417 protein-coding genes, 10 tRNA genes, 1 other RNA gene, 1 pseudogene and 1 riboswitch (2 of these 430 cut by a window edge) are annotated in these 461373 nt (G+C 57.2%); of the genes and pseudogenes, 236 read left to right on the forward strand and 193 right to left on the reverse strand.

The window, feature by feature from the left end; all coding sequences use genetic code 11:
- The 3 genes in view from DUD43_RS02080 to DUD43_RS02090 are tightly spaced (each overlapping or abutting the next) and all read left to right on the forward strand, a layout consistent with a single transcriptional unit that may run on beyond the window.
- Positions 1-25, forward strand: partial view of a metal ABC transporter ATP-binding protein gene (locus tag DUD43_RS02080; RefSeq protein WP_153228948.1) — the final stretch only. 698 nt of this gene lie to the left of the window's left edge; 25 of the gene's 723 nt are visible here — the last part of the coding sequence; its start codon lies beyond the left edge, outside the window; it ends in the stop codon at positions 23-25.
- On the forward strand, positions 25-924 hold the full coding sequence (locus DUD43_RS02085; RefSeq protein ID WP_153231512.1) for a metal ABC transporter permease: 900 nt from the start codon (positions 25-27) through the stop codon (positions 922-924). The genes DUD43_RS02080 and DUD43_RS02085 overlap by 1 nt, the downstream gene beginning before the upstream one ends.
- Complete coding sequence (locus tag DUD43_RS02090; RefSeq protein ID WP_153228949.1) at positions 924-1982, forward strand: metal ABC transporter substrate-binding protein; 1059 nt, start codon at positions 924-926, stop codon at positions 1980-1982. The genes DUD43_RS02085 and DUD43_RS02090 overlap by 1 nt, the downstream gene beginning before the upstream one ends.
- A 1-nt stretch (position 1983) precedes the next feature.
- Here DUD43_RS02090 and DUD43_RS02095 read toward each other — a convergent pair whose 3' ends face one another.
- Genes DUD43_RS02095 through DUD43_RS02115 form a run of 5 tightly spaced genes read right to left on the reverse strand, consistent with a single transcriptional unit; the run spans position 1984 to position 6364 of the window.
- Positions 1984-3024: a tyrosine recombinase XerC gene (locus tag DUD43_RS02095; protein ID WP_153228950.1), complete on the reverse strand. Its 1041-nt coding sequence runs from the start codon at positions 3022-3024 to the stop codon at positions 1984-1986.
- Entirely contained in the window at positions 3012-3689 is a 678-nt protein-coding gene (locus DUD43_RS02100; RefSeq protein ID WP_153228951.1) for a DUF484 family protein, read from the reverse strand. Before DUD43_RS02100 ends, DUD43_RS02095 begins: the two co-directional genes overlap by 13 nt.
- Positions 3690-3691: 2 nt before the next feature.
- Positions 3692-4615: a diaminopimelate epimerase gene (gene dapF / locus DUD43_RS02105; protein ID WP_153228952.1), complete on the reverse strand. Its 924-nt coding sequence runs from the start codon at positions 4613-4615 to the stop codon at positions 3692-3694.
- A gap of 7 nt (positions 4616-4622) precedes the next feature.
- On the reverse strand, positions 4623-5513 hold the full coding sequence (locus DUD43_RS02110; protein ID WP_153228953.1) for a lysophospholipid acyltransferase family protein: 891 nt from the start codon (positions 5511-5513) through the stop codon (positions 4623-4625).
- On the reverse strand, positions 5510-6364 hold the full coding sequence (locus tag DUD43_RS02115; protein WP_153228954.1) for a lysophospholipid acyltransferase family protein: 855 nt from the start codon (positions 6362-6364) through the stop codon (positions 5510-5512). The genes DUD43_RS02110 and DUD43_RS02115 overlap by 4 nt, the downstream gene beginning before the upstream one ends.
- A gap of 237 nt (positions 6365-6601) precedes the next feature.
- On the opposite strand from DUD43_RS02115, the gene metK reads away from it, so the two are divergent.
- The 4 genes from metK (at position 6602) to metF (ending at position 10742) form a co-directional block, all read left to right on the forward strand.
- Entirely contained in the window at positions 6602-7765 is a 1164-nt protein-coding gene (metK, locus tag DUD43_RS02120; RefSeq protein WP_026484120.1) for a methionine adenosyltransferase, read from the forward strand.
- A 196-nt stretch (positions 7766-7961) separates the two neighbouring features.
- A riboswitch (S-adenosyl-L-homocysteine riboswitch) is annotated at positions 7962-8053 on the forward strand.
- 74 nt (positions 8054-8127) lie between these two features.
- Complete coding sequence (gene ahcY, locus DUD43_RS02125; RefSeq protein ID WP_153228955.1) at positions 8128-9525, forward strand: adenosylhomocysteinase; 1398 nt, start codon at positions 8128-8130, stop codon at positions 9523-9525.
- A gap of 42 nt (positions 9526-9567) precedes the next feature.
- The gene (locus DUD43_RS02130; protein WP_009462594.1) at positions 9568-9906 is read left to right on the forward strand and encodes a phage holin family protein; all 339 of its coding nucleotides are present in this window, start codon (positions 9568-9570) and stop codon (positions 9904-9906) included.
- Positions 9903-10742 carry a methylenetetrahydrofolate reductase [NAD(P)H] gene (gene metF / locus DUD43_RS02135; RefSeq protein ID WP_153228956.1) on the forward strand — a complete coding sequence of 280 codons (840 nt, stop codon included), beginning with the start codon at positions 9903-9905 and terminating at the stop codon, positions 10740-10742. Before DUD43_RS02130 ends, metF begins: the two co-directional genes overlap by 4 nt.
- A 142-nt stretch (positions 10743-10884) precedes the next feature.
- Here the strand turns inward: metF and DUD43_RS02140 are convergent, their stop codons facing one another.
- Entirely contained in the window at positions 10885-11514 is a 630-nt protein-coding gene (locus DUD43_RS02140; protein ID WP_153228957.1) for a 5-formyltetrahydrofolate cyclo-ligase, read from the reverse strand.
- Between the two features lie 70 nt (positions 11515-11584).
- Between DUD43_RS02140 and DUD43_RS02145 the strand changes: the two genes are divergently transcribed.
- Both DUD43_RS02145 and DUD43_RS02150 read left to right on the forward strand, forming a co-directional pair.
- A complete protein-coding gene (locus DUD43_RS02145) occupies positions 11585-13615 on the forward strand; it encodes a lytic transglycosylase domain-containing protein (RefSeq protein WP_228125873.1) in 2031 nt (676 codons plus the stop codon).
- Between the two features lie 11 nt (positions 13616-13626).
- Positions 13627-14769 (forward strand): tRNA CCA-pyrophosphorylase, encoded by a 1143-nt coding sequence (locus DUD43_RS02150; protein ID WP_228125874.1) that lies wholly within the window; start codon positions 13627-13629, stop codon positions 14767-14769.
- Between the two features lie 25 nt (positions 14770-14794).
- Here DUD43_RS02150 and DUD43_RS02155 read toward each other — a convergent pair whose 3' ends face one another.
- Together DUD43_RS02155 and DUD43_RS02160 are read right to left on the reverse strand one after the other, a co-directional pair.
- Complete coding sequence (locus tag DUD43_RS02155) at positions 14795-16009, reverse strand: class I SAM-dependent methyltransferase (protein WP_153228959.1); 1215 nt, start codon at positions 16007-16009, stop codon at positions 14795-14797.
- Between the two features lie 4 nt (positions 16010-16013).
- Positions 16014-16235, reverse strand: coding sequence for a hypothetical protein (locus tag DUD43_RS02160; RefSeq protein WP_153228960.1), 222 nt, complete (start codon positions 16233-16235; stop codon positions 16014-16016).
- A gap of 118 nt (positions 16236-16353) precedes the next feature.
- On the opposite strand from DUD43_RS02160, the gene DUD43_RS02165 reads away from it, so the two are divergent.
- A complete protein-coding gene (locus tag DUD43_RS02165; RefSeq protein WP_009462587.1) occupies positions 16354-16923 on the forward strand; it encodes a class I SAM-dependent methyltransferase in 570 nt (189 codons plus the stop codon).
- Positions 16924-17013: 90 nt separating this feature from the next.
- Here DUD43_RS02165 and DUD43_RS02170 read toward each other — a convergent pair whose 3' ends face one another.
- Positions 17014-17796 carry a sulfite exporter TauE/SafE family protein gene (locus DUD43_RS02170; RefSeq protein ID WP_153228961.1) on the reverse strand — a complete coding sequence of 261 codons (783 nt, stop codon included), beginning with the start codon at positions 17794-17796 and terminating at the stop codon, positions 17014-17016.
- A gap of 139 nt (positions 17797-17935) precedes the next feature.
- On the reverse strand, positions 17936-20770 hold the full coding sequence (gene ppc / locus DUD43_RS02175; protein ID WP_153228962.1) for a phosphoenolpyruvate carboxylase: 2835 nt from the start codon (positions 20768-20770) through the stop codon (positions 17936-17938).
- A 163-nt stretch (positions 20771-20933) separates the two neighbouring features.
- Here ppc and ilvD point away from each other — a divergent pair, with 163 nt between their 5' ends.
- The 6 genes from ilvD to DUD43_RS02205 all read left to right on the forward strand — a co-directional run bounded on the left by ilvD (position 20934) and on the right by DUD43_RS02205 (position 27896).
- Positions 20934-22793, forward strand: coding sequence for a dihydroxy-acid dehydratase (gene ilvD, locus DUD43_RS02180; RefSeq protein WP_153228963.1), 1860 nt, complete (start codon positions 20934-20936; stop codon positions 22791-22793).
- Positions 22794-22964: 171 nt separating this feature from the next.
- Complete coding sequence (locus DUD43_RS02185) at positions 22965-23450, forward strand: cupin domain-containing protein (protein ID WP_153228964.1); 486 nt, start codon at positions 22965-22967, stop codon at positions 23448-23450.
- Between the two features lie 154 nt (positions 23451-23604).
- Positions 23605-24627: a TRAP transporter substrate-binding protein gene (locus tag DUD43_RS02190; protein WP_153228965.1), complete on the forward strand. Its 1023-nt coding sequence runs from the start codon at positions 23605-23607 to the stop codon at positions 24625-24627.
- Positions 24628-24645: 18 nt separating this feature from the next.
- Complete coding sequence (locus DUD43_RS02195; protein WP_172400447.1) at positions 24646-25158, forward strand: TRAP transporter small permease; 513 nt, start codon at positions 24646-24648, stop codon at positions 25156-25158.
- On the forward strand, positions 25159-26451 hold the full coding sequence (locus DUD43_RS02200) for a TRAP transporter large permease (RefSeq protein WP_153228966.1): 1293 nt from the start codon (positions 25159-25161) through the stop codon (positions 26449-26451).
- Positions 26452-26522: 71 nt separating this feature from the next.
- Positions 26523-27896 carry an amidase gene (locus DUD43_RS02205; RefSeq protein WP_153228967.1) on the forward strand — a complete coding sequence of 458 codons (1374 nt, stop codon included), beginning with the start codon at positions 26523-26525 and terminating at the stop codon, positions 27894-27896.
- Positions 27897-27979: 83 nt separating this feature from the next.
- On the opposite strand, the gene DUD43_RS02210 is transcribed toward DUD43_RS02205, so the two are convergent.
- Positions 27980-28633, reverse strand: coding sequence for a GntR family transcriptional regulator (locus DUD43_RS02210; protein ID WP_153228968.1), 654 nt, complete (start codon positions 28631-28633; stop codon positions 27980-27982).
- A gap of 256 nt (positions 28634-28889) precedes the next feature.
- On the opposite strand from DUD43_RS02210, the gene nadE reads away from it, so the two are divergent.
- On the forward strand, positions 28890-29717 hold the full coding sequence (nadE, locus tag DUD43_RS02215) for an ammonia-dependent NAD(+) synthetase (RefSeq protein WP_153228969.1): 828 nt from the start codon (positions 28890-28892) through the stop codon (positions 29715-29717).
- Positions 29718-29821: 104 nt separating this feature from the next.
- On the opposite strand, the gene DUD43_RS02220 is transcribed toward nadE, so the two are convergent.
- Positions 29822-30079: a hypothetical protein gene (locus DUD43_RS02220; protein WP_153228970.1), complete on the reverse strand. Its 258-nt coding sequence runs from the start codon at positions 30077-30079 to the stop codon at positions 29822-29824.
- A 354-nt stretch (positions 30080-30433) separates the two neighbouring features.
- Here DUD43_RS02220 and DUD43_RS02225 point away from each other — a divergent pair, with 354 nt between their 5' ends.
- Positions 30434-31498 carry an AI-2E family transporter gene (locus DUD43_RS02225; protein ID WP_045930742.1) on the forward strand — a complete coding sequence of 355 codons (1065 nt, stop codon included), beginning with the start codon at positions 30434-30436 and terminating at the stop codon, positions 31496-31498.
- 308 nt (positions 31499-31806) lie between these two features.
- Positions 31807-31891, forward strand: a tRNA-Leu gene (locus tag DUD43_RS02230).
- A 680-nt stretch (positions 31892-32571) separates the two neighbouring features.
- Here DUD43_RS02230 and DUD43_RS02235 read toward each other — a convergent pair.
- Positions 32572-34203: a P-loop ATPase, Sll1717 family gene (locus DUD43_RS02235; protein WP_228125875.1), complete on the reverse strand. Its 1632-nt coding sequence runs from the start codon at positions 34201-34203 to the stop codon at positions 32572-32574.
- Positions 34204-34479: 276 nt separating this feature from the next.
- Here DUD43_RS02235 and DUD43_RS02240 point away from each other — a divergent pair, with 276 nt between their 5' ends.
- On the forward strand, positions 34480-35583 hold the full coding sequence (locus tag DUD43_RS02240) for a hypothetical protein (RefSeq protein WP_153228972.1): 1104 nt from the start codon (positions 34480-34482) through the stop codon (positions 35581-35583).
- A gap of 130 nt (positions 35584-35713) precedes the next feature.
- On the opposite strand, the gene DUD43_RS02245 is transcribed toward DUD43_RS02240, so the two are convergent.
- The 4 genes from DUD43_RS02245 to DUD43_RS02260 all read right to left on the reverse strand — a co-directional run bounded on the left by DUD43_RS02245 (position 35714) and on the right by DUD43_RS02260 (position 39144).
- The gene (locus DUD43_RS02245; protein ID WP_153228973.1) at positions 35714-36259 is read right to left on the reverse strand and encodes a hypothetical protein; all 546 of its coding nucleotides are present in this window, start codon (positions 36257-36259) and stop codon (positions 35714-35716) included.
- A gap of 85 nt (positions 36260-36344) precedes the next feature.
- A complete protein-coding gene (locus tag DUD43_RS02250) occupies positions 36345-36899 on the reverse strand; it encodes a hypothetical protein (protein WP_153228974.1) in 555 nt (184 codons plus the stop codon).
- Positions 36900-36960: 61 nt separating this feature from the next.
- Positions 36961-37383, reverse strand: a complete 423-nt coding sequence (locus tag DUD43_RS02255; protein WP_153228975.1) for a hypothetical protein — start codon at positions 37381-37383, stop codon at positions 36961-36963.
- A gap of 534 nt (positions 37384-37917) precedes the next feature.
- Positions 37918-39144, reverse strand: coding sequence for an MFS transporter (locus tag DUD43_RS02260; protein WP_153228976.1), 1227 nt, complete (start codon positions 39142-39144; stop codon positions 37918-37920).
- 103 nt (positions 39145-39247) lie between these two features.
- On the opposite strand from DUD43_RS02260, the gene DUD43_RS02265 reads away from it, so the two are divergent.
- Complete coding sequence (locus tag DUD43_RS02265) at positions 39248-40177, forward strand: LysR family transcriptional regulator (protein ID WP_153228977.1); 930 nt, start codon at positions 39248-39250, stop codon at positions 40175-40177.
- Between the two features lie 70 nt (positions 40178-40247).
- Positions 40248-41480, forward strand: a complete 1233-nt coding sequence (gene chrA / locus DUD43_RS02270) for a chromate efflux transporter (RefSeq protein WP_416202938.1) — start codon at positions 40248-40250, stop codon at positions 41478-41480.
- Positions 41481-41598: 118 nt separating this feature from the next.
- Here the strand turns inward: chrA and DUD43_RS02275 are convergent, their stop codons facing one another.
- Complete coding sequence (locus DUD43_RS02275) at positions 41599-43161, reverse strand: sulfatase-like hydrolase/transferase (RefSeq protein WP_153228978.1); 1563 nt, start codon at positions 43159-43161, stop codon at positions 41599-41601.
- Positions 43162-43179: 18 nt separating this feature from the next.
- On the reverse strand, positions 43180-44157 hold the full coding sequence (locus tag DUD43_RS02280; protein ID WP_153228979.1) for a tripartite tricarboxylate transporter substrate-binding protein: 978 nt from the start codon (positions 44155-44157) through the stop codon (positions 43180-43182).
- A 101-nt stretch (positions 44158-44258) separates the two neighbouring features.
- On the opposite strand from DUD43_RS02280, the gene DUD43_RS02285 reads away from it, so the two are divergent.
- The 3 genes from DUD43_RS02285 (at position 44259) to DUD43_RS02295 (ending at position 46538) form a co-directional block, all read left to right on the forward strand.
- Positions 44259-44780 (forward strand): MarR family winged helix-turn-helix transcriptional regulator, encoded by a 522-nt coding sequence (locus tag DUD43_RS02285; protein WP_153228980.1) that lies wholly within the window; start codon positions 44259-44261, stop codon positions 44778-44780.
- A gap of 94 nt (positions 44781-44874) precedes the next feature.
- Entirely contained in the window at positions 44875-45876 is a 1002-nt protein-coding gene (locus DUD43_RS02290; protein WP_153228981.1) for a 2Fe-2S iron-sulfur cluster-binding protein, read from the forward strand.
- A 161-nt stretch (positions 45877-46037) separates the two neighbouring features.
- Positions 46038-46538 (forward strand): GNAT family N-acetyltransferase, encoded by a 501-nt coding sequence (locus tag DUD43_RS02295; protein ID WP_194273431.1) that lies wholly within the window; start codon positions 46038-46040, stop codon positions 46536-46538.
- Between the two features lie 26 nt (positions 46539-46564).
- On the opposite strand, the gene dld is transcribed toward DUD43_RS02295, so the two are convergent.
- The 4 genes from dld to lldP all read right to left on the reverse strand — a co-directional run bounded on the left by dld (position 46565) and on the right by lldP (position 51950).
- Positions 46565-48286 (reverse strand): D-lactate dehydrogenase, encoded by a 1722-nt coding sequence (gene dld, locus DUD43_RS02300; RefSeq protein WP_153228983.1) that lies wholly within the window; start codon positions 48284-48286, stop codon positions 46565-46567.
- Between the two features lie 2 nt (positions 48287-48288).
- On the reverse strand, positions 48289-49428 hold the full coding sequence (gene lldD / locus DUD43_RS02305) for an FMN-dependent L-lactate dehydrogenase LldD (protein ID WP_153228984.1): 1140 nt from the start codon (positions 49426-49428) through the stop codon (positions 48289-48291).
- Positions 49425-50204 (reverse strand): transcriptional regulator LldR, encoded by a 780-nt coding sequence (gene lldR, locus DUD43_RS02310; protein WP_153228985.1) that lies wholly within the window; start codon positions 50202-50204, stop codon positions 49425-49427. The genes lldD and lldR overlap by 4 nt, the downstream gene beginning before the upstream one ends.
- A 78-nt stretch (positions 50205-50282) precedes the next feature.
- On the reverse strand, positions 50283-51950 hold the full coding sequence (lldP, locus tag DUD43_RS02315; protein WP_153228986.1) for an L-lactate permease: 1668 nt from the start codon (positions 51948-51950) through the stop codon (positions 50283-50285).
- 505 nt (positions 51951-52455) lie between these two features.
- Between lldP and DUD43_RS19195 the strand changes: the two genes are divergently transcribed.
- The 6 genes from DUD43_RS19195 to DUD43_RS02345 all read left to right on the forward strand — a co-directional run bounded on the left by DUD43_RS19195 (position 52456) and on the right by DUD43_RS02345 (position 57536).
- Positions 52456-53469, forward strand: a complete 1014-nt coding sequence (locus tag DUD43_RS19195) for a TetR/AcrR family transcriptional regulator (protein WP_228125876.1) — start codon at positions 52456-52458, stop codon at positions 53467-53469.
- A 216-nt stretch (positions 53470-53685) separates the two neighbouring features.
- Entirely contained in the window at positions 53686-54120 is a 435-nt protein-coding gene (locus DUD43_RS02325) for a hypothetical protein (RefSeq protein WP_228125877.1), read from the forward strand.
- A gap of 55 nt (positions 54121-54175) precedes the next feature.
- Positions 54176-54967, forward strand: a complete 792-nt coding sequence (locus tag DUD43_RS02330) for an ABC transporter ATP-binding protein (RefSeq protein ID WP_153228988.1) — start codon at positions 54176-54178, stop codon at positions 54965-54967.
- Positions 54964-55740, forward strand: a complete 777-nt coding sequence (locus DUD43_RS02335) for an ABC transporter permease (protein ID WP_153228989.1) — start codon at positions 54964-54966, stop codon at positions 55738-55740. Before DUD43_RS02330 ends, DUD43_RS02335 begins: the two co-directional genes overlap by 4 nt.
- A gap of 34 nt (positions 55741-55774) precedes the next feature.
- Positions 55775-56743 carry an ABC transporter substrate-binding protein gene (locus tag DUD43_RS02340; RefSeq protein WP_153228990.1) on the forward strand — a complete coding sequence of 323 codons (969 nt, stop codon included), beginning with the start codon at positions 55775-55777 and terminating at the stop codon, positions 56741-56743.
- Positions 56744-56831: 88 nt separating this feature from the next.
- A complete protein-coding gene (locus tag DUD43_RS02345) occupies positions 56832-57536 on the forward strand; it encodes a GntR family transcriptional regulator (protein WP_153228991.1) in 705 nt (234 codons plus the stop codon).
- Positions 57537-57578: 42 nt separating this feature from the next.
- Here the strand turns inward: DUD43_RS02345 and DUD43_RS02350 are convergent, their stop codons facing one another.
- Positions 57579-58040, reverse strand: coding sequence for an Lrp/AsnC family transcriptional regulator (locus DUD43_RS02350; protein WP_153228992.1), 462 nt, complete (start codon positions 58038-58040; stop codon positions 57579-57581).
- Positions 58041-58183: 143 nt separating this feature from the next.
- Between DUD43_RS02350 and kynU the strand changes: the two genes are divergently transcribed.
- The 11 genes from kynU to DUD43_RS02405 all read left to right on the forward strand — a co-directional run bounded on the left by kynU (position 58184) and on the right by DUD43_RS02405 (position 69783).
- A complete protein-coding gene (kynU, locus tag DUD43_RS02355) occupies positions 58184-59434 on the forward strand; it encodes a kynureninase (RefSeq protein WP_153228993.1) in 1251 nt (416 codons plus the stop codon).
- 38 nt (positions 59435-59472) lie between these two features.
- Positions 59473-60858 carry an amino acid permease gene (locus DUD43_RS02360; protein WP_153228994.1) on the forward strand — a complete coding sequence of 462 codons (1386 nt, stop codon included), beginning with the start codon at positions 59473-59475 and terminating at the stop codon, positions 60856-60858.
- Between the two features lie 124 nt (positions 60859-60982).
- Positions 60983-61531, forward strand: a complete 549-nt coding sequence (locus tag DUD43_RS02365; protein ID WP_194273432.1) for a TetR/AcrR family transcriptional regulator — start codon at positions 60983-60985, stop codon at positions 61529-61531.
- 75 nt (positions 61532-61606) lie between these two features.
- The gene (locus tag DUD43_RS02370) at positions 61607-62158 is read left to right on the forward strand and encodes a peroxiredoxin (RefSeq protein WP_153228996.1); all 552 of its coding nucleotides are present in this window, start codon (positions 61607-61609) and stop codon (positions 62156-62158) included.
- A 12-nt stretch (positions 62159-62170) separates the two neighbouring features.
- Positions 62171-63910, forward strand: coding sequence for an amidohydrolase (locus tag DUD43_RS02375; RefSeq protein WP_228125878.1), 1740 nt, complete (start codon positions 62171-62173; stop codon positions 63908-63910).
- 153 nt (positions 63911-64063) lie between these two features.
- Positions 64064-64834, forward strand: a complete 771-nt coding sequence (locus DUD43_RS02380) for a DeoR/GlpR family DNA-binding transcription regulator (protein ID WP_153228997.1) — start codon at positions 64064-64066, stop codon at positions 64832-64834.
- Complete coding sequence (locus tag DUD43_RS02385) at positions 64831-65937, forward strand: ABC transporter ATP-binding protein (protein WP_153228998.1); 1107 nt, start codon at positions 64831-64833, stop codon at positions 65935-65937. Before DUD43_RS02380 ends, DUD43_RS02385 begins: the two co-directional genes overlap by 4 nt.
- Before the next feature lie 19 nt (positions 65938-65956).
- A complete protein-coding gene (locus tag DUD43_RS02390; RefSeq protein WP_153228999.1) occupies positions 65957-67219 on the forward strand; it encodes an ABC transporter substrate-binding protein in 1263 nt (420 codons plus the stop codon).
- 12 nt (positions 67220-67231) lie between these two features.
- A complete protein-coding gene (locus DUD43_RS02395; protein ID WP_009463182.1) occupies positions 67232-68122 on the forward strand; it encodes a carbohydrate ABC transporter permease in 891 nt (296 codons plus the stop codon).
- Positions 68122-68964: a carbohydrate ABC transporter permease gene (locus tag DUD43_RS02400; protein ID WP_153229000.1), complete on the forward strand. Its 843-nt coding sequence runs from the start codon at positions 68122-68124 to the stop codon at positions 68962-68964. The genes DUD43_RS02395 and DUD43_RS02400 overlap by 1 nt, the downstream gene beginning before the upstream one ends.
- Positions 68965-68973: 9 nt before the next feature.
- Positions 68974-69783 carry a phosphodiesterase gene (locus DUD43_RS02405; protein WP_153229001.1) on the forward strand — a complete coding sequence of 270 codons (810 nt, stop codon included), beginning with the start codon at positions 68974-68976 and terminating at the stop codon, positions 69781-69783.
- 103 nt (positions 69784-69886) lie between these two features.
- On the opposite strand, the gene DUD43_RS02410 is transcribed toward DUD43_RS02405, so the two are convergent.
- The 3 genes from DUD43_RS02410 to DUD43_RS02420 all read right to left on the reverse strand — a co-directional run bounded on the left by DUD43_RS02410 (position 69887) and on the right by DUD43_RS02420 (position 73968).
- Positions 69887-72328, reverse strand: a complete 2442-nt coding sequence (locus DUD43_RS02410; RefSeq protein ID WP_153229002.1) for a TonB-dependent siderophore receptor — start codon at positions 72326-72328, stop codon at positions 69887-69889.
- A gap of 148 nt (positions 72329-72476) precedes the next feature.
- Positions 72477-73472, reverse strand: coding sequence for a FecR family protein (locus DUD43_RS02415; RefSeq protein ID WP_153229003.1), 996 nt, complete (start codon positions 73470-73472; stop codon positions 72477-72479).
- The gene (locus DUD43_RS02420) at positions 73462-73968 is read right to left on the reverse strand and encodes an RNA polymerase sigma factor (protein WP_153229004.1); all 507 of its coding nucleotides are present in this window, start codon (positions 73966-73968) and stop codon (positions 73462-73464) included. The genes DUD43_RS02415 and DUD43_RS02420 overlap by 11 nt, the downstream gene beginning before the upstream one ends.
- Positions 73969-74403: 435 nt before the next feature.
- Between DUD43_RS02420 and DUD43_RS02425 the strand changes: the two genes are divergently transcribed.
- The 5 genes from DUD43_RS02425 (at position 74404) to DUD43_RS02445 (ending at position 77019) form a co-directional block, all read left to right on the forward strand.
- Positions 74404-75111, forward strand: coding sequence for a TerC family protein (locus DUD43_RS02425; protein ID WP_153229005.1), 708 nt, complete (start codon positions 74404-74406; stop codon positions 75109-75111).
- Positions 75112-75207: 96 nt separating this feature from the next.
- Positions 75208-75489, forward strand: coding sequence for a peptidylprolyl isomerase (locus DUD43_RS02430; RefSeq protein ID WP_009463196.1), 282 nt, complete (start codon positions 75208-75210; stop codon positions 75487-75489).
- A 352-nt stretch (positions 75490-75841) separates the two neighbouring features.
- Positions 75842-76108 carry a hypothetical protein gene (locus tag DUD43_RS02435; RefSeq protein ID WP_153229006.1) on the forward strand — a complete coding sequence of 89 codons (267 nt, stop codon included), beginning with the start codon at positions 75842-75844 and terminating at the stop codon, positions 76106-76108.
- A gap of 3 nt (positions 76109-76111) precedes the next feature.
- Positions 76112-76573: a YaiI/YqxD family protein gene (locus DUD43_RS02440; RefSeq protein WP_042482768.1), complete on the forward strand. Its 462-nt coding sequence runs from the start codon at positions 76112-76114 to the stop codon at positions 76571-76573.
- Between the two features lie 71 nt (positions 76574-76644).
- Positions 76645-77019 carry a nucleotide pyrophosphohydrolase gene (locus DUD43_RS02445; protein ID WP_153229007.1) on the forward strand — a complete coding sequence of 125 codons (375 nt, stop codon included), beginning with the start codon at positions 76645-76647 and terminating at the stop codon, positions 77017-77019.
- A 13-nt stretch (positions 77020-77032) separates the two neighbouring features.
- On the opposite strand, the gene DUD43_RS02450 is transcribed toward DUD43_RS02445, so the two are convergent.
- The 5 genes from DUD43_RS02450 to DUD43_RS02470 all read right to left on the reverse strand — a co-directional run bounded on the left by DUD43_RS02450 (position 77033) and on the right by DUD43_RS02470 (position 82305).
- The gene (locus tag DUD43_RS02450) at positions 77033-77674 is read right to left on the reverse strand and encodes an HD domain-containing protein (protein ID WP_153229008.1); all 642 of its coding nucleotides are present in this window, start codon (positions 77672-77674) and stop codon (positions 77033-77035) included.
- Positions 77675-77789: 115 nt separating this feature from the next.
- Entirely contained in the window at positions 77790-78764 is a 975-nt protein-coding gene (locus DUD43_RS02455) for a Bug family tripartite tricarboxylate transporter substrate binding protein (RefSeq protein ID WP_153229009.1), read from the reverse strand.
- Between the two features lie 29 nt (positions 78765-78793).
- Positions 78794-79948: a mandelate racemase/muconate lactonizing enzyme family protein gene (locus tag DUD43_RS02460; RefSeq protein WP_153229010.1), complete on the reverse strand. Its 1155-nt coding sequence runs from the start codon at positions 79946-79948 to the stop codon at positions 78794-78796.
- 434 nt (positions 79949-80382) lie between these two features.
- Positions 80383-80763, reverse strand: coding sequence for an RNA-binding S4 domain-containing protein (locus DUD43_RS02465; protein ID WP_153229011.1), 381 nt, complete (start codon positions 80761-80763; stop codon positions 80383-80385).
- A gap of 33 nt (positions 80764-80796) precedes the next feature.
- On the reverse strand, positions 80797-82305 hold the full coding sequence (locus DUD43_RS02470) for a DHA2 family efflux MFS transporter permease subunit (RefSeq protein WP_153229012.1): 1509 nt from the start codon (positions 82303-82305) through the stop codon (positions 80797-80799).
- 144 nt (positions 82306-82449) lie between these two features.
- Here DUD43_RS02470 and DUD43_RS02475 point away from each other — a divergent pair, with 144 nt between their 5' ends.
- Positions 82450-83058, forward strand: coding sequence for a TetR/AcrR family transcriptional regulator (locus tag DUD43_RS02475; RefSeq protein ID WP_153229013.1), 609 nt, complete (start codon positions 82450-82452; stop codon positions 83056-83058).
- 95 nt (positions 83059-83153) lie between these two features.
- Here the strand turns inward: DUD43_RS02475 and DUD43_RS02480 are convergent, their stop codons facing one another.
- The 3 genes from DUD43_RS02480 to DUD43_RS02490 form a co-directional block, all read right to left on the reverse strand.
- Positions 83154-84467, reverse strand: a complete 1314-nt coding sequence (locus DUD43_RS02480) for a ferric reductase-like transmembrane domain-containing protein (RefSeq protein ID WP_153229014.1) — start codon at positions 84465-84467, stop codon at positions 83154-83156.
- A gap of 262 nt (positions 84468-84729) precedes the next feature.
- Positions 84730-85896 carry an amidase gene (locus DUD43_RS02485; protein ID WP_153229015.1) on the reverse strand — a complete coding sequence of 389 codons (1167 nt, stop codon included), beginning with the start codon at positions 85894-85896 and terminating at the stop codon, positions 84730-84732.
- A gap of 15 nt (positions 85897-85911) precedes the next feature.
- Positions 85912-86904: a Bug family tripartite tricarboxylate transporter substrate binding protein gene (locus DUD43_RS02490; protein WP_153229016.1), complete on the reverse strand. Its 993-nt coding sequence runs from the start codon at positions 86902-86904 to the stop codon at positions 85912-85914.
- Positions 86905-87057: 153 nt separating this feature from the next.
- Here DUD43_RS02490 and DUD43_RS02495 point away from each other — a divergent pair, with 153 nt between their 5' ends.
- A complete protein-coding gene (locus tag DUD43_RS02495) occupies positions 87058-87951 on the forward strand; it encodes a LysR family transcriptional regulator (RefSeq protein WP_153229017.1) in 894 nt (297 codons plus the stop codon).
- On the opposite strand, the gene DUD43_RS02500 is transcribed toward DUD43_RS02495, so the two are convergent.
- Positions 87943-88797, reverse strand: a complete 855-nt coding sequence (locus tag DUD43_RS02500; RefSeq protein ID WP_153229018.1) for an AraC family transcriptional regulator — start codon at positions 88795-88797, stop codon at positions 87943-87945. The two genes, DUD43_RS02495 and DUD43_RS02500, sit on opposite strands and share 9 nt — an antisense overlap.
- 130 nt (positions 88798-88927) lie before the next feature.
- Here DUD43_RS02500 and DUD43_RS02505 point away from each other — a divergent pair, with 130 nt between their 5' ends.
- Positions 88928-89470: a carboxymuconolactone decarboxylase family protein gene (locus DUD43_RS02505; protein WP_086059849.1), complete on the forward strand. Its 543-nt coding sequence runs from the start codon at positions 88928-88930 to the stop codon at positions 89468-89470.
- A gap of 64 nt (positions 89471-89534) precedes the next feature.
- Here DUD43_RS02505 and DUD43_RS02510 read toward each other — a convergent pair whose 3' ends face one another.
- Positions 89535-89846, reverse strand: a complete 312-nt coding sequence (locus tag DUD43_RS02510) for a monooxygenase (protein WP_153229019.1) — start codon at positions 89844-89846, stop codon at positions 89535-89537.
- Positions 89847-90012: 166 nt separating this feature from the next.
- Here DUD43_RS02510 and DUD43_RS02515 point away from each other — a divergent pair, with 166 nt between their 5' ends.
- From DUD43_RS02515 to DUD43_RS02535, 5 genes are all read left to right on the forward strand, one after another.
- Positions 90013-90897, forward strand: coding sequence for an EamA family transporter (locus DUD43_RS02515; protein WP_153229020.1), 885 nt, complete (start codon positions 90013-90015; stop codon positions 90895-90897).
- Between the two features lie 93 nt (positions 90898-90990).
- Positions 90991-92895: a molecular chaperone HtpG gene (gene htpG / locus DUD43_RS02520; protein ID WP_153229021.1), complete on the forward strand. Its 1905-nt coding sequence runs from the start codon at positions 90991-90993 to the stop codon at positions 92893-92895.
- A 422-nt stretch (positions 92896-93317) separates the two neighbouring features.
- The gene (locus DUD43_RS02525) at positions 93318-95549 is read left to right on the forward strand and encodes a TonB-dependent receptor (RefSeq protein WP_228125879.1); all 2232 of its coding nucleotides are present in this window, start codon (positions 93318-93320) and stop codon (positions 95547-95549) included.
- A gap of 98 nt (positions 95550-95647) precedes the next feature.
- Positions 95648-96328, forward strand: coding sequence for a Fe2+-dependent dioxygenase (locus tag DUD43_RS02530; RefSeq protein ID WP_153229023.1), 681 nt, complete (start codon positions 95648-95650; stop codon positions 96326-96328).
- 21 nt (positions 96329-96349) lie between these two features.
- On the forward strand, positions 96350-97462 hold the full coding sequence (locus DUD43_RS02535) for an alpha-hydroxy acid oxidase (RefSeq protein WP_153229024.1): 1113 nt from the start codon (positions 96350-96352) through the stop codon (positions 97460-97462).
- On the opposite strand, the gene ampD is transcribed toward DUD43_RS02535, so the two are convergent.
- Genes ampD through DUD43_RS02550 form a run of 3 tightly spaced genes read right to left on the reverse strand, consistent with a single transcriptional unit; the run spans position 97453 to position 99185 of the window.
- The gene (ampD, locus tag DUD43_RS02540) at positions 97453-98085 is read right to left on the reverse strand and encodes a 1,6-anhydro-N-acetylmuramyl-L-alanine amidase AmpD (RefSeq protein WP_153229025.1); all 633 of its coding nucleotides are present in this window, start codon (positions 98083-98085) and stop codon (positions 97453-97455) included. The genes DUD43_RS02535 and ampD overlap by 10 nt on opposite strands.
- A gap of 4 nt (positions 98086-98089) precedes the next feature.
- A complete protein-coding gene (locus DUD43_RS02545) occupies positions 98090-98341 on the reverse strand; it encodes a PP0621 family protein (RefSeq protein ID WP_153229026.1) in 252 nt (83 codons plus the stop codon).
- Positions 98334-99185, reverse strand: coding sequence for a cytochrome C assembly family protein (locus DUD43_RS02550; RefSeq protein WP_009463240.1), 852 nt, complete (start codon positions 99183-99185; stop codon positions 98334-98336). Before DUD43_RS02550 ends, DUD43_RS02545 begins: the two co-directional genes overlap by 8 nt.
- A 103-nt stretch (positions 99186-99288) precedes the next feature.
- On the opposite strand from DUD43_RS02550, the gene ffh reads away from it, so the two are divergent.
- On the forward strand, positions 99289-100713 hold the full coding sequence (gene ffh / locus DUD43_RS02555; RefSeq protein ID WP_153229027.1) for a signal recognition particle protein: 1425 nt from the start codon (positions 99289-99291) through the stop codon (positions 100711-100713).
- Positions 100714-100815: 102 nt separating this feature from the next.
- Here the strand turns inward: ffh and lysM are convergent, their stop codons facing one another.
- The 4 genes from lysM to trmB all read right to left on the reverse strand — a co-directional run bounded on the left by lysM (position 100816) and on the right by trmB (position 103344).
- A complete protein-coding gene (gene lysM / locus DUD43_RS02560; protein WP_153229028.1) occupies positions 100816-101259 on the reverse strand; it encodes a peptidoglycan-binding protein LysM in 444 nt (147 codons plus the stop codon).
- A 130-nt stretch (positions 101260-101389) separates the two neighbouring features.
- Positions 101390-101590 carry a sulfur carrier protein ThiS gene (gene thiS / locus DUD43_RS02565; protein WP_060186249.1) on the reverse strand — a complete coding sequence of 67 codons (201 nt, stop codon included), beginning with the start codon at positions 101588-101590 and terminating at the stop codon, positions 101390-101392.
- A gap of 42 nt (positions 101591-101632) precedes the next feature.
- The gene (gene pip / locus DUD43_RS02570; RefSeq protein WP_153229029.1) at positions 101633-102580 is read right to left on the reverse strand and encodes a prolyl aminopeptidase; all 948 of its coding nucleotides are present in this window, start codon (positions 102578-102580) and stop codon (positions 101633-101635) included.
- The gene (gene trmB, locus DUD43_RS02575; protein ID WP_153229030.1) at positions 102577-103344 is read right to left on the reverse strand and encodes a tRNA (guanosine(46)-N7)-methyltransferase TrmB; all 768 of its coding nucleotides are present in this window, start codon (positions 103342-103344) and stop codon (positions 102577-102579) included. The genes pip and trmB overlap by 4 nt, the downstream gene beginning before the upstream one ends.
- Positions 103345-103546: 202 nt before the next feature.
- On the opposite strand from trmB, the gene DUD43_RS02580 reads away from it, so the two are divergent.
- Positions 103547-103620, forward strand: a tRNA-Gly gene (locus tag DUD43_RS02580).
- A 330-nt stretch (positions 103621-103950) separates the two neighbouring features.
- A complete protein-coding gene (locus DUD43_RS02585) occupies positions 103951-104988 on the forward strand; it encodes a DUF72 domain-containing protein (protein WP_153229031.1) in 1038 nt (345 codons plus the stop codon).
- Between the two features lie 101 nt (positions 104989-105089).
- Here DUD43_RS02585 and DUD43_RS02590 read toward each other — a convergent pair whose 3' ends face one another.
- Positions 105090-105722: a cysteine hydrolase family protein gene (locus DUD43_RS02590; protein WP_153229032.1), complete on the reverse strand. Its 633-nt coding sequence runs from the start codon at positions 105720-105722 to the stop codon at positions 105090-105092.
- 285 nt (positions 105723-106007) lie between these two features.
- Here DUD43_RS02590 and DUD43_RS02595 point away from each other — a divergent pair, with 285 nt between their 5' ends.
- From DUD43_RS02595 to DUD43_RS02605, 3 genes are all read left to right on the forward strand, one after another.
- Positions 106008-106955 carry a helix-turn-helix domain-containing protein gene (locus DUD43_RS02595; protein ID WP_194273433.1) on the forward strand — a complete coding sequence of 316 codons (948 nt, stop codon included), beginning with the start codon at positions 106008-106010 and terminating at the stop codon, positions 106953-106955.
- Between the two features lie 245 nt (positions 106956-107200).
- Positions 107201-107611 (forward strand): hypothetical protein, encoded by a 411-nt coding sequence (locus DUD43_RS02600; RefSeq protein WP_153229034.1) that lies wholly within the window; start codon positions 107201-107203, stop codon positions 107609-107611.
- Positions 107612-107815, forward strand: a complete 204-nt coding sequence (locus tag DUD43_RS02605; protein ID WP_153229035.1) for a helix-turn-helix transcriptional regulator — start codon at positions 107612-107614, stop codon at positions 107813-107815.
- 137 nt (positions 107816-107952) lie between these two features.
- Here the strand turns inward: DUD43_RS02605 and DUD43_RS02610 are convergent, their stop codons facing one another.
- Positions 107953-108726 (reverse strand): SDR family oxidoreductase, encoded by a 774-nt coding sequence (locus DUD43_RS02610; RefSeq protein WP_153229036.1) that lies wholly within the window; start codon positions 108724-108726, stop codon positions 107953-107955.
- A 190-nt stretch (positions 108727-108916) separates the two neighbouring features.
- Between DUD43_RS02610 and DUD43_RS02615 the strand changes: the two genes are divergently transcribed.
- Together DUD43_RS02615 and DUD43_RS02620 are read left to right on the forward strand one after the other, a co-directional pair.
- Positions 108917-109819 carry a LysR family transcriptional regulator gene (locus DUD43_RS02615; protein WP_153229037.1) on the forward strand — a complete coding sequence of 301 codons (903 nt, stop codon included), beginning with the start codon at positions 108917-108919 and terminating at the stop codon, positions 109817-109819.
- Between the two features lie 84 nt (positions 109820-109903).
- Positions 109904-110344, forward strand: coding sequence for a GNAT family N-acetyltransferase (locus DUD43_RS02620; protein WP_228125880.1), 441 nt, complete (start codon positions 109904-109906; stop codon positions 110342-110344).
- 128 nt (positions 110345-110472) lie between these two features.
- Here the strand turns inward: DUD43_RS02620 and DUD43_RS02625 are convergent, their stop codons facing one another.
- The 9 genes from DUD43_RS02625 to DUD43_RS02665 all read right to left on the reverse strand — a co-directional run bounded on the left by DUD43_RS02625 (position 110473) and on the right by DUD43_RS02665 (position 121335).
- On the reverse strand, positions 110473-111612 hold the full coding sequence (locus tag DUD43_RS02625; protein WP_153229039.1) for a calcium:proton antiporter: 1140 nt from the start codon (positions 111610-111612) through the stop codon (positions 110473-110475).
- Positions 111613-111925: 313 nt separating this feature from the next.
- Complete coding sequence (locus tag DUD43_RS02630; protein ID WP_153229040.1) at positions 111926-112804, reverse strand: DNA-binding response regulator; 879 nt, start codon at positions 112802-112804, stop codon at positions 111926-111928.
- A 704-nt stretch (positions 112805-113508) separates the two neighbouring features.
- Complete coding sequence (locus DUD43_RS02635; RefSeq protein ID WP_153229041.1) at positions 113509-114117, reverse strand: 2-hydroxychromene-2-carboxylate isomerase; 609 nt, start codon at positions 114115-114117, stop codon at positions 113509-113511.
- Positions 114114-115442: an MFS transporter gene (locus DUD43_RS02640; RefSeq protein WP_153229042.1), complete on the reverse strand. Its 1329-nt coding sequence runs from the start codon at positions 115440-115442 to the stop codon at positions 114114-114116. Before DUD43_RS02640 ends, DUD43_RS02635 begins: the two co-directional genes overlap by 4 nt.
- A 39-nt stretch (positions 115443-115481) precedes the next feature.
- The gene (locus tag DUD43_RS02645; protein WP_026485007.1) at positions 115482-116267 is read right to left on the reverse strand and encodes an aldolase; all 786 of its coding nucleotides are present in this window, start codon (positions 116265-116267) and stop codon (positions 115482-115484) included.
- 374 nt (positions 116268-116641) lie between these two features.
- Complete coding sequence (locus tag DUD43_RS02650; RefSeq protein WP_153229043.1) at positions 116642-118051, reverse strand: GNAT family N-acetyltransferase; 1410 nt, start codon at positions 118049-118051, stop codon at positions 116642-116644.
- Between the two features lie 371 nt (positions 118052-118422).
- A complete protein-coding gene (locus tag DUD43_RS02655; RefSeq protein WP_153229044.1) occupies positions 118423-119592 on the reverse strand; it encodes a YncE family protein in 1170 nt (389 codons plus the stop codon).
- Between the two features lie 268 nt (positions 119593-119860).
- The gene (locus tag DUD43_RS02660; RefSeq protein ID WP_153229045.1) at positions 119861-120334 is read right to left on the reverse strand and encodes a nucleoside deaminase; all 474 of its coding nucleotides are present in this window, start codon (positions 120332-120334) and stop codon (positions 119861-119863) included.
- Positions 120335-120498: 164 nt separating this feature from the next.
- The gene (locus DUD43_RS02665; protein WP_153229046.1) at positions 120499-121335 is read right to left on the reverse strand and encodes a bifunctional allantoicase/(S)-ureidoglycine aminohydrolase; all 837 of its coding nucleotides are present in this window, start codon (positions 121333-121335) and stop codon (positions 120499-120501) included.
- A gap of 460 nt (positions 121336-121795) precedes the next feature.
- Here DUD43_RS02665 and DUD43_RS02670 point away from each other — a divergent pair, with 460 nt between their 5' ends.
- Positions 121796-122671, forward strand: coding sequence for a LysR family transcriptional regulator (locus DUD43_RS02670; protein ID WP_221080557.1), 876 nt, complete (start codon positions 121796-121798; stop codon positions 122669-122671).
- A gap of 35 nt (positions 122672-122706) precedes the next feature.
- Here DUD43_RS02670 and DUD43_RS02675 read toward each other — a convergent pair whose 3' ends face one another.
- From DUD43_RS02675 to DUD43_RS02685, 3 genes are all read right to left on the reverse strand, one after another.
- Positions 122707-123609 carry a cation diffusion facilitator family transporter gene (locus tag DUD43_RS02675; protein WP_153229048.1) on the reverse strand — a complete coding sequence of 301 codons (903 nt, stop codon included), beginning with the start codon at positions 123607-123609 and terminating at the stop codon, positions 122707-122709.
- Positions 123610-123805: 196 nt separating this feature from the next.
- Positions 123806-125875 (reverse strand): methionine--tRNA ligase, encoded by a 2070-nt coding sequence (metG, locus tag DUD43_RS02680; protein ID WP_153229049.1) that lies wholly within the window; start codon positions 125873-125875, stop codon positions 123806-123808.
- A gap of 218 nt (positions 125876-126093) precedes the next feature.
- Entirely contained in the window at positions 126094-126351 is a 258-nt protein-coding gene (locus DUD43_RS02685; protein WP_009461132.1) for a hypothetical protein, read from the reverse strand.
- Positions 126352-126453: 102 nt separating this feature from the next.
- Between DUD43_RS02685 and apbC the strand changes: the two genes are divergently transcribed.
- The 7 genes from apbC to gcvH all read left to right on the forward strand — a co-directional run bounded on the left by apbC (position 126454) and on the right by gcvH (position 138138).
- Entirely contained in the window at positions 126454-127539 is a 1086-nt protein-coding gene (apbC, locus tag DUD43_RS02690) for an iron-sulfur cluster carrier protein ApbC (RefSeq protein WP_060186266.1), read from the forward strand.
- A gap of 6 nt (positions 127540-127545) precedes the next feature.
- Positions 127546-129324: an autotransporter assembly complex protein TamA gene (locus DUD43_RS02695; protein WP_153229050.1), complete on the forward strand. Its 1779-nt coding sequence runs from the start codon at positions 127546-127548 to the stop codon at positions 129322-129324.
- The gene (locus DUD43_RS02700; protein ID WP_153229051.1) at positions 129324-133466 is read left to right on the forward strand and encodes a translocation/assembly module TamB domain-containing protein; all 4143 of its coding nucleotides are present in this window, start codon (positions 129324-129326) and stop codon (positions 133464-133466) included. The genes DUD43_RS02695 and DUD43_RS02700 overlap by 1 nt, the downstream gene beginning before the upstream one ends.
- Before the next feature lie 128 nt (positions 133467-133594).
- The gene (gene dcd / locus DUD43_RS02705) at positions 133595-134158 is read left to right on the forward strand and encodes a dCTP deaminase (RefSeq protein ID WP_009461128.1); all 564 of its coding nucleotides are present in this window, start codon (positions 133595-133597) and stop codon (positions 134156-134158) included.
- Positions 134159-134167: 9 nt separating this feature from the next.
- Positions 134168-136441 (forward strand): arginine/lysine/ornithine decarboxylase, encoded by a 2274-nt coding sequence (locus DUD43_RS02710; RefSeq protein ID WP_153229052.1) that lies wholly within the window; start codon positions 134168-134170, stop codon positions 136439-136441.
- A 15-nt stretch (positions 136442-136456) separates the two neighbouring features.
- Entirely contained in the window at positions 136457-137677 is a 1221-nt protein-coding gene (locus DUD43_RS02715; RefSeq protein WP_194273490.1) for an NAD(P)/FAD-dependent oxidoreductase, read from the forward strand.
- 86 nt (positions 137678-137763) lie between these two features.
- The gene (gene gcvH, locus DUD43_RS02720; RefSeq protein WP_086060363.1) at positions 137764-138138 is read left to right on the forward strand and encodes a glycine cleavage system protein GcvH; all 375 of its coding nucleotides are present in this window, start codon (positions 137764-137766) and stop codon (positions 138136-138138) included.
- Positions 138139-138466: 328 nt separating this feature from the next.
- Here gcvH and DUD43_RS02725 read toward each other — a convergent pair whose 3' ends face one another.
- From DUD43_RS02725 to DUD43_RS02735, 3 genes are read right to left on the reverse strand one after another with little or no spacing between them, the layout of a single operon-like run.
- Complete coding sequence (locus tag DUD43_RS02725; RefSeq protein ID WP_063688822.1) at positions 138467-138964, reverse strand: dihydrofolate reductase; 498 nt, start codon at positions 138962-138964, stop codon at positions 138467-138469.
- Positions 138961-139761 (reverse strand): thymidylate synthase, encoded by an 801-nt coding sequence (locus tag DUD43_RS02730; protein ID WP_094195574.1) that lies wholly within the window; start codon positions 139759-139761, stop codon positions 138961-138963. Before DUD43_RS02730 ends, DUD43_RS02725 begins: the two co-directional genes overlap by 4 nt.
- A gap of 7 nt (positions 139762-139768) precedes the next feature.
- The gene (locus tag DUD43_RS02735) at positions 139769-140191 is read right to left on the reverse strand and encodes an OsmC family protein (RefSeq protein WP_194273434.1); all 423 of its coding nucleotides are present in this window, start codon (positions 140189-140191) and stop codon (positions 139769-139771) included.
- Positions 140192-140784: 593 nt separating this feature from the next.
- Between DUD43_RS02735 and DUD43_RS02740 the strand changes: the two genes are divergently transcribed.
- From DUD43_RS02740 to coq7, 6 genes are read left to right on the forward strand one after another with little or no spacing between them, the layout of a single operon-like run.
- On the forward strand, positions 140785-142440 hold the full coding sequence (locus tag DUD43_RS02740; protein ID WP_153229054.1) for a cbb3-type cytochrome c oxidase subunit I: 1656 nt from the start codon (positions 140785-140787) through the stop codon (positions 142438-142440).
- A 7-nt stretch (positions 142441-142447) separates the two neighbouring features.
- On the forward strand, positions 142448-143038 hold the full coding sequence (locus DUD43_RS02745) for a cbb3-type cytochrome c oxidase subunit II (RefSeq protein ID WP_153229055.1): 591 nt from the start codon (positions 142448-142450) through the stop codon (positions 143036-143038).
- A 55-nt stretch (positions 143039-143093) separates the two neighbouring features.
- On the forward strand, positions 143094-143681 hold the full coding sequence (locus DUD43_RS02750; protein WP_153229056.1) for a c-type cytochrome: 588 nt from the start codon (positions 143094-143096) through the stop codon (positions 143679-143681).
- Positions 143682-143702: 21 nt separating this feature from the next.
- A complete protein-coding gene (locus DUD43_RS02755; protein ID WP_009461119.1) occupies positions 143703-144338 on the forward strand; it encodes an SCO family protein in 636 nt (211 codons plus the stop codon).
- Complete coding sequence (locus DUD43_RS02760) at positions 144338-144973, forward strand: hypothetical protein (RefSeq protein WP_153229057.1); 636 nt, start codon at positions 144338-144340, stop codon at positions 144971-144973. Before DUD43_RS02755 ends, DUD43_RS02760 begins: the two co-directional genes overlap by 1 nt.
- Positions 144974-145004: 31 nt before the next feature.
- A complete protein-coding gene (coq7, locus tag DUD43_RS02765; RefSeq protein ID WP_153229058.1) occupies positions 145005-145673 on the forward strand; it encodes a 2-polyprenyl-3-methyl-6-methoxy-1,4-benzoquinone monooxygenase in 669 nt (222 codons plus the stop codon).
- Positions 145674-145833: 160 nt separating this feature from the next.
- On the opposite strand, the gene DUD43_RS02770 is transcribed toward coq7, so the two are convergent.
- The 7 genes from DUD43_RS02770 to gcl form a co-directional block, all read right to left on the reverse strand.
- Positions 145834-149127, reverse strand: a complete 3294-nt coding sequence (locus DUD43_RS02770) for an autotransporter outer membrane beta-barrel domain-containing protein (RefSeq protein ID WP_153229059.1) — start codon at positions 149125-149127, stop codon at positions 145834-145836.
- Between the two features lie 834 nt (positions 149128-149961).
- A complete protein-coding gene (gene pyk, locus DUD43_RS02775) occupies positions 149962-151383 on the reverse strand; it encodes a pyruvate kinase (protein ID WP_153229060.1) in 1422 nt (473 codons plus the stop codon).
- Between the two features lie 29 nt (positions 151384-151412).
- On the reverse strand, positions 151413-151811 hold the full coding sequence (locus DUD43_RS02780) for a GlcG/HbpS family heme-binding protein (RefSeq protein WP_009461115.1): 399 nt from the start codon (positions 151809-151811) through the stop codon (positions 151413-151415).
- A gap of 22 nt (positions 151812-151833) precedes the next feature.
- Complete coding sequence (locus tag DUD43_RS02785) at positions 151834-153111, reverse strand: glycerate kinase type-2 family protein (protein ID WP_153229061.1); 1278 nt, start codon at positions 153109-153111, stop codon at positions 151834-151836.
- A 194-nt stretch (positions 153112-153305) separates the two neighbouring features.
- Positions 153306-154190: a 2-hydroxy-3-oxopropionate reductase gene (locus DUD43_RS02790; protein ID WP_153229062.1), complete on the reverse strand. Its 885-nt coding sequence runs from the start codon at positions 154188-154190 to the stop codon at positions 153306-153308.
- A 39-nt stretch (positions 154191-154229) separates the two neighbouring features.
- Complete coding sequence (gene hyi / locus DUD43_RS02795; protein WP_153229063.1) at positions 154230-155018, reverse strand: hydroxypyruvate isomerase; 789 nt, start codon at positions 155016-155018, stop codon at positions 154230-154232.
- Positions 155019-155046: 28 nt separating this feature from the next.
- Positions 155047-156822: a glyoxylate carboligase gene (gcl, locus tag DUD43_RS02800; protein ID WP_153229064.1), complete on the reverse strand. Its 1776-nt coding sequence runs from the start codon at positions 156820-156822 to the stop codon at positions 155047-155049.
- Positions 156823-156932: 110 nt separating this feature from the next.
- On the opposite strand from gcl, the gene DUD43_RS02805 reads away from it, so the two are divergent.
- The gene (locus tag DUD43_RS02805; RefSeq protein WP_026485032.1) at positions 156933-157850 is read left to right on the forward strand and encodes a LysR family transcriptional regulator; all 918 of its coding nucleotides are present in this window, start codon (positions 156933-156935) and stop codon (positions 157848-157850) included.
- Between the two features lie 67 nt (positions 157851-157917).
- On the opposite strand, the gene DUD43_RS02810 is transcribed toward DUD43_RS02805, so the two are convergent.
- The 6 genes from DUD43_RS02810 to uraD form a co-directional block, all read right to left on the reverse strand.
- Entirely contained in the window at positions 157918-158793 is an 876-nt protein-coding gene (locus DUD43_RS02810; RefSeq protein WP_153229065.1) for a hypothetical protein, read from the reverse strand.
- Positions 158794-158990: 197 nt separating this feature from the next.
- The gene (locus DUD43_RS02815; RefSeq protein WP_153229066.1) at positions 158991-160475 is read right to left on the reverse strand and encodes a nucleobase:cation symporter-2 family protein; all 1485 of its coding nucleotides are present in this window, start codon (positions 160473-160475) and stop codon (positions 158991-158993) included.
- Between the two features lie 374 nt (positions 160476-160849).
- Positions 160850-161035, reverse strand: coding sequence for a 4-oxalocrotonate tautomerase (locus tag DUD43_RS02820; protein WP_153229067.1), 186 nt, complete (start codon positions 161033-161035; stop codon positions 160850-160852).
- Between the two features lie 27 nt (positions 161036-161062).
- The gene (locus tag DUD43_RS02825; protein WP_153229068.1) at positions 161063-161854 is read right to left on the reverse strand and encodes a class II aldolase/adducin family protein; all 792 of its coding nucleotides are present in this window, start codon (positions 161852-161854) and stop codon (positions 161063-161065) included.
- Positions 161851-162363 carry an ureidoglycolate lyase gene (locus tag DUD43_RS02830; RefSeq protein ID WP_153229069.1) on the reverse strand — a complete coding sequence of 171 codons (513 nt, stop codon included), beginning with the start codon at positions 162361-162363 and terminating at the stop codon, positions 161851-161853. Before DUD43_RS02830 ends, DUD43_RS02825 begins: the two co-directional genes overlap by 4 nt.
- 145 nt (positions 162364-162508) lie before the next feature.
- On the reverse strand, positions 162509-163039 hold the full coding sequence (gene uraD / locus DUD43_RS02835; protein ID WP_153229070.1) for a 2-oxo-4-hydroxy-4-carboxy-5-ureidoimidazoline decarboxylase: 531 nt from the start codon (positions 163037-163039) through the stop codon (positions 162509-162511).
- Between the two features lie 288 nt (positions 163040-163327).
- Here uraD and DUD43_RS02840 point away from each other — a divergent pair, with 288 nt between their 5' ends.
- The 9 genes and pseudogenes from DUD43_RS02840 (at position 163328) to DUD43_RS19365 (ending at position 174066) form a co-directional block, all read left to right on the forward strand.
- Complete coding sequence (locus DUD43_RS02840; protein WP_009461103.1) at positions 163328-164284, forward strand: LysR family transcriptional regulator; 957 nt, start codon at positions 163328-163330, stop codon at positions 164282-164284.
- Positions 164285-164483: 199 nt separating this feature from the next.
- Positions 164484-165608, forward strand: a complete 1125-nt coding sequence (locus tag DUD43_RS02845; RefSeq protein ID WP_153229071.1) for an MraY family glycosyltransferase — start codon at positions 164484-164486, stop codon at positions 165606-165608.
- A 49-nt stretch (positions 165609-165657) separates the two neighbouring features.
- Positions 165658-166938 carry a Vi polysaccharide biosynthesis UDP-N-acetylglucosamine C-6 dehydrogenase TviB gene (tviB, locus tag DUD43_RS02850; protein ID WP_153229072.1) on the forward strand — a complete coding sequence of 427 codons (1281 nt, stop codon included), beginning with the start codon at positions 165658-165660 and terminating at the stop codon, positions 166936-166938.
- A gap of 14 nt (positions 166939-166952) precedes the next feature.
- Complete coding sequence (locus DUD43_RS02855; protein WP_153229073.1) at positions 166953-167978, forward strand: SDR family oxidoreductase; 1026 nt, start codon at positions 166953-166955, stop codon at positions 167976-167978.
- A complete protein-coding gene (gene murJ, locus DUD43_RS02860; protein ID WP_153229074.1) occupies positions 167975-169336 on the forward strand; it encodes a murein biosynthesis integral membrane protein MurJ in 1362 nt (453 codons plus the stop codon). The genes DUD43_RS02855 and murJ overlap by 4 nt, the downstream gene beginning before the upstream one ends.
- A 39-nt stretch (positions 169337-169375) precedes the next feature.
- Entirely contained in the window at positions 169376-170485 is a 1110-nt protein-coding gene (locus DUD43_RS02865) for a glycosyltransferase family 4 protein (protein ID WP_153231517.1), read from the forward strand.
- Between the two features lie 63 nt (positions 170486-170548).
- On the forward strand, positions 170549-171676 hold the full coding sequence (locus DUD43_RS02870) for a glycosyltransferase family 4 protein (protein ID WP_153229075.1): 1128 nt from the start codon (positions 170549-170551) through the stop codon (positions 171674-171676).
- Positions 171673-172743, forward strand: a pseudogene (locus DUD43_RS19360) (glycosyltransferase family 4 protein); the annotation flags it as partial. The gene DUD43_RS02870 and the pseudogene DUD43_RS19360, both read left to right, overlap by 4 nt.
- 207 nt (positions 172744-172950) lie before the next feature.
- Entirely contained in the window at positions 172951-174066 is a 1116-nt protein-coding gene (locus tag DUD43_RS19365) for a glycosyltransferase family 4 protein (protein ID WP_322742798.1), read from the forward strand.
- A 263-nt stretch (positions 174067-174329) separates the two neighbouring features.
- Here DUD43_RS19365 and DUD43_RS02880 read toward each other — a convergent pair whose 3' ends face one another.
- A complete protein-coding gene (locus DUD43_RS02880) occupies positions 174330-175718 on the reverse strand; it encodes a phosphomannomutase/phosphoglucomutase (RefSeq protein ID WP_153229077.1) in 1389 nt (462 codons plus the stop codon).
- A 129-nt stretch (positions 175719-175847) separates the two neighbouring features.
- On the opposite strand from DUD43_RS02880, the gene DUD43_RS02885 reads away from it, so the two are divergent.
- Positions 175848-177263, forward strand: a complete 1416-nt coding sequence (locus DUD43_RS02885) for an FAD-binding oxidoreductase (protein WP_153229078.1) — start codon at positions 175848-175850, stop codon at positions 177261-177263.
- 21 nt (positions 177264-177284) lie between these two features.
- Positions 177285-177971: a phosphatase PAP2 family protein gene (locus DUD43_RS02890; protein WP_153229079.1), complete on the forward strand. Its 687-nt coding sequence runs from the start codon at positions 177285-177287 to the stop codon at positions 177969-177971.
- 115 nt (positions 177972-178086) lie between these two features.
- Here DUD43_RS02890 and DUD43_RS02895 read toward each other — a convergent pair whose 3' ends face one another.
- Positions 178087-178860 (reverse strand): SDR family oxidoreductase, encoded by a 774-nt coding sequence (locus DUD43_RS02895; RefSeq protein ID WP_153229080.1) that lies wholly within the window; start codon positions 178858-178860, stop codon positions 178087-178089.
- Between the two features lie 100 nt (positions 178861-178960).
- Between DUD43_RS02895 and DUD43_RS02900 the strand changes: the two genes are divergently transcribed.
- Positions 178961-179863 carry an AraC family transcriptional regulator gene (locus DUD43_RS02900; protein WP_153229081.1) on the forward strand — a complete coding sequence of 301 codons (903 nt, stop codon included), beginning with the start codon at positions 178961-178963 and terminating at the stop codon, positions 179861-179863.
- Between the two features lie 93 nt (positions 179864-179956).
- Here the strand turns inward: DUD43_RS02900 and DUD43_RS02905 are convergent, their stop codons facing one another.
- The 9 genes from DUD43_RS02905 to mutM all read right to left on the reverse strand — a co-directional run bounded on the left by DUD43_RS02905 (position 179957) and on the right by mutM (position 189261).
- Positions 179957-180223, reverse strand: coding sequence for a hypothetical protein (locus DUD43_RS02905; RefSeq protein WP_153229082.1), 267 nt, complete (start codon positions 180221-180223; stop codon positions 179957-179959).
- 74 nt (positions 180224-180297) lie between these two features.
- Complete coding sequence (gene feoB, locus DUD43_RS02910; protein WP_153229083.1) at positions 180298-182193, reverse strand: ferrous iron transporter B; 1896 nt, start codon at positions 182191-182193, stop codon at positions 180298-180300.
- 43 nt (positions 182194-182236) lie between these two features.
- Entirely contained in the window at positions 182237-182545 is a 309-nt protein-coding gene (locus DUD43_RS02915; RefSeq protein ID WP_153229084.1) for a FeoA family protein, read from the reverse strand.
- Between the two features lie 230 nt (positions 182546-182775).
- Complete coding sequence (fahA, locus tag DUD43_RS02920; RefSeq protein WP_153229085.1) at positions 182776-184101, reverse strand: fumarylacetoacetase; 1326 nt, start codon at positions 184099-184101, stop codon at positions 182776-182778.
- Positions 184098-185402 carry a homogentisate 1,2-dioxygenase gene (gene hmgA / locus DUD43_RS02925; protein WP_153229086.1) on the reverse strand — a complete coding sequence of 435 codons (1305 nt, stop codon included), beginning with the start codon at positions 185400-185402 and terminating at the stop codon, positions 184098-184100. Before hmgA ends, fahA begins: the two co-directional genes overlap by 4 nt.
- A 15-nt stretch (positions 185403-185417) precedes the next feature.
- Positions 185418-185627, reverse strand: coding sequence for a DUF2783 domain-containing protein (locus tag DUD43_RS02930; protein ID WP_009461092.1), 210 nt, complete (start codon positions 185625-185627; stop codon positions 185418-185420).
- The gene (locus DUD43_RS02935; RefSeq protein WP_153229087.1) at positions 185615-187288 is read right to left on the reverse strand and encodes an FAD-dependent oxidoreductase; all 1674 of its coding nucleotides are present in this window, start codon (positions 187286-187288) and stop codon (positions 185615-185617) included. Before DUD43_RS02935 ends, DUD43_RS02930 begins: the two co-directional genes overlap by 13 nt.
- 24 nt (positions 187289-187312) lie before the next feature.
- Complete coding sequence (locus DUD43_RS02940; RefSeq protein ID WP_086069418.1) at positions 187313-188269, reverse strand: MBL fold metallo-hydrolase; 957 nt, start codon at positions 188267-188269, stop codon at positions 187313-187315.
- A gap of 164 nt (positions 188270-188433) precedes the next feature.
- Positions 188434-189261, reverse strand: a complete 828-nt coding sequence (gene mutM, locus DUD43_RS02945; protein WP_153229088.1) for a bifunctional DNA-formamidopyrimidine glycosylase/DNA-(apurinic or apyrimidinic site) lyase — start codon at positions 189259-189261, stop codon at positions 188434-188436.
- Positions 189262-189383: 122 nt separating this feature from the next.
- Between mutM and DUD43_RS02950 the strand changes: the two genes are divergently transcribed.
- From DUD43_RS02950 to DUD43_RS02995, 10 genes are all read left to right on the forward strand, one after another.
- On the forward strand, positions 189384-191129 hold the full coding sequence (locus DUD43_RS02950; protein WP_228125881.1) for a tetratricopeptide repeat protein: 1746 nt from the start codon (positions 189384-189386) through the stop codon (positions 191127-191129).
- The gene (locus tag DUD43_RS02955; protein WP_153229090.1) at positions 191126-191722 is read left to right on the forward strand and encodes an outer membrane lipoprotein LolB; all 597 of its coding nucleotides are present in this window, start codon (positions 191126-191128) and stop codon (positions 191720-191722) included. The genes DUD43_RS02950 and DUD43_RS02955 overlap by 4 nt, the downstream gene beginning before the upstream one ends.
- Before the next feature lie 20 nt (positions 191723-191742).
- Positions 191743-192681, forward strand: a complete 939-nt coding sequence (gene ispE / locus DUD43_RS02960) for a 4-(cytidine 5'-diphospho)-2-C-methyl-D-erythritol kinase (RefSeq protein ID WP_153229091.1) — start codon at positions 191743-191745, stop codon at positions 192679-192681.
- Between the two features lie 5 nt (positions 192682-192686).
- A tRNA-Gln gene (locus tag DUD43_RS02965) sits at positions 192687-192763 on the forward strand.
- A 104-nt stretch (positions 192764-192867) separates the two neighbouring features.
- Positions 192868-193818: a ribose-phosphate pyrophosphokinase gene (locus tag DUD43_RS02970; RefSeq protein ID WP_009461085.1), complete on the forward strand. Its 951-nt coding sequence runs from the start codon at positions 192868-192870 to the stop codon at positions 193816-193818.
- A gap of 97 nt (positions 193819-193915) precedes the next feature.
- Positions 193916-194515, forward strand: a complete 600-nt coding sequence (locus DUD43_RS02975; protein ID WP_153229092.1) for a 50S ribosomal protein L25/general stress protein Ctc — start codon at positions 193916-193918, stop codon at positions 194513-194515.
- A 128-nt stretch (positions 194516-194643) separates the two neighbouring features.
- On the forward strand, positions 194644-195240 hold the full coding sequence (gene pth / locus DUD43_RS02980) for an aminoacyl-tRNA hydrolase (protein ID WP_153229093.1): 597 nt from the start codon (positions 194644-194646) through the stop codon (positions 195238-195240).
- Between the two features lie 3 nt (positions 195241-195243).
- A complete protein-coding gene (locus tag DUD43_RS02985) occupies positions 195244-196065 on the forward strand; it encodes a type II CAAX prenyl endopeptidase Rce1 family protein (protein WP_153229094.1) in 822 nt (273 codons plus the stop codon).
- Positions 196066-196196: 131 nt separating this feature from the next.
- Positions 196197-197288: a redox-regulated ATPase YchF gene (gene ychF, locus DUD43_RS02990; RefSeq protein WP_153229095.1), complete on the forward strand. Its 1092-nt coding sequence runs from the start codon at positions 196197-196199 to the stop codon at positions 197286-197288.
- Between the two features lie 194 nt (positions 197289-197482).
- The gene (locus DUD43_RS02995) at positions 197483-198694 is read left to right on the forward strand and encodes a tyrosine-type recombinase/integrase (protein WP_153229096.1); all 1212 of its coding nucleotides are present in this window, start codon (positions 197483-197485) and stop codon (positions 198692-198694) included.
- A gap of 287 nt (positions 198695-198981) precedes the next feature.
- Here DUD43_RS02995 and DUD43_RS03000 read toward each other — a convergent pair whose 3' ends face one another.
- The 8 genes from DUD43_RS03000 to DUD43_RS03035 all read right to left on the reverse strand — a co-directional run bounded on the left by DUD43_RS03000 (position 198982) and on the right by DUD43_RS03035 (position 211450).
- Positions 198982-201717: a phospholipase D-like domain-containing anti-phage protein gene (locus tag DUD43_RS03000; protein WP_153229097.1), complete on the reverse strand. Its 2736-nt coding sequence runs from the start codon at positions 201715-201717 to the stop codon at positions 198982-198984.
- An 11-nt stretch (positions 201718-201728) separates the two neighbouring features.
- Positions 201729-204749, reverse strand: coding sequence for an anti-phage-associated DUF1156 domain-containing protein (locus DUD43_RS03005; protein WP_153229098.1), 3021 nt, complete (start codon positions 204747-204749; stop codon positions 201729-201731).
- 14 nt (positions 204750-204763) lie between these two features.
- The gene (locus DUD43_RS03010; RefSeq protein ID WP_153229099.1) at positions 204764-205822 is read right to left on the reverse strand and encodes a macro domain-containing protein; all 1059 of its coding nucleotides are present in this window, start codon (positions 205820-205822) and stop codon (positions 204764-204766) included.
- 18 nt (positions 205823-205840) lie between these two features.
- Complete coding sequence (locus DUD43_RS03015) at positions 205841-206491, reverse strand: DUF4433 domain-containing protein (protein ID WP_153229100.1); 651 nt, start codon at positions 206489-206491, stop codon at positions 205841-205843.
- On the reverse strand, positions 206488-207114 hold the full coding sequence (locus tag DUD43_RS03020; RefSeq protein WP_153229101.1) for an anti-phage-associated DUF3780 domain-containing protein: 627 nt from the start codon (positions 207112-207114) through the stop codon (positions 206488-206490). The genes DUD43_RS03015 and DUD43_RS03020 overlap by 4 nt, the downstream gene beginning before the upstream one ends.
- Before the next feature lie 2 nt (positions 207115-207116).
- Positions 207117-210242 carry an anti-phage-associated DUF499 domain-containing protein gene (locus DUD43_RS03025; protein WP_153229102.1) on the reverse strand — a complete coding sequence of 1042 codons (3126 nt, stop codon included), beginning with the start codon at positions 210240-210242 and terminating at the stop codon, positions 207117-207119.
- Complete coding sequence (locus DUD43_RS03030; protein ID WP_102773982.1) at positions 210239-210436, reverse strand: hypothetical protein; 198 nt, start codon at positions 210434-210436, stop codon at positions 210239-210241. Before DUD43_RS03030 ends, DUD43_RS03025 begins: the two co-directional genes overlap by 4 nt.
- 150 nt (positions 210437-210586) lie before the next feature.
- Positions 210587-211450: an integrase domain-containing protein gene (locus DUD43_RS03035; RefSeq protein ID WP_153229103.1), complete on the reverse strand. Its 864-nt coding sequence runs from the start codon at positions 211448-211450 to the stop codon at positions 210587-210589.
- Between the two features lie 354 nt (positions 211451-211804).
- Here DUD43_RS03035 and DUD43_RS03040 point away from each other — a divergent pair, with 354 nt between their 5' ends.
- The gene (locus tag DUD43_RS03040) at positions 211805-211951 is read left to right on the forward strand and encodes a hypothetical protein (protein WP_153229104.1); all 147 of its coding nucleotides are present in this window, start codon (positions 211805-211807) and stop codon (positions 211949-211951) included.
- A 100-nt stretch (positions 211952-212051) separates the two neighbouring features.
- Here the strand turns inward: DUD43_RS03040 and DUD43_RS03045 are convergent, their stop codons facing one another.
- Complete coding sequence (locus DUD43_RS03045; protein ID WP_265588063.1) at positions 212052-213071, reverse strand: STY4528 family pathogenicity island replication protein; 1020 nt, start codon at positions 213069-213071, stop codon at positions 212052-212054.
- 520 nt (positions 213072-213591) lie between these two features.
- On the opposite strand from DUD43_RS03045, the gene DUD43_RS03050 reads away from it, so the two are divergent.
- Entirely contained in the window at positions 213592-213981 is a 390-nt protein-coding gene (locus DUD43_RS03050; protein WP_153229105.1) for a type II toxin-antitoxin system RelE/ParE family toxin, read from the forward strand.
- Positions 213959-214276: a helix-turn-helix domain-containing protein gene (locus DUD43_RS03055; RefSeq protein ID WP_153229106.1), complete on the forward strand. Its 318-nt coding sequence runs from the start codon at positions 213959-213961 to the stop codon at positions 214274-214276. Before DUD43_RS03050 ends, DUD43_RS03055 begins: the two co-directional genes overlap by 23 nt.
- 36 nt (positions 214277-214312) lie before the next feature.
- Here the strand turns inward: DUD43_RS03055 and DUD43_RS03060 are convergent, their stop codons facing one another.
- The gene (locus tag DUD43_RS03060; protein ID WP_042483036.1) at positions 214313-215110 is read right to left on the reverse strand and encodes an AraC family transcriptional regulator; all 798 of its coding nucleotides are present in this window, start codon (positions 215108-215110) and stop codon (positions 214313-214315) included.
- A gap of 96 nt (positions 215111-215206) precedes the next feature.
- On the opposite strand from DUD43_RS03060, the gene DUD43_RS03065 reads away from it, so the two are divergent.
- From DUD43_RS03065 to DUD43_RS03080, 4 genes are all read left to right on the forward strand, one after another.
- The gene (locus DUD43_RS03065) at positions 215207-215977 is read left to right on the forward strand and encodes a crotonase/enoyl-CoA hydratase family protein (protein WP_153229107.1); all 771 of its coding nucleotides are present in this window, start codon (positions 215207-215209) and stop codon (positions 215975-215977) included.
- Positions 215978-216078: 101 nt separating this feature from the next.
- On the forward strand, positions 216079-217986 hold the full coding sequence (gene asnB / locus DUD43_RS03070; RefSeq protein WP_153229108.1) for an asparagine synthase (glutamine-hydrolyzing): 1908 nt from the start codon (positions 216079-216081) through the stop codon (positions 217984-217986).
- Between the two features lie 51 nt (positions 217987-218037).
- Positions 218038-218922, forward strand: coding sequence for an EamA family transporter (locus DUD43_RS03075; RefSeq protein WP_153229109.1), 885 nt, complete (start codon positions 218038-218040; stop codon positions 218920-218922).
- A 107-nt stretch (positions 218923-219029) separates the two neighbouring features.
- Positions 219030-219806, forward strand: a complete 777-nt coding sequence (locus DUD43_RS03080) for an aminoglycoside adenylyltransferase domain-containing protein (protein WP_153229110.1) — start codon at positions 219030-219032, stop codon at positions 219804-219806.
- An 88-nt stretch (positions 219807-219894) separates the two neighbouring features.
- On the opposite strand, the gene DUD43_RS03085 is transcribed toward DUD43_RS03080, so the two are convergent.
- Entirely contained in the window at positions 219895-221508 is a 1614-nt protein-coding gene (locus tag DUD43_RS03085) for an ABC-F family ATP-binding cassette domain-containing protein (protein WP_153229111.1), read from the reverse strand.
- Between the two features lie 390 nt (positions 221509-221898).
- Here DUD43_RS03085 and DUD43_RS19395 point away from each other — a divergent pair, with 390 nt between their 5' ends.
- Together DUD43_RS19395 and DUD43_RS03090 are read left to right on the forward strand one after the other, a co-directional pair.
- Positions 221899-222051, forward strand: a complete 153-nt coding sequence (locus DUD43_RS19395) for a DUF5993 family protein (RefSeq protein ID WP_416202944.1) — start codon at positions 221899-221901, stop codon at positions 222049-222051.
- Between the two features lie 5 nt (positions 222052-222056).
- Positions 222057-222626 carry a disulfide bond formation protein B gene (locus tag DUD43_RS03090; protein ID WP_221080400.1) on the forward strand — a complete coding sequence of 190 codons (570 nt, stop codon included), beginning with the start codon at positions 222057-222059 and terminating at the stop codon, positions 222624-222626.
- A gap of 146 nt (positions 222627-222772) precedes the next feature.
- On the opposite strand, the gene DUD43_RS03095 is transcribed toward DUD43_RS03090, so the two are convergent.
- Both DUD43_RS03095 and DUD43_RS03100 read right to left on the reverse strand, forming a co-directional pair.
- Positions 222773-224572 (reverse strand): autotransporter outer membrane beta-barrel domain-containing protein, encoded by a 1800-nt coding sequence (locus DUD43_RS03095; RefSeq protein WP_153229112.1) that lies wholly within the window; start codon positions 224570-224572, stop codon positions 222773-222775.
- A 264-nt stretch (positions 224573-224836) separates the two neighbouring features.
- Complete coding sequence (locus tag DUD43_RS03100) at positions 224837-225487, reverse strand: carbonic anhydrase (RefSeq protein ID WP_153229113.1); 651 nt, start codon at positions 225485-225487, stop codon at positions 224837-224839.
- Positions 225488-225595: 108 nt separating this feature from the next.
- Between DUD43_RS03100 and cynR the strand changes: the two genes are divergently transcribed.
- Complete coding sequence (cynR, locus tag DUD43_RS03105; protein ID WP_009462356.1) at positions 225596-226483, forward strand: transcriptional regulator CynR; 888 nt, start codon at positions 225596-225598, stop codon at positions 226481-226483.
- A gap of 45 nt (positions 226484-226528) precedes the next feature.
- On the opposite strand, the gene DUD43_RS03110 is transcribed toward cynR, so the two are convergent.
- Positions 226529-227065, reverse strand: a complete 537-nt coding sequence (locus DUD43_RS03110) for an ureidoglycolate lyase (RefSeq protein WP_153229114.1) — start codon at positions 227063-227065, stop codon at positions 226529-226531.
- A 222-nt stretch (positions 227066-227287) separates the two neighbouring features.
- Between DUD43_RS03110 and ccmA the strand changes: the two genes are divergently transcribed.
- The 10 genes from ccmA to DUD43_RS03160 are packed head-to-tail and all read left to right on the forward strand — an operon-like array spanning position 227288 to position 234506.
- Complete coding sequence (gene ccmA / locus DUD43_RS03115; protein ID WP_153229115.1) at positions 227288-227908, forward strand: cytochrome c biogenesis heme-transporting ATPase CcmA; 621 nt, start codon at positions 227288-227290, stop codon at positions 227906-227908.
- Entirely contained in the window at positions 227902-228570 is a 669-nt protein-coding gene (ccmB, locus tag DUD43_RS03120) for a heme exporter protein CcmB (RefSeq protein WP_042483072.1), read from the forward strand. The genes ccmA and ccmB overlap by 7 nt, the downstream gene beginning before the upstream one ends.
- 5 nt (positions 228571-228575) lie before the next feature.
- The gene (ccmC, locus tag DUD43_RS03125) at positions 228576-229307 is read left to right on the forward strand and encodes a heme ABC transporter permease CcmC (protein ID WP_121738090.1); all 732 of its coding nucleotides are present in this window, start codon (positions 228576-228578) and stop codon (positions 229305-229307) included.
- Positions 229307-229492, forward strand: a complete 186-nt coding sequence (ccmD, locus tag DUD43_RS03130) for a heme exporter protein CcmD (RefSeq protein ID WP_081045431.1) — start codon at positions 229307-229309, stop codon at positions 229490-229492. Before ccmC ends, ccmD begins: the two co-directional genes overlap by 1 nt.
- Complete coding sequence (ccmE, locus tag DUD43_RS03135) at positions 229485-229934, forward strand: cytochrome c maturation protein CcmE (protein ID WP_153229116.1); 450 nt, start codon at positions 229485-229487, stop codon at positions 229932-229934. The genes ccmD and ccmE overlap by 8 nt, the downstream gene beginning before the upstream one ends.
- On the forward strand, positions 229931-231898 hold the full coding sequence (locus DUD43_RS03140; RefSeq protein WP_153229117.1) for a heme lyase CcmF/NrfE family subunit: 1968 nt from the start codon (positions 229931-229933) through the stop codon (positions 231896-231898). Before ccmE ends, DUD43_RS03140 begins: the two co-directional genes overlap by 4 nt.
- Positions 231895-232425, forward strand: a complete 531-nt coding sequence (locus DUD43_RS03145) for a DsbE family thiol:disulfide interchange protein (RefSeq protein ID WP_153229118.1) — start codon at positions 231895-231897, stop codon at positions 232423-232425. Before DUD43_RS03140 ends, DUD43_RS03145 begins: the two co-directional genes overlap by 4 nt.
- Positions 232422-232895 (forward strand): cytochrome c-type biogenesis protein CcmH, encoded by a 474-nt coding sequence (locus DUD43_RS03150; RefSeq protein ID WP_153229119.1) that lies wholly within the window; start codon positions 232422-232424, stop codon positions 232893-232895. Before DUD43_RS03145 ends, DUD43_RS03150 begins: the two co-directional genes overlap by 4 nt.
- Entirely contained in the window at positions 232892-233767 is an 876-nt protein-coding gene (gene ccmI, locus DUD43_RS03155) for a c-type cytochrome biogenesis protein CcmI (protein WP_194273435.1), read from the forward strand. The genes DUD43_RS03150 and ccmI overlap by 4 nt, the downstream gene beginning before the upstream one ends.
- Before the next feature lies 1 nt (position 233768).
- Entirely contained in the window at positions 233769-234506 is a 738-nt protein-coding gene (locus DUD43_RS03160) for a cytochrome c biogenesis CcdA family protein (RefSeq protein ID WP_153229120.1), read from the forward strand.
- 64 nt (positions 234507-234570) lie between these two features.
- On the opposite strand, the gene DUD43_RS03165 is transcribed toward DUD43_RS03160, so the two are convergent.
- The 4 genes from DUD43_RS03165 to DUD43_RS03180 all read right to left on the reverse strand — a co-directional run bounded on the left by DUD43_RS03165 (position 234571) and on the right by DUD43_RS03180 (position 237436).
- The gene (locus tag DUD43_RS03165; protein WP_153229121.1) at positions 234571-235320 is read right to left on the reverse strand and encodes an SDR family oxidoreductase; all 750 of its coding nucleotides are present in this window, start codon (positions 235318-235320) and stop codon (positions 234571-234573) included.
- Between the two features lie 117 nt (positions 235321-235437).
- Positions 235438-236505 (reverse strand): bifunctional DNA-binding transcriptional regulator/O6-methylguanine-DNA methyltransferase Ada, encoded by a 1068-nt coding sequence (ada, locus tag DUD43_RS03170; protein WP_153229122.1) that lies wholly within the window; start codon positions 236503-236505, stop codon positions 235438-235440.
- A 224-nt stretch (positions 236506-236729) separates the two neighbouring features.
- Positions 236730-236924, reverse strand: a complete 195-nt coding sequence (locus DUD43_RS03175) for a heavy-metal-associated domain-containing protein (RefSeq protein ID WP_022983238.1) — start codon at positions 236922-236924, stop codon at positions 236730-236732.
- A 74-nt stretch (positions 236925-236998) separates the two neighbouring features.
- Positions 236999-237436: an Ivy family c-type lysozyme inhibitor gene (locus DUD43_RS03180; RefSeq protein ID WP_153229123.1), complete on the reverse strand. Its 438-nt coding sequence runs from the start codon at positions 237434-237436 to the stop codon at positions 236999-237001.
- A 325-nt stretch (positions 237437-237761) separates the two neighbouring features.
- Between DUD43_RS03180 and DUD43_RS03185 the strand changes: the two genes are divergently transcribed.
- From DUD43_RS03185 to serA, 7 genes are all read left to right on the forward strand, one after another.
- On the forward strand, positions 237762-238931 hold the full coding sequence (locus tag DUD43_RS03185) for an ABC transporter substrate-binding protein (protein WP_153229124.1): 1170 nt from the start codon (positions 237762-237764) through the stop codon (positions 238929-238931).
- A gap of 20 nt (positions 238932-238951) precedes the next feature.
- Positions 238952-239872: a branched-chain amino acid ABC transporter permease gene (locus DUD43_RS03190; protein ID WP_153229125.1), complete on the forward strand. Its 921-nt coding sequence runs from the start codon at positions 238952-238954 to the stop codon at positions 239870-239872.
- 3 nt (positions 239873-239875) lie between these two features.
- The gene (locus DUD43_RS03195; RefSeq protein ID WP_153229126.1) at positions 239876-240838 is read left to right on the forward strand and encodes a branched-chain amino acid ABC transporter permease; all 963 of its coding nucleotides are present in this window, start codon (positions 239876-239878) and stop codon (positions 240836-240838) included.
- On the forward strand, positions 240835-241656 hold the full coding sequence (locus DUD43_RS03200; RefSeq protein WP_153229127.1) for an ABC transporter ATP-binding protein: 822 nt from the start codon (positions 240835-240837) through the stop codon (positions 241654-241656). The genes DUD43_RS03195 and DUD43_RS03200 overlap by 4 nt, the downstream gene beginning before the upstream one ends.
- Complete coding sequence (locus tag DUD43_RS03205; RefSeq protein ID WP_009462239.1) at positions 241649-242353, forward strand: ABC transporter ATP-binding protein; 705 nt, start codon at positions 241649-241651, stop codon at positions 242351-242353. The genes DUD43_RS03200 and DUD43_RS03205 overlap by 8 nt, the downstream gene beginning before the upstream one ends.
- A 274-nt stretch (positions 242354-242627) precedes the next feature.
- Positions 242628-243629: a cytochrome-c peroxidase gene (locus DUD43_RS03210; protein ID WP_153229128.1), complete on the forward strand. Its 1002-nt coding sequence runs from the start codon at positions 242628-242630 to the stop codon at positions 243627-243629.
- A gap of 218 nt (positions 243630-243847) precedes the next feature.
- Positions 243848-245056 carry a phosphoglycerate dehydrogenase gene (gene serA, locus DUD43_RS03215; protein ID WP_153229129.1) on the forward strand — a complete coding sequence of 403 codons (1209 nt, stop codon included), beginning with the start codon at positions 243848-243850 and terminating at the stop codon, positions 245054-245056.
- 123 nt (positions 245057-245179) lie between these two features.
- Here the strand turns inward: serA and DUD43_RS03220 are convergent, their stop codons facing one another.
- Positions 245180-245632 (reverse strand): RrF2 family transcriptional regulator, encoded by a 453-nt coding sequence (locus DUD43_RS03220; RefSeq protein ID WP_009463896.1) that lies wholly within the window; start codon positions 245630-245632, stop codon positions 245180-245182.
- Between the two features lie 2 nt (positions 245633-245634).
- Complete coding sequence (locus DUD43_RS03225) at positions 245635-246039, reverse strand: group III truncated hemoglobin (RefSeq protein WP_153229130.1); 405 nt, start codon at positions 246037-246039, stop codon at positions 245635-245637.
- 343 nt (positions 246040-246382) lie between these two features.
- Between DUD43_RS03225 and DUD43_RS03230 the strand changes: the two genes are divergently transcribed.
- Positions 246383-247399 carry a glycosyltransferase family 2 protein gene (locus DUD43_RS03230; RefSeq protein ID WP_153229131.1) on the forward strand — a complete coding sequence of 339 codons (1017 nt, stop codon included), beginning with the start codon at positions 246383-246385 and terminating at the stop codon, positions 247397-247399.
- Between the two features lie 118 nt (positions 247400-247517).
- A complete protein-coding gene (locus tag DUD43_RS03235) occupies positions 247518-249188 on the forward strand; it encodes an ArnT family glycosyltransferase (protein ID WP_228125883.1) in 1671 nt (556 codons plus the stop codon).
- On the opposite strand, the gene DUD43_RS03240 is transcribed toward DUD43_RS03235, so the two are convergent.
- The gene (locus DUD43_RS03240) at positions 249127-249504 is read right to left on the reverse strand and encodes a GtrA family protein (RefSeq protein ID WP_228125884.1); all 378 of its coding nucleotides are present in this window, start codon (positions 249502-249504) and stop codon (positions 249127-249129) included. The two genes, DUD43_RS03235 and DUD43_RS03240, sit on opposite strands and share 62 nt — an antisense overlap.
- 60 nt (positions 249505-249564) lie before the next feature.
- Between DUD43_RS03240 and DUD43_RS03245 the strand changes: the two genes are divergently transcribed.
- Entirely contained in the window at positions 249565-250323 is a 759-nt protein-coding gene (locus tag DUD43_RS03245; protein WP_259672622.1) for a ChbG/HpnK family deacetylase, read from the forward strand.
- Positions 250324-250332: 9 nt separating this feature from the next.
- Here DUD43_RS03245 and DUD43_RS03250 read toward each other — a convergent pair whose 3' ends face one another.
- The gene (locus DUD43_RS03250) at positions 250333-250929 is read right to left on the reverse strand and encodes a GNAT family N-acetyltransferase (RefSeq protein ID WP_153229133.1); all 597 of its coding nucleotides are present in this window, start codon (positions 250927-250929) and stop codon (positions 250333-250335) included.
- A 50-nt stretch (positions 250930-250979) separates the two neighbouring features.
- Between DUD43_RS03250 and DUD43_RS03255 the strand changes: the two genes are divergently transcribed.
- Both DUD43_RS03255 and DUD43_RS03260 read left to right on the forward strand, forming a co-directional pair.
- Entirely contained in the window at positions 250980-251321 is a 342-nt protein-coding gene (locus tag DUD43_RS03255; protein ID WP_153229134.1) for a TIGR01244 family sulfur transferase, read from the forward strand.
- 87 nt (positions 251322-251408) lie between these two features.
- A complete protein-coding gene (locus DUD43_RS03260; protein ID WP_153229135.1) occupies positions 251409-251870 on the forward strand; it encodes a universal stress protein in 462 nt (153 codons plus the stop codon).
- Between the two features lie 234 nt (positions 251871-252104).
- Here DUD43_RS03260 and DUD43_RS03265 read toward each other — a convergent pair whose 3' ends face one another.
- From DUD43_RS03265 to DUD43_RS03285, 5 genes are read right to left on the reverse strand one after another with little or no spacing between them, the layout of a single operon-like run.
- A complete protein-coding gene (locus tag DUD43_RS03265) occupies positions 252105-252356 on the reverse strand; it encodes a formate dehydrogenase subunit delta (RefSeq protein ID WP_153229136.1) in 252 nt (83 codons plus the stop codon).
- On the reverse strand, positions 252353-253219 hold the full coding sequence (fdhD, locus tag DUD43_RS03270) for a formate dehydrogenase accessory sulfurtransferase FdhD (protein ID WP_153229137.1): 867 nt from the start codon (positions 253217-253219) through the stop codon (positions 252353-252355). The genes DUD43_RS03265 and fdhD overlap by 4 nt, the downstream gene beginning before the upstream one ends.
- Before the next feature lie 31 nt (positions 253220-253250).
- Positions 253251-256172, reverse strand: a complete 2922-nt coding sequence (gene fdhF / locus DUD43_RS03275) for a formate dehydrogenase subunit alpha (RefSeq protein ID WP_153229138.1) — start codon at positions 256170-256172, stop codon at positions 253251-253253.
- Positions 256173-256185: 13 nt separating this feature from the next.
- Positions 256186-257754, reverse strand: a complete 1569-nt coding sequence (locus DUD43_RS03280; RefSeq protein ID WP_153229139.1) for a formate dehydrogenase beta subunit — start codon at positions 257752-257754, stop codon at positions 256186-256188.
- The gene (locus tag DUD43_RS03285) at positions 257751-258257 is read right to left on the reverse strand and encodes a formate dehydrogenase subunit gamma (RefSeq protein ID WP_153229140.1); all 507 of its coding nucleotides are present in this window, start codon (positions 258255-258257) and stop codon (positions 257751-257753) included. The genes DUD43_RS03280 and DUD43_RS03285 overlap by 4 nt, the downstream gene beginning before the upstream one ends.
- 200 nt (positions 258258-258457) lie before the next feature.
- Between DUD43_RS03285 and DUD43_RS03290 the strand changes: the two genes are divergently transcribed.
- The 3 genes from DUD43_RS03290 (at position 258458) to mobA (ending at position 261479) form a co-directional block, all read left to right on the forward strand.
- Complete coding sequence (locus tag DUD43_RS03290; protein WP_194273436.1) at positions 258458-259564, forward strand: substrate-binding domain-containing protein; 1107 nt, start codon at positions 258458-258460, stop codon at positions 259562-259564.
- A 74-nt stretch (positions 259565-259638) separates the two neighbouring features.
- Positions 259639-260883: a GTP 3',8-cyclase MoaA gene (gene moaA, locus DUD43_RS03295; protein WP_228125885.1), complete on the forward strand. Its 1245-nt coding sequence runs from the start codon at positions 259639-259641 to the stop codon at positions 260881-260883.
- Positions 260880-261479 carry a molybdenum cofactor guanylyltransferase MobA gene (gene mobA, locus DUD43_RS03300; RefSeq protein WP_153229141.1) on the forward strand — a complete coding sequence of 200 codons (600 nt, stop codon included), beginning with the start codon at positions 260880-260882 and terminating at the stop codon, positions 261477-261479. The genes moaA and mobA overlap by 4 nt, the downstream gene beginning before the upstream one ends.
- A gap of 253 nt (positions 261480-261732) precedes the next feature.
- Here the strand turns inward: mobA and glp are convergent, their stop codons facing one another.
- The 7 genes from glp to DUD43_RS03335 form a co-directional block, all read right to left on the reverse strand.
- Positions 261733-262938 carry a gephyrin-like molybdotransferase Glp gene (gene glp / locus DUD43_RS03305; protein WP_153229142.1) on the reverse strand — a complete coding sequence of 402 codons (1206 nt, stop codon included), beginning with the start codon at positions 262936-262938 and terminating at the stop codon, positions 261733-261735.
- 100 nt (positions 262939-263038) lie between these two features.
- Positions 263039-263569 (reverse strand): molybdenum cofactor biosynthesis protein B, encoded by a 531-nt coding sequence (gene moaB, locus DUD43_RS03310; protein ID WP_153229143.1) that lies wholly within the window; start codon positions 263567-263569, stop codon positions 263039-263041.
- Entirely contained in the window at positions 263562-264041 is a 480-nt protein-coding gene (locus DUD43_RS03315) for a molybdenum cofactor biosynthesis protein MoaE (RefSeq protein WP_042483149.1), read from the reverse strand. Before DUD43_RS03315 ends, moaB begins: the two co-directional genes overlap by 8 nt.
- 1 nt (position 264042) lies before the next feature.
- Entirely contained in the window at positions 264043-264300 is a 258-nt protein-coding gene (gene moaD / locus DUD43_RS03320; RefSeq protein ID WP_042483151.1) for a molybdopterin converting factor subunit 1, read from the reverse strand.
- A gap of 19 nt (positions 264301-264319) precedes the next feature.
- A complete protein-coding gene (moaC, locus tag DUD43_RS03325; RefSeq protein ID WP_009463872.1) occupies positions 264320-264823 on the reverse strand; it encodes a cyclic pyranopterin monophosphate synthase MoaC in 504 nt (167 codons plus the stop codon).
- A gap of 80 nt (positions 264824-264903) precedes the next feature.
- Complete coding sequence (locus DUD43_RS03330) at positions 264904-265542, reverse strand: response regulator transcription factor (RefSeq protein ID WP_153229144.1); 639 nt, start codon at positions 265540-265542, stop codon at positions 264904-264906.
- Entirely contained in the window at positions 265535-267505 is a 1971-nt protein-coding gene (locus DUD43_RS03335; RefSeq protein ID WP_194273437.1) for a PAS domain S-box protein, read from the reverse strand. Before DUD43_RS03335 ends, DUD43_RS03330 begins: the two co-directional genes overlap by 8 nt.
- Positions 267506-267620: 115 nt before the next feature.
- Between DUD43_RS03335 and DUD43_RS03340 the strand changes: the two genes are divergently transcribed.
- The 5 genes from DUD43_RS03340 to DUD43_RS03360 all read left to right on the forward strand — a co-directional run bounded on the left by DUD43_RS03340 (position 267621) and on the right by DUD43_RS03360 (position 273292).
- Positions 267621-268604: a TRAP transporter substrate-binding protein gene (locus tag DUD43_RS03340; RefSeq protein ID WP_153229146.1), complete on the forward strand. Its 984-nt coding sequence runs from the start codon at positions 267621-267623 to the stop codon at positions 268602-268604.
- A 119-nt stretch (positions 268605-268723) separates the two neighbouring features.
- A complete protein-coding gene (locus DUD43_RS03345) occupies positions 268724-269359 on the forward strand; it encodes a TRAP transporter small permease (protein WP_153229147.1) in 636 nt (211 codons plus the stop codon).
- Positions 269356-270681, forward strand: a complete 1326-nt coding sequence (locus DUD43_RS03350; protein WP_153229148.1) for a TRAP transporter large permease — start codon at positions 269356-269358, stop codon at positions 270679-270681. The genes DUD43_RS03345 and DUD43_RS03350 overlap by 4 nt, the downstream gene beginning before the upstream one ends.
- A 390-nt stretch (positions 270682-271071) precedes the next feature.
- Positions 271072-271581 (forward strand): peroxiredoxin, encoded by a 510-nt coding sequence (locus DUD43_RS03355; RefSeq protein WP_153229149.1) that lies wholly within the window; start codon positions 271072-271074, stop codon positions 271579-271581.
- Positions 271582-271747: 166 nt separating this feature from the next.
- A complete protein-coding gene (locus tag DUD43_RS03360) occupies positions 271748-273292 on the forward strand; it encodes an MFS transporter (protein WP_153229150.1) in 1545 nt (514 codons plus the stop codon).
- 100 nt (positions 273293-273392) lie between these two features.
- Here the strand turns inward: DUD43_RS03360 and DUD43_RS03365 are convergent, their stop codons facing one another.
- From DUD43_RS03365 to bioB, 3 genes are all read right to left on the reverse strand, one after another.
- Complete coding sequence (locus DUD43_RS03365) at positions 273393-274412, reverse strand: BMP family protein (RefSeq protein ID WP_153229151.1); 1020 nt, start codon at positions 274410-274412, stop codon at positions 273393-273395.
- Between the two features lie 165 nt (positions 274413-274577).
- A complete protein-coding gene (locus DUD43_RS03370; protein WP_153229152.1) occupies positions 274578-275429 on the reverse strand; it encodes an EamA/RhaT family transporter in 852 nt (283 codons plus the stop codon).
- 1 nt (position 275430) lies between these two features.
- On the reverse strand, positions 275431-276447 hold the full coding sequence (gene bioB, locus DUD43_RS03375; RefSeq protein ID WP_153229153.1) for a biotin synthase BioB: 1017 nt from the start codon (positions 276445-276447) through the stop codon (positions 275431-275433).
- Between the two features lie 288 nt (positions 276448-276735).
- Between bioB and DUD43_RS03380 the strand changes: the two genes are divergently transcribed.
- The gene (locus DUD43_RS03380; protein ID WP_153229154.1) at positions 276736-277158 is read left to right on the forward strand and encodes an acyl-CoA thioesterase; all 423 of its coding nucleotides are present in this window, start codon (positions 276736-276738) and stop codon (positions 277156-277158) included.
- On the opposite strand, the gene DUD43_RS03385 is transcribed toward DUD43_RS03380, so the two are convergent.
- The 10 genes from DUD43_RS03385 to DUD43_RS03430 form a co-directional block, all read right to left on the reverse strand.
- Complete coding sequence (locus DUD43_RS03385; RefSeq protein ID WP_153229155.1) at positions 277135-277617, reverse strand: DUF3293 domain-containing protein; 483 nt, start codon at positions 277615-277617, stop codon at positions 277135-277137. The genes DUD43_RS03380 and DUD43_RS03385 overlap by 24 nt on opposite strands.
- A 115-nt stretch (positions 277618-277732) precedes the next feature.
- Entirely contained in the window at positions 277733-280795 is a 3063-nt protein-coding gene (locus DUD43_RS03390; RefSeq protein ID WP_153229156.1) for an efflux RND transporter permease subunit, read from the reverse strand.
- The gene (locus DUD43_RS03395) at positions 280792-281877 is read right to left on the reverse strand and encodes an efflux RND transporter periplasmic adaptor subunit (RefSeq protein ID WP_153229157.1); all 1086 of its coding nucleotides are present in this window, start codon (positions 281875-281877) and stop codon (positions 280792-280794) included. The genes DUD43_RS03390 and DUD43_RS03395 overlap by 4 nt, the downstream gene beginning before the upstream one ends.
- A gap of 54 nt (positions 281878-281931) precedes the next feature.
- Positions 281932-282543 carry a TetR/AcrR family transcriptional regulator gene (locus DUD43_RS03400; RefSeq protein WP_153229158.1) on the reverse strand — a complete coding sequence of 204 codons (612 nt, stop codon included), beginning with the start codon at positions 282541-282543 and terminating at the stop codon, positions 281932-281934.
- A 368-nt stretch (positions 282544-282911) separates the two neighbouring features.
- A tRNA-Asp gene (locus DUD43_RS03405) sits at positions 282912-282988 on the reverse strand.
- 20 nt (positions 282989-283008) lie between these two features.
- Positions 283009-283084: transfer RNA gene (locus DUD43_RS03410), tRNA-Glu, on the reverse strand.
- 27 nt (positions 283085-283111) lie between these two features.
- Positions 283112-283187: transfer RNA gene (locus DUD43_RS03415), tRNA-Ala, on the reverse strand.
- Positions 283188-283311: 124 nt separating this feature from the next.
- Positions 283312-283388 (reverse strand) — tRNA-Asp (locus DUD43_RS03420).
- A 20-nt stretch (positions 283389-283408) separates the two neighbouring features.
- Positions 283409-283484: transfer RNA gene (locus DUD43_RS03425), tRNA-Glu, on the reverse strand.
- Between the two features lie 27 nt (positions 283485-283511).
- Positions 283512-283587: transfer RNA gene (locus DUD43_RS03430), tRNA-Ala, on the reverse strand.
- On the opposite strand from DUD43_RS03430, the gene DUD43_RS03435 reads away from it, so the two are divergent.
- Positions 283555-283785 (forward strand): hypothetical protein, encoded by a 231-nt coding sequence (locus DUD43_RS03435; RefSeq protein WP_153229159.1) that lies wholly within the window; start codon positions 283555-283557, stop codon positions 283783-283785. The two genes, DUD43_RS03430 and DUD43_RS03435, sit on opposite strands and share 33 nt — an antisense overlap.
- 360 nt (positions 283786-284145) lie before the next feature.
- Positions 284146-286968, forward strand: coding sequence for a putative bifunctional diguanylate cyclase/phosphodiesterase (locus DUD43_RS03440; protein WP_153229160.1), 2823 nt, complete (start codon positions 284146-284148; stop codon positions 286966-286968).
- A 57-nt stretch (positions 286969-287025) separates the two neighbouring features.
- Here DUD43_RS03440 and lnt read toward each other — a convergent pair whose 3' ends face one another.
- From lnt to miaB, 5 genes are all read right to left on the reverse strand, one after another.
- A complete protein-coding gene (lnt, locus tag DUD43_RS03445) occupies positions 287026-288645 on the reverse strand; it encodes an apolipoprotein N-acyltransferase (protein WP_153229161.1) in 1620 nt (539 codons plus the stop codon).
- Positions 288632-289513 (reverse strand): HlyC/CorC family transporter, encoded by an 882-nt coding sequence (locus tag DUD43_RS03450; protein ID WP_153229162.1) that lies wholly within the window; start codon positions 289511-289513, stop codon positions 288632-288634. Before DUD43_RS03450 ends, lnt begins: the two co-directional genes overlap by 14 nt.
- Before the next feature lie 147 nt (positions 289514-289660).
- Entirely contained in the window at positions 289661-290137 is a 477-nt protein-coding gene (ybeY, locus tag DUD43_RS03455; protein ID WP_081045429.1) for an rRNA maturation RNase YbeY, read from the reverse strand.
- Complete coding sequence (locus tag DUD43_RS03460) at positions 290130-291125, reverse strand: PhoH family protein (protein ID WP_153229163.1); 996 nt, start codon at positions 291123-291125, stop codon at positions 290130-290132. Before DUD43_RS03460 ends, ybeY begins: the two co-directional genes overlap by 8 nt.
- Before the next feature lie 3 nt (positions 291126-291128).
- Complete coding sequence (gene miaB, locus DUD43_RS03465; protein WP_153229164.1) at positions 291129-292529, reverse strand: tRNA (N6-isopentenyl adenosine(37)-C2)-methylthiotransferase MiaB; 1401 nt, start codon at positions 292527-292529, stop codon at positions 291129-291131.
- Between the two features lie 264 nt (positions 292530-292793).
- Between miaB and DUD43_RS03470 the strand changes: the two genes are divergently transcribed.
- Entirely contained in the window at positions 292794-293015 is a 222-nt protein-coding gene (locus DUD43_RS03470; RefSeq protein ID WP_153229165.1) for a ParD-like family protein, read from the forward strand.
- On the forward strand, positions 293012-293779 hold the full coding sequence (gene map, locus DUD43_RS03475; RefSeq protein ID WP_153229166.1) for a type I methionyl aminopeptidase: 768 nt from the start codon (positions 293012-293014) through the stop codon (positions 293777-293779). Before DUD43_RS03470 ends, map begins: the two co-directional genes overlap by 4 nt.
- A gap of 589 nt (positions 293780-294368) precedes the next feature.
- Here map and secF read toward each other — a convergent pair.
- From secF to queA, 5 genes are all read right to left on the reverse strand, one after another.
- Positions 294369-295307, reverse strand: a complete 939-nt coding sequence (gene secF / locus DUD43_RS03480) for a protein translocase subunit SecF (protein WP_153229167.1) — start codon at positions 295305-295307, stop codon at positions 294369-294371.
- Between the two features lie 52 nt (positions 295308-295359).
- A complete protein-coding gene (gene secD / locus DUD43_RS03485) occupies positions 295360-297231 on the reverse strand; it encodes a protein translocase subunit SecD (RefSeq protein ID WP_086060415.1) in 1872 nt (623 codons plus the stop codon).
- Positions 297232-297291: 60 nt separating this feature from the next.
- Complete coding sequence (yajC, locus tag DUD43_RS03490; protein ID WP_042483233.1) at positions 297292-297633, reverse strand: preprotein translocase subunit YajC; 342 nt, start codon at positions 297631-297633, stop codon at positions 297292-297294.
- Positions 297634-297722: 89 nt separating this feature from the next.
- Positions 297723-298859 carry a tRNA guanosine(34) transglycosylase Tgt gene (tgt, locus tag DUD43_RS03495; RefSeq protein ID WP_153229168.1) on the reverse strand — a complete coding sequence of 379 codons (1137 nt, stop codon included), beginning with the start codon at positions 298857-298859 and terminating at the stop codon, positions 297723-297725.
- Positions 298856-299920 carry a tRNA preQ1(34) S-adenosylmethionine ribosyltransferase-isomerase QueA gene (gene queA, locus DUD43_RS03500; RefSeq protein ID WP_153229169.1) on the reverse strand — a complete coding sequence of 355 codons (1065 nt, stop codon included), beginning with the start codon at positions 299918-299920 and terminating at the stop codon, positions 298856-298858. The genes tgt and queA overlap by 4 nt, the downstream gene beginning before the upstream one ends.
- 158 nt (positions 299921-300078) lie before the next feature.
- Here queA and dacB point away from each other — a divergent pair, with 158 nt between their 5' ends.
- From dacB to DUD43_RS03565, 13 genes are all read left to right on the forward strand, one after another.
- Positions 300079-301527 (forward strand): D-alanyl-D-alanine carboxypeptidase/D-alanyl-D-alanine-endopeptidase, encoded by a 1449-nt coding sequence (dacB, locus tag DUD43_RS03505; RefSeq protein ID WP_153229170.1) that lies wholly within the window; start codon positions 300079-300081, stop codon positions 301525-301527.
- 70 nt (positions 301528-301597) lie between these two features.
- The gene (gene upp / locus DUD43_RS03510; RefSeq protein ID WP_153229171.1) at positions 301598-302248 is read left to right on the forward strand and encodes a uracil phosphoribosyltransferase; all 651 of its coding nucleotides are present in this window, start codon (positions 301598-301600) and stop codon (positions 302246-302248) included.
- Positions 302249-302349: 101 nt separating this feature from the next.
- Positions 302350-303066: a hypothetical protein gene (locus tag DUD43_RS03515; protein WP_153229172.1), complete on the forward strand. Its 717-nt coding sequence runs from the start codon at positions 302350-302352 to the stop codon at positions 303064-303066.
- A gap of 145 nt (positions 303067-303211) precedes the next feature.
- A complete protein-coding gene (locus DUD43_RS03520) occupies positions 303212-303529 on the forward strand; it encodes a DUF883 family protein (RefSeq protein WP_042483249.1) in 318 nt (105 codons plus the stop codon).
- A gap of 158 nt (positions 303530-303687) precedes the next feature.
- Positions 303688-304077 (forward strand): phage holin family protein, encoded by a 390-nt coding sequence (locus DUD43_RS03525; RefSeq protein WP_009455164.1) that lies wholly within the window; start codon positions 303688-303690, stop codon positions 304075-304077.
- Positions 304074-304463 (forward strand): hypothetical protein, encoded by a 390-nt coding sequence (locus DUD43_RS03530; RefSeq protein ID WP_035271170.1) that lies wholly within the window; start codon positions 304074-304076, stop codon positions 304461-304463. The genes DUD43_RS03525 and DUD43_RS03530 overlap by 4 nt, the downstream gene beginning before the upstream one ends.
- A gap of 158 nt (positions 304464-304621) precedes the next feature.
- Positions 304622-305500 carry a LysR substrate-binding domain-containing protein gene (locus tag DUD43_RS03535; protein WP_153229173.1) on the forward strand — a complete coding sequence of 293 codons (879 nt, stop codon included), beginning with the start codon at positions 304622-304624 and terminating at the stop codon, positions 305498-305500.
- A gap of 563 nt (positions 305501-306063) precedes the next feature.
- Entirely contained in the window at positions 306064-307287 is a 1224-nt protein-coding gene (locus tag DUD43_RS03540) for an aromatic ring-hydroxylating oxygenase subunit alpha (protein WP_153229174.1), read from the forward strand.
- A gap of 18 nt (positions 307288-307305) precedes the next feature.
- The gene (locus tag DUD43_RS03545; RefSeq protein WP_153229175.1) at positions 307306-308271 is read left to right on the forward strand and encodes a PDR/VanB family oxidoreductase; all 966 of its coding nucleotides are present in this window, start codon (positions 307306-307308) and stop codon (positions 308269-308271) included.
- Between the two features lie 20 nt (positions 308272-308291).
- Positions 308292-309164, forward strand: coding sequence for an NAD-dependent epimerase/dehydratase family protein (locus tag DUD43_RS03550; RefSeq protein WP_153229176.1), 873 nt, complete (start codon positions 308292-308294; stop codon positions 309162-309164).
- Positions 309161-309826: an NAD-dependent dehydratase gene (locus DUD43_RS03555; RefSeq protein ID WP_228125886.1), complete on the forward strand. Its 666-nt coding sequence runs from the start codon at positions 309161-309163 to the stop codon at positions 309824-309826. The genes DUD43_RS03550 and DUD43_RS03555 overlap by 4 nt, the downstream gene beginning before the upstream one ends.
- A gap of 9 nt (positions 309827-309835) precedes the next feature.
- On the forward strand, positions 309836-311002 hold the full coding sequence (locus DUD43_RS03560; protein WP_153229177.1) for a DUF1116 domain-containing protein: 1167 nt from the start codon (positions 309836-309838) through the stop codon (positions 311000-311002).
- Positions 310983-312293 (forward strand): amidase, encoded by a 1311-nt coding sequence (locus tag DUD43_RS03565; protein ID WP_153229178.1) that lies wholly within the window; start codon positions 310983-310985, stop codon positions 312291-312293. The genes DUD43_RS03560 and DUD43_RS03565 overlap by 20 nt, the downstream gene beginning before the upstream one ends.
- A 60-nt stretch (positions 312294-312353) precedes the next feature.
- Here DUD43_RS03565 and DUD43_RS03570 read toward each other — a convergent pair whose 3' ends face one another.
- Together DUD43_RS03570 and DUD43_RS03575 are read right to left on the reverse strand one after the other, a co-directional pair.
- Positions 312354-312788: a hypothetical protein gene (locus tag DUD43_RS03570; protein WP_153229179.1), complete on the reverse strand. Its 435-nt coding sequence runs from the start codon at positions 312786-312788 to the stop codon at positions 312354-312356.
- 246 nt (positions 312789-313034) lie between these two features.
- On the reverse strand, positions 313035-314414 hold the full coding sequence (locus tag DUD43_RS03575; RefSeq protein WP_153229180.1) for an MFS transporter: 1380 nt from the start codon (positions 314412-314414) through the stop codon (positions 313035-313037).
- A gap of 306 nt (positions 314415-314720) precedes the next feature.
- Here DUD43_RS03575 and DUD43_RS03580 point away from each other — a divergent pair, with 306 nt between their 5' ends.
- Both DUD43_RS03580 and gloA (DUD43_RS03585) read left to right on the forward strand, forming a co-directional pair.
- Positions 314721-315644 (forward strand): LysR family transcriptional regulator, encoded by a 924-nt coding sequence (locus DUD43_RS03580; RefSeq protein WP_228125887.1) that lies wholly within the window; start codon positions 314721-314723, stop codon positions 315642-315644.
- 94 nt (positions 315645-315738) lie between these two features.
- Entirely contained in the window at positions 315739-316155 is a 417-nt protein-coding gene (gene gloA / locus DUD43_RS03585; protein WP_153229182.1) for a lactoylglutathione lyase, read from the forward strand.
- Positions 316156-316279: 124 nt separating this feature from the next.
- Here the strand turns inward: gloA (DUD43_RS03585) and DUD43_RS03590 are convergent, their stop codons facing one another.
- Entirely contained in the window at positions 316280-317824 is a 1545-nt protein-coding gene (locus tag DUD43_RS03590; protein WP_153229183.1) for a UbiD family decarboxylase, read from the reverse strand.
- A gap of 79 nt (positions 317825-317903) precedes the next feature.
- On the opposite strand from DUD43_RS03590, the gene DUD43_RS03595 reads away from it, so the two are divergent.
- Positions 317904-318743, forward strand: coding sequence for a lytic transglycosylase domain-containing protein (locus DUD43_RS03595; RefSeq protein WP_153229184.1), 840 nt, complete (start codon positions 317904-317906; stop codon positions 318741-318743).
- Positions 318744-318837: 94 nt separating this feature from the next.
- Here DUD43_RS03595 and DUD43_RS03600 read toward each other — a convergent pair whose 3' ends face one another.
- Complete coding sequence (locus DUD43_RS03600) at positions 318838-319998, reverse strand: pyridoxal phosphate-dependent aminotransferase (RefSeq protein WP_153229185.1); 1161 nt, start codon at positions 319996-319998, stop codon at positions 318838-318840.
- 142 nt (positions 319999-320140) lie between these two features.
- On the opposite strand from DUD43_RS03600, the gene DUD43_RS03605 reads away from it, so the two are divergent.
- From DUD43_RS03605 to DUD43_RS03620, 4 genes are all read left to right on the forward strand, one after another.
- Positions 320141-321040 carry a hypothetical protein gene (locus DUD43_RS03605; RefSeq protein ID WP_153229186.1) on the forward strand — a complete coding sequence of 300 codons (900 nt, stop codon included), beginning with the start codon at positions 320141-320143 and terminating at the stop codon, positions 321038-321040.
- Positions 321041-321257: 217 nt separating this feature from the next.
- On the forward strand, positions 321258-323552 hold the full coding sequence (locus DUD43_RS03610; RefSeq protein WP_153229187.1) for an NADP-dependent malic enzyme: 2295 nt from the start codon (positions 321258-321260) through the stop codon (positions 323550-323552).
- 8 nt (positions 323553-323560) lie between these two features.
- Positions 323561-324757 (forward strand): patatin-like phospholipase family protein, encoded by a 1197-nt coding sequence (locus DUD43_RS03615; RefSeq protein WP_153229188.1) that lies wholly within the window; start codon positions 323561-323563, stop codon positions 324755-324757.
- On the forward strand, positions 324757-325224 hold the full coding sequence (locus DUD43_RS03620) for a barstar family protein (RefSeq protein WP_153229189.1): 468 nt from the start codon (positions 324757-324759) through the stop codon (positions 325222-325224). The genes DUD43_RS03615 and DUD43_RS03620 overlap by 1 nt, the downstream gene beginning before the upstream one ends.
- A gap of 3 nt (positions 325225-325227) precedes the next feature.
- Here DUD43_RS03620 and DUD43_RS03625 read toward each other — a convergent pair whose 3' ends face one another.
- Complete coding sequence (locus DUD43_RS03625) at positions 325228-325956, reverse strand: 16S rRNA (uracil(1498)-N(3))-methyltransferase (protein ID WP_153229190.1); 729 nt, start codon at positions 325954-325956, stop codon at positions 325228-325230.
- A 194-nt stretch (positions 325957-326150) separates the two neighbouring features.
- Between DUD43_RS03625 and tkt the strand changes: the two genes are divergently transcribed.
- From tkt to DUD43_RS03640, 3 genes are all read left to right on the forward strand, one after another.
- Positions 326151-328196 (forward strand): transketolase, encoded by a 2046-nt coding sequence (gene tkt / locus DUD43_RS03630; protein WP_153229191.1) that lies wholly within the window; start codon positions 326151-326153, stop codon positions 328194-328196.
- Positions 328197-328208: 12 nt separating this feature from the next.
- Positions 328209-329222, forward strand: a complete 1014-nt coding sequence (gene gap, locus DUD43_RS03635) for a type I glyceraldehyde-3-phosphate dehydrogenase (protein ID WP_153229192.1) — start codon at positions 328209-328211, stop codon at positions 329220-329222.
- A gap of 62 nt (positions 329223-329284) precedes the next feature.
- The gene (locus DUD43_RS03640) at positions 329285-330475 is read left to right on the forward strand and encodes a phosphoglycerate kinase (RefSeq protein ID WP_322742795.1); all 1191 of its coding nucleotides are present in this window, start codon (positions 329285-329287) and stop codon (positions 330473-330475) included.
- 64 nt (positions 330476-330539) lie between these two features.
- Here the strand turns inward: DUD43_RS03640 and DUD43_RS03645 are convergent, their stop codons facing one another.
- Both DUD43_RS03645 and DUD43_RS03650 read right to left on the reverse strand, forming a co-directional pair.
- Entirely contained in the window at positions 330540-330791 is a 252-nt protein-coding gene (locus DUD43_RS03645; RefSeq protein ID WP_153229193.1) for a type II toxin-antitoxin system HicB family antitoxin, read from the reverse strand.
- 10 nt (positions 330792-330801) lie between these two features.
- Positions 330802-331644 (reverse strand): NAD-dependent epimerase/dehydratase family protein, encoded by an 843-nt coding sequence (locus DUD43_RS03650; RefSeq protein ID WP_228125888.1) that lies wholly within the window; start codon positions 331642-331644, stop codon positions 330802-330804.
- Positions 331645-331719: 75 nt separating this feature from the next.
- Between DUD43_RS03650 and DUD43_RS03655 the strand changes: the two genes are divergently transcribed.
- The 8 genes from DUD43_RS03655 to DUD43_RS03690 all read left to right on the forward strand — a co-directional run bounded on the left by DUD43_RS03655 (position 331720) and on the right by DUD43_RS03690 (position 339808).
- A complete protein-coding gene (locus DUD43_RS03655; RefSeq protein ID WP_125303732.1) occupies positions 331720-333162 on the forward strand; it encodes an aldehyde dehydrogenase family protein in 1443 nt (480 codons plus the stop codon).
- 136 nt (positions 333163-333298) lie between these two features.
- Entirely contained in the window at positions 333299-334057 is a 759-nt protein-coding gene (locus DUD43_RS03660) for an SDR family oxidoreductase (protein WP_153229194.1), read from the forward strand.
- An 80-nt stretch (positions 334058-334137) separates the two neighbouring features.
- Complete coding sequence (gene mog / locus DUD43_RS03665; protein ID WP_153229195.1) at positions 334138-334767, forward strand: molybdopterin adenylyltransferase; 630 nt, start codon at positions 334138-334140, stop codon at positions 334765-334767.
- Between the two features lie 81 nt (positions 334768-334848).
- Positions 334849-335913, forward strand: a complete 1065-nt coding sequence (gene fba / locus DUD43_RS03670; RefSeq protein WP_153229196.1) for a class II fructose-bisphosphate aldolase — start codon at positions 334849-334851, stop codon at positions 335911-335913.
- Positions 335914-336052: 139 nt separating this feature from the next.
- Positions 336053-336934 (forward strand): phosphoribosylaminoimidazolesuccinocarboxamide synthase, encoded by an 882-nt coding sequence (locus DUD43_RS03675; RefSeq protein WP_009455127.1) that lies wholly within the window; start codon positions 336053-336055, stop codon positions 336932-336934.
- Positions 336935-337080: 146 nt separating this feature from the next.
- Positions 337081-337593, forward strand: coding sequence for a 5-(carboxyamino)imidazole ribonucleotide mutase (gene purE / locus DUD43_RS03680; RefSeq protein WP_009455126.1), 513 nt, complete (start codon positions 337081-337083; stop codon positions 337591-337593).
- Between the two features lie 15 nt (positions 337594-337608).
- Entirely contained in the window at positions 337609-338790 is a 1182-nt protein-coding gene (locus DUD43_RS03685; RefSeq protein ID WP_194273492.1) for a 5-(carboxyamino)imidazole ribonucleotide synthase, read from the forward strand.
- Positions 338783-339808, forward strand: a complete 1026-nt coding sequence (locus tag DUD43_RS03690; protein WP_153229198.1) for an L-threonylcarbamoyladenylate synthase — start codon at positions 338783-338785, stop codon at positions 339806-339808. Before DUD43_RS03685 ends, DUD43_RS03690 begins: the two co-directional genes overlap by 8 nt.
- Before the next feature lie 66 nt (positions 339809-339874).
- Here DUD43_RS03690 and DUD43_RS03695 read toward each other — a convergent pair whose 3' ends face one another.
- Positions 339875-340690 (reverse strand): alpha/beta fold hydrolase, encoded by an 816-nt coding sequence (locus tag DUD43_RS03695; RefSeq protein ID WP_080723729.1) that lies wholly within the window; start codon positions 340688-340690, stop codon positions 339875-339877.
- Between the two features lie 445 nt (positions 340691-341135).
- Between DUD43_RS03695 and DUD43_RS03700 the strand changes: the two genes are divergently transcribed.
- Positions 341136-341582: a MaoC family dehydratase gene (locus DUD43_RS03700; protein WP_153229199.1), complete on the forward strand. Its 447-nt coding sequence runs from the start codon at positions 341136-341138 to the stop codon at positions 341580-341582.
- Positions 341583-341843: 261 nt separating this feature from the next.
- On the opposite strand, the gene DUD43_RS03705 is transcribed toward DUD43_RS03700, so the two are convergent.
- Positions 341844-343037 (reverse strand): acyl-CoA dehydrogenase, encoded by a 1194-nt coding sequence (locus tag DUD43_RS03705; protein WP_153229200.1) that lies wholly within the window; start codon positions 343035-343037, stop codon positions 341844-341846.
- Between the two features lie 272 nt (positions 343038-343309).
- On the opposite strand from DUD43_RS03705, the gene DUD43_RS03710 reads away from it, so the two are divergent.
- Together DUD43_RS03710 and ggt are read left to right on the forward strand one after the other, a co-directional pair.
- Positions 343310-344191, forward strand: coding sequence for a LysR substrate-binding domain-containing protein (locus tag DUD43_RS03710; RefSeq protein WP_153229201.1), 882 nt, complete (start codon positions 343310-343312; stop codon positions 344189-344191).
- Complete coding sequence (gene ggt / locus DUD43_RS03715; protein WP_153229202.1) at positions 344188-345933, forward strand: gamma-glutamyltransferase; 1746 nt, start codon at positions 344188-344190, stop codon at positions 345931-345933. The genes DUD43_RS03710 and ggt overlap by 4 nt, the downstream gene beginning before the upstream one ends.
- 316 nt (positions 345934-346249) lie before the next feature.
- Here the strand turns inward: ggt and purU are convergent, their stop codons facing one another.
- The 5 genes from purU to DUD43_RS03740 all read right to left on the reverse strand — a co-directional run bounded on the left by purU (position 346250) and on the right by DUD43_RS03740 (position 350199).
- The gene (gene purU, locus DUD43_RS03720; protein WP_221080299.1) at positions 346250-347104 is read right to left on the reverse strand and encodes a formyltetrahydrofolate deformylase; all 855 of its coding nucleotides are present in this window, start codon (positions 347102-347104) and stop codon (positions 346250-346252) included.
- Positions 347105-347129: 25 nt separating this feature from the next.
- Positions 347130-348245, reverse strand: coding sequence for an NAD(P)/FAD-dependent oxidoreductase (locus tag DUD43_RS03725; protein ID WP_153229204.1), 1116 nt, complete (start codon positions 348243-348245; stop codon positions 347130-347132).
- 88 nt (positions 348246-348333) lie between these two features.
- Positions 348334-348846, reverse strand: coding sequence for a flavin reductase family protein (locus DUD43_RS03730; RefSeq protein ID WP_153229205.1), 513 nt, complete (start codon positions 348844-348846; stop codon positions 348334-348336).
- A gap of 39 nt (positions 348847-348885) precedes the next feature.
- Entirely contained in the window at positions 348886-349518 is a 633-nt protein-coding gene (gene pdxH / locus DUD43_RS03735) for a pyridoxamine 5'-phosphate oxidase (protein WP_153229206.1), read from the reverse strand.
- A 9-nt stretch (positions 349519-349527) separates the two neighbouring features.
- Positions 349528-350199, reverse strand: coding sequence for a gamma-glutamylcyclotransferase (locus DUD43_RS03740; RefSeq protein ID WP_042483350.1), 672 nt, complete (start codon positions 350197-350199; stop codon positions 349528-349530).
- A gap of 252 nt (positions 350200-350451) precedes the next feature.
- Here DUD43_RS03740 and DUD43_RS03745 point away from each other — a divergent pair, with 252 nt between their 5' ends.
- On the forward strand, positions 350452-351252 hold the full coding sequence (locus DUD43_RS03745; RefSeq protein ID WP_153229207.1) for a ThiF family adenylyltransferase: 801 nt from the start codon (positions 350452-350454) through the stop codon (positions 351250-351252).
- Here DUD43_RS03745 and DUD43_RS03750 read toward each other — a convergent pair.
- From DUD43_RS03750 to uvrA, 3 genes are read right to left on the reverse strand one after another with little or no spacing between them, the layout of a single operon-like run.
- On the reverse strand, positions 351229-351879 hold the full coding sequence (locus DUD43_RS03750) for an aminotransferase class IV (RefSeq protein WP_153229208.1): 651 nt from the start codon (positions 351877-351879) through the stop codon (positions 351229-351231). The two genes, DUD43_RS03745 and DUD43_RS03750, sit on opposite strands and share 24 nt — an antisense overlap.
- 10 nt (positions 351880-351889) lie before the next feature.
- Positions 351890-353002: an aminodeoxychorismate synthase component I gene (pabB, locus tag DUD43_RS03755; RefSeq protein ID WP_153229209.1), complete on the reverse strand. Its 1113-nt coding sequence runs from the start codon at positions 353000-353002 to the stop codon at positions 351890-351892.
- The gene (gene uvrA, locus DUD43_RS03760; RefSeq protein WP_153229210.1) at positions 352975-358677 is read right to left on the reverse strand and encodes an excinuclease ABC subunit UvrA; all 5703 of its coding nucleotides are present in this window, start codon (positions 358675-358677) and stop codon (positions 352975-352977) included. The genes pabB and uvrA overlap by 28 nt, the downstream gene beginning before the upstream one ends.
- Before the next feature lie 225 nt (positions 358678-358902).
- On the opposite strand from uvrA, the gene DUD43_RS19320 reads away from it, so the two are divergent.
- On the forward strand, positions 358903-359031 hold the full coding sequence (locus DUD43_RS19320) for a hypothetical protein (protein ID WP_003803595.1): 129 nt from the start codon (positions 358903-358905) through the stop codon (positions 359029-359031).
- Between the two features lie 251 nt (positions 359032-359282).
- Positions 359283-360206 (forward strand): glycosyltransferase family 2 protein, encoded by a 924-nt coding sequence (locus DUD43_RS03765; protein WP_153229211.1) that lies wholly within the window; start codon positions 359283-359285, stop codon positions 360204-360206.
- 119 nt (positions 360207-360325) lie between these two features.
- Here the strand turns inward: DUD43_RS03765 and DUD43_RS03770 are convergent, their stop codons facing one another.
- Positions 360326-360826 (reverse strand): hypothetical protein, encoded by a 501-nt coding sequence (locus DUD43_RS03770; protein WP_153229212.1) that lies wholly within the window; start codon positions 360824-360826, stop codon positions 360326-360328.
- Positions 360827-360988: 162 nt separating this feature from the next.
- Here DUD43_RS03770 and ettA point away from each other — a divergent pair, with 162 nt between their 5' ends.
- The 3 genes from ettA to DUD43_RS03785 all read left to right on the forward strand — a co-directional run bounded on the left by ettA (position 360989) and on the right by DUD43_RS03785 (position 363562).
- Positions 360989-362662: an energy-dependent translational throttle protein EttA gene (ettA, locus tag DUD43_RS03775; RefSeq protein WP_153229213.1), complete on the forward strand. Its 1674-nt coding sequence runs from the start codon at positions 360989-360991 to the stop codon at positions 362660-362662.
- A 10-nt stretch (positions 362663-362672) separates the two neighbouring features.
- The gene (locus DUD43_RS03780; RefSeq protein ID WP_153229214.1) at positions 362673-363209 is read left to right on the forward strand and encodes an isochorismatase family protein; all 537 of its coding nucleotides are present in this window, start codon (positions 362673-362675) and stop codon (positions 363207-363209) included.
- A gap of 125 nt (positions 363210-363334) precedes the next feature.
- Positions 363335-363562 (forward strand): glycine zipper 2TM domain-containing protein, encoded by a 228-nt coding sequence (locus tag DUD43_RS03785; protein ID WP_153229215.1) that lies wholly within the window; start codon positions 363335-363337, stop codon positions 363560-363562.
- A gap of 120 nt (positions 363563-363682) precedes the next feature.
- Here the strand turns inward: DUD43_RS03785 and DUD43_RS03790 are convergent, their stop codons facing one another.
- The 5 genes from DUD43_RS03790 to DUD43_RS03810 all read right to left on the reverse strand — a co-directional run bounded on the left by DUD43_RS03790 (position 363683) and on the right by DUD43_RS03810 (position 368948).
- On the reverse strand, positions 363683-364831 hold the full coding sequence (locus DUD43_RS03790; RefSeq protein ID WP_153229216.1) for an aromatic ring-hydroxylating oxygenase subunit alpha: 1149 nt from the start codon (positions 364829-364831) through the stop codon (positions 363683-363685).
- A gap of 259 nt (positions 364832-365090) precedes the next feature.
- A complete protein-coding gene (gene minE, locus DUD43_RS03795) occupies positions 365091-365369 on the reverse strand; it encodes a cell division topological specificity factor MinE (RefSeq protein ID WP_009455079.1) in 279 nt (92 codons plus the stop codon).
- Between the two features lies 1 nt (position 365370).
- Entirely contained in the window at positions 365371-366186 is an 816-nt protein-coding gene (minD, locus tag DUD43_RS03800; protein ID WP_009455077.1) for a septum site-determining protein MinD, read from the reverse strand.
- Positions 366187-366409: 223 nt separating this feature from the next.
- Complete coding sequence (minC, locus tag DUD43_RS03805; RefSeq protein WP_153229217.1) at positions 366410-367180, reverse strand: septum site-determining protein MinC; 771 nt, start codon at positions 367178-367180, stop codon at positions 366410-366412.
- A gap of 10 nt (positions 367181-367190) precedes the next feature.
- On the reverse strand, positions 367191-368948 hold the full coding sequence (locus DUD43_RS03810; RefSeq protein WP_153229218.1) for a glutamine--tRNA ligase/YqeY domain fusion protein: 1758 nt from the start codon (positions 368946-368948) through the stop codon (positions 367191-367193).
- A gap of 161 nt (positions 368949-369109) precedes the next feature.
- Here DUD43_RS03810 and DUD43_RS03815 point away from each other — a divergent pair, with 161 nt between their 5' ends.
- The 8 genes from DUD43_RS03815 to yfaE all read left to right on the forward strand — a co-directional run bounded on the left by DUD43_RS03815 (position 369110) and on the right by yfaE (position 380209).
- The gene (locus DUD43_RS03815) at positions 369110-370450 is read left to right on the forward strand and encodes a cytochrome ubiquinol oxidase subunit I (RefSeq protein ID WP_153229219.1); all 1341 of its coding nucleotides are present in this window, start codon (positions 369110-369112) and stop codon (positions 370448-370450) included.
- On the forward strand, positions 370447-371496 hold the full coding sequence (locus tag DUD43_RS03820) for a cytochrome d ubiquinol oxidase subunit II (RefSeq protein WP_153229220.1): 1050 nt from the start codon (positions 370447-370449) through the stop codon (positions 371494-371496). Before DUD43_RS03815 ends, DUD43_RS03820 begins: the two co-directional genes overlap by 4 nt.
- 8 nt (positions 371497-371504) lie before the next feature.
- Positions 371505-373277 (forward strand): ClcB-like voltage-gated chloride channel protein, encoded by a 1773-nt coding sequence (locus DUD43_RS03825; protein WP_153229221.1) that lies wholly within the window; start codon positions 371505-371507, stop codon positions 373275-373277.
- A 21-nt stretch (positions 373278-373298) separates the two neighbouring features.
- Entirely contained in the window at positions 373299-374435 is a 1137-nt protein-coding gene (locus tag DUD43_RS03830; RefSeq protein ID WP_153229222.1) for a hypothetical protein, read from the forward strand.
- A 9-nt stretch (positions 374436-374444) separates the two neighbouring features.
- Entirely contained in the window at positions 374445-376271 is a 1827-nt protein-coding gene (gene recQ, locus DUD43_RS03835) for a DNA helicase RecQ (RefSeq protein WP_153229223.1), read from the forward strand.
- A 198-nt stretch (positions 376272-376469) separates the two neighbouring features.
- On the forward strand, positions 376470-378749 hold the full coding sequence (nrdA, locus tag DUD43_RS03840) for a class 1a ribonucleoside-diphosphate reductase subunit alpha (RefSeq protein WP_153229224.1): 2280 nt from the start codon (positions 376470-376472) through the stop codon (positions 378747-378749).
- 18 nt (positions 378750-378767) lie between these two features.
- Positions 378768-379904, forward strand: a complete 1137-nt coding sequence (gene nrdB / locus DUD43_RS03845; protein WP_153229225.1) for a class Ia ribonucleoside-diphosphate reductase subunit beta — start codon at positions 378768-378770, stop codon at positions 379902-379904.
- Complete coding sequence (gene yfaE / locus DUD43_RS03850) at positions 379901-380209, forward strand: class I ribonucleotide reductase maintenance protein YfaE (protein WP_009455057.1); 309 nt, start codon at positions 379901-379903, stop codon at positions 380207-380209. The genes nrdB and yfaE overlap by 4 nt, the downstream gene beginning before the upstream one ends.
- A 15-nt stretch (positions 380210-380224) precedes the next feature.
- On the opposite strand, the gene DUD43_RS03855 is transcribed toward yfaE, so the two are convergent.
- Positions 380225-382045, reverse strand: a complete 1821-nt coding sequence (locus tag DUD43_RS03855) for an ATP-binding cassette domain-containing protein (protein WP_153229226.1) — start codon at positions 382043-382045, stop codon at positions 380225-380227.
- A gap of 65 nt (positions 382046-382110) precedes the next feature.
- Between DUD43_RS03855 and rnpB the strand changes: the two genes are divergently transcribed.
- From rnpB to lpxC, 16 genes are all read left to right on the forward strand, one after another.
- Positions 382111-382517: RNase P RNA component class A (rnpB, locus tag DUD43_RS03860), an RNA gene on the forward strand.
- Between the two features lie 289 nt (positions 382518-382806).
- Positions 382807-383235 carry a division/cell wall cluster transcriptional repressor MraZ gene (gene mraZ, locus DUD43_RS03865; protein ID WP_009455053.1) on the forward strand — a complete coding sequence of 143 codons (429 nt, stop codon included), beginning with the start codon at positions 382807-382809 and terminating at the stop codon, positions 383233-383235.
- 7 nt (positions 383236-383242) lie between these two features.
- A complete protein-coding gene (rsmH, locus tag DUD43_RS03870) occupies positions 383243-384313 on the forward strand; it encodes a 16S rRNA (cytosine(1402)-N(4))-methyltransferase RsmH (protein WP_026485172.1) in 1071 nt (356 codons plus the stop codon).
- Positions 384310-384612, forward strand: coding sequence for a cell division protein FtsL (gene ftsL / locus DUD43_RS03875; protein WP_153229227.1), 303 nt, complete (start codon positions 384310-384312; stop codon positions 384610-384612). Before rsmH ends, ftsL begins: the two co-directional genes overlap by 4 nt.
- Positions 384609-386348, forward strand: coding sequence for a peptidoglycan D,D-transpeptidase FtsI family protein (locus DUD43_RS03880; protein WP_153229228.1), 1740 nt, complete (start codon positions 384609-384611; stop codon positions 386346-386348). Before ftsL ends, DUD43_RS03880 begins: the two co-directional genes overlap by 4 nt.
- Positions 386345-389122: a bifunctional UDP-N-acetylmuramoyl-L-alanyl-D-glutamate--2,6-diaminopimelate ligase MurE/UDP-N-acetylmuramoyl-tripeptide--D-alanyl-D-alanine ligase MurF gene (murF, locus tag DUD43_RS03885; protein ID WP_153229229.1), complete on the forward strand. Its 2778-nt coding sequence runs from the start codon at positions 386345-386347 to the stop codon at positions 389120-389122. The genes DUD43_RS03880 and murF overlap by 4 nt, the downstream gene beginning before the upstream one ends.
- Positions 389112-390284: a phospho-N-acetylmuramoyl-pentapeptide-transferase gene (gene mraY / locus DUD43_RS03890; protein WP_153229230.1), complete on the forward strand. Its 1173-nt coding sequence runs from the start codon at positions 389112-389114 to the stop codon at positions 390282-390284. Before murF ends, mraY begins: the two co-directional genes overlap by 11 nt.
- Complete coding sequence (gene murD / locus DUD43_RS03895) at positions 390281-391810, forward strand: UDP-N-acetylmuramoyl-L-alanine--D-glutamate ligase (RefSeq protein ID WP_153229231.1); 1530 nt, start codon at positions 390281-390283, stop codon at positions 391808-391810. Before mraY ends, murD begins: the two co-directional genes overlap by 4 nt.
- Entirely contained in the window at positions 391807-393000 is a 1194-nt protein-coding gene (ftsW, locus tag DUD43_RS03900) for a putative lipid II flippase FtsW (protein WP_042483439.1), read from the forward strand. The genes murD and ftsW overlap by 4 nt, the downstream gene beginning before the upstream one ends.
- Positions 392997-394070: an undecaprenyldiphospho-muramoylpentapeptide beta-N-acetylglucosaminyltransferase gene (gene murG, locus DUD43_RS03905; protein ID WP_153229232.1), complete on the forward strand. Its 1074-nt coding sequence runs from the start codon at positions 392997-392999 to the stop codon at positions 394068-394070. Before ftsW ends, murG begins: the two co-directional genes overlap by 4 nt.
- Positions 394067-395473 carry a UDP-N-acetylmuramate--L-alanine ligase gene (murC, locus tag DUD43_RS03910; RefSeq protein ID WP_153229233.1) on the forward strand — a complete coding sequence of 469 codons (1407 nt, stop codon included), beginning with the start codon at positions 394067-394069 and terminating at the stop codon, positions 395471-395473. Before murG ends, murC begins: the two co-directional genes overlap by 4 nt.
- Positions 395470-396420 (forward strand): D-alanine--D-alanine ligase, encoded by a 951-nt coding sequence (locus DUD43_RS03915; RefSeq protein WP_153229234.1) that lies wholly within the window; start codon positions 395470-395472, stop codon positions 396418-396420. The genes murC and DUD43_RS03915 overlap by 4 nt, the downstream gene beginning before the upstream one ends.
- Before the next feature lie 17 nt (positions 396421-396437).
- On the forward strand, positions 396438-397229 hold the full coding sequence (locus DUD43_RS03920) for a cell division protein FtsQ/DivIB (RefSeq protein WP_153229235.1): 792 nt from the start codon (positions 396438-396440) through the stop codon (positions 397227-397229).
- Between the two features lie 7 nt (positions 397230-397236).
- The gene (gene ftsA / locus DUD43_RS03925) at positions 397237-398463 is read left to right on the forward strand and encodes a cell division protein FtsA (protein WP_009455039.1); all 1227 of its coding nucleotides are present in this window, start codon (positions 397237-397239) and stop codon (positions 398461-398463) included.
- 171 nt (positions 398464-398634) lie between these two features.
- The gene (gene ftsZ / locus DUD43_RS03930) at positions 398635-399801 is read left to right on the forward strand and encodes a cell division protein FtsZ (protein ID WP_153229236.1); all 1167 of its coding nucleotides are present in this window, start codon (positions 398635-398637) and stop codon (positions 399799-399801) included.
- Positions 399802-400011: 210 nt separating this feature from the next.
- Complete coding sequence (gene lpxC / locus DUD43_RS03935) at positions 400012-400935, forward strand: UDP-3-O-acyl-N-acetylglucosamine deacetylase (protein WP_153229237.1); 924 nt, start codon at positions 400012-400014, stop codon at positions 400933-400935.
- A 32-nt stretch (positions 400936-400967) separates the two neighbouring features.
- On the opposite strand, the gene DUD43_RS03940 is transcribed toward lpxC, so the two are convergent.
- Positions 400968-401450, reverse strand: a complete 483-nt coding sequence (locus DUD43_RS03940; RefSeq protein WP_115634326.1) for a DciA family protein — start codon at positions 401448-401450, stop codon at positions 400968-400970.
- 18 nt (positions 401451-401468) lie between these two features.
- Here DUD43_RS03940 and DUD43_RS03945 point away from each other — a divergent pair, with 18 nt between their 5' ends.
- From DUD43_RS03945 to DUD43_RS03955, 3 genes are all read left to right on the forward strand, one after another.
- Complete coding sequence (locus DUD43_RS03945; protein ID WP_153229239.1) at positions 401469-402401, forward strand: M23 family metallopeptidase; 933 nt, start codon at positions 401469-401471, stop codon at positions 402399-402401.
- A 119-nt stretch (positions 402402-402520) separates the two neighbouring features.
- Complete coding sequence (gene secA, locus DUD43_RS03950) at positions 402521-405247, forward strand: preprotein translocase subunit SecA (protein ID WP_153229240.1); 2727 nt, start codon at positions 402521-402523, stop codon at positions 405245-405247.
- A gap of 215 nt (positions 405248-405462) precedes the next feature.
- Complete coding sequence (locus DUD43_RS03955) at positions 405463-406356, forward strand: NAD(P)-binding domain-containing protein (RefSeq protein ID WP_153229241.1); 894 nt, start codon at positions 405463-405465, stop codon at positions 406354-406356.
- A 111-nt stretch (positions 406357-406467) separates the two neighbouring features.
- On the opposite strand, the gene mgtE is transcribed toward DUD43_RS03955, so the two are convergent.
- From mgtE to DUD43_RS03970, 3 genes are all read right to left on the reverse strand, one after another.
- A complete protein-coding gene (gene mgtE, locus DUD43_RS03960) occupies positions 406468-407949 on the reverse strand; it encodes a magnesium transporter (RefSeq protein WP_153229242.1) in 1482 nt (493 codons plus the stop codon).
- 21 nt (positions 407950-407970) lie between these two features.
- Positions 407971-408315 (reverse strand): acyl-CoA thioesterase, encoded by a 345-nt coding sequence (locus DUD43_RS03965; RefSeq protein WP_003803527.1) that lies wholly within the window; start codon positions 408313-408315, stop codon positions 407971-407973.
- Positions 408316-408500: 185 nt separating this feature from the next.
- Positions 408501-409700, reverse strand: coding sequence for a M20 aminoacylase family protein (locus DUD43_RS03970; RefSeq protein WP_086060871.1), 1200 nt, complete (start codon positions 409698-409700; stop codon positions 408501-408503).
- Between the two features lie 80 nt (positions 409701-409780).
- Between DUD43_RS03970 and DUD43_RS03975 the strand changes: the two genes are divergently transcribed.
- Positions 409781-411478, forward strand: coding sequence for an AMP-binding protein (locus tag DUD43_RS03975; protein ID WP_153229243.1), 1698 nt, complete (start codon positions 409781-409783; stop codon positions 411476-411478).
- A gap of 169 nt (positions 411479-411647) precedes the next feature.
- Here the strand turns inward: DUD43_RS03975 and DUD43_RS03980 are convergent, their stop codons facing one another.
- Positions 411648-412511, reverse strand: coding sequence for an inositol monophosphatase family protein (locus DUD43_RS03980; protein WP_153229244.1), 864 nt, complete (start codon positions 412509-412511; stop codon positions 411648-411650).
- A gap of 132 nt (positions 412512-412643) precedes the next feature.
- Here DUD43_RS03980 and mnmC point away from each other — a divergent pair, with 132 nt between their 5' ends.
- The 9 genes from mnmC (at position 412644) to glnQ (ending at position 422562) form a co-directional block, all read left to right on the forward strand.
- Positions 412644-414509: an FAD-dependent 5-carboxymethylaminomethyl-2-thiouridine(34) oxidoreductase MnmC gene (gene mnmC, locus DUD43_RS03985; protein ID WP_153229245.1), complete on the forward strand. Its 1866-nt coding sequence runs from the start codon at positions 412644-412646 to the stop codon at positions 414507-414509.
- Between the two features lie 151 nt (positions 414510-414660).
- Positions 414661-416829 carry a glycoside hydrolase family 31 protein gene (locus DUD43_RS03990; RefSeq protein WP_153229246.1) on the forward strand — a complete coding sequence of 723 codons (2169 nt, stop codon included), beginning with the start codon at positions 414661-414663 and terminating at the stop codon, positions 416827-416829.
- 265 nt (positions 416830-417094) lie between these two features.
- Positions 417095-417170, forward strand: a tRNA-Lys gene (locus tag DUD43_RS03995).
- Between the two features lie 246 nt (positions 417171-417416).
- Positions 417417-418427 carry a methionine ABC transporter ATP-binding protein gene (locus tag DUD43_RS04000; RefSeq protein ID WP_153229247.1) on the forward strand — a complete coding sequence of 337 codons (1011 nt, stop codon included), beginning with the start codon at positions 417417-417419 and terminating at the stop codon, positions 418425-418427.
- The gene (locus DUD43_RS04005; RefSeq protein ID WP_153229248.1) at positions 418424-419083 is read left to right on the forward strand and encodes a methionine ABC transporter permease; all 660 of its coding nucleotides are present in this window, start codon (positions 418424-418426) and stop codon (positions 419081-419083) included. Before DUD43_RS04000 ends, DUD43_RS04005 begins: the two co-directional genes overlap by 4 nt.
- A gap of 50 nt (positions 419084-419133) precedes the next feature.
- On the forward strand, positions 419134-419925 hold the full coding sequence (locus DUD43_RS04010) for a MetQ/NlpA family ABC transporter substrate-binding protein (RefSeq protein WP_009455007.1): 792 nt from the start codon (positions 419134-419136) through the stop codon (positions 419923-419925).
- Between the two features lie 227 nt (positions 419926-420152).
- The gene (gene glnH / locus DUD43_RS04015; RefSeq protein WP_373568170.1) at positions 420153-420884 is read left to right on the forward strand and encodes a glutamine ABC transporter substrate-binding protein GlnH; all 732 of its coding nucleotides are present in this window, start codon (positions 420153-420155) and stop codon (positions 420882-420884) included.
- Between the two features lie 341 nt (positions 420885-421225).
- On the forward strand, positions 421226-421837 hold the full coding sequence (locus DUD43_RS04020) for an ABC transporter permease subunit (RefSeq protein ID WP_228125958.1): 612 nt from the start codon (positions 421226-421228) through the stop codon (positions 421835-421837).
- On the forward strand, positions 421834-422562 hold the full coding sequence (gene glnQ, locus DUD43_RS04025) for a glutamine ABC transporter ATP-binding protein GlnQ (RefSeq protein ID WP_153229250.1): 729 nt from the start codon (positions 421834-421836) through the stop codon (positions 422560-422562). Before DUD43_RS04020 ends, glnQ begins: the two co-directional genes overlap by 4 nt.
- A gap of 110 nt (positions 422563-422672) precedes the next feature.
- Here glnQ and DUD43_RS04030 read toward each other — a convergent pair whose 3' ends face one another.
- From DUD43_RS04030 to DUD43_RS04040, 3 genes are all read right to left on the reverse strand, one after another.
- A complete protein-coding gene (locus DUD43_RS04030) occupies positions 422673-423380 on the reverse strand; it encodes a hypothetical protein (RefSeq protein ID WP_153229251.1) in 708 nt (235 codons plus the stop codon).
- 163 nt (positions 423381-423543) lie between these two features.
- Positions 423544-424254 (reverse strand): N-acetylmuramate alpha-1-phosphate uridylyltransferase MurU, encoded by a 711-nt coding sequence (gene murU, locus DUD43_RS04035; RefSeq protein WP_153229252.1) that lies wholly within the window; start codon positions 424252-424254, stop codon positions 423544-423546.
- Complete coding sequence (locus tag DUD43_RS04040) at positions 424254-425300, reverse strand: aminoglycoside phosphotransferase family protein (protein WP_153229253.1); 1047 nt, start codon at positions 425298-425300, stop codon at positions 424254-424256. Before DUD43_RS04040 ends, murU begins: the two co-directional genes overlap by 1 nt.
- A gap of 123 nt (positions 425301-425423) precedes the next feature.
- Between DUD43_RS04040 and DUD43_RS04045 the strand changes: the two genes are divergently transcribed.
- Genes DUD43_RS04045 through rsmA form a run of 3 tightly spaced genes read left to right on the forward strand, consistent with a single transcriptional unit; the run spans position 425424 to position 430058 of the window.
- On the forward strand, positions 425424-427814 hold the full coding sequence (locus DUD43_RS04045; protein ID WP_311044625.1) for an LPS-assembly protein LptD: 2391 nt from the start codon (positions 425424-425426) through the stop codon (positions 427812-427814).
- A complete protein-coding gene (locus DUD43_RS04050) occupies positions 427807-429258 on the forward strand; it encodes a peptidylprolyl isomerase (protein ID WP_153231527.1) in 1452 nt (483 codons plus the stop codon). The genes DUD43_RS04045 and DUD43_RS04050 overlap by 8 nt, the downstream gene beginning before the upstream one ends.
- A gap of 8 nt (positions 429259-429266) precedes the next feature.
- Complete coding sequence (gene rsmA, locus DUD43_RS04055; RefSeq protein WP_153229254.1) at positions 429267-430058, forward strand: 16S rRNA (adenine(1518)-N(6)/adenine(1519)-N(6))-dimethyltransferase RsmA; 792 nt, start codon at positions 429267-429269, stop codon at positions 430056-430058.
- A 168-nt stretch (positions 430059-430226) separates the two neighbouring features.
- Here the strand turns inward: rsmA and DUD43_RS04060 are convergent, their stop codons facing one another.
- From DUD43_RS04060 to glyQ, 7 genes are all read right to left on the reverse strand, one after another.
- Complete coding sequence (locus DUD43_RS04060; protein ID WP_153229255.1) at positions 430227-431456, reverse strand: nucleoside recognition domain-containing protein; 1230 nt, start codon at positions 431454-431456, stop codon at positions 430227-430229.
- 183 nt (positions 431457-431639) lie between these two features.
- Entirely contained in the window at positions 431640-432035 is a 396-nt protein-coding gene (gloA, locus tag DUD43_RS04065; RefSeq protein WP_153229256.1) for a lactoylglutathione lyase, read from the reverse strand.
- Between the two features lie 29 nt (positions 432036-432064).
- Complete coding sequence (locus tag DUD43_RS04070) at positions 432065-432946, reverse strand: M48 family metallopeptidase (RefSeq protein WP_153229257.1); 882 nt, start codon at positions 432944-432946, stop codon at positions 432065-432067.
- The gene (locus DUD43_RS04075; RefSeq protein ID WP_153229258.1) at positions 432912-433661 is read right to left on the reverse strand and encodes a lysophospholipid acyltransferase family protein; all 750 of its coding nucleotides are present in this window, start codon (positions 433659-433661) and stop codon (positions 432912-432914) included. The genes DUD43_RS04070 and DUD43_RS04075 overlap by 35 nt, the downstream gene beginning before the upstream one ends.
- A gap of 1 nt (position 433662) precedes the next feature.
- Complete coding sequence (gene gmhB / locus DUD43_RS04080; RefSeq protein ID WP_009454972.1) at positions 433663-434202, reverse strand: D-glycero-beta-D-manno-heptose 1,7-bisphosphate 7-phosphatase; 540 nt, start codon at positions 434200-434202, stop codon at positions 433663-433665.
- Entirely contained in the window at positions 434202-436334 is a 2133-nt protein-coding gene (gene glyS, locus DUD43_RS04085) for a glycine--tRNA ligase subunit beta (RefSeq protein WP_153229259.1), read from the reverse strand. Before glyS ends, gmhB begins: the two co-directional genes overlap by 1 nt.
- Positions 436334-437239, reverse strand: a complete 906-nt coding sequence (gene glyQ, locus DUD43_RS04090; RefSeq protein WP_026485201.1) for a glycine--tRNA ligase subunit alpha — start codon at positions 437237-437239, stop codon at positions 436334-436336. Before glyQ ends, glyS begins: the two co-directional genes overlap by 1 nt.
- Between glyQ and DUD43_RS19090 the strand changes: the two genes are divergently transcribed.
- The 3 genes from DUD43_RS19090 to DUD43_RS04100 are packed head-to-tail and all read left to right on the forward strand — an operon-like array spanning position 437186 to position 439809.
- A complete protein-coding gene (locus DUD43_RS19090) occupies positions 437186-437431 on the forward strand; it encodes a hypothetical protein (protein ID WP_162473396.1) in 246 nt (81 codons plus the stop codon). The genes glyQ and DUD43_RS19090 overlap by 54 nt on opposite strands.
- A gap of 50 nt (positions 437432-437481) precedes the next feature.
- Complete coding sequence (locus DUD43_RS04095) at positions 437482-438249, forward strand: crotonase/enoyl-CoA hydratase family protein (protein WP_153229260.1); 768 nt, start codon at positions 437482-437484, stop codon at positions 438247-438249.
- Between the two features lie 39 nt (positions 438250-438288).
- Positions 438289-439809, forward strand: coding sequence for a fumarate hydratase (locus DUD43_RS04100; RefSeq protein ID WP_042483647.1), 1521 nt, complete (start codon positions 438289-438291; stop codon positions 439807-439809).
- A gap of 131 nt (positions 439810-439940) precedes the next feature.
- Here the strand turns inward: DUD43_RS04100 and DUD43_RS04105 are convergent, their stop codons facing one another.
- Positions 439941-440528, reverse strand: a complete 588-nt coding sequence (locus tag DUD43_RS04105) for a TetR/AcrR family transcriptional regulator (RefSeq protein WP_153229261.1) — start codon at positions 440526-440528, stop codon at positions 439941-439943.
- Between the two features lie 133 nt (positions 440529-440661).
- Between DUD43_RS04105 and DUD43_RS04110 the strand changes: the two genes are divergently transcribed.
- The 5 genes from DUD43_RS04110 to DUD43_RS04130 all read left to right on the forward strand — a co-directional run bounded on the left by DUD43_RS04110 (position 440662) and on the right by DUD43_RS04130 (position 446460).
- Positions 440662-441864, forward strand: coding sequence for an MFS transporter (locus DUD43_RS04110; protein WP_153229262.1), 1203 nt, complete (start codon positions 440662-440664; stop codon positions 441862-441864).
- Between the two features lie 24 nt (positions 441865-441888).
- Complete coding sequence (locus DUD43_RS04115) at positions 441889-443079, forward strand: MFS transporter (RefSeq protein ID WP_153229263.1); 1191 nt, start codon at positions 441889-441891, stop codon at positions 443077-443079.
- Between the two features lie 220 nt (positions 443080-443299).
- The gene (locus DUD43_RS04120) at positions 443300-443578 is read left to right on the forward strand and encodes a hypothetical protein (RefSeq protein WP_022983473.1); all 279 of its coding nucleotides are present in this window, start codon (positions 443300-443302) and stop codon (positions 443576-443578) included.
- Between the two features lie 139 nt (positions 443579-443717).
- A complete protein-coding gene (locus DUD43_RS04125) occupies positions 443718-444923 on the forward strand; it encodes a putative DNA modification/repair radical SAM protein (protein WP_153229264.1) in 1206 nt (401 codons plus the stop codon).
- 49 nt (positions 444924-444972) lie between these two features.
- On the forward strand, positions 444973-446460 hold the full coding sequence (locus tag DUD43_RS04130; RefSeq protein ID WP_153229265.1) for a UdgX family uracil-DNA binding protein: 1488 nt from the start codon (positions 444973-444975) through the stop codon (positions 446458-446460).
- A 9-nt stretch (positions 446461-446469) separates the two neighbouring features.
- Here the strand turns inward: DUD43_RS04130 and folK are convergent, their stop codons facing one another.
- From folK to hda, 4 genes are read right to left on the reverse strand one after another with little or no spacing between them, the layout of a single operon-like run.
- Positions 446470-446922 carry a 2-amino-4-hydroxy-6-hydroxymethyldihydropteridine diphosphokinase gene (gene folK, locus DUD43_RS04135; RefSeq protein WP_153231529.1) on the reverse strand — a complete coding sequence of 151 codons (453 nt, stop codon included), beginning with the start codon at positions 446920-446922 and terminating at the stop codon, positions 446470-446472.
- Positions 446923-446951: 29 nt separating this feature from the next.
- The gene (pcnB, locus tag DUD43_RS04140; RefSeq protein WP_153229266.1) at positions 446952-448331 is read right to left on the reverse strand and encodes a polynucleotide adenylyltransferase PcnB; all 1380 of its coding nucleotides are present in this window, start codon (positions 448329-448331) and stop codon (positions 446952-446954) included.
- Between the two features lie 10 nt (positions 448332-448341).
- Positions 448342-449043: an HAD family hydrolase gene (locus DUD43_RS04145; protein WP_009461280.1), complete on the reverse strand. Its 702-nt coding sequence runs from the start codon at positions 449041-449043 to the stop codon at positions 448342-448344.
- A gap of 3 nt (positions 449044-449046) precedes the next feature.
- Positions 449047-449745, reverse strand: coding sequence for a DnaA regulatory inactivator Hda (gene hda / locus DUD43_RS04150; protein ID WP_022983475.1), 699 nt, complete (start codon positions 449743-449745; stop codon positions 449047-449049).
- Between the two features lie 54 nt (positions 449746-449799).
- On the opposite strand from hda, the gene purM reads away from it, so the two are divergent.
- Together purM and DUD43_RS04160 are read left to right on the forward strand one after the other, a co-directional pair.
- Positions 449800-450849, forward strand: a complete 1050-nt coding sequence (gene purM / locus DUD43_RS04155; protein WP_153229267.1) for a phosphoribosylformylglycinamidine cyclo-ligase — start codon at positions 449800-449802, stop codon at positions 450847-450849.
- 283 nt (positions 450850-451132) lie between these two features.
- Complete coding sequence (locus DUD43_RS04160; protein WP_153229268.1) at positions 451133-452593, forward strand: NCS1 family nucleobase:cation symporter-1; 1461 nt, start codon at positions 451133-451135, stop codon at positions 452591-452593.
- A gap of 107 nt (positions 452594-452700) precedes the next feature.
- Here DUD43_RS04160 and miaA read toward each other — a convergent pair whose 3' ends face one another.
- Positions 452701-453639 carry a tRNA (adenosine(37)-N6)-dimethylallyltransferase MiaA gene (gene miaA, locus DUD43_RS04165; protein WP_153229269.1) on the reverse strand — a complete coding sequence of 313 codons (939 nt, stop codon included), beginning with the start codon at positions 453637-453639 and terminating at the stop codon, positions 452701-452703.
- Positions 453636-455510, reverse strand: coding sequence for a DNA mismatch repair endonuclease MutL (mutL, locus tag DUD43_RS04170; protein WP_153229270.1), 1875 nt, complete (start codon positions 455508-455510; stop codon positions 453636-453638). The genes miaA and mutL overlap by 4 nt, the downstream gene beginning before the upstream one ends.
- Positions 455511-455655: 145 nt before the next feature.
- Between mutL and DUD43_RS04175 the strand changes: the two genes are divergently transcribed.
- Positions 455656-456306: a VTT domain-containing protein gene (locus DUD43_RS04175; RefSeq protein WP_153229271.1), complete on the forward strand. Its 651-nt coding sequence runs from the start codon at positions 455656-455658 to the stop codon at positions 456304-456306.
- Positions 456307-456368: 62 nt separating this feature from the next.
- Here DUD43_RS04175 and DUD43_RS04180 read toward each other — a convergent pair whose 3' ends face one another.
- From DUD43_RS04180 to DUD43_RS04200, 5 genes are all read right to left on the reverse strand, one after another.
- Positions 456369-457343, reverse strand: coding sequence for an FAD:protein FMN transferase (locus tag DUD43_RS04180; protein WP_153229272.1), 975 nt, complete (start codon positions 457341-457343; stop codon positions 456369-456371).
- Positions 457324-459507, reverse strand: a complete 2184-nt coding sequence (locus tag DUD43_RS04185; protein ID WP_153229273.1) for a PepSY domain-containing protein — start codon at positions 459505-459507, stop codon at positions 457324-457326. Before DUD43_RS04185 ends, DUD43_RS04180 begins: the two co-directional genes overlap by 20 nt.
- Before the next feature lie 9 nt (positions 459508-459516).
- Complete coding sequence (locus DUD43_RS04190; RefSeq protein WP_153229274.1) at positions 459517-459996, reverse strand: DUF2271 domain-containing protein; 480 nt, start codon at positions 459994-459996, stop codon at positions 459517-459519.
- Positions 459997-460070: 74 nt separating this feature from the next.
- Entirely contained in the window at positions 460071-460391 is a 321-nt protein-coding gene (locus DUD43_RS04195) for a PepSY domain-containing protein (protein WP_153229275.1), read from the reverse strand.
- Positions 460392-460895: 504 nt separating this feature from the next.
- Positions 460896-461373: the 3' end of an N-acetylmuramoyl-L-alanine amidase gene (locus tag DUD43_RS04200; RefSeq protein ID WP_153229276.1), read on the reverse strand. It continues 893 nt past the right edge of the window; only the last 478 of its 1371 coding nucleotides appear in the window; its start codon lies off the right edge, out of view; it ends in the stop codon at positions 460896-460898.

Consider the following 461373-nt stretch of genomic DNA (forward strand, 5'->3'; position numbering starts at 1 on the left):
TTTGTGTGCGGGGGACTACCTATGATGGCGCTGATTGATGTGCTGTTTGGCCCCTTCATGGACTTTGGTTTCATGAAGCGCGCGCTGGCCGGTTCGTTTGCCCTGGCCGCAGCGGCCGGGCCTTTGGGTGTGTTTCTGGTGCTGCGCCGCATGAGCCTGATGGGCGATGCGATGGCACATGCCATCCTGCCCGGTGTGGCGGTGGGTTTTCTGACGGCCGGCCTGTCTTTAAGTGCGATGGCCATAGGCGGCATGATTACCGGCCTGGTCGTGGCCTTGCTGGCCGGTCTGGTGGCCCGCCTGACACCACAACGGGAGGACGCCAGTTTTGCGGCTTTCTATCTGGTGTCACTGGGGCTGGGGGTGCTGCTGGTGTCGCTGCGCGGCTCCAATATGGATTTGATTCATGTGCTGTTTGGCACGGTGCTGGGGCTGGATGACGCATCTTTGCTGCTGGTCACCAGCAGCACGACGATCACGCTGATTATTCTGGCCCTGGTGTTTCGACCTCTGGTGCTGGAGTGCATGGACCCGATCTTTCTGCGCACCCAGGGCGGGCGCGGTTCCGTGGTTCACATGCTGTTCTTGTTCATGCTGGTCATCACGCTGGTGGCTGGCTTCCAGGTTCTGGGGACCTTGATGGTAGTGGGGATCATGATGCTGCCCGCTGCCTCCGCCCGGTTCTGGGTGTATTCCGTAGGTCGACAAATGCTGGTGGCGGCCTTGCTGGGCATGATCAGCGCCTATCTGGGGCTGCTGTTCTCGTATTACTACAACGTACCGGCTTCGCCCGCGATTATTCTGGCGGCCGGCGCGTTCTATTTTCTTTCTATCACCCTTGGCCCCCAAGGCGGTTTGCTGCGTGCTTATTCCCAATGGCGTGCACGGCGTCGGCGCATGGCCTCTCTCTTGGAGCACGATTGATGAAAATGCGAGACATTTATTCAGGCCGCACGGTGCTGGCCCTGGGCTTGCTGGCGGCCAGCCTGTCGGTACAGGCAGAGCCTTTGCGAGTGGTCAGCAGCTTCTCGATCCTGAATGATATGGTCAAGGAGATTGGTGGCGACAAGGTCATGGCCAGCGCGATCGTGCCTGCCAATGGGGATGCCCACTCGTTTGAGCCGCGCCCCAGCGATGCGAAGACCCTGGCCAGCGCGCAGTTGCTGGTGATCAATGGCCTGGAATTTGAAACCTGGCTGCCACGCTTGCAGCAGGCCGCAGGCTACCAGGGGCCACAGGTCGTGGCGACGGAAGGCATTACGCCTTTGGCTTTTGAGGGCGGGCAGCACGACCATGCTGGCCACGACCACGACCACGACCACGACCACGACCACGACCACGACCACGACCACGACCACGACCACGATCATGAGCCTGCGCATGACCACGCTCAAGATCATCAACATGCCGATGAGAAAGACCCTAGCGGCCACGACCATAGCCATCAGCACGGCAGTCAGGACCCGCATGCCTGGCAAAGTTTGGGTCTGGCGCAGATCTATGCCCGCAATATCAGCAAAGGACTGGAGCAGGCTGACCCGGCCAATGCCGAGTACTACCAGCGCCGTGCCAAGGATTATGCGCAGCGCCTTCAGGAACTGGACGATTCCATCAAAACCCGCCTGCAAGCAGTGCCGGTAGAAAAGCGCAAGGTCATTACCTCGCACGATGCTTTCTCTTATATGGGCAAGGCTTACGACATCCGTTTTATCCCCTTGGTCGGTGTCTCCAGCCAGGCGGAGCCGTCTGCACGCGATATTGCACAGATCATCCAGCAAGCGCGTAGCGAGCAGATTCAGGCCATTTTTGTAGAAAATACGGTTAGCGCAAAGCTGGTCGAGCAAGTGGCCAGAGAAACCGGCGCGAAGGTAGGCGGCACTCTGTATTCCGACGCCCTGGGTGCGCCCGGATCAGGTGTGGATACCTATTTGGGCATGATGCGCTCGAATACCGATCAACTGATCAAGGCTTTGCAGCCCTGATTCATTCATCCGGCTTGTCGCTGGCCCGGTTTTTGCGTTGTGCCCGAGGATGGGCCTGATCGTAAGCCTGGGCCAGATGCTGGAAGTCCAGACGGGTATAAATCTGGGTCGTGGAAATATTGGTGTGACCCAATAGCTCCTGCACCGCTCGCAAGTCTTGTGCCGATTGCAGCAAATGACTGGCAAAGCTGTGGCGCAGGCTGTGCGGGTGTACATGCACAGGCAGGCCGCTGGCACGGGCGTAGTTTTCCAGCTCTTGCTGCACGACACGTGGGTGAATGCGGGCCCCACGGGCTCCTAGAAACAGCGCGGCACTGGCATCGGCACTGGTCGCCAGCGATGCTAAAGCTGGGCGTTTTTCCAGCCACTGCTGCAAGGCGAGCAGGGCCTTTTCGCCTACAGGCAGGCGGCGTGTCTTGCCGCCTTTGCCACTGACCACCAGCTCACGATCATCCAGCAGTAACCAGCTTTTGGACTGGTATTGCGTGTCCTGGTGATAGTGCGTGTCCAGGCTGACCAACTCTGCCAAACGCAGCCCGCTGGAATAAAACAATTCAAACATGGCCTGATTACGCCAGCTGACCGGGTCGTCCTGAATGGGAGCGGTCGGGCGGTCCAGTAATTGCTGGGTCTGGTCTACGGACAAGGCCTTGGGCAGCGGACGACCTATCTTGGGTGCCTTCAGGCTGGTAGCCGGGTTCAAGGGCCAACCCAGCTCTTTGGTGCGTGATTGATAGTAGCCACGCCAGGCCGCCAGAATACGGGCCAGGCTGCGCGGTGCCAGGCCCTGTGCATGCAAACGGGCGGCGGCCTGTCGCAACTGGCTCTGAGTCAGTGTGTCGGGGTCTGTGCCTGGGTACTGCGCCAGCAAATGGCGCAGATCATTGCGGTACGCACTGAGCGTGTGTTCCGAATAGCGTTTTTCATGGCTTAGTTGATGCAGCCAGCTTTGCATGGCCGGGCTGAGGGCCTGGGGGGCGGCTGGCTGCTTGTGGGGCTTGTCCCCGGAAGGGGGGCGGTCTTGTTTCTTCAGGCCGGACATTCGCTTTGATCAACGCTGCTGGGCTTGTGCAAGCGCTGCAGGGCGGCGCTGCACAACTCACCAATGCCTTCCAGAAAGTCCGTACCCATATCGGCGGTAAAGCGTGTGGCTTCGGGTGAGCCCAGAACCAGCAGGCCAAACAGGGTGTTCGACTCGGGGAACTTCAAGGGCACAATGGCCACCGATTGCGCGTCTTGCTGCAAATCGGCCAGGAACTCCTGTTCGCGTCGGACGCCGCAATATGGATTGATCAAGGTGTAGGCCCAGCTGGCCAGGGCGTCATCGGCCAGCACCTCGTCCGGATTCCAGCAGTGCAAGCGTACAACCGGCATTTCAAAAATGCGTTCCAGGCTGCTGCAAATCAGGGCAGGGAGGGCGCCGGGATCGGACTCGGCCAGCATCTGGCAGTTCCATTGATGCAGTTGGCGCGAGATCTTTTCATTGCCACGGGCATTGGCTACCAGCGTGGCCAGTTGGCGCTCGGTTTTCTTGCCGCGCTCGCGCAGCAGCATGATCTGGCGCTCGCCCAGGGAAATGGCGCGGCTTTGGTGCGGGTGCGGCACCATCAGTTTGGAAAAAACGTCGGCGTGCGCGTCGAAGAAATCAGGGTTGGCTTTCAAAAACTGGGCCACTTCCACGGCGCTAAGGCTGTTGGGGGTTTCCATGTCTAGAAGGTTTCCTTTCTGGCTAAGGATGCACACAGTGCATCGATATCGACTTGTCCGGTAAAGACAGTTTGGGCCGGGCCGCTCATGCGTAGTGCCTGTCCGTCCCATTCAATGCGCAGACTGCCTCCACGAGTATCAACGACAACCGGGCTTTGGAGCAATCCCCGGCGTATGCCCGCCACCACAGCCGCACATGCGCCTGTACCGCAGGCCAGGGTTTCTCCGGCTCCGCGCTCGTAGACGCGCAGCTTGATGTGGTGAGGGTCGACGATTTGCATGAAACCCGCGTTCACCTTGTGGGCAAAACGGGGGTGGGATTCGATGAAGGGGCCAACCGTGGCAACCGGAGCCTGTTTCACATCGTCCACGACCTGCACGGCATGCGGATTGGAAATCGAGACCAGTGACAGGGCGACGGGGGCGGCTTGATCGGGCACAGGCAAGAGCCACAGCGTGTCGTTGCCTTGGTCGCGCGCTTCCAGACCTTTATTGTCAAAACCCACATCGGCAGGCGCAAAGCGGGTGGTGCCCATCATGACATCCACGCCGCGTTGCGGGTCGTCATTCAGGCTGATGATGCCGGTACGAATTTGCGCCCGCAAAGGGTTGGCCGAGGACAGGCCCTGCTCGTGTACAAAGCGGACAAAGCAACGTGCGCCGTTGCCGCAGTGTTCAACTTCGCTGCCATCTGCATTGAAGATGCGGTAGCGGAAATCGGCCCCTGCTTCGGTGGCGGCTTCGACCAGCAAGATCTGGTCGGCACCAATCCCGAAGTGGCGATCGGCCAGGGCACGGGCCCGTTCCGGTGTCAGTTCAATATGCTGCGTCACACCGTCCAGCATGACAAAGTCATTGCCCGCTCCGTGCATTTTGCTGAAACGCCAAAGGGAGGAGACGGGCTGGGGGGCGGTGGAACGGTGCATGATGGGCCTAGTAGATGCCGGGTTGACCTTCAGGTCGGGTTTTGAAGCGTCGATGCACCCAATAATACTGCGGCGGGTCCTCGCGCACATATTTTTCGATCAGGGCATTCATGCGCTCGGTCGCTTCTTCCAGGCTGCCTTCGCCGGGGAAGTCGGACATGGGTTCCAGCACCTGAATATGGTAGTGACCAGTCTGGGCATCCACGCGGGAAATCACGGGAATGACCACGGCATCTTGATTGCGGGCAATCTGGGCGGTGGACAGCAAAGTGGCAGTCGGGACATTGAAAAAGGGCATAAAGGCCGAGCCCTTGGTGCCGAAGTCCATATCAGGCAGGTAGTAAATAGGTCGGCGATTTTGCAGGGCACGTATCAGGCCACGAATACCGTCCTTGCGGGAAACCAGGTCTACCGAGGAGAAGCGGCTGCGGCCTTCATACATCAGTCTATCCACATGAGGGTCGCGCTGGGGAGTGTAAAAGGCCACCATATTCGGGATGGACATGGACAGTCGTGTTCCGGCTGCATCCATACCTAGAAAGTGAGGCACCAGCAGCATGACTTTGCGGCCCTGCTCCAGGGCCTGAGTGATGTGTTCTTCACCCGTCAGGTGCAGAGTGTTCAGAATAGTGCTGGGCAGACCAAACCAGAGCAGACCCCGATCCAGATAGGATTGGGCCAGCAGGCGAAAGTGCTGTTTTTCCCATTCGCGGCGTGTGCTTTCTGGCGTGTCGGGGAAGCACAAATCCAGGTTAGTGCGAACAATGTGACGGCGGCGGGAGGCGAAGCGATGAACCAGTCCGCCCAGCACGGCCCCCCAACGCTGACGCGTGCGTACGGAGGCACGGCCAAAGTAGGTGAAAACGGATTTGAGCAGTGGGTAAGAATTAAAACTCATGGGGTGGTTTCGCCAGGCAAAGGGGGCGCATCGTGAGGAATCTTGTAGCGGTTGTATCCCCACAGGTATTGCGTGGGAAAACGGCGTATCAAGCTTTCCATGGATTCGTTGATCAGGGTGGCCAGCTCCGTGGGGTCTTCGGGCAAAGGCTCCGGCAGGCGCAAGGTGTGAATATGCCAGCCGCGCCCTTTTGGCAGGCGTTCGGCAGCGGTCACAATAACAGGCACATTGGACTGGCGGGCCAGCTTGCCAGCCAGCGTCATGGTCAGGGCAGGGCGGCCAAAAAACGGCGCCCACACACCATCGCCACCACTGGGAACCTGGTCGGGCAACATGCCTACCGATTCACCCTTGCGAAACGCGCGGACAAATTCACGCACGCCTTTCATATTGGCGGGGACGGCATGCAGGCCGGGCAGTTCACGCGACTCTACCATCAGGGGTTCCAGTACGGCCTGGCGTGGTGGGCGGAACATCACGGTCAGTGGGCCTAAACCCACCAGATAACGTGCCGTAATCTCAAAGCAACCCAAGTGAGGAGTCAGATACAGCACGCCGCGTCCTTCGGCATGGGTGGTCTCCAGCAAGGCCACATTATCGACGGTGCAGCGGGCCAGACAGGCTTGCGGATGCAGCCAGACGCGCGGTGTTTCCAGGATCATGGCGCCGGTTTGTCCGGCTGCTTGCCGGAAAAATGCGGGGGAGTCGTAACCCGCTTGCCGACAGTGGCTTTGCAGACGGCGGCGATAGCGTCCGGGAAAGGCGTAAATCAGTCGTCCAATCCCCTTGCCCAGCCCATGCAGGACGGGTAAAGGCAGACGAGCCATCAGACGCAAAAGTGCCGCTAGCATGGGCCAGGCAATCCTTTAATGTGAAGTTTTGCTGAAATAAATACGTATTTTCGCTTAAAATGGATTGTATCGCTGAGTTAAACGACAACTTGCGGAGCGATCAGGCAGCAAGCTGCCCACTATAAACCGCTAAAGCGTCGCGCCCCGTCTATCGTATCCACATCGCTGGCTTCGAGGTGCAACGCAGTTTGTTCAACCTCGTGCTGATTATCAGCCCTTATTAAAGGAAGCTACGCTGTGAACAACAACGACTTTCTCTTTACTTCCGAATCCGTCTCTGAAGGCCACCCCGATAAGGTTGCCGACCAGATCTCCGACGCCATCCTGGACGCTATTTTCGAGCAAGATCCTCAGGCACGTGTTGCTGCCGAGACCTTGTGCAATACCGGTCTGGTAGTGTTGGCTGGCGAGATCACCACGCACGCCAACGTGGATTACATCCAGGTTGCCCGTGACACCATCAAGCGCATTGGCTATGACAATGGCGACTACGGCATTGATTACAAGTCCTGCGCCGTTCTGGTGGCCTACGACAAGCAATCGCCCGATATCGCCCAAGGCGTGGACCGCAGCCCTGAAGAGCTGCTGAACCAGGGCGCTGGTGACCAGGGCCTGATGTTTGGCTACGCGTGCGACGAAACCCCTGATCTGATGCCTGCTCCCATCTGGTACGCCCACCGCCTGGTGCAGCGCCAGAGCGAACTGCGCAAAGATGGCCGTCTGCCCTGGTTGCGTCCTGACGCCAAATCCCAGGTGACCTTCCGCTACGTGGATGGCCGTCCTACCGAAGTGGACACCGTGGTGCTGTCCACTCAGCACGCTCCTGAAATGTCCCAGAAAGACATTCACGAAGCCGTGATCGAACACATCATTCGTCCATGCTTCCCTTCGGACCTGCTGACCGAAAAAACCCGCTTCCTGGTGAACCCCACCGGCAAGTTCGTGATTGGTGGTCCTCAAGGCGATTGCGGTCTTACTGGCCGCAAGATCATTGTGGATACCTACGGTGGCGCATGCCCTCACGGTGGTGGTGCTTTCTCCGGCAAGGACCCCTCCAAAGTGGACCGTTCCGCTGCTTACGCGGCGCGTTACGTGGCCAAGAACATTGTGGCAGCCGGTCTGGCCCGACAGTGTCAGGTGCAGCTGAGCTACGCCATCGGTGTGGCCGAGCCTATCAACATCACCATCTACACTGAAGGCACTGGCGTGATCCCGGATACCGAGATCGCCAAGCTGGTTCGCCAACATTTCGACCTGCGCCCACGCGGCATCATCGAAATGCTGGATCTGCAGCGTCCCATCTACACCAAGACAGCGGCCTACGGTCACTTTGGCCGCAGCGAGCCCGAGTTCAGCTGGGAAGCCACGGACAAGGCCCAGGCTTTGCGTCAGGCTATCTAAGAAAGGTGCAAAGGCCGCTTGCGGGCGGCGCTTTGCAGCAGGGATACAGCGTTGTCGGGGCCGGAAAACCGGGCTGCCCGCAACGCTGGAAGAGGCAGGCCCCGGTCCGTCTCGCAAGAAGAAATTATGATTTTTACCCCTGGAGCCGTCTTCCCAAGACGATCCAAACAGGTACAATCACCCACATTAATTTGCCATCCTCGAGGGGCGTTGCGACAAGACACTAGTCTTGCCAGGCTCGGGGCATGGATAGGTGGTATCCACCTTGGAGAACGACGCTCACCACGACCTGCATGGCGGGCTGCTGGTGAGAATTCATTTGCTCTCCGTGCAGTCTGCGTGCCGTATAACGGAGCCCGACTGTGACTTTTACCGATTACAAAATTGCCGATATTTCCTTGGCTGAATGGGGCCGCCGCGAGCTGACCATTGCCGAGACCGAAATGCCTGGCCTGATGGCCACCCGCGAGGAATTTGCTGCCTCCCAGCCCCTGAAGGGCGCACGCATTGCCGGCAGTTTGCACATGACGATTCAAACCGGGGTTCTGATTGAAACCCTGACGGCCCTGGGCGCGGAAGTGCGCTGGGCATCGTGCAACATCTTCTCCACTCAAGACCACGCTGCCGCTGCTATTGCCGCCTCTGGAGTGCCTGTGTTCGCCGTCAAGGGCGAAACTCTGGAAGAGTACTGGCAATACGCCCACGACATTTTCGATTGGCCCGGTGAGCAGGCCAACATGATTCTGGACGACGGTGGCGACGCAACTCTGTTGCTGCACCTGGGTGCCCGTGCTGAAAAAGACCTGTCCGTTCTGGATAAACCCGGCAGCGAAGAAGAGCGCGTCATGTTCGCCTCTATCCGTGCCCGTCTGCAAAACGACAAAACCTGGTACTCCACCCGTCTGGCCCAGATCAAGGGCGTGACCGAAGAGACCACCACGGGTGTGCACCGTCTGTACCAGATGGCCAAGAAAGGCGAACTGGCCTTCCCCGCCATCAACGTGAACGACTCGGTGACCAAGTCCAAGTTCGACAACCTGTACGGCTGCCGCGAGTCCCTGGTGGACGGTATCAAGCGCGCGACCGACGTGATGGTTGCTGGCAAGATCGCCGTGGTTTGCGGTTTCGGTGACGTGGGTAAAGGTTGCGCGCAAGCGCTGGCCGCTTTGCGCGCCCAGGTTTGGGTTACCGAAATTGACCCTATCTGCGCCCTGCAAGCTTCGATGGAAGGCTACCGCGTTGTGACCATGGAAGAAGCCGCCGACAAGGCCGACATCTTCGTGACCGCCACCGGCAACTACCATGTGATCAACCGCTCGCACATGGATCGCATGAAAGACCAGGCCATCGTGTGCAATATCGGTCACTTCGACAACGAAATCGACGTGGCTTCCATTGAGGACCTGGAGTGGGAAGAGATCAAGCCTCAGGTTGATCACATCATTTTCCCTGACGGCAAGCGCATCATCCTGCTGGCTCAAGGCCGCCTGGTGAACCTGGGTTGCGCCACTGGTCACCCTTCGTTTGTGATGTCGGCTTCGTTCACGAACCAGACCATTGCACAAATTGAACTGTTCACTCGTGGTGAGAACTACGAAACAGGTAAAGTATATGTACTGCCCAAGCATCTGGACGAAAAAGTCGCTCGTTTGCACTTGAAGAAATTGGGTGTGAACTTGTCGACCTTGTCGCAGGCGCAGGCGGATTACATCAACGTACCGGTGCAAGGTCCATTCAAGGCCGAGCACTACCGTTACTAAAACGCACCGGCGTCTTCGGACGCCTATTCCTGGAGCCCTATCATGACTTTGCTACTTGTCTGGATCCTGAATGCTGTTGCCTTGCTGGTTGTTGCCTACATCCTGCCGGGTATTACGGTTGCCTCGTTTGGCTCAGCCCTGATTGCTGCGCTGGTACTGGGTCTGCTCAATACTCTGGTCAAACCTTTGCTGATTGTGCTGACCTTGCCCATCACTATTGTGACTTTGGGCTTGTTCCTGCTGGTGCTCAACGCCTTGGTGTTCTGGTTTGCGGGCTCTATTCTCAAGGGCTTCCAGGTTGAAGGCTTCTGGTGGGCCGTGATTGGGGCAATTGTCTACAGTCTGGTTTCCGGACTGCTGTCGGGATTGTTAATGAAATGAGCAATCAGCAAACTTTGAGCCTGGAGTTTTTCCCGCCGCGAGATATCGCGGCGCAGGAAAAACTGGTGCGGACCGCCAAGTCCCTGATGGGCTTGAACCCCGCCTATGTCAGCATGACGTTCGGGGCCGGTGGCTCCACCCGTGCTGGCACGGTGGATGCGGTGGCACTGCTGCAAAAACTGGGCTTTGATGTCGCACCGCACTTGTCGTGCATTGGTACGGCACCCGCACAGCTGAGCGAGATGCTGGACAATTACCGCGACCAGGGCATACGACGTATCGTGGCCCTGCGCGGTGACTTGCCGTCGGGTATGGGTGGTGATGCGGGCGAGCTGCGTTATGCCAGCGATCTGGTGGCTTTCATTCGTGAAAACTACGGTGAGCAGTTTCATATCGAAGTGGCCGCCTACCCAGAAATGCACCCCCAGGCGACGGGTTTTGGGGACGACCTGGATCACTTTGTGAACAAGGTCAACGCAGGGGCGCATGGCGCGATCACGCAGTACTTCTTCAACCCGGACTCCTACTTCAGCTTTGTTGAACGGGCCCAGGCGCAAGGAGTCACAATTCCGATCACGCCAGGCATCATGCCTATTACCAACTCGTCCCAGTTGCTGCGTTTCTCGACCATGTGTGGAGCAGAAGTGCCGCGCTGGATTCGTTTGCGTCTGGCCGACTTCGGTGATGATCGCGCATCGATTCGCGCTTTTGGTATCGATGTGGTGGCACGCTTGTGTCAGGACCTGTTGGATGGTGGTGCTCCCGGCATCCATATGTACACCCTGAACGGGGCAGACGCGAGCATGGCTATTTTGCCGAATCTGACCTGGCGCTAGGCTCTCAGATGTTCAATAAAAAACCCGCCAGAGGTCTTGGCGGGTTTTTTTATGGGGGGCTATATGGCCTGCACCTTTTCCGGTTTGATCGACTGCTTTGTAAACAGAGTTCTCGATTAAACAGTTTGTGGTAGCGGGTTACTTATAGTTCCGGAGCGGGCACAGCCCAGCCTTTATCAGTCAGAATACTGTCCAGGCGTTGGTCGTGCGGGGCGGGCTGGTAGGATTGGCCCGACAAGTCGCCCACTGCCCAGGCAATACCAATGCTGGTAAACGCGTGGTTTTGTTCTTTCAGCGCCGCCAAAGTCCGGTCGTAATACCCTTTGCCGTAGCCCAGGCGATCGCCCTGGCGGGTGTAGCCCAGGGTAGGGACCAGGACAATGTCCGGTTGCATGGTTTTAGTGGAAACCGGGATTTCGATGCCGTAGCGTCCCTTTTCCATTTCGGTGTCGGGTGTCCACTCGACAAAACTCAAAGGGGCGTCGGGCTCCTGGACAACGGGCAGACAGACATTGATGCCTTCCTCCTCTACCCATTGAAGCAGCAATGGGCGCAAGTCCGGTTCTTGGGCCATAGGCCAGAAAGCGGCAATGGTGGTGGGTTCGGCACGGCCTTGTTCACGCAGGCGGCTGCGGTTGGTGGCCAGCCAGGTGAACAGACGGCCCCGGATCAGCAAAGCGCCCCGGTTGGTGTCGATGGAGGGCTGCCCGGCTCGCAGGTCTTTTAGTCGCGTGCGCAGCGCGGCTGCGTTATGCTCTACGTTCTGAATCATGGGTGATTTTCTAAAGGCCGTCACTATGGGTATCAACCAGCTAAAGTACCAGAAAACACCAGCTTGGGGCATGGCATCCATGCTTCCTCGCCCGCCCTTGAGCGCTTTGGTGGTGTTTGCTCTGGGTTTGGTCGGCTGTGCGGGGTCGCAGTCGCCGCAAGCCCAGACACATTCTCCGGATCCTGCCGTGGCCAAGCAAACTGTCGTGTTGCAGCCTGCCAAGGAAGCCGTGCGTCGCTGGGACCGTGTCCCGCCTGTGCCGCCAACTGCTCGTCAGGCTTTGGTGGATGCTCGTGATGCCATGCAGGCCAAGCGCTGGACAGCGCTGGATGCCCTGGCTCCGGTGGCGGCCAATGATCCTGTCCTGGGTTCCTATGCCGAGTACTGGCGCTTGCGCCGGATTTTGCAGGATACGACCACGCCCGTACCCGATGAGCAAGTTCGCTTGTTCCTGAGCGGCAATCAAGATGAATACCTGGAAAACCGTCTGAAGTCCGATTGGATTGTGGCGGCCGCCCGTACCGGAAACTATGCCCTGGTGCGTGAGCTGGCTCCCGTCCAGGCCCCCACTTCGGCGGTGAAGTGTGCGGTAGCTTCGGCCCAGAACGTGGCCGGGCAATCTGTGGATGTGCAGGACCTGCTGTCGTCCTTCTCGCCCAGCCAGGCTTGCTGGTCGGCATTGGACCAGTTGTACGCCCGTAAAGTGGTCAGCAAGAATCAGGTCCGCGACCTGATGCGTGATGCTCTGGAAAATAACCGCACGGGCGAGGCTCGTCGTCTGGCTGCGATTATTTTCACGGCACCGCAAATGAAGGATTACACCGCTCTGATGGCTGCGCCACAGAAGTGGCTGGATCGTAATGCGACCAATAGTGCGGTCAACCCGGAGCTGGTGTCCTTGGCCCTGTCCCGCCTGGGCCGTGGTCAGCGTGATTCGGCAGCCGCCTATATCGACCGTACCTGGGCTGGCAAAATCCCTCAGGAAAACCTGAATTGGGTTTGGGGGCAGTTTGGTCTGATCAGTGCCTTGCGGGTGGAAGACGATGCGGCCAAATGGTATCGCCGCTCCGGTCGTACCCCCATGACGGATTACAACAATGCCTGGCAAGTACGTGCCGAGTTGCGTCAGGGCACCATTGAGTGGAAGCATGTCTCTGCCGCCATCGACAAGATGAACGATGCGCAAAAGGCCGAGCCGGTTTGGGTGTACTGGTCGGGGCGTGCTCACGAAGCCTTGGGCCATAAAGATCAGGCTCGTGCCAAGTTCCAGTCCATTGTGGGCGATCTGAACTTCTACGGTCAGCTGGCTACAGAAGAGTTGGGCCTGACTCCTTCCTTGCCCCCTCAGCCACAGCCTTTGACGCCTTTGGATATGCAGGATGCCCGTACCAATGCAGGCTTGCTGCGTGCGGTGGAGCTGTTCAAGCTGGGCTGGCGTCCGGAAGCTGTGCCCGAGTGGAACTTCGCTCTGCGTGGCATGAACGACAGGCAGTTGCGCGCAGCGGCCGAGTTCGCGCGCGAGCAGCATATTTACGACCGGGTGGTGAATACCTCCTTGTTGACCAAGAACGAGATCGACTTCAGCCAGCGCTTTATCGCTCCCTTTGAAGGCCGCGTGACCGAGCAGGCCAAGTCCATCAATCTGGACCCGGCCTGGGTGTATGGCCTGATCCGTCAGGAATCGCGCTTCATTACCGATGCGCGTTCGGGCGTCGGGGCATCAGGCTTGATGCAACTGATGCCTGCCACCGCCAAGTGGGTAGCCAACAAGATCGATATGCGCGATTTCTCGCCTTCGCGAGTCAACGAGTTCGAGGTGAATACTGTACTGGGCACCAACTACCTGAACATGGTTCTGGGTCAGCTGGATGGCTCGCAGGTGCTGGCGTCGGCAGGCTATAACGCGGGACCAGGCCGTCCCCGCCAGTGGCGTGCGCGCTTGAATACATCGGTGGAAGGGGCCATTTTTGCCGAGACCATCCCCTTTACCGAAACGCGCTTGTACGTGAAAAACGTGCTCTCCAATGCGACCTACTACGCCATGATGTTCAGCGGCCAGCCGCAGTCCCTGAAAGGGCGTTTGGGTACGATTTCACCTTGATGAATCCGTCCATGCTTGATGACAGACAACAAGCAGCCCTGGCGGCCCTGATGGGGCCGCCAGATCCTGTTCTGGAAGGCTTGCAGGTCTATGTAGTGGGTGGCGCGGTGCGCGACGCCTTGCTGGGTATGCCAGCGGGCGACAAGGACTGGGTGGTGGTGGGTGTCCGGCCTGAAGATTTAGCAGCCCGAGGCTTTGTGCCTGTGGGTGGCGACTTCCCCGTCTTTCTGAATCCCCACAGCAAAGAAGAGTTCGCCCTGGCCCGAACTGAACGCAAGTCTGGCCGTGGTTACAAGGGCTTTACCTTTTACACCGGCACAGACGTAAGCCTGGCGGACGATTTGCGCCGCCGTGATCTGACCATTAATGCCATGGCCGTGGATGCGGCGGGGAATCTGCACGATCCCTTGAACGGCCTGGTGGATTTACAAGCTCGCCTGTTCCGTCATGTGGGTACTGCGTTTAGCGAAGACCCCGTGCGTTTGCTGCGGCTGGCACGTTTTGCCGCGCGCTTTACCGAATTCACCGTGGCCGACGATACCTGGGCCTTGGCGCGTGAGCTGGTCGAGCAGGGCGAAGTGGACGAGCTGGTGCCCGAACGCATCTATCTGGAAATAGCGAAAGGTTTATCTGCCCAGCAGCCCGCTCGCATGTTCGAGGTACTGCGGGAGGTCGGCGCGCTGGAGCGTGTCATGCCCGGCTTGAACTACAACGATCAGGTGGGTCAGCAGGTTCAGATCGCCAAAGACAGACGTCTGGATCTGGCAAGCTGCTTTGCCGTTCTGTGTCATCTCTCGGAAAAACCGGCGCAGGTGGCCGAGCAGATTCGTGCTCCTTCTGAATGGCGTGATCAGGCTCGTCTCTTGCCAGTGCTCTTAGCCAGCCCTGCCTTGTTGCAGCCTCGGGCAGATGTAGAGTCTGCCTTGCAGGTGATGGAGTCGTTGGATGCCTTGCGCAAGCCAGAGCGTTTTATTCAGCTGATCAGTGCAGCAGCTTGCCTGCAAGGAGTTCCGGAGCTGGAGTGGGACTTTCTGCGCAAGGTGATGGCCAGTGTGGATGCCGGTGCGGTTGCCGCGCAGTACAAGGCCGAGCCAGGCAAAATCCGTGAAGCGGTGCGAGCAGCCCGGCTGACGGCTTTGGAGCAACTGGTCTAGTTTGGCGTGAGCATCCAAGGCAGCGTTACAGGCGCTCGCGTCGATCTCCGCTCATCGTACCCAGCACTGGGGCTGGAATATCGCGCCCAATAATCAGAACCTTGAACAGCTCCCCCATTTCCGCTTCAGACAGCAGCTTGTTGGCTGCGCTCATGGTCTGTGCCCATTGCTGTTGCACAGCTGGCGATGGGTCTTCCGGTGGAGACGCCAGGAAATTGGTAATGCCGCAGTTCATCAGGAAGCGCGCCTGACTGGTGTAGCCCAGCACATCCAGACCCGCTTCCAGGGCGGCATCCGCCATGGCGGTGAAGTCCACGTGGGCGGTAATGTCCTGCAAGCCAGCCAGCACCAATGGCTCGGCGTGAGCAAAGTGACGGAAGTGGCACATCAAGGTGCCTTTGTCGCGTTGCGGGTGGTAGTACTCGCGTTGCGGAAAACCGTAGTCGATCAGAATGGCCGCGCCTTGCTTCAACCAAGTGCCCATGCTGCGCACCCAGGCTTCAGCTTGCAGATTGATTTCCGAAAGGTAAAAAGGCTGGGCCTGCACGCGCTCGGCCACCAGCGAAGCCAGATGGTCGGGAGCAGGGCGGGTAGCCAGGTAGAAAGGTGCTGGCAGGCCTTGAGCTGTGCTGTCGTCTGCCGCAATAACACCCACTTCCAGCACCTTGCCAGCCACATCAAAGGTGAACAGGCTGGCAGGCATGGCATCCAGAACCTCATTGGCCACCACGCAACCCTTGAAGCTGTGTGGCGTGCTGTCCAGCCATTGCACCTGGGCTTGCAGAGGCGCCAGACGCTCTTGCTGACGCGCACGCAGGTCAGGCGACACTTCCAGAATTGAGTATTGCGGCTCGATACCTTGCTTGCGCAGCTCCGTAATCAGCGCTTCGGCCAAAGCGCCGCTACCCGCGCCAAACTCCAGAATGGACAGGGATTGGCTGCCTTCCAGCACTTCCATGACCTGCCGACTCAAGGTCTGAGCAAACAGGGGAGAGAGTTCGGGGGCCGTCGTAAAGTCGCCCGTGGGCTGATTGCTGCCAAACTTGGTGCTGCCGCCGGTGTAGTAGCCCAGATGTGGGGCGTACAACGCATGATGCATCCATTGGTCAAAAGGCAGGAAACCGCCTTCATCTTCAATGCGATCCAGCAAGTAGTCGTTAACGTGTGCGACGTGTTTTTTCAGCTCCTCGGACAGGGGAGGCAAACCGTGTGGCAGGGCGGGGGCAGACAATACGTTCATGGCGTCAGTTGGGCTTGTCGTTAGGTGTCTCGGAAGAAGCCGGGGCGGCGCTCTTGGCGCTGGCTTTCTTGGCCTCAGTCACTTGGTGCAGGGTGCGGATCATGCCTACCAGCATCCCGATCAGGATGGAGGTGGCAGCGGCCAGGATGAAGTTGCCGTAGATAAACCATAAAGGCAGGCACAGAACGGCCATCAGCAATATGGGTTTTTGCAGCAGAACTTTCATACACCCTCAAAAAATAGCGTGGAACCGAGGCCAATTGTAGCCCAGGCCAGTGCCGTGCTTGAGCTTGGCCACCGCTGCGTTACCATGAGCGTTTTGTCTGCTTAGCAAAGGGGTAGGGATGAACGACAGGGGACAGGCCAGCGCCTGGTTACAGGCATGGGCCCATTTGATTCCTAATCCGGGCACGGTCCTGGATGTGGCCTGTGGTCGGGGGCGCAATGCCCGCTGGTTGGCCGAGCGCGGCAATACCGTGATCGGTGTAGACCGGGATCCGGAAGCTGTCGCAGCGACCTCGCCTTACGGGGAAATTATCCAGGCTGATATTGAAAACGGTCCCTGGCCTTTTGCCGGACGCAAGTTCAATGCTCTGGTGGTGACCAAGTATCTGTGGCGTCCTTTGATGCCTACCTTGCTGGAAAGCCTGGAGCCGGGCGGGGTGCTGGTTTACGAAACCTTTGGGGTGGGTAACGAGCAATACAACACGCCACGCAACCCGGACTTTCTGTTGCAGCCAGGTGAGTTGCTGCGCTGGTGTGCAGACCTGGATATCGTGGCCTATGAGCATGGTTTCCGCGCTGACCCGGACCATATTGTTCAGCGCATTGTCGCAGTGCGTCCGCGTGAGGGCGGCTCTTTCAGCGATTACCGCCTGAACCCGCAAGACGGTGGCGGCAGTATCTGCGAATAAAGCGTGTGCAGTTTTGAGCCAAGCGCAGCGCTTGGCTCAGAGCCATGTATCGGTATTGCGTGAGTGGGATTGAGCGTATCGAATCGCGGCTTAAAACAGATAGGTACGTGCCAGCATGGACAGAGCCACAACAGCCGTCAGAATGCTGAATCCCTGCTGCAAGCGCACAGAAGGAATATGAGGGGCCAGTTGTCGGCCTATCACCATTCCACCCATGGCCGAGGCCACAAATACCCAGCCGCTAAGGGGAATCACCGCCCCGTGTGCCAGACTCATGGCCGAAGCGCTCAGGGAAATCAGGGCGATCAGCATCAAGGATGTGGCCACAATGCTGTGCATGGACAGGTCGCTGAAACGTTTCAAGGCAGGCACGATCAGAAAGCCGCCGCCCACGCCCAACATGCCTGAAAACAAACCCGCTACGGCACCAATTGAAGCCAGGGTGGCGGTGCCTGCTGGCGTCCAGCGCAGGCGACCGGTTTCCGGGTTCAGACAACAGGGCGTATGAGCATGTGCCGTTGCTGCCGGACGGCGCAGCATCTTGGTGGCAATCCACAACATGATGGCGACAAACAGAGTCACCAGCACTTTTTCTGGCAAAGCGTGGCTGATGCGCACGCCCAGTGACGTCACCAAGGCACCCGTTACCGCCATGAACACGGCAGCTCTATAGCGCACGATATGTTTGTACAAACCATCCAGTGCACCGACCAGAGCTGCGGCGCCTACAGCCAGCAAGGCCACTGGTGTGGCCGCCGTCATGCTGTAGCCCATGCCCAGCACCAGTGCGGGTACGGCCAAAATACCGCCACCCGCGCCAGTCAAACCCAGCGACAGGCCAGTCAGAATTCCCAGGATGATTGCAAGCGCCATAAGCCAGATGGCGTGACCCCGGTGGGGATCACGCCTTTTTCAGAAAGCGTAGTAATGGCTTATTGTACGCTCTTAACTTCTTTTGGAAATTAGCTTATTTATAAAAGTAATTAATAGGGCCAGTTTCCATGGTTTCGCTTTAGCCCGAGTTACGCAGGCCGGCTGCAATACCGTTGATCGTCAGGTGAATCACGTGCTGCTTGTTCACACCGCTGCGTGTGGGCTTGTTGGCCTTTTCACCCTGACGGCGATGGCGACGCAGCAGTTCCACCTGCAAGTGATTCAGCGGGTCAATATAGGCAAAGCGTTCGGCCAGAGCATCTTGCAAAGCCTGATCGTGCGCCAGCAGCTCGTGGCCGGTGATTTCACGGAACAACTGGTGTGTCAGCTCGAACTCGTCACGGATTTGGGTGAAGATGCCTTCGCGCAGTTCCTCGTCCTCGACCAGACCGGCGTATTTCAGGCCGATATCCAGGTCAGTCTTGGCCAGCACCTGTTCCATATTGGACAGCAGGGTGCGGAAGAAGGCCCAGTCACGGGCCATGGTTTGCAGCTGAGCCAAGCGCTTGTTGCGGTTCAGACCATCATTTGGCAGCCCCGACTCCAGATAGCGGTTCAAGGCTGTGCCCATGCCGTACCAGCCCGGAATAGGCAGACGACATTGCGCCCAGGAGAAACTCCAGGGGATGGCGCGCAGGTCTTCAATGCTTTGCGTGGCCTTGCGTGACGATGGGCGCGAACCGATATTCAGGCCGGCAATTTCCTTGATGGGCGTGGACTGGAAGAAGTACTGATCAAAGTTCGGCGTACCGTAGACCAACTGGCGATAGCTTTGATGGGCCTGCTCGGACATCCAGGCCATGGCTTCGCCGTAAGCGGCTAGATGTTCGTCGTCATTGGACGAGCCCTTGCGCGAACCCAGGCTGGCTTCCAGCGTGGCGGCGACAAACAGCTCCAGATGCCAGCGGCCTACGTCCGCATCCTTGTAGCGGCCCTGAATCATCTCGCCTTGCTCGGTCAGACGAATCTGGCCGTTCACGGTGCCGGGAGGTTGCGCCAGGATAGCGTCGAAACTGGAGCCACCGCCTCGGCCTACCGAACCGCCGCGACCGTGGAACAGACGCAGACGCACTTTGCGGCGCGAGAAAACCTGCGCAAATTCACGCTCGGCACGGTACAGCGTCCAGTTGGAGGTCAGGTAGCCACCGTCCTTATTACTGTCCGAGTAGCCCAGCATCACTTCCTGCACGCTGTCCTGGGCGTGACGCACACGCTGGCGGATTTCAGGCATATCCAGCCATTCCTGCATGATCTGCGGGCCACGCTCCAAGTCAGGAATAGTCTCGAACAAGGGTACAACCATCAGACCTTGATGCTCCGGCTCGTTGGAGTTGGGCACGATCAGGCCGGTTTCCTGTTGCAGCACCAGCACTTCCAGCAAGTCGCTGAGCGTTTCGGTGTGCGACACAATGGTTTGTTCCAGCGCACGCGCACCAAAGCGGCGGCGGCATTCGGCGGCTTTGCGCAGAATGGACAGCTCTTTCTCGGTTTCTTCCGAGTAGCGATACCAGGGCGAAACCAGGGGGCGATGGTGGCGCAGCTCCGAGCGCAGCAAGGTGATGCGGTCTTCTTCGGACAACTGGCGGTAATTGACGGGCTCGTCCTTGTACAGCGTGCCTGCCACGCGGAACAGCTCGTCCAGCACGCGCTCGTGCACGTCCGAGCTTTGGCGCAGGTCCAGTGTGGCCAGATGGAAGCCAAACACCTCCACGGCCTGGATCAATTCATTCAAACGCAGGCCAGCAATAGCACCGCCTTTGTTTTCAGCCAGGGAGTCCGCAATGATTTGCAGATCAGCCTTGAACTCTTGCGGGTTTGCATAGGCGGGGGCGGCGTAAGTGGGGCGATCAGCCAGATCACGACCCAGCAGGTTTTGGGCCGTGGCCGCCATACGGGCGTACAGATGGATAAAACTGCGGCGGTAAGGCTCGTCCACACGGTGTGGTGAGGGGTCCTGACTGCTGGCCGACAAGGCTGCCAGGTCTTTGCTGACGCGGTTCAGCGCGTCGGACACGGAGATTTCCGTACCCAGCAGGCGGATCTGTTCCAGATAGTGTTGGAGCGCGCGTGTAGCTTGGCGCAGCACCGCTTGCTCAACGGTTTCAGGGCCTACATTCGGGTTGCCGTCGCGGTCACCGCCAATCCAGCTACCCATGCGCAAAAAGGCGGGCAGGGAGCGGGTTTTCTGATCCAGCAGGCTTTTCTTGCCGGGCTCCAGCAAGCGGTCCAGGTCGTGGTACAGCTGCGGAATCGTGGGCAGGAAGGTAGAACCGTAATAGGCCAGGGCGTTGTCGATCTCGTCCATCACGGTCAGCTTGTGATCGCGCAACATGCGGGTTTGCCACAGCAGGGACACCAGACCGGTCAGTTTTTCCTGGGTGCGAGCCGATTGCGTGGCGCTGGCCTTGTGATCCAGTCCGTTCAGTTCATCGGCAATGGCCATATGCACAGCTAGCGTACTTTGGCGCTGCACTTCGGTCGGGTGAGCCGTCAGCACCGGCATCACACAAGCTTCTTGCAGATAACGGCGGATTTTCTTGGCGCTCAGTCCCTGATCCATCAAGGTCTGAATGGCGTGTTGCAGGCTGCCCAGCAGTTTTTCAGGATCCTGCTCCTCACGGCGACGGTTCTGGTCGCGGTCCTCGGCAATATTGGACAGGTGCAGAAAATAGGCAAAGGCACGGGCCACCGAGCGGGCCTGCGCATCGTTCAGCTTGGGAATGTCTTTTTCCAGAATCCGTGCTTGCTGCGGATCGTGTTCACGTCTGAAACTGACAGCCGCCCGACGCAGGGCTTCAATCAGCGTGAAGGTCGCCTTTCCTTCGCTATCACGAATCACCTCTCCCAGGGCCTTGCCCAGAAAGCGGATGTCCTGTCTGAGCAGGTTGGAAAGGTCAGGCACGGCCTGCGGCATAATAGATCTCCTGTTAAATAAGGGGTTTTGCTGCAAAGGATTCTGGGTGCCAGATCGGTAGCTGCCCTACTATAAGACACCTGCCCGACCTTGACGCGCACAAAGCGCCTTGGGACGTTTATGATAGGTATCTTTACATAATTTTCCTGTTCAGAGAGTAGTCATGCCCCAATATCGCTCCCGTACCTCGACCCACGGTCGGAATATGGCCGGCGCGCGTGCCCTGTGGCGCGCCACCGGTATGAAAGACGAGGATTTCTCCAAACCGATCATTGCGGTGGTGAACTCCTTTACGCAATTCGTACCGGGTCACGTACACCTGAAAGACATGGGCCAGCTGGTTGCCCGTCAAATTGAAGCGGTCGGCGGTGTGGCAAAAGAGTTCAACACCATTGCGGTGGACGACGGTATTGCGATGGGCCACGGCGGCATGCTGTATTCCCTGCCTTCACGCGAACTGATCGCCGATTCGGTGGAATACATGGTCAACGCCCACTGTGCCGACGCCATGGTGTGTATCTCCAACTGCGACAAAATCACCCCCGGTATGTTGATGGCCGCCATGCGCCTGAACATTCCTGTTGTTTTTGTGTCGGGCGGACCGATGGAAGCGGGCAAGGTCTACTCGCCAGACGGCAAGACCGTGGTGCAGAAGCTGGATCTGGTGGACGCCATGATTCAAGCCGCCGACCCTAACGTGACTGATGAACAGGCTGAAGCGGTTGAGCGCAGCGCTTGTCCTACCTGTGGCTCCTGTTCGGGCATGTTTACTGCCAACTCCATGAACTGCCTGACCGAGGCTCTGGGCCTGTCCCTGCCCGGTAACGGCACCATTGTTGCCACCCACGCCCGTCGCCAAGGTTTGTTCGAGCGCGCTGGCAGCCTGATCGTGGATCTGGCCAAGCGCTACTACGAGCAAGACGACGAATCCGTCCTGCCACGCAACATCGCCACCTACCAGGCCTTTGAAAACGCCATGACCCTGGACGTGGCCATGGGCGGCTCTACCAACACCGTGCTGCACTTGCTGGCTGCTGCCCAGGAAGCTGGCGTGGAATTCACGATGGCTGACATAGACAAGATTTCGCGCCGCGTGCCTTGCCTGTGTAAAGTGGCCCCCGCTACCCCCGAATTCCACATGGAAGACGTGCACCGCGCAGGCGGCATCATGGCGATTCTGGCCGAACTGGGCCGCGCCGATTTGCTGAATCTGGATGTGGGTAACGTGCATAGCGGCACCTTGCGTGAAGCCATCAAGCGTTGGGACGTCAAGGGCGACAACGTTAAAGCCATCAGCGACTTTTTCCGTGCCTCCCCCGGTGGTATTCCTACGCAAGTGGCCTTCAGCCAGGACCGTTACTACCAGGAACTGGACACTGACCGCGCTAAAGGCTGTATCCGTGACAAGGCCAATGCCTACTCGCAAGACGGTGGTTTGGCCGTGCTGTACGGCAACCTGGCCATCAATGGTTGTATCGTTAAAACCGCTGGCGTGGATGAAAGCATTCTGACCTTCACCGGCACCGCGCGCGTTTACGAAAGCCAGGACGATTCTGTTGCCGCCATTCTGGACGGCGTGGTCAAGGCGGGCGATGTGGTCATCATTCGCTACGAAGGCCCCAAAGGCGGCCCAGGTATGCAGGAAATGCTGTACCCCACTTCCTATCTGAAATCCATGGGTCTGGGCAAAAGCTCGGCCTTGTTCACCGATGGTCGCTTCTCCGGCGGTTCGTCCGGTCTGGTGATCGGTCACGCTTCGCCTGAAGCGGCGGAGGGCGGCAACATCGCCCTGGTGCAAGATGGCGACACTATCGAGATCGACATCCCCAACCGTCGCATTCACTTGGCCATCAGCGACGAAGAAATGGCCGCACGCCGCGCCGAAATGGAATCGCGTGGTTCCAAGGCCTGGAAGCCAGTGAACCGCGAGCGCGTTGTGTCGCAAGCACTGAAAGCCTATGCCGCTTTGGCGACGTCGGCCGACCGTGGCGCAGTGCGTGATGTATCGCAGCTGGATCGCTAAGCACTAGTCCAGTTCGTCAAAACCCCATCTGCCTTTGGCAGGTGGGGTTTTTTTATGCCTGGAAGAAACGTACCGGGTAAATACGAATATTCCGGCCTCATCGTCCTGATAGAATCCATTTCATGCAAAACGGGATCCCATTTTGTTAATTTGGTTTTTAAGGAGGAAGTGATGAGTGAAATAGATCCAATTACCTTGGCTCCGATTCTTAATCCGGGAGGGATAGGCGGCCCCTTGACCGCGGCTCACCGGGAAATGGCTGTCAAGCACCGGGATGATCTGGATTGGGACAATCTGCGCTACGAAGGGCAGTTCACCAAGATGATGTTCCACCCCACCCAGGAAGATCCCACCATCCCCAACGCCGGAGTTGTGAAGTATCTGAAGGGCTCTGGCCATCCTTTGCACAGCCATTACTTCGCCCAGATCTGGTACATCCTGGCGGGCAAGTTCGAGATCAATGGCGTTGTGTACGGGGAAGGCACCATGGTGTTTCACCCCGATCCGCACTACGAGCATGCGCTGACGACCCTGGAAGATGGCGAGATTCTGTACGTGCAGTACATGGGGCCGACGACCCGCCAGCCCGCTATTTATGAAGGCCGCTTCAATATGAAAACCCGCCGTTCCCTAGAGGAAGAATCCAGAGCGGTGTAAGCGGAGCAACTTGCATAGCGAGTCACAGGAAAGCTGCTCATGCCGGAATTCATGGGCAGCGTCAAAAAGCAGAAAAAAGCCCGATCAGGGCAAGCTTGGACAAATTATTAAAACTGAGCTGACGTTCACTACCACAGGATGCAGGGGGACAATCATGAAACGAATGACAAGACTGGGGATCGCTGTTCTGGCGATGCTTGGCGCGCTGAGCGCATGCGGTAAAGGCAGTTCCGGCGATGCCGCCAATAATGAGAGCAAAGGTCCGCGGACCTTGCAGCTTGCTCATGTTTCGGTAGAGCAGAGCGAAGATATGTACCACCACCTGGCAACGAATTTTGCCAAGCGGGTGGAGGAACAAACCAAGGGCGGAATCAAGGTACAAGTGCTGGGTGGTGCCCAGTTGGGTGGTGAACGCGATGTGGCCGAAGGTATGCAGTTGGGCACGGTGGACATGAGCCTGCTGGCCAGTTTCACGCTGGGCACCTTCGAGAAAAAAGCGATGGTGTTTGACTTGCCTTATCTGTTCAAGGACTACCAGACAGCATTCAAAACCCTGGATTCCAGCTTTACAGACCCGATTGAGGCAGACCTGGAAAAGTCTGGCCTGAAAATTCTGGGCTGGGGTCATGGCGGTTTCCGGAATCTGTACAACTCCAAGCATGCTATTCGCAGTTTGTCGGATTTGAGCGGCATGAAAGTGCGTACGCCGGAAAGCCCCATTTATGTGGATACCTGGCAGGCGCTGGGTGTAAACGTTACCTCCATGGCGTATCCGGAGCTGTTTACCGGCCTGCAGCAAAAGACGATTGATGGCGCAGAAAATCCGACGGCCTTGTTCTATACCAGTCGCTTTTATGAAGCAGCACCTTATCTGTCCCGTACAGAGCACGTCTACGTCGCTATTCCCCTTGTGATCTCCGGGCGAGTGTGGGACACCTTGTCGGATGATGAAAAAGCCATCTTCCAGAAAGCGGCCAGTGAGTCGGTGCAAGAGCAACGTCAGTTCCTGATCCAGAGTGAAGCGCAGATCGAGAAGAAACTGATGGATGCGGGCGTATCCATTAATGCTGATGTGGACAAAGCACAGTTCCGCAAAGCCGTCATGCCAATTTATGAAAAATACAAGACGGTGATTGATCCTGATCTGGTCACCCGTGCCGCGGCGCTTTCTCAATAATCCTGGCGGATAACCATCATGAAACACTCTTTGCTCGATTGGGCCGATAGAGTCAGTACCCGCCTGGACAGCTTATGCAGAACCATGGGAGCGGCATTTCTGGGCTTGATTGTGCTGGCCGCATCGGTACAGGTGGCCGGACGCTACTTTATGGGTTACTCCCCACCGTGGATTGAGGAAATCACGCGCTACAGCTTTATCTGGATGATCATGCTGGGCACGGCGGTACTGGTTAAAAGCAATGGCCATGCGGTGATTGACTTGCTGGTGATGCGACTGAAAGGTAAAGCCCGCCGGGTGCATAACGGAGTAGTGCAGATCGCCATTTTGACCTGCGCATTGGTCTTGCTGGTGCAGGGTTTGCAACTGATTGCCATCGTCTACCAGCAGCTTAGTCCTGCGCTGCGTATCTCCATGGCTTATGTGTACGCAGCCCTGCCCGTTGGTGGTGCCATCATCGCTGTGCAGTGTGTGAATGCCTTGCTGGATGGGTATCGGGATCAGCCCAGCCAGTCGTTGGAGGGGGTGTAAATGCAAGAAGCTCTCTTACTTTTTAGCTTGATGTTCACGCTGTTCATCGCGGGCATTCCTATCGCTTTTTCCTTATTGCTGTGCAGTGCGCTGTTTTTGCTGTTTACCGGCATGCGGCCACTGATTGTTGTGCCGCAGCGCGTGATGGCGGGGCTGGATTCCTTCCCCTTGCTGGCGGTGCCGCTGTTTATCCTGATGGGAAACCTGATGGAAAAGGCGGGCCTGTCCAAGCGCCTGATTGATCTGATCGATATGCTGGTTGGGCGAGTGCATGGCGCACTGGGCTACGTGACGGTGATTGCGTGTGCCATGTTTGGTGCCCTGACCGGCTCGGCCCCGGCGACGGTGGCAGCCATTGGCGCCATCATGATGCCTGCGATGATCGCGCAGAAATACCCGGCTTCTTTGGCGACGGGGATTACGGCTTCGTCCGGTGCCTTGGGCAATATCATTCCGCCCAGCATTGCCTTGATTCTGTATGGCGCAACCGTCAACGTTTCTATCCCCAAGCTGTTTGTGGCTAATATCCTGCCAGGTTTGTTGATGGCTCTGGCCTTCATGCTGACCCATATGCTGCTGACCAGAAAGCTGAAGGTGCCTAGGACCGCAGCGCGCTCCTATACCTCGCAAGAGATGGTGATGGTTGCGCTGAAGGCGATTCCGTCCTTGTTAATGCCCGTCGTGATTCTGGGCGGGATCTATGGCGGTGTGTTCACGCCTACTGAAGCCGCCGCCGTGGGTGTGGTGTTCAGTTTGGTGCTGGGTGTGTGTTATCGACAGTTCACGTTTGGCACCTTGTGGCAGGTCATGAAGAGCTCGGTGGAAACCTCTTCCATGGTGGGCATTATCCTGGGTGCAGCCGGCATCTTTGGCTGGATTCTGGCCTCGGCGCGTATCCCCATGCTGATGGTTACTGAACTGACGCCTTTGCTGGATACGCAGTTTCTGTACCTGGCTTTGTTGGTGGTGTTTCTGCTGCTGGTCGGTTGTGTGATGGATGCTGCCGCCAGCATCGTGATCCTGGCCCCGATTCTGGTTCCTATCGGAATTGCATTGGGTGTGGATCCTATCCATTTGGGTGTGGTGTTTTGCGTCAATCTGGTGGTGGGTTTCTTTACCCCTCCCTTTGGCCTGAATCTGTTCACGACAGTTTCTGTGTCTGGCCAGCCTTACGAGGTCGTGGTCCGGGGTGTCATGCCTTTTGTGATCGCAGCCATCATCGTCCTGTTCATTCTGGCTTATGTGCCTGATATCTCCCTGGTGCTGGTTCGTTTGATGGAGGCGGCAGCATGATGTTGAGCTCCCAATCTGATGAAGCAATGAGCAAGCCCGAGGGCAGGGTGGATAGGAAGTCTTCAGGGGCTATGGATTTGATCTATGCCAGCGCTGATGAACTGCGCCGCTTGTATCAAAGCAAGGAGGTGTCACCCGTGGAGGTGGCGCGGGCAACGCTGGATGCGGTGGATCGCTGGAACCCCATTGTTAATGCCTACTGTTATTTGGATCGTGATTTGACCCTGCAAGAAGCAGCTGAATCAGAAGCACGCTGGATGGCAGGCGCTGAACGCGGCCCTTTGGATGGCATTCCGTACGGAGTTAAAGACTTGCTTCTGGTGCGTGGCTTGCCGACTGGTTATGGCTCTAGTGCAGCAAGGATTACGGATGCCGCTCAGGAGGATGCTCCTGCGGTAGCGCGGATGCGTGAGGCCGGTGCTGTGCTGGTGGGTAAAACGACGACCTCGGAGTTTGGCTGGAAGGGAACGGCGGACAGTCCTTTAACGGGAGTCACACGCAATATCTGGGACTTCAGTCTGACCAGCGGGGGCAGCAGTGGCGGTGCAGCTACGGCGCTGGCAGCGGGCATGGGGACGCTGCAAATCGGTACGGATGGCGGTGGATCCACCCGGATTCCCGCCAGCTTTTGCGGTGTTACCGGCATGAAAGCCACCTTTGGGGGCGTACCTGCCTGGCCTGCTGGCCCGATGCTGACCTTATCCAATGTAGGTCCCATGGCCCGATCCGTGGCGGACCTGAAAGGCTTGCTGAGCGTCATGATGCAAGCCGACTCACGCGATTGGAACTCGGTGCCTTTGCCTCGTCATGTGCGGGCTCCCGCTCGTACCTTGCAGGGCCTGCGTATCGGTCTGCATCTGGATGAGCATTGCAGCCCCGAGGTCAGGGGCATCATCCAGGCAGCGGCTGACAAGCTGCAAGAGCAGGGAGCGCATATCGTGCCTACCGAGCTACCCCTGGCCGGTGCAAAAGAGCTGATTACAGCGCATTGGGAAGCTGGGACGGCCTGGTTGGTGAATCAAGTCTCTGCGGCACAGCGCCCTTTGGTGGACGAAGGTCTGCGCCAGGTTGCCAGCAAGGGCGAGACGAACAGCTTGTCGGATTATTACCAAGCCCTGATTGGCCGACAAAAGCTGGGTGAAGCCATGCTTCGGCATTTTGCGCAGTTTGATCTGGTCCTGACGCCTACCGTTCCGATATTGCCGTTTGAGGCGGGCCGGGAAGCGCCGTCTGACGCCGGTTCGCAGAATTGGCTGGATTGGAATCCCTATACCTATCCCTTCAATTTGACGCGGCAGCCTGCTATTTCTTTGCCGGCCGGCCTCAGTGCCTCCGGTTTGCCCGTGGGGCTGCAACTGGTGGCGGGTCTGTATCAGGATGAATGGTTGGTGGATGTTGCCCAACTGGTAGAGGATTGCCTGCAAGTGCGCAGGCCGCGGTTTTAACAATCAGGTGGTTTGTCCGGGGGATCGCAAACCACCTTGATTGTGCGGTGCCACCTCTCCTTGCGGGTGGCACTGTTTTTTTCTTAACGCTCTGGCAACCAGTCCAGGACCAGATTCATGGTCTTGGCAACGTGTTCTGTCATGGCTTCTCGGGCGGCAGTGCTATTGCGATCTGCCAGCGCGGCGATGATAGCCTCGTGTTCCAGAATATTTTCTTCCATCAGGCGCGGCGGCATTTTCGAGGCAAAGCTCAAAGCACTGGAGACGCTATCGTTTTGCAGTTCCTGAATCAACTCGTGCAGGCGCTCGTTGTGACTGGTTATCGTAATCAGGTCATGGAAAGAACGGTTGTGCTGCAACCACTCCGATCCTTCCTCACTGCGCACACGCGTTCGCAAGGTGCGGGCGTAGTCGGACTGATGCTGCATCAGGACCTCCAGATCCGAGTCCTTGATCCAGTCCACTGCCAGCTGCGCCGCCAAACCTTCCAGCTCGGCCCGAATCTGAAACGCTTCGCGGATTGATTTGGCAGAAGGAATAGCCACAATCGTGCGCCCGGTCTTGGTCAGCGAGGTCACACGGCGCGCCTCCAGAAAGCGGAGAGCCTCCCGTACAGGAGTGCGGCTGGTCTGAAACTCCTCCGCTAGTTCGTATTGACTCAGCGAGTCGCCGGGCCGGTAGTGGCCGGACTGAATGCGTCTAAGGATTTCATCTGCAATTTCGGTTGAGGATCTCATGGAGTACGTCTGGTGAGCCCGAGGCCAGCAGGTGCGTGAATCGTGCTTGATTGCATGCAGAGCACCGGATGACGTGGCTGGTTTTATGGTGCCCGAGCAGCAGATACAGGGCTTGTCTCAGTAAGGGCGAATTTGTTTTTCTTGACCGAAGATTATATACAGAATCCAGTTTTAATGAATAAGGATCCCATATCACACAGTTCCCCCAGTCCTTTACAATCGAACTATTGTTCACTTTGTGTAGAGAGCCTGCGCCATGACTGATGATCAACGCGCTTTGCAAGCCAGTATCCGTGCGGAATTGGGGATCACGGATCATTTCGATGTTCAGCAGGAGATCGAACGTCGCGTCCGCTTTCTAAGTGACTATTTGCTGCGCACCGGCTGCCGTAGCCTGGTCCTGGGGATCAGCGGGGGCGTGGACTCTCTGGCAGCAGGGTGCCTGTCTCAGCGAGCCGTAGAGCTGGCACGTGAGCAAGGCCATCAGGCGCAATTCATCGCCGTGCGTTTGCCTTACGGTGAACAGGCTGACGAGAAAGATGCCCAAGGTGGCCTGAAGGTCATCAATCCCGACCAGACCTTGGTCGTGAACGTGAAGCCCGCATCGGATGCCATGCTGGAGCAATTGCTGGCCTCCGGCCTGAAATTCCGTGATGCCGCTCAACAGGATTTTTTGATGGGCAATATCAAAGCCCGTCAACGCATGGTGGCGCAGTACGCGATTGCCGGTGCGAATGGTGGTTTGGTGGTCGGCACAGACCACGCCGCTGAAGCCTTGATGGGTTTCTTCACCAAATTTGGTGACGGCGCTGCCGACATCACCCCCTTGGCGGGTTTGAACAAACGCCGCGTGCGCGCTCTGGCCACGGCAATGGGTGCAACTGATGCTTTGGTCTTTAAAGTCCCGACCGCCGATCTGGAAAGCCTGAGCCCCTTGAAACCAGACGAAGATGCCTTTGGTGTCAGCTATGACCAGATTGATGATTTTCTGGAGGGCAAAGCGATTGATGATGACGCCACGCAGATCATCATCAAAACCTTCCGTGCTTCGGCGCATAAACGTGCATTGCCGGTGGCACCCTGAGCATGACTTGAGGGGATAAAGACAGCCACAGCTGGCACGGCCTTGTCTAAAGAAGCCCCTGAATATAGAGAAACGCCCTGAGGCATCCAGCCTAAGGGCGTTTTTTATTGCCCACAAAAAAAGAAGTCTGGAGTTCTGCAAGAACAGACTGAAGGCATCAGCATCAGCATCAGCATCAGCATCAGCATCAGCATCAGCATCAGCATCAGCATCAGCATCAGCATCAGTACCATACCCATACCCATACCCATACCCATACCCACACCCACACCCACACCCACACCCACACCTACACCTACACCCACACCTACACCTACACCAGCACGTGATGCCTGTTGTAGCCCCAAGCGACCAAGGATCACAAGACCCGAATCCCTGTTGCAGATTTCAAGCTTTCGTGTGCGGCGTTTAAGCCGCTTCACAGCAGCAGGAGTAGACTTGGCAAGGCGCGGTGTGAGGCGCAGTTCATTGAGCGTCAGATCCGAGTCAGTCCAATCGAACCGACCCAGTCCTGATGCTGCTACTCAACCCGCCATGATGAGTCTTGACCCTATGCAGATCGCGGGTGCCGCTCAGAGCCTGCTTCCACCTTGAAAAGTGTTATCAGCTTGTTGTAAGAAACGGGTATTCCTCGGGCTGTGATCATGCTATCGTCAAAAAAACTTTCGGGCACCGACCCATGCCCAGACCAATAGACAAGAGGGTCTCCACCGTTTATGCAACCCGTCTTACCCGCATTCCTCATCGCTCGCTGGCTATTGCTGCTATTGCTGGCCGCAGGCGTCTACTTTTTGAAGGGATTTCTGGTCCCTGTTCTGGCCGCGCTGATCATAGGCCTGGCCGGTTGGCCCTTATATAAACGGCTGGTCGTACGCTGCAATGGCCGCACCGCACTGGCTGCCACACTGGCCCTGCTGGTCGTCATCGTGGTCCTGGTCGTGCCTTTGTCCCTGGCCTTGTCCTTTGCGATCCAGGAAGCCAGCAGCTTCATCACTTGGGCGCTGGCCGCTAACCGCTACGGCACACCCACCCCGGAATGGATCAAAGCCATGCCCCTGATGGGCGAGCGCTTGACCGAGTACTGGCAAGTCTATTTAGGCGAGCCTCACGCGCTGGGTGAGCTGGTCGAGATGGTTAGCGGCCAGCACCTGGGCAATATCTACCGCATGGTCCTGTCTGCCACAGGCAACGTATTCCACCTGCTGCTGACCGTGCTGTTCATGCTGATCACGCTGTTCTTCATCTTCAAGGATGGCGACAGACTGCTGGTGCAATTGGATATTGTTGGTGAACGCGTCCTGCCAGGCCGCTGGCAGCGTTTCTCCCGCGTCGTCCCTGCTACCGTGAACTCTACCGTTACCGGCATGGGGTTGATCGCCTTGGGCGAGGGCGTGGTCCTGGGGATTGCCTACTGGATTGCAGGGGTGCCTTCGCCTGTATTGCTGGGTGTGATTACCGGCTTCATGGCGTTGATTCCCGGTGGTGCGCCTTTGTCCTTTACCTTGGTGTCGCTCTACCTGGTTGGCTCCGGCCATCTGGTTGCCGGTGTCAGCCTGTTCCTGTGGGGCGCTATTGAGCTATTCATCGTCGATAAAACACTCCGACCACGTCTGGTTGGTGGGCCGGTGAAACTGCCATTCCTGCCGACTTTCTTTGGCCTGGTTGGCGGTGTGCAAACAATGGGCATCGTGGGCTTGTTCATCGGCCCGGTCCTGATGGCTTTGTTGGTTGCGATCTGGAGAGAGTGGATTCGTAACGGGCAAGCTGTGGCAGGGGACTAAACCCTGGACGCAGAGCAGAAAATCGAGCAGGCCAGGATAATGTTCCTGGCCTGTTTTTATTTGGAATTCAAGTTCGAGTATGGCCAAGAGTGGTGCAGGTTTCTGCCTGCTGAGAACCGCCCGTTATTGCTTAAGCAGTTGTGACAAAGCAGGTGGAAAATGGGGGTTCAGACGGGCTTTAGGCAGGAATGTTTTCAGCCCCAGGCTAAATTTAAAAAAATTGCTGTAGCGCTTGCCAAAACCCCCAGTAATCTGCGTATAATAACAATCTTTCCTTCCAAGCCTGGATTCCCAGGTTGCCATACCTAGCCCGGGTGGTGAAATTGGTAGACGCAGGGGACTCAAAATCCCCCGCCGCAAGGCGTGCCGGTTCGATTCCGGCCCCGGGCACCAATCAAAAATCCCTAGTGTTCACAAGCACTTAGCGCGATTCAAGTCTTAGCCCCAATACTGGGGGATTTTCCTCAAAGTTCGCTTAGGTACAGTTTCGGTACACTGACGCAGCGCAATGCGTTTGACGGAGTATGTGTAGTGACGATTGGTCTCGCCGTACTGAGGATGAAATGGTGTGCGGTGTATACATTCAGTGATTCTCTGCGGCACCGATTGAGCCACCGTTGTATCTGAAATGGAGAATGACCTTAGCCGTGGACGGGATTTTTTGACTGAATGTCTGCAATATTAGCGTCTTCAGTGCGCTGCACCGAGTTCTTACTGGAGACCGACGAATTTGGTCTAGACAAAACGTTCCCGCGTGCAAGGGCTACCCTGGTGTTTTATCTATTGTCTGACAATGACAACAACTCTTGTCGTTCTGTAGTGGCTCTTGTACACGGGATTAGGACTGAACAATAGCAAACAGAAGTGTTGAACCGTTAAGCCGGAGGCTTCAACGGCTCGCTAGGGATATTTTTAGAAGAAAATCGGTGAAAGGTTGCGTGATCTGAGCGTAGTGCGATCTGGTCGCTCTCATGGCGGCCTCTTGGGGGAGGAAGTTACGTAGGAGCACCTTACTTAAGAGAGAAAAATGTGACTCATTGCTCGAAAAGCCTTTTAATAGTTTCGAGTGTTATTTATCTTCGAGGTAGGGGCTCTTTAGTGCGCTCTTCTCCTCCCCGGCGGCGCTTATCCCTTCTAGCAGGAGGGGTGATGTCGAGAGCGCGCCATAACATTGGATGAACATTGATTGAAGAGCTTTTCTTGTATTGACCATCCGAAATACCTCGGTCATCCAAATGAGACCAACTAGCTCGCTCTGCCGCCTCAGGCTTTATGCCAATAATAGATGTGGTATATAACACCTTGAGAACCTGAATTAGGCAGGCATTGACACTACGCTGATTTTGAAGATACAGCTGAGCAACGTGGCCCACTGGGTCGGTATCTGGGAGCTCAAGCCAGTGCTCTTGAAGACAATCTTCCAATTGTATTTGTGTAATTTCAGAGTATTTAAAATGAGAGTTTCTGCCCCTCAAGATTTCTGTGCATGCATCTAATGACGAGTAATGACCACTCCATTCATCTCTAAGCGATCGTAATCTACCTAAAGAATATGCTCTTTCTGCGTCTTGAACAGTGGAGGATGGGACTGTTTCTTTTCCTTCGCAAAGTTCGATGCATGAATTTACAAAAGCAATAACATCGCGAGGTCTTAAGAGTGTACGTGCAATTAAATAGTCTATGGCTGACTCACCGCGTACTTCACTGCGAAAAACATCGTCAAATCTAACAGTTCTTTGCGTATATTGTTCTTTGATAAGTTTATCAATACGTAGATCTAATAGATTTTTAAGCTGACTTTTGCTCCACCGTAACCGAAGAATTAGCCCTTCAAATTTCTCCTCTTGAAATCCGGCATCACGAGTTTTTTCAAATACTGTTCGAAGAAGATCTTCTCGTAAAGCTACTATGGCTTTTACTGATCTGACGCGTTGAAAAGCTCTAACAGTTTCAATAAGAGCGCGGATTAATTTGAATCTTATTCGATCATCTACCCAAGAATCATCCAGTCGATCAATTACTAGATAAAATCTATTTTTTGGATCTGTGAATATCTCGTCTGCTAGTAAGTCAATAATTTCACCCAATTCACGAACTTGATTTTCATTCACGATCGCTTGTGCTTTATGAAGAACTTCGGCTTTCGCTTCGTTAGTAAGCACGCGTGCACCTGCAGCATTTAATGTTATGCCATGTTTTTTTGCATCAACAGCAGCTGATAAGGTTTTCTCGAGCTTGGTTGTAAATTCTTTTACTCTTGTTTCTGTATCCTGCCAAAATTTGTCATTCCATTGTTTCAGATATTCTACAGCTCGTTTTTTAGCAGGGTCTCTTTGGAAAAGATCACGAAATTGATCTAGAAATCCCCATGGGTCTTTTGCATTTATTTTGTAGCGTCTGCAAAGTAGCTCAACAACAAAGACATGTCGCCACAGCAATTGATAGAAAAGGTCTAATTTTACTCCTGCGGCTTCGAAGAATTGGATGATGTCTGAGTTGGCTACATAGCCTAGCGAAAGAGCTTCTGCGCGAATTTCTATAGCATTTTGTTGAACATCAAGCAAACGTGACAGAAGAGCACTCTTGCCTGCTCCTACGCGTCCAACAACGATACGTTTCGGGTCTTCACAGTCGACCAGAGAGTCAATATCGCCAGTGTTTAGGAAGCAATCTCTGAGGAAACGCTCGTCAGACTCAGCGTCCATGGCGCCGACAGAGCTATTGCGTCGAAACACATATCGCATCATCATCCCCTAGTATATGTTTACGTGACACACTGTAGCAGTATGGCGACTCTCGAACGAGATCTCGGTTACCCCTAATTGGCAGTTGTTTGATTCTACTTGTAATCTCATATATACCCTCCATGCCCTTATGGATTTCAGATTGTTTCTTTTTTTAAATGATTTTGAAATTTAAAGAATTAAGTAGTTGTGGCTATAAATCTTCGATAATCGATTCAGCTGGCTCTAGGTATAAAGATGAGCTTCGGTGGCGCGGGTGCTAGCTGCAAGTTGGGGTTATGGGATCATCTCAAGATCAGGTTTTTGGGATTTTCGGCTCGTTATACACTATATAAAGCAGCGCCTACGCCTACCCCCAAGCCGCGCCAGCCTGCTAAACAAACACAGAATTTTGCTTTGGTATGCGGAGTCACAGATCAAGGAATGTTGAGCTTCCATGATCAGGACGGAGAGCCTGTTTCCGAGTCGGTTGTTGAGCTAGCCAAAAAGCAGAATCGCCAAGCTATTCAAACCTTAATCCAACGTAAATGCGACGAAATAAATAGTGAATGTGAAGCGGTAGCTAATATTCATTTAGACACTCCTGCGCCTCATATTGCACCCAGGTATGTTTCAGAGCGTTTTCTTCGTTCTGAGCCCTTGTTGCCTGCTTTGTTAAGTGCGAAATGGTGGGAAAAGTTTTTTCCCAAACGTTTAGAAAAATTGAATCAGCTCAATCAGCAGATAGCCGGGGAGCATCAGCGTTTGTTGGCGGCATGGAAAAGTGATCAGTCTCAACATGTGTATGAGCAAGAGCAGCAGCGCAAGCTGCTTGAAGAGAATATCTATCAAGATACGGCAGCGATGGAGCAATGGCTGGAGGCTAATCTCCAAAACATTGCTTGGCCTCGGGAGACGCTAATATCGTTAGACATTGCGGAGCAGGGAAAGCATGTTCACTTGGACATTGATTTGCCGGAGATTGAGGACATGCCCTCGAAGATTGCAGCGGTTCCGGCAAGGGGCTTGAAGCTGTCTGTGAAGGATTTGCCAGCAGTGCAAGTTCGTAAGCGCTACATGGCCCATGTTCATGGAGTAGGCTTCCGGATTATTGGCGAAACCTTTGCAGCTCTTCCTGTCGTTCAGCGCATCACTCTATCAGGGTTTTCTCAGCGCCATGATCCGGCCACTGGGCAGTTGCGTGATGATTATTTGTACTCAGTGAAGGTGAGTCGGGAAGCTTGGGCAGGGATAAATTTTGAGATGCTGCCCATGATTGATGTGGTTGAGGCGCTGGCTCAGTTTGATCTTCGGCGCAATATGAGCAAGACGGGTGTTTTTAAACCTATCGAACCCTTTTGACGGTTAGTTGCTCTAGATTTACCGAGTACAAGAGGGCGCAGTAAAGCTAGCGCTCTAAAAGGGAGCCTGGCATGGTTCCCTAATAGACTCATCAAAACACGTAGGCATTTTCGATATCGGATAGCCAGCATCAAGTCGGCTTGACCAGATACCCCCTCATCCCCAAAAGCCGTGTAGGTTGTTTGGACGTCAAGTCTGACAATTTGTCATAGATATCAATCAGCGGCGTGCCCTTACTTAGCTCCAGTTCATACAAGGCAACTTTCTCCGCCTGGTACTTGCCATCAGCCAGCAAGAAATAGGTTGTGCTTTCTTCCGTGACAGGTTCACGTGTGTTTGAGTAGTACATCGGCCCACCTTTTAGCCAGTCGGTGATATCTACCAGGATTTCGTGCATGGCTTGTCTTTTAGGCCCTCCTTCATAAACGATATCTTTCAGAAAATCACTACGTTCCTTTTCGTCCATTTTGCTGACGATATTGCGCATTGCAAAGCTGCCGTGCTTAAGCTCGGTGACTTGAGTTTGCTGTTGAGCTGCAGGCGAGATCGTCACTTGTGTAGATGCTGCCGCAAGAACGGCTTGGAAACTTTGGGTGGCTGCGCTTGCGATGGGCTGCTGCTGATTGACGTTTGTGTCAGCTAACGCAGACTTAGGTGTTGATGAGTTGATAAGCATGGGTCGCATCCTGGAGTTGTCTGTTGCAGTCGAGAAAGGCGGGTATATCAATGCTTCGCTTATAGGCCTTCAAGTGAACAGAGATTTATGTGGGCGCAACCAGATACCCCATCATCCCCAGGAATCGTACGGGTTGCTGTGACGTTAGCTCACACAGGTTTTCATAGATCTCGATCAGAGGGGTGCCGTTTCGTAATCCTGTCTCAAGCACTGATATTTTCTGTGATCGGTATTGGCTTGCCGCCGCATTGAAATAGGTTTTGCTTTCTACTGTTACCAGTTCACCCGTATTGGAGTAACGGATAGGCCCTCCATGTATCCACTCGGTCAGATCCAGTAATCCTCCTGGGCCATCTCCTTTGCCTGCTATGTCTTCGTAAACCATTCCTTTGAGCAAGTCTCGCAGCATGGCGTCGTCCATTTTGTGAATGGACTCGTCCATGACGAAGACGCTTTTAACGATATTTTCTTGAGGTTTTGGTGGAGTGGGGCTGGGTAAATCGATTTTTGGAATGCCGACCTGTTTGGAGAGTCCAGCAAGAACCTCATTGAAATTGGATGAGTTTGCTGTATCAACCTGCTGCTTTTTTTTGACTTGCACAGCAGGCGCGACTTCGGGGGGGGAAGAGCTAACAAACATGAGCGGGACCTTTTTGAGCAGGTATCAGGGTAGGGGCGTGCGGATGACGTCTGGTTGGGGCTTAGAGTTTGTAATAGACGGTGACCGTTATGGGCACATAGGCAGGAGGATAGAGGCCACCAAAGTTGGTTGCGCGAAGCACGACGTATATTGGCCTGCTAGCGTCGCGGTTTCTGAAGTTGTAGGTGGTGAACTCCTTGTCGTACATTGGCACGCAATCTGAAATGCCGTTCCAGCACACATGAGTTGTTGACGAAACTCTGTCGATTTGGTCTCCAGACATATAGGCTTCAACACGCTCAATTTTTGCTCCTGCTGGCAAGGAATGGCCAAACTGGATGGGGTTGAAGCTAAGGTGATAGGTCTCCAGCCTCGTTATCTGGAGAGTATGTTTCCCCGTCCAGAAGTTCTGCGCGTATGCGTTAGATGTAAATAATAAAAACTGAATGACAATAAATGACGTTAATTTAAATAGTTTTTTCAATTTTCTTCCTCGGTTGGTTCTATTTTTTTATTCTATTCTCCATTGAGGTTGGCTAATTGATGGTTTGCATTGGTAAAGGCGCCTAATTCGCTGTTTTGATTGTTTATTTTTCCAATTTTCATTAATTAGGTAGTTTATTTTTAATGCTTAATTCTGTTTTTATGAATGGTTTTATTTTTTTGGTTTCTATTATTTTTTTTGAAATTTACATTAATTCTGAGCGTTCGAAATTGGATATGGTTTATCTGTATTAGGGATCGTAGTGTTTGTTAGTCACTATGTTTCTGGCGTCACACCCTCAGCCTTGTATGTCTCTGGCAAGCTGCCTTGTTGTATCCAGGGGAAGCCGTCGAAAGCAGGTTGATGTAGTGCTTAATCATTAGCAGGCTGCATCGAGATGGAGATTAATCGCTGGGGAAGCTACAGACATATTCCTCTGTAGATAACTTCAAATAGATGCGGGCTGTGGTAAGAGTTTCTCTTGGCAAGAGGCTGGCAGGATCAGCCCTCATCACTGCCAGCCGTAACGCCGACCTAGCAATCCACCACCCTGGTTTCGCAAGCCCCCAACACCGCCACAGGCGTCCTGCTCGCCCCCTCCCTATCCCGCCGATCCAATCTCCCCGCCAACACCGTCAGCCCCAAAGCCAGCAACACAATCCCAGCCCCGATCCAGGTGGTATGGATCAACCCCATTCGTTCCACGATCACCCCACCGCCTAATGCACCGATGGCAATCCCGATATTGAACGCCGCAATGTTCAGCCCCGAGGCTACGTCTACAGCCTGCGGGGCAAAACGGTAGGCCTGGTTGACGACGTAAATTTGCAGCGCGGGTACGTTTCCGAAGGCAACGCCTCCCCAGGCCAGCACGGTGGCCAGCATCAGCCAACGGTTTGTCGCGGTAACGCTCAGCACCAGCAGCACCACGGCCAGCAGCAGGAAAATCAGTTTCAGGGCAGGGATAGGGCCGTGGCGGTCGGCCAGTTTGCCGCCCCACAGATTGCCTACGGCTACCGACACGCCATAGGCCAGCATCACCCAGCCCACGGCGTGGCTGGAAAAGCCTGTGATCTGCTCCAGCATGGGAGCCAGAAAGGTGAAGGCGGTGAACGAGCCTCCGTATCCCACCGCCGTCATGGCGTAGACCAGCAGCAGCCGGGGTTGTCCGAACACGCTTAGCTGCTGACGCAAGGTGGTCGCCTTGCTAGGCGCCACGTTCTTGGGCACAAAGATCAAACTTCCCAGAAAGGCGATGACGCCCAGTGCAGCAACGGCCAGGAAGGTGATGCGCCAGCCGTATTCCTGACCGATGAAGGTGCCCAATGGCACGCCGGTTACCAGGGCTGCGGTCAGGCCAGTGAACATGATGGCAATGGCGCTGGCGGCTTTTTCTTTGGGGACCAGGCTGGCGGCGATGGTGGAGCCAATGGAAAAGAAAACGCCATGTGCCAGTCCGGTCAGGATGCGGGCCACGATCAGGGAGTCGTATCCCGGTGCCAGCCAGGCGACCAGGTTGCCCAGGGTGAACAAGGCCATCAGGGCCAGCATCAGTGCCTTGCGGGGGATTTTGCCGGTCAGGGCGGTCAGGACAGGTGCGCCGATAGCCACGCCCAGGGCGTAGAGGCTGACCAGCAGCCCGGCAGAGGGCAGGCTCACGTTCAGGTCGGCCGCGATGGTAGGTAACAGGCCAACAATGACGAACTCGGTCGTTCCGATGGCGTAGGCGCTGATGGTCAGCGCCAAAAGAGCGATAGGCATGCTTGCATCCTTGCGTCGTGCAGTAAAAGGATGCAATTGTCTGCCTGCTTATTTATTCTAAAAAGTCTATATTGACCAAAATTCTTTTGATTTAAATTCAATAATGAAAACGACTTTTGATGAGATGCAGGCTTTGATTGCGGTGGTTGATACGGGAGCTATCTCTCGTGCGGCCGAGCATTTGGGGCTAACCGTGTCTGCGGTCAGCCGTACCTTGAGTCGCCTTGAGGAAAAGTTGAACACCACGCTGCTGCAGCGTACGACCCGTCGTCTGGAGCTGACTGAGGAAGGGGCAGTGTTCCTGGAAAAGGCCAGGGCGATTGTGGCCAGTGTGGAGGAGGCGGAGGAGGATCTGGCCGTGCGGCGTGAACAGCCTGCGGGGCGTTTGCGTGTGGATGCGGCCTCGCCTTTTATCCTGCATTGTGTGATTCCTTTGGTGGGCGGTTACCGGGAGCGCTATCCACAAGTGAATCTGGAGCTGACCAGCAACGAAGGCTGGATTGATCTGCTGGAGCATCGCATTGATGTGGCGATCCGTATTGGTCGGCTCAAGGATTCCACCTTGCATGCGCGGCCTATCGGCAGTTGTCGCTTACGTGTTCTGGCGTCTCCTGCTTATCTGAAAAAGCATGGGCATCCGCGTGATGTGACGGAGCTGGAGAATCATGTGCTATTGGGCTTTACTCAGCCCTTAAGCCTTAATGACTGGCCTTTGCTTGCGCCGGACGGGATGCCATTGCATATCAAGCCGACTATTGCGGCTTCCAGTGGCGAAACCTTGCGACAATTGGCGCTGGCAGGGCAGGGGATGGTGTGCTTGTCGGACTTCATGACGCATCGGGATCGTGCCGAGGGGCGCTTGGTGGAGGTACTCCCCAAACAGGCGCTGGAGATGCGTCAGCCCATCAATGCTGTTTACTATCGCAACACCGCTTTATCGGCCAGGATCTCTACGTTTGTTAGCTATTTGAGTGAATGCTGGGATGCCAATGCGGGTGGTTGTAGTGTAGATAGGGGGGCGGGAGTCTCATAAATAATAAAGAGTATTAATTTCAGGTGCCGTACTTCATCGGGGCCTGATTGCTTTCGGGGGAGTTCAAACGGTGACGAATGGTTCTAGCAGCACGCCTTTACCGCAGCCAGTGGCGGTACAGCAAGGCAAGCCTTTGGAGGTTTTTTGGGCCTTCCTGAAACTGGGCCTCACCTCATTCGGTGGGCCTATCGCGCATCTTGGGTATTTCCGTTCGGAGTTTGTGGAGCGTCGTCGCTGGCTGGACGAGCACAGCTATTCCGATCTGGTCGCCTTGTGTCAGTTCCTGCCTGGACCGGCCAGCAGTCAGGTGGGAATGGCGATTGGCTTGGGGCGCGCCGGCTGGCTGGGTTTGCTGGCTGCATGGACGGGGTTTACCTTGCCCTCGGCAATTGCGCTGATTCTGTTTGCCTTGGGTTTGGCTGGGCTTCAAGGCGTCGCTGAGTCTCCTTGGGTGCATGGCCTCAAGATTGTGGCCGTAGCGATTGTGGCGCAGGCGGTGTTGGGTATGGCGCGCTCTTTATGCCCTGATCGGGGCAGGGCGGCATTGGCGATTCTGGCAGCCTTGTTAAGCCTTTTGCTGCCCTCTGCAGTCGGGCAGGTGGCCGCTATTGCGATCACGGGTCTGCTGGCCTGGTGGAGGCTGGATGTGGCCCAGTCAGGTGCTGCGCAGGCTCATGCGTATCCTGTGTCGCGCAAGGTGGGGATGGTGGCCCTGCTGCTCTTTGCGGGCTTGTTGATTGCCTTGCCTGTTTGGGCAGCGGCTAGCGGATCATCCGTAGTTCAGTTGTTGGAAGGGGTTTATCGCTCCGGGGCCTTGGTGTTCGGGGGCGGGCATGTGGTCTTGCCTCTGCTGCAGGCTTCGGTGGTGCCTAGCGGTGTGGTCAGCAATGCGGATTTGATGGTGGGCTACGGTGCGGCCCAAGCTGTTCCGGGACCGTTGTTTACCTTTGCAGCGTATATCGGGGCGATTGCTCAAGGGCCCTTGCATGGATGGCTGGGTGGGCTGGTCTTACTGGTGGTGATTTTTGTACCGGCGTTCTTGATTTTGATTGGCGTCTTGCCCTTTTGGCAGAGCTTGAGGCACAGAGCAGGGGTTCGGACGGCGATGGCTGGTGTGAATGCTGGTGTGGTCGGCATTCTGGGAGCCGCCTTGTATGACCCGGTGTGGACCAGTGCCATTCATAGTCGGGCGGATTTTGGGCTGGCTTTGTTCTTGTTTGGACTGTTGATCGTAGGGCGTGTACCGCCTGCTTTGGTGGTGCTGTTGGCAGGGGTGGGGGCGTGGGGAATGTCTTTCGTTTGACTTGAGCTGTAGTTGGTTCTGGTAGAGAGCGCAGCTTGGCGCTTTCAGACCTCAGACTGAAAGCGCCAAGCCCGCCAAGCCCGCCAAGCCCGCCAAGCCCGCCAAGCCCGAGAAGGCTTTACCACTGCCCAAAAAACACCCCCGCCTTTTTATACGCATTCGTACCGCGTTCGACCTCTTCTTCCGTCACGGTGGTACGGCGTTTCAGGCTTGTGAACCATTGCAGCAAGCGCTCCCGGCATTCCTCCCGTATGTGCTCATGCTCCGCAGAGCGGCCCAGGTCGTTGAACTGCTCTGGATCGGCATGCAGGTCGTAAAGTTGCTCTGGCTCGTCCAGCCAATACACATAACGCCAACGGTCGCTGCGCAGGGACCAGGCTCTGGCATTGGATGGTGATTTGTCACGTATCACGCGTGCCAGTCGATAGCTGTAATCCAGTTCGGAAAACACGCAGTCGCGCCAAGGGGGCTGGGCGCCGTGCAGCAGGGGCAGAAGGTTTCGTCCCTCAAGCCGGTGCGAGGCCAGTGGCAGGCCCAGCCAGGAGAGCATGGTGGGCAGCACGTCTACCGCTTCAACCATTCTGTTATCGACCGTCCCGCGTGTCGCGTTTGCTTCTGGTGATGGGTCGTAGACGATGAAAGGCACGCGTTGCACGGTGTCGTAGAACAGTTCTTTCTCGCCCAGCCAGTGGTCGCCCAGGAAGTCCCCGTGATCGGCGGTGAAGATGATCAGGGTGTTGTCCATCAGGCCATTGTGGGACATGAAGTCGAACAAGCGGCCCAGGTGGGCGTCCAACTGGGTGATCAGCCCCTGGTAGGCTGGCCGGACCGTCTCCACGCACGTATCGCTGGAGAAACTGACGCATTCTTCTTGCTGGCGGTAGGCCTCTACAACCGGATGCGCGTTGTTTAATTCGGCCTGGTTGCGCACTACGGGCAGACATTGATCTGCGCTGTACATATCGTGGTAGGGCGCAGGGGCGATGTAGGGCCAGTGTGGTTTGACGTAGCTCAGGTGCAGCACCCAGGGCTCATCCCCCATGCGCTCCATGAAGGACAGGGCCTGGTCCGTCATGTAGGCGGTTTCTGAATGCTTTTCTTCCACCAGAGAGGGGTAGCGGGCATTACGCATATGCCAGCCACTGACGGCCTCCCCATCCGGGCCGCGTGCGGAGATGACAAAGTCTGTCCATGGGTCGTCGGACTCATAGCCGTGGCGTCGCAGGTAAGCCGGGTAACCGCTTTCTTCTCCCGGTTCGTGGTGGCCGTCGTAGCGGTCTATCTCTTCAAAGCCGCCGGTTTTAAGCAGGCGAGCCAGCTCGCTGCCCCCATCCAGTGCCAGTCGTTCCAGCCCTTTGTGGTCGACCATGATGTGGGTTTTGCCCGCCAGCACCAGCTTGTGCCCACCGGCGCGCAAGTATTCGCCCATGGTGACTTCGCCTACCGATAAAGGAACGCGGTTCCAGGTGGCGCCATGGGTAGAGGGGTAGCGGCCCGTGTAATAGCTCATGCGGGATGGGCCGCAGACGCCGGAGTTAACAAAGGCGCGGTCAAAGCGCACCCCCTTGGCGGCCAGCGCATCCAGATTGGGGGTACGAATATGAGGGTGCCCATAGCAGGCCAGGTGATCAGCCCGTAGCTGATCGGCCATGATGAACAGGACGTTCTTGCGTTGTGTCATGTCGTTTGTGTTGCTGGTTTATTGCGTGACTTTGAAGCCGGAGGCCTGAATAACGGGTGCCCATTGCTGGCGGAATTGTTCGATGCGGACTCGGGTTTCTTCCGCATTGGCAGACACGGGGATCAATTCATTTTTCAGCAGCGTTTCTTGCAGGGCTGGATCGCTGGTGACTTCCTTGATTGCCTCGCCCAGTTGGGTCACTTTGTCGGCAGGCATGGAAGCGGGGGTGAAGAAAGCGTTCCAGCCGGAGGCTTCCAGCTCAACGCCGGACTGCTTCAGGGTAGGGACGTCCGGCAGGGCGGCTTCGCGCTCGCTGCCCGAGGTGGCCAGAATGCGGATGCGTTTGCCCTGGTGCTGGGAGGTCAGCACATCCAGCGTATCAATGGCCACGGGCAGAATGCCGCCGATCAGGTCGGTAATGACGGGGGCCGAGCCACGGTAGCCAATGATCTCGCCCTTGGAGCCAATCTGCTGGGACAGCATCAGGCCGAAGAAGTGGGGCAGGCTGCCGGTGGCGGGAACGCCGATATTGAAGGCACCGGGATGTTCCTTGGCCCAGGTGATCAGTTGATCCATGGTTTTAATGTCGCTGTCTGCCGAGACGGCCACCCCAAAACCGTACTCGGTCACCATGGAAACCGCTTGAAAGTCGCTGTCGGGCTTGTACGGAATGTCGTTGAAAACCAGCGGGGCGACCACCATGATGGCGGGGTTGGCCAGAATCAGCACATTCTTGTCTGCCGCCGTGCTTTTGACATACTGGGCGGCAATCCGGCCCCCTGCACCGGTTTTGTTCTCGACCACAATGGGAATACCCAGTTTCTTGTGCAAACCGTCCGACACGATGCGGGCGGCCCGATCTGACGCGCCTCCTGGCGCATAGGGCACAACAACAGTCAGGGTTTCAACAGGGCTGGCTGCGTGGGATAAACCAGTGAACAGCAGTCCTGACAGCAGACAGCTTGTTACCGTGGCGCGAAGGCGGTTCTGGGCCATGATTTGTCTCCTTTTTTTGTTTTCCATCAGTTTTTACCGCAGCTTAACAAGGGGGCTGATACTTGTTCTAATCAAGTATCTTTAAGGCTAAAGGTCCTTTGATGCCCCGCTCCTCCACGTCTTCCTCTGCCTTGGCAAGCACTGCTCCGGCTCCTACGCTTCCGGCCATGATGATGTTCCAGCTGTATCGGGCCTGGTCGGCTGGCAACCCGATTTTCATTCGCCTGTGCGAGGGGCGCTTCAATATCACTCGCCGTGAGTGGCGCATTCTGGCTATCGCCTGTATGCATCCCGCCCTGACGGGCACGGCCTCGGCCGAGGCAGCCGCATTGGATACGGCCCGTTGCTCGCGAGCGGTCAGCACCTTGTGTGAGAAGGGCCTGTTGAAGCGGACACGCGATACCAAAGACACGCGTGTTGTGCATGTCTCGGTGACGGAGTTGGGAATGCAGCGCTACAAGGAAGTCATGCCGATTGTGGCCTCCCTGAACGAGGAGATTTTTCAGGACCTGAGCGCAGCCGAAATGGTGGCCCTGAGTAGCATGCTGGACCGGATTAGCAGCCGAGCGGCCTTGATGCTGGAAAGTAATGTGGTGAAGGAACGCGCTAGACGAAATCGATAAGCGGGTCCACGCACCGGCTTATGACTTATGTTTCTGATTGCTTCGGGAGCAAGAGTGCAGCACTATTGCCCGAAAGGAGCTAGGAGAGGCACGCATGGCTGGCAAAACAATTCTTATCCAGCAGATACAAGAGCATATTCAGGCACAGGATCATCAAACCATTCTGCAGGCTGCGCTGGAGCGCGGGATCTCGTATCCCCACGGCTGCAAGACGGGCGTGTGTGGCGGCTGTAAAACGCGCCTGGTCAAAGGGCAGGTGGAGATGATGGAGTACTCCCGCTTTGCGCTGACCGAGGAACAAAAGGCCAGGGGACTGATTCTGGCCTGTAGGGCGGTGCCCCAAACCGATGTAACAGTGGGCTGGATAGGGACGGACGATGTTCGGGGCCTGATCCCGTCTCGCGAGCTGACGGGCACGGTGTCCTGTATCAAGGATCTGACCCACGATATCCGGCAAGTGCGGATACGTCTGGATAATCAGGAGCCTTTGATTTTCTTTGCGGGGCAGTACGCGGATATCAAATTCGGGCAGGCTCCGGTACGCAGTTACTCCATGGCTAATCGTCCGGGGGAGCCGGAGCTGGATTTTTACGTGCGCCGCGTGCCGCGCGGGGTGGCCTCGGCCTATGTGCATACGGTCTTGCAGACTGGTGAGCCGGTCAGCCTGAAGGTGCCGCTAGGTTCGTCCTATTTGCGTGATGGCTATGGCGGGCCGATTCTCTGTATTGCTGGTGGAACGGGCCTGGCACCGATCAAGTCGATTGTGGAATCCGCATTGGGCTGGGGCATGAGCCAGCCTATTCATGTGTATTTCGGGGTGCGGGAGCTGCGGGATTTGTACTGCGAGGACGAGTTCAAGGCCTTGCAGGAACGTTATGCCAATCTGAGCTTTACGCCAGTGCTGTCGGGGATGCCGGTGGCACCGTACCGCAGGGGCATGGTGACTGAGGCGGTCGGCAAGGATCTGCCTGATCTGAATGGCTGGAAAGTGTATGTGGCGGGGTCGCCCTCCATGGTGGATGAGGCCATTGGCATGGTGCTCAAGCGCGGCGTGAAGGTGCAGAACCTGCATGTGGATGTGTTTTTTACGCCCTGAGCAAACCACGTTTGCATAGCAGAGCCTATGGCGATTGTTTACCATTGAGCCTTATGCGTTCCAACTCCTGTTTTACCCAATCATCTGCATTGAATACTGTGCCTGACTCCTCTCTTTCCCTGCCTGACGGCTGCACGTTTCGTCCCCTTCAAAAATCTGAATTGAACCTGCTGTGGTCCATAGACCGTAGCGAGCGGATCGACGGTTTGTACGAGCTGCGCGATGGCGTGTTGCACAAGCAAGCGGCTGATATTGATCTGCGCGGTTGGCCGGAAGGCGACCCGGAGAAATATCACCCAGAACATGAGGACGCCTTTCATCGCGGCTCCTGGTTCATGGGGGTATTCAAGGGGGATAGCTTGCTGGCTGCTGTGGGTTTGGACAGCCTGCCCTTGGGGCCACAGGGAGATTGGCGTCAGCTATTTTTCCTGCATGTCAGCCAGTCCTTGCGTGGGCAGGGGATGGGCGTATGGCTGCTGGATCAGGCTAAAAAGCAGGCTGTGGAGTGGGGCGCGAAGGCGGTCTATGCCTCGGCCACGCCTTCGGTGAATACGGTGGATTTCTATATGGCTCATGGCTTTGAAATCGCGTCAGAGCCTGATCCCCGTTTGTTCGAGCTGGACCCGGAAGATATCCATTTGCTGTGTTTTCTAGAAGACTAAGACCTGATCTATATATTAAGAGAAATTTAGTCGTGCTTTCCGCCGCAGCATACACTCCACCATTTGCGGCGTGAGGTGTGGCCGATGCCAGGGTTGAAGGTGTTGGTGGGGTCCAGCTCGCGGTAAAAACCGGCCAAGGCAGGTTTGGCGATATACAGGTGGCCTACATTGTGCTCGGCCGGATATTCGGCACGGCGTTCATCCAGCAGCTTCCACATGCGGTGTTCCATATCCAGAGGAACCACGCCTTTCTTGACGATGTAGTCCTGGTGGAACACGTGGCACAGGAAGTGGCCGTAGTAGAGCTTGTGGATGATGTCTTTTTCCATATCGTCCGGCAGTTGCTCCACCCATTCCTTATCGTTGCGGCGCAAGGCAATGTCCAGAGCCACAATATCTTCCACGCTGTCGGGGTGAGCCTCGCGGTAGCGGATGGCGGCACCGGCAATGGCAAAGCGGTGCAGGAAGGCTTTGCGACCTTCTTCGGCATCGCACTCAAAATAGGCCCCTTGCTGGCTGCCTTCAAATTGCTGGCTTAGAAATTCGCGCGTGGCCTGGGCGGTGTCGTTGGAGACACGCAGCAACAGGTGGTGCTCGAAACGGTCGCGCCATTCACGCATACGCGGCGGCAGGTGACTGGGCAGGCGGTTCATGATTGCCTGGATGACGCGATCGGTGACGCCACGCCAGCCAAAGCGTTCAAAAAAACCATCGACACGGCTTTTCATTGCAAAGGCGGACGGCACTTTAGCCGTACCAAAACGGTCGATCAGCAAGAAGGTGTCTTTGCCGTACTGCTCGCCAATATCGTAGGCGGTACGGTGGATGTACTCACCCGCAATCGGCAGGCGGGGCAGATCCGTCAGCAGGTGACGGCGTACGGCAGTCAGCTCATCCGGGTCATTGGTGCCGATGTAGAAAACGGTACTGGCTTCTTTGGGGAAGGTATCCAGACGCACGGCAAAAATGCACAGCTTGCCTGCCGAGCCAGAGGCTTCATACAGGCGTGAAGGGTCGGCATTGAAACGGGCCGGGGTCTGGGCATCCACGTCGCGCACATCTTCGGCGTAGCGTGGGTCGCTGGCCTTGCGTTCCGGGTCGTTGACGATGTCCGCAACACTGTATTTGCCTTGTTCCAGGCGGCTCAGAATTTCTTCCGGAGTATCCCCCAGATTGATGCCCAGGTGATTGACCAGTTGCAGGGTGCCATCGTCCAGCACTTGCGCGTATAGCGTCAATTCCGTGTAGGCCGGGCCGCGTCGTACCAGCGCACCGCCGGAGTTGTTGCAGACCCCGCCCAGCACAGATGCGCCGATACACGAGGAGCCAATCACTGAGTGGGGTTCACGCTCCAGCGGGGCCAGGGTCTGTTCCAGACGGTCCAGCGTGGCACCGGGCAGGCAGACAACCTGCTCGCCATCGTTGATGACCTGTATGCCTTGCAAACGCATGGTGTTCATCAGCACGATGTCGCGGTCGTAGTCGTCCCCGTCGGGGGTGGAGCCACCCGTCAGGCCGGTGTTGGCCGCTTGCATGATCACGATGCAGTCGGCGGCGACGGCGGCTTGCAGGCTGCGCCATTGTTCCAGCAGCGTTCCGGGCCGTACCACGGCCAACACTTTGCCTTCACCCGTGCGGTGGCCCTTGCGGTAACGACGCGTGCTGCGGTCGTCCGTCAGGACATGAGGGTTGCCGACAATAGAGCGCAGTTGCTGCAGCAAGTCCGCAGCGCTGGTGGAAACTGACATGGTCAAGACTCCTGTACAAGCAGGTCAGAGGTGATCTGGGAAATGCTGCTGACACTGGTCAGCGTCATGGCGACCCGAATTTCTTTTTCAATGAGGCCGAGCAGGTGGTCCACGCCGGATTGTCCGGCGGCGGCCAGCGCATAAATGTAGGCACGGCCCAGCATGGCAGCGTCGGCACCCAGGGCAATCATGCGCACCACGTCCAGGCCGCTGCGGATACCGGAGTCCGCCAGAATCTTGATCTGGCCTTTGACGGCATCGGCAATGGCGGGCAGCGCACGGGCCGAGGACAGAACGCCATCCAGCTGGCGGCCACCGTGGTTGGAGACGATGATGCCGTCGGCACCAAAGCGCACGGCATCGCGCGCGTCATCGGGGTCCAGAATGCCTTTGATGACCATCGGGCCTTTCCAGAATTCGCGTATCCACTCCAGATCTTTCCAGGAAATGGAGGGGTCGAAGTTCGCGCCCAGATAGCCCATATAGTCTTCCAGACCCGTAGGCTTGCCCAGGTATCGCGAGATATTGCCCAGATCGTGCGGGCGACCCAGCAGACCGACATCCCAGGCCCAGCGCGGGTGCATGACCGCTTGTGCATAGCGACGCAGGGCAGCGTTCGGGCCGCTCATTCCCGAATGCGCATCGCGGTAACGTGCGCCGGGTACGGGCATGTCCACGGTAAAGACCAAAGTGCTGCAACCTGCGGCTTGCGCACGTTCCAGCGCATTGCGCATGAAACCGCGGTCTTTCAGTACATACAGCTGAAACCACATGGGCCGTTTCAGGCGCGGGGCCACTTCCTCGATCGGGCAGACCGATACGCTGGACATGGTGAAAGGAATGCCATGTGCATCGGCCGCCTGGGCCGCTTGAACTTCACCTCGACGCGCGTACATGCCTGTCAGACCTACCGGGGACAGGGCCACCGGCATGGACAGCTTTTCACCAAACAAATCGATGCTGGTGTCCAGCTGGCTCATGTCCTTCAGAACACGCTGGCGCAGGGCGACGTCAGCCAGATCATCCACATTGCGGCGCAGGGTGTGCTCGGCATAGGCGCCGCCGTCAATGTAGTGGAACAGGAAAGGAGGCAGTCGTTTTTGGGCGGCACGCCGGTAGTCGGTCGAGGAAGAAATAATCATGGCAAGGGGGAGTCGGGTAAGACTGAAGGAGGTGTCTGCAAGCGTGCAGCACGTTCGCGGCGGGCGAGGTCTTCGTCAGCCTGAAGAAGGGTATTGCGCACATAGCCCAGGTGCTCGTTCACGACGTGGCGGGCACGAGCCGCGTCGCCATCAATAATGGCTTTGACCAGGGCTTCATGCTGGGCGGTCAGATTGGTAATGGTTTCGGGCGAGTCATGCACGAACATGATGATGTCCCGGTTCTGCGTCACGCTGCTGAGCACCAGATCGAACAGCCCGCGCATGACCTGAACCAGCACCAGATTGTGCGAGGCTTCGGCCACAGCCAGGTGAAACTGGGCATCGGCGCGGGCGGACTGTACGGTATCGCCGCTTTGCTGATAGCGAATCATTTGCTCGAAACATTGCAGGATCTTGTCCTTGTCTTCGGGCGAGGCGCGCAGGGCAGCGTGCCAGGTGGTACTGCTCTCCAGAGCAATGCGCGCTTCCAGCACGTCGTAACGGTACTGGGGATCGGACAGCATCAAGGCGGCCAGCGGGTCTACCGAGCGCTGAGTCCACTGCGGTGTCTGGGAGGTCAGGTAAGTGCCCGAGCCCACCTGACTACGCAAAATGCCCTGACTGTTCAGTTGCTGAATGGCCTCGCGCAGCGAGGCACGCGACACATTCAATTGGGCGGCCAACGTACGCTCGGCGGGCAGTCTTTGCCCCGCCTTGAAATCGCTGGATTGAATCAGCGCCAGCAATTGTTGGGCAACGTGATCAGAGAGGCGCATAGTTCTTGAGATACCGGAAAAATAAATCTGCAAGGCACGCGTGTACGCGCCTTGCAGATGAAGGATGAGGGCGGGCCCTTAGGGAATCATCCAAGGTAACACATAGGCTTGCAGTGTAGTCAGCAGGCCAATCAGAACCGCAAAGATCAAACTGTGTTTCACGGTAAAGCGGAACAGGTCGGATTCTTTCCCGGCCAGACCCACTGCCGCGCAAGCAATGGCAATTGACTGGGGCGAGATCATCTTGCCGGTCACGCCACCGGTGGTATTGGCGGCCACCATCAGCACTTCAGGCAGACCCAGCTGCTGTGCCGTGGTTGCCTGCAAGGCACCAAACAAGGCGTTGGCAGAGGTGTCGGAGCCGGTCAGGAACACACCAATCCAGCCCAGGAATGGTGAGAAGAAGGTGAAGGCTTTGCCGGTGTGAGCCAGGGCCAGCGCCAGGGTGGCGGACAGGCCGGAGTAGTTGGCGATAAAGGCGAAGGCCAGCACCATGCCAATCGAGTAGATCGGTACAGCCAGTTCCTTGAGGGTTTCGCCCAAAGTCTCGATGGCTTTGGCAGGCTTCATGCGCAGCAGAACAATGGTCAGCAAGGCGGCAATCAGAATGGCGGTGCCGGTGGCAGACAGCCAGTTAAAGGAGTAGACCGCGCCGTAAGGAGTAGCCGAGGCCACCACTGGAGGCGCCTTGTCGACCAGGTTGTGCAGGAAGGGCACAGGAATGTTCACGATGGTCGAAGCCAGCGGGCCATTGGCGGCAAACAAGGCCTTGAAGGGCTGCACGCTCCAGATCGTGACCATGGCAGTCAGGATGATGAAGGGCGACCAGGCTTTGATGATGCGGCCTGTGGTCAGCACGGTAGGAGCTTTATCGGCCAGATTGTCCTGGGCAGGCGAGCCTTCTTGCGTGTCAAAACGGAAGATGCGCTTGGGTTGCCACACTTTCAGGAACAGGGTCAGCACGACCAGAGACACCAGGGCCGAGGTAATGTCCGGCAGTTCGGGGCCAATGTAGTTGGCTGTCAGGAACTGCACAATGGCAAAGGAGCCACCACCGACCAGCACAGCAGGCCAGGTTTCCTTGATACCGCGCCAGCCGTCCATGATGGCCATCAGCCAGAACAGCACGATGATGGTCATGAAAGGCAGTTGGCGACCAGCCATCTGGCCGATTTCAAAGGGATCAATACCCGATACCTGACCGGCCACGATGATGGGAATACCCATGGCACCGAAAGCAACCGGGGCCGTATTGGCGATCAGGCACAGACCGGCAGCATACAAGGGGCGGAAACCCAGGCCAGCCAGCAAGGCGGCGGTAATCGCAACAGGTGCACCAAAACCGGCTGCCCCTTCCAGGAAGGCGCCAAAGCAGAAACCTACCAGAATCAGCTGCAGGCGCTGGTCAGGGGTGACGGACAGGATGGAGGCACGAATGATGTCGAACTGGCCGGTCTTGACCGAAATCTTGTACAGAAAAACGGCGGCCACAATGATCCAGGCAATCGGCCACAGACCATAGAAAAAGCCATACACCACCGAGGCCAGCGCGGTGGAAACCGGCATGCGATAGAAAAACAGGGCAACGCCCAGGGCCAGCAACACGGTAATCGTGCCTGCCAGATACCCCTTCATGCGCAACTTGGTCAGGGCCAGGAAAAAAAAGATGATCGGAATGAGAGCGATCAGTGCCGACAGCCAGATATTGCCGGTGGGATCGTATTGCTGCAGCCACGCTTGTTGCATGTTGTTCTATCTCCGCAGGAGCAAGGGGGAGGCGCTTGTATTGCAAGCGAACCTGAAGGTCGTTAAATTGGTCTGACCATTTCTTGAGATCGTCAAGAGCAGAGTGCATTGTATCCAAAGGATTATTTTATTGAATGTCAGTGTTTACCCTAGTTATTTAAGACTCAATGGTTTTTTTGCGAATTAATTGGTCAGACCAATTTGAGCAAAAAGAGCCAGACAAGCCGTTTCAGGGCTCAGGGCTGTTCGATTAATTTGCAGAGAAAAATCCGGGCAGGTGCTGGCCGGGCGGCTGGGTGAGCGGCAGTGGATTGGGTTACGCTGTAGCCCGTTTCTTGAAATGTCTTGCTACGTCAAAAACAGGAAAGCGGCCCTTGCAAAAAATGATATTGAGAATCATTATCGAAGATGTGAACTAAGTGACTAATTAGTAGAGTCTCTTAAATTAAATAAGAAGCAGCGGCGGGGGATCCGCACCGCTGCGATCAAAAGGGTCAACGTAGATATGCAAACCCCTCAGGCGCCCGCGCCTCGCGGACGTCCTCCCACCATTACCCGAGCACGGATTGCCGATGCGGGTATTCAGATTGGCCTGCCCAATATCACCTTTGTGGGTGTGGCAACTGCTTTGGGTGTCAGCCAGATGGCGCTGTACAAGCATGTGGGCAATCTGGAAGGGCTTAAACAGCTGGTGGCCGAAGAGATTTTCAGCCGCTGGCAAGTGCCTCGGGCCAAGACCCCGGTTCAAGGCAGCCTGGAAGATTATTTGCAGCTGTTCAGTGCCGCGACACAGGCCTTTGTGAAAGCCAATCCGGGCATCACGCCTTATGTCATCCGCAGATTGGTGGCGACCCCTTCCATGCTGGACAAGATTCGGGAGCATCAGGAGCACATCGCCCAGGCTTATGGCGTGTCCTTCGAGCGCTCGCGTTACTTGATGGGAACGGTGGCGTTTCACTGCCTGGCGGTTGCCGATACGGTCTATGCCGTGGCAGGCCGGGAACCCCGTGCTGCTGTGGAACGGGTGGTGGAGGAGATCGAGATGGAGGGCATATTGCAATTGGGCATGACAGCCCTGATTCAAGGAGCTTTAGCAATGAATGAGCAAGATATTTCTCCCAACTTTTCCACCCAGTTTCTGGATACGTCCGCCTTGCCAATGGCGCGGGTGCGCGAGTTCCCTTTGACCATGGAACTGGCCACGCAGTGGCTGGATGATATGGAAACCCTGATCAAGGCCGAAAAGGAGTTTGTGCTGGTGTACGAAAGCCTGCCCGATCCTTCCACGCCCGGCGACCCGGAAGGGCGCAAGAAAGCGGTGCTGTGGTTGAAGGCGCATCGCGAAGGTTTTGGCCGCTATTGCCGCGGAATTGTGATGATGTGCGACGACGCAGCCAACCTGCCAGCCTTGCAGGCAATGGTGGAGCCTTTGGAAAAGGTCTATCGCGTGCCCGGTGGCGTGGCTTCCAATCCTGACGAGCTGCGTGCCTTCATCCAGAAATGGGTTACGCCTAATTAATTTCGGCAAGCCCGTCGCCAGATCGCTGTTTTCTGCCGATCTGAGATTTCGCCCGCTTCTCCAACCGCTGACAGTCCTTCGGGAGAGTCAGCGGTTTTTTTATGGCTGTTAGGGCTAATGATTAGTTGCCTACGTGTTTTCCCCGGTATCAAATCCAAGTCTTTGGTATGACAATACGATCATTGTCATAACAATATGATTTTTACCCACAGGAGCATGTACGTGAGAGATCCACATTGTCATTCCAGCAGCATCTTGGTTGAACGCTCTGCCGCCGAAGCCTTCGAGATCATGTCCGACGGTATCAAGCAAGGCCAATGGGCCTGGGGTAGCGCCAATCGCAGTGAAGTGGAGCCGGGCCTGTTCAAGGGCACCTCGGTTTTTTCCGGCATGGATACCTATGTCAGCCTGGATGTGGACCATCAACGTTTCCAGGTGGATTACTCGGTCGGTGCCAGCAAGGAAGCCATGCAGTTTCGCAATATGTCCCGCGTCATTCCCGGTGATCTGCTCAAGATCGGGGCCGACAAGTGCGTGGTCACCTTGCTGACCTGGCGTTTGGCTACCCAAAGTGATGCGGCCTGGGAACAGATGTCCTGCGTGCACGAGGCGGAAATGTTCCTGATCAAAGGTCTGCTGGAAAGGAAGTAATTCCTTTCGTACCGGGCGCAAAAACCGATTAGCCAGACGCATCAAAGGAGGATGTATGGGGGGGCAAGCGGCAATACAGCTACGGGATGTATCGATCAACTATGGCAGTCAAACCATTGTGTCGGGTGTGGACTTGTCCATCGAAGCCGGGGAGTTTGTCTGCTTGCTCGGGCCCAGTGGCTGCGGGAAATCCACCATTCTTAGCGCCATCGCGGGGTTCATTCCGGTGCAGGGCCAGATTCTGTCTTACGGGGAGCCGGTGCATGGCCCTTCGGTAGAGCGGGGCGTGGTGTTCCAGAACTCGGAGGTTCTGTTTCCCTGGCTGACGGTTCAGGAAAATGTGGAATACGGGCTGAAAATTAAAAAAGTAGGGCCCAGGGAACGGGCAGAAGCCGCCCGGCATTTTATTGATCTGGTCGGGCTGGGGGGAGCCTTGCACAAGTTTCCCAAAGAGCTCTCGGGTGGAATGCGGCAAAGACTGCAAATGGCCCGCGTGCTGGTCAATGAACCGCGCATTGTGCTGATGGACGAGCCTTTCGGGGCACTGGACGCGCAAACGCGGGAAGTGATGCAAGAGGAGCTGAGCAATATTCGCAAGAAGACCCGATCCACCATTGTTTTTGTGACGCACGACATTGGTGAATCCATCTTGTTGGGAGACCGGATTGTGACCATGACGACCGGGCCATTCGCCAGGATCAAATCCAATAGCAAAATCGATCTGGCTTATCCGCGCAGTTTTCTGGACCCGGCTGTCATTGAATTGCATAACCGGCTGCGCGATGAAATTGGCGAGGAAGTGACCAAGTTTCTCAGTGAGCAAGGTATAGGGAGCAAAGTGCAATGAGCACGCAACAAATCCGCTCGAACAGCCGCTGGATTCGCTTTGTGCCTTTGCTGGCGGTGCTGATCGGCATTCTGATCTGGGAGCTGTTAAGCAGGCAGTTGATCCCGCTGTTCCTGCCCTCACCCTGGGCCACGGTGCAGGCCGCTGTGGAACTGTGGTCCGAAGGCATGATCACGGAGGCGATTTATGCCTCCATGGGGCGTATTGCTCTGGGTTGGAGCATGGGCGTCATCGTGGGGGTGCCCATCGGCATCATCATGGGCAGCTCGCTGATCTTGCGCAAGGCGATCGAGCCTTATGTAGACTTCTTCCGCTTTGTTCCGCCCATCGCTTTTGTGACCCTGGCCATTATCTGGCTTGGCCCCGGCGAAGCCTCCAAGGTCGGGCTGATTTTTTACGCCACGATTTTCATCGTCATCATCAGCGTGGTGGCGGGTGTGCAGGCAGTCAGCCAGGACAGGTTGCGTGCAGCGGCCACGCTGGGGGCAGGCCGCATGCGCACCTTGCTGACCGTGGTTGTGCCGTCCACCATTCCCGCCATCGTGACTGGAGCGCGGTTGGCCATGGGCAACTCTTTCCTGACAGTGGTGTCTGCCGAGATTGTGGCGGCCCAGGAAGGGATTGGCGCGCTGATCTGGTCGGCCCGCAATTATGGCCGTACCGAATGGGTGTTTGTAGGCATTATTTTGCTGGGCGTCTTGGGCTATATCAGCGACCAGATTCTGCGGTTTTTTGCCCTGAAATTTCTGGGGCGCTACGACATTAAAGTGTGATCGCCCAAGACCTTGGGTGGCCAGGAGACAAGCTATGTTTACTAGAATCAAATCGTATGCAAAAAAGCTGACACAGGAAAACATCAGCATCAAAAATACGATGGCAGCCAGTGCCTTGTCGGCGCTGTGTCTGTCCGGGGCGGTGGCGCAGGCGCAGACCGTGCCCATCGCGGTGGGGATAGACCCGACTTTCGTATCCTTTTTCGTCGCCAAGGATCAGGGCCTGTTTCAAAAGCACGGGGTGGACGTCAAGCTGGTGACGTTTGGACCGGGCGGGGCCATGGTGGACGGCATGATGGCGGGGCAGGCCGTCATGACCGCCTCGACCGAAACCACCCACCTGATCCGCATGCCGCACGCCGATATTCGCCCTGTTGGCATCGTGGGCGAGTCGGGCGACAACCTGAAGCTGGTGTCACGAGCGGACATTACGGACCCCGCCCAAATCAAGACCTATGGCGTGGTACCGGGCGGGGTATTCGAGTATCTGACCAGCCTGAGCACGGAGAAATTCAATGGTACAGGGGTCAAGGTCGCCCAGGTGAAATCCGGCCCGCCCGAGTTGCCTGCCTTGCTCTTGCGGGGTGATGTCGATGCGTTCTGGCTGTTTGAACCCTTTCCGAGCATGGTGAAACGCCAGGGCGGGAACATTCTTGCGAGCAGCAAGGACGTGGGATATACCTACGCCACGTGGGTATCGGCAATGGGCTCATGGTTGGAAAGCAATCCGGAGCAAGCGAAGAAAGTGCTGGATGCCTTGGCCGAGGCTTGCGAAGTAACCACCGCCAATCCGGATCTGGCTGCCGCTGCGGTTGAAAAGCAGGTGCGTATTCCGAAAACGCAAACCCTGGAGTTCCTGCGCGAGACACAGTGTCGGATGCGGGGTTTTACCCAGGATGATCTGAACGGTTACGATAGAATCGCTGACTTCCTGCAAGACCGGAAAATCACGACTCAGCGAGTTTCTTTCCGAGATAAAGTGGCCATGGGCTTTTATCCATAAGTTCTATGTCTGCACCTGAGAGACAGGAAAATCATACTTTTAATTAAAACCAGAAATTTTCTTGTTTTTACTGTGACGAGACACACCAGTGACCACAAAGCCGCTTTACGAACAACTTGCCGATAAACTGACCCGCTACATCCAGGACGGTCGCCTGCAGCCGGGCGACCGTTTGCCTACCGAGGCCGAACTGGGGGAGATGTTTGGCGTCAGCCGCATTACCGTGCGCCAGGGCCTGGCGATTTTGACGCGCAATGGCTTGATCGAGCGCTTTCCCAGCCGGGGCTCTTTTGTGCTGGAACGCAAGAATACCGGCTCCTGGGAGCTGGGTTCCATCAATGATCTGGTACAGCTGGGTAAAGACACCACCACCAAGATTGCCAGCTGGGGGCTGGTCACACCGCCTGCCGAGATTGCCGAATTCTTTGCGTCCGACGAGCCGGTCTACAAGCTGCAAGCGGTGCGCTACAAGTCTGCGGTTCCCTTGTATTTTGCAGAGAACTATTTGCTGCGCTCTATCGGTGAACGCATCCAGGTGGAGGATCTGGAAACGCGCACCATGGTGGAGATGCTGACGTCCGTGCTGAACGTGCCCATCAAGCATGCGCAAGAAGAGATCAGCATGGCCAACGCGTCGGCAGACATGGCCAAGCAGCTCTGGATCAAGGAGAACCAGGCTGTGATTGTGCAGCGTATTGATCTGTTCAATACCGATGACAAGCCGGTGCAAAGCGGCAAGGGCTGGTGGCGCAGCGAGCATTTCAAGCGACGCTTCAAACTGAACTACGTCTGAAGCCGGGGCTGGCGCCAGGCCAGACCTTGCCGGTATGCCGGCTTACACAGGCAAACGCTGTCCTTTGGCCTTGATGCAGGACAGCACAATCTGCGAATGGATTTTGGTGACGCCGCGCAGCGTGTTGAGCTTGTGAATCACAAAGTTGGAGAAGGTCTCGAAGTTGCGCGTGCGTATGTGCAGCATGTAGTTCGCCTGCCCGGTCACGATGTAGGCGTGCAGCACTTCATCCATGGTGGCCAGCGCCTTGCTCAGGTACTGATGCTCGCTTTCGTTGAGCTGTCCAATATTCACTTCCACGAAAGCTTCAATGGCAAAGCCCAGCTTGCCCGCGCTCAGGTTGGCGCTGTAGTTTTCGATCAGCCCTTCCTGCTCCAGAATTTTTACCCGCCGGTGGCAGGAGGAGGGGGAAAGGGCCACCAGGTCAGCCAGCTCCTGGTTGCTGAGCCTGCCGTTGTCCTGCAAAAGGCGCAGGATTTTCAGGTCTGTCTCGTCTAGTCTCATATTTTAGAATTATCTATGAAAAGGGTTTTTAAAAACCGAATTTTCTTCCAGATTTAATCATAATCTTCATCGCTTTGGAATAATTTGCCAGAGGCTCGATGCTAGACTAAATGTCGTAAAAAGCAGAATCGAGGAGCATGAACATGATTACCTTGCAGCAATGCGAGCAGTGGGATCAGGCCGATGAACTGGCTGCCTTCAAAGCCAAGTTCGACCTGCCACCCAACACGATTTATCTGGACGGGAACTCGCTGGGCGCCATGCCCCGACACGCCATGGAGCGCGCCCAGGAAGTCATTGGTCAGGAATGGCGTACCGACCTGATCAATAGCTGGAACAAAGCAGGCTGGTGGACCTTGCCCGTGCGTCTGGGCGACCAGATGTCGCCCCTGATCGGTGCCGGTCACGGTGAAACCATCGTGAGCGACAGCACCTCGGTCAATCTGTTCAAGGTGCTGGCTGCCGCCGTCAATTTGCAAAAAGAGCGTCATCCGGAAAAGAAAGTCATCCTGGCCGAGCGCGATTCCTTCCCTACGGATCTGTACATCATTGAAGGGTTTAACGCCTTCTTTGGCAAAGACTATAGGCTGGAGTTGATTGACGACCCGGCAGACCTGCAAACGGCCGTCAATGATGAAACCGCTGTGGTGGTGTTGTCCCATGTGAATTACCGCACGGGCTACTTGCACGATATGCAGGCCACCAACCGCCTGGTGCATGAGCACAATGGCCTGTTGATCTGGGACTTGTGCCACTCCGTGGGTGCCTTGCCCATCGAGCTGAAAGACAGCCAGTCTGACTTTGCCATCGGCTGCACCTACAAGTATCTGAACGCCGGTCCGGGTGCTCCCGCCTTGCTGTGGGTGAACCCCAAGCTGATGAGCCAGATTAGCCAGCCCCTGTCCGGCTGGTGGGGCCACAAGCACCCCTTTGCCATGAGCCCGTCTTATGAAGCGGCCAGCGGTATCGAGCGCTTCCTGTGCGGTACTCAGCCCATTGTGTCCTTGAGCCTGGTGGCTTGCGGTGTGGACGTGTTCCTGCAAACTGACTTGCAGGCCGTGCGCCGTAAATCCCTGGCCCTGACAGACTTGTTCATCGCTTTGGTGGAACAGGAATGTGCGGAATTTGGTCTGCGTCTGGTGACCCCGCGTGACCACCACTACCGTGGCAGCCATGTCAGCTTTGCTCACGAGCAAGGTTATGCCGTGGTGCAGGCCCTGATCGCCCGTGGTGTGATTGGTGACTACCGCGAACCTGAAGTGATGCGCTTTGGTGTCACTCCCTTGTATCTGTCTTTTGTGGATATCTGGCAGGCTGTGCAGCATATCAAGACGGTGCTGACCGATAAGGAATGGGACAAGCCCGCCTACAAAACACGCTCCAAGGTGACCTGATCAAGGTGATATAAAAAAACAAGCATTAAGGAGGAGACATGAGCCGATTTGAGCAAATTCAATCGCGCGAAGCCGGGCTGCATAAAAAACTGAGCGCCCGCCAAATGAGCATGATTGCGATCGGGGGCGCCATCGGTACCGGTTTGTTCCTGGGCAGCAAATTTGCCATTGGCTTTGCCGGTCCCGGCGTTGTACTGAGTTATGTGATTGGCGGCTTCATTGCTCTGGTCCTGATGGGCTGCCTGGCTGAGATGACGGTGGAACACCCTACCTCGGGCTCCTTTGGAGCCTATGCGGAGTTCTACATTCATCCGCTGGCCGGGTTCCTGGTGCGCTATAGCTATTGGGCTTGCATTGTCCTGGCTGTGGGCACCGAGGTGACGGCGGTGGCGGACTATATGAAGTTCTGGTTCCCGGATGTTTCACCCTGGATCTGGATCGCCTTTTTCTCCGCCGTGCTGATTGCCGTCAATGCTTACAGCGTCAAGGCGTTTGGCTCGGTGGAGTATTGGTTTGCCCTGATCAAGGTGTTCGCCATCATTGCGTTCATCGTGCTGGCCATTGGCATGTTGACGGGCTATTACAAGCCCGCGCAGATACAGGAAAACCTGATTGGCCAGGGCGGCTTCATGCCCAATGGCTGGTATGGGGTGTGGGTAGGGGTGATCATTTCCATCTTCAGTTATCTGAGTATCGAGATGATTGCCGTGGCGGCGGGCGAGGCAGAAAACCCCGAGCAAGCCGTGCGTCAGGCCTTCAAGGCCACGATCTGGCGCTTGATCATTTTCTACCTGCTGTCCTTGTCCCTGATCGTGATGCTGGTGCCTTGGCAGGTGCTGGTGGCGGATGGCACGACCAGTCCGTTTATCACCGTGATGCAGTCCGTTGGCATTCCTTATGCAGACAGCATTCTGAATTTCATCGTGATTATTGCGGCCTTGTCGGCCATGAACAGCATGCTTTATATCTCGACCCGCATGATGTTCAGCCTGTCGCGTGCGGGTGATGCACCTGCCGCGCTGGGCAAGGTAGCTCGCAATGGTGTGCCCTTGAACGCCCTGGCCTTGTCGGCCAGCGGTGTGGCTGTGGCTGCGGTGGTGTATGCCTACAATCCGGAAACCGCCTTTCCGGTGATGATTGCCTTGTCCATGTTTGGTGCCTTGTTCACGTGGGGCATGATCTTCCTGACCCACTTGTTCTTCCGCCGCCGCGTGGCCCAGGATGGCGTGCAACTACGCTTTCGCATGCCTGCCTATCCCATCGGCACCTTGCTGGGTTTGATCGGTATCGTGGCGATTTTGGTGACCACCTGGTTCATCAATATCTTCCACTACACCTTGCTGTTTGGTGTGCCGTTCCTGCTGGCCTTGATCGTGATTTACTTTGTGCGTGCGCGTCGCTCCAAGACGGAGCCGTCACTCTAGGCTTGCACGTGTCAGAGTATGGGTGAATAAGGTATATGCGGCTGTAGTCATGTGTTGCCTTGAGCCAGGACGCTACACTGAGGCGGGTTGTTTGACAGACCCGTACTCATGTAAGGACAACGCTATGGCAGCACTAAAACCCCAGTTGCGTGAGGCTTTGCTGTTACGCCTGGTCCACGCCTTGGAGGATCAGCCACGGGCAACGATGGAACAGCTTGCGACTCAAGTGGGCTTGAGTCGCGCTACCTTATGCCGTTATTTTTCCTCGCGTGAGGCCATGATCCTGGAGATTGTCCAGGAGGGCGCCCGTTGTACTGAGCTGGCTGTCGAGCGTTCTCGTTTGCAAGAGGGCGGGGCCGAGCGTGCCATCATGCGCCTGATTCAGGAGTTGCTGCCTATAGTGGAGCTCTCTATGTATGTGGCGCGGCAAGGTGACGGCCAGGACTCCTTTAACCCTCGTTCTGACACTCTGTATCTGGGTCTGATTGATCAGTGTCGGTACTGGCAGGAGATGGGAGAGTTACGCCGGGACATATCGGCTTTGTGGCTGTGCGAGTCCTTGTTTGCCTTGCTCAATAAAGCAGCCAAATCCATACGCCAAGGTCGTTTGGCACGGCAGGATGCGCCTCGCCATGTTTTTGCCGTCTTGTGGGGGGGCATTGCTCATTCTTGAAAATGGGCTTGTCTTGATGTGCTTAAGCCGATTACGCTGCTTGCTGGTGCGGCGCACAAATACGGAGGCAATGGCATGAAACAGGCAATAGGATCTTTTTCTTTGGGCTTGTCCCTGCTGATGGGAGCAGGTGGCGCACAGGCCGCTTTGGACGTGGGCACGCCCGCGCCGGACTTCACCGTACAAGCCGCTCTGGCCGGTAAAACCTTTGAATTCAATTTGAATGAGGCCTTAAAGAAGGGGCCAGTCGTCCTGTATTTTTATCCGGCAGCGTTTACTCAGGGTTGTACCGTCGAAGCGCATACTTTTGCGGAAGCTATTGACGAATACAGCTATTTTGGCGCCACCGTGATTGGCTTGTCTTCGGACAATATCGACACCCTGAAGGATTTTTCCACCGGGCCTTGCGGCAGCAAGTTTGCGGTGGGGGCGGACACCACAGGCCAGGTTATCAAGGCTTATGACGCGGGCCTGGGAACGCATACCGAACGTGCTTCCCGCATTTCCTACGTCATTTCGCCTGAGCGAAAAATCATTTTTGAATATACGGCGATGGAGCCGGACGAGCACGTGAACAAGACTCTGGGCGCCGTACGCGACTGGACCGCACAGCAGGGACCCAAGTAGAAAGGGGAACATATGTCGTTCAAAAGCATACTGAAGGTGTGTGTGTTGGCGAGCAGTATGGTGATGGCTGGCTCTGCCTGGACGGCGGAAATGGCCGATCAGATCTGGATGGGCGGTCCCGTGCTGACGATGAGTGACAGCCAGCCTGCTGCCCAAGCGGTCGCGGTCAAGGATGGTCTGATTCTGGATGTGGGCACCTTGCAGGCGATGCAAGCCTATAAAGGTCAGGACACCACCGTGATCGACTTGCAGGGCAAGGCTTTGCTACCGGGTTTTGTGGACGCACATAGCCACGCCTTCATGATCGGTTTGCAGGCCATGTCCGCCAATCTGCTATCGCCCCCGGATGGCGCGGTCAAAGATATCCAGAGTTTGCAGGCGACCCTCAAGCAATGGCTGGGTGAGCAAAGTAAAACCAGGGAGGTGGATCTGATCCTGGGCTTCGGTTATGACGATGCCCAGTTGGCAGAACAGCGACATCCCAATCGACATGAATTGGATGCCGTGTCCGAGTCAGTGCCGATTATCATCATTCATCAGTCTAGCCACATTGGAGTGCTCAACAGCAAGGCCTTGGAGATGGCGGGCATTTCCGCCCAGACCCCGGATCCTGCAGGCGGTGTCATTCGGCGCGAAGAGGGCGGGACTCAACCTGATGGGGTGCTGGAGGAGATGGCTTTTTTCTCCAGCATGACCAGCCAGATGGGCAAACTTACGTCCGAACAGGTTCAGGCTCTGTTTGTTGCCGGCACCGATCTGCTAAAGCGTTATGGCTATACGACCGGGCAGGAGGGGCGGGCGACGTCCGATACGGTGCCTTTAATGCAGGCAGCAGCGACGGCGGGCAAAATCGATATTGATGTCGCCGTCTATGTTGATGTGCTGCAGGACCGGGACTATATCGCGCGTCATGTATCGCGTCATTACACCGACGGTTTCCGGGTGGCTGGTGCCAAGCTCACGATTGACGGTTCTCCTCAGGGTTTTACGGCCTATCGCGACCGCCCCTATTACAAACCGCCAGCAGGCTACCGCGCTGATTACCGCGGTTATGCGGCGGTCACGCCAGATCAGGTGTTTGAGTCGGTGGACTGGGCCTTCAAGAACGATATACAGCTTCTGACTCATGCGAATGGTGAGGCAGCTTCGGATCTTTTGTTGGCTGCGATTAAAACAGCCCGTGACAAGTATGGCCCCCGGGATCGGCGAGCCGTATTGATTCATGGGCAGTTTTTGCGCCGGGACCAGGTGGCGGCCATAGCGGCGCTGGATGTCTTTCCTTCTTTGTTCCCCATGCACACCTTTTATTGGGGGGACTGGCACCGTGACCGCACAGTGGGGCCGGTCAATGCCGACAATATTTCCCCCACTGGCTGGGTGCGCGAGCACGGCTTGATGTTTTCCACCCACCACGACGCGCCAGTTGCCTTTCCTGATTCCATGCGGGTGCTGTCGGCGACCGTGACTCGTCGCACTCGATCGGGCGATATTCTGGGGCCGGACCAGAGGGTGGATGTCATGACGGCCCTTAAGGCGATGACTATCTGGCCGGCTTTCCAGCATTTTGAGGAGAAGGAGAAAGGGTCGATTGAGCCGGGCAAGCTGGCGGATTTTGTCGTCTTGTCACAAGACCCGACAGCGGTCGACCCTGAACAATTGGCCAACTTGCAAGTGATTCAGACCATCAAGCGGGGCAAGCTCATTTATGACCAGGATGGGGCACTGGAGACAAATCGGCTTGTCCGCCACTAAGATCAGACAGACCGTGCGAATGCTGTCTGAATTGAGCGCTCAAATGTTCATACGAACATTTGAGCGTCATAAAACTTTCATCTGAGCGTCACCGACTCGTAACTTCGCGTTCCTACACTGCCGGGTATTCAAACGAAACCCATACGCCGTGTTATGAACCTATCCGTCAGGCAAAGCATTATTGTGGATTTGCTGGCCGCCCAAGGGGCGGTGTCAGTTGATGGCTTGGCCTCGCATTTCGGGGTGACGCCGCAGACTATCCGGCGCGACCTGAACCACTTGTATGAAGCCGATCTGGTGCGCCGCCGCCATGGTGGTGCCGAATTGAACGTGGTCGAGCGCAATGTGCCTTTCCAAACGCGCCGCATTACCCATTTGCAAGCCAAGGCCCGTATCGGCCGAGCCGTTGCCAAACTGATTCCTCCCGGTGCCAGCCTGCTGCTGGGCTTTGGCACAACCCCCGAGCAAGTTGCCCTGGCCTTGGCTGATCATCGTGATCTGACCGTAGTCACCAACAACATCAGCGCGGCTCTGGCCCTGTCTCACAATATGAGCCATCGCGTGGTGCTGACTGGGGGTGAGCTGCGTCAGCCCAATCCCGAAATTTTGGGCCCCGGTGCCGAGCGCCTGTTCAACAGTTTCAAGGCCGACTTCGGTGTGTCCGGGGTAGGCGGCTTTGATTCGGACGGTGCCTTGCTGGACTTTGATATGGCCGAGTCCGATTGCCACAAAGCCCTGCGCGGCAATTGCCGTGTGCGGATTCTGGTGTTGGACCACACCAAGTTTGGCCGCCGTGCCCCTGTGCGCAGCGGCTCTTTGGATGATGTGGATATTCTGGTCAGCGACCAGCCCATCCCCGAGCCTTACCGCGAGCAAATTCCTGCACGTGTTCAGGTGGTGATTGCTGACGAGGTGCAGGCATGAGTCGCGCCGCTATCGAGCTGCAAGGCATAGGCAAAGCCTGGGGCGAACAGGCTGTGCTCAAGCAGATGGACCTGTCCATTCAGGAAGGCAAATTCACGGCCTTGCTGGGGCCTTCGGGTTGCGGCAAATCCACCTTGCTGCGCATTATCGCCGGGCTGGAAACACCGGATCAGGGTCGTCTTCTGATCAATGGACAGGACGCCACCTATATGGAACCTGCCAAGCGTGGTTTGAGCATGGTGTTCCAGTCCTACGCCCTGTTTCCGCATCTGAATGTGGCCGACAACATCTTGTTCGGCCTGCAAGTGCGCCGGGCTGATCGTCAACAGCAAAAAGAGCGTCTGCGAGAAGCCTTGGCGCTGACCAATCTGGAAGGTCTGGAAGAGCGCAAGCCTGGCCAGCTTTCGGGCGGGCAGCGGCAGCGTGTGGCTCTGGCGCGCAGCATTGTGTCGGGCCATCGCATTTGCTTGATGGATGAACCGCTCTCGAATCTGGATGCCAAGTTGCGTCACACCGTGCGCCATGAAATCCGTGCTTTGCAGCAGCGCCTGGGTTTGACCGTTGTCTACGTTACCCACGACCAGACCGAAGCCATGGGCATGGCCGATCACGTGGTGCTGCTCAATGCTGGACGCATCGAACAGCAGGGCAGCGCACAGGATCTGTACGGCCAGCCCAATAGCGTCTTTACCGCCGGTTTTATCGGCAGCCCACCCATGATGATGATTCACAGCGACCACGTTCCTGTGGCGCTGTGGCCCTCGCGCCGTCAGTACGACCAGCCGCATCGTGTGCTGGTGGGCGTGCGCCCGGAGAACCTGAACTTGCACGAAGCGGGCGAGCAGCATGTAGCCGCCACCGTGGTGCATCAGGAGTTTCAGGGGGCCGATGCCTATGTGTATGTCCAGCTTGATGACGGCCATACCTTGATCGTGCGCGCGCCGCACAGCCGCAGCGTCGAGGCGGGCGCTCGCTGTGGTTTGAGCTGGAATCCCGTTCATGCTTTTTACTTTAACCAGGACAGCGGGGCTCGCCTGCCGACTCCGTCTGCGGATGCTCTGACTGCTGCTCCTTTCGCTGTTCTTCCTGCTGTTCTTCCCTAAACGTACTGCGAGTCTACTCATGTTGAAGAATTGTCTGCTTGCCACCTCCAGCGCCCTGTTGATGGGCCTGGGCGCCAATGCCCATAGCGCGGTGGAATTGACCATGTATTACCCCATTGCCGTCGGTGGTCCGCTGACCGATGTAGTCGATGGAATGATCAAGGACTACCAGGCCCAAAACCCGGAAGTCAAAGTGAAAGCCGTGTACTCCGGCAACTACGACGAAACCCGTGTGCGCGCCTTGTCGGCCCTGCGTGCAGGCGAGTCGGTGCAACTGTCTGTGCTGGGCGCATTGGATACCCATGATCTGGTGGAACAAGGCCTGGTTGAAGCCTTTAGCGATGTGGCCCAGGACGCCCCCAGCCAGGATTGGCTGAAAAGCTTTTACCCTGCCTTGATGGCTAACGGCACCCTGGAAGGCAAGGTCTGGGGCATTCCGTTCCAGCGCTCCACCATCGTCATGTTCTACAACAAGGACATGTTCCGCGCAGCGGGTCTGAACCCGGATCAAGCTCCCAAAACCTGGGACGAACTGGTGCAAACCGCCCAGAAGCTGACCAACGATCAGCACCACGGTTTGATGATCCCTTCGACGGGTTACCCCTACTGGATGTTCCAGGCCCTGGCTTTGCAAAACGGCCGTCAGCTGATGAATGAAGAAGGGACTCAGGTTTACTTCAACGATCCCAAGTCGGTTGAGGCTTTGCAGTTCTTCCACGACCTGGCCTACAAGCACAAGGTCAGCCCCACCGGCACCATCGAATGGGGCACCTTGCGTCAGTCCTTTGTGCAAGGCAAGACAGCCATGATGTGGCACACCACGGGCAATCTGACGGCGGTGAAGAACGAAGCCAAGTTCGACTTTGGTGTCGCCATGCTGCCTGCCAAGGAAAAAGCGGCTTCGCCTACCGGCGGTGGCAACTTCTACCTGTTCAAGGGCGCTAACGACGAGCAGAAGAAAGCGGCTCTGGATTTCGTGCGCTGGATGACTGCCCCTGAACGTGCTGCCAACTGGTCCATGGCTACGGGTTATGTCGGTGTTAGTCCTGCCGCCTACGAAACGCCTGCTTTGACCGAGTACGCCAAGACCTTCCCGCAGGCACTGGTGGCTCGCGATCAGTTGGCCGTAGCCTCGCCCGAGTTTGCGACTTACGAAACAGCACGTGTCCGTGAATTGCTGTCCAACGCCGTGCAAGCCGTGCTGACCAATGCCAAGACGCCCAAGGCCGCTCTGGATGAAGCCCAGGCTGCCGCAGATCGTCTGCTGCGTCCTTTCAACTAAGCAGGTGCAGGAATGGCTGAACCATTGCGTGTGCTGCGTAAAGAGTGGGTCTTTGCTTACCTCTTGTTGACGCCGCTGTTTGTGCTGCTAAGCGTGTTTGCCTTTATCCCGGCGCTGCACACGTTCTGGTCCAGCCTGTTGAGCAAAGGCACGGCTCGTCGTCCGGCCCAGTTTGTGGGCATGGACAACTACGATGCCATGCTGGCTGACCCGACTTTCTGGCTGGTTCTGAAGAACAATCTTTGGTACGCCGCGATTGTGATTCCGGTGTCCATGGCCCTGGCCTTGCTGATGGCCTTGTGGGCCAACCGGGCCATGAGCATGCGGGCGTGGGTGCGTTGTGCTTACTTCACGCCCACCATGCTGCCCATGATTGCGGCGGCGAACCTGTGGCTGTTTTTCTACACGCCGGATCTGGGTTTGCTGGACCAGATTGCCAAGCTGTTTGGCGCCGGAGCCACCAACTGGCTGGGCCAGCCGCAAACGGCCTTGGGTGCCGTCATGGTGGTGACGATCTGGAAAGAGGCTGGTTTTTTCATGATCTTCTATCTGGCGGCCTTGCAAACCATTCCGCCGGAGTTGCGCGATGCCGCTCGTCTGGAAGGCGCGACCCGCTGGCAGTATGGCCGCCGTGTGCTCTTGCCCTTGCTGGCACCCACGACCCTGTTCATTTTGATCAATGCGCTGATCAACTCGGTCAAGCTGGTTGATCACCTGTTTATCCTGACCAAGGGCGGCCCCAATAATGCCTCCAAGCTGATGCTGTACTGGATCTGGGAAACGGCCTTTGCCTATATGGATACGCCTAGTGCCGCCGTGCTGACGGTTGTGCTCCTGCTGGGGCTGGGTGCCGTCGCTATTTTTCAATTCCGCTACGCTGAACGACGCGTGCACTACCAGTGATGAACATGGACACTGTTTTGACTGCCCCAGGCCGCCCGCTGCGTTTGCCTTCTCTGGATACGGTAGGGGCGCACGCTTTGGCCCTGCTGTGGATTGCGCCCTTGCTGTACGCCTGCTGGGCTGCGTTTCGCGACCCGTCCGCCGCCTTGAGTTTTGACTGGAGCGCAGGCTGGACTTTGGATAACTTTGCTGCCGCCTGGGACCGTGCGCCCTGGCTGCGCTACATCTTCAACACCACCGTGCTGGTGCTGACCATTCTGGTCGGGCAGTTTGTGCTGTGTACCCTGGCCGCTTACGCCTTTGCCCGTTTTCGTTTCTTTGGCAGCCAGTTTCTGTTCATGCTGCTGCTTTTACAGCTGTTCATCCTGCCCGAAGTGCTGATTGTGGAGAACTACCGCATGGTGGCTTTGCTGGGCTGGACGGACACGGTCTGGGGCATGGGTGTGCCTTATATGGCCAGTGCCTTTGGCGTGTTCTTGTTGCGTCAGGCTTTCAAGCAAGTGCCCCGTGAACTGGAAGACGCAGCGCGTCTGGAAGGCTGCAGCCGCCTGGGTGTGCTCTGGCGTGTGTACGTGCCGCTGGTCAAGCCTGTGTACCTGGCTTATGCCCTGGTGTCGGTGTCTACGCACTGGAACAATTTTCTTTGGCCTTTGGTGATCAGCAGCTCTGATCACACCCGGCCTTTGACAGTGGGTTTATCCCTGTTTGGCGCACCGGAAAGTGGTGTCAGTATCTCCCTGATCAGTGCCGCCACATTAATGACTATCTTGCCGCTTTTGCTGGGCTTTTTACTGTTTCAGAAGCAGTTCATGCAGGCCTTTTTACGCGCCGGCATTCGTTAAGGAATTCTGATGAAGATCATCCAGTTTTCGGATCTGCACATTACCCCGCCCGATGGCCTGTTGTTTGGCTCGGACCCTCTGGATCGCTTGCGTAGCTGTGTGGAACATGTCAACCGCCACCACGCCGATGCGGACTTGTGTGTGCTGACGGGTGACCTGACCCATGCCGGTCATCCACGTGCATACGAACGTCTGCGCGAAGGCTTGCAGGACTTGATTCCACCCGTGCGTCTGATGATGGGCAACCACGACAGTCGCAGCGCATTTCATAGCGTGTTTCCACAGGCCACAAGCGATTTGCCCGGTTTTGTGCAGAATGCGGAAACCAGGGGTGACTGGCGTCTGATTTATCTGGACACTTTGGAAGACGGCTACACCAACGGCTATTTGTGTACGCGGCGTCTGGAGTGGTTGCAGCAGGAGCTGGCGGCGCATAGCGGGCCGGTGATGCTGTTTTCCCACCATCCTTTGCCTGCCTTGCAGTACCCGTCCATGGACTGGCTGCGTTTGAGCAATGCCCCGGATCTATTGCCTGTATTGAAAGCACATCCCGCGCCTGTGCATTTGTTCTCCGGCCACGTGCATCGCTGCGCCAGCGGCGTGTGGAATGGCCTGCACTTTGTGACGGTGAATGGCACCAACCATCAGCACGAACTGGATCTGGAGCGTGAGGGGGCGGCTACGTCCACCTTTGAGCCGGCCAGCTATGCGGTGATCTTGCCCAATGCAGACGGCCTGACTGTGCATTTCCAGCCCTTCGGTTACGAGGAACTGCGCTTTCCATACACCGGCGATTTACGTGCCTTGAAATGCATTTGATCCACGCTGTGCCATAACAGCGCTGCCTTGTTGAACATGGCTCCCGATTCCTGGAGGTAATCCAGAGATCGGGAGCCGTTTTTACGATCTGGCCCTGTGCTGCTTAGAAGGAGTAACGCAGGTTCAGCATGGCATTACGCGGTGCGCCGTAATAACCGGTGTAGAAGGTCTGATCCAGCGCGCTCAGGTACTTGCGGTTGAACAGATTGTTGACGTTCAAGGTGGCCGTCAACTGCTTGCTGAAGTCGTAGCGGCCCATCAGGTTGACCACGGCGTAGCTGCTTTGCTCGCCGGTAACGGTCTTGCCCAAATCCCATGGTGTGGCGGTGAAATGGATCTGGCTTTGCCAGTTCACACCACCCCCAATCGTCAGGCGATTCCAGCTGCCGGGCAGGCGGTACGTGGTCCACAGCTTGGCCATATGACGCGGCACCAGGGTTTTGATGCGCTCGCCCTGGGCGTCTTTGGTCTGGCTGTAGGTGTAGCTAAAGGCCATGTTCCAGCCATCGAGCAGCTCGCCCGTTACTTCCATATCCAGGCCCTGCGTCTTGGCGCCTTTGACGGCGGTGTAGGCTGCTTCGCGTTCGGTGCCTGGAACGATAAAGCCACTGTCGGCCACGGCCAGATTGTCCTGGCGGATTTCGTACAGCGCAATGCTGCTGTTCACGCGACCGTCCAGCATTTCGCTTTTCAGGCCGATCTCGTAGTTATCGCCTTTGCGCGGGTCCAGAAAGTTGCCGCTGCGGTCACGATAGCTTTGTGGCTTGAAGATGCTGGTGTAGCTGGCGTAGATCGAATGCTCTTCGTTCAGGTCATACACAATGCCTGCATAAGGGGTGAAGACATTGTCTTCGTGCATGGTTTTCAGGCTGTTGTTCCTGGCCAGTGCAGGGTCGGGATATTGCTGGGACAGGCTGTAGCGATAGTTGCTGATGCGGGTGCCCAGAATAACGGCCAGATCATCGCTGGGCTTCAAGCGCAGCGCGGTATAGCCGCCGTATTGCTTGACGGACAAGTCGTAGTCAAACAGCTTCTCACCGGAGATATTGGGGCGGGCGGGGTTGTTGTCCCACTCGAACATATTGTTCACGGCGGTGCCTTCAATACCGGCATAGCGCATGGGCTCGTGAAAGTTGTCGTACTTGGACGAGTTAAAGCCCAGCACCAGTTCATGCTCGCGCCCGAAGAGCTGGAACGGACCTTTCACATTCACATCAAAGCTGGTCTGACGTTGCTTGGCGCTGGAGACACCGCCATACAGTTTCACGCCTTTGCCGGTGACCGGGTCCGGGTAGCCCCAGGACGCATCGGCACGCTGACCACTGCGGCGGCCTTCCATATGGTTCAAGGACAAGGCCAGCGCCCAGTCGCCCGGCAGTTGCTGATCCAGCTTCAGGAAGCTATTTGTGACTTCCATGGTGTTGGTGCTCCAGCGTGCGCCGGGGCTGGTGTGTACGTCGTAATCGATCTGCTCGCCGGTGTTGTAGAACAGGGGCAGGCCGGAGCCGGTGGAACCGCGTGGATCGTTTTTCTGATAATCCAGCCCCAAAGTCACCAGGGTTGTATCCGTGACATCGGCTTCCAGAACGCCGTAGACAATATCTTTCTTGGTCTTGAAGTAGTCCATGTAGCTATTGCCTTCCTGATGCGCTCCCACCAGACGGCCACGCAAACGGCCGCTGTTTAGCAAAGGCCCGCTCAAATCGACTTGCGCCCTCATCTGATCCCAGGAGCCATAGCTGACTTCGGCATGACCCTGGAAGTCGGCTGTTGGACGCTTGCGCACCATATTGACGATGCCTGAAGGGTCACCAGCGCCAGCCAGCAGACCGGAGGCACCACGCAGCACTTCCACGCGGTCATAAATCGCCATATCCGCCAGCCCCTGGGGGATGTTCTGGCTGACGATATCGGACAGCGTGGACAGGCCGTCCAGCTGATAGTTGTCGATGGCATAGCCACGCGAGTAGATGGTGTAGCGGTCGCTGCCTATGTGCTGGATAGAAATACCGGGTGCTTGTTGCAGCACGCTGCCGATATTGTCCAGCGACTGGTCTTCAATGCGCTGGCGAGTCATGACGCTGACGGTTTGCGGCGTTTCACGCAGCGTCATGTTCAGCTTGGTGGCTGTGGTGGTGGCGCCGTGGCTGGCATAGGTCTGGCTGCCTTCCGTCACGGGCAGGCGACGGCCTACGACACGCACCGGATCCAGCATGGTGGCGTCCGTATTGGGGCGCGACAGGGTGATGGTGTTGTTCTCGCGCCGGTACTCCAGACCGGAACCTTGCAACAGGCTGCGCAGGGCCTCTTCCGGGCGCATGCGGCCCTGAATGGGCGTCGTGCTCAGACCCAGCACCAGCGAGGGCGAGAAAAACACCTGTAGCTGGGTTTGCTCGGCCAGTTTCAGCAGTGCTTCGGACAAGGGCTGGGCAGGAATGTGGATAGGAACAGGATTGTCCTGGGCCAGGGCAGGGGCGCTGGCACTGGCCATCATCAAAGCGAGCAGGACGGGGCGCAGGCGGGGTGGAAAAGCGGTTCGGTTCACAGTGCAGGTTCAGGGTAGGGGTCGGGCATCGCGGTGCCCGGATTCAGATATGTTCTTCAAACGCGATGTTGAGGAACGCTGAATCTAAATACGAGTCAGTCTCACTAAACCCCTCAGCCTGAACCGATTTATTTGAAACCAATTGTAATTACGAGGCGCTGCTCAGCAGTACGCTGCCATCGTCCTGTGTTCTGGCGTGCAGGGGCAGGATCTGTTGCAGGGCTTGAAGCACCGCGCTTTGCTCGTCCAGCAGGAAAGAGGCGGTGACACGTTGTTGGCCGATTTTGGCGTCAGCGATGCGAATGGGCTGCTCGCGGTAGCGGTTGAGTTCAGCAACGACTTCGGACAAGGACAGGTCCCGCACAATCAGGCGTCCTTGCCGCCAGGCGGTGGCAGCGGCCACATCGACTTCGGCCTGGATGCTGAGCCCATCCTGAGGGGAGATCGTGGCGCCCGAGCCTGCAGCCAGATACCGGGTCTGGCGATTCCACCAGCGCCCGCTGGACACTTCCACACTGCCGCTTTCGACCAGCACTTTGACCTGCTCGGCATCGCGGCGCACCGTAAAGCTGGTGCCGGTAACGCGCACTACGGTATTGCCTGCTTTGACGATGAAAGGGCGTTGCGGGCTGGATGCCACGGCACACATCACCTCGCCCTGAATCAGGTCCAGGTGACGGCTGTCCTCATAAAACCGCAGCTCGGCTTGGGTGCCGGTATTCAATTCCAGGCTGGAGCCGTCTGGCAGGGGAACCCAGCGGCGCTCGCCCACGCGCGTTTGCAGGGAAGTGGCGTAGACCGCCTGGGGGCTGAGCAGCAGGCCGGCCAAACCGGCAGAGCCAGCCACGGCGACCAGTGCGCCGGTATTACGGATCAGTTTGCGGCGGCGCAGATCAGGCCGCAGGGGGACTTTGCCGCCATACAGCAAGTTGACCAGATCCTTGTCCAGCGTGCTGGCCAGAGAGCTGAGCTGCTCTACCGCCATGAATTCGCGCTCGTTTTCGGGGTCGGCCTGCAACCATTCCTCCAGCGCTTGCTCGTCCGCCGGGCTAAAGCGGCCCGAATGCAGGCGCGCCGACCATTGGGCGGCGGCTTCGGCAGGGGAGGTGGCATCACTGGGATAGAAAGGAGATTCAGAACTCATCGCGCAGGCGCTCGCGGACAAACTGGCTGGCCAGCGCAATATAACGCTCCACGCTGGCAATGGACAGTTTTAGATGACGGGCAATTTCAGGCTGGGTCCAGCCTTCGATGCGATTCAGGACAAAAGCCCGTCGGTGATTCAAGGGCAGCTCTTCCAGGGCCGCTACCAGAGCCTGGCGCAACTGCTCCGCACTGGCATGGGCATCGGCCCCGTCGGTGACGGGGTGGGCTTCTTCATGCAGCTCGTCCCAGGCCAGGTGCTGGAAGCGGCTGTTGCGACGCCACAGATCAATGGCCCGATGGCGCGCGGACTTGTACAGAAAGTTGCGGGCATGGGCTGCTGTCAGGGTTTTCTGATCTTTTTGAAGCAGGGCCTCCACCGCATCATGAGCGACGTCCTCCGCGTCCGCCGTGCTGCTGAAGCGGCGCAGGCAGGACTGCATGAACTCGCCGTAGTAGGCAAGCCAGCTTTTGCGGGAGAGGCCCGAATTGGACATGAGGGTGGGGAGCTTGAATAAGAAAAAGCAAATTATTGCAAATAGTTCTCATTAACTCAATGGCGCTTCATTCAGGCCGTATCGGGGGGTGAGGTCAGCCTGCAACGTCAATCAGTAACTGGCACCGAAAAATCGTCATGTCCTGCGAAAAGCTTTGTTGTTTCATACAAGATCGTTATACTTGCGAACTATCAGGGGGAGTAGCTTACTTTCCGGCGCATCGTCATCACGGCAATTTGTGTTTTTTGCACATATTCCCGGTGCCCGGGCAACCTTAAGGTTGCAAGCAAGACCTTGCCATTAATGGGCAAGGTGTATCCTCTAAAAACGATATGGCCTGCGTCCTTAATGGATCAGGCCATTTTTGTTTGGGGTGTCGTCCTACAAAGTGGCCGTCGAATTTCAATTCAACAATATGAAAAGGCGGTCTTACACATGATTGAGTTTTTGCAGACGATGAGCTGGGCGGCAGTATTTCAGATCATCCTGATCGATATATTGCTGGGGGGCGATAACGCCGTGGTGATTGCGCTGGCGTGTCGCAATTTGCCTGCACAACAACGCATTAAAGGTATTTTGTGGGGTACGGCTGGTGCCATTGGCCTGCGCGTTGTACTGATTGCCTTTGCCCTGACCTTGCTGGCCGTGCCTTACCTGAAAGTGGTCGGCGCGCTCTTGCTGGTCTGGATTGGCGTGAAACTGCTGATCCCCGAGGATGAAGGCCACGGTAATGTGGAAGGCAGTGCCACCCTGTGGAAAGCCGTTAAAACCATCATCATTGCCGACTTTGTCATGAGCCTGGACAACGTGATCGCCATTGCCGGTGCCGCGCAAACCGCAGACCCGGATCACCAGATTGGCTTGGTGGTGTTTGGTCTGATCGTGAGTGTGCCTATCATCATCTGGGGTAGCACTCTGGTTCTGAAGCTGATCGACCGTTTCCCGTTCGTGGTGACGCTGGGTGCAGCGCTGCTGGGCTGGATCGCTGGTGGCATGATCGTGACCGACGTGAAATTCATCGAGTACTTTGGCGAAGCCTCCACCAGCACCAAGCTGATTGCTGAAGTGGCCGGTGCCTTGTTGATCGTGGGTTTGGGGCATGCCCTGGCTGCCCGCAAGCGCAAACAAGCTGCCCAGGCCTGAAATTGAAACAGCAGGTGTAGAACCGGCGCCGGGGGCTTCGCTTCCGGCATGGTTCTGGGTTAAGCTCAAACGATTTTCTAAAAAAAGGAGTACACCATGGCACAAGCCTCCGCACGCCACATTCTGGTCAGCACCGAAGAGAAAGCGAACGAACTGAAAGCCGCTATCGAAGGTGGTTCTGACTTTGCTCAGGTGGCCAAGGAAAATTCCAGCTGCCCATCGGCCCGCATGGGCGGTGAGCTGGGAACATTTGGCCGTGGCCAAATGGTGCCCGAGTTCGATCAGGTTGTGTTCAGCGCCCCCGTTGGCGTTGTGCAAGGCCCCGTCAAGACTCAGTTCGGCTACCACCTGGTAGAAGTGACTGCACGTCAGGACTGATACGATCAGGCCCGAAAAAACCCGCTACGGCGGGTTTTTTTGTGCATGCTGGTGACCGGCGACTAGTGATTAGGACTCGGACTTGGCTGTTGCTGGGGCTGACAGGCTAGGGAAAAATTGAGTTGCCTTAAAAACCGACGCGGTGCCCAATAAAGAGGCTGTTTTTTGTCTCTTTTCTTGTGCAACAGGTCTGCTTATAGAAACTAATGCTTTGATTGTCAGGACTTATACATAAAAAGTCTGGACATTTGCCTGCAAGCTGCGCAGTATGCCAGCCATACCGGCTCACGGCCTTGTCGCCGTGTTGTTCGCTTACCGTGAGCGAACCAGCCCATTCTTATAAAGAAATTCGATGAAACGCACCGATATGGAAAAACTCAGCGCCGTGAAACTGCTGAGCAATGTAAAAAAAGCGGGTACGCCACAACGCTTTGCGGGTGACTCCGCCGTGGCCGATCGGCGCGAACAACGTCGTCTGGATCAGGCCGCTGGTCTGGTGTCCTTTCCCGTGAAGCTGACCCAGCCCGTCATTGATGCCGTACGCGCTCGCGCTGCAGAGCAAGGCGTATCGACCAATGAAGTGATTGATCGCCTGCTGGCCCAAGCGCTGGACCTGTAATCCATGCAGATTTGGGTTGATGCGGACGCCTGTCCCGTCGTCATCAAAGAAATTCTGTACCGTGCCGGGCAGCGCTGGAGCCGCCATGTGATCCTGGTGGCCAACCAGATGCTGCGCACTCCGCCATCGCCCTGGCTGCGGGCGGTGCAGGTGGCGCGGGGCTTTGACGTGGCGGACGATTACATCGTCCAGCACGCCAGCGTGGGAGACCTGGTGATTACCGCCGACATCCCCCTGGCTGCCCAGGTGCTGGAGCGTAAGGCTCTGGTCCTGACCCCGAGAGGTGAGCGCCTGGACGCCAACAGCATAGGCGAGCGTCTGGCCATGCGCGACATGATGGAAGAACTGCGCAGCACTGGCGTGGATATCGGAGGCCCGGCCCCCTTCAGTCAGGCCGACCGGCGCGAGTTTGCCAACGCACTGGACCGCCTGATGATGAGCCTTAAAACGGCTGCGAGATCGTAAACAGACTTGCCATCCCCCCGGCCCTTGTGTGAGTCTGTTGCTGGATTGAAATTTTTAAAGTGAAGTACGCAATGACAGACTCCAACCGCCCCCTGATGAATTTGACTGGCCTGAACGAGGCCGTCGCCCAGTTCGCCCGCGAGCGTGAGTGGGATCAGTTTCATAGCCCCAAAAATCTGGCCATGGCGCTGACCAACGAAGTGGGCGAGCTGATCGAAATCTTCCAATGGCTGACAGAAGACCAGTCCCGCGAGGTTGGTAACGATCCGAAAACCGCCGAAGCCGTGCGCGATGAACTGGCGGACGTGCAGATTTATTTGAGCCGTCTTGCAGTCGTTCTAGGTGTGGATATGAACGAAGCGGTCACGAATAAGCTGGTGAAGAATGCCCAGAAGTACTCCGCTGATAAGGTGCGGGGGACGAACAAGAAATATACGGAGTTGTAAGAGTAGCCAGGACTTACAGCTCCTCCAGCATTTCCTCTACAAACCGTTCCATTCGTTCATGTCGCTCACGCGCGATTTCCTGTCCGCGCTTCGTCTGAAAACCCTCGGCCAATTTGAATAATTTGGCCGGGAAGTGATCCAGCGCGTAGCGCTTGTCATCCAGAGGGCGATTCTCTGCTTTTGGATCTTCCGGCTCATACAAGCTGGAGCCCATTCGCCCTGCGGTATAGAAGCAGCGAGCTATCCCTAAAGCACCAATGGCATCCAGGCGGTCTGCGTCCTGCAGGATATGGGCCTCCAAGCTGATGGGCGCTATGTTCGCTGAAAAACTGTGGCTTTGAATGGCTTGGCCCACCGCCTCGCAGTCCTGCTCGGACCAGCCCAACTTGGCCAGAATGTGTTGCGCTTGCTCGGCTGACAGAGTGGAAGCACGAGAGCGCAAGGGTGAATTCTTTTCTACCGCAACGCAGTCATGCAGCACCGTTGCTGCCAGCAAAATCCGCAGATCCCCGCCTTCTTTTTCCTGAATCGCACAGACGTTCTTCCAGACGCGCTGCAAGTGTGATTGGTCATGGGAGCCGTCGTTGTGACTGGTGCTGCTGTGGGGCAGGAGTTGGGCGGCAAGCTCTTCAAAGGGGTGGAACAGGCTGGACATGGCTATGGTTCGCTGTAAAGGGTGTCACAGCATAACGCGAAGCAGCAGGGGCAGGACAGACTCAAGAAAAAGGGCTGCCACTGGCAGCCCTGAAGGCAAGTTGCAGCTTTTAGAGTTAGAAGTTGCTCAGCCCCAGATCACTGACCGAGTCGGCCCAATAGTTCAGCTCCTGATCCACATATACCGTGAACTCGGCTGGGCTATTGGTGACCAGGGTTGCTCCGTTCCCCTCCCAGATTTCCTTGATCTTGTCGGTGTTCAAGGCCCGGTGAATGCTGTCTGCCACGCTTTGCACGGTGGCATCCGGCACATCTCCCTGCATGAAAATCCCGTACCAGGTCTGGGCGCTGATCTCATCCAGGCCCAGTTCTTTCAAGGTGGGAACATCCGGCAAGGCAGGAGCGCGTTCCGGGCTGGAGACGGCCAGGGCGCCCAGGCGGCCATTGCGTATCTGCGCCACGGCGGACGGCATGGTCTCGAACATGAAGTCCACTTGATCGCCACTGATCAGCGCCATGACAGCCGGGCCGCTGCCTTTGTAATGCACGGCGGTCATGGTGGTGCCAGATTTCTTTTCCAGCTTGCCGGCCATCAGATGCAGCATGGTAGCGACGCCGCTGGTGCCATAGTTCACGCCAGCGCCTTGCTTGGCGGCGGCCAGCAGGTCGTCCACGCTGTGATAGGGCGAATTGGCGTTCACCACCAGCACATTGGGCATGGCAGCAATCAGAGTGACGGCTTTCAGGTCTTTGCGTGTGTCGTAGGGGAAGTTCTTCAACACGGCAGGCGCAATCATGTGATGCACGGCACCAAACAGGAGCTGATTGTCTGCGGGGCTGGAGTTGGCCACCATGCTGGCACCCAGCACGCCGCCTACGCCTCCTTTATTTTCCACTACAACGGTTTGACCAATTTCATTGCCCAAGGCTTCGGCCAGTGGACGGGCCAGGGTATCGCCCGAACCGCCTGCGGCAGAGGGGACGATCAGCCGCACCGGGCGCTCGGCCCAGGCGGGGGGAGCTGCCCAGCTTTGGGGCGCGGCAGCAAAGATAAAACTGAGGGCAAGTACAACACGGGACCAGGGTTTCATGTCTGTTTACCTCCTCGGTAGTAGTCGGTTTAGCCTTTGCCGGAGCCCAGGCTGCCGGGGTTGCTGCGCAGCTTGTCGATTTGATCTTGTCGTGGTGTCAGCCCCAGGCCGGGGGCGTCGGGCATGCGCAGCCAGCCCTGTTCGGGCTGAGGCAGGCCGGTGTAGATCTCGGCCATCATGGCGCTGGCGGCCAGGTGCCATTCCACATCGCCGCCGTTGAGCAAACCGCAGTGCAGGTGACCGTTGTGGGAGGGGAAAGCCCCGCCATTGGCGACGGAAGCGTTAAAGCTTTCTGCCAGGGCGAAGATCTTGCGGGACTGGGTGAAACCGCCGGAGATCAGCACGTTGGGCTGCAAAATATCGACAGCCTGTTGCATCAGCAGATCCCGGAAGCGATAGGACTGGCCTTCGTTCTGGCCAGCGGCAATGGTGATGCCTGTGCTTTGACGCAGTTCGCGCAAGCGGCCCGTGTCGTTCTGGGTGATGGGTTCTTCAAAAAAACCTACGTCCAGATCACGGGCATGGCGGGCGATGGCTTTGGCGTGCACATAGTCCAGGCTGCAGTTGCCGTCGATGTACAAAGGGATGTCGGCGGGAATAGCCTCGCGTACCAGGCTCATGCGGCGCATGTCCTGGCGGATCAGGTCGGCCAGCGGGCGCGGTTCGTCGCGACGTTGCAGACCGTGATGGCCTACCACCATCTTCAGGCCCTTGAAGCCTTGATCCACGCAGTCGCGTGCCACTTTGATCAACTCTTCTTCACCCAGGAAGGCAAAGCCGAACGTCGCGTAGGCAGGCACTTTTTCTCGGGCACCGCCCAGCAGTTTCCATACGGGCAGACCCAGAGCTTTGCCCTTGATGTCCCACAGGGCAATGTCCAGTGCGGAGATGGCGTGCATGGCATAGCCCGTCTGGCCGCGAGGACACACGTTCCAGTACATGCGGTCCCACAGGCGCTCGGTGTTCAAGGGGTCTTGCCCGATCAGGTCGCTGGCCAGAATATCGTTGATGGTGCTGGCAACGGGGTGCTCTTCGGTAATGGCGCTAAGCCCATAGCCGGTGATGCCTTCATCGGTCTCGATTTCCACATGACAGATGGCCAGGTTGGTGGGTTTTATGATGCCCGCGCTATCGAACTTGAAAGGCACGTTCAAGGGAATGGCGCGTACTGCCGTGATCTTCATTTTCCTGTCTCCTCACATTTTTTTGAATGCGTTTGCATGTAATTGTTTTAGGTTTATAGCGTTTTGTTGCAAGCGCGATCAATGGTGTAAACCCTTGATTTTATTGATATATAAAAGCGTAATCTGATATATCAAAAAGGGTTTTGGAGCTTTTTTGAAGCTCTTTAGTGGAGGGGTTCTAGCATTGGGGGATTCTTTGGGAGACGGGAATCCAGGCGTTTTATGGAGAGTTTGGAAGCAGCGCAGGGGCTGGCTGAATAAGTAGCTAGACAGGGCTGGAAGGAGGTAAGCAGGAGCGGGTTTTATTCCCTGGCCAGATCGTCGTGAAACCTTGGCGATAGGCTCGTCGAAAGAACGATCCATAAAAAAACCCTGCCAAGCAGGGCAGCTTGGCGGGGCTTTTTCTGTATCGTGAAGTAGGTGCAGCGGGCGGACTATTTACCCCTCAGCACCTGCATCTGACGGCGATCTTTTTTGGTCGGACGGCCAGCATCAAAATCCAGTGCAGGCTCGGGTGCCAGACGGCGTTGTTCGGCGGCCTGTGCGCGGCGTGCGCTACTTTCTTCCGTTTCCTGATACAGCTGACGGGCAACCGGGGCGGGGCCACGCACGCCACTTAATGCAGTGACATGAACCTCCATGGCCGGAGTTTCTTTGCGCAGGGTAATCACATCACCAATGGAGACCTCGCGGGCAGGCTTGGTGTTTTGCTGATTCAGCAAAACCCGCCCTTTGGTGATCTCTTCAGAAGCCAGGCTGCGCGTCTTGTAAAAGCGCGCTGCCCAGAGCCATTTATCCAGTCGTAATTTGTCCATGCGCCATTGTAAATCCAGTCTGCAATAGTCGGGTTAATGCAGTTCCACCGCAGCGGCAGGCGCTGCCTGCACACGAGGCAAGCGCAGGCGCAGCAACAGAACCAGGCTGAAAACAGCCAGCAATCCGGCCCAGAACATGACGCGGTGGAAGCCGTCTGCCCAGGCGTGCTGAATGGCTTGCATCCAGAACAAGGCATCTGCCGAGGCAGGCAGATTCACCTGGCCGGAAGTGATGATTTGCTGAGCCTGCTCCAGCATGGGATTGACCGGATCAAGGCGGCTGGACAAGGAGCTGACTGCGCCCTGGCTCATCAAGGAGGCCAGCAGGGCAACGCCCAAGGTCATGCCGGTTTGGCGAATGGTGTTGGTGGTGGCTGATGCCATACCGGACCGCTCACGCGGCACCAGATTCATGACCAAGGTACTGCATGCCGGGACGGACAAGCCCATGCCAATGCCCAGTACGGCCAAAGCGAAACCTGCCATCCAGTAGGAAGCGCCGGGTTGCAGCAGCATCATTAACCAGGAACCGGCTGCCATCAGGCCAAAGCCCATGGTCAGGATCAGCTTCAAGCCAAAGCGTTGGCTCAAGGCACCGAAACGGGAGGCCAGCACGGCCATGCCGATGAACTGGGGCGCCAGCCCCCAGCCGGTTTGGGTGGCGCTCCAGCCCAAGGCGTTCTGGAAGAACAGGGATAGGAAAAACACATTGCTATAGGCGGCAAAACCCAGCACAAAGGAGGCGATATTGGCGGTGCTGAAGCGGTAGTCCCGGAACAGGCTCAAAGGCAGCAAGGGGCGGGTGACGCGGGTTTGGGCATAGATAAACGCCACGAAGGTGACAGCGGCCACGCCCAGGGAGCGAATTGTCTCGGTAGCGTGCCAGCCTTGCTCACCTGCGCAGATCAGGCCATAGGTCAGGGAGCCGAGCCAGATAACGCTAAGCAACTGGCCGATAGGGTCGAAGGCCGCATGTTCCGGGTTGGCCGACTCCTGAATGCCCCACATCCCTAAGCCCAGGGTCAGCAAACCCAGGGGCAGGTTCAGGCTGAAGATCGACGGCCAGTCGGCCACATCGACCAGCACACCGCCCAGAATCGGGCCCAGTACCAGAGCCAGAGCGCTGAAGGAAGACCAGCCGCCAATGACGCGGGCACGCTGGGCAGGGTCCGGGAAGGCGTGGGTCAGGATGGATAAGGCGCCGGGAATAAGCAAAGCCCCGGCCATGCCTTGCACGACGCGGCCCCAGAGCAAGGCAGTCAGTGAACCGGCCAGGGCGCACATCATGGAACCAACGGTAAAGGCCAGCACACCCAGTAGCCAGCTTTTCTTGCGTCCGTAGCGATCCCCCAGCAACCCGGCGGACAACATGAAGGCGGACAGGCACAACGCATAGGAATCCACAATCCATTGCAGCCCGGCCATATCGGTTTGCAGGGCTTGTTGCATGCGTGGCAAGGCAAGATTCACGATGCTGATGTCCAGGGTGACCATGAAAGTCCCCAGGTAAATGGCGATGGTTAGAGCGAGTCGGCGAGTCATAGTATTCGATAAATGAGAATTATTATCGACGACTATAAAATATTGACTGACTGTCAGTCAATAAGAAATAAACAGGCTGGCTAAAATAGTGCAGTGACACCCGACGAGGTACTTTGTCGGGTTTTTTCTGATACCTTGACGCCCATGACCGCCGCTAAAACACCTCGTACCCAACCCTCTGAAGTTCGCCGCCGAGATTTATTGGAGGCGGCTGCTACCTTGTTTCTGCAACAGGGGTTTGATGCGACCCCGGTCGATGAAATTGTGTTGCGGGCGGGCATGTCCAAGGGCTTGTTCTATCACTACTTCAGCTCCAAGCAGGAGATCCTGGCCGCTCTGCGCGAGCAGTTCATCCAGCAGTTTCATGACCGCGTGCAAGGGGCCCTGGAGCAAGCGCCGGAAGATGATTGGGTGCAGCGTCTGGCCTGTTGGATTCGGGCGTCGGTACAAGCGTATAGAGACACGCTGGAGATGCATGATCTGGTGTTTTCAGACCATATGCGCAGCAATTATCAGGGTGAACGCAATACGGTGACCGAGCCCTTGCACATGATCCTGAACGAAGGGCAGAAAGCCGGTGCCTGGTCGGTGGCCGATGTGGATTTGACCGCCTGGGTGATCTACCAGGGCATGCATGGTGCGGTCGACAATATGGGTCTGGAAACCCCGGAGCAGTGGGCCGCCATGGAGAACAATCTGGTGACTCTTTTTGTGTCCATGCTCGGGGCGACGCCACCTCACCAAAATACCTAGGCTGTTCTCGTCGCACTGGACTTCTGCACTCCGCATAAGCAGAACTGGCCTTGTTCTGATTGATGAACAAGGCCGGTTGCTGGATGAGCAAAGGCTTAGCGGAACTGGAAGTGTTCCTTGTGCAGGGTCCAGGATTTCGCAGGCAAAGTCTGCTTGAGTTCACGCCGCAACTGCCTGCCCATGGCCGCCGGGCCACAGAACCAGATATGCAAAGGCATGTCGGCATGGTAGTACTGCAGCACCTCTCTGGGCGTCCAGCGACGGCCGTCCGCATAGATTTCCAGATTCACATCCGGGTGTTCCTTGGCGGCCTTGCTCAAGGCCTGGGCCAGCGGGTCCGAGCTGTGCTGACAGGCATATTGCAAATAGGCATAGGGCGCGTGACCTTCCTGGTGTTCCTGGCTTAACCAGGATAGAAATGGAGTGGCCCCAACCCCGGCTCCCACCCAGATATAGATTCCCTTTTCATCGCTGCCCGGTTGGGTGAAGCGGCCATACGGGCCATCCAGCTCGATGTTCTGCCCGATATGCAAACGTTCGGGCAAGCGGCGGGTCCAGTCGCCCAGTTGCTTGATGTGAAAGCGGACAATCTGGTTGTCCTGATCCGCATCGGACAAGGTGAATGGATGGGACTCGGACTCGCCTTTCAAGCGCAAAAAGGCGAATTGCCCGGCCTGATGGCCCGGCCAGGATTGGTCCATGCGGCATTGCACCTCCAGCACATCGCCTTGCGAGGTACAGGAGATGACGGTGCCGGTATGGGGGTAGGCCGAACTCAGATTACGCAGCAGCTGAATACAGGCTGCTGCCGTCCCGATCACCATGGTGATCGCCAGCGCCCAGCCGCCTATGCCGCTCCAGTAAGCAGGGGGCGTCAGTACCACGCCATGAAAGATCAGGATCAAATAGGCCACCGGCATCAGACGATGCAGGCTGTACCATTTTTTATAGGAAATCGTGCGGCGCGCCAGGGTGATGATCAGCATCAGAATCAGCGCATAAAACGTCCATTCGCCCAGTGACTTGGCATAGGGTTTGAACAGGCTGATCCATTCAGGGACAGGCGTTTTGGCCAGACGGCCGCCCGTGCCGATAGCCGCTGAAATCAGGCCTTTGGATTCCTTGCTGAGCCAATGGGCCAGACTGAGCAAAATGGCGATGATGCCCAGCCATTTATGCAGCCTGTAGGCTTTGTCCATGCCACCCAGCCAGGGTTCCAGACGGCGGGGGCGCAGAGCCAGAACCATAATGGCCGTCATGGTGCCCAGTGCCAGAATGCCGGTCAGCAGCATGCCTTCTTGTCGGACCACCCACAGCGTATCGCCTGGTGGCGACGGGGCCAGCCACAGGGCTTCGACAGCCCAGATCAAAAAGAAAGTGGAGAGCAACAGTAAGAGAGGGCGACGCATGGCCTTTTCCGGATTGTTTGAAAGAGCCGGATGCTGCGTAGTCGCGATTTGAAGAACGTACCGACGCAGCGCACCGGGAACACCTTATTGATGTTAGTACGCCGCCTGGTCGTCTGTAGAGCCAGTATTCAAGGGGGCTTTGAGAAAACTCAAAGCACTCCTAAATATTTGTTATTTAAAGCATTTGTTAATGATTCTGGTTGCTGTTTACTCTATTTCTGCTTGTTTCAGAGGTAACTGTTTTGATTGTTTTTCCGGCTGCTCAGACCGGGCAGATCAGCGATGCCAGATCCAGCAAAGCCGCATCTTCATGAGGCTGTCCGATCAGTTGCAGGCCCAAAGGCAGCGGGCTGTCTTGACCAGGGGCGGGCAGGCTCAGGGTAGGCCAGCCCAGCAAGGACCAGGGACGGTTCAGCACTGAAGAGCCGGTGCTGTCCAGCCCATATGGAGCCGGTCCAGGTGCTGCCGGAGTCAGCAAGGCGTCGAACTGGCCATAACGATCCTGCCATTCTGTTTGCAGCTGACGGCGGCGTGCCTGCCAGGCATGGTAGTCCGCCGGGGGCAGGTCCAGTCCCTGCTTGATGGCTTGCACCGTAATGGGTCGCAGGGCATCCGGGCTGGCTTGCCAGACGGGCAACAGGCTGCGGGCCATTTCATACGCCATGATCTGGCCTTGCAGAATTAGCAGCTCTTTCAGTTGCGGGTCCGCAGGCAGATGTTCCAGTTGGGCACCTTGTTGTTCCAGGTGCTGGCAACCTTGCTCCAAGGCGGCAAGCGCAGCCGGTGTAATCGGCCCCAGATCTTTGCCATCCAGCACGCCAATGCGTGGCGCGGTGGGCACATGAATATCAGGCAGACCCTGCAAGACCGTGGCCACGCGGCGCAGCACGGACAGGTCCCGGCTGAAGTAGCCAATGGTGTCCAGGCTGTCGCACAACAAGAAAAGACCGCTGCGATGCACCGCGCCAAAGCTGGGTTTGAAACCCAGAATGCCGGTAAACGCAGCGGGGCGCATCATGGAGCCGCCCGTTTGGGTGCCCAATGCAAAATCAACCATGCCTGCTGCTACGGCCGCTGCCGAACCACTGGAAGAACCGCCGGGCGTATGCTCCAGGTTCAGCGGGTTGCGGGTGGGGCCGGGGGCCGCGTAGGCAAATTCGGCGGTGACGGTTTTGCCCAAGGCAATGGCACCGGCCTGCCGCAGCAGGGCAACACAGGCGGCATCCCGTTCGGCGGGCCGCGCATCGGGGAAATGCGCGCCGTAGCACGTGGGCATGCCGTGGACATCCAGCACATCCTTCACACCAAAACTCAAACCCGCCAAGGGGCCGGTGGGATTGGTGCTGATACAGGTGGCCGGATCAGCCAGCCAGGACCAGGCCTGGATAGCCTGATCCTGCGTAGCGAGAGGGGAAGGGATTGCAGTCATAAGCGAGAACTGGAACTACTGAATCGAGATGTTCTGTGCCTTGATCAGCGCGGTCCAGCGTTTGGTTTCTTCTTTCGCAAAAGCGGTAAATTCTTCAGGGGTGCCACCCACGACTTCTGCACCTTGGGACTCCACAATCTGACGATAGTCGGGGTCTTTCAGGGCGTCGTTGACGGCCTTGTTCAGTTTTTCCAGCACATCGGCAGGCAAGCCAGCGGGCGCAATCACGCCAAACCAGTTCGATGCCACCAGATCCACTCCTTGCTCTTTGAAGGTGGGCGTATCAGGCATGGCTTTCAGACGTTCTTCGGAGGTTACTCCCAGCACGCGCAGGCGCGGGTTGTCGATTTGCATATGGGGCAGGAACAGGCTGGCCAGTTCCAGATAGAAGGAGATATTGCCGGCCAGCAAATCGTTCGATGCGGGCGCGCCGCCACGGTAGGGCACGTGTACCGCGTCAAAGCCGGAGGTAGCTTTGAACTGTTCAGTCAGCAAGTGCGAGGCACCGCCTGCGCCGGTGGAGGCGTAGTCCAGTTTTTCCGGGTTTTTCTGGCCGTCGGTGACCAGGTCAGCCAAGGACTTGTAGGGCGAGTTGCTGTTCACACCCAGTGCCATGGCACCGCGTTCGATCAGGGCGATGGGCTGCAAATCCTGCTCAGGATCAAAGGGCAGGTTGCTGCCGTACAGCGCCTTGTTCACCGACATGGGACCAAAGTTGCCCAGGCCGATGGTGTAGCCGTTGGGCTTGGCGCGGGCAATCATGCTGGTGCCGATATTGCCGCTGGCGCCGGGCTTGTTTTCCACCACAATGGTCACGCCCAGGCTGTCGCTCATTTTTTGAGCCAGCATGCGCGAGCGGGTGTCCGAGCTGCCACCCGCAGCGTAAGGCACCACAAAGGTAATGGCTTGCGAAGGGTAGCTTGCGTCGGCCATGGCCGAACCGGAACCCAGCAAAGTCAGGGTCAGCAGGCCGCTCAGCAAAGGGGCGCGATGCTTGAATACCGTCATGTTTATCTCCTGCGGTGGGCCAATTTCGCAGTGACGTGCAGGTTGGCCCTGTTTTTGATAAGTGTCAGGACGGATGGTAGTAAGAGCTGATTATGTTGTCTAATACTAAAAATAATCCTTATTGATCTGTTTTAAAACCTAATTGGTGGGCATATGCTGGACTCCAAATTAAGCGAGATGTTCCTGGTGGTGGCGGAAGAACTGCATTTCGGCCGGGCCGCCCAGCGTTTGTTCATGACACAGCCACCGTTGAGTCAAGCCATACGCAGGCTGGAAGAGCAGATCGGGGCGACCTTGTTCATCCGCACCACACGCACGGTGCAATTGACGGCGGCGGGCGAGGAATTGCAGCGTCGTTTGCGCCTGATCGGCAACGAGCTGGAGCAGACCTTGCAGGCGGTACAGCAAGTGCATAGAGGCGAGACTGGCATGTTGCGCATAGCCCTGACCCCCAGCAGTGCCTATGCCGGGGTGTCCAAGCATTTGCATCGTTTTCGGCAGGACTTCCCGCAAGTGGATATACAGATCTACGAGATGAATTCCAGCGATATGCCTGCGGCTCTTTATGAGCGCCGGGTGGATGTGGCCTTGATCCGGCCTTCCTTTGCTGTACCGGATTTGAACCCGCAACTGGTAGAGTCCGAACCCATGATGTTTGTGGTGAGGCGTGACGATCCGCGTGCCCAGCAACATAGCCAGGGACTGACCTTACACCAGGCTTTTTCCTACGAAATGGTGGCGTATTCGCGTCAGCAGTCGCGCTACTTTCATCTCTTGCAGCAACGGATGTTGCAGCGCTCAGGCTGCCTGCCGCGTTTTGCACAGGAAAGCATGGTGCCCACGGTATTGGTCATGGTTGAAGCGGGCATTGCGCCTGCCATCGTGCCCGCTTCTCTGGCGCGCTTGCGTACCGATACCCTGGAGTATCTGCCCCTGCTGGATGCAGACGATATTGCGGCCGAGCTGATGAGTGCTTATGTCTCGGACAATACCAACCCGGCCTTGATGAATTTTCTGGCGGTGCTGGAGCAGCATCGCTCAAGCTGATTGACGCTCGGCCAGCCATTCCCGCATGGATTGGCCGGTGCGCTGACGAAACAGGCGGGACAGGGCAGACGGGTTGGCATAGCCCAGATCCAGAGCAATGCGTTTGGCAGACTGACCTTGTGCCAGGCGCTGGCAGGCTAGCGACAAACGCCATTGAGCCAGATAGTCTGCCGGTGTGTCGCCCACCCAATGCTTGAACTGCACGGCAAAAGCGCTGCGCGACATCTTGGCTTCCTGTGCCAGCGATTGCACGGTCCAGTCCCGACCGGGATCGGCCTGAATTGCCAGCAGGGCGCGTGCGACAGGTGGGTGTGACAAACCCCGGAACAGGCCCACCGGAATCTCGCAACGATCCGGATGGTCAAAGAGCCAGCGCAGCAATTGCAGCAACACAATCTCGAACAGGCGGTCTGCCAGCAGACGATGACCGCAGCGCACGGACTCCGTTTCAGCAAAGAGCAGGCCCAGTGCCTGTTCCAGACCCGCCGCTTCTTCCAGTGGCACGATGATCAGATCGGGCAGGGAACGGGCCAAGGGGTGATGCTCACCACCATCAAAATCCAGGGTGGCGCAGGTGAAATCCGAGCCTTCATTGGGCAGATCGTAAAAGGCATGCTCCAGCGGACGGGGATAAAACAGCAGGCTGGGGCGATCAATGGTCATGACTTCCGGCACGGGATCGCGCGGATCGTGGCGCACGCTTAACTGGCCGCGCCGCAGAATGTGCAAGAAGGCCCGGCCGGGCTGGGCCGCAAAGCGGGTCACGCCACATAAAGAGCCGTTGTAGAACAAATGTGCCCGAACACGGAATTGTTCCAGCAGAAGGGAGAGGCGATCCAGGTTCATGAAAACATCCTCGTCTGGATGAAAAGGTAAGTTGTCGGGACTAATCTTATCCAATGATCTTGATCTTGGCGAGACACTATCCCTGCAAGCTTTTTTCGGCCACCCCGGCCCACTTCACCAGGAGATCATCATGTCCCGTCTTACATTGCCTGAAGTTGCCCAAGCTCCCGCCGCCAGCCAGCCTGCCTTGCAGGAAATTCAAAAAGCCTTTGGTGGCAGCGTGCCTGCCATGTTCCGTATGGTGTCCAATTCGCCCGCCGCCTTGCGCAGCATGTGGGGCTCCTTCGGCGCCTTTGCCGGTGGCAAGCTGGGTGCGAAACTGGGCGAGCAACTGGCTGTTGCCATTGCTGACCGCAATCGTTGCGAATACTGCCTGGCTGCCCACAATGTGCTGGGTGCCAATGCCGGTCTTAGCCCAGAGACACTGGCTCAGGCCCAGCGTGGTCAGTCGGATGACCCGCGTACCGCAGCCGCTTTGAAATTTGTGCTCAAGCTGGTGGATCAGCGTGGGCAAGTCTCGGCCGCCGATGTGCAAGCCGTGCGCGATGCCGGTTTTTCTGAAGGTGAGGTGGTGGAGCTGGTCGGTGTGACTGCCTTGAACTTGTTCACCAACTACATCAACAATGCGCTGGAAGTGCCGGTGGATTTCAAGGCTGTTGAGCTGACTGCCTAAACACCGAAGGTAGAGCCCGCCTGTTGATGGACAGGCGGGCTTTTTTGCGTCTGTTGATTTTGTTTTATTGGGCCGACAAGGGGCCGGCGTTAATGGCTGTCAGCGGCTGGTTCACATTAAAAAAACGAGCATCAATGCCGCTGATGCCAAAGCTGTTGAGCCGCTTGCTGTGCATGTCCAGATAAGCCTGTGCGCTGGCTTTATCCTTGAACAGATACACGCCGCCTGCTTTGGACTGCTCCTTGTTTTCTGTCCAGATTTTCCAGATCAGGCCCGGCTCCAGGCAGATGGATTGCGCCAGTTCTTGCATGGCTTCGCTCATCTCTGAACCCCAGGGGCCGGGGTAGGGAAAATCAACATACAGCAGGGTGCTCATGATCGGCTCCATATCAAAATACGTGCCGAACATCATACCTTGATGTTTGAATTGTCCAGTACTGTCTCTTATTTGTCATGGGACGTTGAAGGCGCCGTGATTGGCTGGCTTCACCCAGGAAGGGGGCGTATAGTTTTTCTTTTGCTATTTGCTGGTGGAAGCCCTCATGTCCTGGACCGCTTTGTTGTTGGTGGTGTGTGCTGCGTTCATTCATGCGGGTTGGAATCTGCTCTCTAAACGGGCCGCCATGGCAGGGGCGCATTTCGTATTTGCGTACTCCTTTTTTGCCATCCTGTTTTATTTCCCCATCATGCTGTGGGTGGTTTTTACGCAAGGCAATATGCCTTGGACTAGCGAAACCATTACGTGTTTGTTACTAAGCGCCTTGCTGCATATGGGCTATAGCCTGAGCCTGCAAAAAGGTTATCAGGTGGCCGACCTGTCGGTGGTGTATCCGATTGCGCGCGGCACTGGCCCCATGCTCTCTTCTATTGGTGCCTTCATCCTGCTGGGCGAGCCGGTGCGGCCTTTGGGTGTGCTGGGCATCTTGCTGGTGGTGATGGGGATTTTGCTGATCGCCACGCAAGGCCATCTGCGCCGTTTCTTCAGCCCCGCTGCCTTGACCGGCGTGCGCTGGGGCATGCAGACAGGGATTCTGATTGCGGCCTATACCGTGGTGGATGCTTATGGCGTCAAAGTCTTGCTGATCTCGCCGTTTTTGCTGGACTGGTTCAGCAATGTGCTGCGTCTGGGCATGCTGGCTCCCTTCATTGCCAAGCGTGGGCGTGAAGGCTTCGTCAAACTTAAACCTTATTGGAAACTGGCGGCGGCCGTGGGCCTGCTCTCGCCCATGTCCTACATTCTGGTCTTGCAGGCTCTGAGCATGGGGGCGCCCCTGTCCATGGTGGCCCCAGCCCGTGAAATGTCCATGATGGCCGGCACCATACTGGGCATGGTGGTGCTGCGTGAGAAAGCCAATGCCTGGAGTTTGCTGGGCTGTGCGGTAATGATCAGCGGGGTGATTGCCCTGACTTCCGGCCCGGCTGTCTGATTGCTCTCTTGAAATATTCGGGGCCGTCCCTATCTGTCTTCAATAGGGCGCGCCCCGGCGCGCGGCAATCAACCCATTTTTTGCTTTTTCACCATGAGCCAGACTGACACTGCGAATACGTCCGAAACCTTGGGTTTTCAGGCTGAAGTCAAACAATTACTGCATTTGATGATTCACTCCTTGTACAGCAACAAGGAGATTTTCCTGCGTGAGCTGGTATCCAATGCGTCGGATGCCTGTGACAAACTGCGCTTTGAGGCCATCGACAATCCAGCCCTGCTGGAAGGCGAGCCAGAAATGCGTATCCGTGTGGAGTTCGACAAGGAACAGCGCACGATCACCCTGTCCGACAACGGCATTGGCATGTCGCGTGATGAAGCCATCGCCAACCTGGGCACTATTGCTCGCTCGGGCACCAAAGAATTCTTCTCCCAACTGACGGGCGACAAGCAAAAAGACACCCAGCTGATTGGTCAGTTTGGCGTGGGCTTTTACTCCTCCTTTATCGTTGCCGACAAAGTGTCCGTCCTGACACGCCGTGCCGGTGGCGATCAGGAAGCCGTGCTGTGGGAATCCGCCGGTGAAGGTGAATTCACCATTGCCGCCGCTGAAAAAGCCGAGCGCGGTACGACGATTACCCTGCATCTGCGTGAAGGCGAGGACGATTTCCTGGACGGTTGGCGCTTGCGCAACGTGCTGCGTCGCTACTCCGATCACATCTCCTTGCCCGTGCAAATGCGCAAGGAAGAGTGGGACGAAGAGAAGCAGCAGCAAGTCAAGCAGGACGAATGGGAAAGCGTGAACCAGGCCAGCGCCTTGTGGACACGCTCCAAGTCGGAAATCACCGATGAGCAGTACCAGGAGTTCTACAAGCACATCGCTCACGATTACGAGAACCCTCTGGCCTGGACACACAACCGGGTCGAAGGCCGTAGTGAATACACCCAGCTCTTGTTCGTTCCCAAGCAGGCTCCTTTCGATCTGTGGGATCGTGATGCCCGCCGTGGCGTGAAGCTGTACGTGAAACGCGTGTTCATCATGGACGACGCCGAGCAACTGCTGCCTGCCTACCTGCGCTTTGTGCGCGGTGTGATCGATTCAGCCGACCTGCCGCTGAACGTCTCGCGTGAAATCCTGCAAGAAAGCCGCGATGTGCGTGCTATTCGTGAAGGTAGTGCCAAGCGCATCCTGTCCTTGCTGGAAGATCTGGCCGAGAACCAGCCCGAGCAATACGCCGAGTTCTGGAACCAGTTTGGCCAGGTACTGAAAGAAGGCACCGGCGAAGACATGGGCAATCAGGCCCGTATCGCTGCCTTGCTGCGCTTTGCGTCCACGAATCAGGAAGGCTCGGCTCAGACCGTGTCTCTGAACGATTACATCGGTCGCATGAAAGAAGGTCAGGATAAGATCTACTACGTCACCGCTGACACCTTTGCTGCTGCGTCCAACAGCCCGCATCTGGAAGTGTTCCGCAAGAAAGGCATCGAAGTGCTGCTGATGTCCGACCGCGTGGACGAGTGGATGCTGTCCTACCTGCGCGAATTTGAAGGCAAGCAACTGGTGTCCGTGGCCAAGGGCGGTCTGGATCTGGATTCGCTGGCAGACGAGGAAGAAAAGAAGCATCAGGCCGAAGTGGCTGAAACCTTCAAGCCTCTGGTCGAGCGTCTGCAAGCCACGCTGGGCGAGAAGGTCAAGGAAGTGCGCATTACTGCACGTCTGGTCGATTCCCCCGCTTGCGTGGTGGTTGATGCCAACGAACTGAGCCCGCACCTGCTGCGTATGCTGCAAGCCGCTGGTCAGGAAGCCCCAGAAGTTAAGCCGATTCTGGAAATCAACCCGGAACACGCTTTGATCGCCAAAGTTCAGGCGGCTGACGACGAGGCTTTTGGTGAGTGGGCTCAACTCTTGCTGGAACAAGCCATGCTGGCCGAAGGTGCCGCATTGCAAGATCCCGCCAGCTTTGTGAAACGCGTGAACCGTTTGCTGTTGAATTTGTAAGCCTGAAGCTTGCTGGCTTTGCCTTAAGGTGGAGCCAGCAAGCTGTCAGTGTAATGGCCTCTATCTTGATTTGTAAGATAGGGGCTTTTTTGCGCCTGTTGAAAGACCATTACAGGTAGAAGCGAGAACATGGCAGGTAAGTAGAAGTTAAATTGCTAAGCGATTTTTTATTTTTTGTCCATCTTAATGAGAATTGATCGTAATACGATGCGTGAACGCCACACTGTGGACAAAAACAAGCTGATTTTTAGCTGAATTTAAGGAAATCGTAAGATTTGGATAGACTTCATAATAAGAATGATTGATATTACGGTCTCCTATTAAAAGCACTTATCTGGCAGTGAAACACCGCTAACACGCGCGATTGGCCCTGCTTTGATCGCCCTGCCTGGAAAAGTGATACCTACCACATGGAGCTGGTGATGTCGTTCGTTTCCCCTTTGCCGCCTCGTCGTTTTGCCGAGACGGTCTTGTCTGCTGCTCTGTTTGCGGCCCTGACGAGTCCTGTTATTGCTCAAACTGCCCATCCAGGCGTGACAGAATTGCAGTCGATTAAAGTTCAGGGCTCGGTGGACGGCACTGGCATTGATGGTTATCAGGCTAAGCGAGTGCAGTCTAATAAAGTGACTGCTCCGTTGCTGGATACGCCGCGCACGATCATGGTGATTCCACAGGAAGTGATTCGTGATCGTGGGGCTTCTTCGTTGCAGGATGTTCTGCGTACTACTCCCGGTATTACGCTAGGTTCTGGGGAGGGGGGAACTCCAACGGGAGATCGACCTTTTATCCGTGGTTATGAAGCCAGTACCGATATTTTTATTGATGGCTTGCGTGATTACGCACGAGGCAGTCATGACACCTTCAACTTGGAGTCGGTGGAAGTCTTGAAGGGCCCCAGCTCGGCCTTTGGTGGTCGAGGTGGTACAGGCGGTAGCATCAACTTGCAGACCAAGAAGCCCAAGTTAAGCGACTTCTTTGAAGTTTCCGCTGGAGTGGGCACTGACTCGCAGTATCAAATGCTTGTGGATGGAAACTACGCTTTTACAGACAGCTCCGCATTTCGTTTGAACATGATGCGTATGGGTGGCGACATGCCCGGGCGTGATGGGGTAGAGATTGATCGCTGGGGTATTGCTCCATCTATCGCATTCGGCCTGGGTACTCCTACACGGGTGGTGTTGAGTTACTCCCATGTTGAGAACCGTGATACGCCTGATTGGGGTATCCCGTTTGTAAACTCCAAGACGGACCGTAATGAACCGTTGACGGTCGATCGGAATAATTTTTATGGCCGTAGCAAAGTCGATTACCGTAAAAATATCTTTGATACAGCGACAGTGGATGTTGAACACGATATCAATGACCGTTTGACGGTACGTAACGTGACTCGTTATGGAAAAAGCCTGAACGAATACTTGTATACACGCCCATCTTTTGATAACTGCGCTGACCCAGGTCGACGTAACGCAGTTTCAAAAATTACCCCTTCTTGTTATACAGAGGGCCCAGAGTTGGAGTTTGTGCGCCAGAATCGTGCTCGTTGGCGCGAGAGTGAATCGCTCATCAACCAGACAGAGATATTTGGTCAATTTAATACAGGGGCGATCCAACACGAGTTCATTGCAGGTCTCGAGTTCAGCAAAGAGGAAATTTACTCGCGCGATACTTTACCGGGTATGGATGGGCCAAAATTTGATTACGATAGTTTTTGGAATCCCAACCATAATCGTAGCTACAACCGCAACTTGGCGTTTGGCTCCAAGTACAAGGATGGCAGCCTGCGTAACTCGTCGCTCTTTTTCCTGGATACGATTCATTTGAATGAACAGTGGTTGCTCAATGCCGGTATCCGATACGACAGTTTCAAGGTTAATGACGATAAGAATGGCTTAAGCCGCAAAGACAATATGTTTAACTATCAGGCCGGGATTGTGTATAAGCCCCTGCCTAATGGGTCGATTTACTTGTCCTACGGCACGTCCAGTAACCCTTCAGGTGAAAACCTAGGACAAGCTGGTGGAGCGGATGGTCCTGCTGGCGCTGCCCAAGTTCGCGATTTGAAACCAGAGCGTAGTCAGAGCTGGGAGTTAGGTACCAAGTGGGATGTAGCGGGTGATCATCTCTCTCTGACAGCCGCAATTTTTGAGACTGAGAAAAAAGATGCGAGATCCCATGCGGGAGACAACGAAACGGTGACCTTGGGTGGTCAAAATCGAGTGCGTGGTTTGGAGTTGGGAGCAACAGGCGCAATCACGCCTAAATGGAGTGTGTGGGCGGGTTACTCTTATCTTGATCCGAAGGTACTGAGCTACAACAACGCTGGCAATGTTTATGACGGTAAACAGATCAAGTTCATTGCCAAGCACAATGCCAGCTTGTGGACTACTTATAAAGTGCTTCCACAGTGGACGGTTGGTGGCGGTGTGACTTATGTGGGCTCACGATTTGTCGATGATGCCAATTCGCTACGTTTGCCTTCTCATACCGTCTATGATGCGATGGTTTCGTACGATGTCACGAAGCACTTTAATCTGCGTTTGAACGCTAATAATCTTTCAAATGCCCGGATGTATGATGCGTCTCACGTTGGTATTTTCGCTAACGTAGGCCCAGGTCGATCGTACATGCTGAATGCGACTTACCGCTTCGAGTAAGTTGCGCCTTGTAGTGTAAATTCAGATGGGCCGCCTTTTGGGGCGGCCTGTCTGTTTCTTGCTTAGCCTTGTATTCCTTTTGTTCTGGCAGGTGCCCCATGCTGATTACTATCCCTGACGTTCTGAATGCTGAACAGTTGCGAGACTGTCGCCAGGCCCTGGAACAGGCGCAGTGGGAGGACGGGCGCACGACAGCGGGCTATCTGGCCCAGCACAGCAAACGGAATCTGCAATTGCCTCTGGATGCTGCCGTGTCTCGCCAGATGGGGGAGTTTCTGATGCACGTACTGGGTCAGCACAGTGGCTTTATTGCCGCTGCCTTGCCTCTGCGCATGCTGCCACCACGCTTTAATCGTTACGAGGGTGGCGGGGAGTACGGCAACCATATTGATAACGCGATTTTTACCGTTCCCGGTACGGCTCAGCGCCTGCGTACCGATGTTTCCACAACCCTGTTTTTCAGTGATCCCGACGAATATGAAGGTGGAGAGCTGATTATCGAGGATGTATACGGTACTCAGTCCATCAAGCTGCCCGCAGGGCATATGGTGGTGTATCCCGGTACCAGCTTGCATCGAGTCCAGCCTGTCACTAAAGGGACGCGTTATGCCTCCTTCTTCTGGACGCAAAGCATGGTGCGCCACGCGCATCAACGCAAATTGCTGTGGGAGCTGGATCAGAGCATTCAGCAACTGGCCAAGCAGAATGCGGATGCCCAGGAGCTGTCTCGCCTGACGGGGATTTATCATAATTTGCTGCGTGAATGGAGCGATGTCTGATCGCCTGGAGCTTGATTGACCATGTCCCAAGAACGACTGCCCCCACTCAGTAATATCCCGGCTCAGATTGCCTGCCTGAGGGATTATGAACCCTATGCCCGTCAGCGTATGCGTGTGCAGGACTGGGCGTACTTCAGTGCAGGGGTGGCGGATGAACTGACCTTGCAAGACAACCTGGCCAGCTTTGGGCGCTGGGGTTTATGGCCCGCTGCTTTAAGCAAGTTTGATCAGCCCTCAACCCGCTTGACGCTGCAGGGGCAGTCTATGGACTACCCGATTCTTCTGGCACCCGTGGCGTATCAGCGCTTGGCTCACACTGAAGGTGAATTGGCCAGTGTGCTGGGTGCAGGTGCGATGGGGGCGACCAGTGTAATCAGCATGCAGGCCAGTCATTCCTTTGAGGAGATCGCTGCACAGGCCCATGCTCCTTTGTGGGCGCAGTGGTATTGGCAAACGGATCGCGCATTTACGCTGGAGTTAATGGGGCGGCTTGAAGCGGCGGGTTATGCCGCGCTGATGCTGACGGTGGATGCTGCGGTGAATGGTGTGCGTAATCAGGAGCAGCGTGCGGGCTTTGCCTTGCCTGAGGGCGTGGACGCTGTGAATCTGCGGGGTGCTCCCAGGCAGCAGGCGGTTTTAGGCGCAGCAGGCACCAGCCCTTTATTTGGCAGTGGTTTGTTAAATACAGCGCCGACTTGGGATGATCTGGCCTGGTTGGTGCAGAACAGTCCTTTGCCTGTTTGGGTGAAGGGAGTCATGCGGCCCCGTGACGCTCAGCAAGCCCTGGATAGGGGAGTTGCCGGGATTGTTGTGTCCAATCATGGGGGGCGAACTTTGGATGGTGCGCCCGCTTCTGTGGACGTATTGGCACAGGTTTGTCAGGTCGTGCAGGGCAGGGTGCCGGTCTTGGTGGATGGCGGCATTCGACGCGGAACAGATGTGCTCAAGGCATTGGCGCTTGGTGCAAGCGCCGTGATGATCGGCCGTCCCTATATATACGGTCTAGCTGCCGCAGGAGCGGCTGGTGTGGCGCATGTTCTGCATATTTTGCGGGCAGAACTGGAAGTGGCGATGGCTCTGACGGGTTGCAATACCTTGGCCGATATTGGCCCTGAGCTACTTTATCAGCCCTGATCTGGCGCTGCTTGTGGCTTGGGTTCCAGCTCTTGCTCCGGCAAGGTCTCTTTGGGCCAGCCATGCTCGCGCTTCACCCGTTTCCAATCAAAGAACGGCCCCGGATCTGTCTTGCGTCCAGGGGCGATATGTTCGTGACCACGTACCGCGCGCAGGTTATGGCGCATACGCAGGGCGCGGCTCAGTCGGGATAGCTCTCGATACTGCGCTTCTGTAAAAGGCTCGAAATCGCTGCCTTCCAGCTCAATACCAATAGAGAAGTCGTTACAGCGCTCGCGGTCTTCAAAGCGCGACACACCCGCGTGCCAGGCGCGGCGGGTCGTAGGCACAAACTGAATGATGTGGCCTGTGCGCTGGATCAGAAAGTGAGCCGACACCTTCAGGTCCCGGATGTTCTCGAACCAGGGGTGGGCGCTGATATCCAGCTTGTTCTGGAAGAAATCCCGAATATAAGGCCCGCCAAACTCTTGCGGCGGCAGGCTGATATTGTGCAGCACCAGCAGGGTCGGGGTGTCGCCCTCGGGGCGGTCATCCTGATTGGGTGACAGGGCGCGCAGGACATTGGCATGAGGTTTCAGCCAGCCCTGGCGGTCCAGGTCGTAAGCGTGGTGCATGCGGGCCATGGCGTTAACTGCGCGGGCCGCGCTTGGCGTGTTCCAGGCTGCACCAGGTGTGATGATTGCTCATCAAGGCTTCGGAGCGTGGCAGATAAATGCCACAGTGCGCGCAACGGACCATTTCTTCAGCCGTGCCTTGCTTGCGGGGAGGCCGCATGGTCGGGTTGGGTGGGTTGCGTTTGCGGGCCTTGTTTTGCGACACGATGCGGGCAATGATCATGCCCGCCAAGATGACGACAACCCAAAATAAGACTTTACCCAATTTTCCCTCGTTGCAAGATGACGTCCAGTACAAAGTGGCTGCCTGTATAGGCTAGCAGCAGGAAGGCAAAACCGGCCAGGGTCCAGCGCAAGGCAACGCGACCACGCCATCCATACTGTTTTCGACCCCATAATAAGCCACCAAATGTAACCCAGGATAGCAAGGTAAAGACAGTTTTGTGGTCGGCGGGCAAAAATTTACCGTCTATCGCCATGGAGACGGCGGCACCGCTCAGGATCGTGAAGGTCAGAATCACGAAAGAGACGCGGATCAGGCGAAACAGCAGCTCTTCCTGCACCAGCAGGGGCGGCATGGTGTCCAGCACCCGGCTGAACAAACCGCGTTGCTCCTGATGAAGAATAGGGCGGTGCAACTGGCGGTCCAGCGCCGTCATCAAGACGGCATGCAGGGCAGCCACGGTGCTAAGCCCATAGGCAACCAGTGCAATCATCAAGTGAATGCGCAGCCATTCATTGCCCACGTGGTTGACGATATGGCCTTCGGGGAAGGCCATGGCCAGCAGGCTGACGATTGTGGCTGCAGGCAGTAGAATGAGCAGCAGGCTGTCCAGACGCAGATACAGGCTTTGGAACCAGAACACCACCATGCCCAGCCAGATTGCCGCTGACAGGGCCAGCGCCCAGCTCAGATGCAGCCCCTGGGGCAGCACAATAGTCAGCAGCAGGCCCGCTCCGTGCACAATGATGGCGCAGAGCAAGGCCACCCGGCTGGGGGCGTTCAGTACGGTTCGGGTGCTGCCGCGAGTCAACGGACGCCATAGCGAGATCGACAGCACGATGTACGCCAGTGCGGCGAGCAAGTGAAATACAATACTTGCAGACATAAGTCCCGGATTTCCTGAAAAACGGTACGGGGCGTACCTCAAGTGGCCATTTTATTCTTATTCGTAGACCACACGATAACCTAGTTTAAGCGAACCCAGTCCTATGTTTGAAAATCTGACCCAGCGTATGTCGCGTGTGGTGAAAACCATGCGCGGGCAGGCTCGTCTGACCGAATCCAATACTCAGGATATGTTGAGGGAAGTGCGTCTGGCTTTGCTGGAAGCGGACGTGGCCTTGCCCGTCGTGCGCGATTTTGTTGCACGGGTCAAAGAAAAGGCACTTGGCGTTGAAGTTGCCGACAGCTTGAATCCTGGCCAGGCACTGGTGGGGGTTGTCCACCAGGAACTGACCAATCTGATGGGCGCAGACCTGGGCGATAACGCCAGCGAGCTGTCCCTGGCGGCTCAGCCTCCCGCCATTATTCTGATGGCCGGTCTGCAAGGTGCGGGTAAAACTACCACTACCGGTAAGCTGGCCAAATGGCTGAGCGAAGGCGGCCACGTTCAGCACGGCCGTAAAACGGGCAAGAAAAAAGTGCTGGTGGTCAGTGCTGACGTCTACCGTCCTGCCGCTATCGAGCAGCTGAAAACCGTTGCCGCCCAGGTAGGCGTCGAGTTCCTGCCCTCCGATCCCAGCCAGAAGCCTGCCGACATTGCCCGCAATGCCCTGGACCACGCCAAGCGTCATCACTTTGATGTGCTGATTGTCGATACGGCCGGTCGCCTGGGTATTGACGAAGAAATGATGCGCGAGATTCGCGCTCTGTACGATCTGTTGAACCCCATCGAAACCCTGTTCGTGGTGGATGCCATGCAGGGTCAGGACGCGGTGAACGTCGCCAAAGCCTTTGCTGACGCCTTGCCGCTGACCGGTGTGGTGCTGACCAAGCTTGACGGTGATGCTCGTGGTGGTGCCGCCTTGTCGGTGCGCCATGTCACCGGCAAACCGCTGAAGTTTGTGGGTGTGTCGGAAAAACTGGATGGCCTGGAGCCATTCCACCCCGAGCGTATGGCTCAGCGCGTGTTGGGCATGGGTGACATCATCTCCCTGGTGGAACAGGCCCAGCGCAATATCGACATTGCCGATGCGCAAAAGATTACCGACAAGATCAAGGCGGGCGACAAGTTCGACTTGAACGACTTCCGTGACCAGCTACAGCAAGTTAAAAAGCTGGGCGATATGGGCTCCTTGCTGGAAAAACTGCCCGCGCAGTTCTCCCAGGCGGCGTCCCAGTTGCAAGGCGGCCAGGCAGAGCAGCAATTGCGTCGCACCGAAGGTATCTTGAACTCCATGACCCCGGCCGAGCGCGCCAAGCCTGAATTGCTCAAAGCCTCGCGCAAACGTCGTATTGCGGCAGGCTCTGGCGTGCCAGTGCAAGAGGTCAACCGCTTGCTGAATCAGTTCGAGCAAATGCAAGGCATGATGAAGCAGATGAAAAAAGGCGGCATGGCCAAAATGATGCGCGGCCTGGGCGGTATGGGCGCCTTGAAAGGACTGGCTGGTAAGGGCTTCAAGGGTTTCCGTTAAGAAACCGCAAGAGACTAGCGGGCGCTGCTTGATCGGTGCCTGGTGGTTTCAGCCAAGAAAAAGCCCGCTTGAAGCGGGCTTTTTTGCAATCTGGCAGGCTGATTACAGCGCCGGAATACGCAGTACCTGACCAGGGTAAATCTTGTCAGGATGGCTGAGCATAGGCTTGTTAGCTTCAAAAATAACGGTGTATTTCGCACCGTTGGCCTTGCCGTAGTTGGTTTCAGCAATTTTCCACAGGGTGTCGCCTTTCTGTACGGTGTACATGGTGGCTTCGGCGGAAGGCTGAGCAACGCTGAGCTGGTTGTCGACTTGGGAGACACCGAGGGTATTGCCCAGTGCCAGCACAATTTTTTCGGCTTGTTCGGTGGAGGCAGCCTGGCCGCTAACCGTGACTTTGTCGCCATCAACCGCCAGATTCAGACCGTCGGCGGAAAGTTGGTGTTTGGCCAGTTCTTTCTGGAGTTCGTCTGCAGTCGCTGCTTTGGCTTCATTGGCACCAAAGAGTTTTTCGCCGACATCTTTAAGAAAACTGAATACGCCCATCGCTTTGCTCCTGAAGTTAGGGTTCTATGGCTGCCTGCTTGATGGCAGGCGAGACGGCCCATTATGACCTCATTTCTGGCCGTGAAGCCGTACCGGAATGTCAGCAATTGTGCATTTTAAAGGGCGAGTATCAGCCGCCCCCAACGGCAACCACGATTTCTATGGTGTCGCCTTCTTTGATGGGGGTGCTGGCGTGCTGGCTTTTGGGCACGATGTCGCCGTTCAGTTCCACGGCGATGCGCTTGTTCTCGTAGCCCAGCTCGATAATCAGCGTGCCAACCGTGTCGGAATTTGCCAGAGTCTTGCTCTGGCCGTTCAGGGTAATGTTCATTCTTGTCTCTGGATATGGTCCGGGCAGCGCCGGACGAGTGATTCAGATGGCAAATTTCTGGGTGGCGGCCAGCAGCCGGGCCAAAATGCCGGGTTCGTCGTAGGCGTGGCCTGCGTCTGCAACCATGTGAAATTCTGCTTGTGGCCAGGCGCGATGCAGTTGCCAGGCTGTATGCGCCGGAGTGCACACATCATAGCGTCCCTGCACGATCACCCCTGGAATGCCATGCAAGCGGTGGGCGTTTTTCAGCAGCTGATCCGGCTCCAAAAAGCCCTGATTCATGAAGTAGTGGTTTTCAATACGCGCAAAAGCCAAGGCGGCCTTGTCGCTGGACTTGGCGTCCAGGTGATTCTGGCTGGGCAACAGCGTGATCGTATTGCTTTCCCATTGCGACCAGGCATGCGCGGCGCGCAGCTGTACAGCAGCGTCGTCGCCCGTCAGGCGCTTGTGATAGGCGCTAATCAGATCCCCGTGCTCTTCCTTGGGAATAGGGGCCAGATACTGTTCCCAGATGTCCGGGAACAGGCGCGAGGCGCCTTCCTGATAAAACCAGTGCAGCTCTTCGGGGCGGGCCATGAAGATCCCGCGCACAATCAATTCACTGACGTGCTCGGGGTGAGTCTGGGCATAAGCCAGTGCCAGGGTCGAGCCCCAGGAGCCACCAAAGACCAGCATCTTATCGGCTTTGAGCTTTTCCTTGCGCAGCCGCTCCATGTCCTGCACCAGATGCCAGGTGGTGTTGTTCTCCAGGCTGGCATGAGGGTAGGAGCGCCCGCAACCGCGCTGATCAAATAGCAGCACATTGTATTTTTGCGGGTCGAACAAGCGGCGGTGATCGGTAGAACATCCTGATCCCGGCCCACCGTGCAAGAAAATGGCTGGCTTACCCGCCGGGTTGCCGCAGCATTCCCAGTAGATATGGTGCCCATCATCGGTGTGCAAGGTGCCTTGGGCGTAAGGCTCTATAGGCGGGAACAGGGTAGCGCTCATTGGTCTTTCTTGGGCCAGTTCAGTTCAGGAGTAGGGGTGTCGTTGCGGGTGAAGATCAGATCCCACACGCCATGACCCAGACGCAGCCCACGGTTCTCGAACTTGGTCAGTGGACGGAAGTCAGGGCGGGGGGCGTAGCCTTCGTGTGTGTTGCTGAGCATGGGCTCGGCGGACAGCACTTCCAGCATTTGTTCGGCGTAGTTTTCCCAGTCGGTGGCGCAGTGAATGTAGCCACCGGGTTTCAGACGGCTGGTCAGCAGCTGAATAAAGGGCGATTGCACCAGACGGCGCTTGTGATGGCGCTTTTTGGGCCAGGGGTCCGGGAAGTAGATGTGAATGCCAGCCAGCGAGGCCGGGGCGATCATGTCGCGCACCACTTCCACCGCGTCATGCTGGATGATGCGGATATTGCTGATCTGGTTGTCATCAATACGCTTGAGCAAAGCGCCGACACCGGCGTTGAACACTTCCACACCCAGGAAGTTGTCGTCGGGACGAGCCTGGGCAATTTTCTGGGTGGTTTCACCCATGCCAAAACCGATTTCCAGAATCAGGGGGTTGTCATTGCCGTACAGGGTTTCGGGCTTGAGAATGCCGTCGCGATATGTCACCGACCACTGGGGCAGCAGGCGCGCCAAGGCTTGTTCCTGGCTGGGCGTAATGTGCGCACGCCGATGAACAAAGCTACGGATATGGGTCTCGCCGGAATTGCTGTTCGCGACATTGGGCGACAGCAGGGATGGTTTTTCGTTGCTGGAGGTCATGGTTGTGGCGCGGGCATCAGGAATGGCTCGCGTATCAGCTAAAAGCGGGAAAACTCTATTGTAGTGAGTCTTGCCGCCGAATTCATGTGGTGGCACGCGAAAAAGATAGGGCTGGGGCGACGCATCAAGAAAAGATCGCGCTATAATTTTCGCTTCCCCATTCGCGGGATCTTCTGCTTTAGATGCAGACCTCTCCATCAGGGCGGGTGTAGTTTAATGGTAAAACTGATGCTTCCCAAGCATCCGTCGTGGGTTCGATTCCCATCACCCGCTCCAGTTCTGCTTTGCTTCCAGCTCCCCATTTTTCTGCAACAATTTCTCAAGTCAGGCTTTGTAGCCCCTGGGATTCGGATGTACAGGTCTGCAACAGCACTGTATTTCTATTTCTTAGACGCTGGTAGCTGCTGATCCTTCAAGCGAAACTTGATACATGGAGCACCATACTTCAGGTTAACGGTGGGGGAAGCAGAAGCAATCTGGGCGGAGCTTGTTCAGGCTGTCAGTCGTTGGCGCAGCGTCGCCAAAGGGTTAGGCATGCAAAGTACGGACCTGGTGGATTTTGAGCCGGCATTTGCTTAACTTCGTTCCCATGGCACTATACCCAGCATGCAAGAAGATCTTTTCGGCGATGCCATTCCTCAGCCTCCCGCTTCAAAGCCCGCCGCTCCCTCCCGACGCAAAATCACCAAAGTCAGCCTTGCTGCTTCCGCGCTGGAGCTAAGCGATCTGGCGGCTCAGCTTCCAGAGACCTTGCGCTTCGGTGTCTCCACCTGGTCCTACCCTGGTTGGGAAGGCTTGATCTGGGATGGTGAATACGAGTCGAACATCTTGTCCAAGCACGGTCTGGAGGCTTATCACCAGCATCCTTTGATGCGTACGGTCTGTGTCGATCGCACTTTCTGGCGTCCTTTGACGGTCACGCAGTATTCCGCCTACGCCGCGCAGGTGGATGAGGACTTCCGTTTCGTCGTGAAATGCCCGTCCATGATTACGGACGCCCAGGTTCGTGACGAGCAAGGCAAGGTGCGCAAATCAAATCCGGACTTCCTGGATATTCGTCTGGCGGTAGAGCAGTTTGTGCAGCCTGCGGTCGAGGGTTTGCGTGACAAGCTGGGCGTGCTGGTCTTCCAGTTAAGTCCGCTGTCCTGGGGCTGGTTGAATCGTCCGGCAGAATTGTTCGACAAGTTGGGGCAGATGCTGGCGGCAGCGCGTGAGGCTTTGCCACAGGGGTCACAAGTGGTGCTTGCGGTAGAGGTGCGTGATCCGGAGCTGTTGACTCAAGATCTTGTCGATACGCTCAAGGCCAATGGCGCGACGTTTTGTCTGGGTTTGCACGGCAAGATGCCGCCGATTGAGGAGCAGTTGCCTGTATTGCGCGCCTTGTGGCCGGGACCCTTGGTGTGTCGCTGGAACTTGAATCGGGAGTTTGGTGCTTACGGCTATGCCGATGCTCAGAAAAAGCACACCCCGTTCGATGCCATTGTCAGCGAGGATTTGCATACCCGCACTGTGCTGGCGCGCACGATTCGTGGGATTACGGGGGCAGGGCAGGCGGCTTATGTGACGATCAGCAATGATGCGGAAGGCTGTGCGCCGCTCTCCATCCAGCGTTTGGCGCAGCTGATTGCGGCGCAAGAAAAGTAGCAGCAGGCCTTGTGAACTGATCTCCAGAAGTTGGGTAGATTACAAGGCCTGCTTGAGTGCGGAGCCTTAAGGTATACGGGCTTTGACCGTGTTCATGCCCCTTACCTGGTTTTCTGAATCAGCTCATCCGTCGTCATGACATGCGCTGTGGACACCGCCAACACCCCCAGGGTGACGCGGTGCACTTCTTCAGCCGGGATCGCCCCAAAGCCCGTATCCGGGTAGTTGTAGGTGCCGGTCGCATCAGAGATAAAAGCCACTTTGTAGCCATGGAACATGGCGTCGCGGGCTGTAGCGTGGCAGCAGTTCTCGGTGGTTACACCAGTGATTACCACCGTGTCGATCTTGCGGGTACGCAGGATGATGTCCAGGTCGGTGCCAAAGAACGCGCTGTACCGATGCTTCTTGATAACGACCTCGTCCCCCTGTGGAGCCACTTCGGGGTAGATATCAATGCCAGTCGTCTCATCGACCAGTCCCACCTGGTTTTGGATCGGAGGGTAAATTTCCCCGAACAGGCCCATATCGCAGCCGTTGCGGCGGTGGGCGTGGGCGGTGAAGATCACTTCCATGCCGGTTTTACGGGCATGGCCCAGCAGTTTTTGCAGGCGGGGCATCAGTTCCATGCCCATGGGCGTTTCCAGCGGGGCGCCGGGTGCGATGAAGTCGTTTTGCATGTCGATCACAATGACCGCCGTGCTGCCGGGATTGATTTGATCAATCTGAATAGCCATCTCATTCTCCTTTGGTCTGCTCAAGGCCGGGCGGCTGTGTATTTGGTATTGCCGCTGCCGGTGTCATAGACGCTTTTAGAGTAGAAGGATGGGGCGGATCTGGCTTGGCTGTCCGTGCCATTTTTACGGTTTTTTTGACTGTGTCTGCCATCTTTGGGGGCGCACCGGCAGGGTGCTGGGACTTGGTGTTTTCAGGGCTTGTCTGTGCTTGGGGAATGGACGTAATCTTGTTGAAAAACGATTAATCCATCGGTGCAGATAGCGCCGATTATGGAGACTGAACCTATGACAGCGATCATAGCGGTCAAGCCCGGAGACAGCTTTGAACACTGGCACGAGGTCACTTGTAGACAGTTTTCACACACCGAGTGCAGCCAGATTGCCCGACCCCAGTTTCAGGCGCGGGTCACCCTCAATAGCGTTGGTGGTTTGGGCCTGAGCAGCATCTGGTCTGCCACCCCTCAGGGGGAGGCCATACGCGTCAATAGACGGCAGGCCGATATTCGTAAGGATCAGCGCGACTGCTTCATGTTGTGGCTCATGCTGGATGGCCATATTCAGCTGAGCCAGGACGGACGCTATGTCCGCCTGGGAACGGGGGATCTGGTCCTTCAGGATCAGTCGCGGCCTTTTGATCTGGAGCTGGGGCCCTTGGCCCATGCGGCCATGGTCATGATTCCGCGCCCCTTGCTGGCAACGCGTCTGCCCTTCGTAGGGAATCTGGCTGCGCGTCGTATTGCTGCCAACTCGCGTCTGGGTCCGATGGCGGGGGCTTTGGTCAAGCAACTGCTTGGTATGGGTGAAACGGCAGAGAACGGCATGGATCAGCGTGTGACGGCTTCGGTGCTGGACATCTTTTCTGCGGTATTCGAGTCCGAAGCCTCCACGCTTTCTCTGGCCAGTCGTCAGGAGCGGCGTCTGGAACAGGTCCAGGCTTATATACGGGCGCACCTGCATGAGGACGCGCTGGATGTGGAGCAAATTGCCCGTGCTTCGTCCATGGCGACTCGCACTCTATATCGGCTTTTTGCACAAGAAGCGACAACCCCCATGCAATGGCTGTGGGAGCAGCGTTTGATCCAGAGCTACCGCTTGTTGGAGGAGGGAAAGCACAAGCGGGTGACCGAGGTGGCCATGGCTTGTGGCTTCAAGGATCTCTCCCATTTCAGCCGTCTGTTTCAGGCACGATTTGCGCAATCCCCCTCGACGCTAGGATATGTGGTCAGGTCTTGAACTTTGCATGTTCAAGCGGTTTTATATCCAGGCTGGTTGTTGTGGGGGACCAATGCGTGCGGGTACCAGCTACAAATCTTGTTTTTATGGTCAGAGCCTATAGGCCCAGATAGACCAGCCCATCCAATCGGAACGCTTGCTGGCTGACTTACTCGTTTTTCAAAAATGTAAAGTTAACTTTACTTATTGACAAGCGTTTTTGACTTCTATAAAGTCAGGTTTACTTTACATTCAAGTGTTCAAACATGCATAGCAACAGCAATTCCACTTCTGCGCCATCAGCTGGTCGCAGCTATCTGATTCGTACTTTGCTCTTTATGGGCGTGTATATCCTGGTCAATGCCTTGACCATTGTGGGGCTGTTCGACAGCCTGCTGGGTCGACCTGTTGGTTGGCTGATTGCCATTGCCGTCGCCCTGCCGGTTGCCGGGCAAGTCTGGGCTACCTTGCGCTTGATGGCGCAAAGCGATGAGTTCGTGCGGGTGATTGTGGCCAAGTGCTTTGTGCTGGCCGCCGGTGCAACTCTGACCTTGTGGACAGCCTGGGGTTTTGGGGAAACCTACGCCGCTGCGCCCCATATTCCTGCCTGGCTGATTTACCCCTTCTTTTGGGCTGTGTTCGCCCTGGTTTCACCCTTTGTCCGGACTAGCGATTAAATGAAAAACCGATTGCGTGTATTGCGGGCTGAGGCGAACTGGACGCAGGCAGATTTGGCAGAGCGTTTGGGCGTGTCCCGGCAGGCGGTGAATGCGCTGGAAACGGGCAAACATGCGCCATCCCTGGATCTGGCATTCAAGATCAGTGCCTTGTTCGAGCAGGCTGTAGAAGAGGTTTTCGAGAACCCATATCGGGAACCCTGAGCCTGAACGGGGATTGCACCCTGGATGGCACGGCGGCTTGTTGATGCCTGCTGGACATCAACAAGCGGGTGTCGAAAAAAAGCCAGTGTTCAAGCCTGAAGTAATGATCTTGCAGGCTCAGACACTGACTTGCTTTCTTACTTGGTGGTGTAACCACCGTTGATCAGAATGGTCTGGCCGGTAATCCACCAGCCATCGCTGACCAGATGACGGATAAAGGGCACCACATCTTCAATGTCTGTCAGCCCGGTCCTGGAGTAGGGCGACAGGGCGGCAGCCGTCTTGTGATAGGCCACGGCGTCCTCGCCTTCGGCTGGATAGAAGAAGGGCGTATCCATAGGGCCAGGACCTACTGCCGTCACGGAAATACCGCGTGCGCCATACTCTTTGGCAGCGGCGCGGGTGTAGTGTTCTACCGGCGCTTTGGTGCCCGCATACGCGGCGTAAAACGGGGTGAATGCACCCAGTAAGGATGTGACCAGGGTGCAGACTTTGCCATTGTCTTGCACATGCTTGCCGGCTTCTTTCAGGAAGAAAAAAGCGGTTTTGGAGTTGATGTCGCTCATCTCCTCGTACTCGGCTTCGCTGACTTCGGTCAGTGATTTTTTCAGTACCTTGCCGACCGTGTTGATGGCGATATCGGGGCGGCCAATTGCGGCGACGGTATCCTTGAACAGTTTTTCCATGGCGCTGGCCGAACGCAAGTCGGCCTGGAAGGCGACGGCTTGTGCGCCAGCGGCCTGGATGGCTTTGACGGTGGCTTCAGCATCCGCTTTGGAGCTGTCGCTGTTGTAGTGAATGGCAATGGCGCGCGCCCCTTGTTCTGCCAGGTCGCGGGCGATCAGGCCACCCAGATTCTTTGCCCCGCCTGCAATCAGAACGGTTTTACCTTTGATGCTGTGCTTTGCCATGATGACTCCTTGCTAGTGTGGGCTGCGGGCTGCAAGCCGTTTCGTTTTTCCATGATATAAGTCGCTGAAATTGTTTAAATCATCTAGTTCTGACATCATTTGTCTGAAAAAACGAACAATAATCATCGCTGCTTGAACAGACGGGGGCTGGCGATTCGCCCTGCGTTTTGCTGCTTATCTGGAGAAAGCCATGGACCGCATTGACCTGTTTCGCATCTTTACGCGGGTCGTGGAGTGCGCCAATTTCACCCGTGCAGCGGATACCTTGGGTATGCCGCGCTCTTCAGTGTCGGCGGCCATTCAGGAATTGGAGGGGCGAGTGGGTGCGCGCTTGCTGAATCGCACCACGCGCAAAGTGACGGTCACTCAAGATGGGGCAGCGTTTTACGAGCGTTGCCTGCGCGTGATTGCCGATGTGCAGGACACCGAGAACCTGTTTCGCCAGGCCAGTGTGGGGCCCAGCGGCACGATCAAGGTGGATGTGCCGGGGCGGGTAGGTCGCCTGATTGTGGCGCCTGCATTGCCCGAGTTTCTGGAGCGCTATCCGCATGTCCATGTGCATCTGGGCGTGACGGACCGCGAGGTGAATTTGATCGAAGAGCAGGTGGATTGTGTGCTGCGGGTGGGGCCCTTAAGTGATTCGGGCCTGATCGCCAGGAAAATGGGCAGCTTGCCCTTGATTAATGTGGCCAGCCCCGCTTATCTTGCCCGTTATGGCATGCCCCAGACACCTGCGGACCTGGAAAATCATCAAGTGGTGCGTTATGCCTCGCCCACCAGTGAACGTGTGGCTCCTTGGGAATGGATGGAGCAGGACAAGCGTCAGGTGCTGGATCTGCCAGGCCGTGTGACGGTGAATAATGCCGAGGCCTATATCGCCTGTTGTTTGTCTGGTTTGGGGCTGATTCAGATTCCTGCCTACGATGTGCAGGCGCATTTGCAGGCAGGCGAATTGGTGGAAGTGCTGCCGGATCACCGCGCCGCCCCTATGCCCATGTCCTTGCTGTATTTGCACCGCCAACACTTGTCGCGCCGCTTTCAGGTGTTCGCGGATTGGCTGGAAACCTTGCTGCGGCATTCCGCCTTGGAATGAGGCGAGTCTCGAACGTTTTTTATTGGGGCCGCTCCAAGCAGCACCGGAGCAAATCAAAACGGGGTAGCGATGGAAATCAGAAAAATGCGTGCGACAGACTGGGACTGGATACAGCAATGGTTTCAGGACGAGGACTTGAACCGCGAGTTGGGGCCACTGGATCAGGAGTGGCTGGACCACGTCTTGAATCAAAGCGATGGTGTCCAACTGGTTGCTGAGCAGAATGGTCAGCCCATTGGTTTGATTGGATGTGCCTGGGGTGATGGGCGAAATCTGCCACACGCAATTACCGATATTGCCGTTGCGCCGCCATTACGCGGCAATGGTCAGGCCGGGGCCATGCTGGAAGCGGTATTGGCTTGGCCGGGCCATCCCCCATGTCGTAAATGGGTGGCCTTTGTGTTCCCGGAAAATCAGCGAGCCTGCCGTTTTTTTACGCGCCTGGGTTGGGAACACGTGGACTTTGCCGATGGCATGAACGAGTTCGAGTACAAGTGCGCGGGTTCAGAACCAGGTCAACCCTGAGCTCGGGCTGATTTGAGCAAGGTATGTTCTGAGGGGCAGTTACTCGGCTCAAGAGGACGTCCTGCAGTTGCCTATTTAGCTAGATAGAGGCAGACAAAGCCAGCATGGCCTTGTCTGCCTTATTTTTATCAGGGATAAAACAGCAGCAGCCCGAACACCGCGAAAACCATCAGGTGCATATAACCCTGAATGGGTGAGGTTCGTTTGCCGCTAAAGCTCAAGATACTGAGCAGTGCCGTGATCACAAACAGCACGATTTCTGTGTTGCTGATGCCCATGATCACTTGCTTGCCGGTGATCAGACCAATCATCAGCACCACCGGCACAGTCAGCCCCACGGTAGAGACGAAGGCCCCCAGACACAGGTTGATCGCCCGTTGCATTTCATTGTTCATGGCCGCCTTGATGGCGGTAATGGACTCGGGGGTGAACACGATAATTGCGATTAGCACACCACCGACAGCAACAGGGGCGCCCGAAGCGGCGATCCCGTAGTCCGTCACAATGGCCAGATCGTGTGCCAGCAGGACAATTGGCAAGATCAAGGCGATTAACACCAGGCTGCGTATCAGCATGGCGCGGGTAGCCTGGGGATCACGTGGTGCGGGTAGCTCATCTTCAGAGTTCTGCACCACCTGGTTGGGCTGCACATAGTCATGACGGTGGCTGCCCATTTGCAGATACAGAAAGATGGCATAGACCAGACCTGTCAGCACCGAAATGCCGATGGCCTGGGTTGTGCTGAATTCGCCTGCATTGCTGGTGTAGTTGGGCAGAATCAGGCCCACACTGGTCAGCAGGACGATCATGGACAAATAGGTGTTGGTGCCTTGGTGGTTGAACTCCTGGTCGCCATTGCGCGCCGCGCCAGCAATCAGACACAGGCCGGTGATCAGGTTCAGGATGATCATCATGACGGCGTAGATGGAGTCCCGACCTATGGTGGGAAAGTCGCCCGGCCCCAGCAGTACCGAGGCAATCAGGATGACTTCGATCAGCACAATGGACAGGGTCAGGATCAGGGTGCCGTAGGGCTCGCCTAGTTGATGGGCCAGGTGATCGGCTTCACGGACCACGCCAAACGAGGCCGCCAAGATAGTCACAAACAGCACCAGAAAGACGATGGCCGCCGTAGTGCCGTTCAGGGAGTCTCCTAGCCATTGCCCGCCAAAAATCATGAACAGGACAACAATGGACCAGGAACCAAGCAGACGCAGCCAGGTGATAGGGGTAATGAGTGGAGAGGAAGATGATGCAGGGTGGGCCATCGTGGATGCTCCGCCAAAGAGGTAGGGCCGTCCCTGTACTGAAAAGGCAGATCCAGGTCGTCCCGGATCTGTTTTGAATTGAACTATTCAAGTAGCCACGATTTTATCACCTTGCCCCCAGGCAGCAAGTGCGGTCCATCTGAAGCCGACTTTTTGTGGCTTGCAGCCATCTTTTTCTGTAGATGGCCAGGATGGAGGTGTGAAGGGCGGGTTCCTTTATCACCTTCCTGGCATTGTTTTATTCAGTCGTTTTATTTTTCTGAGAGGGGGTAGAGCAAGTCTCCTGTGGACCTTATTCTTTTCCTGCCGCTATTTATGGCGGACACCAACCCGATGAGAAAAAAGGTGGGCCCATGGGGCGAATACATGGTGTGTTTTCCGTATAGGGTTTGTTCTTCTCAATAGCTTGACGGAATTTTCCAGGAGCGACTCCCGCATAGGTTTTGAATGCGGTAGAGAAATTGGCCGGGCTGGAAAATCCCAAATCAGTTGCAATCACATCAATTTTCAAGGCCGTGGTTTTCAGCAAATACTCGGCCCGATACATACGCTGTAATCGGATATAACTGCTTACACTTAAGCCAAAGTTACGCTGAAATATATTCATGATTTTTCGACGCGAAATCTTGAACATATCGCACAGTTCTTTTTGGCTGGGCGGTGCGCCCAGATTGGCATCAATGGTTTTCTGAATGGCATGGATCAGCATGCTGGTTTCAGCCGTCGTGCTGGGGCGCTGGCTTTGCGCCTTGCCCGACACGAGCGCAGGTGTCATCTGCTTGGGGCAGCGCAAGGGCACGTTGATACGTTCCTTGACCTCATCTACCGCATACGGATTGCCAATGTAATCAACCGCACCTGCCTTTAAAAAAGTGACGCACTCATCACTGCTGCCGTCCATGCGCGAATCCAGAATGATGATGGGGATTTGGGCCGTGGCTTTTAATCCTTGCAGCATATGGGTCAAGGACAAAGCATCTATCCCCGTCAATTGCTTATCCATCAGGATAAGTTCCGGTAGCGTTAACTGGGCCTTGGTATATCCTTGCACTCCGTCAGCAGCAACAGAAACCCGAAAAGCACCAGCCAGCAGGGCTTGAAGAAGTTGTTCGTGCTGTCGAGTGTTATTGGAGATCAGCAGAATCCTGATTTTTTGATCTGGCTGATACTTTATAGTGGCGTATTTGTTCAATATAAAGCCCCGCGCCCTTCTTCTGACGAAGACGGCTACCTTTACTGGCATTGCTCAAGTAGCCAATTTCTTCAGAATACAGACTCAATGAATAGATAAAATCTATCGATATGATTCGTACGGCAGACATAACATTCTGTATCAATGGAAAAAGTAAATTTTCAAAATTGCTCATTGCATTTCATTTTTGGCAGGCGGCATGCCGAAAGCCCGAAACCTGGGCCTTAAGCCGGACCCAAAAGTCCAATTTCAGGAATGCTACGCTGGCGTATCGGTGAATTTTCCTGGCAGGAAAAGGCGTGATTCTACGGCTTTTACCCCTGAATAAAGGACTATGTCCAGGCAGGCCAGCCGTGGTTTTGCCGGCATTAGTGTGCATCTGGATTAGACTGTCCGGGGAAGATTGTGTCGCTCTTTGAGTGATGATTTGTCGAAGCTGGCAGCGCAGCCAGTAGCAAGGCGTTTATTTGCCGCTTTTTTGTTGGATTTTGACCAAGTTCAAACGCTTGTTTTTGATGATTGTTATGGTTATTAGAGCGATTTTGGTATAGATCGTTTGAATCATTTTGACGGGTCAGGGGCAGGGCTGGGGCCTGCGAATGGGACCACAAACAGGGTCACAAACAAGAAGGGCGGGGCAAGGTGTATCTACCTTGTCCCGCCCTTGTTTTAAAAACAACCAGGCTCTGTGCCAGCGTTCAGCGTCAAGCTGACGCAGGATGCAGGGCGATGGCTTCGTCCAGCATCTCCAGCCTGTCCTGGCCCCAGAACAGCTCGCCTTGATACACGTAGGAAGGTGAGCCGAAGACACCGGCTGCAATGGCCTCTTCGGTGTGGGCTTGATACTGCGCTTGCATCAATGGTGCCTGTGCCAGCCAGTAGTCTGCATCCAGCTGCTGTGCCTGCAGAATTCGGGCCAGTTGCGCGGGGTCAGCGATGTTCTGCTCCTCGCACCATTGCGCCCGCAGAATGGCTTTGTACAGATCCAGTACCGGCAAGCCAGCCTGATTAACCGCGATCACCAGGGTGGAAGCCAGCGTGGCGTCCGGGCACATGAAGCGCGGTGTGGGATTCACGTGTATGCCCAGCTTGCGACACCAGCGCTGCAACTCAGCAATTCGATAGGCCTGTCGCTCGGGGGAGCGCTGTCCCAGCAGGACGCCGCCTGTACGCGCATAGACCTGCGGCAAATCCACGGGTTTGTAATGGATAGGGATGCCATGCTTGTGGGCAATCGCTTCCAGCCTGTCAGCCCCCAGGTACGCCCAGTCCGAATTCATCCAGAAGTAGTAGTGAATACCGGGCGTGTTCATGTGCGCACCTTTCGGTTGGATAGGGCGGGCAGGGAGAAATGCGTAGGGCCGTGCATGAACCAGGTACTGGCAAAGGCAATCAGACCCAGCCCGCTCAGGTACCAGACGATGTAGTCGGGTTGGCCATCGCCATAGGCCAGCAGGGAAGTCGCCACCAAGGGAGCCAGACCGCCACCAATGGCACCGGAGACTTGCACGGCAATGGAGATGCCGCTGTAACGCACTTCAGGTGGAAATTGCGTGGAAAACAGGCCACCTTGCGGGCCATACAGCGCGGCATAGACCAGCCCGATCGCAATCACCAAAGCCAGGGTGATGGTCCTGGAGTCCAGGCTGCCCAGCATGGAGAAGAAGGTGGAGGAGAACGCCAACATGCAGATCGTGCCGGCCATGAAGACCCATTTGAAGCCGATTCTGTCGCCCAATACGCCAAACAGGGGCATGGTGAACAGGGCTGCAAAGGCACCCCAGACGGTGGCATCCAGCATGACGCTGCGCTCCACACCCAGGGTGGTGGTGGCGTAGGCCAGGGCAAAGGTCACCACGGTGTAGAACCAGGTCACTTCAGCCAGACGGCCCCCCACGACCAGCAGGACTTCACGCGGGTAATGACGCAGAACTTCCAGAGCGGGGATCGGAACCTGCTTGCCCTTTTTGCTCATCTGCTCGAAGTCGGGGGACTCGGCCACTTTGGCGCGTATCCACCAGCCCACCAGCAGCAAGACGACACTGGCCAGAAAGGGCAGACGCCAGCCCCAGGACAGCATGTCTTCTTCAGGCAGGCTGGCGACCGCTCCCATGGCCAGAGAAGACAGGATCAGGCCGGGAGCAACCCCCGTTTGCGGCAAGCTGCCGAAAAAGCCTTTCTTGCCTTCCGGGGCATGTTCAACCGCCATCAGCACAGCGCCGCCCCATTCGCCGCCCACTGCAATGCCTTGCAGAAAGCGCATCAGGACCAGCAGCACAGCGGCCCAGTAGCCAATGCTTTCATAAGAGGGAATCAGGCCGATCAGGATGGTGGGAATCCCCATCAGAAAGAGCGTGATCAGTAGCATGGATTTTCGGCCCAGTTTGTCTCCAAAATGGCCGAAAACAAATCCTCCCAAAGGACGGGCGAAAAAGCCCACGGAGTAGGTGGCAAAAGCCGCCAGCGTGCCCGTGATCGGGTCAAAGGCGGGGAAAAAGATCTTGTTGAAAATCAGTGCGGCAGCGGTGCCGTACAGGAAAAAGTCATACCACTCTATGGTGGTTCCCATCATGCTGGCCAAGCCAGCGGTAACGTACTGGCGCGACGAACGCGCCTGTCCATTGTTAGGCATCGTCATAGCGACCTCCTGGTGGAAGCTGGATATGGGGTACGGGCGTCAGCGAGTTTTAGTTAAGGGCGCAATGCCTTGGGTCTGACGGGACCAGTAGTCAAAGGTAGCGTTAACAATGGAGGGCTTGAGCAGATAGTCGTGCGCTTCGGCCGCCAGGGTATCGTCCACCGGCGTAAGCGGGCCAAAGGCTGCTTGTGCGCGTACTTGCAGGCGTGCGGCGCGCTCCAGATACACCGACAGGTAGGTGGCTTCCTGACAGCTCTTGCCTGCGGTCAGATAACCGTGGTGGGCCAGAATAATGGCGCGCTTGTCGCCCAGGGCTTTGGAGATGATGACGCCTTCCTGATCGGCAATGGGCACACCGGGCCATTCGCCCAGAAATGCACAGTCATTGTGCAGGGGCGTCATGTCCATTTGCGAAATCACCAAGGGTTGGCGGGCGGTGGCCAGCACCGTGGCCCAGGGCGAGTGCGTGTGGATGATGGAATTGACGTCGGGGCGAGCCTCGTAGACCCACAGGTGAAAGCGGGTGGCGGGGTTGGCCATGCCTTCGCCGCTAAGGGTGTTCAAGTCGCGGTCCACTTCAATGAAGTCTTCGGGGGTGGCCTCGTCAAAACCCAGACCAAAGCGCAAGGTCCAGTACGCGCCGGGGCGCTCGGAACGGACGCTGATCTGGCCCGCCAGACCGGCTTCCTGTTCGGTCATGGCCAGGATGCGGCAGGCGAATGCCATGGTTTCGCGGGTGTCGCGTTGCACTTGCTGCAGATGAGTGGCCATCTCTTTGGTGGCGCGCTCATCAAAATAGGATTTGTCTCTGAGTGGGGTATCCATGTGATTGTCTCCTTTGGTATGCCTCGTCGATCCTTGTGCCGACGATGGGATTCATTGTCTTGATTTACATCAAGAGGAGCTATGCGCGCTGGCTCATAGCTCCTATTCCATTTGCTTGGGGCCTTATCAAGGAGACGAGCCCGGCAGTGGGGCCGGGCCGGGAGACAGGCACCGGGGCGGTTTAGCCCTGGCGCCAGCGGGATCGCTCGCGGCGTCGCGAGCGGGACCAGGGATGTTGCACCTTATGCGGCTGTGGCCGGGGATCGGGTGGATGTCGCGTGTCATTGCTTTCCACGGGATTGGAGTCCGGTTTAGGCGAGTCCAGAAAGACACTAATGGAACAATCGCAATCGAGGTACATGGACAGTCCTTTGTCAACGTGAAGAAAGGGGAGGCGGTACGGCGGCTCCGTTGCGGGCCGGTGTGCCTTCCGAAAAAAACGTGTCGTAGCTGTCTTGCAGGGCATGCAGGATCAATTCGGGGTAGTTGTCTTGCTCGGCGGGCAGGCGTAATTGCAGCTGCGCCAGATGCTCGTTGTCCTGCTGCCCGCCCCACTGCTTGTGATAGTGGCCATGCTGATAGCCGCGCAGCTGACGCAAGCGGTTCAGGGCATTCTTGCCGGCGTAGGAGTGGTAGAGCGTGTCCAGTGTCAGACCGCAAAGACCGGCCAGTTGAGCAAAGCCGCTGAAATCAAACTGACGTGTCTCCAGCACACGCAAGGTAAAGCGTTCCAGAGCCGTCATGATGGCCGTAGAGTCGCTGGCGGTAGCCGATGCATGTTGGAGCTGATCCAGCGCGTTGGCGGCCTCCTGTTCGCGCAGCGCATCGTCGGCACGCAGGACATCGCACAGACCAAAATGCAGGATGTCGATCAGCTCCAGCTGAAGTTGCGGCAGATTGCGCTCGCAATGCTGCCACCACTTCCAGTCCAGGTAATCGGCCAGTTCCGCACATTCCACCCAGATCGCCCGGTAGTAGTCCTGCTTGGCCACTCGCCAGTTCGGATCAATCAGCTGATTCAGCTCGGTTTGCAGGGCCAGCATTTGCTTCAGGCGGCGGGCCCCTGGACCGGCGGGGGCGACCGTCACTTGCTGGCCCAAGCGGTGTTTCTGACGACCTTGTTCGTCAAAGTTCTCGGGTGCCAGCCAGGCCTGGAAATTCGCTTTCAGGGCCGGCCATTCCTGATCGGTGATGGCGAACCAGGCCGTGTCGCGCGAGCGGCCCTTGTACACAATTGCCTGACGGAAAATGCCTTCGTAACGAAAGCCCAGTCGTCGTGCCGCTGCTTGTGAGGGAGCATTGTGCGTGTCGCACTTCCATTCGTAGCGACGGTAGCCCAGGCCATCAATCGCATAAGCCATCAGCAAGTAGTGGGCCTCGGTAGCCATGCGGGTTTGTTTCAGGGCGGGCGACCAGGCAACAAAGCCCACTTCAATGCAGCCGTTTTGCGGGTCGATACGCATCAGGGACAAGGTGCCCAGTGCGCGTCCTGTGGCTTGTTCGACGACGGCATAGTGCACGGCATTGCTGGCCTGGCTGATGGTTTGCAGGTGCTGGTCGAACTGCGCGCGGTTGTTAAAGGGTTCTACAGACAAATAGGTCCAGTCGCGGCCATCGCTGGCGCTGCTGTAGGCCTGGTACAGGCTGTCGCCATGTTGCTCCGGGTTCACCGCTTCAAGACGGCAGTATTTGCCGTGCAGAACGCAGCGCGCTGGCTGCGGGCGGGCTTGCCAATGAGGGAGCGAGGGGCCAATAGGCTGGTGATAAGCGTTCAGCTGAGCCATGAGATGTCTTCAATAGAAAACGCTCCTGAAATGCCAATCCGTGGCATATTAGGAGGCGGGAAAGGGAGGGAGTGGGCTGGGGGACAAGCGATGTCGTGCTAGGCCACTAATTGATTCTATTGAGCAAGTGGCAGGTTGCAGCAAACCGCTTTGCTGCCTGTTTCCAGACCGCATTGCTGAAACGGCTTTGAAACGCCCAAGAGCCAGCCCCGGCGGGCCCTGGCTTGGGGCTTGAACAGCGGACAAAACTATCCTGCGGCCCAAGCACAGATGGGGTGCAGGCCGCCTGGCAGACCAAAGTGGCAGGTATTAAAAAAGCCGAGCTACCTTGTGGGTAGTCTCGGCTTGGGATCAAGCGTTAAGCCAGAGGCTTAGAGCTGATTCAGGTTCAGACGCAGAACGCTGTCCTTGGCCCCTTTCAGGTAGTGCGGGCTCTTGTCGCCATGGGGGACCTTGATGGTGACAAAAGCGGTCTGGCCGTCAGCGCTCAGAGTTACGCTGTTGGGGTGCACAGGGGCGCTGATGCGGTGTTTCACAGCCAGGGTGTTGGCATCCAGAATGGTGACCGAACCGGTACCGGCGGGTGTTTCACGATCCACGCCACGGTTGGTGGTGATCAGCTCTTTGCGAGTGTCGTTGTACACGATATCCAGCAGGCCCAGACCCACGTCGGCGGTGTTTTCCACTTTGCCGGAGGTGGTGTCGAATTGGTAGACCTTGCCGGTGTTGGCGTCAGCACCAAACAGTTTCTTGCCATCTGCGCTCAGGGCAATGTTCACGAAGAAGTGGCGCGAGTCTTCACGCTTGTCGCTCTTTGCGTCGCCGGTGCTAAAGCGCTGTTCGATAGCGCCAGTAGTCGGGTTGATGACAGCAATTTCATCCTTGCCGCCGTGGCCCACGAACAGACGCTTGGTGTTCGCATCGTAGGCAGCGCCAGCAGGCCACAGACCCACGTTGTTGATGTTGTGCAGAATGCGGCCTTCGGCGCCGTCCACAATCCATACGCGGCCACCTTCAGAGGGGTTGGTCACGAAGATGCGGTTGTCCTGCTCGTCAATAACGACTTTGCGGGTGTGTTCCCAGCCGTCCTTGCCTTCTTTCTCGCCCAGTTGAATCAGTTGCTTGACGGTGCCATTCAGGCTGTTGATGGCCAGCAGCGAGCCGTCCAGGGTGTTGCCCACGTACAGAGTATGAGTTTTCTGGTTCAGTCCCAGTGCGAAGGCGCGGCGTGGCAATTGAATCAGCTGCGATTCACGCAGAGTGTCCTGGTCCAGAACGTGCAGGAAGCCAGCAGCACGGTCTTCAAACAAGGGAGTAGCGGCAACAAACAGCTGCTTGCTGTCTTTGGCGGCCAGGATTTCGTAGGCACCATCAATGGTGTCCTGACGGAAGGTGACCTGTGCCTGAGGGGCTGTCGCGTTGAAAGACGATGTTTGGCCCGCTTGTTGCGATTGCGGCGCGGTCTGGCATGCGCTGAGCAGCAAAGCGCCCATTACGGAGGCAACAATCATTTTTAAAGAGGCAGGGCGGGACGCAATCATGTATTTCCTTTGGGATTGGACATAGACAAGCTGAATGCAGAACGGGTGGGTTTGTGAATGAAAAGCCTGTAAAAGGCGAATTGCACAAAGCCAAGGCAGCTTCAAAACAGTGTTTTAAAAATGGAATGCCGCTGGGTCTGATTCAGTATCAAGATAATAAATGAGAATCGTTACTATAACTGCTCTGTTTTATAAACTTTTCTTACTTGTCTGTCTATGTAAATACGCAAAACCCTGCTCGATTGCAGGGTTTTGAATGGTCGTTGTTTTAGTCCTGCTTGGAGTCGTTTCCAAAGCGGGCTTGCCAGGCTTCGTACACTTTGCGTTTTTCAGGCAAAGGCAGGTGTTCCATTTTCACGCCCTGCTTGCCAAAGTCCTGCTGCATCTTTTTGTAGAAGGATTCGGTGGACCAGCCAAAAGGCTCGCCTTCTGCATCGTCGGCGCAATACACCACGCGCTCTACGCCCGAGGCGATCATGGCGGCCATGCACATGGGGCAGGGGATGCCGCTGGCATACATGGTGCTGCCTGCATGGCTGCTGCTTTTCACGTTCTGGCTGGCAGTACGCAGGGCCTGGATTTCGGCGTGTGCGGTGGGGTCGTGGGCGATGTAGGTCTCATTCACCCCTTCGGCCAGAACCTGGCCATCACGCACCAGCACCGCGCCAAAGGGCTGGCCGCCGCGGGCGACATTCTCTTCCGCAATCTGGATGGAGCGCAGTAGATAGTGTTTATCGTTCATGTTTTTCTCCTGTAGAGAGGCAAGGTTGAAATGAGCCTTGAAACCAGAGTCTTTGTTTATGCCTTGTGGGCCGCAGGCCGCCCAAGGGGGACGTGTTCCGGTTTGGCGTGTGTGTAATGCAAAACAGCCGCTGACGGGCAGCGGCTGTTCTGTTTTATGCCCTATTAGCGATTGCCGCCAATAGTCAGGTTGGCATGACGATTCACGTCTTTGTACAGCAAGTAGCGGAAACGGCTAGGGCCGCCCGCGTAACAAGCCTGTGGGCAGAAAGCGCGCAGCCACATGAAGTCACCGGCTTCAACTTCAACCCAGTCCTGGTTCAGGCGGTAAACGGCCTTACCTTCCAGAACGTACAGACCGTGTTCCATCACGTGTGTTTCAGCAAAGGGGATCACGCCACCGGGTTCAAAGTTCACGATGTTCACGTGCATGTCGTGACGCAGGTCGGACATGTCGGTGAAACGGGTGGTGCTCCAACGGCCTTCGGTGTCAGGCATGACGCCAGGTTTCACGTCTTTTTCGTTGGTCACAAAGGCTTCTGGTGCATCCAGGCCTTCCACGCGCTGGTAGCGCTTGCGGATCCAGTGGAAGTTGGCCAGCTCGCCCGTGCGGTTGTGCAAGGTCCAGTTGGTGGAAGGAGGAATAAAGGCATAGCCGCCTTCTTCCATGATGTGCTTGGTACCTTCCAGAACCAGTTCCAGCTGGCCCTTGACGACAAAAATCACGCCTTCGGCTTCAGGATCGGACTCAGGATTGTTGCTGCCACCCTGAGGACTCACTTCCATGATGTATTGGGAGAAGGTCTCGGCAAAGCCGGACAGAGGACGTGCCAATACCCACAGACGGGTCTTTTCCCAACCGGGCAGGAAGCTGGTCACGATGTCTTGCAGCACGCCCTTGGGTAGCACGGCATAGGCTTCGGTGAACATGGCGCGGTCCGTCAGCAGTTGAGTCTGAGGAGGATGGCCACCTGGAGGGGCGTAGTAATTGACTTTGGACATGTTGATTCCCATTGAAATTCAGTAAGGAAAAATCTGTCGAACGGCACGGCGCAATCCCGGCGGCTGGCAAAAGGCTCAGGCGGGATGTCGTTGTAATGCGCGGGACCAATACACCTTAACGATTGCTGGTGATATTTACAAATTAAATGTATAAATCTCTAGTATTTGTTTTTTGAATGATCGGGATTGTGGAGACTGTTGGCAGCAACAACTACTGCAATAGCGTTAATGCCAGAGCCAGCAGCGGTGTTGTCACCCGTGCCGGTGCTTATCGATGTCACGGCCGTCTTCGAGCAACATTTGATCTCAGTTCAGTGTCCGTACGCCGTGGGCTACAGCTTCATTGGCTATCCTTGTTGCAAAGCTAATATCAAGTGGTAGCCGACAATTTACTTGTGCCATAGACGGATTTCAGAAGGGTTTTGAACGAATGGACCATCAACTATCAAGCAGTCCCAGCCTGAATCGGCCTTTGTACGACCTGGACCTGCTGCTGGCCTTGTTGACGGTGGTCGATTGCGGCAGCTTCACGGCGGCCGCAACGCGTTTGCATTCCACGCAGTCCACGATCAGCCAGAAAGTACGGCGTCTGGAAGAGCTGGCCGGGCTACGTCTGCTGGATCGGGCCAGTCGGGGAGTAAGCACGACCGAAGCCGGGCAGACCTTGCTGGGCTACGCCCGCCAGATGCTGGCTTTGAATCATCAGCTGTCTGAAGCGCTGTCCGGTTCTTTGGTAACTATTTCCGTGCGTCTGGGTGTGCCAGAGGACTTTACCAACGGCCAGACCATGCGAGCCTTGGCCGGTTTCAGTCGTCGTTTTCCGCAGGTGCGGTTGGAAGTCAGTAGTGGCTTGAGCAGCGATTTGCTGGCGGCCTACGATCAGGGTGAGCTGGATCTGGTGCTGGTCAAACAGCGTCACAATGCCCGTGAAGCGGTGGCCTGTTTACCCGAGCAGACGGCATGGGTAGATAGCGCGACTGATCCGGTTTTTCATCTGGACCCCATCCCTTTGGTGACCTTCCCGCGCCGTGGCGTGTACCGAGAGGAAATTATCAGTGCTGTCGAATCCTTGGGACGTCGCTGGCGTATCAGCTTTACCAGCTCCAGTTTGAGCGGGATTCAGGGGGCGGTAGCAGATGGGATGGGTATCAGTTTGCTGCCAAGGCGTGCTGTGCGGGATGACCATATTGAACTGGGGCAAGCGCAAGGCCTGCCCCGTATCGATGCTTTTGAACTGGCGATCTTGCATCGGCCTCATGCCAATGAAATGGTGACGGCCTTGTCCCGTGTGCTGGTCGAGATGCTGGCTCCCGAGAGTGAACGCCACACCGGCTAGGGTGGCGTTTGGCCTGCAGGAGCGATCAAGGAGCGTCAGGCTTTCGCGTTGGGTGTGACCGGATCAAAGTGCGTCATGACATCCAGCACAGGTTCTTCGGCCATCACACGGTCTCGCGCAGCGACGGCAATGGCATGGCCTTGATCAATAGTCAGCGTGCCATCCATTTCCAGATCCACCTCCACCCAAATCATGTCTCCCAGTTTGCGGGTCCGTAGCTGGTGTATTCCTTCTACACCGGGGGTCTCGCGCAAGAGCTTGGCAATGCGCTCTTCGGTTTCCTGATCGACCGCTTTATCCGTCAGGTCGTGAAATGCGCCAATAGAAAACTTCCAGCCCATGCGTAGAATCATCAAGCCCACAATACTGGCTGCCAATGGGTCACCCAAGGGCAGGCCTGCCAAGTTGGCCATCACCCCGAGGCTGACGACCAGCGAGGAGGCCGCATCCGAGCGGGCATGCCAGGCATTGGCAACCAGCATGGTTGAACGTAGACGCTTGGCGACACGCAACATGTAGCGAAACAGGAGTTCTTTACTACAGAGTGCGGTGAAAGCAATGGCCAAGGCAATCGGGTGCACGGCCTCGATGCTGCTGGGATCGCGTAAGGAGGACACGGCATTCCACAACATTCCCAGACCCACGGCCAGCAAAAGGCCGCCAATCGCGAAGGTAGCGGCTGTTTCGTAGCGTAAATGCCCGTAGGGATGATCTGCATCTGGGCCTCGGCGGCTATGGCGATTGGCAATCAGCACCACAAAGTCCGACAGTAGATCAGACAAAGAGTGAATCGCGTCGGCAATCAGGGCCTGTGAATGGGCAAAGAGCCCCACCACAATTTGCAGCACGCTTAAACCGATATTGACAAGGACACTGACCCAGGTGGTGCGTTGAGCACCACGGTGCCGATCCAGTTCAGAAGGGGTGATGTTTTTCATGCCAAAAGGTCCTTGCGTTCAAAGCAGCAGACTGTGCATCAATACAGCAGTTTCAAGATGAAGAGTGTATCGGCTTTCCTGGGTGGCGGGGCGCTGAAAGGGGCGTGGCAGGCTGTTTTGAGCCTATTCTTTGGTATATGTAGACAAAAAAGCCTCGCTTTTTAGGCGAGGCTTTTTTGCGTATCAGGAATGCGTCTTAATTGATGCGCATACCGGGCTGGGCACCTGGGAATGGTTCCAGAATATAGATGCCTTGATCCACTGCATCATCAGCATGGCTGGCAGCCAGAACCATGCCCTCGGACACGCCAAAACGCATCTTGCGAGGAGCCAGGTTAGCCACCAGAACGGTCAGCTTGCCGATCAGATCATCGGGCTGGTACGCCGACTTGATGCCGGAGAACACCTGGCGCAAACGGCCTTCGCCAGCATCCAGGCTCAGACGCAGCAGCTTGTCCGAACCTTCCACGGCTTCGCAGCTCACGATCTTGGCAATGCGCAGGTCAACCTTGATGAAGTCCTTGATGTCGATGGTGTCGGCAATGGCCTCGCCACCGGGCAGGACGACGGGAGCCGGTGGGGGAGCCAGCAGCTCGTCCACCATGGCGCTGTCTACACGCTGCATCAGGTGCTTGAAGGGGGCGATGTGATCAGGCAAGGCAGCTACGTCGTCCCAGACAAAGTCGCGGTCCAGACCGAAGAGCTCGCGGGCCACGCGATCGGTCAGGGTAGGCAAAATGGCGGTCAGCATGACGGACAAGCCCTTGAAGCCAGCCAGGGTACGCGAGCAAATGTCTTGCAGCGCGTCTTTCTGGGCTTGTTCGGCAGTCGCAATGCCTTTGGCCATGACCCAGGGTTGGGCCGTATCAAAAGCCTGGTTGATGATGTCGGCCTGAGCCATGATTTGGCGCACGGCACGGCCGTACTCACGGCTTTCCAGATCGGCGCGAACTTTTTCGGCAACTTCCTTGAGCTGGTTTTGCAGCTCGGAGGTGTCGCCCTGGTAAGCCAGCTTGCCATCAAAATGCTTGCTGATGAAGTTGGCGGCACGGCTGGCGATGTTGACGTATTTGCCAATCAGGTCGCTATTGACGCGGGCGATAAAGTCATCAGGGTTGAAGTCCATGTCTTCAACGTGCGAGTTCAGCTTGGCGGCCATGTAATAGCGCATCCACTCGGCATCCATGCCCAGTTCCAGATAGCGCAGGGGCGAAATGCCTGTGCCACGGCTCTTGGACATTTTTTCACCGCTAACCGTGATGAAACCGTGCACGTTCAGGGCGTCAGGCACTTTACGGCCGGAGAACTTCAGCATGGCAGGCCAGAACAGGGCGTGGAAGTACACGATGTCCTTGCCGATGAAGTGGACCTGCTCGGTATTGCCTTCAGGGTCCAGCAAGGCATCAAAGTCCAGACCGGCTTTGGCGCAGTAGGCTTTCAAGGAAGCCAGGTAGCCAACAGGGGCGTCCAGCCAGACGTAGAAGTATTTGCCGGGAGCATCAGGAATAGGGATGCCGTAGTACGGCTCGTCACGCGAAATGTCCCAGTCGTTCAGGGAGGCTTCAGCGCCTTCGCCGGTACCCAGCCATTCGCGGGTCTTGCCCAGCACTTCCGATTGCAGACGTGGCTTGCCCTGGGCGTTCTTGCCTGTGGTCCACTCTTGCAGGAAGGCCACGCAGCGCGGGTCGGACAGACGGAAGAAGAAGTGTTCCGAGGTCTTCAAGACCGGACGTGCATTGGTCAGGGTGGAGTAGGGCTCGATCAATTCGGTAGGAGCGTAAACCGCGCTACAGACTTCGCAGCTATCGCCGTACTGGTCCTTGGCGTGACACTTGGGGCACTCACCCTTGATGTAACGATCGGGCAGGAACATGCCTTTGACCGGATCGTAGAACTGTTCGATGGTGCGGGTATCAATAAAGCCGGCGCTTTTCAGCGTGCGGTAGATATCCTGGGCCAGTTCAACGTTGTCTGGCGAGTCCGTGCGGTGCCAGTGGTCGAACTTGACGTTAAAGCCGTTCAGGTAGGTGGGGCGCTCGGCCGCAATCTTGTCCACCAGTTGAGCGGGGGTAATGCCAGCGCTTTCTGCCTTGAGCATGATGGGCGCACCATGGGCGTCGTCCGCACACACAAAATGCACAGTATGTCCCGACATTCGCATGGACCGAACCCAGATGTCGGCCTGGATATATTCCATGATGTGGCCGATGTGAAACGAGCCGTTGGCATACGGCAGGGCGGTCGTAACAAATATCGTTCGTGACATGACTTAACAAAATAAAAGAGAAAGGGAACAAGGATTCTACGGTCTATTGCAGACTTGTGCTGCGCCAGACAGAGGAATGTCCACGGGCAAGGTGCTGATTGGCAATTGCGAATGATACAAATGCACACACCCTGAGCCTTTGGCGACTCAGGGTGTTCGGGGGCAGTGCCTAATCAGCGTTGCTGCTCGCCAAATGTTTGGCGCACAGTCAAGAACTGTTAAGGAATCTCGCGCATCTCGATGTCGGTAACATCACGCGAACGTGGTGTTGTCGACTGTTTGCTAGCAGCGGCAGGGCGGCGGCGCTGGTCCCAATAGGCTTTAACACCAAAAGGACGGCCACTAATACGCGCCACAATGTATAAAATGCCGATCGCAATAGCGGTAGAAACCATGAAGATAAACGCCATGATTGCACCGAAAATTGTCAGCAAGACAAAGAGGGCTGTGCGGATAATCTGGTTAAATGTGTTCATAGGGTTAGTATGACATCATAAGTGTAAAAAAATTCCTCTTGAACCGCTAATTTTCTGGTTTAAAGGTATGGTGATGTTTCTTTATATCAAGGTTTTGGATAAATGACAGTGAGTTCCGAGCGCGTGTTGCAAGCCCTGGCGAGTGTGACCGATCCCAACACGTTAAAGAAGTTATCGGTCGATGCGGGTCGATGCGAACTGAGCATTGACCAAAACCAGGTTGAGCTGACTTTGCATCTGCCGTATACGGCTTATGACATTCAGGGACAACTGCGCGAACGTATCGAGCAAGCCTTGGCGGGCGTGGGCGCCACCCTGTCCAAGCTGCATCTGAATCCTCGCATTGGTGTGCATGCCGTGCAGGAAGGTTTGCGACCCATGCCCAATATCCGCAACATTATTGCGGTGTCCTCGGGCAAGGGCGGTGTCGGTAAAAGTACAACGTCGGTGAACCTGGCTTTGGCCCTGCATATGCAAGGCGCGCGTGTCGGTTTGCTGGACGCGGATATTTATGGCCCCAGCGTGCCCACCATGCTGGGCCTGCACGAGCGCCCGCGCAGTGCAGACGGCAAGATGATGGAGCCGCTGATCGGCCACGGTCTGCAAGCCAACTCGATTGGTTTCCTGCTGGACGAAGATGCTCCCGCGATCTGGCGTGGCCCGATGGCAACCCAGGCGCTGACACAGCTGCTTACACAAACGCGTTGGGATGATCTGGATTACCTGATCATCGACATGCCTCCCGGCACCGGCGACATTGCGCTGACCTTGTCGCAAAAAGTGCCTTTGACGGGCGCGGTAATTGTGACCACCCCACAGGATCTGGCACTGATCGACGCCAAACGTGGCCTGAACATGTTCCAGAAGGTGAATGTGCCTGTTCTGGGTATTGTGGAAAACATGTCGGTCCATATCTGCTCGAACTGTGGTCATGCTGACCCGGTCTTCGGTCAGCATGGTGGTCGCGATATGGCCAGCCAGTTCAACGTGCCTTGGCTGGGTGCCTTGCCTTTGGCAATGAGCATTCGGGCTCAGACCGACTCCGGTACCCCGACGGTGATTGCCAGCGCAGACAGTCCCGAGGCCCGCCTGTATCACGAGATTGCCAATCGCGTTTCGGCTAACTTGTCGCAACTTCCTCCAGACACGTCGGGGCAGCGCCCCAAGGTTGTTCCTCGTCCTCTTTGAGTACGTATGCGCAAATCCGGCTTTTGCCTGTTGTTCTCGATAGTCCTGAGCCCTGCAGTATGGGCTCAGTCTTCCGTTCCCGATGTCATTATTGATCCGGGGGGCGTGCCCCCCCAGGCGCTGAAAGAAATTCAGCGCGCGGTCAGTGCCATTACGCGTTTGGCGGAAGACCAGGACCTGGGAGAGGTCTCGCGTCTGCGACGCCGGGCTCACGATGCGACCGTCTCCGCCTTGCAGACCCAGGGTTATTTTGACTCTGTGGTCACGCTGGAGGTGGGCGAAGATTCCAGCGGTGAATATTGGGACATCATTATTCAGCCGGGTGAAATCACGCGTGTACGCGACATCGCTCTGGACTTCAAGGGCAAGATTCAGGAGCCGGAATACCAGGTGCGTCTGGAAGGGATCAAAGCCAGCTTTCCCTTGAAAGTGGACGATCCCTTTTTGAATTCGGTCTGGTCCTCCGCCAAGTCGGATCTGCTGGAAAGCGTACAGCGCCAGGACTTTTACTACGCCCGTTATATCGACACACGGGCGACGGTCTTGGCCGATGAAGGCGTGGCCGACCTGTCCCTGAAAGTGGATAGCGGGCCGCGGGTTCGCATGGGCCCGCTGGAAACCACCGGCCTGAAGCGAGTCCCCCAGTCTCTGGTAGACCGCTATGTGCGCTATACCCCCGGTGATCCTTACGATCAGGACAAGCTGGACGAGTGGCAGCAATCTTTGGCTGCCACCACTTTTTTCCGGGGGGCTTTTGTCACGTTGGATGAAGAGGCCGGCAAGAAGAAAGAACTTCCGGATGGGGATGTAGAACTGCCCGTGCGTGTACGGGTGACAGAAGCGCCATCCAAGCAGTTCACCGGCTCTTTGGGTTTTGACAGCGACCACGGGGCGCGTGTTGAAGCCTTGTATCGAAAGAATATTGTGTTTGGCCTGCCAATCTGGTCCGAGGCCGGTATTGGCGTGGATAAAAAGCGCCAGCGGGCCTTTTATGACATCCACTTGCCGCCCACCATTAGCGGCTACAAGAACAGTTTTGGTGTTCTGTACGATCGTTCCGACATTGAAGGTCTGGACACAGAACGTGCGGCCTTGGGCTGGAAGCTGCGCCAGGAACGGCAGGCAGCGGGCAATAGCCGCGTGGAATACGAAACCGAATGGGGTTTGCTGGGAGCCTGGGACAAGACCAAGATTTCCGGCCTGCCCACCCGTGAAACGCCTTCCGCAATTGCAACCTGGCAATGGCTGCGTCGCGACGTGGACAAGAAATACGATCCGCGCGAAGGCAATCTGATTGATTTCGGCGTGGGTGCTGGTGTCACCCTGGACAAGGGCGAGACCTTTTACCGCAGCAATTTGCGACTGCAACAGTGGTGGCCAGTTGGAGAGCGGGATATTTTGTCCCTGCGGGGTGAAATCGGTAAGGTTTGGCGCATGACGGACCGCACACCGCCTGATTTCGGTTATCGAACCGGGGGCGCTCGCAGTGTCCGCGGCTACAAATATCAAAGCATTGGCCTTCAACAAGGCGATGCCGTGGTGGGCGCGCCCGCCATGGCCGTAGCCAGTGTGGAATACACGCACTTTTTCACCAGCATGTATGGCATGCGTGCCTTTGTGGACGTGGGTGATGCTGCGCCCAGCTTTGGTGATATGGATTTAGCCTGGGGCTACGGTTTGGGTGCGGTTGTGCGCACCCCCGCTGGTCCTTTCAATCTTGATCTGGCCTACGGCCAGCGAGACAGACGCGTACGTTTGAGCTTTTCTTTGGGAATCGCATTTTAATGGCCTGGGTTCGGCGCTGGTTCCGATATTTCGCCTTGTGGGGCATTCCCTTTGTGGTGATTGCCCTGCTGCTTGTTTGCGGCTTTGTGTATTGGGTGCTGGCCAGTCAGGCCGGGACACGCTGGGCCTTGCGTACGGCTTTGCCCTATGCGCAGGGCAGCGCTCAAGGGGTACGCGGAACAATCTGGGATGGCTTGAGTATCGACCACTTGGTGCTGGGTTTGCCGGATACCCATGTGGATATCGAGCGTTTGCGCTTGCAGGCCAACTGGAAAGAGCTGTGGGAACGCCGCCTGCACGTGGTGGAGCTGAGCGCTCAGAAAGTGGACGTGGCCTTGACCTCCTCGGATGCGCCCAAGTCCGACGAACCCTTCAAAATGCCCGAGCTGCCGATCAGCATTGCCGTGGACAAGCTGGCCTTGGGTCAGTTCTTGTTGACGCAGGATGGCACGCCCTTGCCGGTCGCGATTGCGGACTTGTCCTCGGCGCTGGCCTTGGATTCCGACAGCGCGCAACTGCGTCTGTACGATTTGATGGTGGCCAATGAGTCCATTCGCGCTGGGTTTCAGGGCGAAGTGGAATTGGCGGGCCTGGAAGCGCCTTACCCGGCACGAGCCGATATTCAAGTCATTGCTCGCGGTTTGACGGCCGATTCGCCTATTTGTGCGAAACAGTATTTGCCTGCTTATGCAGAGCAGTCGAAATCTGGCAAACCTGCCGTGAAGGTAGTAGCCGATCAGTCCAAAAAAACAGGTGCCGCTGAAACGGTCAAGACCAGTGCCAAGGCTGCAGCAGCTCCCGCTGCTGCGCAAGCTGACAAACAGACTGCAGATAAAGCAGCAGAAAAATCATCAGAAAAAACGTCGGAAAAAGCTGCAGAGCAAAGTGCCGAACCTGCAAAGACTGCGACAACACAGCAAGGTCAATCTGAGGCCAGCGCACCGAGTCACGCAGCTCCTGCCAGCCAGCCAGTCGATCAGCCAGTAGACGCCCATGGTGTCGCCGGAGTCATCAGCTCCGAGCCCGAGGGCAGTGCAGGTCTTGTCGATGAAGAACGTATCCAGGAGCCGGTTGCTGTTCCTGAGCCCGAGCCTTTGCCTGATTGTGTGGTCAACGCTCAAATCACCTTGAATGGCTCTCTGGAACAGGCCACCTTGCTGCTCAACGGTCATGGCCAAGGCTATAGCCTGGACGCCAGCGCAGAGTTGAGCCCGCTGGACTCCGTGCCCGTGCGTCAGGCCAAGCTGGCTGTGAAATTGCCGGACGAGTCTTCGCTGGATGCGGATTTCGCCTGGGATGCCACCCAGGAAGGTGTGCACGTTCAGGATCATTTCAAAGGCCAGTTCCGCAGCGACAAGCTGGATCTGCACGCCTTGCTGGGTGATGTGCTGCCAGACGCCCTGATCAATACCCAAGGTCAGTTCGATGTGATCCTGGCGGATAAAGAGCAATTGCTCTCTGCTGATGTGGATGTGCAGCTTTTGCAGGGCAGTCGCTGGAACAAGCAGACCGCTATCGGGCAGATCAAGGCCAAAGCTTCGGCACCGGCTCAGCCGGGCCAGCCAGATTGGTGGCGATTGCTGTCGGTTTCGGATGTGCTTACCGATATGAAGATTGGTGACAACCAGGTTCTGCTGAAAGGTGGCTTTGGAATGTCCGGCAAGGCCGAGCTGGATTTGCTGGCGAAGGTCTCTCGTGCCGAGCAGCTGTGGCCTGGTCTGGAACTGGGCAAGGCTTCGGCAGAAGGGCAGTTGCGTGGCGATATTGCTCATCACACCTTGCAGCTGAAAGGCCAATACGATTTGGGTGGCAAGGCCAAGGGGCAGTTAGGTCAAGGTCTGGCCGAGGCCGATCTGGCTCTGGAAGGTGGCTGGCACTTTGCCGATCAGGGCAAGGCCGCGTATTGGGATGGCAAGGTAAACCGTTTGGTAGCTGACCATGCCGGATTGATCGTGCGTTTGCAGTCGGCTCTGCCTGTACGCTTTACCGATGCTCTGCGAGCACCGGAGCCTCCGGCTCAAGTTGCCAAGGCAGATGCACAAGCAGATGCCAAGGATCAAGCCAAGGTAGAAGGTGATGTAGCAGGCCAGGGTACTGCCAAGGAAGAAGCGACTACGTCAGCGACCGCACAGACGGCTGCTTCGTCTGCTCCAGCGGCAGCAGAGCAAGCGAAGGCACAAGCTGGCGCTTCCGAAAACGCAGCTGATAAAGCAGCAAAAGCTCCCAAGACCCCCGAGCCATTGGCTCCCTGGTCAGTCCGAGTCGGTGCCGGTACCTTGAGCACCACAGTTGATGGTGAGCCCTGGATCAACCTGCGTCACCAGGAGTCCAGCTACCAGCCTGGCCAATGGGCCAGCCGTGGTGAATTACTGGATCTGGTCTTGTCCGAGCCCCGCATCGCGCGCTTGCTGCGTAAAGTTGGCGTAGAAGAAAACGCTGACAAGGCCAAGGGTGGCGTTAAGATTGTTAAGCACAAGAAAACCCAGCCGCCTGAAATTGATATCAAAGCCCGTTGGGATCTGAAATTTAATGGCGCCTTGTCTGGACAAGTGCGCGTCGACCGCGTTGCCGGGGATGTGCAGGTCTTTGCGGAACCGCCCATGTCTTTGGGCCTGGAAGACCTGAGTATCGTCATCAATGCGAAGCCTACTTCGGCCACGACCAGCCGTCTGGATGCTCAGATGGATGTGCGTACCAAGGAAATGGGTTACGTCACCGCCAAGGCGCAGACTCCCATTCACGGGCTGGCCCTGAACGAGAACGATCGTAAAACGGTTAGCATTCAAGCCAATATCGACGACTTGAGCTGGACGCGCCTGTTCCTGGGTGATGCCATGGAATTGGGCGGCCGTCTGAACGCGGACGTGAATATTGATGTGGGCGCGAAATGGGCCTGGACCAGCCGTGGCACGGTAACGGGCCGCGAGTTGCGCTTCACCCGTCTGGATGACGGTATCCGTCTGATTGATGGTCAGCTGGATGCTCGTTTCGATGGCGATATTTTCAGGTTGGAGTCCTTGAGCTTCCCGGCTCGCCCACGGGTAGAGCCGCAAGAGTGGCGTACGGCGACCTGGCTGAAAGAAAGCCCGGATGCCAAGGATGGCAAGCTGACGGTGTCGGGACAATGGAATCTGAGCACTCAGCAAGGGGCTTTTGGCGTCGATATTTTCCGCTTCCCGATTCTGCAACGTTCCGACCGTTACGCCATGATGTCCGGCAATATCGCCTTGAACATGGAATTGCCGCGCATTGCGATTACCGGCAAGGTCGAGGCCGATGCGGGCTGGTTCAACCTGGACATGCTGGGTGGCATTCCTACCGTCGATAGCGATGTGGTGATTGTGCGGGCAGGTGACGAGCCTGCTTCCGAGCCTTCCCAGGCCGCTACTGACATGAGCATGGAAATTGATGTGGACCTGGGCCCGCGCTTTTACCTGACGGGTTACGGCGTGAACTCCGGTCTGGTCGGCAGCCTGCGCGTCACCATGATTGGCGGCAAGCTCACCGGCATGGGTGCTTTGCGCACTCGCGGGGGCCGTATCGAGCTATACGGTCAAAAACTGATGCTCAAGCGCGGAACCGTGACCTTCCAGGGCGACATTACCTCGCCTATCCTGGACATCGAAGCCTTGCGTACCGGCCAGGCGGTAGAGGCAGGTGTTAAGGTAGCCGGTACGGCTCGCAAGCCCAGAATCGATCTGGTGTCCTATCCGGAAGTCAGTGAAGTTGAGAAACTGTCCTGGCTCCTGCTGGGCCACGGCCCGGATGATTCCGGTGGCGATATGGCCTTGCTGCTTAGCGTGGGTACCTCTTTCCTGGGCGATGGTGAACCCTTCTATCGCAAGTTCGGGATTGATGAAGTGGCCATGCGCTCGGGCGATCTGGGCAGTGCCGGTAGCATTTTGCCGGTGGAAAGTGTGGTCAAATCCCTGAACAGCGGCACCAGCAACGAAGAGCGCAAGTTTATTGCGATCAGCAAGGCACTGACGGCGGACATTTCCGTTAGCCTGGAGCAGGCCATGGCCGATACCGGTACGGTGGGTCGGGCCAGCTACCGCCTGGCGCGGGGCCTGACAGCCGAGGTCAGTGCCGGTACGGTAAACGGTCTGGCCCTGATTTACCGCTGGTTCTCGAAGGATTGATGCGGGCTTGCCCGGCGCAAAGCGGGCAGAGAATTGTGGCGCAAATGACATATTTGCGCCGCAATTGGCTTGTGCGTGTATCTAAACGATAAAATAACCGGTTACTGATTTAAGGCGGCTAATTTCTTATGAGTATCAAAAGCGACCGTTGGATTCGGCGGGCTGCTGCCCAGGGCATGATCGAGCCTTTCGAGCCAGGCCAAGTGCGCAATGTAGACGGACAACGTATCGTCAGCTACGGCACCAGCAGCTATGGCTACGATGTGCGTTGTGCCAACGAATTCAAGATTTTCACCAACATCAACTCGACCATCGTGGACCCCAAGGCCTTCGATGAAAAATCCTTTGTGGATTTCGTCGGTGATGTGTGCATTATTCCGCCCAATTCCTTTGCGCTGGCCCGCACGGTTGAGTACTTCCGTATTCCCCGCAGTGTGCTGACCATGTGTCTGGGCAAAAGCACCTATGCCCGTTGCGGCATCATCGTGAACGTGACCCCGCTGGAACCCGAATGGGAAGGCCACGTCACCCTGGAGTTTTCCAACACCACCCCGCTGCCCGCCAAGATTTACGCCGGTGAAGGGTGTGCACAGATGTTGTTCTTTGAAAGCGATGAAGTGTGCGAAGTGTCGTACCGCGACCGCGGCGGCAAATATCAAGGTCAGCTAGGCGTTACCCTGCCTCGTACCTAGGAGTTCTGGATGAAGTTTCGTTTTCCTATCGTCATCATCGACGAAGACTACCGTTCCGAAAATACGTCAGGCCTGGGCATTCGAGCCCTGGCCTCGGCGATAGAGGCCGAAGGCGTAGAGGTTCTCGGGGTCACCAGCTATGGTGACCTTAGTTCTTTTGCGCAACAGCAAAGCCGCGCGAGCGCCTTCATTTTGTCGATTGATGATGAGGAATTCGATGTGGATTCCCCGGAGGATGTCGCCAATGCGATCAAGAACCTGCGCTCCTTTATTGGCGAGCTGCGGTTCCGCAACGAGGACATCCCCATCTACCTGTACGGCGAGACGCGCACCTCGCAGCATATCCCCAACGATATTCTGCGCGAGCTGCATGGCTTCATTCACATGTTCGAGGACACGCCCGAGTTCGTGGCGCGTCACATCATCCGTGAAGCACGCTCCTACCTGGAAAGCCTGGCACCGCCGTTTTTCCGCGAGCTGGTCAAATACGCGTCCGACGGTTCTTACTCCTGGCACTGCCCTGGGCACTCGGGTGGCGTCGCCTTCCTGAAAAGCCCGGTAGGGCAGATGTTTCACCAGTTTTTTGGTGAAAACATGCTGCGCGCTGACGTCTGTAATGCGGTCGATGAACTGGGCCAGTTGCTGGACCATACAGGCCCGGTAGCCGATGCCGAGCGCAACGCTGCCCGTATCTTCCATGCCGACCACTGCTTTTTCGTGACCAACGGCACGTCCACATCCAACAAGATCGTCTGGCACGCCAACGTGGCCAATAACGACGTGGTGGTGGTGGACCGTAACTGCCATAAGTCGATTCTGCACGCCATCACCATGACGGGCGCCATCCCGGTGTTTCTGCGCCCCACGCGCAACCACTTGGGCATTATCGGCCCCATCCCGCAGGACGAGTTCCTGCCGGAAAACATTGCGCGCAAGATCGAGGCCAATCCCTTTGCCAGCAAGGCCAAGAACAAGAAGCCTCGTATTCTGACGCTGACGCAAAGTACGTACGACGGCGTGATCTACAACGTCGAAATGATCAAGGAAACTCTGGATTCCAAGATCCCTACGCTGCACTTTGATGAAGCCTGGTTGCCGCATGCGGCTTTCCACGACTTCTATCACGACATGCATGCCATTGGTGCGGATCGTCCGCGCACCAAAGACACCATGATTTACGCCACGCACTCCACACACAAAATGCTGGCTGGCTTGTCGCAGGCGTCGCAGATTACGGTGCAGGATGCGGAAAACCGCCCCTTGGACCGCAACGTGTTCAACGAAGCCTACCTGATGCACACCAGCACCAGCCCGCAGTACGCAATTATTGCGTCCTGTGATGTGGCTGCGGCCATGATGGAGCCGCCCGGCGGCACCGCACTGGTTGAAGAAAGCATTTGCGAGGCCATGGACTTCCGTCGCGCCATGCGCAAGGTATCCAAGGAATATGGCGAGAGCGACTGGTGGTTCAAGGTCTGGGGCCCGGACAATCTGCCTGACGAAGGCATAGGCGAGCGCGACGACTGGATTTTGCGCTCCGACGCCGAATGGCACGGCTTTGGCAAGTTGTCGACCAACTTCAACATGCTGGACCCGGTCAAAGCCACGGTAGTGACTCCCGGCCTGGATATTTCCGGCACCTTTGCCGAGCAGGGCATTCCTGCCGCCCTGGTCTCCAAGTATCTGGCCGAGCACGGCGTGGTGGTCGAGAAAACCGGCCTGTATTCCTTCTTCATTCTGTTCACCATTGGTATCACCAAGGGTCGCTGGAATACCTTGCTGACCGCCTTGCAACAGTTCAAGGACGATTACGACCGTAACCAGCCCATGTGGCGCATCTTGCCGGACTTCTGCAAGACCCAGCCCACTTACGAGCGCATGGGCTTGCGTGATCTGTGTCAGCAGATTCACCAGGCTTACCGCAAGTACGATCTGGCCCGCCTGACTACCGAGGTTTATCTGAGCGACATGATTCCCGCTCTGAAACCGTCGGATGCCTACGCCAAGATGGCGCACGGCGATATCGAACGCGTTGGCATTGACGAGCTGGAAGGTCGAGTAACGGGTGTCTTGCTGACGCCTTACCCTCCTGGCATTCCTTTGCTGATTCCTGGCGAACGTTTTAACTCGCGCATTGTGGAGTACCTGCAATTTGCGCGCGAGTTCAATGCCCGCTTCCCCGGCTTTGAAACCTATGTGCATGGACTGGCGCAGGATATTGGCCCTGATGGACTGCCGCGCTACTACGTAGACTGCGTGCTTGAGTCTGAAACGAACGAGTAAACCCGCGTGACCCCTATTTTTGATGTTGCCGTCATCGGCGCAGGTGCGGCCGGCATGATGGCTGCCAGTATCGCAGGCCAGCGCGGCCTGCGAGTGGTATTGATTGATCACGCTGAAAAGCTGGCCGAGAAAATCCGTATTTCCGGTGGAGGGCGCTGCAACTTCACCAATACAGGTACCTCGCCAGAGAATTTTCTATCCAAGAACCCGCACTTTTGCCGTTCGGCCCTGGCTGGCTATACCCCCCAGGATTTTCTCCAACTGGTGCGAGAGTACCGCATCGGTTTCCATGAAAAGCACAAAGGTCAGCTTTTCTGTGATGACTCCAGCGAGTCCATCATCCAGATGCTGCGTCAGGAGTGCTTGAAAGGGCAGGTGTCCTGGCGCATGCCCTGTTCGGTGCAGTCCATAGGCCGTAGCGAAGAGGGCTTTGTGCTACGTACCAGCCAGGGCGATTTGAATGCCTTGCAGGTCGTTGTTGCGACCGGCGGTATGGCGATTCCGCAACTGGGTTCCACGGACTATGCCTTGCGCGTGGCGCGTCACTTTGGTTTGAAAGTGATCGAACCGCATCCGGCTCTGGTGCCTTTGACCTTTGATGGTCGGGACTGGAAGCCATTTTCTGCCTTGAGCGGGATGGCTTTGGAGGTGGAAGTCAGCACGGGGCAGGGCAAGCAACGCCAGGCTTTTCTGGAGGATTTGCTGTTCACGCACCGTGGCCTGTCCGGGCCGGGGATCTTGCAGATTTCCAGCTACTGGCAGTCGGGCGAGAGCATTAGTGTGGACCTGGCTCCCGGTCAGGATATCGCGCAGCAGTTACTGGATTTGAAGGCGGGTAGCCGCCAGCAGTTGGTCACTGTCTTGTCGACCTTGTGGCCTCGCCGTCTGGTCGAGCAATGGCTGGACACCTCGGACTTGTTGCCCAAAGGTGTGGGACAACAACGTCTGGCTGATTTGCCGGACCGCGTATTGCGTGCGGTGGGGCAGGTGATTAATGCCTGGGAGTTGAAACCCAGTGGCACCGCAGGCTATAAAAAGGCGGAAGTAATGAGCGGCGGCGTGGATACACGCGAGCTGAATCAGAAAAGCATGGAAGCACGTAAAGTACCCGGCCTGTTTTTTATTGGCGAAGCGGTGGATGTCACCGGCTGGCTGGGCGGGTATAACTTCCAATGGGCCTGGGCTTCGGCGGCGGCGTGTGCACGTGCACTGAAGGCGCAAGTAGCTCAGAGCTAAGTAAACGAGCGGGAGCGGCAAGACGCAGTGTTTGCGGCCGCTTCTGAAATCAACAGGATTGTGTGCTGGTTTGTCAGGGAGGCGATATGCAGCTGCCAGGAGATCGAAAGTACGTAGTAAGCCACGAGTGGGCCAAGGATGAAGACGGTATCGTGCTGGTTGGCATTACCGACTTTGCTCAGGACCAGTTGGGTGATTTGGTGTTTGTGGGTGACTTCACTCCCGGTACCCGTCTGGCTGCGGGTGCAACGGCGGGCGTGGTGGAATCGGTGAAGGCCGCTTCCGACATTTACGCACCGGTGGCGGGCGAACTGGTGGAGTTCAACCAGGCTTTGTCCGATGCGCCGCATCTGATCAACGAAGCCCCGTTTGATACCTGGATTTTCAAGCTCAAGGCTGACAATCCGGCTGACCTGCAAGGTTTGCTGGATGGCCCGGCTTATGCCGCGGTGGCTGAGTAAGTTCAGATATTGAGCTAGCAAGAATACGCGGTGGCTCAGCCTGATCCAGGCGGGTTGATCGTTAAAAAGGCCTGAGTCCGTGAAATCGGATTCAGGCCTTTTATTTGGCTTTGGGCAGGGTCAGGTGGCTGCGTGACGCAAGTCGCCGGGCTCCTGCTGGAGAACCTGAAGCTCAGCCCACTGTCGGGGCTAAGTTTTCCTTGCTGTTGATCTCTGTGCTGATGGAGTGCCGGCGTTGTTCAATATCAAAGCTCTGGCCCTGGCGCATTGACGTAGAGTTCGTGTACCGCAGGGTAGGTAAGCTCAAGCCCCCTGTTTTGCAGCTCTCTTAACTATTGCGGCGACGATACGTCACGTAATCGTAAGTGAAGCCATTTTCCTCGGGCTGGGGCAGGCGTTCAACTTCTTCCCATTCGCCCGCAGGCAAGGCTGGAAAGAAGGTGTCACCGTCTACATCGGCCTTGATCTCTGTTGCAATCAGTTCCTGTGCCACCGGGAGGGCCAGACGGAACAGTTGCTCACCACCAATCACGCAAGCAGTTTCAAAGCCGGGGCAGGCTGCCAGGGCATCGTCCAGATTGCTGAATACCTGTGCTCCTTCAGCCTGATAATCCGCATTGCGGCTGATCACCAGATTCGGACGGCCAGGCAAAGGACGGCCCAGCGACTCCCAGGTCTTGCGACCCATGATGATGGGCAAACCCATGGTCACGCGTTTGAAGTGCTGCAAGTCGGACGGCAGGCGCCAGGGCAGGTCGTTATCCTTGCCTATGCAGCGATTGGCCGCATAGGCAACGACCAGACGAATAAAAGGGGTGGAACTCATACGGCAACAGGCGCCTTGATATGGGGGTGAGGATCGTAGTCGGTGATTTCGAAGTCTTCGTACTCGTAATCAAACAGACTGGCGGGTTTGCGCTTGATCGTCAGCTTGGGGTAGGGGCGCGGCTCACGCGACAGCTGCAATTCGGCTTGCTCGAAGTGGTTGGAATACAGGTGGCAGTCGCCGCCTGTCCAGATGAAGTCACCCACTTCCAGATCACATTGCTGGGCCATCATGTGGGTCAGCAAGGCGTAGCTGGCGATATTGAAGGGCACACCCAGGAAAATATCCGCACTGCGCTGGTAGAGCTGGCAGGAGAGCTTGCCGTCGGCCACATAGAACTGGAACAGAGCGTGGCAAGGGGGCAGAGCCATCTGGCCCACATCCGCCACGTTCCAGGCCGAGACGATCAGGCGACGCGAGTCTGGATTCTTGCGAATCTGCTCCACCAACTGGCTGATCTGGTCGATGTGACGGCCATCGGGCGTAGGCCACGAGCGCCATTGCACGCCGTAGACGGGGCCCAGATTGCCGTTCTCGTCGGCCCATTCGTCCCAGATGGAGACGCCACGCTCTTGCAGCCAACGTACATTGGACTCGCCACGCAAGAACCACAGCAGCTCAATAAAGATGCTGCGGGTGTGCAGCTTCTTGGTCGTGATCAGCGGAAAACCCTGCGACAGATCGAAGCGCATTTGATGACCAAATACCGAGTTCGTGCCGGTACCTGTGCGGTCCCCTTTGGGAGTGCCTTGGGTGTAGACCAGGCGCAGCAGGTCTTCGTAGGGGTAGAGGGACATGGTGGCCTCAGGCTTGCTGAATGTCGACGGAATAGGTGATCTCGGCGGTTTTGCCCAGCATGGCCGAAGCGGAGCAGTACTTGTCGTGCGACAGTTGTACGGCGCGCTCAACGGCGGCTTGGGGCAGGTCCTTGCCAGTGACCACAAAAGTGAAGTGAATCTTGGTGAAGACTTTGGGGTCGGTGTCGGCACGTTCAGCCATCAGCTTGACCTGGCAGCCGGTAATGGCGTGACGACCGCGCTTGAGAATCAGCACCACGTCGTACGCTGCGCAGCCACCTGCGCCGGTCAGCAGCATTTCCATGGGGCGTGGGGCCAGATTATTGCCGCCACCTTCGGGTGCACCGTCCATGGCCGTCACATGACCACTGCCTGTACGGGCAACGAACAACATTCCGTCTTTGCCGCCCCAGTCGATTGTGCATTCCATATGAATTCCTTTGTTTGCAGTGCGAGCCAAGACTCGTCAGTAGATTGATAGCGGTGATTGTACTTTTTGATGGGGCCTGTGTCGCGCCCGGATGGAAACCAGGTTTAGCGTGATTTGATGCGGATCTTTGCAGCTTTATTGCTAATTGAAATGTGGGGCCCGGATGCGGGCCTTGTTACTTCTGAGCGCAGCTTATTGTGGCCGGTGTTGTGTCCGTATACGAAATTCCATATAGACAAATCGGAGCAGAACCACACTCTTTGTAAGATTTAGACTGGTTTTGTTGATTGTCCTAGGATAAACTTCGGAGCGGTACACGGCATTTTGAAACAGATATGTCACACGGGTTTACCCGCGCCTATAATGTCTGTCGCCCCTATACCAAAAAATGTCGTGCCCGTATTTGTTCTTTCTCAATAAACCCTGCTTTCCATGGGGGCTTTATTCAGACGTAACAAGCGGGTGTTTTAACATGACGGCTCTCGCGACCTAGGCAGTCGCAGATTTTTTGCGTCCATGCTCTTTCGATCTGCGACGCGTCAAGGTGCCGCCGAGCTGCTTGGCAGCTTCACATTAACCAGGCCTGGATCATTGTGAATACCGTTTCAATACTGCTACTAGCTTTCATATTGTCCGTTACAGGACTCTTTGTTTTCATCTGGTCGTTACGCCGTAACTTCTTTGACCACAGCCCCGCTGCTTCGCGAGAGATCTTCTCCAAAGGCGAAATCGGGCAGGTAGATGACCCCTCCGCCACCCCTGAACAACGTCAGGCACTTCAAGAAGAAATGGGTCGCAAGACAATTTCTGCTGAAGATCGTCAGGCGCTGAGCCTTGAACTGGCAGAACGCGTGGAAGCCGACCGTTCCTCCGCCAAGGTCACGTTCATTTTGCTGGCCTGTTCGGTCTTGTGGCTGATTTTCGCCTCGACCGCAGGTCTGATCAGCTCGATCAAGCTGCACGATCCCGAATTCTTGACACAACACGCCTGGATGACGTTTGGTCGCATGCGTACGCTGCACCTGAACGGTGTGGCTTATGGCTGGGCGCCAATGGCCGCTTTCGGCGTTGCCATGTGGATGCTGCCTCGTTTGCTCAAGACTCCCCTGATCGGTGCGCGTTATGCCATCGCAGGCGGGATCTTGTGGAATATTGGTCTGGCTATCGGTCTGACATGTATCGCGATGGGTATCACCGACGGTATGGAATGGCTGGAAATGCCCTGGCAGGTTGATATCCTGATGGTTATCGGTGGTGCCCTGGCTGCCTTGCCTTTGGTCTTCACCTTGCAGAACCGTCGTGCTCACCACCTGTATGTGTCGGTGTGGTACATGGGCGCCGCCCTGTTCTGGTTCCCCATCCTGTTCCTGGTCGGCAACCTGCCTGCCGTGCACGTGGGTGTTGAACAAGCAACCATGAACTGGTGGTTTGGCCACAACGTGCTGGGTCTGTTCTACACCCCGATGGCTCTGGCTTCGGTGTACTACTTCCTGCCGAAAATCATTGGTCAGCCTATCAGCTCCTACAACCTGTCTCTGGTGGGTTTCTGGGGTCTGGCATTTTTCTACGGTCAGGTCGGTGGTCACCACCTGGTCGGCGGCCCTGTGCCGCAGTGGATGGTTACCCTGTCCATCGTGCAAAGCATGATGATGATCATCCCTGTGCTGGCTTTCTCGATCAACCAGCACTACACCATGAAGGGTCACTTCCGTACCCTGATTCACTCGCCCACCCTGCGCTTTATCGTGCTGGGCGGCATGATGTACACCGTCAGCTCCATTCAAGGTTCTTTTGAAGCGCTGCGCAGCATCAACACGATTACCCACTTCACGCACTTTACGGTTGCCCACGCCCACATCGGCTTGTACGGCTTCTTTACCATCGTGATGTTCGGTGCCATCTACTACGTGATGCCACGTGTGATGTCCTGGGAATGGCCTTACCCCAAACTGATCTCCCTGCACTTCTGGCTGGTTGTGGTCGGTTTCTCCATCTACGCCATTGGTCTGAGCATTGGCGGCTGGCTGCAAGGTCTGGCCATGCTGGACCCTGCTAAAACCTTCATGGAGTCGGTGTTTGTCACGATGCCGTACCTGAAGTCGCGTTCTGTCGGTGGTGGTTTGATGACTCTGGGTCACCTTGTGTTTGCCTTCCACTTTGTGGCAATGGCTTTGCGCTATGGCAGCCGTCGTATTGGTCCAGCCCTGTTTCACCAGCGCTCGGCAACTCGCAATGTAGTGGAGGCATGATTTAGTCATGGAAAGCGAATACAAACTATTGGGCGGCGCCATGGTGACGCTGGCCCTGGCCACATCGGCTCTGGTCGTTGTCCCTTACCTGCAAGTCAAGAAGGTGGAGCCCTCTCCAGGGCTCAAGCCTTACACCGAGGTGCAACTGCGCGGCCGTCAGCAATACATTGATATGGGCTGTGTCTACTGTCACTCGCAGCAGCCACGTAGCCAGAATCAGGCTCCTGACTTCCAGCGTGGCTGGGGTCGTGCGTCGGTAGCAGGCGACTACTTCTACGACACACCACACTTGCTCGGCACCATGCGTACCGGTCCTGACTTGCTCAATATTGGTGCTCGTCAGCCTAGCGTGGACTGGCATCTGGGTCACTTGTATCAGCCTCGTGCTTACACCCCTGGCAGCAATATGCCTTCTTACCCCTTCATGTTCGAGCTCAAGGACAAGGCAGAGGAAGGCGACAAGGTTGTCAACTTGCCTGGTGATTTCGCACCGGAAGGCAAGGTGGTTGTGGCCAAGCAAGAGGCCCTGGACCTGGTTCAATACCTGTTGGCGCTGGATCGTACGTATCCCGTATCGCCAGCCAGCGTTATCAAATAAACAGGCATTGCTGAGCTAGCGCGCCCCGCAGGGCGGGGCGCCTCGGAGAATTAGAATGAGCGACAATCGTAAATATGAAGCACAGCTGCGTGAGCATTCCGATCCGGAAGAAAACGTAGCACCGATCCCTTGGGTGGTTCTGCTGATCATTGCAGGTCTGTTCCTGTGGGGCATCTACTATATTTTCAGCAGTGACCTGAGCCATGACGCAACCGTGGGCGACAACCGTATCGTTGCCGACTTCGAATTGCCAGAAGGCGCCGTAGACGGTCATCAACTGTTCGTAGCCCAATGTGCTGCCTGTCACCAGGCAACGGGTGCCGGTGTTCCAGGCGTGTTTCCTCCACTGGTAGGTTCCGAGTGGGTGCTGCGCAAACCTGAAGTTTTGGTCCAGATCATGCTGCACGGTATTACCGGCGAGATCACGGTCAAGGGTAATAAGTACAATGGTGCGATGCCCGAGTTCCGCGAGAAGTTCAACGACGAGGAATTGACGGCCGTTGTTAATTACCTGCGTACAGAGTTGGGCGGCAATAGCGCCGATCCTGTGGACGTGGCCTTTGTCAAAGCCGAACGTGAAAAAACAGCTGATAAAACCGATCATTGGAATGGGGACGCCGACCTGGCTCCCATGGAAGAGTAAGACTGAAATGATGGGCCAGCGATGAGACTATTTATAAGTATTCTCCTGGTTTTCGCCCTGGGTATTGGGGCACTGGCCCATTTGACGCAAGGGTTCTCCGCCCTGACAGCCGAGACGGCCCGTCGCAATGATGTTGCCGCCTCGCCGCGTCTGATCTCCGATGTCGAAGTACTGCTCCCTGCCGGGGGCAGTACCCAGCTAAGTTCCCTGCTGCAAAACGATGGTCGCATTACCATCGTCAATTTCATCTATACCCGCTGCGTCACGCTATGTCTGGCGATGGGCTCGGAGTATCAGCAACTGCAAAAAGCGATTGTGGACGAAGGCTTGCAGGATCGTATCCGCCTGCTGAGCATCAGTTTCGACCCCACCGATTCGCCTGATCACCTGCGTCGTTACAGCAAAACCATGAAGGCCAACCCGGACGTCTGGCAATTTGTCACCATGATGCCCGGCGAACAGCGCCAGCGTGTGCTGGATGATTTTGGTATCGTCGTCATTCCCGCCCCTTTTGATGAGTACGAGCACAACGCGGCTTATCACGTTGTCAGCGCCGAACCGCGGCTGGGTCGCATTGTGGATTACGGTGAACCCATGTTGGCCCTGGCCTATGCCAAGCGTGCCCTTGAAGATCTGGACAAGAAGGGAGCGATGTAATGTCTTTAAAACGTGTCGTCGAATCCCCTAAAGTACGTCCCTATTTTGGTAGTGCCCTGGCTCTGGTGGCGGCTTTGCTGTTTGCCGCTGCGGCTTTCTGGGATCGGCCTTTGACGGCCTCCATGAGCCTGCACATGCTGGTGCATATTCCCTTGTTGGTCCTGTCGGGCATTACCTTGCAGTTGGCCTTGCGCTACCAGGGCGTAGGCCGTTCGGCTGCCATCCAGTCCTTGCTGCGCCCGTATTACGCCCTGAATGAATATGGTTTGCCCGGCCTGATCATGGTCAGCTTTGCCGCGGCTTACTGGATGGTTCCCAAAGCACTGGACGATGTGCTGGTGTCGCCTCCCATGGCCACCGCCAAATATATTGGTCTGGTTTTGATGGGCATGTTGTTCATGGAGTCCTGGCGACGCGCCCACCTGGTGTTTCGCCTGTTCTTCTTCGGTAACTTCAGTTGGATGATGGCCATTGTTGGTTTGCTGTATTACGACAATCCGGTTCGGCTCTGTAATTTCTATCTACAGTCTGACCAAGAGATTGCCGGCATAGGCCTGGTTATCATGGCTTGTGTGCTGCCATTGCTGTGGCTCTTGTCTGAGAGCAAGGCAGTGATCGCCTTTTTGCGGCAATAATACCCATCCATTTTGTTTTGCAGGTGTCCTCATGAGCCATACCGTTTCCAACAGCGATACCCGTCTGTACCGGCGCAACAGCTTTTTTGACCAGATTCTGAGCGAGACGAATCGGGCCCTGGAAGTATTGGGACGTTCGGCACGCGCGTCGCGCCCGAATCCCGCGGGCAAGGAAGTGTCCGAGATCACGGCTGACGAAGCCCGCCATGCTGCCGGCCTGATGCGTGTGAACCATGTGGGCGAGATTTGCGCCCAGGCCTTGTACCGTAGCCAGGCCATGCTGTGCAAAGATCCCCAGGCAACCGAAGTGCTGCTGCAAGCGGCCCAGGAAGAGGTGGATCACCTGTCCTGGTGCGATGACCGTCTGCGCGAGCTGGACAGCCGCCCCAGCGTGTTCAACCCCTTGTGGTACGTCGGCTCCTTCGCCTTGGGTTTGCTCGCCAGCCGGGCAGGGGTGCCGTACAACCTGGGCTTTATGGCCGAGACCGAACGTCAGGTTGAAGAGCACCTGGAAAGCCATCTGGAGTCCTTGCCTGCCAGCGACAATCGCTCGCGCCGCATTGTGGAAAAAATGCGCGATGACGAGATTGAGCATCGTCGTACTGCCGAGAATCATGGCGCCGTAGGTTTGCCGCCACCCGTCAAAACCTTGATGCGCATGATGTCCAAAGTCATGACGACGACGGCTTATCGCTTGTAATTACTTTGCTTGAGCCAGTCGCTGTAGCTTGCTGCTGGTTCTTGAGCTTTATGCGACTGACGAAAAAACGGGCCAATCATTGGCCCGTTTTTGTTGTGCAGGATCAGAAATAGCAGGGTGCAGAAGCTGCACCCTTTTGCGCCCAAATCATAGAGCAAAATTACCAGCGGTAGTTCAGATTTATCATGCCGCTCATCCCGTAAGACGAGCCCGAGCCTTGCTCACGAATAAAGCGGGCCGAGACCAGGGTGCTCTTGCTGATTTCGCCATCCACACCCAGCTGGATTTCGCCCGCATTGCGCGCGTTGCTGGCTTTGAAGCGGCTATCGCCTACGTAGATGCCTGTGTCGTTGAAGCGGTGTATCCAGGCCAGTTCCACAAAGGGACGCAAGGGCAGGGTGGTGGTGTCCGGGGCGGCTTCTACTCGCACACCCAGGCGGGATTGGGTGGTGCTCTTGCGCTGAACTGCGTAGCTGGTGCCTTGAACTTCACCTTCGTCGCCCGACAAGTGACTGTACAACAACTGGGCTTTAGGGGTGATCAGCACGGCGCTATCCGGTGCATATTTCCAGCCATAGCCAGCTTCTGCCGCTACTTGCCACAGGTTGTTATTGTGTTTCAGCTCGCCCAGATCGCTGGTGAGCTTGCCACGGTAGTGTGTAAATTGCAGGGAGCTGTCGACGAACCAGCCCTGGCGGCTTTGGGCATCTTGCAGATAGGTCGCGTATGCGCCCACGTTGTAGCCAGTCCGTTTGTCCTTGGCATGCAGGGTGCTGTGATGGTTCAGATCAGCCGGGTCAATGAACTGGTTGCGGGATTTGGCGGAGATTTCACCTACGCCCGCCATCAGGCCGGTACGGAAATCGCCTTTTTCAAAGCTCTTGCCCCAGACGTCACCACCAAATTGGAACATGCTGCTGTTGACCTTGGCATCGACAGAATCGTAGTCCTCGAAGCCCATTTTCTTGTCGGTACGCACTTGTGCGCGAGCCCAGATTTTGCGCTGACCGGCGGTCAGACCTTGCTGATTCAACTCACGTTCGTGGAAGGTATGGGCAAACAGATTCTGGGAAACACGGTGGGCGGCCAGGTAGGCCGGGGCTTCCGGGGAGACGTTAACGTGCCCGTCGGTTTCCGGATCGGTGGGGCCTTCGGGATCAGGATTGTTGGTGGAGGAAGTCAGATACCACTGGTGGTTGTTGCTTTGGTCCTTGTCGCGGCTGACCAGGCTGTATTCATAGCCATTGGCCGAGACTGTGTGTGTGGCAGGGCGGTAGCCGCTGGACTGGGCGCTCAGGGTGAAGGCATCGTTGGCAATGTTTGCGCCGGTACCGCTGACCACCAGCGGAATGCCGTGAACGGTCTGGCCGCCTGGGCCGCGCACGTTCAGAATGTGCAGCTCGGTGTTGCCGGTGACTTTGCCGTTGTCGCCAATCACTAGTCGGTCGGAGCCGGAGCCATCGCCTTCCAGGTAGACGCTCATGGCCATGTGGCCGCCACCTTCGTACTCATTCACGCTCAAGGTTTTAAAGCGTGTGCTCAGGTCTGGCTGGAACAGCAGGTAGCCGTCCTTATTGACGACTTTGTCCAGTTGGGAGGAGCGGGTCATCAGCCAGGTGCTGTTGTCTTGCAGGTTTAGCGTGCCGACCGAGCTGTCGTCATCTTTATCAATACCGCCAACCCAGGCGCTGCGTCCGTTCAGCGTCATGTTGTCCAGCTTGGCGCCATTGCGCAGCTTCAGATTGCCAGCCAGTGTGGAGCGGGTGCTGGTCAGGCTGGAAGTGCCCAGATTGGCTTGTGTGCCGTCCAGGGTCAGGAGCTGGCGACCGTTAATGTTGCTGTCACTGATATCCAGTGCTACGCCTACGTTGCTGGCGCGCAGCGCGCTGGCTTTGGTCGAGATGATGGAGCTGTTCTTGATGCTCTTGGCAACTTGAATGCCGTCATTGCTGGCGTTGCTCAGGCGAAAGCCGTCGGCATTGTTGCCCGAGGTTCGGACATTGAGCTGCTCAAAATTGAAGATGGGGTTTTCGCGCAAATACACGCCTACCGCGCCATCACCCAGCGTAGTGATGTTGGTGACGCCTTTCATGTCCAGACGTGGGGTGCCGACGTCAGTACCGTCAAACATATGCACACCGTGGGCGCTGTTGCCTTCGGTCAGGATGTTGATATTTGTAGTGCTGGCCGCTACATCCAGGCCAACGTCGTTATTGGTCAAGACATAGATGCCAGCGGCACCGGCGGCCTTGGTGTGAACATTGATGTCCTTGCCATGGAAGACCGCCAGATCTTGGCCGGGGGTTCCTGCCCAGGCGGGGTGGCCTTGCACATAAATACCGTGGGCCGCTACGCCGTTCGCCGTAGTGGTGATATTGACGCGCTCAAAAATGGCCAGGCCCTGCCGCATATCAATCCCGGCGCGGCCCACTTCCATGTCCACATCTTGCAGATGGATGGTGGCGTCATCCACGACCCAGACGCCAATAGCCGTGTTTCCGTTGGCAGCGCCCATATCCTTGATGGATGTATTCTTGACCGTCATGGTACCGCCTGGCTGATCCAGTTTGAGGATCTGGCTGCCATTGGCGCCTTCATAAAAGACTTTGCTGTCTGTAATTGTGGCGGTGCCACCATAGACGCCAAGACCGGAGGTGGCAGCCCGGCTGCTGCTGTCTTTCAGATCCGCGCCGCCAATGTGGATTTCGCTGTTCTTGATGTTCAGTGTGCCGTCTCGATTGGCGCTGACTGACTGGCTAAAGGAGCGCAGGACGGAGTTTTCAATATTCAGGGTGCTATCGCGGGGGACGGCAGCAATTCCTCCCGCCGTATTCACCTGCACATTGTTCCAGTTTTGTGTGCTGCCCGAGCTCATGTCCATCAGCGTGGATGCGCCGTTGCGGTGATTCAGGACCGTGTCTTGCAGCGTGAGCGTGGAGTTCGAGCCTTGTGCGATCAGGTATTGTCCGTCGCCGCTGATGGTGCTGCCTTCAATGGTGGCGTTGCTGTTTCCGCCCAGGCGAATGGTGGGAGCCTTGCGGTTGTCGCTGGAGATCTCGCTGTCTTTGACCTTGAGTGTGGCATTGGAGCCGCTCAGGTGAATGGCCGCGCCCTGGGAGTTCGTGCCGTTGCTGATGGTGCTGGTGACACGGCTATTGTTCAATTCGACCGAGGTATTGCTTTGTCCTGAACCGATGGCGTAGACACGTTCGCCTTCTGCACTGATTTGGGAGCCATTGGCGGTGAAACTGTGTCCGCTTCCTAAAATGACGGCGCCGCCTGTGGTCGTGCCCTGGAAAATAACCTGATCATCTGGGCCAATAAGGTTGGGGCCTCCGGCAGCACCCTGTGTCAGATCTATCTGACTATAGGTTTCGGCCTGTGCCGAAATAGTCCCTGCGGCGAGTGCCACGCCGCTCAGCAAGCTGAGCATGATGGGGTTAAGTGCGAACATCTTTCATACTCCCTGTTGTTTTTGTCATCAGGGTGTTGGTTGGCAACTTCAGCCTTAGGCAGCGCGCAACCACACCCTATCTGAAACCAAGCATTTATCGAGCAGAGAAATCGCCATTTTGGTGCCCACCGTTGCGTGAGCTGAGCCAAGATGTGAAAACGGGCCTAGTGTTGTGCTAGGCCCGCCTGCGTATGATAGTGAAGCTTGCTGGTCTTTGTATCGAAGGGTGTCGTTTATTTGTGATGTTTTTGTTTACGAACGTCACATTTTCCGCATCAAGAAAATCTCCTTGACGAATCCGCCTATATACGGCGGCTTACAGCGGAATGGGTTCATGATGTGGTGGCTTAGGGTTAACGACTAGATACCTGGCATGGGATTTGCGCTAGGAAATTGATGCTTTAAAGCGACAAGATAGGCAACCAAGGGTTTTCCATAGCATTTATCTTGCATTGCACCATTTTTGTGGGTAGACTTCAGTTATTGGATGTTGAAAAGAAAGCGGGAAAACAAGCGTAATAACCCTTAGCTTTCAGGCTCGATACTTTATCTGGTAGCCCAACTTGCCACGATTGTCTCCTCCACCCTCCTCCTTTGGTGGATTTGCCCGAGATCTCTAGATCTCGGGTTTTTTTTTGTGCGTTCCTTTTTTGCGCACATATCCTGCTCAGCAAAGCCAGCGTTTAAGCGGTTTATGGCTTTGTTGATGTTTTTGCTGTTCGCCGGAGCTGCTTTGGCTTCGCACGGCAAAACACGTTCCACAGCCTGAATAGAAAAAGCCTTGCCCATCATTGCTGATGGACAAGGCTTTTTTGCTGTCAGGGTCGAACGAACTTACTTCTGTGGAACGGTGGCTACATGCAGCAAGTTGGTGCGACCGCTGGTGCCAAAAGGAACACCGGCAATCATCACGATGGTGTCGCCAGCCTGAGCAAACTCATGCTGCGCTGCCATATCGGTAGCGTGGTCGATCATCTCGCCCAGATCGCTGACGTCCTCGCAAGGCACGGCATGCACACCCCAGGCCAAGGTCAGACGACGTGCGGTTTCCACACGGGGCGTCAGTGCCAGGATAGGGGCGATGGGCCGTTCACGGCTGGCACGCAAGGCGCTAAAGCCAGTGGTGGTGTAAGCCACATTCGTTGCCGGTTCCAGAATGCTGGCGACGCGACGCAGGGCGCAGCAGATCGCGTCTGCGGTGCTGGCTTCGGCGGTGCTGTGGTTGGCTTCCAGAATGGTGCGCCAGCTAGGATCGTTTTCGATCTCCTTGATGATGCTGTCCATGATGGACACCGCTTCCAGCGGAAACTGGCCCGAGGCCGATTCGGCAGACAGCATGACGGCGTCAGCACCTGAGTAGATGGCGGTAGCCACGTCGGAGGCTTCAGCACGTGTAGGCACAGGCGAGGTAATCATGGATTCCAGCATCTGTGTGGCGACGACCACCGGGCGGCCTGCCGCACGGGCAGTACGCACGATTTGACGCTGCAACACAGGCACGCGCTGGGGTGGGACTTCCACGCCCAGGTCGCCACGTGCCACCATTACGCCATCACACAGCTGGACGATTTCTTCCAGGTGTTCCAGCGCTTGTGGTTTTTCCAGCTTGGCCATGATCCAGGCCTTGTCACCGATCAGCTCGCGGGCTTCACGGATGTCGCCAGGACGCTGTACAAAGGACAGCGCAACCCAATCCACGCCCAATTCCAGTCCAAACTTCAGATCGATCAGGTCTTTCTCGGTCAAGGGCGAGATAGGCAGTACCACGCCGGGTACGTTCACGCCCTTGCGGTCGGACAGGGGGCCGCCGACCATGACCGTGGTTTCTGCAAAGTCCGGACCAAAGCTGTCCACACGCAGACGCAGCTTGCCGTCATCGAGCAGCAGGTCTGTCCCGTCTTCCAGAGCAGCGAAGATTTCGGGGTGAGGTAGGTAGGCTCGCTGGCTGGTCCCCTCGGCGGGGTCCAGATCCAGGCGGAATTTCTGGCCGGTTTCCAATGTCACGCGGCCATCTTGCATTTTGCCAACGCGCAGCTTGGGCCCTTGCAGGTCCATCAGAATACCGATACTGCGACCGGTTTCCTTTTCAATCTGACGAATGGTGTGATAGCGCGCGGCATGGTCTTCATGTGTGCCGTGGCTGAAGTTCAGGCGGAATACATCAGCTCCGGCCTCGAACAGTTCACGAATGCGTTCTGGCGTAGAACTGGCAGGACCCAGGGTAGCCAGAATGCGGGAATGACGTTGACGTTTCATGGGTTGTTGTCCTTAGGGGGATCGATAGCTCAAAGAGCAGCGATACCGGCGCGGGCGATCTGAGCGTCTTCAGGTGCTTTCACGCCGGACACGCCGACTGCACCAATGACTTGACCGTCCACCACAATCGGTTCGCCGCCTTCCAGAGGCGTGATGGGCATGGACAGAGCGGCAAAGCGACCATTGTTGACCATGTCTTCAAATACCTTGCTGGGCTTGCCACCGCCAAGCACGCAAGTGTGTGCTTTTGCGGGGGCAACCTGGGCGCTCATCAAGGGAGCGCCGTCCATACGCTGCATCCAGAGCGCGTGACCGCCTGCATCGCAAATGGCGATGCTGACAGCCCAGTTGTTCTTCAGCGCTTCTTGCTCGGCAGCGGCAGCAATTTTTTTAACATCGGCCAGGGTCAGTACTTTCGTGTCTCTCATGTCCAGTCCTTAAAGAAAAGCGTTAATCGCTAGGGGTTAAAACCAGAATTGCACGGAAATCATTGACGTTGGTCAGGGTGGGGCCCGTAACCAAAGCGTCATCCAAGGCTTCAAAGAAGCCATGACCATCATTATTGTCCAGACTGGCCCTTGGGCGTATACCTAGTTGCCAGGCACGCTCCAAAGTGTCCGGACTGCAGAAGGCTCCGGCAATTTCTTCCTGGCCATCCACACCGTCGGTATCGCCTGCCAAACCGTAGATACCGGGTGCCCCGTTCAAGGCAATGGCGGTGGACAACAGAAACTCCACATTGCGACCACCACGGCCCTGGCCGCGCAAGGTCACGGTGGTTTCTCCGCCCGACAGCAGTACGCAGGGAGTCTGGGCAGGCTGGCCATGCTGGGAAACACTCAAGGCGATACCGGCCATGACTTTGCCTACATCGCGGGCTTCGCCTTCAATGCTGTCGCCCAGCAAGACGGGACGCACGCCACGGGCTTCAGCGACACGAGCTGCAGCCAGCAGGGCCAGTTGGGGTGTGGCGACCAGATGGGTGGTGACATGAGCCAGGCGTGGATCATCGGGCTTGATGGTTTCGCCATCGCCGCTCTCCAGCAGGGCACGGGCTGCGGCAGGAATCTCGATGCCGTAGCGGGTGATGATTTCCAGTGCTTGCTCACACGTGGTGGGATCTGCCACCGTGGGGCCAGAAGCGATGTCCATGGGCTTGTCGCCGGGAACATCGGAAATCAGCAGGTTCAGGACACGGGCAGGGGCGCACGCCGCTGCCAGACGGCCGCCTTTGATGGCAGACAGGTGGCGGCGCACGGTGTTCATCTCGCCAATCGAAGCGCCTGATTTCAGCAGCGCTTTATTGATGGCTTGTTTGTCGGCCAGGGTGACGCCTTCTGCGGCCAGGGGCAGCAGAGACGAGCCGCCACCGGAAATCAGGCAGATCACCAGATCGTCTTCGTTCAGATCGCTGACCGTGCGCAAAATCTCGCGGGCCGCGTCTTCACCGGCCTGGTCAGGCACAGGGTGAGAAGCTTCCAGAATCTTGATGTGGTCACAAGGCACGCTGTAGCCATAACGGGTGACGACCACGCCGCTGATGGGGCCTTTGTCCCAGTGACGCTCTAGTGCCTGGGCCATCGCTGCCGATGCCTTGCCTGCGCCAATCACAATGGTGCGGCCTTTGGGCGCATCGGGAAGATAAGGCGGGATGCAATGTTCAGGCTGAGCCGCGTTGACGGCAGCTTGAAACATTTTGCTGAGTAAGTCTTGTGGCTCGATCTTCATGGGTCAATCCTAATGCAGGGCGATGGCAGCAAACCATCTTACTGCGCGACAGGGATGTGACTGCGTGAGAGCAGGACATCTTTGCTGCTAACTGGAAAAAAAAGCGGGCCGCAGCCCGCTTGCTGGATGTCCTGGCCGTGCTGGCTCGATGTCTGGAAAAAACCAGCCCGGACGGGAGCATCCTTGAACCGATCTTATTGACCAATCTCGTAGTTGGCCATGATTTCCAGAGCGCGGACCATGGCGGAGTGGTCTTGTGCAGCGCCACCGTGGGCGGCGCAGGTGTTGAACAGTTCCTGGGCCGTTGCGGTGTTGGGCAAAGCCACGCCCAACTGACGCGCGGTGGTCAGGGCCAGGTTCAAGTCTTTCTGGTGCAGTTCAATGCGGAAGCCAGGATCAAAAGTGCGTTTGACCATGCGCTCGCCGTGTACTTCCAGAATGCGCGAGTTGGCAAAACCGCCCATCAGCGCTTCACGAACCTTGCCTGCATCAGCACCGGCCTTGGAGGCCAGCAACAGGGCTTCGCCTACGGCTTCAATGGTCAGAGCCACAATGATCTGGTTGGCCACCTTGGTGATCTGACCGTCGCCGTAGCTGCCGACCAGGGTGATGTTCTTGCCCATCAGTTCAAACAGAGGCTTGACCTTGTCGAAGGCTTCTTGCTTGCCGCCGACCATGATGGTCAGCGAGCCAGCTTTGGCACCGACTTCGCCACCGGACACAGGAGCGTCCAGGTATTCGCAACCCAGCTTGACGATGCGCTCGGCAAAGCCTTTGGTGGCCACGGGAGAGATGGAGCTCATGTCCACCACGATCTTGCCAGCGGTCAGGCCAGCGGCAATGCCGTCTTCGCCAAACAGCGCATCTTCCACGTGAGGGGTGTCGGGCACCATCGTGATGATGATGTCAGCCTGACGGGTCACTTCGGTGCCGTTGGCGCAAACCGTTGCACCAGCTTCTTTCACGCTTTTGGGGAAGTCGCCACGGGTGTAGGCAAACAGCTCATGACCACCCTTGATCAGGTTGACGGCCATGGGTGCGCCCATGATGCCCAAACCAATAAAACCGATTTTAGCCATTGTGTAATCTCCTAATAATTATCTGCAGGTATCCGACGATCAGGCGGCGACTTCAGTCAGTTCAGTCATCCAGCCCAGGCCATCCTTGGTCACGCCAGCGGGCTTGTACTCGCCGCCGATCCAGCCCCGGTAGCCAATGCTGTCGATGTACTTGAACAGCCAGGCGTAGTTGATCTCGCCTGTGCCTGGTTCGTTGCGGCCTGGGTTATCCGCGATCTGGATGTGCGCAATCTTGTCCAGGTGCTTTTTCATGGTGGCGGCCAGCTCGCCTTCCATGCGCTGGGCGTGGTAGACGTCGTACTGGATGAACAGATTGTCCGAACCCACGTCCTGCAACAGAGCCGCGGCCTGCTCGGTGCGGTTCAGGTAGAAACCTGGAATGTCGAAGGTGTTGATGGGTTCAACCAGCAGGCGCAGGCCGGCGTCTTTCAGCTTGGCGGCAGCAAACTGCAGATTGCTGACCAAGGTCTTGTGAGCCAGTTCACGGTCTGCGCCTTGGGCCAGTTTGCCCGCTAGGCAGTTGACTTGCTTGCAGCCCAGCGCGGTGGCGTATTCGATGGCACGGCCTACGCCGTCCTGGAATTCACCCACGCGCTCGGGCAGGATTGCAATGCCGCGCTCGCCACCGTCCCAGTCGCCCGCAGGCAGGTTGTGCAACACTTGGGTCAGACCGTGTTGTTGCAGTTTGTCAGCCAGCTGCTGTTTGTCGTAGGCGTAGGGGAACAGGTACTCCACTCCCTTGAAACCGGCTTCGGCCGCTGCCTGGAAACGATCCAGGAAGTCGTGCTCGTTAAACAGCATGGTCAGGTTGGCGGCAAATTTTGGCATAGTGCTACTCCGTTTTTTAAATCAGCAATCAGTCCATCAGCGAGATGGCGGTGGGGGCGTCAATACCCGCTTCGGCCAGGGACTCGAATTCCGTCACATTGTGCAGTTCGGTGCCCATGGCAATGTTGGTGACGCGCTCCAGGATCAGTTCGATCACAACCGGCACGCTGAACTCTTTCATCCATGCGCGAGCCTGTTCGATGGCGGCCTGAATGTCTTGGGGTTTGTGTACACGGATGGCCTTGCAACCCAGACCTTCCACCACAGTGATGTGATCCACACCATAACCTTCGGTTTCAGGGGCGTTGATGTTGTCAAAGGCCAGCTGTACACAATAGTCCATCTCAAAGCCGCGCTGTGCCTGACGGATCAGACCCAGGTAGGCGTTGTTGACCAGAATATGGATGTAAGGCAGCTTGAACTGGGCGCCTACGGCCAGCTCTTCAATCATGAACTGGAAGTCGTAGTCGCCCGAAATGGCCACCACTTCACGGCCTGGGTCAGCGGCAACCACACCCAGAGCAGCGGGAATGGTCCAGCCCAATGGGCCCGCCTGACCGCAGTTGATCCAGTGACGTGGCTTGTACACGTGCAGGAACTGGGCGGCCGCAATCTGCGACAGACCAATCGTGCTGACGTAGGTGGTCGAAGGACCAAAGGCGCGGTTCATTTCTTCGTACACGCGCTGAGGCTTCAAGGGCACGTTGTCGAAGTTGGTCTTGCGTTGCAAAGTGGCCTTGCGTTTCTGGCAGTCGGCTACCCAGGCGGCGCGATCGCTCAGCTTGCCAGCAGCCTTGTATTCTTTGGCGACTTCAATGAACAGTTTCAGTGCAGCGCCTGCGTCCGAGGCAATGCCCAGATCAGGACCAAACACGCGGCCGATCTGTGTGGGTTCGATGTCCACGTGCACGAACTTGCGGCCTTCGGTGTAGACGTCCACGGAACCGGTGTGGCGGTTGGCCCAGCGGTTACCGATACCGAATACAAAGTCCGAAGCCAGCAAAGTCTGGTTGCCGTAACGGTGCGAGGTTTGCAGACCGACCATACCGGCCATCAATGGGTGATCGTCCGGCACAGTGCCCCAGCCCATCAGGGTTGGAATCACGGGAACGTTCACCAGTTCGGCAAATTCCTGCAGCAGGGCAGCGGCGTCAGCGTTGATCACGCCACCACCGGAGACGATCAGCGGACGCTCGGAAGCGTTCAGCAGTTCGATGGCTTTTTCAGCCTGGGCGCGCGTGGCGGTCGGCTTGTACGCTTCCAGTGGCGAGTAGGTGTCCAGATCGAACTCGATCTCGGCCATTTGTACGTCGATAGGCATATCGATCAGCACAGGACCGGGACGGCCGGAGCGCATGATGTGGAAAGCCTGCTGGAACACGCGTGGGATCAGATCAGGTTCGCGAACCGTCACGGCCCATTTGGTCACGGGCTTGGCAATGGATTCAATGTCCACAGCCTGGAAGTCTTCCTTGTACAGGCGGGCACGTGGGGCCTGGCCGGTAATGCACAGAATTGGGATCGAGTCAGCCGATGCGGAGTACAGGCCGGTGATCATGTCTGTGCCAGCGGGACCGGAGGTGCCAATGCACACGCCGATATTGCCGGGATTGGCACGGGTAAAACCTTCGGCCATGTGGGAAGCGCCTTCCACGTGGCGGGCGAGAATGTGATCAAAGCCACCTTCTTTGCGCAGTGCGGAGTAGAAGGGGTTGATGGCGGCGCCGGGCACGCCAAATACGGTGCTCACGCCTTCTTTACGTAAAATTGCGGCGGCGGCGTCCACTGCTCTCATTCGAGCCATTGATATCTCCTAGATCATCGTTTGACGAAATTCACAACTCGATAATAAGGAGTGATGGACCTGCCTAGAAATGGTGGTACGATTGTTTCTATCGATACTTGGAGTATTGAATGAGCCGTTATACCGAAATTCGAAGTTTTGCACTGGTCGCTGAAAAAGGCAGTTTTGCAGCCGCTTCTGTGATCGAAGGAGTCACCCCCGTGGTCATGGGCCGCCGCCTGGATGCGCTGGAACAGCGCCTGGGTGTGCGCCTGATGCACCGATCTACCCGTGGGCTGACGCTGACGGATCTGGGCGAGCAGTTTCTGGAGCAGTGCAAACAAATTCTGAAGGACTTTGAGGAGGCCGAAGCCAGTATCAGCGCCCAGCGTAAAGTGGTGCGCGGGCACTTGGTGGTGTCGGCCCCGGCGGCCTTTGGGCGTCGCCATGTGGCGCCCCATGCCTTGTCCTTCAAAAAGCGTTATCCCGAGTTGAAGCTGTCGTTTAACTTCACCGACAGCGTGGTCGATCTGGTGCGTGAAGGTTATGACATGGCCTTGCGGATTGGTGAAGTGACCGACCCCAACTATGTGGCGGTGCGTCTGTATCCGAACCGACGGGTGGTGTGTGGCACGCCCGAGTATTTTGAGCGTCACGGTGTGCCGCGCGTACCGGAAGATCTGGCTCGTCATAACTGCTTGGCGTTCAACTTGCAGGGCGGGCAGCAACGCGGTTGGACCTTCTTGCGTGATGGTCGGCCTTTGGCGGTACGGGTCGATGGCGATCTGGACTGCAATGACGGTGAACTGCTTTTCAACTGGGTCAAGCAAGGTTGGGGGATAGGCTGGCGTTCCACCTGGGAAATTCAGCCGGAACTCAAGCGGGGCGAGCTGGTGACGGTGCTGAACGAGTTTGAAATTCCCAGCTACGACATCCAGGCGGTGTATCAGCAGCAGCGTTATTTGCCAGCCAAGGTGCGCCGTTTCATCGACTATTTGCGTGCTATCTACAACACGCCTGGCTATTGGGATGGCGAGGTGCAGTTCTAGGCTTTCCAGTTTCCTGAATGAAAAAAAAACCGCTTCGAAAAGCGGTTTTTTTCATGCTGCATGGCGCTTAGAAGTGCCATTCCACCTGCACGGTGGGGGCGCTGGTTTTGATGCCAGGCTTCAGGTTGCCGTTCGCCATGTAACGATTGCCGAACTTGTTGTACCAGTACTCGTAGCCAATCCCCACCCACAGGGTGTTTTTCTTGTCGAAGGCCACTTTACCCACGTCGGCCATCAGGGAGGTACGGACCAGCACTTCAGACTTGGTGCTGATGCCTGCGTAGTCGTCACCCTTGGGGCCAGCGTAGTTGGCAAAGCCCTGGAACTTCAGCGGGACCGAACCCACATCGAAGGGCAGGTTCCAGTTCAGGCTGGCCAGAAACTGAGTGTGGAAAGAGCTGCGGCTGTCGGGGCAAGCAGGGGCACCCAGGCCACAGTGGTTCCACTCTTTACCCACCATCAGGCTTAGGTCCACAAAGCCTCGGGGTACATCGAACTTGAAGGTTGGGCCCAGCACCAGCAGGCGTTTGCGCGGTGCAAAGGCGGTGTTCTTGGTGTTCAGGTCAAAGCCGGCCGTAATGGCCACATCCTTCACGGGACCAAAGCTGATGTCCTTGTCGAACACCTTGCCCATGGAGAGCTGGTGACGATAAGTGGCGTAGAACTCGGTGGCGCCATTGCTGCCGTTGCCGCTGGACGGGTCGTAGCGATCCGACTGCAGAATATCCAGGTTAAAGAAGTTCTGTCCCAGGCTGTAGCCGTTGACGTGAGTCAGGCTCAGGATGTGCTTCTGGATAGTCCGATCGTTCATCGGCTCGGTGTACTGCGTGCTGAAACGGTAGCCTAAAAAGGTGTCGCTCCAGTCGGCTGCCAAAGCGGGGCTGGACAGCAGGGGGGCGGCCAGCAGGGCGCATGCCCAGCGAGCAGGGTGTAGCTGTTTCATAGTGTCTCCTCTTTGTTTGAGCACAAACAGGTCCTTGGGATCTGATGTCCCTTATGGCCTGCGGCTTTAGTTTTCTTCGAGTGGGTGTTACTGACCTTGCTTAGATTAATTATGGGCAGTCGATACTTTTATGCGGGTACTGCAGAAATTTGAACAGCCGCCCGTTTCAGGCTGGGCGGCTGTTCAAAAAGGGGGGCTTAGCCGTTTTGTGAGGCCAGGTGATTGCTGCTGTCTTCCGTCGCTTTTTGAGCGGTGGCCTGTTTGCGGGCCTGGGTAGCAGCGGTGGATTCAACGGTGTGACCTTGATCGGCGTATTTCTCCATGCCGTTGAAGAACAGGTTCAACAAGATGGCAGAGACGGCAGCCAGCAAGATTCCGCTATGCAGCAGGGGGGCCAGAGCAGGCGGCATCTTGTCCAGCAGATGCTCGGCAACCAGGGGGATCATGCCAAAGCCCAGGCTGATGGCCACGATGTAGGGGTTGTAAGGGTTGCGGTTCAGGTTGGCCGACATCAGGATCTTGATGCCGGTGGCGGCCACCATGCCGAACATCACAATGCCAGCACCGCCCAGAACGTAGTTGGGGATGGAAGCCACGATGAACGCCATTTTGGGGAACAGGCCCAGCATGATCAGGAAGGCACCGCCCATGACGCATACCCAGCGGCTGCGCACGCCGGTCACGCTGACCAGGCCCACGTTTTGCGAGAAAGAGCTGTGCGGGAAGGTGTTCATGATGCCGCCCACCAGGGTGCCCAGACCGTCAGTACGCAGACCACGCACCAGCGCTTCGCGGTCGGTAGGACGGCCGCAGATGGAACCCAGTGCCAGGAACATGCCCAGAGATTCAACCATGATCACAACCATGATCAGGGACAGGACGGCTGCTGCACCCAGCAGGGCCCAGCTGAAAGTCGGTACACCAAAGTGGAATGGAGTCACCACGGCAAACCAGCTGGTCTGATCCAGACCTTCAAAGGTGATGCGACCCATGGCCAGGGAAACGAAGAAACCAACCAGCAGACCAATCAGCACGGCCACGTTTGCCAGGAAACCGCGCGCAAACTTGGTGATCAGCAGGATCACGGTCAGCACCATCAGGGCAATGCCCAGGTTTTCCAGCGAACCGTAGTCGGGATTGGGGATGGACAGGCCGGTAGCAGCATCGGTAATGGTCGGGGAGCCGCCGCCGATCCAGTTCAGACCCACGCGCATCAGCGTCACGCCAATCACGGTAATGATGATGCCGGTCACGACAGGGGGGAACAAGCCCATCAGACGGCTAAATACCGGGGCAATCAGAATACTGAAGATACCGGCCAGGATGGTGGCGCCGAAAATACCGGGCAGGCCCAGTTGCGGGTCCAGACCAATGGCGATCATGGGGCTGACCGCTGCAAAGGACACACCCATCATGACGGGCAGTTTGATACCGAACATGCCCAGGCCGCGAGCCTGGATGATGGTGATCAGGCCACAGCACAGCAGGTCGGCATTAATCAGGAATGCGATCTGTTCTTTGGTCAGGCCCAAGGCTGCACCAATGATCAGGGGGACAGCAACTGCGCCCGCGTACATCACCATGACGTGTTGCAAACCAAGGGTTGCCAGGCGCCCCGTTGGTAGGCGTTCGTCTACACCGTCACAAGCAGCAGGTGTGGACACTTCTGGGTTGGCGGACATCCGGGTCTCCTTATTAATACGTTATGCGCAGCCGATGCCTGGGCCGCGTAAGCATAAAGTTATCGGATGGGCCGTATCACTGGAAGGCAGTACGGCTTGATAAGTAGAATACGTAAAAGCGTATGGCAGGCTGATCCCTACAGGGGGGAAAGGATATAAGCCCTGTAGATGGGGCCTGTGTTCAGGCCGCGGCCTAGCAGATTCCTGCTTTTTTCATGCGTTTTGCAGTGCTAGGGGTATTGCCCACCTAGTCCATCCGAAAAATCTATGTTAGCAGCCTCCAAACTACTGTTTGATTGACGTTTGAAGGGCCTTCAAGGTACTGAAAGATATAAAAAAAGCGGCCTGATAGCCGCTTTTTTCATGGGTCTGATTTACTTGTCCGACCACAGGACACCGGCTGTCGCCCAGTCCTCGCGTTTGACGTCGGTAAAGATCACATCGACGGCATCCGGGGTACAGCCAAGCACGCGACAGGCTTCTTTGGTCAGGGCCTGGGCGAGTTCACGCTTGATTTCCACGGGACGGCCGTCGAATAGTTGTACGTTAATAGAAGGCATAAAAGCTCCGTAGGGGTGGAAAGGGTCTTAGCGGCAAAAATCCGGCTCGCTCTGATAGAGCTTGCGCAGCAAGGCCGGCCATTCTAACAAGCCCTCCGGCTCGTCCTCCGGCAAAAGCTGGCGATGTGTCAAATCCAGCACATCCTTCGGGGGCAGGTGCAATTCCGGGCTGGCAGCCATGGCAGAGAGCTGAATGCGACAGGCGCGCTCCAGGGCATCCATCAGAACATAGGCCTCGGCAACGGTACGTCCACAGGTCAGGGCACCGTGGTTGCGCAAGAGCAGGGCCGGATAGGAGCCTAATTGCTTGAGCAGGGCTTCTTGTTCCTGGGGCGGGAAGGCCAGACCGGCATAGTCGTGATAGCCAATATCCTGCCAGAAGCGCATGGCGTGTTGCGACAGGGGCAGCAATCCACAGGACAGGGCCGAGACCGCAATCGAGGCATCAGTATGTAAGTGGATGACACAGTGCGCATCCGCGCGGGCGCGGTGAACGGCACCGTGAATGGCAAAACCGCTGGGGTTGGCATGGCGGCCTGTGCCGTCCACGACCTGGCCCTGGGTATCAATCAACAGCAGATTGGACGCGCAGATTTCATCAAAGCGCAAACCAAAGGGATTGATCAGGAAAATGTCGTCGTGGCCGGGCAGGCGCAGGGAAATGTGGGTGTAGATGATATCGTCCCAGCCCTGACGGGCCGCCAGCCGGTAGGCGGCGGCCAGATTGACGCGGGCGCGCCAGTGCTCGGGATCAATATCCGCCGGACGATGGGCGTAAATGGCCTCTATGTCCGGCGTGATGGGACAGGACTGGCTCACGCTGCGGTGGTTTCCAGTTCAGCGATGATGGCTTTTTCTTCCAGCTGGATCACGTCGCAGTTGTCGCCAGGACCTTTGCGGTCAATCACGATGAAGTCGGCCACTTGGTTCAGCGCCATCAGGGGGTGGTGCCACACGCCGGTTGCGTAGTTCACGCCCTGGTCGCCACGAGCCAGGAACAGGCGCAGATCGCTTGCCTTGGGAGTTGGGCCAGCGGGAGCCACAATCACCAGATAGGGTTGGCCGGACTGGGGAATGAAGGCCTGGCTACCTTTGGGGTGGCGTTCCATCATTTCCACGGTAAAGGGCAGGGTGCGCGGCTGGCCACGGAAAATGGACACAATCGCGTGACCGTCTGGGCCCGGCTCGATCTTGGCCAGGTCGTGGTAACGCTCGGTATTGCCTTCATTGATGGTGAAGTGCTGAACTGTGTCGGAGGCCTCGATGACATCACCAAAAGGGGTGAAGGCTTCGGCTGTCAGGGTTTCCAACTTCAATGTGATTGTCATGGCAGAGGTCCTTAATAAGGCAGACCCGCGTGGGGCTGAAAGCAGCCGCGCCACGAAGGGTCAGAGGAAACAAAGGGTAGCGTGCCCGCAGGCTGGCGCTACCCCGTGAACTGGATGGGTCAATCAGACCCGGCAGGCAGCAAGATCAGCCCAGCAGCGCATCCAGACGGAAACGGGCAATCTTGCCGATTTCGGTCAGACAAGCTTGAAACTCGGTTTCAGCGCTGTTGTTCAGACGGGCTTCTACTGTATCCATGATTTGGTAACGGCTCAAACCCTTGACGGCAATCACGAAGGGAAAACCGAAGCGCTCACGGTATTGGGCGTTCAGGCTACGCAGACGGGCCAGCTCTTCGGCCGAGCACTGGTCCAGGCCGGCGCCGCGTTGTTCGCCTGTCGATGCGGTAGTCAGTGTCCCTTGCTCGGCTTCTTTACCAGCCAGCTCGGGGTGAGCACAGATCAGGTTCTTCTGTTCGTCGTGCGATGCCTCTTTGACCACTTGCACCATGCAGGCGTGCAGCTGATCCACGCTTTCAAACGGACGCTGGTTCCAGCTACGTTCAGGGACCCAGGGGGAGTGTTCAAAAATACCTTCGAGCTTGTCCACGAATTGGCTCTGATCCAGGCTGGAGAGTTCAGTTAGCGCCTGTGAGGTGGTAAGGGTTTGAGTAGTCATGTGTCAGTCCGATTATCTAAGCGTAAATAGTGCGAGCCGAGGCGGCTCCAGGACCAGGCCTGGGGGCCGTTTTATCAAGGTAGTGGGTGGGCGTTTACACGGTCTGTTTGATTTATTCAAACCCTTATAAACCACCGCCTGTGGGCTATGATTTTCTTATATGGGACCAGTTTAAGTTTTCTGTTTATAAATAAAATAGAATTAGGCGTATAAATGATATATGCCATCTCGTATTGTGCATGTATGTCATTATCATGCTGGAAAAAAGCGTAAGAAGGAGAGAATAAGATGGCCGCCCGACGTGGGGATAACCCGCTTGATACCTATCTATTGAGGGTATTTTGCTTACTCGTTACCGAGCGCAGCGTCTCGCGTACCGCGTTCAAAATGAACCAGTCGCAGCCTGCTATCAGTGCGGCCTTACGACGCTTGCGTGACATTATTGGCGATCCCTTGCTGGTCCGGGAGAAGGGCGGCATGGTGCCCACCGAGCGCGCCATTGGCCTGCTGGCCCACGCCAAGGGAGCCCTGGCCGAGATCGACTGTATGGTTAATGCGCCAGACAGTTTCGATCCTCAGGTAAGTCGCAGCGAGTTTCATATTGGAGCGCCGGACTATCTGGCGCCTGTCTTTATTGGCGGGGTGGTCGAGCGCATGCGCCGCGAGGCACCGGGTGCGCGTTTGAATCTGCATTCTCTGGATGCCAGTTTTGATTTTGAGCGCTCGCTGGCGGAAGGCGATCTGGACATGGTCATTGGTAACTGGCCCGAACCACCGGATCGCATGCACCTGTCCGTGCTGCTGGAAGATCAGATCGTCTGTCTGGTAGCGGCAACGCACCCCTTGGCCCGCAAGGGTTTGACCATGGACGATTACGTGCGGGCGCGCCATGTGGTGCCCATGCCGTATTCCATCAACCAGCGCGGTGTTATCGACACCACCCTGGCGACCTTGCGTATTCAGCGTGATGAAAGCGTGGCGGTGCAGTCCTTCTCGGCCGCACCGTATTTGCTACAGAATACAGACCTGATTTTTACAACCTCACGTCATTTTGCCGAGTTCTATTGCCGATTATTGCCTCTGGCGATTCTGGAGGCTCCACTGGAGTTTCCGCCCATGCGCTTTTATCAGCTCTGGCATGAGCGTAACCGGCATTCGCCCAGCCATCGCTGGTTACGGCGACTTCTGACCGAGTGCGGTAATCAGCTGGCCTCGACAGAACCGTTGCCGCAACCCGATTCCTGAGCGCCAAAGCCCTAAAATACTTGCTTTCGGGCTCGCGCTCGGGCAAATTAGCGAGCTACTCCTGCCTACACGAAAGCGATACGGGACTTGACGAAAATTGTTGCATTTAAAGCGACTGGTCACGGACACAAGCCGGAAGGCAGGTTGATAATGTGTAGTTCCTAACCTTGCAGGGTGTTTTGCGGTGTCTTTACCTCAGATGGGGGAGTCCCTAACCTGGTTGTATATCTGTGTCGTGGCTTTTATGGTCGGCGGGCTTATTGTGGCCTCCGAACGTTGGCATGGCCGTTTGACCGGGGATAGCGACCTTAGTAAACCCCAAGCGTCCCATTCTCGTCCTACCCCGCGTGTGGGTGGTCTGGCAGTGGTGGCAGGCAGTTTGGCGGGCTTGCTGGTCCTTGGACCCAGCAATATGACACTGACCTGGCTGTGGCCGGTCTTGTTTCTGGCGGCCATGCCGGTATTTGTGGCGGGCCTGGTCGAGGATATCACCAAGGACGTAGGCTCCCTGAAACGCTTGCTGGCCGCGTTCTTGTCGGCTGCGATTGCCTGGTGGTTGCTGGGCGGCGTATCGCGCGTTGGGGTGAGCTGGGCCGACTGGATTCTGGGTTTCTGGCCCATTTCGCTGCTTTTCACCATGATTGCAGTAGGCGGCTGCACCCATGCCCTGAATATTATTGACGGTATGAACGGCCTGGCCGGCATGATTGCCACCTTGATGGCGCTGTCGCTGGCTCTGGTGGCCTTGCAGGTGCAGGACATCCCGATTTTCCTGATTGCCGCCTCGCTGGCGTCGGCCACCCTGGGCTTTCTGGTGTGGAACTTTCCTTTCGGACGGGTCTTTCTGGGGGATGGTGGCGCGTACTTTCTGGGCTTCATGCTGGCCGAACTGGCTGTGCAACTGGTGGTACGCAACCCCAGTGTGTCGCCGTTTTACGCCTTGGCCGTGCTGTTTTACCCTGTTTTTGAAACCATGTTTTCGATCTGGCGTCGCCGCTTCAAACGTGGTGTGCCTGTGGATCAGCCGGACGCGCTGCACCTGCATCAACTGGTGTTCCGTCGTCTGGTGCGTTCCACGTTCAGTCGTGACAGTGGTGGGGCCTTGCCCGCGTTTTGTAATGCCATGACGTCTCCATACCTGTGGGTGCTGGCCTTGATCGGTTTGGTGCCAGCTACTATCTGGTGGGACAATACCTGGGCATTGTGTGCCAGCATGCTGGCCTTCTCACTGGTTTATATCTGGCTCTATTCCCGTCTGGTTTCGTGGCGTCGCCCCTCCTGGTTGCTGCTGCCCTCGGTACGGCGGCGGATAGACCGGGACTGATACTGTCAGGCGTTCAAGATTATTCCTTGCGCATAGCGCTAACTGGAGAATGAAGTTGCAACTTGAGAATGTGAAACTGGCCGTAGTCGGCTTGGGATATGTCGGTTTGCCTTTGGCTGTAGAGTTTGGCAAAAAGCGTTCCGTTATTGGTTTTGACATTAACGCGCGTCGTGTCGCCGAACTCAAGGAAGGGGTGGACCGTACCTTGGAGGTCGAGAGCGAAGAACTGGCCCAAGCCAGTGGTCTGAGCTACTCCTGCGAGGCGGATGAACTGGCTCAGGCCAATGTGTTCATCGTGACCGTGCCCACGCCTATTGATGAATTCAAGCAGCCTGATCTGACTCCTTTGGTCCGTGCTTCCGAGACCATTGGTAAAGTGCTCAAACGCGGCGATATCGTGATTTACGAATCCACGGTCTACCCCGGCGCTACCGAAGAAGTGTGTGTGCCTGTGCTGGAACAAGTGTCGGGCCTGCGCTTTAACGAAGATTTCTACGCCGGTTATAGCCCGGAGCGTATCAATCCGGGCGATAAGGAACACCGTGTTTCCACCATCAAGAAAGTGACTTCCGGCTCGACCCCAGAGGTTGCTGATCTGGTCGACGCCTTGTACCGCGAGATCATTGTGGTGGGCACCTTCAAGGCCAGCTCCATTCGCGTGGCCGAAGCTGCCAAGGTGATCGAGAACACTCAGCGTGATGTGAACATCGCCCTGATCAACGAATTGGCTCTGATCTTCAACCGTCTGGGCATCGATACCCTGGACGTGCTGGAAGCTGCAGGCACCAAGTGGAACTTCCTGCCTTTCCGTCCCGGTCTGGTTGGCGGTCACTGCATTGGCGTGGACCCCTACTACCTGACGCACAAGGCGCAAGCCATTGGCTACCACCCCGAGATCATTCTGGCCGGCCGTCGTCTGAACGACTCCATGGGTGGTTATGTGGCTTCCCAGCTGGTTAAAGCCATGACCAAGCGCCGCATCCAGGTGCAAGGTTCGCGCGTTCTCTTGCTGGGTCTGGCCTTTAAAGAAAACTGTCCTGACCTGCGTAACACCCGCATTGTCGATATCGTGCATGAACTCAAGCAATACGATGTGCACGTAGACGTGTACGACCCTTGGGTTGACCCTGCAGAGGCACAACATGAATATGGTATTACTCCCGTCGAAGCGCCCAAAGCGGGCGAATACGACGGTGTGATCGTGGCTGTGGCCCACAAACAGTTCAAGGATCTGGGTGTGGAGGGCGTGCGCCGATGGGGCAAGCCCGAGCATGTGCTCTACGACTTGAAGTATGTGTTTGATCGCGAACAGTCCGATCTGCGCCTTTAATTTTGGAAAGCATTATGAGCTCTGCATTTGAACAGGCGAGCCAACAACTGCGTAATCAGCCTAAAACCTGGCTGGTTACGGGTTGTGCTGGCTTTATCGGTTCCAATCTTCTGGAAGCCTTGCTGAATCTGGATCAGCAGGTGGTGGGTCTGGATAACTTTGCAACCGGCCATCAATACAATCTGGATGAAGTGCGCGATCAGGTTGGTGCTGAGCGCTGGGCCCGTTTCCGCTTTATTGAAGGCGATATCCGTAATCTGGATACCTGTCGCGAAGCCGTTAAAGGCGTGGACTATGTGCTGCACCAGGCCGCGTTGGGTTCGGTGCCCCGTTCCTTGAACGATCCGCTGACCTCCAACGAAGTGAATGTGAACGGTGCCCTGAACATGATGGTGGCAGCGCGTGACGAACAGGTTAAAGCCTTTGTCTATGCGGCCTCCAGCTCCACGTATGGCGATCACCCCGGCTTGCCCAAGGTGGAAGATACGATTGGTCGCCCCTTGTCTCCTTACGCGGTCACCAAGTTCGTGAACGAGCTGTATGCGGACGTGTTTGCCCGTGCCTATAGTTTCTCCAGCGTGGGCCTGCGTTACTTCAACGTATTCGGTAAACGTCAGGACCCCAATGGTGCGTACGCCGCCGTGATCCCTAAATGGGTATCGGCCATGATCCAGAATCAGGATGTGCAAATCAACGGGGATGGCCAAACCAGCCGCGATTTCTGCTTTATCGACAACGTTATTCAAATGAATATCCTGGCCGCCGTGCAGCAAAAACCTGCTGTGGCCGAGGTCTATAACGTTGCCGTCAATGCCCGTACCAGCCTGAACGAGCTGTTCGAGCACTTGAAGCAGGCCTTGAGCACAAATGGTGTGAACTACACCAAGCAGCCCATCTATGCGGATTTCCGCGCTGGCGATGTGCTGCATTCTCAAGCCGATATCACCAAAGCTCGCACGCAATTGGGTTACGAGCCGACTCACACGATTTTGCAGGGCCTGAACACCGCCATGCCCTGGTACGTGGCGTTTCTGAGTTGATTTGGGCCGGCCTGAAAGCACGTCTGTCTAGTCTGCATGACGACCACCGTCGCATCGCTCTTGGGGCGATGCGGGTGGCGTTTTTTCTATTGCTGGGCAAGGCAGCGGGCGCTTTCAAAGAAATGGCGGTGGCTTATCGCTACGGTGTGAGCGATGTAGTCGATGCTTATCAGTTCACGATGGTCATGGCCAACTGGCTGCCAGTGACTATCGTTGGCTCCATGTCAGTTGTGCTGATTCCCGTTCTGGTGCGTTTGCATCGCCTGGAACCGGCTGCGCGCAGTCGTTTTTTGGGTGAACTGAAAGCCTGGTGCATTGTGCTCGGCTGCGTGCTGGGCGCATTGATCTGGATTAGCTGGCCCTGGGTGCTGCAATGGACCGGACAAGGTTTAAGTCCGGCCGTCCATGAAATGAGCCGGGAGCTGCTGTTTGCCTTTGCGCCTGCAGCGGTTCTGACGCTGATGATTGGCTTGAGTGCCGCTCGCCTGCGAGCCCATGAGCGTCACATCAATACTTTGCTGGAAAGTGTTCCGGCCTTTGTCATCCTGATCTGGGTGCTGGCCGCAGGCGGGAATGCAGGCATTGGCCCTTTGCTGTGGGGCACTTTGCTGGGCATGACGATCCAGGCCGTATGGCTGATGATTCTGGCTTCGCGGGCCGATCAGATCTGGGCTCGTCCCACGATCAGCTTGCGTGCCGAGCAGTGGCCGGATTTGCTCAAGGCCGCCACCATCATGCTGGTGGGGCAGGTTGCCATGAGCTTTGTCGGCCCTATTGACCAATATACGGCAGCCAATCTGGGCGCCAATGCCAACGCAACCTTGGGTTATGCCACTCGCTTGCTGGCTCTGGTGCTGGGAGTCGGTGCTGCTTCTGTCGGCCGGGCCGCCTTGCCTGTGCTGGCGGATATTCAAAGCCGAGGCGACAACGCCCGTGCTCGCTCCATGGCCCTGAAGTGGTCGGTCATGATGTTGGCGGCCGGAGCGGTCGCGGCGGCGATTGGTGTCCTGCTGGCACCTTGGGGTGTGGAGCTGCTGTTTGAGCGAGGTGCCTTCACCGCGCAGGATACGGCCACCGTTGCTCAGGTGTTTAGCTGGGGCCTGGTGCAACTGCCTTTTTATTTTGGGGTGCTGATTCTGGTGCAGCTACTGGCCAGTCAGAACCGTTATAAATCAATGGCAATTATTGCCGTGATCAATTTTTTGGTGAAAGCGGCCCTGAACCCGATCCTGGCGGCGCGCATGGGTCCGTCGGGCATCATGCTGGCAACCAGCCTGATGTACGCGGCCTCTTTCACTTGTTACTTCATCTTGGCCTTGAAGCCAGCCAGTGCCTTTGCGCCTGGTTCGCAGGAATAGGAAAACGTGCACAGTCATTCGGTAGTTCGCCCTCATATCATGCTGCTTATCCACTCTTTGGGTGGGGGCGGGGCAGAACGTGTCGCAGTCGATCTCAGCGCAGCCTGGGTGGCGCGTGGTTATCGAGTGTCCCTGGTGACTCAGGCAGGCCGTGAAAAAGACGCTTATACCGTGGCAGACGGTGTAGAGCGCCACGTATTGGGAACGGCAGGCAGCAGCCGGGGCCGTCTGGACGCCTTGTGGAAGAACTGGCGACGCGTCAGCCGCTTGCGCTCCTTGATACGCAAGACCAAGCCCGATGTTGTGTTGGGCATGATGACGACGTCCTCGGTGCTGGCTATTTCTGCCGCCAAAGGCTTGCCCTGCAAGGTGATTGCTACCGAGCATACGCATCCTCCCTCTCAGTCCTTGTCCTCCTTCTGGCAGAAAGCCCGTTTGCGCACCTACCCGCAAGCGCATGCCGTGATCGCGCTGACTGCTGGTACCGCTGACTGGTTGCGCGAGCATGTGCCTGGCAGTCAGGTACAGGTGATTCCCAATGCCGTGCGCTGGCCTATGGACCGCGCCGAGCCCGTTGTGCCGGTGCCCGAGCTGCCAGAAGGCCGCAAACGCTTGCTGGCCGTGGGACGATTGCACCCGGTCAAGGGTTTTGACACCCTGATCGAATCCTTTGCCATGCTGTCCAACTATTTCCCCGACTGGGATCTGGTGATTCTGGGCGAGGGCGAGCAGCGCGCTCCGCTGGAAGCACGCATTGAAGAACTGGAACTGCAAGAGCGTATCCAGCTTCCTGGCCGCGTCGGCAATATGGCGGACTGGTACGAACAGTCTGATTTGTATGTACTCAGCTCCCGCATGGAAGGTTTGTCCAACAGCCTGCTGGAAGCCATGGCCAGCGGTCTGACCGCCGTTGCCTTCGATTGCGATACCGGCCCGCGCGAGATCATCCGCGCCAATATTGACGGTGTGTTGGTACGCCCGATCGAAGACGTGGAAGCGCTGGCCGCTCATTTGTCCGACCTGATGTCCAACGATGACAAGCGCCAGCGATTGGCGCGTCGCGCCACGGATGTGCGCGATCGTTTTTCCTCGGCCCGAGTTCTGGCGCTATGGCAGCAAGTGTTGGAACAGTGCTTGCGTCGGCCTTAAAATGGCGCTTTGCTTAGTGCCAGCAGGCCCAAGCTACCCGGTCGATGAGCCCACGGAGGCCCAGTGAATATTCTGTTTTTCGTCAGCTCCCTGAACGCAGGCGGTGCCGAGCGCGTCGCCTCTACCCTGGCCAATGCCTGGGGTTTGCGGGGCGATCAGGTCACCCTGGTGCCTACCTATAGTGGAGGAGGCAGCGCCTTTTACCCTATCGACTCCAAGGTGGAACTGGTGTGGCTGGCCCATCGCATGCGCGGTAGCTGGCTGCCCAAACCGTTGGCCAAGCTGCGTGCCATGCGCAAGCTGGTGCGTGAAAAACAGCCTGATGTCATCGTGTCTTTTCTGACCAATGTGAATATCAATGTCTTGCTGGGGCTGGGCGGCATGGGCGTCCCTATTGTGGTGGGCGAACGTACCAACCCAGCCTTTAGCAGCAGTGCAGGCAAGCTCTTGCAAAGCCTGCGCCGCCGTCTGTATCCCAAGGCGCAGGTAGTGACTGTGCAGACCCGAGCCAGCGTGGCAGCGTTTCAGGCCATGGTGCCGGGCATGAAACAGGTCATGGTTGTTCCCAACCCCTTGCCGCAGGCCTTGAATGCCGTGCAGCGCGAGGTGCGAGTGGAAGAAAACCGTCACTGCACCCTGATGGCCATGGGGCGTCTGGTGCCTTCCAAGCGCTTTGATGTCCTGATCCGCGTGTTTGCTGGCCTGGCTGCCGAGCATCCGGAATGGAAACTGAAAATCTGGGGCGATGGCCCGCAGCGTGCCCAATTGGTGCAGCTGATTGCCATGTCGGGTGCGGCCGATCGTATCGAGCTGGCTGGTAAAACCGCCCAGCCCTGGCAGGAAATGGCGCGTTCCCATGCTTTTGTCATGACCTCGGAAGTGGAAGGTTTTCCGAACGTGCTGCTGGAAGCCATGGCCATGGGCCTGCCCGCCGTGACGGTTGATTGCCCCAGCGGCCCGCGCGAGATCAGCGCCGATGGCAAGGATGCCTTGCTGGTTCCGGTAGGGGATGAAGGTGCCTTGACCGCCGCCCTGGCCGAGCTGATGGGGGATGGTGTGTTTCGGGGTGTCTTGGGACGTCGTGCTGCTGCTGCGGTGCGTCAGCGTTATGAACTAGAGCAGGTTTTGCTTAACTGGGACCAGGTCTTTCAGGCCGCCCGTGGCGGTATAGAAGAGGGAGCCAAAGCATGAGTGCATTGCAGCCAAGGTCGTTGAATCAGGAAACAGACGCCGTGGATGACAAGCTGGAGAAAACAACGCAGCCTTTGCGTGTCGTACATATTATTGCGGGGCTGGGGCAGGGTGGCGCAGAAACAGTCTTGTTCCGTTTGGTGACGGCACCCGGTCAAGATACCGAACATATTGTGATTTCTTTGGGCGAGGAAGATGTGTTTGGGCCGCAATTGCGGGCCGCAGACATTCCTTTGTACTGCCTGCACATGCACTCGCCGCTGGGGTTTCTGAAGGGCTTGCGATCGCTGACACGCGTGCTGCGCGACGTACAGCCCGATGTGGTGCAAACCTGGATGTATCACTCCGATCTGATCGGTGGCGCCGCTGCGCGACTGGTTGGCATTCCGGCGGTGTCCTGGGGTATCCGTAACTCGGGCGCGAATTTGTATCAAGGCAGCCCGAAAGCTCGTATGGTGGCCTGGCTGTGTGCCCGCCTGTCGCGCTTTATTCCCAATCTGATTGTGTCCTGCGCCGAAAACGCGGCCCGACGTCATAAGCAGTGGGGCTATCGTGCCGACATCATGAAAGTGATTCCCAATGGCTACGATTTAAGCCGTTGGCACCCCGATCAGCAGGCGCGTGAGGAAGTGCGCCAAGAATTGGGCCTGTCACTGGATACGCCGGTTATTGGTAGTGTGGCCCGCTGGAATCCGCTGAAAGATCATCCCAATCTGCTGGCCGCCTTGGCCCGCAGCTTGCACCGTCATCCTGGTTTGCGTTGCCTCTTGATTGGCGACGGCATGGACAGCAATAACGAAACCCTGATGCGTTTGCTGGATCAGCATCAGTTGCGTGAGAGCGTCATCCTGATGGGACGGCGCAGCGATGTCCCTCGCCTGATGAATGCGCTGGACGTGCATGTGCTGTCCAGCTCGGCGGAAGGCTTCCCCAACGTGGTGTGTGAAGCAATGGCCGCCGGGGTGTCCAATGTGGTCACCGACGTGGGCGATGCAGCCTTGATCGTAGGCAATGAGGGCTGGATTGTGCCCCCCAGCAATGCCGAAGCCTTGGCAGGCGCGATCAGTAGCGCGGTTGATGAGCTGGGTGCACCTTCCTGGCAGGCTCGTCATGAGCATGCCCGTGAACGGGTTGCCCGCCTGTTCTCCCTGGAGGGCATGGTCAAGAATTACACGCAGGCCTGGAAGACCTTGACGGCGCAGTACCCGCCCAAACGCAAGCGCAGCCGTCAGGCCTTGAGCGCCTTGACGGACGATGCCAGCAAGAAAACGCGCATGCTGATGTTCGTGGTCAATAACCCCGCTTTTTTCCTGTCGCACCGCTTGCCTTTGGCGCAGGCGGCCCAGCGTGAGGGCTATGACGTGCATGTGGCCACCATGGATGGCCCTGCGGTTGCCGAGATCGAGCGTCATGGCCTGCATCACCATGCTTTGCCCATGACTCGCAGCGGGACCAATCCCTTGCAGGAGCTGCAAACCATCTGGGCTTTGTGGCGTCTGTTTCGCCGGGAGCGCCCCGAGCTGGTGCACGCGGTTACCATCAAGCCTGTTTTGTACGGTGGAATTGCGGCGCGCATGGCCGGTGTGCCGGGTTTTCTGGCTGCTGTATCTGGCCTGGGCTATGTGTTTACCAAGCGCGACAAGTCATTTGATCCCGTACGCTGGGTTGCCCTGCAGCTTTATCGCATTGCCTTGGGACATCCTAATAGCCGTGTGATTTTCCAGAACAGCAATGACCGTGATGTCTTGCTGGAGGACCGCGTTGTCAAACGCGATCAGTGCATTCTGATTCGTGGTTCAGGCGTAGACCTGAACGAGTTTCAAGCCTTGCCAGAGCCTGAAGGCCCGCCCGTCGCCTTGATGGTGTCGCGTCTGTTGGTGGACAAGGGCGTGCGCGAGTTTGTGGAAGCTGCCCGTATCAGTGCCGCTCAAGGCAGCTCGGTGAAATGGGTATTGGCTGGCAGTCCTGATCCCGGTAATCCTGCCAGCATCAGCGAGCAGGAGTGGCAGAGCTGGCAAAAGCAGGGCGTGGTGGAGTGCCTGGGCGAGCGTCGTGATATTGCTCAGCTTTATGCCCAATCGCATATTGCCGTGCTGCCGTCTTACCGTGAAGGCTTGCCTAAATCCTTGGTGGAAGCTGCAGCTTGCGGGCGAGCGGTGGTGACGACTGATGTACCCGGTTGCCGTGATGCTATCGAACCTGGCGTGACGGGTGTGCTGGTGCCAGTGCGTAATGCACAGGCCTTGGCAGCGGCGGTGATGGAATTGGGTGAGGATACGGCCAAGCGACAAGCCATGGGGGCGGAAAGCCGACGTTTGGCTGAAGAGGCCTTTGATATAGGCCGCATCAGCGAGGCTCATCTGGATTTGTATCAGTATTTGAGTCGTTAAGACTTGAACTGCCTTGGTCCTGGGCCAAGGCATAAAAAAACGGGCTGAACTGTTTGCTGTGACTTTGGGTTGAATCCAAGGTTTCAGAGACAGTTCAGCTCCTTTTTTTTACCGCCGAGCTACCCCAAGGCTCGGTGCCCCCGGTAAAAAGTGTCCCCTTTAGGGCAGCAAGCCCAAGGCGCAGCGCGGGGGCATTTCTTATACTGCGCTAGAGACTAGAGATCAGCGAGCAGGGATCTGGGTATTAGCGAATTTCCGCCGTATTAGAAAGGCAACGCAGCATCAGGCTTTAAAGCCAGCAGTGCCGCACGGAATTCACCCTGAATCCGATCCAGTGCCTCTTGGGATTGGGCCTCAAAACGCAGCACAATCACAGGCGTGGTGTTGGAGGCACGAGCCAGACCGAAGCCATCCGGGTACTCGGCACGTACACCATCAATCGTGTTGAGCTGATTGGAGCTGGGGAAACGGCCCTCTTTTTGCAATCGGGCAATCAAGGCATGCGGCTCGCCTTCGGCCAGAGGCAGTTTCAGTTCCGGTGTGGACAGGTCTTGCGGCAAGGCTTCCAGTACTGCCGTAGGGTTGTCACCGCGCGAAAGAATCGCCAGCAGACGTGCGCCGGTGTACAGACCGTCGTCGAAGCCGTACCAGCCTTCCTTGAAGAACACGTGGCCGCTCATCTCGCCTGCCAGGGGAGCACCGGTCTCGGCCAGTTTGGCCTTGATCAGCGAATGGCCGGTTTGCCACATCAAGGGCTCACCCCCCGCCTTGGCAATTTCCAGAGCAACGTGGCGGCTGCATTTCACGTCAAAAATAATCGTGGAGCCGGGCTCGCGCTGCAAGATATCGCGGGCGTACAGAATCAGTTGGCGATCTGGCCAGATGATCTGACCAGAGCGAGTCACCACACCCAGGCGGTCGGCATCGCCGTCGAAGGCCAGACCCACTTCGCAGTCCGTGTTTTGAACATGGGCGATCAGATCTTGCAGATTGTGCGGTTCGGCCGGATCAGGGTGGTGGTTGGGGAAGCTGCCATCTACATCCTCAAACAGCATATCCACTTCGCAACCCAGGGCCTTGAACAGGCGGGCGGCAACAATACCGCCAACCCCATTGCCACAGTCCAGGGCGATTTTCATGGGGCGGGCCAGTTTGACGCGCTCGGCAATGGTGCTGACGTAGTCATCCAGCAAGTCTTTCTTTCGGCCTGTACCCGCTTGTGCCGCAGGCTGAGCACCGCTCTGCATGCGCTTCATCAGATCCTGAATGTCCTGGCCGTGCAAGGTCTTGCCAGCCATCATCATCTTGAAACCGTTGTAGTTGGACGGGTTATGGCTGCCTGTAATGGCCACACCCGAGCCGGTTTCCAGCACATTGGCTGCAAAATAAACGACGGGAGTAGGAACCATGCCCAGATCGACCGTGTTGATTCCGCCCGCCTGAATCCCTTTTTGCAGGGCACGCGACAGGGCTGGACTGCTGTGGCGGCCGTCGTAACCCACTACCAGGGTTTGCACACTTTGTTCACGGGCCAAGGCCGCCAGGGCCAGACCTAATTGGTAAGCGAAGTCGGGGTTCAGCTGTTCGGGAACGGTGCCCCGAATATCGTAGGCTTTGAATACAGCGGTCGGTAGAGCGAGAATTTGGGTCACTGTCGCGTCCTGAGCGAATACACAAAGAAAGAAGTTTAGCGCGAATGCCACCGGCTTTCGTGAGTTACCATTAAGAGCTGTAGCGCGACAGCAAGAGCGCCTGATTGTTTTTCTTGAGTGGCTTGGGTCATGACTTTTCTGAACGAACTTGAACAGCGTATTGGTCAGCAGCACGTGCTGACAGGACAATCCATGCAGCAGTACCTGGAGGATTGGCGTGGACGCTATACCGGTACTGCATTGGCGGTTGCCCGGCCTGCAACGACGGAAGAAGTGGCCCAGGTCGTGCGTCTATGCGCGCAGCACCGCGTGCCCATCGTCCCTCAAGGCGGCAATACCGGCTTGTGCGGGGGCGCAACCCCGGACAACAGCGCTACTGCGCTGGTGCTGTCTCTGGAGCGCCTGAACAAGATTCGCAGCGTGGATACCGACAATGACACCATGGTGGTGGAAGCAGGCTGCATTTTGCAAAATGTGCAGCAGGCCGCCCGCGATCATCAGCGTCTGTTCCCCTTGAGCCTGGCCGCAGAAGGCAGTTGCACAATTGGCGGCAATCTGGCCACCAATGCAGGCGGTACGCAGGTTCTGCGTTACGGCAATGCTCGCGACCTGACCTTGGGTCTGGAAGTGGTGACGGCCCAGGGCGAAATCCTGCATGGCCTGCTTGGCCTGCGCAAAGACAATACCGGCTACGACCTGCGCAACCTGTTTATTGGTAGCGAAGGCACCTTGGGTATCATCACCGCCGCGACCATCAAGCTGTATCCCCAACCTGTGGCGGCGTGCACCGCCTTGCTGGCACTGAATACGATTGAAGATGCCGTACAAGTGCTGGCTCTGGCTCGTCAGGGTCTGGCCGCCTCCTTGACCGGCTTTGAACTGATTGCAGGCAACTGCTTGCAAGCCGTGCTGCATTGTTACCCTGATCAACGCATGCCTTTCCAAGGCCCGGCTGAAAAAGCCGCCTGGTATGCCTTGCTGGAGCTGTCTGACAGCGAAAGCCTGGAACATGCCCGCGAACGTTTTGAAAGCGTGATCGGTCAGGCTCTGGAGCAAGATCTGGTGCAAGACGCCGTCATTGCCGAGACCATCGCACAGAGCAAGGCGCTTTGGCACTTGCGCGAAAGCATTCCCCTGGCTGAAAAAGCCTACGGCAAAAGCATCAAGCATGATGTGTCCATCCCCGTGTCCGTGATGTCCCAGTTCGTGCACGAGACGGACAAGGCTTTGCAAGAAGCCTTCCCCGGCCTGGAAAACGTGACATTCGGGCACTTGGGTGACGGCAACCTGCACTACAACGTCGCGCGTGGTACCGCCTTCACGGAAGAAGAACTGCTCAAGCGTCAGGACGAAATTTACGCCCTGGTGCATGACAGCGTGCACCGCTTCCATGGCTCCATCAGTGCCGAGCATGGCGTAGGCCAGCTCAAGCGCCAACTGCTGCCACGTTATAAAGATTCCGTTTCCCTGACTTTGATGAAGCAGATCAAGATGGCACTGGATCCGTTGGGGATCATGAACCCCGGTAAAGTATTGCCCGACTGATTGAAGTTACTTGGTGTGTAGATGTTTTTTCGTCCTTATATCGTTGCCAGTGCCGTCTTGTTTACTGTTTTGGGAATCGTCGCGGCCGTGACGATGGGTTCAGCAACGGACTTGTCGCTAAGCGCCTATTTTTACGATCCCCAACTACAGGATTTTTCCTGGCGATTGCAGCCCTTTGTAGATTTGTTCGGGCGCAAGCTGGTGTGGTTCGTCCCCTTTGGCGGCGCGGTGATATGGACGATTGTGGCCTGGCGGCAGCCCAAGGGCTCCCGCCGGCAATTGGCTTGGGCAGGAGCCGCTTTCTTCATGGGCAGCGGCCCTTTGATGGTAGGCGTACTGAAACATCTGACCGCCATGCCTCGCCCCTTTAATCTGGCCATGTTCGGCGGCATAGAATCCATGCCCAGCTACTTTTGGGCGCATTCCTGGGCTGAAGCGGGCAATGCCATGCCCAGCGCTCATGCCGCATCCGGCTTTGTGCTTTTATCCCTGTTCTTTGTGGGCGTCATGATAGGCTGCCGCAAATTAGCCGCTGGGGGCTTTGTGCTGGGTATCAGCGCCGGTTTGCTGTTCGGTTTTTTGCGCATCATGCAGGGCTACCATTTTCTTAGTCAGGTGCTGGCTTCGGGTGCCGTTCTGGGGCTGTATGGCTGCGTTCTGTTTTATATCTTGTGGTCCTGGGCCAGACACAAGCAATTGCCGGCCTAGTGGCTTCCAGCGTGTGGAAAAGGGGACTTGAAGTCCCCTTTGTCGTTTTGGATCAGGCTTCAGGGAAAGGCTGCTGTAGAGGCGGCCTTTGTTCTTGGGCCCCTTTGGCACAGGCTTAGAGGGCGCGAGCAAGAGCGATGCGTTCAGCCGCTTGCTCAACCAGCACCTGAGCGTCTGCCCCCGCTGCTAAATAAGCGGGGCAATGGGCATCAGTCGCTGCACGCCAGATCGCTGCCACGACATCAGACACTTCGGTCATGGGGGCGGACGACTGTGCCCATTCTTGAAACACCTGTTGAGCCAGTTCGCTATAGGCCTGCGGAATAGCCTCCATTCTGGAACGGGAGTTTTCGCCAAAGCGGGTTTGTGGCGAGCGTCCCGGCAAGATCAGGTGTACACGTACATTAAAAGGTTTCAGCTCTTGCGCCAGAGATTCGCTCAAGGCGTTCAGGGCGACTTTGCTGGCCGTATACGCAGCGATCAGGGGCAAGGCCGTCAAGGTCACGCTGGAACTGATATTGATGATGATCCCGGCCTTGCGTGCCCTGAACTGCGGCAATACAGCCTGCATCATTGCAAGCGTGCCAAAGGTATTGGTTTCAAAGGTCTCGCGCACTACCTTCATGGATGTGCCTTCCAGGGCATTCAAGGCACCAATGCCCGCATTGTTCACCAGTACATCAATAGGGCCGACTTGTTCAATCAGGTGTTGAATGCTGCTGGGGTCTGTAATGTCCAGTGGCAACACCCGCAAATGCTCGGAAACCGGCAGCAGGTCCGGGCGGGGTGTGCGCATGGTGGCGATGACTTTCCAGCCTTGCTGTAGAAAGTAAGAGGTGGTTTCCAGGCCAAAACCGGAGGAGCATCCGGTGATCAGGACAGTTTTCATGGTCAGTTCCAGGCTGTGAGTTCAGGTCCGGAAACGATAGATCCTGCGGGCCGGACTATCTACAATAGAAAGTCCATGTTTATCAACTAAAAGTCCATTCATGTTCGATCCATTGGCCCAGATCGTCACACTGCTGCAAGTTGCTGCACCCTTCTCCAAGGTCGTGAGTGCCGCGGGAACCTGGCGCGTGCAGCGCACAGAACCAGGGCGCACCTTTTATTGCGTCATTCTGGAGGGGGCGTGTCGTCTGGAGCCGGACGCCCAGGAATCGCTTGCTTTGGAGGCAGGGGATTTTCTCCTGATTCCTTCCGCCCAGCGCTTTGGTCTGGCCAGTCTTGATGCAACACCGGACAGTCCTGCCCTCAGTCCGGTTCTGCTTTCCGATGGGCAATTCAGATTGGGTGAAGTCAGCGGACCATCGCAGGTACGCTACCTGGTTGGGTACTGCGAGTTTGGAGCGCCGGATGCCGCCCTGTTGGTCTCGCTGTTGCCCCAACTGATTTTGGTGCGAGGGGAGCCGAGGTTGGCAACCCTGGTGCAGTTGGTCGATGAGGAATGCCGGGCTGACCGGCCTGCGCGTGAACTTGTTCTGTCACGTTTGCTGGAGGTGCTGTTAGTGGAGGCATTGCGCTTGGGAGGCGGTGCCAATGCCTCATCAGGCCTGTTGCGTGGATTGGCGGATGAACGCTTGTCATTGGTGATACGTAGCATGCACGAGCATCCGGCCCATCCCTGGACCGTTCAGCAGTTGGCGTCACAGGCAGCCTTGTCGCGTTCGGCGTTTTTTGATCGCTTTAATCGTATTGTGGGCATGACGCCCATGGATTATCTGCTGTCCTGGCGTATGGCCTTGGCCAAGAACCTTTTATATAAAGGCGGCCATACCTTGGCTCGGATTAGCGAGGAGCTTGGCTATAGCTCGGTGAATACCTTTAGCGTGGCGTTTACACGCCATGTGGGGATGACGCCCAGACGCTACGCCTTGCAAAGCCGAGAGAAGTAAAGAAATCCTTGGTCGTGATGCAAGGCGTACGTCAACGGAGCAACAGTAGTTTCAGGCTACGACGTTCAGTGCCTTGTTCAGGCTTGAAACGGCTTAGCTTTTGGGGTGTGCGCCAGGATGCTCATGAAAGACTACGGGCCTGGAGCCATCATCAGCTTCCAAGAGGGCACTGCTGTGGCAGGATCCTGTACTGGCGTCGACGGGTGCGTCGCAGCGGCTGCAAGCGCCGCAGCCGGGGGCCTGGGCCAGTTTCGGGTTGATGCCGGATAGCGAGTTACGCCACTTTTGTGGCATGTAGCGCCATACGACATACAGCAAAGCGGCAAGCACGACGAGTGCAACGATGACAGTCTGAGCCATATCAGTTCCCTCTAATCAATACAGCATCAAGCTGGGTGAAGACCCATGCTTCATAGCAGAAGCCCGGCAAATTCTTAACCCCAGCCCAAGGCCACAGCGGCCTGATACATGATGAAGCAGGCGATGTAAGCCAGGCCGAAGAGATAGGCTGCCATGATGGCCGCATACTTCCAGCTATTGGTCTCTCGGCGCACGGTGGCCAGTGTGGCCAGACATTGCGGGGCGAAGATGAACCAGGTCAGCAAGGACAAGGCAGTGGCCAGGGACCACTGATGGGCAATCAGCGGGCCAAGCTGCGCTGCCGTGTCGTCGCCCGTTGCGGACAGGGCATACACCGTGCCCAGTGCACTGACAGCCACTTCACGTGCGGCCATGCCGGGAATAAGGGCAATGCAGATTTGCCAGTTAAAGCCGATGGGAGCAAACAGCAGCGCCAGAAATTCACCGATGCGGCCTGCCAGACTGTAGGTGATGGCAGCGTCGGTTGCGCCTTCCGGTGCCCCAGGAAAGGAGGACAAAAACCACAGGACGATGGTCAGCGCCAGAATAATGCCGCCGACACGCTTCAAGAAGATAATGGCGCGTTCATACAGGCCCAGCAGCAGGCTGCGTATGCTGGGCATACGATAAGCTGGCAGCTCCATCATCAGGGCCGCGCGACCCTGGCGTGCTCCAAATAACTTGGCCACATAGGCCACCGCCATAGCACTGACAATCCCTGCGATGTACAAACCAAACAGCACCAGCCCTTGCAGGTTGAAGATGCCCGCCACCGTGCGCGAGGGGATGAAGGCACTGATCAGCAGCGCATACACGGGCAGGCGCGCGGAGCAGGTCATCAATGGCGCGATCATGATGGTGACCAGACGGTCCCGCCAGCTTGGAATGGAGCGCGCCGCCATGACACCGGGAATCGCACAGGCAAAGCTGGAGAGCAGGGGGATGAAGGAGCGCCCGGACAAGCCGACCGTGCTCATCAGGCGATCCAGCAGGAATGCCGCGCGTGGCAGATAGCCGGAGTCCTCAAGCACAAGAATGAAGAAAAACAGGATCAGGATTTGCGGCAGAAATACGATGACACCGCCTGCCCCTGCGATCACCCCATCGGCCAGCAGGCTGCGCAAGGGGCCATCGGCCATCTGGGTGTTAAGCCATTCCGCTGCGGAGGTGGTGGTGGCGTCAATAAAGTCCATCGGTACCTGGGCCCAGGCAAACACGGCCTGGAAGATCAGGAACAGGAGGACGGCCAGCAGTACCAGCCCCCAGACGGGATGCAACACAATGGCGTCTATCTTGTCATCGCGCGCCAGTTGCATGGCCGGTGCTTTGACAGCCAGATCCAGAATGCGCCGGACTTCATCATGCAGTGCGAGCACACGTTGCTGTGCATCACCCTGGGGCACGTCCTGCTTGCTGGGGAGGGCGTGCTTGAACTGATCGGTATCTATCCATTTCAGCAGGCTGTCGGCACCGTCATTTTTGACGGCGACGGTGGAGACGACCGGGATGCCCAGTTCGCGCGCCAGCACGGCTTCATCAATTTCTATGCCTTGTTTTTTCGCGATATCTGCCATGTTCAGTACCAGCACCATGGGCAGGCCCAGATTGCGCGCTTCCAGCACCAGACGCAGGTTCAGGCGCAGGTGGGTTGCATCGGTCACGCAGGCAATCAATTCCGGCAGAGGTTCGCCCGCGCGTTTGCCCAGCAGGACGTCGCGCGTTACGGCTTCATCCAGGCTTTGGGCTTGCAGACTGTATGCGCCGGGTAGATCCAGCATGCGTACGCGCTTGCCTTCAGGGGTAGTGAACCAGCCTTCTTTGCGCTCCACCGTTACGCCGGCGTAGTTGGCCACTTTCTGGCGTGCGCCGGTCATCAGGTTGAACAGGGCGGTTTTGCCGCAGTTGGGGTTGCCCAGCAAGGCCACATGCAGGGGAGTGGCGTCGGAAGGACTGGTCGTCGCGCTTGTCATTGTTATCTCTGGCTTTTGTAGGGAGTGTGCTTGCCGTCTGCGCTCAGGCAGGCTGTATCAGCACAAAGGCGGCCTCGTCACGGCGCAGGGCGAAGGTGGCTTGTCCTACGCGAATGGCCAGTGGGTCCGCTCCGGGAAATCCGGTGGCGACGACACGAACACGCTCGCCGGGCAGAAAACCGATTTCCATGAGACGCAAAATCAGCGCCTGTCCGTGTTCATTATTTGTGGACTGAAGTCCAATGACTGTTCCGCTCTGACCACGCGCTAAAGTGTCCAGCGTGGTTTGCGGCAATCCCGTGGTTTTGGCGGGGATTGCTTGGCCGTTCAACTCGTGTGACTGAACTCGCATGGCAGACTGAATCCTGAATAGTTGTAGTTCGCATTTTAAAATAAAGCGATTTCAAAGAGCGTATTTTGCTGGGGTCGGTCACGAAATTTTTTTGAGTGTGGCGCAGCGGTATCAGGCGTGGGTGGCCGGTTTGGCCTGTGTATAGCCAAAAAAATGCCCCAGCGCCGGATAGATAACAGGGGCTGGGGCAGGAGAGGCTCAGGCTTGTTTAAAGGCCTGGCTGTTTGTATTTACAGGATGGCAGGCAGCACGCGACCAGCACACTCACCAAAAGACAGGGTCGGGTAGCCATCCTGACGGCACAGGCCCTTCAAGATGATCTCGTCCTGATCTTCCAGGAACTTGCGCTGTTCGCCCCAAGGCAGATCAATGGGGTTCTTGCCGCCCTGGTTCATTTCCAGCAGGGAGCCTTCCTGACCCTTGGCCGGGCCGGACAAGGTGCCGGTGCCCAGCAGGTCGCCGGTTTGCAGATTGCAGCCGTTGACGCTGTGGTGGGCGACCAGTTGGGCCACGGTCCAATAGGCTTCCTTGAAGTTGCTACGCGAGAGCAGAGCCGGTTCTTTCTTTTGCTGACGCGACTGCTCGGTGCTCAGGTACACCTCCAGCTCCACATCCAGAACGCCGCTGCTCTGGTTGGCCTGATCCTGCAAATACGGCAGTGGCTGGGGATCGGACTCGGGACGGCTGAAGGGGCGACGGAAGGGAGCCAGGGCTTCCAGTGTCACTACCCAGGGGGAGATCGTCGAGGCAAAGTTCTTGGCCAGGAAAGGGCCCAAAGGCTGGTATTCCCAGGCTTGCAGATCGCGTGCCGACCAGTCATTGAACAGGCACAGACCAAAAACGTGTTCGTCTGCCTGAGCAATAGGAATACGGTGACCGGCTTCGTTGCCTTTGCCAATCAGAATGCCCATTTCCAGTTCAAAGTCCAGGCGCTGGCAAGGGCCAAAGTTGGGTTGCTCCTGCCCCTCGGGTGGACGGGTCTGGCCGACGGGACGCGGGAACTGCTGGCCGGATACGCCAATGCTGGAGGCGCGGCCGTGGTAGCCAATCGGCACCCACTTGTAGTTGGGCAGCAAGGGGGCGTCGGGGCGGAATTGTTTGCCCACCGCCGTTGCGTGGTGCACGGAAATGTAGAAGTCGGTGTAGTCGCCAATCTGGGCAGGCAGGGCGTATTCCAGCTTGCTGCGCTCGATCAGCATGGGGCGCAGGCGCGATTCGGCCGAAGAGCCTTGGCGCAAGTCATGTGACAAGGCGGCACGCAGCGCGCTCCAGTATTCCTGGCCCAAGGCCATCAGGCCATTCAGTGCGGGTTTGACGCAAGCGGCCAGGGCGTCGGCGGCTTTGCCGTGCCAGGGGGTATCGCAGGCCAGCAGGCCCAGGTCCAGCGCGTAAGGGCCAATGGCCACCATGACGCGGAAGTCTTCCTGACTGTCACGGCGACGGGCCACGGCAAAGGGCAGGTTCTGGATGGGGAAACCGTTATCGGCCTCGTTGGCGCCGGGCACCCAGCTTTGCAGCTTGGGGTCGTGAGTGTCATTCAGATAAGGTCGGGTCATGCCTTTTGTTCCGTAGAGAAGTGTTTTTCCAGTCCGTCCCAGACGGCATCGTAATTGGCTTGCAGACTGCCGCTTTGCAAGGCCTGTGGCGAGGGGCGGATGACTTTGCGGGTCTCGAACATAAAGGCCATGGTACCGCGCAGATAGTCTGCCTTGCTCAAGTCCGCAGCGCTGGCCTTGTCGAAGGTGTTGGCGTCGGGGCCATGCGGGCTCATGCAATTGTGCAGGCTGGAGCCGCCGGGTGCAAAGCCATCGGCCTTGGCATCGTACACACCCTGGATCAGACCCATGAATTCACTGGCGAAGTTACGGTGGAACCACGGTGGGCGGAAGGTGTTTTCCATGGCCAGAATGCGTGGCGGGAAAATTGCGAAGTCCAGGTTGGCCGTGCCGGGGGTGTCGGAGGGCGAGGTCAATACGCTGAAAATGCAGGGATCGGGGTGGTCGTAGCTGATCGAGCCGATCACGTTGAAGTCGCGCAAATCGTATTTGTAGGGGGCGTGCGTACCATGCCAGGCTACTACGTCCAGCGGCGAGTGCGTCAGTTGCGCAACCCAGAAACCGCCTGTGAATTTGGTGACCAGCTCATGCGGCTCGCTGATATCTTCGTACCAGGCTACCGGGGTTTTGAAGTCGCGAGCATTGGCCAGGCCGTTGGAGCCGATCGGACCCAGTTCGGGCAGGCGCAAAGGCGCGCCGAAGTTCTCCAGCAAGTAACCGCGGGCCACATCGTCCAGCAACTCCACCTTGAAGCGCACGCCACGCGGCATGACGGCAATCTCGCACGGCTCGATCTCCATGATGCCCAGTTCGCTGACCAGACGCAGGCGGCCCTGTTCAGGCACAAACATCATTTCGGCGTCGGCGTTGTAGAACACGCGCCGTCCCATGGACTGGTTGATGGCGTACAGATGGATGGCAACACCGCTTTGCGAGTCACTGCTGCCATTGCCTGCCCAGGTATGGACGCCGGCCAGAAAGTCGGTTGGTTTGCCGGGCAGATTCAGCGGGCTCCAGCGCAGGCGATTGGGGTTGGCCGGGCCTTGGCCGAAGTCCTCATTCCAGTGGGGAGCACCTTCAAATGCCGTAAATGCCCCTTGCTTGGCGCTGGGACGAATGCGGTACAGCCAGGAGCGGCGGTTATCGGCGCGTGGCGCGGTAAAGGCCGTGCCGGACAACTGCTCGGCATACAGCCCGTAAGGGCAGCGCTGCGGCGAGTTGCGTCCCAGCGGCAGCGCACCGGGCAGCGCCTCGGTGGCAAAGGCGTTACCAAAACCAATCTGATAATTCAAAGAGCTCATTAGGGGTCTCCAGATTCAGGCAGCCTGCTCCAGGCAGGTCTGGCGGGCGGCATCCAAGGCTTGCTTGATCACATCCAGCGAGCCGACATGATTGCACAGCAAAAGCACCAAAGCGGCATTCATGGCATGGCTTTGTGCCGTGCTCAGGCCTTGGTGGGCATCGATCAACATTTGGTAGAAATCGTCAGCCCGTTCCAGGGGGGTATCGGTATTCAGTGTAGACATGAAGCACTCTCCAGGAAATGGCCACAGGCTTTATGCAAGGCAGCCTGGACAGCTTGCCCATCCAGATGACGCCAGCGGGCGCACAGGTGTTGGTCGGGGCGAATCAGATAGCAGGAGCCGGGCTGGGCGTCGTAACGCTGGCGCAGCATATCCTGGCTGTCGATGATGCCTCCCTGGGCCTGGGCGGTGCTGGTGCCAGCGGGCCAGACGCGCAGGCGGGTCAAGAGACCTTGGGCGACCAGTTCTTCCAGCACTTCAGACTGGCTGGCCTGGCCTTCACCAAACTCCAGCAGAGTGAAGCCGCTACCCAATTGACCCAGCCACCAGTCTTGCTGACCGTTTTGCTCGATAGGCGCATCGGGGACGCAGGCGCCCAGTGGCGTGGCGCAGGCGGAGAACTCCTGTGTGTCAGCCGTATTCAAGGGGCTGTCCGGGTAGGCGCTGGGCAAGGACAGGCGGCCGCTATTGACCAGTACACGGGCAAAGGCGTGGCGACGCGCCAGAATCAAGGCCGCATCACGGAACAGACGGCTGACTTCGCTTTTAGGTGTAATGAAATCCGTTGAACGGCTGGAGTGGCGGATGTTCTCGTCCGCGGCCAACTCACGTTCATGGCTGTAGCTGTCCAGCAGGCTGTCGGGAGCCTGGGCATTCAGAACCAGATTCAGCTTCCAGGCCAGATTGTCGGCGTCCTGGATACCGCTATTGGCGCCGCGTGCGCCAAAAGGCGAGACACGGTGGGCCGAATCTCCGGCAAACAGAATACGGCCATGGCGGAAGCGCTCCATGCGCTCGCAGGCAAAGGTGTAAATGCTGACCCATTCCAGCTCAAAGGGGGCGTCGGCACCCAGAAGGGCGCGAATGCGGGGCAGCACGTTTTCGGGTTTGACGGCTTCAACCGGGTCGGCATCCCAGCCCAACTGAAAGTCGATACGCCAGACATTGTCTGGCTGGCTGTGCAGCAAGACCGATTGATTGGGGTGGAAGGGCGGGTCAAACCAGAACCAGCGCTCGGCGGGGAAGTCGGCCTGCATGCGCACGTCTGCAATCAGGAAACGGTCCTTGAAGACGCGTCCGCTGCTGCTTTCACCCAAGGCACGGCGAATGGCCGAGCGCGAGCCGTCGCAGGCTAGCAGCCATTCAGCTTCCAGCGTGTAATTGCCTTGCTGTGTTTCTACGTCCAGATGCACGCCTGCCGCCTGGTTCACCACGTTCAGCACTTTATGGCCGGAACGCAGTTCGATCAGGGGCTGAGCGCAGACCGCTTCGTAGAGATAGCCTTCGCAGTAATACTGCTGCAAATTGATAAAGGCGGGGCGCTGGTGGCCTTCTTCGGGCCGCAAATTGAAGCTCCAGACTTCCTGGTTGCGGAAAAAAACCTTGCCCACATTCCAGGACACGCCCTTGTCCATCATGCGCGAGCCCACGCCCAATCGGTCCCAGATATCCAGAGTGCGTTTGGCAAAGCAAATGGCCCGCGATCCTTTGGACAGCGTGGTGTCGTCATCCAGAATCACGACCCGGTGGCCTTTGGCCGCCAGATCCAGGGCCATGGTCAGCCCCACCGGGCCGGCACCCACCACCACAACAGGGTGGCGGGCATGGGTAGCCGGTGGGGGCGCTTGCGTCAGCTCCAGGGTCTGGTAATTAATGTCTCCCATCTTCTTTCTCCCTGGCCTTGCGTCTTACTGACCTTCGAGCTGTTTCCACATTTCCAGATCGCGCTCGGCGGTCCAGATGCGTGGGTCTTCGTGGCCGTTGACTTCGTCGTAGGCACGGGACACGTCAAAGGGCATGCAGTGATCAAAAATGACCCAGTCTGCGTAGCGAGGCTTCATGAAATCGTAGGTTTCGCGGTAAATGGTCTTCAGATCTTTACCGGCGGCTGCGCCTTGCTGCACGCTGGAGTACAGGTCTGTCAAGAACGCGCGTGTGCCGGCCAGCGCCTGACGCACTTCGGTGGCGTTCTTCAGTGCCGGGCCACGGCCAGGAACCATTTGTTCGGCTTTGAAGTCACCCAGACGGTCCAGTGTGCGGGGCCATTCGCGGAAGTAGCAGTCGCCTGCGTACGGGGTGGATTGGTATTCAACCAGGTCACCGGCGAACAGGATTTTTTGCTTGGGCAGCCAGGCGATGGTGTCGCCCTTGGTGTGGCCACGGCCCACTTGCATCAGGTGCACTTCCAGATTGCCCAGGTCCACGGTCATGTGACCTTCAAAGGTCATGGTGGGCCAGGTCAGGCCGGGAGGAATGGACTCGGCGTTGCGGAACAGACGGGGGAAGCGGCCAATTTCGCTGGCCTTGTCTTGCTCGCCACGCTCCACGATCAGGTCGTAAGTGTCGCGGCTGGCCAGGATTTCCTGGGCATCGTAGGCCGAGGCACCCAGCACGCGTACGGCGTGGTAGTGCGATAGCAAGACATATTTGATGGGTTTGTCGCTGACTTCGCGGATGCGGCGAATGACGTCTTCGGCCATGACAGGCGTGGCCTGGGTGTCGATCACCATAATGGCCTCGTCACCAATGATGATGCCCGTATTGGGGTCACCCTCAGCCGTGTAGGCGTAGGCGTTGTCGGACAGTTTTTCAAAGGCAACGACTTTGTCTTCCAGGTCGTTATGCGAGGCGAAGGACTTGCTCATGAAAATGACTCCACAGTCGATAGGGATGGTGTCAGATTAGTTTATGGTGAATCAGTTAGATATAGGTGAATACCTGAATAGGGTAGGGATAATTGAAAAAGTGCAGACGAGCGTCTGCCTGCCGGAATCGGCATCAGACGCTGTCAGAAGAAAGGGGGAGGGGCTTAGCGGCGCTGGCAGCGCGAGCAGTAATAGGTCGCGCGCTGGCCTTGGACGATTCGTTTGATAGGCTGTTGGCAGCGTGGGCAGGGTTTGCCGACGCGCTCATAGACATTGGCGTGGATGTCGAAGTAGGCACCCGGCTCGCCGCTGGCATTGACGTAATCGCGCAGCGTACTGCCCCCTGAATCCAGGGCGGCTTGCAAGGTGCTCAAGATAGACGAGTGCAGTTTCTCGCAGCGATGCAAGGAGACTTCACCGGCGGGTAGTTCAGGGTGAATACCGGCCAGGAACAAGGACTCGGAAGCATAAATATTGCCCACGCCCACCACGATCTTGCCGCCCAGCAAGGCTTGCTTGATGGCAACGCGTCGCCCTTGCAAGTAGCGGTGCAGATACTCCGGGGTGAACAAAGGATCAAAAGGTTCGATCCCTAAAGTACGTAGCAAAGGGTGGTTTTCCAGCGGGCCGTCCCTATGGGCGTGCCATAATATCGCACCAAATCGTCGTGGGTCGTGCAGCAGGAAGCGGGCCTCATCAAAGATCCATTCCGCATGATCGTGTTTGCGGCGTTCTTCATCCAGATCCACGCGACGCAAGGAGCCGGACATTCCTAAATGGACGATCTGGACACCTTGTTCAAAATGCAACAACAAGTATTTGCCTCGACGCGTGCAATTCTGGACGGCCTGGCCTTCAATCCATTGCGGCAAAGAGGCAGGCACGGGCCAGCGTAAACGGGGCTCGTGAACCAGGAATTGTCGGACATTTTTTCCCTGGATAACCGTCGCAATTCCGCGACGAGTTGTTTCAACTTCTGGCAGTTCAGGCATGGGGGGGTGATACCATCAACAAATCTGATTCCTTTATTGTGCCATCGGGCGTTTTGTCGCGCGTATCAGGGCACGGGTTTTTCTGGATGAATGCTCTGACCTTAGCACTAAAGCTGGGCCTGATGTCGTTGCTTGCAGCGGTTTCGGTGCAAGCCCAACCATCACTTCCCATACTCAAGGCGGAGCCGCCTGCTGACAAGATCCGTTTGCGCAGCGGGCAATTGCCTTTGGTCGGCCTGACTTCGGACATTCTGTATCGCATTCTGGTTGCCGAAGTGGCGGCTTCTCGTGGTGAATACGACGTTGCCAGCCAGACCTTCCTGTCTTTGGCGCGTGACACCAGCGATCCTCGCCTGGCTCAAAACGCCTTTCAATACGCCATGGCCGACCGTGATTTGGCTCGTGCTCTGCGTGCTGCCAAAGAATGGGCCTTGCTGGCCCCCAATGATCCCGAAGCCAAAGCCACGGCTCTGGCGCTGGAAGCCTCCAGCGGTCAGACCGAAGGCTTGGCTGATGCCTTGTGGCTGCGTATCTCTCGCGCCCAGGATAAAGAGCAGGCCGTGGTGCAAGCCATGAGCATGGTCAGCAAGATGGTGGATCGCCGCTTGGCGCTGGAGGTGCTGGACAAGGCCTTGCAGCAACCCGTGCGCTCCTTGCCGATTGCCCGTCTGGCCTTGGCCGATACTGCCTGGAGTGCCGGGGATATGAGCCGGGCTGAGCGCGAAGCACGTGAAGCCCTGAAGCTGGACCCCCATTCTGAAGCGGCCGCGCAGCGCGTGCTGGAATACGGTATCAAGATTGATCCTTCGGCTGCCTTGCAAAGCGCACGTATTTTTGTACGGGCCAATCCGGATAGCCGCAAGTTGCAACTGTTGTTGGCCAACCGTCTGGTGGAGCGTCAGCAGTTTGAAGAAGCCCAAGCCATCGTCAGCGCCTTGCAACGCGCCAACCCTGAGGATTTTGATCTGCTCTACACTCAGGCCGAAATTCATATTCGTGCCCAGGAGTTTGATCAGGCTCGTAAATTGCTGGAGCAATACATTGCCGTTCAGCAGCAGCGCCGCCAGTCCTTGAACGATGCCGTCAACACGGCGTTGGCCAGTATTTCTGAAGCCCGTTTGTCCTTGGTACAAATTGCCGAGGCCCAGGGCGATATGAACGAAGCCATTCGTCAGCTGGACTTGATAGAAGAGCCTGCGCTGCGTTTCCAGGCCCAGATTCATAAAGCTGTCCTGCAGGCTCGCCAGGGCAATTTGCCACAAGCGCGTCGTACCCTGGAAAACTCTCGCCCACGCGATATGAGTGAACAGGTCGTTGTGGCTTTGACGTATTCCTCTATCTATCAAGATAGCGGTCGTACCGACCAGGCTCTGGAAGTGCTGGAGCGCGCGGACCGTGAATTGCCTGATAGCGCCGAAATCAAATACAACCTGGCCATGCTGTACGAACAGCGCGCCAAGCACGACAAGTTTGAAACCTTGATGCGCCGCGTTATTGAGCTGCGTCCGGACCATGCCAATGCGTATAACGCCTTGGGCTACACCTATGCGGATCAGAATCGCCGTATGGACGAAGCCCAGGATTTGCTGGAACGCGCCATGGAGCTGGAGCCGGACAATCCTTATATTCTGGATAGCGTAGGCTGGTACCTGTTCCGTATTGGCGATCTGCAAGCCGCATTGGAATACTTGCAGCGTTCTTACGAGCGTTTGCCTGAAGCGGACGTTGCCGCCCACCTGGGTGAAGTGTTGTGGGTAAAAGGCCGTCGCGATGATGCCATGCTGGTATTCCGGGCTGGCCTGAGCAAAGACGCCGAAAACCGAACATTGACAGAAACCATCAAGCGTCTGGGAGTACCGCTGCCGTGAGTATTTTGAAACAGCGGGTCTGGACCCGAGCAGGGGCTTTGGCCCTGGTTGCTTTGCTCAGTGCTTGTGCAACACCGCCCAAACCTGAAGTTGGCAGTGCTACAGATGCCTCCCAATCCGCAAGTGCTTTGTCTCGTTCCGGCCGCTTTGCGTTGAGCGTGACCCACTCCAGTTCGCAGGTCGAAGCCGTGCAGGGTGGTTTTTCCTGGCGCGACGATGGCCACAAGCTGATGCTGGATTTGAGCAATCCTTTGGGTAATACCTTGGCACGTGTCTGGGTGTTGCCGGGTCGCGCCATCCTGGAACGCACAGACGGTAGCCAGGAAGCCGCTTCCCATCCCGATGCTCTGGTTGAGCAGGTCTTGGGTAGTCCCGTTCCTGTCGCTGGCCTGCGTGACTGGCTGCATGGCCGCACGGGGAGCGCCCCGGTTCAGAGTGAACGCCGGGATGATCAGCAAAAGCTGAGCAGTTTCGAGCAGTCCGGCTGGCGTGTGACGCTGTCGCGTTACGACGAACAAGGCCCGCGCCTGCTGCAATTGAATCGTCATGAAGCCAATCGCTCCATCAGCGTGCGTTTGGTCGTGGATCAGTAAAGCCCGAGCAGGTTTGTGTAATGGCGCTCTACAACGTCCCGGCTCCGGCCAAGATCAATCTGTTTTTGCACGTCACGGGTCGTCGTGAAGACGGCTACCATTTCTTGCAGACCGCCTTTCGCTTTGTTGATCTGAATGATTACCTGAGCTTCGTTCCGCGTCGCGATGGGCAGATCCATCGGGTACACAGCACCTTGAGCGATGTGGAGCCTGAGCAGGATCTGGTGATCAAAGCCGCTCGTGCCCTGCAACAAGCGACGGGTACCCGGCAAGGCGTAGATATCTCTTGTATCAAGAACATTCCTTCGGGAGCAGGGATGGGCGGTGGCTCCAGCGATGCGGCCACCACCCTGATTGCCTTGAACTGTTTATGGAACCTGGGCCTGAGCCGTCAGGCCTTGATGGATATTGGTTTGCCCCTGGGCGCTGATGTGCCGGTTTTTGTATTCGGGCAGGCCGCATTTGCGCAAGGGATAGGCGAGCAACTGCAAGCCATCCAGATGCCGCCACGGGATTACATCATCATCCGTCCACCGCAATTTATATCCACGGGGAAAATATTTACCTCCGAATGCTTGACACGTGATGAGAAACCCATCACAATAACGTTCTTTACTGATTGGCAAGAAAAATTCTGGCAAGCCAAGGACAACAATCCTTACTTTGGCAGAAACAACCTGGAATCAGTGGCATTTAATCTTTATCCTGATTTAAAAGTTTTGAAACAGGGTTTGCAAAGTTTAAAATTAAATGCTAGAATTACAGGCTCAGGTTCTTGTTTGTTTGTTGAGTGCAGAGACAAGCAAAGCGCCAAGACAGGTCAGTTTGAAATTGACCGAAACAGCAGTAAAATAGATTTTTCTGGTAGCGAAGAATCAAATAGTGGTAAATTGCTGGTTGAACAAACTTGGGTTTGTTCAGGATTGCAAGATCATCCGCTACGTTACTGGATTAAGTAAGTATTTGGGGAATCGCCAAGCTGGTTAAGGCACTGGATTTTGATTCCAGCATGCGAAGGTTCGAATCCTTCTTCCCCAGCCACCTTTCAGGCCTAGCCTGCGATAATGTAAAGCTGTTGAGTCGTTTCCTTGTAGGGGTCTCGATCAACAGCTTTGCTTTTCCTGCATCAAAATCTATCTCCCATCATGGCACAAGACCGATTCATGATCTTCACCGGCACGGCTAATCCTCGCCTTGCTGTCGATGTCGTCAACCACCTTGATATGTCGCTGGGGAAAATGACGGTGGGTCGCTTCTCCGACGGGGAAGCCATGGTTGAAATTAACGAGAACGTTCGCGGTCGCGATGTTTTTGTTCTGCAGCCCACCTGCGCTCCCACCAACGATAATCTGATGGAAATCATGGTGATGGTCGATGCCTTGCGCCGCGCTTCGGCCGGTCGCATCACCGCTGCCATCCCTTACTTTGGTTATGCCCGCCAAGATCGACGCCCCCGTTCGGCGCGTGTGTCGATCTCAGCCAAGGTCGTAGCCAATATGCTGCAAGTGGTCGGTGTTGATCGCGTCATGATGATGGATCTGCACGCTGACCAAATCCAGGGTTTCTTCGATATCCCTGTCGACAATATCTACGCTTCCCCCATTTTGCTGGGCGATATCTGGCGCTGTAACTACCAGGATATGGTTGTTGTCTCGCCTGACATCGGCGGTGTGGTGCGCGCACGTGCACTGGCCAAGCAACTGGAAGTGGATCTGGCCATTATCGACAAGCGCCGCCCACGTGCCAACGTATCCGAAGTCATGAACATCATTGGTGACGTCAACGGACGCACCTGCATCCTGATGGACGACATGGTGGATACGGCCGGTACGCTGTGCAAGGCGGCTGAAGCTCTGAAAGAGCGCGGTGCCAAGGCGGTTTATGCCTACTGTACGCACCCTGTGCTCTCGGGCGAGGCCATCGAACGTATTACGCAGTCCCAATTGAACGAGCTGGTTGTAACGGACACCATTCCCTTGTCCGCCAAGGCCCGTGAATGTAGCAAGATCCGCCAGTTGTCCTGTGCAGCACTGCTGGGCGAGACCATCTTGCGTATCTCGAACGCCGAGTCCGTCAGCTCCTTGTTCACAGACTAAGTTTTTTTAGCGTGCGCTGGTCGCGGCGCACGTCAACTAGGTAGGCAACTACCGTTTTTTCGCAGTGGTCTGATGATCCTGCAAATTGGAGTTTTCCATGAAATTCACCGCTACGTCGCGTGATGTACAAGGTACGAGTGCGAGCCGCCGCCTGCGTCACGCTGGCCGAGTTCCTGCTATTGTTTACGGTGGCGAAGAACAGCCCGTCGTGATCTCCCTGGATCATAACGAGACTTACCACAACCTGCGCAAAGAAGCCTTCCACGCTTCCATCCTGACGATGGAACTGGACGGTAAAGCTGAAAAAGTGCTGTTGCGCTCGGTTCAGTGGCACCCCTACAAGCAGCAAGTTCTGCACGTTGATTTCCAACGCGTTCTGGCTTCGCAAGCCATCACCACCAAAGTTCCTCTGAACTTTGAAGGTGGCGATGTGTCCCCAGCCGTCAAGCTGAGCAGCCAAGTTATCAGCCACATCCTGACCGACCTGGAAATCACCTGCTTGCCAGGTAACCTGCCTGCGTCCATCACTGTGGATCTGAGCGGCATGACTGCCAACGCCAACGTGCACCTGGACAGCATCAAGCTGCCACGTGGCGTGACTTACGCTGGCAACGAAGCCAACCCTCTGCTGGCTGCTGCTCTGCCAGTTGGCGGTGGTGCTGCTGCTTCGGAAGCAACAGAAGAAAGCGCCGAGTAATCAAGATTGCCAGCCGGCTTCGGTCGGCTTGCAGCTTGGCGAATCAACCCCTGTCAGCGTATGCTGGCGGGGGTTTGTTATTTGTGCCTGCGCCTTTGCCGGTGCAGGCGCTTTCTGCGAAAACATTCATGTCTGAGCCTATCCGTTTGATTGTTGGCCTGGGTAATCCTGGCCCTGAGTACGAAACCACCCGCCACAATGCGGGCTTTTGGTTGGCAGACCAGTTGGCCGATGATCTGCATGCAACGTTCAACCTGGAAAAGTCCTTTTTCTCCTGGGTGGCCAAGGCGCGTTTTGAAGGTGAAAACGTCATCATCGCCAAACCCATCACCTTCATGAACAAGTCCGGGCAAGCCGCCGGTGCCTTGATGCGTTTTTACAAGCTCAAGCCCGAGCAAGTTCTGGTCCTGCATGACGAGCTGGATTTGCTGCCCGGTCAGGTGAAGATGAAAAAAGGCGGTGGACACGCCGGGCATAACGGCCTGCGCGACATCCAGTCTGCCTTTGGTACACCGGATTTCTGGCGTTTGCGCCTGGGCATTGGTCACCCCCGCACCTTGGGCCTGGCCCAGCAAGTGGTGAACTTTGTATTGCATACCCCCCGCAATGAAGAGCTGCGCGAGATTGAAGATGGCATGAACCGTTGCCGCATCATGATGCCTGCTTTGCTGCGTGGTGACTTTGAACAGGCGACTCGCCAGCTCTACGCGCCCCAGAAGGCTTGACGCATGAAGCCAGCGCCAAGCAGCCAGATGCGTTTTCGGGACGAGCTTAAAGACTTCTTTTACTTTCTGCGTCACCCTCGCAGCGCCCGGCGTTTGCCTGGCAGAGTGCAGGGCGATGGCTGGTATCTGGACTGGTTTGCTCCCTTGCCCTGGAAGCGTCTGCTGCAATGGGCGGGCATGCTTTGGCTGATTAATGCGCTGGTACTGGGCCCGATTGCAGTCTCGGTAGCGGGTGTGGGTGGTGCGCAGCATCGTCTGGACCCGACCCGCATTCCCTGGGTGCAAGCCATTATCTGGGCGCCTATTGTAGAAGAGTTGGTCTTTCGCTTTGTGCTGAGACGGCCATCACAATGGCTGACGGTTGTTCCACTGGCCGTGTTCCTGATGTTTCAGGGACCGAGCTGGTGGTTGATACAGGGCTTGCTGGCCTTGTGCTTGGCTATCTGGATCAGCCGTTATACCGGTATGCCACGCGAGGCTTTGCCTGCGGGCAGCAGTTGGTGGCGCAAACTGGTGGGCGCCTTGCAGGGAAGGGCATGGCGCTTTTCATCCATGCGACGCTATTGGCGTTTCTTTCCCTGGGTGTTTTATGGTGCAACGCTGGCTTTTGGCGCGCTGCATTTGTATAACTTCCAGCTCAACAGCATGAGCTGGTATTTGCTGCCCATGCTGGTGTTGCCCCAGTGTATGACGGGTCTGGTGCTGGCCTGGCTGCGTGTGCGTCGAGGCATTGGTGCATCGATCGTGCTGCATGCCATCTTCAACGGTGGCCCGGTCTTGCTGATTATTGGCTTGCTCAAGCTGTTTGACGGCATTCCTGTTTAAGCAAGCCCGCGTTTCAAGGCGCTATCCTGTGTCCCCGGCACGACTGTTCTGACCCGTCTGCAGGCTCTGTAGCGCCCAAGGGCGCTACAATAGCGCATCGTTTATATAACTCTTTGATTTTCAGGATACTCATGGCACTGCAATGCGGCATCGTTGGCTTGCCCAACGTTGGTAAATCCACTCTGTTCAACGCTCTGACCAAAGCCGGCATTGCGGCTGAAAACTACCCCTTCTGCACCATTGAACCGAACGTCGGTGTGGTCGAAGTTCCTGACCAGCGTTTGCAAGATCTGGCCAAGATCGTGAACCCCGAGCGCATTTTGCCTGCCGTGGTGGAATTTGTAGACATCGCTGGTCTGGTCGCCGGTGCTTCCAAGGGCGAAGGCCTGGGTAACCAGTTCCTGGCCAATATCCGTGAAACCGACGCCACCGTGCACGTGGTGCGCTGTTTTGCCGACGACAACGTGATTCACGTTGCCGGTAAAGTGGACCCCCTGGCTGACATCGAAATCATCAACACCGAATTGGCGCTGGCTGATTTGGGTGTGGTTGAAAAGGCCGTGCACCGTAATCAGAAGCTGGCTCGCTCGGGCGATAAAGATGCTGCCAAGCTGGTGGCCTTGCTGGAACGTATCGAAAAAGCTCTGGGCGAAGGCAAGTCCGTGCGTTCGCTGAAGCTGGACGAAGAAGAACTGCACCAGATCAAATCCTACGGCTTCATTACCGCCAAGCCCACCATGTACGTGGCCAACGTGAAAGAAGACGGTTTCACCAACAACCCCCACCTGGAAGCCGTGCAGAACTATGCTGCCGCTGATGGCGCTCCAGTCGTGGCCGTATGTGCTGCCGTAGAAGCTGAAATCGCTGAACTGGACGACGCCGACAAGATCGAATTCCTGTCCGATCTGGGCATGGAAGAGCCAGGCCTGAACCGTGTTATCCGCGCCGCCTATAGCTTGCTGGGCCTGCAGACCTACTTCACCGCAGGCGTTAAAGAAGTCCGTGCCTGGACCATCCGCGTGGGCGACACCGCCCCTCAAGCCGCTGGCGTGATCCACACCGACTTCGAGCGCGGCTTTATTCGTGCACAGACCATCGCCTTTGACGACTTCGTCGCCTGCAAGGGTGAGCAAGGTGCCAAGGAAGCCGGCAAGATGCGCGCTGAAGGTAAGGAATATGTAGTGAAAGATGGTGACGTGCTGAACTTCTTGTTCAATGTCTGACGATTTTTTCGGAACTCAGGAGCGCTCAATGGCGCTTGGTGGATTGAAAAGATTTTTTTAAATCAAGGGCTTGCCAAACAATACGATCTACTGAGCGTTCCTATTGTTCATCGAGGTCTGAAAAGTTCGGGGGTAGCGTTGGGGGTACTCGTGTTCAACCGTGGGGGTACATCTCCCAGCAGTGGAGTCCAACGATGCCCGAGAATCTACTCACCGACGCCAAGGTCAGGTCGGCCAAATCGACTGATCGAGACTGGAAACTTTCAGACGGCGGGGGCCTGTTCCTGCTGGTCAAGCCCACCGGCGGCAAGCTTTGGCGGTGGAAGTACCGCCTGCAAGGAAAGGAGAACCTCTTTGCCATTGGCGGCTTTCCTCAAGTAAGTCTTGCGGAGGCGCGCGCTGCCCGCGAGAAGGCGCGCGCGTTGGTCAAGCAAGGCATCCATCCTGCCCATGAGCGGCAGCAGGTCAAGCAGCGCAACCTCGAAGCGCTGGAGGAACGTAAGCGCGCCCGTGAAAGCTCGTTCGCCAAGGTGGCGCAAGCGTACCTGGCCGAGATCAAGCCAGTCTTTGCGTTCAGTTCCTACCGCACGAAAGAATCCCGCATCAGGAAGTACCTGTCGCCCAAGTTCGATGGGATGCCGATGAGCGACATTGGGGTCAAGCAGATTCGTCCGCTGCTGGAGGAATGCAAGGCACATGGCGCGTGGGCGGCCATTCACGTCAAAGGTGATCTTTCGGCGATCTTTGAGTTTGCGGTGGTGCGGGGGCTGGTGGAGGCAAATCCAATTTCCAGCCTGCGCGGGCTGCTACGCGTGCCGTTCAGCGAGAGCAAGGCGGCGATGACGCGAGAGCAAATCCAGAAGTTCTATCAGGAGTTGCGCGGCTACCGTGGCTATCCGGAAACTTCATTGTGCCTGCGGTTGATTGCGCTGACCGCCTGCCGTCCAGGGGAAGCGGCGGATGCTGAGTGGGGCGAGTTCGACTTTGAGGATGCTCTGTGGCGTCGGCCTGCGACGAAGATGAAAGCGCGGCGTGACCATGTCAGCCCGTTGTCCACGCAGGCCGTAGCAGTGCTGAAGGATTTGCAGTGCATCACGGGCGGTGGCCGCTATCTGTTCCCACACCGTAGTGGCAAGGGCTTCACTACGCCCAACCGGCTGACCTACGCGATGCGCGACATGAACCTGGGCCGGGGCACGACGCCGCATTGCTGGCGGACGACCTTTTCGACTTGGGCCAATGAGAACGGGTACAGGCCCGATGCGATTGAACGGCAACTTGCCCACGTGGAAAGCAACAAGGTGCGGGCGACGTACAACAAGGCGTTGCTGCTGGATCAGAGAAGGACGCTGTTGCAGGACTGGGCGGACTACCTGAGTGTTGCGGAGGGCAGCGGCACGGCATAGGGAAGAGTTGGCTGGGTGTTGCAGAACCAATGGACAGGGCGGCCTTTTCCTTTTCTGGATAGGGCCGTTGTCCCTTGAGTGCCGTTCCCTTGCCGTTTGCCTTTTGCCGAAGGCTGGACCTGGAAATGGGGTAAATGATGGGATAAATAGGGTAATTGTTCGCTGGTTACCCTGTTTTCCCGTACCTAACAGACTCCCAGTGTGGACTTCCCCCTGTACGGTAGACAGCCGGGGCCTCTGAGGCGAATCTCTGTAAGCGTTTGAAGCTCAATGCTTGACGATGAGAGCTATCCCCATGCGGCACTCATGAGCGTTACCAGATCACGCCGCGATAGCACTTCGGTGAATTCGCGCCAATCCTTTTCCGGCGGCATCATCGTGCCGGTATAGCGCAAGTCGAAGCCAGTCGCGGCTTTCTGGGCGTTGATGTACTCATCCAAGCGCTCGCCGAGTGTTTCGATATCGTCGATCCACTCGTCCTTGATGGTGTCCGGCAGCGAACCAAAGAGGTCGTAGCGGTTCTTCATGCGCTCGGACAGACGCTCGTAGATTTTTTCGTCCACGGTCTGCTCGAACACCAGGTTCAGCATGTCCACGGTTTCGCGTCGCTGGCCGAAGCGTTTGATGCGCCCAATGCGCTGTTCGAGCCGCGTGGGGTTCCACGGCAGATCGACGTTGATCAGCGTGCCCAAGGTCTGCAAATTCAAACCCTCGCACGCGGCATCGGTGGCCACCATCACACGAATCTGGTGCTCGGCCACCATGCGCTTCAAGGTTTCGCGCTCGACGCTCACGCTGTCGCCACGCTGGTACAGGCGGCTACGGCCCGCGCCTGCGTACAGGCCGACCGCTTCTTCCGGGTAGCGCGCCGCCAGCGAATCTGCCAGCCACTTCGCCGTGTCGTAGTACTGGCTGAAGATGATGACACCCAATTCCAGCCACTTCTCCTTGTCGAGAAAGTGAACGACAGCCTCCATCTTCGGATCGACTTGCAGCCGCTCCAGCCGGACAATCAGCCGTTGCAGGACTTCGATTTCCTCGCTTGTCTCGACCTTGATGTCGGCTTCCTGCTCTTCGTCTTCCTCGTGCTCGGCACTGCCTTGCAGTAAGCGCCGCGCTGTCGCCAAGCCCGCGTGGATGCTGGAGCAAATGCGTTGCTCCATCAAGTTCTTCATGAAGCCGCTGCCCTTGCCGCGCTTGGCCAGCGCTTTGCCAAAGGCACGGGCTTCGCCATAAGCCTGCCGGAAGTCTTCCGACGTGCGCAGCGCCTTGCCTTCAAACAAGGCGTCGAAGGCGCGTTGTTCCGAGACTTGCTCGCGTTCGGGGTGAACGTCCACGGCCACACGCGCCAGCAGCCCCGCATCTTCAAGCTGCTGGCGTTTGCGTAGCACGACATGACGTACCAGCGGGTTCTCGCGCTGGAACAGTGTTGCCCCGGCGATACGGCGTCCCAGTTCCTCCTCCAGAATCTCCCGCGTTTCTTCCGTCAGATCGGCCAGCGAACGGTTGGTTTGCCACTCCCCGTTCTGCAATCCCAAGTCTTGCCGGATAGCGGAGAACAAACGTCGGGCACGAGGCTCACTGGTTGATTCCATGCGCGGAAGTGGCGAGCGCAACAGTTCCCACGCATGGGTGAGCGATTCCACCTCCATGCGGCCCGCAAGAATGTCGAGCACTTCGTCGGGTCGGTGCCACGGCGCTAAGTCGTGGCCGAGCACGAAACGGCCTGGGCCTTGGTGCAAGATACCCAGCAAGTCCCATAGATCGGCCGGGTTGGTCTGGATCGGCGTGGCCGTGCCCAGCAGCACATGATCGGCACGCGCGGCTATCTCACGCATAAAAGCCAACAGCTCGTTCGGCGTTCCGGCTTCCTTGCCAAAGCCCTGGCGGGTTCTGGCTTTGTGCGCTTCGTCCAAGATCACGACACCGAAGCGCATTCCAAGCAGGTGCTGCTTCTCCAGCGAGTCGCGCATCATCAAGCCGGTGGAGACAATGCCGATGCGCAACGGGCAATGCGCTATTTGCTCGCGCCCGGCGGGCGACAGTACTCGCTCGTCAGCATCCAGCCAGACTTTGCCAACGGTATCCCAACGGGCGGTCGGGATGCCCAGCTTGTCCAGCATCTCGGTCTGCCATTGTTCGGTCAATGTGGCCGGGGCAAAGATAACGACTGGGCGGCGTGGCCCATTGTCTTTGTCAGATAACAGGCAGAGCGTCAGTGCAGCTGTCGCCAGCGACAGCGTTTTGCCCAGCCCTACTTCGTCGGCTAACAGCAGGCGCACCGTACCGTGTAGCCGCTGATGACGCAGACATTCGGTCAGAAACCCTTGCTGCCACGGCTGTAACTGCTGGCCCTCTCGGTAGAGAGGCGACTCAATCAGCGCCGCAGGGGCAAGATTTTCGTTATCGTCGATTTCGACGAACTCGATCTCTCGCCGATAACCGCGCCGATGTACCTCGCGGATCACTGCCTGAGGCAGTGGTTTTGCTGCGTTCCAGAGAAAGTCGAATTCTTCCTCGATCCACGCCACCCCCTCCGGGGACTCGTCCTCCCACAGGATTTCGTAGTGACGCTGCCAGCCGTTTCGCGTCTCGTTCATCGACCCGATGAAACCCAGCTTACGGCCATCAGCCAGGGTAATCACACCTGCCTTGCCGTGGACAAAACCGCAGATGTCGTCCGGTGCTATCCGCACCGCCTGGCCGTGCTTGGCGAGGAAGGCGTCCAGCCGCCGATAGCGTTCGCGGTTCAGTAGTGCCTCGGCCTCCAGGGCGCGCTCGTTCCAGCGGCCCAGCATCTTGCTCTCGCGCAGTTGCGCCACCTTCAGGTCGTCTGGGTGGATGTCCACGTTGCAGACGATCTTGACCTCGGGGATGTGCTCCAGCGCCTCGCCAGCCACTTCGAACAACGAGCTGGTGAAGTAGCCCGCAATGCGCTTGTAGCTCTGCGCACCAGTCAGATGCTGCATCAGGAAGCTGGCATCCAGCCGATGGGTACGCGAAGAGAAGCGCCGGATGCTCATGGCTCAAGACCTCAGTCGCCGAAGCGCAGATTCTTGAGACGCGCACCCAATACCTCGGCGGCAGAGCGCACCTCAGATTCGGGAGCTTTGCGCTCGATGAAGGCCAGCATGTCCACCAGCAGGGAGCGGACTTCCAGGAAATCCGCCATCTCGGCTCGCAGTTGCTCGACGATGATCTGTGCTTCGGTGTCCTTAAGCAGCTGCTGCAGGGCAATGATGAGTTGTCCCAGCCGCGTCACGCCGATCTCAGTGGCATCTGTCAGATCGCGCGAAGCGTATTCGCTGACACGCTTGAGGCGTGCGTTGTTGGGCCGCATGTCGCCCATCACACGGGTGTAGTCCGTTACGCGGAAGGCCTTGGCGAAGTTCTGATAGTTGTCCAGTTTGCCCGCGCCTGCGGTTTCCATGTCCATCATCCGCAGTACAAATCGCTCGATGCCAGTGAGCTGGCCCCAGGCGTCGGCGGTGAGATCTTCGGGCACCAGCAGGCTGGATGCGGTTTCCGCTGCCTGCTGGACGATTTCGTCCACCACGGTCACTTCACCGCGTGCGCGCGGACGCAGAGCGAAGGTGGTGACGTCCTCATCTCCGATGCGTGTGTAGGCGGTCAGCACCTTGAGCGCAGCTGCATACCCAGCCATCTGCAAGTCGGAGTCGCCCCACACCGGCTCACCGTGATGCGCTTCCACGGCGTCGTTCAGGTGCATCATGGTTTCGATCTGCCGCGCCACTTCTTGTCGTACTGCGGGCAGCAGGCGTTGCTTGAAGCCAGTGCGTTCGCCAGCCGCGCGCTTCTTGAGCATCAGGATGACGGTCCCCTGGACGTAGCCGCCTTTCTTGAGCTCAGACGTGGTTTCGGTGGCGATGTACCACGCTGCTACCACTTGCAGACCCGCAGCCCAGAAGATGCCGATCAGGTCGCCCCAGACGGTGGTGTCCTGATGCGTGAACATCACGCACTGCATGCCGTTGTCGGGCATATGCTCGGTCATCCCCTTGTAGGCAGCGACCATGCCGCGCCTAAAGTCTTCTCCGGAGCCTTTGACCGCAAGCGCACGACGCGAATCCCACACCCAATCGTCGAAGGGCTTGGGAGGGTTCTTACGCAGCCAAGCAATGAAGAATTCGGTAATTTCCTCGTAGTTCACTGCATCGGCATATGGTGGGTCAGTAATGAAAATATCTTGTTCTTGGGTTAGTTCATGGCTAGGTGCGCAAACCACAGACGCGTTTGTACGCACCGGCGCATTTTTATAGTTCTGCACAAAGCTGTGATCAAAGAAAGACCTGTTTGCCCAGTTGTAGAGGGTGTTTAACGCCTGATTTGAGAATACGTTAGACGTAAAATCGCTGCCACCACCGGATGAATACCTCACAATCCAGCGCGACAGTTTTGAGCAGAAATCAAGCGTTCCGCAAAGCTCCGGAACCAACTCGGGCTCGCCAATATGTTTTCGCAGTAAAGCCAACTTAAGAAGATCTCTCGGCGAAAACATGTGATGCCAGTGCGTCCAGCCGCGCTCACGGATTGGTTGCTCGGTGTTGTAGCCCGGTTCTATGGCCATGTCCGGCACCAAGCCTTCATCCTGCCAGCGACTCAGATTCTCAGCGAGGAGCTTTTCAATTGCCCGTTCGTGCTCGAGGTCAGCTTGGGTAGGTGCAGCAAAGTACGTCTCCTGCCTTCCGGCGTGCAGTGTGTCCTTGGTAATCCACTGGATCGCGTACAGTCGCTCCTGAAATGTGTCGTCTGGGCGCGGTTTGAAATCACTCTTCTCCCAAAGGCGCAGACGGTTGCCAGTGCTGCCATCTTCCTTTCGATAATCACCACGTAGGGTTTTGATTGAAGTGCGATAGGTTTTGCCTTCAAGCTCATAGACCATATCGCCGTCAGAAACAGTTCCCTTTTGCGCCGCATCAAGTGCAGACGCAGATACGCCAAACTCCAACTCAATATCGAATCGCTTAAGCTCAGAATTCGGCATGAGTTTGGCAACAACCCGTTGCCGTGGTGAGACAACCCAGCTTGGTGCTAAAGGAACAAGCCAGCCTGTTTCAGGACACTTTGCTTCAAGGCAGTAAAGGTAGGCCTTTATCCGATTGCCTTGTTCGTCATGCTCGAAGCCAAGATCGGTGATTTCTTTGTCTACTGCCTTGGCAACCTCACGCTGAAGTTTTTCTATTTCTGTCTGTCGCTTGGGTGAAGCGCCGATGATGTTCAACGCCCCCCAAGTCAGCATGCAGGCAATGGGGTTGAGGTCTGAGGCATAGACATCGCAGCCGATGCGCGCGGCCTCGAACGGGATGGAGCCGCCCCCCGAGAAGGTGTCACCTACGCGTGGACGATGGCCGTAACGCAGGATGCCCAGTTGCTCCACCAGCTCTGAGATAGATCTCACGTTCACGCCCAAATGGGCGTAGTGGCGATTGACCTCTGCCCAAACTGGGGCATACAGCCATTCCTGATCCAACTCTTCCGGACGCTTGCCGAGACTGGCTTTTTCCTCGTAGCTGGCACAGGTGGCCAGCAACTTGCGATAGATCACCAGCTTCTCGTCGTCACTCAGGCTGCGCTGCCAGCGCAGAGAAATGCCTTCTGCATCGGCGTCAAGTGGAAAGCGCATCCAGCGAACATCTCCACCTGTGACATCACCTCGCCTGAGCGTGGCCTTAAAGTAGTCCCATGGATTGTCGAGCTGGATTCGTGCGGCAATCTCAGCTGGCGATACGGCGTTGCCAACCAGCGCGCGGCGTGCCAGGCCTTCATCGTCGAAAGCCATGAGCTTTTCAAAAAGAACAAGATCTGCTTCCGCATCATTGGTTGGCGGCAGAAGGCTGCCCAGCACAACGGCCCGCACCAGGATTAGCGGTTTGCGGCCTTTCCAGAACGACCCAAGCGCAGTCAGTGTCTGGCCCGGTCCTGCTTTGCGCTCCTTTTGTGCCTCGAACGACACTTTCTGCGCCGGGAAAACCGTTTCGATCAGCGCGGGCGCATCTTTGAGTGCCAATGGCGTGAGGGTTGTTGTTTTTTGCATTCCCTGATGAATCCTCAATGGGCCGAAGCCACGTCAGGTGACAGCCAGCCGTGGGAGCGCAGCCGCTCTTCGGCAATGGCAAGCTGGCGCGGGGTGAACTGCTGCTTGCGTGCGTTCCAGCTGTAGACCTGACGTTCTACGCTCTCGTGCTGTGTGGCACCCTCGCGGCTCATCACCCAATGCACTGTGGCCAGGAGTTCTAGTCCGTAAGGCGACTCGAAGCCCTCGACCAGCTTGGTTACGCGCTCGAAACGGGCGCGGCTGATGTCGTGTTGATCCAGATAATCCTTGGCGTCTTCCACCGCACCGGGCACCAGCGTGAGCGGCTTGTCCGGCGCATCGCCGCCGTCGGCATAGCCCGCGATCAAATGGCCTTCCACCACCTTCAGCACATGGCGCAGGTTCTCGGCATAAGGGCCATAGTGATGCTTGACGTATTGGAGGCGCAGCGGCTCACCAGCCTCCTGCATGAAGTACATCAGCTTGTGGACTTCCAACAGGGTGACAAAGGGGTCAAGCAGGCCGCCAAGATAGCGCTGCATCAGTTCCACCAAGGCGGCGCGACCCGCCGTCATCTTGGGTACCTCGCGCACGTGTGCCATCTTGTCGTTGGCAGGGGCTCCCTTGGGCTCAAACACCAGCACGCGCACGTCGGCAAGCTTTGCCAGTGCGCGCTCGATGCGTGGGCGCACCTCGTTCCAGTCCAGCCCGCCCAGGCCTGCGCCCAGCGGCGGGATGGCGATGGAGCGAATGCCCTTGTCGCGGATGACATTGACCAGATCGACAAGGCCCGCATCGATGTCTTCAATACGGCTCTTGCCGCGCCAGTGGCGCTTGGTCGGGAAGTTGATAATGAAGCGCGGCAATGTGAGCTGCCCCGTCTCAAAAACGAACATGTGGCCAGGCTGCACAGCTTCGCGTTTGCAGGCGGCCTCGTAAGCCTTGAAGTTTTCGGGGTAGACGTTCTTGAACTGCAAGGCGATGCCACGCCCCATCACGCCGACGCAATTGACGGTGTTGACCAGTGCGTCGGCCTCACACTGGAGGATGTCGCCCGAGGTGTACTCGATCATGGCTGTGCTCCTCTCATTTCAGTAATACCAATTCGGCAAGACTTCGACCGTGGGCCGGTGTCCGTGTGCCGGAAGGGCGTTGACGACTTGCCGATAGACGTTGGCGGATTGAACGCCGATGCGTTCGACCAAGTGCCACGGAAAGCGCTGCTCCAGCAGGAACTCGGCTTGCTTGCCTTCTTTCAGACCGCCACCCCAGTTGCTTGCCTGCACCGCCGTCCAGTTGATTTCACCAAGGCGCGCCAGATCATTGCGGTCTTCAAAAAAATACGATCCGGCGTTGGATAGCGTGAACGCCCAACGCGCAGGTTGTGCGTTGGCCCAGGCCACAACTGCGCCCAAATCCGCCTGCAAGTGGATGATGGGCGTTTGCCCGCCTTGATAGGTCAGCTCTGCATTGCGCCGATGGATCAAATAAAGCATCACCGACCGTGGGCAAAAATAAAACGGCACGCAGGCACCGACGAACAAGCCTGGGTGGCTTGCGAGCTGAAGCTCGGTCAAACGGCGCTGTTTGATGTGGTTCATGCCAACCATCGTTCCGCCCAGTGCCTGTGCTTGAACCAAGGTGTCCGACAACAGCCCACCTGCCGCGACGATGGAGGGCAGACGATCCACATGGGCAATGTGGTAAATCTTGGGCTGCGGCGGCACGAGCACGGCGTTCATAGTGCTTCGTCTCCAAACAGGCCCAATGAGGCCTGTGTGGCTTCCTGCTCAGACTTGCCACGTCGAGCACGAGGAGCAAGCAGTTCACTCTGCGCGACATCGCCCAAGGCATGCTTGAGCGCTGCGCGCCAGCCCTTGCCCCCGTCCATCACGCCGCCGGTGCTCATGGCAGTCATGCCGAACAGCCACCAGCGCTCTTCCGGGCGCAACGCCAGCCAGTTGCGCACAGCCACCGGAATTTTCTCCATCTCCATCTGCTCGACGGCCCAGGCCAGTATGCACAACTCCTTGCCGAGCAAGCGATCCACTGGGTTGTCGCCGACCTTCCACGCACCCGGCTTGATGCCATGCGCAGCCAGACGAGCGTTGAAGGCTCGTTGAACCTCGGCGCGGATGGCGGTCCAGCGCGGGCGGTCCAGCAGAACGCGGTCAATCACCGCGTTGTCGTTGCTTGCAGACTGCAAGCCGAGGTGTTCACTGATCTGAACTTTGCCCGTGCTGGCCTTGGGAATGACGACATTGAAGTGATGAGGATCAGAAGTCGCAGGCATGCCAAACCCCAGCGTGTGCAGCACTTGCGCACGCACCTTGGACGATGGTGTGTTACCTGCAACTTTGGCCATCCTTATTCCTCCTGATTGATGTCGCCCGGCTTCAGCTCTATCCCGGCAAGCTTGGCGAACTCTTTGAGTGCAAAGCCTGTATCGAAGGAGATGCCGTCGGCAATTGCAATGTTGAGTGGGGCGTCGGGCTCTTTGAGCACATCGCGTAGGCTGTTGACGACGCCTTCGATGATGGCAGCGGTGACTTCGCGCTCCTGGAAACGCACCGTTACGGTGTTCTCACCCTCACCGATTTCGACGCGCACACCCTTGAAGCGCGTGCCCGGCTGATCGCGGAAACGGTTGATGACGCTGAAGACGCGGTCGGTCGTGTCGAGGGCAACACGCTTGCTTTGCAGGCGCGCGGGCTTGCTGTCGATGATCTGCACGGTCTTGTCGCCGCTGGCCGGGATCTGGAAGTCCGCTGTCTTGTTTGCCTCGCCCGCGCGGGCGAACACCAGCAGGCGGCAGCTTGCGGAACCGATCTCGAACGGTGCGTCGTAGCGGGTACCGTCTTTGGGGTTGGAGCCGTCTAGGGTGTAGAAGATGTCGGCGTTCGGCGTAGCAGCGAGGGTGACACGGCGCTTGTCAGCGGCGGGCTCGACTTGATGGCGGATCTTGAGGTCGGCGAGCCAGCGGGTGGCAGGGCCGGTTTCATAGCGCCCGGTGGGCTCCCTCACCACGAAGTAGACCGTGCCCTCGCCGGTGGCAAAGTTCTCCAAGTCGTCGACCTTGTTGTCCTTGTCGGACACGTCGGGTTTGTTTGACCAATAGACGATGGGGCTATCACCCGCGTGCCGTGGCGTGAGGCTCAGAATCGTTTCGCCGGTGTCTGGCTTGACGTTGATGACCGAGACGTTGACGGTGGTCTTGTCCTTGGGGAATGGCCCCTTCTCGATGTAGCCGTCTTCGCCCAAGCGCCAACGACCTTGTTTCAAGGCCTCTGTCTTGAGCGCATCCAAACCACTGGCTCCTGGCATCCACGGCCAGATTGGCGAGCACTTGGCTCGGGTGGCGACGTCTTTCCAAGGGGTGCGACGGTTGTCCTTGCCAGAAGGCCACAGGTATTCCTCGGCTTGCGCGAAGCATTCGTCGAAGTTGTCTTTGTTCAGCTCAGCCACGAGCTTGTAATCAGCGCGCGGGCTGGCCAGTAGTCTTTCGATCTGCGTCTCGGCCGACTGATCGCCCTGGCCGAGCTTCAGCCCTTGGTCGATGGTGACCCCAGCCAGCACATCGCGCCCGTCCACCGGGTCGTTGGCCGGGAAGTACAGGCGGTTGTAGGCGGCCGATAGCGCCTTACTGAAGCGATCTTCCGATTCTTCGAAGCGGTCGCGGGCTTCCTCGAACAAAGTGTCGCCCGATTTGAGACGCTTGTGGATCTGCTCGATGGCGTACAGCTCGCGCAAGCGCTCTTCGACCGCGTCGGCCAGCAGGCTGTCCTGACCGCTCAGCACGAGAAGGTTGTTCTTTTCCTGCTGGTAGTCGAAGAAATTCTGCAACTCGCTGGGCGGCACCTTGCCATCCGGCTTGATGACGATCAACGTGCGCGGGCCACCGAGCTTGAGTTCATCCAGCCGCGGCAGTACCTGCACGTCCTGATAGGCGATCTTGCTGATCGGCGCAAGGATGCCTGCGAGTCGATTGATGAGTGCCTGATCGACCTTGGGTTGCGGAACTTCCTTGGCATTGCGCTCGATTTGGCGCGACAGGTTCTCGGTTTCCTTGATGAAGAAACGCTGCTCTTCACGGTGCAGATACCACGCCGATTCACGCAGACGCTGCAAGGCCTGAAGGAACTCATCGGGTTTGCGTTGTGGCGCGGCCAGGAACTCGATCAGCTCGCTTTCGGACAGGCCGATCCGCCCACCCACAGCGCGCGACAGGCTGGATGACAGCAGCAAGGTCATGAGCTGTTGCGCGGCATCGCCTGCCAGTTCAACGTCGATGTGCTCGGCGATGGCGTTGCCCGCGTCGGCTATGTCGCGCGTCACGGCGGGCATCAGCTTGGGTGCAATGCGCTCGATCTCATCCTTGACTTGTTCGTCGTTCAAGTTCAGATGCTGCGTGCCGATGAGGAAGACGTCGTCGGCTTCGCGCTCGTCCACACTTTTGAGCAAGCGTGCGGTGAACTGCATCAAACCACGGGTTTGTCGGAAGCCTTCGTTCTCTTTGAATAGCGCGACAAGGTGCTTGAAGGAGGGATGGAAGGGATAGGTTTCCCGCACTTGCTCGGAAATCTGCTCGATGCTGCTGGCTACGATATAGCCGCCGTCCTCGGCCTTCTTGATCTGCTGTGCGTACTCCTCGGCAATGTCAGCGATGACACGCTCGTCCGGCAGTTCGTCGATGAGGCGCTTCTTGAGAATTTCGTAGATTTCGTTGCCCGCCAGTTGCACTGGCGTGATGGTCATCGCTTGACGGCGGGTTTCCTGCTGTAGATTGGAGATAGCGTCGGCCAGTGCCTTGGTCTGGGCTTTGTAGCTGCCCGAGAGGTTGGCGACCACGATGGCGCAGTTGGGCAGTTCCAACGCAGCGCTCATCAGGCTGGAAAGGCTGTAGACCGCCATATTCGCTAACGTGCCTTGGCCGAACACCTGCGTGCTGGCGTTGTCGAGATAAGGCGGCAGTTCGTCGAGCAGGATCAGGGTTGGCTCGTCGCCAATGATCTCCTTCCATTGGCGCTGATCGACGGCTTTGGGGCCGTTCGCCCAATACGGCTTGATGGCTTCCGCCGCCCCGAGCTGGGTGGCGATTTCGCCCCAAATGAAGTTGTCAGGGTTGTTTCGGCCGTTAAACGCGGCAATGCGCGCTTGCCCAAAATCGACGCGTGAAGCCAAGTCCGCAGGCAGAACGTTTTTACGCAGATGCGCGTGGCGCGCCAACAGCCCCAGCGCGATCATCATGTGCGTTTTACCGCCGCCCATCGCCTGAGTCAGTTCAAACACCGCTTGATCTGACTTGCCGGAGAGGCGCAGCAGACCTTCGCGGAAAAGCTGATCCATGCCATGGGTGACGAAGTTGCGCGAGAAGAATTCGCTGCCGTCGCCTGCGTCATTGATGAGGTCCGCGAGGTTCTCGATCCCTTGGCTCATCCGGTAGTCGCGGATGATGGGATTAAACCGGCAGGCTTGCTTGACCGTCTTGATCATGAACGCGCTCCAATGTTGTTCTTGGTTTCCTCGGAGGGCGGGATCTCAATATCGTGCTGCTCACAGTAGCCCCGAATCAAAACCTCGACCATGTTCGCAATGGATCGATGCTCGGCATTCGCTGCGGTGCGAAGCGCCTCCTTGAGGCCAGGATCAATCCGGAAGGTCAGCGTAGCGGTCTTGCTTACGGACATAGCCTCTCCATTAGACACTGAAAATGTACTGCATTGTACAGTAAGGACCGCTGTAGTCATAGCCTGATACAGGTGCCTGATACAGGTGCGTCGAGCGTTGCGAAACATCATTTGGAAGGCAGGTTTGCTCCGCTATTCCAAACGCATCACCTATCTGCCGAGATAAATAGAGGTAACTTGCAAGCGCTCGTGGCCCAGCTCGCGGCTGATCGCCTGTCGCACCTCAACATCTATGGTTTGCTGGGTGTCGCTTAATTCCCCGGACGAAGGCCCTCCCGCTGAGGGAGCTTTCCAGCCCGTGAGAGCTTCGTATCGACTTTGGGCGTATTGATGCCGCAGCCCGTGCATACTGCTCAGACCCGCCGCCTTGCACTGCCCATCGTAGACGTGCCGCTGCCGGATGTAGGTTTTGTTTGCCGGGATCAGTGATCCTGTGCCCGCCAGGCGGTGTGCTGCGTGAAGCGCGTCGCGTTGCTCTGTCGTGGTGATGGGCACAGTTCGCTCCCGACCGCCCTTGGTCCACGATCCCTTGAGGGCGATGTGGTCGCCCCGATCCGCGTAACTGGGCTGGAACTTGATCGCTTCCTCCCGACGTAATCCGAAGGCGGCCTGTAGCTGAAGGCTCATGCGTACGTGCGCGTCGGTGACCTGTTCAAGACCTGTGCCCGGTGCCCTAGCCTTGCTGATGTTGGTCACATAGCGACGCTCGGGTACACCAAGCTGTGTGTTGTCCGCCGGCAAGATGCCAGCCTTGCCGATCTTCTCGGCCCACCAGCGCAGATGAGAGAGCCGATTCTTGATAGTGCCAGACGTCAAACTTTCGCCTTGCCAGCGATCCAGCAACGCTTGGACGTGCTTGCCCTTGAGCGACGAAGCCTTCATCTGCCGGAAACCGGCCTCGCGTAGTTGCCGCGCAGCCAGCGCGAGGGAACGCATCCGGTCGACCTGTGTGTTGTAGCTGCCGTCACGGTTGCGCTGGCAGAGCTGCCGCAGGGTGTAGGTCAAGTCGTCCATCTTCCGGCCTCCAAGCAAAGCGCCGTACCGCGTTGTCCTGAAATTCAATGGTTAGTGTTGGTGCCAACTCGCCAAGGCGAGATCCCGTGAGGGCAAGGGCATGGTGTTCAGGAGACACCAGGGCCTCGAATGAGGCGTCCGTCTTGCTCCCTGCTGGAAGCCCGGACGGAGGTACTACAAGACGAAAGTGTTGTGAACGTGGACAAGCCCTCCTATGAAGTGAGTGGGATGAGAAATGCAGCGGGAGCCCTGTGCGTTGCACAGGGGCAATTGCCGCAAAGGACAGTGCGCCAGGCGGCGCGGTAGGGATGAGTTCACACAGACGAAGAAGGCTCTGCCCTGGGGAGGGCCGGTATGCGGTCGGAGCCTGGGCATACCTGGGGTGGCTCCGCCCTGTCGGGCCAGCGCTTGCAGGAACCTGCGCTGTTGGGGGTACCGATGTACGAAGCCCATCGGTCTTGGCAATTGCCCAGTCAATGTAGTGTGGACATCATCATGTAGGCCGCACGCAATAGGAACTGGCTTTCGCCCGCATTGTTGGCGGTGTTGCGCGGGTCGTTACTGCGGCGTGCAGTGACGACCCGTTTTGCGGCAGCATTTGCTACGCAGGATGCGTCTGCCATCCCCTGGCCTGCATTGACTGCGCTGCGATGTCCCCGGCGTTCGTCGAGGCGTTCAGCATCTTGCGGATGTTGGCGATGTGCGCTAGGGCAGTTTCACGCGATGCCGGTGGCGCAGTCGGTTCCGGGCGGGCTTCGGTGCGCGGCGGAGTTGTAGGCTGGTTCGCGGCAGACGTCCCCTTACGACCTGCCCACAGGCGGAATTCGCCAGCAAATACGCGCTTCACCAAGGCGAAGAAGTAGGCCACGACATTGCGCACGGTGCCACTCTGGCTGCGTGCCTGCAACTCGTCGAACACTTCCTGGCGATGCTGCGGCGGTAGCCGCCGCAAGGCGGCTTGCACGTCCTTTTGCTGATCAGCCTGGGCATTGCTCAGGCAAGGCGGCAAGCTCACCGATTGCGATGCAGAATCGCCGTTGCCTTCGCGCGCGCGGTACGTACGTTCTTTTTTATACATATACGTCTTATACGTATTGCCCTGCTCAGCCGTCATGTGGCAGGCGTGTTCGGTCTGTTGCGGAACAAGCGTGCTGCCAGCGGAATCGCTAGGCAATGGCAGTGGGTCGGCTGCTTCACTCGCCTGCGACGGCGGCGTCGGGGGCAAATCATCGTCATCTCGGAATTGATTGTGGGCCGCAATGGAAGCGGCTTCAGGTGCCTGAGCCCGCGTTGTCTGAATGTGGACGGCCACCCGATCCACCTGGTTGTTTTCGTGGCCGATAGACCCTTGCAGAAGCGCGGGCAGGCTGGCATCGAGCGTGCGGGCCTTTTGGAAGCTGAGGGCGCTTTCGTGAACCTGATACAGCTCGCTGAGCACATGGCCGGTCAGAGGATCGCGCTGCTGGCCCACCAGACTGATCCAACCCGTCAGCTGAAGCACGACGAGAACGCGCCGGGCCGTCTCGTACCCGGCCCTCTGCCCCAGCGGGGTGGAGGTGAGATAGCGGCGCAACTGTCCCAGATTCGCCAGCGGGCTGATGCCCTCCCCAGAGCGCAGCATGCGCAGAACCTGCCAGCCCCATTGCGCTCCAGCGGCGTGAGACGTGCATCGAGCATGAGCGAGGCCGGCGTAGTGAACAGGGCGTCCTGCCCCAGCGGGTTGTGGCCGGTGTGATGGTCTGCCATGAGAGTTCTCCAGGGTCTGGGCCACAGCGGCCCGTTCCCCTGCATCTCATCGCGTACCGTTCCAGGCGTCAGCCAACAATGCGGTCTGCGCCATACCCGTTTTATCCGGCAGGCACAGCGCTGGCAACGGCATCCAGACTGATCTATCATCCCGATACCCCCTTGGGGGTACAACTGGGGGGACTTCCAGCGATTCCCGCAAAGGCCGTGGCCCGATTTTCCCGCGAAACCTAGCATTCATGGCCTTTTGCTGACCGATCAACGTTTAAACGTGTGATCAACGTCTAAGCTTCTTGCAAGTGTTGTAGATGTGGCAGGCACCTGATATCAGGCGCCTGCCATTTTTCTGCTATTATCTATAACACTTAGTGTTATAAATTCCGCTTGAGGCTTCGGTGAGAGTTTTCAAAAATGCATGGTTCGAGCGGTTCGCCCGCATACAGGGCATTGCGGATCTGGCGCTTTGGGATGCGATAACACGAGCCGAGCGTGGGCTTGTCGATGCAGATCTAGGCGGGGGCCTGGTCAAGCAACGCGTCGCCCGTAGCGGTCAGGGCAAGGCGGGCGGGTTTCGGACCATTATTTTCTACCGTACAAACGAGCGTGCTTTCTTTGTATATGGCTTTGCTAAAAGTGATCGCGCCAATATTGATGCGGATGAAGAAGCGGCGTTCAAGAAGGCTGCCGCTTATGTGTTGGGTTTGTCAGAAGCCCATTTGGCCCAGCTGATCAGCATGGGGCAATTTACGGAGGTACATGATAATGACAAAAAAATATCGAAGTGAAGCTTACGCTGCAATCCATGAAACGATGCAGGCCTTGCAAGAAGTTGGCGCTATCGACAAACAGACCATGCGTGAGTTTGATGAGTCTTGTTTAACGGCAGTCCTGCCTATGCCGCCTGAGCGTATTCGTGCTTTGCGTGAACGTGAGCATCTTTCGCAGTCTGTGTTTGCACTCTATTTGAATGTCAGTAAAAACCTGGTTTCCGACTGGGAGCGTGGAGTCAAAAAACCGGGTGGCCCTGCTTTGCGCCTGTTGACGGTGGTCGAGAAAAAAGGCATTCAAGCAATCGCCTGATCATCTCCTCGCTGCTTGCTCAAGCAACACATCAGCTTAATAAACCGGCGTTTCCCTGCTTGTCGCCAGATACTGACTGGGCGGCTGTCCCAAAGCACGACGAAAAATAGTAGAAAATGCGCTCGGGCTGCTAAAGCCCAGATCCGAAGCCACTCGGGTTATCGGCTCCCCATTCCCCAAACGAGTAATCGACACCAGCAGGCACATTTGCTGCCGCCAGGCCAGGTAGGTCATGCCCATATGCTCCTTGAAGCGGCGGGTGAAGGTGCGGCGGCTTAGCATGGCCCAGGCAGCCATTTCGTCGGTGGAGATATTCTGGGTCGGATTATCCAGAAAGCGCTGACATGCGGCCCCTAATCTGCCGTCAGAGGGCAGGGGAGCACTCAGGCCCAGTCTGGGCATCAGCCGGATTTCTTCCACCAGCAAACCAATGACGTGATGAGTACGCCCGCAATCCGGCCGTTCGGCAGGCAGTTCCATGGCCGCGCTGAACAGGTGCCGTAGCAAGGGCGAGACGCCGAACACCTGGCAATCATCCGGCAGTTGCGCCTGCTCGATGGCTTGCGGTGTCAGATAGGTGTTCACCATGGTCACATCGCCACGCATGTGCATTTCATGCGCCACGCCCGGTGGCACCCACAGCGCCCGTTTGCTGGGTACCACCCAATTGCCCTTCTCCGTGAACATGGACAGGACCCCCGACGCCGCATAAGCCAGCTGCCCGCACTGGTGCACGTGGTTGGGAAAAATCGATCCTGATGTGAAGGCGCGCAGGCTGACTTCCACATCCCAGTTCGAGTTTTCCAGAGGGTAGTCATTCAGAGAAATACTCATGGCCCAATTTTGCCAAAAACTGACCCGCTTTTAAAGGTGGGAATTTGGTAGTCCCCATAAGATCAGCAAACATTAATTACTTGGGGATAAGAGGGAATGGAAGATTTTGAGTATTTAACGGTGCAGCGGGAAGGCGCGGTGCTGCTGGTGGGTTTGAACCGGCCAGAAAAGCGCAACGCCATGTCCTTGGCTGTGATGCATGAATTGCGCCGGGTTTTTTCCACCATAGGCAGCGATATCGGGGCCGCGGTGCTCTACAGCACCAGCCAGCATTTTTGTGCGGGGCTGGATCTGGGCGAAGTGCGTAATCAGTCGGTGATTGATTGCGTGCACTTCTTTCGCGAATGGCACGAGACCTTTGAGCTGATTCAGTACGGAAAGGTGCCCGTGGTAGCCGCGATGTCGGGTGCCGCCATTGGTGGTGGTCTGGAAATTGCCACGGCCTGCCATATCCGCGTGGTTGATGAAACCGCATTTTTCTCTTTGCCCGAAGGCATGCGTGGTCTTTACGTCGGTGTGGGCGGCTCCGTGCGCCTGCCGCGTCTGGCGGGTTTGAGCTTGATGACGGACATGATGCTGACGGGACGTAGCGTCTATGCCGAGGAAAGCATTGCCAAAGGTATTGCTCAATACCTGACCCCCGCTGGCGAGGCCTTGAGCAAGGCCAAGGAGCTGGCCAGGACGATTGCCTCCAATCTGCCCATGACGAACTACGCTATTACTCATGTACTGCCGCGTATCACCGATCAAAGCCAGCAGGACGGTTTGCTGACCGAGGCCTTGATTGCCGCTGTTGTTCAGTCCGATCCGGAAACCAGCGCCCGGCTGGCTGACTTTCTGGACAAGAAAAAGAACAAGGTGAGCTGAGCCCGGTATCGACAAGAAGCAGAAGTTTCTCAACTAAATCGCCAATCAAGCCATCGCTGTGACTTGGCATCAAAAACAAATGAGCAGTAAGGGAGATCTGTATGTGTGGTTATGTCGGGGTGTTCTCTGCAGTCCCTACGGACTTGCCCAGAAATATGTTTGATCAGGCTTTGCGTGAAATCCATCATCGCGGGCCAGATAGTTCCAGCACCTGGTTTGATCCCATGGGGCAAGTGGGTTTTGGTTATGTACGGCTGGGTTTGGTGGGCCTGGGAAATGGCACTCAGCCTATCGTCGCGGACGAGGGCGACCTGGTCCTGATGGTGAATGGCGAGTTTTATGACTACAAGCGCATTCGCAAAGAGCTGGAAGATAGCGGCTGCCGCTTCAAGACGTCTTCGGACAGTGAAATCGCGCTGCATTTGTACCGGCGTCATGGTGTGCGTGCTCTTAAAGAGCTGCGCGGCGAGTTCTCGATTCTTTTGTACGACCGTGCACGTCGTCAACTGATTGCGATTCGGGACCGGATTGGTGTCAAACCCTTGTACTACGCCGAGCACAATGGCCGTTGGTACTTCGGGTCCGAGATCAAGGCTTTGCTGGCAGCTGGCGTTCCTGCCCAGTGGGATGAGGACTCGTATGCGAATCGCTACTTCATTTTGCGCGATCGCACGGTGTTTCAGAAAATCCGCAGTGTGCGACCAGGCTCCTGGCTGATTGTGGATCAAAGCGGAGTCCAGACCGAGAGCTATTGGGATTGGAGTTTCCCGGACGCTGCCAAAGCCATGGAAGCCCGCTCCGAGCAAGAGCAGATTGAAGGTTTGCGCGCGGTGATCGAGGAGTCCGTCAAGTTGCGCCTGCATGCGGATGTACCCATCGGGGTGTGTCTGAGTGGCGGCCTGGATTCTTCGGCCATGCTGGGCATGTGCACTCAATTGCAAGGTCAGCAGTTGCAGGCGTTCCACCTTTCCTTTGAAGGTGAAGAGGGCTATGACGAGCGTCACTTTGCCGAGATTGCCGCCCAGCACAATCAGGCGCACATGAATGTGCTTAGCGTCAGCTCCAACGACCTTGCAGACAATTATGAACATGCGCTCTGGCATGCCGAAGTGCCGTTCACCAATGCACACAGCGTAGGCAAGTACTTGCTGTGCAAGTTCGTGCAAAACAATGGCATGCGTGCCGTGATTACGGGCGAGGGTGCTGACGAGGTCTTTGCCGGTTATCCCTACAGCCGCCGGGACATGGTCTTGTACGACAACCAGGGGCAGGATCAGGCCGTGGTCTCCGAGCTTTTGCAGCAGATCGGGGCGGGTTCCAGCCGTTATCTGGAAAGCCAGGAGGTGGGCACTGCCTGGGTGAACCGAGAGTTGGGGCACAAGGTGTCCTGGCTGGACGGACAGGCTGGGATTTTTGATCCTTTGGCCAGTCTGTACAGCACCGGCTTTATGGATAGGAACGCGTATCGCGATCCCTATGGTCAGTTCTACAACCGCCTCAAACCGCATTCCTTTGCGGCTTGGTCGCCCGTGAATCGTGCCTTGTATATGGTGGCCAAATCCAGTCTGCCCAATGTGGTGCTGACTTCGCTAGGTGACCGTATGGAGATGGCAGGTAGCCTGGAAGGACGTCCGCCCTTGCTGGATCACCGAGTCGTGGAATATGCGTGCAGCCTGTCTGTGCCCATGAAGGTGCGCGGCAAGACCGAGAAGTATGCCTTGCGTGAAGCAATGCGGCCTTATCTGCCTGCTGAAATCTACGAGCGCAAAAAACAGTACTTCCGTGCGCCGCCGGCTAGCCTGGCGCCTCAGTCCCGACTACATCAATTTGTCAGCGACACCTTGCATAGCGATCTCCTGAATCGCGTGCCTTTCTTTGATGCGGGTCGGGTCAGAAATTTCCTGAAGAAAATCCCCACGCTTTCCAATGAGCAGCGCTTGTCTGCCGATCACTTGTTGATGGAAATCGCGGGGCTTTGCCTGATGCAGAAGCGGTTTTCAATCAACTAGTGGAGCAGGCCGGGGGATTCGCACCCCCGGCCTTGTCTGGAGCTGTCGGACATGCAAAAAAAACACCTGATTCTTGCCATTTTGGTCACTCTGGTTTGGGGAGTGAATTTCCCGATTACCAAGCTGGGGCTGCTATCCATGGAGCCTTTTCTGCTGACGGGGATACGTTTTACCTTGGCGGCCTTGCCGCTGGTGTTCTTTATCCCCAAGCCGAATATTCCGTTCCGCTATGTCGTGATTTATGGCTTTATCTTTGGCCTGGGCATGTGGGGGATTATCAACTATGGCATTCAGGTGGGTGTCCATCCGGGCGTGGCCTCGCTGCTGATTCAGCTTAGCGCCTTCTTTACCATGGGCTGGGGTGCCTTGCTGTTCAAGGAGCGCTTGCGAGCCACGCAGTTGTTGGGAGCCTTGATCGCGTTTGTGGGGCTGTTGGGGATCATCTTGTCGCAAGGTGGTGGGGATGCCACCTTCGGGTTGGTGCTGGTTGTGCTGAGCGCCGTATCCTGGAGTATCGGGAATGTGATCATCAAGCTGTCCGGCGTGAAGGAGATTTTCTCGTTCATGGTGTGGGCCAGTTTGTTTCCGCCTATCCCGCTGTTCATCGTCTCGTACTGGTTGCATGGGGCTGAGCCTTTCACCACTTTGCCAGAGGCGATCAACCTGATGTCGGTCATGTCGATTCTTTTTCAGGTCTATCTGGCGACACACTTTTCTTACTGGGGCTGGAATTCCTTGCTCAAGCTGTATCCGGTTTCCACGGTGGCACCTTTGTCGCTGTTGATTCCGGTGTTCGGCTTGGGTAGCTCCATGCTGATACTGGGCGAGCAGGTCAGCTTTGTGGAGGCCTTGTCCATCAGTGCGATTATTGCGGGTCTGGCTTTTGGGCTTTATAAAGGGCCGGTGCGTCCGGTTTCCTATCCAGCGACGCGTTAGGAGTTTAAGGGCTTCGGGACTGGCAGGGCTGCATTGTGGAAAGTAGCCCTGCCAGTCCTTAGGCTTGTTTTGTGTCGCTAATACTGCTTTTGAAGAGACCTTGTTGAATGCGGGATCCTGAAAATCCAAACGGCCAGTTGCCGGTTGTCTTGGCGCTTGTGCAAAAAATCCTGAACCTTGATTTGCAAGCTCTCTATCTGCACGGTTCGGCTGTGGCTGGCGGGCTCAGGCCACAAAGCGATCTGGATATATTGGCGGTGGTCGATGCTCCTCTGTCAGACACACAGCGTCAGGAGCTGATTGCGGCTTTGCTGCCTGTCTCTGCCCCCCATCCCGCTACGCCGGGTGGTCCGCGTTGTATCGAGCTGGTGGTGTGTCGTCTGGCTGATCTTCAACGCAATATGCATCCCGCCAAGGTGGAATTTATCTACGGCGAATGGTTGCGGGATGCTTTCAAGGAAGGCTATTTGTCTGAAGCCGCTGCTGATCCGGAATATACCTTGCTCCTGGCTCAGGCTCGCCAGCAGGCGAAGTTGTTGTGGGGGAGGGATGTGCTGGCTGAGGTACCCGACACGCCGATTGAGCATATACGCCAGGCGATGCGGGATGGCGCAGAGCCTTTGTACGAAGGGCTGCGGGGAGACGAGCGTAATGTTCTGCTGACCTTGGCTCGGATGTGGCGCACAGGCGTGCACGGGGACTTTGTGACTAAAGATCAGGCGGCAGCGTGGGCTATTCCCACGCTGCCTTCGGAGCTGGCCAGGACTTTGGAGTATGCGCGTCTGGCTTATGTTGGTGAGGTGGAGGATCGCTGGGATACAAGGGCCAAGGAAGCTGAGCGCTTGGCACAGGAGTTGCTTGGGAACCTCAAGCAGGCTTTGTAAGAGTTCGCCCTGAATTTGGCCCTCGAACCCACCGCTATCAGTGCTTGCCGTCCAGATAGCGGAGGAACGCCACTCATGTTTTGCGCCGCTACCAGGGTAGCAATCTCCAGCCTTTTTCACTAAATTCCAGCCGTTCCGTCAGCCCAAGATTGTTCATGAAAGCATCGTCATGCGACACCACCATCAGCGTGCCCTGGTAGCTGCTCAACATGGTTTCCAGAGCCAGGGTGGAAGGCAGATCCAGGTGGTTGCTGGGTTCATCCAGAAGCAGCAGTTGTGGCGGAGGATCCGCGTACAGCACGCAGGCCAGGGCGGCTTTCAGGCGTTCGCCACCGCTCAAGGCACCGCTGGGGCCGGTGACTTTTTGGGCGTCCAGGCCAAGTTGAGCCAGACGCATGCGCAAGTCGCCCTCGCTACTTTTGCGGTTGACGGCCTGTATCTGTTCCAGCACGGTTTGCTGTGGATCCAGATCGGCCAAGCCCTGATCCAGATAAACATGCTGTGGCACTACTTTGCAGTGGCCAGCAAGGGGCTCCAATTGGCCTGCAATGACCTTGAGCAGCGTGGATTTCCCACAGCCGTTCGGGCCTATGACTCCTACCCGTTGCTGGCCGCTGAGTAGCAGCGTGACCGGGGGTTGCTCGGCCGGAACATAGGGGAGTGTTACCTCATCCAGTTCCACAACGCGCTGGCGGGTCAGCGGCATCAGGGGCAGGGCGTGCAGGTTGATGGTGCTGTCCTGCTCGATCAACTCGGCGGCTTCCTGTACGCGTTGTGCCAACTGCTTTTGAGCCGTCACGTGTTGCTGACGCAGTTTGCCGGTGGTGGCTTCACTGCGGCCCTTTTGCCTGTCCAGCAGGATTTTTGCTTGATTGGCTTGCTTGCCCTGTTGATTCCCGCGTGCCTGTCTACGCTCCTGTCGTTGGCGCTGCTCTTGCATGGTGCTTTCCGCGCGCTGACGTTCCAGCTTGCGGTGCTCCAATTGGTCCATGGCACTTTGCTGTTCCAGGGCTTTTTGCTCGGCGTAGTGGCTGTAATTACCGCCATAGCTACGCAGCCCCAGGGACGACAGCTCCACAATGCGCTCCATCGTGTCCAGCAGTTGGCGGTCATGGCTGATGAGCAGCAGGCCGTGGGGCCAGTGTCGTAACTGCTCAATCAGGGCAAGCCGGTTGTCGCGATCCAGGTGGTTGCTGGGCTCATCCAGAATCAGGAAATCGGCCTGAGACAGCAAGGCATTGATCAGCGACAGCCGCATGGCCTGGCCGCCGCTTAATATTTCGGCAGGTGTCTCGGCAGTCAGATGCCCTAAACCATTGCGCTCCAGCGCTTCCTGCAATTGCTGCCGAATATCCCAACGGTCTTCGATCAGATTGAAGTCTTCCACGGCGCTACTGCCGGCTTCAATCCGGGCCAGTGCGTCCAGCGTTGGCCCTACACCCGCCAGATCAGCGACGCGCAAGCCGCTGACAGACGCCACTTGCTGCGCCAGATAATGGACTTTGCCCGAGCGCAGGCAACGGCCATTGCTGGGCTGGAGTTGCCCGGCCAGGATTTGAGCCAGAATGGTTTTGCCCACGCCATTACGTCCGACCAGGCCCGTGTGCCGCGAGTCGAAGGTTTCGTTCAGTTGGGAAAACAGAGTCTTGCCCTGCGGCAAGGTATAGGACACGCCTTCCAGCGTCAGATAAGGATTCGTCATACGTGATGCTTCCATTAATGCCAAGAACTCCCCCTGCGTTGTGGGGGCTGGTGGAGACTGGCCGTCTAAGGGACGGCGGCATTAGTGGCGCATTGGACGAATACCTCACGGGAAATGAATCAAGGCCGTATTATAAAAGCCCTATTGCACTAGGGCAAAGGGGGGCTGCAGAGTACACAATGAGAAACGCTAGCATCTCTATCAGGACTGATATATGCTGCCTTTGCCCTATTTCTGGGACTGAATATGTTACTCGTGGTTTTTGAAAAGCTGTGACGTCCTTTGCTTGCGGATACCCGTATTTACGGGTTTTTTCTGCATACCGATCAGTGCTTCAATGTGTGATGAATGTTTAACGCTCTACTAACTGGCGGTAAATTGATCATGTATATGTTTCTTCCATTCCTACTCGCATTGGGTATGGTGCTGAGTGTGGTGGCTGGTAAACCCAAACTAAGTTATGTCATGTGGATGGCATTGGTTCTTGTCGCTGTGCTTTCGTTCCAGTACCACGTGAGCGATCCCCTGGCTCTTTCTTTTTAAGGGCAATGATGCCAAGTACCGTTCAATCGAAAAGCCCTCTGGCTGTCAGTTCGTTCGTTAATACCCTCGGTTTGTTGGGCATATGTGTTGCACTGCTTATTGCTTTTTACTATCAGTTTGTGAAAGCGGAGTTGCCGTGTCCCCTGTGCCTGCTTCAGCGCGTTGGCCTGATCATTGTCGGCTGCGGTTTTCTGTGCAATATCCGCTTGGGTGTTAAAGGGACCCACTATGGCATGGTGTTGGCAGGCAGCGTTATTACGGGCTTGATTGCTGTTAGACAAGTATTTCTGCACATTCTCCCTGGCGATGTGGGCTACGGTTCTACTTTATTTGGCTTGCATTTTTATACGTGGACCTTGATTACGTCCATTTTGATCGTGCTTGCGGTGAGCGTGATGCTCAGCATGGGTGACCGGGAATTTGGCGTACGTAAAATGTCTTTTTTTCTGGGCTTGGGTAAGGCCGTCACAGTCTTGTTCATCGTCCTGATCGCTGGAAACCTAGTGTCTACCTTGCTGGAATGCGGGTTCGGGCAGTGTGCGGATAATCCGGTCAGTTACCAATGGCTGGAATAGCCTTGCCCGATTTTGTCTGGGCCCGGGCTTTGGCGTTCCATCCTACTCGACCTTGGTTTGATCAGAACGCAAGTACACAAAGCAGCTTGATATTGCGGCATCCGGGCCAAGCCCGGATGCCGCAATAGATTTGAAGGCAAACAGATTTAGAAGCGGTAAGCCGTATTCAGGTACAAGGCCGTTTGTGCGCTGGTGCCCTTGCCAACTTGAGTACTGACACCCGCTCCCAGCGTCCAGTTATTGCTGAGCTGACCTACGGTGCCCAGTTCCAGCAGGCCTGTATCACGCACGCGCTCTTGGTCTGTAGGCAGGTAGAAGTGGTGCTTGTTGTAGACGCCATCCTGCAAGCGCGCGCCCAGCAGCTCCGCCGGTTTCTTGAACTCGTGCAACCACTCTGCGGAGGCATACACGGACCACTTGTTGCTGACCGCGACGTTGATCTGGTAACCGAGGCTGCTTTGTACCGAGGTCTGGTCCTGAGCATCAAAACCCATGGAGGTAGACAGGCCCTGGCCATCTTCCGACAGGGCTTTGATCTTGGATTTCTGCATGCTCAGGCTTAACAGTGGGCCATGGGTGACTGCACCGGCTTGCCAGTCGTAACCCGTGCTGATCTTGCCGCCATACTGGCTGCCACCTGCTTTGGCCTGGTGCTCGCGCGTGGCGGCACCCAGACGAATATGACGGCGGGTTTTGTTATCCAGATCGCTGTAGAAAATCTGGGCGTTCACCCACAGATTCTCGGCCTGCCAGCGGCCATACAAACCTGCTGACTGACGCTTCTGGCTGTAAGTGCCTTCTTCGTCCGTATCACTATCCAGATTTTCGTAAGACAGGTAGGCACCGACCGTCCAATCATCCAGACGCTTATCCAAACCCAGCTTCCAGGCGGCTTGCGTGCCATCCAGACGCGAGTTCGCGCTGCTGCTATTGCGCGTGATGGCCTCTCCCTGGAACCAGACTGCCAGATCCTTGTCCTGTGAGGAGCTGATGGTTTGCAGACGACGATCAATGTGCTGCATTTGCATCTGCCCGGCGGTATTGGCCGCGGAGGCCAGCATGGCTACCTGACTGGGGGCGCTGACAACAGCGTGGGCATAGTCGGCAATAACAGCATGGCCGCCTGATGTGGGATGCACGCCATCAGCAAACATATAGTTTTGATCGGCTCCCGGAGCCACCAGATCGGCGGGTGTACACAGGCGAGAGGACACACTGCCACAAGCCGCTGTATTGACGTTGCTGAAACCGTAGGCTTGCGGGTCCGCAGCCACTTCGTGCAAAAGCGCCGAGACATTCAAGGGAATGATATTGGCGGAGCTGGAACTTAGCTGCTGGGTGAACGCCTGGTTGTAGCTGTCACTGAGCAGGGTGGCGATACCTGCGCTGATCGGTGAGCCGGAGAATTCCGGCGTCATGCCCAGATCAGGGATATTGGGGACCAGAATGTAGCGCGCGCCTGCTTGCGATAGCGTGTTGATCAAGGCGGCTTGATTACCGACGGAGTCCGCCACGATCTGGGACATATTGAACGGATCTTGTACGGCGGCAAACAAGTCATTTGCGCCACCCCAGACGGTGTATAGGGCCTGCCCGTCCAGGCGCCCATTGTGCATGGCCAACAGTTGAGCGGTCTGTGTCGTCATGGCGGGCAAAGGCGGGTTGGTAGGGCCGGGAGGGCTGCTGGGGTCCAGCAGTTCATCGACAGCCACGCGGGCACCACCGACAGCATAGTTGCTGCCGCCCTGGCTGCTAGGGGCCGCGTCGGTGCCCAGTTTTTGAGCCAGTACTTGGGACCAGACCTGGCCAGGATTGGTGGTAAAGCGCGAGCCGAACTGACCACTGTCAGTCAGGCTGTCACCGATAAAGTAGGTGTTGGAGAAGGCTTGGGCCTGTGTCCCGGCATGCAAGGCCATCAAGGCCAAGGCAAGGCAAGTTTTTTTCATTGGTCAGCCATTAAAAAAAGATTCCCCGAGCCGCAGGGTCTGAACAGCGCTGTGTTTTTTATGTCGTGATGTTCAAGGTGAACGCGCGACCCGGATGGAGTAGAAGGATGAAACGATCATCGGATCAGGACCATCATAGTGAGGAGGCGTTTATTCCTGACACAGGCAGGCACAGGTTTTTGCAGCTGGGATAAACGCTGGCGGACAGCCATAAAAAAAACGCCATGCAAAAGCATGGCGTTTTCTATTCAAACCTGGGAGGGCTTAGCCGCGTACCAAGGGGGCGACACACACATTCGGGTTGTCTGCCAAGGGCACAAACTTCATGCTGCCACCGTCATAAGCGTCGATGGTGCCCGACTCAATGTCGTAGACCCAGCCATGCAGGGTCAGGCGGCCTTCGGACATGGCCAGACGCACGGAAGGGTGAGTCTGGATGTTGGCCAACTGGGCCACCACGTTTTCACGCACCATGGAAGAAATGCGTTCCTGTTCATTGGCGTGGGTGCGGGCTTCGTTCACCAGGCGGGCCGAGTCGGCGTAGCGCAGCCAGTGATCCACGGCAGGCATGTGATCCAGGCACTGACAGGTGGCGATGGCGGTCATGGCGCCACAGTCGGAGTGACCACAGATGACGACATCGGACACGCGCAGGGCGGATACGGCGTATTCCACGGAGGCGGTCACACCACCGGGTTCCGGACCGTAGGAGGGAACAATATTGCCAGCATTACGAATCACGAACAGATCGCCGGGTTCACGTTGTGTCACCAGCTCTGGGACCAGACGGCTATCGGAGCAAGAGATAAACAAAGCGCGGGGGTTTTGTTGTGTGGCCAGATTTTTGAAGAGCTTGGCGCGCTTGGGATAGGCTTCCCGTTGGAATTTCAGGAAACCGTCGATAATGTCTTTCATCCTTGTCCTTGTAGTTCGGCTTGGATAGAAGATTAACTCTTCAGGGTCATAAGGTAAAATACCGAATTCTGATGCTTTTCATTGGGTTTACTTATAGAAAGGCCCCTTATGCTTTTGCGCCATCTTAATTACTTTCTGGCGGTTGCCCAGTATCAAAGCTTTACCCGCGCGGCACGTGCCTTGCACGTGTCTCAACCGGCCTTGTCCCAGCAGGTGCGCCAGCTGGAAGAACATCTGGGCGCACAACTGTTTGATCGCACCGGGCGTCTGGTGCGTTTGACGGATGCAGGCGAGGTCTATCTGCGTTATGCGCGCCAAGCCTTGCAGGATCTGGAAGAAGGGCGGCGGGCCTTGCATGACGTCAGCGATCTGAGTCGAGGCTCCTTGCGGGTGGCGGTGGCGCCTACCTTTACGTCTTACCTGATTGGCCCTTTGGTGGAAGCTTTCTACCGACGCTATCCCAATGTGCGACTGGTTGTGCAGGAGATGTTGCAGGAGCGTGTGGAAACACAGCTGGTTGAGGACGAGCTGGATATTGGTATCGCGTTTGAAAAACCTACTTCGGCCGCCGTGGAGTTTCAGCCTTTGTTGGTGGAGACGCTGGCTTTGGTGATGAGCCGCACGCACCCTTTGGCCGAGCGCCGTAGCATTGATAGGGACACGCTGATGCGTGAATCTCTGGTCTTGCTGACCCCCGAGTTTGCCACGCGCGGACAGATCGAACGCCATTGCCGTCAGCATGATCTGGACTTGAAGGTGTCGATGGAATCGAACTCGCTTAATGCGGTGATCGAGGTGGTGCGGCGCACGGGTTTGGCGACCTTATTGCCTGCTGCGATTGCCGGCAATAGCGAGTATCTGGTGGCTGTCAGTCTGGACCCGGCCCCGCCGCAACGGCGGGCCATTTTGATGCAGCGCAAGGGCGCTTATCAATCTGCGGCGATGCGCGCCTTTATTGAGCTGGCGCTGAAATACGGCGCGGCATCGACGTTTTAATACGGGTGTCCGGCAGAGCGATAGTCACGCTTTGCTGTGGGCACTTTACAGCGCCACCACCACACTTTGTTCCAGAGGACGCAACTCGCTTTCCACGGCGGGTTTGCTCTCGTTCAAATGGGCGACCAGATCTACCGTGGTAGAGATGCGCGTCAACATCAAACAGGCCACTTCACCCCCGGCAACACGGCTGCTGTGCCAGCAACCGGGACGCATGCACACGCCTTGGCCTTGAGGAATACGAAAAGCTTTCAGTGTGGACAGATCCGGGCCACCTTCGGCTTTGCTGTCGGCCACGATATGGATCACTTCACCAGTCAGCGGGATCAGTGCCTGTTGCGTCAGCAGATGGTTTTCCAACGTCGTGATGTTGGGATCCTGAATCCGGTAATTCACCCACAACACTTCGGTCTGACCGCTTGGACCTGTGTCAAACGCATGTTCATGCCAGAAGTCGGTGGCGGCATTGCTGAAGGCTGCCGTCGCAGGCGCAGTGGCCAAACCTTTACCCAACATCCAGCCATAAGGGGCAAAAGCCTCGGGGCTAAGGAGCTGGGGAGTCAGGGTGATGGGGGTGCTCATGGTCTGTTGCTCAAAGAAAGTACTAAGGCAGCATCTTATCAAGAATGCAGCCTCGAACCCGGATTGGCCTAGATCAATAAGCTTGGGTTTCTCGTGGGTATTGTGGAACTAAGTAAAACATCCCCTGTCTTGAAGAGGGCTCGTCTTTACTTAGCGAGCTAAGCAAGCCGCCTTTTTTCATGGGCGGCTTCGCTCTGTTTGCTTTCTTGACAAGGGGTTGCTGTGCTTCAAGCTGTTTCGCTGACCTGTAGACGGGGCCAGCGTCGTGTGTTCTCCGAGCTGAGCCTAAGGCTTGAAGCTGGCCAATGCTGTTTGGTCAGTGGGCCCAATGGCAGCGGCAAAACCAGCTTGCTGCGTATCCTGGCCAATATCGCCCAGGCCGATGACGGTCAGTTGATCTGGCGCGACCGCCCCGTGCAAAGCAACGATAGCGATTACCGCCGACAACTGGTGTATGGCGGGCATGCGCCGGGGCTTAATGGCAGCTTGTCGGTGCAAGAGAATCTGGACGGCCTGCTCATGCAGGATCGTGTGCCGCTGGAACGGGAGGCCTGTGATCAGGCGCTGCTGGCAGGCGGTTTGCTGGCTTACCGTCGCGTGCCTGTACGGCAGTTGTCGGCTGGACAACGCCGCCGCGTGTTTCTGGTGCGCCTGTCCCTGAGCAACCGACCCTTGTGGATTCTGGACGAGCAACTGACTGCGCTGGATAACGCTGGTCAGAAGTTTCTGGGCGAGCTGATTGCGCAGCATCTGCACAAGCAGGGCGCTGTCATTCTGACCAGCCACCAGACCTTGCCCTGGGATTTGGAGGTGCAGCATCTGGATCTGGGGCAGGCATGTTGAGCCTCTTTTTAGCCTTGATGAAGCGCGAGTGGCGCCTGGCGATGCGTCGTCCCGGCGATGTTCTGATTCCTCTGGTTTTCTTCCTGGTGGTGTGCAGCCTGTTCCCCTTGGGCGTGGGGGCGGATGCGGCTTTGCTGTCCAAGATGGCCCCCGGCGTGCTGTGGGTGTCGGCCTTGCTGGCCACCATGCTGTCGCTAAGTCGCCTGTTTGAACAGGACGAGCAGGACGGCGCGCTGGAGCAGGTGCTGTTTTCCCACTTGCCGCTGAGCCTTTGGGTTTTGGGCAAGGTGCTGGCGCATACCTTTTTGACGGGTGTGCCTTTGCTTTTGCTGGCGCCGATTCTGGGGCTGCAATTCAGTTTGCCTACGTCCAGTCTGGGCGTGCTGATGGTGTCTCTGGCGCTGGGCCTGCCCGTTCTGACCTTGCTGGGTGCGATTGGCGCGGCGTTGGTGCTGGGTCTGCGCTCAGCCGGGGTCTTGCTGGCTTTATTGATTTTGCCCTTTTACGTTCCCGTGCTGGTCTTCGGGGCGGGGGCGGTGCAAGCGGTTCAGGCCGGATTGGGGGCGCAAGCGCATCTGTCCGTTCTGGCCGCTTTTTTACTGTTGGCTTTGTTCTTCGCGCCACCTGCTACGGCAGCGGCGTTGCGCCTTGCTCTTGAGTAAATTCCATGAACTTTTTGTATCGCTACGCCGCCCCTCAAAACTTTTATGTCCTGGCCGGACGCATCGTGCCTTGGGCCGCCATCCTGGCATTTCTGCTGTTTCTGGTGGGTGCTTATGTAGGCTTTTTTCTGGCCCCCACTGATGCCCAGCAAGGCGAAGGCTACCGCATCATTTTCCTGCACGTTCCCGTGTCCTGGATGTCCATGCTGATCTATCTGGCGATGGGCTTCTGGTCCTTGCTCAGCCTGGTGTTCAACAGCCGCACGGCTGCCATGATGGCCGCTGCCCTGGCTCCTACTGGCGCGATCTGTACGGTGCTGTCGCTGGTCACCGGAGCCTTGTGGGGCAAGCCCATGTGGGGGGCGTGGTGGGTCTGGGATGCCCGTCTGACTTCCGAATTGTTGCTGCTGTTCTTGTACATGGGTTTCATGGGTTTGCGCGGTGCCATCGACGACCCGCGCCGTGCGGATAAAGCCGCTTCCATCCTGGCCTTGGTCGGGGTGGTGAATGTGCCCGTTATCTATTTCTCGGTGCAATGGTGGAACACCTTGCATCAGGGGGCTTCGGTATCGCTGACCAGCTCGCCGTCCATGGCCACCGTCATGCTGACGGGCATGTTGCTGATGAGTCTGGCCATGTGGTGCTACAGCATTGCCATCGCACTGTACCGGGTGCGCAATTTGATTCTTGAACGTGAGGCGCATACCGCCTGGGTTCGCAACTTGACGGAGGGCTGATGATGCATTGGTCGAGTGTGGGCGATTTTTTCGCTATGGGCGGCTATGCCGTGTATGTGTGGGGCTCGGTGCTGGCCTGTACCGTGTTGATGCTGGGCGAAGTGCTCAGCGTCCGGGCAGGGCGGGCACGGGCCTGGCAGCGGGTACGTGACGAGCGCGCCCTGGGGGATAGTCGTCATGACTAAGCGACAGAATCGTCTGGCCCTGATTCTGGGCGCTTTGGTGGTGCTGGGTGCAGCAACCGCCCTGATCCTGAATGCCTTTCAAAGCAGCCTGGTGTTCTTCTTTACCCCTACCGAAGTCAGCCAGGGGCAAAGCCCTGAAAACCGGACCTTCCGGGTGGGCGGCATTGTGCAGATGGACAGCATCCGCCGTGGTGGAGCCCAAGGCATGGCTGTGAACTTTGTGGTGACAGATGGCGCGGCCCAGGTGCCCGTCAGCTATACGGGGATTCTGCCGGACCTGTTCCAAGAGGGGAAAGGCGTAGTCGCCCAAGGTCGCTTGAACGAGCAGGGCCAGTTTGTGGCGGAAGAAGTGCTGGCCAAGCACGATGAAAACTACATGCCACCCGAGGCCATGCATGCCATGGAGCAGGCCGAGCGCGCGAAACAAGGAGCCAAGCCATGATCCCGGAGCTTGGGCACTTTGCCCTGATTCTGACTTTTGTGCTGGCGCTGGCTCAAGGCATTGTGTCCTTGTATGGCGCCTGGCGCGGCAATCTGGCCTGGATGGCGTTCGCACGTCCGGCAGCACGCTGGCAATTCGGTTTGGTGGCCTTCAGCTTGCTGTGTCTGGCCTGGTCCTTTGTCAGCTTTGATTTCTCTGTGGCCTATGTGGCGCAGAACTCCAGCACCAAACTGCCTTTGTTCTATCGCATTGCCGCAGTGTGGGGCGGGCATGAAGGCTCGCTGCTGCTGTGGATGTTCATGCAAACGGGTTGGGCCTTCGCTGTCAGCATTTATTCGCGCTCCTTGCCCGAAGCCATGTTGGCCCGTGTGTTGGGTGTCTTGGGCCTGATCACTGCTGGTTTCCTGCTGTTTGTGTTGATCAGCTCCAACCCCTTTGAACGCATGTTCCCGGTTCCGGCCGAAGGTCTGGATCTGAACACGCTCTTGCAGGATATTGGCCTGATTGTTCACCCACCCTTGCTGTACATGGGCTATGTGGGCTTCTCGGTGGCCTTTGCCTTTGCGATTGCTGCTTTGCTGGCAGGCCGTCTGGATGCCAGTTGGGCGCGTTGGTCGCGTCCCTGGACAACTTCGGCCTGGTTGTTTCTGACCCTGGGTATTGCCGTCGGTAGCTGGTGGGCCTATTACGAGCTGGGTTGGGGCGGCTGGTGGTTCTGGGACCCGGTGGAGAACTCCTCCTTTGTGCCGTGGTTGGCGGGCACGGCCTTGATTCACTCTTTGGCAGTTACGGAAAAACGTGGCAGCTTCAAGAATTGGACCGTGTTGCTGGCAATCAGCACCTTCTCTCTGTCCATTCTGGGTGCTTTCCTGGTGCGTTCCGGCGTGCTCACTTCAGTACACGCATTTGCTACGGATCCGGCCCGTGGTGTGTTCATTCTGAGTCTGTTTGCCGTCATTGTTGGCAGCTCGCTGATTCTGTTTGCCTGGCGCGCACCGCGTGTCGGAGCAGGTGGACAGTTTGCCGTGGTGTCGCGTGAATCCTTGCTGTTGGTCAACAACGTCTTGCTGGTTGTGGTGACGGGTACGGTGTTGTTGGGGACTTTGTATCCCTTGATTATGGACACGCTGGGCCTGGGCAAAATCTCCGTGGGGCCACCTTATTTCAACAAGGTGTTTGTGCCTTTGATGATCCCGGCTCTGGTTCTGATTGTGTTTGGTGTCATGGCGAATTGGAAGCGTGCCAGCATGATGGATATGGTGCGCCAACTGGCCCTGGTGATTGTGTTCAGCGTCGTGCTGGGAGCAGCCATTCCCTTGTTGTACGGCCAGTGGCAGGGCACCGCCGCCTTGGGTGCGGGTCTGGCCATGTGGATTGTGCTGGGCAGCTTGTTTGATGTGGTCAAGCGTGTGCGTGCCACTCGCTCCGGCGTGTTCTCGCAACCGCGTAGTTGGCTGGGCCAGCATCTGGCCCATATCGGTGTGGCCGTCTTTGTGCTGGGGGTGACCATGGTCAGCCACTACGAGACGGAAACCGATGTCTTGTTGCAGCCCGGCCAGACGGCCCAGGTGGGCGCGTATGACGCGCGCTTCCAGGGCGTGCGCATTGTGCCCGGCCCGAACTATTCGGCCGAACGCGGCATGGTGGAGCTGTTGCAGGACGGCAAGGTGGTGTCCACTTTGTACCCGGAAAAGCGTACCTATCTGTCCTCGGCCTTGCCCATGACGGAATCGGCCATCAACGCCAATGGTTTGCGCCATATTTACGTGGCGCTGGGCGATAACTTTGACCAGGGCGGTTGGAGTGTTCGCCTGTACTACAAGCCCTTGGTGGACTTCATCTGGCTGGGTTGTTTGTTGATGGCCTTGGGCGGTGCTCTGGCAATCAGTGATCGACGTTATCGCGCCAAGCAAACTCGCGCTGCCGTGCAAAGCAAAGCTATGAATACGCAGGTGCAGGCATGAACCGTTTCACTGTCCCTTTGATCGGCTTTGTGCTGCTGCTGGTGTTTCTGGGTGTGGGTTTGACCTTGAAGCCCAGCGAAGTGCCTTCACCCTTGGTCGACAAACCGGCTCCGGCGTTCAGCCTGCCCCAGTTGCATAATCCCGAAGCCAGTTTTTCGGGGGAGCAAATGAAGGGGCGTGTCTGGCTGCTGAATGTCTGGGCTTCGTGGTGCTACCCGTGCCTGACTGAACACGCTTTCATCAAAGAGCTATCCACCAAGCACAAGGTGCCGATTGTGGGTCTGAACTACAAGGACGTCCCCGAGGAAAGCCGCGAGTGGTTGCTGCGCAATGGCAACTCTTACGAAGTCTCCGTCATGGACAGGGATGGCCGTGTGGGCATTGATTTCGGCGTGTACGGCGTGCCGGAAACCTTTGTGATCGACAAGCAGGGCATGGTGCGCTTCAAGCACATAGGTCCTGTGTCGCGTGAATCCATGGAGGAAACTTTGTTGCCCTTGATCCGTCGTTTGGAGCAGCAGCCATGAGGATGAGCCAATGGATGGTGGCCTGGATGGCCAGTCTGTGGTTCCTGATGCCAGCGGCTCAGGCCCAGTCGGGGGCACAGGGTGCCCAGGAATCGGTAATGCTGGAAATTGCGGCCGAGCTGCGTTGTCTGGTGTGTCAGAACGAATCCATTGCGGCGTCGCGTGCCGAACTGGCCGTGGACTTGCGTCAGCAGATCATGGAGCAGCTGGGGCAGGGGCGCAGTCCCGATCAGATTCGCACTTATATGGTGGATCGTTATGGCGACTTCATTTTGTATCGCCCGCCGTTTAAATCCACCACCTTGCTGCTCTGGTTCGGGCCAGCTCTGTTATTGCTGACGGGTTTTCTGATCTATGCCTTTACCCTGCGTCGTCGACGCCGTGCGGGTGATGAAACGGCCTTGACCGAGGAACAACGTCGTCAAGCCGATGCTCTCTTGCAGGGCTCTTCTCGGGATGAACAATCGTGACTATTGTTTTTTATATTGTGGCTGCGCTGTTGGTGCTGCTGTGTGCGGCGTATTTGATGTTGAGCGTCAAGCGCAAGCCCGCCGTGCAGCGTGTGGTTGAACACAAGCAGGCCAACCTGGCGATTCTGCGTGAGCAGCTCAAGGAAATCGAACGGGACAAACAGGCCGGTGTCTTGTCTGCCCAGGACTTCGAACAAGCGCAGATGGATTTACGCCAGCGCGTGCTGGAAGAAAATGAAGGGCTGAAAACAGAGTCTGTGCAGCAAACAGGTGCGCCCAAGCTGGCCTGGACCTTGATGTTCAGCATTCCGGTTGCGGCCATCGCCTTGTACTTTTATCTGGGGAATCCGGCCATGCTGGACCCTGCTGCCGTGCAACAGCAGGCCAACGCACAGCCGGTGGATATTGAGGCCATGGTGGCCCGTCTGGAGCAGCGTCTGAAAGAAAACCCGGATGATCCAGGCGCCTGGTTGATGATGGCCCGTTCGCATCGCTATTACGGCCGCCATCAGGAAGCGACACAGGCGTATGCCAAGGCCATGGCCGTGGTGGACGGAGACCCGACGGCATTGGCCGAATATGCGGAATCCATGCTCCTGGCCGGTGTCGACACCCTGGACGGCTTGCCGGGGCGTTTGGTCAAACGCTCGCTGGAACTGTATCCTGAAGAGCCTTTGGGCCTGATGCTGGCTGGTGCCGCCGCCTTGCATAAAGAGGAGTATCCGGCTGCGATCGACTACTGGCAGCGTTTGCTGGCGCAGTTCCCGCCCGATTCGGAAACCGCCAAGGTCGTGAATCAGGGCTTGCAACTGGCGCGTGAACGTATGCGACTGCCGGCCAACCCTGCAGCGGAACCTGCCACGGCCCCTTGATATGGAAATTGTGTCTTTGGATTTGGGCCTGATCGCCTTGATGACGGCATTCCTGGCGGGGATGGCCTCGTTTCTGTCCCCTTGTGTCTTGCCGCTGGTCCCCGGCTATTTGTCTTATCTGGCGGGGGACGGGCAGGCTTATACGGAGGTCAAACGCAGCCATTTGCTGGGGCGCAGCATTTGTTTTGTAGCGGGCTTTTCGCTGGTTTTCATTGCTCTGGGAGCCAGCTTGTCCTATCTGGGGCAAATGCTGCTGTCTTATCGCTATCAGCTCAATATCGCCGCCGGGATCATGGTGGCCTTGGCTGGTCTGAGCGTGATGGGGGTGCTGCGCATGCCCATGAGCCTGCAACGTTATTACCGCTTTGAGTCTGGTAAAGCAGCTGGCCCTGGTGGCGCAACGGTAATGGGGCTGGCGTTCGGCTTTGGTTGGACTCCCTGTATCGGCCCGATTCTGGCGGGCATTTTGATGATGGGGGCCAGTACCGCCAGCGCGGGTAAAGCCAGTATTTTGTTATCCGTCTATGCCTTGGGCCTGGGCGTGCCTTTTATTCTGGCTGCCTGCTTTGTGACGCCCTTTTTGCAACGCATGGCGCAGATCAGAAAGGTCGGGCGCTATATGCGCTGGGGCGCTGGGTTGGTGCTGATTGTGATGGGCTGGGCCATGGCGACCGGCGAGTTGGCGCGGTTTGCTATCTGGGTGCTCAAGACTTTTCCGGTGTTAGGGCAATTGGGCTAATAAGCCTCAGTATTTGCCCGCCATTAGTGCGGTGCTTCATCTGCTGTCAGGAAGCACCGCATGTTTATTTCACGGCCGCATTGCCTCCATCCGCGAACAGGGCGGATCCGGTCACAAAACTGGACATGGGGCTGGCAAGAAAAAGTGCAGCGGATGCAATTTCTCCCGGTTTGGCGATTCGCTTCATGGCATGCAGCCCTGCCGCCCAGTCTTTGGTGCTCTGGTCCCCTGCGATGTCTGTATCGGTTCCACCAGGTAAAAGGGCGTTGGCCCGTATCCCTTTAGCGGCATAGTCTGCCGTGATGCCTTTGACCAATCCCATGAGTGCCGCTTTAGAAGCACCATAAGCACTCATGCCGGGCAGGCCGACACTGGTGCCTACAAAGCTCGACGTGAAAACAATCGAACCGCCACCGCGTTTGAGCATGGCTGGAATCTGGCTGCGGGCACCCAGAAAGGCCGCCCCAAGATTGGTATCCAGTGTTGCTTGCCATTCTTCTGGCCTCATCTCGGCCAGTGGCTTGAGGGCACCGACAATACCGGCGTTATTGATCGCAATATCCAGCCCTCCGAATTTTTCCGTCGCGAGCTTTATCACTTGCTCGTGGGTCTCAGCTTGCGTAACGTCTCCCGCCACACACTCAGCACGGCCGCCACGTTGTCGGATCTCCTTGGCGACCTCCTCAAGCAGGGCGCTGCGCCTTGCCGTCAGGACAATGGCGGCCCCGTGCTCGGCAAACATCAATGCTATGGCGCGTCCGATACCGGAGGATGCGCCAGTAATAAGGGCAACCTTTCCATCAAGTAAAGCCATGAGTGAAATCTCCTGCGTTTTTCTTTGAGAACTCACAGCGTAGTTGTTCTTGCCTGACTGGGAACTCCGTTTCTTGCCCTCAAACCTGTTCTTGAAGATTGGGCAGCCAGCCGATTATCAGTCTTGCTCTTCACGGCGTAGCAGTTCACGTTTTCGGTCTATACCCCAGCGGTAACCGGCCAGATCGCCATCGCGTCGTACGACGCGGTGGCATGGGATGGCCACGGCAATGTGGTTGTTGGCGCAGGCCTGGGCCACGGCGCGCACTGCCTTGGGTGAGCCTATGCGTTCAGCAATTTCGGTGTAGCTGACGGTGGTGCCTGGCGGGATCTCGCAGAGCGCACGCCAGACACGTTCCTGGAAGGCTGTTCCTTGCACATCCAGCGGCAGGTGCAAGCCAATTGAAGGGCTTTCGATAAAGCCTACGACTTGGGCGATCAACTGCTCGAAATCACCGTCGCAGCCGATGATTTCGGCTTTTGGAAACTGGTCCTGCAGGTCGCGAAGCAGTTGATCGGGGTCCTCGCCCAGCAAGATGGCGCAGATGCCACGTTGGCTCTGGGCGACCAGAATCGCTCCCAGCGAACACTGGCCCACTGCGAAACGGATAATTGCACCCGCACCACCGGCCCGGTAGTCGCGTGCACGCATACCCAACAACTGTTCAGAGGCTTCGTAAAACCGGCTGTTGGAGTTGAATCCACTGTCGTAGATCGCATTCGTGATGGAGGTATCGGGCCTGCTGCTCAGTTCCTCGCGCAGTCTGCGAGCCCGGTAGGCCGAGCTGTATGCCTTGGGCGTCAGGCCGGTTTCAGCCTTGAAAAGTCGGTGGAAATGAAAGGGGCTCTTGCCCACCTCGGCGGCCAGCTTGTCCAGCGATGGTTGCGTCTCCGAGGTCTCGATCAGTCGGCAGGCGCGCGCCACGATTGCAGCCCGTTCGGCTGCGGCACTGGTCTGATCGCCATGGGCGCGACGGCTATAGCGGTAGCCCGCTGCTTCAGCGTCCTGGGGCGAATTGAAAAACTCGACGTTCTCGCGCTTGGGACGCCGTGTTGTCGAACTGGGTTGGCAGTACACGCCGGTGGTACGTACCGCATAGACGAACAGGCCGTCGGCAGCGGGATCGCGCGCTTGCACGGCTGCCCAGCGTTGATCGTCGGTTTTGTAAGCACGGTTCGCAGCCATGAGGCAAAAGTCCTGACAACATTAATTACGAAGCCAGAATACGCTGGTCTTTCATCGCAAGCACTCCGATTCTTGCGGTCAATATCGACAGGCTGGGCTGGAACGGTATCGGGACCGGCCGGCCACTGCAGGTAAGGGCATCAGGGCATCGATAGAAAAAGGCCGGTTGATACCGGCCTTTTTATTTGCTCTGTCTGACTGACGCCTTGGCAGGCGCGTCGTGCTTACAGGGCGCTGGGGGTGTAACCCGCTTCTTCAATCACTTTCAGGGCTTGCGCGCCATCCAGACCTTGAACGGTAACCTGGTGTTTTTCCAGATCCGTGCTGACAGTGGCTTGAGGGGCGACAGCCTGAATGGCTTCGGTGATGCTGCGCACGCAGTGGCCGCAGGTCATGTCGGGTACGGAGAAGGTGGACATAGCTGACTCCTTTGATAAAAACAATGGAGTCAGCTTAAGGCTTGCCACGGGGGCAAGGTCAAGCGCTGTTTTCTTTAAAACAGGGCTGGCGACATCAAACGGATCTGATCAAACTCGGGATTGCCCAGCCATTGGATCTGGCTGCTGGCCAAACCTGGGCCTGATTCCTTGTTTTCGACAAAGGCACCGTAGGAGATGGTCTGCTTTTGTGTGTCCAGCAGGACAACGTAGCTGGAACTGGTGCAGTCATGAGGCTTGCAGCCCTGGAACAACTGATAGTCGCGGCCATCCAGAGAAACTGTTTCGCCTGGCGAGGCTGTACCAAAGTCTTTAACCCAGCTGGCGTGTTTGGCAACGTCCTGCATCAGGCTTTGATATTGCTGGGCCACTTGCTTGTTGGACTTGGCCAGGTCGGCCAGATAAACGGATTCCGAGGACTGTGCATTGCTCAGGAAGGGAACGAGCAGGGCGCTGCCAAGGACAAGGCGGCACAGAGAGTGGGAAATACGCATGGGATCTCCAGTAATGAGGCGAATCCCCAGTTTAGCAGCGCGCCCGCTGCGGCATTGTTAACAAAATCAAGGAAAACCTGCATAAACGGCTATCCCTACAGTCGTTATAGTGCTTATCCGTCTATGGGATTGGCACAGGTGCCCGTTTCCTGTCGAATTACCAGGGCATTTAAGGGGTGTAGGTAAAAACCACAGCTTGCCAGCAAAATTGTTTCATAACTAAACTATTTATAAATGAATGGTTGGCATAGTTGAATTTGTAGTTCGATCTGCTGTGCATCTTATTTAAAGACAGCCTATAAGCGCGGTGGCGCAAGGAGATAACATGAAACGTATTGCATTGACCGTAGCTCTGGCTGCGGCTTTTGGCGGTTCTCTGGCTCACGCCGATACCATCAAAGTGGGGATGGCAATGGACACCTCCGGTCCGTTTGCTGCCGTTGGTGGTGAGGTTCGTGATGGCTTTAATCTGGCCATCAAACAACTGGACGGCAAGCTGGGTGGTTTCCCGGCCGAGTTCATTGCGCAGGATATGGCCGGTAACCCCGACCAGGCCCGCCAATTGGTCAATCGCTTCGTGCAGCGCGACAAGATCGACTTCTTTACAGGCCCAGTGGGTTCCAACGTAGCCCTGGCAGTGGCTCCTGCCCTGTTCTCGGCCAAGGTGCCTTACCTGACCAGCAACCCAGGTCCCAGCCAGTTGGCCGGTGCCGGTTGTAATCCGTACTTCTTTGGCGTGTCCTACCAGAACGATGCCTTTGACGAAGCCGCCGGTAAAGTGGCTGCGGATCGCAACTACGAAAAAATGTTCATCATTGCCCCTGACTATCCAGCCGGCAAGGATCACCTGAACGGCTTCAAGCGCGGTTACGGCAAGCCCGTTAACGACGAGCTCTACACCAAGCTGGGCCAGATCGACTACTCGGCTGAACTGGCACAGATCCGTGCTGCCAAGCCGCAGGCCGTGTTCTTCTTCCTGCCCGGTGCCATGGGCATCAACTTCATCAAACAGTTCGTGGCTGCTGGCCTGAACAAAGATGTGGTCTTGCTGGGCCCCGCCTTCTCGGGTGACGAGGACATCATCCCCGCCGTGGGCGAACCTATCCTGGGCATGCTGAACACCGCCCAGTGGTCGCCTGACCTGGATATTCCTGCCAACAAGACTTTTGTGGAAGAGTTCCGCAAAGCCTACGATGGCCGCTACCCTTCGGTGTACGCCGCTCAGGCTTATGACGTGATTCTGGCTATCGACGCCGCCGTCAAACAGGTTGATGGCAAAGTGTCCGACCGCGAAGCTGTGCTCAAGGCATTGAAGGCCGCCGATTACAACTCGGTTCGTGGCCCATTTACCTACGGCAACAACAACTTCCCCGTGCAGGCTTATTACCTGCGTGAAGTGGTCAAGGATCAGGACGGACGTCTTGTGAACCGCATGGTCAGCAAGGTGTTTGACTCCTACCAGGACGTCTACGCCAAAGAATGCAAACTTAATTAAGATTCACAGGTGGTAAAAGCATGTCGCTCATTCTGATTAGCGAGCAATTGCTGAATGGTTTGCAGTTTGGTTTGATGTTGTTTCTGATTGCCGCGGGCCTGACTCTGGTCTTCGGCATTATGGATATCATGAACCTGGCCCACGGCTCCCTCTATATGGCGGGAGCCTATGTGGCCGCGGAAACCATGCAGCGTACAGGGTCTTTTACCGCCGCCATTGTGGTGGCGGTGGCAGTGACAGCCCTGGTCGGTATTGCCCTGGAAATTCTCATTCTGCGCAAGCTGGTCACTCGTGATCACCTGGCTCAGGTACTGGGAACCTATGCCGTTATTTTGATCGCCAATGATCTGGTCAAAATGATCTGGGGCCCAACTCCCGTAATGTTGAATATGCCTGCCTTGTTGTCCGGGCCGGTAGAACTCTTGCCTGATTTCCTCTATCCCGCCTTCCGTCTGATGATTATTGCGGTCGGTCTGGTGATGGCGCTGGCCCTGTATGCCTTCGTGACGAAAACACGGGCCGGGGTGCTGGTGCGTGCGGGTGCCTCCAACCGACAAATGGCGACCCTGATGGGGGTACGCGTGCCAATTCTGTTCCTGGGTGTGTTCACCCTGGGAGCCGCTCTGGCTGCGCTGGCCGGTGCCTTGTTGGGTCCGATTACCGCGGTTCAGATCGGTATGGGCGAGGACATTCTGATCCTGGTTCTGGTCTGTATCGTGATTGGCGGGATTGGTTCGATTCGTGGCGCGTTTGTAGGTGCCTTGCTAGTGGGTATGGTCGATACCGCTGGTCGTGCATTCCTGCCCATGTTGCTGCGTAATGTCTTCCCGGCAGATGTGGCTTCCAGCGTCGGTCCTACGATTGCTGCCATTTCGATCTATGTCCTGATGGCTGTTGTTCTTGTTTTCCGTCCTTCGGGCCTGTTCCCGGCGCGAGGTTAATGTATGTCTACTTCGCGTATTTTGTCGGCCCTGGTGCTGGTGGCCTTATTGGCTTTCCCATTGATCGCACCGATGTACGGGCTTGAGTTCTACATTTCGTTTGTACGCCGTATCTTCATCTATGCCCTGGCGGCCAGCGCCTTGAATCTGGTGCTGGGTTATGGCGGGATGGTGGCTCTGGGCCATGCTGCGTTTTTCGGAGCAGGGGCCTACACCGTGGGCATCCTGGCTACCGAAGGCGTGCAAAGCGGCCTGATCGCCTGGCCTGCCGCCATGGTGATCTCCGGCTTGCTGGCTTTCCTGACTGGTGCCGTGTCGCTGCGTACTCGTGGTGTGTACTTCATCATGATCACGCTGGCGTTTGCCCAGATGATCTTTTATATGTTCATCTCCTTGCGCCAGTACGGTGGCGAAGACGGCCTGAACATGTACAGCCCCTCGTCCTTGCCCGGTATTGATCTGAGCAATGACCTGAGCTTTTACTACCTGGTTCTGGCCATTCTGGTGGCGGTCCTGTTCCTGTTCAATCGTCTGGTCAATGCCCGTTTCGGACAGGCCTTGATGGGCACGCGTGAAAACGAAAGCCGCATGACGACCTTGGGTTACCCCGTCTACCGTATTCGTTTGACGGCTTACACCTTGAGCGGTGCCATCATGGGTCTGGCGGGTGCTTTGCTGGCTAACCACAACCTGTTTGTCTCGCCCAGCCTGATGAACTGGACCCAGTCGGCTGACCTGATCATCATGGTGCTGGTGGGTGGTATTGGCTTGCTGTATGGCGGTGCCCTGGGCGCGTTTGTGATGTTGGTGCTGGAAGAGTTGCTGCGCAACTGGACCGAGTACTGGCACATGCCTCTGGGTATTTTGTTGCTGCTGGTGGTGTTCTTTGCACCCAAGGGCCTGGCCGGACTGGTACGTATCCGCTCGGCTGCTGATCCAGCTACTACCGCCAAGGAGCAAGCATGACGAACACGATAGCAGCCGCCTCCAAGGCGGGCAGCGGCTCGGCCGCTTTGCAAGCCCGTGGTCTGATGAAGCGCTTTGGTGCTTTGCAGGCTACCAACGATGTGTCCCTGGACCTGGTGCCCGGTGAAATTCACGGTTTGATCGGCCCTAACGGTGCTGGCAAATCCACCCTGATTCACTTGTTGTCGGGCACCTTGAGCCCGGACTCGGGCCAGCTTTTGCTGGGCGGGCGTGATGTGACTTCCTTGTCGGGTCACCAGCGCGTTGCCGCCGGTCTGGCACGCTCGTTCCAGATCACCAATATCTTCAAGAACTACACGGTGCTGGATAACCTGGTGCTGGCCTTGCAGGCATGCAGTGGCAGCAGTTTCCGTTTCTGGCGTGCGCGTCAGGCGGAAACCGAGCTGTACGAGCAAGCCCGCGCTCTGGCCGCTGAATGTGCCATTGATGCGTCCTTGCTGCATACCCAGGCCGGTGTCTTGCCACATGGCGAGCAGCGCAAGGTGGAGTTCGCCCTGGCCTTGGCCAGCCGCCCGCAAGTGCTCCTGCTGGACGAACCTATGGCCGGGATGGGGCCGGACGAAACGCTGCGTCTGACTGAATTGATTGAAACCATGCGTGGCAAAGCCACCATGTTGCTGGTCGAGCACGATATGGAAGCGGTTTTCCGTCTGGCTGACCGGATTTCTGTGCTGGTGGCAGGTCACATTATTGCTACCGGCACGGCTGCCGAAATCCGTGATAACGAGGCTGTGCGTCAAGCTTATCTGGGCGACGATGACACGCCAGTTCCAACCAAGGTGGAAAGCCATGCTTGAAACGACTCAATTACAAAGCGGCTATGGCGCCAGCCAGGTGCTGTTCGGGGTAGACCTGTCCATTCGTAGCGGACAGGTCGTGACTGTGCTGGGCCGTAATGGCATGGGCAAGACCACCTTGCTGAAAACCATTCTGGGCCAGTTGCCGGTGCGCGGCGGCGATGTGAAGTTCGACGGCCAGTCCATTGCGGGCTGGAACCCGGACCGTATCGCCCGGGCCGGGATTGCCATTGTGCCCGAAGGGCGTCAGTGCTTTCCCAACCTGACCGTGGCCGAGCACTTGACGGCTTTTGCCTGCAATCGCAACCCCAAAGCCAACAAGACCTGGACGCCCGAGCGTGTCTATGACTTTTTCCCGCGCTTGCGCGAGCGTGCGTCCAATATGGGCAACCAGCTCTCGGGCGGCGAACAGCAAATGCTGGCCATTGGCCGTGCGCTGGTCACCAATCCCAAGCTGCTGATTCTGGACGAAGCTTCCGAGGGCCTGGCGCCCAAGGTGCGTGAAGAAATCTGGAACTGTCTGGCCGTCTTGCGTGAAGAAGGGCAGACCATCTTGCTGATCGACAAATATGTCGAGCGTCTGATGGCCTTGTCGGATCACCACATTATTCTGGAACGTGGCAAATTGGTCTGGCAGGGGAACTCCGAAGCATTGGGAGCGGACCGCACCTTGTGGACGCGCTATTTGGGCGTGTAAAAAACACAAACTGCAACAATCCCGAGATGCCGCCTGCTTGATCGCAGGCGGCATTTTTTATGCCTTTCGTCAAGGCGCTATAGAGGATTGTTGCGGCGTAGTTGCACTTTCGTTTGAAAGTTCCCTAAGGGTCTTAGGAAAGATTCTTTCCTTGCGATGTATCAATGTGTAATGAAATGGCATTCCTTACGATGTCCATAAGGCCAGCAGGGTTATGGGTCCTACCCGGACCTCTTACTGGCAGGAAGCTCTGTCATCCCATAAGGAAGTTGTTATGAAATTACGCCTGTTCACTCTCTCTGCTCTGGCCGCCGGTCTACTGCTCGGCAGCGCCGCGCAAGCCCAGGAAAATGAGCCTGTACAGCCGATTCCCGCCGCAGTTGTCACTGATCCGGCACGCGTTGAATTGGGCAAGAAGCTGTGGTTTGAACCCCGCTTGTCCCGCTCGGGCTTTATCTCCTGTAACTCCTGTCATAACCTGAGCATGGGCGGCACGGACAATATCCGTACCTCCATCGGTGACCGCTGGCAGGAAGGCCCCATCAACTCGCCTACGGTTCTGAACTCCAGCCTGAACTTGGCCCAGTTCTGGGACGGCCGTGCCAGTGACCTGAAAGAACAGGCTGGTGGCCCGATTGCCAACCCCAAGGAAATGGCGTTCACGCACGAACTGGCCATGGAGTTCCTGAGCTCCATCCCCGAGTACAAGACCGAGTTCAAGCAAGTCTTTGGCAAGGCCGACTTTGGTATTGATGAAGTCACCTCCGCCATTGCCGCTTTTGAAGAAACCCTGGTGACGCCTGATTCGCGCTTTGACCTTTGGTTGAAGGGCGACAAGAAAGCCATTACCGATCAGGAACTGGCTGGCTATCAACTGTTCAAGGGGAGTGGTTGCGTGGCTTGCCACAACGGTCCTAACCTGGGCGGTACATCCTTCCAGAAAATGGGTCTGATCGAGCCCTACCAAACCACCAACCCGGCCGAAGGCCGTGCGGCTGTGACGGGTAAAGATGCCGACCGTTTCAACTTCAAGGTTCCTACCTTGCGTAACGTCGAGCTGACCTACCCCTACTTCCACGACGGTGCAGTCAATACCTTGACCGAAGCCGTGGATACAATGGGTCGTCTGCAGTTGGGTCGCAGTTTCTCTGCAGAGGAAAATGCCCAGATCGTCGCGTTCCTGAAAACGCTGACGGGCAAACAGCCTGAAATCATGCTGCCAATCCTGCCACCTTCGCGTGACAACACACCACGTCCGGTGCCATTTGGTTCTTGATAGCAGACTGTTCAGGCGGCTTTTCATGAGCTAGGCCGCCTTGAAGTGACCCAGGTCCTGGATTTTATTTTCCAGGCCTGGGTTTTTGTATTTGGCTTTGGATTCATGGCCTTGCTCTGTTTTCAGGACACGAATCCCCTGCTGCTATTGTTGATGCTCGATCAGGCGGGCTAAAAAAATAGTACCATTTAGATACTATTTCAATGACTGGAACCATCATGAGTCGCATTGTCCTGTTTGAGAACATTCATCCTAGCGCCCGTGAAGTTTTTGAGGCTGCTGGTTTGACCGATATTCAGACCTACAAGGGAGCCTTGTCGGGTCAGGAGCTGCTGGACGCTGTCAAAGGCGCCGAAGTTGTCGGAATTCGTTCCCGTACCCAGTTTGACAGCCGGGTGCTGGAGCACGCAGACCAGCTCAAAGTGCTGGGATGTTTTTGTATTGGTACCAACCAGGTGGATCTGGACCAGGCCCAGAACCACGGTGTGCCGGTCTTTAATGCGCCGTTCTCCAACACCCGCTCCGTTGCCGAGCTGGTGCTGGGCGAGGCCATCTTGTTGCTACGTCGTATCCCCGAGAAGAACCTGCGTGTCCACCAGGGCTTCTGGGACAAGAGTGCCGATGGCGCTTTCGAGATCCGTGGCAAGACTTTGGGCGTGATTGGTTACGGCAATATTGGTTCTCAAGTCGGTACCCTGGCTGAAGCGCTGGGTATGCGCGTGCTCTACCATGATGTGGAATCCAAACTGCCGCTGAGCAATGCCCGTGTCTATGGCAGCCTGAAGCAGATGCTGGCCGAGTCCGATGTGGTCACCTTGCACGTTCCAGGCGGGCAGGGCACACAGAACATCATGAACGCCGAGACGATTGCGGCCATGAAGCCAGGTTCCATCCTGATCAACGCTTCGCGCGGCACGGTGGTGGATATTGATGCCTTGCATCAGGCTTTGGTTAGCGGACATCTGGCTGGTGCTGCGCTGGACGTGTTCCCCACTGAACCGAAAAGCGTGGACGAACCCTTGAAGAGCCCGCTGATCGGCATGCCTAATGTGATCCTGACGCCGCACATTGGTGGTAGCACTCAGGAATCGCAAGAGAATATTGGCCGTGAAGTGGCCGAGAAGATGGTCAGCTACCTGCGTAGCGGGGCTACCAAGGGCGCGGTGAACTTCCCTGAAGTGTCTTACTACGACATCCAGGGTGCCGTGCGCTTGCTGCATGTCCATCGCAACGTTCCTGGCGCGATGGGTGGCCTGAACAATATTCTGGCTCAGCACGGCATCAATATCACTCGCCAGCAGCTGCAAACGCAGGGCGAGCTGGGTTATGCCATGACGGACCTGGATCGTATTCCTGAGCAGGGCTTGCTGGACGCCGTGCGCGCCCATCCTGGCACTGTACGTAGCGATCTGATTTTCCCGGCTTAAAAGCCTTAGTCAGACCGTCAGTAGAACGGCCCCGGATTCAAAAGAATCCGGGGCCGTTCGCTATCCGTCCGTTCGCTATCCGTCCGTTCGCTATCCGTCCGTTCGCTATCCGTCCGTTCGCTATCAGGCCGAGTGCATGGATTTGGTGGGCCAGGCAATCGTCTGTTCCGGGCTGCTGCCGGGAACGATAATGTCGCGCAAGGTGTAGTTATCCAGGTAACTCAGGAACTGGACCAGTGCTTGTTTAAGGATATTGCTCAGATTGCAGCGACCACTCAGGATGCAGTGGGTGCCGCTGCCCAGGCACTCCACCACGGCCAGATCGGTTTCGGTATAGCGCACCAGCTCGCCCAGGTTGATGTCTTCGGGCGCACGCGCCAGCCGCATCCCGCCGTTTTTCCCGCGCTGCGTCTGAATCCACCCGCCCTTGGCGAGCAGGTGGGTGACTTTCATCAGGTGGGCTTGGGAAATCTGGTGATACTGGGCAATTTCCGCGATGGTACAGAGCCTGTCTTCGTTCTGGCCCAGATACATCAATTGACGCAGGGCGTAGTCGGTAAGGTTGGTCAGGCGCATGATCAGGGCAGTTGCAGCTCGCTGGCCACTGTAGTGGGGTTGTGCTGGAACTGGTAGCCAAACCAGAAGCTGCGGGCGATGCGCTGGGCGTATTCCAGCGCCAGCTCGGCCATGGCCTGGTTTTCACGCTCCTGACAGGTTTCCTTGAACAGACGCAGCCATTGTTCAAAGTGGCTGGCCTGAATATGTTTGAGAGACAAGTGCTTGGCCATGGGGTTGCCATTGAAGCCATCGGTCTTGAGCAGCAGGGACGACCAGAATTCTTCCATTACGCCCAAATGCGTATCCCAATCCTTGATGCGCTCGGAGAAAATGGGGCCAAGGACGTCGTCCATGCGGATGCGATCGTAGAAGTCCCAGACCAGGTCATGAATTTCTTGGCGGGTACACAAAGGGTTGAGAGCCATAATATTTTGAATTTAAAGATATATATTTTATCTATCTTATTGGCATGGCTCACCGGGGTCAAGCCGGAAAGAAAATGCTTGGCTGCGGGACATTTTCACGCCTGATTTCACGCTGATTCAACGCTCGTTTTTCTACACTGATTTCACGTTTCAGCGTATAGATGTTGCGTTTGCGGTGTTTGGCCAGCTTGGCCGGCTTGTAAGGGCTGCACAAGTCTTGAACGGTATTCTTTATGAAAGACAAGTATCACTGAAGGTAAATTGCACTAGGCGGTCTGGCGGGCTACGATTACTTTTTGTTGGCTAGACCTTGGTTTTGTTACAGCATGGTGCTCAAGGAATAATGATTACAAAACGACAGGCCCAGACGCTGTCTTGCGTCATCCCTGGTTTGAACGAGGCAGAAAACCTGCCCGCATTGTTGCCGGTTCTGGTGGCAAAGTTGCGCGAACTGGTCCCGGATTTTGAAATCATTTTCGTTGACGATGGCAGTACCGACGCAACGCCTTTGGTTATTGAGCAATTGCGTCAAACCTACCCTCAATTGGTTTATCTGCAGTTATCGCGCAACTTTGGCAAAGAAGCGGCCTTGACGGCAGGGTTGGAAGCCAGTCGCGGGCAGGTGGTCGTGTGCATGGATGCGGATTTGCAGCATCCCCCTGCCTTGATCGAAGCCATGTTGGAGCGCTGGTCCAGTGGCCTGGAAATGGTTTATGCCGTACGGGAAACCCGCGACGACGAAACCTGGATGAAGCGGGCAGGCACCAGTTTGTTTTACAAACTGATGCGTACGTCCAACGGTTTGCGTGTGCCGCGTGATGCAGGCGATTTTCGCTTGATGGATCGCTGTGTGGTCGATGCCTTGATGGCCTTGCCCGAGCGCAGCCGCTTCATGAAAGGCTTGTTTGCCTGGGTGGGTTTTCCGTCCGAGCCCATTTACTACTCGCCTGCCGAGCGTCTGCATGGGGTCAGCCGGTTTCGCCCCGCCAAATTGCTGCGCTTTGCGGTGGATGGCCTGACGGCATTCACCACCTGGCCGCTGCGTTTGTTGAGCCTGTTGGGCGCAGTGCTGGCCATGTTGTCTTTCAGCTACGGCTTGTTCATTATTTTCAAGCACTTGCTGTATGGCGATGCCGTTCGCGGCTGGGCAACCCTGATTACAGTGGTATTGTTTTTTGCGGGTGTGAATATGCTCTCGCTGGGTGTGGTGGGCGAGTATGTCGCCAGCATCTTTGCCGAGGTCAAACACCGGCCTTTGTATCTGGTGCACCGTCGCCGGGGGCAGGGCCTGGCTCAGGATCCTCCGGATCAGAAGCCGTTAGTCACCCCACATCAGGACCCGCAGCAAGACCGAAGGTAATCCAGGCCGTTTAATTGGCGGATTGTTCTCAACTGTAATTGAACGCTACATCGATATTCTGAATCGCTTCGACAGCTACGCAGGTAGCTGCCTACCCCTTTTGGTTTGGCTTTGAACGATGAGTATCGATAACTCCTTTTCCTCTTCTGGTGCAACACTGCCGCTTGGACAAGCGCGTGGACCGGCCTATTGGCTGCGTCGCGGCGTCCAGCGCCTGGGTACGCTCTCCAGCCTGTCCGTGGGGCTGCTGGCGCTGCTGTGGTTCGCGCTGACACTGGGGGCTTACCCCCTGCTGATTCCGGATGAAGGGCGCTATGTCGGCGTGGCCCTGTCCATGTTGGAATCGGGTGATTATCTGGTGCCGCGTCTGGACGGCCTGCCATTTTTCCATAAGCCCCCTTTGCATTACTGGCTCACAGCCTTGAGCCTCAAAGTGCTGGGCGTGAATTTTGTGGGTGCGCGTCTGGTACCTGCCTTGATGGCGGCTTTGTTGATTGCCGGTATGCACGCGTTCTTGAAGCGCCATGCCAGCCAGCAACATGCGGGCTGGACGGCGCTGATTCTGATCAGCAGCCCCTTGCTGTTCGGTGCTTCCCATTACGCCAATCTGGACATGACGGTTGCCGCCCTGATCAGCAGCTGTGCGCTGTTGGGCGGCCATGCTGCCTTGCAGATGGAGCAGGGGCGTCCCTATCGTTGGGCCTTGATGGGGCTGTATGCCACCGCAGGCCTGGCTTTCCTGGCAAAAGGCTTGATCGGGATTTTGATCCCCGGCGGCATTCTGGTGTTCTGGCTGCTGGGCCGAGGACAGTGGCGTACTTTGCTACGTCTGTTTTCTTTGACCGGTCTGGGAGTCTTGTTGCTGGTCGCCACGCCCTGGATGTGGGCCATGCAGGCCCGCTACCCCGGCTTTTTTGACTATTACATTGTCTACCAGCACTTCCAGCGTTTTCTGGAAACGGGCTTCAATAACCCTCAACCTTTCTGGTTCTACTTTGCCCTGATGCCCGTCGCCACCCTGGGCTGGACGCCATTCCTGTTCAGACGCCTTCGTGGTTCGGCCAGTACGCCTGATGGTCTGGGGGCGGTGCGGGGTTTGATGTTGTCGGCTTTGTTGACCGTGCTGGTTTTCTTTTCCATTCCTACGTCCAAGCTGGTGGGCTATGTCTTGCCTGCGATTGGCCCTTGGGCGTTCTTCCTGGCCGATGCGGTGATTCGCCGCAGCCAGCGGGATGGGGAGGCCAAGGTAGAGCGCTTGGCGGTCTGGAGCCTGGGTGTCTGCGTAGCGATTTGCGCGATTGCTGTGGTGACGATGATGCTGCGCCCACAGGTCAACAGCCAGGCCCTGGGCCGTGTGCTGGCCAGTGAGTATCAAAAGGGCGACCGGGTCGTCTTTCTGAATAACTACCGCTACGACCTGGGCTTTTATGTTCCGGGCCTGCAGAACATCAGCGTCATGGGACGCTGGGATGATCCGGAAATCATGCGCACCGATAGCTGGCGCAAAGAGTTGCTGGAAGCGGCCCACTTTGAGCCGCAGCGTGGTGCGATGACCTTGATAGACCGGGAAACCCTGCGTCAGCAGCTATGTCGGGACAGCAAGGCCGTGTTCTGGCTGATTGGCTCGCCAGATGCGGTGCGTCAAAGCCAGGTGCTCAACCATGCCCAGCGCCTGTACGAAGATCAACGCATCGCCCTGTGGCGCTTTGATCACGACGAGTACGAGCTTATGTGCGGCGGAACGCCCAAAGCCGCCCAGCCAGAAACGTCAGCACAGCCAAACCGATAAGAATCAGGCCCAGCAGCAAGTCGTAGCGCAGGCCGGAGTGATTCAGTAAAAACGCATAGCTGGCTTCGTTGACCGCGAAGCCAGCGGCTGACACCAGAAAAAAACGTGCCAGAGCCGGTAGAAAACGGGCATTCTGGGAGCGGAATGTCAGCCAGTAGTGGCCGCCAAAAGAGACCAGAAACGCAATCAGCCAGCCAAAAAGATTGGCCAGCAGCGGAGACAGACTCAGCGTTTGCACCAGGGCGATTACAATGCCCCAGTGCGTGAAGGCGGCCAGGGTGCCGACCAGAATGAACAGAATGATTTGACGAGACATAAAGCGGAGCGAGCAGTGGCCAAGGACAGGCAGATCAGTATATGCGCGGACGATTTTGGCATGGCCCCCGCCGTGGACGAGGCCATACTGAAATTGGCCCAGGCCCGACGCCTGACAGGAACGTCCTGTTTAGTGGATGGGGACAGCTTTGTGCAAAATGCACCAGCACTGCGCCAGAGCACGCTGCAAAAAGGTTTGCACCTGAATTTTACCGAGTTTGCCTCCCAAGCGGGCGTCTATGCCATGCCTCTCAAGCAGGTGATTATCCGCAGCCTGTTGCATCGTCTGGATAGTCAGAAGGTCAAGGACAGCGTGGCTCGCCAGCTGGATCGTTTTGAAGACGTGATGGGGCAGGGTCCGGACTATATCGACGGGCATCAGCATGTGCATCAGTTACCCATGATACGCGAGGCCTTGCTGGCGGAAATGGAGCGTCGTTATGCCGCTTCCATGCCCTGGCTGCGCTATACCGGCGCCCAGCGCCTGGCCACGGGGTTTGCGTTTAAAGACAGATTCAAGGCGCAGATTATTGCCGGACTAGGTTCCAAGGATTTGCTGCGTCTGGCCAGAGCCAAGGGCGTCACCTTGAATACCAGTTTTACCGGCGTGTACGACTTTCAGGGGGGCAGGGAGCGCTACAGCGCCCTGGTCAAGGCCTGGCTGGCCGTGATGCAGCATGGGGACAGCATGATGTGCCATCCTTCCCTGAGCAGCGTGCAGGACGATCCTGTGGGTGTACAGCGCCTGGCGGAGTACGAGGTGCTGGCAGGCGATGAAATGCAGCAGTGGCTGGATCAATACAGCCTGCGCATTGCCTGAGAAAGAAGATTAAGCCGATTGGGCAGGCTGGCTTTGGCTGCCTTCGCCCAGACTGCGCTGCATGATGACTACATCAATCCATTGCTGGAATTTATAGCCCACGGCTGGCTGAGTGCCCACATGGGCAAAGCCCAGCGAACGGTGCAGGGCAATCGAGCCACGGCTGTCATGGCCGGAGATGATGGCCACCATTTGCCGCCACGGGCCTTTCTCGCACTCCAGCAGCAATTGTTCCAGCAAGGCCTTGCCCAGACCTTTGCCAATCTGACCTTGAGCCAGATAGATGGAGTTTTCTACCGTGAAGCGATAGGCAGGGCGGGAGCGATACGTGCCTGCATAGGCATAGCCCACGATTTGCCCGTCCAGCTCTGCGACCAGCCAGGGCAAGTTTTGCTCGCGCACTTGTATATAGCGGGCGCCCATTTCCTGTTCGTCTGGCGGGCTTTGTTCAAAGGTCGCCGTGCTGTGCAGCACGTGATAGGCATAGATGTTTTGCACCGCTGACATATCGTCCAGGGTGGCGTGACGTATCAGCAAGGCGCTGGCGTGATTGCCTTGTGGCAGGGACGCAGAGAAAGGGGCTTGCGTACTCTCGGGGGGGAACATACTATTTTTCCTTTGAACTGATTTAGTTTATCCCGATTTCAGGAGTTTCTATGCCCTTCCCACACCAGTTTTTGACCGAGCAATTGGCCGTCGCCCCTCAGTTATCGGGAGAGGACATGCAAGCCGTGGCCGATGCCGGTTTTAAAAGCGTCATCATCAATCGTCCCGATATGGAAGGCGGTCCCGACCAGCCCTTGTCGGCAGACGTGATGAAGGCCGCTCAGGCGGCAGGCTTGCAGGTGGAGTATCAGCCAGTTGTGGGTAGCGCTATTACTTCTGCTGATGTTGCTCGTTTTGGTCAATTGCTTGAAGCCTTGCCAGGCCCGACTTTGGCCTACTGCCGCACGGGTACACGCTGTGCCGTATTGTTCCGTGCATTGAACGAATCCTGACCTGGCTCAAGGTTCAGGTCTGTACTAGCTTGTCCTGTGCCGGTATGCAGCGGTAAGCTATCTGTCTCCATTCAAAGGGGTTATGCCATGTTCAAGAAAATTCTGATTCCAACTGACGGTTCCGAGCTCTCCTCCCAGGCAGCCAACAAAGGCGTGACCTTTGCCCGCCAAATTGGTGCCGAGGTTCTGGCTTTGCACGTGACGCAGCCTTTTGCTGCCACAGTTGGCTTTGATGGTATGGCGGCTGCCTATGCCATCACCGACGAGGACTACGACAAGACCGCCAAAGAACAGTCGCAGAAATACCTGCAACAGATTCTGGACCGTGCCGAGACCGCTGGCGTCAAGGCAACCGGTAAATCCGTATCGAACTTTAATGTGGCCGATGGGATTGTGCAGGTCGCCGAGCAAGAAGGCTGCGACCTGATTTTTATCGGTAGTCATGGCCGCAGTGGTCTGTCCCGCCTGTTGCTGGGTAGCGTGACCATCAAGGTGCTGAATATGGCCAAGAACACCGTGCTGGTGTACCGCGTTAAAGAACACGATTAATACGTTGTTCAGCCCAAAGAAAAAACCCGCCTAGGCGGGTTTTTTTGCCGCTGGGCCGCCCCAGGGCAAATAGGGGGCAGCAAGCCGAAGGCGCAGCGTGGGGGCTTTTTTTGTGCCTGCCATAAGGAGGCCTGTCAGCGGCTGGCTTTAATTGGATATATCAGGCGTTTCTGCTGTTTTCGTTTAGCGGCGACAGATCTTGAACAGCGCTGTCAGAAACATGTGCCGCTCACCTTAGTGGCTACGTGGCTCCAGCTGCTGTTTGTGGGTCACGACTGCCTGCAAAACAATAGGCAAGAGCTCGCCATCCTCGCTTTTACCGCTGGGGTTTTGCTCCACAAAATCCAGCAGGGAGCGACGCATGCGCGGGTCCCAGAACTTCTGGATATGTTCCGCAATCTCGCGCAGACCTTGCTCCCGATTGCTCAGGACTTCAAAAAACTGGCCGATCTGGTTGGCCATAGGAATCAAAGGAACAATATTCATGGTGATGTGGCCGAGCGGGACTCGGCAGAATTCAGGTAGTGGGGATGGCTGTACAGCGTGAAGCTGCGGTCACGGGCAAAGGCGGCCAGCATGACACCCAGTTCATCGGCAATCTGCACGGCATAGGCGGTGGGGGCGGAGACCGCCACCACAAAGTTGACGCCCATGGCAGCGGCCTTCTGGACCATCTCGAAGCTGGCACGGCTGGAGATCAGCACCATGCCAGAGCGGGGATCAATATCGTTGCGCAGCATGTGGCCCAGCAGCTTGTCCAGCGCGTTGTGGCGACCCACATCTTCGCGCACGGCCAGGATGTCGCCTTGCAGATTGCACCAGGCGGCGGCATGAGTAGCCCCTGTCAGGCGGTGCAAGGGCTGGCTGGAACGAAGGGCATCCAGAGCCTGGAAGATGGCGGCGGCATCGGGGCTGTGCTCGGGAGCGTCCAGACGGGGCAGTTGTCGGCGTACCTCGTCCAGGCTTTCCAGACCACACAGACCACAGCCCGTACGGCCAGCAAGCTGGCGGCGACGGGCTTTGAGCTGATGCTGGCAGGCACTGGCAATCTCGATTTGCAGCAGGCTGCCGCGCTCGCCCTCCAGCACATCCACGCCGCGTATATCGTCAGCCGTACGGATGATGCCCTCGGTCATGGAAAATCCGTAAGCCAGATCTTCCAGATCGCTGGGGCTGCACAACAAGGCACTATGGCTGATGCCATTGAATTCCAGGGCAACTGCCTGTTCGCGCGCCAGCGCATCCTGATCCTCTTGGGGCAGGTTGTCAGCTTGTGCTTCAGCTGGGGTACGCGCCTGCCGCCATACGGTGGCAGGCGCGCTGGCATCACGAAAATCTGCCTGGCTCACGTGGCAACTCCTTAGGGCCTGTTGGGACGCATCATACTTTCGCGACGGCCTCGGCATGCTCATGCGAGTGGCTGTGATCCGCCTGGGCCAAATCCTCGGCCGGGACGGTCTCGCCTTGCAGGAGACGCTGCTGAATATCGTGGAAACGGTTCCAGCGATTTTGCCAGGCCGACTCGGAGGTCACGCGCTGAATCTGTACCGCTGTCACCTTGTACTCGGGGCAGTTGGTTGCCCAGTCCGAGTTGTTGGTGGTGACCACGTTGGCGCCCGACTCGGGAAAGTGGAAAGTAGTATAGACCACCCCTGGCTGCACCCGTTCGGTCACCGTCGCACGCAAGGCAGTCTCGCCCGCACGGCTCTTGACCGAGACCTTGTCGCCACTGCGAATGCCACGATCTTCGGCATCCACCGGGTGAATTTCCAGCAAGTCTTCCGCATGCCAGGCCACGTTGTCGGTACGGCGGGTTTGTGCGCCCACGTTGTATTGCGACAGGATGCGGCCGGTCGTCAGCAGCAAGGGGAACTTGCGGCTGCTGCGTTCCTCGGTAGGCACGTATTGGGTCAGCATGAAGCGGCCCTTGCCACGCACGAACTCGTCGATGTGCATGGTGGGGGTGCCTTCAGGCGCCTGCTCGTTGCAAGGCCATTGCACGCTGCCACCCAGTTCCTGGATGCGATCGTAGGACACGCCGGTAAAGGTCGGTGTCAGGCGGGCGATCTCGTCCATGATCTGGCCGGGATGCTCGTAGCTCATGGGGTAGCCCAGTGCACGGGCCAGGGCGCAGGTAACTTCCCAGTCGGCCATGCCAGCTTTGGGCTCCATCACTTTGCGTACGCGCGAAATGCGGCGCTCGGCATTGGTGAAGGTGCCATCTTTTTCCAGGAAGGACGAACCGGGCAGGAACACATGGGCGTACTTGGCGGTTTCGTTCAGGAACAGATCCTGCACCACCACACACTCCATGGCGGCCATGGCGGCGGCCACGTGCTGGGTGTTCGGGTCGGACTGAACAATGTCCTCACCCTGGCAGTACAGACCCTTGAAGCTGCCACTCAAGGCGGCGTCAAACATATTGGGAATGCGCAGGCCGGGTTCGGATTGCAGAGGCACGCCCCAGGCTTGTTCAAACAGCGAACGAACCTGATTGTCCGAGACGTGACGGTAGCCGGGGAACTCGTGCGGGAAGGAGCCCATATCGCAGGAGCCTTGCACGTTGTTCTGACCACGCAGCGGGTTCACACCCACGCCTTCACGGCCCACGTTGCCGGTGGCCATGGCCAGGTTGGCAATGGCCATCACGGTGGTGGAGCCCTGGCTGTGTTCTGTCACGCCCAGACCGTAGTAAATCGAGCCGTTGCCGCCGGTGGCGTACAGACGGGCTGCGCCACGGATGTCGTCTGCGGACACGCCACAGATCTCGGCCATGGCTTCTGGCGAGTTCTGGGGCTGGCTGACAAAGCTGCGCCATTCATTGAAGGCAGCGGTATCGCAGCGCTCGGCCACATAGCTTTCGTTCACCAGATTTTCGGTAACGATAACGTGGGCCATGGCGGTCAGCATGGCGGTGTTGGTGCCTGGACGCAGGGGCAGGTGGTAGTCGGCCTGGATGTGCGGCGAGCTGACCAGTTCGGTCTGGCGCGGGTCGATCACGATCAGGCGGGCACCTTGGCGCAGGCGGCGTTTCAGGCGCGATGCAAATACGGGGTGGGCGGCGCTGGGGTTGGCACCCATCACGATCACCACGTCGGTGTGCATCACCGAGTCAAAGGTTTGCGTACCGGCGGACTCACCCAGGGTCATCTTCAGGCCGTAGCCGGTAGGGGAGTGACACACGCGGGCGCAGGTGTCCACGTTGTTGGTGCCAAAGGCGGCGCGAACCAGCTTTTGCACCAGATAGGTTTCTTCGTTGGTACAACGCGAGGAGGTAATACCGCCCACAGCGTCACGACCGTGCTGATCCTGAATGCGACGGAATTCGGAGGCGGCGTAATTGATGGCCTCGTCCCACGACACTTCCTGCCAAGGATCCGTAATGCTCTTGCGTATCATGGGGCTCAGGATACGGTCCTGGTGAGTGGCGTAACCCCAGGCGAAACGGCCTTTGACGCAGGCGTGGCCACGGTTGGCCTTGCCGTCTTTCCAGGGCGTCATGCGAATGACCTTGTCGCCCTTCATCTCGGCCTTGAAGCCACAACCCACACCGCAGTAAGCGCAGGTGGTGATGACGGCGTGTTCGGGCTGACCCAGATCGATGACGGATTTTTCCATCAGGGAAGAGGTCGGGCAGGCCTGGACACAAGCACCACAGGACACGCAATCGCTGCCCAGGAAACCGTCGTTCTGACCGGCGGTGACACGTGCTTCAAAACCGCGTTTGTCGATAGTCAGTGCAAAGGTGCCCTGAACTTCCTCACAGGCGCGCACGCAGCGATTGCAGACAATGCACTTGCTGGAGTCGTAGGCAAAGTAGGGGTTGGAGTCGTCGGTGGTGTCGTCCAAGTGGTTGGCACCATCAAAGCCATAACGCACGCTGCGCAGGCCCACAACACCGGCCATGTCTTGCAGTTCGCAATTACCGTTGGCAGGACAGGTCAGGCAGTCCAGCGGGTGATCGGAGATGTACAGCTCCATCACGTTGCGGCGCAGCTTGTGCAGGGTGTCGTTTTCGGTTTGGACAACCATGCCTTCTTCCACCAGGGTGGTGCAGGAAGCAGGGTGGCCGCGACGGCCCTCAATGTCCACCAGGCACAGACGGCAGGAGCCAAACGCTTCCAGCGAATCGGTGGCGCACAGCTTGGGAATATTGATGCCGGCCAAGGCGGCCGCGTGCATCACGGAAGTGCCAACGGGCACTTCAATCAATTTGCCATCAATGGTCAGGTTGACCATCTCGGTCTGGGTCGAGGCTGGGGTGCCCAGGTCACGTTCGCGTACGGCGACTGTTTCTTTCATGGTGATCTCCGTCTTAGACCTTGGCCAGGTCCTGCTCGGTTTGCGGGGCCAGTCCAAAATCCTGGGGGAAGTGTTCCAGCGCGGACAGGACGGGATAAGGGGTCATGCCGCCCAAGGCGCACAAGGACCCGGAGAACATGGTGTCGCACAGATCGCGCAGCAGCTCGAGATGGTTGTCCATATCTTCGCGGCGACGGATCTTCTGAATGGTCTCCACTCCACGCGTAGAGCCGATGCGACAGGGGGTGCATTTGCCACAGGATTCGATGGCACAGAACTCCATGGCGTATTGCGCCATGTGGGCCATGTCTACTGTGTCGTCAAAGGCCACCAGACCGCCGTGACCGACCATGGCATTGATCTTCATGTAGGCTTCGTAGTCCAGCGGGACATCCCACTGGTGCTCGGGCAGATAGGCACCCAATGGGCCACCGACTTGCACTGCACGCAAGGGACGACCGCTGGCGCTGCCGCCACCGTAGTCGTACAGCAATTCGCGCAGGGTGACGCCAAAGGCTTTTTCCACCAGGCCACCGTTTTGCAGATTGCCGGTCAGCTGGAAGGCCAATGTGCCACGCGAGCGGCCCATGCCGTAGTTCTGGTAGTAGGCACCGCCCTTGGCCAGAATCACCGGTACGGAAGCCAGCGACACTACGTTATTGATGACGGTAGGCTGACCAAACAAACCCTTGATGGCAGGCAGTGGCGGCTTCACACGCACCACGCCACGCTTGCCTTCCAGGCTGTCGAGCAGGGCGGTTTCTTCGCCACAGATATAGGCACCCGCTGCCTTGCGTACTTCCAGATCGAACTCGCAGCCGCTTCCCTGAATGTTCTTGCCCAGCCAGCCTGCTGCGCGCGCTGCCACAATGGCTTCGTTCAGCGCCTGCACGGCCAGCGGGTATTCGGAACGCACGTAGATGTAGCCATAGGTCGCGCCGACGGCCAGACCGGCAATCGCCATGCCTTCAACCAGACACAGGGGATCGCCTTCCATCAACATGCGATCCGAAAACGTGCCCGAGTCGCCTTCGTCGGCATTACAGACAATGTATTTCTGCTGTGCCGGAGTGTTCAGCACCGTGTTCCACTTGATGCCGGTCGGGAAAGCGGCACCGCCACGACCACGCAGGCCGGAGTCGGTCACTTCTTTCACAATCGCGGCTGGCTCCATGGCCAGTGCTTTGCTCAAACCTTCAAAGCCACCACAGGCCTGATAGTCGGCCACGCTGACCGGATCAATAATGCCCACGCGGGCAAAAGTCAGGCGTTCCTGGTTCTTCAGGTAGGGGATGGCGTCTGTCAGACCGTGGCACAACTTATGTGCACCGCCTTGCAGGAAACCGGCGTCAAACAAACCGGGTAAATCTTCAGTCTGGACAGGGCCGTAAGCGACACGGCCTTCAGCCGTTTGCACTTCAACCATGGGCTCCAGCCACAGCAAACCGCGCGAGCCATTGCGCACGATCTGTACGTCCAGGCCGCGCTCCTGGGCTTGAGTAGCCAGTTGCTGGGCAATCTCATGGGCGCCCATGGCGACCGCCGCGGTGTCGCGCGGAACGTAAATGGTAATGGTGCTCATGACTGGGCCTCCTGGCTGCTTAGCAGGGCGTCCAGTTTTTCGGGGGTGACGCGTGCATGGGGTACGCCATCGAGCATGACGGCGGGGGACTGAGCACAGAGGCCCAGACAGTAGACCGGCTCCAGCGTGTACTGGCCGTCGTCACTGTTCTCGTGAAAGTCGCAGTTCAGGCGGCGACGGGCATGAGCGCTCAACTCCAGTCCGCCCCGCGCCTGACAGGCTTCGGCCCGACAGATTTCCAGGGTATGAGTCGCGTGGGGCTGGGTGCGGAAGTGGGCGTAGAAAGAGATAACGCCATGGATTTCCGCCCGGGACAGGGCTAGCTGTTCGGCCAGCACCGGCACCACGGACTCGGGAATACAGGCAATCCGGTCCTGAATCGTGTGCAAAATAGGCAACAGGTTACCTTTTTGGCCAGCGTGCTCCTGCACGGCCTGCAAGGCGACCTCTTCAGGAGTCAGACCGGACAGGTCCTGCTCCTGGGCATGAGGGGATGTTTGCATGTCCTGTGTGCGCGGTGCCCGGGTTAGGAGCCTGCGCCTCCATGTTTTTTATGCACGGCTGTGCATATTATTTGACTGTGTTTTCTCCCGTAATCTAACGACTTAAGTCCATAACTTCAATAAGCAATATTTCGCATATATAATGTTTGGTACATGCAGCACAAAACATAAATACGAAAACACACTGGTCTAAAAAACACATGACCAAACAGAAATTCAAAGCCCGGCTGCGCTCTGAATGGATTCTGGAAAATGCAGACGGCGTGGAACTCCCCATGGGGGATGTGCTGCGTCTGTTGGGTGCCATCGAGCGACTGGGGCACTTGGCGGGAGCCAGCAAGGAATGCCAGTTTTCCTACAGACATGCCTGGGGCTTGTTGCGTAATGCCGAACAACAGTTTGATGCGGCCTTGCTGGAAACGTCCCGGCGCAAAGGCACCAAGCTGACCGAGTTTGCCCAGCGTTTGCTGTGGGCCAACCGGCGTCTGGATGCGCGTTTGACGCCAACCCTGGAAAGCATGGCTTCCGAGCTGGAAGAGGAGCTGGGCCGTCTCTACGCCCAGCCTCTGGACCGTTTGCGCTTTCAGGCCAGCCATGGATTTGCGATTGAAGGGCTGATGCGCTTTGCCAATGAACACGAGGGCTTGCCGCTGGAGCTGCGCTATCGCACGGCCATTGAAGCGCTGGCTTCGCTGGAGCGTGGGGACTGCGATCTGGCTGGTTTCCAGGTTCCGGTAGGCGAGTTCGAGGTGGCTGCCATGCGCCGGTATGGGCAGTGGTTGTCTCCCGCCCGTCATCGGCTGATTTTCCTGTCTACACGCCGAACCGGCCTGTTTGTGGAAAAGGGCAACCCCAAGAACATTACTGGCATGGCGGATTTGTTGCGGCCCGATGTGCGCTTTGTGAACCGTCAGATGGGGTCCAGCACCCGCTTTTTGGCCACCTTGCTGCTGGGTCAGTTAGGGGTAAACACGAATGCGGTGTTGGGCTTTGAAACAACAGAATTGACGCATATGGCGGTGGCGGCTCACGTGGCCAGTGGCATGGCCGACACCGGCCTGGGTGTGGAAACAGCGGCCAGCCGATGCGGGCTGGAGTTCATTCCCCTGGCGCAGGAGCGTTATTTCATCGCGGTCGAGCAAGAAGCGCTGGATAAGGCTCCTATGCAGCAACTAATGAACGTGATTGGCGGTTCCGCGTATAGTCAATTCATGGAAGATCTGGTGGGTTACGACCCACGGGGTTTGGGACAGATCATGACGCTGGAACAGGCATTCGGCCAGGCCGCCGACATGCTCTGGCGTTAGACCCCTTCGCTTGACGAAAACACACATACACCATGAGACGGGGACAACCCTGTCCTTGAAAGAAAGAGAACACCATGAGCGATGATCATGGGCCAAAACGTGAACCGCTGTCTGTAGACGAGGTTCAGGCCAGGCCATATCAAGAAGCGGCTTCCCCAGGCTCCGAGGTTTCATCTGCGGGGCGGACTGACGCGGCGCCTGCTGGATCGGGGCTTGTACTGTCAGGCATCGAACAGGGGGTTCAAACGAGTGCTGCTGAACCTGCGCGCCGTCCAACGGTGCGCATTGCTGCTGTGTCCGGGCAACCGCTGGACAAGCGTCACCGTCCGTTTCACGATCTGCGTATTTCCCTGACCGACAAGTGCAATTTCCGCTGTACCTACTGTATGCCCAGGGAAGTGTTTGGCACGGACTATGAGTTCCTGCCTCACTCTTCCCTGCTCAGCTTTGAAGAGATCGAGCGTGTGGCCCGGCAGGCGGTTTCCCTGGGCGTGCGCAAGCTGCGCCTGACGGGTGGCGAGCCACTATTGCGTCGAAATATTGAAGTGCTGATTGCCATGCTGGCCAAGCTGCGCACACCGGAAGGTGATCCGGTAGAGCTGACCTTGACTACCAATGGCACTTTGCTGGGCCGCAAAGCCCAGGCTTTGAAAGACGCAGGCTTGAATCGCGTCACCGTCAGCCTGGATGCTTTGGACGATGCTCGCTTTACGCAACTGAGCGATAGCGGCGTGTCCGTGTCCACCGTGCTGGATGGTATTGCCAAAGCGCAGGCTGTGGGTTTGAGCCCGGTGAAGGTCAATATGGTGGTGCGCAAAGGCCTGAACGATGACCAGATTCTGCCCATGGTGGAGCACTTCAAAGGCTCGGGTCAGATTCTGCGTTTTATTGAATATATGGACGTGGGCACCAGCAATGGCTGGAACCTGGAAGAAGTCGTCAATGGCGCGGATATCGTGGAACGTATCCAGTCCCGGTTCGAGCTGGAGCCGGTGGCCGCCCAATACCGTGGTGAAGTCGCCAGCCGCTGGCGCTTCAAGGATGGCACGGGCGAAGTCGGCGTGATTACCAGCGTGACCCAACCCTTCTGTGGGGACTGTTCGCGCATGCGTCTTTCTCCCGAGGGACGCCTGTTTCTGTGCCTGTTTGCTTCCCAAGGTTATGATGTGCGGGCGCAATTGCGCTCGGGTGCTTCCGACGAACAGTTAGCCGCCTATATGCACGGCGTCTGGACGGGACGGCAAGACCGATATTCCGAGATTCGGGGTGAACAAACCACGAGTCGTGACCGTATAGAGATGAGTTACATCGGCGGATGATAAGCACACAGGACATCAGCGGTATTGTGCTGGCGGGCGGACGGGCCCGTCGTTTTGATTTGTCGGGCCAGATTGATAAAGGCTTGCTGCTGCTGCAGGGCCAGCCTTTGGTTCAGCATCTGGTGCGTCGCCTGCGCCCGCAGGTGGGACCGATCCTGATCAGTGCCAATCGCAATCCCGAACAGTATGTCCATTGGGGCCGTGTGGTCCCTGATGCGCTGGAACTGGAGGGCTATCTGGGCCCGCTGGCGGGTTTGGTCAGTGTGCTGGATCAGATCAGCACTCCATGGGCCTTGTCCTGTCCGGTGGACTTGCCTTTTGTACCCGCAGATCTGGGTAAGCGGCTGATCAAGGCTGTTGAAGAGCAGGGCGCCGTGGCGGCTTACGCACAGGCAGAGCGCAGTCACCCCTTATGCCTGTTGTTGCGCACGGATCAGGCTGCGGGTCTGAAAGAATACCTGCTTAGCGGCGAGCGCCGCGTCATGAGCTGGCTGGAAAGCATAGGCGCGGTGGAAGTGGATTTCCGCGATGCACCGGAGCATGCTTTTTTCAATATCAATACGCCGCAGGATCTGGATCAGGCACAAAGCTGGTAAGCCTGTTGCAGTGGTTTTGCTGCGCAAGTATTGATGAGCAGAGAAAGGCAGGGATGGGTTTGGCTGTTCGTGCGTGAGCGTTCCGTTATGCGGGCCTCCTGAGCAGTTGGCTGTCTTTACGTGAAGTATCTTTCAATAGCTCCAAACCAAACCAAACCAAACCAAATCAAACCAAACCAAACAACACAAAAAAACCGCCCCGATCAGGGCGGTTTTTTTATGGCAAAGCCAAAGCGTGAATAATCGTCCTAGCTTATGCCTGCCACTGACTGTATTCGTACAGACGCACCACATCGCCGGGGGCGACGTGGGAGTCGGCAGGGATGCGGGCCAGTGCCTGTGCCCAGGGTAAGGAGCTGATCACGCCTGAGCCTTGATTGTCGAAGGGGCGCACCAGCAGGCGGCCTTGCTCATCGTTGTCCACTTGCACGCGGATGAACTCTTCGCGGTCGCCTTCAAAGTGGCGCTCGCCTTGCAGGACCCCGTAGCGCGTGGTGGGCAATACGTGCTGGCGACCTTGCAGACGACGAACCAGCGGCGAAACCATCAAGGAAAACACGGCGTAAGAGGACACCGGATTGCCGGGCAGGCAAACCAGGGGTTTGTCGGCAATATAGGCCAGCGCCAGCGGTTTGCCGGGCTTCATGCGCACTTTCCACAGATCCAGCTGGCCGCCTATGCCTTCGATGGCAGGCTTCACAAAGTCTTTTTCCCCGACCGAGACACCGCCTACGGTCAGCACCAGATCGCAGCGTTGCAGCAGTTCTTTCAGGGCGTCCTGAATGGCTTCCAGTGTGTCTTTGGCGTGCACCGCATGAACCGATTCCACACCCAGTGCTTGCAGCTGCGCACGCAGCATGGGGGCGTTGGAGTTGTAGATCTGGCCGGTTTTCAGGGGCTGGCCGGCAGGGGTCAGCTCGTCGCCTGTGGTCAGAATGCCGACATTCAACAGTGGGTAGACCTGTAGCTGGGCGTGGCCTTGCGCAGCCAGCTGGGCGATATGGGCCGCTGTCAGCTTGGTGCCTGTCGTGATCAGCACTTCGCCTATGCGCATGTCCTCGCCCCGGCGGCGGATGTTTACGCCAGCCACCGGCATTTCCAGAACGCGCACGCCGTGTTCGTCTTCCTGACAGTGTTCCTGAATCACCACCGTATCCGCACCGGGCGGCAGCATGCTGCCGGTAAAGATGCGAATCGCCATGTTCTCTTTCAGCGTTTCAGGAATATCGCCGGCATAGCAGCGCTGCTGAATGGGCAGTACCTTGCCGTCGGCAATGTCAGCCAGGCGCAGGGCATAGCCGTCCATGGCGCTATTGTCGGCGGGTGGCATGTCCAATTGCGCTTGAATATCCTGGGCCAGAATGCGTCCCAAGGCTTGCGACAAGTCGCAGGTTTCGGTTTGGGTTGGAACTTGCCCTGCCTGGGCCAGCCGTTGCTGTGCTACGTCAAATTCGATCATAGGATGGATAAATTCGATAAAACAATTCGTGGCTCAGGGCGTCAGAGCACGGTGGAAAGGAGGTCGTTCCGGAGCAGTCACTGCCATGCCTTTGCAGGCATCAGGGCTTGGCTGGCTCCAGATATTCAGAGGCAAAGTTGCAAGGGCGATGGCGGCTGTCCAGCTGCTCTTTCAGGATCTTTTCCCAGGCCAGCTTGCAGGCACCGCCCGAGCCGGGAATGCAGAACAGCAAGGTCCGGTTGGCCGTTCCTGCCAGCGCATCGGATTGCAGGGCAGAGGAGCCAATATCCTGGTATGACAAGTAGCGGAACTGTTCGCCAAAGCCGGTAATAACCTGATCGAGCAAAGGCGTGACCGCCGCAATCGTGGATTTCTTATGGCTGAAACCGGTACCGCCATTGCAAATAATGACATTGATTTCCGGGTCCAGAATCCATTGGCTGAGCAGGGCGCGGATGGCGTAGATATTGTCCCTGCTGATGGCGCGCTGCACGCAGTAATGGCCGCTGTCAGTCAGGCTGGCCGCCAGATAATCGCCGGAGGTGTCATCATCCGGGCCACGGCGGTCCGAAATGGTCAGCACAGCAGCGTTCAGGCGAACAGCGGGTAAATCGGTCTTGGCTTTAGACATGCTTGTCGGTGTCCGCAGAGGTATTCCAGGAGTCCGTTTTCTGGGCGTCGCTGTCGCGCTGCTGTACCCAGAAACGCTTGCCGTCGGCCAGAGTTTCGCGCTTCCAGAAAGGGGCGCGAGTTTTCAGCACGTCCATGATGAATTCGCAGGCACGGAAAGCATCCCCACGGTGGGCACTGGTGACGCCGACATAAACGATTTGTTCGGTCAGGTGCAGCTCGCCCACGCGGTGTACGACCAGCGTATCCAGAATGGGCCAGCGTTGACGGGCCTGATCGCAAACCGCTTCGATCTCGCGCTCGCACATGCCGGGGTAGTGTTCCAGGAACAGGGACTCGGTAGCGGTGCCATCGGCCTGATCGCGCACATAGCCGGTAAAGGTCACCATGGCTCCGGCCTTGCCGCCAGCTGTGGCACGCAGCTCGGCATTCAGGGCGGCAACATCAAAATCTTCGGTCTGGATGCGAATCATCTCAACCTCCGGTGACGGGCTCGAATACAGCCACTTCATCGCCGGGACGGACAGGGTCGGTGGGCTTGGCGTGAAACTGGTTGACCGCCACATGCAGGCGGCCGGCCATATCGCTCAAATTCGGGTGGCGTTGCAACAGGGCATCCGTCCATTGCTGGACGGTACCTTCCTGGGGCCATTCCCAGTTTTCCTGGCGCTGGCCTGTGCGTTCGGCCACCTGGGCGAAGTACAGGACGCGCAATGTCAAAGGGCTTGTCATGGTATCTCCGTAAAAGGGCTTAGAGCTGAGCGGTCCAGGTCCCGCTTTTGCCGCCGGTTTTCTCCAGCAAACGGGTCTGCTCGATCACAATGCCTTTGTCGGCCGCTTTGCACATATCGTAAATCGTCAGGGCGGCAATGGAGCAGGCCGTCATGGCTTCCATCTCGACGCCGGTGGTGTAGCGGGTGCGGCAGGTGGCCAGTACTGCAATGGTGCCTGCGGCGGCGTCGCTTTCAAAATCAATGCCGACAAAATCCAGAGGCAGGCTGTGGCACATGGGAATCAGCTCGGCACAGCGCTTGGCGGCCAGCACTCCGGCCACGCGGGCGGTGTTCAGCACTTCGCCCTTGGCATTGTGCTGGGCCGACAGCAACTGGTAGGCCGCGGGGCTCAAACGCACCACGGCGCGGGCCGTGGCCGAGCGGGAGGTGGCGGATTTGTGGCTGACATCGACCATCTGAACTTTTCCATCTTCATCCAGATGGGAAAGGTGCAAATCTGTGTTTTCGGTAGTGGTGCTCATGATCGCTCCGGGGACCGGGCCTAGTGCGCGGTTCTAATTGTTTATGGTTGCATTATATACACCCGGCGCGGTGGCTCTGGCTAAGGCCCCGGCGGGTTGCGGTCTTCCCGCAGGCGGGCCGGGTCCAGCAGCCGGGCCAGTTCGATCAGGGTGCGGGACTGCATTTTTTCCAGTGCCCTGGCGCGGTGTACTTCTACGGTGCGCATGGTGATGTTCAGGTCCTGGGCAATCTGTTTGTTCAGCCGTCCTTCCAGGGCCAGGGCCAGTACTTCGCGCTCGCGCTGGGACAGGGTATCCAGCCGTTCTTCCAGCGCCTGCTCATTGTCCCGCTCTTCCTGGCTGGCTTCGTAGCTGCGCAGCACGTCCAGAACCCGGTCCACCAGGTCGTTATCGTTAAAAGGCTTTTCGATGAAATCTGCCGCGCCTTGTTTCAGCGCGTTTACAGCCAGGGGCAGGTCACCGTGGCCCGTCAGGAAAATAACGGGCAGAGGGGACGGGCGTTCGCGCAATTGCTCGAACACTTCCAGGCCGGACAGTCCATCCATACGTATGTCGAGCAGGATGCAGCCCTGGGTTTCGGGACTGAGGGCATCCAGAAAGGCCTCGCCACTGTCCCAGAGTTCGGTATTGACCTGACGAGTGGAAAAAAGCCAGGACAGGGCATCGCGGATGGCCGGGTCGTCGTCCACGATGTGGACCAAAGGAGCGCGCTTAGTCATGTTCGATCAAGGGTAAGGAAAACAGGAAGGTAGCACCGTGGGGAACCCCGTTTTCAAACCAGAGTTTGCCATGGTGCAGCTCCACAATGGAGCGGCAAATATTCAGGCCAATGCCCAGACCCTGGGCTTTGGTGGTGGTAAAGGCCTGGAACACCTCGGCCATGATAGTGGCTGCCACGCCGGGGCCCTGGTCGGCCACCATCACCAGCACGACACCATTGCTGGCCTGCATGCTGACCTCCAGTACCCGGCGTTCCGGCTCCAGACCGGACATGGCTTCGGCGGCATTGCGCAGCAGGTTGAAAATCAGTTGTTCCAGCAGCACCTTGTCGCCCATGACGGGCAGGTTCTCGGGGTGGGCGGGCACGATCAGCTGAATCTGGTGATGACGCAGACCTGCTTTTGCCATGGCCAAAGCGCCTTGCAAGGCATCGGGCAAATTCAGGGGGCTAAGCTGCGGATCGCGCTTCCGGACAAAGTCGTGAATGCGGTGAATGATTTGCCCCGCGCGGCGGGTTTGTTCCGCCAGACTTTCCAGACCGCGGCGTAGCTGTTTCGGGTCCAACGGTTCATTACCCAGCAGGTTCAGGGAGCCAGCCGCATAGCTGGCAATGGCTGATAGCGGCTGGTTCAGTTCGTGGGCCAGCGTGGAGGCCATTTCACCCATGGTGATGAGCTTGGCCGTGTGGTGCAACTGTTCGGACTGTGAACTGGCCAGGGCTTCGGCCTGCTTGCGCGAGCTGATGTCGATGATGGAGCTGATCCAGCCCACGTGCCGTTTTTGCGCGTCAATCAGCGGGGACTCAAATACCTGCACATCGACGCGCGAGCCGTCCGGGCGCTGGAACAGCGTGTCAAAAACCTGCACGGAGCGGGAGGACTTCAGGCGATCCCGACGCTCCAGCGTTTCATCCATCATCTCCGGCACCCACCAGGGCATGGGCGGCGCCAGGCCAATAATCTCTTCGCTGCTGCGGCCCACCAGTTCGCAAAACGCCGGATTCACATACAGCACCTTGCCGTCCAGATCGCGGGCGCGCATGCCGGTCACCATGGAGTTCTCGATCGCACTGCGAAAGGCTTGTTCCTGCATCAGGGCCAGCTCAGCATCACGGCGCTTGCGGGCGTAGTGATGCTGCATGGCCAGGTTCACCACAGCCAGCAAGGCCAGACCGGCAATTACGGTCAGCAGCAAGGTGAAGGTGGGGATGCTTGTTTGCGGATAGGGCGTCATCAGCAAACGTACGCCATGCAGTGGCGGGTCTACCGACATGGCGTAACGCAATTCGTTTTGCCCCGGCTCGCCTTTGGAGCGTGTGGCAAGCGTCTGGTCGCTTTGGTCGATCAGGGAGACGTGATATTGCTCGGCAATCCACCAGGGCACGTTTTCCATCAGGATGGTGGCCAGGGAAAAGGTGGCGCGCAAGGTGCCGACAATATCGTTGTCTTCGTAAATGGGAACCACCAGATCCAGCACGCTTTCCTGGTGTTCATTGGAATAGTAGGCAGGCAGCCAGGTGGAGGTGCGCGGCGTGCTGACGTGGGCCGCAATCCGTGTATCGGCACCGGGCGGGCGTACCAGCAAGGTGGTGCCAAAGCGATCCTGCACGGCGACTTTCAATAGATCAGGGTGGATGGTCTTGAAGTGCTGTAATTGCGTCAGCGCCGTCTGGGTCGTGACAGCCTGGGAGTGGACTTCAATTTCACTGGCAATACGGCTTAAATTGTTCTCGTGTGAGCGCAACTGAAAGGACAGGGATTGCTCCACCCACAAGGCATTGCGTATCAGCTCGTTGGATTGTTCGTCATCGCGCTCCTTATTGACCGCCCAGGCAAAGACGCCCATCAGCAGCACAATAATCAGGATGGCCAAAATAGGCACATAGGTGCTGATCGGGTAGGCCGCCAGGGTGCGCGAGGCAGCCTGGCGTATGAATCCGGACGGACGAGCAAGACGCATCATGACAAATGGTTTCGGATTTCCACAATAGATAATTCGGGACCGCTTTTTTAAGCTACACGCTTTCAAGCACATCAATCAATAAAACGTGTCGGCTCTTAACCGACCGGAGGCAAACATGAAAAAGACCCTTGTGGCCAGCTTGCTGGCGTCCGTATTCTTGTCCGCGCCTGTTTTGGCTAACCCCATGATCATCAAGTTCAGCCACGTTGTATCGCCAGATACACCCAAGGGCAAGGGCGCCGTGCGCTTTAAAGAACTGGCCGAAAAGTACACCGAGGGCAAGGTGGTTGTCGAGGTCTACCCGAACTCGCAACTGTACAAGGACAAGGAAGAGCTGGAAGCCCTGCAACTGGGCGCCGTGCACATGCTGGCTCCGTCGCTGGCCAAGTTTGGCCCTCTGGGCGTGCGCGAATTTGAAGTGTTCGACCTGCCTTTCATCTTCAATGATCGTACCGATCTGCGTAAGGTTACTGAAGGTCCTGTGGGCCGCATGTTGCTGGACAAGCTGGAGCCCAAGGGCATCAAGGGTCTGTCCTACTGGGATAACGGCTTTAAGGTCATGAGCGCCAACAGCCCCCTGAAAAGCGTGGACGACTTCCTGGGTCTGAAGATGCGCATCCAGTCCTCCAAGGTTCTGGAAGCCCAGTTCAAGGCACTGGACGCTGTGCCTCAGGTGATGGCCTTCTCCGAGGTGTACCAGGCGCTGCAAACCGGCGTTGTGGATGGCACCGAGAACCCGCCGTCCAATATGTACACCCAGAAAATGCACGAAGTGCAAAAGCACGCCACCGTGTCCAACCACGGTTACCTGGGCTATGCCGTGATCGTGAACAAGAAGTTCTGGGAAGGTCTGCCTGACGATATTCGTCAAGGTATGGAAAAGGCCATGGACGAAGCCACGGTTTACGCCAACGACATCGCTGAGCAAGAGAACAACGATTCCATGAAAGCCATGGAAGAGTCCGGCAAGACCCAGTTCTATCAGTTGAGCGATGCCGAGCGTCAGGAATGGGTCAAGCAGCTGCGTCCTGTTCACAAGGAAATGGCCTCGCGTATCGGTCAGGACGTGATCGACGCCTTCTACAAGGCTACCGAATAAAGCCTGCTTCATCTGATTGTCTTGTACAGGTCTGATTCAGACCTGTTCTTCTTTTCTTCCCGCTACATGCATGTGTCTGCCCGGCCTCTGGGCGGGCAGACTGTAGTCTGGAGCTACCCATGTTTTTACGATTTCTGGACCGCTTTGAGGAAATGTTCATCTCATTTCTGATGGTGGCGGCCGTAGTGATTATTTTTGTAGCGGTCTGCCAGCGCTACTCGGTCAGCCTGCTGGCTGATCTGGTGTCCTGGTCGCGGGCTCAGGGTTACGAGTCTGTCACCGCCATGGCCCGTTCTACCTACCGAAGCGTGGCCGGCATCAACTTGCTCTGGGCACAGGAGCTGTGCATTTACCTGTTTGTCTGGATGGCCAAGTTCGGCGCCGCATACGGCGTTCGTGTTGGTATCCACGTGGGTGTGGACGTGCTGGTGAACTCCGTGGGTCCACGCTGGCGTCATCTGCTGGTGGTGATTTCCCTGTTCTCCGGTGCCTTGTTCACGGCCATTGTTGCCTGGATTGGTGGCCGCTTTGTATACGGTATTGCCCAGACCGTCCAGGTGTCGGCTGACCTGGAAGTGCCGGTATGGATTGTGTATCTGGCGGTGCCTGCGGGCTCCCTGCTGATGTGTTTCCGCTTCCTGCAAGCCTTGATGAATTTTATCCAGACGGGCCATTTGCCCCATCACGAGCCTGCGGCTGATCTGATCGCTGAAACAGAGCGCGGTGTGTCTGAATCCGAAGGAGCGCGCGCATGACCGCCCTGATTATTTTTGCTCTGCTGGCTATCCTGTTGCTGACAGGCATGCCGGTATCGATTGCCCTGGGTCTGACGGTGATGGGCTTCCTGTTCACCATGACCGAAGTGCCGATGGACAGTATTGCGCTCAAGCTGTTCACCGGGATCGAGAAGTTCGAGATCATGGCGATTCCGTTCTTCATCCTGGCCGGTAGTTTCCTCACGCATGGTGGGGTTGCGCAGCGCATGATTCGCTTTGCCGCTTCCATGGTCGGCCACTTGCCTGGCGGCATGGGTCTGGCTGCGGTACTGGCTTGCGCTTTGTTTGCATCGATTAGTGGTTCTTCGCCTGCTACGGTGGCGGCCATTGGTTCCATCATGATTCCGGCCATGGTCAAACAAGGCTATCCCGTGCAATTCGGGACCGGCATTGTGGCCACCTCCGGCGGTCTGGGCATCTTGCTGCCACCTTCGATTGTGATGGTGATGTACGCAGTAGCCACCAGCGGCATGATGGTAGAAGGCCCGGATGGCGTCAAAGTGGGGACGGCTTCGATTGGTCAGCTGTTTATTGCCGGTGTGGTGCCGGGTCTGATTCTGGCCTTCCTGTTGGGTACGACCACCATGTATCGCGCCTGGAAACTGAATTACCCCCGTATGCCACGCGCTAGCTTTAAAGAGCGCTGGCGTGCCTTCATGGACTCCATCTGGGGCCTGATGCTGATCGTTATCGTGATGGGTGGTATTTACTCCGGTGTGTTCACGCCTACCGAAGCAGCAGCCATCAGCGCGGTCTACGCCTTTGTGATTGCGGTCTGGGTCTACAAGGACGTGAAGCTGCGCGAGGTGAAGCGTATTGTGCTGGAATCGGCAGCCATGAGCGCCATGCTGCTGTACATCATCACCAACGCGGTCATGTTCGCCTTCATTCTGACGTCCGAGCAGATTCCACAGGCGATTGCGGAATGGATTGTGTCGCAAGGCATGGGCCTGATTGCCTTCCTGCTGTTCGTGAACGTCCTGCTGCTGGTGATCGGTATGGTGATGGAGCCTTCGGGTCTGATCCTGATCATGGCCCCCATCCTGTTCCCCGTTGCCATGAAGCTGGGTATGGACCCGGTCCACTTCGGCATCATGCTGGTGGTAAATATGGAGATCGGGCTGGCGACACCGCCGGTGGGCTTGAACTTGTATGTGGCGTCCAGCATATCGAAGTTGGGCCTGACCGAAGTTACCAAGTCCACGGTGCCTTGGTTGCTGACCGGTTTGGCCTTCCTGCTGATGATTACCTTCATTCCAGAAATTACGCTTTGGCTGCCCCGCATGATGGGATGGCTGTAGAAGTCCTGATCGCTATCCGCGAGCAGGGCGAGGTGAGCCCATGATGTGGCAGTACGGCTTTATGCAATCTGTGTAAGACGTGAATCACCTTGAAGGCCGGGCGACAAGCCCGGCCTTTTTTATGGGTGCTCGGTTTGGGTACTGGCAGTTTTTTTGTCGTATCGACTGTGTTTTTTTGAGTGCCGGAACTGGCTGATTCCAGATTCCTCTATAACTTACTGCCTAGGTGTCCTTGTCTGATTGTCCTTCAGTGCTGAAGGGTTTTCTCTGGCTTTGTAGGCAAGTGAAACGTACTGATAAGTATTATTTGCCTATTAGACAGGCCAGTCTATTAGTATCATAGGTAGTTCGGGCCGCCATGCTGGCGGTATTCATTCATACGGAGACCTTATGTCCATTTCAGTCGGTGCGCGCGTTCCAGACGCGACCCTTAGCGAGTACATTGAAACCGCCACAGAAAGCTGCCCTCTGGGCCCCAACAACTTTCAGGTGGCTGATCTGGTTAAAGGCAAGAAAATTGCCGTGTTCGCCGTTCCAGGCGCTTTCACCCCTACCTGCTCCGAGCAGCACCTGCCTGGCTTTATTGCCAAGGCAGACGAGTTCAAAGCCGCTGGCGTGGACGAGATCTGGTGCGTGGCCGTTAACGATCCTTTCGTGATGGGCGCTTGGGGCAAGTCCCTGAACGTCAATGGCAAAGTGCGTTTGCTGGCTGACGGCAGCGCCATCTGGACCAAAGCATTGGGTCTGGAATTTGACCTGACTTCCAAAGGCCTGGGCGTGCGCTCCAAGCGTTTCTCCGCCTTGCTGGAAGACGGCGTTGTCAAACAACTGAACATTGATAACGACGGCGGCCTGCATACATCGGATGCAGACACCCTGTTGAAACAGGTAAAGTCGTAAGTATCTGATCCCCCGCCAGTCCGGCGTGGCGAGGGATAGAAGGATTACAAAGCGCTGGCTGCAAGCTGGCGCTTTTTTTTACCGTGCTCCTGTCGCAAAACCGAGGCCGGAATCTGGACGATAGCGAGAGTGAGGGCGGTGCTGCAGTTTTTTTTAGGATGAGTGAATGCTGTCATCGGTGGGTGCGTTTTCGTCCCTGTACTTTGCGACCCTGATGCTCTTGCTCAGCTCGGGCCTGTTCAATACTTTCATGGGGGTGCGCCTGACGGCCATCTCGGTGTCAGAGGTATGGATTGGCGGGCTGATTGCGGTGTATTACCTGGGCCTGGTATTTGGTGCTCGTATGGGTCACCGCCTGATCATGGGCGTGGGCCATATTCGGGCGTACGCCGCCAGTGCTGCCATTGTCACCATCTGTGTGCTGGTTCAGATTCTGGTCGATTCCATGTACGTCTGGCTGCTGCTGCGTTTTTTGGCGGGCGCGGCCATGGTGGTGCAGTTCATGGGGATCGAAAGCTGGCTGAACGAGCAAAGCGACAATAGTCAGCGTGGCACCATTTTTGCCTTTTACATGGTGTTCTCCAGCCTGGGCACCGTGCTGGGGCAGTTGTCGCTGACCCTGTTCCCGCATTTGAATTACGAGCCGCTGGTTTTTGTGGCGATCTGTTCGGCCTTCAGTCTGGTGCCGGTGGCGATTACCCGTCGCAGTCACCCGCCCTTGCAAGTGCCTGCGCCCATTAATGCGCGCTACTACGTGGACCGTGTGCCCTTGTCCATGATGGTGTTGCTGGTGGCCGGTATGTTGACCGGGGCCTTTTACGGTCTGGCGCCGGTGTATGCGGTGCGTGTCCATTTAAGCAATGAGCAGGCCGCCTTGTTTGTCGCCGTGTCGGTGGCTGCCGGGGTGTTGGCTCAGTGGCCGGTGGGTTGGCTGGCGGACCGCATGAATCGCGTCAAGCTGATCCGTATCAACGCGATCTGTTTGCTGGCCTTGGCCATCCCCTTGTGGGGCTGGTTCGAGGCACCGTTCTGGTTCTTGCTGGTCTTTTCGGCACTGTTCGGGATTCTGCAATTTACGCTGTACCCCTTGGGGGCGGCGTTTGCCAATGACAACGTGGACCCGGAACGGCGAGTTGGCTTGAGCGCCATTTTGTACATGGTGTATGGCCTGGGGGCCTGTCTGGGGCCGCTGCTTGCCGGCGGCCTGATGTCTTATATTGGCAGCAATCTGTACTACATCTTTGTGGCTGCCTGTGGCTTGGCCTTGGTCCTGCTGGTTCGTCCGCAAAAGGTATTGGGCGATCACTTGAGCCAGGATGCGCCAACCAACTTTGTGCCTATGCCGGACAGTTTGCAGAGCTCGGCTGCGGCGGTGGCACTGGACCCACGGGTGGATATCAGTTCGGACGTGTCGCATGACCCGGTGTTCGAGGATCTGCCTCCGGTTGAGGAGCGCGTGCCTGCGGTCACAGAAAGCACCGCAGTGGAGCGTCAGGCCGAGGATGAGGCTACAGTAGATACGCTTGCCGGGGAGGACAAGAGCGTTGATCCTGGTGTTGGAAGCTCGGGAAGCTCGGGAAGCTCGGGAAGCTCGGGAAGCTCGGGGAATTTCGAGGGTTCGGATATCTCTGGCAAGCCGGCAGATGGGGAAAGCTTGGGCAGTGCGGAAGACGCCAAGAACGAGCGTAAACCGTCAGATCCGTCCCCTTGATAGACGCCAGAATCGAGCCTGTTTTTGTAGTGCCTCAGGCTCACGATTCACTCATGAAAAAACCCAGGCCAAGCCTGGGTTTTTTATTTCTGCCCAGATTTTAAATCTGGAATTCAGGCCCGTTAAATTCGGCCTCAACCTCAATCTTGCCAGACAGAATATTCTGCTGAAACGCGGCAATACGCTGGCGCACGGCATCGGGTGTGTTCGGGGCCATGATCAGGCGCACCGCATCCGGCTGTTGCAGGCCAACCTTGAAGATCTTGCCAGATTCGAACTTGTTTTCGCTCAGGTCCTTGCAGGCTTCAAACACGCCAATGCCCACATCTGCCCAGGCCGAACCGACGAATACGTCGGGCTCGCGGGCCACCCAGTCAATCACATTGCCAATCTCTTTGATGCCCAGTTCACGGCAGGCCTGCGTCGTGCCACTACGGCCTTTGTTCAGCATGGTGTAGATGATGTCTGCACCGGCTTTGGCCTGTGCCTGGGTGACGCGGGCGGCCAGTTCAATATCATCCTGATTGCCGGAGAAGTTCGTCAGCAGTTTCACATCCGGATTGGCGTGCTTGACGCCAGCGGCGTAGGAAGCGCGGGCGCGCAAACCAGGTGGTACGCGTATGCCGGACTGGTGGGCCACCACGCCGGTTTTCGTCATCAGGGCGGCATAGGCACCGGCCAGCCAGGCGGACTCTTCCTGACGCACGTCATAGCTGCTCAGATTGCTGGCGGTAACGGCACCTTGCGTGATCACAAAGCGGGTATCCGGAAACTCCTTGGCAACAGCCAGGGCAGCATCGGTATTTTGACCGCCGTGGGCAATCAGCAAGGTCGGTTTGTATTGAGTAGCCAGTTCGCGCAGGGCGGCAATTTGTGCCTGGGTTTCGTTAGCGACCTGGTCTTTGTAGTGGCCGGTAATGGGCAACTGGTCCACGGCTTTCTTGAAGCCCTGATAACCGGCTTGCATGAAGCCGTTGTCGTCGATGTGGCCGCAGAACAAGGCTGCAACTACGGGTTTGCTGGCTGCCAGCACACTGCGGCTTAGCCAGGGGGCAGCCATTGCGCCTGCTCCTGCGGAAGCGGCGGCCAGCAGTAATTGGCGACGGGTAAATCCGGTCATGATCATGTCTCCTGTGTAGTTTCCGACGTGGGCGTCGGTAAAAATCATTTTTTTTCTAATCTACAGGAGATGAAAAGCCGTGGTCCCCGACGTTTTAAATTTCAAATATAAGAATTTTCGTATAGTACGTTTTAGCGGGCGTGTATGAGACACGCCCGGCCCTGTTTACCGTGGAATCAGGGCCACGATAGCGCCAATTGCCAGGGCAACCCCCACCATATTGAGTGCGCTGAGTTTTTCTTTGAAAAAGCCTGCGCCAATGATGGCACCCATGGCAATCACACCAATATTCATGGCCGAGAACACCAGGGTGGGGTTCTCCGGGAAGATCTGGTGGGCGCGTATGTAGAAGAAAATATTTCCGAAGTTCAGCAAGCCCAGTACCAGACCGGCCAAAAGACTGCCTTTGTGCCAACTGGTGCGTTTGGCCAGTAGCCAGCACAGCATCAGCACACCGGCCAGCGAGAAGGACACCACCAGACTGCTGGAGAACGCGGCACCGGCTTTGGAGAGCTGCTTGAACATGATGTCGATCACGCCATAGCCCAGCCATACAGCCAGCAGCATCAGGGCAGGATGCCCGGAGCCTGTTTCCTGGCTATTGGACTGACGCGGACGTATCAGCAGGCACAGCAAGGCGGTCAGGGCCAGGGCGATGCCCAGCAGTTTCTGGCCAGCCAGATGCTCGCCAAACAGGAGAAAGGCCGCCAGCAGGGGAATGAACAGGGACAGGCGCTGGGCGGCATCGCTCAACACAATCCCGGCTTGCCGTACTGCCGCCGCCATGAATAGAAAGATGCTGGGCAAGAGCACGCCCAAGGCAATCAGAATCCACCAGGGTGTGGCGGGGTTCAGCAGGCTGCTGGGATGCGGTTGCAGCAGCACCAGACTCAAGGTGACCGCCACGCCGTAGTTGACCATGATGGCCTGGGCGACATCGATCTGCCGCTGGCGAGCAACTTTCAACAGAATGGAAACGGCAACACTGCACAGAATGCTGGCGATCAGAGTGAGCATATTAGAGGGCCTCGACCATAGCGCGTGGACGGGTTTGTTCCAAAGACAAAGGGGGTTCGGACAGCGTGGTTTTGGCCGCCTCCAGTTGCAGACGGGCAAACAGATCCTGGTCCGCTACAAACTGAGGGTTGCCGGTAGTCAGTAATTGCTCGCCATAGAAAATGGAGTTGGCACCCGCCATAAAGCACAGAGCCTGGGTGCTGTCATCCATGGTTTCGCGACCCGCCGACAGGCGCACGGCGCTGGTGGGCATCAGGATACGCGCAATGGCAATGGTGCGTACAAACTCGAAGGGGTCCAGATCATCAACCTGATCCAGCGGCGTGCCCGGCACTTTCACCAATTGGTTGATAGGCACGGACTCGGGGTAGGGACGCATATTAGCCAACTGAGCCAGCAGGCCAGCACGCTCACGACGGCTTTCACCCATGCCGATAATCCCGCCGCAGCAGCTGTTCAAACCAGCTGCACGTACGCGCTCCAGCGTGTCCAGACGGTCCTGGTAAGTGCGCGTGCTGATGATCTGGCCATAGAACTCCGGGGAGGTGTCCAGATTGTGGTTGTAGTAGTCCAGCCCGGCATCTTTCAGGCGCTGGGCCTGACCGTCTTTCAGCATGCCCAGGGTGACACAGGTTTCCAGCCCCATCGCTTTGACGGCGCTGACCATATCAATGACCTGATCCAATTGTTTTTCTGTAGGAGAACGCCAGGCGGCACCCATGCAAAAGCGTTGTGCGCCCTGTGCCTGGGCCGCGCGGGCGGCTTCCAGTACTTGCTCCAGGGGCATCAAGGGTTCAGGTTCCAGCTCGGTCTGGTATTTGGAGGATTGCGGGCAGTAGGAGCAATCCTCGGGACAGGCGCCTGTCTTGATGGACAGCAGGCTGGAGAGCTGGATTTGATTGGCCGGGTGATGCTGTCTATGTACGGTCTGCGCCTGGAACACGAGGTCCATAAAGGGCAGCTCGTAAAGCTCCATGATGCGACGGATCGTCCAGGGTGCGGGGGTATTTACAGACATGGCAGGCTACCTTATTCAGTGACGCGGCTATGCTAGGTTCTCTGCCTGTGAAAGACGACTGCCGGGGCTGCCTGGTTCCGAGGGCTATTCCTGTTATGGGGCTTATTTCAGCGATGGTTAGGCGAAATTGTTATTAACTTCGCTTAATTTACATTCTTGTGCGCGATACAAATTGTTTCTTCGATAGTGTTTGCAAAATGTTTCAAGGGCTGGTTCAGTGCCTGATTACCGTGGTTTCCACCTTTTTATCCGAGGTAAACTGACAGGTTATTTGGCAAAAGGATAAACATGCACGTGTTCGAGCGCCGCATCACCGTGGAATGGGGTGATTGCGATGAGGCCGGGATTGTTTTCTATCCCAATTATTTTTACTGGTTTGATTGCACGTATCAGGCGTGGCTGCGACAAGCGGGCTTGAGCCAGCGTATCTTGCGACAAGAATATGATGCGGTAACGCCCCTGGTGGATGTGGGTGCCAACTTCCGCGCACCGGTTACCTATGACCGCGAAATTCGCGTTTGCGTGCATGTGGCCCAATGGCTGGAGCGTCGCTTCAAGCTTGAATATCAAGTATTCAATATGGATGGTGTGCTGGTAGCAACCGGCCACGAGTGGCGCGCCTGGGCACAGGTCTTGCCGGAAGGGCGGCTGAAAGGCGCCGCCATTGCCCAAGACTTCCGTCAGCGCCTAGAAGGGAACGGGGCTGTTTAAATCGGCCTGACCCGATACGGGCAGGCGTTGCTGCACTTGATGCAGCGCCGGCTTGCCGTTGAGCGGGATATAAACAAAAGCCAATTGCTTGAACAGGCGGGCTTGCCAGCGTGCCTGTTGCAGGCTGATGTCCAGCACCAGCAGGCTGGGTTCATCCGGCCATTTGCCTTTGGGGTCCAGATTCACGGCGGGCCACCAGCGCAAATCCAGCTTCTGCAAATCGCGCAGCAAGCTTTCCTGAACCGCATCGTTAAAGGCACGGCTGCAAATTTGCGCGCCTGGATTGCAGGCGGTCAAAATTGCCGCGCCACGGCTTTTTTCTTGTTCCAGTAATCGATTCAGAGGGCGGTTGAGCTGGCCGATGCGCACGTCGATATCGCCCTGGGGGCTGTGTACACGGTAGATCGCCTTCTCGAAAGCGTGAGACAGGGCGGCGGGCAGGTCTTTCTGTGTAGACATAAGCTATCTTGCGTCGTTCTGTTCTCCGGACCCACAAGACTGGCAGTGGGATGCATGGTTTGTCTGTATTCAAACCATGCATCCATTATTTACACAGTTTCAGCCTTCAAGCAAGTTATGAGACGCGTGGATCCTGGATTCGATTCCAGATCGAATACAAGCTGGGCAAGAACAAGAGCGTCAGGATGGTGCCAATCGCCGTACCGCCGATCAATGTCAGGGCCATGGAGCCCCAGAACACGGAGAAGGACAGCGGGATGAAGGCCAGCACGGCGGCCAGCGCCGTCAGAATGACGGGGCGGGCACGCTGCACAGTAGCTTCAATCACGGCATCGTAGGGGGAGGCCCCTTCGGCCCGGTTGGTCTTGATCTGTTCAATCAGAATCAAGGTATTGCGCATCAGAATCCCCGCCAAACCAATCAGCCCCAGAATTGCGGTAAAGCCAAAGGGTTGCTGGAAAATCAGCAAGGCAGGCACGCTGCCGATCAGGCCCAGGGGAGCGGTCAGGAACACCATGATCATGTTCGAGAGCGAACGCACCTGAACCACGATAACCAGCAGCATCAAGGCAATCATGACCGGGAAGACGGGCAGCAGCGCGTCATTGGATTTCTTGGCCTCGGCGGTAATGCCGCTCATCTCGATCAGGTAGCCAGGGGGCAGGGAAGCTTTCAAGGAGGCAAACTCCTTCATCACCCGGTTGGCCACTTCTGCCGGTTGTACGTGCGGCGCAATATCACCCCGTACTGTCATGGTGGGCAGGCGATTGCGACGCGCCAGCTTGGGTTCTTCCTGCATGATTTCCAGTTTGCCGACTTGCTCCAGGGGCAGGTTCTGGCCCTGGTCATTCACGACAGTCAGACCGGACAGGCGGGTTGGGTCATGGCGATTGATGGCCGAGCTGCGCGCCACAACCAGCACATTACGCAAGTCCTCGCGGTATTCCGCCACTGTCGTACCGTCCAGCTGCAACTGGATTTGCTCTGCCAGACTCTGGCGATTCAGGCCCAGGGCTTGCAGACGTTGCGGGTCTACGTCCAGCTTCAGGACGGGTACACGCGAACCCCAATCCACGTTCACCTGACGCATGTCCTTGTCGGCACGCATGACTGTCATGGCCTGCTCGGAAATATCACGCAGCTTGTCCAGATCGGGGCCACGCACCAGAAACTCCACCGGGTATTTAGTGGATGGCCCGAATACCAGCTGAGTCGCACGAACTCGTGCTTCCGGCGTCAGGCCATCGGCCACTACTTGGCGGAAGCGTTGCAGCAGGGCATCGCGGTCGTGGTGATCGGCTGTCAGTACCACCAGACGCGCAAAGGAAGGGTCAGGCAGTTCTGGGTTGTAGGACAGAAAGAAACGTGGTGCCCCTTGTCCGGCATAGCTGGTGACCAGCTTGGTTTCAGGCTGCTCACGCAACCAGCTCTCTACCTTGCGAGTAACGGCCTGCGTGGACTGAATACTGCTGCCTTCAGGTAACTGCACTTCTACCAGCAGCTCGGGCCGGTCGGAGGTAGGGAAGAACTGCTGCTTGACGAAGCCCATGCCCACCGCCGCCATCACGAAGGCAACCACCACAATCCCGGCCACCAGAAACTTGTGGTGTACCGACCAGGCAATCATGCGGCGCAGACGCATGTAGTTCGGGGTGTCGTAAATGGCTTGGTGACCGCCAGGGCGGGCAGGAATCGCGGGCAGCAGTTTCACGCCCATATAGGGGGTGAAGGCCACGGCAACCAGCCAGGAGGTCAGCAGGGCGGCGGCCAGAATCCAGAAGATATTGCCGGCATATTCCCCGGCAGAGGACCGGGCAAAACCCACCGGCAGGAAGCCGATAATCGTTACCAGCGTACCGGACAGCATGGGTGCAGCTGTATGGTTCCAGGCATAGGCGGCGGCCTTCAGGCGGTCCATGCCTTCTTCCATTTTCACGATCATGATCTCGATCGCAATAATGGCGTCGTCCACCAGCAGGCCCAGCGAGATAATCAGCGCACCCAACGTCACCCGGTCAAACACCTTGCCCGTCATCATCATGATGACGAACACCATGGCCAGCGTCAGGGGAACGGCTGCAGCCACCACAATCCCGACCCGCCAGCCCATGCTGACCAGACACACCAGCAGCACCACGCTAAGCGCAGCGAAAAACTTGAACATGAACTCGCCCACGGCGGAAGCAATGTTCACCGACTGGTTGGTGACGGTATCCAGCGAGAAGCCCAGGGGCAGGGTAGCGGCAATATCTTCTCGTGCTTTTTCCAGATCCTTGCCCAGATACAGGCCGTTGTAGCCTTCTTGCATCACCACATCCAGCAGCATGGCAAATTGCGCGTTGTGGTGAATCTCGAAGCTGGGCGGGTCCTCGTAACCACGGCTGACAGTGGCAATATCGCCCAGACGCAGATTGTGGCCCTGTACGTAGATATAGGTGTTGCTGATGGCCTCGACATCGTCCAGACCGGCACTGAGACGCAGGTAAATACGGGGGCCATCAGTGCTGACGGCACCACTGGCCGTCATGGCGCTGCGCTTGGACAAGGCTTCCAGAATCTGTTGAGGATTAAGCTGCAGATTGTGCAGCTTGGCTTCGTCCAGATCGACAAAAATGCGCTCGCTTTGTTCACCCAGAATATTGACCTTCTTGACGCCGGGGACTTGCAGCAGCTGGCTGCGTACCTTTTCGGCCTCACGAGTCAGCAGGCGCGGCGGCAGGCCGGGCGCTTGCAGTGCGAACAGGCTGAAGGACACGTCCGAGTACTCATCGTTCACGAACGGCCCTTGTACGCCTTTAGGCAAGCGCGGAGCCTGATCCTGCAGTTTCTTGCGTAGCTGATAGAACTCGCTTTGAACGTCCGCAGGCGGCATGGTGTCTTTCAGGGTCACCACCATCAAGGCCGTGCCGGGGCGGGTGACGGTCTCTACCTTGTCAAACCAGCGCAGCTCCTGCATGCGCTTTTCCATGGGCTCGGCCACCAGATCCTGCATTTCCTGAGCTGTGGCTCCGGGCCACATGGCGGTGACCGTCAGCACTTTCACGGTAAACGCCGGGTCTTCGGCTCGCCCCAGTTTCACGAAGGAGTAAATGCCGGAGGCTGCCAGAGCAATAATCAGGAACAGCGTGATGGCCCGCTCACGTACCGCCAGCGCGGAAAGGTTGAAGCGGCCTGTCATTGCTTGGCCTCGCGTGTTTCAGGAAGCACTTCCTGGCCTTCATGCAAAAGGTTTGCGCCCAAGGCCACGATGGGCGTGCCAGCATCAGGTCCTTGGGACAGGTAAGCGTGTTCCTGGGCCAGCTTGGCAATGGTTACGGGCTGCCAGTGCACTGTTTTCTGGTCATCAATCACCCACACGCCGGGGCCTTTGCCTGCATCGTAAATTGCGGTGAGTGGAACTTGATTCAAGGCGTCTGCATCCGGGGGCGTCAAATGCACAATGGCGCTGGAACCCAGCCGTGCGGTGACGTTCTCGCCCTCGAAGGAAAAGCGGGCCTGATAGCTGCGAGTTGCAGGGTCAGAGGATTGAGCCAACTCGCGCAGCTGGGCGGGCAGGCTTTCCTGGGAGTCCGTCAGCTCGATAGTGGCGCGGGTGCCTAGTGGGATATCCCACTGCTCGGGCAGGCTGACGATCACATCACGTGGGCCGTCCTGGGCCAGACGCAAGACGGTTTGTCCGGCGCTGACCACCTGACCCACATCACCCAACTGGGCGGTAATAATGCCGCTGGCCTCTGCTTTCAGAGAGCTGTATTGGTCGGCATTGTGAGCCATTTCAGCCTGTGCCTGGGCAGACTTCAGATTTGCCTGAGCGCTACGCAGCGCCTTCTGGCTTTGTTCATGAGCCTGACGGGAGACGCCGCCTTGTTCCACCAACAGGGACAAGCGCTTGTAATCCGACTGGGCTTGCTCGGCCTGAGCCTGTGCCGCTTGTACAGCCGCCAGACGGGCGCGGTGATCCAGTTGCAGATCCTTGGGGTCCAGCGTCATCAAGAGCTGGCCTTTTTCCACATGCTCGCCGTTCTGGACCTTGCGCGTATCAATCTTGCCGCCTACCCGAAAGGCCAGCGGGCTTTCAATCCGTGCGCTGACCAGACCCAGAAAACGTCGCTGCTGATCGGCCTTGGGCTGAATCACGCTTTGAATCACCAAAGGAGCCTGAGTGCGAGGGTCGGCCTCCTGCGTTTGCTGGCTGCACCCCATCAGTACAAGGGCGGCGGACAAACTCAAGACAGGACTAAGAGAGCGAAAAAGAGCCATGCAGGACTCCGGGTAGGTAAATGGTTGGATGAACTGTAACTTGGGGCTTGATGCTCAAGGCATCAGGCTGCGCAGGATAAGCTGCGTCACCACCAGCAAACCCTGGCGGGTTTTTTCAGGTGGATGTATTTCCAGCAAGACAGGGTGCAGACAGGCGGTCAGGGCAAACAGGATCCCTTGAACCACCTCGTCCAAAGGCGTGCGACGTTCAAAGTCACCGCTCTCACGACCCGCGCGTACCAGGGCGGTGATTTGAGTCAGCAAATCCTCTCTGTGCTGATCCACCGTTGCCCAGTTATTTTGCAGCGCTTCAATCACCACTTCCTGCATGCGGCCTTCCTGCAAGAACAGCTCCAGGCTTAGGTTGCAGGCGGTTTCAATGAAATAGCGCAGGCGTTCAATCGGGGGCAAATCGCCCTCAACAATCTGCTGCAACTGTACGTGCATACCATTGAGCACGGAATGGCAAATTGCTTGGCCGATAGCCTGCTTGGAGTCGAAGAAACGGTACAGATAAGCGCTGGATACGCCTATGGATTTGGCCAGGCTGGCAACAGAGGTTTTGCGATACCCGTAGAGCCGGAAATGCGTATTGGCCTGCTCAATGATCTGTTCGCGGCGATGATGCTCGGTCGGACCACGCTGGCCCAGAGTACTGGCTGGCATAGAAGTTGAATGTTGAAGTAACGATAATGCAATACATTAACTTCCTTGGGGCTTGGGGGCAAGAAAATTGAGTGTCTGCAGCCAGGAATTGGCTGTTTTTTTTGGGAAGGGGTGGGTGGCTGCGGGTGTCGCGTCTGAATAAGCTGCAACACGGTTGTAGATTGGAGTGCAGGAAGGTGGAAAGCCTGCGGTATCTCAAAGCTATCTGGCTTTTTGGGAGCCGATGGGTGAGGTGGCTATAGAGGATCGGGATCTGGTAACAGGCCGACCTTGCCATTTCGATGTGTGCCCGGTCGTGGAGCCAGGTAGTTCGAGCAGACATGAAAAAAGCCTGACAGATCGAAATCTATCAGGCTTTTTGAATTTTTTGGCGGAGCGGACGGGACTCGAACCCGCGACCCCCGGCGTGACAGGCCGGTATTCTAACCAACTGAACTACCGCTCCGCAGCGGTTGCCAAGAATCTTGGCGTCCCCTAGGGGATTCGAACCCCTGTACCCACCGTGAAAGGGTGGTGTCCTAGGCCTCTAGACGAAGGGGACAGGACTTACAACTAAATCGTCGTTTTTTGGTGGAGGTAAGCGGGATCGAACCGCTGACCTCTTGCATGCCATGCAAGCGCTCTCCCAGCTGAGCTATACCCCCAATTTTCTTTACTTCGTTTTTTAACTGCGTCAAAAAACCAAAGTATCGAAATAAGTGTCAGGCTTGACGAGGCTTGCCACTTCAAACTGCTAAAACCAGTCCGGGACTGATTTTTAAAATCTTTTGGCGGAGCGGACGGGACTCGAACCCGCGACCCCCGGCGTGACAGGCCGGTATTCTAACCAACTGAACTACCGCTCCGCAGCGGTTGCCAAGAATCTTGGCGTCCCCTAGGGGATTCGAACCCCTGTACCCACCGTGAAAGGGTGGTGTCCTAGGCCTCTAGACGAAGGGGACAGGACTCTACAGCTAATCTTCATTTTTTGGTGGAGGTAAGCGGGATCGAACCGCTGACCTCTTGCATGCCATGCAAGCGCTCTCCCAGCTGAGCTATACCCCCATTTCGGTGTTCTTTTTTGTTGACCACCAACGAAGAATTGAGATTATGAAGGTGTTTTTATCTTTGTGCAAGTCTTTTGAAGAAAAAAACCAAAATAAAGTGAAAAAAACTTCAGAGGGGCTGTCAGAGAGGGAAGTGGGGCAGGCAGGGCAGGCGATGCCCCAGGCCGGCGAGAGCCGGAAATCGGGCTTCGGGTGATCCCTGATCGTGCTTGTATCTTTTTGTTTTATACGGGGTTTTGTATCTTCTTTGTGTCATAACATTTCATTTATGGCTCAATAGAAGGAAATGCTTTCAACTATTAGCGTCGTTTTTTTGTCCCTTTCCGGGCGGTCTAATTCCCTTCTTAGGCGCATAAATGCAGGGTTTGTGAGAAATTTGCGCAGCTCTGTAATCTAATGATGGTATGCTTCGTTGAGTAACATTTCACCTGCAATAATTACGTTTTGTAGGCCGATCACTTAGCCTGCATTTTTTTTATTTAATGGCGCTATGTCAGCAAAGCAGTGCATATCATCACCTCTGCCTGTTCCAGTGGATGCACAAAGACGAATCAGTTTGAGTGCTTTGCTGATTTGGGTGCTGTTGGTCTGGCTGTTGTTGATCTCCGCAACGGTTACTGTCATTTACAAGCAAAACCAGGCAGAAACTCGTCTGCAGGCGAGTAGCGGCCTCCTGCGCCAGCTATCCGATATCAGCTATTCCGTGGCTCTGGCCGCGCCTTCCAGTTCTACCCCCGCCCGTTTGCGTCACCTGGATCAACAGTTCCAGGGCGTGGTACAGCTGTTGCGCGATGGGGGTGTGGTTGATGGCGTGGTCCTGGTGCCGCTGGACAAGCCCTTGCTGGGTCTGGTCTCGCAACTGAGCAATGAATGGCAGCGACGCCTGATGCGTCTGGATTTCCCGGTCAGCTCCGAGCAAGTCCTCTTGCCAGCGGCCAGTCTGAATGCGGAAGACTCTCTGTTTCGTCATAACACCCAGCAATTGCTGGATGCTTTTGATGCTTCGCGTGAAAGCATTCGCTCTCAGCACCGCTGGACGGTGTTCTTCATGCTGGGTCTGGATTTGCTCGCGCTGTGCCTGTCCTACTTCATGTTGCGTGCCTGGGCTGCCGATCCCTTGCGACAGCTGATGGCTCAGGGCCAAGCCTTTACCAGTGGCAACTACCGCGCCAAAAGCACCAGTTCCGGCACCAGTGAAACGCGCTATTTGTCGCAGATTTTGAATTACTGCGGTTTGCAGATTCAACAGCTGGATGCACAGCTTTCTATTCAGCAACGCAATTTATCTCAGCTCAACGCCATATGTCGCAGTTTGAGCCACAACCCTTTATTGGGAGTTTATTTATCCCGCGATGGCCGCTTTGATTTCGTCAATAAAAAGCTGGCCGAAACATTGGGATATAGCCGTGCGCAATTGCGTCAGGAGTTCACGGTTGATCAAGTCTTTCTGTCGCCGCGATTTCCTTCTTTGACTCAAGTGGTACCCGATTCGCGTTCCGGCGGCAGCAGTTTGCGCTATGAAACGCGGGCATTGCGCTATGACGGCAAATCTATTGATGTCGAGATCTGTGCCATTCCCATTCAACTGGAGGGTCGTATGGGAATGGTGGCGGTGGTGCAGGACATCACCACGCGGGTACGCAACGAAGTGACGGGGCGTTTGGCTGCTGTGGTGTACGAGAATACTTGCGAAGCTATCGTTGTGACGGATCGTTTTGGCCATGTGGTGGATGCCAACCCTGCTTTTAGCCGTATCACTGGTTATGAACTGGACGAAGTGCGGGGGCGCACTCTGTCTATTCTGAATTCCGGTCGTCAGGACACGGAGTTTTACCGCAAGATGTGGCGTGAGATTTCAGAAACGGGGCGCTGGCAGGGCGATATCTGGAATCGTCGCAAGAACGGCGAGGATTTTGCCGAGCGTTTGACCATCAGTACCGCCTGGAATCCGGATGGTACGGTGTATCGCCACATTGGCCTGTTCACCGACATTACCAGCCATAAGAAGCGTGAAGCGCAGATGTGGAAGCAGGCGCATTACGATCATTTGACGGGTTTGCCCAATCGCCAGATGTTCCAGGATCGCTTGCAGCAAGCTCGTGAACAGTCGCGTCGTACCGGCTTGCCCTTTGCGCTGATCTTTATGGACTTGGACTTCTTCAAGGATGTGAACGACTCCCTGGGGCACGAGAAGGGCGACGTCCTTTTGCAGGAAGTGGCCCAGCGTTTGCAGCGCTGTGTCCGGGTAACGGATACCGTGGCCCGTATTGGCGGCGACGAATTTACCGTCATCATCTCGGATATCAGCGATACCTCGATTGTGGAGCGCACCTGCCGCTGTCTGCTGGACACGATTGAAGAGCCTTTCCAGTTGGGCAAGAACTCGGTGTCTGTTTCGGCCAGTGTGGGGATCACCTTGTTCCCCGAAGATGGCGATGATGCCGGCCAGCTTTTGAAGAATGCCGATATGGCCATGTACGCCGCCAAGGCCTGTGGCCGCAATCAATACTGCCGCTTCTTGCCTGCCATGAGCGAAGCGGTGGAAGCGCGTCTGCGTTTCTCGCAGGATTTGCAAAAGGCCCTGAGCGAGCAGCAGTTCCAGCTTTATTACCAACCGATTGTGGATTTGCGCACAGGTCAGGTCACCCGTGCCGAGGCTTTGATACGCTGGGAGCACCCGCAATTGGGGCTGGTGCCGCCTTCAGAGTTCATTCCCTTTTCCGAAGATTCCGGGCTGATCGTGCTGATTGGTGAATGGGTGTTCGAGACAGCGGCTCAGGCGGCGGTCAAACTGCGCAACGAGCTGGACCCCGGTTTCCGTGTCAGTCTGAATGTCTCACCTGCGCAGTTCAAGCTGAATGGCTCCTGCGCGCGGGAGTGGGTGGAGTACCTGCAAACTCAAGGTATTCCGGGCGATGCATTGGTGGTGGAAATTACCGAGCGCCTGTTGCTGGACGATCAGGGCCAGGCCTTGCAGCAGCTACGCTCCTTGCGCGAATACGGCATGAGTGTGGCGCTGGATGATTTTGGCACCGGCTATTCCTCCCTGTCGCACCTGAAGCGTTTTTCCATCAATGTGCTCAAGATTGATCAGTGCTATATCCGCAATCTGGCCTTGAGCAGCGAGGATCTGGTGCTGACCCAGGCCATGATCGTCATGGCGCAAAAGCTGGGCTTACGGGTAGTGGCAGAAGGCGTGACCAGCCACGAGCAACTGGATCTGTTGAACAATGCCGGTTGTGACTATATGCAGGGCTATCTGTGCTCTACGCCTATCCCGGCCGATGAGTTCGTGGACTGGTGCAAGACCTGGAATCGGGAGCGTGCAGGTGGTTTTGCCGCGCGCCTGTACCCGAATGCACCACAGGCTTTGCAATAGCAGGGTCCTTTCAGGGAACCCCCGCTACTGCAAAGCCTGTGGTGAGTTTGTTGGTGCTTAGTGCTGACGACGAGAGCGCCAGGCAAAAATAATCAGAATCAGGCCCGCCCAGATCAGGAAGGGCAGATTGCCGTATTTCACATAGGGAGTCAGGCCGGTGGTGCCTTGAACTTCCACATCCAGCACACCCGGTGTCAGGGGCGGTAGAACCGCACGAACACGCCCATGAGGATCAATGGCGGCTGTCATGCCGGTATTGGTGGCACGCAGCATGGGACGGCCGGTTTCCAGAGCCCGCATGCGCGAGATCTGCAAATGCTGGCTCAAGGCCCAGGAATCACCAAACCAGCCCAGATTGCTGATGTTCAGCAGCAAGGTAGCGCCTTCCTGACCGGGGCTGCCTTGCACGGCCTGGATGATCTCTTCACCAAACACGTCTTCATAGCAGATGTTGGGGGCCACACGGCCTTCCGCCATCTTGAAGGGCGCCTGCGGCAAAGCGCCACGATGGAAGTCTCCCAGCGGGATATTCATCATGTCCACAAACCACTTAAAGCCGGTGGGGATGAACTCTCCGAAAGGCACCAGATGATGCTTGTCGTAGTAGCTGGCCGTGCTGTTGATGATGTCCTGAGGCTGAGTCTCGGGGCTGATCATCAAGGCGCTGTTGGTGTAGCTCAGCTTGCCGTTGGCAGTGCCTCGGTCCATGGGAACACCCAGGACCAGATTGGCTTGATGACGTTGTGCCAGTTCCGTCCAGCGCAGCCAGAAGCTGGTTTCCAGACGGTTTTGCAAAACCGGGATAACGGTTTCGGGCAGAACGATCAGGCGTGGCGCGTCTTCGGGGGACTTGGCAGGCAAATTCGCCAGCTCGTAGTAGCGCTCTATGCCTTCACTCATATTGGGGCCGAACTTGGCGCTTTGGTCGATATTGCCTTGCACCAGGCGGGCAATAAAGGGCGCGCCATGGGGCTGAACCCAGGCAATATGCGGCAGGCTGATACCGATCAGGCCGAAAATCATGGCGATACCAATGCCGATCGCGCTGGAAGGGCTTTGGTTCTTGTCTTTGGAAGCGGCAAACTGCGCAATCACGGCGGCACTGAAGGCCGACAGCCAGGCCAGACCATACACACCCACAACGGGTGCCCAGCCGGTAAACATCCCTTCTGCGTGGGCGTAGCCGATATTCAGCCAAGGGAAGCCAGTCAGCAAATTGCCGCGCAGCCATTCGCTCAGTGCCCAGCAGCTTGCCCAGCCTGCCGATAATAGCAATCGTGGCAACCAGGCATCACTATCGTGCTTGGGACGCAGCTTTTGCCAAACAGCCGAAGCCAGAGCCGGAAAGACAGCCAGGGCAGCGGCCAGCAGCAGAACGCCCAGGGCGGCCATCCAGGAAGGCATGCCACCATACTGGTGCATGCTGATGTACAGCCAGTAAATCCCTACGCCAAAATGGCCCAGCCCAAACAGATAGCTGCGGCCAAAGGCTTGGCGCACGGACTTTGAGCCCATGATCTGCGAGCAGGCAATGGCCAGCAAGGTGATCTGGTAGAAGGGCAGAATCCAGGATGGCAGCGGGCCAATGGAGAAGGACAGGGCATGCAAGCCCCCCAGGACCAGCAATAAAGCGACGCCAAGCGCCTGGGGTAAAGGTTTGGAATCAGGCTTGTTCAAGATTAGGCTCGGCGGGTGTGGCTCGCTGAACGTGCAACCAAAGGGCTCGTTTGGCATCCGCACGGACAACCGTGAGGCTGATGCCATCAAGCTGGGCCACATCGCCCCGGCGAGGGATATGTCCCAATTCGGACGCCAGCCAACCGCCTACGGTGTCAAAGTCGTCGTTGGGAAGGTTGGTCTGGAAGGCTTCGTTGAAATCGGGGATTTCTGTCAGGGCCATCACACGCCAGCTGTCGGGGCCAGCCTGGAAAATGGTCTGCTCGGCGTCTTCATCGTATTCATCTTCGATGTCGCCCACAATTTGTTCCAGCACGTCTTCCATGGTGACCAGGCCCGCTGTGCCACCGTGCTCGTCAATAACGACGGCCAGGTGATTGCGGCTGCCACGGAACTCGTGCAGCAAGACGTTCAGGCGCTTGGTTTCGGGAATGAATACCGCAGGACGGATCAGCGGACGCAAATCCAGCGTGGGATTGGCAATCGAGAGCAGCAAATCCTTGGCCAGCAAGATACCGATGATGTTGTCGCGTTCCGTCTCGTAGATCGGAAAGCGGCTGTGGCCCGTTTCAATAATGATGGGCAGCATCTCGGTCAAAGGCTTGGCGATGTCCAGCATATCGATCTTGGATCGGGGCACCATGATATCGGCCACTGTCTTGTTGGCCATATCCAGTGTTCCGGCGATCATGGACAGCGATTCGTCGTCGATAACTTTGCGGGCGTGGGCCGCAACCAGGACAGACTTAAGGTCTTCTCGGTCTTCGGGTTCGTGACGCCGATTGAAAAAAGCACTTAAGCGAGAGATGGGATTGTTTGAGCTGGCCTTGGAAGGGCGGGGCTCGGGGTCGGGAGCAGAGTCTGACATTGTCCGAAGGACGAGTTAAGGAAGAAACAAGCATAACCGAAAAATGATGACAAGGTATGTACCTGTCATCATTCGGAATGCGGGAAGGGAAGTGAGGATTGGCGCAGCTTTGTCAGGGCCGGGCGCCCCTTGTTGCAAGCGGGCGGCCTAGCGTTCCTGGTAGGGGTCTGGGATGCGCAAACTGGCCAGCACGGCTGTTTCCAGCGCTTCCATGTCTTCGGCCTCGTCCTCTTCAATGTGGTCGTAACCCAGAGAATGCAGACAGCCGTGTACCACCAGATGGGCGGCATGGTGCAGAAATGGTTTCTGCTGTTCCTGGGCTTCACGCTCCAGAACGGGCAGGCACAACACGATATCCCCGCTGACCACGCCGTCTTCGTCCTGACCATATTCAAAGGTCAGCACATTGGTGGCGTAGTCGCGTTCCCGGTAGCTCAGGTTCAGGCTTTGGCCTTCTTCGGCGTCCACAATGCGCAAGGTGGCGGACAGGGCAGTGAAGCGATCCTCGGGATGAATGCGTTCAACCGCCATATCAATCGTGCGCTGCATCCAGCGGCGGATACGGGAGCGGCTCAGCTCGGGGCAATCAACAGCGTACTGGACGCTAAGGGACAGATCAGGCATCACCGGCTCGTTCGTAGGCGTCCACAATTCGCGCAACCAGAGGGTGGCGCACCACATCGCGGCTGCTGAAACGCGAGCAGGAAATACCCTGCACGTTTTCCAGTACCTTGACGGCATGATTCAAGCCACTGCGCTGGCCTTTGGGCAAGTCCACCTGGGTGGGGTCGCCGGTAATCACGGCCTTGCTGCCAAAACCGATGCGGGTCAGGAACATTTTCATCTGTTCCGGCGTGGTGTTCTGGGCTTCGTCCAGAATCACGAAAGCATGGTTCAGCGTGCGGCCGCGCATATAGGCCAGCGGTGCAATTTCGATGATTTGCTTCTCGAACAGGCGCTGGACTTTCTCCACACCCATCAGGTCATACAAGGCGTCGTACAGCGGGCGCAGATAGGGGTCTACCTTTTGAGCCAGATCGCCGGGCAAAAAGCCCAGGCGTTCACCGGCTTCGACGGCAGGACGTGTCAGCACCAGACGGTGCACGGATTCACGTTCCAGCGCATCAATGGCGCAGGCTACCGCCAACCAGGTCTTGCCGGTACCGGCCGGGCCTATGCCGAAGTTGATGTCGTTGCTCAGGATATTGCGCAGGTACTCGCGTTGGCCGGGCGTGCGTGGACGCAGGTCGCGCTTGGCGGTACGCAGGGAAATTTCTTCCTGGCCCACGGGAGGCAGCTCGGGCAAGGGCTCGGGCTTTTCCTCTTTTTCGTGGCGGCGGCTGGCACCCAGCTCAACCAGACCCAGCTGAATATCGTCGATATTCAGCGCACGGTGCACGGCACGCGAATGGAACCAGTCAATGGCCTTGGCGGCCTCGTCCGCGCGCTCGCCTTCAATCGAAACATGACTGCCACGCCGACGCAGGGTGACGTCGTAGGCAATGGCAATCTGCTTGATGTTCTCGTCCAAAGGGCCACACATATTGGCCAGATGGGTATTGTCCCCGTCCAGGCGCAAGGAGGTGGGCATGCGGCGGCGTTGGCTAGTCATAGATCAGGCTCCTGCAACCCGGTCATGGGTCACGATTTCTCCGCGCAAGGTGTTGGTCAGTACTTGGGTCACGTGCACATCCACAATTTGTCCGATCAGGCGAGGATCGCCGGGGAAGTTGATGATGCGGTTGTTTTCGGTACGGCCTTTCAGTTCCGAGTCGTCTTTGCGCGAGGTGCCTTCGACCAGAATGCGTTGCACGCTGCCGACCATGGCCTGGCTGATGGCCTGGGCCTGCTCGTTGATTTGCGCTTGCAAGCGGTGCAGGCGGTCCAGCTTTTCTTCTTTGGTGGAGTTGTCTTCCAGGTCGGCGGCAGGAGTGCCGGGGCGACGCGAATACACAAAAGAGAAAGACTGGTCGAAATTCACATCGCGAATCAGCTTCAGTGTCTTCTGGAAATCTTCTTCCGTCTCACCGGGAAAGCCCACGATAAAGTCCGAGGACAGGACGATGTCGGGACGGGCTTCGCGCAGGCGGCGCACGATGGATTTGAACTCCAGCGCAGTGTAGCCGCGTTTCATTGCAGACAGAATACGGTCGCTGCCGGCCTGTACGGGCAGGTGCAGGAAGGGGACCAGTTTGGGCAGATTGCCGTGGGCGGCGATCAGGCGCGAGGTCATTTCCTTGGGGTGCGAGGTGGTGTAGCGAATGCGCTCGATGCCAGGGATCTCGTGCACGTACTCCAGCAGCATGGCAAAGTCGGCAATCTCTCCAGCGACTTCGGTGGGGCCACGGTAGGCGTTCACGTTCTGGCCCAGCAGCGTCACTTCACGCACACCCTGGTCGGCCAGGTCAGCCACTTCCATCAGCACATCGTCAAAAGGACGGGAGACTTCGGGGCCACGGGTGTAGGGCACCACACAGAAGCTGCAGTACTTGCTGCAACCTTCCATGATGGACACAAAGGCCGAATAGCCTTCCACGCGTGCGGGGGGCAGGGCGTCGAACTTTTCGATTTCCGGAAAGCTGATGTCCACTTGTGAGCGGCCGCTGTCGCGGCGCTTGACGATCAGCTCGGGCAGGCGGTGCAGGGTTTGTGGTCCGAACACCACATCCACGTAAGGAGCACGACGAATAATCGTGTCGCCTTCCTGACTGGCCACACAGCCACCGACGCCAATCACCAGATCGGGATTGAGCGCTTTCAGATGCTGAACCCGGCCCAGATCCGAAAACACCTTTTCTTGCGCTTTCTCGCGCACCGAACAGGTATTGAACAGGATGATGTCTGCTTCTTCGGGGTTGGTGGTCAACTCCACGGGGCGATCCTGATTCAGGATGTCGGCCATTTTTTCGGAGTCGTACTCGTTCATCTGGCAGCCAAAGGTGCGAATGAAGAGCTTGCGGGCAGGCTTGGCGGCCTCGTCCGCGCTGGCGGGGGTAGAGAGTGTGGTGTCGGTCATAGAAGGAGCCGTGACGGGTGTATATCCCGCGGGCCATTGAAAATGATGAATCGAGCATTATAGCGCCCAGCCTCCCATGAGCCACAAGCAAGCAGGGGCTCCCGTGGGAGGACTTGTTGCAGACAGGCCGCCCTTTGGAGGAAGCGGGGCTGGAAACCGCCTCGCCAGGGCATCAGGCTGGATCGGGATCTTCAGACAGGTTCTGCTTGCGTCCTGTTTTTGTGGATTATATGATTCGTATATGAATCATATAAGGATTGAAAAATGGGTATCGTGAATATTGATGACGAGCTGCACGACCAGTTACGCAAGGCGAGCACGGTTTCATGTCGCTCCATCAATGCGCAGGCGGCTTTCTGGATACGTATGGGGCTGCTGTGCGAACTGAATCCGACCTTGAGCTTTAACGAAATTGTCGCCCGTGAAATGAAGGCGGCCGGTTTGGGTGAGCCTGCTGTGCCACTGGATCAGACGGAGCCAGCATGATCAAGACGGCAGATGAACTTGCCTTGATGGCCGAGTCGGGGCGTTTGCTGGCTCAAGTGTTTACGCGTCTGGACCAATTGAACCTGATTGGGATGAACACTATGCAGGTTAACGATCTGGTCGAGAACTACATCGTCCAGGATCTGCAAGCCCGGCCCGCCAGCAAAGGGCAGTACGGTTATGCCTATGTTCTGAACTCCTCGCCCAATCAAGTGGTGTGCCATGGCATGCCGTCCACTGCGGATGTGCTGAAAGAGGGCGATATCGTGAACTTTGATATCACCCTGGAGAAGAACGGCTTTATTGCGGATTCCAGCAAAACCTACACGGTGGGGCAGGTTACGCCTGCTGCGCAAAAATTGGTCGATGCCTGCTATATGGCGATGTGGAAGGGCATACAAGTTGTACGTCCCGGCGCAACACTAGGAGACGTAGGGTTCGCCATTTCGCAGTACGCACGCAAGAACGGCTATTCCGTCGTGCGGGATTACTGCGGACATGGCATCGGGCGGGAAATGCACGAAGCACCCGAGGTTCTGCATTGGGGGACGCCGCGCACCGGCTTGCGGCTGAAAGAGGGGATGACTTTCACGATTGAACCCATGCTGAATCAAGGCGGCCATGCGGTGCAAACGGGGAAAGACGGCTGGACCGTTCGTACATGTGATGGTTTGCTGTCGGCACAGTTTGAGCACACGGTGGCCGTGACAGAAAGCGGTGTGCGCGTATTGACGCTGCGGCCGGATGAAACCATCCCGCATTAATTAAGTCGTCTGCGGCCATTTCGTTTCCTCCACTGTCGGCTTGTAGTGTCTTATCCGATCCTCGCAGTTTGTGCGCTGAAAATGGCGGCAGCAAGTTATATCAGCCTGATGGAAATGAGCTTCTCTGTAGACATCGTTGCGGTCGCTACAGTAGTGGAGTTCCGCCATATTGCCATCGCAATATGGCTCGTTGTATAGCCATCGTGCCGAAGTATTCCGAATATAGGGTGGCAGCAGTAAACCTCTTTTTGTTTTATTGAGGGGCGGAGCAGGTCGGCGGGCGAGTCAGGTTATTCGCCGCAGGCAGAGACCAGATGCGGGGTGCAAGGGTCGTGCTGTTTGAGGAGCACGCTTGCGGTTTGTCCGGGGGACAAACCGCGCTCCGAGTTCACGACCCGCCCGCATCTGGTCTCTGACAAGGGGACCCGTGCGCAGCACGGGCGAATGACCCGCCAAGCCGACCTGCTCCGCCCCTCAATAAAACAAACGTCTGCCACCCTATTCCCCGCATTCCAGCAGCCCCAGAAACAAAAAAGCCCGACATTGATGTGATGTCGGGCTTTTCTTTAACTGCGGGTCAAGAAGCAACTTATCCTTCTACAACCTCGCCGCCTTCATCTTTCTTGACTGGCTTGACCAGATCTTCACGTTTCACGCCCAGCCACATGGAAATAGCGGCGGCCACGAACACGGAAGAGTAGATACCAAACCAGATACCGATGGTCAGTGCCAACGAGAAGTTGTGCAGGGTTGGGCCACCGAAGAAGAAAATCGACAGCACCATCATCTGGGTAGAACCGTGGGTGATGATGGTACGCGAGATATTCTGGGTGATGGACAAGTCAATAATTTCCGACACCGACATCTTGCGCTGCTTGCGGAAGTTTTCACGGATACGGTCCATCACCACAACGGATTCGTTCACCGAGTAGCCCAGCACCGCCAGAACACCGGCCAGCACCGACAGCGAGAACTCCCACTGGAAGAACGCGAAAAAGCCCAGAATGATGACCACGTCGTGCAAGTTGGCAATGGCACACGCCAGCGCCAGCTTCCATTCAAAGCGGAAACCCAGGTACAGCAAGATACCCGCGACCACAAAGGCCAGGGCCATCAGGCCGTTATGCAATAGTTCCTGCCCGACTTGAGGGCCAACAAACTCCACACGGCGCAGTTCCACGTCCGAGTGTTGCTGTTTCAAGGCCTGGATAACTTGCTCGCTTTGCTGAGTCGAGTCCTGACCGTCCAGCACGGGCAGACGGATCATGATGTCTTGAGAAGTACCGAAGTTCTGAACCTGAAAATCGGTATAGCCCAGCGACTGAATCGAGCCGCGTACATCTTCAACCTGCACGGTTTGCTGATAGTGCACTTCCATGACCGTACCACCGGTAAATTCGATGGATAGGTGAAAGCCGCGCACAATAATGAAAACAACCGCTGCGATAAACGTCAGAAAACTGATCAGGTTCAGCACCAACGCATGGCGCATGAACGGGATAGTGCGGTGAATACGAAAAAATTCCATGATGCTTTATGCCTGTAGTTGGGCCAGGCCGGTTTGCACCGGCCCTGGCGCTTTACTTCTTGTCCTGTGGCTTCCAGACCTGGCCGATAGAAATCCCTTGCAGGCGACGACGGTTGCCATACCAGAGATTGACCAGGGCACGAACCCCAACCACCGAAGAGAACATGGAGGTCAGAATACCGATCACGTGTACCACCGCAAAACCACGGATGGGACCGGAACCGAAGGCCAGCAAAGCAACACCCACAATCAGACTGGTCAAGTTGGAGTCAAAAATAGTGGCCCAGGCACGATCAAAACCCAGGTGAATGGCTTGTTGCGGTGAGGCACCATTGCGTAATTCCTCTCGGATACGCTCGTTGATCAGCACGTTGGCGTCAATGGCCATACCCAGCGTCAGCGCAATGGCCGCAATACCTGGCAAGGTCAAGGTTGCCTGCAGCATGGACAGCACGGCCAGCAGCAAGAGCACGTTGAAGGTCAGGCCAATGGTAGAGAACAGACCAATCAGGTGGTAATACAGCATGATGAAGATCGCAATCGCAATAAAGCCGTACAGCGTGGCGTTAAAGCCTTGGCGAATATTGTCGGCACCCAGGCTCGGGCCAATGGTGCGTTCTTCAATAATGCTCATGGGGGCGGCCAGCGAACCGGCGCGCAACAGCAGGGAAATATCGGCGGCTTCCTGAGCATTCATGCTGCCGCTGATCTGTACCTGGCCGTTAGGAATTTCGCTGCGGATAACCGGAGCCGTCACCACTTCACCCACGCCGTTTTCAAACAGCACAATGGCCATGCGCTTGTTGATGTTGTTGCGGGTAATGTCGCGGAAAATACGCGAGCCCTTGTTGTCCAGCGTCAGGTTGACGGTGGGCTGCTGGGTTTGCGAATCTCGACCGGGCTGGGCGTCTTGCAGGTTTTCACCCGTCAGGATGACCTGACGACGCAGCAGCAAGGGGGCACCGCCACGTTCGGTGTAGCGCTCCAGACCAAAGGGCACAGTGCCCGAGTTCAACGCGGCAACGGCAGCGGGGGAGTCTTCCACCATGCGCAGTTCCAGCGTGGCGGTACGACCCAGAATTTCCTTGGCCTTGGCTACATCCTGCACACCGGGCAGTTGCACCACGATGCGGTCGGAGCCTTGCTGTTGAATCACAGGTTCGGCCACGCCCAGCTCGTTGATACGGTTGTGCAGGGTGGTGATGTTTTGCTTGAGTGCGTTGGATTGCACCTGAATGGTGGCGGCTTCCGTCATGCGGGCGGTCAAACCGCTATCGCCGGCAGGAGTGAATTCCAGGTCAGGCATGGCGCGGCGCATTTCGGACTGGGCGCGGTCGCGTTCGTCTGCGGACGCAAAGCTCATGCGCAGGGAGTGACCATCACGCTCAATGTTGCTCACGGGCACTTTGGCCTCGCGCAGCACGCTGCGGGCATCAGCCACCATGGAGTCGTAGCGCGCTTGCAGTGCGCCTTGCATGTCCACTTGCAGCAGGAAGTGCACGCCACCACGCAAGTCCAGACCCAGGTGCATGGGGTGGGCGCCCAGTGCAGTCAGCCAGGCTGGCGACGCAGAAACCAGGTTCAGGGCGACGGTGTAGTCGGGGGCGGCCGCCGTGGAGTCCTTGTTCAATTCGCGCTCGATCAGGTCTTTGGCCTTGAGCTGAACATCGGTGGACTCAAAACGGAAACGCGCGGTGGCGCTGGGTCCGTTTTGCTCAAAATACGAGCCCGTCGTAGGAATATTGTTTTTCTTGAGCAGCTCTTCAACATGGCTGATCAGGTTGGTTTCAAGCCGGACCGTGGATTTGGCGCTGGAAACCTGCACAGCAGGAGACTCACCAAACAGATTGGGCAAGGTATAGATCAGGCCGATCGCCAGCGCGACCAAGACGATGACATATTTCCAGAGGGGATAACGATTCATGGGATATCTACGACGGGTGCAGAAATGGCAACCCCGGACCGAGGTCCGGGGTCGGAGGCATTACAGCGACTTGATCGTGCCCTTGGGCAGAACAGTCGTAACGGCCACGCGTTGGACCAGAACTTCAACAGGCTTGTCGGTCAGGTTGGCCACTTCAACGGTCAGGTAGTTGTCGTGAACTTTGCTGACTTTGCCCAGCAGGCCGCCGGAAGTGATCACTTCGTCGCCTTTGGCCAGGTTGGACACCAGGTTGCGGTGCTCTTTCTGACGCTTCATTTGAGGACGAATCATCAAGAAGTACAGCACAACGAACATCAAGATGATGGGCAGCATGCCCATCAAGGCATTTTCGCCGCCAGCAGCCTGGGCGGGGATGAGAGTCAGAATGTCAACAGCGGACATGTGGGGCTCCTGAGGATTTTTTTGTGTGGGTTGTCAAAAACTAACGGTGTATTGTAGCGGCACTTTATTGCGGTATCACAAACAGCGTGTCATTCAATGCCGCGCGCCCGATCCTGATGGAATTGCTCCCGCCAGGCCGCAAAACGCTTTTGCTCAATGGCATCACGCATCTCTTGCATGATCTGCAGATAGAAATGCAGATTGTGCAAGGTATTCAAACGCGAGCCGGTAATTTCATTGGAACGCTGCAAATGATGCAAGTAGCCACGCGAGAAATGCTTGCAAGTATGGCAGGCGCAGTCGGGGTCCAGCGGGCGGGTGTCATCGCGGTAGCGGGCGTTGCGTATCTTGATGTCGCCGTAGCGGGTAAACAGCCAGCCATTGCGCGCATTGCGGGTGGGCATCACGCAGTCGAACATGTCCACACCCTGGCTGACCCCTTCCACCAGGTCTTCCGGTGTACCCACACCCATTAGATAGCGGGGGGCATGGGTGGGCAGTTTCGGAGTGGTGTGCGCCAGAATGCGCATCATGTCTTCCTTGGGTTCGCCTACGGACAGGCCGCCAATGGCGTAGCCCTCAAAGCCGATCTCGGTCAGGCCAGCCAGGGATTCGTCGCGCAGGTCTTCGTACATGCCGCCTTGCACAATGCCAAACAGGGCGTTGGGATTGGCCAGCTTCTTGAATTCCTCACGCGAACGGCGGGCCCAGCGCAGGGACATGCGCATGGATCTGGCCGCTTCATCATGCGTGGCGGGGCGGTCATCAATCAGGTAGGGCGTGCATTCGTCGAACACCATGGAAATGTCGGAGTTCAGGGAATACTGGATTTGCATGGATACTTCTGGCGTCAGAAACAGGCGCTCGCCGGTAATGGGGGAGGCAAATTTCACCCCTTCTTCGGTAATCTTGCGCATGCCTTTCAGGCTGAACACCTGAAAACCGCCCGAATCCGTCAGGATGGGCTTGTCCCACTGCATGAAGTTGTGCAGGCCCTTGTACTTGTCCATGACCTCCGTGCCCGGACGCAGCCACAGGTGAAAGGTATTGCCCAGAATGATCTGCGAGCCAATCTCGTTCAACTCGTGCGGCATCATGGCCTTGACGCTGCCATACGTGCCTACCGGCATGAAGATGGGGGTTTGCACCACACCGTGGTTCAGGGTGATCTGGCCACGGCGAGCGGCGCCATCGGTGCTTAAAAGGTCAAACTTCAGTCCACTCATGGGGTAGGAGGCTCAATGAACATAGCATCGCCGTAACTAAAGAAGCGATACCGGGATTGGACGGCGTGCTGGTAGGCACGTTGTATGGGTTCGATCCCCGCCAGAGCCGATACCAGCATCAGCAAGGTGGACTGGGGCAAATGGAAATTGGTGATCAGCGCATCCACCCACTGGTACTGGAAGCCGGGGGTAATGAACAGGCGCGTGTCGCCTTCAATGCTGCCATCGGCGCAGCGCTGGTTCATGCCGGGCTCTTTGCTGGCGGCCGACTCCAGTGAACGTACGCTGGTGGTGCCCACGGCAATGACGCGGCCACCAGCAGCGCGAGTGGCTTCAATCTTGGCCAGGGTGGCGGCGGGGACGTGGTAGCGCTCGGCGTGCATGACGTGCTCGCTGATATTGTCCACGCGCACAGGCTGGAAGGTGCCCGCGCCTACATGCAGGGTCACAAAAGCCTGGTCTACGCCTTGCTCGCGCAAGGTGGCCAGCATGTCGTCGGTAAAGTGCAGGCCAGCCGTCGGGGCGGCCACCGCACCGGGGTGACGGGCGTAAACGGTCTGGTAGCGCGAGTCGTCTTCTTCGTCGGCCGCGTGGGTAATGTAGGGTGGCAAAGGCGTTGAGCCGTATTGCTCCAGCACGTCCAGCACAGGCTCGTGAAAGCGCAGGGCAAACAGGGCATCTTCGCGCCCGGTGCAGTCGGCCAGGACACGGCCTTCGGCCAGTTCCAGCAAGGTGCCGGGTTTGGGGGACTTGCTGGCGCGGATATGGGCCAGGGCCGTATCGGGGCCGGTAACGCGCTCGATCAGCACCTCCACCTTGCCGCCGCTGCTTTTCTGGCCATGCAGGCGAGCCTTGATGACGCGCGTATCGTTAAAGACCAGCAGGTCGCCCTTGCGCAGCAGGCTGGGCAGGTCGGTGAACTGGCGGTCATGCAATTGGCTGGCACCGTCCAGATGCAGCAGACGGCTGCCCTGGCGCTGGGCCGGAGGGCTTTGAGCGATCAGATCAGGGGGAAGCTCGTAGTCGAACTGGGCGATAGTTAAAGAGGGGTCGATGCTCATGGTTTGTCGTAAAGGGCCGCTGGCCAGAAGGCCGGGCCTGATGGGGTAACCGACTATTTTAACGCTTTGCCGCCAGATTGCTGAAACGGCCATATCCGTGGTGTTTTTCTTTCGGTATGCTTGGGTCTTTCCTGAATTGATCTGTTGGAGACGAGGGCATGGGCGTTTTAAAGGCAAAGCCTGTTTTGAGTCGTTGCAAGCATGTGGCCCTGGCCGCCTTGCTCATGGTGCAAGGCGCATCACTAGCCCTGGCCCAGGCCCTGCCGCCCGAACTGGCTTCGGTCTGGAATGCCAGCCGCTTGCCGCAATCGTCCCTGTCCATTGTGGTGGACGAGGCCGACGGCCCGCGCCTGATTGGCGTCAATCCCCAAGAGCCCCGTAACCCTGCCTCGGTGATGAAACTGGTCAGCACCTGGGCTGGTTTGTCCGCTCTGGGGCCAGAATATACCTGGCGCACCACCTTGATGGCCCAGGATGGCCTGCAGGTGGACGAGCAAGGCACTTTGAAGGGGCCTTTGTATATCAAGGCGGGGGGCGATCCTTTTTTGACCGTGCCGCAGTTGTGGGACATGTTGCGCGAGCTCCGCTTGCGTGGGGTGAAGAATCTGACCGAAGTTATTGTGGATCGTTCCATCTTCGGTAACGTCACTATCAATCCGGGCGATTTCGACAACGCGGGCGACCGTCCCTACAACGCCAGTCCCGACGCCATGATGGTAGGTCTGGGGGCGTCCCGTCTGGTGTTTCAACCCGATACACAAGCGCGCAAATGGATTGCGATTATCGACCCGCCTTTGCCCGGCGTGCGCGTACAGGGTGAAGTCGAGTGGTCAACCGCGACTTGCCCTGGCTCGCCCGTAGTCGGTACCCAGATTCAGCCCGAAGCCGGTGGCATGGTGGTCCGTGTCAGTGGCAAGGCCGCCGCTTCCTGCGGTGAGTTCAGCGTGTACCGTCTGGTGCATTCCCAAACCGACTTTTTCGACAAGCTGTTCCGCAGCCTGTGGCGCGATCTGGGCGGCACCTTGGCCCGCGACATCAAGACCGGCCGCGTGCCTGCCCGTGCTCAGGCGATTACCTGGCATGATTCCCAGTCCCTGTCTGACCTGATCCGCCTTATTAATAAGCAAAGTAATAATGTGATGGCCCGCACCATCCTGCTGACTGTGGGCGCGGAAATGAATGGTCCCGGTGCCACGGTGGCCACTGGCGAGCGCGCTGTCATGAACGTGCTGGGTCGCCAGGGCGTGAATACCGCGGGCTGGACCGTGGACAACGGCTCGGGCCTGTCCCGCAATGCCCGCGTCACGGCGGGTGGCATGGCTGACATGCTGAAAGTCGCCTGGCGCTCGAACTGGATGCCCGAGTACATTTCCTCCTTTGCGATCTCCGGTGTGGACGGCACCGTGCGTTCGCGCCTGCGCGACGACGAGGTGCAGGGCCGTGCCCACCTGAAAACCGGCACCCTGCGCGATAGCCGCGCACTGGCCGGTTACGTGCTGGGAGCCAGCGGAAAGCGGTATATTGTCGTCATGATGGTCAATGACGAACGTTCTGCCTCTGCCCGACCCTTTTTTGACGCGGTGGTGAAGTGGCTGGCAGTGCGTTAACGATCACGATAGTGCGGGCTGCTGTGCAGCAGCCCTGTTTTTAGTTAGTCCCTAATTTGATGAAGCAATCATGCCCATACACGAAATACGCCACCCTTTGATCCGCCACAAACTGGGCTTGATGCGCAAGGCAGATCTCAGCACCAAGAATTTCCGCGAAATGTCTCAGGAAGTTGCCTCTTTGCTGACCTACGAGGCGTGCAAGGATTTGCCTCTGGAACCCACCACGATTGAAGGCTGGTGCGGCAATGTGGAAGTGGAAAAGCTGGCTGGCAAGAAAGTGACGGTTGTGCCTATCTTGCGCGCCGGTATTGGCATGCTGGACGGGGTCTTGAGCTTGATTCCTGGCGCCAAAGTCAGCGTGATCGGTATCGCCCGTAACGAAGAAACCTTTGAAGCCCAGACCTATCTGGAGCGTCTGGTCGGAGAACTGGACCAGCGCCTGGCCCTGATCATCGACCCCATGCTGGCAACCGGCGGCTCCATGGTCGCCACGATTGATCTGCTGAAAAAAGCAGGCTGCAAGAATATTCGCGCTCTGGTGCTGGTGGCTGCCCCTGAAGGCATCGCCACTCTTGAAAAACACCATCCTGACGTGCATATCTATACCGCGTCCATTGATCAGCATCTGGACGAGCATGGTTATATCGTGCCGGGCCTGGGCGATGCGGGCGACCGTATTTTTGGTACTCGCCAGAAGGTCCAGGACGGCGAAGTCTAAGTCCAGAACTTGTCGTGCTTTTTTACAATCCCTTGCTAGTACGTCAGAGGGGATAGGCATAATAAAGAGTCGAACTTAAGTTTCACTGAATCAGGATGTACATGAAACTGAATGCTTGGATGGCTGCACCGCTGTTGGTCATGTTGGGCCTGAGCTCGGCTCAGGCTGGTTTGTGTGACGTCCCTTTCATGCGGGACGGCGGGCAGGTACAACTGACGGGCTCGGGCTTTCTGGCCCTGGGCGCTGATCTGGCTTTTTCCGACGTGAAAAAGCAGGGTGGCGATCAATGCCAGGCTCGCGTACAGGGCAAGGCCAGTGTGGCCCTGGCGGGTTTGCCTGCCAGCAAACCCAATATTGACTATGTCATGACCGTGCGCGATGGCCGTACCCGTTTCCAGCGAGACGATGGCCGTGGCGGTCTGGAAGCCGTTCAAGGTTCGTTTGACCTGCGCTTGTTGGGGCTGTTCTCTTACGAGCATGGCGGGCTGCAAGAAGGGCAGACCTTTCCCCGCCAGGATTTCCAGATCAATCTGGACAAGCGCGCTCAGGCCAATATCCTGCGCATTCATACCGGTGCCAAGACGGTGGGCGCCCAGCAAACCGTGCAGACCACCCTGGGCAGCTACCAGTGCTGGCCCATCCGCTATCAGCGCGAGATCGAGCCCACCCAGGCCAGTTTCAGTGGCATCAGCCTGCCCATTCCGGGGATCAATTCCCAGGTTACCGACTGGTACTGCCCGGATGTGCAAATGGTCATGAAGCAAGAAAGTATTCAGAACGGTGTACCGTCTACAGTAGATGTGACCCAACTGAAATAAACCTGTGATGTATTGTTCACAGGTTCACCGAGTATCTTTATCCTGAAAACAGCAGGCTAAAGAATTTTGTGTGGCGCTGCTATGGCGCCAGTCACTTGGCGATACGTATTTGTCGCGTGTCCCTTTCAACTGCAAGGAGTTATTTATGGCTACCAAGAAAAGTGTGGAAAACAGCGGAGACAAATTCATCGAAGAAGTGAAAGCGAGCCTGGATGAGGCCGAAAAACTGATGCGTGAGGCAGCCGAAGCCACGGGCGACAAGGCCGGTGAGCTGCGTGAAAAAGCCTTGCGTTCATTGCGTCTGACCCGGGACTCCTTGCACGATGCCCAGGAAGCGGTGGTTGACCACAGCCTGCGTGCAGCCAAGGCAACCGACAACTATGTCCATGACAAACCCTGGCAAGCCATTGGCGTGGCCGGTATTGTGGGCCTGATGTTCGGCATGCTGATCAGCCGTCGTTAATCTGTCTGTGCTCTGCGCTGCGGGCCCTTTGCGGGGCTGCAGCAGCATAAAAAGTAGCCCTGCCGATCTGGATTTAGCGATCCAGATCGGCAGCCTCTTAGAAATCAGGCTCTTGTCGTTGCATGCAATGGCAGGATGTCGCAGAGCAGGGATAAATCATGGCGCTTAGGCAAACTATCAGTCAGCTTGGTTCTACCTTGATAGGGGCTGTCAGTACACGACTGGAGCTGTTTGCTCTGGAAGCCGGGCAGCAAAAGGCGAGCCTGATCACCATTTTCAGCATGGTGTTTGGCGCACTGCTGTTCTCCACTCTGGCGGTGCTGGTTTTCAGCCTCTTGCTGGCCTTGTACTTCTGGCCGACGGATTATCGTTACTGGGCTTTGGGAGTGCTGGTCGTTCTGTATGCCGGTTTGGGAGTGGGTCTTTTCCTGGCCGTACGCCGTCGTCTGACCACAGGTCCGATTCCTTTTTCGGCCACCTTGTCCGAGTTGCGTCGCGATGTCGCGTTTATTGAGCGCTTGAGGGATTCCGAGGGAGACGGGAAATGAGCACGAAGCAAGAGAGCATGTCCGCCCAGGAGCGGGCTGTGCGTATTGAACTGTTGCGAGTCCGCGCCTCCTTGGAGCGGCAGACCATGTCGTCCCAGATCCATTCCCTGGGGGAAGACTTAAGTCCCGGCAATTTGTGGAATAGCGTCAAGCCTTCGGGTTTGAGCATGGGCGGTGTGGTGACCAGCGCGCTGTCCTTGTCGCGCCGTTATCCGTTCCTGTTGTCCGGTGCCTCGGCCGTGCTGAGCAGTTTTGGCGGGCGCTGGATGCGTATCGGGGCCTTGGCTCTGGGAGCCTGGAAGTTGTTTGATTCTTCCAAGTCGGCACGCGAGAAAGCACGTAATGTACTGGTTCCGGTACGGCGCAAAACCGATGTGGACGAGTAAGTCTGCTTGTCTGTTTGAAAACCGGCCCAGGCCGGTTTTTTTATGTTCGCTTCAAGCCCCGTGTTCTGCCTGACTGGTTTTTGAGGGCGGCAAGGCTTATGCTCCGATAATAAATAATTCCAAAACAAAGCTACCCACATCAGGAGACATAGCCCGTCATGCAGGTGCCATTACTGAATGCCTTAAGAACCTTTACGGTGTCGGCGCAAAGGTTGAACTTCACCAAGGCGGCAGAAGACCTGCTGGTCTCTCCCTCGGCAGTTAGCCACCAGATCAAGGTGCTGGAGGAGTATCTGGGCTGCAAGCTGTTTCTGCGTAAAAACCGTTCGCTGGAGCTGACGGATCAGGGCCAGTTTCTGTTTGACCGTTTGCAGCGGCCGTTTTACGAGATCAATCAGGCCTTAAGTGAATTGCGCATGCCGCACGGCAAGAGCCGCATCAATCTGTCCTTGCGTCCTTTTGTGTCCAGCATGTGGTTTACCGGGCAGTTGGGAGATTTCTGGCTGAAGCATCCGGATATTGAAATCAACTTGCTGCACAGGTTGCAGGCACCGGATTTTTTCAGGGACAACATCAATTTTGCGATTGTCTGGGGCAAGCAGGGTGACTGGCCGCAGTTGCAGACCTTGCGCATCATCCCCGGCAATCTGACGCCTGTGTGTGCGCCGTCTTATTTGCAGGCGCATGGCCAGATCACCTCCCCGGCGGATTTGAACCAGCATGTGCTGATTCACGAAGAAAATCAGCTGTGCTGGGAGCAGTGGTTGCGCAAGGCAGCGGGGCAGGCGCTGACGGCCAAGAAGAGCTTTCACATTGATGACACCAATGTGCGCATGAATGCCGTCTTGAACGGCCAAGGGGTCATGTTGGGCTGTCCGGCCTTGTTGCAGCCTTTGATCGACAAGAAGGAAATCGTCCAGCTATTCGATGTTTGCCTGGAAGAGTACGCGTATTTTCTGGCTTACCCCAAGGAGGCGAACCTTAGCCGACAGGAGCAGGAGTTTGTGGATTGGGTCGCGTCGATTGCAATTCGCTAGGCGGTAGTTGATTGATGACGTTCATGTACTGTGCTCGGTGACAGGGCTTTCTTCGCTCTTTGTTGAGCTTGTTCGCCGTTCCCGCGTCTTAAAAAAACCTGCATATTTGCAGGTTTTTTTTTATATATCGGCCTTCCCAAACTAGGCTGGATGCACATCGCACATCGCACATCGCACATCGCACATCGCACATCGCACATCGCATATCGCTCGTCGTACAGTGTTCATTGCTCATTTCTCATTTCTCATCGATTAGGGTGTGGAGCCCCGATCTGACGCGCCTGACCTGAAGCTTGATCAAGCTCCGCATAGTTCTCACACCGCTCATAACTGATTCCCAAATACCTGCACGCAGCCCTGAATCGGGTTTCACGTCGCCGTGAATTCCCACACTTTGCAGCGATTTCGACGCACCGCTTCCCCTTCACCCAGATTCAACAACAAAAAAAACTCATCGTTCCGTCAAATTTGCTCAATTTTCAAGCGTCGCTCCCTGTCGCATGATTGGCCTGACCTAATAAAAGCCATTCATGGTGCTCATGCAAACCAGAGGAGATATCGAGATGAATACCGCTCTACGCTCGCCCATTGCGATTGAAGAATTTGACCGTAGCTACTTTCAGCAGGAAACCGACGAGGTTTTCGCCTTGCCCCCCGAGTGCTTTACCTCGGAAGAGTTTTTTCAATTTGAACTGAATGCCGTCTGGAAAAAGCAGTGGTTCTGTGTGGGCCGTGCAACCGACATCCCCAATGCCGGTGACTTCTTCACTTTCGACGTAGGCAATGATGCCTTGTTCGCCATTCGCACCCGCGAAGGCGGCATCAATGTGCTGTCCAACGTCTGTCGTCACCGCAATATGTTGTTGCTGGAAGGTGCAGGCAATGTGCGCCGCATTAGTTGCCCCTTGCACGCCTGGGTCTACAACATGGAGGGCGAGCTGGTTTCCGCCCCTGGGCTGACCGATACCGGCGCCAGCTTTGATCCCAAGAGCGTTTGTCTGCCCAAGATCCGCGCCGAGGTTTGGGAGGGCTTCATCTTCATCAACTACGACGCCATGGCGCCTGCCTTGCACACCCGCCTGGGCAATCTGGGCAAGCAGTTGGCGAACTACCGCATGTCCGAGTTGAAGTCCTCCGAGCCTCTGAAGATGGAAGGTTTCGACTGGAACTGGAAGATCTTTAATGACGAGTGCTATCACTGCAGCTTCCTGCACGCTTCGTCCTGGGGCGGCATGTACGAGACCAATCCGGATCGTGTCGATGAAACCGCTGTCTTCAATGACGTGGCCAACGGCATTGTGTCCTACAACCTGCTCTCCACCCACAGGGACGCCGCGCCTACGCATACCGGCTCCATCTTGCAGCCGCCCATGGATGGTCTGACCGACCAGGAGCGGACCCAGCTTTCTTACGTAACAGTGGCCCCTAACCTCTTGCTGGTCGCCATGCCCGACAAGGTGAAGTACTTCATGTGGCTGCCCAAAAGCGCCAAACAATCCACCTACGGCGTGTCCTGGATGTACCCGCAAGAAACGCTGGAGCGCGAGGATCACAAAGAGAAGTTCGATCAGGAACACGATGATCTGTATCCCGTGATGATCGAGGACCTGTTTGCCTGGCGTCGTTCGCATCAGGGCATGCAGTCCAACTTTGCCTCCCGTGGCCGTTTGACCAATGAAGAGCTGGTTATCAAGCGTTTGCAAAACTGGCTGATTGATCTGTACCGCGCCGAAGAGCGCCGTGTGGACGAGCAAAGCCGGGTATTGCCGATCCGAGCGATTGCTTAAGGGAGCAGGAGCAGCATCATGCAGCAAACTTTGCAAACACGCGTGCTGAAGAAAACCAGGCTGTCAGAGCGAGTGGTGGGCCTGACTCTGGGTTTGCAAAACGGGGACGAGTTCCCCGTCTGGGAGCCGGGGGCGCATATTGAACTGGAGCTGGCGGTGTCGCAGACCGAGCCGCTTTACCGTCAGTATTCGCTGTGTGGCCAACAGGCCAATACCCGCGAATGGCAAATTGCTGTTCTGAAAGAGGAAGCCGGGCGGGGAGGCTCTGCCTATATCCATGAGGTGTTGCAGGAAGGTGATGCGCTGGCTGTCAGCATTCCAAAAAATCACTTTCCCTTTGCTGCAAACAAGAAGTGCTTCTTTATTGCCGGGGGGATAGGCATCACGCCTATCGTGCCCATGGTCCAGGCCGCGGCGGCTGCGGGTCTGGACTGGCACTTGCTGTATCTGGCAAGAAACGCAGCGGATTTTATTTTTCTGCAAGAGCTGCAAGAAGTGGATGCTGCGCGCATCACCACGCATGCCTCCAATCAGGATGGGCTGTTTGATCTTCAAGGCGTATTGCACGCGCTGGATGCGCAAACCGTCGTCTATTCCTGCGGTCCGCAGCCTTTGCTGACCGCCTTGGAAAACTATCAACAGGAACAGGCCGATATTGGCTGGCAACTGGTGCTGGAGCGTTTTTCGGTAGAGACCGACCCGGCCATGCTGCAAGGCAAGGGCTTTACCGTGACCTTGCAGAAGTCGGGAAAAAGCATCGCGGTAGCGGGGGATGAAACGATTCTGGCCGCCTTGAAACGGGAAGGCATACGGGTCAAGTGCTCATGCCAGAACGGCACCTGCGGTACCTGCGAGACCGTAGTGATTTCCGGCCTGCCGGAGCATCGGGATTTTGTGCTGTCGTCAGAAGAGCGGCAGCTGAATGAAACCATGATGATCTGCGTCTCGCGCGCCTTGTCGGCCGAACTGGTTTTGGATCTATAACAATAAACAGGAGAAACACCATGAAGAAAGTGGTGGTTACAGGCGGCTCGGGCCGTGTGGGCTCGTACGTCGTACAGCAATTGATGCAGACCATGGATGTGGTCGTGGCGGATCTGAAACCCAGCCAGCATCAGGTTTCCTTTATTCAAACGGATGTGATGGATCTGGGGGCCGTGCGTGCGGCCACCAAAGATGCCGATGCCGTAATTCACCTGGCGGCGATTGATTTCGACTGGAAGGCCGCCGAGGAGCAGTACATCAACGTCAATGTGCGCGGCACCTGGCATGTACTGCAAGCCTGTCGTGAAAATGGCGTCAAGAAAGTGGTGCTGTGCTCCAGCATTTCAGCCTGCGGTCTGTCGGAGATGCGCGCCGATTGGAAACCCCAGTATCTGCCTGTGGACGAGGCCCATGAAAACAAGCCTTATCAGGCCTACAGCGTCAGCAAGATTGTCATGGAGCAGATGGCAAAAAGCTTTAGCGATGCCAGCGATATGGAAGTGATCTGCCTGCGTCCGCTGGCCGTGGTGCTTCCCGAAACCATTGCCGAGTACATCCAGTTTGTCGATAGCCCGCAGCGTAACTGGCTGTTCTATTACATCTGGGCTGCGGATCTGGCGCGTGCCTTTGAGGCCGCCGTGAATCTGCAAGGTCTGCGCTACGGCGTGTTCTTCATCAGTGCAGACGATAGCTCCCACCCTCTGGCAACCACAGACTGGTATCAGCAGATTATTGGCCCTGTGCCTGAAATCAAGAACCCGCGCTGGTATCAGAACAATCCCCGTGCCTCCATTTTCAGCAGCCATGCAGCCAAGGAAATTCTGGGCTGGCAGCCAAGCACGGACTTTCAGCAACTGCGCCAGGAATACGCAGTGGAAAAAGACCTGGCGTGAAACGCCCAGGTACCCATGACGAATACATTGAATACGGAGACTTGAGCATGATGGGAATTAAAACCGGCACCTTGGATTGGACAGGCGACAACCCTTTTATTTACTTGAAGACTGACCCGGAGCAGGATTGGTCCTCCTTGTCCCTGTACTTTCGCATTGCCAGCTCGGCGTATGGCAGCGGTCAGGCCATCCTGGTTCTGGACAAGCCCTACGAGGACGGGCAGGACAGTGATGCGCGTTTGCTGATCACGGACAACAAGCCCTTGGCCGAGTATCTGGTGCAGGATTTCGTGCGCCACTTCGGTCTGTTTCGCAAGGCGGTGGCGCTGGATAAGTTGCAGGTCTTGGATGACGGTGTTTTCCAGACCGTAAACCGTTTCCCTGAACTGGTCAGCGAGTCTGTTACCTCCGCCAGTGCAGGTCTGACGGTGGAACTGCAATGGCATCACATGACGCAGCCAGCGATTTGTGTGGACCTGCCACAAAGCCAGACCCAAACCCAGAAACACGAAATGATGTGTGTGTTCCACCCGGCGCAGCAAGCCAGGGTGCTGATCAATGGCACGGCCTTGCCGGGCAACACCATAGAGCGGGACTTTAACGGCTCGCGTGCGCAGTCCGCCAGCCTGGCGAACAGCGAAACCTGGGTGCGCGTGGCGTAAGGAGACGATATGGCTCAGCATGTAGAGACGCAGGCCGTGATGCCCGCCTGGACAGGAGTCCGGTCCCTGCAATCCATTTTGCCCTCGCAAGGCCGCCTGGTCCTGCATGCCGGGCCGCCGTTTCGGAACGCGCAGGAGCTGCCTGCCGCAATACGAAACTCGGTTCTGATCGGCATTCTGTATGAGGGCTGGGCAGCCAGCAAACAAGAGGCGCAAGCCTTGCTGGATGCTGGGGGCGTGCAACTGGCTCCCGCGCAGGATTACGGCGTGGTGGTGCCATTGGCCGGAGTGGTGACGCCGTCCATGTATTTGATTGAGGTCAGCGACAGCAATCGGCCCGACAACAAGAAATACTCGGTGCTGAATGAAGGCATGCAGTGGTGCACCCGGCTGGGTATTTTTGCCGACGAAATGGTGCCGCATCTGCGTTGGCTGCATCAGGATTTGGGGGCACGGCTGGCCGCACAGTTTCAGGGGCCGCTAGATCTGGCGCCCATCGTTCAGGCTTCCTTGCTCAATGGTGATGATGGTCATGCACGTACCATGCATGGCTCCGGGCAACTGGCTGACATTATTGTCTCCTGGGGCATTAATGACGAGGCCAGTCAGAGCTTTCTGTACGGCGCAATGGCCTGGGCCCTGAATTACTGGATGGCCGCCAGTGCCTTGATTCTGGCAAACCAGACGCCTGCTGATGGTGTGGATGCCATCGTCAAAGTGGGCGGCAATGGCTTGCGCTTTGGTTTGCAACTGGCCAGCTCCACAACCTGGCTGGTTACGGACGCCCCTGTCATTGCTGGCAATAAAGAACCCGGCAATGAACAGGTAAATGCGCTGGGAGCCTTGGGTGATAGTGCGGTGGTGGATTTTGTAGGGCTGGGTGGCCAGTGTCTGGATCTGGCCGGGATTAGCGCCAGGAATCTGCAGGCCTTTCTGCCCTCGGACTACCTGACTCGTCAAAGCCAGTTCCTGAAAACCCGCTTGCCCTTTCTGGCCGGGCGCAATGGCATTAGCGATTTTGCGCAGGTGATTGCCAGCAATACCGGGCCGTTGGTGCTGCTGGGCATGATTGATGGTGCTGGAGAACGTGGCCGTGTTGGTGGCGGGGTGGCGACGGTGGATGCCTCTTTATTGCAAGCTCTCAAGGAGTGGCAGCATGAAACGACAGTGGTTTAAGCTGCCTTTGCATCAATTGCTGCACGCTCTGCATACGGGCGAAGCCAGTCTGCCGGAGATCGTGGCTTCCTTCTACGAGCGCATTGCCATACGCGATGACAAGATTGGTGCCTGGCAGTATCTGATTGATCAGGATGACTATCTGGCCGAGTACGAAAGCCGCAGCGATTTTTACAAGGCCTCGCCCTTGATGGGCCTGCCCTTTGCGGTCAAGGACGTGATTGATACGGCCGGTATTCCCACCACAATGGGTTCGGCCATTCACCAGGATCGGATCCCGGATATGGATGCTTCCTGCGTTACCGCGATGAAAGCGGCAGGCGGCATTTTGATGGGCAAGACGGTTACGACCGAGTTTGCTTACTTTCAGGCAGGCAAGACGAACAACCCGCATGATGCCGAGCGCACACCCGGTGGCTCGTCCAGCGGCTCTGCCGCTGCCGTGGCTGATTTCATGGTGCCGGTAGCCTTCGGCACACAGACGGCGGCATCGGTCATACGGCCCGCATCCTACTGCGGCTGCATTGGCTATGTAGGCAGCAAGAACGAGTTCTCCTTGCGCAATATTCAGCCGCTGGCCCAGTCGCTGGATTCTCTGGGCATACTCAGCAACGATGTGCTCGACACGCTCTTGCTGCGCAATATCCTGCTGCACAAACCCTTGAGTCTGAGCACGCCAGGGGCACAGGCGGCTTGTGTGTTCGGTGTTTTCTCCGGGCAGGCACTGGGTGAAGTTCAGGACAAGATGCTGGAGACCTTGCAGGCCTGCCAGCAGGACTTGTCGGAGCAAGGGCATACGCTGGTGGATTTTCCCTTGCAGGACGCCGTTGTTGAGTTGACGGCTTTGCATGCCCAGATCATGGCTTATGAAGTGGCCCGGAATCTGGTGTACGAGCAACAGCAGCATGACACCTTGAGCGCTCATATGCAGTCTTTGATGAGCACGGGGCTGGCTTTCCCCTACAAGGAGTACATCGCTGCCTTGCAAAGAGCAGACACGCTCAAACAGATGCTGCTGCAATGGTTTGAGGATAGCGGGGCGGATTTCATTCTGGCACCTGCGGCTGCCGGTGTTGCGCCTTATAAAACCGAAGGAACGGGGGCGCCATTCATGAGTCGTGCCTGGCAGTTACTGGGCTTGCCCGTGGTGTCCTTGCCGTTGGGTTATTTCCAGAAACTGCCCATGGGTTTGCAGTTGATAGGCAAGCCGCATCAGGATGATGTTTTGCTTCTGCAAGCGCGTCAGTTGCAGCAGCGCTTTTTAAACAGCAGCTCAGTGTTAGCCGTGTAGTTTTCTTTTTTTCTTTTAGGCGTCCTGTTTTTACAGGGCGCTTTTTTTTGGGCTGTATTTTTATAGTTTGGGCAGCAGATACTTTTCAAATAGCCATTTCAAACCATACAGCGCCCCGAAAATAATCGCGGCAATGGCCAGAAAATCTGCGCTGAAAACGCTTTGCTGTTTGTGGGACAGCTCCATATAGACGTGCTCGTCAGCGGGCCGGGCATAAGTCATGGGAACGGTAGCCTTGGGCAAAGTGGCCTGCAGGACGACATAGCTGCCATCTTCAGCCGCTTGCATCAGCAGCTCGTCCACCGGCGTGGGGGCCAGGCCGTCGTAATGCCCTGGCTTGCATAGTTGCCGGGCTCCTTGAGCCCAGTTGTCACTGCTTTCGGGGCAGTAAGCCTGGATGCTGTAGCCATTGCTGAACTGAACCGTCAGCCACCCTTGGGCATGCGAGTGGGCGTCGCTGCTTACGGTTACGTTGGTGAGGCTGATGGTGGTCATGGTGTAAATCCCTTGGGCAGAGCAGGCGCGTTCTTCAGTCCGTTTATGGCAGCAGATGAGTCTATATTTGACGCGGGCTACTGAAGGCTATTCTATAGAAGCCGGTATGGGAATACTGTTTTGGTATGGGCAGAATCAGCTTTATGTGAATTGCTTTTAATATAAATCAATGCTCTTTTCCCATAAAAAAACAGCCCTGTAAAACAGGGCTGTTGATAGCGGAAAACCAGCAGGAATAAAGAAGGCTTAACTGGCGCGTGCCTTGCCCATGCTGACTGCCGGTTTGGCATCGTGAGTCGGTTCGGTGTGATAGCGGCGTAAAGGCTTGTTGGCGGTTTCGGGCATCAGCACTGTCACCCAGAAAAAGCACAGAACCGCGACCACCGTGACATAAAACGCCGGGGCCAGATAGCTGCCTGTCTGCGCCGTCAGCCAGATGGCCAGGTACGGTGCAGTACCACCAAAAATCGCGAAGGTGATGTTGTAGCACATGCTGGAAGCGGTATAGCGCATGTCGGTAGGGAACATCTCCGAGAGCAGAGTGACGGCCACCACACTGGCTGCCACCTGACCAATACCGATAATCAGCATGCCGAAAATGGCGGCCTCCAAAGAAGCTCCCTTGCTGACGATCATGTAGGCCGGAATGGTGAACAGCGCATGCCAGACAGCGGCAAATTGCATCATGCGACGGCGGCCCACCCGGTCCGAGATCACACCGGCAAGCGGGGTCAGGGCAGTGACGAACAGCAGGGCAACCATGTTCGCGGTCAGGGACTGGACGGAGGACAAGCCAATGACCGTGCGCAGGAAAGTGTTCATGTAGGTGGAGAAAATGTAGAAGGACAGGGCGTACAGCACGATAAAGCCGCCCAGCTTCACAATATTGGAACCCTCTGCCTTGAACACTTGGGAAGCGCTGTAGCTGAGCTGCCCTTTTTTCTCTGCCCGCATCTGCTGGAACTCGGGCGATTCGGCCAGATGATCCCGAATGAAGAAGGCCACGATGCCCATGGGAACGGCCAGCAGGAAGATGGTGCGCCAGCCCCAATCGCCCATGGCCTCGGTACCGACAATCGCGGCCAGACCGGCGCTGATTCCTGCTGCCAGTGCAAACGCAAAGTAGGTGGCACCGGACATGGCCCAGGCGTAGGAGTTGCGCTTGTTCATGGGGCTGTGTTCAACGGTGTAGATGGTGGCGCCTGTATATTCGCCACCGGCCGACAGCCCCTGAATACAGCGGATGATGATCAGCAGAACCGGAGCCCAGATGCCAATGCTGTCATAGGTTGGAATCAGACCAATGGCCGCGGTCGAGCCGGACATCAGCAGGACGGTCAGGGCCAGAATCTTTTTGCGGCCAATGCGGTCGCCCAGTCGGCCAAAGTAGATCCCGCCCAGGGGGCGAACAATAAAGGACACCAGAAATACTGCAAAGGTGGCCAGCAAGCCCGCCATCTTGTCTTCCGTAGGGAAGAAGTTTTGTGCGATGTACACGGCCATATAGCCGAACAAGGCAAAGTCGAACCATTCAACGATCGTACCGGCCGCTGAACCCATCATTACTTTCTTGATGTGACCCGTATCGGTATGTTCCGATTCGGCCACGGTGCTTTCCCTTTGCATACTTATGTCTCCTCAAGTATTGGGACTATCTGTTTTTTGAAATCAAACCCTGTGGGGGTAGCTGGTTTTTTTATTATTTATACGTGTCTGTCTTTTTTTGGTATTGGTTGGAAGCTCGGTTAGAGCATCGGCTGCAACAGGATGAGTTCCTCCTTTCTGTGGGGCTGGGCATCCGGTCCTGACATGCTTGCAAAGCGCCATCCAGTGCGTGCTAGATAAGCTAATCCTCTGCAAATTGCTTGTCCATTCACTATTTGCGCACTATTATTGATCGCGATGTTATCAATCTAAAAAATGAGCGAAACCATGATTCCCGCACGCCTGGATTTGCATCACCTGCGCGCCTTTAAAACGGTGGCCGAACAGTTGCATTTCAAGAAGGCGGCGGAGCTGCTGCACATCACGCAACCGGGGCTGACGCGCATCATCAAAAAGCTGGAAGAGGACTTGCAGGTGGATCTGTTTGAACGCAGCACCCGCCAGGTCAGGCTGACAGCGGCAGGCTTTTTGCTGCTGCAGGAAATCGAGCAGGTTTTTGTGCATCTGGAGCGCGGTATCGAACTGGCCCAGAAAGCCAAGTTTGGCGATATCGGACACCTGATCATTGCCTATAACGACTACGCGGTGCAGGACGTGTTGCCCAGAACGTTGGAGCACTTCAAGCAGCAGTATTCGAACATCACAACCGATTTGTTATATATGCCCACGCAGCAGCAAATTCAGGGCTTGCAGCAGGGCAGCCTGGACCTGGGCTTTGGCTTTGCTTTCTCTGATGATCCCGAAGAGCTGGGCGTGCAGTGGAAGCCGGTCTGTCATGATGACCCTATCGTTCTTTTGCAGAGTGATCACCCTTTGGCAAAGGAAAAATCCATCCCCTTGGTGGAGCTGGCCAATGAGCGTTTTGTGGTGGGCAGCAAGACGCATTGGCAGGTCTGGCGGCGCTATTTTTATTCACTGTGCCGACATGCCGGGTTTCATCCCAATTCCGTGCAGGAAGCCAGCACCATTACCGGCATCATGAGCATGGTGGCGGCCAATATCGGCATTGCCGTCTTGTCGCAGTCCTTGCGCAAGTATGTGCACCGTGATCTGGTGGCCATTGATCTGGACTTGTCGGGTCAGCATCCGCAGTCCTTCATCAACATCATGTGGCAGGAAAGCAATGCCAATCCCTGTGTGCCTTTATTCATCCAGACCATCTCGTCGGAGCTGATGGCGGCCAGTGTGTAAGGCTTGAGTATTTCTCATGGACCCTTGATGAGCGGTCATGATGCAAGAGGGGCGGTTTTGCTACATTGCAATTTTCAAACCTCCGCCCCTAGTTATGAGCACTTCCGAAATACAGTTTGGCCTTGATCATGTCATGTTGCGCGTCCTGGATCTGGAGCGATCCCTGGCGTTTTACCGCGATATTCTGGGCATGCATGTTGTGCGTCACACGGACTATGAGTCCGGCCGCTTCACCAATGTGTTTCTCAGTTTTGATCAGGGCACGCAGTCCAGTCTGGAGCTGACCTGGAACTGGGATCAAAAAGAGCCGTATGAGAAGGGCGGGGCTTTTGGTCATCTGGCCTTGATGGTCCAGGACGTGCATCAGGCAGTGCGTTATCTGGAAGAGCAGGGCGTCAGGATCAAGACGCCTCCCAAGCAGATGAATCACGGCAAACGCACGATTGCCTTTGTGTTTGACCCGGATGAGTACCTGATTGAACTGGTGGAGCCGCTGGCCTTGCCGTCCTGATATTGGTTTTGGGTTCCGTGTTGAATAGCCCGCTTTGATGAGCTGAATAAAACAAAGACCATGCACCCTTGCGGTGATGGTCTTTGTTTGTTCTGGAATGCGCCAGATGAAGGCGCGTTCTGGTTTACAGTCCCAGCGACCCCCACATATCGTCCACCTTCTTCTTGGTGGACTCATCCATCTTGATAGGCGTGCCCCATTCGCGCTGGGTTTCTCCGGGCCACTTGTTGGTGGCATCCATGCCCATCTTGCCGCCCAGTCCCGAGACCGGCGAGGCAAAGTCCAGATAGTCGATAGGTGTGTTCTCGACCAGCACGGTATCGCGCACCGGGTCCATACGAGTAGTCATGGCCCAGATCACTTCTTTCCAGTCGCGCGTGTTCACATCCTCGTCCACCACCACGATGAATTTGGTGTACATGAACTGGCGCAAGATGCTCCAGACGCCGAACATCACGCGCTTGGCATGGCCTGCGTATTGCTTGCGAATCGACACGACGGCCAGTCGGTAGCTGCAGCCTTCGGGTGGCAGGTAGAAGTCCACAATTTCAGGCAATTGCTTGCGTAGGAGGGGCACAAAGACTTCGTTCAGTGCGACGCCCAGAACAGCAGGCTCATCAGGTGGTTTGCCGGTGTAGGTGCTGTGGTAAATCGGGTTACGGCGCATGGTGATGCGCTCAACGGTAAAGACCGGGAACCAGTCCTGCTCGTTGTAGTAGCCGGTGTGGTCGCCGTAAGGGCCTTCCAGTGCCATTTCGTAGCTGCTATCGGCGGGCGGCTTCATGCCTTCGGGCACGTCGGGAGCCAGGGCATCCGGGTGATTGCTGGGCAGGATATGACCTTCCAGCACAATCTCGGCCCAGGCGGGCACGGACAAGTCGCTACCCAGGGCTTTGGCCACTTCGGTGCGCGAGCCGCGCAGCAAACCGGCAAACTGGTATTCGGACAGGCTGTCAGGAACGGGCGTCACGGCACCCAGAATCGTGGCCGGGTCGGTGCCCAGAGCCACAGCAATCGGGAAAGGTTTGCCGGGGTTGGTCAGGGCGTGATCGCGGAAATCCAGCGCACCACCACGGTGGGACAGCCAGCGCATGATCAGCTTGTTACGGCCAATCAGCTGTTGACGGTAAATGCCCAGGTTCTGACGCTTGGCATGGGGGCCTTTGGTAATCACCAAACCCCAGGTCAGCAAGGGGGCGACGTCGCCGGGCCAGCACAGTTGCAAGGGGATCTGGTTCAGATCCACATCCTTGCCTTCCAGCACCACTTCCTGACACGCGGGAGAGCGGACATTCTTGGGGCTCATATCCCAAAGGGCGGACTTGAGCATGGATACCTTGGACAAGGCATCACGCATCCCGGTGGGTGCTTGCGGCTCTTTCAGATTGGCCAGCAGCTCGCCAGTGTCGCGTAATGCCGACACATCCTGAGCACCCATACCCCAGGCGACGCGTTGCGGCGTGCCGAACAAGTTGGCCAGGACAGGCATGGCGGCTTTGGAGCCTTGATGCTGGGCGTTTTCAAACAAAAGCGCCGGCCCACCGGCACGTAGTACCCGGTCACTGATTTCAGTCATTTCCAGCGAGGTGGAAACTGGCTGCGTAATCCGTTTCAGATCGCCCTTGGCTTCCAGCTGGGCAATAAAGTCTCTCAAGTCACGGTATTTCACAGAAGAACGGGGCTCCGCTTACATATGGTTTGGTGGTTAAGGTTAACATCGGGCAGTTAGCAATACTAAGGATGATCCCATGGGCTTCCAAGATATGGACTATGTACTTAGTCGCTCGGCCCGCACCCTGACGTATCGCATCGGCGAGTTTGTGCACGTGTGTGCCATGTACCTGGGCATTGCCGTACTGGTGACGATCGCAGCCTGTGTGGTTGTGCCATCGATGCGCGCTCAGTTTAACCAGCTTTATACCGGTCTCGTGCAAACCCTGCGCCCCGAGGCGGTGAAATACGATGCGTACAGCCAGGCGGTCTGGCCTGCGGATAAAACCCAGCCCAACCTGTCGGAAGAAGGCGAGGACTTGAGTCAGACGGAACAGCAGCAAGCGGTTTCCACGTATCAAGGCTTTATGAAGAACCTGCGTGCGTCGGTCACCGGGCAGCCCATCGCGGGCGTCACGGCGGCCCAGCAGCAGGCTTTGCGCAGCTATCTGGCGCGCAAGTACAAGATTGCCTATTCGGTGGCAGGTGCCTTGATTCACACCGCTTTTATTGTGGGCAGGGAAAAGAACCTGGACCCGCAACTGATTCTGGCGGTGATCGCCATTGAGTCACGTTACAACCCCTATGCGGAAAGTCATGTGGGTGCGCAGGGCCTGATGCAGGTGATGACCAAAGTCCATAAAGAGAAGTTCGATATCTATATGGAAGGCACGCTGGCGGTGCTGAGTCCGGAGGCGAATATTCGCGTGGGCGGGCAGATTCTGTCGGACTGTATCCGTCGCCGTGGCTCGATTGAAGGCGGCTTGGCCTGTTATGTGGGCGCAACCGGGCCTAGCGATGGAGGCTACGGTGCAAAGGTGCTGGCGGAACGTCGCCGTATCGCGCTGGCATCAGGCATTCCTGTCCAGTCGCGTTAAGCGGTCTGAGTAGAAAAAGAAATCGGGCCTTGCGGCCCGAAATGCTGTCATGGGGTCGGGCTTCATTGCCCGAGAGACTGAAAAGATGCCGGGCTTAGCGGCCCAGAAACTGCCCCAGACGGCTGATCGCTTCTTGCAGGCGATCCATGCCGGTCGCGTAGGACAGGCGCAGGGTATAAGGCGCGTGGGCCGTACCGAAGTCCCGGCCCGGCACAGCAGCCACACCCGCCTCATGCAGCAGCTGCTGCGAGAAGGCGTCGCTGTCCTGGCTGTATTCGCGAATATCCGTATAAATATAGAAAGCACCATCCGGGCGTACCGGTACGCGCAGGCCCAGACGCTCCAGCTCGGGCAGCAGGTAATCACGACGCTGCTTGAAAGCCAGGCGGCGCTCTTCATAAATCGCCATGGTGTCAGGCTCGAAGCAGGCCAGGGCAGCATGTTGGGCCAAAGAGGGCGCGCAGATCGCCAGACTGGCGGCCATGCGCTCGCACACCTCGGTCATCCAGGTAGGCAGAATCAACCAACCCAGACGCCAGCCCGTCATGTGGAAGTACTTGGAAAAGCTATTGATAACAATAATGTCCTGATCCAGGGTCAAGGCACTGAGTGGCGCTTCTTCGTAAAACAGACCCAGATAAATCTCGTCCATGATGATGAAGCCATCGCGGGCGCGCACTTCCTTGATCAGTTCTTGCAGGGCAGGGCGGGAAATCGTCGCGCCAGTGGGATTGTTGGGCGAAGCAATCAGAACGCCACGGGTCTTGGGACCCCAGTGTTCGCGAATGTGCTGGGCGCTTAGCTGAAAGCGCTCCTCCGCCGAGGCCGGAATCAGGCGGGCTGTCCCACCGGCGGCCATGATGAAGTTCTGATTGGCCGGGTAGGACGGATCGGGCATCAGCACTTCGTCACCGGGATTGATCAGAGCCAGCGTAGCCAGAGACAGGGCACCTGATGCACCCGCCGTGACCACAATACGCGAGGGATCGACACGGGCCTGGAACTGCTGCTCGTAATACAGGGCGATGCGTTCACGCAAGGCCGTCAGACCGGCAGGGGCGGTGTACTGGCTTAAACCTTGATTGCTGGCCTGATGCAGTGCATCGACCACGGCTTGAGGGGCGGTAAAGTCCGGCTCGCCTATGCCTAGGCTGATAATGTCGCGGCCAGTGGCCTTCAGGGCATTGGCCTGTTTGAAGAGTTCAACAGCATGAAAAGGAAGAACGTGTTCGGTACGACTGGCGAGGCGGGACATACGGCAAATCTCGGGTAAAAAGTGTATTGTAGGACCTTGCTCAAAAGGGCGTCAGGTGGCTGTGGCATGTGCGTGTGCCCTGTAGGGGTGCAAACCGGCGGGCCAGTGAGACTCAAGTTTAGGTTTGTTGCAGGAAAAGTCTATGGTTTCTTCGTCGCGGCGTGCATTTTTGATGGGGCGTCGTCCTCCCCAAACAGCTTGGCAGACATTTTGTTCGCGCCTGAAAGCCCGAGTTCAGGGCGAATGGTCCGAACTTAGCGCTGAACCGCATCATGAGCAGGCTCGTCTGGAACCCGCTTCCAGTGCCGACGTACATATGGTGTTGACGCTGGCCGCCGAGTACGGTGTGACGGTGTGCCTGGAGGGCGTGCCGCAGGCCAGTGAAACCGATGGCCCCATGATTCTTCTGGCCCCAGGCCGACAGATGGCCCGTTGTGACCGTCTGGAACCGAATTCCAATCGCTGGTTTGTTCAGCCCGGCTGTTTGCTGGGCGAGATGGAAGCCAAAGGTTTTCAAGGTCTGGACAATGCCCCGGCTGGCATGACCGTCGCTGCCTGGCTGGCCGACCGGCGTCAGCATGACTGGCCTAGCGGTCGCACCGCCTTGTCGGGCGTGTTGCACTGCTCAGTCATTTTGGCGGATAACACGCAAGCGGCCTTGGGGCCCTTTGGACAGGAAAACCGCAATCCCCTGGATAGCCTGCGCATGCAGCAGTTGATTCCTGCCTTGTTTCAGTTGATGGGCGAATCGGAAACCCAGGCTTTGCGCCAGGAGCAATGGCCCTGCCGCTATCGTCTGGATGCGCTGGAGCCGGTTGAAGGCGAGGGTATCAATCTGGCGCATCTGATGCTGGGCCACGGCGGTGATCTGGCCTGGGTGGAATGGCTGGTGCTGGATGATGCCGTTTTAAGCGGCTCGGACCCGCAAGACTGGTCCTGGCCGAATCAGGAGCAGTCCTGGCAGGCTCAGGATGTGGATAGCCGCATCAAAGCTCTGTTTGATCCTGCGGACCGATTCTCCTATCCAGGCCAGACGCTATAAATTTGTCCTGGCCTGCGCTTGACCCATGTTGTAACTCAAGGGCTAGAATGGTCCTTGCCTTGGCCTTGAGGGCCAGGCAAGGCGACCGGGGTTTCGGAGACAAGAACAGCATTCAGCGTATCAAGCCACGCGCTTGTTTGAATTTTCGCTGACAGGCAATGGCAGTCTTCTGGCGATCCCGGTCCGTTTTAAATGGATTTTTGGGTAGGTATACAGCATGGACGCCAATTTTCGGAAAGCAGCCCTGGAATATCACGAGCAGGGCAGGCCCGGAAAGTTATCGGTCACGCCGACCAAGCAACTCTCCAACCAGCGGGATCTGGCGCTGGCGTATTCGCCGGGGGTTGCGGCTGCTTGCGAGGAAATCGTCAATGATCCGCAAAATGCGTTCCGTTATACCGGCCGGGGCAATCTGGTTGGGGTGATTTCCAACGGCACTGCTGTGCTGGGCCTGGGCAATATTGGCGCACTGGCTTCCAAGCCGGTCATGGAAGGCAAGGCTGTGCTGTTCAAGAGCTTTGCAGGTCTGGATGTCTTTGATATCGAGATCAATGAAACCGACCCCGACAAGCTGGTGGATATTATTGCTGGCCTGGAGCCGACCTTTGGCGGCATCAATCTGGAAGACATCAAAGCGCCCGAGTGCTTCGAGGTAGAGCGCAAGCTGCGCCAGCGCATGAGCATTCCTGTTTTTCACGATGACCAGCATGGCACAGCCATTTGCGTGACCGCGGCCTTTCTGAATGGGCTGAGCGTGGTGGAAAAAGACCTCAAGCAGGTCAAGGTGGTGACTTCCGGGGCTGGTGCTGCCGCGCTGGCTTGCCTGGACCTGATGATTGATATGGGCTTGCCGCTGGAAAATATCTGGGTGACGGATATTGATGGCGTGCTGTATGAAGGCCGTCCAGGTAATCCGGTGCCCGAGCTGGCCCGTTTTGCCAAACAGACCGACGCCCGTACTTTGAGTGATGTGATTGATGGGGCCGATGTGTTTCTGGGGCTGTCCGCCGGTGGTGTGCTCAAGCCCGAAATGCTGAAGAAAATGGGTCCCCGGCCTTTGATTCTGGCCTTGGCCAATCCGAATCCCGAGATTCTGCCTGAAGACGCTCACGCCGTGCGTGACGATGTGGTCATGGCAACTGGCCGTTCGGACTACCCGAATCAGGTCAATAATGTGCTGTGCTTTCCTTATATCTTCCGTGGCGCGCTGGACGTGGGAGCCACCACGATTACGCGCGGCATGGAGAAAGCCGCTGTGCTGGCCATTTGTCAGCTGGCGCGTGAAGAACAGGATGAAGGCGTAGCTGCCGCTTATGGTCTGGAAGAAGTTTCTTTCGGTCCTTCCTTCTTTATTCCCCGCCCCTTTGATTCGCGCCTGATTGTGCGTATCGCTCCTGCCGTTGCCAAAGCGGCCATGGAAGAGGGCGTGGCGACCCGTCCGATTGCGGATCTGAACAGCTACATCTATCAGCTGCGCCAGTTCGTCTACAAGTCCGGCTCCTTCATGAAGCCGATTTACTCGCTGGCCCGTGGCCTGGTGCAGGACGGTGCCAAGTCGCGCGTGGTGTTCAGCGAAGGCGAGGACGAGCGCGTTCTGCGTGCCGTACAAATTATTGTGGACGAAGGTCTGGCCAGCCCGATTCTGGTGGGTCGTCCTGCTGTTCTGCAACAGCGTATTGAACGCTACGGCCTGCGTCTGCGTTTGGGCATTGATGTGGAAGTGACCAACCCCGAGCAGGATGATCGTTTTCACCGTTACTGGACCAGCTACTGGGAAATCATGTCCCGTCGCGGCATCAGCAAAGAGATGGCGCGTGTGGAAATGCGTCGTCGCCCGACCTTGATCGGCGCCATGATGCTGCACCTGGGTGATGCCGACGGCATGATCTGCGGCACCGTGGGGCGCTACGAGAACCATCTGGAACTGGTGGATCAGGTGATTGGCAAGGCTCCCGGCGTGGAGACTTATGCGGCCATGAATATTCTGCTGCTCAGTGAACGTACCGTGGCCTTGACGGACACGCACGTGAACCACGATCCCGATTCGGATCAGGTAGCCGAGATCACCTTGGCAGCGGCTCGCAAGATGCGCCAGTTCAATATCGAACCCAAGGTGGCCTTGCTGTCCAGCTCTAACTTTGGAACCAATGATTCGCCAGCCGCTGTGACCATGCGCGGCGCGCTGGAGCGTGTGCGCAAGCTGGACCCCAGTCTGGAAGTAGATGGGGAAATGCACGGCGACTGCGCGCTGGATGAAAAGGCCCGCCATCAAATCCTGCCCACTTCGGCCCTGAGCGGCGAGGCGAACTTGCTGGTCTGCCCGAACGTGGAAGCGGGCAATATTGCCTATAACCTGCTCAAGACGGCGGCGGGTGGTAATGTGGCGATCGGCCCCTTCCTCTTGGGGGCGCGGGCACCGGTTCACATCATGACGTCCACCTCCTCGGTGCGCCGTATCGTCAATATGACGGCGGTCACGGTGGTGGATGCCAACGTCGCTACTGAAGGCTGATACTTATCATGATCCAGCGCTCTCCCGCTCCTGTTGCATTGGTCTTGAATGGGGGCGGGGCGCGCGGCGCGTATCAAGCCGGGGTGCTGGCCGGTTTGCTGGAGCTGCTGGACCCGGATCGCAACCCTCAGTTTCGCAATCCCTTCGATATTATTTGTGGCTCTTCGGCAGGCTCCATCAATGCTGCCGGCTTGGCGTGTCGTGCTGACAAGCCTCACGAGGCTGTCGATCATATACAACAGCTGTGGGGCTCGCTGCGCACCAACGATATTTTTCATGCCGACCCTTTGCAGTTGCTGGCGACCAGTGTGCACTGGGTGGCCACGCTGGCTTTGGGCTGGCTGGCCCCGCGTTTACGTGACCATGTGCCGCACTCCATGCTGGACAATTCACCGCTGCGCGACCTGCTGGAAGAGAGCCTGGACTTCGATCGTTTGCAGCGCAATCTGGCCCAGCAGCATGTGGGCGCGCTGGCGATTACGGCGGCTGCCTACACCACGGGCGAGCACCTGACTTTTTATCAGTCCGACGAGCGTATTCGCCCCTGGTCCCGCAATCTGCGCCGTGCCATCCCTGGTGTGATCGGGGTGGACCACCTGATGGCCTCCAGTGCGATTCCCTTCATGTTTCCGGCTCAGTCCCTGCAAGTGGGCAAACAAACCCAGTGGTGCGGGGACGGGACGATGCGTCAGTTGGCCCCCATCAGCCCGGCCATTCATCTGGGGGCGCACAAGGTGCTGATTGTGGGCACCGGATACGCGGATAACACCTACCACGAGCAGGAATCCAAAGATCCGCCATACCCCTCTTTGGCGCAGATCAGTGGCTATGCTTTATCCAACATATTCCTCGATAGTGTGTCAACGGATATTGAGCGTATGGAGCGCATCAATACATTGCTTGCCTATATGCCCGCAAATGTATTACAAAGCCAATCGCTGCGTCCTGTCAGCACGTTTGCCATCACTCCCAGCCGCTCGCTGGATGAAATTGCCACTCGGCATATTCATCAGATGCCAACTGCTGCACGTACCCTATTTCGAGTACTTGGTGTATCTTCAAAGTCCGGTCCGACCACAGGCGGCGCATTAATTTCATACTTGTTATTCGAGTCCGGCTACACCCAAGAGCTGATCGAGTTAGGAAAGACCGATACCATGAGTCGTCGTGAAGAAGTGTTAGCGTTTTTTAAGGAAGCGTCCTGATGAGCCAATCCCTGACTTTGCAAGAAGCTTTGCAACAAGGCGGTGTGCTCGACGCAACGGGCCTGACGGCTGCTGATTTTCTGGAGCAGGCACAGGACCAGGGGCTTACCGCCCTGGAAGTAAGTTGCGATCGTGCGCGCAATCGTTCTGCTGTGCTGCGAGCAGTCGCCAAGGCTGTCGATTACCCTGAATTTTTTGGTGGCAATCTGGATGCGCTCTACGATTGCCTGTGTGACACCGTGCTGGATCAGAAAGCAGGCCTGGCCCTGTGGCTGGACAGTCTGCACAGTGGTGATCCTGCATTGGAAAAAGACGCCCAGGCTATTTTGGGCGTGTGTGAAGATGTGCATGCCTGGGCCTCGAATAACGAGCGCCGTTTTGTATGTGTCGTTCTGCACGCTGGCAAGCACCCTGACCCTGAACCGGGTGAGACTCCTGCTTCCTACTCCAGCCAGGACGAGGAATAAGCCTTATTCCCAGCCTTGCAAGGCGCTGATCGCTGCTGTCAGCGCCAGGGCGGCGGTTTCGGTTCGCAGCACGCGGTGCCCGAAACGAATCGCCTGAGCCCGGGCACACAGTGCCACTTTCTGCTCTTCGGGCGACCAACCGCCCTCGGGGCCAATCAATATCGTCATGGCCTGATCTTGCGGTCCAATGGCCTGCGCCAACTGTTTGGGCGCATCGGGATCACAGAACAGATGCAGGCCAGTTTCAGCCTCGCGAAAATACTCGGCCAATGTCAGCGGTGCTGACAGCTCCATCAAACGGTTGCGACCACATTGCTCGCTGGCCGATTCAATCACTCTTTGCCAATGGCCCATGCGTTTGGCCTGCCGCTCCGCGTTCAGTTGCAGCACGCTACGTTGCGCGCGAATCGGCACAAAGCGGCTGACGCCCATTTCCACGGCTTTTTCGATAATCCAGTCCATCTTGTCGCTGGAGGCGATGCCTTGCAGCACCGTAATGCGACCGGCCAGCTCGCGGACAGGCGTCTGGGCATCGCCCAAGCTGGCAAAGCCTTTTTTGCCATCGATGCGCAAGGTGGCGGGGTACTGAGTCCCGAGTCCGTCAAACAGAACGATGTCCTGACCATCCTTTAAACGCAGCACCCGAATGGCGTGATGCGCCAGTGCCTCGGGCAGGGCGATCTCGGTCCGGGCCGTCAGGTCCAGGGGGTGGTAGAAACGGGGAGCTGCCATATCAAGACACCATCAAGCATAAAAAACCGCACAAGCATACCGTACCCGGGCTTGGGGAAGAAAGCACAAGGCCCCAGCGCTAGTGGGGGCGATTTAGCGCCAGCAATGCTAAAATAGCGCGTTTTATAAACTAATCAGGGCCGTGAGCCGTCCGCCTGCCGGAATTGTCGCGCCGCCGCCCCAATGAGCTTCTAATGGATATTGCGTCAGCCTCTGATAAAACCCTAGCCAATGCCATCCGTGCCTTGTCTATGGATGCCGTGCAACAAGCTAATTCGGGCCACCCCGGTGCGCCTATGGGCATGGCCGATATCGCCCAGGTTCTCTGGTCCCGGCATCTGAAACACAACCCTGCCGACCCTGCCTGGTTTGATCGCGACCGTTTTGTGTTGTCAAACGGCCACGGTTCCATGCTGATCTACGCTTTGTTGCACCTGAGCGGTTACGACCTGCCCATGGACGAGCTGCGCAACTTCCGTCAGATGCATTCGCGTACTCCCGGTCACCCTGAAGTGGGTATTACTGCCGGCGTGGAAACCACCACGGGTCCTTTGGGCCAGGGTCTGGGTAACGCCGTCGGTTTTGCACTGGCTGAAGCCTTGCTGGCGCGCGAGTTCAACCGCGAAGGCCACGATGTGGTCGATCACCTGACCTGGGTTTTTGCTGGCGACGGCTGTCTGATGGAAGGTATCTCGCACGAGGCTTGCTCTCTGGCCGGTACCTGGAAGCTGTCCAAACTGGTCGTGATGTACGACGACAACGGCATCTCCATCGACGGCAAGGTCGAGAACTGGTTTGGTGACGACACTCCCGCCCGTTTTGAAAGCTACGGCTGGAACGTGATCCGTGCCGTTGACGGCCACGATGCCGCTTCGATCCACAACGCGATTGAACAGGCTCGCCGCAACGCGAAAGAGGGCACGGGTCCTACCCTGATTTGCTGCCGTACCGTGATCGGTAAAGGCGCTCCTAACGCTGCCGGTTCCGAGAAAGTCCACGGTGCTCCACTGGGCGCTGACGAAATCGCCGCCACTCGTGCCGCGCTGGACTGGAACCACGGTCCGTTTGAAATTCCTCAGGAAGTCTACCAAGGCTGGGATTGCCGCGAAAAAGGCGGTGCTCAGCAAGCGGAATGGCAAAAGCGTTTTGACGCCTACAGCCAGGCTTACCCTGAACTGGCCGCCGAACTGGCCCGTCGTTTGAAAGGCGAACTGCCTGCCGACTACAGCGCCAAAGTACAGGCCTTTATTGAAGAAACCGCTCAGAAGGCCGAAACCATTGCGTCGCGTAAAGCTTCGCAATTGGCAATCAACGCCTTGGTCAATGTGCTGCCAGAAATGCTGGGCGGCTCGGCTGACCTGACCGGCTCGAACTTCACCGACTGGAAGGGTGCCGAAGCGGTTCGCGCCCATGCCGACGGTGTGCATTTTGGTCGCCACATCAACTACGGTGTGCGTGAATTCGGTATGGCCGCCATCATGAATGGTCTGGCCCTGCACGGTGGTTACCTGCCTTTTGGCGGCACCTTCCTGACTTTCTCCGACTACTCGCGCAACGCCATTCGTATGGCTGCCCTGATGAAGCAGCGTGTTGTGCACGTATTCACCCACGACTCCATCGGTCTGGGCGAAGACGGTCCTACGCACCAGTCCATCGAGCACGCCAACAGCCTGCGCCTGATCCCTAACCTGCACGTCTGGCGTCCTTGCGACACCACGGAAACCGCTGTGGCCTGGGCCTGCTCGGTCGAGCGTCCTACCAGCATCGGCATGGACGTACAGAACGGTGGCCCTAGCGCCTTGCTCTTGTCGCGTCAGAACCTGCCATTCGTCGAGCGCGATGCGCAAACCATCCAGAACATCCGTCGTGGTGGCTACGTGTTGCGTGACGCGCAAGATGCGCGCGCCATCATCATGGCAACCGGTTCGGAAATCGGTTTGGCTCTGCAAGCTCAGGAACAGCTGGCCCAGCAAGGTATTGCGACCCGCGTGGTGTCCATGCCTTGTACCAACCTGTTCGACGCTCAGGACAAACAGTGGCGTGACCAGGTCCTGACCCCCGGCATCCCGCGCGTTGCGGTTGAAGCCGGTACGACAGGTCTGTGGTTCAAGTACGTGGGCCTGGAAGGCGCCGTAGTGGGTATTGATACCTACGGTGAGTCCGCCCCGGCTGGCGTCCTGTTCAAGCATTTTGGTCTGACAGCAGAGAAGGTCGCTGCGGCCGTTCAAGAAATTTTGTAATTGGAGTCTGATATGACGATTCGCGTCGCAATCAATGGTTATGGTCGTATCGGCCGCATGATCTTGCGTGCCCACTACGAGTACGGCAAAAAACACGATATCGAGATCGTGGCCATCAACGCCTCGGGCGGTGCCGAGATCAACGAACACCTGACTCGCTATGACTCCGTGCATGGCCGTTTCAACGCCGATGTGTCGCTGGATGGCGACTATCTGGTGGTTAACGGTGACCGTATCCGCCTGCTGAGCCAGCGCGATGCGCTGACCCTGCCTTGGGCTGAACTGGGTGTGGACGTAGTGCTGGAATGTACCGGCGCTTTCACCACCAAGGAAAAAGCCGGCGAGCACATTCAAGCCGGTGCCAAGAAAGTCATCATCTCGGCCCCTGGTGGCAAGGATGTGGACGCTACCATCGTGTACGGCGTGAACCACGACATTCTGAAGAGCACCGACACCGTTATCTCCAACGCATCGTGCACCACCAACTGCCTGGCTCCCCTGGTTGCTCCTTTGCACAAGGAACTGGGCGTGGTCAGCGGTCTGATGACCACCATCCACGCTTACACCAACGACCAGGTCCTGACCGACGTGCGTCACAAGGACATGCGCCGTGCCCGTTCGGCCACCAGCAGCATGATCCCAACCAAGACCGGCGCCGCTGCTGCCGTGGGTCTGGTGCTGCCAGAACTCAATGGCAAGCTGGACGGTTACGCCGTGCGTGTTCCTACCATCAACGTGTCCATGGTTGACCTGACCTTCGTGGCCAGCCGCAACACCAGCGTTGAAGAAGTGAATGGCATCCTGAAGGCGGCTTCTGAAGGCGCCATGAAGGGCATTCTGGACTACTGCACCGAACCTCTGGTTTCCATCGACTTCAACCACACCACCGCCTCCAGCACGGTTGATTCCCTGCTGACCAAAGTTACCGGCGGCAATATGGTCAAAGTGGCTGCCTGGTACGACAACGAATGGGCCTTCTCCATTCGTATGCTCGACAGCACCATCGCACTGATGTCAGCCAAGTAAGATCTGAATAGCAGGGGCGGGATTTCCCGCCCCTGTCACGTTAATTCCCAGAACAAAAAATCATGTCTACAAGCATCAAGACCTTGTCTGCGCTGGCCGAAACGGACGCGCTGCGAGGCAAGCGGGTATTTATCCGCTCTGATCTGAATGTCCCCCTGCAAGACGGACGTATTACCGAAGACACGCGCGTGCGTGCTTCGGTGCCTGCCATTCGCATGGCGCTGGATGCCGGCGCTGCGGTCATGGTCACGTCTCACCTGGGTCGCCCCAAAGAAGGCGAGTGCCAGCCTGTGGATTCGCTGGAACCTGTGGTGCAACGTTTGTCCGAGTTGTTGGGCATGCCAGTTGAGCTGCGTCGCAATTGGCTGGATGGCGTGCAAGTGTCGCCCGGTCAGGTGGTCTTGCTGGAGAACTGCCGCTGCAATGTGGGCGAGAAGAAGAACGAACCCGAATTGGCTCGCAAAATGGCGGCCTTGTGTGACGTTTACGTAAACGACGCCTTCGGTACGGCTCACCGTGCTGAAGCGACTACGGAAGGTATCGCCCGCTTTGCTCCTGTCGCTTGCGCCGGTCCTTTGCTGGAAGCCGAGTTGAAAGCTTTGGGCCGTGCCCTGAATCAGCCCGCACGTCCTTTGGTGGCGATTGTTGGTGGTGCCAAGGTATCCACCAAACTGTCCATCCTGCGCGCTTTGGCTGAAAAGGTTGACCAACTGGTGGTCGGTGGCGGCATTGCCAACACCTTCATGATGGCCAGCGGCCAGTCCGTGGGTAAATCCCTGGTGGAAGATAGCCAGCTGGAAGAAGCCCGTGAAGTTATCCGCATCATGAAAGAGCGCGATGCAGAAGTACCTATCCCTGTGGATGTGGTGTGCGCCAAGTCCTTTGCTGCTGATGCAGCGGCTGAAATCAAGGCTGCTGATCAGGTCCAGGACGATGACATGATTCTGGACGTGGGCCCGCAAACGGCTCAGCAGATCGCTGACATCATCGCCAAAGCAGGCACCGTGGTCTGGAACGGCCCTCTGGGCGTGTTCGAGTTCCCGGCTTTCGCACAAGGCACCGAAACCCTGTCGCGTGCAATTGCAGGCTCCAAGGCATTCTCGATTGCTGGTGGTGGCGACACCCTGGCCGCGATTGCCCAATTCAATATTGGTGACGATGTGGACTACATCTCCACCGGCGGCGGCGCATTCCTGGAATTCCTGGAAGGCAAGCGTTTGCCAGCGGTGGCTGCATTGGAAGACAAGGCCTAAGCCAGTCTTTGCTTCGTAAGAAAAAGCCAGTCAACGAAAGTTGGCTGGCTTTTTTGTTTTTTGCTTACTTGGTTAGGTCAATATCGACCATCATCCAAAATCCCTCTTTATAGTCCTCGTGCTCTAACCAGTTTTCCGGTGCGGTCGGTGATGGGAGGGAGGAGCTATCACCGAAGCAGTGTGCCTTAACCGCTTCTTGGGCAGCCCGAGCAAGATCCTGTAATTCATCAGCTGCTGCAAAACAGCCAGGGAAGTCGGGGAAGTGCGCGCCATAGGCGCTATGTTCATCCTTGTGCACGTGGAGTGGATAGAGCATGGGCTGCGCTTTACGCCCCATCTTTAATCAACTGAGCATACCCTTGCATCGAATCCGGCCAGTCCAGCTGAAAGCCGCTGTCCAGCAGTCGCTGGTTGCTCAGGCGCTTGCCACCTTCGTTGGACTGACGCCGTTCGGGGTGGGCCACTTCCAGCAGATCAGCTAGTCCGTCATACAGCTCAGTAATCCGGTAAGGGCGGCTATCCGTGCCTATATAGCAAGGGAAGGGCGCGGGAGTGCGCAGCAGATGCCAGCAGGCACGTGCAGCGTCTTCAATATGCAGGCGGTTGGCCCAGTGTTCCGGGTCGTCCGGCACGGTGGCACGGCCTTCGCGCAGGCGGTCCAGCAATTGGGTACGCCCTGGCCCGTACAGGCCGCTGGGTCGGATGACGACGGCTTGAGCGGGAATGCGGTGATGCAGCAGTTGCTCGGCTTCCAGCAGCACTCGGCCATTGAATTGCGTAGGCTCTGTGGGCGAGTTCTCGTCCACCCATTCGTTCGTCGGACCGTAGACCGCGCTGGACGATACAAATACAAAGCGTTTCAGGGCTTTCAGGTCCAGCTCGTTGAGCAGGTTTTCCAGACCATGCAGAAATACCCGTTCATAAGCCGCCTGGCTACGCTGGTCAGGAGAGACGGCGTACAGTACGTGGGTGATTTTGCGGTGTTTCAGGCGCAGGGACGTGGGTTCGCTCAAATCGGCCTCCACCCATTCGATCCCGCTGTGATCGTCCAGGGGGATGTGACGGCGCAGGCCGATCACCGGCCATTCGTGATGGCGGGCCAGCATCCCGGTGCGGGTGCCCAGATCGCCAGCGCCCGCTAAGAGCAAAGTACGTTGTCGAGAGTCCAAAGCAGCAGGTCCTTGAGTAGAATGATCTCGAGCAAAGCTCGATTGGCTGAGATAACAATAGCATTGGAGGCGGTCATGGAGTGTCGCAATTGGATTGACGGACAGCAACTTGGCGCGGAGGGCGGTGGTTTGCTACCGGTTATCGACCCCTCCACAGGCGAGACTTTCGCCCGTCTGGCGCAATCGTCCGAGGTGGATATTGATTGGGCCGTACAGGCCGCCCGACGTGCCTGCCAGGGGCCGTGGAGCCGTCTGACTGCCGCTCAGCGCAGCCAATTGTTGCTGCGTTGCGCCCGAACATTGTCTGATGCCCGAGAGGAGCTGGCGCGGTTGGAATCCCGCGATACCGGCAAGCCTTTGCGTCAGGCCCAGTCCGATGCTGCTGCCATTGTCCGCTATTTTGAGTTCTATGCGGGCGCGGTGGACAAGCTGCATGGTCAAACCATCCCGCTGGGCTGGGAGATGACGGCCTTTACCTTGCGTGAACCCCTGGGCGTTACCGCGCATATCATTCCCTGGAATTACCCCTTGCAGATTTTCGGGCGTAGCGTGGCCGCATCCCTGGCTGCGGGTAATACCTGCGTGGTGAAACCGGCAGAAGATGCCAGCCTGTCCTTGCTGCGGGTGGCCGAGCTATTGCACGAGGCGGGTTTGCCAGCGGGTGTGCTGAATATCTGCACGGGGCTGGGGAGCGAAGCCGGGCAGGCCTTGTCCGCGCATCCCGACATCAACCATATTTCCTTTACTGGCTCCCCCGGCACGGGCCGTCAGGTGGCTTTGCAGGCGGCGCAGAATTTTGTGCCGGTCACCTTGGAGCTGGGCGGCAAGTCTCCGCAAGTCGTGTTCTCGGACGCGGATCTGGATGCGGCCTTGCCAGTCGTGGTGAATGCGATTGTGCAGAACGCAGGGCAGACTTGTTCGGCAGGCAGCCGGGTGCTGATTCAGCGCGCTATTTATGGCGACTTTACCGAGCGTCTGGCCGAAGCCTTCAAGGCGCTGCTGACTGGGGCAGCCAGCGACAATCTGGATTGCGGTCCCCTGATCAGCGCACAGCAGCAGGCGCGGGTCCGTTCCTATCTGGAGAATCTGGACCAGGACGGCATTGTGGTGCTGGCCCAAGGCAAGCTGGATTCCAAAGCTCCGGCGGGTGGCTTCTACCAAGTGCCTGTTTTATTGGGCCATGTGCCTGTTGAACATCGTCTGGCGCAGGAGGAAATCTTTGGCCCGGTTCTGGTGGCCCAGCCCTTTGGCACAGAGGAAGAAGCCATCGCCATGGCCAATGGCACGCCTTACAGTCTGGTGGCCGGGGTCTGGACACGCGACGGGGCCCGTCAGGTACGCATGGCCAGACAGCTGCGAGCCGGTCAGGTTTTTGTGAATAATTACGGCGCGGCAGGCGGGGTAGAGCTTCCTTTTGGCGGGACTGGTCAGTCCGGCATAGGCCGCGAGAAAGGCTTTGAAGCTTTGTACGCCCTGACTTCCCTGAAAACGGTTGCGCTACGTCATGCGGCCAGTTGATCGTAGGGGTATTTAGGGGTAAGCGCGGCTGTGGCGGCTCAGGTTTTCTGGCAGCATGGCAGCTGAACGCTAAACAGGTTTCACCGATGGCGGCGCAAAGCCGCCATTTCTATATAAAAAGCAGAAGGAGACAAACATGCGATTGCAAGACAAAGTGGCTATCGTGACGGGCGGTGCATCGGGTTTTGGCCTGGGCATTGCACAGCGCTTTGCACGCGAAGGAGCGCGTGTACTGATTGCCGACCTGAATGTAGAGCTAGGGCAGGCCGCAGCAGCCCAGATTCAGGCACAGGGTGGTCAGGCCATTTTTGCCGCTTGCGATGTCTCGCAAGGGGACGAAGTTCATGCCCTGTTGGATATTGCCCTGCGCGAATGCGGCGGGCTGCACATTGTGGTGAACAATGCTGGCACCACACACCGCAACAAGCCTTTGCTGGAGGTCAGTGAAAGCGAGTTCGATCTGGTCTATGCCGTCAATGTGAAAAGCATTTACTGGACTGCGAAGCACTTTGTGCCCTACCTGCGGGCCCAGGGTTCAGGTTCTTTCATCAATATCGCCTCTACCGCCGCCTTGCGTCCGCGCCCCGGACTGGTCTGGTACAACGGCACCAAAGGTGCGGTCGTGACCATCAGCAAGGGCATGGCGGCAGAATTGGGGCCGGATCATATCCGGGTGAACTGCATTAATCCGGTGATTGGTGACACGGCATTGCTGGAACAGTTCATGGGCATGCCCGATACGCCGGAAAACCGCAGCCGCTTTTTGGCGGGAATTCCGCTGGGACGTTTTTGCACACCCAAGGACGTGGCAGCGGCCGCGCTGTATCTGGCCTCGGACGAGGCCGAGTTCATTACCGGCACCTGCATCGAGGTAGACGGCGGCCGTTGTATTTAAGCCCCACTGCGATTCGTTACAATCGTGCTATTGGCAGGCCCGTTCAGGGTCTGTAGTTTATTTCGCTTCCAAGGAAAAGCATGACATTCAATCGACAGTCTCCCCGCGAGCATCCGGATCAATTGCGTATCGGCTTGGTGTCGGTTTCGGATCGCGCCTCCAGCGGACAGTACCAGGATCAAGGCATACCGGCGCTGCGCAGCTGGCTGGACTCGGCCCTGACGGTCGCGCCTGCCTATCTGGAGCGGCTGATTCCCGACGAGCGTACCCAGATTACCGGCACCCTGGTCGATTTGGTGGAAGCGGGTTGCGACCTGATTTTGACCACCGGCGGCACCGGCCCGGCCCGTCGCGATGTGACGCCGGAGGCCACTCTGGACGCGGGAACGCGCGAAATGCCCGGATTCGGTGAACAGATGCGCCAAATCAGTTTAAAATTCGTACCAACAGCGATTTTGTCGCGGCAAGTTGCGGTCATCCGAGAAATTCAGGACCACGCTGCTCTGATTATCAATCTGCCTGGGCAGCCCAAAGCCATTCAGGAAACTCTGGAAGGATTACGGGATACGGAAACCGGACAAGTATTGGTGCCGGGTATTTTTGCAGCTGTCCCGTATTGCATCGACCTGATTGGTGGACCTTACGCACAAACTCACGAGCATGTGGTCAATGCGTTCCGCCCCAAGTCGGCGCGCCGGACCGCCAGTTAACACGCTTACAAACAATCGGCTGTGCACGGAACCGTGCCCGGCCAAGTTTTTCAATTATTTTAGTCTTCAGGAGGTCTTCTCATGGCCCTAGTTTCCATGCGCCAGCTGCTCGATCATGCGGCCGAGCACGGTTATGGTATTCCAGCGTTCAACGTCAATAACCTGGAGCAGGTCCAGGCCATTATGGAAGCCGCCTCGGAGACGGACAGCCCCGTCATCATGCAGGCGTCGGCCGGTGCACGTAAGTACGCGGGTGGCGATTTCCTGCGTCACCTGATCGAAGCCGCTGTCGAGTCCTACCCCAACATCCCTGTGGTGATGCACCAGGATCACGGCCAGTCTCCCGAAATCTGCAAAGGCGCCATCGACCTGGGTTTCTCCAGCGTGATGATGGACGGATCCTTGCTGCCAGACGGCAAGACTATTGCCGACTTTGAATACAACGTGGAAGTTACCCGCAAAGTGGTCGAAATGGCTCACAAGCTGGGCGTGACCGTTGAAGGCGAACTGGGCTGCCTGGGTTCCCTGGAAACCATGCAGGGCGACAAGGAAGACGGCCACGGCGCTGACGGCGTTCTGACCCTGGACCAGTTGCTGACCGATCCCGAGCAGGCTGCTGAATTCGTGACACGCACTCAACTGGACGCATTGGCTATCGCCATCGGTACCAGCCACGGCGCTTACAAGTTCACCCGCAAGCCTACCGGCGACATTCTGTCCATCGAGCGCGTGAAAGAAATTCACCGTCGTTTGCCCAACACCCACCTGGTGATGCACGGCAGTTCCAGCGTGCCTCAGGAACTGCTGGCTGAAATCCGCCAGTTCGGTGGCGACATGAAAGAAACCTACGGCGTGCCCGTGGAAGAAATTCAGGAAGCCATCAAGTACGGCGTGCGCAAGGTCAATATCGACACCGATATCCGTTTGGCCATGACCGCTGCCATCCGTCGTTTCCTGTTTGAAAATCCAGAGAAATTCGACCCACGCGAATACCTGAAACCTGCTCGCGAAGCCGCCAAGAAAGTGTGCGTGGCCCGCTACCAGGAATTCGGCGCAGCCGGTCAGGCCTCCAAGATCAAGGCCATCCCTCTGCAGGAAATTGCCCGTCAGTACAGTACCGGCGAGCTGTCCCAGATCGTTCAGTAAATTTGTCAGGCGGAGCAGGAGTGGGCAGCACGACTGCCCGCCCCGGTCTCCGCGTCTTTGCCCGGTGCCGCAGGCGCCGGGATTGTCGTCCCGCCTGCATCCATAGTCAGCGGGATGTTTTCGTTTTAAGGATGAAATCGTGCAAGAGCCCTTACATCAATCCAGCCTGAGCTCCTTGCCGCTACTCGCGCGCGGCAAAGTTCGGGACATGTATGCGGTGGGTGAGGACAAGTTGTTGATTGTGGCCAGTGATCGCATTTCGGCATTCGATGTGATTCTGGACGACCCCATTCCCGGCAAGGGCGCTGTCTTGACGCAGATGACCGAGTTCTGGCTGAACAAGCTGGCACACATCATCCCTAATCACACGACGGGCGTGAACCCGGTTGATGTGGTGGCGCCTGAAGAGCGCGCCCAAGTGGAAGGCCGCTCCATGGTGGTCAAGCGCTTGAAGCCCATCATGGTGGAAGCCGTGGCTCGTGGTTACCTGATCGGTTCGGGCTGGAAAGACTACCAGGCGACCGGCGCGGTTTGTGGCATCACCTTGCCCGCTGGCCTGAAGCAAGCTGCCAAGCTGCCTCACGTGCTGTTTACACCGGCTGCCAAAGCAGAAATGGGCTCGCACGACGAGAACGTGGATTTCGCCCACGTGGTCAAGGAAGTCGGTCAGGAGCTGGCCGAGCAAATCCGTGATGTGACTCTGCGTCTGTACACCGAAGCCGCTGACTACGCCGCCAGCCGTGGCATTCTGATTGCCGACACCAAATTTGAATTTGGTCTGGACGATCAAGGCCAACTGCATTTGATGGACGAAGTGCTGACTCCGGATTCCTCGCGTTTCTGGCCAGCCGACAGCTATGCCGAAGGCATCAGCCCACCGTCCTACGACAAGCAATTTGTGCGCGATTGGCTGGAAACCCAGGTTTGGGACAAGACGCCACCGGCTCCTCGCTTGCCTGCTGAAGTGGCCGAGCGCACCGCTGACAAGTACCGTGAAGCCCTGGAACGCCTGACGGCGTGAACGGTTTGCAGTCCGGACAGGCACTCGACGTAAACGAGCTGCCTGCTCGTCCTGAGCAGGGTCGTGTTGGGATGGACCCTGCTGTTTTTCTATTTACCAAGGCGCCTGGCAGCATGGCGCCTTCTTCCTTTTAGGGCGTATCTCTGATGAGCGTACAAACTCCTGCGGCTCCCACAGTGGGCATTGTGATGGGTTCCTCCAGCGACTGGGATGTCATGAGCCAGGCCGTGGCCATTCTGGACGAATTTGGTGTGTCCTATGAGTGCCGTGTGGTCTCTGCCCACCGCATGCCGATTGATATGGTGGATTACGGTGCCCAGGCTCCCGCCCGTGGCCTGAAAGCCATTATTGCGGGTGCAGGCGGCGCCGCTCACTTGCCCGGCATGCTGGCCGCCCTGACACACTTGCCCGTGTTCGGTGTACCCGTGCCTTCGCGCTACTTGCGCGGTGAAGATTCCCTGCTGTCGATTGTGCAAATGCCCAAGGGCGTGCCGGTTGCCACCTTCGCCATTGGCGAAGCCGGTGCCGCCAATGCCGCGCTGCACGTGATTGCCAATCTGGCCGTCAACGATGCCGTGCTGACTGAAAAACTGATTGCGTACCGTGCCCGCCAGACCGAGGCTGCCCGAGCTATGCGTGTTCCTCCTGCTACTGCCTGATTTTATTTTGTGATGATGACCCCCATGACTGATGCTGCCCTTCTGGTCCCTGGCTCCTGGCTGGGCATGATTGGAGGCGGCCAACTGGGCCGCATGTTCTGCCATAGCGCCCAAAGCCTGGGCTACAAGGTGGCCGTGCTGGACCCGGACACCCATAGCCCTGCTGGTGCAGTGGCCGATCTGCATATCTGTGCGGCCTACGATGACGCACAAGCGCTTGCCCGTCTGGGGGACTTGTGCCAAGCCGTCAGTACCGAGTTCGAGAACGTACCGGCGCAGTCCTTGCTGACTTTGGCTCAGCACACACGAGTCACCCCGTCCGGTGATGCCGTAGGCATTGTCCAGGATCGTATTCGTGAAAAAGCCTTTATTTCGCAGGCCGGTGTGCCGGTGGCTCCCTATGCCGCCATTGAAAGCCTCGATGATTTGCAGGCTGCTGACAGCGCCTTGTTCCCCGGCATTCTGAAGACAGCGCGCTTTGGTTACGACGGCAAGGGTCAGGCACGTGTGGCAGACCGTGAACAGGCGTTGGCTGCCTTCAAGGAGTTCGGTTCCCAGGCCTGTGTGCTGGAAGCTCTGCAACCCTTGAAGTCCGAAATTTCGGTTGTTCTGGCCCGTGGCCTGGACGATCAGGTCAAAACTTTCCCATGTGCCCGTAACGAGCACCGCGATGGCATTTTGGCCGTGTCCACTATCAGTGCCCAGTTTCAGGACGATGCCTTGTCCGAACAGGCTCGGCAGGCGGCTGCCGCTATCGCCCGCACGCTGGATTACGTGGGTGTGTTGTGTGTGGAGTTCTTCATTCTGGAAGACGGCCGTTTGCTGGCCAATGAAGTGGCTCCCCGTCCGCACAATAGCGGTCACTACACCATGAACGCCTGCGTCACCAGCCAGTTTGAACAGCAGGCCCGCGTGATGGCGGCCTTGCCTCTGGGTGATACCCGCGCTTTGTGTCCTTCCATGATGCTCAATATCCTGGGCGATATCTGGTTTGACGAACAAGGCCAGATGCGTGAGCCTGATTGGGCTGCCTTGCTGGCTGTGCCTGGCGTGTCCTTGCACCTGTACGGCAAGGCCGAGGCCCGTGTTGGCCGCAAGATGGGCCACGTGAATATTGTGGGCGAGTCGGATCAGCAAGTGCGCGAACGCACTGCCCGAGCTGCCGCCGCTTTGCACATCGCTTTTGACCATGACTGATACCCCCTCCAGCCCTTCCGAGCAGCAGATAGAGCAAGCCGCCCGTGTGCTGGCACAAGGGGGGCTGGTGGCCTTTCCGACCGAGACGGTCTACGGTCTGGGCGCTGATGCGGAAAACCCGGCTGCGGTGCAGTTGATTTACAAGGCCAAGGGCCGTCCTGCGAATCATCCCTTGATTGTGCATGTGGCCCCCGGTGCTGACCTGCGTTACTGGGTGACAGATATTCCGCCTGTGGCGCAGCAATTGATGGATGCCTTCTGGCCTGGTCCCTTGACGCTGATCCTGCCGCGCAATCCTGCTATCCCGGATACGGTCAGTGGTGGGCAAAGCAGTATTGGTATTCGTTGTCCTTCCCATCCGGTGGCTCAAGCCTTGCTCAAGCGCATGGCGGAACTCAAGCCCGGCGGTCAGGCCGGTGTGGCGGCGCCTTCGGCCAACAAGTTTGGTCAGGTATCGCCTACGGCTGCCAGCCATGTACGCGATGAATTTGCGGACATGAGTGCAGAGGAACTGCTGATTGTGGAAGCGGGCCCGTCGGAAGTGGGCATCGAGTCCACTATTGTGGACGTGTCGCGTACTCATCAGGGTGTGGGTGCCGTACTTTTGCGGCCTGGCCATATCAGTGCGGCCATGATTGCCGAGGTCATCGGCTACGAACCCGCTAGTCCGGATCAACAAGCCCCACAGGTTTCGGGCAGTTTGAAAGCGCATTATGCGCCTCGTACCCCTTTGTCTTTATTTGATGAAGACAGTGCGCCTGCGGTGCAGGCTGCTTTGGCGGAAGGGGGCAAGCAGGCCATTGTTGCCTTTGCCTCTTTGCCGCCCTTTTCGGCAGATGTGCACGACTGGTATGTGTGCAGCCCGGATGCGCAGCTTTATGCCCAGGATTTGTACGCCATGTTGCGTCGCCTGGATCAAGGCCAGTACCAGCATATTTGGGTGCAGCGTTGCCCGGATACGCCAGATTGGCAGGCGGTCAATGACCGCCTGGGCCGAGCCGCAGCAGCCTTTGAGTAAGGCTGCTGTTCAGTAGGCGCGTGTGTGCTTTAAGGACTGAGCTTAGGGACTGAGTGAGTTCGCTGCTTAGCGGGCTGTTCGCTTCAGAAAGTCCACAATCGCCTGGTTCACCTGCGCTTCCTTATCCCGGTAGGGCAGGTGACCGCATTGTTCCAGCTCCAGCAGCTCCGTGTGCGGCACCAGCTCCTTGATGCGACGGATTTGCTCCAGCGTGCCGTATTCATCATCCACGCCCTGAATGGCCAGAATCGGGCAGGTGATGCGGCTGACGTCCTCTTCAATATTCCAGTCGCGGAACCGGGGATCTGTCCAGGTGGCGTTCCAGCCCCAGAAAGCGGATTCCACATCATCGTGATAGCGGCCCAGACGTTCGCGTAAAAAACCTTGCTCGTAGGCTTCGCGGGCGACCAGAATGCCGCGCAAGGAAATATCCTCTACAAACAGGTGCGGGGCCATCACCACAATGCCTTGCAGCTTGTCGCTAAAGCCGCTGGCCGCCAGCAGGGCAATCGAGCCACCATCGCTGTGGCCAACCAGCACAATCGGGCGCTTCTTGCCGTCTTCACCCAGTTGCTCCAGCAATTGGGGCAGCACCTCCAGCGACTGCTCATGCAGGTAGTCCGGCTCTTTGGGGCTATTGTCCGGGCGCGGGGTGCTGCGGCCATAGCCATAGCGGGAGTACATCAGGCCGCTGCAGCCGGTTTGTTCACACAACTGCGCCGGCCAGTCTTTCCACATGGCAATGGAGCCCAGACCTTCGTGCAGGAACACCAGCAAGGGGGCGGTTTCACGCTCGGGGGCAATACGTTGATATTCCAGCTCGATGGCTTGGGTGCCCTGAGTCAGGCTCGCAAATTGCAAAGATGAATCGAGTGTTGTCATAGCCTTGGTGTGCATAGCCCTGAACAAACCGGGCGTTCAGGTAATTGGTAATCGGGAAACCCTCTTTATGCCATAGATTGATCCGCGACGCACAAGCGTGCCCCAGCTGATCCTTGATGTGGACATTTTGCTGCTGTTTTGAGCCGCTTTTCGCCGGGGGCTGCAAATTTTGACAGAGATGGTAGAGTGGCGCTCTCGATCTTTTTTTGCCGCCGGGCCGTCCCAAGGTGAAAGCTCCCCCTTTGGGGGCAGCGAGCCGAAGGCGCAGCGTGGGGGCTTTTTTGTCGCCGGGCCGCCCCAAGGCAAAACTCCCCCTCGGGGGGCAGCGAGCCGAAGGCGCAGCGTGGGGGCTTTTTTGTCGCCGGGCCGCCCCAAGGCAAAACTCCCCCTCGGGGGGCAGCAAGCCGAAGGCGCAGCGTGGGGGCTTTTTGCGTTGTACAACAACATGAAATTTGCTGAATTTGAAGTGGGTATGCTTATCAAGCACCCACTTGTTCCTGTGACTCGCGAAGAGATGCTGGATTTCGCCCAGAAGTATGATCCGCAGTCTTTTCATATCGACGACAAGCAGGCCGAAGCAGGCCATTGGGGCGGTTTGATCGCCAGCGGTTGGCTCACTTGTGGCAAAGCCATGCGCATGGCCGTGGATTCTGCCTTGCACGATTCCGAGTCCTTTGGCTCGCCGGGTCTGGAACGTCTGCGCTGGGTCTTGCCTGTGCGGGCCGGTGACTCCATCCGTCTGGAGGCCACGGTGGCATCCAAGCGTGTGTCCAGCAGCCGTTCAGATCTGGGCATCATTCGCTGGAACTGGAATGTGTTCAACCAGCGCGATGAGCTGGTGCTGGAGATGGAAGCGACCAGCATGTTTGAGTTGAAGTCCGAACAAGAATAAAAAGATCACCACACTCTATCTTTGGCTGGCCGATTTCGCAGGGGTTGTTTTTATCTTGAATATTTCCCCGCGACTGGAAAGAACCCCCACGCTACGCTTTTTGCCCGCTGCTTCTGAAGAGATGCTTTCCCCTTTGGGGCGCGGCGGTAAAAACCATGGAGGCAGATGGGGGATGGACTTCCACTATCTTTCATTTATGAAGTTAATCAGGCTCTGAATGCACCAGGGCAAAGCCTCTGGCTTTGCCCTGTTTGGTCTGCTTTAGAAGAAAGCCTGAATCCCGGTTTGTGCACGGCCCAGAATCAGGGCGTGTACGTCATGGGTGCCTTCGTAGGTATTCACCACTTCCAGATTGACCAGGTGGCGGGCAATGCCGAACTCGTCAGAGATACCGTTGCCACCCAGCATGTCGCGCGCCAGTCGGGCAATATCCAGTGCCTTGCCGCAGGAGTTGCGTTTCATGATGGAGGTGATTTCGACGGCCGCCGTGCCTTCGTCTTTCATGCGTCCCAGACGCAGGCAGCCTTGCAGCGCCAGCGTAATCTCGGTTTGCATATCGGCCAGCTTTTTCTGGATCAACTGATTGGCAGCCAAGGGGCGGCCAAACTGCTTGCGATCCAGGGTGTACTGGCGGGCGGTGTGCCAGCAGGATTCGGCGGCACCCAAGGCGCCCCAGGCAATCCCGAAGCGGGCCGAATTCAGGCAGGTGAAGGGGCCACGCAAGCCCGAGACATGGGGCAGCATCTGGCTGTCTGCAATTTCCACATCGGCCATCACAATTTCGCCGGTCAGGGACGCGCGCAAGCCGACTTTGCCGTGAATGGCTGGGGTGGACAGGCCCTTCATGCCTTTTGCCAGAATGAAGCCACGGATCTTGCCGTCATCTTCGCCGCCCACGACCTTGGCCCAGACCACCAGCACATCGGCGATGGGGGAGTTGGTAATCCAGGTCTTGTTGCCGCTCAGGCGATAGCCGCCGTCCACTTTCACGGCGCGGCTTTCCATGGCACCGGGGTCCGAACCGTGATTGGGTTCAGTCAGGCCAAAGCAGCCAATCCACTGTCCGCTGGCCAGCTTGGGCAGGTATTTCTGTTTCTGCTCTTCGCTGCCAAATTCAAAAATCGGCACCATGACCAGGGAAGACTGCACACTCATCATGGAGCGGTAGCCCGAGTCCACACGCTCCACTTCGCGGGCGATCAAACCATAGCTGACGTAGTTCAGACCGGCACCACCGTAGGCTTCGGGAATGGTGGCTCCCAACAGGCCCAGCGAGCCCATTTCGGCAAAGATGGCGGGGTCGGTCTGCTCGTGGCGGAAGGCCTCCAGCACGCGCGGCAAGAGCTTTTCCTGCGCATAGGCGTGGGCGGCATCGCGCACCATACGTTCTTCATCGCTCAGCTGCTGATTTAGCAGCAGGGGGTCGTCCCAATGGAAAGAGGGATTGTCAGACATAGAGGTACTCCGGGAAGATCAAAGACGGTCAATCAGGTGGAGCCAGCAAGGGCGCCATCGGTCTGGAAACAGGGAAAGAGCAGGCCAAGTATCGCTGAACGTGGGAAAGCTTGTGCATCTTCAGGCAGGCGATATCAGGCTAAAGTCCCAGCATAGTGTGCATAAAGCGCACAAGGCAATTGATAAAATTGCACAATGTCGTGTGCTGGCGTAACGATCCGGCCCTGCGCTGAATGGGCGGGGCTGAGGCGGCAGAATCAAGAGGGAGACCTATGAGACAAGGCGTGCCCAGTTTGGGCGCATTACAGGCCTTTGAGGCTACGGCCCGCTTGGGGACTTTTTCCCGTGCGGCCGAGGAGCTTTCTTTGACGCATAGTGCTGTGTATCGGCAGGTCAGCGGCCTGGAGCAACGCCTGGGCGTGACCTTGCTGACACGGGTGAGGCGGCGTTTGGTGCTGACTCCGGCGGGGCGCGATTATGCCGCCCGTATCCGCCACCATCTGGAGCAGATTGGCAAAGACACTTTCAGCCTGATTGCGCGCGCCGGTGTGGGCCGCAGCATTCATCTGGCGGTGCTGCCTACCTTGTCCACGGTGTGGTTGATGCCGCGCCTGGCGCGTTTCTCCCAGCGCTATCCGGATATCACGGTCAGCCTGTCCGTGCGTACCACTCCGTTTCAGTTTGGTGACCACCCCTTTGATGCCGCCATTTATCATGGGCGGCAGTTATGGCCGCAAACCGAGGGCATCAAGCTGTTTGATGAAGGCGAACTGGTGCCGGTCTGCTCACCCAAATTGGCCGCCAGTGGTGACTGGCAAAAGCTGGTTCATCTGCATATGTCCACACGCCCCGATAGCTGGTCGGACTGGTATCGCTCCGCCGGTCTGGAGCCTGATCTGCGTGTCAGTTCCGGCCCGCGTTATGAGCTGTTCAGTCTGGTGATGGCAGCACTGCATGCTGACATGGGTGTGGCCTTGATGCCGCGTTTTCTGGTGCAGCAGGCGTTGGAGCAGGGCGAGCTGATCATGCCGCAAGAACACGCCATGCCCGTCAGCGAGGCTTATTTTTTTAGTTATCCCACGGCCAATGAGCCCAGCGAGGCGGTAATTTTGCTGGAACAATGGCTGCTTGAGCACGAAAAGGAGAACACATGAGATTGCACTGGAAACCGGCTTTGTTGTCGGCTGCCTTGACCCTGGCCTTGGCGCTACCTGCGCATGCTAGGGAAGTAGCCAGCCAGCATTTGAATCCGGAAGCCGCCAGCAGTGTCATGCAGCGTGACAAACTGCTCACCCGGAAAAGCATGGTGGTGACGGCGCATCCTTTGGCGACACAGGCTGGTTTGCGCATTCTGGATCAGGGAGGCAGTGCGGTGGATGCGGCTATTGCCGCCCAACTGGTGCTGGGGCTGGTCGAACCACAGTCCTCCGGGATTGGCGGTGGCGGCTTCTTACTGATGTTCCAGCCCAGGACCGGCCTGATGAGCTATGACGGGCGGGAAACTGTGCCTGCGGCCAGCAGTCTGAATCGATTCGAGCTGGACGGTAAAACCATGTCCTTCAAGCAGGCGGTCAATAGTGGTCGTTCGGTAGGTGTGCCGGGTTTATTGCGCGCGCTGGAGTTGATGCATAAAGACGGAGGCGTGCTGCCTTGGGCGAACTTGTTTGATCCGGCGATTGAGCTGGCCGAGGTCGGCTTTGAAGTCAGCCCGCGTCTGAATACCTTGATTGCTGATAATCCTGAGCTGGCAGAAAAGGCCGCTACACGGGACTATTTTCTGGACGAACAGGGCAAGCCCTGGCCAGTCGGCCATCGTTTGCAGAACAAGGAGTACGCGCAGGTGCTGCGCCTTTTGGCCAGACAGGGCGCACAGGCTTTTTATCAAGGTGAACTTGCCCAGGATATGGTGGCCGCCGTTGCAGCCGATCCGATTGCGGGCGATCTGGCGGTGTCCGATTTGACGCAATACCGTGCGCTGCGTCGCGAACCCCTCTGTATGGACTGGCAGCAAGTGGCGCTCTGTGGCATGGCGCCACCCAGCTCGGGTGCCATCAGTGTGATGCAGATGCTGGGTATCTTGCAGCACACGCCCATTGCTGATGCGAAGCCGCAATCTGTGGAAGCGATTCATTATTTCTCTGAAGCGGGGCGCTTGGCTTTTGCGGATCGGGATGCCTGGGTGGCTGACCCGGCGTTTGTGCCTGTGCCACAGCAGGCTTTGCTGGCTCCGGAGTATCTGAAATCCCGCGCCGCCTTGATTCAGCCAGACCGATCCATGGAGCACGCCCAACCGGGCAAGCCCTTGGCTGACTCACAAGCCGCAAGCGACAACACGCCCGAGCTGCCTTCCACCACGCATCTGTCCGTGGCGGATGCCAAGGGGCAGGTGGTGTCCATGACCACGTCGGTAGAGTCTGCTTTTGGCAGCAAGATCATGGTGCATGGTTTCCTGCTGAACAATCAGCTGACGGATTTTGCCTTGAGTCCCAAGGACGAGATGGGACGCCTGTCCGTGAATCGGGTGGAGCCCGGCAAGCGTCCACGTAGTTCCATGGCACCGATGATGGTGATGCAGGATGGTCGCCCTGTAATTGCCTTGGGCTCACCCGGAGGCAGTGCCATCATTCCTTACGTGGCTCAGGCCCTGACCGGCATGTTGATGTGGAATCTGGATGCGCAAGAAGCTGTCAGCCTGCCACATTACGGTAGTCGCAATTGGGCGACCGAGCTGGAGGCAGGAACCGCAGTGACGGAGCAGGCACAGGCTTTAAGGGCGATGGGGCACGAGGTACGTGAGCAGCCCTTTCCCAGCGGTACGCATGTGATTCGCTGGACCCAGGAAGGACTGGAGGCCGGGGTAGACCCACGACGTGAAGGTTTGGCGTTAGGGCAATAAGCAGAGCTTGTAGCCGTGTACCGAGGTACACATTGGTCTTGCCTACGAGACATGCTGCAAGCGCATGGTGGACTTGGGTAAGCCGTCAGCATTCGGAAGAGGCTGTTGGCGATTTGAAGCAGCTACTCGTTGGGGATTGGCAGAGACAGCAGCCGATGGCTGGCAGACACTGGTAGAGCTAATTGCCAAGTAGCTAACAGGCTCAGCTTGTCTAGCTTCTGAAAAAAGGCGGCCAGTAAAAAGCCCTCAATGCTGTGGATATAGATCCACGCCTTGAGGGCTTTTTTAGGTCTTGAGACAGACCTGATTCTGTCGCTTAGCGGAACACCACAGTGCGCTGATCGTTCAGCAAGATGCGATGTTCAACGTGGGCGCGCACGGCACGGGCCAGAACCAGAGACTCTACATCGCTACCGATTTGGGTCAGCTCAGCTGGGCTGACCGAGTGGGTGACGTGTTCCACGTCCTGCTCAATGATCGGGCCTTCGTCCAGATCAGCCGTCACGTAGTGGGCGGTGGCACCAATAATCTTCACACCGCGAGCATGTGCCTGGTGGTAGGGGCGTGCACCCTTGAAGCTGGGCAGGAAGCTGTGGTGAATATTGATCGCGCGGCCAGACAGGGACTGGCACAGATTGGTGGACAGAATCTGCATGTAGCGGGCCAGCACAACCAGATCAATCTTCAGATCACGAGCCAGGTCGATGATTTGCTGCTCTTGCTCGGGGCGAGTTTCCGGTGTCACGGGCAGGTGATGAAAAGGAATGCCGTAAGAAGAAGCCAGACCGGCGTGGTCGGTATGGTTGGAGGCAACGGCAGCAATTTCCACCGGCAGTTGGCCGCTATGGGCGCGGAACAGCAGATCGTTCAGGCAGTGGCCTTGGCGGCTGACCAGGATCAGCAGGCGAGCTTTGCGCTGGGCGTCATAAATATTGGCGTCCATGCTGAATTTTTCAGCAATGGGGGCGAAGCTGGTTTGCAGCGCGTTCACATCCTGCTTTTCGGGCAGGGAAAACTGGATGCGCAGGAAAAAGCGGTTGGTGGCGGCGTCGCCAAACTGCTGTGCCTCAAGAATGTTGCCGTTCTGCTCAAGCAGCCAGCCCGATACGTTGTGGACAATGCCGGTACGATCCGGGCAGGATAGGGTCAAGATGTAATCGTTCATCGACAGTATTGTAAAGATTTCAGAAAAGTTTTTAAGCTGCCTGGGCCAGGGTTTCTTGGCTGTGTTGTGCAATCGCTAAACACGCGGTCAGGCCGGGGGATTCGATGCCGAACAGATTCAGCAGTCCGGGTATGCCGTGCTCGGCGGGACCCGAAAAGACAAAGTCGGCAGCCGCATGGCCTGCGGGCACAATTTTAGGCCGGATACCGCTATAGGCGGGGTTCAGGCTGTTATCGGGCAAAGCGGGCCAGTACTCGCGCACGGCGGCGTAAAAAGATTGGCCTCGCTGCGGGTCCATATCGTAGTTCTCGTCCAGTACCCATTCCGTATCCGGGCCAAAGCGGGCTTGGCCGGCCAGGTCCAGCGTCAGATGCACACCCAGCCCGGCTTTATTGGGCATGGGGTAGATCAGGTGCTTGAAGGGGGAACGGCCTGCCAAAGAGAAATAGCTGCCTTTGCACAGATAGGCGTTCGGGATATGGCTGGCATCCAGCCCGTCGATCTGGCGTGCAGCGGCGACAGCACCCAAACCGGCGGCATTGATCAGGTGGGTGGTCGTCAGGCTGAAAGGTTCTGCTCCACCGACGTGGACCTCAAAACCTTGTCCGGGCAGAACACGCGCACTGACAAAGGGCGTATTGAAGACCAGCTGGGCACCGTGGTTCTCTGCATCGCCTTGCAGGGCCAGCATCAGGGCATGGGTATCCACAATCCCGGTGGAAGGCGAGAGCAGGGCTGCGCTGCAATTCAAGGCCGGCTCCAGAGCCTGGGCTTGAGCGGCATCCAGCCACTGCAAATCGTTCACACCACAAGCGCGCGCCTGGGCCTGCAACTTCAGCAGGTCGGCTTCCTGTTCGGGCGTGGTCGCCACAATCAGCTTGCCGCAACGGGCGTGGTCGACATGGTGTTCCTGACAGTAGTCATACAGCCGGGCTTTGCCTTCTACGCACAAGCGGGCCTTCAGGCTGCCCGGCGTGTAGTAAATGCCCGCGTGTATGACTTCGGAGTTGCGTGAACTGACGCCATTGCCGATGCTGGCGGTTTGCTCGATCAGCAGAACCTCCATGCCTTGCTGGGCCATTTGTCGGGCGCAGGCCAAGCCCACGACCCCCGCTCCCAGCACTATGCAATCGACATCGTTTGCCATGAATCAGGACCTTATCGGCGCGTTGGAGCAAAAGGCGTAGTGTACTCCCGCCATGCAGTCGTCGTCAGGGGCGCGTTGCAACACCCCGTCACGCCAGGGAAGGAGTCAGGTCAAAGTCGCCCGCATGGTAGATCAGGGGCTGGTGGGCGCTGCGTTCGCAGTGGGTGACTTCACCGATAAAGATCAGGTGGTCGCCTGCCTCATGCACGGCATAAGGCTTGCATTCGAACCAGGCACTGCAACGCTCGTCGTCCAGCATCAGCAAGCCATGCGGAGAGCGTTTGGTGGGGTGATCGAGAAAGCGCTCGGCCTGGTCGCCCCAGGCAAAGCGCTTGGCCAGCGATAGCTGACTGGCTCCCAACACGTGAATCACATAGCCTTCGCCGTCCACAAAGTGGGGCAGGGACTGGGAACGCTTGGCCAGCGACCACAGCACCAGAGGCGGGTCCAGGGAAACAGAGTTAAAGGAACTGACGGTCAGGCCAATGGCCTGATCCGGATGGTCTTTGTTGGATCCGGTCACGACCGTCACGCCAGTGGCGAAACGGCCCAGTGCCGAACGGAAGAAGTCGCTATCGAAGGTAGAAGAAAAAACAGTCATTGCATCAAGTCTGAGGGCAGGCGTCCCCAAGGGAACGTCTTAAGGAGCCAGTCGGCTCACCTGCCAGTCAGATGGGTCCTTGCGGTCGAACACCAGCCTGTCGTGCAGGCGCGAGGCACGGCCTTGCCAGAATTCGACGTGGTCAGGAGTCAGTCGGAAGCCACCCCAGTGTTCAGGGCGGGCGGGATGTTCACCTAAGCTTTCAGTGTACTGCTTGGTACGGGCATCCAGCTCTGCGCGGCTGATGGGTTGGCTTTGCGGCGAGGCCCAGGCACCAATGCGCGAGCCCAGAGGACGGCTGTGAAAGTATTCGTCGGACTCGGCCGCACTGATGCGGCTGATGCGGCCTTCAAAGCGCACCTGGCGCTGCATGGAGGACCAGAAAAAAGACAGGCTGGCCCAGGGGTTGTGGTCCAGATCCGTGCCCTTGCGAGACTGGTAGTTCGTAAAGAATACCAGGCCCTGTTCGTCGTAACCCTTGAGCAGGACAACGCGCGCCGATGGGCGGCCTTCTGGGTTCACGGTGGCCAGCGTCATCGCCGTGGGTTCGACTTCCTTCAGTTCAATCGCCTGATCCAGCCAGCGTTGGAATTGCTGGCGGGGATCGGCACAGAGTTCGTTTTCGCTCAGGGAAAAGCGTTCGTATTCGTTACGCAAATCGGCAAGGGACATGGGGCGCTCTCAGGCTTGTTGAGGATTAAGCAGTGCAGTCTGGCTCTGTAGTAATTGAACCACTGATTGCAGGCGTTTATCCAGAATTTTAGAGCGTTGCAGCGCCGAGGCGGTTTCCATGACGTATTCGATGCAAGGGCCGTTGGTTCCCTGGGCCGAGTACACCACTTGCCGCAGCTGTTCGTCCGGCATACGGGGTACGTAGGCGTCGGTCTTGCGGTTCATGGTAAAGACCAGGGCCCGAATATCGCCCTGGCTGGTGCGGCAGCGCAACCAGCGGGGAATATAGGCCCCGCTGGGCATTTCGCGCAGCCACAGGGCATCGAAGACCTTTGGTACGCTTTCGGCGGGAATACGGAAGGCCATGCCGCGGCAGGAACCGCCTACATCCAGCCCGAAGACCAGACCGGGCTGCTCGGGTGTCCCGCGATTGATGCGTGACCACAAGCACAGCGCCCGGTGGTAACCACGCAGCAAGGCTTGGCGCTGCTCGGCAAATTCAAAATCGGGACGCCAGATCAGGGAGCCGTAGCCATAGACCCACAGGTCCTGTTTTTCACACCACTGCGCCTCTTCCAGAGATTGACGCAAAGAGGCGTTGCGCTCTTCGTCAGTCAGGACACGAAAGCTGCACGGTGTGGGTACGGCGGAAGGCGATGCGGAAATAGAATCGATGTTCACGGCAAAAAGGGGTGGTAAGCCAAAATCACAGATGCTTGAAACCTATGACAATTGTAGAGCAAGCACAGTCCACTGTAGCGGGCTTTGATGCTGATAACTAAGGAAAAATACTAATTTGCTTATATGAGTGTTGCTATTTGGCAGAGCACAGTCAAGCCACCAGAGCATAAGGCCCGTTTCACGGGCTGGGCAGGGGCAATTAGACGTAGAATTAACGGGTTTGGCCGCATGGGCCGGTGATGGACAGATTGCATGACAGAGCAGCACAACATGGATGCCGAACGCCGTTTCGGCGGTTTGGATCGTTTGTATGGAGCCGGAGCGCGCGAGCGTCTGGCGGCCGCCCATGTGATGGTGGCGGGTATCGGGGGCGTGGGAACCTGGGCGGTGGAGGCTCTGGCCCGTTCTGCCGTGGGCCGGATCACCTTGATTGATCTGGATAATATTGCCGAATCGAATATCAACCGCCAGCTGCCGGCTCTGGACAGCACTTTGGGGATGGCCAAGATTGAAGCCATGGCCCAGCGCATTGCGCAGATCAACCCGCACTGCCAGCTGCAATTGATCGAGGACTTTGTTACCGAGGACAATGCGGCCAGCCTGATGGAGCAGCGCCCGGACGTGTTTCTGGATTGCACCGACCAGGCCAGCGCCAAGATCGCCCTGATCTTGCAGGCCAAGCGTTGCAAGGTGCCTCTGTTGAGCTGTGGCGGGGCAGGTGGCAAGACCGACCCGCTGACTTTGCGCCGGGGAGACTTGTCGGTGGCACGCCACGATGCGCTACTGGGCAAGCTGCGTCAGATTCTGCGCAAGCAGCATGGCTTCGCGCGTGGCAGCGATGCCCAGGGCCGTGCCCTGAAGCGTGTGCCCCGCATGGGGGTGGATTGCTTGTGGTTCGAGCAGGAAACCCGCCTGCCACAAAACTGGACCCAGGCTGACGATGGTGCCCTGCAAGGTTTGGCCTGTGCAGGCTATGGTTCCGGGGTGACGATTACGGCCAGCATGGGGATGCAGGCCGCTGACTACGCCTTAAACCGGATCCTGAACCAGTAAGGCGTTCTGCCAGCCGCGCAGGGCGTTCGAAACACGAATCGCCCGTGCATGCAGCAAGTCATCCAGAAAAAGCTCCGTTTCACGGGCCAGACCGCTATTCAGAAGCGCCTGTCGTTGCACGCCAGGCAGGAGCCAGCCTTGTGCAGGTGGCGTCCACCAATGACCCTGCTCATCCTGGATATAGATATTGCTGCGGCTGCCTTCGCAAACCCGGTTTTGCGTATCCAGAAAAATCACATCAAAGAGTTGGGGATGCTTTTCCAGCAGGGCAGCGGCTTCCTGATACCAGGGGCGATGCGTGGTCTTGTGCGAGAGCAGGCGGTCCTGGGCAGACAGAGGAGTCTTGGACAGGCACAGTTGCAAAGGCCCTTCCAGAGCGGGCAAGGCCTGTGCCTCGGCCTTCGCACTGGCTTTTGCGTTCCATAGAATGCGTAGCCGCAAGGGAGTATTGACGGGAGCCTGGCCCAGCGCCGTATGCATGGCTTGCAGCCAGGTCTGGGCGTCCCAGTCGTAGCCCAGTTCCGCGCAACTGCGCGCCACGCGTTCCAGGTGCAGTTCCAGCAGGGGGATCTGGCCGTCCGCGTCTACCCGCAAGGTTTCTATCAATTCAGGTTTGCTTTGGCTCATGATGCTGCCTTTAAGTCAGTGTTACAGGGGCCTGCAAGACACGTGCTTTCCACAGGCACTCCAGCCATTCCTGGTCCGGGTCCGAATCCAGCACGATGCCACCACCCACGCCGAACGTCCCCTGGCCTTGATTGTTCAGTTCCAGACTGCGGATGCTGACATTCAGGGACAGGTCGCCCTGGGGGTTGAGATAACCCACCGAGCCGCAGTAAATACCGCGTCGCTGCGCTTCCAGCTGGCGTATGCATTGCATGGCCGCCAGCTTGGGGGCGCCGGTAATCGAACCACAGGGGAACAGGGCGCGCAGCAAGGTTTCCAGGCTGCAGTCCGGGTCTACTTCTGCTTGAATGCTGGAGGTCATGGTCCAGACCGAGGCATATTGTTCTACATCGAACAGGCTGGTGGTGTGCACGGTGCCGGTGCGGGCCACTTGGCCCAGATCGTTACGCAGCAAATCCACAATCATCAGGTTTTCAGCCCGGTCTTTCAGGCTGCTTTGCAGCTCCTGGGCGTTTTTCTGATCTTGAACAGGGTCGGTATCGCGCGGGCGTGTGCCTTTCATGGGGCGGGTCCGCACGGTGCTGCCACGTTTTTCCAGAAACAGCTCGGGCGAAAGCGACAGGATATGGCGATCACCCAGATCCAGATAGGCAGCGTAGGCCACCGGGTGGCGGCTGGCCAGTGCGGTATAGAGCTCACGGGGTGCCATGCCGGATTGAATGCTCAGGGGCATGGTGTAGTTGATCTGGTAAAAATCCCCGGCCTGCAAACCTTGCTGAACCTGGGCCAGCGCATCCCGATAGTCTTGCTGACTGATTTGCAGGCTGACCTTCAGCTCGGGCTTTGCCTGACTATCCCATAAAGCCACTTCCTGGGCCTGTTCAAATACCAGCGCGTTCAGGGGCGCATGGGGCGCAGCATCGCGAGCAGGCAGACGGGGTTCGAACAGCTCGGCCAGTTCGTAGTCCAGTGCCAGGGCTACCCAGTGGCCAGCCTGACGAGCCTGTTCGATTTTTTCAAAAGCAGTACTTAAGTCCTCAGGGCTACGGGCCTGGATATGGCCCAGGTAGCCCTGCATTTCCAGCGCATAGCCTTTTAGTCGGTCTTCAAATCGGCCATACATGCGCCGTGTTCCTTTAAAAATTCCGCCAGGGCCATGCCGGTATGCGAGGCATGGTTGGCTTGTACTTGATCCGGCGTGCCTTGCACCACCAGCCTGCCGCCGCCCGAGCCGCCTTCGGGGCCCAGATCGACAATCCAGTCTGCTTCGGCAATCAAATCCAGATTATGTTCAATCACCAGTACGGTATGACCGGCATCGACCAGTCGGTGCAGCACCACAATCAGCTTTTCCACATCCGCCATGGACAGACCCACGCTAGGCTCGTCCAGCACGTATAGGGTGTGTGGAGCCTTGTAGGCGCGGCCGGTACGGGTCAGACCTTCGTCCAGACGAGCCTTGACCAGTTCACTGACCAGCTTGACGCGCTGCGCCTCGCCACCGGACAGGGTGGGGGAGGGTTGGCCCAGGGTCAGATAGCCCAGGCCCACGCTTTGCATCAGTTGCAGGGGGCGCAATATTTTAGGATGTGCAGCAAAGTACTCAACCGCCTCGTCCACATCCATTTGCAAAAGCTGGCCGGCGGAGACGTCGCGCCAGGTCACGGCCAGTGTTTCCGGATTGAAGCGCTGGCCGTGGCAGGCGTCACAAGGCACCTTCACGTCCGGCAGGAAGCTCATTTCCAGCGTGCGCATGCCCTGGCCTTCGCACAAGGGGCAACGACCATCGCCCGTATTGAAGGAGAAGCGTGAGGCGCTCCAGCCGCGCAGGCGGGCATCGTTGGTGTTGGCAAACAGTTTGCGCACCTCGTCCCAGAAGCCGATATAGGTGGCCGGGCAGGAGCGGGGAGTTTTGCCAATCGGGGTCTGGTCCACTTCCAGCACGCGGTCCAGGCTTTCCCAGCCGCTGATGCTGGAGCAACCCTGCCACACAGGCTTTTCTTTGCTGCCGACAACGCGCTGCAAATTATCCAGCAGCACATCACGGGCAAAGGTGGATTTACCGGAACCTGACACGCCTGTCACCAGACTGAGCTTGCCCAGCGGAATACCGGCCTGAACCTTGTTCAGGTTGTGCAGGCTGGCATCGTGCACCGTCAGCATGGGCGCATCGGCCTGGACGGGACGGCGTGCCTGCATGGGGTGCTTGAGCGGCTCGCGCAGATAGCGGCCAGTCAGCGAGTTCGGGTTGGCCTCGATTTCTGCCAGCGTGCCCTGGGCGATGACTTCACCGCCGCGTTTACCGGCACCGGGGCCCATATCAATAATGTGCTGGGCACGGCGTATGGTGTCTTCATCGTGCTCGACGACCACCAGCGTATTGCCATTGCCTTCCAGGCGCGCCATGGCGTTCAGCAGAATCTGGTTGTCGCGCGGGTGCAGGCCAATGGTGGGCTCGTCCAGTACATAGCAGACGCCTTGCAGGTTTGAGCCTAACTGGGCGGCCAGACGGATACGCTGGGCCTCGCCACCCGACAAGGTGGGGGCGGCACGATCCAGCGCCAGATAACCCAGGCCCACTTCGTGCATGAAGTCCAGGCGGCTGCGTATCTCGTTCAGAATGTCGCGCGCAATATCGGCTTCGCGGCCACTCATGTTCAGGCTGCCAAAAAAGGTCTGTGCTTCATCCACGGGCAAACCGGCCAGTTTGGCAATGGATTGGTCGCGCCATTCAAAGGCCAGAGACACCGGGTTCAAGCGTTGGCCGTGGCAGCTTGGGCATTCCACGGCTTCGCCTTCGTAGCCGTTGTTCCAGCTGTTTTCCTCGCCGGTTTGTTCCTGGTCGAAGCCGGTCAGCTTCAAGCCTGTACCAAAGCAGTCCTTGCACCAGCCATGCTTGGAGTTGTAGGAGAACATGCGTGGGTCCGGCTCGGGGAAGCTGGTGCCGCAGCAGGGACAAGCCCGTTTCACGGAGAAATGTTGCTGACTGGCATTGGATAGCGGCTGACCTTGTCGGCGTTGTTCCAGCGACATGGAGCTCGATGGCGTCAATGGAGCCAACACACTAAAGGAGCCGTGGCCCAGTTCCAGCGCCTCGCGTATGGCCTGGCGCAGTTGCAGTTCGTGGCGAGGGTCAATAATCAGGTCGGCCACCGGCAGTTCCAGCGTGTGTTCGCTGTAACGGTCCAGACGGGGCCAAGGATTGACGGGGATGAACTCGCCATCCACACGCAAATGGGTGTAACCCTTGCCCTGCGCCCATTTGGCAAGGTCGGTGTAGTAACCCTTGCGAGCCGTGACCAGGGGGGCCAGCAAACCAATATGCTCACCCTTGTGATCACGCAGCAGTTGCGCGGCGATTTGCTCGGCGGTCTGCGGGGCCACAGGCACATGGCAGTCCGGGCAGTATTGGGTGGCCAGCTTCACATACAGCAAGCGCAGGAAGTGGTGGATTTCCGTCATGGTGGCCACGGTGGACTTGCGACCCCCACGGCTGGTGCGCTGCTCAATGGCAACGGTAGGCGGAATGCCGTAAATCGCGTCTACATCAGGCTGACCGGCAGGCTGCACAATCGCGCGTGCATAGGCGTTCAGGGATTCCAGGTAGCGGCGCTGACCTTCGTTAAACAGAATGTCGAAGGCCAGGGTCGATTTGCCCGAACCGGATACCCCCGTCACCACTGTGAAGGTGTTGTGCGGGATGTGCACCGAGATGTTTTTCAGGTTGTGCTCGCGCGCATTCAGAATGGCGATCTGGCCATCGTTGCTGCCGCCGGAGCTGGCCTGGTAGTCCACCTCGGGTTCCTGGAACAGGGCCGAGCCCTTGCCCAGAATGGCCTGCTCGTACTCTTTCAGGGCATGGCCGGTATGTGATTGTGGCAGCGCCATGATGTCGCCCGGCGTACCTGCTCCCAGCAATTGGCCGCCATGCTCGCCACCTTCGGGGCCCAGATCAATAATCCAGTCTGCCGCGCGGATCAGGTCCAGATTGTGCTCAATAATCAGCAGGCTGTGACCGGCGGCCAGCAGCTTGCGGAAGGCGCGCATCAGGCGGGCAATATCGTCAAAGTGCAGGCCGGTGGTGGGTTCGTCGAACAGGAACAGATTGCCTTTCTTGGCAACTTTCACCTGGCTTAGACGGGTACGCGAAGCCTGGGCCAGATAAGCCGCCAGCTTCAGACGCTGCGCCTCACCGCCCGAGAGCGTGGGTACAGGTTGACCCAGTTTCAGGTAGTCCAGACCCACATCGGCCAGCGGAGCCAGGCCGGTTTGCACATCGCGCAGGCCCTCGAAAAACTCCATGGCCTGATGCACAGTCATGTCCAGCACCTCGTCAATCGAGGCGCTGCGACCAAAGTGTTCGATACGCACTTCCAGCACTTCGGGGCGGAAGCGCTTGCCATCGCAATCCGGGCAGCGCAGGTACACATCGGACAGGAACTGCATTTCGATATGTTCAAAGCCCGTGCCACCACACGTCGGGCAGCGGCCATCGCCACTATTGAAGCTGAAGGTGCCGGGCGTGTAGCTGCGTTCTTTGGACAGCGGGGCCTGGGCAAACAGCTTGCGGATAGGGTCAAAGGCACCGACATAGCTGGCCGGGTTGGAACGGGCCGTCTTGCCGATAGGTGTCTGGTCCACCATCACCACTTCGGCAATCTGCTCGGCACCCAGCAGGGCACCGTAAGGGCCAGGGGCTTCCGTCGGTTTGCCTTGTTGTTTCAGAATGGCCGGGTAGAGGACATCCTGAATCAGCGTGGATTTGCCCGAGCCGGAGACGCCCGTCACGCAGACCAGACGGCCCAGTGGAATGGATACGGAGATATGGCGCAGATTGTGTGCGCTGACATCTTCCAGCAGCAGGCGGGGTGTGTTCTCGGCTACCGGCATAGGGCGGGGCGATTCAATGCTCAGCTCGCCACTCAGGTAGCGGCCTGTCAGCGTTTCCGCGCCGCGCAAGGCTTGGGGTGAGCCATCAAACAGAATCTGACCACCGCGCTCGCCTGGGCCGGGGCCCATGTCCAGAATACGGTCGGCGGCCACCATCACTTGCGGGTCGTGCTCGACCACGACCAGTGTGTTGCCATTGCCGCGCAGACGGTGCATCACTTCAATAATGCGGTGCATGTCGCGCGGGTGCAGACCAATCGAAGGCTCATCCAGCACGAACAAGGTATTCACCAGTGAGGTGCCCAATGCCGTGGTCAGGTTGATACGCTGCACTTCACCACCAGACAGGGTGCGGCTTTGGCGGTCCAGAGACAAATAGGACAGGCCTACATCGCACAGATAATCCAGGCGGGACAGGGTTTCTTTCAGGAGCAGGTCAATGGCCGCATCGCGTGCGTCGCCAAAGTGCAGACCACGGAAGAAGGTACGTACATGCTCAATAGGCAGACGCATCAGGTCCGGGACGCTCAGGCCGGGCATGGCATCCAGTTGTTCGCGCAGCCAGTTGGAATGCACGGGCATGAAGCGTGGATAGCGGGAGTCGGCGGGGGCTGCCTGATCACCCACACGCCACAAGCTGGCTTCGGGTTTCAGACGAGAGCCCGCGCAGGCCGGGCAGGTGTTGTAGCTGCGGTATTTGGACAGCAGCACACGCACGTGCATCTTGTAGGCGCGCGATTCCAGCCAGTCGAAAAAGCGTTGTGCGCCGTACCACTGGGTTTTCCAGGCCTGATTGCCGCCTTTCCAGTCCGGGGTGCCGTTAATCACCCAGTCGCGCTCTTCCTGGCTCAAGTCCTTCCAGGGCACGCCCAGACGGACACCCGCCGCTGGGGCGTAGCGTTCCATCTCGACCTGACATTCCTTGTAGCTGGCCGTCTGCCAAGGGCGAATTGCGCCTTCCAGCAGGCTTTTGCTGGGGTCGGGAACGACCAGACCGTAATCAATGCCCATCACGCGGCCAAAGCCACGGCAGGACTCACACGCGCCCAGGGGCGAGTTGAAGGAGAAGGTGCTGGCAACCGGCGTGCTGTATTCAATATCGCATTGGGCACAGTGCAGGCCCTGGCTGAAACGCCAGGCGGTTTCCGGGCCATCGGCACTGGCCGAGGCATATACCGTCAACTTGCCCTGGCCGTGACGCAAGGCCGCTTCGATGGCTTCCATGAAACGTTCCGGCTCTACCGTGCTGGCACGGAAGCGGTCCTGAATCACATAGAGAAGCTTTTGCTCCGTGGGGACGGCTTTGCTGCTTTTGCCCTTTTTCGTGCTGCTGCTGACCGTGATGGTCTGCGTTTCTTCGTGGTGCAGGCGGGTGTAGCCCTGCTGATGCAGCAAAGTTTCAATTTCTTGCTGCGTGAAGTTGGCCGGAACCTTGACCGCAAAGGTCAGGACCAGACGGGGATCGTCATGGTCCTGCGCCAGCTTGCGAATCTGTTTGGCGATGCTGTCAGCATTGTCGCGGCGCACCGGCTGGGCGCACTGACGGCAATACAGCTCGCCCAGACGGGCGTACAGCAGCTTGATGTAATCGTTCAGCTCCGTCATGGTGCCCACGGTACTGCGCGAGTTGCGCACTGGGTTCACCTGGTCAATGGCAATGGCAGGCAAGATGCCTTCAATGCGATCAACCTGGGGCTTGTCCATGCGGTCCAGGAACTGGCGCGCATAGGGGGAGAAGGTTTCTACATAGCGCCGCTGGCCTTCCGCATACAGGGTGTCAAAGGCCAGCGAACTTTTGCCTGAGCCGGAAACGCCGGTAATAACCAATAACTCGCCCGTTTTGATACGTACATTCAGGTTTTTCAGAGTGTTCTGGCGGGCGCCAAAAATGCGAATTTCTGAGCTCATGGCAAGGTCGGCTTTCTGGAGAGGGCAGGGTAGGGAAGCGGCAGCGAAAAGGCCTGTCAAACAGGCCCCATGCGCCAGTGAGAGCGGTACATGCCAGCAAGGTGTTGCCAGGGATGCACACTCTAGCCTTTGTATCTTAACGCGGATTACGGTAGAATTTCTGGTTAGCTATTGCGCTTTTGTCGGGATCATCCGGCAGGGCTTACATTAAGATCGGAGATCACCATGGCGGAAATCAAACGCACTCGCCGCAACACGCTGGAGCGTCGTTGCCTGGGTAAAGCATTCAAACGTCTGTTTGTTCGCGCACCCAAGGGCGTTTTCAAAATGCTGGAAAAGGTCAAGCGCGTCTAAGTGCCTGGCTTGAGCGGTGTACAAGCAGAAATCTGATTTTTCAGCTTGAAATCACACCCAGCAGCAAAAAAACCACAGGCAAGCCTGTGGTTTTTTTGTGCGCGTTTGATTTTGCTTCGGGTTTGCCAGGAGCCCTGCAGATAGTGTGCTGCACAGCGCTGTGCTTGCCTTATGATAGTGTCATCCTGATGCAGATTTAAGTTGCTGCCCGTAACAATAATCAAAACAGTGGTTTATGGGGACACCCGCGTATGGAATGGCGCCATTTGTTCACCGTCCTGACACCCAGTTATAACCGCGCTCATACCCTGGAGCGCGTTTACCGTTCCTTATGCGAGCAAACCTGCCAGGACTTCGAGTGGGTTGTCGTTGACGATGGTTCCACAGACGGGACGCGGGAACTGGTGCAGGGCTGGCAGCAGCAGGCCTCTTTTCCGATTCAGTACGCCTGGCAGGAAAATCGTCACAAGAAGGCGGCTTTCAATCACGGCGTGGCTCTGGCTCAAGGTGAGCTGGTCGTTGCGTTGGATAGTGATGACACCTTGCTGGTCAATGCGCTCTACGATATGGCGCAGATCTGGGCCGACATCCCGGTCTCAGAGCGGGCGGGCTATGCAGGCATTACGGGCCTGTGTGTGCGCCCGGATGGCAAGGTCGTTGGGGACATGTTTCCCCAGGATGTTTTTGATGCCAGCTCTCTGGACATGAGCTTTCGCTACCACGTGCGGGGCGAGAAGTTTGGCTGCTTGAGTACCGCCGTGCTGCGCAAGTTTCCCTTTCCCGATCAGATCGAAGGCTTTGTCCCTGAAAGTCTGGTGTGGCGGGCGATTGCCCGTGCGGGCTACAAGAACCGCTTTGTGAATACCGTCTTCCGCGTCTATCACGACAGCCCGGACTCTTTGTCGGTGCAAGGCAAGACCAGCCAGCAACATGCCCTGGGTTTGTGGCTGCTGGCGCAGGATACGGTGGTGAAGTGTCTGCCCTGGTTTCGCTACGAGCCCAAGGCTTTCCTGATGGCTGCCGCGCGTTACACCCGCTTTGGGCTGCACCTGCGCGCCAGTGGGCGCAAGCCACCCACTGGTTACGGCCTGAAGGGGATAGCTTCCTATATGCTGGTGGGCTTGATGTGGCCAGTAGGGCTTGCTTTGTATCTGCGTGATAAGCAGCGGGCCTAAGGTTATGGGTATCTAGCCAGTACAGGGAGGGGGCTCGCCTCAGAGCGGCAGGTAGGTCGGTGTCAAAAAACGGCCCCCACGGTTTTTACATCAGATCCGGGCAAGTGAGCTGGATACGATCAGTGCAGGGTGTGGCCGTGCACACCGGGTTCCGGACTGTCATCATCGTCCTCGTCGTCGTCTTCATCCGTATCGTCTTCGGCGGCGAAGGCATCTTCGCTCAGGGCGAAAGGCAGCAGTTCTTCCAGGGTTTCGGTCCAGGCGACTTCCTCGCCTTCTTCGTCCACTTTGATAAAGCGCACGGGCTCGGCATCGCTTAACTGGATGGCCCACAGGTAACGGCAGGCGTAGACAGCATTGTCTTTGGGGTCCAGACCGCCGCGGTTGCCCACGATGCGGGCTTGTTCGCCGCCTACCTGCACAATCGTGAATTCGCTTTCGTCTTCATTCTTGTCCAGAGGCATGGCAAAGATGACCCATTCAAAGCCGGTTTCTTCCGCGCCCACGATCTCGGCCAGGACGGCGCGACCCAGGTAGGCGCTCAACGCATCGGCGGTGCGGCCCAGGGTTTCGATCTCTTCGGTGGTAAATACAAGTTCAGGGGCGTCAGGTGTGGACATGGCGTTTTTGGATTGTCAGCAAAAGTGAGTATATTACCTGAGACAGGCCTGCACTCAGGCCGGGTGTTTCGTTCTGGACCCGACAGAAGCGCACCTTTTGGGCGCCAAACGCCTACAATCCCAGTTTTCCGAACACGACCTGTTTTTCCTTTTTAGGTTTATATGGCTCAATACGTTTATTCGATGAACCGCGTGGGCAAAATCGTGCCGCCCAAGCGGCAGATTCTGCGCAATATCTCCTTGTCTTTTTTTCCAGGTGCCAAGATCGGTGTACTGGGCCTGAACGGCTCGGGTAAATCCACCTTGCTCAAGATCATGGCCGGGGTAGATACCGAGATCGAGGGCGAAGCCGTCCCCATGGCGGGGATCAAAATCGGTTACCTGCCACAAGAACCTCAACTGAATCCCGAACACAGCGTGCGCGAAGCCGTGCAGGCTGGTTTGGGTCAGGTGTTCGAGGCGCGTCAGCGTCTGGAACAGGTCTACGCCGAATACGCCGAGCCTGATGCGGACTTTGACGCACTGGCTGCCGAGCAGGCCGAGCTGGAATCCATTATTGCCGCCGCCGCGACCAGCGGTGCTGATGACATCGAAACCCAGATGGAAATTGCAGCTGATGCGCTGCGTTTGCCACCTTGGGATGCCTCCATTGCCAACCTGTCCGGTGGTGAAAAGCGCCGCGTGGCCCTGTGCCAGTTGCTGCTGTCCAAGCCCGATATGTTGCTGCTGGACGAGCCAACCAACCACCTGGACGCGGAAAGTGTGGACTGGCTGGAAGTGTTCCTGCGCCAGTTCCCCGGCACTGTTGTGGCGGTGACCCACGATCGTTACTTCCTGGACAACGCTGCTGAGTGGATTCTGGAACTGGACCGTGGCCACGGTATCCCCTGGAAGGGCAACTACAGCTCCTGGCTGGAGCAGAAGGACGACCGTCTGAAGCAGGAAGAGGCTTCGGAAAGTGCTCGTCAGCGCACCATCAAGAAAGAGCTGGAGTGGGTACGTCAGAACCCCAAGGGACGTCAGGCCAAAGCCAAGGCCCGTCTGGCCCGCTTCGAGGAACTGTCCTCGCACGAATACCAGAAGCGCAACGAAACCCAGGAAATCTTTATTCCGGTGGCCGAGCGTCTGGGTAATGAAGTTATTGAATTTGAAAACGTCAGCAAGGGCTATGGCGACCGCCTCTTGATCGATAACCTGAGCTTCAAGGTGCCTGCCGGTGCCATCGTCGGGATTATTGGTCCTAACGGTGCGGGTAAGTCCACTTTGTTCCGCATGCTGGCTGGTAAAGAGCAGCCTGATTCCGGTACGGTCAAACTGGGCCAAACCGTCAAGCTGGCTTATGTAGACCAGTCGCGTGATGCGCTGGCCAACGAGAAAACCGTGTTTGATGCGATTGCCGACGGCGCAGACCTGCTGACCGTAGGTCGCTTTGAAATGCCCTCGCGTGCATACCTGGGCCGCTTCAACTTCAAGGGCGCGGATCAGAACAAGATCGTGGGCAATCTGTCCGGCGGGGAGCGCGGTCGTCTGCACCTGGCCAAGACCCTGATTGCCGGTGGTAACGTCTTGCTGCTGGACGAACCGTCCAACGACCTGGACGTGGAAACTCTGCGTGCCCTGGAAGATGCCTTGCTGGAGTTTGCCGGCTCGGTCATGGTGATCAGTCACGATCGCTGGTTCCTGGACCGTATCGCCACCCACATTCTGGCTTTTGAGGGTGACTCGGAAGTCGTATTCTTTGATGGCAACTATCAGGAATACGAAGCAGACAAGAAGAAACGTCTGGGCGAAGATGCTGCCAAACCCCGTCGTATCCGCTACAAATCCCTGAAATAAGGAAAGTGCCATGCCTGTGCTCAATGCTCACCAGTCTTTCGTCTTGATTGTTGATATGCAAACGGGCTTGTTGCCCGCCATTGCAGACCACCAAGCCTTGGTCGAACGGGCCGGGAAATTGGCACAGGCGGCTCGACTTTTAGGGGTGCCGGTTCTGGCAACCGAGCACTGGGCCGAGAAAATCGGCCCAACAGATCCGGCCCTGTTGCCGCATGTAGACAAAGTGCTGCATAAAACCCACTTCGATGCCACGCGCGAAGCCGATTTTGTGCCCGCTTTGCCTGTCGGACGCACACGCGTCTTGTTACTGGGTACAGAGTCTCATGTGTGTGTGTTACAAACTGGCCTGGGTCTGATGGAGCGTGGTTACGAGCCGGTGCTGGTCGGAGATTGTGTAGGCTCGCGCCATCCCGAGTCCCGTCAGGCGGCCTGGGATCGCTGGGCGATGCATGGACTGGAGCGCGTTAGCGCCGAAATGGCCATGTTTGAATGGCTGGAAACACCGGCCAATCCTGCATTCAAGCAGGTTCTGGCCTTGATCAAATAAACTGAACAAAAGCTGAATTACATCTGTTGCGTTGCCTAACAATAGGGTCTGGACTAATCGGCTCCAGAGGGTGAAGATAGACTTTAATGCCGTGTTAAGCACGGATACTTCACGGAGGTTTACGGATGAAAATGACGACTATCACTAAAGTGGGTATGGCCACGGTTCTGGCCGTCGTGATGGCGGGCTGCTCTTCCTGGGATGGCATGAGCAAACGTCAAAAAGGTGCCGTAACCGGCGCGGGTCTGGGTGGTGTTGCCGGTGCAGTAATTACTGATGGCGGCATTCTGGGTACGGTCGGTGGCGCTGCGATTGGTGGCGTAATCGGCGATCAGGTCGGCAAGAACCGCTAAATTCAAATTTTCTGTATGAGCTGAACGCTCATCGGAATAAAGCCTCAAAGCTTGGGACAGGAGTCCTGGCTTTGAGGCTTTTTTTATGGGTTCGAGTATCAGCTGAGCGGTTCTTATGCCTTAGGGGCGGTGGCCCTCGTCCATCATGGAGCGATACCACTCGTGAAAGTGTTTCATGCCGTCTTCCAGCGGTGACTGGTAGGGGCCCACTTCGCAGACTCCGCGCTCCATCAGGGCGCGGCGTCCAGCATCCATGCGCTCGGCAATCTCGTCATCCTCCACTGCCGTTTCCATATAGGCGGCGCGTTGTGCTTCTACAAAGTCACGTTCGAAGGCCACGATGTCTTCGGGGTAGTAGAACTCCACCACATTCATGGTTTCCTGCGGCCCCTTGGGGTAGAGCGTGGAGAGCACCAGCACATGTGGATAGATCTCGATCATGTGGGTGGGGAAGTAGGTTACCCAGACGGCTCCGAAGTCCGGCGCTTCGCCCTGGCGGTAAGTCAGCAGATTGTCATGCCATTGGCGATAGGTGGGAGAGCCCGGATTGGCCAGGGCCTGATGCACGCCGACGCGCTGCAGGCTGTACCAGTCGCTGAACTCCCACTCCAGATCGTCACAGGTCACGAACTGACCCAGGCCAGGGTGGAAGGGGGCGACGTGATAGTCCTCCAGATAGACCTCGATAAAGGTCTTCCAGTTGTAGTTGCACTGGTGGATTTCGACGTGATCCAGCACATAGTCCTGAAAGTCGAACTCGGGGCGGCTGAACAGGGCGGCCATATCCTTGGCTGGATCGCGCGGGCCTTCAAACAGCAGGCCATGGCAATCTCGCAAGGGATAGCGTTCCAGGTTCAGACAGGGCTTGTCCTTGAAGCGGGGTGCCGCCAGCAAGTCGCCTTGGGCGTTATAGGTCCAGTTGTGCAGGGGACAGACAATATGGCCACCCGTGCTGCTCAGGGAGCCGTGGCTGGCCTGATTGGGTTGGCCGGGCATGTCGCCCAGCATCAGGGCCTGACGGTGTCTGCAGACGTTGGAGAGCAGTTCTACGCCATATTGGCTGCGTATCAGTGTACGGGCCGCGTTTTCCTGAAGCAGGGTGCGCCAGTCGCCGGGTTCGGGAACAAACTTTTCATTGCCGACGTACAAGGCCGACTGCTGAAAAATACGCTCTTGTTCGCGCTCGAACAGAGCGTGGTCAAAGTAGGCGCTAACAGGAAGCTGGGGGTGAGCAGGCACAAGACGTGCCATCTGACCTAGCTCGGTCATGATTCCCTCCGCATGGGTCAATAAGCCAGGCCCCAGGAGGGCGATCAGTGGCACTACTAGCCATCTCTGGCGCGAAGAAAAATCGGAACTGGCCGATTACCAAGGCGAAATTGTACCTGATCTATTAGCCGCCTAGCCGCATGGCGCCAGCCCTTCATGGTGTTTTTCGGGAGGCTTTTGGTATATGAAACAGCCAAGAAAATGGCCATCCGAAGGGATGGCCATTTCAAGCAGCAAGGGTTTGCCTGTCAGCAACGCTTTACTTGTTTTCCAGCGTGCTGGCATCAATTTGCGGCATTTCGATTTTGACTTCCAGCACTTCCAGCGAGTCCTGGCGATCAAGGTTCACCTTGATGTCATCGGGATTAATCTTCACGTAGCGCGAGATCACTTCGACCAGCTCTTTTTGCAAGCGGGGCAAGTAGTCCGGGGCAACACCCCCTTGGCCACGTTCGTTAATAAGGATCAGTTGCAGACGGTCCTTGGCAACTGTTGCCGACGTTTTCTTGTGACCGAGCAGGAAGGACAGGAAAGACATATTACTTTCCTCCGAACAGGCGCTTGAACAGACCTGGCTTTTCGTAATCCACAAAACGCAATGGTTTTTCGCCACCCAGGTAACGATCTACGATGTCCTGATAGGCCTGGGACACATCACTTTCCTTGATATGGATAACGGGTACTCCTTGGTTGGATGCTTGCAGCACGGTTTCCGACTCGGGGGTGACCCCAATCAGTTTGATGCGCAAGATATCTTCAACGTCTTGCAGGGACAGCATCTCGCCGTCCGACACGCGTTTGGGGCTGTAACGGGTCAGCAGCAAATATTCTTTGATGGGCTCTTTGCCCTGTTCACCGCGTCGCGATTTGGCGGCCAGAATGCCCAGGATGCGGTCCGAGTCACGAACCGAGGACACTTCGGGGTTGGTCACCACCAGGGCATCGTCTGCAAAGTAGGAGGCCATCAAAGCGCCGGTTTCGATACCTGCGGGCGAATCGCACACAATGTATTCAAAACCCATGCCCTTGAGCTCTTCCAGTACTTTCTCCACGCCTTCGCGGGTCAGGGCGTCTTTGTCACGCGTCTGGGAAGCGGGCAGGATGAACAGATTTTCCAGCTGCTTGTCACGGATCAGGGCCTGGTTCAATGTTGCTTCGCCCTGGATCACGTTGACGAAGTCATACACCACGCGTCGCTCGCAACCCATGATCAGATCCAGGTTGCGCAAACCGACGTCAAAGTCGATGACCACGGTCTTGTGACCGCGCATCGCAAGACCAGATGCAAAACTGGCACTGGTGGTGGTTTTGCCCACGCCACCCTTGCCGGAGGTCACTACAACTATACGCGCCATGACAATCGGATTCCTTTGTTTTTCAAGTCACATAATCGTAAAGCATAACGGGCCTAATTTTGACATCCGTTCTGCCACTTAGCCTACTGCTTAGAAACAAAACATATCAATTGCTTTGTTCCGTGTCAGCTTACACGGTTGCGCTTGCACTTGCTTGCTCTCATGCGGGCTCTCAGTGCAAGCCACTATAAAAAGCGCCGGCAAAAGCCGGCGCCTTGTACTGCTAGGAGCTCAGGGGATCAAATCTGAGCGTGTCCTCTTCCAGCGTGACCACGGCCGGTTTGTTGCGCAGTTGCGCATCCAGTCGGGTTTCAATAATGCGATACACACCGGCAATGGCGATCAGTTCCGGGTCCAGCTCGGTGGTGAAGATGCGCGCTTTCGCATCGCCACGGGCACCGGCCATGGCCTTGCCGCGCAGGGGACCGTAGACGTGGATATTGCCATCGGCCACCACTTCCGCACCTTGGCTGACCGCACCGATCACGATCAGGTCCGTATGGCGGGCGTAGATACGCTGGCCGGAGCGCAACTGACGGTTGATGATGAGCGCAGCCGGAGCAATAGCGGGTGGCGGCGGGGCGGCTGCCGCGGGGGCTTCCTGCTGGGCAGCCTGCGACAACACAGGCACTTCCTTGTCCGGCGCAGCCTGTGCTTGTGGGCGGGCAGGCGGGTTGGACAGTTCGACGTGTGGCAAGCCACTGTCGATGGCGTTGTCGGCATGATTGGGGTGAGCAATGATGCCCACCGGATGCAGCTTGTGCTGACGCAGTGCGTCCGCCAGTGCGGCCCAGTCCACCGGCGCGTCAATGGCGCTGGCATCAATGACGACGGGCTCGTCCTCAAAGAAGGAGCCAGCGTCTTTCATGCGTTGAGCCAGTGCGGCTAACTGCTCGGCCGTGTCAGCCGAGCGCAGCACTACCCGTACGGCGTACAGTGTGGCGCTTTTGAAATCCAGGGCCTGTGGCCCTTTGGCATGAGTCTGATCGTTCACGTTAATAGCCTTAGACCCAGGTGTCTTTCAGAGTCGTGGTGCGGTTAAGAACGGGTTTTTCCGGGGTGGAGTCCACACGGTCCGCCACAAAGTAGCCCAGACGTTCAAACTGCCAGCGGGCATCGGGCGTGGCCTGGGTGCCGGGTTCCAGCCAACCTTGAATCACGCGCAGCGAGTTCGGGTTGATGTGCTCCAGGAAGTCCTGGTCGGCCGCATCGGGCTGAGGATGAGCAAAGAGACGGTCGTACAGACGAATCTCGGCTGCAATCGCGTGCTCGGCGCTGATCCAGGTGATATTGCCCTTGACCTTGACCGAGTCCGCACCGGGCGTGCCGCTCTTGGTGTCGGGCAGGTATTCAGCCAGCACCTGGGTGACATTGCCTTGCTCGTCCTTGACGCAGCCGGTGCAACGCACCACATAGCCGTACTTCAGACGCACGGTATTGCCGGGGAACAGGCGGAAGTACTTTTTGGGTGGCTCTTCCTTGAAGTCCTCGCGCTCGATGTACAGGCGACCGGAGAAGGGGAACTCGCGTTGACCGGCTTCCGGATTGTGCGGATTGCGCGGTGCGTGGCACAGCTCGCTTTGGCCTTCAGGGTAATTGGTAATGATCAGTTCGATCGGGTCCAGAATGGCAACGCTGCGGTCGGCCACCGGGTCCAGATCATCGCGCAGGGCTTGTTCCAGCAGGCTGTAGTCCACGTGCTGGGCTGCTTTGGACACACCCAGACGGTCCGTGAACAGACGAATGGCACCGGCGCTGTAGCCACGGCGGCGCAAACCGGCCAGGGTGGGCATGCGCGGATCATCCCAACCGGACACATGGTTTTCCTGAACCAACTGGCGCAGCTTGCGCTTGCTGGTCACCACATAGGACAGGTTCAGACGCGAGAACTCGTACTGCTTGGGCAGCGGGTCGGATAACTGACCCAGCTCGACCAGGCGCTCCAGAATCCAATTGTAGAACGGGCGCTGGTCTTCAAATTCCAGGGTGCACAGGCTGTGGGTGATGCGCTCCAGCGCGTCTTCCACGGGGTGTGCCCAGCTGTACATGGGGTAGATGCACCATTTGTCGCCAGTGCGATGGTGTTCGGCGTGGCGGATACGGTACATGACCGGGTCGCGCATATTGATATTGGGCGAGCCCATATCAATCTTGGCACGCAGGGCCATGCTGCCATCGGGGTGCTTGCCGTCGCGCATTTCGCGCAGCAGCTTGATGGATTCTTCGGCAGAGCGGTCGCGCCAGCGCGAGTTCACGCCTTTTTCGGTCAGGGTGCCACGGTTGGTGCGCATTTCTTCAGCGCTTTGCTCGTCGACGTAGGCATAGCCTGCATTTACCAGCGCTTCAGCGAACTGGTACATATAGTCGAAGTAGTCGCTGGCAAAGTACAGGTTCTCTTCTTTCTTGAAGGTCCAGTCAAAGCCCAGCCATTTCACCATGTCGATAATGGCGTCCACGTATTCCTGTTCTTCTTTTTCAGGATTGGTGTCGTCAAAGCGCAGGTGGCAGGCACCCTGGTAGTCGCTGGCCAGTCCGAAGTTCAAACAGATACTTTTGGCGTGCCCAATGTGCAGATAGCCGTTGGGCTCGGGGGGGAAGCGCGTACGGATACGCGCGGCATCAACAGCCGCCCCTTCCTGGGTACTGGCCGGGCCTGGCTGACCGGCCCAGGATTTTTGTGCGTAACGGCCAGCGCTCAGATCCTGGTCGATGATCGTGCGCAGAAAATTAGATACGGGAGCGGGAGTGGTGTCAGAGGTCATACACGTTTGAAATAAAGAAGCCGACAGACTAATCGGCCATTTTGCCACGTTCTTGTTTTAGAGGGGTATTTACCCCATGAACGGGTTCTAAAAAATCAGGGGAGAACTTGGGGTAGTATGGTGGCGTTTGCAGGCCAATTCACCCTACACTAGCGCTCATTATGACGCACTCCGCCCTTTCTCTGTCTCATGCCCAGTTTTTCCTTAGCCTGGGCTTCATGCTGCTGTTTCTGGCTCTGGAGCTGGGACTGGCTTGGGTGCTGCTGTATTTCAAGGTCAGAACCTTCGGCAACAATGCGACGGCCTGGATGGGGGCGTACCGTTTTTGGGTGCGTCTGTTCGCGCTGGCGTTTATTTTAAGCTTTGCCGCGTCCATGCCCGTGCTGATTCAGTTTGGCAGTGTCTGGCCGGGTCTGATGGAGCAGGTGGGTGATGTCATCGGCCCCATGCTGGCCGCCTCCATGCTGTCCCTGTTCATTTTCAAATCCTGCTTTCTGGGCGTGATGCTGTTTGCCCAGCGCATGCTCTCCAATCTGGTTCATACCCTGGTGGTGCTGATGGTGGCCCTGGGTGTGACCGTCACTGCATTCTGGCTGGTGGCGATTGTGGCCTGGATGCAAGTGCCGACCGGCGTGGATGTTATTGAAGGCCATTACGTGGTGATGGAATGGCTGGATGTGCTCAGCACACCGGCCTTGCCCTGGTATGCCGGTCTTTTATTTGCAGGCAGTTTGCTGACGGTGGCCTTTTTCATGCTGGGTGTGACTTGCGCCCAGACCATGCAAAAGCCGGTTACCGATCAGGAACGCCTGGCTTTTCGCAGCGCCTTGTTCCTGGGTGTGGTGGCCTGGCTGGCTTTGGTGTCCGCCGTTGTAGGTAATGGTTTCATGACTGCCGAGCATCAGCCTGCCAAGGCAGCGGCAGCGGCGGCGTATTGGGAAAGCGGCTCGCAGCCTGATCTGATTCTGGTGGCGGCACCCTCTGCCATGCAGGACAGTGTTCTGGGTGTGTTGCGCTGGTCCCATGCGGGTGGACGATGGCTGGGTCGCAATGACAGCGGCATTCTGATGGGCCTGGATCAGTTTTCCGACGCCATGCCGCCCGTCACCTTGACCTTCTGGTCCTTCCGCGTGGCTGTGCTGGCCGGGGCCTTGATGCTCTTCCTGCTTCTGTGGGTCTTGTTGCGTACCCGTCGTTATGGCCTGGACCCGCACTCTCTTTCTTATAGAGAGCGTCAGATCATGGTGGCCGCCTCGGTGCTGGGCTGGATCATGTTGCTGGGCGGTGCAGCCTACGTCTTGTTGGGCTTTCTGCCTTATCTGGTAGGTAACGATATTCAGGCTGTGCAAGTGCAAAGTACCGAAAGCGTCTTTACCGTTGGGCTGGGTTTGCTCTGTTACGGCCTGGTCTACGTCTTGTGCATGATTGGTTTTTTCCAGAAGTTGCGACATGCCGTTCGTTTTGGTGTGGTACCGATCGCGCGTCATCGGGGGCGGGCATGATTGATTCTTTTGCAAATGCGCTGGGCCTGGGTGCCCATGATCCGGCGTTCTGGATGCCCTTGGCGTTTCTGGCCCTGTTCTTTCTGATTATTGTGGCCGGTACGGTTCTGGACGGCTTCGATATTGGCGTGGGTTGCTTGTCCTTGCTGGCTCCGGATTCCTTGCGTCCCCGCATGTTGTCCTTGTTGAGCCCATGGCGCGACGCCAACGAGTTCTGGCTGTTTCTGGGCCTGGGCTTGTTTGTTTGCGCTTTCCCCAAAGCCTGGGGGGCGGTGATGGGCGGGCTGTATGGGCCTTTATGTGCTTTGGGTGTCGGCGTCTTTGCCCGTTCCGTATCCTTTGAGTTCCGCCTGCGTGCGCCGGTAGAGCGTCAGTCCCGCTGGCAAATGGGTTTTGCCCTGGGCTCCTGGTTGACGGCGTTCTCCCACGGTGTCTTGCTGGCTCAGGTCGTGGTGGGTTTCCAAAGCGATTCAGGCTATATCTGGTTCTCTATTTTCATGGGCTTTTGCGCCATCGCCGCGTACTGCTTGCTGGGGGCCAGCTGGCTCATCATGCGCGAGGCAGGCGAGCTGCGCGCCCGTGCGGTGAACTGGGGCCGTCGTTCGGTGCGCTGGTTTGCAGCTGGTGCCGTAGGTGTGTCCGTCGTGCTGGCTTTTGTAAATGCCGGCGTGCTGCTGAAATGGAGTGATGGACCGTACTGGGGACTGGTGCTGTTTTTGTGGGCCTTGATTCTTAGCTGCTTTGTGTCGATTGAGATGAGCCTGCAGCGCATGATCAACAGCAGCTATCGCACAACAACCTTGCCTTTTTTGCTGACTCTGTTCGTGATGGTTTCCGTCATGGCGGGGCTGGCGTTCAGTTTCTTCCCCTATCTGATTCTGGACGAGATGACGATCTGGGACGCCGCTGCCGGGGTGCCTGCCCTGAGCCTGATCCTGTCAGCGATTGTGATTACCTTGCCCATCGTCTTGATTTTCAACGTGTGGGTGTATTGGCGCATGTTTGGATTGTCCCGCCCACCTTTGCCGCCCAGCTTTAAAGGCTGACCTTTTTTATGATTGCCCATTCCGTGCTGTCGATGCGCAAGCGTCTGCAGGGTTTCAAGTGGTTGTCTGATATGCCCGCCATGCTGGCGTGGGCAGTCTTGGCCGGCATTTTGGGAGCCTTGGCTACGCTAGCCTTTCATCAGGGCATGCGCTTTGTGCAGCAAGTGGTCACGGGGCAGCACGGCGGCATCGTTGCGGTAACGGAAAGCCTGCCCTGGTACATGCGCCTCCTGTTTCCTACCCTGGGCGGTTTGTGCGCCGGTATCCTGCTGTGGCTGGCCGGGCGTCTGCCCTCGGGAAGTAACTCGGACTATATGGAAGCCGTGGCCATTGGCGACGGCCGCTTGTCCATCCGCCAGGGCTTGCTGCGATCCTTGTCCTCCCTGATGACGGTAGCGTCGGGCGGTTCGATTGGTCGGGAAGGGGCGATGGTGCATTTGGCCTCCTTGTCCGCTTCTGCGATAGGCCGTTTCACCTTGTTCGGTGAAGCCCGCCTGCGTTTGCTGGTGGCCTGTGGTGCCGCTGCCGGTGTGGCTGCGGCTTATGGGGCCCCGATTGCCGGTGCCGTATTTGTGGCCGAGATTGTGCTGGGCACCATGACCATGAGTAGCTTCGGCCCCCTGTTGATGGCGGCTGTCAGTGCTCACCTGACCATGCGCATGCTGGGTGGCTATCACGCCCCCTATGAAATGACGAATGTTCAGGCCGTTGCGGGTTGGGACATCTTGCCCTTTCTGGTTCTGGGTGTGCTGATTGGTCTGGCTGCACCCGCTTTCCTGAAATTGCTGAATTTGTTTCGTACCCTGTTCAAGCGTACCGGCCTGGGTTTGCCTTTGCGTCTGGCTTTGGGTGGCTTGCTGCTGGGACTGTTGCTGATCCTCATGCCGCGCGTGGCGGGTAATGGCTTCAGCGTGGTGTCCTCCATGCTGCACAGTGACTGGGCCTGGTACAGCGTACTGCTTATTCTGGTGTTCAAGGTTCTGGCTACAGGGTTGACGGTGGGCTCGGGCGCAGTCGGTGGTGTGTTTACCCCTGCCATCTTTGTGGGAGCGGCCTTTGGCACCCTGTTTGGTCAACTGACCTTGTTGATTCTGCCGGGTCTGGATTTGCCTTTGTACCTGTTCACGCTGGTGGGCATGGGTGCGTTCCTGGGGGCTGCGACCAGTGCGCCCTTCATGGCCATTCTGATGTTGTTTGAAATGACCTTGAGCTATCAACTGGTACTGCCGCTGATCGTGGCCTGTGTCATGGCTTATTTTGTGTCGCGTGGTGTGGCTGAAGTGGCCATGTATGAAGTTACCTTGGTGCGCGAGCGCGATGCCTTGCTGCGTCACAAGCTGCGTCATACCACCCTGGCTGAGCTGGTCCGTCCGGCGGACACCGTGGTCAGCACCACCACCCAAATGCGCGATGCCTTGCAGATGTTCCTGGATTACCCCGTGCGCTATTTGTATGTGGTGAACGAGGAGCAGGTTTATCAAGGTGTGATTGCCCAGCCCGACCTGACGCGTATGTTGCTGGACGACAACGCTGCCCAGGAACGTGTGGTGGGGGATATTTTGCGTATGGATTTCGTCAAGACGCTCTACCCGAACATGAGTCTGGACGAGGCTCAGGAACACTTCGTGAGCTTTGCCGGAGAGCGCCTGCCGGTATTGAATGGTGACGGCTCGGGTCGCCTGATTGGTGTAGTCTATAAGTCTGCTGTGCTGGAAAAATACTCCGCCATCAAACGCTCCCTGGATGCGAGCGGCGAAGTGATGCTGGATGCCCGGCGCTAAACTCTTTTTGTGACATAAATCATGCGTACAAAAGCTTGCCAGCGAGGCTTGGCAGGCGGGCTGATTGTCGGTCTTGCCATGCTGTTCGCTGTTCCATTGGCCACCGCTCAAAACCGTGTCGGATTGGAAAACCTGTCCGCCACGCGTGTGTATGGTGTGGATGAGGCTCAGGCGATTCCTCCTCAGGAGCTTCCCCCGGTAGAGCCGTTTTTTGATGCCTCGCAATGGCATCGCCAGGGCGACCAGGGTTTGGTCAACCCAGCCACGTCCATTGGTTTTTCTTTTTCTGATTTCAGCCTGAGCGGTTCCAGTACCGCCAGTCTGGCTCGCTCCATTCAATATAGTCAGCAGTCCTCGCCGATCTGGAGTGCACGCTGGTTGAGCAGTGCGCCCGATCAGGTCTGGCAGTTTGGCGAGCGCAATTGGCGCTACGTCAATGAAGATGGTTTGCAGTTAACCTTGGGCAATGACACGGTAACCGCCCCGGATTGGGCGCGGCCTGTGGAACTGGGCGGGATCAATATTACCCAGCAGTTTGAACAAGGCCCGGCCGGGCCCTGGCGCTATGCCTTGGCCGTGGGTGCGCTGGACATAACAGGCAAGCAGGACAACGGTGATCTGGTGTACGGATCGTCGGCGAGCAGTCTGATGGTCAGTACCGATATCACCAGTCGCACCAGCATTGATACCCAAATGGAAAGTGCGCGTGATTTTGGCTTGACCGGGGTGGGTGCCACTTATCGCTCGCCGGATTTTGGCGTGTGGCAGGCCAGTGTGGCCAAAGCTTCCCATTCCGTGGGACAGGGGTGGCGTTATCAGGCCGCCTATGGCCTGGATGTGCTGGACGATTTGCATCTGCAATGGCAGGGCGAGCGGTACCAGGACAACTTCCTGGATTTAAGCCGTTATCAGGGCATGAAGGTCGACGCGGCCAGCAGCCGGCAGGTGGTGGGTTTGTCCATGCCCCTGCGCCGCTGGGGTGAAGTAAAGACGCAGTACGAGGTGCAGCAGGTAGTTGCCGGGGGGGAGAACCGCTACCTTGGGGTCACGCAGCAGTTCTGGTACAGTCCCCACCTTAGGGTGGGTTTGCAAGCTCGCCGTCATCTGGAAAGTCGTCAGTCGAACATCGCGCTGCGTTTTTCTATTCCGATTTTTTAAGCAGGCGGCATGGCCCAGTCAGCACTTGAGGTTCTTCAGGAAGTTTTTGGTTATGACAGTTTTCGTGGCTCTCAGCACGAGATTATCGAGACCCTGATCCAAGGCGGTGACGCCCTGGTCTTGATGCCCACGGGCGGCGGCAAGTCGCTGTGTTACCAGATTCCTGCTTTGGTGCGACCCGGCACCGGCGTGGTCGTGTCCCCCCTGATTGCCTTGATGCAGGATCAGGTGGATGCCCTCAATGAGCTGGGTGTTAATGCTGCCTATCTGAACTCCACCCAGGATTGGCAAACCGCCCGCGAGGTCGAGCGCGAGTTTCTGACGGGGCAGCTGGATCTGCTCTATGTGGCTCCCGAGCGTTTGCTGACAGACCGTTGCCTGGATTTGCTGGCACGCGGCCAGATTTCCCTGTTTGCCATTGACGAAGCCCACTGCGTATCGCAATGGGGCCACGACTTCCGCCCGGAATACCTGGGCCTGGATTTGCTGGCCCAGCGCTGGCCGGGAGTGCCACGGGTTGCCTTGACGGCGACTGCCACTCAGTTGACGCGGGTAGAAATTGCCCAGCGCCTGAAGCTGGAAGAGGCCCGGCATTTTGTCGCCAGTTTTGATCGCCCTAATATTTGCTATCGCATCATCGAAAAGAACGAGGTGCGCAAGCAGCTCTTGAGCTTCATTCAGGAAGAGCACTCCGGTGATGCGGGGATTGTGTATTGCCTGTCGCGCTCGCGCGTGGAAGATACCGCCGAGTTTCTGTGCAAGAACGGTATCCATGCCTTGCCCTACCATGCAGGGCTGGATGCGCAGCAACGCGCCATCAACCAGGCCCGCTTTCTTCGAGAAGAAGGGGTGGTCATGGTGGCAACCATTGCCTTTGGCATGGGTGTCAATAAACCAGATGTGCGCTTTGTAGCCCACATTGACCTGCCCAAATCGGTGGAGGGGTATTACCAGGAAACCGGGCGGGCAGGGCGCGATGGTGAAGTGGCCACGGCCTGGCTGGCCTATGGTTTGCAAGACGTGGTGCAATTGCACCGCATGATTAACCAGTCGCAAGGCGATGCGGCACACCGACGCCAGCAAGGCCAGGCGCTGGATGCCATGTTGGGCCTGTGCGAAACCATTTCCTGCCGCCGCCAGCGCTTGTTGGCGTATTTCGATCAGCAGATCGAGCCTTGCGGTAACTGCGATACCTGCCTGGAAGCGCCGGAAGCCTGGGATGGTACGGTGGCAGCGCAGAAAATGCTCTCTACAATCTATAGATTGTGGCGCGAGCGCGGTCAGCGCTTCGGGGCCGGACACCTGATCGACATCCTGCTGGGCAAGCTGACGGACCGTGTCAAAGAGCACGAGCATGACAAGCTCACCGTCTTTGGCGTGGGCAAGGATCTGACCGATCAAGCCTGGCGTGGGGTACTGCGCCAGTTGCTGGCACATAGTCTGGTCACGGTGGACCTGGAAGGGTACGGCACCTTGTTGCTGACCGAGGCCAGCCGCGAAGTGCTCAAAGGGGAACGCACTTTAATGTTGCGGCGCGAAACCGTAACACGCGGACCCGCTGCACACCGAGTAAAAGGTCAGGCGCCTGCCGGACCTGCGCTGGAGCCCGATCAGCAGCGACGATTCGAGGCTTTGCGTGCCTGGCGTGCCGCGACCGCCCGCGAACATGGCGTCCCCGCCTATGTCATTTTCCATGATGCCACTTTGCGTGAAGTGGCCATCCGCTGCCCCAGCTCAGAGGCTGATCTGGAGCCGATTACAGGCATAGGTGTACGCAAAAGAGAGGCCTATGGCGAGGCTTTGCTGCGCTGCGTTCAAGAGTTCCAGACGCAATAGGAAATTGTTAGCAGAGCAAAGATTGGTTGCATTTTTATGCGCTGAATCTGCTCGGCAGTCACAAAACGACTATTCGCTCAATCCGCTATATGTAGTAGAATGACGCCAATATCACACTATATATGGTGTGCATCAAATGACGCTGGCGGCTGCAAAAGCCGCGTCTTCCGTCAATCACCATCGATTTCCGAGACTGAAATGCAATCAACCGAACAGTTAATGGTCACTAAGCGAGATGGCCGTACAGAACCTATTAACCTCGACAAGATTCACCGAGTGGTTGATTGGGCCGCTGAAGGTCTGAGTAATGTGTCCGTCTCTCAAGTAGAGCTGCGCTCTCACATTCAGTTCTACAACGGCATTCGCACTAGCGACATCCACGAAACCATCATCAAGTCGGCTGCGGATCTGATCTCCGAAGATACGCCTGACTACCAATATCTGGCTGCCCGTCTGGCGATTTTCCATCTGCGCAAAATCGCTTTTGGTCAGTTTGAACCCCCCAGCCTGTTCGATCACGTGACCTTGCAAACCAAGGAAGGTCGCTACGATCCGCATCTGTTGCAAGACTACACGCGCGCTGAATTCGATGAGCTGGATGCTCATCTGGATCACTGGCGTGACATGAATTTCTCCTACGGTGCCGTCAAGCAGCTGGAAGGCAAGTACCTGATTCAGAACCGCGTGACCAAGCGCATCTACGAAAGCCCCCAGTTCCTGTACATGCTGGTGGCCATGTGTCTGTTCGCCCGTTACCCTGCCGACACACGTCTGAGCTTCATCAAGCGCTTTTACGACGCCGTATCGCAATTCAAGATTTCCTTGCCCACGCCCATCATGGCTGGCGTGCGCACACCCACCCGTCAGTTCAGCTCTTGCGTGCTGATCGAATGTGACGACAGCCTGGACAGCATCAACGCCACGACCAGCGCCATTGTTCGTTACGTGTCACAGCGTGCCGGTATCGGTATCAACGGTGGCCGCATTCGCGCCGTAGGCAGCGAGATTCGTGGTGGTGAAGCACAACACACGGGCTGCCTGCCGTTCTTCAAGATGTTCCAGGCGGCGGTGAAGTCGTGCTCGCAAGGTGGTGTGCGCGGTGGTGCTGCAACCTTGTTCTACCCCATGTGGCACCTGGAAGTGGAAACACTGCTGGTCCTCAAGAACAACCGTGGTGTGGAAGAAAACCGTATCCGTCATCTGGACTACGGCGTTCAGATCAACCGCTTGCTGTACCAACGTCTGATCAAGGGCAGCCACATCACGCTGTTCTCGCCGCATGACGTGCCCGGCCTGTACGACGCGTTCTTCGCAGACCAGGACGAGTTCGAGCGTCTGTACGAAATGTACGAGCAGGATCCTGCCATCCGCAAGCGCAGCCTGCCTGCCGTGGAGCTGTTCTCCCTGCTGATGCAAGAGCGTGCCAGCACCGGCCGTATCTACATTCAGAACGTGGACCACTGCAATACGCACAGCCCATTCCAGGCCGACCGCGCTCCTGTGCGCCAGTCCAACCTGTGCATGGAAATCGCTCTGCCTACCAAGCCTTTGAACGATCTGAACGATGCCGAAGGCGAAATCGCCCTGTGCACGCTGTCGGCGTTCAACCTGGGCGCTCTGGAGTCTCTGGACGAGCTGGACGGCCTGGCTGAACTGATTGTTCGTGCTCTGGATGCTTTGCTGGACTACCAGGATTACCCGGTCAAGGCCGCGCTGAATGCAACCAACAAGCGTCGTTCCCTGGGCGTTGGCGTCATCAACTACGCTTACTACCTGGCCAAGAACGGCACCCGCTACTCCGATCCCGCTGCCTTGGGCCTGACCCACCGCACGTTTGAAGCCATCCAGTACTACCTGTTGAAGGCTTCGGTGCAGTTGTCGCGTGAATACGGTCCTTGCGATGCCTTCGACGAAACGACGTATGCCGCTGGTTTGCTGCCTACCGACACCTACAAGAAAGATGTGGACGGTATCTGCAACGAGCCGCTGCACCTGGATTGGGAAGCCCTGCGTGCTGACATCGTCAAGCACGGTCTGCGCAACTCGACCCTGACAGCCCTGATGCCTTCGGAAACCTCCAGTCAGATCGCCAATGCCACCAACGGTATTGAGCCTCCGCGTGGCCTGGTGTCCGTCAAGCAGTCCAAGGACGGTATCTTGCGTCAGGTGGTGCCTGAATTTGAAAAATATAAGGATCAGTACGAATTGCTGTGGCAAATGCCTGGCAACGACGACTACCTGAAGTTGGTTGGCGTGATGCAGAAGTTTGTTGACCAGTCGATCTCTGCGAACACCAACTATGACCCACAGCGGTTCGAGGGTGGTCGCGTACCGATGAAGCAACTGCTCAAGGACCTGCTGCTGGCCTACAAATACGGTGTGAAGACCTTGTACTACCACAACACCCGCGACGGTGCCGATGATTCGCATGGCGAAGTAGAGGACGACGGTTGCGCAGGCGGCGCGTGCAAGATCTAAGCAAGGGTAAAGAGCATCATGACTACCTATAGTACTTTTTCTAAAACGGATAACGACCAGCTCAAGGAACCCATGTTCTTTGGGCAGCCGGTTAACGTGGCTCGCTACGACCAGCAAAAATATCCGATTTTTGAAAAGCTGATTGAAAAGCAGTTGTCCTTCTTCTGGCGTCCGGAAGAAGTGGACATCACCCAGGACCGGATCGACTACCAGAACCTGCCTGACCACGAAAAGCATATTTTCATCAGCAATCTGAAGTATCAGACCTTGCTGGATTCCATCCAGGGCCGCAGCCCCAACGTGGCCTTCCTGCCTCTGGTTTCCATTCCAGAGCTGGAAACCTGGATTGAAACCTGGGCTTTTTCCGAGACGATTCACTCGCGCTCGTACACGCACATCATTCGCAATATTGCCAATGACCCGTCCGTTATTTTTGACGACATCGTGCGCAACGAGAACATTCAGCTGCGTGCTGCCGACATTTCCTCGTACTACGATGATCTGATCAGCGACACCATGTTGTACGCCCAACTGGGTGCAGGCGAACACGAGATCAACGGTGAAACCCGTACGCTCAGCGTGTATGAGCTCAAGAAGAAGTTGTACCTGTGCATGATGAGCGTCAATATTCTTGAGGCCATCCGCTTTTATGTCAGCTTTGCCTGCTCCTTCGCCTTTGCCGAGCGCAAGCTGATGGAAGGCAATGCCAAGATCATTCGCCTGATTGCGCGTGATGAAGCGCTGCACCTGACTGGCACGCAGCACATCATCAATATCCTGCGTTCCGGCAGCGACGATCCCGAGTTCGCTCAGATCGCCCGTGAACTGGAGCCGGTTTGCTTTGCCATGTTCAAGGATGCCGCCGAGCAGGAGAAGCAGTGGGCGGATTACCTGTTCCGCGACGGTTCCATGATTGGTCTGAACAAGGACATTCTGGGGCAGTACGTGGAGTACATCACCAATATCCGTATGGGTGCAGTGGGCCTGAAGCCTGCGTTTGAGTCCGTCAAACATAACCCCATTCCATGGATCAACACCTGGCTGTCCTCGGACACCGTGCAGGTGGCACCTCAAGAGGTGGAACTGAGCTCTTACCTGGTCGGCCAGATCGACTCGGCCGTGTCGGCCGGCGACTTCGACGGTATTGAGTTATGAGTCAAGTCCGGACAACTGATCATGACTTTCAGTTGCGGGACGGCGAAACTTTGTTGGAAGGTTTGGAACGAACCGGCCATCAGGTTGAGTATCAATGCAGGAGCGGCTATTGCGGCTCCTGCCGTATTCCTCTTGTGTATGGAAAGGTTGCTTATAAAGAGCAGCCTTTAGCGTATGTCGGCCCAGGCGAGGTTTTGCCGTGCTGTTGCACGGTACTCGAACCGATCATGGTTGATTGTCAGCGCATTGCCCGGATTGAGGAGGAACCAGAGGATCAGTTCGGCTTTACCGGGCTGAACCCCTGATTCCTTTGTCTTCCTTTAGCTGGCCAGGCGTTTTTCTTCCAGCTTTTCCCAGCGCTCAAATAACTGCTCCAGGTCCGTGTTGAGCTGATCCAGTTTTTGGTTGATCTCGTCAGCTCGAGCGGAACCGTCTTTATACAGATCCGGCGCGCTCAGTTGTTCTGCCAGTTCGGCTTGCTGGCTTTCTATGGCTGCAATTTTCTCGGGCAGCGCTTCCAGTTCCTTTTCTTCCCATGACGCCAGACGGCTTACCTTGGTTGCTTTGACACCGCGCTCGGCAGTTGGTTTGGCGGCGGCAGGAGCGGGTGCTGCGTTGCTGGCTGATGCCTGCGTCGCTGCGTTGGCCTGAGGACGTTGCGCCAGCCATTCGTCGTAGCCACCCACATATTCGCCCCAAAGGCCTTGGCCTTCAGCGGCAATGACCTGAGTGACCACATTGTCCAGGAAGGTTCGGTCGTGGCTGACCAGCAGCACGGTGCCGGTGTAGTCCTGAATCAGGTCTTCCAGCAGTTCCAGGGTTTCAATGTCCAGGTCGTTGGTCGGCTCATCCAGTACTAATACATTAGTAGGTTGAGCAAACATGCGTGCCAGCGCCAGTCGGGCTCGCTCGCCACCGGACAGGCTGCGTACGGGGGAGTGGGCGCGGGCGGCTGGAAACAGGAAGTCCTCCAGATAGCTCATGATGTGCTTGCGCTGATTGCCGATTTCTACCCATTCGCTACCGGGGCTGATGGTGTCGGCCAGCGTGGCGTTTTCATCCAGACGGCTGCGCATCTGGTCAAAGTAGCCAATATTGAGTTTGGTGCCGTGGCGCACAACGCCGGAATTGGGTTCTTGCAAGCCCAGCATGATACGCAGCAAGGTGGTTTTGCCTGCGCCGTTGTGCCCGATCAGGCCAATACGGTCGCCGCGCATCAACACGGTCGAGAAATCCTTGATCAGTACGCGGCCATCGTAGCCGTGGCTGACATCCTGTAATTCGGCGACCAGCTTGCCGGAGCGCTGGCCCTCGGAAATGGCGAATTTGACGTCGCCCGAACGTTCGCGACGCTCGGCACGGTCGCGGCGCAATTGCTCCAGGCGGCGCACGCGGCCTTCGTCGCGCGTGCGACGCGCCTGTACGCCTTTGCGTATCCAGACTTCTTCCTGGGCCAGAAATTTATCAAACTTGGCGTTTTGTTGCTTTTCTGCCTCCAGGAACTCGGCTTTGCGTTCCTGCCATTGGCTGAAGTTGCCGGGAAAGCTGAAGAGTTTCCCTCGATCCAGCTCGATGATGCGGGTGGTCACTACATCCAGGAATCGGCGATCGTGGGTAATGATGACGGCACTGCCGCGAAAATCCAGCAGCAGTTGTTCCAGCCAAAGAATGCCATCAAAGTCCAGGTGGTTGGTGGGCTCGTCCAGCAAGAGCAGATCGGGTTCTTCCACCAGTGCATTGGCCAGGGCCACGCGTTTGCGCTGGCCGCCAGACAGGCTGCCGGTCAGGGCGTCGGGGTCCAGCCCCAGCTTGTCCATCAAGGCATTGACGCGGGCAGGGCGCTGCCAATCTTCGGTTTCAGTGAAATCGCCACACAGAAAATCGTAAATGCTGACTTCGGGATCCAGCTCGGGTTCTTGTTCGACGGTGGCAATTTTCAGCCCACCCAGTCGTTTGACCTGGCCGTCGTCGGGAACCTGGCGTTGATCCAAAATTTTCAAAAGTGATGATTTACCAGCACCATTGCGCCCGATCAGACCGATGCGTTCGTTTCTTTGTATGACCAGATCGGCATGGTCCAGCAAGGGATGGTGGCCGAATGCCAATTGGACATCGGTCAGGGAAATCAGATTATTGGACATAAGACTCCAGATAAAACAGCGCGTCCTGCGAATTTCTCTATTGTCGCAGGTTACAATGCATCTGTGAGGCAGGCTGGGCAGTCGCGGTACGCAAGTATCGAGGAAGGTCCGGACTCCATAGAGCAGGGTAGCGGCTAACAGCCGTCCGGCAAGGCTGGCATCACGTCAGATAAGCCGAGGACCAGGGCCACAGAGACGAGACCACAGCAAGGGCTTGCGCAAGCAGGCACAGATACGGCCACTTCCGTGTTTTCTTGCACTTCGGTGCAAAGTGCTGTGGGGTGAAACGCGGTAACCTCTACCCGGAGCAATACCAAATAGGCATACGCAGGCTTTTTAGCCGATAGGCGGCTCGTCTTAGTATGCGGGTAGGTAGCTAGAACCGGCCAGCAATGGTCGGTCCAGAGGAATGATTGCCGGTCAGCGGGTTCCCGCTGGCATACAGAATCCGGCCTATAGGCCTGTCTCACACTTCTCCTGGCATTCGCCACCAATTGCACCGATTTCGTACATTTGAAAGCAATTGTTAAGGATGTTGAATCCTTGGCAAGAGTCGCTTGTGCGCGTTTTTATAACAATTCACTTTTAATGCGCCCCGCAATTTCTTGATTTCACACAGTATTTTTTTTTAGCCACTTCTAGGATAGTGCGCTAAGTGCTTGTTGTGATTGAAAAAATTGCAACCACTGCCTTGACCGCAAAGGCTTTCCCCCGTAGAGTGGGGAAAAGTAGGAAATAGTGTAAAAAAGTGGGGGAAAAAAGTGTTCCAAGGCAGCAGCGCACTCACACTGGATGCTAAGGGTCGGATGTCCATTCCGACTCGGCACCGTGACGCGCTTTTGCAGCAGGAACAAGGCCGCTTGACCCTCACTCGCCATCCCGACGGCTGTTTGCTGGTGTATCCGCGCAGTGTGTGGGAAGAAAAGCGCGAACAAATTGCCCGCTTTCCCATGAGTGCCCGTTTCTTGCAACGCCTGCTGCTGGGCAGTGCTCAGGACGTTGATCTGGACTCCGCTGGTCGGATATTGATCGCTCCCGAACTGCGCACCGCAGTGGGGCTGGAGCGCGACGCCATGCTGCTGGGTATGGCCACCCATTTTGAGTTGTGGAATGCGCAGGAACTGGAACGCCGACAGGCCCAGGATCTGGCTGAAAACTCCACAGACGTATTCGACACTTTTTCTTTCTGAGTAAGTCATGACGCTGGTACATCGATCCGTGCTGCTGGAGCCTACGGTGGCGGCCCTCGTGGATCCGTCCTTTGAGGCCCGGCGCTGGGCGCAAAACCCCGAAATCCAGGGTTTGGTCGATGGTGTGTACGTAGATTGCACCTTTGGTCGTGGTGGTCACAGCCGTCTGTTGTTGTCGCACTTGAGCCCCCAGGGACGCCTGATCGTGATCGACAAGGATCCTCAGGCGATCGCCGTGGCCCAGGAGCTGGCGGCACAAGATAGCCGTGTGACGGTTGTACATAGTGGTTTTGGTGATCTGGCCCAGGCTCTGGACGAGCTGGATGTGGGGCCATTGCAAGGCGTCATGATGGATTTGGGCATTTCCTCGCCACAAATCGACGACGCAGAACGAGGTTTCTCTTTTATGCGCGAAGGTCCTCTGGACATGCGCATGGATACCAGCGGTGGTTTGACCGCTGAACAGTGGCTGGCCGAGGTCAGTGTAGAAGTTTTAAAGGAGGTCATTGCAGAATATGGCGAAGAACGGTTTGCTTTCCAGATTGCAAAGGCGATTGTTGATCGCCGCCAATCCCGCCCGCTACATACAACGCGTGATCTCGCCGAGCTCGTCGCCGGTGTCGTCCGCACGCGCGAAAAGGGTCAACATCCGGCAACCAGGACCTTCCAGGCTATACGGATTTACCTCAATCGTGAGCTCGAAGAGCTCGCGCACGCGCTTCCGTCAATTCTGAGTCGATTGGCGACTCGGGGCAGGCTTGCGGTGATTGCATTTCATTCACTGGAGGACCGCATGGTCAAACAGTTCATGAACGCAGCTGCGCGTCCCGCGCAGGAACAGTCACGTCTACCTATTCTTGAAAAAGACTTGCCCCAGCCTCTGGTGCAGTCTTTGGGCAGAATCTTGCCCACCGACGAGGAGTCCAGCGATAACCCCCGAGCCCGCTCGGCGGTATTACGTGTGGTGCAACGCACCGACACCCCCATCCCCCAGGACTGGATGCGCAGCGCCAGCGAGCGTCTGCTGCAACAGGCCGCCTATAGCCGACAGCCCGCCGGCAAGCGAGGCCGCCGATGATGCGCCTGGTCATCACCCTCTCTTTGGTGTTGATGCTTTCGGCCATCTCTTTGGTGACGGCGCGCTATCAGGCGCGCGAGCTGTTTGTGCAAACCGATCGTCTGGTCACCAAAGCCGGTGAACTGGATACGGACTGGCGTCGTCTGCAACTGGAGCGTGCCGAGCTGGCTCGCAACGCCCGGGTGGATGACATTGGTCGCAATGATCTGGGCCTGGTGCTCAGCACCCCTGAGCGCACCCTGTATCTGCAAGGTGGTCAGCTGAGCTCGAATCTGGCTCAGCCCGGAGGGCGGCCATGAGACGATTCGGCTATCACGATAATCCTGTTTTAAGCGTCCAGATTCCATTCTGGCGTTCGCGTTTGGTCCTGGTGCTTCTGTTCCTGGGCTTTGGCGCATTGATCGTCAAGGCCTTGTACTTGCAGGGCCTGTCTACCGAATTTCTGCAGCAGCAAGGCGAGCGTCGTTACGAGCGCACCCAGGTTCTGCCGCCCATGCGTGGGAAGGTTTTTGATCGTTCCGGGTCCGTGGTGCTGGCCTCCAGCGTGCCCGTCAAGGCAATCTGGGCCATTCCGGATGACGCCCGCAATGCCAAACCCGAGCAGATTGCTCAACTGGCCAAGTTGCTGGGTATGGGGCAGTCCGATATCGACCGTCGCCTGTCCGTTGAAGATCGCAACTTTGTCTACATCAAGCGTCAGGTAGACGTGGATGTGGCTGCCCAGATTGCCGAACTGAAGATTCCCGGTATTCACCAGCAGGAAGAAATGCGCCGCTTCTATCCCGAAGGGGATGTGATGGCGCACATTGTGGGTTTCACCAATATTGAAGACCAGGGCATTGAAGGCATTGAGCTGGCCTTTAATTCGGCCTTGTCGGGTACGCCCGGCTCGCGCCGCGTGATTCGTGACCGCCTGGGCCGTGTGGTTGAGGACGTGCGCGCCATTATCCCGCCTACGCATGGTCAGGATTTGCACCTGTCCATTGATGCCGGTTTGCAGTTTGATGCCTACACCGCGCTGAAAAAGGGGATGGAAGACGTCAAGGCCAATGCGGCTGCCGCTGTGGTCATGGATGTAAAAACCGGGGAAATTCTGGCCCTGGTGAACCTGCCTACCTATAACCCCAACGACAGGGACGACCGCAAAGGTCCGGCCCTGCGTAACCGTGCCCTGACTGACACTTTTGAGCCCGGCTCCATCATGAAGCCGTTCACCGTCGCCTTGGCGCTGGACATCAACCGCATCACCACCGCCACCCAGTTCAATACAGGCAATGGTCAGTATCGCTACCAGGGCAGTGTGATCAGCGACGTTAGCCGTAACAACGGCATGCTGGATGCCGCCGGCATTTTGCGACGCTCCAGCAATATTGGCATGACCATGATTTCCGAGCGTCTGACTTCTCAGGAAATGTGGAATAAATTTACCGAGCTAGGTTTTGGTCGTTCTCCTCAGGCTGACTTCCCCGGTATTGCCAGCGGACGGCTGCGCCCCTGGGAGCGCTGGCGTCCCATCGAGCGCGCCACCATGTCGTATGGCTATGGCCTGTCGGTTTCCCTGCTGCAAATTGCCCATGCCTACACGGCGTTTGCGCGTAATGGCGACATGGTTTCCATGACACTGCTCAAGCGGGACGGCAAACCTGCCAGCGTTCAGGTTTACACCCCCAAAGTGGCCGCCGAAGTGCGCGCCATGCTGGAAGCGGCCGCTGGTCCGGCCGGTGCCCGTCTGGCCCAGGTACAAGGCTATCGCGTGGCTGGCAAGAGCGGTACGGCCCGCAAGATCGTGGATGGCCGTTACAGCAAATCCCTGTATCGCGGCTCTTTTGTAGGCTTTGCTCCTGTCTCCGATCCTCGCATTGTGGTGGCCGTCACGATTGACGAACCACATAGCTCTAATTATTACGGCGGGCGTATTGCCGCGCCGATTTTTTCAGAAATTGTGGCCCGGAGCTTGCGACGCCTAGGCGTCCAGCCTGATGCGCCCATAGATTCGCTGGTGGCCGTTGGCCCCGGTGCGGAGAGAGTACGATGAACGCCGCAGCAATATTGGAGTGGCTGGCGCAGCATGTCGCGCCCACGGCTAATCTGTGTTTGGATTCCCGCCAGATCAAGGCGGGTGATGCGTTTTTTGCCTGCCGCGGCCATCAGGGTGATGGTCGTGAGTACGAAGTTCAGGCTGTGCAACAAGGTGCGGTTGCGATTGTGCGCGAGCAGGGCGATCAGGCGGTAGATCCCGGTGTACCTGTTTTGCAAGTTGCCAACCTCAGTGCCTTGTTGGGTGAAGTGGCTCATCAGTGGTGGGGTCGTCCTTCCGAGGAAATGACGGTCGTCGCGGTGACCGGAACCAATGGCAAGACCTCCACGGTGCAATGGGTGGCTTCGGCTCTGAACCATTCCCAAGTGCCTTGCGGCACCATTGGTACGCTGGGCGTGACCTTGCCTGACGGCTCCAATCTGGGTGGCGTACTGACGACGCCGGACGTGCTGACCGTACATCGCAGCTTGGCCGCCATTCGCGCCCAAGGTGGTAATGCCGTGGCGCTGGAAGCCTCGTCGATTGGCCTGGAGCAAGGCCGCCTGGACGGTGTCCGTATTGATATTGCCGGGTTCACCAACCTGACGCATGACCATCTGGACTATCACCACAGCATGGAAGAATACAAGCAGGCCAAGCTGCGCCTGTTTGGCTGGCCCGGTCTGCGTAGCGCTGTGGTGAACGCCGACGATGAAACTGGCCGTGAATTGATGCAGGCTGGTCTGGCTGCTCGTGTGATTTCGTACTCCATGAGCCAGCCTGGCGTGGATCTGCTGGCGCAAGACGTGCATACCGGCGCTGATGGCCAGGTATTCAATCTGGTCACTGCTCACGGTACTGCTCAAATTCTGACTCACCTGCTGGGCGAGCATAACGTCGCCAACCTCCTGCTGGTGGCCGGTGTGCTGCAAGAAGTGGGTTGGCCTGTGTCCAAGATCGCCCGCATCATGGACAAGCTGGAATCCGTTCCTGGCCGTCTGCAAATTGTGACGCCCAAGAGCACTGCCGGTCGTCAGCCTCTGCCTTTGGTAGTAGTCGATTACGCTCACACCGCTGATGCGTTAGAGCGTGCCCTGCAAGCGCTGCGTGAAGTGGCCAGCGTACGTGGCGGCAAGCTGATTTGCGTATTTGGTTGCGGCGGTAATCGCGACACCGCCAAGCGCCCCATCATGGGTGAAGTGGCTGCCCGTCTGGCCGACAGCGTTCTGGTTACGACCGACAACCCACGTTTTGAAGATCCTGCCGAAATCATTCGTCAGATTGTGGCCGGCATGCCTGAAGCGCCTGCCGTGCAAATGGATCGTGCTCGCGCCATCCTGTCTTCGATCTGGGCTGCCAGCCCCGAAGATATTGTCTTGCTGGCTGGTAAAGGCCACGAAACCTATCAGGAAGTGCAGGGCGAGCGCTCTGTGTTTGATGATTCCGACTGGGCCAAAGCCGCCTTGCTGTGGTTGCGTGGCGTGCGTTTGAGCACCGATTCCCGCAGCCTGACCAAAGGTGATGTGTTCCTGGCCCTGAGCGGCGAGCAGTTCGACGGCCACCGCTATCTGGAAAAAGCGAAAGAGCAGGGTGCGGTTGCCGCCATCGTGGCTCAGCGTGATGTCGAAGTCGAATTGCCACAAATTGTGCTGGGCGATACGCGTCGTGCCCTGATGACCTTGGCTACCGAATGGCGTTCGCGCTTTGACATCCCTGTCATTGGCGTGACCGGCAGCAATGGCAAGACCACGACTAAGGAAATGATTGCCGCTATCTTGCGCGCCTGGTTGGGCGAAGCAGAAAGTCTGGCAACTCGCGGTAATTTGAACAACGATCTGGGCGTCCCCCTGTCCATTCTGCGCTTGGGCTCCGGGCACAAGGCCGCCGTTCTGGAAATGGGCATGAACCACCCCGGCGAAATTGCCGTGCTGGCGTCCATGGCTCGCCCCACGATTGCCCTGATCAATAACGCGCAGCGCGAACACCAGGAGTTCATGCACAGCGTGGAAGCCGTGGCGCGTGAAAACGGTGCTGTTATCGACGCGCTGCCACAAGATGGTGCGCTGGTGATTCCTGATGACGATGCGTTCAGCGCCATGTGGGCTGAGCAAGCCGGTCAGCGCTCCGTATTGCGTTTTGGCCTGAGTGGTCAGGAAACCGTTTTTGCTGCCGATATGTTTGTCGAGCCCGCTCAAACCCGCTTTGTGCTGTATGTGGCAGGCCAGTCCTCTGCGCTGACCTTGCACAGCCCCGGTATCCATAACCTGCGTAATGCTTTGGCGGCTGCCGCTTGCGCCCATGCAGCCGGTGCTCCTTTGAGCGCGATTGTGCAGGGTCTGGAAAGCTTCCGTCCTGTTACGGGTCGTATGCAGCCCAAGCAGCTGTCTTCCGGTTACCAATTGATTGATGACACCTACAACGCCAACCCGGATTCGGTACGTGCTGCCATTGATGTGCTGGCACAGCTGAAAGGCCGCAAGGTGCTGGTGCTGGGCAATATGGCCGAGATCGGTGACAACAGCTCCGAATTGCACGCTGAAGTCGGTGCCTACGCCAAAGAGCGTGGCATGGATGAATTGCTGACCTTGGGTGGCGATGCCAGCCATGCCGCCCAGGCTTTTGGTGCGCGTGCGCACCAGTTCGAGACGCTGGAGGACATGGTGGCTTACCTGCTGGCTCTGGAGCCGTCCCATGTACTGATCAAGGGATCGCGCAGCGCCCGTATGGAGCGTGTGGTTGCCGCCCTGGAAAACCACTTCTCCCATAACGAAGGGGCCACTCATGCTTCTTGAACTGGCACGTTGGCTATCGGACGATCATATTCGCGCCTTTGGGGTGTTTGAGTACATCACCCTGCGTGCTATTTTGGCCAGCGCCACCGCGCTGGCGATTGGCTTGTTGGCAGGTCCCTGGGTGATTCGCAAGCTGACCGAACTGAAGATTGGTCAGGCTGTACGCGCTTACGGCCCTGAATCGCATTTGCAAAAGAATGGCACCCCCACCATGGGTGGCGTCCTGATCCTGATTTCTATCGGTATCAGTACCTTGTTGTGGGCAGACTGGACCAACCGCTTTGTGTGGGTTGTTCTGCTGGTGACTTTCGGTTTTGGCTGGATCGGTTGGGCAGACGACTACAAGAAAGTCGTCAACCGTGATCCCGAAGGCATGTCCTCGCGTCAGAAATTCTTCTGGCAAGCCCTGATCGGTATGGTTGCGGCTGTGTACCTGAGCTTTGCTGTTTCGGTGCCTGCCAATACTGAACTTTGGCCCTTGTTCAAAGAGTGGGTCTGGAGCGGCTTCACCATGCCACTGCCTACTCAGGCTGACCTGATCGTGCCGTTCTTCAAGTCCGTCAGCTACCCGCTGGGTGTGCTGGGCTTTGTGGTGCTGACCTGGGCGGTGATTGTTGGCTCCAGTAACGCCGTCAACCTGACGGACGGTCTGGACGGTCTGGCCATCATGCCTACCGTGCTGGTGGGCGCTGCCCTGGGCATTTTTGCCTATGTGGTTGGCCGGGTCGACTACTCCAAATATCTCTTGTTCCCTTATATCCCCGGCGCGGGCGAGCTGATGGTGATCTGTGCGGCCATTGCCGGTGCAGGTCTGGCCTTTCTGTGGTTCAACGCCTATCCCGCCCAAGTGTTCATGGGCGATGTGGGTGCCTTGGCCCTGGGTGGCGCGCTGGGCACGATCGCTGTGATCGTTCGCCAGGAAATCGTGCTGTTCATCATGGGTGGCGTGTTTGTGGTGGAAACCTTGTCGGTGATGTTGCAGGTGACCTGGTTCAAGTACACCAAAAAACGCTACGGGCAGGGCAGACGAATATTCCGTATGGCGCCGCTGCACCATCACTTTGAAGTCAGCGGCTGGAAAGAAACACAGGTGGTGGTTCGTTTCTGGATCATCACCATGATGCTGGTCATGGTTGGCCTGTCTACATTGAAACTGCGATGAATGCTTTGAGTTTTCCTTCGATCCGTAAAGACGGTCTCATGCTTATCCTGGGGTTAGGCGAGACAGGCTTTGCTGCGGCTCGCTGGTCTTTGGCCCAGGGGGCCAGCATTCGTTTGGCGGATACGCGCGAAAACGTGCAGGGTCTGGACAAGCTTCAGGCTCTGAGCAGCTCGCCTCTGGATGTACGTCTGGGGCAGAACGCCTTGCAGGCTGATAGCCTGAACGATGTGCACACCCTGGTGATCAGCCCCGGCTTGTCGCCTTTGGATCCGGCTCTGGCTGCCTTTTTTGCCCAGGCGCGTGATCGTGGAATCGAAGTCATTGGCGAGATCGAACTGTTCGCCCGTGCCTTGAAAGACCTGGCCGATCAAGGCCATGAAAGCCGTGTGGTGGCCATTACCGGCACCAATGGCAAGACTACCGTCACAGCCATGACACGCCACTTGCTGGAGCAAGCAGGTGTTTCTGCACTGGCCGTGGGCAATATCAGCCCTGCTGCGCTGACTGCTCTGTGCGACGCTCTGGAAAGCAATGCCTTGCCCCAAGTCTGGGTGCTGGAACTGTCCAGCTTTCAATTGGACAGCACCTTCAGCTTGCAGGCTGATGCTGGCGTTGTACTGAATATCTCCCAGGATCACCTGGACTGGCACGGCGGCATGGACGCCTATGTCGAGTCCAAACAACGCATGTACGGCATGTGCGATGTGACCTTGGTCAATCGCGATGATCCCGCCGTCATGGCCATGGTTCCCGATGCCAGCCAGGAGTCGGTACGCAGCTTCGGTTTGGACAAGCCTGCCTTGTTGGGCGATATGGGCTTGCTGACGGATGGCGGCATGCAATGGTTGGTGGCCAATGAGCCTACCGATTTTGAGCTGCCAGCCACCGGTCTGAAAAAACGTAATGCGCCGGCTGAGCCTGCCGTGCGTGGCAAGGGCGGCTTGAAACGCCTGATGCCGGTTGAGGCTTTGCAGATCAAGGGGCGTCACAACGCCTTGAATGCTCAAGCCGCCTTGTTGCTGGCTCGCTGCCTGGGTCTGGGTTGGGCTGAATTGCTCAACGGTCTGCGTACTTATCAAGGTGAACCGCACCGTGTCGAACTGGTGCGTGTGCTGGATGGTGTTCAGTATCTGGACGACAGCAAGGGCACCAACGTCGGTGCGACCGTCGCTGCCTTGCGTGGTTTTGATCAGCGTGTCTGGCTGATTGCCGGTGGTTTGGGCAAGGGTCAGGATTTTGAGCCGCTGGCTGTTGCCGCCGCCTCGAATGTGGCCGAAGTGTTTTTGATTGGGCAGGACGCCAAGCTGATCGCAGCTGAGCTGGACGCCCACGATGTCCGTCACCGTTTCTGCGATGGCCTGGAAGCCGCTGTGCAAGCCGCTGCCGAGCAGGCACGTTCGGGCGATGTGGTCTTGCTGTCCCCAGCTTGCGCCAGCATGGATATGTTCAAAAGCTATCACCACCGCGGCATGTGCTTTGTTGCCGCCGTGACCGAGATGGCACTGGATAGAGGAGAGCCGGCATGAGTCTGTTTGCTGAGCTGACCTCGGGTGTCAATGCCGTACGTCCAGGACGCACGGCATTGCCTGCGTTTGATCGCCCCTTGCTGGCCGCTACGCTGATGCTGACTCTGTTTGGTCTGCTGATGGTGTATTCGGCCTCGATCGCCTTGGCAGACGGACCGCGCTATGAAAGCTACGGTCGCTATTACTTTGTCATTCGCCACGCCTTGTTCATCGTGGTGGGTGTGGTGCTGGCCATGTTTACCGCTACCGTGCCCTTGCGCGTGTGGCAGAAGCTGGCTGTGCCCTTGTTTGCACTGGCTATTTTCCTCTTGATGGTCGTGTTGATTCCCGGAATTGGCCGTGAAGTGAACGGCGCACGTCGCTGGTTGCCATTGGGCATCATCAACTTCCAGCCCTCGGAACTGATGAAAGTGGCCATGGTGCTGTACGCCGCCGATTACACCGTGCGCAAGCAGCAGCACCTGCATACGTTTATACGAGGTTTCCTGCCCATGGCGGTGGCTCTGGGCCTGGTCGGTGTTCTGCTGTTGATGGAGCCTGACCTGGGTGCCTTCATGGTCATTGTGGCCATTGCGGTGGGCATTCTGTTCATTGGCGGAATTAACGGCAAGCTGTTCTCTGCCTTGCTGGGCATCATGGTCAGCAGCTTCCTCTTGCTGATCTGGCTTTCGCCCTGGCGTCGTGAACGTCTGTTCGTGTACCTGGACCCCTGGAATCCTGACAATGCCTATGGCAGTGCGTATCAGTTGTCGCACTCGCTGATTGCCTTGGGCCGTGGTGAATGGTTCGGCGTGGGCCTGGGTTCCAGCGTGGAAAAACTGCATTACCTGCCTGAAGCCCATACCGACTTTATCGTCGCGGTGATTGGTGAAGAGCTGGGCTTTGTCGGCGTGGCCGCCCTGATCCTGACTTTTGGCTTTGTCGTATGGCGCAGCTTCAATATCGGTCGTCAGGCCAGTGCCATGGATCGCTTGTTCAGCGGTGTGGTTGCTCAAGGTGTGGCGCTGTGGTTTGGCGTGCAGGCCTTTATCAATATCGGTGTGGTGCTGGGTCTTTTGCCTACCAAGGGTCTGACCTTGCCTTTGGTCAGTTACGGTGGTTCGGGCATTGTGATGAATCTGGTGGCTTTCGCCTTGTTGCTGCGGGTTGATTTTGAAAACCGGCAAATGATGCGAGGTAAGCGCACATGAGCACTCCAACCATCCTGATCATGGCAGGCGGCACAGGCGGGCACATCATGCCCGGACTGGCCGTAGCCGAAGCCATGCAGCAACGTGGCTGGCAAGTGTTGTGGCTGGGTCATCCCGAGCGTATGGAAGGTAGCTTGGTCCCACAGCATGGGATTAAAATGCTGCCTCTGCGATTTTCCGGATTACGAGGCAAAGGCGTGAAGGCATTGCTCTCTTTACCCTTTACCTTGATCAGTGCCTGCTGGCAGGCACATCGCTGCCTGCAAGAAGCCAAGCCGGATGTGGTCCTGGGTATGGGCGGCTACGTGGCCTTCCCCGGTGGTCTGATGTCTTTTGTCTCGCGTCGCCCACTGGTAGTGCACGAGCAAAATGCGGTGGCCGGAACGGCGAATCGCTATCTGGCCAAAATGGCGACCAGCGTATTGACTGGCTTCCCCGGTGCCTTGCCTGGTGCTGTCACCGTGGGCAACCCTGTGCGCGATGCGTTCGTAGGCCAGGGCCCAGCAGCGGAGCGTTACGCCAAACGTAGTGGACCACTGCGCATTCTGGTGGTGGGCGGCAGCCTGGGTGCCGCAGCGCTGAATAAAGTGGTGCCTGAAGCCATGGCGCTGATCCCTGCCGAGCAGCGGCCGCATGTCACGCATCAGTCGGGTCAGCAGCATCTGGAAAGCCTGCAGCAAAGCTACGCCGACAATCAGGTACAGGCCGACTGCAAAGCCTTTATTGGCGATATGGCCCAGGCCATGAAAGAGGCCGATGTGCTGATTTGCCGTGCCGGCGCCATGACCGTCGCGGAAGTCGCCGCAATCGGTGTTGCAGCCTTGTTTGTGCCGCTGCCGCACGCGATTGACGATCACCAGACAGCCAACGCCCGTTACCTGAGCGAATGCTCGGGTGCGTGGCTCAAGAAACAATCGGAGTTGACGGCCCAGTGGCTTGCACAGTGGTTGCAAGGACTGGACCGTGAAGAATTAAGTCGTGTGGCAAGCCACGCGCAAGAACATGCACAGTTGAATGCCACGCAGCAGATTGCCGAAGCATGTCAGCAGGCGGCAAGGAGGGTGGGATGAAACACCGCATTCAACGTATTCATTTTGTAGGGATAGGCGGCTCGGGCATGAGCGGTATTGCCGAAGTCATGCTGAACCTGGGCTTTGCCATCAGTGGTTCGGATATTCAGGAAACGGCGGTGACCCGTCGTCTGGAACAGCTGGGTGCTCGTATCGTGATCGGCCATAAAGCCGAGAACGTCGCTGGCATGGGCGCTATCGTCACTTCCACTGCCATTGCGGGCGACAACCCCGAAGTGCTGGCCGCGCGTGCTGCCCGTATTCCGGTGGTGCCTCGCGCCCTGATGCTGGCCGAGCTGATGCGCCTGAAGCGCGGCATTGCCGTGGCCGGTACGCACGGCAAGACCACCACCACCAGCCTGGTAGCCAGCCTGCTGGGCGCGGCTGATCTGGACCCCACTTTTGTGATCGGTGGCCGCCTGAATTCGGCCGGTGCCAATGCCCGTCTGGGGCAGGGTGACTATATCGTGGTGGAAGCCGACGAGTCCGATGCTTCTTTCTTGAATCTGTTGCCGGTGATGGCCATCATCACCAATATCGACGTAGACCATATGGACACCTATGGTCATGACGTTGCCCGACTGAAAAGCGCCTTCATCGACTTCACGCACCGCCTGCCGTTTTACGGCAGCGCCATCGTGTGCAACGACGATGCGAATGTGCGCGAAATCATTCCTTTTGTATCGCGCCCTGTCACGACTTACGGCATTGATACCGATGCCCAGGTCCGCGCGGTCAACATCGAAAGCCGTGGCACCACCATGTGTTTTGACGTGCAGCGCAAAGGAGCCACAGGCGATCTTCCTCTGCTGTCCGTGTGCCTGAATCTGCCCGGAAAACACAATGTACTCAATGCCTTGGCAGCCATTGCGGTGGCCACTGAACTGGGTGTCAGCGACGAGGTTATTGCCCGTGGCCTGAAAGAGTTCACTGGCGTAGGTCGTCGCTTCTCCATGGTGGGTGACTTCCCGGTTTCCCAGGCGCAAGGCGGTGGCACGTTTACCGTTGTTGACGATTATGGTCACCATCCTGTCGAAATGGCTGCTACCTTGGCGGCCGCACGGGGTGCTTGGCCTGATCGCCGTATCGTGTTGGCCTTCCAGCCACACCGTTACACGCGTACCCGTGATTGCTTTGAAGATTTCGTGCAGGTACTTAGCCAGGCCGACGCGGTCCTCCTTGGAGAGGTCTATCCCGCAGGCGAGGCTCCCCTTGTGGCCGCCGATGGCCGTGCCTTGAGTCGCGCAGTGCGTGTGCTCGGCAAGGTCGAACCCATTTTCGTGGCCGAAATCAGCGATATGGCACAAGCCGTTCTGGACTTTGTCCGTGACGGTGATGTGGTGTTGGTAATGGGTGCAGGGTCCATCAGCCGGATCCCTGCTCAATTGGGAGAAATGGCATGACAGCGGATTTTGGTCGAGTCGGCGTGTTGTACGGCGGCAAGTCCGCCGAACGTGAAGTGTCCTTGATGTCTGGCGCAGGCGTGCATGAAGCCCTGTGCAGCATGGGCGTGGACGCGCATTTGTTCGATATGGGCGAGAAAGGACTGACCGAACTGGCTCAGGCCGGTTTTGACCGCGTGTTTATTGCTTTGCATGGTCGTTACGGCGAAGACGGCACCTTGCAGGGTGCTCTGGAATGGATGGGCATCCCTTACACCGGCAGCGGTGTGATGGCCTCCGGCCTGGCCATGGACAAGATCATGACCAAGCACGTCTGGCAGCACCTGGGCTTGCCCACTCCCGGCTTTGCGCAACTGGATCATGTCAGCCAGGTTGCTGCGGCAGTCGAGCGTCTGGGTGTGCCCCTGATCATGAAACCGCCCCATGAAGGTTCCACCGTGGGTGTGGTGCGTGTGGATCGCGCCGAAGAAGCTGTTGCCGCCTTTGAAACCGCCATGCATTACGACACAGTCGTGCTGGCTGAGCAATTCATTCGTGGTCGCGAGCTGACAGTGCCCATCATCGGCGTGGGTGCCCAGGCACGTGCCTTGCCCGTGATCGACATCGTGGCCCCGCAAGGCAATTACGACTTTGAGCACAAGTACTACTCGGATGAAACCCAATACTTCTGTCCCGCTGATCTGTCGCCTGAACTGACGGCGCATATCCAGGATTTGTCGGTTCGTGCTTTTAATGCACTGGGCTGTGAAGGCTGGGGCCGTGCCGACTTTATGCTGGACGAGCAGAACCGCCCCTGGCTGCTGGAGATGAACACCTCTCCTGGCATGACCAGCCACTCTTTGGTGCCGATGGCGGCCAAAGCAGAGGGCACCAGCTATGCCCAGTTGTGCGTGAACATTTTGGCAACGGCGCGCTGCAAAGTGCAGGCCATTGCTCGCAGCCTATAGAACGGGGAGCCTGATTCATGTTTTCCGATGCACGTCTGACCAACCTGATCGCCAATACGCTGGCTTTGCTAGCGGTATCGGCATTGGTGATCGGTGTTGTGTTCTGGGCTGTGCGTCGTCCGTACTTCAATATCGAGCGCATTCAGATCGAGTCCTCGCAAGGTGAGCCCTTGGCGTATGTGACTCCTGAAGGGGTGAAAGCCACGATCGCCGGTCGCCTGCAAGGTAACTTCTTCACGGTAGATCTGGACAAGTCCCGCGCTTTGATTGAAACGGCCCCTTGGGTGCGACGCGCGCAGATTCGCCGCGTCTGGCCCAACAGCCTGTCGGTACGGATTGAAGAACAGCAGCCGCTGGCTTATTGGAACGAAGACGAAATGATCAACACCTGGGGTGAATCATTTTCGGCCAATAAAGCCGTGGTGCCTGACGATGTGGATTTGCCCCAGTTAAGCGGTCCTCCGAATTCGGAGCGTCTGGTGGTGCAACGGTATGCCGAGCTGGCCCGCTGGTTTGGCCCCCTGGATGTGCAGGTCAGCGAAGTGACCCTGAGCCCGCGCTATGCCTGGGATGTGGTGTTGTCTAACGGTATGCAGTTGAGCCTGGGCCGTGACCCGGCCGCTGATATTGCAGACCCTCACGGCCGTAAAGGGGCTTTGCCCTTTGCGGTACGAATTGAACGATTTGTGCAGGCATGGCCTGCCTTGATGCAGCGGCTTGGCGACCGTGCTTTGCAAAGTGCCGACTTACGTTACCCGAATGGCTTTGCGATAACGCTGGCTCCGGTTTCATCTACCCCTGTGAAGTAAAGAACATATGACTCGTGACATCAAAGACCTGATCGTTGCATTGGACATCGGCACCAGCAAAGTCGTTGCGGTGGTGGCCGAAGTGCTGCCGGAAGGCCGGTTTGAAGTGCTTGGTCTGGGCCAGCATGAATCCCAGGGCATGCGCAAAGGGGTAGTCGTCAATATCGAGACGACGGTCAATTCCATCCAGCGCGCTCTGGAAGAGGCGGAGCTGATGGCCGATTGCAAGATCCGTGAGGTCTATACCGGAATTGCAGGCAGCCACATCACCAGCTTCAACTCCAGCGGCATGGTGGCGGTGAAAGACAAGGAAGTAACGGCAACCGATGTGGCGCGTGTGATCGAAACGGCCAAGGCCGTGAACATCCCCACCGACCAGCAAGTGCTGCATGTGCTGACGCAGGAATTCATTGTGGATTCGCAGGAAGACATCCGCGAGCCCATCGGCATGAGTGGTCTGCGTCTGGAAGTGCGGGTGCACATTGTGACCGGTGCCGTCAGTGCGGCGCAGAACATCGTCAAGTGCGTGCGTCGTTGCGGTCTGGAAGTGCAGGATCTGATTTTGCAGCCTCTGGCCTCCAGCCTGTCCTGCCTGACGGCGGACGAGAAAGAGCTGGGCGTGGTGCTGGTGGACATTGGTGGCGGCACGACCGACATCGCCATCTACACCGGCGGTGCGATCCGTCATACCGACGTGATCCCGATCGCGGGCGACCAGATCACCAGCGATATTGCCGCCATGTTGCGTACGCCTACGCCGGATGCGGAAGAGATCAAGTTGCGCTTTGGTGTGGCCAAGCAATCGCTGGCCCATCCGGAAGAAATGATTGAAGTGCCCGGCTTGGGTGATCGCCCCAACCGTCAGGTCAAGCGCCAGGCTTTGGGTGCCGTGATCGAGCCGCGTGTGGAAGAGCTGTTCACCTTTGTGCAGCAAAGCCTGCGCGAGTCGGGCTACGAAGATTTGTTGTCCTCGGGCGTGGTGCTGACCGGTGGTACGGCCATGTTGCCGGGCATCGTGGAGTTGGCCGAGGACGTGTTCCTGAAACCTGTGCGTATCGCCGTGCCCAGCTACGAAGGCAGCCTGGCCGATGTGATGCGCAACCCACGTTTTTCGACAGTGATGGGTCTGCTGACCGAAGCACGTCTGCAAAGCGCTCGTGGCCGCAAAGTGGCCCAGCAAAAGGGCAGCGTGAAAGGTCTGATGGCACGCATGAAGGAATGGTTCATGAATTAAGGGCGTTGCAAGACGCTCAGGTCGGGCAGCCTGAAAGGGCGGTCCAGGAGGCAGTTCAAACCGGTTGCGAACCCCTTGGTTGGCAGGTGTTTTGAGCTGATTCCAAATTTCAGTTGTATCGGGGAAGTACGTAGAAACTTGACTAATTAAGTGTTTGAGTGGGAGTCAATCATGATGAACTTTGAAATGTTAGATACCAGCAGTAGCGGCACGGTCATCAAGGTCGTGGGCGTGGGCGGCGCAGGCGGCAACGCTGTGACGCATATGATCAACTCTGGTGTTCAGGGCGTTGATTTCATCTGCGCCAATACCGACTCGCAGGCTCTGGCCAGCAGTGATGCACCTATCCAGATCCGTCTGGGCCGCAGCGGCCTGGGCGCCGGTGCCAAGCCTGACCAAGGCCGTGCGGCTGCTGAAACGGCTCGCGAAGAAATTCGTGCAGCTTTGAACGGTGCCAATATGGTGTTTATCACGGCCGGTATGGGCGGTGGCACCGGTACGGGCGCCAGCCCCGTTGTGGCTGAAGTGGCCAAGGAATTGGGCATTTTGACCGTGGGCGTGGTCACCAAACCTTTCTCTTTTGAAGGCAACCGCCGTTTGCGCATGGCCGAAGAAGGGATCGAGGAGCTGAGCAAGCATGTTCACTCCCTGATCGTTGTATTGAACGAAAACCTGTACGACTTGATGGATGAGGACGCAACACAGTCCGATTGCTTCAAGGCAGCTGACGATGTCTTGCACAATGCCTGCGCCGGTATTGCCGAGATCATCAATGTTGAAGGTAACGTGAACGTCGACTTTGAAGACGTGAAGACCATCATGGGTGAGCAAGGCCAGGCCATGATGGGTACGGCAGTGGCTTCCGGCTCGAACCGCGCTCGTGAAGCGGCCGAGCGTGCCATCGCTTGCCCATTGCTGGAAGGTGTGGACCTGCACGGTGCCCGCGGCATGCTGGTGAACATCACGTCCTCGGCATCCCTGAAGATGCGCGAAACGCGCGAAATCATGGACACCATCCGTGGCTACGCTGCAGAAGACGCCACCGTTATCTTCGGTACGGCTTACGATGAATCCATGGGCGACAGCCTGCGTGTTACTGTTGTGGCTACCGGCCTGGGTCGCAAACAAGCGCGCCCACAGTTGGTACAAAACAACGAAGAAGTGTTACGTACAGGTACGGACAACATGCCTGTCATCGGTGTGGATTACGCCAACGCCGACGTGCCAGCCGTCATCCGCAACCCACGCAGCCAGGCCTCGGCCCAGGTACGTGCTTTGGAGACAGCCGGTATGGATCACTTCGATATTCCGGCGTTCTTGCGCAAGCAGGCTGATTAAAAATCAGGTTCGGCGATTACCCGAGTTGCCAATTTGATTTCTCCCACGACTCCCCCTGGGCGTTCGCGCTCAGGGGGCGTAAGTGCCTTGTTGTGTCGTGGTGTTTGACGCTTGACAATTGCGTATGTTTTTAGAAAGCGTATAGTGGATAACCCGTATTACGGTTACAATAGTCTTTGCGAACAACACTTTACAAATACAAGAATAGCCATGCTTCGTCAGCGCACCATTAAAAATGTCATCAGTACCAAAGGGGTCGGCCTGCACTCCGGTCGTCGTGTCGAACTGACATTACGCCCTGCCGCGCCTGACACGGGTATTGTGTTTCACCGTATTGATCTGCCGGAAATCGTGGATTTACCCGCGCAAGCCGACAAGGTCGGTGGCACGCGTATGGCTTCGGTGCTGATCAAGGACAATGTCCGGGTTTCAACCGTAGAGCATCTGATGTCCGCCATTGCTGGCCTGGGCATTGATAATCTGCACGTGGACCTGACGGCTGAAGAAGTGCCCATCATGGATGGCAGCGCCGGCACATTCGTGTATTTGTTGCGTTCGGCGGGCTTGCAAGAGCAGGAAGCCGCCAAGAAGTTTTTGCGTGTCCTCAAACCCATTGAAGTCTCCGAAGGCGAGGGACAGGACATCAAGTGGGCCCGTCTGGAGCCCTACGAAGGCTTTGCCCTTCAGTTTTCTATCGATTTTCACCACCCGGCTATTGATGCAACGGCCAATTTTGCCGAGGTGGATTTTGCGCATGACTCGTACGTGAAGACCATCTCACGTGCGCGCACTTTCGGGTTCGCCAGCGAAGTGGAAGCTTTGCGTGCGGCCGGTCTGGCCCGTGGCGGCAGTTTGGACAATGCCATCGTCATGGACGAGTACCGTGTTCTGAATAGCGACGGTCTGCGTTACGAGGACGAGTTCGTCAAGCACAAGATTCTTGATGCCATTGGCGACTTGTACCTGATTGGCCACCCCCTGATTGCACGCTATGTGGCGTGCAAATCCGGCCATGGTTTGAACAACCAGTTGGCGCGCGCCTTGCTCGCCGCCCAGGATAGCTGGGAAATGGTGACTTTCGAGTCTGCTGCCAGTGCACCCCACGCTTTTTCCAGCGAGTGGAAATTCGCTTGATGCTTGCGTAGGGGCCCACCTTGGTGCTGTGTTTAGCCGCGATGATGACGCAACAAGCGTTCGATGGCTTGCGCCAAGGGACCTTGCGGCAATGAGTCATGCAGCTTTTCAAATGATTCCAAGGCCCGTTCGTCCAGGACTTGTACCTGGCGTGCGGGCTTTTCTGTCACAGCTGCAAACAAATGGGCTTGCACGTGGACCAGCGCCTCGCTAATGTTCCAGCCAGCGGCATTCATCTGCCGTGTGACAGTAGGCAAAAGCTGACGCAGCTTGGCTGCATGCGCCGCGCTGGGAACTGCCAGCGTCAATTGCTGTCTGTCTATACGGGCTACTTTACAAGCCTTGCCCAAAGCAGGTGGCAAGGCTTTGCTTACATGGGTCTGAGCCGCCATCAGCTGCCGGGCCATTTCCAGTACCTGGGAACCTTGCTGGTCGCTGGCCAGCCAACCCAAAGCGTGGCTTTGCCCGCTACTGCGTTTTGGCGCGGATGAGGAAAAAGGGGGCTTCCAGGTCATGTTCGAGGTTATACGAGAGTGGATCAACATAAAGACTATACGTCCTTAGATAGTAAAGCCAAAGGGGTGCGCCGCACGGTGATCGCCCTGGTGGCTTTGGTATCGCTGGGCGTTTCCGCCGCCGCGGGAGCTCTGGTGCAGTCGCACTGGGGGGACCGCAGCGGCGTGTCGCTGGACGCGGATATGGCCCAAAGCCAGGCCGCTGCCATGCAGGACAACGTTACCCGTCTGGCTGAAAAAGTCGGCGGTTTGCAGGCCAAGCTGATCGAGATGGACGGAGTCAGCAAGCGCGTGGCCAAGGCGGCCGGGATCGAATACACCGATCCGGAGCTGGCCGGTGCCATGCCCGTGCAGGATCTGGCCGTCATGGACAGCATGGATGGCGCTGACCTGGTCTGGAACGCCGACCGTTTGGGCGAGCAGCTGGATAATCTGGCCAAACAGATGTCCGAGCAGCAGGACTGGTTCCAGATGCTGGATACGGTGCTGACCGAGCGCACCGGCAACGAAGCCCGCCTGCCCAATTATCGTCCAGTGGATTATGACGAGGTGGCTTCCTCCTTTGGCTGGCGTCGTCACCCGATTTCGGGTCGCCACGCCTTGCACGAGGGGCTGGATTTCCCGGCTCCCAAGGGCACGCCTATTTATGCGGCTTCTGGCGGAGTCGTGTCCGAAGCCCGCTATATGACAGGCTACGGCAAGCTGGTGGAAATCAATCACGGCAATGGCATGAGCACGCGATACGCCCATGCGTCATCAATCGTTGTTAAATTAGGCGACGTAGTAGAAAAAGGGCAGTTGATCGCCCGCGTCGGATCTACCGGGCAGTCCACAGGCTCACACCTGCACTTTGAAGTGCGTATGGCCGGACATGCGCTGGATCCCAAGCTTTTTCTGCCGGCGCGTGAGTATGTAGAACAGCAGATCGCGCAATTGGATTCGGACAAGTAGTTCCGTCTTGCAGCATGTGCGTTAAACTGATTGTTTGCTTGCGCATCCCTTTTAACCAGAGATAGGCTCGAGGCACAGATTCAAGCCCTTGCGGCCTCGCCTACATTGACGACACAAGAATGGTTTCATTGCTGAAAAAGCTTATTGGCAGTCGTAACGACCGACTGCTCAAACAGTACCGTAAGCAGGTCGCCCAGATTAATGCTCTTGAGCCTACTATTCAGGGCCTGAGTGACGAGGCCTTGGCAGCCAAGACGCAGGAGCTGCGTCAACGTGTTCAGGATGGCGCCTCGCTTAACTCGCTCTTGCCCGAGGCTTTTGCCATCGTGCGCGAGGCGGGTATCCGTGTATTTGGCATGCGCCACTTTGACGTGCAGATGCTCGGTGCCATTGCCTTGCACAACGGCAAGATTTCCGAAATGCGTACGGGTGAGGGTAAAACCCTGACCGCGACCCTGGCCGTGTACCTGAATGCACTGTCCGGCAAGGGCGTGCACGTGGTGACCGTCAACGATTACCTGGCACGACGCGACGCGGGCTGGATGGGCCGTCTGTACAACTTCCTGGGTCTGAGCGTGGGTGTGGTGGTTCCCCAGCAAGACAATGCCGAGAAGATTGCCGCCTACCAGGCCGACATTACCTACGGTACCAATAACGAATTTGGTTTTGACTACCTGCGCGACAATATGGAATACCGCGCCGAGGATCGCCGCCAGCGCGGTTTGTCCTACGCGATTGTCGACGAAGTTGACTCCATCCTGATCGACGAAGCCCGTACTCCGCTGATTATCTCCGGCCAGGCCGAAGACAATACCGAGCTGTACGTGCGCATGAACGTGGTTCCGCCCATGCTGACCCGCATGACGCAAGAGCCTCGTCCACACGAGCCCGAGCCCGAAGGCGACTTCTGGGTCGACGAAAAGGGCCAGCAGGTTCATATCTCCGAAGCCGGCCACGAGCGTGCCGAGCAGATTCTGACCGACATTGGTCTGCTGCCCGAAGGCGAATCGCTGTACGAGCCACGCCACATTTCCCTGATGCACCACCTGATGGTCGCTCTGCGCGCCCACAACCTGTTCTTCCGCGACCAGCAATACGTGGTCCAGGACGGCGAAGTGGTGATCGTGGATGAATTCACGGGCCGCTTGATGGCAGGTCGCCGTTGGTCCGATGGCTTGCACCAGGCCGTGGAAGCCAAGGAAGGCGTTCGCATCCAGAACGAAAACCAGACACTGGCTTCGATTACCTTCCAGAACTACTTCCGTATGTACGACAAGCTGTCCGGCATGACGGGTACGGCCGATACCGAAGCCTACGAGTTCCAGGAAATCTATAGCCTTGAAACCGTCATCATTCCACCGAATCGTCCGCTCGCCCGTAAGGACCAGAACGACCAGGTCTTCAAAACCGATGACGAAAAATTCAATGCCATTCTGAAAGACATTCAGGACTGCCACGAACGTGGTCAGCCTGTTCTGGTGGGTACCACCAGCATTGAAAACTCCGAGCTGATCTCCACGCGCCTGAACGCCGCTGGCGTCAAGCACGAGGTTCTGAACGCCAAGCAACACGCCCGTGAAGCCGATATCGTGGCTGAAGCCGGTATGCCTGGCCACGTGACTATCGCCACCAATATGGCCGGTCGTGGTACGGACATTGTGCTGGGCGGCAGCATCGAGCGTGCCATTTCCCAGGTGCGTGAAGACGAATCCCTGAGCGCTGAGCAGAAAGAATCCCAGATTCAGGCTATTCGTGCTGCGTGGGAGCCATTGAACCAGCAGGTCAAACAGGCTGGTGGTTTGCGCATTATTGGTACCGAGCGTCACGAATCCCGCCGTATCGACAACCAGTTGCGTGGTCGTGCCGGTCGTCAGGGTGACCCAGGCTCCTCGCGTTTTTACCTGTCGCTGGAAGATTCGCTGATGCGCATCTTCGCTGGTGATCGTGTGCGCGCCATTATGGAACGTCTGCGTTTGCCGGAAGGCGAGCCTATCGAAGCCCGCATGGTGACCCGTTCCATCGAGTCGGCCCAGCGCAAGGTTGAAGCCCGCAACTTCGATATTCGTAAACAGCTGTTGCAGTACGACGACGTGGCCAATGATCAGCGCAAGGTGATCTACGCCCAGCGTAACGAAGTGCTGGAATCGGCTGATATTGCCGACACCATCAGCAGCCTGCGTGAAGCCGCCGTCAGCCGTCTGTTCCGTGAATACGTGCCGCAAGACACGATGGAAGAGCAATGGGATATCCCTGGCCTGACCACTGCTTTGCAAAGCACCTTCCAGATTGAGCTGCCTTTGGCTGAAATGCTGGAGAAAGAGTCCAATCTGACCGACGACGATTTGCATGATCGCGTCATCGAAGAATCCCAGCGTCTGCTGCAAGCCAAGATTGACCTGGTGGGCCAGCCTAACTGGGGCAACTTCGAGCGTTCCGTGCTTCTGCAGTCCATTGATACGCAATGGCGTGGCCATTTGCAGGCTCTGGACCACCTGCGTCAGGGTATTCATCTGCGCGGTTACGCCCAGAAAGACCCCAAACAGGAATACAAGCGCGAAGCTTTCGAGCTGTTCTCCGACATGCTGGACCGTGTGCGTGATGAAGTGGTCAAAGTGCTGATGACCGTGCGCATCCAGACACCGGAGCAGGTCGAGGAAGCGGCTGTTGAAGTTCCTGCCAATTCCAATGTCCGTTTCCATCATTCTGATTACGACGCTGCCCTGAGCGGTGAAGATCCCGGTCTGGATGAAGCGGCCAAGGGCGAAGTGCCACGCGTGGGCCGTAACGATCCTTGCCCATGCGGCAGCGGCAAGAAATACAAGCAGTGCCACGGACGTTTGAGCTGATTCAGGCTCAAGCCGCCCAGCCTGCAGGCTGTTAGCAGCAAACCCCATGTGCCTCTGGCCCATGGGGTTTTTTCTTGGGCGACGGCCTTGTTTTTGCTGGCTGATGTCAGGTTAGGTGCATCGTGATCATCTGGAGCCTTATTTCCCTGTAAGCTACGGGTCGCAGCCTGGTGGTTACCGGCTGCGGCTTATCGTTTTTTCTGTGTATTTCTTCTATGACAACATCTCCCTTATTGCATCGCGTTGCCCTGATCGGGGCGGGCGAAGTCGCGCGGTTTTATAGCGCAGCCTTGAAGTCGGCGGGTGTGCAGGTGCCATTTATCCTGGTGCGCCGGGAGAGTGCGGCAGCCAGTGAACTGGCCCAGCAATTGGGAGCACAGCTGTGTTCGCAGGCGGATGCGCGCTGGCAGGATCTGGACGGGGTGTTGTCGGCTGTCACGGGGACGCAGGCATATGTAGTGGCCAAGGCCGTCATGCCGCACTTGTCCGCAGGGACCTTGTACATGGATTTGTGTACGGCCGAGCCTCAGGACATGGAAAGCATGGACGTTCTGGCGCAACAGCAGGGAATCGAGCTGGCTGATCTGGCGATTATGGGCTCCGTGCCCTCTACAGGCGCTCAGACAGCTTTGTTGGCAGCAGGGCAGGGGGCAGGCAGGGCAGCGACCTTCTGGCAGGCTCAAGGCGCTCCTGTGCGTATCTTGCCGGGACAGGCTGGGGATGCGATGCGCCTGAAGCTGCTGCGCAGCCTGATGACCAAGGGGCTGGAGGCCTTGGGGATTGAAAACCTGATGCTGGCCGAACGCATGGGCTTGCGGGCCGAGCTGTATGAAGTGCTGGAGGATTTGAACCAGCGGGGCTTGCAGGACTTTATGGAATCCTGCTTGCGTAGCCATCTGGTGCACGGCGTGCGCCGCCGTGACGAGGTTCTGCAAGTGCGTCGTCAGCTGGAGCTGGCAGGCATCGCACCAAGAGTGACCAATGGCGTACTGGATTTCTTTGAGCACACAGCGCAGACTGAGTCTCTGCAAAGAGCTCAGGCCGTGGGGACGCAGGAGAGTCTGGAAGTGTTTCTGGAAGAGGCCCGGCTGCCGTCTTCTCGGTCTTAGTTGCCTGGAAGGACAGTTTGGTGCTCGCGTCAGATGCTTCGCGTCTGAGTGTGAGGCAGACATAAAAAAACCGGCCAGGAGCCGGTTTTTTTAATCATGCCCGCGGGCGATTTACAGCAGGAACACCGTCGCCAGTCCCAGGAACAGCAGGAAGCCCAGCGAGTCCGTCGCAAAGGTCAGCAGTACCGAGGAACCCACAGCGGGGTCATTACCAAAGCGGTCACGCAGAATCGGGATCATTACGCCCAGTGCCGCGCCAATCAGCATATTGCCGATCATGGCGGCCATCATCACGGCGGCAATTGCGATCGAGCCGGAGATGAACCAGGCAAAGAAAGCCGTCACCGCACTGCCACAGACACCGACCAGAAAGGTCACCAGCAGCTCGCGCTTGATCAGTGGCAGGACGTTGGACCCCGTGACACGGCCTGTGGCAATGGCACGAATAATCATGGTCATGGTCTGGTTGCCGGAGTTGCCGCCAATACCGGCCACAATCGACATCAGGAAAGCCAGGATCACGATGTGGCTGACGGTGTCCTCAAAGCGCGAGGCAATGAACGAAGCCGTTGCCGCCGTACAGAGGTTGATCAGCAGCCAGGGAGCCCGGTTGCGGATAGCCGTACGGATAGGCGAGAAAATGTCGTCCTCTTGCAGACCGGCGCGAGACAGGGCTTGTTCCTCCGAGTCCTCTTGCAGCACGTCCACCACTTCGTCAATGGTGACTCGGCCAATCAGGCGGCCAATATCGTCCACCACGGGTGCAGACACCAAGTCATAACGCTCAAATGCCCCGGCAGTATCCGAGTCCGAATCCAGCGGATTCAAAGCCAGATAATCGGTGGACATGACAGAGGACACCAGCGTTTCAGGTTCGCTGACCAGCATGCGGGTCAGGGATAGCGTGCCTTGCAGTTTGTCGGCACGGTCCACCACGAAAATCTGGTCAGTATGGTCGGGCAGTTCCTGCAAACGACGCAGGTAACGCAAGACCACTTCCAGGGTCACGTCCTCGCGCACACGCACCATGTCAAAGTCCATGATGGCACCCACCGTATCTTCGGGGTAGCCCATGGCTTCGATCAGTTGCGCACGCTCTTCGTCTGTCAGGCCGCGCTGCACGGCTGCCACCACATCGGGCGGCAAGTCAGGCACCAGGTCGGCAATCTCGTCGGCATCCATATTGCCGGCGGCGGCGATCAGGTCCGCGGCGTCCATGGAGCGAATCAGCGACTCACGCGCCCAGTCCGCTACTTCCAGCAGCACGTCTGCATCGTGCTCGGCATCCACCAACTGCCAGATGGCCTGGCGTTCCAGCTCGGGCAAGGACTCCAGAATGAAGGCAATGTCGGCCGGGTGCAGATCGTTCAGGATGGACTTGATCTCGCTCTCATGCTGGCGATGGATCAAGCCCTCAAGCAGGTTGGAGCGGTCGTCGTCCTCGAACTGGCGCTGGGCCAGTGACTCTACGACTTCCTGGCGCTTGAGGATGTTCTTCAGGCGATAAAGTGCCTGCTGCGCATCCTCGGGCTCCAGGCGGCGTGGCTTGGGAGTGTCACTGGGCGAAGTAGGGGGTACCAGGTTTTCCTGCATAGGCCTGCCTGTCACGAATACTTAGAGAGGGGGCAGCGGGCGGCTGCGGCGCTCGTCATCGGTGGCCACATAGGTCAGTGTGGCTTCCGTTACCTTGACCGTTTCCAGTTGCAGGCGTTTGCGTTCTGCATACACTTCCACCGACACCGTAATGGAGGTGCGGCCGGTTTTGATGATTTCCGTGTAGAAGCTCAGCAAATCACCCACAAACACGGGCTGCTTGAAGGTGAAGGCATTCACGGAAATCGTGGCAACCCGGCCTTGGGCGCGTCGTGTTGCAGGAATCGCTCCGGCAATGTCCACCTGGGACATGATCCAGCCACCAAACACGTCACCGTGAATATTGGCGTCCGTGGGCATGGGCATGACGCGCAGGGTGGGGGCTCCGTCCGGGAGCGCAGAGATGTTGCTTGAAGTAGTCACAAATACTCCCGTATTGGAAGAAAGGGTGGTGGGACAGATGCCCGTCGCGCGGGACGCACGCCGTCAACAATAGAACCTGCCATTGTAACGACAAGCTTTGGTCCCGCTATGAAACATTTGTTAAAGCATCAACGGTGTTGTGCCAGCCAGTCCAGAGCCAGTTTGGCCCAGTAGCTGGCGCCAATGGGGATCAGGGCGTCGTTGAAGTCGTAGCTGCCGTTGTGCAGCATGCACGGGCCCATGCCGTGGCCCTGGCTGCGATGGTCGCCATCACCATTGCCTAGCCAGACATAGCAGCCGGGGACTTCCTGCAACATGAAGGAGAAATCTTCGGCACCCATGGAAGGGCGGATGTCCTGACGCAGCTTGTCGGGGCCGACCAGCTCCCGGATGACTTGCGCGCAAAAGGCCGCTTGTTCGGGATTATTGATGGTAGGAGGGTAGCGGCGGTCAAAGTCGAACTCGGCCTTGCAACCCTGGGCGGCACAGCTTTGCTCACACAGTTCGCGCATGCGGGTCTCGACCAGGTCCAGCGCTTCGGTGGAAAAGGTGCGTACCGTGCCGCGCATGACGGCCTCGTTGGGGATGACGTTGTCGGCAGAGCCGGCATGAATCTGGGTAATGCTCAGCACCACGGGTTCCAGCGGGTCCACATTGCGGCTGACAATGGTTTGCAGACTTTGTGCCAGCTGCACTGCCGCCATGATGGGGTCCACGCCCAGATGGGGCATGCCACCGTGGGCACCTTTGCCTTCAATACGAATTTCAAAGGTATTGCTGGAGGCCATCATGCCACCTGGCAAGACGCCGAAGGTGCCAGCGGGCATGCCGGGCCAGTTATGCAGGCCAAAGACAGCTTGCATGGGGAACAGCGTGAACAAGCCGTCCTTGATCATTTCACGTGCGCCGCCAAAACCTTCTTCGGCAGGCTGGAAAATCAGATAGATGGTGCCCGCAAAATCACGGTGCTCGGACAGGTAGCGCGCTGCGCCCAGCAGCATGGCGGTATGCCCATCGTGTCCACAGGCATGCATCTTGCCGTCGTGACGGCTTTTGTGTTCGAACTCGTTCAGCTCCTGCATGGGCAGGGCGTCCATATCGGCGCGCAGTCCGACGGATGGGCCCTCGCCGCCTGTCCCTTTCAGGATACCGACAACGCCCGTCACGCCCAGGCCACGATGTACCGGAATGTCCCATTTCTCCAGCCAGGATGCGACCTGATCGGCCGTCCGGGTTTCCTCGAAAGCCAGTTCGGGGTAGGTGTGGAGATCACGCCGGATGGCCGCAATTTCATGGGACCAGGCGGAAATGGGATCAAACAGCTTCATGATGCGGGCTTGTCCTTGGGCTTGAACAATAAAGTAGAGTAGAGTTAACCATAAATAAACACGTATTAGGTGACAAGCCCTTGGATACTCAGCAAAAACCTTGGCTCGAGCATTATCCGGCCTCCGTGCCCCATGACATTCAGCTAGGCGCCGAGCAGACCTTGATCGATTGTCTGGATGCCGCCATGAAAAAGCATAAGGACAGGACCGCGCTGACCTTTATGGGGCATGACATTTCCTATGAACATCTGGACCGCAGCGCGGATGCCTTTGCGGCCTGGCTGCAGGCACAGGGTCTGGAGCGTGGCAGCCGTGTGATGCTGATGCTGCCCAATGGTTTGCCCTTCCTGATTTGCCTGCTGGGCACGATGCGAGCGGGCATGGTGGGTGTCAACACCAACCCCCAGTACACCGAACGTGAACTGGAGTTTCAGCTGGCCGATAGCCAGGCCCAGGTCATTGTGATTCTGGAAACCTTTGCGCATGTGCTGCAGCAGGTTCCAGCCAATGTGAAGCCCCCTCATGTGGTCTTGAGTACCGTCGGTGACCTGATGGGCTTCAAGGGCAGCGTGGTGAATTTTGCCGTGCGTTATTTGAAACGCATGGTGCCGTCTTATTCCTTGCCCGGTTCGCGTAGCCTGGAGACCGTGCTGGAGCAGGGCAGCAAGTTAAGCCTGAATCGCCTGCCCGCCAAACCCGATGATCTGGCGCTGTTGCAATACACAGGCGGCACAACGGGTCGCCCTAAAGGCGCCATGCTGAGCCAGCGCAATCTGATGGCCAATGTCCTGCAAGTGGAAGCCGTGGGCTTTCCTGCTTTGGGTGACTTCAAAGGCCCGGCCTACACCATGATGGTGGCCTTGCCGCTGTATCACATCTTTGCGCTGACGGTTTGCGGCCTGTTCGCCATGTATGCCGGCATGCATATGGTGCTGGTGATGAATCCGCGCGATCTCAATTCGGTTTACAAGGCCTGGAAACGCAATCCGCCTGAAGTCGTTCCGGCGGTGAATACCTTGTTCAATGCGCTGGCGAATCACGAAAAATTCCGTACCTTGCCTTTTGCGCAGCTCAAGCTGTGTCTGGCGGGTGGCGCCGCTTTGCAAAAAGCCGTGGCCGAGCGTTGGCTGGCCGTGACGGGCTGCCCTTTGATCGAGGGCTATGGCCTGTCGGAAACCTCGCCGGTGGTGGCGGTGAACTCGACGGACTCACGCGAGTACAGCGGCACGATTGGCTTTCCTTTGCCCTCTACCGATGTGCTCTTGCTGGATGAGCAAGGCCAACCCGTTGCCATGGGTGAACAGGGCGAGCTGGCCGTTAAAGGGCCACAGGTCATGTCGGCTTACTGGAACCAGCCAGAGGAAACCGCCAATGTCTTTACGCCCAATGGTTTCCTGAAGACGGGCGATATTGGTGTCATGGATCAGCAGGGGCGAATTCGCCTGGTGGATCGCAAGAAAGACATGATTCTGGTGTCGGGCTTCAACGTCTATCCGAACGAAATTGAAGACGTGGTCGCAGCTCACCCTGATGTGCTGGAAGTGGCGGCGGTGGGCGTGCCCAGCGAGCACAGCGGTGAAAGCATCAAGCTGTTTGTGGTGAAGCGTAATCCGTCGTTGACAGAGGCTGATATCAAGCAGTGGTGCAAAGAGCGCCTGACGGCGTACAAGCGGCCGCGCATTATTGAGTTCCGGGATGAACTGCCCAAGAGCAATGTGGGCAAGATCTTGCGCCGAGTCCTGCGAGACGAGGAAGCCAAGCCTAAAGCGCAGGCTTGATTGGGTGGGTTCAAGGAGGGGCGATTGTTCAGCAAATCGCCAAACCTGGCCTGCAACCCGATCTGCATAAAACCTGCATAAAAAAAGCGAGCCATTTAAAACGGCTCGCTTTTTTATCGGGCGATGAAGATCGGACCAGGAAGTCCGACCACTAGCCCCGGATAAGGCGTTAAGGCTTGGGCTTGGTCGGACGCTGTGTCAGCGAAGGACGCACCATGCCCAGCAGTTCATCGGCAATGTGAGCATTGCCTGCATAGACGTGACCACTGACAGGCCAGGGCTCTTCCTGATACAAGTCCTGGCACACGCCCTTGGCTTCACGCACCAGCAAGGTGCCAGCGGCTACGTCCCAAGGAGCCAGGCCCATTTCCCAGTAACCGTCGTAACGACCGCAAGCTACCCAGGCCAGATCCAGTGCCGCAGCACCCATGCGGCGCACGCCACGGCTGCCTGTAATGGCGGCGTTCAGGCTGGGCATGTATTGGTCGGAAAAAGAGAAGTCGCGGAATGGAAAGCCGGTGGCCAAAACCGAATCCGCCAGCTTTTTCGAGGAGGAGGACTGGATACGGCTGCCATTCAACCAAGCGCCCACACCGTACATGGCTGTAAACAGCTCTTCGCGATTGGGGTCGTAGACCACGGCAATGACCGGGGTGTCCTGGGCCAGAACGCCGTTATCCATCTGTGTACCAGCTGGAGCGATCAAGGCGACTGAGACGGCATAGTGAGGGATGCCGTGCAGGAAGTTGGTGGTGCCATCCAGCGGGTCGATGTACCAGGTGGGACGGCCTGTATTCACGCCGCCGCTTTCCTCGGCCACGATATCAATGTCCGGGGTGCGCTCCATCAACACACTGATGCAGGCCTGCTCGGCTTCGTGATCGGCTTGCGACACCAGATCGTTGTGCATTTTGTTGCTGATCACCAGAGAGCTACGGTCCGACGCATAGGCTTGTAAAATAGCGGCGGCGGCATGGGCTGCGGTAACAGCAGCGTCCAGGCAGGCGCTGAGCGGTAAACGTGACAATGGCATGGCAATCCGGTTTTAAAAATGAAAAGTCTGAAACGACGACTTTTGATTGTACGTGTTTGTTGGTGTCAGTTTGATTAAGGCCAGTTTAAGGGGTTTGAGCGTGTGTAAGTGTTGTTATGGGCAGGAAAATTAATGGCTGCCTCTGCGTTTGAGCCTCTGGTCCCGGCCGTTCTGGAATTCAATGAACACGGCGTTCCGGTCAGCGCGGTGTATCAGGATAGCTATCATCCGGCAGACGGCCCCTTGGGGCAGGCTCGCCGGGTGTTTCTGCAAGGTAATGGTCTGCCCGAGCGCTGGCGGGGGCGATCGCAATTCACGATTTGTGAGACCGGCTTTGGGCTGGGAGCCAGTTTTCTGGCGACCTGGCAGGCCTGGCGTCAGGACCCGGAGCGCAGCCAGCGGCTGCATTTTGTCTCGGTAGAAGCCCATCCTTTTCGTCAGGCAGATCTGGCGATTCTGTACGCCCGCTTGCCCGAGGAGTTGCAGCCCCAAGCTCAGGAGTTGCTGGCAGCCTGGCCCACGCTGGTGCCGGGCATACACAGGCTGGAGCTGGACGAGGGGCGAGTCACGCTGACCTTGGCCTTTGGGCAAGCCGAAACCATGATGCGCGAGCTGCAATGTCATGCGGACGCCTTTTATCTGGATGGCTTTGCACCTCGCGGCAATCCCTCCATGTGGTCGCGTTCGGTCTTGGGGCAACTGGTGCGTCTGGCTGCGCCGGGGGCAACTGCGGCTTCCTGGTGCTGTGCCGGGCAGGTTCGTCGGGATCTGGCCTCGGTCGGTTTTGAGGTGGAAAAAGTCCCCGGTGCTGGGGGCAAGTGGTGCACTATTCGCGCTCGCTTGCGCTCCCATCTGGGACGCCGCAGCAGCTTGCCGCCGCAACAAGGGCGGGCAGTGGTGATCGGTGCTGGTCTGGCGGGGGCGGCCTGTGCCTGGGAGTTGGCTCGCAAAGGTGTGCCTGTGCTGGTCTGTGATCCGGCACTGAGCAAGGGCCTGGATGCCACGCATCAAGGTCACCGTCTGGCTGCCATCTCTCCGATATTTGCTCTGGATGATGCCCCCTTGGCCCGTTTGAGCCGCAACGCTGTTCTGCATGCCTGGCAGGGCTGGAAAGCCTTGCCGGAAGCGGCCCGCCCGCGTCGGGTCGGGACGTTGGTCTTTGGTCAGGCGGGCAATAGTGATGCCGAGATTCAGCAGGCGCTGGAGCGTTTGGCTTTGGACCAGGATTGGGTGCAGTGGCTGGATCGCGAGCAGGGCTCGGCCCTGGCCGGGGTGCCGCTGCAAGGCGGCGGCCTGTATTTCCCGCAAGGCATGGTGGTGGACCCCGGTGCATTGGTCGCCTATCTGCTGGATCACCCCTTGATTCGATGCCTGCCAGAACACGTGTCCCTGCAAGCCGGCCAGGAGCCGGGTTTGTGGGATGTCTGCAATCAGCGGGGAGAGTGCCTGGAAAGCAGCAATCGTGTGGTGATCGCCGCGGCAGCCGAAAGCCTGAACCTGCTGCCTGACGAGCTCCTGGCCCAGCATCCCATGCCGCGGCTGGCAGCGATGCAGCGTCTGGCCGGGCAGGTGACGTACTTGTCTGCCGAGTACGCTTTGACTCGTGGTGAAGTGACTTTAAGCGGTCAGGGCTATATCCTGCCTGTAGACCCGCAGGGGCAAGTCATCGGTAGCACCTACGAGCGTTTTGGTGAATCTGCCCAGGTCAGCCGCCAGGGTAATCAGCAAAATATAGAAAAAGTTTCTGCCATGCTGGCCAATCCCGCTGTGGAGGTGGCAACACCCGAGCAAGGTTGGGCCGGTTGGCGTTGTGCCTTGAGTGATCATTTGCCCGTGATGGGTTTTGTGCCGGGCCAGCCCGGTTTGTTTATGGCTGCGGCTTACGGCTCACGTGGTTTGAGTTGGAGCCTGCTGGCAGCCAGTTTGTTTGCCGCTTATTGTCTGGAGGAACCCATTCCTTTGGAGCGGCGTTTGGAGCAAGCCTTAATACCCCGCTAAGGCCCGTTTTTCGAATTATTTCGGCGAAATTTGAAGCAACATTTTCCTTTGTAGCGCAAATACGTCAAAATAGTGGCCTTGTTAAGTAATCTTGAGCGTGACCCTGCGATCAGCATCGTGCCGTTCGCTCCACTCTGACGACGTGACACAATTGTTTAATCATCTGAGTTTGTTGACGACGAAACCGGCCCAGGCCGATTTCGCTTTTGTCGAAACCGATTTTGCGCTGCGCATCGAAGCTCATGCGCCGGGTGTTTTTCGTTTCCGCTGTATGCCGCTTGCCCGGCTCGATAACGAAAAGCTCAGTACCCGTGCCAAAGCTTTGGGCGATATGCTGCTGGCCCGCCACGAGGCGGTCAGCGAATTTCAACTGGAAACAGCCGATTCCGGCTGGCGGATTGAGCAGGGCGAAATCGCCTTGCATATTCAATCCAATCCTTGGCGCTTCGAGGTCCGGCGCGGCGATCAACTGCTCTTGAGCAGCGCAGCGCAACCTTTGACGCTGGAGCAAGAGCCCAACAGCTGCTGGCAGCTGGATCTGGCCCTGGCCGAGGAAGACGCCCTGTATGGTTTGGGCGAAACCCTGGGCGAGCTGGACCGCCGCGAGGAAACAGTCGATACCGATCGTCCGGACGATCGCAGCCTGCCTTTGCTCTGGAGCACCCAGGGCTGGGGCTTGTACATCAATACCTTCGAGCGGGTGGAACACGATCTGGGTCAGCAAGACCTGGATGCGTACCGCGCTCGCGTACACGCTGCCGAACTGGATTTCTTCCTGTTCCTGGGGGATCCCAGCGAGATCATCAACCAGTACTCCGCCTTGACGGGCCGTGCTGGTCAACCCGGTGTTACGCCCATGGGCTTGTGGCTGGATGGCGCTCAAGCGCAGGACGTGACGTCCTTGCGTGAGCTGGCCAATCAGTGCCGCGAGCAGGGTATTGCGCTGGATGTGGCCGTCTTGCCGCCACCCGAGCCTTACGATTTTCAGCAGGACAAGCCTACGCTGGAGTGGGATGCCGCCCGCATGGCTGACCCCCGTGACGCTTTCTCCGCCTTGCAGAATGATCAGTTGCAGCTGGCCGCCTGGACTCGTCCTTGCGTACTGGCTGGCACCAGCCTGTTTGAAGAGTGGGAAGATCGCGGTTGGCTGCTCATCAATGATGACGACGGCTGCGCCTATGTCTTCCCCGGCGACGAGTTGAGCGGTGGTCGCGACTACGGCTTGCTGGACCTGACCCACAAGGATGTATTCCGCATGTGGACCGAGCGCCAGCGTCAGATGGTCGATGATGGTCTGGGTGCCGTGCTGTGCAATGCCCGTTTTGATATTCCTGATGCCATCACCAGTCGTGGTGGCGAATCTGGCGCCTTGTTGCGTGCGATTTACCCTGTGCTGGCACGTCAAGCCTTGTTTGACGCTGTTGCCGGTCACAAGACCCCACAAGAAGGCGTGGTTGCCAGCCGCGACCTGAGTCCATCTTCCCAGCGCTTTGCCTGGCAGTTGGGCCCGCAGGTGGAAAACACCTGGGCAGGTCTGACCGAGTCCCTGAAGTCGGCTCTGGCTACCGGTAATAGCGGCGTGCCTATCCAGATTCATGGCTGGGGCAATGCAGCCGCATCGACCAGCGAAATGACGCCAGAGCTGTACCTGCGTTGGCTGGCCATGTCGGTTTTCTCGGCAAATTTCAGCCTGCAAGGTATTCCTGCCTTGCGTCCTGATGCGTTTGACGAAGAAACGCAGGCCCAGGTTGCTCATTGGCTGGAGTGGCGTTTCCGACTGGTGCCTTATGTTCTGGGCATTATTGAAGACGCCGTGCGTACGGGCTTGCCTGTACAGCGCTCCATGGCTCAAAGCTTCCCGGCAGATGCTCAGGCTCGCTTGTGGGATACCCAATATCTGTTGGGTCCCGCTTTGCTGGTGGCCCCTGTCTTGCAGCCCGGCCAGGAAATCGAGGTTTATCTGCCTGAAGGCGACGCCTGGTGGGATCTGAGCACCGGTTGGCGCTACGAAGGTGGCACGACCCTGACAATGACCGTGGGTCTGGATCGCTTGCCGGTCTTTGGCCGCGAAGGTCACATGCTGTGTCTGGGACCGGTGGTCAAGCACACATCCGAGTTCAACTCGGCCCGTTTGCTGGACGAGGTCTGGATGTTTGGCATGCCCGAGCACAGCCCGGTGGTGATGCGCAACAAGATTCGCGTCATGCAGATGCAGGGTTCCAGCTACATCAAGGGTCTGGAAGGATTGAAGATCCTGCCGTCCGAAGGGCTGGAGGTCAAACGCCGCGGTGCCGAGGTTCGTATTTCTCGTGCCCGTTAAGCGCTAGACGAGCCTGATCGTCTTTGAATGCCTCCCGGCATTGGGGTCTGACCCCAGTATCGGGAGGCATTTTCTATTTTCAGCAGTCAATGCACTTGGGCAGATGTTCAGATTTTGTTTCTGAAACAGGAAAAAGTGCTTGGCTAGGGCCTTGGGAAGGCCCTGTTTTCAGCGTTTTGAAAGAAAAACGCCTTTTTCCTGATTATTTGGCATTTAGGGCTTGACGGCTCCTTCGAATCAGGCCATAATTTCATCTTTCAGTCGGGGGTCGTTAGCTCAGTCGGTAGAGCAGCGGACTTTTAATCCGTTGGTCGCGCGTTCGAGTCGCGCACGACCCACCACTAAACTGAAACGTAGAAACAAGGCCGCTCTTAGCGGCCTTTTTCTTTGGGCGCTTGCCTTGCACAGCCAAGGTCACATCCGCGCATTGGCCGGTCGGAAATCTTGCTATACAGTGCAGCCCTCAGTATGGTTCCAATATTTCCATGGGTTATATCTATCTGGTCATAGTCAAATTTGCTTTATGGTAAATTTCGCTTACAGCTCAGGCTTTTATAACTCGACTGACTAACTAGGCTGAGTTCATTTTGATTCGTCTTGAACACATCTCAAAAACCTATTCCCTGGCAGGCAAGACCGTTCATGCTTTGAACGACGTTTCCTTGCAGATTCACCAAGGAGAGGTCTTCGGTATTATTGGTCGCTCGGGTGCTGGGAAAAGTACGCTGATCCGCATGCTCAATCTGCTTGAGCAACCTAGTTCAGGCCAGGTCTGGGTACAGGATCAGGACATCACACGTTTTTCGGGTGCGCAGTTGCGCGCGTTCCGACAAGGCGTGGGCATGGTGTTCCAGCATTTCAATCTGCTCCATTCCCGCACGGTTCTGGATAATGTCTGTTTTCCTCTGCGTCTGGCAGGGGTAGATCGCGCCCAACGTCACGCTCGCGCTCTGGAAGTGCTGGAGCTGGTGGGCTTGAAGGACCATGCCAACAAGTATCCCCGCCAGTTATCGGGCGGGCAGCAGCAGCGCGTCGGGATTGCCCGTGCTCTGGCCAATCGGCCACAGCTTTTGCTGTGCGACGAAGCCACCTCGGCGCTGGACCCGGAAACTACCCAGTCGATCCTGCGTTTGCTGCGCGAGATCAATCAGGAACTGGGGCTGACGATTGTCCTGATTACCCACGGCATGGACGTGATTCGTTCCGTCTGTGATCGGGTTGCCGTGATTGATGCCGGCAAGATTGTGGAGTGTGGCGAAGTGCTGGATGTGTTTCTGCATCCACATCATCCCACCACGCAGTCCTTGCTCAGCGAAAGCGGCGTGAACGCTGACGACTGGCATGCCTTGGCTGATGGCGTACCGGGTAGCGTCATGCGCCTGAGTGTGCGCGGTGTGGCAACGACAGAGCCTTTGATCAGCCGTATTACCAGCCAGCTGGGTTTGAATGTCAGCATTTTGCAGGGCGCCATTGGTCGCATCAAAACCGAACCTTACGGACAACTGGTCGTGGCCGTGGAAGGCGATGCGCAGGCTAAAGCAGGGCTGGATGCCTTGCTGACTGAATTGAATGTCCAATTTGAGGTATTGCGACCATGAACTTTAGCAACCTGGATTGGGCGCTGATTGGTGAAGCCACGATTGATACCTTATTGATGACGGGTATCTCGCTGGCCTTTACCGCAATTATTGGTTTGCCATTAGGCGTGCTGCTGTTTCTGACCAGCCGTAAGCAGATGCTGGACAATGCCTGGATCTACCAGACCCTGTCCCTGATCGTGAACATTTTGCGGTCCGTGCCGTTCCTGATTCTCCTGATCGTCATTATTCCTTTGACGCGCATTCTGGCCGGTACGTCTTTGGGCGTGCAGGGTGCTATTCCGCCTTTGGTCTTGAGTGCCGCGCCGTTTTTTGCCCGCTTGGTGGAAAACGTCCTGCGTGAACTGGATCCCGGTGTGAATGAGGCCTGCCGTGCCATGGGGGCCAACTCCCGTCAGACCGTTTTGCTGGCTTTATTGCCCGAAGCGACCACTGGCATTGTGGCGGCCCTGATTGTGACCGCGATTGCGCTGGTGGGGTATTCGGCCATGTCCGGTGTGATCGGCGGCGGTGGTCTGGGTGACCTGGCCCTGCGCTTTGGTTATCAACGATATCAAACGGATGTCATGGTGGTTACCGTGACTATCCTGGTGGTGCTGGTGCAACTCCTGCAGGTGTTTGGAGACGCCATGGTGGCTCGCTTGAGCCGAAAATAAGTCCTGGCAGCTATCGTCATAGTCTTGCCTTTCTGAAACTGGAGTCGCTCATGTCTTTGAAGAAATTTGTTCCCGTTCTGGCCTTGTCCGTGTCGGCTCTGCTGGCCAGCGTGGCCCAAGCCGCCGAGACCCTGTCGGTTGCTGCTACCCCCGTGCCGCACGCCGAGCTGCTGGAGTTTGTGAAGCCTGCTTTGGCCAAGGAAGGCGTGAACCTGGATATCAAGGTGTTCACCGATTACGTGCAGCCCAACCAGCAAGTTGCTGACGGCCACATCGATGCCAACTTCTTCCAGCACAAACCTTACCTGGATACCTTCAACAAAGAACACAAAACCGATCTGGTGTCGGTGGCCGTGGTTCACGTTGAGCCCTTTGGTGCCTACTCCACCAAGATCAAGAGCCTGGACGAGCTGAAAGAAGGCGCACTGGTGGCGATCCCCAACGATCCCTCCAACGGTGCCCGTGCCTTGCTGCTGCTGCAAAAAGCCGGTGTTCTGACTTTGAAAGATCCTTCCAACATCCTGGCAACCTCGCGTGATGTGGACCAGAACCCCAAGAAGCTCAAGTTCAAGGAACTGGAAGCTGCTACGCTGCCGCGCGTGCTGGCTGACGTGGATATCGCCCTGATCAACACCAACTACGCGCTGGAAGCCGGTCTGAACCCCACCAAGGATGCTTTGGCTATTGAAGGTGCAGACTCACCTTACGCCAACTTGATCGCTGTGGCTGCCAAGTCCAAGGACGACCCACGTGTGGCCAAACTGATCCAGGCTCTGCATAGCGAAGACGTGAAGAAATTCATCGCTGACAAGTACAAGGGTTCTATCGTTCCGGCGTTCTGAATTTGAGTTTTGACAGGACTCGCTGTATGAAAAACCTCGGGATTTCCCGAGGTTTTTCTTTTTTTAAAACTATTAAATACAAAGAGTTGGCGTGCTTCGGGTAGGATAGATCAACGCTGGGGCAGGTCATGAGCCTGCGCTGACTTGGGTAAAACATCGAACTGGCTGGTTTTGGGTCAGTCCCTACAGAGGAGTAACGGATGTTCAATAAGAAAATGAAAACCCTGATGGCCGGTCTGGCCTTGGCTTTGGCATTGCCCGCTGGGCAGGCTTTGGCACAACAAGGCAAAGAACTGGTGGTCGCAACCGATACGGCGTTTGTGCCTTTTGAGTTCAAGCAAAACGGTAAATACACCGGCTTTGATATCGATCTGTGGGATGCCGTCGCCAAGAAGGCCAATCTGAATTACCGTTTCCAGCCCATGGACTTCAACGGCATTATTCCAGGCCTGCAAACTCGCAATCTGGACGCCGCGCTAGCCGGGATCACCATTCGTGATGACCGCAAGCAAGTGATTGATTTCTCCGATCCTTACTACGAGAGCGGTCTGGCCATTCTGGTCAACACCGATAACTCCGCTATCAAGACCGCCTCCGATCTGGAAGGCAAGACTGTGGCTGTGAAAATTGGTACCGCCACGGTGGACTTCATGCAGCGCTCGGTGCCTACCGCCAAGCTCAAGCTGTTCCCCAATATCGACAATGCCTTCCTGGAGCTGGCAACTGGCCGTGTGGACGCGGTGGTGCACGATACGCCTAACGTGCAGTACTACGCCCAGACTGGCGGCAAGGACCGTGTGAAGGTGACTGGCGCCGTGAAAAGCGGTGACTTCTACGGCATTGCCTTCCCCAAGGACAGCGAACTGGTACCTGTCGTGAACCAGGCTTTGAAAGACATTCGTGCTGATGGTACGTACGACAAAATCTACCAGAAATGGTTTGGCAAGCAGCCTGAATAAACAGGCGTAAAGCCAAGCGCATGCCAAGCGGTGATCGCGTGTCGTAACGGGATCACCGCTTTTATTTTTTGACGCTCTGTTGTGGGCGTTTATTCAAAGACAAAGGTAGCACTGTGACTTTTGAATGGGACGCTATCTGGGGGGCTTTACCCAGCCTTCTGGAAGGTACAAAAATGACGCTGCTCATTACCCTGTTGGGTTTGGTGGGTGGCGCGATATTGGGTTTTCTGACGGGGGTGATTACCACCTACATTCGGGTACCGGTCACCTGGCGCCGAGCTGCCTTGTTCGTGCTGGGCGTGTTCGCACTGGGCTTTATGCTCAAGGGCCTGTCCTGGCTGATGAACAACTGGCTGAGCTTTGTGCCAGCCTGGATCTGGAGCTCCATACAGGCGCTGATTGTTCTGTCGCTGCTGGGTTTTTTCAGGCGCTACCTGCTGTACGTGCTCTCTTTCCTGTGCCAGCTCTACGTGCTGTTCATACGCGGCACGCCTATCGTGGTGCAGGTGATGTTCATCTACTTTGCGCTGCCCATGCTGGCCAGTATTCGCATTGACGGGCTGACCGCAGCGATCTTCACCTTGATGATCAACTCCGGAGCCTATATTTCCGAGATTGTGCGCGGTGCCTTGCAGTCCGTGCCCAAGGGCCTGAAAGAAGCCGGAGAGGCCATGGGCCTGCCATTTCACAAGATTTTGCGCCACATTATTGGCCCGGTGGCGTTTCGCCGCATGATTCCGGCCATGGGCAACCAGTGCATTATCAGCTTGAAGGATTCTTCGCTGTTTATTGTGATTGGGGTTGCCGAGCTGACCCGTCAGGGCCAGGAAATTATTGCGAATAACTTTCGTTCGGTGGAGATTTGGGGAGCGGTGGCGGTGATCTATCTGATCCTGACCAGCCTGATTGCCTTGACTCTGAAGTTTATTGAACACCGCATGAGGATTGTATGAGTATTGTCGAGTTCAAGAAGGTAACGAAGAGCTTTGGCGACAATATCGTGCTCGACGATATCAGTCTGAATATTGAGAAAGGCGAAGTGGTTGTGGTGGTGGGCCCATCCGGGTCGGGGAAATCCACCTTCCTGCGCTGCATCAACAAGCTGGAAGACATTCAGGCTGGCGATATTGTGGTCAATGGTTTGAGCGTCAATGGCACGCCCGCTCAGGTGCGCGACTTGCGTCGGGAAGCGGGCATGGTGTTTCAGCAGTTCAATCTGTTTCCGCAGATGAGCGCTCTGGAAAACGTCATGTTCGGACCTGTGCATACGCGTGGCATCAGCCGTTCTCAGGCGCGTCAGGAAGCGACGGAGCTGCTGGCCAAGGTCGGTCTGGCCGAGCGCATGAATCATTATCCTAACGAGCTGTCCGGTGGGCAGCAGCAGCGGGTTGCCATTGCGCGGGCCTTGGCGATCAAGCCCAAGCTGATGCTGTTTGATGAGCCTACCTCGGCGCTGGATCCGGAGTTGCGTCAGGAAGTGCTCAAGGTCATGCAGTTGCTGGCAGAAGAGGGCATGACCATGGTGGTGGTGACGCACGAGATGGACTTTGCGCGTCGGGTGGGCAGCCGTCTGATCTTTATTGATCAGGGCAGGGTGGCACATGATGGTCCGCCAGCCGAGCTGCTTGGCAATCCACCTAGCCAACGTTTGAAAGACTTTTTGCAGCACGTGGCTTAAGAAGCTGGCTGGATCGCAGGATAGAAAAAAGCCCTTCAGGATTCTGGCGAGGAAGCCAGGGCCTGAAGGGCTTTCTTGTGACTGCCAGCCTGTGCGTGACAGGCTGGCTCTTATCGGGAAGGCGTGACGAAGATAGTGCGTGTGGCAACGACGCGGTTTGCGCCATCCGGCTTGATGCGGATCGTGACCTGACGGGGCGTAAAGCCTGCAGGCAGTTCTGCGGAGCCATTGATGTAGGCGTACCGGCCTACGCTGACGGGCTGACTGGGCAGGTCCACACTTCCGCTGCGGCCATTGCTGTAACGGCCGGCGGCAACAAATTCCATGGTGCCGGTGAATTCGGCTTCTTTGCCCTTGTCCTGCATCAGCAGCACAAAGTGATTCAGCTGGCCGTCTGCAATCGAGAACTCGGCGGCGCGGATACCAGGAGAGGTGCCGCGTGGGTCAGGTGGCATGGCATCGGCAAACAGCGCGATGTCCTTTTCCAGCTTGGTGACCATGGCCTGCAGATCGCCGGTCTGTTTGCCCAGCTTGTCTTCTTTCTGGCTGACGTCTTCCAGGTCGCGGCTGGTCTGGCTCAACTGAGCTTGCAGGCGCTGCTTGTCAGCATTGGCGCTGTTCAAGTCATAGTGCAGTTGTTCCGACTGTTCTACGGTCAGGCGCGTAGGGCCATAACTTTTTTGCAAGAACAGCAGGCCACCGGCACCTAGGGCAATACCTGTCAAAAGCAGGACAAACCAGCGTGGAATACGGCGTTTTCGACGGCTGGAGCCGTAGGCGGTGGGTTTGAATACGGTGCGTTTGGAGGAACCAAGCATGAGAACAGACGTTCCTGTCAGACAAGGGACTTAAGGCAAATTAAGTCCCGATTACAAAACCCATTAGCATAGACGTCATTGGGGCTACGGAGGCGGGATAGCTGGCTTTGTTGCCCTTTGTTGTGCTTGGAAACGTCTGCCAGCTAGCCGGGAAAATATCAGTTTACTGTGAGGGTGCTAACGATTCCAAGTGTTGGTTTAACTGGGCTAATCGTTCCGGGGTACCCACATCCATCCAGAAGCCCTGATGCAGGCTGCCCAGCAGCTGTCGGCGCTCGATGGCGGCATGCAGCAGCGGGGCCGCTTTGGCGGGCTGATCCTTGGGCAGATGGGCAAAGAGTTCGGGCTTGTAGACCCCGATGCCGCTCAAGGTGGCACTACGGGCACCCGCCAGGGTTTTGGCGCACAGGTGCAATTGCCCGTCTTGCATGCCAAAGTCGCCTTCGGGATGGTGGGGCGGGTTGGGAGTCAGGATCAACCAGGCCTGCTCCGGGCCTGCCTGCAGACGTTCGGCCATGGCGAAGGCCAGGGCAGGATCCCAGTCGGACCAGATATCGCCATTCATCAACAGGAAGGGCTGGTCCTGGAAAAAATCCAGCGCCTTGGCAATGCCACCGGCAGTTTCCAGGGCCGATGATTCTGGCGAGTAGCTCAGGCGCAGGCCCCATTGACTGCCGTCACCCAGCGTGGATTCAATCTGTTCCCCCAACCATGCGTGGTTGATGATGACTTCTTGAAAGCCTGCTTTGGCCAGGGCGCGCAAATGCCAGACGATAAGTGGCTGGCCGCCTGCCGGAATCAGGGGTTTGGGGCAGGAGTCAGTCAAGGGGCGCATGCGCTCGCCTCGACCGGCCGCCAGAATCATGGCGCGCATCAGACCGTCATGCCCAAAACAGTTTGACGACCTTCCAGGCGATTCAGGAGGCGCAGCAAGCCGTTGAAGCACTCGTAGCGGCTGGCCACCTGGTGTACGTAGCCCAGCAGGCGGGGCATGTGGTCCAGATAATGATGTTTGCCATCACGCAGGGAAAGGCGGGCAAACACACCCAGAATGCGCAGATTGCGTTGCAGGCCCATCCATTCGTACTGCTGGTGGAACACGGCAAAGTCGGCCGGCACATCCAGTCCCGCTTCCATGGCGGCTTGCCAGTAGCGGATCGCCCAGTCCAGTTGCTGCTCTTCGGTCCAGGTAACGCGTGCGTCCATGACCAGGGAGGCAATGTCGTAAGTGATGGGGCCTGCCAGGGCGTCCTGATAGTCGATAACGCCGGGCTCGCTCTGGCCGGGCAGGGGCATCATCAAATTAGGGCTGTGGAAATCCCGATGCACGAGTACAGTAGCGCTTTGCACATTGACCTGAACCAGCTCGGCAAAGGTTTTGCGCAACATGTCCTGATCTTTTTCGCTCAGCTCGAACTGGCGATGCTTTTGGATGTACCACTCGGGGAACACTTGCAGCTCTTCCAGCAGGCGCTGTTCGTTGTATGGAGGCAAACCCGTCGTGTCGGCTTGTTGCAATTTCACCAAGGTCAGCAGCGTACTGCGGTACAGTTTGTCCAGCTCGCTTTGCGGCATGGGGTTTTTCAACGCAGTCTGGAAATTATCCTGACCCAGATCGCTGAGCAGCAAGAAGCCCTGTTCGGTGTCTGCGGCCAGGATTTCGGGTACATGGATGCCAGTCGGTGCCAGCAGTTCGGTCACGTGCACAAAGGGCTTGCAGTCTTCAGTGGCCGGGGGCGCATCCATCAAAACGACAGTGCGGTCCTGGGCTTGCAGGCGGAAGTAACGGCGAAAGCTGGCGTCGCTGGAGGCCGCTTGCAGGCTGTCCAGATCCAGTCCAAAACGGGACTTCAGGGTGTTCAGCCAGGTGATCGCTTGCTGCAAACGAGGGTCGGTAGCGGCAGAAATAGAAGCAGACATAAATAAAGGGAAGCAGAAGATCGTAACGGATTAGTGTTTAGCAGTGCCGCTAAACGGCAGGCTTAACTATAATACCGGGTCGCCAGGGTTTTTCGTCTCTGGTGGAACAAATGCAGGACATAAATGCAGGACACAACTGGAGGCGCAGTCTTAGTGCGAGTTGCGGCGTGGTATATCGTGTTGATGATGACAGGCATGGGGGTCGCCCAGGCTCAGTCGTCCGTGCGTCCGTCTTTAAAGACGTCCCCCGGTTTGCAAGTGCGCAAGCTCCAGGAAGAGGATATGGCCGTCTATCTGATAGGCGACCAGATGAAAACACTGGAAGACGGCACCCTGCGCCTGGAAGGCGGTGCCCAGGTTCGGCGCATTGATTCCGTCGTCAAAGGCGACCGGATCGACTATCAGGAAAAAACCGGCCAGGTGGAAGTGCGTGGCAACGGCCTGATCATGCGTGATGGCGCCTTGGTGCGCAGCCCGGAGTTTGATTACAACCTGGACGCGGATACGGGGCGCATGTCGTCCCCGGAGTTCTGGCTGGGGGCTACCGGCGGCAGCGGTACAGCGACGCAGGCTGATATTTTCAGCTCCAATCATATGCGCCTGTCCGATGTGAATTACTCGGGCTGCCCGTGTCCTGAACCTGCCTGGTATATCCAGTCGCCCAAGGTTGATCTGTATTCCAAGGAAAACGAAGGGGTGGCGCGTAATGGCGTCCTGTACTTCAAGGGCGTGCCCCTGTTGTATTCCCCCTACTTGACCTTCCCGCTGCGCAAAGAGCGCAAGTCGGGTTTCCTTTTGCCTACTTACGGCATGACGACGCGTGGTGGTATAGACCTGAGCGTGCCGTACTACCTGAACCTGGCCCCCAATTACGATGCCACCCTGACGCCACGCTTCATGGGCAAGCGCGGTGCCATGCTGGGTGGTGAGTTCCGTTATCTGGGTGACAGCTTCTCCGGAGAACTGACCGGTAATTACCTGCCTGATGACAAGGAACTGGGCTACAAGCGTTGGCTGTTCATGGGGCAATATCGCCAGAGCCTGCCTGCCAGCTTCTACTTGAATGCGGATATCCGTCGAGCATCAGATGACGATTACTTCCGTGACTTCAGCAGCTTTGGATTAAACGATTCCACCATTCAGGATCTGGCCAGCACCGTCAGCCTTGGATGGGGCGGTTCCAAGTATTTCCGTGCCTCTGTCAGCGCGACTCGCTATCAGACTTTGCAGGATGCCAGCGCCGGATATCGTCAGCCACAGTACGACAAGTTGCCTGAGTGGTATCTGGGTGCCTCGCGCTATAACTGGGGCGGCTTTGATGTAGTCAGCGATAACTACGCCACTCGTTTCCGCATGCCGTTTTACAGCGGTAATCTGGATACATTCGACAAGATGCGTTATACGCGTCAGGCTCCGGATGGCACGCGTTTCTCGTCGTATACCACGGTGGCTTATCCCATCATTCGTCCGGGCTGGTACGTCACACCTAAAGCAGGGTTGCACATGAGCCAGTACCAGATGGACTGGTATGCGGGTGATCCAGTGATGGATGCCAGATATGCCGGTCGTTCCCGTACGCAAAGTCGCGTTTTGCCTATCCTGTCCCTGGATACCGGCATGACTTTCGAGCGCGAAACGACTTTGTTTGGCAATGACTCCATCCAGACGCTGGAGCCACGTGTTTACTATCTGTACGTGCCCTATCGGGACCAGTCGTCTTTGCCCCTGTTTGACACCAGTCTGGCCAGTTTCAACTTTGCCCAGGCCTTTAGCGAAAACATTTTCTCCGGTGGCTGGGACCGTATTTCCAATGCGAACCAGGTTACCGTGGGCCTGACTTCCCGCTGGCTGGATGCCGACACCGGCTACGAGCGTCTGGTTCTGCAGGCTGCTCAGCGCTTGTACTTCGATAAGCAAACTGTCACGCTAAGCGACGAACAAGCCCGTACCAGCACCCGTTCGGACTATTTGGTCGGCGCCAGTGCAGCCCTGACCAATACGTTCTCGGTCAATTTCGATGCGCAATTCAATCCGGATGAAAAGCGCCGCAATCGTCTGGCCTCCGGTATTCGTTGGCGTCCTAAACGCCTGGCAACACTGGGTGTGAACTATCGTTATGAACGTGACCCCCGTCAGGTTGTGGAACCCACCTTCACGCCGCCCGAGGATGATCACCGAGGCAAAGAATACGTTTCCATGACAGGCCAATGGCCCTTGACCAACAAGTTGTATGCTGTGGGACGTTACGATTACTCCATCCAGGAAAGCCGCGGAACACAAACCGTGATGGGCTTGGAGTACAAAGGTGACTGTTGCTGGGCGGCTCGTGTGGTGATGCAGCGCTATGCGGTTTCGGCTAGTGAAACCAATAAGGCCCTGTTCTTCCAGCTGGAGCTCTCCGGTCTGGGCGGGATTGGTAACGACCCTATCAAAATGCTGCGTGATCGCGTGATTGGTTATGAAACCGTCTCGGACCCCGTACAGGAAAAAATGATTCATGAGAGGTATGAATAATATGCGTTTCAGCTTGAAAAACCGTACCCTGTCATTGGCCATGATGGCCGTAATGGGTCTGGGCACGGCCCAAATGGCTCAGGCGCAGTCCAAGCCCGCTGCATCTCATAAAGCAGCACCTGCTGGTCCCCAGTTTGTGGATGGTATCGCTGCTGTGGTCAATGACGAGGTGATTACCCTGCGTCAGGTCGATCAGGAAGCCGCTCAGGTGCTGGAGCAGCTAAAGCAACAGAAAATTCCCGCTCCTGATCATGACGTGCTGCGTAAGCAGGTTCTGCAGCGTCTGATCAATGAGCGCCTGGAGCAGCAAGAAGCTCGCGCCATGGGCATCTCGATCGGTGCGCAGCAGGTGGATGAAGGCGTGCGCATGATTTCCTCGCGCAACAATATGACTGAAGCCCAGCTGCGTGCCGAGATTGAAAAGAACGGTATCAGCTGGGAGCAGTACCGCACTAATCTGAAGCAGGAAATCCTGCTGGATCAACTGCGCATGCGTGCGGTCGACAGCAGCATCAATATTACGGATGCTGATATTGATATTTACCTGCGCTCTCAAGGTGGTGCTGGTTTGAGCAATCTGGGGCAATCGGCAACACAAAACCAGAATGCACCAGTCAGCCTGGCGCAGATTCTGGTGCGTGTGCCTGAAGGCGCTAATTCCAGTGAAGAAGCTCGTTTGCGCACCAAGGCTGAAGGCCTGTTGGCCCAAGCTCGTTCGGGTGCAGACTTTGCCGGTTTGGCCGCTTCCAATTCGGATGGTCAGGAAGCCTTGAATGGCGGCGTGATGGGAACCCGTTCCTTGTCCGATTGGCCTGATCTGTTTGCACAAGCTGTCCATAATCTGGCTCCCGGTCAGGTCTCCAACCTGATCCGTAGTGGTCAAGGTTTCCATATTCTGAAGGTGCTGGAGCGCGGCGGTGCTGCGCCTGCCAATATCTCGCCTGTGGCCAGTGCGGCATCGGCTCAATCGGGCCCCATGATGGTGACCCAGACTCACGCCCGCCATATTCTGGTCAAGCTCTCTAAAGTCATGACCTCCGAGCAGGCTCGTCAGCGTATCGAACAGTTGCAAGTGCGTCTGCGCAATGGCGAGTCCTTCCAGGATCTGGCCAAGCGCTACTCGGAAGACAGCAGCGCACCACAAGGTGGTGATCTGGGCTGGCTCTCGCCGGGCGAAACCGTGCCTCCATTCGAGCAAGCCATGGACAAGCTGCAACCCGGTAACGATAGTGTGATTGTCGAATCCCAGTTTGGCTGGCACCTGATTCAGGTGATCGAGCGCCGTACCCGCAATATGGAAAGCGAGTACAAGCGTATGCAGGCTCGTCAGGCCCTGTTCCAGCAGCGTGCCGAGCCCGCTTTTGAAGACTGGCTGAACAGCCTGCGCGGCCGCGCTTATATTGATAACCGTTTGGACCCCGAGTCCAGCACCCGCCGTCGCTAAGGATAGGTATGGCCCAGCATCAGGCGCGCAAGCGCTTTGGACAGAACTTTCTGGAAGATCAGGCCATCATCGACCAGATCATCCGAGCGATTGGCCCTCGGCCTATCGATAATATGGTGGAAATCGGTCCGGGCCTCTCGGCCCTGACCCGACCGCTGACGCAGGCGCTGGAGCGCTTGCGTGTGGTCGAGATTGACCGTGATCTGGCAGCCCGCCTGCGCAATCATTATTCGCCCAGCAAGCTGGAAATCATTGAGGCTGATGCCTTGAGCGTGGACTTCGGTGCTTTGGGCCCGGATTTGCGTATTGTCGGTAACCTGCCTTACAACATCTCCAGCCCTTTGCTGTTTCATCTGCTGGACTACGCAGATGCTGTGGTGGACCAGCATTTCATGCTGCAACGGGAAGTGATCGACCGCATGGTCGCCAAGCCCGGCTCTTCGGATTACAGTCGTTTGTCGGTGATGCTGCAGGCACGCTACCGCATGACCAAACTGTTTGAAGTGCCCCCCGAGGCATTCAACCCACCACCGCGTGTTGTGTCGGCCGTCGTGCGTATGGTGCCCTTGGCGGCAGATCGTCCCCAGGCTCGTGATGCACGTGTGTTCAGCCAGGTTGTGGCTCGGGCTTTCTCGCAAAAGCGCAAGATGTTGCGGGGTGGTCTGGGTGACTGGGCGGCGCATATCGACTGGGAAGCGCTGGACATTGCACCTACCAGCCGTCCAGCGGATTTGTCCTTGGAAAAGTACATTGCCCTGGCCGATCACCTGATGGATAAGGGCGTTATACAGGCTGCCTGATAGACAAAACCCCGTAAAGAAAAACACCCCAAAATTGGATATCGATTCCGTTTTGGGGTGTTTTTCTTTACGGGGTTTTGTAAGGCTACATGTCCATGGAATGATCAGTGATTCATGGCTGAGTCTGTTGGGGCGAAGTGTCTTACCCTCACGCTGAACCCTGAACCCTTAGCCAAAGAACCAATAGCAGACCGCAATCGAGGCCAGTACCCCGGCCAGATCGGCAATCAAGGCGCAGGAAACCGCATGGCGGGCGCGTTGTATGCCGACTGCGCCAAAATATACCGCCAGCACATAGAAGGTAGTCTCGGTGCTGCCCTGCACGGTTGCCCCCAGCAGCGCCGGGAAACTGTCTACGCCGTGATGCTGCATGGTTTCGATCAGCAAGGCACGAGCGGCACCGGCCGAGAAAGGTTTGACCAAAGCCGTAGGCAGTGCATCAATAAAGCGCGTATCCAATCCGGTCAGGTTCACCAGCCAGCGGATTACGTCCAGCACGATATCCAGGGCACCAGAGCTGCGTAGCACGCCCACAGCGCACAGCATGGCAACCAGATAGGGCAGCAGATCCCTGGCGACCCCAAAGCCCTCCTTGGCACCTTCTACAAAGGCTTCATACAAAGGAATCTTGCGACGCCAGCCCATCAGCAGGAACAGCCAGATAATGGACAGCAGGGTCAGGTTGCCCAGCAAGGAGGAAAGCGATTGAATGGCTGCTGCACTCAAAGTGGCCAGCAAGGCCATGAAGGAGCCCAGAATCAGTGCAAACACCCCAAACCACAACATCAGCACCGGATCAAACAGACGCAGGCGCTGCACCAGGGCTACGCTTAGCAGTCCTGCCAGTGAGGAAGCGGTGGTCGCCAGCAGAATGGGCAGAAACACCATCGTAGGATCAGGTGCACCTTGTTGAGCCCGGTACATGAAGATGCTGATGGGGATCAGTGTCAGTGAGGAAGCATTCAGCACCAGAAACAGGATCTGGGCATTGGTGGCGGTGTCCGGATGCGGGTTCAGGGTTTGCAGCGACTTCATGGCTCGCAAACCTATTGGCGTGGCGGCATTGTCCAGGCCCAGGCCATTGGCGGCAAAGTTCAGGGTGATCAGCCCCAAAGCCGGGTGGCCAGCAGGCACGCCGGGCATCAGACGGCTGAACAGCGGTCCCAGCCAGCGAGCCAGGGTATCGATCAGCCCGGCCTTCTCGGCAATCTTCAGGAAACCCAACCACAGGGTGAGCGTGCCGAAAAGCAGCAGCATCAGTTGCACGGACAGGGCAGCCATATCGAACAGGCTGCGCACCATCTGCGCAAAAATTTCGCTATTTCCCCCTACCAGCCACTGGTAAAAGCCGCTGACAGCGGCAATCAGGAAGAAAAACAGCCAAAGAGTATTGAGCATAGTGTTGGCAGTAAACAGGGCAGGGAAAAGCCAAGTTAGATTGTCGCAGAATACAGGCGGGTTTTAACGGCTACGGTATGTAAGGGTGGCGGCACAAATAGTCGCAAAGCAGGATTTGAGCAGGTTTGTGCTGAGCTGGGGAGCTATAAAAAAACCGGCCAGTGAAGGCCGGTTCTGTTTGCTTTAATCCACGCGTCCTTTGGACTGGATCAGTTCAATCTTGTAGCCGTCCGGATCTTCCACAAACGCAATCACGGTGGTGCCGTGTTTCATGGGGCCGGCTTCGCGTACGACCTTGCCGCCGCGGGCCTTGATGTCCTCACAGGCTTTGTAGGCATCAGGCACTTCCAGCGCGATGTGGCCGTAGGCATCACCCAAATCATAAGAGGGGGTGTCCCAGTTGTGGGTCAGCTCCAGTGCGGCGGCTTCGGACTCGTCCTGATAGCCCACAAAAGCCAGGGTGAAGCGGCCGTCCGGGTAGTCGGACTGGCGCAGCAATTTCATGCCCAGCACTTCGGTGTAAAAGGCCAGAGAACGGTCCAGATTGCCGACACGCAGCATGGTGTGCAGGATACGCATAAGGTAGAGCTCCTAGAGTTCAACCTGCCTTAAAGCAGGGGCAGGGTGCCTGGATCATATTGTCGTAACTGATTGCGCGCATTGACAAAATCAGGGTAGAGCGTTTCGACCAAGGCCCAGAAACGTGGGCCGTGATTCATCTCTTGCAGATGCGCGACCTCGTGAGCGACGACGTAATCAATGATGGATGGGTGAAAGTGTATCAGGCGCCAGTTCAGCATGATGGTGCCGTCACTGTTGCAGGACCCCCAGCGTTTGGCGGGCGCGGCCAGCCGTAATTTGCTGGCACTCAAACCGGACAGATTCAGATAGTGTTGCAGCCGCTGTTCAAACCATTGCCTGGCCTGTTTCTGCAGCCAGGCCTGGGTCAGCTCCTGAACGCGCTGTGGCTCGGCACCGACGGGCAAGGGGAGCGACAGGCCTTGACCTCGTAGAACCTGGCCGGGCTGGCCGTCAAAATGCACCTGCTGAATCTGCGGGTTCAGGCTAAGACGGATGGGCATCCCCATAAAGGGCAGGGTATCGCCATCTACCCATTGCAGGCTTTGCAAGGCCAGTTGTTCACGACGCTGCTGATACTCGCGCAGCTTGCGCAGTATCCAGGCGCTTTTGCTGTGCAGTACTTGTTCGGCTTGACTGATCTTGACCCAGGAAGGCAGGGCAACCGTCAGGCCGCTGTCGTTGATGGTCAGGCCCAGGGTACGGCGGCGGGAGCGTTTGAGCTGATAGCCAATGGTGTGACCATCCAGCTGCACCTGCTGCCATTGCACGCCTTCCGGCAAGCTCTCGGGCCGGACAGTCAAGGCGCTTTTGGGGGGCAGAGCAGAACCGGCGGGCGGCTTTTCTTGCCGCTGCGCCGGGTGGGGAAAGGCCGTGTCAGGAAACAGAGCCAGTTGTGGGGGGACCGTCATAGCGTTCCGGATTCAAGACGCGCATTTCGGTTTCAATCCATGTTTGTACGCGTTGGTTGACTTCTTCAGGGGTCAGCCCGGTGGGATCAATGGGAGGACCAAAGGAGATAGTAACCAAGCCCGGCGTCTTGATAAAGGCATTGCGACGCCAGCATTCGCCCGCATTATGCGCTACGGGAATAATGGGCGTGCCGGTACGGCAGGCCAGCAAGGCGCCGCCCATTTTGTAGCGGCCGGTAGAGCCAGGGGCGGTACGAGTCCCTTCCGGGAACAAGAGGGGCCAGCGGCCTTCGTCAATGCGCTGCTGCCCGATCTTGATGACTTGTTCAAAGGCATCCCGGCCCTTGGCGCGATCAATAGGGATCATGCGCAGCAGGGCCAGTCCCCAGCCAAAGAAAGGGACTTTGTGTAGCTCGCGCTTGTACACAAAGCAGACCTGACGCGGCATGTAGGAAGGAAAGAACAGAGTTTCCCAGGCCGACTGGTGCTTGGACAGGATGATGGCCTTGCCGTCGGGCAGGTTGTCCCAGCCCTTGGTCTGCCAGCGTATGCCCAGAATCGTGCGCGCACCCCAGACAGCCAGACGCGGCCAGCCGGTAGTGAAGCGATAGCGCACATCCAGAGGCAGCGGCGCAATAAGCAGGCAGGCAAAGGCGTAGGGGATAACGGTAATCAACAAAAAGAGTTGATAGAGTGAAGCGCGGATAATGCCCATATCAGTTTCCGTGGAGCCATTTGTCGACAACAGCGGCCAGATCGGCCTCGACGCGCGTGCCTTCGGGCAAGCCGCCTTTCTCTAGGGTACGCATGCCTTTGCCGGTCTGGACCAGCCAGGGGGCACAACCGGCTTGGCTGGCCGCTTGCAGATCACGCAAGGAATCGCCTACCGAGGGTACGGTTTGCAGGTTCACTTCATAGCGATGTGCAATGTCGCGAAACATGCCGGGGGCCGGTTTGCGACAGGTGCAGCCATCATCCGGGCCGTGCGGGCAAATAAAGATGGCGTCGATAAAGCCACCCAGCAAGGCCAGTTCACGACGCATCTTGGCGTGGATGGCGTTCAGCGTGGTCATGGAAAACAAACCACGCGCCAGACCGGACTGGTTGGTGGCAATCACCACCTTCCAGCCGTTTTCGGTCAGGCGGGCCAAGGCCTCCAGACTGCCTGGAATGGCCTCCCACTCCTGTGGGCTTTTGATAAAGGCATCGCTGTCATGGTTGATGACACCGTCCCGATCAATAATGGCGAGTTTCACTAGTTAGCCAGCCTGGAAAGATCCGCAACCTGGTTCATCAGTGCATGCAGCTTGGCCAGCAAGGCCAGGCGGTTGGCACGGATGGCAGGATCTTCGGCCATGACCATGACGTCCTGGAAGAAGTTATCCACGGCACCACGGGCCTGGGCCAAGGTGGCCAGGGAAGCGTCAAATTCACCGGCTTCAAATTGGGCCTGGGCCACGGGCTGCAATTCCTGAATCTTGGCAGCCAGCTCGCGCTCGGCGGGTTCGACCAGCAGCTTGTCGTCCAGCGTTGCCAGTTCGCCTTCGGCTTTCTTGAGCAGATTGCTGACGCGCTTGTTGGCGGCAGCCAGGCTCTCGGCTTCAGGGCGTTGGGCAAAGGAGGCGCAAGCCTGGATACGGGCGTGAACCTGTTCCAGTGGAGGACGCAGGGCCAGCACGGCATCTACCACGCTGCGCTCGTAATCGTTGCTGAGCTGGTTGCGGTAGCGTTCGTAAATGAAGGTTTGAACCGCCTCTACGGTGTCAGCAGCCAGAACACCATCCTTGAAGAAGGACGCGGTGGTGTTCAGCAGCGTATCCAGATTCAGGCTATTGGCCTTCAGCTGGGCACCGGCTTGCAACTGTTCGTAGGCGCTGATCAGGCCCAGAGCCGCACGGCGCAGGGCGTAGGGATCGCGTTCGCCAGTAGGAGCCAGACCAATGCCCCAGATACCGACCAGAACCTCGGCGCGCTCGGCCAGGAACAGGATGGCCTGGGTCAGGCTGGCTTCTGTGACAGGCTGGTCCAGACGGTGACGGTATTGCTCGCGAATCGCCAGCACGATGTCCTCGGGCTCGCCATCGCCTTGGGCGTAGTACGCACCCATCACGCCTTGCAGCTCGGGGAACTCGCCCACCATATTGGAGTTCAGGTCTGCCTTGGCCAGAAGGGCGGCACGACGGGCGTGCTCTTCATTGGCACCCAGTTGCTTGGCGATGTAGCCAGCCACGGATTGCAAACGCTCGATACGGTCCAGCTGCGAACCCAGCTTGTTGTGGTACACGCTGCCAGCCAGCGTGGAAACACGCTCGGCCAGGGTTTGCTTGCGATCAGTCTCAAAGAAGAACTGGGCGTCCGCCAAACGGGGGCGAACCACGCGCTCGTTACCTTCGATGATGTTGCTGGGATCGTCCACCTTCATATTGCTGACGATCAGGAAGCGATTGGTCAGCTTTTGTGTGGCGGGATCAAACAGCGGGAAGTACTTTTGATTCAGACGCATGGTCAGAATCAGACATTCGGAAGGCACTTGCAGGAATTGCTCGTCGAATTGGCCCACGTACACGGTGGGGTATTCAACCAGAGCGGTGACTTCGTTCAGCAACGCTTCTACTTCGGGATCGTCGCCCAAGGTGGAGTTCAGACGTTTGGCTTCAGCTTCCAGGTCGGTGCGAATCTGTTCGCGGCGAACTTCGAAGGAAGGAACCACCCAGCCTTGCTCCTGGACTTGTGCGGCCCAGCTGTCGGCGTCACGGATGTCGAAGGGGGCATCGCACATGAACCGGTGGCCGTGTGTCTGGCGACCGGCTTGCAGGCCCAGCGCGCTGACGGGAACAATGTCCGAACCCCACAGGGCGACCAGACCGTGGGCAGGGCGCACAAAGCGTACGCTGCTGACACCATCGGCCAACTGGTAGCGCATCACTTTAGGGATGGGCAGGTGGGTAATCGACCATTCCAGGGCTTCCTGCAGGCCGTCTTTCAGGGCAGCACCAGTGGCAATGCCGCTGGCGTACAGGTAATCCTGTTTGCCATCGGATTCGCGCAGCAGGTCGCTGGCTTTCAGATGTTCCAGACCTTTGGCGGCCAGACGCTTGGCCAGAGCCGGGGCGATCTCGCCGTTGGCATCCAGGCCAATATGGGCGGGCATCAGTTTTTCGGTGTAAGGCTGGTCTTCGGCTTGCTGGTAAGCAGCGCTGAACCAGGCGGCCAGGCGGCGCGGCGTGGCATAGGCACGCACTTCACAGTTCGGGGCCAGCAGGGCCTGTTCGCTCAATACTTTTTGCAGACCTTCGCTAAAGGCCTGACCCAGCTGTTGCAGCGCTTTGGGGGGCAGTTCTTCGGTGAACAGTTCAATCAGCAAAGGCTGTGTGGTGGAGGCGTTCATTACTTGGCCTCCGAGGATTTGTTGCTCAGCATGGGGAAACCTAGGCGTTCGCGGGAGTCGTAGTAAGCCTGTGCAACCGCGCGGGACAGATTGCGGATACGGCCAATATAGGCAGCGCGCTCAGTCACACTGATGGCGCCGCGGGCATCCAGCATATTGAAGGTATGAGCCGCTTTCAGCGTTTGCTCGTAAGCGGGCAGGGCCAGCGGCACGTCAATGATGCGCTTGGCTTCGGCTTCGTAGTCGTTGAAATGCGCAAACAGCACATCGGTGCTGGCGTGCTCGAAGTTGTAGGTGGATTGCTCCACTTCGTTCTGGTGGAACACGTCGCGGTAGTAAATGCGCTGGCCGTTGTGACCTTCGGTCCAGACCAGATCGTAGACGCTTTCCACGCCTTGCAAGTACATGGCCAGACGTTCCAGACCATAGGTGATTTCGCCCGTGGTTGGCGTGCAATCCAGGCCGCCTACTTGCTGGAAGTAGGTGAACTGGGTGACTTCCATACCGTTGAGCCAGACTTCCCAGCCCAGACCCCAGGCGCCCAGTGTCGGGTTTTCCCAGTCGTCTTCAACAAAACGGATGTCGTGCGCTTTGGGGTTGATGCCCAAGGCTTCCAGCGAGCCGATATACAAGTCCAGAATGTTTTCAGGTGCGGGCTTGAGCACGACCTGAAACTGGTAATAGTGTTGCAGGCGGTTGGGGTTGTCCCCGTAACGCCCGTCTTTGGGGCGGCGCGAAGGCTGCACATAGGCAGCGCGCCAGGGTTCGGGGCCGATGGCCCGCAAAAAGGTTGCCGTATGAGAGGTTCCGGCACCGACTTCCATATCGTAGGGCTGAAGCAGAGCGCATCCGTGCTTGTCCCAGTATTGCTGGAGCGTAAGTATGATTTGCTGAAAGGTGAGCATGAGCAATGGCCAGTAAAGCGAGAATCTGCAAAATTTTTCTATTTTAGCGTGAACTGCGCCCTTGCAGCAGAAAAGCGCCCGCAATGGGCTATTTTGGCCGTCCGGGCCATGGGCAAGGCCGCTGTGTACCGGGCGGTCAAGTTGTTTTTAGACGTATCATATGCGTTTGTCCAAATACTGCTTATTTGCTGACCTGATCTTGAAACAGAATCTCGGGCAGCAGTCTAAAGGAGGCTAGGTCCATGAGTGAACTTGTCACGCTTGAACGTATCGGCAAGGTAGTGTTGATTACCTTGAACCGTCCCGAGGCACGCAATGCCATCAACCTGGAAACTGCGCAGGCGCTGGCCCAGGCCCTGGATGAGTTCGATGCCGATCCCAGCATTGCCGTGGGCGTGCTGACCGGTGCCAACAATACGTTCTGCGCCGGTATGGATCTGAAAGCCTTTGCCAAGACAGGCCAGCGCCCCTATGTAGGCGACCGTGGCTTTGCCGGTATTTGCGAGCGTCCACCAGCCAAACCTCTGATTGCCGCCGTGGAAGGCTATTGCCTGGCCGGTGGTTTTGAAATTGCCCTGTCCTGCGACCTGATTGTTGCCGCCAACAGCGCCAACTTTGGCTTGCCTGAAGTAAAACGCGGCATTGTCCCCGGATCGGGTGGCATGGTGCGTTTGCCCAGCCGTGTTCCTTATCACATGGCCATGGAAATGGTGCTGACCGGTGGCATGTACCCCGCAGCCCGCATGGCAGAGCTGGGTCTGGTCAGCCGTTTGGCCGAACCCGGCAAAGCTACCGAGCAGGCTCTGGCACTGGCCGAGCAGATTGCAGCCAACGGTCCTTTGGCCGTGCAAACCGCCAAGAGCATTATTTCCCAGTCGCGCGACTGGCGTCAGTCGGATCTGTTTGATCTGCAACGCCCACGTATCGCCGGCATTTTCACCTCTGCAGACGCCAAGGAAGGCGCGACGGCCTTCGCTGAAAAGCGCGAGCCTGTCTGGCAGGGCAAATAGTTTCCCCTTGTTCATCCCGTTTTTTATATAGACGCCACCATGACCACGATCAAAGAAGACGATCTGATTCAGTCCATCGCTGATGCGGTGCAGTTCATCAGTTACTACCATCCCACCGACTATCTGGAGCATCTGGCCCGTGCTTACGAGCGCGAGCAGAACCCGGCGGCCAAAGATGCCATCGCCCAGATCCTGACTAACTCGCGCATGTGTGCCGAGGGGCACCGCCCCATCTGTCAGGACACCGGGGTGGTCAACGTATTCCTGAAAGTGGGCATGGGTGTGCGCTTTGATACCAAGCGCTCCTTGCAGGAGCTCTGTGATGAGGGGGTACGTCGCGGTTATCTGAATCCGGATAACCCGCTGCGGGCCTCCATCCTGAACGACCCCCTGTTCACGCGCAAGAACACGCGTGACAACACGCCCTGTATTGTGAATGTCGAACTGATCGCTGGGGATCAGGTCGACATTCAAGTCGCAGCCAAGGGTGGTGGTTCGGAAAACAAGAGCAAGTTCGTGATGCTCAACCCCAGCGATTCTCTGGTTGATTGGGTACTCAAGACCGTTCCTACGATGGGAGCTGGCTGGTGTCCTCCGGGCATGCTGGGTATTGGCGTTGGCGGCACAGCCGAAAAAGCCATGCTGATGGCCAAAGAAGCCCTGATGGAAGACATCGATATGTACGAGCTGCTGCAACGCGGTCCGCAAAGCAAGCTGGAAGAGCTGCGTATCGAGCTGTACGAGAAGGTCAATGCCCTGGGTATTGGCGCTCAGGGTCTGGGTGGTTTGACCACCGTGCTGGACGTGAAGATCAACACCTTCCCGACCCACGCGGCTTCCAAGCCTGTGGCCATGATCCCCAACTGTGCGGCGACCCGTCACGTGCATTTCTCGCTGGATGGCAATGGCCCAGCCGAGCTGGCCCCTCCACCGCTGTCGGCCTGGCCTGACATTCACTGGGCACCGGACTACAACAAGTCCCGCCAGGTGAACCTGGACGAGCTGACTCCTGAAGAAGTAGCTTCCTGGACGCCCGGTCAGACCTTGCTGCTGTCGGGCAAGATGTTGACTGGCCGTGATGCCGCTCACAAGCGTATTCAGGACATGCTGGAAAAGGGCGAGTCCCTGCCAGTGGACTTCACCAACCGTGTGATTTACTACGTAGGCCCGGTTGATCCTGTGCGTGACGAAGCCGTTGGCCCAGCAGGCCCAACCACTGCGACTCGCATGGACAAGTTCACCGAGATGATGCTGGCCAAGACCGGCCTGATCTCCATGATCGGCAAGGCCGAGCGTGGCCCAACCGCGATTGAAGCGATTCGTGCCCACAAATCGGCTTACCTGATGGCCGTGGGTGGTTCCGCTTACCTGGTGTCCAAAGCCATTCGCAACGCGAAAGTGGTGGCTTTTGAAGATCTGGGCATGGAAGCCATTTACGAGTTCGAGGTTCAGGATATGCCTGTAACCGTGGCCGTGGATTCGCAAGGTGTGTCCGTGCACAACACCGGCCCTGCCGAGTGGCGCAAGCGTATTGCAGAGATCTCTTTGGTCGCTGTGTAAGATGTGAAGCGGGAAGCCTGGGCTTCCCGGCGCTGTAGATGAAAAGCCCGCATGAGTGTTTCTGGTCTGCTTGTGAAAGCAGGGGCAGCACAACACTCAATGCGGGTTTTTTTATCTCTGGTTTCGCCTGTTCAGGACTTGATCAGCAAGCCCCGCAGCAGCAAATCCAGTGCTGCCAGCCCTTTCACCAGACGAGCATCGCCGTCCTCTCCCTGGGCAATCCAGAAAGCGGCTTCGGCCAGACTGCCGTAAATCAGGGACGCCAGGGCGTGGGGATCTGCCAGTTCAATCCGGCCTTGATCCATCAGCGTCTGAATCAAGCCTTCCATGGAGCTCACACAATACTGGTGCGATTCGGGTGAGGCGCCGCCTAATACGGCCTTCGCATCACACAAGACAATGCGCTGCATTTCCGGCTCCAGCGCCATTTCCAGATAGGCATGGCAGCGGCGCACAAACCCTTCCCAGGCATCGTCGGCATTGTTTGAAATAGCCTGCAGGCGTTCATCCATTTCCGCGTCGATCTGATCGACTACCGCGGCCAGCAAACCTTTTTTGTCACCGAAGTGGTGGTAGAGCGCGCCGCGTGTCAGGCCCGCCTGAGCCGTCAATTCGTCCATGGATGTGTCGGCATAACCACGTTCTGCAAAGAAAGTGCGAGCGGTGGCGAGCAGGGTGGCGCGGGTTTCTTCCATCTCGGCGCGGGTACGGCGTGCCATAGTTTCTCCTTACATACGGACTGAATGTATATTTACATGCACGACGTATGTATATATTATTTTAAACATACGCCTTGTTTGTATTGTCGATGCATCACCGTGTCGTGGCAAGCGGGCGTTCACGGAGAATGTAATGGCTCAGCCTTATCGAGAACTTTTTGCCGCGCCCGGCACACGGGGTTTTGCCCTGGCCGGGCTGCTGGCCCGGATTCCGCTGCCCATGATAGGGATAGGAATCATCACCATGTTGTCCCAACTGCGGGGCAGCTATGCCTTGGCGGGGGCGGTGTCCGCTTCTTTTGTATTGAGCTATGCGCTGCTATCACCGCAAGTGTCTCGTTGGGTGGATCTGCGTGGGCAAAGCCGTGTCCTGCCGCTGGCAACAGCCATTAGTGTGCTGGGCCTGCTGCTCTTGCTGGGGGCGACCTGGTGGCAAGCGCCTGACTGGACCTTGTTTGCAGGCGCGGTGCTGGCTGGTTTCATGCCCAGCATGTCGGCCATGGTGCGTGCACGTTGGACGGCGATTTTCCGTGGTCAGGATCGTTTGCAAACGGCTTATTCGCTGGAAACTGTGCTGGATGAAGTCACCTTTATTGCCGGGCCGCCTTTGTCGGTGGGTTTGGCGGTTCTGGTGTTCCCGCAAGCGGGCGTGCTGGCTGCTGCGGTACTGCTGATTGCGGGTGTGTTGGCGCTGCTGCTGCAAAAAGGGACTGAGCCACCGATTCAAATCCAGGAGCAGGGCAGTCGCCCTTCGGTTCTGCGTTTGAATAGTGTGCGCCTGTTGGCCTTGCTGATGCTTGCCATGGGTGTGATTGTGGGCACCGTGGATATTGTCAGCGTGGCCTTTGCCGAGCAGATGGGGCAGCCGGGGGCGGCCAGTCTGGTGCTATCGGCTTACGCCCTGGGTTCTTGCGTAGCGGGTCTGGTGTTTGGTGGTTTGAAGCTGAATATTCCTTTGCATCGCCTGTTGCTGTTGGGCGGTTTGGCCACCGCCGCCACGACTCTGCCTTTATGGCTGGTGACCAGTGTGACGCAGTTGGCAGGGGCGGTCTTGCTGGCCGGTCTGTTCTTTGCTCCCACCATGATTGTGGCCATGTCGCTGGTCGAGCGTGTGGTGCCCGAGCAGCAATTAACCGAGGGCATGACCTGGCTGCTGGCTGGTCTGAATATCGGTGTGGCCTTGGGGGCCGCCGCTTCGGGACAGATGGTGGATCAGGGCGGAGTCAGTTCCGGCTTTATGGTCGCGCTTTATACCGCTGCCTTGATCGTCTTGCTTGCCTTGTGCAGCCATCAAAGTTTGCGCGGGCCTGTAGTGGCTCGCTCCTGCGCTGTTTAGCCTTCTTTCTTTGAATATTTAGCGATGAATACCTCTTCTCTATCCATGGCCGGGCAACCCGGCAAGCGGCAGTCCTGGTTGGCGGTTAGCGCTGTTGGCTTGGCCACCTTTTCAGTCGTCACCACGGAAATGTTGCCCGTAGGTTTGTTGACCTCCATTGCAGACAGCTTGCAGACCTCTACGGGGACGGCTGGTTTGCTGATTTCCTTGCCTGCTTTATTGGCCGCCTTGTTTGCGCCGCTGGTGGTGCTGGCTTCTGGCGGCGTGGACAGGCGCCGCATCCTGTGTGGCTTGCTGGCCTTGTTGGTGCTGGCCAATATTGCGTCTGCTCTGGCTCCCAGCATCGCCTGGATGCTGGTGGCCGCCCGTGTTCTGGTTGGCTTTTGCATGGGAGGGATCTGGGCCATTGCGGGTGGCTTGGCCTCTCGTCTCGTTCCGGCTCAGTCTGTGGGTTTGGCAACTTCGATCATCTTCGGTGGGGTCGCCGCGGCTTCTGTATTGGGCGTGCCCTTAGGCGCCTTGATGGGCGAGCTGGCTGGATGGCGCTGGGCCTTTGGCGGCATGGCGGTGCTTAGCGCTTTGGTGTTGATCTTCCATCTGGCCGTGATTCCTCCTCTGTCCGTGACGCGCTCGACCACATGGCGTCAGTTCGCAGAGCAATTTGGCAATCGGCAGTTATGGTTTGGTTTGCTGCTGACCTTGATTCTGGTCGCGGGGCATTTCAGCGCATTTACCTTTGTGCGTCCTCTTTTGCTGTCCGTTTCCGGCATAGGCTCTGAATGGATAGGAGCCTTGTTGTTTGCTTATGGAGTGGCCGGGATCGCAGGCAATTTCCTGATCGGGATTTCGGCCGCCCAACGTACCGAAGCCAGTTTGATGGCGATTGCGTTGGGTCTAAGCATCACTGCTTTGCTTTTCTTGACAGTGGGGGCTTCTCCGCTGGGCGGGGGTGCAATTTTGCTGCTTTGGGGGCTGGCTTATGGCGGGGTATCGGTCGGGCTGATGAGCTGGATGATGAAGGCCGCTGCCAACGCAGTTGAAGTGGCCACCGCTTTGTACGTCGCTGTCTTCAATATCGGCATAGCGCTTGGCTCCTGGCTGGGTGGGCAGACAGTGGATGCCTATGGTTTAAGCGCGAATCTGGGGCTGGCTGGAGCGGGTTCGTTTGTTGTGTTTTTGCTGCTTTTCGGAATAATTTTGCAGCGAAAAAATTGAGCACAAAAACCGGGCTCGGACTGATTTTTCCGGATTTGCCAGGGCGCAAGCGCGGGTTATTGCTTATTGGAGTCTTGAAGGAGCGCTGCGACGATGTCTGTCAGAACTCCTTGAAATATTCTGTACATCGTTATGTTGTACGGTATAGGGATGCTTTCTGGCTGACCTCCCCTTATGGGCACACAACGTCGGTATGGGTGGTCTTAATTAAGGGCCTTGTATGACGCAACTTCAGCGCTCCATAACTATTCCGCAGCTCAACCCCACAATTTGGAACACTCTTGAGCTCGTGCGCTTACGCCAAACTCCCTGGCACAAGAAACAAGCCGTTTTTGAACAATTACAGTCGCTGGGATTAGTCCAAGCCATCCCGCAAACGACGCAAACTCCTTCTCCCTTTCCTGCTCCCCTGATAGCCATGTTGACCGAAGAAGGGCGGCAATTGCTGGAAGCCCGATCCAATCACCAAGAGGCCTTGATCAAGCTTCTGGATGCTTGACCCCTTGGCTTGAGCTGGCTTGGCTGGCTTGTCTCTTGCCGGACGAGCCCGGCCACTTGCCCTCTTTGAGAACGCGCCGGGTCCATGACGCCTGGGCCGAAAACTGTATAATGCTGGTTTTATATACAGTATTTCGACCATGGAGCTATCGCGCAAACTCGAAATTCTGGCCGATGCGGCAAAGTACGATGCCTCTTGTGCCAGCAGTGCCGCGCCCAAACGGGATTCCCGTGGGCGTACGGGCCTGGGGGCCAGTACCGGTGCCGGTATTTGTCATAGCTTTACGCCTGACGGGCGTTGCGTTTCGCTGCTCAAAATACTGCTGACCAATTTTTGTCAGTATGACTGCCTGTATTGCGTGAACCGGCGCTCCAGTAATGTGCCACGCGCGCGTTTCCGGCCTGCCGAAGTGGTGGATCTGACGCTGGATTTCTATCGGCGTAACTATATTGATGGTCTGTTTCTGAGTTCGGGCATCATACGAAGTTCGGATTACACCATGGAGAGCCTGGTCGAGGTGGCGCGCTCCTTGCGCGAGGATCACCATTTTCGTGGCTACATCCACCTTAAAACCATTCCGGATGCCGATCCGCAATTGATCATGCTGGCTGGTCATTACGCAGACCGACTCAGCGTCAATATCGAACTTCCTACGGATGCGGGCCTGCATCGCCTGGCACCCGAGAAAAGTGGCCACACAATCAAACGGGCGATGGGGGTGATCCGTCTTGCCCAGGAACAGGCGCAGGAAGAAAAACTTCCCAAGGTACCTGCCGGACAAAGCACGCAAATGATTGTGGGTGCGGATGCGGCGGATGACCGCAATATCTTGCAAACAGCGCAGAATCTGTACGGTGCCTACAAGCTCAAGCGGGTGTATTACTCTGCGTTCAGTCCTATTCCGGATAGTTCGTCGGCGCTTCCCGCACAGCCGCCACCGCTCCTGCGAGAGCATCGGCTGTATCAAGCCGATTTCTTGCTGCGTAGTTACGGTTTTCGGGCTGAGGAGCTGTTTCAGGACAAGGGCGATTTGCCCTTGGATATTGATCCCAAATTGTCATGGGCCTTGTCCAACCGGGCCGTATTTCCGGTGGATCTGAACCGGGCGCCGGAGCGCCTGATTGCTCGTGTGCCCGGCATTGGTGTCCGTAATGCCAAGCGCTTGGTCGAGTTGCGTCAGATGCGGGCTATCCGGTATCAGGATTTGATCCGTCTACGTTGCTCCATCAAAACATTGCAGCCCTTTGTCGTGGTGCAGGATTACCGTCCTGGCCTTGCCGACGCGACGTCCGACAAATTGCGGCGCATGCTGTCGACCAATCCGCAGCAATTGAGTCTCTTATGAGCACGCTCTGTTCGTCGGCCGGGTTTTTTCCTGATGATGGGGGGCGAGCATGGTGAGCTTGCAGGTTGACGGCGGCTATAGTGCCTGGCGTGAGCAAGCCTTGCGCGCTCTGGCGGCGGGCTGGTCACCAGAGCAGCTTTGCTGGAGTGAAAAAAGCCGGGAGGCGTGTGCGGGCAGCCAGCAAATGGGCTTGGATTACGAGCTGTCTTCTCCTGTGTACTCTATATCCTTGCGGGAGCCGCAGGGCTGTGAGCCGAACGCCGAGTTTGCCGTTCGCATTTCGAAAGGGCTGAGCGCCTTGCTGCAGGATGCCGCCTTGTGTCGTACTCCGGAGCGTTGGGCCTTGCTCTACCGCGTGTTGTGGCGTTGGCACCATGGTGACCGCAGTGTGGTGTCTGTGGCCGACGAGGATGGAACCCGTTTATACGAAATGGCGAAAGCCGTGCGCAAGGAAAAGCACGACATGATGGCGTACGTACGGTTTCGCCATTGCGGGCAGGACAAGCGGCCCGAGTATTGGGCCTGGTTCGAGCCCGAGCACGAGGTGCTGGAGTGGATTGCCGACTATTTCTCCAAACGTATGGGGAGCACCTCCTGGTGTATCGCGACGCCACAGCGTGTGGCGCTGTGGGATGGTGAAAACTTGCAGCTGCGTGATGCGCCTGACAATGTGGATGAATTACGCAGCGGTCCGTCGGACGATCAGGTGGAAGCCTTGTGGTTACGTTATTACCGGAGCATTTTTAATCCTGCACGTCTGAATGAAACGGCCTTGCAGCAGAGTATGCCAGTGCGATTCTGGAAAGGTTTGCCTGAAGCGAGCCTGATTCCCGCCATGGTCAGTGAAGCGCGTAACGGGGCGCGGCGAGTCGGACAGTCTGGTCTTGTTGCCCGGATGCCGGGCAAGTCGGTAGCGGTGACGGCTGATTCTGCCCATCCCGTCCGTGGTGAATTGTCTGTGCTGGAGCGTTGCCGGCGATGTGGTCTATGGGAAAACGCGACGCAGGCCGTGCCGGGAGAAGGCCCGACAACAGCCCGCATGATGTTGCTGGGCGAGCAGCCGGGCGACCACGAGGATTTGGCTGGCCGTGTTTTTGCCGGGCCAGCCGGGCAGGTTCTGGATCAGGCCTTGCAGCGTGCAGGCCTTGACCGAGACCAGCTGTATGTAAGTAACGCCGTCAAACACTTCAAATGGCGAGGGCGTGGCAGGCAGCGTTTGCATGTCAGTCCATCCCCGGCTGAAGTGCAGGCATGCGGACATTGGTTGCGGGAAGAGCTGGCGCAGCTTGAGCCTGCCGTCATCGTCACTCTGGGAGCGACTGCCCTGATGGCCTTGCTGGGCCCGCAGGCGCGACTGGCTGATTTCCTGTCCAAACCCTTTTTGTGGGGCCGGACGTGGGTTATTGCTACCTGGCATCCTTCCTATGCTTTGCGTGTGGAGAATGCCGCTCGGCAAGAGGAAATTGTCAGTGGCATTGCCCAGGCCTTGCAAATGGGGTGGCAACTGACCAATGTGCCCACAGCTGATGGCGCTTGAAAGCGGACACTAGGGCAGCCGCCGGATCTCCTGGTCTTGCACCGTGCTCAGTAATTCCTTCAAGCTGCCTTGGGTCAGTTCAAGCTCAGGAGCCAGATCGGCCAGCGGAACCAGTACAAAGGCACGCTCGTGCATGCGGGGATGCGGCACGATCAGCCGTTCCGTATTGATCTGTTCTTGCCCGTAAAGCAGCAGGTCCAGATCCAGGGTACGGGGTGCATTACGGTACAGGCGCGTGCGGCCGTGCTCTTGTTCGATGTGTTGCAGACGGTCCAGCAAATTCTCGGGAGCCAGAGTACAGGTGAAGCGGACGACTGTATTGACGTAATCCGGACCACTGGAATCGACGGGAGCCGTACTGTAGAAATGGGCCAGTGTCAGATCCTGAATACCGGGAGTAGCGGCCAGTTCAGCCGCTGCTGTTTCCAGTGTCTGTCGTGCTTCGCCCAGATTTGCGCCCATCGCAACATAAACGGTGGTGCTGCGTGGAATCACGATTCGCTTCCACCTGCTGCGTTGCTGCGTTTGGCATTGGAGCGACGGCGACGGGTACGACGCTGACCGCTGCGCGAGCCGGTGGCAGTGGTGCCAGCGGGTTTGCGCACGGCAATCATATTGCTGCGTTCTTCGTCGCCCGCATCGGCCAGATCCATCCACCACTGTGCCTGCACGCTATCCACCTCTTTGGCTTCGGCGCGTAGTTGTAAAAAGTCCACAGCAGCGCGGAAACGAGGTTGTTCCGTCATGCGCCAGATGGCGCGGTTGGCGATGCGTTCAAAACGGGGCTGCATGAACCAGATTTCGCGCATATCCGACTGGAAGCGCTTTTGAATGGGCATGATGCGGCTTTGTTTTTCCAGGACCAGATCAGCGGCTTCCAGCAAGGCTTGCTGGGGATGCATGTCCTGAGCACTGCGTCGTTCCCACTCTTGCTTGACCAGCTTCCAGAGCAGGCAGGCATAGATAAAGCTGGGGCTGACCGATTTGCCTGCGCGAACGCGGGTGTCGGTACGGGCCAGAGCCATATCCAGAAATTCAGAACCACCGGGCAGACGTTGAACCGGCTCCACCATAGGCAAGAGCTTGCTGTGCAGACCCAGCGCTTGTAGGCGCTGGATGCAGTCCATGGCGTGGCCGCAGTTCAGCAGCTTGAGTGTTTCGTCAGCCAGACGGGACTCGGGCACGTTCTCGATCAGGCGCGACAAGGAACGAATCGGCGCGTCGGTCGCAGGCTCGATGGTGGCATCCAGCTTGGAGGCAAAGCGCACGGCGCGCAGCATGCGGACCGGGTCTTCACGATAGCGGGTTTCTGCATCACCAATAATGCGAACCTGGCGGTCTTTCAGATCGGCTACGCCATTGTGGTAGTCGATAACCGTTTCGGTCAGGGGATCGTAGTAGAGCGCGTTCAGCGTGAAGTCACGACGGGCAGCATCGTCTTCAATGGTGCCGTACTCGTTGTCACGCAGGATGCGGCCATGTTCGTCGGTTTGCTTGCCGCTATCGTCGGCCCGGAACGTCGAGGTCTCGATGATTTCCTGGCCGAAGACCACGTGAACCAGGCGGAAGCGGCGGCCAATGATGCGGGCACGACGGAACAGGGGACGGATTTGCTCGGGCGTGGCGTTGGTTGCCACGTCAAAGTCCTTGGGCTCCAGGCCCACCAGCAAATCGCGCACTGCGCCGCCCACGACATAGGCTTGATAGCCTTCGTGGTTCAGGACCTCGCACACTTTGATGGCATGACGCGAGACCAGACGTCGGTCTATGCCATGTTCTTCTCGTGTGTAGCGGCGCGGCCCTTTGGGACGCGCGCTTTTGGCTGGTTTGAGCAGCCGGTCGACAAATGTTTTTATTGTTCGCTTGAGCATGCGTCTGATTTTACGATTTGCTGTCCATCATGTCAGCGAACAAATCGATGACGACCCAATTGCGCTCGGTAGCTACGGCACGCAGCTTGTCGCTGGGGTTGGTGGCTACGGGGTCTGTCACCACTTCCATCAGGGGCAGATCGTTGGGCGAATCGCTGTAGAACCAGCTGCGCTCGAAGTCGGCCAGGGTTTTGCCCATGGTTTGCAGCCATTGCTCCACACGGGTGATCTTGCCGGCCTGGAAGCTGGGCACACCGCTGATCTTGCCGGTGTAGCGGCCGTCTTTCATTTCAGGGGTGGTGGCGATCAGGTGGTCTACGCCCAATGCAGCAGCAATGGGGCGCGTCACGAATTCGTTGGTGGCGGTCACGATCGCCACCAGATGGCCCTGGTCCTGATGCTGGGCCAGCAGTTCGCGGGCAGCCGGGCTGATCGAGGGCAGGATCACTGCCTGCATGAACTCGTCCTGCCAGGCCAGCAATTCTTCCTGGCTGGCGTTGGTGAGCAGGCCCAACATGAATTCGGCCGATTCTTCGGCCGTCAACAATCCCTGGTTATAGCGTTCCATCAGGTCTTCATTCAGACGGATGGCTTCAGCGGGGTCACCGACACGGCCAGTACGGGCCAGGAAGTCAGCCCACTGGTAATCGCTATCTAAAGGAAGCAGAGTGTGGTCCAGATCAAACAGGGCAATAAAAGAAGAAGCAGTCATGACTCAACTAGAAGATTGGGTCTGGCTGTTGGCCAGAAGTTCTTTGAGCAGGGGTAAAGTGATGGGGCGTTTCTTTACCAGTGAATAGTTGTCCAGCGCATCGATCAGTGCGCTCAAGCGGTTCATATCGCGATCGTAGTGAGTCAGTATCCAGCTGAGCACTTCCGCTTGCAGTTGCAGACCGCGGGCAGCGGCCCGCTGTTGCATGGCTTCGGCCCGGTGGGCGTCCGACAGGTATTCCAGTCTGAATACCAGGTCCCAACCCAGGCGTGTGCGCAAGTCCTCGCGCACGGACATGGTTTTGGGAGCCCGGTCGCCGGAGACCAGCAGCGTGAAGGCGTCGGGCCGGGTGGCCGACTCGCGCCAGCGATTGTACAGTGCAAATACGGCAGCCTGTCCGTGCTCGTCAAAACGTTCGATATCGTCGATGGCCAAGAGGCTGGGAGGGGCTTTGTCATCGGTGGCGATGTCAAAGATGGGCTGGGAGGGAGTATCTGAACTAAAATAGCGGCTGTCGTCTTGACTGGCCATCGCCCGCAGCAGATGTGTTCGACCTGCGCCGGGCGGTCCCCACAGGTAAACCGCGCGTCCTGGACTGCACTGACGCAGAGCCTGCAACGCAGCCTGATTCGCTCCGGCAACAAAGTTGTCCAAAGAGGCAGGCGGTGCTGGAGATATATCCAGAATCAGTTGCTCGGTCATGTGTCGTACAATTTCGTCCAACTCGCAATTTTCACATATCCCACGGCTTTTCCCATGAAAAACACTACTTCTGTTTCCTTGACCTACCGCGATGCAGGCGTGGATATCGACGCGGGCGATGCCCTGGTCGATCGTATTAAACCACTGGCTGCCAAAACCATGCGTGCAGGCGTCATGGCTGGAATCGGAGGCTTTGGCGCTTTGTTTGAAGTGCCTACCCACCTTAAAGAGCCCGTTCTGGTGTCCGGCACCGACGGTGTTGGTACCAAACTACGCCTGGCATTTGACTGGCAGCGCCACGACACTGTGGGTATAGACCTGGTGGCCATGAGTGTCAACGACATTCTAGTCCAGGGCGCAGAACCCTTGTACTTTCTGGATTACTTTGCCTGCGGCAAGCTGTCGGTCGACACCGCTGCTCAAGTGGTTGGCGGCATTGCCAAGGGCTGTGAGCTTTCCGCTTGCGCCCTGATCGGTGGTGAAACGGCAGAGATGCCCGGCATGTACCCCGAAGGCGAATACGACCTGGCCGGTTTTGCAGTGGGTGCGGTGGAAAAATCGCGCATTATCGACGGCAAGTCCATTGTTCCCGGTGACGTGGTGCTGGGCCTGGCTTCCAGCGGCGCCCACTCCAACGGCTACTCCCTGATTCGCAAGATTCTGAAGCATGCCAACGCCAAGCCTACCGACGAGCTGGATGGCCGTCCTTTGGCTGACGTGGTCATGGAACCCACCCGCATCTACGTGAAATCCGTGCTGGCTGCCTTGGCTGCCCACGGTGCGGACATCAAGGGCCTGGCTCACATCACCGGCGGCGGCTTGCTGGAAAACGTGCCACGCATTCTGCAAAAGCACCTGACTGCCCGCCTGAAGCGTGACTCCTGGACCATGCCTGCCTTGTTCCAGTGGTTGCAAAGCAACGGTAACGTGGCCGACGAAGAAATGTACCGCGTGTTCAACTGCGGTATCGGCATGATCATTATTGTTCCTGCAGACAAGGCCGAAGCCATCAGCGCAACCTTGTCCGAGCAAGGCGAAACCGTCTACCAACTGGGCGAAATCGTTGAGCGTCAGGAAGGTCAGGCGCAGACTGAAGTGGTCTAAAAACCTCGGATCTTTCCGTCAGTAAAAAAGCCAGCTCATTGAGCTGGCTTTTTTATTCCCGCCTGCTGCTGCAAATTGCCCGGTATTACCGCATCGAATCTGATGTATTTGATTTTCAAATAAATATTATATGAATTTAATTATGTCGTTTTTCGAGCTAATCCGAAATTAAGTATTACTCGTACATTCCATAATGTTCCCCGAGCAGCAAGGCCCCTACAGTAGCGGCAAGAACGTAGAAATATCAGCTGAAATGTTAGAAGCAATTTCTGAGGGGAAGAAAATGGAGCATGTCGATTTATCTTTGAAAGACCCGCATCCTGCCTTGCACAACGAGGACCTGGCGCCTTTGCCGCGACAAAAACGTTTGTGGGGCTGGTTCGAGATTTTCAACGTGTGGTCTAACGATATTCAAAGTCTGTTTGGCTATACCTTGGCCGCCACTTTGTTTATTTCTTATGGTCTGAATGGTTGGGCTGTGTTTGCCGGCATTTTGCTGGCCGGTTTCATTGTGATGGGGCTGGTGAACCTGAGTGGTAAACCCAGCGTGCTGTATGGCGTTCCCTATCCTGTGATTGCCCGTATCAGCATGGGTGTGAAGGGCGCGAAGTTTCCTGCCCTGGTGCGCGGGATTGTGGCCATCTTCTGGTACGGCGTGCAGACTTACTTTGCCTCTACGGCCCTGGCTCTGTTGTTCAATGCCTTGCTGGGGCACCCCGGCGGCGCCTTGTTTCTGGGCCTGGATTGGGTGGGCTGGCTGTCTTATGTCGTGGTCTGCATTTTGCAGTTGGGCATTTTCCTGATGGGCATGAAGTGGATTACGCGCTTCCTGAACTGGGCAGGCCCTTTGGTGTATCTGGTGATGTTCGCCTTGCTGGCCGTGATTTGGTACAAGGCGGGCAGTGGTCTGCTCGATAAAGTGGGCGAGATCTTTGCCGGTAAAGGTTCTTACGAAGGCGGCCCCTTGATGGCTTTTGGCGCAGTTGTAGGCACCATGGTGGCGTACTTTGCTGCCGTCGTGATCAACTACGGCGACTTTTCGCGCTTTGTGAAAGACGAGCGCAGCATGCGTATCGGTAACTTCATGGGCTTGCCTGTCAGCCTGGCCGTGTTCTCTTTCCTGGCCTTGTTCATTACCGCAGGTACGGCTGTGCTGTTTGGTGAAACCTTGACCAACCCCACTGATATTGTGGATCGCGTCGATAGCCTGGCGTTGACGGTGATCGCGGCCTTGACCTTCTTTGCCGCAACCGTGGGTATCAACCTGGTGGCGAACTTCATTCCACCGGCTTTTGACTTGGCTAACCTGAAGCCCGAGCTGATCTCTGCCAAGATGGGCGGCATTCTGACCGCCGTGATTGCCTTCTTTATCGGTGCCTTGTGGCTGCCTTTGATCAGCGCCATCGGGATTACCGGCTTTGTGGATACCTTAGGCGCTTTGCTGGCACCCTTGTACGGCATCATGATTGTGGACTTCTACTTGATCCGCAAACAGCGCGTGGTGGTGTCGGACCTGTTCAGCCTGGAAGAGAGCGGTACTTACTACTTCCAGAACGGCTGGAACAAGCGTGCGATGGCGGCATTCTTCCTGGCCGCGGTGTTCTCGGTGGCGACCGTGTGGGTGCCTGCACTGGCGAATTTGGCGGGTTACGGCTGGCTGATCGGTGCCTTGTTGGGTGGCGTATTCCAATACGTGGCCATGCGCACCAAAGTCTTGCCCAAGCTGAGCAGCGCTTCGGTGTAAAAACCGCCGTTCGGCTCAAAAACGGTCTCTTTGAACGGCCCCTTGGCAGTCGGATACGATCCGGCGGTCAAGGGGCCGTTTTCACAAGCGCGTCTTTTACGTGTGTATCAGGCTGGCCAGATCTGGCGTGCCGCTTGCACAATCTGCTCGGCGGCTTGCGGGTTTTGACAGTTGAATTGCAGACGCTCGGGTTCGGAGCGCAGCCAGGTCAATTGACGCTTGGCCAACTGACGAGTCGCGGCAATAGCCTGTTCAATAGCCAAGTCCAGGCTGACTTCGCCGTCCAGGTACGACCACAGTTGCCGATAGCCCACACAGCGAATGGAGGGCAGGCCGGGATGCAAATCAGGGCGCTGGTACAGCTGCTCCACTTCCTGCAGCAAGCCTTGCCCGATCATGTCGTGATAGCGCGCCGCAATACGCTTATGCAGCCAGGACCGGTCCTCCGGCTCCAGGCTCATGGTGATGTATTGATGGCTTTCTTCTTGTGGCTGGGCTTTGTCCTTGAGCCAGTCGCTCATGGTCTTGCCGCTGATATGGAAAATCTCCAGTGCGCGTTGAATGCGTTGACTATCGCGGGGAGCCAGACGGGCAGCTGTTACCGGATCGATGCGGGCCAGCTCTTCGTGCATGCCGGGCCAGCCGATTTCCTGGGCGCGCTCATCCAGTTGCTGGCGAATGGCGGGGTCGGCCTGCGGCAAGTCGTTCAGGCCTTCACGCAAGGCTTTGTAATACAGCATGGTGCCGCCACACAGCACGGGGTAATGCCCGCGTGCCCGGATTTCCTGAATCAGGCGGGTCGCGTCGGTGGCGAACTCCGCCGCCGAATAGCTTTCTACCGGGTCGCGTATATCCAGCAAGTGGTGGGGGATAGCGGCTTGTTCCTCGGCACTGGGCTTGGCGGTGCCAATGTCCATGTCACGGTAAATCGTGGCCGAGTCCATCACAATCACTTCAATCGGCCAATGTTGGGCCAAGGTGTGCGTGGTCGCGCTTTTGCCACTGGCCGTCGGGCCAGCCAGGCACAGAATGGGTAAATCGTTCATTGTCCACGCATAAAAAGTTTGTCCAGCTCGCTGAGCTTCCATTGGAACCAGGTGGGGCGGCCGTGATTGCACAGGTCAGCCCGGTCGGTTTGTTCCATCTTGCGAAGCAGAGCGTTCATCTCGGGAATGCTCAGGCGGCGATTGGCGCGTACGGCACCGTGGCAGGCCATGGTGGAGAGCAGTTCATTGCGTTGCTCATCCAGATGGCGTGACGAGCCTACCTGCGCCAGGTCGCGCAGTACGGCACGGGCCAGGGATTCTATATCGCCTTGAGCCAGGAGGGCTGGGACGGCACGCACGGCCATGGTGGCGGGGCCTGCCGGGTTCATGCGCAGGCCCAGATCGGCCAGCGTTTCCTGATGCTCGTCCAGCAAAGCGATGTCGCTTTCCGAGCAACTGAATACAACCGGCACCAGCAGATCCTGGCGGGGCAGTTCGCGGCCATCCAGAGCCTGCTTCAATTGTTCGTAAACCACGCGTTCATGCGCGGCGTGCATGTCCACCAGAATCATGCCCTGACGCGTTTCGGACAGGATATAGATGCCGTGCAACTGGCCCAGAGCCATGCCCAGGGGGAACTCGTCTGTCGCGCTGTCTGCCTCGCTTTGATAGCTGGTGACTGGCGTGTTGCTGGGAACAGGCTCAATCGGGCGGTACATGCTTTTCCAGTCGGCACTGCCGCCACCAGATGGCTCGCGCAGGCTGAAACTGGATTGCCAGCCTTGGCGAGCTGGATGGCTGTACGGCATGGCGGGTTCGCTGCTGGTATAGGAGCTGCTGGGTGCGCCAGGAGTGGCCGAAGGAGGGTAGGGCGTGCCCGTTATAGGAGGCTGGGTAGCGCCTTCAGGTAAAGGCATGGCGGCAACTGGCGTTTCCCCGGCCATGCTGCCTTGCGCCAAGGTTTGTCCGACAGACTGCAGCACAAAGCGGTACACGGCGCCGCTGTCACGGAAGCGGACTTCATGCTTGGCGGGGTGTACGTTCACATCCAGCGTGGAGGGGGCAATGTCCAGAAACAGGGCATAGGCAGGCTGGCGATCCCCATGCAGCACATCGGCATAGGCACTGCGTATGGCGTGTGAGACGGTGCGATCACGCACAAAGCGGCCATTCACAAACAGGAATTGCTTGTCTCCACTGGGGCGAGCGTGGGCCGGGTGAATCACCAGACCACGCAAGCTGATCAGGCCCTGTTCCTGGGCAACAGGCAGGCTTTGCTCAATAAATTCTTTGCCCAAAATATCCAGCAGACGCTGTTCCAGCGTGCCGCTGCGCCAGTGGCGTTGGGGCTTGTCATTGTGAAACAGACGGAAAGCGATCTGCGGCTGTGCCAAAGCAATGCGCTCCAGGGCGGTCACGCAGTGGCCGTACTCCGTACCTTCCGTACGCAGAAACTTGCGACGGGCGGGGATCTCGTCAAACAGCTGACGTACATCCACATGCGTGCCAATCTGCCCGGAGGCAGGCTGAGGCTCACCTTGGCCCAGCGAATATTCCCAGGCGTGCGAATCGTCTTGCGTGCGCGAGTTGATCGTCAGACGGGCTACCGAGGCAATCGAGGGCAGAGCCTCACCCCGAAAGCCCATGGAGGCCACGGACTCCAGCTCTTCCAGCGAACGAATCTTGCTGGTGGCATGTTGGAGCAGCGCCAGGGGCAATTCTTCCTGGGTGATGCCGTGGCCATCGTCGCTGACGGAGATGCGGCGTATGCCGCCGCCGTCCAGACGAATCTCGATGGCACTGGCTCCGGCATCAATGGCGTTTTCCAGCAATTCCTTCAGGACAGATGCCGGGCGCTCGATAACCTCACCGGCTGCAATTTGGCTTACAAGCAAGTCCGGGAGTGGGATAATACGGCGTCTTGATGACATAGGGCGGCTGGCCTTGTGTGTATTCAGGGTTGAACGATACAAGTTCAACGGGTTTCAAACGGTAGCGGCTTATTTTAACCGCTTGCTCTATGGTGTCGGTCTGGACAGTATCGGACTGGCTGGATTGTTATTTTGGTGTGGAACTATGCCCGATTTACTCAGCATGATCCTTCATATTGACCAATACCTGGGTGTGTGGGTCGAGCAGTATGGAGCCTGGATTTATCTTGTTCTGTTCTTGATTATATTTGGCGAGACCGGGCTTGTGGTTTTGCCATTCCTGCCGGGCGACTCCTTGCTGTTTATTGCCGGAGCCTTTGGCGCTTCGGGCATGCTGGACCCGGTCATGCTCGGTGGCCTGCTGATCGTGGCAGCCGTGCTGGGCAATACCGTGAACTATCACGTAGGGCGGTATATAGGCCCGAAAGTCTTTACCCAGGAATCCCGATTCCTGGATCGCCGTGCCCTGGTCAAAACCCATGCTTTCTATGAAAAACATGGTGGCAAGACCATCGTCATTTCCCGTTTCCTGCCCTTGTTCCGTACCTTCGCACCCTTTGTGGCCGGTGTGGGCCATATGAATGCCATGCGCTTTCAGATGTACAACATTACCGGCGCGGTACTGTGGATTTGCAGCTTGATTACTTTGGGCTACTTCTTTGGCAATGTTCCGTTCATCAAGGCGCATTTAAATACGATTGTGCTGATCGGTATTGCCGCGGCGGCAGTGCCTGTTGTGGTTGGGGCTTTGTGGAAGATCTTCAAGCGTAAAAGCAAGAGTGATTCGGCTCTGTAAGCGGGGCGCCCCTCCGGTTTATATATTTGGAATGAGAAAAGGGTGCATCTGCCCGCTTTTCATCAAACTGGTGTGTCGTGAGCCGGAGCTTCGCTAAATCTTCCCAGGCCTACGGTGGTTAAGATATTGTTACGTCGCAGTAGCCAAAGCGCTTCGATGCCCATGCGTTGTGCCAAGGCCATGCCATCGCTTCCGCTCGCCAGCAAGGCAGTGGCCCAAGCATCGGCCTGCATGCAGTCCGGAGCCAGGACCGTTACTGACGCGATGTCGTTGCGTACCGGTGCGCGGCGTTTGCTGTCCATGGTGTGTGCCACGCGCACATCACCTAGCTGTATGAAATTCCGATAATCGCCCGAGGTGGCGATGGACAGATCATGCAGCTCAACCACGCTATGAGTCGAACGCAGCCCTGGCTGGGGATACTCGATCGCTACAGCCCAGGGTTGGCCTTGGTATTGGCTGTTCAGCGCGCGAAGTTCTCCATCCAGTGCAAGTAGAGCGTGTTTGATGCCATGCTGGCGTAGCACCAGGGCCATACGGTCTACTGCGTAGCCTTTGGCGATCCCGCACAGGTCCAGTTGTATAGCCGCGTGCTTGATGGCGCGGCCTGCGTCCATGTCCAGCTCCAGCGTGTCGTAAGCGGGGTTGGGGCATGCCTTAGCGGCACGACGGATGGCAGAAGCATCGGGACTGCTTCGCGCAGGGCCAAACCCCCACGCTGCCACTACGTCTCCCAGGCCAGGGTCAAAGGCGCCTTGGCTGCGCCGGTTGATGTCCAAAGCACAGGCTAATACTTCAAGAATTGCTGGCGGTAAATCTAGCCATGTGCCTGGAGGGGTTCGGTTGAGCCGGTTCAGATCACTGTCAGCTAGCCAGGGGGACATTTGCCTATCTACTTGCTGGACGGCGTCCGCCAGATCCTGCTGAAGGCCTGCCACCTCTATGGTGTCGGCTGTCTCGACAATGGCTGACCAGCGGGTGCCCATGGTCGGGCCGTTCAGCGTCAGGCGTTGTGGTTCAGAAGAGGTCTTCGGCATAGCGTTCGTTCTCCTTGAGCCAGGCTAGGCTTTTGCCCATATCGATGAGGATGTTGTCCAGCTCCTGTCTTACTGCCTGAGCCATGGGGCGGCTGCCACAAACACGGACAAGCGCCCCTTTCTCCAAAAGCGTGCGGATTTTTTGGGCGTCTCGGCGCACTGCTTCTTGAACATAACCGCCACCGTTAGACATCCGGGAAAAAGTCGTGTTTAGCTCGCGTAGATGACCTTGAGCCTGCCAGTCTTTAAGCTCTGCACCAAAATAGAAGTCCAGATTGCAATCACGTGTGCCGTAGTACAAATACATAGGGCGGTGTCGTGTGTTGTCCCGAACGAAACCGGCAAGTGGCGCCACTCCAGTTCCTGCCCCGATCAGTAGTACTGGGCGGCGGGAGTAGGTAAGCGTGAATCCGGGGTTAGGCCGAATGAATGCTTGAATTTGATCCCCGATACGCAGGTTGTGTAAATAGGGGGAGCAAGCACCGCCGTTTGTATGTCGTACGCAAATTTCTACGAACTTGTCTTGCTTGCCCGAAGCCAGTGAGTAGTAACGCGGGACGGATTGGTCTCCGGGAGGCAGAATGCCTAACAAGTCTCCGGCTGCGAAGCGAGACAGATGCTGGCTGGGCAGTGCAAAGCGCAGGATGACGGCAGGCTCGCCCGCGGCACCGGGAAAGTCTTGTCGTGATAGCAGGGTGAGGGAGGCCGTGCGTGGCAGGCGTGCCTGATAGTCCAGTGGTACAGGCTGCCCCAGTTTGTCGGATAGGGTGCGTCCCCAGCGAGCAAATTCCTGGGGAGACTGCTGATGGATGCGCTCCAGCGCCAGCAAGAACGCCCAGCCCTTTTTCTGCAGGGTTTGGTCAAGCGCTTCGGCAAACCCGCAGAAGGCTGGGAATTGGCGGTCACCGAAACCTAACACGCTCATTTGAGCGTCGGTGGGCGGATGCTTGGCGATTAGCTTGAGTGCTTTTTGCGCATGGGCGGGAGGTTGGCCTTCTCCGTACGTGGCGGCCAGGATATACACATGACGGGCCGCTGGCGGTATTCGCCAGTTCTCAAGCGCTGTTGTATGAACGTGGTACCCCATGGCTTTGAGTGCATCGTTCAGGGCTTGAGCAAACCCCCAGGTGCTGCCCCCTTCACTGGCGACAAAAATGAGACTGTCAGCCTGGGTCAGGGGACTGTTCCCTTTGATGGAAGGACGGCTGCGGCGAGCTGCCCACCAGATTAGGACACCTGTGAACCAGAACAAGGGGATGCTGGCCCCTGACAGGCCAAGGGCAATGGCCCAGAACCAGGCCCCATCTCCTGTGTGCAAGAGTATTACCCAATCGTAGATACGTTGTGCTGGTGTGGAGTCCTCCCAGGCTAAGGTTTGCCCGTTATATTGGTCCGCCCAGCCCTGTCCCTGAGCGGTGATAATGCGCCAAGTGTCTTGAGGGTCTTCAGACGTTGGCAGGCTGAGTCTTTGTAGGTCCTGCACACGTAAGGTTTGAAGAAGATCGATTTGCTTGGGGTGAAGTGGCGGCTGTCCGGTGGCTTGTGAGCTCAGTTCAGGTTCTGTATCCGGCGTCAGGACGATCAGATCGAACGTGCTTGCGCTCATGTAGAGTGCGGTGGCTGAGGACAGGGCCAGGAGTAGTAAAATGACCCTGCCGCTTAGGACATGTAGGCGTTGGGGAAGGGTGCCGCGAACGGGACCGGCCAGTCCACGCCATCCTCCCATGCGACGCAGCAGTAGCACCAGCCCTGAAACAGATAGAGCCAGCATGGCCAGGGCAACCATGGCTGCTGTAATGCGTCCCGGATCGTCCAGTAAAAAGGTGCGATGTAGGTTTTTTACCCAGCGTGGCAAAAGAGAGGCTTGGTAATCTCCAAGTATCGTGCCGTTTGCCGGGTCTACACGGACGGCTTGGGCTTGCCCACCCTCAAACGCATAAACAACGAGGATGCCCGAAGGCAAACGACGGATCTCTTCTGCTCCAGGGACAGTGCCTTGTACACGTTCCACTAGCGTGGCAAGAGGCAGATCAGACTCGGTGGGAGCCGCCTGCATAGCGTTGCGTAGGGGTTCGAGTGCCAACATCGCGCCCGTGATGCCCAGTACCAGGGCGAGGGTGCCCGCCACTAGTCCCAGCCATCGGTGGACAAATCGCCAGATCATGTGGATTCCTTACTGCAACTGATAGGTCAGGGATTGAATATATTGTTTGCCTGCCTGTGCCGCCCCTGCGTTACTGGTACTGAGGGGGACGCGGATTTCCGAAGGGCTGTCTCGCATGTCTTCGGCGGCGGCGTCGATGCGGATTTCGTAGCCAGCGTCGATCAGGGCTGCCTCGAGCTCTGCCGTCACCTCCAAAGTACGTCCGGCACCGACGCTGGCGCCGGTGATCCCCTGAAGGCGTTGATTATCGTTGGCGGACAAGCGATTCCAGTCTGACAAATGTTTGTAGTATTTTGCTTTACCGCCGGCTACCCACAGAGTGCGGACATATGCCCCTTGGGCATCGGTTAGATAGATCGCCAAATAGGCCCCGTCACCGCCATAGTTTTTGAGGGTGGTGGAGAGTGCGACGGTACGGCCCTGCGCTAAAGAGGGCAGGGCCAATGTACAGGCAGCCGCTAAGGTGGTGAGAAGAAAACGCTTGGACATAATGGTGCTCCAGTTTGAACAAGGGAAACGACTGTAGGGGTGAGGCTGATTTGGCGGGCGTAGCGGTGAGAGCCTTAGTGATTTCTTGTGCGCTCACGTGCGCGTTCGGGTTGGTCATGAGCATCGCGTACTTTCATTTTCACGATGCGCAGTGTTTGTGGGTCAAGTTTGGCTTTGAATGAACGGCCCTGAGCATCTCGCCCGCGGATTTCATAGCATCCGTCGTCAATTTTCAGACGCTGCACCTGCCAGCCTAGGTTGGCTGCATGTTCCAGGGCGGCATCTCGGCTTTGCCATTGCTGCACAGGGACATCACAATCGTCGTCAGCACTGGCTGGCGCGCTCATTAGAGATAGGCAGAGGTACGCAATGAGCAGGTAGGGGCGGTGTGTCATGTTTTTTCCTTGTCGTTTGAAGCAAGATGCAAAAACGCTCAATGCGTTTGACAGGGCATTTGTATCAGGTTTTTGAATCGACCCGTATATTGCAGTAGGGGGGGGTGAGGAAGGTGGCTCAAGGATGACGCGATAACCAGATGGAGGTGTCGCGCTGAGTGACCTTAGGCGAAAAGTCAAGGCGGGGCGGTGATGCTCTTGGGCGGAGACCGAGGCAGGCGTGCTCGGGAAGGCTGGAGGCAAGGCGAATAGATAGGCAAGCTGACCACCGCTTGATTGGCATGGCGCAAAAAAGCAAGCAGAGACATGAGTTGCCCCATCGACTATCTCTCGGAAATGAGTGCTGATTAACGGGTCCTACGTAGCGGCGTCGCGAACAGAAGTGCGGATAGTGTAGCGGTTACTGGAGGCGGTGAGATGGACATACGCCTGCCGCTATTGCTAAAGATCAAAAAAAAGCGCGGCAATTCTCTGCTGCGCTTTTTTAATGAAGTAACCCGATACTTAGCTTCGGCTGGCCAGAGCCGGAAACTCGGAAAAATACCCGCTAATCCCGGTCATGATGGCCTGAGCAATCTTGTCCTGATGCGAAGAACTACGCAGCAGACGTTCTTCTTCCGGATTACTGATAAACGCCGTTTCGATCAGAATCGACGGAATATCCGGTGCTTTCAGTACAGCAAAACCGGCACGCTCAACGCTACGCTTATGCAGGCGATTGATCTTGCCGATCTCGCCCAGCAGACGAGAGCCTACTTTCACCGAATCGTTAATCTGCGCGGCCGTAGACAGATCCAGCAGAATCTGTGCGACCTGACGGTTGTGGGAACCCAGGTTCAAACCACCGATCAAGTCAGCATCGTTCTCTTTCTTGGCCAGCCAACGGGCCGCCGAGCTGGTTGCACCGTTCTGGGACAAGGCGTAAATGGACGAGCCGCGCGCACTAGGCTTGATCCAGGCGTCAGCGTGAATACTGATGAAC

It is taken from the genome of Alcaligenes faecalis (assembly GCF_009497775.1).
In the GTDB taxonomy this organism is placed as follows: domain Bacteria; phylum Pseudomonadota; class Gammaproteobacteria; order Burkholderiales; family Burkholderiaceae_B; genus Alcaligenes; species Alcaligenes faecalis_D.

Coding starts and splice junctions, on each gene's coding strand:
- DUD43_RS02085 (WP_153231512.1), top strand. CDS start 25: ATGGCGCTGATTGATGTGCTGTTTGGCCCCTTCATGGACTTTGGTTTC.
- DUD43_RS02090 (WP_153228949.1), top strand. CDS start 924: ATGAAAATGCGAGACATTTATTCAGGCCGCACGGTGCTGGCCCTGGGC.
- DUD43_RS02095 (WP_153228950.1), bottom strand. CDS start 3,024: ATGTCCGGCCTGAAGAAACAAGACCGCCCCCCTTCCGGGGACAAGCCC.
- DUD43_RS02100 (WP_153228951.1), bottom strand. CDS start 3,689: ATGGAAACCCCCAACAGCCTTAGCGCCGTGGAAGTGGCCCAGTTTTTG.
- dapF (WP_153228952.1), bottom strand. CDS start 4,615: ATGCACCGTTCCACCGCCCCCCAGCCCGTCTCCTCCCTTTGGCGTTTC.
- DUD43_RS02110 (WP_153228953.1), bottom strand. CDS start 5,513: ATGAGTTTTAATTCTTACCCACTGCTCAAATCCGTTTTCACCTACTTT.
- DUD43_RS02115 (WP_153228954.1), bottom strand. CDS start 6,364: ATGCTAGCGGCACTTTTGCGTCTGATGGCTCGTCTGCCTTTACCCGTC.
- DUD43_RS02130 (WP_009462594.1), top strand. CDS start 9,568: ATGACTTTGCTACTTGTCTGGATCCTGAATGCTGTTGCCTTGCTGGTT.
- metF (WP_153228956.1), top strand. CDS start 9,903: ATGAGCAATCAGCAAACTTTGAGCCTGGAGTTTTTCCCGCCGCGAGAT.
- DUD43_RS02140 (WP_153228957.1), bottom strand. CDS start 11,514: ATGATTCAGAACGTAGAGCATAACGCAGCCGCGCTGCGCACGCGACTA.
- DUD43_RS02145 (WP_228125873.1), top strand. CDS start 11,585: ATGGCATCCATGCTTCCTCGCCCGCCCTTGAGCGCTTTGGTGGTGTTT.
- DUD43_RS02150 (WP_228125874.1), top strand. CDS start 13,627: ATGCTTGATGACAGACAACAAGCAGCCCTGGCGGCCCTGATGGGGCCG.
- DUD43_RS02155 (WP_153228959.1), bottom strand. CDS start 16,009: ATGAACGTATTGTCTGCCCCCGCCCTGCCACACGGTTTGCCTCCCCTG.
- DUD43_RS02160 (WP_153228960.1), bottom strand. CDS start 16,235: ATGAAAGTTCTGCTGCAAAAACCCATATTGCTGATGGCCGTTCTGTGC.
- DUD43_RS02165 (WP_009462587.1), top strand. CDS start 16,354: ATGAACGACAGGGGACAGGCCAGCGCCTGGTTACAGGCATGGGCCCAT.
- DUD43_RS02170 (WP_153228961.1), bottom strand. CDS start 17,796: ATGGCGCTTGCAATCATCCTGGGAATTCTGACTGGCCTGTCGCTGGGT.
- ppc (WP_153228962.1), bottom strand. CDS start 20,770: ATGCCGCAGGCCGTGCCTGACCTTTCCAACCTGCTCAGACAGGACATC.
- ilvD (WP_153228963.1), top strand. CDS start 20,934: ATGCCCCAATATCGCTCCCGTACCTCGACCCACGGTCGGAATATGGCC.
- DUD43_RS02185 (WP_153228964.1), top strand. CDS start 22,965: ATGAGTGAAATAGATCCAATTACCTTGGCTCCGATTCTTAATCCGGGA.
- DUD43_RS02190 (WP_153228965.1), top strand. CDS start 23,605: ATGAAACGAATGACAAGACTGGGGATCGCTGTTCTGGCGATGCTTGGC.
- DUD43_RS02195 (WP_172400447.1), top strand. CDS start 24,646: ATGAAACACTCTTTGCTCGATTGGGCCGATAGAGTCAGTACCCGCCTG.
- DUD43_RS02200 (WP_153228966.1), top strand. CDS start 25,159: ATGCAAGAAGCTCTCTTACTTTTTAGCTTGATGTTCACGCTGTTCATC.
- DUD43_RS02205 (WP_153228967.1), top strand. CDS start 26,523: ATGGATTTGATCTATGCCAGCGCTGATGAACTGCGCCGCTTGTATCAA.
- DUD43_RS02210 (WP_153228968.1), bottom strand. CDS start 28,633: ATGAGATCCTCAACCGAAATTGCAGATGAAATCCTTAGACGCATTCAG.
- nadE (WP_153228969.1), top strand. CDS start 28,890: ATGACTGATGATCAACGCGCTTTGCAAGCCAGTATCCGTGCGGAATTG.
- DUD43_RS02225 (WP_045930742.1), top strand. CDS start 30,434: ATGCAACCCGTCTTACCCGCATTCCTCATCGCTCGCTGGCTATTGCTG.
- DUD43_RS02235 (WP_228125875.1), bottom strand. CDS start 34,203: ATGGACGCTGAGTCTGACGAGCGTTTCCTCAGAGATTGCTTCCTAAAC.
- DUD43_RS02240 (WP_153228972.1), top strand. CDS start 34,480: ATGAGCTTCGGTGGCGCGGGTGCTAGCTGCAAGTTGGGGTTATGGGAT.
- DUD43_RS02245 (WP_153228973.1), bottom strand. CDS start 36,259: ATGCTTATCAACTCATCAACACCTAAGTCTGCGTTAGCTGACACAAAC.
- DUD43_RS02250 (WP_153228974.1), bottom strand. CDS start 36,899: ATGTTTGTTAGCTCTTCCCCCCCCGAAGTCGCGCCTGCTGTGCAAGTC.
- DUD43_RS02260 (WP_153228976.1), bottom strand. CDS start 39,144: ATGCCTATCGCTCTTTTGGCGCTGACCATCAGCGCCTACGCCATCGGA.
- DUD43_RS02265 (WP_153228977.1), top strand. CDS start 39,248: ATGAAAACGACTTTTGATGAGATGCAGGCTTTGATTGCGGTGGTTGAT.
- DUD43_RS02275 (WP_153228978.1), bottom strand. CDS start 43,161: ATGACACAACGCAAGAACGTCCTGTTCATCATGGCCGATCAGCTACGG.
- DUD43_RS02280 (WP_153228979.1), bottom strand. CDS start 44,157: ATGGCCCAGAACCGCCTTCGCGCCACGGTAACAAGCTGTCTGCTGTCA.
- DUD43_RS02285 (WP_153228980.1), top strand. CDS start 44,259: ATGCCCCGCTCCTCCACGTCTTCCTCTGCCTTGGCAAGCACTGCTCCG.
- DUD43_RS02290 (WP_153228981.1), top strand. CDS start 44,875: ATGGCTGGCAAAACAATTCTTATCCAGCAGATACAAGAGCATATTCAG.
- dld (WP_153228983.1), bottom strand. CDS start 48,286: ATGTCAGTTTCCACCAGCGCTGCGGACTTGCTGCAGCAACTGCGCTCT.
- lldD (WP_153228984.1), bottom strand. CDS start 49,428: ATGATTATTTCTTCCTCGACCGACTACCGGCGTGCCGCCCAAAAACGA.
- lldR (WP_153228985.1), bottom strand. CDS start 50,204: ATGCGCCTCTCTGATCACGTTGCCCAACAATTGCTGGCGCTGATTCAA.
- lldP (WP_153228986.1), bottom strand. CDS start 51,950: ATGCAACAAGCGTGGCTGCAGCAATACGATCCCACCGGCAATATCTGG.
- DUD43_RS19195 (WP_228125876.1), top strand. CDS start 52,456: ATGCAAACCCCTCAGGCGCCCGCGCCTCGCGGACGTCCTCCCACCATT.
- DUD43_RS02325 (WP_228125877.1), top strand. CDS start 53,686: ATGTACGTGAGAGATCCACATTGTCATTCCAGCAGCATCTTGGTTGAA.
- DUD43_RS02330 (WP_153228988.1), top strand. CDS start 54,176: ATGGGGGGGCAAGCGGCAATACAGCTACGGGATGTATCGATCAACTAT.
- DUD43_RS02335 (WP_153228989.1), top strand. CDS start 54,964: ATGAGCACGCAACAAATCCGCTCGAACAGCCGCTGGATTCGCTTTGTG.
- DUD43_RS02340 (WP_153228990.1), top strand. CDS start 55,775: ATGTTTACTAGAATCAAATCGTATGCAAAAAAGCTGACACAGGAAAAC.
- DUD43_RS02350 (WP_153228992.1), bottom strand. CDS start 58,040: ATGAGACTAGACGAGACAGACCTGAAAATCCTGCGCCTTTTGCAGGAC.
- kynU (WP_153228993.1), top strand. CDS start 58,184: ATGATTACCTTGCAGCAATGCGAGCAGTGGGATCAGGCCGATGAACTG.
- DUD43_RS02360 (WP_153228994.1), top strand. CDS start 59,473: ATGAGCCGATTTGAGCAAATTCAATCGCGCGAAGCCGGGCTGCATAAA.
- DUD43_RS02365 (WP_194273432.1), top strand. CDS start 60,983: ATGGCAGCACTAAAACCCCAGTTGCGTGAGGCTTTGCTGTTACGCCTG.
- DUD43_RS02370 (WP_153228996.1), top strand. CDS start 61,607: ATGAAACAGGCAATAGGATCTTTTTCTTTGGGCTTGTCCCTGCTGATG.
- DUD43_RS02375 (WP_228125878.1), top strand. CDS start 62,171: ATGTCGTTCAAAAGCATACTGAAGGTGTGTGTGTTGGCGAGCAGTATG.
- DUD43_RS02380 (WP_153228997.1), top strand. CDS start 64,064: ATGAACCTATCCGTCAGGCAAAGCATTATTGTGGATTTGCTGGCCGCC.
- DUD43_RS02385 (WP_153228998.1), top strand. CDS start 64,831: ATGAGTCGCGCCGCTATCGAGCTGCAAGGCATAGGCAAAGCCTGGGGC.
- DUD43_RS02390 (WP_153228999.1), top strand. CDS start 65,957: ATGTTGAAGAATTGTCTGCTTGCCACCTCCAGCGCCCTGTTGATGGGC.
- DUD43_RS02395 (WP_009463182.1), top strand. CDS start 67,232: ATGGCTGAACCATTGCGTGTGCTGCGTAAAGAGTGGGTCTTTGCTTAC.
- DUD43_RS02400 (WP_153229000.1), top strand. CDS start 68,122: ATGAACATGGACACTGTTTTGACTGCCCCAGGCCGCCCGCTGCGTTTG.
- DUD43_RS02405 (WP_153229001.1), top strand. CDS start 68,974: ATGAAGATCATCCAGTTTTCGGATCTGCACATTACCCCGCCCGATGGC.
- DUD43_RS02415 (WP_153229003.1), bottom strand. CDS start 73,472: ATGAGTTCTGAATCTCCTTTCTATCCCAGTGATGCCACCTCCCCTGCC.
- DUD43_RS02420 (WP_153229004.1), bottom strand. CDS start 73,968: ATGTCCAATTCGGGCCTCTCCCGCAAAAGCTGGCTTGCCTACTACGGC.
- DUD43_RS02425 (WP_153229005.1), top strand. CDS start 74,404: ATGATTGAGTTTTTGCAGACGATGAGCTGGGCGGCAGTATTTCAGATC.
- DUD43_RS02430 (WP_009463196.1), top strand. CDS start 75,208: ATGGCACAAGCCTCCGCACGCCACATTCTGGTCAGCACCGAAGAGAAA.
- DUD43_RS02435 (WP_153229006.1), top strand. CDS start 75,842: ATGAAACGCACCGATATGGAAAAACTCAGCGCCGTGAAACTGCTGAGC.
- DUD43_RS02440 (WP_042482768.1), top strand. CDS start 76,112: ATGCAGATTTGGGTTGATGCGGACGCCTGTCCCGTCGTCATCAAAGAA.
- DUD43_RS02445 (WP_153229007.1), top strand. CDS start 76,645: ATGACAGACTCCAACCGCCCCCTGATGAATTTGACTGGCCTGAACGAG.
- DUD43_RS02450 (WP_153229008.1), bottom strand. CDS start 77,674: ATGTCCAGCCTGTTCCACCCCTTTGAAGAGCTTGCCGCCCAACTCCTG.
- DUD43_RS02455 (WP_153229009.1), bottom strand. CDS start 78,764: ATGAAACCCTGGTCCCGTGTTGTACTTGCCCTCAGTTTTATCTTTGCT.
- DUD43_RS02460 (WP_153229010.1), bottom strand. CDS start 79,948: ATGAAGATCACGGCAGTACGCGCCATTCCCTTGAACGTGCCTTTCAAG.
- DUD43_RS02465 (WP_153229011.1), bottom strand. CDS start 80,763: ATGGACAAATTACGACTGGATAAATGGCTCTGGGCAGCGCGCTTTTAC.
- DUD43_RS02470 (WP_153229012.1), bottom strand. CDS start 82,305: ATGACTCGCCGACTCGCTCTAACCATCGCCATTTACCTGGGGACTTTC.
- DUD43_RS02475 (WP_153229013.1), top strand. CDS start 82,450: ATGACCGCCGCTAAAACACCTCGTACCCAACCCTCTGAAGTTCGCCGC.
- DUD43_RS02480 (WP_153229014.1), bottom strand. CDS start 84,467: ATGCGTCGCCCTCTCTTACTGTTGCTCTCCACTTTCTTTTTGATCTGG.
- DUD43_RS02485 (WP_153229015.1), bottom strand. CDS start 85,896: ATGACTGCAATCCCTTCCCCTCTCGCTACGCAGGATCAGGCTATCCAG.
- DUD43_RS02490 (WP_153229016.1), bottom strand. CDS start 86,904: ATGACGGTATTCAAGCATCGCGCCCCTTTGCTGAGCGGCCTGCTGACC.
- DUD43_RS02495 (WP_153229017.1), top strand. CDS start 87,058: ATGCTGGACTCCAAATTAAGCGAGATGTTCCTGGTGGTGGCGGAAGAA.
- DUD43_RS02500 (WP_153229018.1), bottom strand. CDS start 88,797: ATGAACCTGGATCGCCTCTCCCTTCTGCTGGAACAATTCCGTGTTCGG.
- DUD43_RS02505 (WP_086059849.1), top strand. CDS start 88,928: ATGTCCCGTCTTACATTGCCTGAAGTTGCCCAAGCTCCCGCCGCCAGC.
- DUD43_RS02510 (WP_153229019.1), bottom strand. CDS start 89,846: ATGAGCACCCTGCTGTATGTTGATTTTCCCTACCCCGGCCCCTGGGGT.
- DUD43_RS02515 (WP_153229020.1), top strand. CDS start 90,013: ATGTCCTGGACCGCTTTGTTGTTGGTGGTGTGTGCTGCGTTCATTCAT.
- htpG (WP_153229021.1), top strand. CDS start 90,991: ATGAGCCAGACTGACACTGCGAATACGTCCGAAACCTTGGGTTTTCAG.
- DUD43_RS02525 (WP_228125879.1), top strand. CDS start 93,318: ATGTCGTTCGTTTCCCCTTTGCCGCCTCGTCGTTTTGCCGAGACGGTC.
- DUD43_RS02530 (WP_153229023.1), top strand. CDS start 95,648: ATGCTGATTACTATCCCTGACGTTCTGAATGCTGAACAGTTGCGAGAC.
- DUD43_RS02535 (WP_153229024.1), top strand. CDS start 96,350: ATGTCCCAAGAACGACTGCCCCCACTCAGTAATATCCCGGCTCAGATT.
- ampD (WP_153229025.1), bottom strand. CDS start 98,085: ATGGCCCGCATGCACCACGCTTACGACCTGGACCGCCAGGGCTGGCTG.
- DUD43_RS02550 (WP_009463240.1), bottom strand. CDS start 99,185: ATGTCTGCAAGTATTGTATTTCACTTGCTCGCCGCACTGGCGTACATC.
- ffh (WP_153229027.1), top strand. CDS start 99,289: ATGTTTGAAAATCTGACCCAGCGTATGTCGCGTGTGGTGAAAACCATG.
- lysM (WP_153229028.1), bottom strand. CDS start 101,259: ATGGGCGTATTCAGTTTTCTTAAAGATGTCGGCGAAAAACTCTTTGGT.
- thiS (WP_060186249.1), bottom strand. CDS start 101,590: ATGAACATTACCCTGAACGGCCAGAGCAAGACTCTGGCAAATTCCGAC.
- pip (WP_153229029.1), bottom strand. CDS start 102,580: ATGAGCGCTACCCTGTTCCCGCCTATAGAGCCTTACGCCCAAGGCACC.
- trmB (WP_153229030.1), bottom strand. CDS start 103,344: ATGACCTCCAGCAACGAAAAACCATCCCTGCTGTCGCCCAATGTCGCG.
- DUD43_RS02585 (WP_153229031.1), top strand. CDS start 103,951: ATGCAAGAAGATCTTTTCGGCGATGCCATTCCTCAGCCTCCCGCTTCA.
- DUD43_RS02590 (WP_153229032.1), bottom strand. CDS start 105,722: ATGGCTATTCAGATTGATCAAATCAATCCCGGCAGCACGGCGGTCATT.
- DUD43_RS02595 (WP_194273433.1), top strand. CDS start 106,008: ATGACAGCGATCATAGCGGTCAAGCCCGGAGACAGCTTTGAACACTGG.
- DUD43_RS02600 (WP_153229034.1), top strand. CDS start 107,201: ATGCATAGCAACAGCAATTCCACTTCTGCGCCATCAGCTGGTCGCAGC.
- DUD43_RS02605 (WP_153229035.1), top strand. CDS start 107,612: ATGAAAAACCGATTGCGTGTATTGCGGGCTGAGGCGAACTGGACGCAG.
- DUD43_RS02610 (WP_153229036.1), bottom strand. CDS start 108,726: ATGGCAAAGCACAGCATCAAAGGTAAAACCGTTCTGATTGCAGGCGGG.
- DUD43_RS02615 (WP_153229037.1), top strand. CDS start 108,917: ATGGACCGCATTGACCTGTTTCGCATCTTTACGCGGGTCGTGGAGTGC.
- DUD43_RS02620 (WP_228125880.1), top strand. CDS start 109,904: ATGCGTGCGACAGACTGGGACTGGATACAGCAATGGTTTCAGGACGAG.
- DUD43_RS02625 (WP_153229039.1), bottom strand. CDS start 111,612: ATGGCCCACCCTGCATCATCTTCCTCTCCACTCATTACCCCTATCACC.
- DUD43_RS02635 (WP_153229041.1), bottom strand. CDS start 114,117: ATGAACACGCCCGGTATTCACTACTACTTCTGGATGAATTCGGACTGG.
- DUD43_RS02640 (WP_153229042.1), bottom strand. CDS start 115,442: ATGACGATGCCTAACAATGGACAGGCGCGTTCGTCGCGCCAGTACGTT.
- DUD43_RS02645 (WP_026485007.1), bottom strand. CDS start 116,267: ATGGATACCCCACTCAGAGACAAATCCTATTTTGATGAGCGCGCCACC.
- DUD43_RS02650 (WP_153229043.1), bottom strand. CDS start 118,051: ATGGCTCAGCTGAACGCTTATCACCAGCCTATTGGCCCCTCGCTCCCT.
- DUD43_RS02655 (WP_153229044.1), bottom strand. CDS start 119,592: ATGATTGCGTCCCGCCCTGCCTCTTTAAAAATGATTGTTGCCTCCGTA.
- DUD43_RS02660 (WP_153229045.1), bottom strand. CDS start 120,334: ATGAACGATAAACACTATCTACTGCGCTCCATCCAGATTGCGGAAGAG.
- DUD43_RS02665 (WP_153229046.1), bottom strand. CDS start 121,335: ATGTCCAAAGTCAATTACTACGCCCCTCCAGGTGGCCATCCTCCTCAG.
- DUD43_RS02675 (WP_153229048.1), bottom strand. CDS start 123,609: ATGAAAAACATCACCCCTTCTGAACTGGATCGGCACCGTGGTGCTCAA.
- metG (WP_153229049.1), bottom strand. CDS start 125,875: ATGTCACGAACGATATTTGTTACGACCGCCCTGCCGTATGCCAACGGC.
- DUD43_RS02685 (WP_009461132.1), bottom strand. CDS start 126,351: ATGAACACATTTAACCAGATTATCCGCACAGCCCTCTTTGTCTTGCTG.
- apbC (WP_060186266.1), top strand. CDS start 126,454: ATGACAGTGAGTTCCGAGCGCGTGTTGCAAGCCCTGGCGAGTGTGACC.
- DUD43_RS02695 (WP_153229050.1), top strand. CDS start 127,546: ATGCGCAAATCCGGCTTTTGCCTGTTGTTCTCGATAGTCCTGAGCCCT.
- DUD43_RS02700 (WP_153229051.1), top strand. CDS start 129,324: ATGGCCTGGGTTCGGCGCTGGTTCCGATATTTCGCCTTGTGGGGCATT.
- dcd (WP_009461128.1), top strand. CDS start 133,595: ATGAGTATCAAAAGCGACCGTTGGATTCGGCGGGCTGCTGCCCAGGGC.
- DUD43_RS02710 (WP_153229052.1), top strand. CDS start 134,168: ATGAAGTTTCGTTTTCCTATCGTCATCATCGACGAAGACTACCGTTCC.
- gcvH (WP_086060363.1), top strand. CDS start 137,764: ATGCAGCTGCCAGGAGATCGAAAGTACGTAGTAAGCCACGAGTGGGCC.
- DUD43_RS02725 (WP_063688822.1), bottom strand. CDS start 138,964: ATGAGTTCCACCCCTTTTATTCGTCTGGTCGTTGCCTATGCGGCCAAT.
- DUD43_RS02730 (WP_094195574.1), bottom strand. CDS start 139,761: ATGTCCCTCTACCCCTACGAAGACCTGCTGCGCCTGGTCTACACCCAA.
- DUD43_RS02735 (WP_194273434.1), bottom strand. CDS start 140,191: ATGGAATGCACAATCGACTGGGGCGGCAAAGACGGAATGTTGTTCGTT.
- DUD43_RS02745 (WP_153229055.1), top strand. CDS start 142,448: ATGGAAAGCGAATACAAACTATTGGGCGGCGCCATGGTGACGCTGGCC.
- DUD43_RS02750 (WP_153229056.1), top strand. CDS start 143,094: ATGAGCGACAATCGTAAATATGAAGCACAGCTGCGTGAGCATTCCGAT.
- DUD43_RS02755 (WP_009461119.1), top strand. CDS start 143,703: ATGAGACTATTTATAAGTATTCTCCTGGTTTTCGCCCTGGGTATTGGG.
- DUD43_RS02760 (WP_153229057.1), top strand. CDS start 144,338: ATGTCTTTAAAACGTGTCGTCGAATCCCCTAAAGTACGTCCCTATTTT.
- coq7 (WP_153229058.1), top strand. CDS start 145,005: ATGAGCCATACCGTTTCCAACAGCGATACCCGTCTGTACCGGCGCAAC.
- DUD43_RS02770 (WP_153229059.1), bottom strand. CDS start 149,127: ATGTTCGCACTTAACCCCATCATGCTCAGCTTGCTGAGCGGCGTGGCA.
- pyk (WP_153229060.1), bottom strand. CDS start 151,383: ATGAAACGTCAACGTCATTCCCGCATTCTGGCTACCCTGGGTCCTGCC.
- DUD43_RS02780 (WP_009461115.1), bottom strand. CDS start 151,811: ATGAGAGACACGAAAGTACTGACCCTGGCCGATGTTAAAAAAATTGCT.
- DUD43_RS02785 (WP_153229061.1), bottom strand. CDS start 153,111: ATGAAGATCGAGCCACAAGACTTACTCAGCAAAATGTTTCAAGCTGCC.
- DUD43_RS02790 (WP_153229062.1), bottom strand. CDS start 154,190: ATGGCTAAAATCGGTTTTATTGGTTTGGGCATCATGGGCGCACCCATG.
- hyi (WP_153229063.1), bottom strand. CDS start 155,018: ATGCCAAAATTTGCCGCCAACCTGACCATGCTGTTTAACGAGCACGAC.
- gcl (WP_153229064.1), bottom strand. CDS start 156,822: ATGGCTCGAATGAGAGCAGTGGACGCCGCCGCCGCAATTTTACGTAAA.
- DUD43_RS02805 (WP_026485032.1), top strand. CDS start 156,933: ATGAGCCGTTATACCGAAATTCGAAGTTTTGCACTGGTCGCTGAAAAA.
- DUD43_RS02810 (WP_153229065.1), bottom strand. CDS start 158,793: ATGAAACAGCTACACCCTGCTCGCTGGGCATGCGCCCTGCTGGCCGCC.
- DUD43_RS02815 (WP_153229066.1), bottom strand. CDS start 160,475: ATGTCCGCCAACCCAGAAGTGTCCACACCTGCTGCTTGTGACGGTGTA.
- DUD43_RS02820 (WP_153229067.1), bottom strand. CDS start 161,035: ATGCCTTCTATTAACGTACAACTATTCGACGGCCGTCCCGTGGAAATC.
- DUD43_RS02830 (WP_153229069.1), bottom strand. CDS start 162,363: ATGACAATCACATTGAAGTTGGAAACCCTGACAGCCGAAGCCTTCACC.
- uraD (WP_153229070.1), bottom strand. CDS start 163,039: ATGACTACTCAAACCCTTACCACCTCACAGGCGCTAACTGAACTCTCC.
- DUD43_RS02840 (WP_009461103.1), top strand. CDS start 163,328: ATGGCCGCCCGACGTGGGGATAACCCGCTTGATACCTATCTATTGAGG.
- DUD43_RS02845 (WP_153229071.1), top strand. CDS start 164,484: ATGGGGGAGTCCCTAACCTGGTTGTATATCTGTGTCGTGGCTTTTATG.
- tviB (WP_153229072.1), top strand. CDS start 165,658: ATGAAGTTGCAACTTGAGAATGTGAAACTGGCCGTAGTCGGCTTGGGA.
- DUD43_RS02855 (WP_153229073.1), top strand. CDS start 166,953: ATGAGCTCTGCATTTGAACAGGCGAGCCAACAACTGCGTAATCAGCCT.
- DUD43_RS02865 (WP_153231517.1), top strand. CDS start 169,376: ATGCTGCTTATCCACTCTTTGGGTGGGGGCGGGGCAGAACGTGTCGCA.
- DUD43_RS19365 (WP_322742798.1), top strand. CDS start 172,951: ATGCTGATGTTCGTGGTCAATAACCCCGCTTTTTTCCTGTCGCACCGC.
- DUD43_RS02885 (WP_153229078.1), top strand. CDS start 175,848: ATGACTTTTCTGAACGAACTTGAACAGCGTATTGGTCAGCAGCACGTG.
- DUD43_RS02890 (WP_153229079.1), top strand. CDS start 177,285: ATGTTTTTTCGTCCTTATATCGTTGCCAGTGCCGTCTTGTTTACTGTT.
- DUD43_RS02895 (WP_153229080.1), bottom strand. CDS start 178,860: ATGAAAACTGTCCTGATCACCGGATGCTCCTCCGGTTTTGGCCTGGAA.
- DUD43_RS02900 (WP_153229081.1), top strand. CDS start 178,961: ATGTTCGATCCATTGGCCCAGATCGTCACACTGCTGCAAGTTGCTGCA.
- DUD43_RS02905 (WP_153229082.1), bottom strand. CDS start 180,223: ATGGCTCAGACTGTCATCGTTGCACTCGTCGTGCTTGCCGCTTTGCTG.
- feoB (WP_153229083.1), bottom strand. CDS start 182,193: ATGACAAGCGCGACGACCAGTCCTTCCGACGCCACTCCCCTGCATGTG.
- DUD43_RS02915 (WP_153229084.1), bottom strand. CDS start 182,545: ATGCGAGTTCAGTCACACGAGTTGAACGGCCAAGCAATCCCCGCCAAA.
- fahA (WP_153229085.1), bottom strand. CDS start 184,101: ATGACCCGACCTTATCTGAATGACACTCACGACCCCAAGCTGCAAAGC.
- hmgA (WP_153229086.1), bottom strand. CDS start 185,402: ATGAGCTCTTTGAATTATCAGATTGGTTTTGGTAACGCCTTTGCCACC.
- DUD43_RS02930 (WP_009461092.1), bottom strand. CDS start 185,627: ATGTCTACACTGAATACCGATACCCCCCTGGAACGGGCTGACGATTTC.
- DUD43_RS02935 (WP_153229087.1), bottom strand. CDS start 187,288: ATGGGAGACATTAATTACCAGACCCTGGAGCTGACGCAAGCGCCCCCA.
- DUD43_RS02940 (WP_086069418.1), bottom strand. CDS start 188,269: ATGAGCAAGTCCTTCGCCTCGCATAACGACCTGGAAGACAAAGTCGTT.
- mutM (WP_153229088.1), bottom strand. CDS start 189,261: ATGCCTGAACTGCCAGAAGTTGAAACAACTCGTCGCGGAATTGCGACG.
- DUD43_RS02950 (WP_228125881.1), top strand. CDS start 189,384: ATGTCGTTGCTTGCAGCGGTTTCGGTGCAAGCCCAACCATCACTTCCC.
- ispE (WP_153229091.1), top strand. CDS start 191,743: ATGGCGCTCTACAACGTCCCGGCTCCGGCCAAGATCAATCTGTTTTTG.
- DUD43_RS02970 (WP_009461085.1), top strand. CDS start 192,868: ATGGCACAAGACCGATTCATGATCTTCACCGGCACGGCTAATCCTCGC.
- DUD43_RS02975 (WP_153229092.1), top strand. CDS start 193,916: ATGAAATTCACCGCTACGTCGCGTGATGTACAAGGTACGAGTGCGAGC.
- pth (WP_153229093.1), top strand. CDS start 194,644: ATGTCTGAGCCTATCCGTTTGATTGTTGGCCTGGGTAATCCTGGCCCT.
- DUD43_RS02985 (WP_153229094.1), top strand. CDS start 195,244: ATGAAGCCAGCGCCAAGCAGCCAGATGCGTTTTCGGGACGAGCTTAAA.
- ychF (WP_153229095.1), top strand. CDS start 196,197: ATGGCACTGCAATGCGGCATCGTTGGCTTGCCCAACGTTGGTAAATCC.
- DUD43_RS02995 (WP_153229096.1), top strand. CDS start 197,483: ATGCCCGAGAATCTACTCACCGACGCCAAGGTCAGGTCGGCCAAATCG.
- DUD43_RS03000 (WP_153229097.1), bottom strand. CDS start 201,717: ATGAGCATCCGGCGCTTCTCTTCGCGTACCCATCGGCTGGATGCCAGC.
- DUD43_RS03005 (WP_153229098.1), bottom strand. CDS start 204,749: ATGCAAAAAACAACAACCCTCACGCCATTGGCACTCAAAGATGCGCCC.
- DUD43_RS03010 (WP_153229099.1), bottom strand. CDS start 205,822: ATGATCGAGTACACCTCGGGCGACATCCTCCAGTGTGAGGCCGACGCA.
- DUD43_RS03015 (WP_153229100.1), bottom strand. CDS start 206,491: ATGAACGCCGTGCTCGTGCCGCCGCAGCCCAAGATTTACCACATTGCC.
- DUD43_RS03020 (WP_153229101.1), bottom strand. CDS start 207,114: ATGGCCAAAGTTGCAGGTAACACACCATCGTCCAAGGTGCGTGCGCAA.
- DUD43_RS03025 (WP_153229102.1), bottom strand. CDS start 210,242: ATGATCAAGACGGTCAAGCAAGCCTGCCGGTTTAATCCCATCATCCGC.
- DUD43_RS03030 (WP_102773982.1), bottom strand. CDS start 210,436: ATGTCCGTAAGCAAGACCGCTACGCTGACCTTCCGGATTGATCCTGGC.
- DUD43_RS03035 (WP_153229103.1), bottom strand. CDS start 211,450: ATGGACGACTTGACCTACACCCTGCGGCAGCTCTGCCAGCGCAACCGT.
- DUD43_RS03040 (WP_153229104.1), top strand. CDS start 211,805: ATGCGGTCGGAGCCTGGGCATACCTGGGGTGGCTCCGCCCTGTCGGGC.
- DUD43_RS03045 (WP_265588063.1), bottom strand. CDS start 213,071: ATGCTGCGCTCTGGGGAGGGCATCAGCCCGCTGGCGAATCTGGGACAG.
- DUD43_RS03055 (WP_153229106.1), top strand. CDS start 213,959: ATGACAAAAAAATATCGAAGTGAAGCTTACGCTGCAATCCATGAAACG.
- DUD43_RS03060 (WP_042483036.1), bottom strand. CDS start 215,110: ATGAGTATTTCTCTGAATGACTACCCTCTGGAAAACTCGAACTGGGAT.
- DUD43_RS03065 (WP_153229107.1), top strand. CDS start 215,207: ATGGAAGATTTTGAGTATTTAACGGTGCAGCGGGAAGGCGCGGTGCTG.
- asnB (WP_153229108.1), top strand. CDS start 216,079: ATGTGTGGTTATGTCGGGGTGTTCTCTGCAGTCCCTACGGACTTGCCC.
- DUD43_RS03075 (WP_153229109.1), top strand. CDS start 218,038: ATGCAAAAAAAACACCTGATTCTTGCCATTTTGGTCACTCTGGTTTGG.
- DUD43_RS03080 (WP_153229110.1), top strand. CDS start 219,030: ATGCGGGATCCTGAAAATCCAAACGGCCAGTTGCCGGTTGTCTTGGCG.
- DUD43_RS03085 (WP_153229111.1), bottom strand. CDS start 221,508: ATGACGAATCCTTATCTGACGCTGGAAGGCGTGTCCTATACCTTGCCG.
- DUD43_RS19395 (WP_416202944.1), top strand. CDS start 221,899: ATGTTTCTTCCATTCCTACTCGCATTGGGTATGGTGCTGAGTGTGGTG.
- DUD43_RS03090 (WP_221080400.1), top strand. CDS start 222,057: ATGATGCCAAGTACCGTTCAATCGAAAAGCCCTCTGGCTGTCAGTTCG.
- DUD43_RS03095 (WP_153229112.1), bottom strand. CDS start 224,572: ATGAAAAAAACTTGCCTTGCCTTGGCCTTGATGGCCTTGCATGCCGGG.
- DUD43_RS03100 (WP_153229113.1), bottom strand. CDS start 225,487: ATGAAAGACATTATCGACGGTTTCCTGAAATTCCAACGGGAAGCCTAT.
- cynR (WP_009462356.1), top strand. CDS start 225,596: ATGCTTTTGCGCCATCTTAATTACTTTCTGGCGGTTGCCCAGTATCAA.
- DUD43_RS03110 (WP_153229114.1), bottom strand. CDS start 227,065: ATGAGCACCCCCATCACCCTGACTCCCCAGCTCCTTAGCCCCGAGGCT.
- ccmB (WP_042483072.1), top strand. CDS start 227,902: ATGTTGAGCCTCTTTTTAGCCTTGATGAAGCGCGAGTGGCGCCTGGCG.
- ccmC (WP_121738090.1), top strand. CDS start 228,576: ATGAACTTTTTGTATCGCTACGCCGCCCCTCAAAACTTTTATGTCCTG.
- ccmD (WP_081045431.1), top strand. CDS start 229,307: ATGATGCATTGGTCGAGTGTGGGCGATTTTTTCGCTATGGGCGGCTAT.
- ccmE (WP_153229116.1), top strand. CDS start 229,485: ATGACTAAGCGACAGAATCGTCTGGCCCTGATTCTGGGCGCTTTGGTG.
- DUD43_RS03140 (WP_153229117.1), top strand. CDS start 229,931: ATGATCCCGGAGCTTGGGCACTTTGCCCTGATTCTGACTTTTGTGCTG.
- DUD43_RS03145 (WP_153229118.1), top strand. CDS start 231,895: ATGAACCGTTTCACTGTCCCTTTGATCGGCTTTGTGCTGCTGCTGGTG.
- DUD43_RS03150 (WP_153229119.1), top strand. CDS start 232,422: ATGAGGATGAGCCAATGGATGGTGGCCTGGATGGCCAGTCTGTGGTTC.
- DUD43_RS03160 (WP_153229120.1), top strand. CDS start 233,769: ATGGAAATTGTGTCTTTGGATTTGGGCCTGATCGCCTTGATGACGGCA.
- DUD43_RS03165 (WP_153229121.1), bottom strand. CDS start 235,320: ATGGCTTTACTTGATGGAAAGGTTGCCCTTATTACTGGCGCATCCTCC.
- ada (WP_153229122.1), bottom strand. CDS start 236,505: ATGGCTGCGAACCGTGCTTACAAAACCGACGATCAACGCTGGGCAGCC.
- DUD43_RS03175 (WP_022983238.1), bottom strand. CDS start 236,924: ATGTCCACCTTCTCCGTACCCGACATGACCTGCGGCCACTGCGTGCGC.
- DUD43_RS03180 (WP_153229123.1), bottom strand. CDS start 237,436: ATGCGTATTTCCCACTCTCTGTGCCGCCTTGTCCTTGGCAGCGCCCTG.
- DUD43_RS03185 (WP_153229124.1), top strand. CDS start 237,762: ATGAAACGTATTGCATTGACCGTAGCTCTGGCTGCGGCTTTTGGCGGT.
- DUD43_RS03190 (WP_153229125.1), top strand. CDS start 238,952: ATGTCGCTCATTCTGATTAGCGAGCAATTGCTGAATGGTTTGCAGTTT.
- DUD43_RS03195 (WP_153229126.1), top strand. CDS start 239,876: ATGTCTACTTCGCGTATTTTGTCGGCCCTGGTGCTGGTGGCCTTATTG.
- DUD43_RS03200 (WP_153229127.1), top strand. CDS start 240,835: ATGACGAACACGATAGCAGCCGCCTCCAAGGCGGGCAGCGGCTCGGCC.
- DUD43_RS03205 (WP_009462239.1), top strand. CDS start 241,649: ATGCTTGAAACGACTCAATTACAAAGCGGCTATGGCGCCAGCCAGGTG.
- DUD43_RS03210 (WP_153229128.1), top strand. CDS start 242,628: ATGAAATTACGCCTGTTCACTCTCTCTGCTCTGGCCGCCGGTCTACTG.
- serA (WP_153229129.1), top strand. CDS start 243,848: ATGAGTCGCATTGTCCTGTTTGAGAACATTCATCCTAGCGCCCGTGAA.
- DUD43_RS03220 (WP_009463896.1), bottom strand. CDS start 245,632: ATGCGCCTGACCAACCTTACCGACTACGCCCTGCGTCAATTGATGTAT.
- DUD43_RS03225 (WP_153229130.1), bottom strand. CDS start 246,039: ATGGCTCTCAACCCTTTGTGTACCCGCCAAGAAATTCATGACCTGGTC.
- DUD43_RS03230 (WP_153229131.1), top strand. CDS start 246,383: ATGATTACAAAACGACAGGCCCAGACGCTGTCTTGCGTCATCCCTGGT.
- DUD43_RS03235 (WP_228125883.1), top strand. CDS start 247,518: ATGAGTATCGATAACTCCTTTTCCTCTTCTGGTGCAACACTGCCGCTT.
- DUD43_RS03240 (WP_228125884.1), bottom strand. CDS start 249,504: ATGTCTCGTCAAATCATTCTGTTCATTCTGGTCGGCACCCTGGCCGCC.
- DUD43_RS03245 (WP_259672622.1), top strand. CDS start 249,565: ATGGCCCCCGCCGTGGACGAGGCCATACTGAAATTGGCCCAGGCCCGA.
- DUD43_RS03250 (WP_153229133.1), bottom strand. CDS start 250,929: ATGTTCCCCCCCGAGAGTACGCAAGCCCCTTTCTCTGCGTCCCTGCCA.
- DUD43_RS03255 (WP_153229134.1), top strand. CDS start 250,980: ATGCCCTTCCCACACCAGTTTTTGACCGAGCAATTGGCCGTCGCCCCT.
- DUD43_RS03260 (WP_153229135.1), top strand. CDS start 251,409: ATGTTCAAGAAAATTCTGATTCCAACTGACGGTTCCGAGCTCTCCTCC.
- DUD43_RS03265 (WP_153229136.1), bottom strand. CDS start 252,356: ATGAATATTGTTCCTTTGATTCCTATGGCCAACCAGATCGGCCAGTTT.
- fdhF (WP_153229138.1), bottom strand. CDS start 256,172: ATGAAAGAAACAGTCGCCGTACGCGAACGTGACCTGGGCACCCCAGCC.
- DUD43_RS03280 (WP_153229139.1), bottom strand. CDS start 257,754: ATGAGCACCATTACCATTTACGTTCCGCGCGACACCGCGGCGGTCGCC.
- DUD43_RS03285 (WP_153229140.1), bottom strand. CDS start 258,257: ATGCAAACATCCCCTCATGCCCAGGAGCAGGACCTGTCCGGTCTGACT.
- DUD43_RS03290 (WP_194273436.1), top strand. CDS start 258,458: ATGACCAAACAGAAATTCAAAGCCCGGCTGCGCTCTGAATGGATTCTG.
- moaA (WP_228125885.1), top strand. CDS start 259,639: ATGAGCGATGATCATGGGCCAAAACGTGAACCGCTGTCTGTAGACGAG.
- mobA (WP_153229141.1), top strand. CDS start 260,880: ATGATAAGCACACAGGACATCAGCGGTATTGTGCTGGCGGGCGGACGG.
- glp (WP_153229142.1), bottom strand. CDS start 262,938: ATGATCGAATTTGACGTAGCACAGCAACGGCTGGCCCAGGCAGGGCAA.
- moaB (WP_153229143.1), bottom strand. CDS start 263,569: ATGTCTAAAGCCAAGACCGATTTACCCGCTGTTCGCCTGAACGCTGCT.
- DUD43_RS03315 (WP_042483149.1), bottom strand. CDS start 264,041: ATGATTCGCATCCAGACCGAAGATTTTGATGTTGCCGCCCTGAATGCC.
- moaD (WP_042483151.1), bottom strand. CDS start 264,300: ATGACAAGCCCTTTGACATTGCGCGTCCTGTACTTCGCCCAGGTGGCC.
- moaC (WP_009463872.1), bottom strand. CDS start 264,823: ATGAGCACCACTACCGAAAACACAGATTTGCACCTTTCCCATCTGGAT.
- DUD43_RS03330 (WP_153229144.1), bottom strand. CDS start 265,542: ATGACTAAGCGCGCTCCTTTGGTCCACATCGTGGACGACGACCCGGCC.
- DUD43_RS03335 (WP_194273437.1), bottom strand. CDS start 267,505: ATGATGCGTCTTGCTCGTCCGTCCGGATTCATACGCCAGGCTGCCTCG.
- DUD43_RS03340 (WP_153229146.1), top strand. CDS start 267,621: ATGAAAAAGACCCTTGTGGCCAGCTTGCTGGCGTCCGTATTCTTGTCC.
- DUD43_RS03345 (WP_153229147.1), top strand. CDS start 268,724: ATGTTTTTACGATTTCTGGACCGCTTTGAGGAAATGTTCATCTCATTT.
- DUD43_RS03350 (WP_153229148.1), top strand. CDS start 269,356: ATGACCGCCCTGATTATTTTTGCTCTGCTGGCTATCCTGTTGCTGACA.
- DUD43_RS03355 (WP_153229149.1), top strand. CDS start 271,072: ATGTCCATTTCAGTCGGTGCGCGCGTTCCAGACGCGACCCTTAGCGAG.
- DUD43_RS03360 (WP_153229150.1), top strand. CDS start 271,748: ATGCTGTCATCGGTGGGTGCGTTTTCGTCCCTGTACTTTGCGACCCTG.
- DUD43_RS03365 (WP_153229151.1), bottom strand. CDS start 274,412: ATGACCGGATTTACCCGTCGCCAATTACTGCTGGCCGCCGCTTCCGCA.
- DUD43_RS03370 (WP_153229152.1), bottom strand. CDS start 275,429: ATGCTCACTCTGATCGCCAGCATTCTGTGCAGTGTTGCCGTTTCCATT.
- bioB (WP_153229153.1), bottom strand. CDS start 276,447: ATGTCTGTAAATACCCCCGCACCCTGGACGATCCGTCGCATCATGGAG.
- DUD43_RS03380 (WP_153229154.1), top strand. CDS start 276,736: ATGCACGTGTTCGAGCGCCGCATCACCGTGGAATGGGGTGATTGCGAT.
- DUD43_RS03385 (WP_153229155.1), bottom strand. CDS start 277,617: ATGTCTACACAGAAAGACCTGCCCGCCGCCCTGTCTCACGCTTTCGAG.
- DUD43_RS03390 (WP_153229156.1), bottom strand. CDS start 280,795: ATGACAGGCCGCTTCAACCTTTCCGCGCTGGCGGTACGTGAGCGGGCC.
- DUD43_RS03395 (WP_153229157.1), bottom strand. CDS start 281,877: ATGGCTCTTTTTCGCTCTCTTAGTCCTGTCTTGAGTTTGTCCGCCGCC.
- DUD43_RS03400 (WP_153229158.1), bottom strand. CDS start 282,543: ATGCCAGCCAGTACTCTGGGCCAGCGTGGTCCGACCGAGCATCATCGC.
- DUD43_RS03435 (WP_153229159.1), top strand. CDS start 283,555: ATGCAAGCGCTCTCCCAGCTGAGCTATACCCCCATTTCGGTGTTCTTT.
- DUD43_RS03450 (WP_153229162.1), bottom strand. CDS start 289,513: ATGTCAGACTCTGCTCCCGACCCCGAGCCCCGCCCTTCCAAGGCCAGC.
- ybeY (WP_081045429.1), bottom strand. CDS start 290,137: ATGCCTGATCTGTCCCTTAGCGTCCAGTACGCTGTTGATTGCCCCGAG.
- DUD43_RS03460 (WP_153229163.1), bottom strand. CDS start 291,125: ATGACTAGCCAACGCCGCCGCATGCCCACCTCCTTGCGCCTGGACGGG.
- miaB (WP_153229164.1), bottom strand. CDS start 292,529: ATGACCGACACCACACTCTCTACCCCCGCCAGCGCGGACGAGGCCGCC.
- DUD43_RS03470 (WP_153229165.1), top strand. CDS start 292,794: ATGGGTATCGTGAATATTGATGACGAGCTGCACGACCAGTTACGCAAG.
- map (WP_153229166.1), top strand. CDS start 293,012: ATGATCAAGACGGCAGATGAACTTGCCTTGATGGCCGAGTCGGGGCGT.
- secF (WP_153229167.1), bottom strand. CDS start 295,307: ATGGAATTTTTTCGTATTCACCGCACTATCCCGTTCATGCGCCATGCG.
- secD (WP_086060415.1), bottom strand. CDS start 297,231: ATGAATCGTTATCCCCTCTGGAAATATGTCATCGTCTTGGTCGCGCTG.
- yajC (WP_042483233.1), bottom strand. CDS start 297,633: ATGTCCGCTGTTGACATTCTGACTCTCATCCCCGCCCAGGCTGCTGGC.
- tgt (WP_153229168.1), bottom strand. CDS start 298,859: ATGAGTGGACTGAAGTTTGACCTTTTAAGCACCGATGGCGCCGCTCGC.
- queA (WP_153229169.1), bottom strand. CDS start 299,920: ATGAGCATCGACCCCTCTTTAACTATCGCCCAGTTCGACTACGAGCTT.
- dacB (WP_153229170.1), top strand. CDS start 300,079: ATGGGCGTTTTAAAGGCAAAGCCTGTTTTGAGTCGTTGCAAGCATGTG.
- upp (WP_153229171.1), top strand. CDS start 301,598: ATGCCCATACACGAAATACGCCACCCTTTGATCCGCCACAAACTGGGC.
- DUD43_RS03515 (WP_153229172.1), top strand. CDS start 302,350: ATGAAACTGAATGCTTGGATGGCTGCACCGCTGTTGGTCATGTTGGGC.
- DUD43_RS03520 (WP_042483249.1), top strand. CDS start 303,212: ATGGCTACCAAGAAAAGTGTGGAAAACAGCGGAGACAAATTCATCGAA.
- DUD43_RS03525 (WP_009455164.1), top strand. CDS start 303,688: ATGGCGCTTAGGCAAACTATCAGTCAGCTTGGTTCTACCTTGATAGGG.
- DUD43_RS03530 (WP_035271170.1), top strand. CDS start 304,074: ATGAGCACGAAGCAAGAGAGCATGTCCGCCCAGGAGCGGGCTGTGCGT.
- DUD43_RS03535 (WP_153229173.1), top strand. CDS start 304,622: ATGCAGGTGCCATTACTGAATGCCTTAAGAACCTTTACGGTGTCGGCG.
- DUD43_RS03540 (WP_153229174.1), top strand. CDS start 306,064: ATGAATACCGCTCTACGCTCGCCCATTGCGATTGAAGAATTTGACCGT.
- DUD43_RS03545 (WP_153229175.1), top strand. CDS start 307,306: ATGCAGCAAACTTTGCAAACACGCGTGCTGAAGAAAACCAGGCTGTCA.
- DUD43_RS03550 (WP_153229176.1), top strand. CDS start 308,292: ATGAAGAAAGTGGTGGTTACAGGCGGCTCGGGCCGTGTGGGCTCGTAC.
- DUD43_RS03560 (WP_153229177.1), top strand. CDS start 309,836: ATGGCTCAGCATGTAGAGACGCAGGCCGTGATGCCCGCCTGGACAGGA.
- DUD43_RS03565 (WP_153229178.1), top strand. CDS start 310,983: ATGAAACGACAGTGGTTTAAGCTGCCTTTGCATCAATTGCTGCACGCT.
- DUD43_RS03570 (WP_153229179.1), bottom strand. CDS start 312,788: ATGACCACCATCAGCCTCACCAACGTAACCGTAAGCAGCGACGCCCAC.
- DUD43_RS03575 (WP_153229180.1), bottom strand. CDS start 314,414: ATGCAAAGGGAAAGCACCGTGGCCGAATCGGAACATACCGATACGGGT.
- DUD43_RS03580 (WP_228125887.1), top strand. CDS start 314,721: ATGATTCCCGCACGCCTGGATTTGCATCACCTGCGCGCCTTTAAAACG.
- gloA (WP_153229182.1), top strand. CDS start 315,739: ATGAGCACTTCCGAAATACAGTTTGGCCTTGATCATGTCATGTTGCGC.
- DUD43_RS03595 (WP_153229184.1), top strand. CDS start 317,904: ATGGGCTTCCAAGATATGGACTATGTACTTAGTCGCTCGGCCCGCACC.
- DUD43_RS03600 (WP_153229185.1), bottom strand. CDS start 319,998: ATGTCCCGCCTCGCCAGTCGTACCGAACACGTTCTTCCTTTTCATGCT.
- DUD43_RS03605 (WP_153229186.1), top strand. CDS start 320,141: ATGGTTTCTTCGTCGCGGCGTGCATTTTTGATGGGGCGTCGTCCTCCC.
- DUD43_RS03610 (WP_153229187.1), top strand. CDS start 321,258: ATGGACGCCAATTTTCGGAAAGCAGCCCTGGAATATCACGAGCAGGGC.
- DUD43_RS03615 (WP_153229188.1), top strand. CDS start 323,561: ATGATCCAGCGCTCTCCCGCTCCTGTTGCATTGGTCTTGAATGGGGGC.
- DUD43_RS03620 (WP_153229189.1), top strand. CDS start 324,757: ATGAGCCAATCCCTGACTTTGCAAGAAGCTTTGCAACAAGGCGGTGTG.
- DUD43_RS03625 (WP_153229190.1), bottom strand. CDS start 325,956: ATGGCAGCTCCCCGTTTCTACCACCCCCTGGACCTGACGGCCCGGACC.
- tkt (WP_153229191.1), top strand. CDS start 326,151: ATGGATATTGCGTCAGCCTCTGATAAAACCCTAGCCAATGCCATCCGT.
- gap (WP_153229192.1), top strand. CDS start 328,209: ATGACGATTCGCGTCGCAATCAATGGTTATGGTCGTATCGGCCGCATG.
- DUD43_RS03640 (WP_322742795.1), top strand. CDS start 329,285: ATGTCTACAAGCATCAAGACCTTGTCTGCGCTGGCCGAAACGGACGCG.
- DUD43_RS03645 (WP_153229193.1), bottom strand. CDS start 330,791: ATGCTCTATCCACTCCACGTGCACAAGGATGAACATAGCGCCTATGGC.
- DUD43_RS03655 (WP_125303732.1), top strand. CDS start 331,720: ATGGAGTGTCGCAATTGGATTGACGGACAGCAACTTGGCGCGGAGGGC.
- DUD43_RS03660 (WP_153229194.1), top strand. CDS start 333,299: ATGCGATTGCAAGACAAAGTGGCTATCGTGACGGGCGGTGCATCGGGT.
- mog (WP_153229195.1), top strand. CDS start 334,138: ATGACATTCAATCGACAGTCTCCCCGCGAGCATCCGGATCAATTGCGT.
- fba (WP_153229196.1), top strand. CDS start 334,849: ATGGCCCTAGTTTCCATGCGCCAGCTGCTCGATCATGCGGCCGAGCAC.
- purE (WP_009455126.1), top strand. CDS start 337,081: ATGAGCGTACAAACTCCTGCGGCTCCCACAGTGGGCATTGTGATGGGT.
- DUD43_RS03685 (WP_194273492.1), top strand. CDS start 337,609: ATGACCCCCATGACTGATGCTGCCCTTCTGGTCCCTGGCTCCTGGCTG.
- DUD43_RS03690 (WP_153229198.1), top strand. CDS start 338,783: ATGACTGATACCCCCTCCAGCCCTTCCGAGCAGCAGATAGAGCAAGCC.
- DUD43_RS03695 (WP_080723729.1), bottom strand. CDS start 340,690: ATGACAACACTCGATTCATCTTTGCAATTTGCGAGCCTGACTCAGGGC.
- DUD43_RS03700 (WP_153229199.1), top strand. CDS start 341,136: ATGAAATTTGCTGAATTTGAAGTGGGTATGCTTATCAAGCACCCACTT.
- DUD43_RS03705 (WP_153229200.1), bottom strand. CDS start 343,037: ATGTCTGACAATCCCTCTTTCCATTGGGACGACCCCCTGCTGCTAAAT.
- DUD43_RS03710 (WP_153229201.1), top strand. CDS start 343,310: ATGAGACAAGGCGTGCCCAGTTTGGGCGCATTACAGGCCTTTGAGGCT.
- ggt (WP_153229202.1), top strand. CDS start 344,188: ATGAGATTGCACTGGAAACCGGCTTTGTTGTCGGCTGCCTTGACCCTG.
- DUD43_RS03725 (WP_153229204.1), bottom strand. CDS start 348,245: ATGGCAAACGATGTCGATTGCATAGTGCTGGGAGCGGGGGTCGTGGGC.
- DUD43_RS03730 (WP_153229205.1), bottom strand. CDS start 348,846: ATGACTGTTTTTTCTTCTACCTTCGATAGCGACTTCTTCCGTTCGGCA.
- pdxH (WP_153229206.1), bottom strand. CDS start 349,518: ATGTCCCTTGCCGATTTGCGTAACGAATACGAACGCTTTTCCCTGAGC.
- DUD43_RS03745 (WP_153229207.1), top strand. CDS start 350,452: ATGACAGAGCAGCACAACATGGATGCCGAACGCCGTTTCGGCGGTTTG.
- DUD43_RS03750 (WP_153229208.1), bottom strand. CDS start 351,879: ATGAGCCAAAGCAAACCTGAATTGATAGAAACCTTGCGGGTAGACGCG.
- pabB (WP_153229209.1), bottom strand. CDS start 353,002: ATGTATGGCCGATTTGAAGACCGACTAAAAGGCTATGCGCTGGAAATG.
- uvrA (WP_153229210.1), bottom strand. CDS start 358,677: ATGAGCTCAGAAATTCGCATTTTTGGCGCCCGCCAGAACACTCTGAAA.
- DUD43_RS19320 (WP_003803595.1), top strand. CDS start 358,903: ATGGCGGAAATCAAACGCACTCGCCGCAACACGCTGGAGCGTCGTTGC.
- DUD43_RS03765 (WP_153229211.1), top strand. CDS start 359,283: ATGGAATGGCGCCATTTGTTCACCGTCCTGACACCCAGTTATAACCGC.
- DUD43_RS03770 (WP_153229212.1), bottom strand. CDS start 360,826: ATGTCCACACCTGACGCCCCTGAACTTGTATTTACCACCGAAGAGATC.
- ettA (WP_153229213.1), top strand. CDS start 360,989: ATGGCTCAATACGTTTATTCGATGAACCGCGTGGGCAAAATCGTGCCG.
- DUD43_RS03780 (WP_153229214.1), top strand. CDS start 362,673: ATGCCTGTGCTCAATGCTCACCAGTCTTTCGTCTTGATTGTTGATATG.
- DUD43_RS03785 (WP_153229215.1), top strand. CDS start 363,335: ATGAAAATGACGACTATCACTAAAGTGGGTATGGCCACGGTTCTGGCC.
- DUD43_RS03790 (WP_153229216.1), bottom strand. CDS start 364,831: ATGACCGAGCTAGGTCAGATGGCACGTCTTGTGCCTGCTCACCCCCAG.
- minE (WP_009455079.1), bottom strand. CDS start 365,369: ATGTCTTTCCTGTCCTTCCTGCTCGGTCACAAGAAAACGTCGGCAACA.
- minD (WP_009455077.1), bottom strand. CDS start 366,186: ATGGCGCGTATAGTTGTAGTGACCTCCGGCAAGGGTGGCGTGGGCAAA.
- DUD43_RS03810 (WP_153229218.1), bottom strand. CDS start 368,948: ATGACCTCTGACACCACTCCCGCTCCCGTATCTAATTTTCTGCGCACG.
- DUD43_RS03815 (WP_153229219.1), top strand. CDS start 369,110: ATGACGCACTCCGCCCTTTCTCTGTCTCATGCCCAGTTTTTCCTTAGC.
- DUD43_RS03820 (WP_153229220.1), top strand. CDS start 370,447: ATGATTGATTCTTTTGCAAATGCGCTGGGCCTGGGTGCCCATGATCCG.
- DUD43_RS03825 (WP_153229221.1), top strand. CDS start 371,505: ATGATTGCCCATTCCGTGCTGTCGATGCGCAAGCGTCTGCAGGGTTTC.
- DUD43_RS03830 (WP_153229222.1), top strand. CDS start 373,299: ATGCGTACAAAAGCTTGCCAGCGAGGCTTGGCAGGCGGGCTGATTGTC.
- recQ (WP_153229223.1), top strand. CDS start 374,445: ATGGCCCAGTCAGCACTTGAGGTTCTTCAGGAAGTTTTTGGTTATGAC.
- nrdA (WP_153229224.1), top strand. CDS start 376,470: ATGCAATCAACCGAACAGTTAATGGTCACTAAGCGAGATGGCCGTACA.
- nrdB (WP_153229225.1), top strand. CDS start 378,768: ATGACTACCTATAGTACTTTTTCTAAAACGGATAACGACCAGCTCAAG.
- yfaE (WP_009455057.1), top strand. CDS start 379,901: ATGAGTCAAGTCCGGACAACTGATCATGACTTTCAGTTGCGGGACGGC.
- DUD43_RS03855 (WP_153229226.1), bottom strand. CDS start 382,045: ATGTCCAATAATCTGATTTCCCTGACCGATGTCCAATTGGCATTCGGC.
- rsmH (WP_026485172.1), top strand. CDS start 383,243: ATGACGCTGGTACATCGATCCGTGCTGCTGGAGCCTACGGTGGCGGCC.
- ftsL (WP_153229227.1), top strand. CDS start 384,310: ATGATGCGCCTGGTCATCACCCTCTCTTTGGTGTTGATGCTTTCGGCC.
- DUD43_RS03880 (WP_153229228.1), top strand. CDS start 384,609: ATGAGACGATTCGGCTATCACGATAATCCTGTTTTAAGCGTCCAGATT.
- murF (WP_153229229.1), top strand. CDS start 386,345: ATGAACGCCGCAGCAATATTGGAGTGGCTGGCGCAGCATGTCGCGCCC.
- mraY (WP_153229230.1), top strand. CDS start 389,112: ATGCTTCTTGAACTGGCACGTTGGCTATCGGACGATCATATTCGCGCC.
- murD (WP_153229231.1), top strand. CDS start 390,281: ATGAATGCTTTGAGTTTTCCTTCGATCCGTAAAGACGGTCTCATGCTT.
- ftsW (WP_042483439.1), top strand. CDS start 391,807: ATGAGTCTGTTTGCTGAGCTGACCTCGGGTGTCAATGCCGTACGTCCA.
- murG (WP_153229232.1), top strand. CDS start 392,997: ATGAGCACTCCAACCATCCTGATCATGGCAGGCGGCACAGGCGGGCAC.
- murC (WP_153229233.1), top strand. CDS start 394,067: ATGAAACACCGCATTCAACGTATTCATTTTGTAGGGATAGGCGGCTCG.
- DUD43_RS03915 (WP_153229234.1), top strand. CDS start 395,470: ATGACAGCGGATTTTGGTCGAGTCGGCGTGTTGTACGGCGGCAAGTCC.
- DUD43_RS03920 (WP_153229235.1), top strand. CDS start 396,438: ATGTTTTCCGATGCACGTCTGACCAACCTGATCGCCAATACGCTGGCT.
- ftsA (WP_009455039.1), top strand. CDS start 397,237: ATGACTCGTGACATCAAAGACCTGATCGTTGCATTGGACATCGGCACC.
- ftsZ (WP_153229236.1), top strand. CDS start 398,635: ATGATGAACTTTGAAATGTTAGATACCAGCAGTAGCGGCACGGTCATC.
- lpxC (WP_153229237.1), top strand. CDS start 400,012: ATGCTTCGTCAGCGCACCATTAAAAATGTCATCAGTACCAAAGGGGTC.
- DUD43_RS03940 (WP_115634326.1), bottom strand. CDS start 401,450: ATGACCTGGAAGCCCCCTTTTTCCTCATCCGCGCCAAAACGCAGTAGC.
- secA (WP_153229240.1), top strand. CDS start 402,521: ATGGTTTCATTGCTGAAAAAGCTTATTGGCAGTCGTAACGACCGACTG.
- DUD43_RS03955 (WP_153229241.1), top strand. CDS start 405,463: ATGACAACATCTCCCTTATTGCATCGCGTTGCCCTGATCGGGGCGGGC.
- mgtE (WP_153229242.1), bottom strand. CDS start 407,949: ATGCAGGAAAACCTGGTACCCCCTACTTCGCCCAGTGACACTCCCAAG.
- DUD43_RS03965 (WP_003803527.1), bottom strand. CDS start 408,315: ATGCCCATGCCCACGGACGCCAATATTCACGGTGACGTGTTTGGTGGC.
- DUD43_RS03970 (WP_086060871.1), bottom strand. CDS start 409,700: ATGAAGCTGTTTGATCCCATTTCCGCCTGGTCCCATGAAATTGCGGCC.
- DUD43_RS03980 (WP_153229244.1), bottom strand. CDS start 412,511: ATGCCATTGTCACGTTTACCGCTCAGCGCCTGCCTGGACGCTGCTGTT.
- mnmC (WP_153229245.1), top strand. CDS start 412,644: ATGGCTGCCTCTGCGTTTGAGCCTCTGGTCCCGGCCGTTCTGGAATTC.
- DUD43_RS04005 (WP_153229248.1), top strand. CDS start 418,424: ATGAACTTTAGCAACCTGGATTGGGCGCTGATTGGTGAAGCCACGATT.
- DUD43_RS04010 (WP_009455007.1), top strand. CDS start 419,134: ATGTCTTTGAAGAAATTTGTTCCCGTTCTGGCCTTGTCCGTGTCGGCT.
- glnH (WP_373568170.1), top strand. CDS start 420,153: ATGGCCGGTCTGGCCTTGGCTTTGGCATTGCCCGCTGGGCAGGCTTTG.
- DUD43_RS04020 (WP_228125958.1), top strand. CDS start 421,226: ATGAACAACTGGCTGAGCTTTGTGCCAGCCTGGATCTGGAGCTCCATA.
- glnQ (WP_153229250.1), top strand. CDS start 421,834: ATGAGTATTGTCGAGTTCAAGAAGGTAACGAAGAGCTTTGGCGACAAT.
- DUD43_RS04030 (WP_153229251.1), bottom strand. CDS start 423,380: ATGCTTGGTTCCTCCAAACGCACCGTATTCAAACCCACCGCCTACGGC.
- murU (WP_153229252.1), bottom strand. CDS start 424,254: ATGCGCGCCATGATTCTGGCGGCCGGTCGAGGCGAGCGCATGCGCCCC.
- DUD43_RS04040 (WP_153229253.1), bottom strand. CDS start 425,300: ATGTCTGCTTCTATTTCTGCCGCTACCGACCCTCGTTTGCAGCAAGCG.
- DUD43_RS04045 (WP_311044625.1), top strand. CDS start 425,424: ATGCAGGACACAACTGGAGGCGCAGTCTTAGTGCGAGTTGCGGCGTGG.
- DUD43_RS04050 (WP_153231527.1), top strand. CDS start 427,807: ATGAATAATATGCGTTTCAGCTTGAAAAACCGTACCCTGTCATTGGCC.
- rsmA (WP_153229254.1), top strand. CDS start 429,267: ATGGCCCAGCATCAGGCGCGCAAGCGCTTTGGACAGAACTTTCTGGAA.
- DUD43_RS04060 (WP_153229255.1), bottom strand. CDS start 431,456: ATGCTCAATACTCTTTGGCTGTTTTTCTTCCTGATTGCCGCTGTCAGC.
- gloA (WP_153229256.1), bottom strand. CDS start 432,035: ATGCGTATCCTGCACACCATGCTGCGTGTCGGCAATCTGGACCGTTCT.
- DUD43_RS04070 (WP_153229257.1), bottom strand. CDS start 432,946: ATGACGGTCCCCCCACAACTGGCTCTGTTTCCTGACACGGCCTTTCCC.
- DUD43_RS04075 (WP_153229258.1), bottom strand. CDS start 433,661: ATGGGCATTATCCGCGCTTCACTCTATCAACTCTTTTTGTTGATTACC.
- glyS (WP_153229259.1), bottom strand. CDS start 436,334: ATGAACGCCTCCACCACACAGCCTTTGCTGATTGAACTGTTCACCGAA.
- glyQ (WP_026485201.1), bottom strand. CDS start 437,239: ATGCTCACCTTTCAGCAAATCATACTTACGCTCCAGCAATACTGGGAC.
- DUD43_RS04095 (WP_153229260.1), top strand. CDS start 437,482: ATGAGTGAACTTGTCACGCTTGAACGTATCGGCAAGGTAGTGTTGATT.
- DUD43_RS04100 (WP_042483647.1), top strand. CDS start 438,289: ATGACCACGATCAAAGAAGACGATCTGATTCAGTCCATCGCTGATGCG.
- DUD43_RS04105 (WP_153229261.1), bottom strand. CDS start 440,528: ATGGCACGCCGTACCCGCGCCGAGATGGAAGAAACCCGCGCCACCCTG.
- DUD43_RS04110 (WP_153229262.1), top strand. CDS start 440,662: ATGGCTCAGCCTTATCGAGAACTTTTTGCCGCGCCCGGCACACGGGGT.
- DUD43_RS04115 (WP_153229263.1), top strand. CDS start 441,889: ATGAATACCTCTTCTCTATCCATGGCCGGGCAACCCGGCAAGCGGCAG.
- DUD43_RS04120 (WP_022983473.1), top strand. CDS start 443,300: ATGACGCAACTTCAGCGCTCCATAACTATTCCGCAGCTCAACCCCACA.
- DUD43_RS04125 (WP_153229264.1), top strand. CDS start 443,718: ATGGAGCTATCGCGCAAACTCGAAATTCTGGCCGATGCGGCAAAGTAC.
- DUD43_RS04130 (WP_153229265.1), top strand. CDS start 444,973: ATGGTGAGCTTGCAGGTTGACGGCGGCTATAGTGCCTGGCGTGAGCAA.
- folK (WP_153231529.1), bottom strand. CDS start 446,922: ATGGGCGCAAATCTGGGCGAAGCACGACAGACACTGGAAACAGCAGCG.
- pcnB (WP_153229266.1), bottom strand. CDS start 448,331: ATGCTCAAGCGAACAATAAAAACATTTGTCGACCGGCTGCTCAAACCA.
- DUD43_RS04145 (WP_009461280.1), bottom strand. CDS start 449,043: ATGACTGCTTCTTCTTTTATTGCCCTGTTTGATCTGGACCACACTCTG.
- hda (WP_022983475.1), bottom strand. CDS start 449,745: ATGACCGAGCAACTGATTCTGGATATATCTCCAGCACCGCCTGCCTCT.
- purM (WP_153229267.1), top strand. CDS start 449,800: ATGAAAAACACTACTTCTGTTTCCTTGACCTACCGCGATGCAGGCGTG.
- DUD43_RS04160 (WP_153229268.1), top strand. CDS start 451,133: ATGGAGCATGTCGATTTATCTTTGAAAGACCCGCATCCTGCCTTGCAC.
- miaA (WP_153229269.1), bottom strand. CDS start 453,639: ATGAACGATTTACCCATTCTGTGCCTGGCTGGCCCGACGGCCAGTGGC.
- mutL (WP_153229270.1), bottom strand. CDS start 455,510: ATGTCATCAAGACGCCGTATTATCCCACTCCCGGACTTGCTTGTAAGC.
- DUD43_RS04175 (WP_153229271.1), top strand. CDS start 455,656: ATGCCCGATTTACTCAGCATGATCCTTCATATTGACCAATACCTGGGT.
- DUD43_RS04180 (WP_153229272.1), bottom strand. CDS start 457,343: ATGCCGAAGACCTCTTCTGAACCACAACGCCTGACGCTGAACGGCCCG.
- DUD43_RS04185 (WP_153229273.1), bottom strand. CDS start 459,507: ATGATCTGGCGATTTGTCCACCGATGGCTGGGACTAGTGGCGGGCACC.
- DUD43_RS04190 (WP_153229274.1), bottom strand. CDS start 459,996: ATGTCCAAGCGTTTTCTTCTCACCACCTTAGCGGCTGCCTGTACATTG.
- DUD43_RS04195 (WP_153229275.1), bottom strand. CDS start 460,391: ATGACACACCGCCCCTACCTGCTCATTGCGTACCTCTGCCTATCTCTA.